The sequence below is a fragment of the Serratia sp. BNK-33-b genome (assembly GCF_048684565.1).
GTDB lineage: Bacteria > Pseudomonadota > Gammaproteobacteria > Enterobacterales > Enterobacteriaceae > Serratia > Serratia marcescens.
Window position 1 is genome coordinate 57,672 of sequence record NZ_JBLQTZ010000001.1, and the last position, 453,923, is coordinate 511,594.

The 453,923-nt window shown below is 60.3% G+C and carries 425 protein-coding genes, 4 tRNA genes, 4 rRNA genes, 1 other RNA gene, 1 pseudogene and 2 riboswitches (2 of these 437 cut by a window edge); of the genes and pseudogenes, 242 read left to right on the forward strand and 193 right to left on the reverse strand.

Annotated features, from left to right (window positions below):
* The 10 genes from ACMGGK_RS00250 to ACMGGK_RS00295 all read right to left on the reverse strand — a co-directional run.
* Positions 1–533 carry the 5' portion of a KpsF/GutQ family sugar-phosphate isomerase gene (locus ACMGGK_RS00250; RefSeq protein WP_164053900.1) on the reverse strand. Its footprint begins 67 nt before the window's first position, so 533 of the gene's 600 nt are visible here — the first part of the coding sequence; the start codon lies at positions 531–533; its stop codon lies beyond the left edge, outside the window.
* Positions 533–2,170 carry an FGGY-family carbohydrate kinase gene (locus ACMGGK_RS00255; protein WP_004931001.1) on the reverse strand — a complete coding sequence of 546 codons (1,638 nt, stop codon included), beginning with the start codon at positions 2,168–2,170 and terminating at the stop codon, positions 533–535. The genes ACMGGK_RS00250 and ACMGGK_RS00255 overlap by 1 nt, the downstream gene beginning before the upstream one ends.
* Before the next feature lie 13 nt (positions 2,171–2,183).
* Positions 2,184–3,137: an ABC transporter permease gene (locus tag ACMGGK_RS00260; protein WP_016930441.1), complete on the reverse strand. Its 954-nt coding sequence runs from the start codon at positions 3,135–3,137 to the stop codon at positions 2,184–2,186.
* Between the two features lies 1 nt (position 3,138).
* Complete coding sequence (locus ACMGGK_RS00265; protein ID WP_004930997.1) at positions 3,139–4,128, reverse strand: ABC transporter permease; 990 nt, start codon at positions 4,126–4,128, stop codon at positions 3,139–3,141.
* Positions 4,121–5,620, reverse strand: coding sequence for a sugar ABC transporter ATP-binding protein (locus ACMGGK_RS00270; protein WP_239044045.1), 1,500 nt, complete (start codon positions 5,618–5,620; stop codon positions 4,121–4,123). The genes ACMGGK_RS00265 and ACMGGK_RS00270 overlap by 8 nt, the downstream gene beginning before the upstream one ends.
* A gap of 105 nt (positions 5,621–5,725) precedes the next feature.
* Positions 5,726–6,712, reverse strand: coding sequence for an autoinducer 2 ABC transporter substrate-binding protein (locus ACMGGK_RS00275; protein WP_028128102.1), 987 nt, complete (start codon positions 6,710–6,712; stop codon positions 5,726–5,728).
* Between the two features lie 328 nt (positions 6,713–7,040).
* On the reverse strand, positions 7,041–8,384 hold the full coding sequence (gene gdhA / locus ACMGGK_RS00280; RefSeq protein WP_016930438.1) for an NADP-specific glutamate dehydrogenase: 1,344 nt from the start codon (positions 8,382–8,384) through the stop codon (positions 7,041–7,043).
* A 199-nt stretch (positions 8,385–8,583) separates the two neighbouring features.
* On the reverse strand, positions 8,584–9,021 hold the full coding sequence (gene uspA, locus ACMGGK_RS00285; protein WP_004930988.1) for a universal stress protein UspA: 438 nt from the start codon (positions 9,019–9,021) through the stop codon (positions 8,584–8,586).
* Between the two features lie 267 nt (positions 9,022–9,288).
* Entirely contained in the window at positions 9,289–10,197 is a 909-nt protein-coding gene (locus ACMGGK_RS00290) for a LysR family transcriptional regulator (protein WP_261420391.1), read from the reverse strand.
* 102 nt (positions 10,198–10,299) lie between these two features.
* Positions 10,300–11,073: an SDR family oxidoreductase gene (locus tag ACMGGK_RS00295; protein ID WP_420276602.1), complete on the reverse strand. Its 774-nt coding sequence runs from the start codon at positions 11,071–11,073 to the stop codon at positions 10,300–10,302.
* A 432-nt stretch (positions 11,074–11,505) separates the two neighbouring features.
* On the opposite strand from ACMGGK_RS00295, the gene uspB reads away from it, so the two are divergent.
* A complete protein-coding gene (gene uspB, locus ACMGGK_RS00300) occupies positions 11,506–11,841 on the forward strand; it encodes a universal stress protein UspB (protein ID WP_016930435.1) in 336 nt (111 codons plus the stop codon).
* A gap of 343 nt (positions 11,842–12,184) precedes the next feature.
* Here uspB and pitA read toward each other — a convergent pair whose 3' ends face one another.
* Entirely contained in the window at positions 12,185–13,687 is a 1,503-nt protein-coding gene (pitA, locus tag ACMGGK_RS00305; protein ID WP_016930434.1) for an inorganic phosphate transporter PitA, read from the reverse strand.
* A gap of 300 nt (positions 13,688–13,987) precedes the next feature.
* Here pitA and ACMGGK_RS00310 point away from each other — a divergent pair, with 300 nt between their 5' ends.
* Positions 13,988–15,187, forward strand: a complete 1,200-nt coding sequence (locus tag ACMGGK_RS00310; RefSeq protein WP_016930433.1) for an NAD(P)/FAD-dependent oxidoreductase — start codon at positions 13,988–13,990, stop codon at positions 15,185–15,187.
* A 28-nt stretch (positions 15,188–15,215) separates the two neighbouring features.
* Here ACMGGK_RS00310 and add read toward each other — a convergent pair whose 3' ends face one another.
* Together add and ACMGGK_RS00320 are read right to left on the reverse strand one after the other, a co-directional pair.
* Positions 15,216–16,208, reverse strand: a complete 993-nt coding sequence (gene add, locus ACMGGK_RS00315; protein WP_049300432.1) for an adenosine deaminase — start codon at positions 16,206–16,208, stop codon at positions 15,216–15,218.
* A gap of 9 nt (positions 16,209–16,217) precedes the next feature.
* A complete protein-coding gene (locus ACMGGK_RS00320) occupies positions 16,218–17,159 on the reverse strand; it encodes a nucleoside hydrolase (protein ID WP_420276603.1) in 942 nt (313 codons plus the stop codon).
* A 160-nt stretch (positions 17,160–17,319) separates the two neighbouring features.
* On the opposite strand from ACMGGK_RS00320, the gene ACMGGK_RS00325 reads away from it, so the two are divergent.
* Complete coding sequence (locus ACMGGK_RS00325; protein WP_049300434.1) at positions 17,320–18,003, forward strand: Crp/Fnr family transcriptional regulator; 684 nt, start codon at positions 17,320–17,322, stop codon at positions 18,001–18,003.
* Here ACMGGK_RS00325 and ACMGGK_RS00330 read toward each other — a convergent pair.
* The 4 genes from ACMGGK_RS00330 to ACMGGK_RS00345 all read right to left on the reverse strand — a co-directional run bounded on the left by ACMGGK_RS00330 (position 18,000) and on the right by ACMGGK_RS00345 (position 20,863).
* Positions 18,000–18,419, reverse strand: coding sequence for a VOC family protein (locus ACMGGK_RS00330; protein ID WP_049300435.1), 420 nt, complete (start codon positions 18,417–18,419; stop codon positions 18,000–18,002). The genes ACMGGK_RS00325 and ACMGGK_RS00330 overlap by 4 nt on opposite strands.
* A gap of 127 nt (positions 18,420–18,546) precedes the next feature.
* Positions 18,547–18,963, reverse strand: coding sequence for an SRPBCC family protein (locus ACMGGK_RS00335; protein WP_028127813.1), 417 nt, complete (start codon positions 18,961–18,963; stop codon positions 18,547–18,549).
* Between the two features lie 36 nt (positions 18,964–18,999).
* The gene (locus ACMGGK_RS00340) at positions 19,000–19,797 is read right to left on the reverse strand and encodes an SDR family NAD(P)-dependent oxidoreductase (RefSeq protein ID WP_028127812.1); all 798 of its coding nucleotides are present in this window, start codon (positions 19,795–19,797) and stop codon (positions 19,000–19,002) included.
* A gap of 55 nt (positions 19,798–19,852) precedes the next feature.
* Entirely contained in the window at positions 19,853–20,863 is a 1,011-nt protein-coding gene (locus ACMGGK_RS00345; protein ID WP_016930426.1) for an aldo/keto reductase, read from the reverse strand.
* A 142-nt stretch (positions 20,864–21,005) separates the two neighbouring features.
* Here ACMGGK_RS00345 and ACMGGK_RS00350 point away from each other — a divergent pair, with 142 nt between their 5' ends.
* A complete protein-coding gene (locus ACMGGK_RS00350) occupies positions 21,006–21,905 on the forward strand; it encodes a LysR substrate-binding domain-containing protein (RefSeq protein ID WP_016930425.1) in 900 nt (299 codons plus the stop codon).
* Positions 21,906–21,938: 33 nt separating this feature from the next.
* Here the strand turns inward: ACMGGK_RS00350 and ACMGGK_RS00355 are convergent, their stop codons facing one another.
* Genes ACMGGK_RS00355 through ACMGGK_RS00365 form a run of 3 tightly spaced genes read right to left on the reverse strand, consistent with a single transcriptional unit; the run spans position 21,939 to position 28,308 of the window.
* A complete protein-coding gene (locus ACMGGK_RS00355; RefSeq protein WP_049300436.1) occupies positions 21,939–24,128 on the reverse strand; it encodes a virulence factor SrfC family protein in 2,190 nt (729 codons plus the stop codon).
* Positions 24,125–27,070, reverse strand: coding sequence for a virulence factor SrfB (locus tag ACMGGK_RS00360; RefSeq protein ID WP_420277422.1), 2,946 nt, complete (start codon positions 27,068–27,070; stop codon positions 24,125–24,127). The genes ACMGGK_RS00355 and ACMGGK_RS00360 overlap by 4 nt, the downstream gene beginning before the upstream one ends.
* Positions 27,070–28,308: an SrfA family protein gene (locus tag ACMGGK_RS00365; RefSeq protein WP_420276604.1), complete on the reverse strand. Its 1,239-nt coding sequence runs from the start codon at positions 28,306–28,308 to the stop codon at positions 27,070–27,072. Before ACMGGK_RS00365 ends, ACMGGK_RS00360 begins: the two co-directional genes overlap by 1 nt.
* Before the next feature lie 294 nt (positions 28,309–28,602).
* Between ACMGGK_RS00365 and ACMGGK_RS00370 the strand changes: the two genes are divergently transcribed.
* Complete coding sequence (locus ACMGGK_RS00370; RefSeq protein WP_028128293.1) at positions 28,603–29,520, forward strand: DMT family transporter; 918 nt, start codon at positions 28,603–28,605, stop codon at positions 29,518–29,520.
* On the opposite strand, the gene ACMGGK_RS00375 is transcribed toward ACMGGK_RS00370, so the two are convergent.
* The 9 genes from ACMGGK_RS00375 to ACMGGK_RS00415 all read right to left on the reverse strand — a co-directional run bounded on the left by ACMGGK_RS00375 (position 29,517) and on the right by ACMGGK_RS00415 (position 38,539).
* The gene (locus tag ACMGGK_RS00375; protein WP_420276605.1) at positions 29,517–31,010 is read right to left on the reverse strand and encodes a PLP-dependent aminotransferase family protein; all 1,494 of its coding nucleotides are present in this window, start codon (positions 31,008–31,010) and stop codon (positions 29,517–29,519) included. The two genes, ACMGGK_RS00370 and ACMGGK_RS00375, sit on opposite strands and share 4 nt — an antisense overlap.
* A 79-nt stretch (positions 31,011–31,089) precedes the next feature.
* Positions 31,090–31,713, reverse strand: coding sequence for a LuxR C-terminal-related transcriptional regulator (locus ACMGGK_RS00380; RefSeq protein WP_016930419.1), 624 nt, complete (start codon positions 31,711–31,713; stop codon positions 31,090–31,092).
* A gap of 108 nt (positions 31,714–31,821) precedes the next feature.
* Positions 31,822–32,361, reverse strand: a complete 540-nt coding sequence (locus tag ACMGGK_RS00385; protein WP_420276606.1) for a fimbrial protein — start codon at positions 32,359–32,361, stop codon at positions 31,822–31,824.
* Between the two features lie 18 nt (positions 32,362–32,379).
* The gene (locus tag ACMGGK_RS00390; RefSeq protein WP_016930417.1) at positions 32,380–33,384 is read right to left on the reverse strand and encodes a fimbrial protein; all 1,005 of its coding nucleotides are present in this window, start codon (positions 33,382–33,384) and stop codon (positions 32,380–32,382) included.
* Between the two features lie 14 nt (positions 33,385–33,398).
* Positions 33,399–34,010 carry a fimbrial protein gene (locus ACMGGK_RS00395; protein ID WP_004930909.1) on the reverse strand — a complete coding sequence of 204 codons (612 nt, stop codon included), beginning with the start codon at positions 34,008–34,010 and terminating at the stop codon, positions 33,399–33,401.
* Between the two features lie 11 nt (positions 34,011–34,021).
* On the reverse strand, positions 34,022–34,768 hold the full coding sequence (locus ACMGGK_RS00400; protein WP_420276607.1) for a molecular chaperone: 747 nt from the start codon (positions 34,766–34,768) through the stop codon (positions 34,022–34,024).
* 24 nt (positions 34,769–34,792) lie between these two features.
* Complete coding sequence (locus ACMGGK_RS00405; RefSeq protein WP_420276608.1) at positions 34,793–37,294, reverse strand: fimbria/pilus outer membrane usher protein; 2,502 nt, start codon at positions 37,292–37,294, stop codon at positions 34,793–34,795.
* A 71-nt stretch (positions 37,295–37,365) separates the two neighbouring features.
* A complete protein-coding gene (locus tag ACMGGK_RS00410; RefSeq protein ID WP_016930414.1) occupies positions 37,366–37,917 on the reverse strand; it encodes a fimbrial protein in 552 nt (183 codons plus the stop codon).
* A 91-nt stretch (positions 37,918–38,008) separates the two neighbouring features.
* Positions 38,009–38,539 carry a fimbrial protein gene (locus ACMGGK_RS00415; protein ID WP_015379342.1) on the reverse strand — a complete coding sequence of 177 codons (531 nt, stop codon included), beginning with the start codon at positions 38,537–38,539 and terminating at the stop codon, positions 38,009–38,011.
* A gap of 826 nt (positions 38,540–39,365) precedes the next feature.
* On the opposite strand from ACMGGK_RS00415, the gene ACMGGK_RS00420 reads away from it, so the two are divergent.
* The 5 genes from ACMGGK_RS00420 (at position 39,366) to fetB (ending at position 42,803) form a co-directional block, all read left to right on the forward strand.
* Complete coding sequence (locus tag ACMGGK_RS00420) at positions 39,366–39,710, forward strand: hypothetical protein (protein ID WP_370446676.1); 345 nt, start codon at positions 39,366–39,368, stop codon at positions 39,708–39,710.
* 29 nt (positions 39,711–39,739) lie between these two features.
* Positions 39,740–40,849, forward strand: coding sequence for an FKBP-type peptidyl-prolyl cis-trans isomerase N-terminal domain-containing protein (locus ACMGGK_RS00425; protein WP_079450493.1), 1,110 nt, complete (start codon positions 39,740–39,742; stop codon positions 40,847–40,849).
* A 37-nt stretch (positions 40,850–40,886) separates the two neighbouring features.
* Positions 40,887–41,174 carry a FaeA/PapI family transcriptional regulator gene (locus tag ACMGGK_RS00430; RefSeq protein WP_004930885.1) on the forward strand — a complete coding sequence of 96 codons (288 nt, stop codon included), beginning with the start codon at positions 40,887–40,889 and terminating at the stop codon, positions 41,172–41,174.
* A 191-nt stretch (positions 41,175–41,365) separates the two neighbouring features.
* Positions 41,366–42,043: an iron efflux ABC transporter ATP-binding subunit FetA gene (gene fetA / locus ACMGGK_RS00435; RefSeq protein ID WP_016930411.1), complete on the forward strand. Its 678-nt coding sequence runs from the start codon at positions 41,366–41,368 to the stop codon at positions 42,041–42,043.
* Entirely contained in the window at positions 42,030–42,803 is a 774-nt protein-coding gene (gene fetB / locus ACMGGK_RS00440; RefSeq protein ID WP_033631883.1) for an iron efflux ABC transporter permease subunit FetB, read from the forward strand. The genes fetA and fetB overlap by 14 nt, the downstream gene beginning before the upstream one ends.
* A gap of 36 nt (positions 42,804–42,839) precedes the next feature.
* On the opposite strand, the gene ACMGGK_RS00445 is transcribed toward fetB, so the two are convergent.
* The gene (locus ACMGGK_RS00445) at positions 42,840–43,676 is read right to left on the reverse strand and encodes a TIM barrel protein (RefSeq protein ID WP_016930410.1); all 837 of its coding nucleotides are present in this window, start codon (positions 43,674–43,676) and stop codon (positions 42,840–42,842) included.
* A 32-nt stretch (positions 43,677–43,708) separates the two neighbouring features.
* Complete coding sequence (locus ACMGGK_RS00450; RefSeq protein WP_016930409.1) at positions 43,709–45,151, reverse strand: sugar porter family MFS transporter; 1,443 nt, start codon at positions 45,149–45,151, stop codon at positions 43,709–43,711.
* A 556-nt stretch (positions 45,152–45,707) separates the two neighbouring features.
* Here ACMGGK_RS00450 and ACMGGK_RS00455 point away from each other — a divergent pair.
* The 4 genes from ACMGGK_RS00455 to ACMGGK_RS00470 all read left to right on the forward strand — a co-directional run bounded on the left by ACMGGK_RS00455 (position 45,708) and on the right by ACMGGK_RS00470 (position 48,910).
* Positions 45,708–47,213, forward strand: coding sequence for a CoA-acylating methylmalonate-semialdehyde dehydrogenase (locus ACMGGK_RS00455; RefSeq protein ID WP_015379335.1), 1,506 nt, complete (start codon positions 45,708–45,710; stop codon positions 47,211–47,213).
* A gap of 77 nt (positions 47,214–47,290) precedes the next feature.
* On the forward strand, positions 47,291–48,112 hold the full coding sequence (gene iolB / locus ACMGGK_RS00460) for a 5-deoxy-glucuronate isomerase (RefSeq protein ID WP_033639188.1): 822 nt from the start codon (positions 47,291–47,293) through the stop codon (positions 48,110–48,112).
* Positions 48,113–48,287: 175 nt separating this feature from the next.
* On the forward strand, positions 48,288–48,557 hold the full coding sequence (locus ACMGGK_RS00465) for a hypothetical protein (protein ID WP_004930864.1): 270 nt from the start codon (positions 48,288–48,290) through the stop codon (positions 48,555–48,557).
* A 14-nt stretch (positions 48,558–48,571) separates the two neighbouring features.
* The gene (locus ACMGGK_RS00470; RefSeq protein ID WP_143778622.1) at positions 48,572–48,910 is read left to right on the forward strand and encodes a type II toxin-antitoxin system RelE/ParE family toxin; all 339 of its coding nucleotides are present in this window, start codon (positions 48,572–48,574) and stop codon (positions 48,908–48,910) included.
* Positions 48,911–48,951: 41 nt separating this feature from the next.
* Here ACMGGK_RS00470 and ACMGGK_RS00475 read toward each other — a convergent pair whose 3' ends face one another.
* Together ACMGGK_RS00475 and ACMGGK_RS00480 are read right to left on the reverse strand one after the other, a co-directional pair.
* Positions 48,952–49,788 carry a MurR/RpiR family transcriptional regulator gene (locus ACMGGK_RS00475; RefSeq protein WP_004930856.1) on the reverse strand — a complete coding sequence of 279 codons (837 nt, stop codon included), beginning with the start codon at positions 49,786–49,788 and terminating at the stop codon, positions 48,952–48,954.
* A 203-nt stretch (positions 49,789–49,991) separates the two neighbouring features.
* A complete protein-coding gene (locus ACMGGK_RS00480; protein ID WP_115436612.1) occupies positions 49,992–51,923 on the reverse strand; it encodes a bifunctional 5-dehydro-2-deoxygluconokinase/5-dehydro-2-deoxyphosphogluconate aldolase in 1,932 nt (643 codons plus the stop codon).
* A 548-nt stretch (positions 51,924–52,471) separates the two neighbouring features.
* Between ACMGGK_RS00480 and iolD the strand changes: the two genes are divergently transcribed.
* The 4 genes from iolD to iolE are packed head-to-tail and all read left to right on the forward strand — an operon-like array spanning position 52,472 to position 57,347.
* Positions 52,472–54,412: a 3D-(3,5/4)-trihydroxycyclohexane-1,2-dione acylhydrolase (decyclizing) gene (iolD, locus tag ACMGGK_RS00485; protein ID WP_420276609.1), complete on the forward strand. Its 1,941-nt coding sequence runs from the start codon at positions 52,472–52,474 to the stop codon at positions 54,410–54,412.
* 41 nt (positions 54,413–54,453) lie between these two features.
* Complete coding sequence (locus ACMGGK_RS00490) at positions 54,454–55,467, forward strand: Gfo/Idh/MocA family protein (RefSeq protein WP_016930405.1); 1,014 nt, start codon at positions 54,454–54,456, stop codon at positions 55,465–55,467.
* A 39-nt stretch (positions 55,468–55,506) separates the two neighbouring features.
* A complete protein-coding gene (locus tag ACMGGK_RS00495; RefSeq protein WP_004930845.1) occupies positions 55,507–56,391 on the forward strand; it encodes a sugar phosphate isomerase/epimerase family protein in 885 nt (294 codons plus the stop codon).
* A 59-nt stretch (positions 56,392–56,450) separates the two neighbouring features.
* Complete coding sequence (gene iolE / locus ACMGGK_RS00500) at positions 56,451–57,347, forward strand: myo-inosose-2 dehydratase (RefSeq protein WP_016930404.1); 897 nt, start codon at positions 56,451–56,453, stop codon at positions 57,345–57,347.
* A 61-nt stretch (positions 57,348–57,408) separates the two neighbouring features.
* Here iolE and ACMGGK_RS00505 read toward each other — a convergent pair.
* Positions 57,409–58,586 (reverse strand): annotated as a pseudogene (locus ACMGGK_RS00505) (P1 family peptidase).
* Positions 58,579–59,094 (reverse strand): GNAT family N-acetyltransferase, encoded by a 516-nt coding sequence (locus ACMGGK_RS00510; protein WP_049300445.1) that lies wholly within the window; start codon positions 59,092–59,094, stop codon positions 58,579–58,581. The pseudogene ACMGGK_RS00505 and the gene ACMGGK_RS00510 overlap by 8 nt, the downstream one beginning before the upstream one ends.
* A 389-nt stretch (positions 59,095–59,483) precedes the next feature.
* Between ACMGGK_RS00510 and ACMGGK_RS00515 the strand changes: the two genes are divergently transcribed.
* The 4 genes from ACMGGK_RS00515 to gntK (ACMGGK_RS00530) all read left to right on the forward strand — a co-directional run bounded on the left by ACMGGK_RS00515 (position 59,484) and on the right by gntK (ACMGGK_RS00530) (position 63,591).
* The gene (locus ACMGGK_RS00515) at positions 59,484–60,179 is read left to right on the forward strand and encodes a pirin family protein (RefSeq protein WP_004930835.1); all 696 of its coding nucleotides are present in this window, start codon (positions 59,484–59,486) and stop codon (positions 60,177–60,179) included.
* Positions 60,180–60,309: 130 nt separating this feature from the next.
* Complete coding sequence (gene gntR, locus ACMGGK_RS00520) at positions 60,310–61,305, forward strand: gluconate operon transcriptional repressor GntR (RefSeq protein ID WP_016930401.1); 996 nt, start codon at positions 60,310–60,312, stop codon at positions 61,303–61,305.
* Positions 61,306–61,645: 340 nt separating this feature from the next.
* Positions 61,646–62,962, forward strand: a complete 1,317-nt coding sequence (gene gntT / locus ACMGGK_RS00525; RefSeq protein WP_016930400.1) for a gluconate transporter — start codon at positions 61,646–61,648, stop codon at positions 62,960–62,962.
* Positions 62,963–63,063: 101 nt separating this feature from the next.
* Positions 63,064–63,591 carry a gluconokinase gene (gene gntK, locus ACMGGK_RS00530; RefSeq protein ID WP_033639197.1) on the forward strand — a complete coding sequence of 176 codons (528 nt, stop codon included), beginning with the start codon at positions 63,064–63,066 and terminating at the stop codon, positions 63,589–63,591.
* Positions 63,592–63,621: 30 nt separating this feature from the next.
* Here gntK (ACMGGK_RS00530) and ACMGGK_RS00535 read toward each other — a convergent pair whose 3' ends face one another.
* Positions 63,622–64,215, reverse strand: a complete 594-nt coding sequence (locus tag ACMGGK_RS00535; RefSeq protein WP_025159894.1) for a YhgN family NAAT transporter — start codon at positions 64,213–64,215, stop codon at positions 63,622–63,624.
* Positions 64,216–64,610: 395 nt separating this feature from the next.
* Here ACMGGK_RS00535 and asd point away from each other — a divergent pair, with 395 nt between their 5' ends.
* The 6 genes from asd to glgP all read left to right on the forward strand — a co-directional run bounded on the left by asd (position 64,611) and on the right by glgP (position 75,770).
* The gene (asd, locus tag ACMGGK_RS00540; protein ID WP_016930397.1) at positions 64,611–65,714 is read left to right on the forward strand and encodes an aspartate-semialdehyde dehydrogenase; all 1,104 of its coding nucleotides are present in this window, start codon (positions 64,611–64,613) and stop codon (positions 65,712–65,714) included.
* Positions 65,715–66,157: 443 nt separating this feature from the next.
* Positions 66,158–68,344, forward strand: a complete 2,187-nt coding sequence (gene glgB, locus ACMGGK_RS00545) for a 1,4-alpha-glucan branching enzyme (protein ID WP_151254282.1) — start codon at positions 66,158–66,160, stop codon at positions 68,342–68,344.
* Positions 68,341–70,323, forward strand: a complete 1,983-nt coding sequence (glgX, locus tag ACMGGK_RS00550; protein WP_164053191.1) for a glycogen debranching protein GlgX — start codon at positions 68,341–68,343, stop codon at positions 70,321–70,323. Before glgB ends, glgX begins: the two co-directional genes overlap by 4 nt.
* A 15-nt stretch (positions 70,324–70,338) precedes the next feature.
* Positions 70,339–71,616: a glucose-1-phosphate adenylyltransferase gene (glgC, locus tag ACMGGK_RS00555; protein ID WP_016930394.1), complete on the forward strand. Its 1,278-nt coding sequence runs from the start codon at positions 70,339–70,341 to the stop codon at positions 71,614–71,616.
* A gap of 134 nt (positions 71,617–71,750) precedes the next feature.
* Positions 71,751–73,181 carry a glycogen synthase GlgA gene (gene glgA / locus ACMGGK_RS00560; RefSeq protein WP_004930807.1) on the forward strand — a complete coding sequence of 477 codons (1,431 nt, stop codon included), beginning with the start codon at positions 71,751–71,753 and terminating at the stop codon, positions 73,179–73,181.
* Between the two features lie 141 nt (positions 73,182–73,322).
* Complete coding sequence (gene glgP, locus ACMGGK_RS00565; protein WP_004930804.1) at positions 73,323–75,770, forward strand: glycogen phosphorylase; 2,448 nt, start codon at positions 73,323–73,325, stop codon at positions 75,768–75,770.
* Positions 75,771–75,829: 59 nt separating this feature from the next.
* Here the strand turns inward: glgP and glpD are convergent, their stop codons facing one another.
* The 5 genes from glpD to malT all read right to left on the reverse strand — a co-directional run bounded on the left by glpD (position 75,830) and on the right by malT (position 82,526).
* Positions 75,830–77,338 carry a glycerol-3-phosphate dehydrogenase gene (gene glpD / locus ACMGGK_RS00570; RefSeq protein WP_420276610.1) on the reverse strand — a complete coding sequence of 503 codons (1,509 nt, stop codon included), beginning with the start codon at positions 77,336–77,338 and terminating at the stop codon, positions 75,830–75,832.
* Positions 77,339–77,585: 247 nt separating this feature from the next.
* The gene (locus ACMGGK_RS00575; RefSeq protein ID WP_004930797.1) at positions 77,586–78,344 is read right to left on the reverse strand and encodes a DeoR/GlpR family transcriptional regulator; all 759 of its coding nucleotides are present in this window, start codon (positions 78,342–78,344) and stop codon (positions 77,586–77,588) included.
* A 50-nt stretch (positions 78,345–78,394) separates the two neighbouring features.
* Positions 78,395–79,231: a rhomboid family intramembrane serine protease GlpG gene (glpG, locus tag ACMGGK_RS00580; RefSeq protein ID WP_016930391.1), complete on the reverse strand. Its 837-nt coding sequence runs from the start codon at positions 79,229–79,231 to the stop codon at positions 78,395–78,397.
* A 171-nt stretch (positions 79,232–79,402) separates the two neighbouring features.
* The gene (glpE, locus tag ACMGGK_RS00585; RefSeq protein ID WP_004930790.1) at positions 79,403–79,729 is read right to left on the reverse strand and encodes a thiosulfate sulfurtransferase GlpE; all 327 of its coding nucleotides are present in this window, start codon (positions 79,727–79,729) and stop codon (positions 79,403–79,405) included.
* An 82-nt stretch (positions 79,730–79,811) separates the two neighbouring features.
* Positions 79,812–82,526: an HTH-type transcriptional regulator MalT gene (gene malT, locus ACMGGK_RS00590; protein ID WP_420276611.1), complete on the reverse strand. Its 2,715-nt coding sequence runs from the start codon at positions 82,524–82,526 to the stop codon at positions 79,812–79,814.
* Between the two features lie 460 nt (positions 82,527–82,986).
* On the opposite strand from malT, the gene malP reads away from it, so the two are divergent.
* Positions 82,987–85,392, forward strand: a complete 2,406-nt coding sequence (malP, locus tag ACMGGK_RS00595) for a maltodextrin phosphorylase (RefSeq protein ID WP_420276612.1) — start codon at positions 82,987–82,989, stop codon at positions 85,390–85,392.
* 9 nt (positions 85,393–85,401) lie between these two features.
* Positions 85,402–87,492 carry a 4-alpha-glucanotransferase gene (malQ, locus tag ACMGGK_RS00600; protein ID WP_420276613.1) on the forward strand — a complete coding sequence of 697 codons (2,091 nt, stop codon included), beginning with the start codon at positions 85,402–85,404 and terminating at the stop codon, positions 87,490–87,492.
* Between the two features lie 184 nt (positions 87,493–87,676).
* Here malQ and nfuA read toward each other — a convergent pair whose 3' ends face one another.
* Both nfuA and gntX read right to left on the reverse strand, forming a co-directional pair.
* On the reverse strand, positions 87,677–88,252 hold the full coding sequence (gene nfuA / locus ACMGGK_RS00605; RefSeq protein ID WP_004930777.1) for a Fe-S biogenesis protein NfuA: 576 nt from the start codon (positions 88,250–88,252) through the stop codon (positions 87,677–87,679).
* Positions 88,253–88,310: 58 nt separating this feature from the next.
* Positions 88,311–88,994, reverse strand: a complete 684-nt coding sequence (gene gntX, locus ACMGGK_RS00610; RefSeq protein ID WP_028128296.1) for a DNA utilization protein GntX — start codon at positions 88,992–88,994, stop codon at positions 88,311–88,313.
* A gap of 40 nt (positions 88,995–89,034) precedes the next feature.
* Here gntX and bioH point away from each other — a divergent pair, with 40 nt between their 5' ends.
* Both bioH and ACMGGK_RS00620 read left to right on the forward strand, forming a co-directional pair.
* Positions 89,035–89,805 (forward strand): pimeloyl-ACP methyl ester esterase BioH, encoded by a 771-nt coding sequence (gene bioH / locus ACMGGK_RS00615; protein WP_016930386.1) that lies wholly within the window; start codon positions 89,035–89,037, stop codon positions 89,803–89,805.
* A 270-nt stretch (positions 89,806–90,075) separates the two neighbouring features.
* A complete protein-coding gene (locus ACMGGK_RS00620) occupies positions 90,076–90,360 on the forward strand; it encodes a YdgH/BhsA/McbA-like domain containing protein (protein ID WP_004930765.1) in 285 nt (94 codons plus the stop codon).
* Positions 90,361–90,401: 41 nt separating this feature from the next.
* Here the strand turns inward: ACMGGK_RS00620 and ACMGGK_RS00625 are convergent, their stop codons facing one another.
* The 5 genes from ACMGGK_RS00625 to greB all read right to left on the reverse strand — a co-directional run bounded on the left by ACMGGK_RS00625 (position 90,402) and on the right by greB (position 96,814).
* Entirely contained in the window at positions 90,402–90,641 is a 240-nt protein-coding gene (locus ACMGGK_RS00625; RefSeq protein WP_016930385.1) for a FeoC-like transcriptional regulator, read from the reverse strand.
* Positions 90,641–92,947: a Fe(2+) transporter permease subunit FeoB gene (gene feoB / locus ACMGGK_RS00630; protein WP_420276614.1), complete on the reverse strand. Its 2,307-nt coding sequence runs from the start codon at positions 92,945–92,947 to the stop codon at positions 90,641–90,643. Before feoB ends, ACMGGK_RS00625 begins: the two co-directional genes overlap by 1 nt.
* Positions 92,948–93,018: 71 nt before the next feature.
* Positions 93,019–93,243, reverse strand: coding sequence for a ferrous iron transporter A (gene feoA, locus ACMGGK_RS00635; protein ID WP_028127609.1), 225 nt, complete (start codon positions 93,241–93,243; stop codon positions 93,019–93,021).
* A 606-nt stretch (positions 93,244–93,849) separates the two neighbouring features.
* Positions 93,850–96,183 (reverse strand): Tex family protein, encoded by a 2,334-nt coding sequence (locus ACMGGK_RS00640; RefSeq protein WP_420276615.1) that lies wholly within the window; start codon positions 96,181–96,183, stop codon positions 93,850–93,852.
* 157 nt (positions 96,184–96,340) lie between these two features.
* Positions 96,341–96,814 carry a transcription elongation factor GreB gene (gene greB / locus ACMGGK_RS00645; protein WP_004930745.1) on the reverse strand — a complete coding sequence of 158 codons (474 nt, stop codon included), beginning with the start codon at positions 96,812–96,814 and terminating at the stop codon, positions 96,341–96,343.
* A gap of 229 nt (positions 96,815–97,043) precedes the next feature.
* Here greB and cbpA point away from each other — a divergent pair, with 229 nt between their 5' ends.
* The 4 genes from cbpA to envZ all read left to right on the forward strand — a co-directional run bounded on the left by cbpA (position 97,044) and on the right by envZ (position 100,661).
* On the forward strand, positions 97,044–98,006 hold the full coding sequence (cbpA, locus tag ACMGGK_RS00650; protein ID WP_015379312.1) for a curved DNA-binding protein: 963 nt from the start codon (positions 97,044–97,046) through the stop codon (positions 98,004–98,006).
* Between the two features lie 5 nt (positions 98,007–98,011).
* A complete protein-coding gene (locus ACMGGK_RS00655) occupies positions 98,012–98,317 on the forward strand; it encodes a chaperone modulator CbpM (RefSeq protein ID WP_004930739.1) in 306 nt (101 codons plus the stop codon).
* 257 nt (positions 98,318–98,574) lie between these two features.
* Positions 98,575–99,294, forward strand: coding sequence for a two-component system response regulator OmpR (ompR, locus tag ACMGGK_RS00660; protein WP_004709363.1), 720 nt, complete (start codon positions 98,575–98,577; stop codon positions 99,292–99,294).
* A complete protein-coding gene (gene envZ, locus ACMGGK_RS00665; protein WP_015379311.1) occupies positions 99,291–100,661 on the forward strand; it encodes a two-component system sensor histidine kinase EnvZ in 1,371 nt (456 codons plus the stop codon). Before ompR ends, envZ begins: the two co-directional genes overlap by 4 nt.
* Positions 100,662–100,694: 33 nt before the next feature.
* Here envZ and ACMGGK_RS00670 read toward each other — a convergent pair whose 3' ends face one another.
* From ACMGGK_RS00670 to ACMGGK_RS00700, 7 genes are all read right to left on the reverse strand, one after another.
* Positions 100,695–101,174 carry a type II toxin-antitoxin system VapC family toxin gene (locus tag ACMGGK_RS00670; RefSeq protein WP_016930378.1) on the reverse strand — a complete coding sequence of 160 codons (480 nt, stop codon included), beginning with the start codon at positions 101,172–101,174 and terminating at the stop codon, positions 100,695–100,697.
* Positions 101,171–101,434 carry a FitA-like ribbon-helix-helix domain-containing protein gene (locus ACMGGK_RS00675; protein ID WP_004930730.1) on the reverse strand — a complete coding sequence of 88 codons (264 nt, stop codon included), beginning with the start codon at positions 101,432–101,434 and terminating at the stop codon, positions 101,171–101,173. The genes ACMGGK_RS00670 and ACMGGK_RS00675 overlap by 4 nt, the downstream gene beginning before the upstream one ends.
* A gap of 126 nt (positions 101,435–101,560) precedes the next feature.
* Positions 101,561–103,180: a phosphoenolpyruvate carboxykinase (ATP) gene (gene pckA / locus ACMGGK_RS00680; RefSeq protein ID WP_015379308.1), complete on the reverse strand. Its 1,620-nt coding sequence runs from the start codon at positions 103,178–103,180 to the stop codon at positions 101,561–101,563.
* A gap of 194 nt (positions 103,181–103,374) precedes the next feature.
* Positions 103,375–104,253: an Hsp33 family molecular chaperone HslO gene (gene hslO, locus ACMGGK_RS00685; protein WP_420276616.1), complete on the reverse strand. Its 879-nt coding sequence runs from the start codon at positions 104,251–104,253 to the stop codon at positions 103,375–103,377.
* Positions 104,254–104,278: 25 nt separating this feature from the next.
* Positions 104,279–104,686 (reverse strand): ribosome-associated heat shock protein Hsp15, encoded by a 408-nt coding sequence (gene hslR, locus ACMGGK_RS00690; RefSeq protein ID WP_016930377.1) that lies wholly within the window; start codon positions 104,684–104,686, stop codon positions 104,279–104,281.
* Positions 104,683–105,363 (reverse strand): GMP/IMP nucleotidase, encoded by a 681-nt coding sequence (gene yrfG, locus ACMGGK_RS00695; protein ID WP_016930376.1) that lies wholly within the window; start codon positions 105,361–105,363, stop codon positions 104,683–104,685. Before yrfG ends, hslR begins: the two co-directional genes overlap by 4 nt.
* Before the next feature lie 97 nt (positions 105,364–105,460).
* Positions 105,461–107,596: an intracellular growth attenuator family protein gene (locus ACMGGK_RS00700; RefSeq protein WP_420276617.1), complete on the reverse strand. Its 2,136-nt coding sequence runs from the start codon at positions 107,594–107,596 to the stop codon at positions 105,461–105,463.
* Between the two features lie 444 nt (positions 107,597–108,040).
* Here ACMGGK_RS00700 and nudE point away from each other — a divergent pair, with 444 nt between their 5' ends.
* Positions 108,041–108,595: an ADP compounds hydrolase NudE gene (gene nudE, locus ACMGGK_RS00705; protein WP_015379304.1), complete on the forward strand. Its 555-nt coding sequence runs from the start codon at positions 108,041–108,043 to the stop codon at positions 108,593–108,595.
* A 51-nt stretch (positions 108,596–108,646) separates the two neighbouring features.
* Here nudE and mrcA read toward each other — a convergent pair whose 3' ends face one another.
* A complete protein-coding gene (gene mrcA, locus ACMGGK_RS00710; RefSeq protein WP_049300725.1) occupies positions 108,647–111,205 on the reverse strand; it encodes a peptidoglycan glycosyltransferase/peptidoglycan DD-transpeptidase MrcA in 2,559 nt (852 codons plus the stop codon).
* Between the two features lie 121 nt (positions 111,206–111,326).
* On the opposite strand from mrcA, the gene pilM reads away from it, so the two are divergent.
* The 12 genes from pilM (at position 111,327) to trpS (ending at position 121,354) form a co-directional block, all read left to right on the forward strand.
* Entirely contained in the window at positions 111,327–112,160 is an 834-nt protein-coding gene (gene pilM, locus ACMGGK_RS00715) for a pilus assembly protein PilM (RefSeq protein WP_016930373.1), read from the forward strand.
* Entirely contained in the window at positions 112,160–112,699 is a 540-nt protein-coding gene (locus ACMGGK_RS00720; protein ID WP_143778633.1) for a PilN domain-containing protein, read from the forward strand. Before pilM ends, ACMGGK_RS00720 begins: the two co-directional genes overlap by 1 nt.
* Positions 112,692–113,186: a hypothetical protein gene (locus ACMGGK_RS00725; protein ID WP_049300723.1), complete on the forward strand. Its 495-nt coding sequence runs from the start codon at positions 112,692–112,694 to the stop codon at positions 113,184–113,186. The genes ACMGGK_RS00720 and ACMGGK_RS00725 overlap by 8 nt, the downstream gene beginning before the upstream one ends.
* Entirely contained in the window at positions 113,179–113,538 is a 360-nt protein-coding gene (locus tag ACMGGK_RS00730; protein ID WP_097101269.1) for a HofP DNA utilization family protein, read from the forward strand. Before ACMGGK_RS00725 ends, ACMGGK_RS00730 begins: the two co-directional genes overlap by 8 nt.
* A complete protein-coding gene (hofQ, locus tag ACMGGK_RS00735; protein WP_049300722.1) occupies positions 113,535–114,779 on the forward strand; it encodes a DNA uptake porin HofQ in 1,245 nt (414 codons plus the stop codon). The genes ACMGGK_RS00730 and hofQ overlap by 4 nt, the downstream gene beginning before the upstream one ends.
* A 349-nt stretch (positions 114,780–115,128) precedes the next feature.
* Complete coding sequence (gene aroK, locus ACMGGK_RS00740; protein WP_004391482.1) at positions 115,129–115,650, forward strand: shikimate kinase AroK; 522 nt, start codon at positions 115,129–115,131, stop codon at positions 115,648–115,650.
* A gap of 106 nt (positions 115,651–115,756) precedes the next feature.
* Positions 115,757–116,857: a 3-dehydroquinate synthase gene (gene aroB, locus ACMGGK_RS00745; protein WP_016930366.1), complete on the forward strand. Its 1,101-nt coding sequence runs from the start codon at positions 115,757–115,759 to the stop codon at positions 116,855–116,857.
* A 156-nt stretch (positions 116,858–117,013) separates the two neighbouring features.
* A complete protein-coding gene (locus ACMGGK_RS00750) occupies positions 117,014–118,027 on the forward strand; it encodes an SPOR domain-containing protein (protein WP_016930365.1) in 1,014 nt (337 codons plus the stop codon).
* Between the two features lie 84 nt (positions 118,028–118,111).
* Entirely contained in the window at positions 118,112–118,924 is an 813-nt protein-coding gene (gene dam, locus ACMGGK_RS00755; protein WP_004930319.1) for an adenine-specific DNA-methyltransferase, read from the forward strand.
* A gap of 51 nt (positions 118,925–118,975) precedes the next feature.
* Positions 118,976–119,653: a ribulose-phosphate 3-epimerase gene (gene rpe / locus ACMGGK_RS00760; RefSeq protein ID WP_004930320.1), complete on the forward strand. Its 678-nt coding sequence runs from the start codon at positions 118,976–118,978 to the stop codon at positions 119,651–119,653.
* Positions 119,646–120,344 (forward strand): phosphoglycolate phosphatase, encoded by a 699-nt coding sequence (locus tag ACMGGK_RS00765; RefSeq protein WP_049300721.1) that lies wholly within the window; start codon positions 119,646–119,648, stop codon positions 120,342–120,344. Before rpe ends, ACMGGK_RS00765 begins: the two co-directional genes overlap by 8 nt.
* Before the next feature lie 2 nt (positions 120,345–120,346).
* Positions 120,347–121,354: a tryptophan--tRNA ligase gene (trpS, locus tag ACMGGK_RS00770; RefSeq protein ID WP_004930324.1), complete on the forward strand. Its 1,008-nt coding sequence runs from the start codon at positions 120,347–120,349 to the stop codon at positions 121,352–121,354.
* A 50-nt stretch (positions 121,355–121,404) separates the two neighbouring features.
* On the opposite strand, the gene cysG is transcribed toward trpS, so the two are convergent.
* From cysG to nirB, 4 genes are read right to left on the reverse strand one after another with little or no spacing between them, the layout of a single operon-like run.
* Complete coding sequence (gene cysG / locus ACMGGK_RS00775; RefSeq protein WP_049300719.1) at positions 121,405–122,808, reverse strand: siroheme synthase CysG; 1,404 nt, start codon at positions 122,806–122,808, stop codon at positions 121,405–121,407.
* Positions 122,809–122,859: 51 nt separating this feature from the next.
* On the reverse strand, positions 122,860–123,660 hold the full coding sequence (gene nirC / locus ACMGGK_RS00780; RefSeq protein ID WP_016930362.1) for a nitrite transporter NirC: 801 nt from the start codon (positions 123,658–123,660) through the stop codon (positions 122,860–122,862).
* Between the two features lie 16 nt (positions 123,661–123,676).
* A complete protein-coding gene (gene nirD, locus ACMGGK_RS00785) occupies positions 123,677–124,003 on the reverse strand; it encodes a nitrite reductase small subunit NirD (RefSeq protein ID WP_143778634.1) in 327 nt (108 codons plus the stop codon).
* The gene (gene nirB / locus ACMGGK_RS00790; RefSeq protein ID WP_420276618.1) at positions 124,000–126,549 is read right to left on the reverse strand and encodes a nitrite reductase large subunit NirB; all 2,550 of its coding nucleotides are present in this window, start codon (positions 126,547–126,549) and stop codon (positions 124,000–124,002) included. The genes nirD and nirB overlap by 4 nt, the downstream gene beginning before the upstream one ends.
* Before the next feature lie 303 nt (positions 126,550–126,852).
* Here nirB and ACMGGK_RS00795 point away from each other — a divergent pair, with 303 nt between their 5' ends.
* Positions 126,853–128,121, forward strand: a complete 1,269-nt coding sequence (locus tag ACMGGK_RS00795) for a cytosine deaminase (protein ID WP_207188402.1) — start codon at positions 126,853–126,855, stop codon at positions 128,119–128,121.
* On the opposite strand, the gene ACMGGK_RS00800 is transcribed toward ACMGGK_RS00795, so the two are convergent.
* From ACMGGK_RS00800 to ACMGGK_RS00825, 6 genes are all read right to left on the reverse strand, one after another.
* Positions 128,118–128,468: a type II toxin-antitoxin system ChpB family toxin gene (locus ACMGGK_RS00800; RefSeq protein ID WP_049300714.1), complete on the reverse strand. Its 351-nt coding sequence runs from the start codon at positions 128,466–128,468 to the stop codon at positions 128,118–128,120. The genes ACMGGK_RS00795 and ACMGGK_RS00800 overlap by 4 nt on opposite strands.
* The gene (locus ACMGGK_RS00805) at positions 128,462–128,710 is read right to left on the reverse strand and encodes an AbrB/MazE/SpoVT family DNA-binding domain-containing protein (RefSeq protein WP_049300713.1); all 249 of its coding nucleotides are present in this window, start codon (positions 128,708–128,710) and stop codon (positions 128,462–128,464) included. Before ACMGGK_RS00805 ends, ACMGGK_RS00800 begins: the two co-directional genes overlap by 7 nt.
* Before the next feature lie 110 nt (positions 128,711–128,820).
* Complete coding sequence (gene tsgA / locus ACMGGK_RS00810) at positions 128,821–130,005, reverse strand: MFS transporter TsgA (protein ID WP_420276619.1); 1,185 nt, start codon at positions 130,003–130,005, stop codon at positions 128,821–128,823.
* Between the two features lie 191 nt (positions 130,006–130,196).
* Entirely contained in the window at positions 130,197–131,177 is a 981-nt protein-coding gene (locus tag ACMGGK_RS00815; RefSeq protein WP_016930354.1) for a LacI family DNA-binding transcriptional regulator, read from the reverse strand.
* Positions 131,178–131,247: 70 nt separating this feature from the next.
* On the reverse strand, positions 131,248–132,555 hold the full coding sequence (locus ACMGGK_RS00820; protein ID WP_049300711.1) for a 6-phospho-beta-glucosidase: 1,308 nt from the start codon (positions 132,553–132,555) through the stop codon (positions 131,248–131,250).
* Positions 132,552–132,890 (reverse strand): PTS lactose/cellobiose transporter subunit IIA, encoded by a 339-nt coding sequence (locus tag ACMGGK_RS00825; protein WP_176063843.1) that lies wholly within the window; start codon positions 132,888–132,890, stop codon positions 132,552–132,554. The genes ACMGGK_RS00820 and ACMGGK_RS00825 overlap by 4 nt, the downstream gene beginning before the upstream one ends.
* A gap of 353 nt (positions 132,891–133,243) precedes the next feature.
* Between ACMGGK_RS00825 and ppiA the strand changes: the two genes are divergently transcribed.
* The 6 genes from ppiA to argD all read left to right on the forward strand — a co-directional run bounded on the left by ppiA (position 133,244) and on the right by argD (position 140,051).
* On the forward strand, positions 133,244–133,813 hold the full coding sequence (gene ppiA, locus ACMGGK_RS00830; RefSeq protein ID WP_015379288.1) for a peptidylprolyl isomerase A: 570 nt from the start codon (positions 133,244–133,246) through the stop codon (positions 133,811–133,813).
* A gap of 155 nt (positions 133,814–133,968) precedes the next feature.
* Positions 133,969–135,654 (forward strand): sensor histidine kinase, encoded by a 1,686-nt coding sequence (locus ACMGGK_RS00835; protein WP_016930350.1) that lies wholly within the window; start codon positions 133,969–133,971, stop codon positions 135,652–135,654.
* Positions 135,654–136,379, forward strand: coding sequence for a two-component system response regulator BtsR (gene btsR, locus ACMGGK_RS00840; protein WP_164053178.1), 726 nt, complete (start codon positions 135,654–135,656; stop codon positions 136,377–136,379). Before ACMGGK_RS00835 ends, btsR begins: the two co-directional genes overlap by 1 nt.
* A gap of 151 nt (positions 136,380–136,530) precedes the next feature.
* Positions 136,531–138,054, forward strand: coding sequence for a helicase HerA-like domain-containing protein (locus ACMGGK_RS00845; protein WP_164053170.1), 1,524 nt, complete (start codon positions 136,531–136,533; stop codon positions 138,052–138,054).
* A gap of 72 nt (positions 138,055–138,126) precedes the next feature.
* The gene (locus ACMGGK_RS00850; RefSeq protein WP_016930347.1) at positions 138,127–138,702 is read left to right on the forward strand and encodes an aminodeoxychorismate synthase component II; all 576 of its coding nucleotides are present in this window, start codon (positions 138,127–138,129) and stop codon (positions 138,700–138,702) included.
* A 131-nt stretch (positions 138,703–138,833) separates the two neighbouring features.
* A complete protein-coding gene (argD, locus tag ACMGGK_RS00855; RefSeq protein ID WP_049300709.1) occupies positions 138,834–140,051 on the forward strand; it encodes a bifunctional acetylornithine/succinyldiaminopimelate transaminase in 1,218 nt (405 codons plus the stop codon).
* A gap of 40 nt (positions 140,052–140,091) precedes the next feature.
* Here the strand turns inward: argD and ACMGGK_RS00860 are convergent, their stop codons facing one another.
* Positions 140,092–142,170, reverse strand: a complete 2,079-nt coding sequence (locus ACMGGK_RS00860; RefSeq protein ID WP_420276620.1) for a YccS/YhfK family putative transporter — start codon at positions 142,168–142,170, stop codon at positions 140,092–140,094.
* 50 nt (positions 142,171–142,220) lie between these two features.
* Positions 142,221–142,853: a cAMP-activated global transcriptional regulator CRP gene (gene crp, locus ACMGGK_RS00865; protein ID WP_004090925.1), complete on the reverse strand. Its 633-nt coding sequence runs from the start codon at positions 142,851–142,853 to the stop codon at positions 142,221–142,223.
* Positions 142,854–143,235: 382 nt separating this feature from the next.
* On the opposite strand from crp, the gene ACMGGK_RS00870 reads away from it, so the two are divergent.
* Positions 143,236–143,643, forward strand: a complete 408-nt coding sequence (locus ACMGGK_RS00870) for an OsmC family protein (RefSeq protein WP_004930372.1) — start codon at positions 143,236–143,238, stop codon at positions 143,641–143,643.
* A gap of 38 nt (positions 143,644–143,681) precedes the next feature.
* On the opposite strand, the gene ACMGGK_RS00875 is transcribed toward ACMGGK_RS00870, so the two are convergent.
* The 3 genes from ACMGGK_RS00875 to ACMGGK_RS00885 all read right to left on the reverse strand — a co-directional run bounded on the left by ACMGGK_RS00875 (position 143,682) and on the right by ACMGGK_RS00885 (position 145,913).
* Positions 143,682–144,551 (reverse strand): phosphoribulokinase, encoded by an 870-nt coding sequence (locus ACMGGK_RS00875; protein WP_016930343.1) that lies wholly within the window; start codon positions 144,549–144,551, stop codon positions 143,682–143,684.
* A 151-nt stretch (positions 144,552–144,702) separates the two neighbouring features.
* Entirely contained in the window at positions 144,703–144,936 is a 234-nt protein-coding gene (locus ACMGGK_RS00880; protein ID WP_004930376.1) for a YheU family protein, read from the reverse strand.
* Positions 144,933–145,913 carry a hydrolase gene (locus ACMGGK_RS00885; RefSeq protein ID WP_016930342.1) on the reverse strand — a complete coding sequence of 327 codons (981 nt, stop codon included), beginning with the start codon at positions 145,911–145,913 and terminating at the stop codon, positions 144,933–144,935. The genes ACMGGK_RS00880 and ACMGGK_RS00885 overlap by 4 nt, the downstream gene beginning before the upstream one ends.
* A 118-nt stretch (positions 145,914–146,031) precedes the next feature.
* Here ACMGGK_RS00885 and ACMGGK_RS00890 point away from each other — a divergent pair, with 118 nt between their 5' ends.
* The 6 genes from ACMGGK_RS00890 to tauD all read left to right on the forward strand — a co-directional run bounded on the left by ACMGGK_RS00890 (position 146,032) and on the right by tauD (position 150,993).
* A complete protein-coding gene (locus ACMGGK_RS00890; protein ID WP_033639232.1) occupies positions 146,032–146,634 on the forward strand; it encodes a LysE family translocator in 603 nt (200 codons plus the stop codon).
* 11 nt (positions 146,635–146,645) lie between these two features.
* A complete protein-coding gene (locus ACMGGK_RS00895) occupies positions 146,646–147,428 on the forward strand; it encodes a PhzF family phenazine biosynthesis protein (RefSeq protein ID WP_143778638.1) in 783 nt (260 codons plus the stop codon).
* A 114-nt stretch (positions 147,429–147,542) separates the two neighbouring features.
* The gene (tauA, locus tag ACMGGK_RS00900; protein WP_004930383.1) at positions 147,543–148,538 is read left to right on the forward strand and encodes a taurine ABC transporter substrate-binding protein; all 996 of its coding nucleotides are present in this window, start codon (positions 147,543–147,545) and stop codon (positions 148,536–148,538) included.
* Between the two features lie 9 nt (positions 148,539–148,547).
* Entirely contained in the window at positions 148,548–149,315 is a 768-nt protein-coding gene (gene tauB, locus ACMGGK_RS00905) for a taurine ABC transporter ATP-binding subunit (protein WP_143778639.1), read from the forward strand.
* Positions 149,312–150,148 (forward strand): taurine ABC transporter permease TauC, encoded by an 837-nt coding sequence (gene tauC, locus ACMGGK_RS00910; RefSeq protein WP_028128297.1) that lies wholly within the window; start codon positions 149,312–149,314, stop codon positions 150,146–150,148. The genes tauB and tauC overlap by 4 nt, the downstream gene beginning before the upstream one ends.
* Complete coding sequence (tauD, locus tag ACMGGK_RS00915; protein ID WP_049300703.1) at positions 150,145–150,993, forward strand: taurine dioxygenase; 849 nt, start codon at positions 150,145–150,147, stop codon at positions 150,991–150,993. The genes tauC and tauD overlap by 4 nt, the downstream gene beginning before the upstream one ends.
* A 3-nt stretch (positions 150,994–150,996) precedes the next feature.
* On the opposite strand, the gene ACMGGK_RS00920 is transcribed toward tauD, so the two are convergent.
* The gene (locus tag ACMGGK_RS00920; protein ID WP_420276621.1) at positions 150,997–152,910 is read right to left on the reverse strand and encodes an ABC transporter ATP-binding protein; all 1,914 of its coding nucleotides are present in this window, start codon (positions 152,908–152,910) and stop codon (positions 150,997–150,999) included.
* Between the two features lie 129 nt (positions 152,911–153,039).
* On the opposite strand from ACMGGK_RS00920, the gene kefG reads away from it, so the two are divergent.
* From kefG to ACMGGK_RS00955, 7 genes are all read left to right on the forward strand, one after another.
* Complete coding sequence (kefG, locus tag ACMGGK_RS00925) at positions 153,040–153,591, forward strand: glutathione-regulated potassium-efflux system ancillary protein KefG (protein ID WP_028127618.1); 552 nt, start codon at positions 153,040–153,042, stop codon at positions 153,589–153,591.
* A gap of 2 nt (positions 153,592–153,593) precedes the next feature.
* Positions 153,594–155,402, forward strand: a complete 1,809-nt coding sequence (gene kefB, locus ACMGGK_RS00930; protein ID WP_015379275.1) for a glutathione-regulated potassium-efflux system protein KefB — start codon at positions 153,594–153,596, stop codon at positions 155,400–155,402.
* A 14-nt stretch (positions 155,403–155,416) separates the two neighbouring features.
* A complete protein-coding gene (locus ACMGGK_RS00935) occupies positions 155,417–155,620 on the forward strand; it encodes a YheV family putative zinc ribbon protein (RefSeq protein WP_015379274.1) in 204 nt (67 codons plus the stop codon).
* 112 nt (positions 155,621–155,732) lie between these two features.
* On the forward strand, positions 155,733–156,320 hold the full coding sequence (slyD, locus tag ACMGGK_RS00940; protein WP_004930407.1) for a peptidylprolyl isomerase: 588 nt from the start codon (positions 155,733–155,735) through the stop codon (positions 156,318–156,320).
* A gap of 92 nt (positions 156,321–156,412) precedes the next feature.
* A complete protein-coding gene (locus ACMGGK_RS00945; protein ID WP_048796240.1) occupies positions 156,413–157,441 on the forward strand; it encodes a LacI family DNA-binding transcriptional regulator in 1,029 nt (342 codons plus the stop codon).
* Positions 157,442–157,563: 122 nt separating this feature from the next.
* Entirely contained in the window at positions 157,564–159,003 is a 1,440-nt protein-coding gene (gene nhaC / locus ACMGGK_RS00950) for a Na+/H+ antiporter NhaC (protein ID WP_016930332.1), read from the forward strand.
* A 1-nt stretch (position 159,004) separates the two neighbouring features.
* Positions 159,005–160,177: a MalY/PatB family protein gene (locus tag ACMGGK_RS00955; RefSeq protein WP_049300702.1), complete on the forward strand. Its 1,173-nt coding sequence runs from the start codon at positions 159,005–159,007 to the stop codon at positions 160,175–160,177.
* A 15-nt stretch (positions 160,178–160,192) separates the two neighbouring features.
* On the opposite strand, the gene ACMGGK_RS00960 is transcribed toward ACMGGK_RS00955, so the two are convergent.
* The gene (locus ACMGGK_RS00960; protein ID WP_004930414.1) at positions 160,193–160,420 is read right to left on the reverse strand and encodes a SlyX family protein; all 228 of its coding nucleotides are present in this window, start codon (positions 160,418–160,420) and stop codon (positions 160,193–160,195) included.
* A gap of 356 nt (positions 160,421–160,776) precedes the next feature.
* On the opposite strand from ACMGGK_RS00960, the gene fkpA reads away from it, so the two are divergent.
* From fkpA to ACMGGK_RS01170, 42 genes are all read left to right on the forward strand, one after another.
* On the forward strand, positions 160,777–161,616 hold the full coding sequence (gene fkpA, locus ACMGGK_RS00965) for an FKBP-type peptidyl-prolyl cis-trans isomerase (RefSeq protein ID WP_016930330.1): 840 nt from the start codon (positions 160,777–160,779) through the stop codon (positions 161,614–161,616).
* 372 nt (positions 161,617–161,988) lie between these two features.
* A complete protein-coding gene (locus ACMGGK_RS00970) occupies positions 161,989–162,711 on the forward strand; it encodes a helix-turn-helix transcriptional regulator (RefSeq protein WP_004930418.1) in 723 nt (240 codons plus the stop codon).
* Positions 162,711–163,100, forward strand: coding sequence for a sulfurtransferase complex subunit TusD (tusD, locus tag ACMGGK_RS00975; protein WP_016930329.1), 390 nt, complete (start codon positions 162,711–162,713; stop codon positions 163,098–163,100). Before ACMGGK_RS00970 ends, tusD begins: the two co-directional genes overlap by 1 nt.
* A 7-nt stretch (positions 163,101–163,107) precedes the next feature.
* Positions 163,108–163,467, forward strand: a complete 360-nt coding sequence (tusC, locus tag ACMGGK_RS00980; protein ID WP_016930328.1) for a sulfurtransferase complex subunit TusC — start codon at positions 163,108–163,110, stop codon at positions 163,465–163,467.
* A 9-nt stretch (positions 163,468–163,476) separates the two neighbouring features.
* Positions 163,477–163,764 carry a sulfurtransferase complex subunit TusB gene (gene tusB, locus ACMGGK_RS00985; RefSeq protein WP_019456119.1) on the forward strand — a complete coding sequence of 96 codons (288 nt, stop codon included), beginning with the start codon at positions 163,477–163,479 and terminating at the stop codon, positions 163,762–163,764.
* Positions 163,765–163,907: 143 nt separating this feature from the next.
* Positions 163,908–164,282, forward strand: coding sequence for a 30S ribosomal protein S12 (rpsL, locus tag ACMGGK_RS00990; protein ID WP_004930426.1), 375 nt, complete (start codon positions 163,908–163,910; stop codon positions 164,280–164,282).
* A 96-nt stretch (positions 164,283–164,378) separates the two neighbouring features.
* The gene (rpsG, locus tag ACMGGK_RS00995) at positions 164,379–164,849 is read left to right on the forward strand and encodes a 30S ribosomal protein S7 (protein WP_004956203.1); all 471 of its coding nucleotides are present in this window, start codon (positions 164,379–164,381) and stop codon (positions 164,847–164,849) included.
* 93 nt (positions 164,850–164,942) lie between these two features.
* Positions 164,943–167,057, forward strand: a complete 2,115-nt coding sequence (fusA, locus tag ACMGGK_RS01000) for an elongation factor G (RefSeq protein WP_028127620.1) — start codon at positions 164,943–164,945, stop codon at positions 167,055–167,057.
* 70 nt (positions 167,058–167,127) lie between these two features.
* Entirely contained in the window at positions 167,128–168,312 is a 1,185-nt protein-coding gene (tuf, locus tag ACMGGK_RS01005; RefSeq protein ID WP_015376315.1) for an elongation factor Tu, read from the forward strand.
* 131 nt (positions 168,313–168,443) lie between these two features.
* A complete protein-coding gene (gene bfd / locus ACMGGK_RS01010) occupies positions 168,444–168,638 on the forward strand; it encodes a bacterioferritin-associated ferredoxin (RefSeq protein ID WP_015379266.1) in 195 nt (64 codons plus the stop codon).
* 73 nt (positions 168,639–168,711) lie between these two features.
* On the forward strand, positions 168,712–169,191 hold the full coding sequence (bfr, locus tag ACMGGK_RS01015) for a bacterioferritin (RefSeq protein ID WP_004929784.1): 480 nt from the start codon (positions 168,712–168,714) through the stop codon (positions 169,189–169,191).
* Between the two features lie 378 nt (positions 169,192–169,569).
* Positions 169,570–169,881 (forward strand): 30S ribosomal protein S10, encoded by a 312-nt coding sequence (rpsJ, locus tag ACMGGK_RS01020; RefSeq protein WP_001181005.1) that lies wholly within the window; start codon positions 169,570–169,572, stop codon positions 169,879–169,881.
* A 32-nt stretch (positions 169,882–169,913) separates the two neighbouring features.
* The gene (gene rplC / locus ACMGGK_RS01025; RefSeq protein ID WP_015379265.1) at positions 169,914–170,543 is read left to right on the forward strand and encodes a 50S ribosomal protein L3; all 630 of its coding nucleotides are present in this window, start codon (positions 169,914–169,916) and stop codon (positions 170,541–170,543) included.
* A 10-nt stretch (positions 170,544–170,553) separates the two neighbouring features.
* On the forward strand, positions 170,554–171,159 hold the full coding sequence (rplD, locus tag ACMGGK_RS01030; protein WP_004929779.1) for a 50S ribosomal protein L4: 606 nt from the start codon (positions 170,554–170,556) through the stop codon (positions 171,157–171,159).
* Positions 171,156–171,458: a 50S ribosomal protein L23 gene (rplW, locus tag ACMGGK_RS01035; RefSeq protein WP_004929776.1), complete on the forward strand. Its 303-nt coding sequence runs from the start codon at positions 171,156–171,158 to the stop codon at positions 171,456–171,458. The genes rplD and rplW overlap by 4 nt, the downstream gene beginning before the upstream one ends.
* A gap of 18 nt (positions 171,459–171,476) precedes the next feature.
* Positions 171,477–172,301 (forward strand): 50S ribosomal protein L2, encoded by an 825-nt coding sequence (gene rplB / locus ACMGGK_RS01040; protein ID WP_004929775.1) that lies wholly within the window; start codon positions 171,477–171,479, stop codon positions 172,299–172,301.
* Positions 172,302–172,315: 14 nt separating this feature from the next.
* A complete protein-coding gene (gene rpsS / locus ACMGGK_RS01045; RefSeq protein WP_004929772.1) occupies positions 172,316–172,594 on the forward strand; it encodes a 30S ribosomal protein S19 in 279 nt (92 codons plus the stop codon).
* Positions 172,595–172,608: 14 nt separating this feature from the next.
* Positions 172,609–172,941, forward strand: a complete 333-nt coding sequence (gene rplV / locus ACMGGK_RS01050) for a 50S ribosomal protein L22 (RefSeq protein WP_002223844.1) — start codon at positions 172,609–172,611, stop codon at positions 172,939–172,941.
* A 17-nt stretch (positions 172,942–172,958) separates the two neighbouring features.
* A complete protein-coding gene (gene rpsC, locus ACMGGK_RS01055; RefSeq protein WP_004929766.1) occupies positions 172,959–173,657 on the forward strand; it encodes a 30S ribosomal protein S3 in 699 nt (232 codons plus the stop codon).
* A 12-nt stretch (positions 173,658–173,669) separates the two neighbouring features.
* Positions 173,670–174,080, forward strand: a complete 411-nt coding sequence (gene rplP / locus ACMGGK_RS01060) for a 50S ribosomal protein L16 (RefSeq protein WP_004929764.1) — start codon at positions 173,670–173,672, stop codon at positions 174,078–174,080.
* Positions 174,080–174,271: a 50S ribosomal protein L29 gene (rpmC, locus tag ACMGGK_RS01065; RefSeq protein WP_004929762.1), complete on the forward strand. Its 192-nt coding sequence runs from the start codon at positions 174,080–174,082 to the stop codon at positions 174,269–174,271. Before rplP ends, rpmC begins: the two co-directional genes overlap by 1 nt.
* Positions 174,272–174,526 carry a 30S ribosomal protein S17 gene (rpsQ, locus tag ACMGGK_RS01070; RefSeq protein WP_004929760.1) on the forward strand — a complete coding sequence of 85 codons (255 nt, stop codon included), beginning with the start codon at positions 174,272–174,274 and terminating at the stop codon, positions 174,524–174,526.
* Positions 174,527–174,698: 172 nt separating this feature from the next.
* Positions 174,699–175,070 carry a 50S ribosomal protein L14 gene (gene rplN / locus ACMGGK_RS01075; protein ID WP_000613954.1) on the forward strand — a complete coding sequence of 124 codons (372 nt, stop codon included), beginning with the start codon at positions 174,699–174,701 and terminating at the stop codon, positions 175,068–175,070.
* 9 nt (positions 175,071–175,079) lie between these two features.
* On the forward strand, positions 175,080–175,394 hold the full coding sequence (rplX, locus tag ACMGGK_RS01080; protein ID WP_004929758.1) for a 50S ribosomal protein L24: 315 nt from the start codon (positions 175,080–175,082) through the stop codon (positions 175,392–175,394).
* Positions 175,395–175,408: 14 nt separating this feature from the next.
* Positions 175,409–175,948, forward strand: a complete 540-nt coding sequence (rplE, locus tag ACMGGK_RS01085) for a 50S ribosomal protein L5 (protein WP_004929756.1) — start codon at positions 175,409–175,411, stop codon at positions 175,946–175,948.
* Positions 175,949–175,961: 13 nt separating this feature from the next.
* Complete coding sequence (gene rpsN / locus ACMGGK_RS01090; RefSeq protein WP_004929754.1) at positions 175,962–176,267, forward strand: 30S ribosomal protein S14; 306 nt, start codon at positions 175,962–175,964, stop codon at positions 176,265–176,267.
* A 30-nt stretch (positions 176,268–176,297) separates the two neighbouring features.
* Entirely contained in the window at positions 176,298–176,690 is a 393-nt protein-coding gene (gene rpsH / locus ACMGGK_RS01095) for a 30S ribosomal protein S8 (RefSeq protein WP_004929753.1), read from the forward strand.
* Positions 176,691–176,704: 14 nt separating this feature from the next.
* Positions 176,705–177,238 (forward strand): 50S ribosomal protein L6, encoded by a 534-nt coding sequence (gene rplF, locus ACMGGK_RS01100; RefSeq protein ID WP_004929751.1) that lies wholly within the window; start codon positions 176,705–176,707, stop codon positions 177,236–177,238.
* A gap of 9 nt (positions 177,239–177,247) precedes the next feature.
* On the forward strand, positions 177,248–177,601 hold the full coding sequence (rplR, locus tag ACMGGK_RS01105) for a 50S ribosomal protein L18 (RefSeq protein WP_004929748.1): 354 nt from the start codon (positions 177,248–177,250) through the stop codon (positions 177,599–177,601).
* Positions 177,602–177,615: 14 nt separating this feature from the next.
* On the forward strand, positions 177,616–178,116 hold the full coding sequence (gene rpsE, locus ACMGGK_RS01110) for a 30S ribosomal protein S5 (RefSeq protein WP_004929747.1): 501 nt from the start codon (positions 177,616–177,618) through the stop codon (positions 178,114–178,116).
* A gap of 6 nt (positions 178,117–178,122) precedes the next feature.
* Positions 178,123–178,302, forward strand: a complete 180-nt coding sequence (rpmD, locus tag ACMGGK_RS01115) for a 50S ribosomal protein L30 (RefSeq protein ID WP_048232028.1) — start codon at positions 178,123–178,125, stop codon at positions 178,300–178,302.
* Between the two features lie 3 nt (positions 178,303–178,305).
* A complete protein-coding gene (rplO, locus tag ACMGGK_RS01120) occupies positions 178,306–178,740 on the forward strand; it encodes a 50S ribosomal protein L15 (RefSeq protein ID WP_004929742.1) in 435 nt (144 codons plus the stop codon).
* A 7-nt stretch (positions 178,741–178,747) separates the two neighbouring features.
* Positions 178,748–180,079 (forward strand): preprotein translocase subunit SecY, encoded by a 1,332-nt coding sequence (gene secY, locus ACMGGK_RS01125; protein WP_004929740.1) that lies wholly within the window; start codon positions 178,748–178,750, stop codon positions 180,077–180,079.
* A 33-nt stretch (positions 180,080–180,112) separates the two neighbouring features.
* On the forward strand, positions 180,113–180,229 hold the full coding sequence (rpmJ, locus tag ACMGGK_RS01130; protein WP_002227352.1) for a 50S ribosomal protein L36: 117 nt from the start codon (positions 180,113–180,115) through the stop codon (positions 180,227–180,229).
* Positions 180,230–180,377: 148 nt separating this feature from the next.
* Entirely contained in the window at positions 180,378–180,734 is a 357-nt protein-coding gene (gene rpsM, locus ACMGGK_RS01135) for a 30S ribosomal protein S13 (RefSeq protein WP_004929734.1), read from the forward strand.
* 16 nt (positions 180,735–180,750) lie between these two features.
* Complete coding sequence (gene rpsK, locus ACMGGK_RS01140) at positions 180,751–181,140, forward strand: 30S ribosomal protein S11 (protein WP_004929731.1); 390 nt, start codon at positions 180,751–180,753, stop codon at positions 181,138–181,140.
* A 30-nt stretch (positions 181,141–181,170) separates the two neighbouring features.
* On the forward strand, positions 181,171–181,791 hold the full coding sequence (gene rpsD / locus ACMGGK_RS01145) for a 30S ribosomal protein S4 (protein WP_004929729.1): 621 nt from the start codon (positions 181,171–181,173) through the stop codon (positions 181,789–181,791).
* A 25-nt stretch (positions 181,792–181,816) separates the two neighbouring features.
* A complete protein-coding gene (locus ACMGGK_RS01150) occupies positions 181,817–182,806 on the forward strand; it encodes a DNA-directed RNA polymerase subunit alpha (RefSeq protein ID WP_002919219.1) in 990 nt (329 codons plus the stop codon).
* 40 nt (positions 182,807–182,846) lie between these two features.
* Positions 182,847–183,236 (forward strand): 50S ribosomal protein L17, encoded by a 390-nt coding sequence (gene rplQ / locus ACMGGK_RS01155; RefSeq protein ID WP_004929726.1) that lies wholly within the window; start codon positions 182,847–182,849, stop codon positions 183,234–183,236.
* A 148-nt stretch (positions 183,237–183,384) separates the two neighbouring features.
* Positions 183,385–183,759 (forward strand): DUF1992 domain-containing protein, encoded by a 375-nt coding sequence (locus ACMGGK_RS01160; RefSeq protein WP_143778642.1) that lies wholly within the window; start codon positions 183,385–183,387, stop codon positions 183,757–183,759.
* Positions 183,759–184,190: a Zn(2+)-responsive transcriptional regulator gene (zntR, locus tag ACMGGK_RS01165; protein WP_016930321.1), complete on the forward strand. Its 432-nt coding sequence runs from the start codon at positions 183,759–183,761 to the stop codon at positions 184,188–184,190. Before ACMGGK_RS01160 ends, zntR begins: the two co-directional genes overlap by 1 nt.
* A gap of 75 nt (positions 184,191–184,265) precedes the next feature.
* Complete coding sequence (locus tag ACMGGK_RS01170) at positions 184,266–184,472, forward strand: alternative ribosome-rescue factor A (protein ID WP_420276622.1); 207 nt, start codon at positions 184,266–184,268, stop codon at positions 184,470–184,472.
* A gap of 58 nt (positions 184,473–184,530) precedes the next feature.
* Here ACMGGK_RS01170 and mscL read toward each other — a convergent pair whose 3' ends face one another.
* The 5 genes from mscL to def form a co-directional block, all read right to left on the reverse strand.
* Positions 184,531–184,947, reverse strand: a complete 417-nt coding sequence (mscL, locus tag ACMGGK_RS01175) for a large-conductance mechanosensitive channel protein MscL (protein ID WP_025304493.1) — start codon at positions 184,945–184,947, stop codon at positions 184,531–184,533.
* 137 nt (positions 184,948–185,084) lie between these two features.
* Positions 185,085–186,461, reverse strand: a complete 1,377-nt coding sequence (gene trkA / locus ACMGGK_RS01180; RefSeq protein ID WP_004929716.1) for a Trk system potassium transporter TrkA — start codon at positions 186,459–186,461, stop codon at positions 185,085–185,087.
* Positions 186,462–186,516: 55 nt separating this feature from the next.
* On the reverse strand, positions 186,517–187,806 hold the full coding sequence (rsmB, locus tag ACMGGK_RS01185; protein ID WP_097101294.1) for a 16S rRNA (cytosine(967)-C(5))-methyltransferase RsmB: 1,290 nt from the start codon (positions 187,804–187,806) through the stop codon (positions 186,517–186,519).
* Positions 187,807–187,878: 72 nt separating this feature from the next.
* A complete protein-coding gene (gene fmt / locus ACMGGK_RS01190) occupies positions 187,879–188,823 on the reverse strand; it encodes a methionyl-tRNA formyltransferase (protein WP_115436583.1) in 945 nt (314 codons plus the stop codon).
* A 17-nt stretch (positions 188,824–188,840) separates the two neighbouring features.
* Positions 188,841–189,350: a peptide deformylase gene (def, locus tag ACMGGK_RS01195; RefSeq protein WP_015379260.1), complete on the reverse strand. Its 510-nt coding sequence runs from the start codon at positions 189,348–189,350 to the stop codon at positions 188,841–188,843.
* Between the two features lie 133 nt (positions 189,351–189,483).
* On the opposite strand from def, the gene dprA reads away from it, so the two are divergent.
* The 5 genes from dprA to aroE are packed head-to-tail and all read left to right on the forward strand — an operon-like array spanning position 189,484 to position 193,028.
* Entirely contained in the window at positions 189,484–190,605 is a 1,122-nt protein-coding gene (gene dprA / locus ACMGGK_RS01200) for a DNA-protecting protein DprA (RefSeq protein WP_337061797.1), read from the forward strand.
* Positions 190,577–191,050, forward strand: a complete 474-nt coding sequence (gene smg / locus ACMGGK_RS01205; RefSeq protein WP_004929707.1) for a DUF494 family protein Smg — start codon at positions 190,577–190,579, stop codon at positions 191,048–191,050. Before dprA ends, smg begins: the two co-directional genes overlap by 29 nt.
* A gap of 25 nt (positions 191,051–191,075) precedes the next feature.
* Positions 191,076–191,621: a type I DNA topoisomerase gene (locus ACMGGK_RS01210; RefSeq protein ID WP_025304489.1), complete on the forward strand. Its 546-nt coding sequence runs from the start codon at positions 191,076–191,078 to the stop codon at positions 191,619–191,621.
* A gap of 7 nt (positions 191,622–191,628) precedes the next feature.
* A complete protein-coding gene (tsaC, locus tag ACMGGK_RS01215; RefSeq protein ID WP_420276623.1) occupies positions 191,629–192,198 on the forward strand; it encodes an L-threonylcarbamoyladenylate synthase type 1 TsaC in 570 nt (189 codons plus the stop codon).
* A gap of 11 nt (positions 192,199–192,209) precedes the next feature.
* Entirely contained in the window at positions 192,210–193,028 is an 819-nt protein-coding gene (gene aroE / locus ACMGGK_RS01220) for a shikimate dehydrogenase (RefSeq protein ID WP_033639245.1), read from the forward strand.
* 40 nt (positions 193,029–193,068) lie between these two features.
* Here the strand turns inward: aroE and ACMGGK_RS01225 are convergent, their stop codons facing one another.
* Positions 193,069–193,611, reverse strand: coding sequence for a gamma carbonic anhydrase family protein (locus ACMGGK_RS01225; protein WP_004929699.1), 543 nt, complete (start codon positions 193,609–193,611; stop codon positions 193,069–193,071).
* Between the two features lie 507 nt (positions 193,612–194,118).
* Here ACMGGK_RS01225 and ACMGGK_RS01230 point away from each other — a divergent pair.
* The 10 genes from ACMGGK_RS01230 to aceK all read left to right on the forward strand — a co-directional run bounded on the left by ACMGGK_RS01230 (position 194,119) and on the right by aceK (position 205,713).
* A 16S ribosomal RNA gene (locus ACMGGK_RS01230) occupies positions 194,119–195,660 on the forward strand.
* 88 nt (positions 195,661–195,748) lie between these two features.
* A tRNA-Glu gene (locus tag ACMGGK_RS01235) sits at positions 195,749–195,824 on the forward strand.
* A gap of 239 nt (positions 195,825–196,063) precedes the next feature.
* Positions 196,064–198,971: ribosomal RNA gene (locus ACMGGK_RS01240) — 23S ribosomal RNA — on the forward strand.
* Between the two features lie 99 nt (positions 198,972–199,070).
* Positions 199,071–199,186: ribosomal RNA gene (rrf, locus tag ACMGGK_RS01245) — 5S ribosomal RNA — on the forward strand.
* 14 nt (positions 199,187–199,200) lie between these two features.
* Positions 199,201–199,276, forward strand: a tRNA-Thr gene (locus ACMGGK_RS01250).
* Positions 199,277–199,321: 45 nt separating this feature from the next.
* A 5S ribosomal RNA gene (gene rrf / locus ACMGGK_RS01255) occupies positions 199,322–199,437 on the forward strand.
* The 16S, 23S and 5S rRNA genes sit together here with 2 tRNA genes alongside, the layout of an rRNA operon.
* 200 nt (positions 199,438–199,637) lie before the next feature.
* Entirely contained in the window at positions 199,638–200,567 is a 930-nt protein-coding gene (gene metA / locus ACMGGK_RS01260) for a homoserine O-acetyltransferase MetA (RefSeq protein ID WP_004936623.1), read from the forward strand.
* Between the two features lie 374 nt (positions 200,568–200,941).
* Positions 200,942–202,540 carry a malate synthase A gene (gene aceB, locus ACMGGK_RS01265; protein ID WP_420276624.1) on the forward strand — a complete coding sequence of 533 codons (1,599 nt, stop codon included), beginning with the start codon at positions 200,942–200,944 and terminating at the stop codon, positions 202,538–202,540.
* Between the two features lie 41 nt (positions 202,541–202,581).
* Positions 202,582–203,889 (forward strand): isocitrate lyase, encoded by a 1,308-nt coding sequence (aceA, locus tag ACMGGK_RS01270; protein WP_004936630.1) that lies wholly within the window; start codon positions 202,582–202,584, stop codon positions 203,887–203,889.
* Positions 203,890–203,958: 69 nt separating this feature from the next.
* Entirely contained in the window at positions 203,959–205,713 is a 1,755-nt protein-coding gene (aceK, locus tag ACMGGK_RS01275) for a bifunctional isocitrate dehydrogenase kinase/phosphatase (RefSeq protein ID WP_420276625.1), read from the forward strand.
* Position 205,714: 1 nt separating this feature from the next.
* Here aceK and ACMGGK_RS01280 read toward each other — a convergent pair whose 3' ends face one another.
* The 5 genes from ACMGGK_RS01280 to iclR form a co-directional block, all read right to left on the reverse strand.
* Complete coding sequence (locus tag ACMGGK_RS01280) at positions 205,715–206,356, reverse strand: bifunctional 4-hydroxy-2-oxoglutarate aldolase/2-dehydro-3-deoxy-phosphogluconate aldolase (RefSeq protein ID WP_016930304.1); 642 nt, start codon at positions 206,354–206,356, stop codon at positions 205,715–205,717.
* A 54-nt stretch (positions 206,357–206,410) separates the two neighbouring features.
* Positions 206,411–208,225, reverse strand: a complete 1,815-nt coding sequence (gene edd / locus ACMGGK_RS01285; RefSeq protein WP_033639249.1) for a phosphogluconate dehydratase — start codon at positions 208,223–208,225, stop codon at positions 206,411–206,413.
* A 98-nt stretch (positions 208,226–208,323) separates the two neighbouring features.
* Positions 208,324–209,661: a gluconate transporter gene (gene gntU, locus ACMGGK_RS01290; RefSeq protein ID WP_015379253.1), complete on the reverse strand. Its 1,338-nt coding sequence runs from the start codon at positions 209,659–209,661 to the stop codon at positions 208,324–208,326.
* Positions 209,658–210,197 carry a gluconokinase gene (gene gntK / locus ACMGGK_RS01295; RefSeq protein ID WP_004936645.1) on the reverse strand — a complete coding sequence of 180 codons (540 nt, stop codon included), beginning with the start codon at positions 210,195–210,197 and terminating at the stop codon, positions 209,658–209,660. Before gntK (ACMGGK_RS01295) ends, gntU begins: the two co-directional genes overlap by 4 nt.
* Positions 210,198–210,449: 252 nt before the next feature.
* The gene (gene iclR / locus ACMGGK_RS01300; protein WP_004936648.1) at positions 210,450–211,280 is read right to left on the reverse strand and encodes a glyoxylate bypass operon transcriptional repressor IclR; all 831 of its coding nucleotides are present in this window, start codon (positions 211,278–211,280) and stop codon (positions 210,450–210,452) included.
* Between the two features lie 196 nt (positions 211,281–211,476).
* Between iclR and metH the strand changes: the two genes are divergently transcribed.
* Positions 211,477–215,172, forward strand: a complete 3,696-nt coding sequence (metH, locus tag ACMGGK_RS01305; protein WP_420276626.1) for a methionine synthase — start codon at positions 211,477–211,479, stop codon at positions 215,170–215,172.
* A 38-nt stretch (positions 215,173–215,210) separates the two neighbouring features.
* Here the strand turns inward: metH and ACMGGK_RS01310 are convergent, their stop codons facing one another.
* Positions 215,211–215,921, reverse strand: coding sequence for a UTRA domain-containing protein (locus ACMGGK_RS01310; RefSeq protein ID WP_004936656.1), 711 nt, complete (start codon positions 215,919–215,921; stop codon positions 215,211–215,213).
* 190 nt (positions 215,922–216,111) lie between these two features.
* Between ACMGGK_RS01310 and ACMGGK_RS01315 the strand changes: the two genes are divergently transcribed.
* The 6 genes from ACMGGK_RS01315 to ACMGGK_RS01340 all read left to right on the forward strand — a co-directional run bounded on the left by ACMGGK_RS01315 (position 216,112) and on the right by ACMGGK_RS01340 (position 222,493).
* Complete coding sequence (locus tag ACMGGK_RS01315; RefSeq protein WP_016930300.1) at positions 216,112–217,173, forward strand: ABC transporter substrate-binding protein; 1,062 nt, start codon at positions 216,112–216,114, stop codon at positions 217,171–217,173.
* A gap of 11 nt (positions 217,174–217,184) precedes the next feature.
* Positions 217,185–217,994, forward strand: a complete 810-nt coding sequence (locus ACMGGK_RS01320; RefSeq protein ID WP_016930299.1) for an alkaline phosphatase family protein — start codon at positions 217,185–217,187, stop codon at positions 217,992–217,994.
* Complete coding sequence (locus tag ACMGGK_RS01325; protein ID WP_016930298.1) at positions 217,991–218,836, forward strand: ABC transporter permease; 846 nt, start codon at positions 217,991–217,993, stop codon at positions 218,834–218,836. Before ACMGGK_RS01320 ends, ACMGGK_RS01325 begins: the two co-directional genes overlap by 4 nt.
* Positions 218,837–218,853: 17 nt before the next feature.
* On the forward strand, positions 218,854–219,639 hold the full coding sequence (locus ACMGGK_RS01330) for an ABC transporter permease (protein WP_033639254.1): 786 nt from the start codon (positions 218,854–218,856) through the stop codon (positions 219,637–219,639).
* Positions 219,640–219,643: 4 nt separating this feature from the next.
* The gene (locus ACMGGK_RS01335; RefSeq protein ID WP_420276627.1) at positions 219,644–220,636 is read left to right on the forward strand and encodes an ABC transporter ATP-binding protein; all 993 of its coding nucleotides are present in this window, start codon (positions 219,644–219,646) and stop codon (positions 220,634–220,636) included.
* Between the two features lie 207 nt (positions 220,637–220,843).
* On the forward strand, positions 220,844–222,493 hold the full coding sequence (locus ACMGGK_RS01340) for a Na/Pi cotransporter family protein (protein ID WP_016930295.1): 1,650 nt from the start codon (positions 220,844–220,846) through the stop codon (positions 222,491–222,493).
* Between the two features lie 46 nt (positions 222,494–222,539).
* Here the strand turns inward: ACMGGK_RS01340 and ACMGGK_RS01345 are convergent, their stop codons facing one another.
* From ACMGGK_RS01345 to ACMGGK_RS01365, 5 genes are all read right to left on the reverse strand, one after another.
* Positions 222,540–227,366, reverse strand: a complete 4,827-nt coding sequence (locus ACMGGK_RS01345; RefSeq protein WP_420276628.1) for a hemagglutinin repeat-containing protein — start codon at positions 227,364–227,366, stop codon at positions 222,540–222,542.
* Between the two features lie 45 nt (positions 227,367–227,411).
* A complete protein-coding gene (locus ACMGGK_RS01350; RefSeq protein ID WP_016930293.1) occupies positions 227,412–229,091 on the reverse strand; it encodes a ShlB/FhaC/HecB family hemolysin secretion/activation protein in 1,680 nt (559 codons plus the stop codon).
* A gap of 385 nt (positions 229,092–229,476) precedes the next feature.
* Positions 229,477–230,394 (reverse strand): ketopantoate/pantoate/pantothenate transporter PanS, encoded by a 918-nt coding sequence (gene panS, locus ACMGGK_RS01355; RefSeq protein WP_033639257.1) that lies wholly within the window; start codon positions 230,392–230,394, stop codon positions 229,477–229,479.
* 143 nt (positions 230,395–230,537) lie between these two features.
* Positions 230,538–231,905, reverse strand: a complete 1,368-nt coding sequence (gene lysC / locus ACMGGK_RS01360; protein ID WP_420276629.1) for a lysine-sensitive aspartokinase 3 — start codon at positions 231,903–231,905, stop codon at positions 230,538–230,540.
* A 107-nt stretch (positions 231,906–232,012) separates the two neighbouring features.
* Positions 232,013–232,206, reverse strand: a riboswitch (Lysine riboswitch).
* Positions 232,207–232,258: 52 nt separating this feature from the next.
* Positions 232,259–234,067, reverse strand: coding sequence for a cation:proton antiporter (locus ACMGGK_RS01365; protein WP_028128300.1), 1,809 nt, complete (start codon positions 234,065–234,067; stop codon positions 232,259–232,261).
* 229 nt (positions 234,068–234,296) lie between these two features.
* On the opposite strand from ACMGGK_RS01365, the gene pgi reads away from it, so the two are divergent.
* Positions 234,297–235,943 carry a glucose-6-phosphate isomerase gene (gene pgi, locus ACMGGK_RS01370; protein ID WP_143778446.1) on the forward strand — a complete coding sequence of 549 codons (1,647 nt, stop codon included), beginning with the start codon at positions 234,297–234,299 and terminating at the stop codon, positions 235,941–235,943.
* 61 nt (positions 235,944–236,004) lie between these two features.
* Here pgi and ACMGGK_RS01375 read toward each other — a convergent pair whose 3' ends face one another.
* Positions 236,005–237,438, reverse strand: a complete 1,434-nt coding sequence (locus ACMGGK_RS01375) for a capsule assembly Wzi family protein (RefSeq protein ID WP_016930288.1) — start codon at positions 237,436–237,438, stop codon at positions 236,005–236,007.
* Positions 237,439–237,663: 225 nt separating this feature from the next.
* Here ACMGGK_RS01375 and psiE point away from each other — a divergent pair, with 225 nt between their 5' ends.
* Positions 237,664–238,071 carry a phosphate-starvation-inducible protein PsiE gene (psiE, locus tag ACMGGK_RS01380; RefSeq protein ID WP_015379238.1) on the forward strand — a complete coding sequence of 136 codons (408 nt, stop codon included), beginning with the start codon at positions 237,664–237,666 and terminating at the stop codon, positions 238,069–238,071.
* A gap of 208 nt (positions 238,072–238,279) precedes the next feature.
* On the opposite strand, the gene malG is transcribed toward psiE, so the two are convergent.
* Genes malG through malE form a run of 3 tightly spaced genes read right to left on the reverse strand, consistent with a single transcriptional unit; the run spans position 238,280 to position 242,010 of the window.
* Positions 238,280–239,170, reverse strand: a complete 891-nt coding sequence (gene malG / locus ACMGGK_RS01385; RefSeq protein WP_004936696.1) for a maltose ABC transporter permease MalG — start codon at positions 239,168–239,170, stop codon at positions 238,280–238,282.
* A gap of 11 nt (positions 239,171–239,181) precedes the next feature.
* Entirely contained in the window at positions 239,182–240,759 is a 1,578-nt protein-coding gene (gene malF / locus ACMGGK_RS01390) for a maltose ABC transporter permease MalF (protein WP_016930287.1), read from the reverse strand.
* Positions 240,760–240,816: 57 nt separating this feature from the next.
* On the reverse strand, positions 240,817–242,010 hold the full coding sequence (gene malE / locus ACMGGK_RS01395) for a maltose/maltodextrin ABC transporter substrate-binding protein MalE (RefSeq protein WP_016930286.1): 1,194 nt from the start codon (positions 242,008–242,010) through the stop codon (positions 240,817–240,819).
* 358 nt (positions 242,011–242,368) lie between these two features.
* On the opposite strand from malE, the gene ACMGGK_RS01400 reads away from it, so the two are divergent.
* The 4 genes from ACMGGK_RS01400 (at position 242,369) to malM (ending at position 246,767) form a co-directional block, all read left to right on the forward strand.
* The gene (locus ACMGGK_RS01400) at positions 242,369–243,340 is read left to right on the forward strand and encodes an alpha-amylase family glycosyl hydrolase (protein ID WP_049299931.1); all 972 of its coding nucleotides are present in this window, start codon (positions 242,369–242,371) and stop codon (positions 243,338–243,340) included.
* On the forward strand, positions 243,333–244,442 hold the full coding sequence (gene malK, locus ACMGGK_RS01405) for a maltose/maltodextrin ABC transporter ATP-binding protein MalK (protein WP_033639259.1): 1,110 nt from the start codon (positions 243,333–243,335) through the stop codon (positions 244,440–244,442). The genes ACMGGK_RS01400 and malK overlap by 8 nt, the downstream gene beginning before the upstream one ends.
* 32 nt (positions 244,443–244,474) lie before the next feature.
* The gene (locus ACMGGK_RS01410) at positions 244,475–245,764 is read left to right on the forward strand and encodes a maltoporin (protein WP_028127550.1); all 1,290 of its coding nucleotides are present in this window, start codon (positions 244,475–244,477) and stop codon (positions 245,762–245,764) included.
* A gap of 97 nt (positions 245,765–245,861) precedes the next feature.
* On the forward strand, positions 245,862–246,767 hold the full coding sequence (malM, locus tag ACMGGK_RS01415) for a maltose operon protein MalM (protein WP_079450119.1): 906 nt from the start codon (positions 245,862–245,864) through the stop codon (positions 246,765–246,767).
* A gap of 55 nt (positions 246,768–246,822) precedes the next feature.
* On the opposite strand, the gene ACMGGK_RS01420 is transcribed toward malM, so the two are convergent.
* Genes ACMGGK_RS01420 through ACMGGK_RS01430 form a run of 3 tightly spaced genes read right to left on the reverse strand, consistent with a single transcriptional unit; the run spans position 246,823 to position 250,237 of the window.
* Positions 246,823–247,806 (reverse strand): nucleoside hydrolase, encoded by a 984-nt coding sequence (locus tag ACMGGK_RS01420; RefSeq protein ID WP_206194979.1) that lies wholly within the window; start codon positions 247,804–247,806, stop codon positions 246,823–246,825.
* A gap of 22 nt (positions 247,807–247,828) precedes the next feature.
* Positions 247,829–248,830: a LacI family DNA-binding transcriptional regulator gene (locus tag ACMGGK_RS01425; RefSeq protein WP_033639262.1), complete on the reverse strand. Its 1,002-nt coding sequence runs from the start codon at positions 248,828–248,830 to the stop codon at positions 247,829–247,831.
* 24 nt (positions 248,831–248,854) lie between these two features.
* Positions 248,855–250,237, reverse strand: coding sequence for an MFS transporter (locus ACMGGK_RS01430; RefSeq protein WP_016930279.1), 1,383 nt, complete (start codon positions 250,235–250,237; stop codon positions 248,855–248,857).
* Positions 250,238–250,629: 392 nt separating this feature from the next.
* Between ACMGGK_RS01430 and ubiC the strand changes: the two genes are divergently transcribed.
* Entirely contained in the window at positions 250,630–251,145 is a 516-nt protein-coding gene (gene ubiC / locus ACMGGK_RS01435) for a chorismate lyase (protein WP_033651214.1), read from the forward strand.
* Positions 251,146–251,162: 17 nt separating this feature from the next.
* Positions 251,163–252,035 carry a 4-hydroxybenzoate octaprenyltransferase gene (gene ubiA, locus ACMGGK_RS01440; protein ID WP_028127548.1) on the forward strand — a complete coding sequence of 291 codons (873 nt, stop codon included), beginning with the start codon at positions 251,163–251,165 and terminating at the stop codon, positions 252,033–252,035.
* 66 nt (positions 252,036–252,101) lie between these two features.
* Here the strand turns inward: ubiA and plsB are convergent, their stop codons facing one another.
* Positions 252,102–254,567, reverse strand: a complete 2,466-nt coding sequence (plsB, locus tag ACMGGK_RS01445) for a glycerol-3-phosphate 1-O-acyltransferase PlsB (protein ID WP_028127547.1) — start codon at positions 254,565–254,567, stop codon at positions 252,102–252,104.
* A 148-nt stretch (positions 254,568–254,715) separates the two neighbouring features.
* Here plsB and ACMGGK_RS01450 point away from each other — a divergent pair, with 148 nt between their 5' ends.
* The 4 genes from ACMGGK_RS01450 to ACMGGK_RS01465 all read left to right on the forward strand — a co-directional run bounded on the left by ACMGGK_RS01450 (position 254,716) and on the right by ACMGGK_RS01465 (position 257,760).
* Entirely contained in the window at positions 254,716–255,084 is a 369-nt protein-coding gene (locus ACMGGK_RS01450; protein ID WP_016930276.1) for a diacylglycerol kinase, read from the forward strand.
* A 102-nt stretch (positions 255,085–255,186) separates the two neighbouring features.
* Positions 255,187–255,795 carry a transcriptional repressor LexA gene (gene lexA / locus ACMGGK_RS01455; RefSeq protein ID WP_004936736.1) on the forward strand — a complete coding sequence of 203 codons (609 nt, stop codon included), beginning with the start codon at positions 255,187–255,189 and terminating at the stop codon, positions 255,793–255,795.
* Positions 255,796–255,898: 103 nt separating this feature from the next.
* Positions 255,899–257,236: an MATE family efflux transporter DinF gene (gene dinF / locus ACMGGK_RS01460; RefSeq protein ID WP_420276630.1), complete on the forward strand. Its 1,338-nt coding sequence runs from the start codon at positions 255,899–255,901 to the stop codon at positions 257,234–257,236.
* Between the two features lie 314 nt (positions 257,237–257,550).
* On the forward strand, positions 257,551–257,760 hold the full coding sequence (locus tag ACMGGK_RS01465) for a CsbD family protein (RefSeq protein WP_004936743.1): 210 nt from the start codon (positions 257,551–257,553) through the stop codon (positions 257,758–257,760).
* Between the two features lie 101 nt (positions 257,761–257,861).
* Here the strand turns inward: ACMGGK_RS01465 and zur are convergent, their stop codons facing one another.
* Positions 257,862–258,374 carry a zinc uptake transcriptional repressor Zur gene (gene zur / locus ACMGGK_RS01470; RefSeq protein WP_015379223.1) on the reverse strand — a complete coding sequence of 171 codons (513 nt, stop codon included), beginning with the start codon at positions 258,372–258,374 and terminating at the stop codon, positions 257,862–257,864.
* A 245-nt stretch (positions 258,375–258,619) separates the two neighbouring features.
* On the opposite strand from zur, the gene ACMGGK_RS01475 reads away from it, so the two are divergent.
* Entirely contained in the window at positions 258,620–259,192 is a 573-nt protein-coding gene (locus tag ACMGGK_RS01475) for a sugar O-acetyltransferase (protein WP_033639268.1), read from the forward strand.
* Between the two features lie 30 nt (positions 259,193–259,222).
* Here the strand turns inward: ACMGGK_RS01475 and ACMGGK_RS01480 are convergent, their stop codons facing one another.
* Positions 259,223–259,768: an RNA polymerase sigma factor gene (locus ACMGGK_RS01480; RefSeq protein WP_049299929.1), complete on the reverse strand. Its 546-nt coding sequence runs from the start codon at positions 259,766–259,768 to the stop codon at positions 259,223–259,225.
* A gap of 18 nt (positions 259,769–259,786) precedes the next feature.
* The gene (locus ACMGGK_RS01485; RefSeq protein WP_016930272.1) at positions 259,787–260,320 is read right to left on the reverse strand and encodes a tetratricopeptide repeat protein; all 534 of its coding nucleotides are present in this window, start codon (positions 260,318–260,320) and stop codon (positions 259,787–259,789) included.
* 202 nt (positions 260,321–260,522) lie between these two features.
* On the opposite strand from ACMGGK_RS01485, the gene dusA reads away from it, so the two are divergent.
* Both dusA and pspG read left to right on the forward strand, forming a co-directional pair.
* The gene (gene dusA, locus ACMGGK_RS01490; RefSeq protein WP_420276631.1) at positions 260,523–261,533 is read left to right on the forward strand and encodes a tRNA dihydrouridine(20/20a) synthase DusA; all 1,011 of its coding nucleotides are present in this window, start codon (positions 260,523–260,525) and stop codon (positions 261,531–261,533) included.
* Positions 261,534–261,690: 157 nt separating this feature from the next.
* Positions 261,691–261,909, forward strand: a complete 219-nt coding sequence (gene pspG, locus ACMGGK_RS01495) for an envelope stress response protein PspG (protein ID WP_016930270.1) — start codon at positions 261,691–261,693, stop codon at positions 261,907–261,909.
* Positions 261,910–262,209: 300 nt separating this feature from the next.
* Here the strand turns inward: pspG and ACMGGK_RS01500 are convergent, their stop codons facing one another.
* Positions 262,210–263,193, reverse strand: coding sequence for a quinone oxidoreductase (locus tag ACMGGK_RS01500; protein WP_420276632.1), 984 nt, complete (start codon positions 263,191–263,193; stop codon positions 262,210–262,212).
* Between the two features lie 173 nt (positions 263,194–263,366).
* Between ACMGGK_RS01500 and dnaB the strand changes: the two genes are divergently transcribed.
* Positions 263,367–264,791, forward strand: coding sequence for a replicative DNA helicase (gene dnaB / locus ACMGGK_RS01505; protein WP_025160134.1), 1,425 nt, complete (start codon positions 263,367–263,369; stop codon positions 264,789–264,791).
* Positions 264,792–264,808: 17 nt separating this feature from the next.
* On the forward strand, positions 264,809–265,888 hold the full coding sequence (gene alr, locus ACMGGK_RS01510) for an alanine racemase (protein ID WP_016930268.1): 1,080 nt from the start codon (positions 264,809–264,811) through the stop codon (positions 265,886–265,888).
* Between the two features lie 44 nt (positions 265,889–265,932).
* On the opposite strand, the gene ACMGGK_RS01515 is transcribed toward alr, so the two are convergent.
* Positions 265,933–266,700 carry a transporter substrate-binding domain-containing protein gene (locus ACMGGK_RS01515; RefSeq protein ID WP_016930267.1) on the reverse strand — a complete coding sequence of 256 codons (768 nt, stop codon included), beginning with the start codon at positions 266,698–266,700 and terminating at the stop codon, positions 265,933–265,935.
* A gap of 215 nt (positions 266,701–266,915) precedes the next feature.
* On the opposite strand from ACMGGK_RS01515, the gene ACMGGK_RS01520 reads away from it, so the two are divergent.
* The 5 genes from ACMGGK_RS01520 to maa all read left to right on the forward strand — a co-directional run bounded on the left by ACMGGK_RS01520 (position 266,916) and on the right by maa (position 270,266).
* On the forward strand, positions 266,916–267,383 hold the full coding sequence (locus ACMGGK_RS01520) for an Lrp/AsnC family transcriptional regulator (RefSeq protein ID WP_016930266.1): 468 nt from the start codon (positions 266,916–266,918) through the stop codon (positions 267,381–267,383).
* Positions 267,384–267,465: 82 nt separating this feature from the next.
* Complete coding sequence (locus ACMGGK_RS01525; RefSeq protein WP_016930265.1) at positions 267,466–268,659, forward strand: amino acid aminotransferase; 1,194 nt, start codon at positions 267,466–267,468, stop codon at positions 268,657–268,659.
* A gap of 125 nt (positions 268,660–268,784) precedes the next feature.
* Positions 268,785–269,201 (forward strand): secondary thiamine-phosphate synthase enzyme YjbQ, encoded by a 417-nt coding sequence (locus ACMGGK_RS01530; protein WP_420276633.1) that lies wholly within the window; start codon positions 268,785–268,787, stop codon positions 269,199–269,201.
* A 4-nt stretch (positions 269,202–269,205) separates the two neighbouring features.
* Positions 269,206–269,559, forward strand: a complete 354-nt coding sequence (locus ACMGGK_RS01535) for an MmcQ/YjbR family DNA-binding protein (protein WP_016930263.1) — start codon at positions 269,206–269,208, stop codon at positions 269,557–269,559.
* A gap of 149 nt (positions 269,560–269,708) precedes the next feature.
* Positions 269,709–270,266 (forward strand): maltose O-acetyltransferase, encoded by a 558-nt coding sequence (gene maa / locus ACMGGK_RS01540; RefSeq protein WP_049299927.1) that lies wholly within the window; start codon positions 269,709–269,711, stop codon positions 270,264–270,266.
* A 31-nt stretch (positions 270,267–270,297) separates the two neighbouring features.
* Here maa and ACMGGK_RS01545 read toward each other — a convergent pair whose 3' ends face one another.
* Entirely contained in the window at positions 270,298–271,350 is a 1,053-nt protein-coding gene (locus ACMGGK_RS01545; protein ID WP_016930261.1) for an NAD(P)-dependent alcohol dehydrogenase, read from the reverse strand.
* 229 nt (positions 271,351–271,579) lie between these two features.
* Complete coding sequence (uvrA, locus tag ACMGGK_RS01550) at positions 271,580–274,408, reverse strand: excinuclease ABC subunit UvrA (RefSeq protein ID WP_015379213.1); 2,829 nt, start codon at positions 274,406–274,408, stop codon at positions 271,580–271,582.
* A 277-nt stretch (positions 274,409–274,685) separates the two neighbouring features.
* Between uvrA and ssb1 the strand changes: the two genes are divergently transcribed.
* Positions 274,686–275,216: a single-stranded DNA-binding protein SSB1 gene (gene ssb1, locus ACMGGK_RS01555; RefSeq protein WP_004936793.1), complete on the forward strand. Its 531-nt coding sequence runs from the start codon at positions 274,686–274,688 to the stop codon at positions 275,214–275,216.
* Between the two features lie 86 nt (positions 275,217–275,302).
* Here the strand turns inward: ssb1 and ACMGGK_RS01560 are convergent, their stop codons facing one another.
* The 3 genes from ACMGGK_RS01560 to ACMGGK_RS01570 form a co-directional block, all read right to left on the reverse strand.
* Positions 275,303–276,259 (reverse strand): cyclase family protein, encoded by a 957-nt coding sequence (locus ACMGGK_RS01560; RefSeq protein ID WP_015379212.1) that lies wholly within the window; start codon positions 276,257–276,259, stop codon positions 275,303–275,305.
* 220 nt (positions 276,260–276,479) lie between these two features.
* Positions 276,480–276,692: a DUF1471 domain-containing protein gene (locus ACMGGK_RS01565; RefSeq protein ID WP_004936800.1), complete on the reverse strand. Its 213-nt coding sequence runs from the start codon at positions 276,690–276,692 to the stop codon at positions 276,480–276,482.
* 231 nt (positions 276,693–276,923) lie between these two features.
* A complete protein-coding gene (locus ACMGGK_RS01570; RefSeq protein ID WP_004936803.1) occupies positions 276,924–277,673 on the reverse strand; it encodes a 3-oxoacyl-ACP reductase family protein in 750 nt (249 codons plus the stop codon).
* Positions 277,674–277,800: 127 nt separating this feature from the next.
* On the opposite strand from ACMGGK_RS01570, the gene ACMGGK_RS01575 reads away from it, so the two are divergent.
* Positions 277,801–278,718 (forward strand): LysR family transcriptional regulator, encoded by a 918-nt coding sequence (locus tag ACMGGK_RS01575; RefSeq protein WP_015379210.1) that lies wholly within the window; start codon positions 277,801–277,803, stop codon positions 278,716–278,718.
* A 55-nt stretch (positions 278,719–278,773) separates the two neighbouring features.
* On the opposite strand, the gene bhsA is transcribed toward ACMGGK_RS01575, so the two are convergent.
* Positions 278,774–279,034 (reverse strand): multiple stress resistance protein BhsA, encoded by a 261-nt coding sequence (gene bhsA / locus ACMGGK_RS01580; protein ID WP_004936809.1) that lies wholly within the window; start codon positions 279,032–279,034, stop codon positions 278,774–278,776.
* Positions 279,035–279,229: 195 nt separating this feature from the next.
* Here bhsA and ACMGGK_RS01585 point away from each other — a divergent pair, with 195 nt between their 5' ends.
* From ACMGGK_RS01585 to ACMGGK_RS01605, 5 genes are all read left to right on the forward strand, one after another.
* Positions 279,230–279,673, forward strand: a complete 444-nt coding sequence (locus tag ACMGGK_RS01585) for a lipocalin-like domain-containing protein (protein ID WP_420276634.1) — start codon at positions 279,230–279,232, stop codon at positions 279,671–279,673.
* Positions 279,670–280,338 (forward strand): glutathione S-transferase family protein, encoded by a 669-nt coding sequence (locus tag ACMGGK_RS01590; RefSeq protein ID WP_253333965.1) that lies wholly within the window; start codon positions 279,670–279,672, stop codon positions 280,336–280,338. Before ACMGGK_RS01585 ends, ACMGGK_RS01590 begins: the two co-directional genes overlap by 4 nt.
* A 47-nt stretch (positions 280,339–280,385) precedes the next feature.
* Positions 280,386–280,793, forward strand: coding sequence for a VOC family protein (locus tag ACMGGK_RS01595; protein ID WP_016930256.1), 408 nt, complete (start codon positions 280,386–280,388; stop codon positions 280,791–280,793).
* 332 nt (positions 280,794–281,125) lie between these two features.
* A complete protein-coding gene (locus tag ACMGGK_RS01600; RefSeq protein WP_004936819.1) occupies positions 281,126–282,487 on the forward strand; it encodes an NCS2 family permease in 1,362 nt (453 codons plus the stop codon).
* 197 nt (positions 282,488–282,684) lie between these two features.
* The gene (locus ACMGGK_RS01605) at positions 282,685–284,334 is read left to right on the forward strand and encodes a Na+/H+ antiporter (RefSeq protein WP_016930255.1); all 1,650 of its coding nucleotides are present in this window, start codon (positions 282,685–282,687) and stop codon (positions 284,332–284,334) included.
* A gap of 74 nt (positions 284,335–284,408) precedes the next feature.
* On the opposite strand, the gene ACMGGK_RS01610 is transcribed toward ACMGGK_RS01605, so the two are convergent.
* Entirely contained in the window at positions 284,409–285,296 is an 888-nt protein-coding gene (locus tag ACMGGK_RS01610) for a LysR family transcriptional regulator (RefSeq protein WP_016930254.1), read from the reverse strand.
* Between the two features lie 140 nt (positions 285,297–285,436).
* Here ACMGGK_RS01610 and ACMGGK_RS01615 point away from each other — a divergent pair, with 140 nt between their 5' ends.
* Positions 285,437–285,859, forward strand: a complete 423-nt coding sequence (locus tag ACMGGK_RS01615) for a CidA/LrgA family protein (protein WP_028127545.1) — start codon at positions 285,437–285,439, stop codon at positions 285,857–285,859.
* Positions 285,852–286,541: an LrgB family protein gene (locus tag ACMGGK_RS01620; RefSeq protein ID WP_004936833.1), complete on the forward strand. Its 690-nt coding sequence runs from the start codon at positions 285,852–285,854 to the stop codon at positions 286,539–286,541. The genes ACMGGK_RS01615 and ACMGGK_RS01620 overlap by 8 nt, the downstream gene beginning before the upstream one ends.
* Before the next feature lie 41 nt (positions 286,542–286,582).
* Here the strand turns inward: ACMGGK_RS01620 and ACMGGK_RS01625 are convergent, their stop codons facing one another.
* The 4 genes from ACMGGK_RS01625 to lpxO form a co-directional block, all read right to left on the reverse strand.
* Complete coding sequence (locus tag ACMGGK_RS01625; RefSeq protein WP_420276635.1) at positions 286,583–290,518, reverse strand: non-ribosomal peptide synthetase; 3,936 nt, start codon at positions 290,516–290,518, stop codon at positions 286,583–286,585.
* Between the two features lie 702 nt (positions 290,519–291,220).
* On the reverse strand, positions 291,221–291,913 hold the full coding sequence (locus ACMGGK_RS01630; RefSeq protein ID WP_049299941.1) for a CTP synthase: 693 nt from the start codon (positions 291,911–291,913) through the stop codon (positions 291,221–291,223).
* Between the two features lie 819 nt (positions 291,914–292,732).
* Positions 292,733–293,653, reverse strand: coding sequence for a kdo(2)-lipid IV(A) palmitoleoyltransferase (gene lpxP / locus ACMGGK_RS01635; protein WP_016930250.1), 921 nt, complete (start codon positions 293,651–293,653; stop codon positions 292,733–292,735).
* A 301-nt stretch (positions 293,654–293,954) separates the two neighbouring features.
* The gene (lpxO, locus tag ACMGGK_RS01640) at positions 293,955–294,860 is read right to left on the reverse strand and encodes a lipid A hydroxylase LpxO (protein WP_004936848.1); all 906 of its coding nucleotides are present in this window, start codon (positions 294,858–294,860) and stop codon (positions 293,955–293,957) included.
* Positions 294,861–295,108: 248 nt separating this feature from the next.
* On the opposite strand from lpxO, the gene ACMGGK_RS01645 reads away from it, so the two are divergent.
* Both ACMGGK_RS01645 and ACMGGK_RS01650 read left to right on the forward strand, forming a co-directional pair.
* Complete coding sequence (locus ACMGGK_RS01645) at positions 295,109–295,450, forward strand: hypothetical protein (RefSeq protein WP_016930249.1); 342 nt, start codon at positions 295,109–295,111, stop codon at positions 295,448–295,450.
* Between the two features lie 147 nt (positions 295,451–295,597).
* A complete protein-coding gene (locus ACMGGK_RS01650; RefSeq protein ID WP_164053940.1) occupies positions 295,598–295,828 on the forward strand; it encodes a hypothetical protein in 231 nt (76 codons plus the stop codon).
* A 76-nt stretch (positions 295,829–295,904) separates the two neighbouring features.
* Here the strand turns inward: ACMGGK_RS01650 and fis are convergent, their stop codons facing one another.
* The 16 genes from fis to ACMGGK_RS01730 form a co-directional block, all read right to left on the reverse strand.
* The gene (gene fis, locus ACMGGK_RS01655; protein ID WP_000462905.1) at positions 295,905–296,201 is read right to left on the reverse strand and encodes a DNA-binding transcriptional regulator Fis; all 297 of its coding nucleotides are present in this window, start codon (positions 296,199–296,201) and stop codon (positions 295,905–295,907) included.
* Positions 296,183–297,187 (reverse strand): tRNA dihydrouridine synthase DusB, encoded by a 1,005-nt coding sequence (gene dusB, locus ACMGGK_RS01660; RefSeq protein WP_004936856.1) that lies wholly within the window; start codon positions 297,185–297,187, stop codon positions 296,183–296,185. Before dusB ends, fis begins: the two co-directional genes overlap by 19 nt.
* A 392-nt stretch (positions 297,188–297,579) precedes the next feature.
* Complete coding sequence (gene prmA / locus ACMGGK_RS01665; RefSeq protein WP_016930246.1) at positions 297,580–298,461, reverse strand: 50S ribosomal protein L11 methyltransferase; 882 nt, start codon at positions 298,459–298,461, stop codon at positions 297,580–297,582.
* A gap of 11 nt (positions 298,462–298,472) precedes the next feature.
* Positions 298,473–299,918: a sodium/pantothenate symporter gene (gene panF / locus ACMGGK_RS01670; protein ID WP_004936863.1), complete on the reverse strand. Its 1,446-nt coding sequence runs from the start codon at positions 299,916–299,918 to the stop codon at positions 298,473–298,475.
* The gene (locus tag ACMGGK_RS01675; RefSeq protein ID WP_004936865.1) at positions 299,908–300,150 is read right to left on the reverse strand and encodes a YhdT family protein; all 243 of its coding nucleotides are present in this window, start codon (positions 300,148–300,150) and stop codon (positions 299,908–299,910) included. Before ACMGGK_RS01675 ends, panF begins: the two co-directional genes overlap by 11 nt.
* A 219-nt stretch (positions 300,151–300,369) precedes the next feature.
* Positions 300,370–300,446 (reverse strand) — tRNA-OTHER (locus ACMGGK_RS01680).
* Positions 300,447–300,643: 197 nt separating this feature from the next.
* On the reverse strand, positions 300,644–301,849 hold the full coding sequence (locus ACMGGK_RS01685) for an MDR family MFS transporter (protein WP_016930245.1): 1,206 nt from the start codon (positions 301,847–301,849) through the stop codon (positions 300,644–300,646).
* A 47-nt stretch (positions 301,850–301,896) separates the two neighbouring features.
* On the reverse strand, positions 301,897–304,128 hold the full coding sequence (locus tag ACMGGK_RS01690; protein ID WP_420276636.1) for a hypothetical protein: 2,232 nt from the start codon (positions 304,126–304,128) through the stop codon (positions 301,897–301,899).
* Positions 304,128–305,081 carry a lactate/malate family dehydrogenase gene (locus ACMGGK_RS01695; RefSeq protein WP_420276637.1) on the reverse strand — a complete coding sequence of 318 codons (954 nt, stop codon included), beginning with the start codon at positions 305,079–305,081 and terminating at the stop codon, positions 304,128–304,130. Before ACMGGK_RS01695 ends, ACMGGK_RS01690 begins: the two co-directional genes overlap by 1 nt.
* 25 nt (positions 305,082–305,106) lie before the next feature.
* Positions 305,107–306,174, reverse strand: coding sequence for a cupin domain-containing protein (locus ACMGGK_RS01700; protein WP_028127541.1), 1,068 nt, complete (start codon positions 306,172–306,174; stop codon positions 305,107–305,109).
* 419 nt (positions 306,175–306,593) lie between these two features.
* Positions 306,594–307,943, reverse strand: coding sequence for an acetyl-CoA carboxylase biotin carboxylase subunit (gene accC, locus ACMGGK_RS01705; protein WP_004936886.1), 1,350 nt, complete (start codon positions 307,941–307,943; stop codon positions 306,594–306,596).
* Positions 307,944–307,955: 12 nt separating this feature from the next.
* Positions 307,956–308,423 carry an acetyl-CoA carboxylase biotin carboxyl carrier protein gene (gene accB, locus ACMGGK_RS01710; protein WP_004936889.1) on the reverse strand — a complete coding sequence of 156 codons (468 nt, stop codon included), beginning with the start codon at positions 308,421–308,423 and terminating at the stop codon, positions 307,956–307,958.
* A gap of 32 nt (positions 308,424–308,455) precedes the next feature.
* Positions 308,456–308,908 carry a type II 3-dehydroquinate dehydratase gene (gene aroQ / locus ACMGGK_RS01715; RefSeq protein ID WP_337055535.1) on the reverse strand — a complete coding sequence of 151 codons (453 nt, stop codon included), beginning with the start codon at positions 308,906–308,908 and terminating at the stop codon, positions 308,456–308,458.
* 287 nt (positions 308,909–309,195) lie between these two features.
* The gene (gene msrQ / locus ACMGGK_RS01720) at positions 309,196–309,795 is read right to left on the reverse strand and encodes a protein-methionine-sulfoxide reductase heme-binding subunit MsrQ (protein ID WP_016930241.1); all 600 of its coding nucleotides are present in this window, start codon (positions 309,793–309,795) and stop codon (positions 309,196–309,198) included.
* A complete protein-coding gene (gene msrP / locus ACMGGK_RS01725; protein WP_016930240.1) occupies positions 309,796–310,797 on the reverse strand; it encodes a protein-methionine-sulfoxide reductase catalytic subunit MsrP in 1,002 nt (333 codons plus the stop codon).
* 158 nt (positions 310,798–310,955) lie between these two features.
* Positions 310,956–311,933 (reverse strand): MDR family oxidoreductase, encoded by a 978-nt coding sequence (locus tag ACMGGK_RS01730; protein ID WP_016930239.1) that lies wholly within the window; start codon positions 311,931–311,933, stop codon positions 310,956–310,958.
* Positions 311,934–312,136: 203 nt separating this feature from the next.
* On the opposite strand from ACMGGK_RS01730, the gene csrD reads away from it, so the two are divergent.
* The 10 genes from csrD (at position 312,137) to ACMGGK_RS01780 (ending at position 326,353) form a co-directional block, all read left to right on the forward strand.
* Positions 312,137–314,071 (forward strand): RNase E specificity factor CsrD, encoded by a 1,935-nt coding sequence (gene csrD, locus ACMGGK_RS01735; RefSeq protein ID WP_420276638.1) that lies wholly within the window; start codon positions 312,137–312,139, stop codon positions 314,069–314,071.
* A gap of 412 nt (positions 314,072–314,483) precedes the next feature.
* A complete protein-coding gene (mreB, locus tag ACMGGK_RS01740) occupies positions 314,484–315,527 on the forward strand; it encodes a rod shape-determining protein MreB (RefSeq protein WP_003855260.1) in 1,044 nt (347 codons plus the stop codon).
* A gap of 94 nt (positions 315,528–315,621) precedes the next feature.
* Positions 315,622–316,647 (forward strand): rod shape-determining protein MreC, encoded by a 1,026-nt coding sequence (gene mreC / locus ACMGGK_RS01745; protein ID WP_242141349.1) that lies wholly within the window; start codon positions 315,622–315,624, stop codon positions 316,645–316,647.
* A complete protein-coding gene (gene mreD / locus ACMGGK_RS01750) occupies positions 316,644–317,132 on the forward strand; it encodes a rod shape-determining protein MreD (protein ID WP_004936918.1) in 489 nt (162 codons plus the stop codon). The genes mreC and mreD overlap by 4 nt, the downstream gene beginning before the upstream one ends.
* Positions 317,133–317,142: 10 nt before the next feature.
* Positions 317,143–317,727, forward strand: coding sequence for a Maf family protein (locus tag ACMGGK_RS01755; protein ID WP_004936921.1), 585 nt, complete (start codon positions 317,143–317,145; stop codon positions 317,725–317,727).
* A gap of 38 nt (positions 317,728–317,765) precedes the next feature.
* Positions 317,766–319,235, forward strand: coding sequence for a ribonuclease G (gene rng, locus ACMGGK_RS01760; RefSeq protein ID WP_016930237.1), 1,470 nt, complete (start codon positions 317,766–317,768; stop codon positions 319,233–319,235).
* 88 nt (positions 319,236–319,323) lie between these two features.
* Positions 319,324–323,127: an AsmA2 domain-containing protein YhdP gene (gene yhdP, locus ACMGGK_RS01765; RefSeq protein ID WP_420276639.1), complete on the forward strand. Its 3,804-nt coding sequence runs from the start codon at positions 319,324–319,326 to the stop codon at positions 323,125–323,127.
* Positions 323,124–323,984, forward strand: coding sequence for a deaminated glutathione amidase (nit1, locus tag ACMGGK_RS01770; protein ID WP_193843106.1), 861 nt, complete (start codon positions 323,124–323,126; stop codon positions 323,982–323,984). The genes yhdP and nit1 overlap by 4 nt, the downstream gene beginning before the upstream one ends.
* A gap of 7 nt (positions 323,985–323,991) precedes the next feature.
* A complete protein-coding gene (gene tldD / locus ACMGGK_RS01775; RefSeq protein WP_420276640.1) occupies positions 323,992–325,437 on the forward strand; it encodes a metalloprotease TldD in 1,446 nt (481 codons plus the stop codon).
* Between the two features lie 151 nt (positions 325,438–325,588).
* On the forward strand, positions 325,589–326,353 hold the full coding sequence (locus ACMGGK_RS01780) for a CDP-diacylglycerol diphosphatase (protein ID WP_420277424.1): 765 nt from the start codon (positions 325,589–325,591) through the stop codon (positions 326,351–326,353).
* A 60-nt stretch (positions 326,354–326,413) separates the two neighbouring features.
* Here ACMGGK_RS01780 and ACMGGK_RS01785 read toward each other — a convergent pair whose 3' ends face one another.
* Together ACMGGK_RS01785 and ACMGGK_RS01790 are read right to left on the reverse strand one after the other, a co-directional pair.
* Entirely contained in the window at positions 326,414–328,096 is a 1,683-nt protein-coding gene (locus ACMGGK_RS01785; protein WP_420276641.1) for a Wzy polymerase domain-containing protein, read from the reverse strand.
* A gap of 693 nt (positions 328,097–328,789) precedes the next feature.
* The gene (locus tag ACMGGK_RS01790; protein WP_049299908.1) at positions 328,790–329,731 is read right to left on the reverse strand and encodes a nucleoside hydrolase; all 942 of its coding nucleotides are present in this window, start codon (positions 329,729–329,731) and stop codon (positions 328,790–328,792) included.
* A gap of 207 nt (positions 329,732–329,938) precedes the next feature.
* On the opposite strand from ACMGGK_RS01790, the gene ACMGGK_RS01795 reads away from it, so the two are divergent.
* A complete protein-coding gene (locus ACMGGK_RS01795) occupies positions 329,939–330,214 on the forward strand; it encodes a zinc ribbon domain-containing protein (RefSeq protein WP_016930230.1) in 276 nt (91 codons plus the stop codon).
* On the forward strand, positions 330,211–330,555 hold the full coding sequence (locus ACMGGK_RS01800; protein ID WP_033639293.1) for a hypothetical protein: 345 nt from the start codon (positions 330,211–330,213) through the stop codon (positions 330,553–330,555). The genes ACMGGK_RS01795 and ACMGGK_RS01800 overlap by 4 nt, the downstream gene beginning before the upstream one ends.
* On the opposite strand, the gene aaeR is transcribed toward ACMGGK_RS01800, so the two are convergent.
* Positions 330,546–331,457 (reverse strand): HTH-type transcriptional activator AaeR, encoded by a 912-nt coding sequence (aaeR, locus tag ACMGGK_RS01805; protein ID WP_025304394.1) that lies wholly within the window; start codon positions 331,455–331,457, stop codon positions 330,546–330,548. The two genes, ACMGGK_RS01800 and aaeR, sit on opposite strands and share 10 nt — an antisense overlap.
* A gap of 314 nt (positions 331,458–331,771) precedes the next feature.
* On the opposite strand from aaeR, the gene aaeX reads away from it, so the two are divergent.
* From aaeX to ACMGGK_RS01830, 5 genes are all read left to right on the forward strand, one after another.
* Positions 331,772–331,975, forward strand: a complete 204-nt coding sequence (aaeX, locus tag ACMGGK_RS01810; RefSeq protein ID WP_004936952.1) for a p-hydroxybenzoic acid efflux pump operon protein AaeX — start codon at positions 331,772–331,774, stop codon at positions 331,973–331,975.
* A gap of 7 nt (positions 331,976–331,982) precedes the next feature.
* Positions 331,983–332,918, forward strand: coding sequence for a p-hydroxybenzoic acid efflux pump subunit AaeA (gene aaeA, locus ACMGGK_RS01815; RefSeq protein ID WP_028127537.1), 936 nt, complete (start codon positions 331,983–331,985; stop codon positions 332,916–332,918).
* A complete protein-coding gene (gene aaeB, locus ACMGGK_RS01820) occupies positions 332,918–334,885 on the forward strand; it encodes a p-hydroxybenzoic acid efflux pump subunit AaeB (RefSeq protein ID WP_164052786.1) in 1,968 nt (655 codons plus the stop codon). The genes aaeA and aaeB overlap by 1 nt, the downstream gene beginning before the upstream one ends.
* A gap of 280 nt (positions 334,886–335,165) precedes the next feature.
* The gene (locus ACMGGK_RS01825) at positions 335,166–335,633 is read left to right on the forward strand and encodes a ribonuclease (RefSeq protein WP_049299907.1); all 468 of its coding nucleotides are present in this window, start codon (positions 335,166–335,168) and stop codon (positions 335,631–335,633) included.
* Positions 335,634–335,638: 5 nt separating this feature from the next.
* Positions 335,639–335,938 (forward strand): barstar family protein, encoded by a 300-nt coding sequence (locus ACMGGK_RS01830; RefSeq protein WP_004936963.1) that lies wholly within the window; start codon positions 335,639–335,641, stop codon positions 335,936–335,938.
* 27 nt (positions 335,939–335,965) lie between these two features.
* Here ACMGGK_RS01830 and yjgA read toward each other — a convergent pair whose 3' ends face one another.
* Positions 335,966–336,514: a ribosome biogenesis factor YjgA gene (gene yjgA / locus ACMGGK_RS01835; RefSeq protein WP_004936968.1), complete on the reverse strand. Its 549-nt coding sequence runs from the start codon at positions 336,512–336,514 to the stop codon at positions 335,966–335,968.
* 179 nt (positions 336,515–336,693) lie between these two features.
* Here yjgA and pmbA point away from each other — a divergent pair, with 179 nt between their 5' ends.
* Positions 336,694–338,034, forward strand: a complete 1,341-nt coding sequence (gene pmbA / locus ACMGGK_RS01840; RefSeq protein WP_420276642.1) for a metalloprotease PmbA — start codon at positions 336,694–336,696, stop codon at positions 338,032–338,034.
* A 138-nt stretch (positions 338,035–338,172) separates the two neighbouring features.
* Positions 338,173–338,559 carry a cytochrome b562 gene (gene cybC / locus ACMGGK_RS01845; protein WP_016930224.1) on the forward strand — a complete coding sequence of 129 codons (387 nt, stop codon included), beginning with the start codon at positions 338,173–338,175 and terminating at the stop codon, positions 338,557–338,559.
* A 4-nt stretch (positions 338,560–338,563) separates the two neighbouring features.
* On the opposite strand, the gene ACMGGK_RS01850 is transcribed toward cybC, so the two are convergent.
* The gene (locus tag ACMGGK_RS01850) at positions 338,564–339,346 is read right to left on the reverse strand and encodes an AraC family transcriptional regulator (RefSeq protein WP_016930223.1); all 783 of its coding nucleotides are present in this window, start codon (positions 339,344–339,346) and stop codon (positions 338,564–338,566) included.
* 283 nt (positions 339,347–339,629) lie between these two features.
* Here ACMGGK_RS01850 and ACMGGK_RS01855 point away from each other — a divergent pair, with 283 nt between their 5' ends.
* From ACMGGK_RS01855 to ACMGGK_RS01865, 3 genes are read left to right on the forward strand one after another with little or no spacing between them, the layout of a single operon-like run.
* Positions 339,630–341,084 (forward strand): FAD/NAD(P)-binding protein, encoded by a 1,455-nt coding sequence (locus ACMGGK_RS01855; RefSeq protein WP_143778458.1) that lies wholly within the window; start codon positions 339,630–339,632, stop codon positions 341,082–341,084.
* Entirely contained in the window at positions 341,081–341,962 is an 882-nt protein-coding gene (locus tag ACMGGK_RS01860; RefSeq protein WP_016930221.1) for a formyltransferase family protein, read from the forward strand. The genes ACMGGK_RS01855 and ACMGGK_RS01860 overlap by 4 nt, the downstream gene beginning before the upstream one ends.
* Positions 341,955–342,743, forward strand: coding sequence for a sulfite exporter TauE/SafE family protein (locus tag ACMGGK_RS01865; RefSeq protein ID WP_016930220.1), 789 nt, complete (start codon positions 341,955–341,957; stop codon positions 342,741–342,743). Before ACMGGK_RS01860 ends, ACMGGK_RS01865 begins: the two co-directional genes overlap by 8 nt.
* 37 nt (positions 342,744–342,780) lie before the next feature.
* On the opposite strand, the gene rnk is transcribed toward ACMGGK_RS01865, so the two are convergent.
* Positions 342,781–343,191 (reverse strand): nucleoside diphosphate kinase regulator, encoded by a 411-nt coding sequence (gene rnk / locus ACMGGK_RS01870; RefSeq protein WP_004936993.1) that lies wholly within the window; start codon positions 343,189–343,191, stop codon positions 342,781–342,783.
* 444 nt (positions 343,192–343,635) lie between these two features.
* On the opposite strand from rnk, the gene ACMGGK_RS01875 reads away from it, so the two are divergent.
* From ACMGGK_RS01875 to ACMGGK_RS01920, 10 genes are all read left to right on the forward strand, one after another.
* Positions 343,636–343,962: a glycine dehydrogenase gene (locus ACMGGK_RS01875; protein WP_086013604.1), complete on the forward strand. Its 327-nt coding sequence runs from the start codon at positions 343,636–343,638 to the stop codon at positions 343,960–343,962.
* Between the two features lie 36 nt (positions 343,963–343,998).
* Entirely contained in the window at positions 343,999–344,364 is a 366-nt protein-coding gene (locus ACMGGK_RS01880; protein WP_004937000.1) for a glycine-rich SFCGS family protein, read from the forward strand.
* A complete protein-coding gene (locus ACMGGK_RS01885) occupies positions 344,364–344,660 on the forward strand; it encodes a DUF4312 family protein (RefSeq protein WP_004937003.1) in 297 nt (98 codons plus the stop codon). Before ACMGGK_RS01880 ends, ACMGGK_RS01885 begins: the two co-directional genes overlap by 1 nt.
* Positions 344,661–344,690: 30 nt before the next feature.
* Positions 344,691–345,467, forward strand: coding sequence for a DUF4311 domain-containing protein (locus ACMGGK_RS01890; RefSeq protein WP_004937006.1), 777 nt, complete (start codon positions 344,691–344,693; stop codon positions 345,465–345,467).
* Positions 345,468–345,478: 11 nt separating this feature from the next.
* Entirely contained in the window at positions 345,479–346,129 is a 651-nt protein-coding gene (locus ACMGGK_RS01895) for a DUF4310 family protein (RefSeq protein ID WP_004937013.1), read from the forward strand.
* Between the two features lie 60 nt (positions 346,130–346,189).
* Positions 346,190–347,329: an amidohydrolase/deacetylase family metallohydrolase gene (locus ACMGGK_RS01900; protein ID WP_049241460.1), complete on the forward strand. Its 1,140-nt coding sequence runs from the start codon at positions 346,190–346,192 to the stop codon at positions 347,327–347,329.
* Positions 347,313–348,470: a DgaE family pyridoxal phosphate-dependent ammonia lyase gene (locus ACMGGK_RS01905; protein WP_420276643.1), complete on the forward strand. Its 1,158-nt coding sequence runs from the start codon at positions 347,313–347,315 to the stop codon at positions 348,468–348,470. Before ACMGGK_RS01900 ends, ACMGGK_RS01905 begins: the two co-directional genes overlap by 17 nt.
* Positions 348,428–349,168 carry a 2-dehydro-3-deoxy-phosphogluconate aldolase gene (gene dagF / locus ACMGGK_RS01910; protein ID WP_420276644.1) on the forward strand — a complete coding sequence of 247 codons (741 nt, stop codon included), beginning with the start codon at positions 348,428–348,430 and terminating at the stop codon, positions 349,166–349,168. Before ACMGGK_RS01905 ends, dagF begins: the two co-directional genes overlap by 43 nt.
* A 214-nt stretch (positions 349,169–349,382) precedes the next feature.
* The gene (locus ACMGGK_RS01915) at positions 349,383–350,597 is read left to right on the forward strand and encodes a lactonase family protein (RefSeq protein WP_420276645.1); all 1,215 of its coding nucleotides are present in this window, start codon (positions 349,383–349,385) and stop codon (positions 350,595–350,597) included.
* A 51-nt stretch (positions 350,598–350,648) separates the two neighbouring features.
* On the forward strand, positions 350,649–352,565 hold the full coding sequence (locus ACMGGK_RS01920; protein WP_079450135.1) for a BglG family transcription antiterminator: 1,917 nt from the start codon (positions 350,649–350,651) through the stop codon (positions 352,563–352,565).
* A 40-nt stretch (positions 352,566–352,605) separates the two neighbouring features.
* Here ACMGGK_RS01920 and npr read toward each other — a convergent pair whose 3' ends face one another.
* From npr to ACMGGK_RS01975, 11 genes are all read right to left on the reverse strand, one after another.
* The gene (gene npr, locus ACMGGK_RS01925) at positions 352,606–352,878 is read right to left on the reverse strand and encodes a PTS phosphocarrier protein NPr (protein ID WP_004937034.1); all 273 of its coding nucleotides are present in this window, start codon (positions 352,876–352,878) and stop codon (positions 352,606–352,608) included.
* Positions 352,875–353,729, reverse strand: coding sequence for an RNase adapter RapZ (gene rapZ, locus ACMGGK_RS01930; RefSeq protein ID WP_015379177.1), 855 nt, complete (start codon positions 353,727–353,729; stop codon positions 352,875–352,877). Before rapZ ends, npr begins: the two co-directional genes overlap by 4 nt.
* Positions 353,730–353,858: 129 nt before the next feature.
* Positions 353,859–354,320 (reverse strand): PTS IIA-like nitrogen regulatory protein PtsN, encoded by a 462-nt coding sequence (ptsN, locus tag ACMGGK_RS01935; protein WP_016930212.1) that lies wholly within the window; start codon positions 354,318–354,320, stop codon positions 353,859–353,861.
* A gap of 155 nt (positions 354,321–354,475) precedes the next feature.
* Entirely contained in the window at positions 354,476–354,763 is a 288-nt protein-coding gene (gene hpf / locus ACMGGK_RS01940; protein WP_004937038.1) for a ribosome hibernation promoting factor, read from the reverse strand.
* Between the two features lie 23 nt (positions 354,764–354,786).
* A complete protein-coding gene (gene rpoN / locus ACMGGK_RS01945) occupies positions 354,787–356,220 on the reverse strand; it encodes an RNA polymerase factor sigma-54 (RefSeq protein WP_016930211.1) in 1,434 nt (477 codons plus the stop codon).
* A gap of 52 nt (positions 356,221–356,272) precedes the next feature.
* On the reverse strand, positions 356,273–356,998 hold the full coding sequence (gene lptB, locus ACMGGK_RS01950) for an LPS export ABC transporter ATP-binding protein (RefSeq protein WP_004937040.1): 726 nt from the start codon (positions 356,996–356,998) through the stop codon (positions 356,273–356,275).
* Between the two features lie 6 nt (positions 356,999–357,004).
* Positions 357,005–357,544, reverse strand: a complete 540-nt coding sequence (lptA, locus tag ACMGGK_RS01955) for a lipopolysaccharide ABC transporter substrate-binding protein LptA (RefSeq protein ID WP_028127535.1) — start codon at positions 357,542–357,544, stop codon at positions 357,005–357,007.
* Positions 357,513–358,091: an LPS export ABC transporter periplasmic protein LptC gene (lptC, locus tag ACMGGK_RS01960; protein WP_016930209.1), complete on the reverse strand. Its 579-nt coding sequence runs from the start codon at positions 358,089–358,091 to the stop codon at positions 357,513–357,515. Before lptC ends, lptA begins: the two co-directional genes overlap by 32 nt.
* A complete protein-coding gene (kdsC, locus tag ACMGGK_RS01965) occupies positions 358,088–358,642 on the reverse strand; it encodes a 3-deoxy-manno-octulosonate-8-phosphatase KdsC (protein WP_021505108.1) in 555 nt (184 codons plus the stop codon). Before kdsC ends, lptC begins: the two co-directional genes overlap by 4 nt.
* A 17-nt stretch (positions 358,643–358,659) precedes the next feature.
* Positions 358,660–359,646, reverse strand: a complete 987-nt coding sequence (kdsD, locus tag ACMGGK_RS01970; protein ID WP_016930207.1) for an arabinose-5-phosphate isomerase KdsD — start codon at positions 359,644–359,646, stop codon at positions 358,660–358,662.
* Positions 359,647–359,662: 16 nt separating this feature from the next.
* Positions 359,663–360,640, reverse strand: coding sequence for a calcium/sodium antiporter (locus ACMGGK_RS01975; protein ID WP_028127534.1), 978 nt, complete (start codon positions 360,638–360,640; stop codon positions 359,663–359,665).
* Between the two features lie 303 nt (positions 360,641–360,943).
* On the opposite strand from ACMGGK_RS01975, the gene mlaF reads away from it, so the two are divergent.
* The 7 genes from mlaF (at position 360,944) to murA (ending at position 365,755) form a co-directional block, all read left to right on the forward strand.
* Positions 360,944–361,759 (forward strand): phospholipid ABC transporter ATP-binding protein MlaF, encoded by an 816-nt coding sequence (gene mlaF / locus ACMGGK_RS01980; protein WP_130017721.1) that lies wholly within the window; start codon positions 360,944–360,946, stop codon positions 361,757–361,759.
* Positions 361,760–361,763: 4 nt separating this feature from the next.
* Complete coding sequence (gene mlaE, locus ACMGGK_RS01985; RefSeq protein ID WP_004937059.1) at positions 361,764–362,546, forward strand: lipid asymmetry maintenance ABC transporter permease subunit MlaE; 783 nt, start codon at positions 361,764–361,766, stop codon at positions 362,544–362,546.
* A gap of 4 nt (positions 362,547–362,550) precedes the next feature.
* The gene (gene mlaD / locus ACMGGK_RS01990; protein ID WP_004937061.1) at positions 362,551–363,099 is read left to right on the forward strand and encodes an outer membrane lipid asymmetry maintenance protein MlaD; all 549 of its coding nucleotides are present in this window, start codon (positions 362,551–362,553) and stop codon (positions 363,097–363,099) included.
* A 14-nt stretch (positions 363,100–363,113) separates the two neighbouring features.
* Entirely contained in the window at positions 363,114–363,743 is a 630-nt protein-coding gene (gene mlaC, locus ACMGGK_RS01995; protein WP_004937063.1) for a phospholipid-binding protein MlaC, read from the forward strand.
* Positions 363,743–364,045 carry a lipid asymmetry maintenance protein MlaB gene (mlaB, locus tag ACMGGK_RS02000; protein ID WP_016930202.1) on the forward strand — a complete coding sequence of 101 codons (303 nt, stop codon included), beginning with the start codon at positions 363,743–363,745 and terminating at the stop codon, positions 364,043–364,045. Before mlaC ends, mlaB begins: the two co-directional genes overlap by 1 nt.
* A 140-nt stretch (positions 364,046–364,185) precedes the next feature.
* The gene (gene ibaG / locus ACMGGK_RS02005; protein WP_004937066.1) at positions 364,186–364,440 is read left to right on the forward strand and encodes a BolA family iron metabolism protein IbaG; all 255 of its coding nucleotides are present in this window, start codon (positions 364,186–364,188) and stop codon (positions 364,438–364,440) included.
* Between the two features lie 55 nt (positions 364,441–364,495).
* The gene (gene murA, locus ACMGGK_RS02010; RefSeq protein ID WP_004937068.1) at positions 364,496–365,755 is read left to right on the forward strand and encodes a UDP-N-acetylglucosamine 1-carboxyvinyltransferase; all 1,260 of its coding nucleotides are present in this window, start codon (positions 364,496–364,498) and stop codon (positions 365,753–365,755) included.
* 71 nt (positions 365,756–365,826) lie between these two features.
* Here murA and degS read toward each other — a convergent pair whose 3' ends face one another.
* From degS to zapG, 3 genes are all read right to left on the reverse strand, one after another.
* Positions 365,827–366,885 (reverse strand): outer membrane-stress sensor serine endopeptidase DegS, encoded by a 1,059-nt coding sequence (gene degS / locus ACMGGK_RS02015; RefSeq protein WP_049299901.1) that lies wholly within the window; start codon positions 366,883–366,885, stop codon positions 365,827–365,829.
* A gap of 88 nt (positions 366,886–366,973) precedes the next feature.
* On the reverse strand, positions 366,974–368,344 hold the full coding sequence (degQ, locus tag ACMGGK_RS02020; protein ID WP_049299900.1) for a serine endoprotease DegQ: 1,371 nt from the start codon (positions 368,342–368,344) through the stop codon (positions 366,974–366,976).
* A 180-nt stretch (positions 368,345–368,524) separates the two neighbouring features.
* The gene (gene zapG / locus ACMGGK_RS02025) at positions 368,525–368,926 is read right to left on the reverse strand and encodes a Z-ring associated protein ZapG (protein WP_004937074.1); all 402 of its coding nucleotides are present in this window, start codon (positions 368,924–368,926) and stop codon (positions 368,525–368,527) included.
* A 231-nt stretch (positions 368,927–369,157) separates the two neighbouring features.
* On the opposite strand from zapG, the gene zapE reads away from it, so the two are divergent.
* The 5 genes from zapE (at position 369,158) to sspB (ending at position 372,859) form a co-directional block, all read left to right on the forward strand.
* Complete coding sequence (zapE, locus tag ACMGGK_RS02030) at positions 369,158–370,285, forward strand: cell division protein ZapE (RefSeq protein WP_016930199.1); 1,128 nt, start codon at positions 369,158–369,160, stop codon at positions 370,283–370,285.
* Between the two features lie 264 nt (positions 370,286–370,549).
* The gene (gene rplM, locus ACMGGK_RS02035; RefSeq protein WP_004937079.1) at positions 370,550–370,978 is read left to right on the forward strand and encodes a 50S ribosomal protein L13; all 429 of its coding nucleotides are present in this window, start codon (positions 370,550–370,552) and stop codon (positions 370,976–370,978) included.
* 15 nt (positions 370,979–370,993) lie between these two features.
* The gene (rpsI, locus tag ACMGGK_RS02040; protein ID WP_004937080.1) at positions 370,994–371,386 is read left to right on the forward strand and encodes a 30S ribosomal protein S9; all 393 of its coding nucleotides are present in this window, start codon (positions 370,994–370,996) and stop codon (positions 371,384–371,386) included.
* 325 nt (positions 371,387–371,711) lie between these two features.
* Positions 371,712–372,353 (forward strand): stringent starvation protein SspA, encoded by a 642-nt coding sequence (sspA, locus tag ACMGGK_RS02045; RefSeq protein WP_004937082.1) that lies wholly within the window; start codon positions 371,712–371,714, stop codon positions 372,351–372,353.
* A 5-nt stretch (positions 372,354–372,358) separates the two neighbouring features.
* Positions 372,359–372,859: a ClpXP protease specificity-enhancing factor gene (gene sspB, locus ACMGGK_RS02050; RefSeq protein ID WP_049299899.1), complete on the forward strand. Its 501-nt coding sequence runs from the start codon at positions 372,359–372,361 to the stop codon at positions 372,857–372,859.
* 62 nt (positions 372,860–372,921) lie between these two features.
* Here sspB and ACMGGK_RS02055 read toward each other — a convergent pair whose 3' ends face one another.
* The 3 genes from ACMGGK_RS02055 to gltB form a co-directional block, all read right to left on the reverse strand.
* Positions 372,922–373,401 carry a hypothetical protein gene (locus ACMGGK_RS02055; protein WP_049299898.1) on the reverse strand — a complete coding sequence of 160 codons (480 nt, stop codon included), beginning with the start codon at positions 373,399–373,401 and terminating at the stop codon, positions 372,922–372,924.
* Positions 373,402–373,566: 165 nt separating this feature from the next.
* The gene (locus ACMGGK_RS02060) at positions 373,567–374,985 is read right to left on the reverse strand and encodes a glutamate synthase small subunit (RefSeq protein ID WP_015379170.1); all 1,419 of its coding nucleotides are present in this window, start codon (positions 374,983–374,985) and stop codon (positions 373,567–373,569) included.
* 14 nt (positions 374,986–374,999) lie between these two features.
* Entirely contained in the window at positions 375,000–379,460 is a 4,461-nt protein-coding gene (gene gltB / locus ACMGGK_RS02065) for a glutamate synthase large subunit (RefSeq protein ID WP_016930195.1), read from the reverse strand.
* Between the two features lie 691 nt (positions 379,461–380,151).
* Here gltB and ACMGGK_RS02070 point away from each other — a divergent pair.
* The 4 genes from ACMGGK_RS02070 (at position 380,152) to mtgA (ending at position 385,141) form a co-directional block, all read left to right on the forward strand.
* Positions 380,152–381,090, forward strand: a complete 939-nt coding sequence (locus ACMGGK_RS02070) for a TIGR01212 family radical SAM protein (RefSeq protein ID WP_033639308.1) — start codon at positions 380,152–380,154, stop codon at positions 381,088–381,090.
* Positions 381,091–381,182: 92 nt separating this feature from the next.
* Positions 381,183–383,522, forward strand: a complete 2,340-nt coding sequence (gene arcB, locus ACMGGK_RS02075) for an aerobic respiration two-component sensor histidine kinase ArcB (protein ID WP_016930193.1) — start codon at positions 381,183–381,185, stop codon at positions 383,520–383,522.
* Positions 383,523–383,759: 237 nt separating this feature from the next.
* Positions 383,760–384,413 carry an isoprenoid biosynthesis glyoxalase ElbB gene (elbB, locus tag ACMGGK_RS02080; protein WP_079450138.1) on the forward strand — a complete coding sequence of 218 codons (654 nt, stop codon included), beginning with the start codon at positions 383,760–383,762 and terminating at the stop codon, positions 384,411–384,413.
* Positions 384,410–385,141 carry a monofunctional biosynthetic peptidoglycan transglycosylase gene (mtgA, locus tag ACMGGK_RS02085; RefSeq protein WP_143778463.1) on the forward strand — a complete coding sequence of 244 codons (732 nt, stop codon included), beginning with the start codon at positions 384,410–384,412 and terminating at the stop codon, positions 385,139–385,141. Before elbB ends, mtgA begins: the two co-directional genes overlap by 4 nt.
* A 39-nt stretch (positions 385,142–385,180) precedes the next feature.
* Here mtgA and dolP read toward each other — a convergent pair whose 3' ends face one another.
* The 4 genes from dolP to ACMGGK_RS02105 are packed head-to-tail and all read right to left on the reverse strand — an operon-like array spanning position 385,181 to position 388,797.
* Entirely contained in the window at positions 385,181–385,756 is a 576-nt protein-coding gene (gene dolP, locus ACMGGK_RS02090) for a division/outer membrane stress-associated lipid-binding lipoprotein (RefSeq protein ID WP_004937101.1), read from the reverse strand.
* Positions 385,757–385,765: 9 nt separating this feature from the next.
* Positions 385,766–386,356, reverse strand: a complete 591-nt coding sequence (gene diaA, locus ACMGGK_RS02095; RefSeq protein ID WP_004937103.1) for a DnaA initiator-associating protein DiaA — start codon at positions 386,354–386,356, stop codon at positions 385,766–385,768.
* Between the two features lie 51 nt (positions 386,357–386,407).
* Positions 386,408–386,761 carry a YraN family protein gene (locus ACMGGK_RS02100; RefSeq protein ID WP_015379164.1) on the reverse strand — a complete coding sequence of 118 codons (354 nt, stop codon included), beginning with the start codon at positions 386,759–386,761 and terminating at the stop codon, positions 386,408–386,410.
* On the reverse strand, positions 386,758–388,797 hold the full coding sequence (locus ACMGGK_RS02105) for a penicillin-binding protein activator (RefSeq protein WP_420276646.1): 2,040 nt from the start codon (positions 388,795–388,797) through the stop codon (positions 386,758–386,760). Before ACMGGK_RS02105 ends, ACMGGK_RS02100 begins: the two co-directional genes overlap by 4 nt.
* Positions 388,798–388,859: 62 nt before the next feature.
* Here ACMGGK_RS02105 and rsmI point away from each other — a divergent pair, with 62 nt between their 5' ends.
* A complete protein-coding gene (gene rsmI / locus ACMGGK_RS02110) occupies positions 388,860–389,723 on the forward strand; it encodes a 16S rRNA (cytidine(1402)-2'-O)-methyltransferase (RefSeq protein WP_004937108.1) in 864 nt (287 codons plus the stop codon).
* 41 nt (positions 389,724–389,764) lie between these two features.
* Positions 389,765–390,142: RNase P RNA component class A (gene rnpB, locus ACMGGK_RS02115), an RNA gene on the forward strand.
* A gap of 56 nt (positions 390,143–390,198) precedes the next feature.
* On the opposite strand, the gene ACMGGK_RS02120 is transcribed toward rnpB, so the two are convergent.
* Positions 390,199–390,900 carry a pirin family protein gene (locus ACMGGK_RS02120; protein WP_420276647.1) on the reverse strand — a complete coding sequence of 234 codons (702 nt, stop codon included), beginning with the start codon at positions 390,898–390,900 and terminating at the stop codon, positions 390,199–390,201.
* A gap of 107 nt (positions 390,901–391,007) precedes the next feature.
* Between ACMGGK_RS02120 and ACMGGK_RS02125 the strand changes: the two genes are divergently transcribed.
* On the forward strand, positions 391,008–391,904 hold the full coding sequence (locus tag ACMGGK_RS02125; RefSeq protein ID WP_004937113.1) for a LysR family transcriptional regulator: 897 nt from the start codon (positions 391,008–391,010) through the stop codon (positions 391,902–391,904).
* A gap of 51 nt (positions 391,905–391,955) precedes the next feature.
* On the opposite strand, the gene ACMGGK_RS02130 is transcribed toward ACMGGK_RS02125, so the two are convergent.
* The 11 genes from ACMGGK_RS02130 to ACMGGK_RS02180 all read right to left on the reverse strand — a co-directional run bounded on the left by ACMGGK_RS02130 (position 391,956) and on the right by ACMGGK_RS02180 (position 399,491).
* Entirely contained in the window at positions 391,956–392,942 is a 987-nt protein-coding gene (locus tag ACMGGK_RS02130) for a glutathione S-transferase family protein (RefSeq protein ID WP_004937116.1), read from the reverse strand.
* Positions 392,943–393,012: 70 nt separating this feature from the next.
* Positions 393,013–393,408: a DoxX family protein gene (locus ACMGGK_RS02135; protein WP_016930186.1), complete on the reverse strand. Its 396-nt coding sequence runs from the start codon at positions 393,406–393,408 to the stop codon at positions 393,013–393,015.
* Between the two features lie 295 nt (positions 393,409–393,703).
* Positions 393,704–393,991 carry a YqjK-like family protein gene (locus ACMGGK_RS02140; RefSeq protein WP_016930185.1) on the reverse strand — a complete coding sequence of 96 codons (288 nt, stop codon included), beginning with the start codon at positions 393,989–393,991 and terminating at the stop codon, positions 393,704–393,706.
* Complete coding sequence (locus ACMGGK_RS02145; protein WP_015379160.1) at positions 393,988–394,389, reverse strand: phage holin family protein; 402 nt, start codon at positions 394,387–394,389, stop codon at positions 393,988–393,990. Before ACMGGK_RS02145 ends, ACMGGK_RS02140 begins: the two co-directional genes overlap by 4 nt.
* A 2-nt stretch (positions 394,390–394,391) precedes the next feature.
* Positions 394,392–394,697, reverse strand: a complete 306-nt coding sequence (locus ACMGGK_RS02150; RefSeq protein ID WP_004937125.1) for a DUF883 family protein — start codon at positions 394,695–394,697, stop codon at positions 394,392–394,394.
* 162 nt (positions 394,698–394,859) lie between these two features.
* Positions 394,860–395,231: a DUF1090 domain-containing protein gene (locus ACMGGK_RS02155; protein ID WP_048794645.1), complete on the reverse strand. Its 372-nt coding sequence runs from the start codon at positions 395,229–395,231 to the stop codon at positions 394,860–394,862.
* A 242-nt stretch (positions 395,232–395,473) separates the two neighbouring features.
* Positions 395,474–395,848: an EnvZ/OmpR regulon moderator MzrA gene (mzrA, locus tag ACMGGK_RS02160; RefSeq protein WP_004937130.1), complete on the reverse strand. Its 375-nt coding sequence runs from the start codon at positions 395,846–395,848 to the stop codon at positions 395,474–395,476.
* Positions 395,845–396,525 carry a DedA family protein gene (locus tag ACMGGK_RS02165; RefSeq protein ID WP_004937132.1) on the reverse strand — a complete coding sequence of 227 codons (681 nt, stop codon included), beginning with the start codon at positions 396,523–396,525 and terminating at the stop codon, positions 395,845–395,847. The genes mzrA and ACMGGK_RS02165 overlap by 4 nt, the downstream gene beginning before the upstream one ends.
* Positions 396,526–396,661: 136 nt before the next feature.
* Positions 396,662–397,108 carry a hypothetical protein gene (locus tag ACMGGK_RS02170; RefSeq protein WP_004937135.1) on the reverse strand — a complete coding sequence of 149 codons (447 nt, stop codon included), beginning with the start codon at positions 397,106–397,108 and terminating at the stop codon, positions 396,662–396,664.
* 186 nt (positions 397,109–397,294) lie between these two features.
* Positions 397,295–398,071 carry a transcriptional regulator ExuR gene (gene exuR / locus ACMGGK_RS02175; protein ID WP_004937137.1) on the reverse strand — a complete coding sequence of 259 codons (777 nt, stop codon included), beginning with the start codon at positions 398,069–398,071 and terminating at the stop codon, positions 397,295–397,297.
* 121 nt (positions 398,072–398,192) lie between these two features.
* Positions 398,193–399,491 (reverse strand): MFS transporter, encoded by a 1,299-nt coding sequence (locus ACMGGK_RS02180; protein WP_015379157.1) that lies wholly within the window; start codon positions 399,489–399,491, stop codon positions 398,193–398,195.
* A gap of 284 nt (positions 399,492–399,775) precedes the next feature.
* Here ACMGGK_RS02180 and uxaC point away from each other — a divergent pair, with 284 nt between their 5' ends.
* A complete protein-coding gene (gene uxaC / locus ACMGGK_RS02185; RefSeq protein ID WP_079451619.1) occupies positions 399,776–401,188 on the forward strand; it encodes a glucuronate isomerase in 1,413 nt (470 codons plus the stop codon).
* A gap of 20 nt (positions 401,189–401,208) precedes the next feature.
* Positions 401,209–402,696, forward strand: a complete 1,488-nt coding sequence (locus ACMGGK_RS02190; RefSeq protein WP_049299891.1) for a UxaA family hydrolase — start codon at positions 401,209–401,211, stop codon at positions 402,694–402,696.
* Positions 402,697–402,749: 53 nt separating this feature from the next.
* On the opposite strand, the gene sstT is transcribed toward ACMGGK_RS02190, so the two are convergent.
* From sstT to ACMGGK_RS02225, 7 genes are all read right to left on the reverse strand, one after another.
* A complete protein-coding gene (gene sstT / locus ACMGGK_RS02195) occupies positions 402,750–403,985 on the reverse strand; it encodes a serine/threonine transporter SstT (RefSeq protein ID WP_049299890.1) in 1,236 nt (411 codons plus the stop codon).
* Between the two features lie 262 nt (positions 403,986–404,247).
* A complete protein-coding gene (locus tag ACMGGK_RS02200; RefSeq protein ID WP_016930179.1) occupies positions 404,248–405,216 on the reverse strand; it encodes a TerC family protein in 969 nt (322 codons plus the stop codon).
* Positions 405,217–405,468: 252 nt separating this feature from the next.
* Positions 405,469–406,200 (reverse strand): glutamine amidotransferase, encoded by a 732-nt coding sequence (locus tag ACMGGK_RS02205; protein ID WP_016930178.1) that lies wholly within the window; start codon positions 406,198–406,200, stop codon positions 405,469–405,471.
* Position 406,201: 1 nt separating this feature from the next.
* Positions 406,202–407,182, reverse strand: coding sequence for a Gfo/Idh/MocA family protein (locus tag ACMGGK_RS02210; RefSeq protein ID WP_016930177.1), 981 nt, complete (start codon positions 407,180–407,182; stop codon positions 406,202–406,204).
* 49 nt (positions 407,183–407,231) lie between these two features.
* Entirely contained in the window at positions 407,232–407,744 is a 513-nt protein-coding gene (locus ACMGGK_RS02215; protein ID WP_016930176.1) for a M48 family metallopeptidase, read from the reverse strand.
* A complete protein-coding gene (locus tag ACMGGK_RS02220) occupies positions 407,737–408,060 on the reverse strand; it encodes a HigA family addiction module antitoxin (RefSeq protein WP_016930175.1) in 324 nt (107 codons plus the stop codon). Before ACMGGK_RS02220 ends, ACMGGK_RS02215 begins: the two co-directional genes overlap by 8 nt.
* 14 nt (positions 408,061–408,074) lie before the next feature.
* A complete protein-coding gene (locus ACMGGK_RS02225) occupies positions 408,075–408,365 on the reverse strand; it encodes a type II toxin-antitoxin system RelE/ParE family toxin (RefSeq protein WP_016930174.1) in 291 nt (96 codons plus the stop codon).
* Between the two features lie 230 nt (positions 408,366–408,595).
* Between ACMGGK_RS02225 and rlmG the strand changes: the two genes are divergently transcribed.
* Entirely contained in the window at positions 408,596–409,735 is a 1,140-nt protein-coding gene (gene rlmG / locus ACMGGK_RS02230) for a 23S rRNA (guanine(1835)-N(2))-methyltransferase RlmG (RefSeq protein WP_016930173.1), read from the forward strand.
* Positions 409,736–409,929: 194 nt separating this feature from the next.
* Here the strand turns inward: rlmG and ACMGGK_RS02235 are convergent, their stop codons facing one another.
* Positions 409,930–411,951 carry an FAD-dependent oxidoreductase gene (locus tag ACMGGK_RS02235; protein WP_420276648.1) on the reverse strand — a complete coding sequence of 674 codons (2,022 nt, stop codon included), beginning with the start codon at positions 411,949–411,951 and terminating at the stop codon, positions 409,930–409,932.
* A 424-nt stretch (positions 411,952–412,375) separates the two neighbouring features.
* On the opposite strand from ACMGGK_RS02235, the gene ACMGGK_RS02240 reads away from it, so the two are divergent.
* The gene (locus ACMGGK_RS02240) at positions 412,376–413,872 is read left to right on the forward strand and encodes an ABC-F family ATP-binding cassette domain-containing protein (RefSeq protein ID WP_420276649.1); all 1,497 of its coding nucleotides are present in this window, start codon (positions 412,376–412,378) and stop codon (positions 413,870–413,872) included.
* A 22-nt stretch (positions 413,873–413,894) separates the two neighbouring features.
* On the opposite strand, the gene ACMGGK_RS02245 is transcribed toward ACMGGK_RS02240, so the two are convergent.
* Entirely contained in the window at positions 413,895–415,367 is a 1,473-nt protein-coding gene (locus ACMGGK_RS02245) for a PLP-dependent aminotransferase family protein (protein WP_420276650.1), read from the reverse strand.
* A 121-nt stretch (positions 415,368–415,488) separates the two neighbouring features.
* On the opposite strand from ACMGGK_RS02245, the gene ACMGGK_RS02250 reads away from it, so the two are divergent.
* Genes ACMGGK_RS02250 through ACMGGK_RS02260 form a run of 3 tightly spaced genes read left to right on the forward strand, consistent with a single transcriptional unit; the run spans position 415,489 to position 419,521 of the window.
* Positions 415,489–416,754 carry a 4-aminobutyrate--2-oxoglutarate transaminase gene (locus ACMGGK_RS02250; protein ID WP_016930169.1) on the forward strand — a complete coding sequence of 422 codons (1,266 nt, stop codon included), beginning with the start codon at positions 415,489–415,491 and terminating at the stop codon, positions 416,752–416,754.
* Between the two features lie 12 nt (positions 416,755–416,766).
* Positions 416,767–418,221 (forward strand): NAD-dependent succinate-semialdehyde dehydrogenase, encoded by a 1,455-nt coding sequence (locus ACMGGK_RS02255; protein WP_004937166.1) that lies wholly within the window; start codon positions 416,767–416,769, stop codon positions 418,219–418,221.
* A 58-nt stretch (positions 418,222–418,279) separates the two neighbouring features.
* Complete coding sequence (locus ACMGGK_RS02260) at positions 418,280–419,521, forward strand: aromatic amino acid transport family protein (RefSeq protein WP_049299883.1); 1,242 nt, start codon at positions 418,280–418,282, stop codon at positions 419,519–419,521.
* Between the two features lie 73 nt (positions 419,522–419,594).
* Here ACMGGK_RS02260 and yfcF read toward each other — a convergent pair whose 3' ends face one another.
* Positions 419,595–420,230, reverse strand: a complete 636-nt coding sequence (gene yfcF, locus ACMGGK_RS02265) for a glutathione transferase (RefSeq protein WP_004937171.1) — start codon at positions 420,228–420,230, stop codon at positions 419,595–419,597.
* 172 nt (positions 420,231–420,402) lie between these two features.
* Between yfcF and ACMGGK_RS02270 the strand changes: the two genes are divergently transcribed.
* A complete protein-coding gene (locus tag ACMGGK_RS02270; RefSeq protein ID WP_016930165.1) occupies positions 420,403–421,119 on the forward strand; it encodes an HPP family protein in 717 nt (238 codons plus the stop codon).
* Here the strand turns inward: ACMGGK_RS02270 and ACMGGK_RS02275 are convergent, their stop codons facing one another.
* On the reverse strand, positions 421,120–421,560 hold the full coding sequence (locus ACMGGK_RS02275; RefSeq protein WP_016930164.1) for an aminoglycoside N-acetyltransferase AAC(6')-Ial: 441 nt from the start codon (positions 421,558–421,560) through the stop codon (positions 421,120–421,122).
* A gap of 175 nt (positions 421,561–421,735) precedes the next feature.
* On the opposite strand from ACMGGK_RS02275, the gene ACMGGK_RS02280 reads away from it, so the two are divergent.
* The gene (locus ACMGGK_RS02280) at positions 421,736–422,371 is read left to right on the forward strand and encodes a hypothetical protein (protein WP_060660224.1); all 636 of its coding nucleotides are present in this window, start codon (positions 421,736–421,738) and stop codon (positions 422,369–422,371) included.
* 265 nt (positions 422,372–422,636) lie between these two features.
* Positions 422,637–422,858, forward strand: coding sequence for a hypothetical protein (locus ACMGGK_RS02285; RefSeq protein ID WP_164052765.1), 222 nt, complete (start codon positions 422,637–422,639; stop codon positions 422,856–422,858).
* Between the two features lie 106 nt (positions 422,859–422,964).
* Here ACMGGK_RS02285 and ACMGGK_RS02290 read toward each other — a convergent pair.
* Positions 422,965–423,040: transfer RNA gene (locus ACMGGK_RS02290), tRNA-Ile, on the reverse strand.
* 146 nt (positions 423,041–423,186) lie between these two features.
* Between ACMGGK_RS02290 and mug the strand changes: the two genes are divergently transcribed.
* A complete protein-coding gene (gene mug, locus ACMGGK_RS02295; RefSeq protein ID WP_016930160.1) occupies positions 423,187–423,675 on the forward strand; it encodes a G/U mismatch-specific DNA glycosylase in 489 nt (162 codons plus the stop codon).
* Between the two features lie 17 nt (positions 423,676–423,692).
* Entirely contained in the window at positions 423,693–424,145 is a 453-nt protein-coding gene (locus tag ACMGGK_RS02300; protein ID WP_079451628.1) for an ester cyclase, read from the forward strand.
* Between the two features lie 55 nt (positions 424,146–424,200).
* Here ACMGGK_RS02300 and rpoD read toward each other — a convergent pair whose 3' ends face one another.
* From rpoD to rpsU, 3 genes are all read right to left on the reverse strand, one after another.
* Positions 424,201–426,042 (reverse strand): RNA polymerase sigma factor RpoD, encoded by a 1,842-nt coding sequence (rpoD, locus tag ACMGGK_RS02305; protein ID WP_004937194.1) that lies wholly within the window; start codon positions 426,040–426,042, stop codon positions 424,201–424,203.
* Positions 426,043–426,199: 157 nt separating this feature from the next.
* Positions 426,200–427,948 carry a DNA primase gene (dnaG, locus tag ACMGGK_RS02310; protein WP_016930158.1) on the reverse strand — a complete coding sequence of 583 codons (1,749 nt, stop codon included), beginning with the start codon at positions 427,946–427,948 and terminating at the stop codon, positions 426,200–426,202.
* 136 nt (positions 427,949–428,084) lie between these two features.
* Positions 428,085–428,300: a 30S ribosomal protein S21 gene (gene rpsU, locus ACMGGK_RS02315; RefSeq protein ID WP_001144069.1), complete on the reverse strand. Its 216-nt coding sequence runs from the start codon at positions 428,298–428,300 to the stop codon at positions 428,085–428,087.
* A 325-nt stretch (positions 428,301–428,625) separates the two neighbouring features.
* On the opposite strand from rpsU, the gene tsaD reads away from it, so the two are divergent.
* Positions 428,626–429,639, forward strand: a complete 1,014-nt coding sequence (tsaD, locus tag ACMGGK_RS02320) for a tRNA (adenosine(37)-N6)-threonylcarbamoyltransferase complex transferase subunit TsaD (protein ID WP_048325519.1) — start codon at positions 428,626–428,628, stop codon at positions 429,637–429,639.
* A gap of 30 nt (positions 429,640–429,669) precedes the next feature.
* On the opposite strand, the gene plsY is transcribed toward tsaD, so the two are convergent.
* Positions 429,670–430,308, reverse strand: a complete 639-nt coding sequence (plsY, locus tag ACMGGK_RS02325) for a glycerol-3-phosphate 1-O-acyltransferase PlsY (RefSeq protein ID WP_004937201.1) — start codon at positions 430,306–430,308, stop codon at positions 429,670–429,672.
* 107 nt (positions 430,309–430,415) lie between these two features.
* Here plsY and folB point away from each other — a divergent pair, with 107 nt between their 5' ends.
* Positions 430,416–430,775, forward strand: a complete 360-nt coding sequence (gene folB / locus ACMGGK_RS02330) for a bifunctional dihydroneopterin aldolase/7,8-dihydroneopterin epimerase (RefSeq protein ID WP_015379095.1) — start codon at positions 430,416–430,418, stop codon at positions 430,773–430,775.
* 133 nt (positions 430,776–430,908) lie between these two features.
* Positions 430,909–431,733 (forward strand): undecaprenyl-diphosphate phosphatase, encoded by an 825-nt coding sequence (gene bacA / locus ACMGGK_RS02335; protein WP_016930155.1) that lies wholly within the window; start codon positions 430,909–430,911, stop codon positions 431,731–431,733.
* 39 nt (positions 431,734–431,772) lie between these two features.
* Here bacA and ACMGGK_RS02340 read toward each other — a convergent pair whose 3' ends face one another.
* Both ACMGGK_RS02340 and ACMGGK_RS02345 read right to left on the reverse strand, forming a co-directional pair.
* A complete protein-coding gene (locus ACMGGK_RS02340; protein WP_049299879.1) occupies positions 431,773–433,017 on the reverse strand; it encodes a multifunctional CCA addition/repair protein in 1,245 nt (414 codons plus the stop codon).
* Positions 433,018–433,139: 122 nt separating this feature from the next.
* A complete protein-coding gene (locus ACMGGK_RS02345; RefSeq protein ID WP_016930153.1) occupies positions 433,140–433,760 on the reverse strand; it encodes a TIGR04211 family SH3 domain-containing protein in 621 nt (206 codons plus the stop codon).
* Between the two features lie 278 nt (positions 433,761–434,038).
* Here ACMGGK_RS02345 and ACMGGK_RS02350 point away from each other — a divergent pair, with 278 nt between their 5' ends.
* From ACMGGK_RS02350 to hldE, 3 genes are all read left to right on the forward strand, one after another.
* Positions 434,039–435,346, forward strand: coding sequence for an inorganic triphosphatase (locus ACMGGK_RS02350; RefSeq protein WP_033639359.1), 1,308 nt, complete (start codon positions 434,039–434,041; stop codon positions 435,344–435,346).
* Positions 435,347–435,391: 45 nt separating this feature from the next.
* The gene (gene glnE, locus ACMGGK_RS02355; protein WP_420276651.1) at positions 435,392–438,229 is read left to right on the forward strand and encodes a bifunctional [glutamate--ammonia ligase]-adenylyl-L-tyrosine phosphorylase/[glutamate--ammonia-ligase] adenylyltransferase; all 2,838 of its coding nucleotides are present in this window, start codon (positions 435,392–435,394) and stop codon (positions 438,227–438,229) included.
* Positions 438,230–438,306: 77 nt separating this feature from the next.
* On the forward strand, positions 438,307–439,737 hold the full coding sequence (gene hldE / locus ACMGGK_RS02360) for a bifunctional D-glycero-beta-D-manno-heptose-7-phosphate kinase/D-glycero-beta-D-manno-heptose 1-phosphate adenylyltransferase HldE (protein WP_004937214.1): 1,431 nt from the start codon (positions 438,307–438,309) through the stop codon (positions 439,735–439,737).
* A 51-nt stretch (positions 439,738–439,788) separates the two neighbouring features.
* On the opposite strand, the gene ubiK is transcribed toward hldE, so the two are convergent.
* Complete coding sequence (gene ubiK, locus ACMGGK_RS02365) at positions 439,789–440,064, reverse strand: ubiquinone biosynthesis accessory factor UbiK (protein WP_004937216.1); 276 nt, start codon at positions 440,062–440,064, stop codon at positions 439,789–439,791.
* Positions 440,065–440,209: 145 nt separating this feature from the next.
* Positions 440,210–440,370, forward strand: a riboswitch (FMN riboswitch).
* A gap of 109 nt (positions 440,371–440,479) precedes the next feature.
* Between ubiK and ribB the strand changes: the two genes are divergently transcribed.
* A complete protein-coding gene (ribB, locus tag ACMGGK_RS02370; protein ID WP_004937218.1) occupies positions 440,480–441,133 on the forward strand; it encodes a 3,4-dihydroxy-2-butanone-4-phosphate synthase in 654 nt (217 codons plus the stop codon).
* Between the two features lie 54 nt (positions 441,134–441,187).
* Here ribB and ACMGGK_RS02375 read toward each other — a convergent pair whose 3' ends face one another.
* Positions 441,188–442,720: an alkaline phosphatase gene (locus ACMGGK_RS02375; RefSeq protein WP_151254420.1), complete on the reverse strand. Its 1,533-nt coding sequence runs from the start codon at positions 442,718–442,720 to the stop codon at positions 441,188–441,190.
* A gap of 322 nt (positions 442,721–443,042) precedes the next feature.
* Here ACMGGK_RS02375 and ygiD point away from each other — a divergent pair, with 322 nt between their 5' ends.
* On the forward strand, positions 443,043–443,825 hold the full coding sequence (ygiD, locus tag ACMGGK_RS02380; RefSeq protein WP_028127592.1) for a 4,5-DOPA dioxygenase extradiol: 783 nt from the start codon (positions 443,043–443,045) through the stop codon (positions 443,823–443,825).
* A gap of 48 nt (positions 443,826–443,873) precedes the next feature.
* Here the strand turns inward: ygiD and ACMGGK_RS02385 are convergent, their stop codons facing one another.
* Together ACMGGK_RS02385 and ACMGGK_RS02390 are read right to left on the reverse strand one after the other, a co-directional pair.
* On the reverse strand, positions 443,874–445,034 hold the full coding sequence (locus ACMGGK_RS02385; RefSeq protein ID WP_420276652.1) for a glutathionylspermidine synthase family protein: 1,161 nt from the start codon (positions 445,032–445,034) through the stop codon (positions 443,874–443,876).
* A 3-nt stretch (positions 445,035–445,037) separates the two neighbouring features.
* Positions 445,038–445,700 carry a DUF1190 family protein gene (locus ACMGGK_RS02390; protein ID WP_004937226.1) on the reverse strand — a complete coding sequence of 221 codons (663 nt, stop codon included), beginning with the start codon at positions 445,698–445,700 and terminating at the stop codon, positions 445,038–445,040.
* Positions 445,701–446,052: 352 nt separating this feature from the next.
* On the opposite strand from ACMGGK_RS02390, the gene ACMGGK_RS02395 reads away from it, so the two are divergent.
* From ACMGGK_RS02395 to dhaM, 4 genes are read left to right on the forward strand one after another with little or no spacing between them, the layout of a single operon-like run.
* Positions 446,053–447,153 (forward strand): glycerol dehydrogenase, encoded by a 1,101-nt coding sequence (locus tag ACMGGK_RS02395; RefSeq protein ID WP_016930147.1) that lies wholly within the window; start codon positions 446,053–446,055, stop codon positions 447,151–447,153.
* 51 nt (positions 447,154–447,204) lie between these two features.
* A complete protein-coding gene (gene dhaK / locus ACMGGK_RS02400) occupies positions 447,205–448,275 on the forward strand; it encodes a dihydroxyacetone kinase subunit DhaK (protein ID WP_015379086.1) in 1,071 nt (356 codons plus the stop codon).
* Positions 448,276–448,284: 9 nt separating this feature from the next.
* Complete coding sequence (gene dhaL / locus ACMGGK_RS02405; protein ID WP_016930145.1) at positions 448,285–448,917, forward strand: dihydroxyacetone kinase subunit DhaL; 633 nt, start codon at positions 448,285–448,287, stop codon at positions 448,915–448,917.
* An 11-nt stretch (positions 448,918–448,928) separates the two neighbouring features.
* The gene (gene dhaM / locus ACMGGK_RS02410; protein WP_016930144.1) at positions 448,929–450,359 is read left to right on the forward strand and encodes a dihydroxyacetone kinase phosphoryl donor subunit DhaM; all 1,431 of its coding nucleotides are present in this window, start codon (positions 448,929–448,931) and stop codon (positions 450,357–450,359) included.
* Here the strand turns inward: dhaM and dhaR are convergent.
* Positions 450,356–452,305, reverse strand: coding sequence for a dihydroxyacetone kinase operon transcriptional regulator DhaR (gene dhaR, locus ACMGGK_RS02415; protein ID WP_420276653.1), 1,950 nt, complete (start codon positions 452,303–452,305; stop codon positions 450,356–450,358). The two genes, dhaM and dhaR, sit on opposite strands and share 4 nt — an antisense overlap.
* Positions 452,306–452,456: 151 nt before the next feature.
* A protein-coding gene (hasF, locus tag ACMGGK_RS02420) for a multidrug efflux transporter outer membrane subunit HasF (protein WP_016930142.1) crosses the window boundary here: on the reverse strand, positions 452,457–453,923 show its 3' portion. The gene runs 33 nt beyond the window's last position; 1,467 of the gene's 1,500 nt are visible here — the last part of the coding sequence; the start codon falls outside the window, past its right edge — the gene reads right to left on this strand; it ends in the stop codon at positions 452,457–452,459.

Below are 453,923 nucleotides of genomic sequence, written 5' to 3' on the forward strand. Positions count from 1 at the left end.
TCGTAACCGCTACGCGCCATCAGGCAGGCGCAGGCGGCGTCGAAGATCGCCAACACCAGCACGATCGAGGTAGTGGCCAGCATATTCAGCGGATCTATTTCCTGTTGCACCCCGGTGGCGATCGTCAGCTGCGCCGCCAGCGCGATGGCGGAGTGCGGGTTTTCCGTCACCGCGATCAGCGGCACCCCCTTGGTCTGCAGCGTCGGCAGCAGACGGGTCAGCTCGTCGGAATTGCCGCCGCGCGAGATCAGGATCAGCAGATCGTCCGCGCGCAGAAAGCCCAGATCGCCGTGCGCCGCGCCGGTGGCGTCGAGGTAGACCGCCGGTCGCTCCACGCAGGCCAGCATGTGGGCTATCTTGCGCGCCGCAATTCCCGAGGTGCCGACGCCGGTGACGGCGATTTTACCGCGGCAGCCGGCCAGCAGCCCCAGCAGCCGCTGCCAGGTGTGCGCGTCGAGGCGTTCGCCCAGCTGCGCCAGTTCCCGGCTGTAAGTTTGCCAGCCCTGTACGGCCTGCCGCCATTCCTGCTGCATCACGCCTCCTCCTGCATCAGCCGGCGGTATTTCATGTGGTCGTTGTACAGTTCGTGGAACACCCGGTATTTGCGGTCGTAGTAGCTTTTTATCTGGTTGGTCTGCGGCGTAACCGTCTTGCCGATGCGGCTCATGGCGCTCATCGCCTCCGGCAAGGTGTCGAATACGCCGGCCGCCACGGTGCCCATCATCGCGCCGCCCAGCAGCATTGCTTCGCTCTCCTCCGGCAGCAGCATGGCGCAGCCGGTGGCGTTGGCGTGCTCCTGCACGAAGATCGGGTTCTTGGTGCCGCCGCCGCTGGCCATGATGGTATCGATGCTGTAGCCGCTGTGGTTCATGGTTTCGATGATGTGGCGGGTGCCGAGCGCGATGGCCTGAATGGTGGCCAGGTAGTGCAGCGCCATGTCTTCCGGCGTGCGCGACAGTTTCAGCCCGGTCAGGATGCCGGTCAGCGTCGGGTTGGCGCGCGGCGAGCGGTTGCCGTGGAAGTACGGCAGCATATGAATGTCCTGCGTCAGGAAGGCGATGTTCTCCGGTTCGCCGGCCATGCGGCGCAGAATGGCGTTCAGCACCTCATAGATGGTCTGCCCCTGGGTTTTCGCCTGCGCCAGCAGCTCCTGATAGCACGGATGCGACTGGATGACGTGGTCGATCAGCGCGCCGGTGGCGGACTGGCCGCCTTCGTTCAGCCAGTATTCCGGCAGGATCGCCGAGTAATACGGCCCCCAGACGCCGCCGATAAAGCGGGCGGTGCGCGACATCGCCATATGGCCGGTGGAGGTGCCGCCGATCAGCGCGACGCGGCGATTGAAGTCGGCCACCTCGCCGGAGACGCCGGTGGCGCCCAGCGTGCCGAGGGTGCCGGCGTGCGCGTCGATGATCGATACGCTCACCGCCGTGCCGGCGATCAGCCCCATCTCGCTGGCGGCACGCTGGGTCAGACCGTGGCCCAGCGGCTCACCCATCATTTTAACGTCGCTGCCGATCTTGGCCGCGTCATGTTCCAGCACGTCTTCCAGCCCGATCTGCTGGAAGTAGCTCTTGTCCCAACGCTGCTCGTGGCCGAGATAGGTCCACTTGCACACCGTCGAGCACAGCGAGCGGGTGGCGTCCTGGGTGGCGCGCCAGGTGAGGAAGTCCGGCAGATCGAACAGGTAGCCGGCGTTGGCCCAGGTGGTGGGCATGTGTTGCTTCAGCCACAGCAGTTTCGGCGTCTGCATCTCCGGCGAAATGATGCCGCCGACGAAGTCCAGCACCCGGTGTTTGGTGGCGTTGATGCGCTCGGCCTGGGCGATCGCCCGGTGATCCATCCACACGATGATGTTCTGCTCGGTACGGCCGGAGGGGCTGACGGTCAGCGGCTTGCCCTCTTTATCCAGCACCACCAGCGAACAGGTGGCGTCGAAGCCCAACCCCTTGACCTGGATCGGGTTGATGTCGGCCTGGTTGACCGCGTCGCGCACCGCATTGCACACCGCCTGCCAGATGTTATCCGACGACTGCTCGACGAAATCCGCCTTTGGCCGGTACAGATCGATGGCCCGGCTGGCCTGGCCGACCATGCGCCCATTGAGATCGAATACGCCTGCGCGCGCGCTTCCGGTGCCCACATCTACGCCAATAAAATAGCTCGCCATTATCTGTTTTCTCCTAAGCTTTTCGATTCTGTAACGCGATAAACAGGATCAGCACGCCGCCCCACAGGGCCATGGTCAGGTAGCTGCTGACCCCCAGCAAATTGAGGCCGCTTTCCAACATTTGCAGCACGATCAGCGCCAGCACCAGCCCCAGAATGCGGCCGAAACCGCCGTCCGGGTTGATGCCGCCCAGCACCGAGGCCAGAATGGTCACCAGCAGATAAGATTCGCCGTAGCCGGCCTTGGCCGAGTTGAACTTGGCCATCATCAGCAGCGCGGCGCCCCAGCCGAGCAGCGCCGACAGGATGTACACCGCGATCTGCACCCGCGCGGTGTTCACGCCGCTAAAGCGGGTGGCCTGCTCGTTGGAGCCGATCAGGTACAGGCTGCGGCCCAGCGTGGTGTGCTCCAGCAGCAGCCACAGACCGACCGCCACCAGCAGGAACAGGATCAGCGCCACCGGTACGCCGAGCACGGCGCCGTTGCCGAGAAATTGAATCGCCGCCGGGAAGCCGGAGATCACCGCGCCGTTGGACAGCAGAATATTCAGGCCGGTGATCAGGGTCATGGTGCCGAGCGAGGCGAGGATCGGCGAAACGCCGATCCAGGCTACCAGCGCGCCGTTGAGCGCGCCGATCGCCACCGCCACCAACAGGCCGGCCAACAGCGCCAGCGCCAGGAACAGCGGCTGGTCGGGATGGCTGACGATGATCGCCGCCATCACCAGCGAACAGGCGTTGGCGCCGGCGATGATCGACAGGTTGATGCCGCCGGTCAGCATGGTGATGCCCATGCCGAGCGCCAGCAGGCCGAGGATCGGCAGCTGCGAGGCGATCGACTGGAAGTTGCCGAGGCTGAAGAAGCGCGATCCGAGCAGCCCGGCGAACAGCAGCGCCACCGCGATGATGATCGCGCCCTGCAGGCGAATGATCCGATCGTTTGGGATCAACCGAGTTAACTGCGTCATGTCAGATCTCCTTGAGCAGCTTGCGTTTTTCGTTCCAGGCGGTGGTGCTGATGCTGATCAAAATGATCGCGCCGCTGAATACCTGGTGCCAATAGGCCGAGACGCTGAGCAGCGTCAGCCCGTTTTGCAGGAAGGCCAGCAGCACCACGCCGAGCAGGGTGCCGGTCAACGATCCGCGGCCGCCGCTCATGCTGGTGCCGCCCAGCACCACCGCCGCCAATACCGTCAGCTCGAAGCCGAGCAGCGAGTTGGGCGCCACCGACTGGGTGATCTGCGCCTGCACCACCGCCGCGACGCCGGCCAGAATGCCCATATAGCCGTAGACGCAAAAATGCAGCCGCAGCAGATTCAACCCCAGGCGCGACGCCGCGTCGCGATTGCCGCCCATGGCGTAGATCTGGCGCCCCAGCCGGGTGCGGTTCATCAGCACGCCGGTGACGACGATGGTCGCCAGCAGGCACAGCAGCGGCAGCGTCAGGCCGTAGTCGTAGCCGTCGGCGCCCTGGAACGAGAACCAGTTGATGCCGTTCATGAACCAGTCAGGGAAGCCGTACAGCCAGGTGCCGTTGGTGGCGTATACCAGCAGGCCGTAGAACAGGTTAAGGGTGGCGATGGTGATGATGATCGCCGGCACCTTGAGCCAATACACCAGGAAACCGTTCACCAGCCCGAGCAGCAGGCCGACGCCGATCGCCAGGGCGAACGCCAGCGGGAAGCTGCCGCCGTGCTGGATCACCCAACTGGCCATCACGTATTGGGCGATGGCGGTGATCGCCGGGAACGAAATGTCGATGCCGCCGGCGATCAGCACCACGAACAGCCCGCAGGCCAGAATGCCGAGAATGGCGTAGCTGGTGGCGACGTCGGTCAGGTTGCCGAGCGTCAGAAACTCGTCGGTGCCGGCGCTCAGGCCGATCGCCAGCAGCAGCACCAGCAGGCCGAGATAAAACTCGTGCCGCCCGGCCAGGCGGGCCAATAATGACTTATCCATTCACCACCTCGGCGATCTGTTGTTCGGTACTCTGGTGCGGCGCGAATTCGGCGATCAGCTCGCCCTTGCGCATCACCATCACCCGATGGCTGTTGTAATAGGCTTCCGGGATCTCGTCGCAGATCATCAGCACCGCCATGCCCAGCTGCGCCAGATCGCGGGCGATCTGGTAGATCCCCTCTTTGTTGGCGATGTCCACGCCGACGGTGGGTGAGTCGAGGATCAGGATCTTCGGCTGGGTCGCTACCCATTTGGCGATGGCGATGCGCTGGGCGTTGCCGCCGGACAGGGTTTTCACCGGCAATGCGCTGTCGGACACCTTGATGTTCAGATCGCGGATCAGCCGGTTGACCAGCTCGGTCGCCTTGGCGTGATCCAGCAGCCCGAGCGAGGTATGCAGCCGATCGAAGACGGTGACGATGGTGTTGTCGTAGATCGATTGCTCCATGATCAATCCCTGCGTCAGACGATCCTCCGACACATAGCCGATGCCGTGGCGCACCGCTTCGCGGTTGTTGTGCAGCTGCACCGCCCGGCCCTCGATGCGGATCTCGCCGCTGTCCGGCCGCGTCATGCCGAACAGGCTGAGGCACAGTTCGGTGCGGCCGGCGCCGAGCAGGCCGACGATCGAGACGATCTCGCCGCCGCGCAGCGCTAGATTGACGTTGCGGTATTTCTCGCCGCGGCTGAGGTTGCGCACCTCGAGCAGCGGCGCCTGTTCGGCCGGCGGCAGCGGCGGCAGCGGGCTGTAATGGAAGCGTTGGCCGGTCATCAGGAACGCCAGTTCATGGCTGTCCAGCTCCCTGGCCGGCCAGGTGCCCACCAGCTTGCCGTCGCGCATCACGCTGATGCGATCGGCGACTTCCATCACTTCATCCAATCGGTGGCTGACGAACACCACGCAGATGCCGGCTGCTTTCAGTTCGTTAACCACCCGCAGCAGGCCGTCGACCTCCTGGCGGGTCAGCGAGGCGGTCGGTTCGTCCATGATAACCAACCGCGCCTCGGCGGCGATGGCGCGGCAAATCGCCACCAGCTGCCGATCGGCGATTGACAGTTTTTCCACCTTTTTATCGGGATCGATGTGTACGCCGACCCGCGCCATGGCGTCCAGCGCCGTCTGGCGCATCACCCGCTTGCGCACCCAGAAGTGGCCGCCGGGCAGGTAACGGTGGATGGCGATGTTTTCCGCCACCGTCAGGTTAGGGAACAGCGACAGGTCCTGGTAGATCACCTGTATGCCGTAATAACCGGACAGCTGCGGCGTCAGGGCGTGGAAGAGTTTGCCTTCCAGCGAAATATTGGCGCCTTTTTCCGGCTGATAGACGCCGGAGATGATTTTAATGATGGTGCTTTTGCCGCAGCCGTTTTGCCCGGCCAGACAGTGCACTTCGCCTTTATTCAGCGTCAGGTTGATCTGGTCTAATGCCAGCACGCCTGGGAATCGCTTGCTGATATTCTCCAGGGTGATAAATGCGGGGGAGGCTGTCATAACGTTAACCTGTGCTTGCGTAGCGGCCGAAGCCCTGGGCGCAGCAACGCTGCGCCCCTACGAGGGTTTAACTACTTTCCCGGTGTAGCGAAATTACGCGAAAAATCAGAATCCGAGCGATTTGGCGTTGTCTTTGGTCACTTCCAAAATCTTATTAAACCGAATCACTTTGTGTTCCATATCGACGTCGGCCTTGCCGAGACCCTCGATCGACAGGTCTTTGTTCACGTCCTTGCCCTGCAGCAGCTGATCGGCCACCGTCACCAGCGCATAACCGGCGTCTTTCGGATCCCACAGCAGCGCTTTCTTGATGTCGCCGCGCATCAGGTAAGGGGCGGCCTGCGCCGGCATGGCGATGCCCACCACCGCGATTTTGTCCTTGGCGCGCTTCTTGGCCACCGCCTGGCCGGCGCCGATCGGGCCGAGCGAGCCGAAGCCGATGATGCCCTTCATCTGCGGATAGGTTTTCATCAGATCCAACGTGGTGGCGTAGGATTTGTCGATGCTTTCCGCCACCGGCAAGCGCGAGGTGACTTCAAACATGTCCGGGTATTTTTCTTTCTGGTACTTGATGGCGGAATCGGCCCAGGCGTTGTGCAGCGGCACGGTCAGCGAGCCGACGTAGATGGCGTAGCCGCCTTTGCCGCCCATGTCTTTCGCCAGTTCATCGACGTTGGCCTGCGCGTATTTCTCGCTGTCGATGGTCTCGATGTCCCACTGGCCGATCTGCTGGTCCGGGGATTCATGGGTCAGCACCACGATGCCTTTGTCACGCGCTTTTTTCAGCACCGGTTCCAGCACCTTGGCGTCGTTCGGCACCACGATGATGGCGTTGACGTTCTTGGCGATCAGATCCTCAATCACCTTGACCTGCGCGGCCGGATCCGGCGTAGAAGGGCCGGTCTGGTAAGCGTTGACGTCGAGTTTTTTCGCCGCTTCGTTGACGCCCACTTCCATGCGGTTGAACCACGGAATGCCGGTCACTTTGGCGACCACGGCAATCTCATATTTATCAGCGGCGAACACAGGTGTTGTCGATAACATGCACGCAGAAACCACACATGCATTTAATAATGCGAGGTTAAATTTCATTAGCTGTACCTTTTTTATCTGTAGGGGTGGCGGTTTTTCCACCGCTGCAGATTACAAAGGAATGGAAGAGGGGGCGTAGCCGAAGTTAACAAAATGTGATCTGCGCACATTTAAGTAAAATATTGACGAATTTAATGTTAAATAAATGTTTAATTATTTGGCAGTGGTAAATTTACTACCAACTAAACGGCTGTAAATAACTTTTTATTAACTTTTAATTAACGCATTCGCATCATTTTGATGGCTTGGACGCGGAAAAAAATGCCGGCGAAGGAGCCGGCATTGAAGCATTTAATCGATGTGTGAATAAGATCACCTTTTCGCCCGATTACAGCACGCCCTGGGCCAGCATCGCCTCCGCAACCTTAACGAAACCGGCGATATTCGCGCCGTGTACATAGTGGGTTTGCTTGCCCTCGCCGCCGTATTCCACGCAGGCATGGTGAATATCCGCCATGATATGTTGTAAACGTACATCCACTTTTTCCGCCCGCCAGCCGATGCGCGCGGCGTTTTGCGCCATCTCCAGCCCCGACGTGGCCACGCCGCCGGCGTTGGCCGCCTTGCCGGGCGCGAACAGCACCCCGGCGTCAAGGAAGGCGTCGGTGGCCTGGATGGTGGTCGGCATGTTGGCGCCTTCCGCCACCGCTTTCACCCCGTTGCGGATCAGCGTCTGCGCCGCCTCGAGATCCAGCTCGTTCTGGGTGGCGCACGGCAGGGCGATATCCACCGGCACGCTCCACGGCTGCTGGCCCGCCAGATAGGTCAGACCGCGCTCACGTGCATAGTCCGCCACCCGGCCGTAACGCTGGTTTTTGATCTCCGCCAGGTGCGCCAGCTTCTCGGTGGTGAAACCGTCTTCGTCCACCAGGGTGCCGCCGGAATCCGACACGGTGATCACGCGCGCGTCCAGCTCCAGCGCTTTCTCGATGGTGTACTGCGCCACGTTGCCGGAGCCGGATACCGCCACCCGCATGCCCTCAAAGCCCAGGCCGTGGCGCTGCAGCATGGCGTCGGTGAAGTACACCAGGCCGTAGCCGGTCGCCTCGGGGCGGATCAGGCTGCCGCCGAAGGAGAGGCCTTTGCCGGTAAACACGCAGGCGGTGTTGTTGGACAGTTTTTTCATCATGCCGGCCATAAAGCCGACTTCGCGGCCGCCGACGCCGATGTCCCCGGCCGGCACGTCGGTGTCCGGGCCCAGATGGCGATACAGCTCGGTCATCAGCGCCTGGCAGAAGCGCATGATCTCCCCCTGGCTTTTGCCCTTGGGATCGAAATCGGAGCCGCCTTTGCCGCCGCCCATCGGCAGGGTGGTCAGCGCATTCTTGAAGGTCTGTTCAAAGCCGAGGAACTTCAGGATCGACAGGTTCACCGACGGATGGAAGCGCATGCCGCCCTTGTAGGGGCCGATGGCCGAGTTGAACTGCACGCGGAAGGCGCGGTTGACCTGCACCTGGCCGCGATCGTCCACCCAGCTGACGCGGAACTGAATGATGCGCTCGGGCTCCACCAGGCGCTCCAGCAGCGCCTGTTCGCGATAGCGCGGATTGCGTTCGATAAACGGCCACAGCGAGGTGAACACTTCGCGCACCGCCTGCAGATATTCCGGCTGGTGGGGGTTATGGCGTTGTAACGAGGACAGGAAAGACTCTACCGATACGGCATATTCCATGGATAACTCCTTTTCGCATTAAATTTCCCCCGCTATTTCTTATAGATATGGGTATAGGCGATGCCCGGGGGAGGATGTTGTGTCTTTAGCGACTATATCATCGGAGGGCGGTTGATTATCAAGCGATTAATCGGCGTGGCGGCATGAAAAACGCCCGCAGGGCGCGGGCGTTGGTCAGTTAAGTTAGCAGGCGCTTACTTTATTCGTCTTCTTCATCGCGCAGCGGCACGATCAGCATATCGATGTGCACGGTATTGATCAGCTGGCGCGCGGAAGACATCAGCTTGCTCCAGAAGTCCTGATGGTGGCCGCACAGCACCAGGTCCATATCGTATTTCTTGATGGCGTCCACCAGCACCTGCGCCAGATCGCCGCTGCCGCTCAGGGTCTCGGTGATCGGGTAGCCGGCGTTTTGCGACAGCTCGGTCAGCGCCTGATGGGTTTCTTCAGAGATGCGTTTTTGCATGTCGCCGAGATTGACGTCGATCAGGCCGGTATAGAGGTCGGAATAGTTGACATCGACGTGGATCAGAGAAACTTTGGCGTTATACGGCCGCGCCATAGAGACGGCTTTTTCTACCAGGATCTTGCTTTCCGGGGATAGGTCCACCGCGATCAATATGTGTTTGTAAGCCATAAGAATACTCCTTCCATAAACATGCCGATTAAAAAGGGTTAGCAGGCGTTCCGTGTACCCGCCTGGCGCTGTTGGTTCCATAGTATCATTTGGATAACGCAATGATATGTTGGGGCGATCACACTGCGCCGCATCGGAAATCTCTGCGCACGATACCTTTCGTTGTACACCCGCGCGGCGTAAAAACCTATGGGTTATGCGGGTTTTAACGGTCTGACCGCTTGAATTATAAGCGTTATTAAACAAAGTATAGCGCTAAATGTGCAATCAGCGCTCCAGATGCGGCTGCAGCAGGCTTTCAAACCACTCATGAAACACCGCCAGACGCCTTGAGCGCTGGCGGCGATGGGGGTAGATCAGGGCGATCGGCATGGAGGCGGCGCGGTAACCGGGCAGAACTTCCACCAGTTCACCGGCGTCGAGCAGGTGTTGTACGTCGTAGCGCGGGATTTGCATCAGCCCCAGCCCCGCGCGACAGCAGGCGATATAGCTTTCGGCGTTGTTGACCACCACCCGGCTGGGCAGTTCGAGCCGTTGCGTATGGCCGTCGCCGGTCAGGTATTCCCAGGGGGATTCGCGGCCGGTTCTGGGCGAGGCGTAGCCGATGCTCCAGTGCCCCTCGGCGAGATCGCCGGGGTGGAGCGGATGACCGAATTCGCTCAGGTAGGCGGGGCTGGCGCAGTTGATCAGCGTGATATGGCCGAGCGGGCGCATCACCAGGCTGCTGTCGTGCAGATCGCCGACGCGCACCGCGCAGTCGACCCCTTCCTGCACCAGATCGATGGCGCGATCGGCGGAGCCGAGCGCCAACTGCAGGTGAGGATGGCGCCGCAGCAAGCCGGGCAGCGCCGGCGCGATCAGCCGGCGGGCGATGCGGCTCGGCACGTCGACGCTGAGCCGCCCGGAGGCCTGCCGCTGGCTGGCCTGAAATGACTGATCGATGTCTTCCACTTCGGCCAGCAGCGGGCGCAGCCGCTCGAGCAGCTGTTCGCCGTCGGCGGTCAGCCGCACTTGCCGCGTGGTGCGGTGCAGCAGCCGTACGCCCAGTTGCGTTTCCAATTGCTGCACGGCGGCGGACACCGAGGCGCGCGGCACTTCCAGCGCATGGGCCGCCCGGATAAAGCTGCCCATTTCCGCCACCTGTACGAATACGCGGTATTGATTGAATCTGTCCATCTCACTGACCTGCTGTTCCTTGGCGCCGTTCCCGACAGAAAGTGTAGCCGCATGGCGCGGTTGCGCGCGAGCAGGTGCGGGGGCCTCTCCGCCCCCGTCGAACTATTTGGTGGTGTAGCCGCCGTTGATCAGGATGGTTTGGCCGGTTACCCACCAGCCGTCGCTGACCAGATGGCGGATGAACGGCACCACGTCTTCGATATCGGTCAGGCCGGTTTTGCTGAACGGCGACAGCGCCGCCGCCGTTTTGTGGTAGGCCACGGCGTCCGCACCCTCTGCCGGGTAGAAGAACGGGGTGTCCATCGGGCCGGGGCCGACCGCCGTCACGGAGATGCCGCGCTCGCCGAACTCCTTGGCGGCGGCGCGGGTGAAGTGCTCCACCGGCGCCTTGGTGCCGGCATAAGCGGCGTAGAACGGCGTGAAGGCGCCGAGCAGCGAGGTGACCAGCGTGCAGATTTTACCGTTGTCGTTGAGGTGCTTGCCCGCCTCTTTCAGGAAGAAGAACGCGGTTTTGGCGTTGACCGCCGTCATCTCGTCGAACTCGGCTTCGCTGATGTCGATCATCGGCTTTTTCAACACCTTGCCGACGGTATTGATGGCGATATCCGGCTTGCCGACGGCGGCGACCGCATCGGCGAACAGCTTCTCGACCGCGCCCGCGGTGGTGAGATCGGCCTGCAGCGCGACACCTTGCGCGCCGGTGGCCTGAATGGCGGCGACGGTTTTTTCCGCTTCGGCTTTGGAAGCGGCGCTGTTGTAGTGGATCACCACCGCTTTGGCGCCTTGTTCAGCCAAATCGCGCGCGATCAGCCCGCCGAGGTTTTTGGCGCCGCCGGCGATGAGGACGGTTTTTCCCTTGATTGAATGGTTTGCCATAACAGTTTCCTTGGATGAGCGTAACGGAAACCTGAGTCTAGCCAGCGTGGGGGAAAGATCAGCGGCGTGGCGCGGGATAGACTATCCAGAAAAGCGACATAATCGAAACGGACGGTTATCGCTTATAACGCCCCGGCAGGTGACTTTTCGGCACAGGGCGGTAAATTTTATCCACTGCTCAGGCCAGTTTGCGTTCCATTAACCTACAATGATGGATATGGGCTTCACCATTTCTCCTCTGAGTAGAACCATGCCGTGCAAATCTCTCTGTGCGGCGCGGCAACGTCTTTGGAGGCGGTGGGTTATGGGTGTGGCTCGTGCAGGCAAAAAAAGGGGATGAGAGCGGTAAGCTCCAGCAGAGTATCGGGTAATGAGGTAGGGCGGTTGGACCCGGCGGATGGCCGCGGATAACAACGCCTTGAGGGGGTAATCATGATCAGTACCGTCGCGCTGTTTTGGGCCTTATGTGTGGTGTGTGTGGTAAACATGGTGCGGTATTACTCTTCTCTGCGCGCGTTGCTGGTGGTATTGCGCGGCTGTGACCCGTTGCTGTACCAATACGTCGACGGCGGCGGCTTCTTCACCGCCCACGGCCAACCCAGCAAGCAACTGAGGCTGGTGCGCTATATCTTCGCGCAGCGCTATGTCGAACACCACGATCCGGAGTTTATTCGCCGCTGTGAGCGGGTGCGCGGGCAGTTTATGCTGACCTCGGCCCTGTGCGGCCTGGTGGTCATCAGCTTGATAGCGCTGATGATCTGGTATTAATGCCTTCCTGTTTCCCTTGATGCAGGCAAAAAAAAGGCGGCTCTGCGGCCTAATGCTTATCAGTTAGCGTTTTTTTGAAGTACTCGTGACGTTTTCGGTCGATAAATGAGAGGTGGATCATGAAGCTCCTGTCCCTCGACCGAGCCAGGGGCCGAAGGCGCGGCCCCTGGCAACCCGCGCCATCGGCCCCTACAATTGCCGTTCGCTACGGCATCAGAGAAATGCGAGGGTTTTACGGCAATTCTCCTGCACAGAACGCCCAGAGGATGGATAAAAAAATGCCAGTCAGGCTTAACTGACTGGCATTAGGCCCTGCGGCCGCCTTTCTCGTGGTGCTTATCGCTTAGATCAGCTTCAACGCAACCCAATACAGCGCACCGGAAAGCAGAATCGAGATTGGCAGGGTCAGTACCCAGGCCAACAGGATGTTCTTCACGGTTTTGCTCTGCACGCCGCCGCCGTCCACAATCATCGTCCCGGCAACCGCCGAAGAGAGGACGTGGGTGGTGGAGACCGGCATGCCGGTATAACTCGCCACGCCGATCGACAGCGCCGCGGTCATCTGGGCCGATACGCCCTGGGCGTAGGTCATGCCTTTCTTGCCGATCTTCTCGCCGATGGTGGTGGCCACGCGTTTCCAGCCCACCATGGTACCGAGCGACAGCGCCAGCGCGACGGCGACGATGATCCACATCGGCGCGTACTCGACGGTCTGCAGCAGATCCTGACGCAGGTTCTTCAGGAAGCGCTGGTCGGCGGATGAGGTTTCCGGCAGCTTGGCGACTTTATCCGCCGTGTCGGTCACGCACATCAGCAGGCGGCGCAGGTGGCTGCGCTGGTCAACCGTCAGCTGATCGTAGCTTTGCAGGTTGGTCAGCATGCCCTGAGCCAGTTCGATGGCCGGCATGGCGCGCGAACTGTCGCAGTGGAACTCGGCAGGCTTGCCAGACGCAGCTTCGTCATCCGGGCTTGGCACCAGCGGCGTCAGCGACACCGCATGCGACAGCGCGTCGCCGTGCTGCTGGTAATATTGCTGCAGGTGGGTCACGGCGTCACGCGTACGGGTGATGTCATAACCGGTTGCATTCATATTGACCACGAAGCCGGCCGGTGCAACGCCGATCAGCACCAGCATGATAAGGCCGATGCCTTTCTGGCCGTCGTTGGCGCCGTGCGAGAAGCTGACGCCAATCGCCGACAGGATCAGCGCGATACGGGTCCAGAACGGCGGCTTGCGTTTGCCGTCGACCTTTTCACGTTCCGCAGGGGTCATGTGGATACGCTGGCGTTTCTTGGTGCCACTCCAATAGCGGCGCAAGGCGAACACCATCACTCCCGCCACCATCATGCCGACCAGCGGCGAGAACAGCAGAGAAAGGAAAATGCCAATCATTTTCGGGACGTTAAGCGCATCCACCACCGAAGTGTGGGTCATCAGGGCGTTGGTTAAACCGACACCGATGATTGCGCCTATCAGCGTATGGGAACTGGAGGCCGGCAGACCGAAATACCAGGTGCCGAGGTTCCAGATGATTGCCGCCAACAGCATGGAGAAGACCATGGCTAATCCGTGTGCTGAACTGACGTTTAACAACAGATCGGTAGGCAGCAAGTGGACGATGGCGTAAGCAACACTCAAACCGCCGAGCATTACGCCAAGAAAGTTGAACAAACCTGCCATCACGACCGCAAGTTGCGAGCGCATGGCGCGGGTATAAATAACTGTAGCGACCGCATTGGCCGTATCATGAAAACCGTTGATGGCTTCATAAAACAACACGAACAACAATGCGAGAATTAACATCAGGCCGGTATGGAAATCCAGGCCAGCGAACAAATGCAGCATAAGCGTTACGCCAGTTTGTGGACATGAACGCCGCGCATTATCAGTGACAACCGGGGCCGGGGAAAAGGAAAATATGACGTTTTTTTGATTTGGACATGACGAAACGATGACGCGCCTATAACAAAAATATTGAATATCAACGCGTTATTCTCCTCTGACCTCTGTAATATTTTCTTACTGTGGCGTTGGCGGCGCCGGGGCTTTACAATCTGCCGCCGTGAATTTGGCGGTGACCGGCGGCGAAACGGCGTAATATGGCGCTCTTTTGTCGCGATTGTGGTTTTGATAAGTGAGGCTCAGGTGGAACAGTTTGATGTCGTAGTGATTGGGGCGGGTGCCGCCGGCATGTTTTGCGCCGCGCAGGCGGGGCAACTCGGTTGCCGCGTGTTGCTGCTCGACAACGGCAAAAAACCGGGCCGCAAGATCCTGATGTCCGGCGGCGGGCGCTGCAACTTTACCAACATGTACGCCGAACCGGCGGCCTATCTGTCGAACAACCCGCACTTCTGCAAGTCGGCGCTGGCGCGCTACACCCAGTGGGACTTCATCGATCTGATCAACCGCTACGGCATCGCCTACCATGAAAAAACGCTGGGGCAGCTGTTCTGCGACGATTCGGCGCAGCAGGTGGTGGATCTGCTGGTTAAAGAGTGCGAGCTGGGCCAGGTGACGATGCGCCTGCGCAGCGAAGTGTTGGGCGTGGAGAAAACCGAGAGCGGCTACCAGCTGGCGCTCAATGGCGAAAAAGTAAGTGCTCGCTCACTTGTGGTGGCTAGCGGCGGATTATCCATGCCGGGGTTGGGCGCGTCGCCGTTCGGTTACAAACTGGCGGAGCAGTTCGGCCTCAGAGTGTTGCCGACGCGCGCCGGGCTGGTGCCTTTTACCCTGCATAAGCCGCTGCTGGAGCATGTGCAGACGCTGTCCGGCGTGTCGGTGCCGGCGGTGATCACCGCCGAGAACGGCGTCAGCTTCCGTGAAAGCATCCTGTTCACCCATCGCGGTCTCTCTGGCCCGGCGGTATTGCAGCTGTCCAGCTACTGGCAACCGGGTGAGTATGTGAGCGTTAACTTACTTCCGGAGCTGGATCTGGCGGGCTTCCTGGATAACCAACGCCAAGAGCACCCGAACCAAAGCTTGAAAAACACCCTGGCGCTGCATTTGCCGAAGCGGTTGGTGGAGTGTTTGCAGACCCTGGGACAATTGCCGGAGGCGACGCTGAAGCAACTGAATGCGCCGCAACAGGCGGCGTTGGTGGATCTGTTGCAGAACTGGCGCGTGCAGCCGAACGGCACCGAAGGCTACCGCACGGCGGAAGTGACGCTCGGCGGCGTTGACACCAACGAACTTTCTTCCAAGACGATGGAGGCCCACAAGGCGCCGGGGCTCTATTTTATCGGTGAAGTGGTGGACGTGACCGGGTGGCTGGGCGGCTACAACTTCCAGTGGGCCTGGAGTTCGGCCTGGGCCTGCGCCCAGGCGCTGGCGGCGCAGGGGCGTTAAAACCCGCTCAGCCTTGACACGTGCCGGGTCACATTGGCCCGGCCTTGAGCTGATTCATTAATTTCATTTTAGTGTTTCCGTCGAGAAAGCTCGCCTCCAGCGCCTGTCGGTTGCTGCGGTTAAAATCGTCATCCTGCCAGCCGAAGGCGTCATGCAACAGCTGATACTCCTTGTTCAGCGTGGTGTCGGCGACGGTGCGCGCATCGGTATTCACGTTCAGCCGCACTCCCATCCTTTTCAGCCGATCTATCGGATGATCGTCGATGCTGTCGAACAGATTGCAGACGAGATTGCAGCTGGGGCAGATCTCGAGCAGGACGCCGGTGGCTATCAGACGCTCGACGAGCGCAGGGTCCTCGATGCTTCTGACGCCGTGGCCGATGCGCGACACCTGTAGCTGCTCCAGCGTTTCCCGTACGCTGTCGGCGCCCTTCGCCTCGCCGGCGTGGGCGATGACGTTGCCGCCGGCGGCACGCACGGCGCGAAAGGCCGCCACATGGTGGGTCAGCGGGTAACGCGCTTCATCGGCGGCCAAATCCAGCGCCACCACGCCGCTTCCCTGATAATCGATAACCAGTTTCGCCGTTTGCAGGCTGGCGGCCGCGTCGAAATGCCGCAGCGTGCACAGGATCAGCCCGGCGGCGATGCCGTAAGCCCGCGAGGCGTGATGCATGGCCGCCAGCACCGTCTCGACCACCGCTTCACCGCTTAACCCCAGCCGGGTATGCAGCAGCGGCGCGAAGCGCAGCTCGGCATAGATGACATTATCCGCCGCCAACTGCGCGAATAAGTCCTCGACGGCCAGCGTTATCGCCTGGCGTGTCTGCAATAGATCTATTTGCGGCGCTATCTTGCTTAGAAAGTCCCCCAGATCGGCGCATCGTTTCGGCGCGACAAATTGCCGATTAAATGCCGTTCTGGTTATTTGCGGGTCGACCTTTTTTAAATAGTGGTAGCTTAAACAGGTATCCAAATGAACGTGTAATTCCACTTTCTTCAATTTTCTTGGATCGAATTTCATGCGAGTCACTTATTTCATTAACGGCTGAGATAACAACGAGAACAGTTTTTCTTTAAACAGGCCGGGCTTAATGCGGGTAATCACGCGCGCATTGGCCGGTTCGCCGGTAAGCTGAGTGGAATCAATGACGTAATGGCCGTAAGACCTCTCACTTTTATATTCTACCCATGAATACGCCTCCAGACTGGTCTCGACGATATCTGGATAGAGCGCCACCGCCATGGTGGTCGGATCGGGCAAATCAAACCCTTTGCGTTCGGTACGCCGTGCGTTGAACGCCATCAGCGCGCGATTGCAGCGCACGGCAAAGCGTCCCAGTTCGCCGAGGTTATTCAATCGTTCTATATCGCGTTCGTCGATAAACGCTTCCCCCATGCCGATCTCCCAGCCGACGAGAGTGAGCGGCAGCCCGGCAGTGAGCACCAGGTGCGCGGCCTCGGCATCGGCGTAAAAATTAAATTCGGCCAGCGGGGTGATATTGCCGGGCATCAGCCCGGAACCGCCCATCACATAAACCCTCTTCACTTTTTCGGCCAGCGTGGGCGCTTTCAGCACCGCCATCGCGAGATTGGTCAACGGCCCGAGGGTGACGATTTCCAGCTCGCCATTGAGCCGTGCGGCGCAGTCGATGATGGCGTCCACGGCATGAACGGGGTCGGCGCTCTGGCGCGGATCGGGCAAGGCCATGTCGCCCATGCCGTCTTCGCCGTGAATATGGTGCGAATGATAACGCGTTCGGAAAAGCGGTTTCGCCATGCCGGCATAAACCGGGGGCGCATAGGTTCCCGCTTTTTCCACGCAGATAAGTGCATTTTTGACGCACTGTTCAAGCGGGCAGTTTCCCGCGACGGTGGTGATCGCTTCCACCTTCACGTCGGGTGCGCGCAACGCCATCAGCAGCGCGACGGCATCGTCGGAAGCAGTATCGGTATCTATCAAAATATGTCGCATGGCCATCTCCTCGGGTGGGCTATGCGGAGAAAGTACCCAGACGACCTAAGGCAAAAAAGGTCAGATGTCCTTTTTCGTTCTGAAGCGCGTCGGCTATGCTGAACGCAGTCGAAAGCGAGGATGTAAGACGTTTAAGGATGAGCCCTGGGAGTGAATCGCCTTGAAAACGGTCGGTGACAGCAAGCTAAAAGAAGCTTTTATCGACGCTCACGATCTGCGAACGGCGCTTTCGCCCACGCTGCTCGCCGTACTGCGCCTGGTCAGCGTCGAAGCCGGCGAATACCTGGTGACGCAAAGCGATCGTTTGACCCACCTGTTTTTTCTCGTGCAGGGAAAATTGCAGGTTGAGAATTTTGATGTGAATGGCGCGCACATTGTCTTTTCCTTCGAAACGGATTTCTCGGTGATTGGCGATCTGGAGCTGTTCTCCCAGACGCAGCGCACGCTGTTCAGCACCGTGCAGGCGGTGACCGACGCGCTGCTCCTCGCGGCACCGATAGAGGCCATCAACAATCACGCCCTGAGCGACCCGGCGTTCCTCACCTTTATCTGCCGGCAATTGAGCACTAAGCTGCTGAATGCCTCTTTGCTGCATGCGAACGGCGTTTTTACGGCGGAGTATAAACTGCGAAAATTTTTATTATTCAAGATAAAGAACGAAGGGGAATTGATTGAGCTGGAAAACCGGGAGGCGCTGGCGGCGAGATTGGGCATCTCCGTCAGACAGCTGAGCCGCGCGCTGGCGCAGCTCGCGGCGGACGGCATCATTCAATTTAAAAACAAGTCACTGTGGGTGACGGATAGCCAACGGCTGTCCGACATCAACGGGAGCGCCAGGATCTAGCCGATCGCCGGCCCCTTCAATTCCACGCGATTGCCGTCCGGATCGCTGAAATAAATGGACGGGCCGTCGCCTTCAGCGCCATAGCGCGATTCGGCGGGATCCACGCCGATCCCCTGCGCTCGCAGATAGGCCAGCAGCTCGTCCTCGTTGAAAGGATCGATGCGCAGGCAGACGTGATCGACATTTTGCCGGTGAGGATCGGGCGCCGCGCCGCCTTTTTTCCCCAACACGCCGTTAATATCCACCAGATCGATCATGGCCGCTCCGGCGCGCAGGTGCATCAGCCCCAAATCCGGCCGCTGTTTGGCGATATCACAGCCGACGATCTGGGTATAAAAATGCAGGCTTTTCTGCATATCGCGCACGCGCAGCACCACATGGTCGATAGTCTTCAGGCTGAAAGGGCGCACGGCCATCTCCTCAAACGGAAGTCTCCTTTACAGCATAAACGGCGCTGGCGGATTTATCCTGCTCCAGAGCTAAAGCCAAAAAAAACGGCCAATGGCTTTCACCATCGGCCGCGAGCGCTTGAGCATACCGGCGTTAGCGCGGGAAGTTGCCGCTCAGCGCATCCAGGCCGCCCTGGTAGATGCCGCTGAACAGGGCGACGGCCTCGTCGTCGCTGATGTTGACCGGCGTGAAGCTGCCCGACCATTCCACGCGCGCCACGTTGGCGTCGTCGGTGGCGTGTACTGACAGGGTGGACAGGTAATTCACCACCGGGAACGGCGCCTGCATGATGGAGTAGCTGTAGCTGCGTTGACGGTTGTCGAACGCTTCCAGCCGCTCGATGACGGTGCCGCCGTCGGCGGTGGTTAAGGTACGCACGCGGCCGCCTTCCGAAATGACGCTTTTCGGGATGAACGGCAGCCAGTCAGGCAGGGCGTCGAAGCCGCCGATCAGTTGCCATACGGTGTCGGCGGATGCCGGGATGTTCATAGATACGGATGTATTAGCCATTTTCTTTCTCTCTTGATATCGGTTTAGGGTACGGAATTACATTGCCAGGGTGTCGACGACGCCGCCGTCGACGCGCAGCGCCGCGCCGGTAGTGGCCGAAGACAGCGGGGACGCAAGGTAAACGGCCAGGTTGGCCACTTCATCGACGTCCGCCGCGCGCTGAATGATGGAGCTTGGGCGTTCGGTTTTAACGAACTCGTCGGCCTGATCGCGCGCGCTGCGCCCGGATTTGGCCGCCGCTTCCGCCAGCATCTCCTGCAGGCCTTCGGTAAAGGTTGGCCCTGGCAGGATAGCGTTGACCGTCACGCCGGTGCCGGCGAGGCGTTTCGCCAGGCCGTGAGACACCGCCAGGTTGGCGCTTTTGGTCACGCCGTAGTTGATCATGTCCGCCGGGATGGCGACGCCGGATTCGGACGATACGAAAATAATGCGTCCCCAGCCCTGTTCGGTCATGTTCTGCGCGTAGTGGCGCGCCAGACGCACGCCCGAGAGGACGTTGACGTTATAGAAGTGCATCCACTCGCTGTCGGGCACGGTAAAGAAGTCTTTATCGTTGAAAATGCCCAGGTTGTTGATCAGCACGTCAGCTTTAGGCTCCGCGGCGAACAGGGTTTCTGCCCCTTGTTCCGTGCCGAGATCGGCGACCACGCCGCGCACTTGCGCGCCGGGCACGTTGGCGCTGATGTCGGCGATAGCGTTATCGACCCCGGTTTTTTGACGGCCGACGATCACCACGGTGGCGCCCGTTTTGGCGAGTCCGCGCGCGATGCCCAAGCCGATGCCGGAGGTGGAGCCGCTGACGACGGCGACTTTGCCTGAAAGATCCAGTTTCATCATGTATATCACTCTGTAATGTGGGTAATGGGGCCGGGGGGCGGCCCCATAAAACTTAACGAATCGGCAGCGGCGCGTTGTCGGCCACCAGTTTCTGACGGCGCATCTCCGCCCAGAACTCAGCCGGGATCACTGCATCCAGCGCAGCCAGATCTTCGGCCATGCGGCCAGGACGGCTCGAACCGGGGATCACGGCGGCGACGGCCGGGTTAGCCAGCGCAAACTGCAGCGCAGCGGCTTTGACGTCTACCTGGAAGCGAGCGGCGATCTCTTTGATTTTCGCGACTTGCTGGCGAATAGCCGGGGACGCTTTCTGATATTCGAAATGTTCACCGCCGGCCAGCACGCCGGAGCTGTATGGGCCGCCGACGACGATATCGACATTCTGTTCCAGCGCTTCCGGCATCAGGCGTTGCAGGGCGCGTTCGTGATCCAGCAGGCTGTAGCGACCGGCCAGCAAGAAGGCATCCGGTTTAGGTTCATCGAGCGCCAGCGTCAGCTCGCAAGGCTCGACGCGGTTAACCCCGAGTCCCCAGGCTTTGATCACGCCTTCGTCACGCAGGCGGGACAGCGCGCGGAAGGCGCCGGTACGGGCGATATTGAACTGTTCCAGCCAGCTGTCGCCGTAGAAATCCTGAGCGACGTCGTGGATCCAGACGATATCCAGACGGTCGGTTTTCAGGCGCTTCAGGCTGTTTTCAATGGAGCGAAGCGTGCCGTCTTCCGAGTAGTCGTTCAGGATCTTGTTTTTCAAACCGTGTTCGAACAGGCCGCCTTTCTCACCCAGATCGCGGGCGGCGGGATCTTCCATTTCGTCCAGCATGATGCGGCCCACTTTAGTGCTCAGTACGAACTCATCGCGTGGGTACTGAGAAAGCGCTTCGCCCATGCGAATTTCCGACAGGCCGGAACCGTAAAGCGGCGCGGTGTCGAAGTAGCGGATGCCCAAGTCCCAGGCGCTGGTTACGGTAGCCCGCGCTTCTTCTTCTGGAATGGCGCGGTACATATTGCCGAGCGGCGCGCCGCCCAAACCGATCTTGCCGGGTAAAATATTTTTGATGCTCATGGTGAATCCTCAATACGTTATCTTTTCAGGGAAACTTGTGGGGCTCATACAGCGTCTGCCCCGTCACGAGGCTAAAGATAACTTGGCAAGTTGTGACTTGATAGGACATAATTTGTCTAAGTTAAGTCCTTTGAGGTCTGAGGTGATCGATTTACGTCAGTTGAAATACTTCGTCGCGGTGGCGGAAGAGGAGCACGTCGGCCGCGCCGCCGAACGGCTGCACATTTCCCAGTCACCGCTGAGCCGGCAGATTTCCCAGCTTGAGGAACGTCTGGGTTTGATGCTGTTCGAGCGCAATCAGCAGCGCATCCGCCTGACCGCCGATGGCCAGACGTTTCTGGCCGAAACCCGCGCGCTGTTGACGCACGCCACCCGGCTCGAATCGCTCGGGCGCCGCCTGGGGCGGGGGGAAGACGGCGGGCTGTGCATCGGCTATATCGAAAATGCGATGCACTCCGGCGTCTTGTCGAACGCATTGCGGTCGCTGCGGGTTTCCCGGCCGGATGTGCACATCGTGCTTTACAGCCAGCCTTCTTCCATGCAGCTGGAAGGGCTGCGGCAGCGCAGCCTGGACGTGGCGCTGGTCAATACGGCGCCGGATCGCGCGGATCCGGATTTTGAATATACGCAGGTGCTGGACGATCGCATGCTGCTGGCCTTGCCGCAGACGCATCCGCTGGCGGACAGGGAAACGCTGCAGCCGGCGGATCTCACCGATCAGGCTTGGATCTCGGTGATCCACAAAGAGGATGCCCATTCGCGCGACGACTTCGTGGCGGCCTGCGTGAAGGCCGGGTTCGATCCGGATATTCGGCTGGAGGCGGGCGAGCCGCTGACCGCGCTGGGGCTGGTCGCCGCCGGATTGGGGATGACGTTGATCCAGCACAGCCTGCGGCATAACGCGCCGCAAGGCGTAGTGCTGCGCGAACTGCCCTGGATGCAATACACCACGCAGCTGTGGGCCGTGTGGCACAAGGCCAACCTGCGCCCGCTGGTCACCCATTTCCGCGAAGTGATGTCGGCCGGTCCGGCCTGCCACTGACTGCGCGGCGGTGTCCGGCCCGGCTTGCGCCCGCTACGGCACAGCGCGTAGGGCGGCGACGATCGCCGTCAGTGCGCCGCGCTGCTCGTCTGCCAGCGCGGGCTGCGCCTGCGCGGCATTTTCCGCCAGCAGAGTCTGCAGGCCGATCAGCCAGTCATAGATATAAAACGCGGTATTTTTGGTTGGCGTCGGCGCCAGCCGGGTGAGCCGCTGCTGGCCGCTCCAGTCCACCGCCGGCTGCGGCGGCGGGGTAAAGATCGGCTGGCCGGGATTGACGCGGCTCTCGGGGCGCGTTGCCACATCGCGCCGCTGGAAGCCGAGCCAGGCGACGAAGTCGCCCAGTAGCGCCAGCGCCTGGCTGATCTGCCGATCTTCTCCCTGTTCCGGCAGGCCGCCGGCGCACAGCGCGCGCTCCAGTTCGTCGTCGAGCCGCTGGCGGCAGGCGGCGCCGATCAACGCATCGACCAGCAGTTCGAGATGCGGTTTGTCGACACCGAGCAGATCCAGCAACCGGCGGTTGTCCGGCAGGCTGCGCAGATGGTTGATCCAATCCGCGAATACCCGCGCGGCAAAGGGTGACGCGGGGGGCTCGCCGGAGGCCGGCGTTTCCGGTGCGCCGAACAGATCGATGTCGAGCCCGAACGGCGCAGGCGTCGCCGGGGTCGGCGCGGCGTGCTGCTGTTGCTGGTAAAGCTGGCGCAGCGTATCGCGCTGGGGCAACAGTCGTTCCAGCAGTTCGCCGTGGCGGCCGGCCTGCGCCTGCAGCGCGCGCAGCAGCTGTTGGGCGCGTTGCTGGGTCGCGTACGGATCGGCGGCGGTGAGCCAGTTGCCGAGCAGGCTGTCCGTCAGCTCGCGCTGCAACTCTTCGCGCAGCTCGAGCAGGCGCGCTTGCTTGTGGGCCGGGCGCGCCTGTGCGGCCAGGTAGTTCACCATGCGGCGGCAATCCTGCTCATCCAGCGCTAGCAGCGTGGCCCAGCTGTCACCGGGTTCGCCGACCTGACGCTGAACGGCGTCGTCAGGGCGCGGTTTGCCTTCCTGGCGTGAGTCGAACGGCGTGATTGCCCAAATTAAACCGGGTTTGCGGCGTTGGCGCAGCGCCGGGGTTTCCCCCTGGGTGTGGTCGACCCAACCGGCGAGCGCCTGGCCGATGCGCGCGGCGTCCTGCGGCGCGGCGGCGGCATCGGTTACCAGCAGCAGGTTGGCGTGCAGGCCGTCCGCGCAGCGGGTCAGCAAATGGGCGCGTTTCGCCTGTTGCAGCCGCTGCGCTGGCTCCGCCTGCGGGCGGGCGCGGCTGCCGGGCAGGTCGATCAGCGCCACGTCGGCGGGCAGGCCCGCCTGCGCCGTCTGCGGCAGACCGGTGGTCACTTCGGCGGTCAGCCAGGCCAGATCGCTCAGCGCGATCTCCCGTTCACCGCCGTGTTCGGCCATCACGACGATTGCCGTGTTTTCCGGTGCGGCGCTCGCGGTCAGCAGCGTCAAGGCGCGGCGCGGGGCATGAACCCGCCGGCTGTCACCGAGGGCATGCAGCGTATGTGCCAGCTGGCGATAATGCGTCGTCAGCGTCGCTTCTTCTCCCCACAGCGGTGCAAACAGGCGCGCGCGATCGTCGATGCTCAGCTGCGGCGCCAGCGCCACGGCCTGCGGCCAGAAATGCCTGTCCAGCGTCTGTTGCCCCTTGTCGCCGTGGCGGCGTTGGCTATCCCACAGCGCCAGCACATCGCTGTCGCTGAGGCCGTCGGGGGCGACGGCTTGGCGGTGACGTGCCAACGTTTGCAGATGGCCGGCGATCGCGCGGGCGTCCCAGTCCAGCCGGAAGCCGCCCATCGCGGCGGCATCGAGCGTGATGGCCAGCCACTGCGCTTCATTGAGCAGGGCGAGGGCGATCGGATACTCGGCGGGCCCCGCCTCGGCCGCCGTGCAGTAGCGCACCGCGAGCGAAAGGTCCGCGCTGAAGCGCTTTGCGCCAGGGGCCAGCGCCGCCAGCAGGTGGGCCTTGGCGGCGGCGTTGTGGCCATACAAACCGATGGCGACCTGCGCAGGCTGGGTGTTTTCCAACTGGACGGCGCGATTATGGCAACGGCGCAGGCGCAGCGTCAGGCGATCCGCCTCCTGTTCCAAACGGGCGGACTGCCGGCGCGCGGCGTCCACCCAGTCGATCGCCTGCAGAATGCCGGCGCTGAGCGCGTTATTTGGGGCTGATTGGACGGTGGTAGTCGCTTTCATCGTGGGTAAATGCTCCCGCTGTCTATCCAGTAGTGGGTCGCGCCGGAGGCGCTGGCAGCCAGGGTATTGAGTTTCAGTTGCAGATGGTGCGCCGGGACGGCACTGCCGTCGGCCAGCACCGCCTGCGCGATCTTGACGCTTTCGGCGCCCTGTTCGGCGCTGGCTGTGATGGCCAGCCGCAGGCCGATCACCGCGTCACCGGCCAGCTTACGCGCCAACTGGGCGTCATTGATGGTCAGCGTATAGAGCGGCGAGGCCGGCCAACGTTCGTTGTCCAACTGGCGGAAGCCCAGGCGCAGCGGGCCGCGCAGCTGGAAGCTGCCGGCGGGATCGAGCGCGAAATCGGCGCGATCCAGATCGATGTCGCGGTAATAGACGTTATCGTCCGCCAGCATGTTGTTGCCGTCCAGCATGCCCAGATAGCGAATGGTGGAGTAGGGCTGGAAATCCCCGACGTTGAAGTAAAAGCTCTCCAGCCGCAGGTCGATTGCCAGCAGGCACAGCATGGCGCCCACGGCGGCGGTGGATTTTGGGTTGTCGATACGGCCGCGTTTGTTGAACGGGTACCAGCTGCGGGTGTGATACCCCTCCAGCGGCAGAATGCGGCTGGCGGGCAGCGGCTGCAGGTGGCGCAGCAGCGCCTGCACGCCGGGGAAGCGCGCCGGGCGGCCGGTCAGCAGCAGCACGTCGCAGGTGTACAGCGCCACCACCTCAGCCAGTAGGCGCAGGCAGCGGCCGATGCCGATGCGATCGGACAAGAAGGCGGCGTGCAGATCGGCCAGGCGGATCACCAGCGGGGTGTGCAGGATATCGAAGGCGTTGCTGTCAGCTTCGCGCTGCACTTCGCCGTTGATAAACGCCAGCACCTGCGGCGTCGGCGGCTGCGGCAGCAGATCGCCCAGGCTGGCGGCGATTTCCGCCCGGCTGTCCAGCGGATCGTATTCTTCATAGGCGCTGAGCAGCGCGCGTCCGGCGGGCATGAAGATCTGCAGCGCGGCCTGCTGACGCAGGGTGGAAAGCCCGTCCATGCGTCCTTCGTTGCCGAACAGTTTGTCCATCAGCGCCGCGGCGGCGCTCACGCCGGCGGCTTCGAACGCCTGTTGCACGGCGGGCAGAACAAATTGCTGGATGATGTCCAGCAGGATGTCGTCGCCGGCGACCTTAAAGCCCTCGCGGAACAGCAGGCGCGGGTTGATTTTGATGTTGTTGCCCACGCCGTCGTCGAGCGAGTAGTGCGTGATCGCCAGATCGGTGGTGCCGCCGCCGATGTCGATGGAGGCGATGCGCAGCGTTTTGCCCGCTTGTTCGCTTGGCGCCAGCGGCCGGTCGGGCCGGGCCATGGCGGCGAAAAAGGCGTCGGTGTGGCCGGCGAAGTTCACTTGGGTTTCGTTGTACAGATAGACCATCTGGCCGCAGGTGGCCTCGTCCCACTCCATCTGCACCTGCGGCGCCGGGAAGTGGGTGCGCGCGCCGTCGAACGGCGCATCCTGCGGGTGCCAGCCGAGGGCCTTCCACACCAGCCCGATCGCCTCCTGCATGCGGCGGCGGAAAATCTCGCGCTCCGGCTTCGGCATCGCCGAAGGCAGCGTCAGAATGATGGCGCGCAAACGGCGCGGCGCGGCGGCGTTCGGCATGCGGCTGCGCTGTGCGATGCTGTTGATCTGCATCAGCGCCTGCGCCAGCAGCTCGCTCAGCATCAGGCTCATCACCGCGCTGCGGCTGTAATGGGCGGCGAATACCGGCAGCCGTTGGGACGTCGGCAGGGCGGACAGCGGCACGCCCTCGTCGTTGATCAAGGTGGTCAACGGCGCGGCGGCGGCCATCGGCTCGTGCCGTTCGTTGAAGCGCCAGCCGGGCGCATAGCGCTCCTCGTCCCACAGATAGCGCCGTGGGCTGGAGATGCCGGTGGTGCCTTCATGCCCTTCGCGTCGCTGCGCCAATTGCGCGGCTTCACGGCCGACGCGGGTGATGGACGGCCATTGGAAGGCGTCGTCGCGTCCACTCTGGAAGGACAGATGCGGCTTGCCGAACGAGGCCCGAGAAAACTCCACCCGGCTCTCGAACAGTTCGTTGTAGACGCAGTGCGGTTCGGACAGCGAGCGCAGCTGCAGCTCATAGGTTTGCTTCAGGCCGTTGCTCTCTTCCGGATGGTCCTCGACCAGCACGCCGCAGGTGTGAGAATTGCCGACGTCCAGCACCAGATCGACGTCGATCGCCGGCTGTTGCAGCGTCGCCGCCGCCATTTTTATCTGCGGTACCGTCAACTGATGGCCGAGCATGTGCAACAGGTTGAGGTAGTGCGCCTGATACTCGAAGGTTTTCAGCCCGGCGTTGATCTCCGCCTCGGTGCGCTGTTCCCGCTCGGCGGCGCGCTGGCTGAACGCCTCGCGCAGCCAGCCGTCCACCCAGGTCAGATCGAGGAACTCGCCCAGCTCGTGGTTGCGGTGCGCCAGCGCGAAGCTGAGGCCGGCGCCGAGATCGCTCTCGCTTGGCGCCAATGCTTCCTGGCCGGGCGCGGCGGCGCGGGTGTCGAAGGCCAGCACCACCCGCAGCAGGTTGCCGTCCTGATCCGGTTCATCCAGCTGCACCACCTGCAGGCGCGCCCAGTTGTCCGGGCCCGACAAAAACAGGCCCGCCGGGGTGTGGCGCAAGAAGGGCAGCGGCAGCCAGAGCTTATCCAGCAGGTGCAGCGACTGCTGCAGCGGATAACTGAACTCCGGCCGCACCACTTCGGCGGCCTGGTCGCCCACGGCCGGCAACTGGTATTTGCCGCTCTCGGCCTCCCATTGCAGGCGCAGCAGCGGGCCGCTGGCGGTCTTGCGCACGAATTTGCCGGGAAACTCGGCGTCCAGTCGCGGCGTCAGGGCAAAGTCCAGAAACTGAATGCCGCTGTCCTGAATCAGCGTAATGCCGTGTTTGTAGTCAGTTAGGGGGGCCAGCATCATTTACTCTCGCGCTTGAACGTCATGGGATAGGTGGTGTCCGCATCGTAGCGGCCGGTGCACTCCGCCGCGCCGGTTTCGCCCTGGCGGCAAACGATTTCCGGGATCTGATAGCGGCTGCCGTCGCTGCAGCGCGCCTTGGTGCGGCTGTTGATCACCAGATTGCCGGACTGCATCAGCCCGGCCTCGACCGCCGCCCGGCAGGTGACGCCGTCGCCGTAGGCGATGACGGCGCTGCCTTTGCCCGCGTTCAGGCGGTATTGCAGGCTGGGGCGCTTGCCGGTGATCGGATCTTTCAGCGCCACCGTGGCGCGCCATTTGCCGTTAAGGAAACGGGTGGAGCCGGCCTTCACCGCCTCGGGCGGCAGCACCAGCGCATTTTTGTCCAGCGGTTGCGGGATGGCCGGCGCCGGGGGCGGCGGCATCAGCGTGGCGTGCGCCAGCGGCAAGCGCAGCTTGGGCAATGGCGCGGCGGTTTTTTCCGGCGGCGCCGGATGGCGCACCTCCGCAGGCATCGCCGGTTGCGGGGGCGGCGAGCGGTGCAGCCAGGCGGCCAGCGCCGCGCTGCCTAGCAGCAGTACCGGTAACAGCCAGAAGGCGTGACGTCGGCGCGGGCGAACAGCGGCAGGGGATTCGACGGGCGTCGCCGGGGCGGGCACCGGTTCAGGCTCTGCCGCCGGAGCCGATTTGGCCGGCTCGACAACGGCCGGTTTGCGCGGAGCGGCGGCGATCGGCGCCGGTTTTTCTACCTCCGTTTCGGCAGGGCGCAGGCAGGCTAAAGGATCGTCCGGGCTCTGCGCCTGCGGTTTGATAAAGCCCCAAAAGGTCAGCACCGGCCGATCGTCCACCAGGTAGACGTGGTTGGGATCGGGAATATGCATCGCTTTGGTCAGCAGCGCGCCGAACAGGCGATGGCCGGGGTGATCGGTTGCCCGGGCCTGTTCGGTCAGGCTGCGGAAGGTCGTCAGGCAGTGTTCCAGATGGCGAACCGCCTGCGCGCGCTGGGCGTCGCTCGCCGCCAGCCAGGAGGTCACCTTGCCCGGAAAGGGCGCATACCAGTCGATGCGGGTGCCGCTTTCGTTCGGCTGGGGGATCGCCAGACAGTCGGCGGCCTGCTGCTGCCGGCGAAGACGCAGGGTTTCCCGCAGCTGCTGCGCGCAGGCGTAGATCGATTGCCCGTTTTCGCCTAAAGCTAGCACATCATCCAAACTGCCACTGCGTAAGAAGGGTTTCACCACGGCGCCGCACCTTGTCCTGTTCTGCAAAAACGCATAAAAGTCCATGATACCCCGCAGGCAGAGCCGCCAAACGGCCAAGGACAGCCCGAAAAACGCCCTTCTTTGGCGTTAGCGGCGCACTTTGGCAACCGGCACAGTGAAAATCTCGCTATCTGGACCTGTCTGTGAACCGCTTTATCTGAAAAATAGAACGCAGCCCCGGCAGGCGACGCCGGGGAACGATGTTCTCTTTCACTATGACATCGCCTCGCGGGTTGCCGATTTCGGTATGCCTCAGGCGTGCGGAGCGTTCACATGACGGACAGCCAGTCTGAAAAAACTCTCGTTGTTACCCCTGCACATCCCGCCGCCGGGCATTCGGCCCAGGGCTGGATGAACGGTTTTCTTGGCATGATTATCTTCAGCGGTTCTCTGCCCGCCACGCGAGTGGCGGTGCTGGAGCTCGATCCGCTGTTTCTGACGGCGGTCAGGGCGGCGATCGCCGCCTTGCTGGCCTTGTGCGCGCTGCTGATCACCCGCCAGGCGCGGCCGACGCGGGCCGATTTGCCGCCGCTGCTGTTTGTGGCGCTCGGCGTAGTCATCGGTTTTCCGCTGCTGACGGCGCTGGCGCTGCAGCACACCACGTCGGCGCATTCGCTGGTGTATATCGGCCTGCTGCCGCTGGCGACCGCCGGTTTTGGCGTCTTGCGCGGCGGAGAGCGGCCCAAGCCCGCTTTTTGGGTTTTTTCGGGCGTCGGCGCCGCGCTGGTGGGCGCTTTCGCGCTGAGCCAGGGGAGCGGCGGCGCCTGGCAGGGGGATGCGCTGATGGTCGGCGCGGTGCTGCTGTGCGGTCTGGGTTATGCCGAAGGGGCGGTGCTGTCGCGTCGGATCGGCGGCTGGCAGGTGATCTCCTGGGCGCTGGTGGTGGCGTTGCCGTTGACGCTGGCGGCCACCTGGCTGGCGGCACCGGCCGCCTGGCCCGTGGTCAGCGGCGCCGCTTGGCTGTCGCTGGTTTACGTCTCGGTGTTCAGCATGTGGATTGGGTTTATTTTCTGGTATCGCGGCCTGGCGCAGGGCGGCATCGCCGCCGTCGGGCAGTTGCAGCTGCTGCAGCCGTTCTTCGGCCTGGCGCTGGCGGGCTGGCTGCTGCATGAAGCCGTCCAGCCGATGATGATCGCTGTGATGGCCGGCGTGGTGGTTTGCGTGTTCGGCGCCAAACGTTTTTCCCGCTAGGCGCCGCTGCCGACGCAGGCCAGGATCACCTGTCCGAGCCGTTCCACCGCCTGTTGCACCTGGCGGTCGGCGTAACCGCCCAACCCCAGCACCAGGCCCGGCTCACCCTGGCCGGGCGCATACATCGGCGACACCGCCCGCAGCGCCAACCCGGCTTCGTTGGCCTGCCGAGCGACACGCACGTCGTCGAGATCTTTCCTCAACCACAGCACCATGTGCATGCCCTGATCGCAGGGCTGCACCACCGCCAGTTCAGCCGGGATGTACGCGTTGATCGCCTCGATCAGCACCCGACGTTTTTCGGCGTAGACGCCGCGCATTTTTCGGATATGCCGGTCGAGATACCCTTCGGCAATAAAGGCGGCCAGCACGTATTGATCCGCGCTGGGCGGGTGACGATCCATCAGGATCCTGGCGCCGCAAAAGGCGTCGACCAGAGGCGGCGGCACGATGGCGTAACCCAACCGCAGCGAAGGGAACAACACCTTGCTGAAGGTGCCGAGATAAAGCGTCCGCTCGGGCGCCAGCCCCTGCAGCGAAGGGAACGGGTGGCCGGCGTAGCGCATCTCGCTGTCGTAATCGTCTTCCACGATCCAGGCCTGCCGCTCTCTGGCCCAGGCCAGCAGGGCGCTTCTTTTCGCCATGCTCATCGGCATGCCCAGCGGATACTGATGCGACGGCGTGACAAAGGCGGCGCGGGCATTGGCGGCCAGGCGCACGCCGGCGGCGACGTCGATGCCGTCGTCGGCGACGGGCACCCTAATCATGCGCCGATCGCGAAACAGGCTATCGAAAATGGCGGTAATGCCGGCGTAGGCAGGATCTTCGACCCAGGCGCTGTCGCCGGCGTCCAACAGGATCTGCGTGGCCAGATACAGTCCCTGTTGGGTGCCGGAGGTGATGAGGATTTGCTGCGGCGTGCAGTTTACCGAGCGGGAACGGCGCACATAGTCGCAGATGGCTTCGCGCAGCGGCAGCGCGCCCAGCGGATCGCCGTAGCCCGACGGCGCGCCGGGGCCGCGGGCGCGCATGCGGTTGCCGAGCCGCCGCCAGATATCGTCGGGCGCGGTATCGCCGATTGGCACTGACACAGTGAACGGCACCGGCGGCAGCGCTCGCGCCTGAGTGGCAAAGCGCGCCAGATGCTGCGCCTGTGAAGAAAGCGGAGCCGCTACCGCTGAACTCGCCTGCACCGTGGCATGCGGCGCGCGGCGTGGCGTCTGATAGTGGGCAACTCGGGTGCCGGAACCGGGCTGCGGTTCGAGAAAGCCTTCCGCCGTCAGTTGAGCAAAGGCCTCCAATACCGTGCCGCGCGCCAGAGTCAGCGCCGCCGACAGCCGGCGCGTCGAGGGCAGCAGATCGCCCGCTTTCAGATCGCCCCGGTGGATGGCCTGACGCAGGGCCTGCGCCAGCTGGTGGCTTAGCTGGCCTGCCTGGCGATCGAGCTCGCCGAGGGCGGGGACGTCAACGACTTTGGCTGTTCTGGGCATGGATTCCGGCTCGCTTTGCAGTGCGAAAATGAGTATTCAGAGTAAACCACTCTGTCGGTACTCGCGAGTCCGTTGTCAGTCAGCTTAGCCCACGCTGATTCAGCAGCACTTTATTCAACTCGCTGTTTTTACGCACGTTAAGCTTGCGCATCGCCGAGCGCTTATGGGCGCTGATGGTTTTCTGGCTGCGCTGCAGCAGGCCGGCGATGCTGCAGGCGGACATGCCGCTGCTCATCAACCCCAGCACTTTTTTTTCGCAGTGGCTGAGTGCGGCGATGCGGCAGGCCTGGCATTTCCACATGCCGGCGGCGTGCAGCGCCATCCACGGATGCTGGATAAATTTTTCCAGCGCCATCTGCAGCTTGAGGCGGATGGCGTAGGCCGAATCGCGCCGGTGGATGCTGAACAGCGGCGGCAGGTTTTTCACCTGTTGCTGGGTCGCGTCGTCGAGGATCAGCAAAGTCAGCTGCCGCTGGCGCGGGATGCCGTAGGGGCTCTGGTAACAGCAGGCGCAGCCCCAGCGCTCTTCCGGCGTGCGGAACACGATTTCGATGTTATCCAACGCCTGCAGCGCCAGCGGCGAGAACTGGGGGTACAGGCGCTGGCATTCGTTCAGGGAGTGCAGATAATCCTGCAGCAGCAGACGCAGCCCCTGCTGGTAGAAGTTATCGCTGTCGAACAGCGTGAAGCGAATATCTGGCATGGGTGGCTCCTTAAAAGGCCGTGGCGCCGCGCCGGAGCGAACGGTGACGACCCATTGCCGGCGTTCGCGCGCCGGTCGTTTTCCTGATTTCCCTGGGCGGTGCGGGGCTTATTGGTACGCCAGCACAAAATTGGCGACGGAGGTGAATTCGCCTTCGGTAATGCTTTGGTTCTGGATCGCGCTCGGCCGCCCCTGCACATAGGCGGTAAAGTTCAGGCTGTTGGGGCCGTTTTGCAGCGCGACGGCGCTGGTGGCCTTATTCAGGTCGATGTCCGCCCCTTGATGATCGAACAGCGCGATGGCGGCGCCGTTCGCGCCGTTGTTGATCGCCAGCTTGCCCGGCAGCTCACCGTCTTCGGCGCCGCTGAAGGTCACGCTGACGGATTTGAATACCGTGGTCTTGCAGTCGATCAGCTTGATGCTGAATGGCACCGGCGTGGTGTGGCCATAGCGGTACAGGGTTTTGACGATCACCGTGCCCATTTCCACCAGCTGATCGGCGGACTGCGGTTCGATATTGCACGGGCGGCTCACCACGGTGCCGTGGAACTGCACCGGCGCACCGATAAGTTCGGTGTTCGCCGCCGCCGGCATGGCGGCAAACCACCAGGGCGCGCAGCTCAGCAGCGCTAAAGCGCGTAGACGCATTTTCCGTTCCTCCCTCGGTTACTGGAATGCCGCCACGATGGTGGCCGATGCGTTGAATTCCCCTTCGCCGATCTCTGCGCCGCCGTTGGCGAACGGCGCCGCCACCAGGTTCCAGGAGCCGCCGTTGCCGATGTTCGGCACCGGGTAAAACTCATTCGGGATAACCAACTGGCCGTTGTGCGTCAGCCGGATGCCGAGATCGTTCTTGTCGGTTTTGAACACCTCGTTGCTGAAGGAGGCCGCCGTGCCCGACACCGCCAGCTTGATATTCAGCGTGCCGTCCTCGAAGCTGCCGCCCTCGCACTGGAAGCGCACCGGAATGCTTTGCGGGTAGTTGGAGCCGTTGAGATCGCTGCCGCCGATCTCGCCGAACTCCACGTTGATCAACTGGCCTTCGTTCACCACGCATTTATCGGGCACGTAGAGGATCGCGGACTGGATAAACACCTGCGCCATCGGATTGGGGCCGAAACCGCCGTCGGTCGAGCCGAGGCGGCCGTACATCTCGATGATCTGCCGATCGTTAATCTCAACGCCGTTAATGATTTTTTTGCGCACCCGGAAGGTGATCTTGCCTTTGGAGCCGCTGCCGTAGTTGTTGACCTGTAAGTACGGCGGCTGGCAGCGGTGTTGGCTCAGCAAATTCGATTCGTTGTAAAAAGGCACGGTGACGTAGGCGTTCTTGTTGCCGGCAATCCACACCTCGGCTTTTAAATCCAAAAAGTCATTCAGCTTTAAATAGCCGTTGCCGTAGTCGGAGGGGGGCAACGACGAATCCGACTTGTAAAAGTGCGGGCTGGTGGGGATAGGGGTATCGCAATACACCTTGCCGGTATAGGTGCCGCCCAGATCATAGGGAAACAGTTTGGTGAACCCCACCTGGTTGGTGATGTTGCTTTCATTCAGATCGATATAGAACTGTTTGGGGCCGCCGTCCGGCGTGACGTAGCCGTTGGCCCAGGCGGCGGGGGCCGCCAGCGCGATCGCCAGCGGCAGGCAGAGTTTGGTCAGTTGTGTTTTCATCGCGTTCTCGAGCCTCACAGGTAAATCACCTGAATGTGCGCCACGGCGGCGAAACCGGCGGCCATCACCGCCCGCTGGGTGGATTCCACGCTGGCGCTGAACCACAGGGTGTTGCTGCCGGGTTGCAGAATGTAGGGGCGGCTGCGCTGATTCAGCTCCAACGCCTGGCCCTGCTGGTCTTGCAGCCGCAGGCCGATGCCCTGTACGCCGCCGTTCAGTTTCAGCAGCGACGGGTTGTCGACGTCGCTTTCGCCGAGAAACACCAGCGTGGCGGCCTGTTCACCCTGAAGGTAGAGGCGGCCGGCGTCGCCGTTGCGTGGGCCGGCCGGATTATCCGCCAGCGCGCGCGCGCCCAGCAGGCAGTTGCGGAACGAGAGGCGAAAACGCACCGGCGCGCTGCGATCGCCGGCGTTACGGAAGTCGCGTGCGCTGACGTCGCCCAGATCGACGGACTGATCCCGGCTGTCCGGCGTCAGGCTGCAGGGAGAGCTGAGCAGGCCGCCGTGAAAGCTGACGGTGCCGGTGGTGCCTTCGATCACGCCCAGCGGCGTTGCCGCCAGCGCGCCGCCGCCGCACAACAGCGCGCCGAGCAGCAGCGGGCGCAGTCGATCGGTGAATTCAGCCATGCTGGATCTCCTTATTTTTTCTCGGGCACGGCGGTGCAAACGCTGCCGTTGCAGGCGAAGCGCAGCTCGGGGTGGCCGCCGTAGTCGTTGATGTAGGTGATGACGAAGCTGTTCATGCCGGTGTCGTGCAGCTTGAGGCTTCCGCTGGATTTCGGCTTCAGCATCAGCGGTTGAAAACCGCCGATCGCGCCGCCGCCCTGTTTTTGCGTCTGCCGCGTCATGCCGGTCAGGGTGATGTAAAACGGCGTCGGGTTGTCGACGGTGATGGCACCGCCGCTTTTACGGAACACCAGCTTTTCCTGCCACACTTCACCCTTGGGCGCGACAATCGCCTTCGGCCGGTAGAACAGCTTGATCTGCGTTTGCAGCGCCAGCTGCATCACGTTGGTTTTGGTGCTTTTCGGCGGAATTTCGCGCAGGTTGAAGTAGAACACCGACTCGCGATCCTGCGGCAGGCGATCCGCCTCCGGCGTCTTGGTGATGCGCACCACGCTGCGCTCGCTCGGTTCCACGCGCTGCAACGGCGGCAGCACCACCAGCGGCGAGGTGATTTTCTGATGCTGCTCGTTCTCCAGCCAGGACTGCGCCAGGAAAGGCAGTTCTTTGTTTTCGTTGACGATATTCAGGCTGATCGATTTGGCGTCGCTCACATAGACGGCGCGCGTGCGATCCAGCGATATCGCCGCGTCGGCGGTGGGCAGTACGGCGCTCAGGGCCAGGCCGGCGGCGGTCAGTAGCGTTATCGGGTGTTTGTTCATGTCATTATTTCTCAGCGTTACGGATTACAGGGTGGCGCACGGCAGCAGCAGCTGGTCCAGCGGCTTGGCGGCGCCCGGGATCACGATGCGGCAGCGGCGTTGGCCTTCCCAGGCGACGTCCAGTTTTTCCTCCGGCTGCACGCCGGTCAGGTAGACCGAGCCGCCGTCGTTGACCACCGCGACCTCGCGGCCTTTCTCGCTCAGCACCGCGGCGCCGAACGGCGGTTCGCTGCCGTCCGCGAGGCGAATGGTGGCCAGTAGCTTGCTGCCTTTCACCACCTCGAAGTGGCGGTAGCCGATGGCGCCTTCGGTCAGCGTGCCTTGCACCACGGCGCGAGTGGCTTCGACGTCGTCCGCCAGCTTGTTGACGTCGATGCGGGTGTCGGTGTTGTAGTAGCTGGTGATGTCGGAAATCACCGCCAGCCCGAAACGGTTGCTGTAGGCGCGGCCGTTATTGATCGGCACGCCGGCGATGCCGTCGGTGTCGAGCATCATGCGGCTGCCGCCGTTGCTCGAGTTCTGATGCGCCGCGATACCGTGCCGGGTCGCGGTGAGACCGCCGCGGAACGAGCCGCCGATCGACGAGTAGCTGTCCTGTTGGTAAGAGGCGCTGGCGTTCAGCGAGCCGAACGAGGCGTTGTGGGTGTAGTACCCGCGCGCCAGCGATTTGCCGGACTGGTTAAAGCCGCCGCTGACCTGCCAGGTATTGTCCGGATCGCTGTAGTCGTTGTACGACGCGGTCTGCGTGACGTCGCCGTTGTTGGTTTGCAGCGCATAGCCGACGCGCCGACGATCGCCGATCGGTACGGTGAAGTTGATCATCACGCTGTCGTCGGTGCGGCCCTGGTAATAGGTGCGGTAAGCCGACAGCGAGGCGGTGATGTTGCTGATATCGCCGATGCTGAACAACTTGCTGGTCGACAGCCCGTAACGATCCTGGGTTCGCGCGTCCCAATAGGTCTGGTGCGAGTAGGTCAGATAAGTGGTGATCGCCCTGGCGCTGTCTTCCGCCATAAAGGTTTTGCTGGCGGTGATGGTATACAGCTCTTTCTGACGGCCGTTGTAATTCTTGTCGTAATCGCCGTAGCGCTCCTGCAGATACTGCGACATGTTCATGAATTTACGTTGCGAGAAGCGGTAGCCGGCGAAGGTGATCTGGCTGTTCAGCTCGTCGAAGCGTTTGGCGTAGTTGAGCTTGAACGACATGCCGCTGGCGGTCGGCTCGCCGGGCAGGCGAGCGATCGACTGGGTGACGTCCAGCGACATGGCGCCAAACACGTTCAGATCGCGGCCGAGGCCGAGCGCCCAGGCGTTATAGTCGCCGCCGAGCAGCGTGCCGCCATACAGCGACCAGGCGTTGCTCAGCCCCCAGGAGAAGTCGCTGGCGGAAAACAGCGGGCCCTGGGTGCGGTGGTCGTAGGCCGAGGTTTTGCCGAGCGCCACGTTGTAGCGCACGTAGCCCGGGCGGGTCAGGTAAGGAATGGTGGCGGTATCCACCTGGAAGGTCGAGACGGTGCCGTCCTGTTCTTCCACCTTGACGTCCAGCTTGCCGCGCACCGAGCTGTTGAGATCCTGAATGGCGAACGGCCCGGCGGGCACGGTGGTTTCGTACAGCGTGCGGCCTTCCTGCGAAACGGTGATCTTGGCGTTGCTCTTGGCGATGCCGCGCACTTCCGGCGCATAACCCTGCAGGTTGGGCGGCAGCATGCGCTCGTCGCTGGCCAGGTTGAGGCCGGTGAAGCGATAGGCGTCGAACACCCCGGAGTCGAGATAAATCTCACCCAGCGTCAGCTTGGCGGCCTGCATCGGCAGCGCGCGATAGGCGTAGATCTGGTTCCAGTCGAAACCGGTGCTGCGATCGCCAGCCTGCTGATTATAATTGGCCTGGTAGTCCGCGCGCAGGCGCCAGGGGCCCAGGTTGGCGCCCAGCGTGCCGTAGCTGCTCAGGTTCTGGGCGGTGTTGTTGTTGTGGCTCTGCTTGCCTAACTGGCCGCTCAGGTTGTAGTCCAGCAGCAGGCCGGGAATGCCGTCGTCCCACTGCTCGGGCGGCGTCCAGTCGGGATCGGAGTATTTCATCCACGCCTGCGGGATGGTGATCGCCAGCACGCCGCCGCCGATGCGATCGGAGATGGTCGCGCCTTTGATGCCGCGAATGTCGGCGCACTGGTTGTCGTGCCACAGGGTGATTTTTTTGGCCGCTTCTTCTTTCAACGCCATTTTTTCCACCAGGTCAGGCGGCAGGCACACCTGGCTGCCGCTCTTGTTATCCGGTGACGGGAAATACTGAATGCTGCGCTGGGGCAGCGTTTTCTGGTTGATCTTGATGTCCAGCAAATAAGCGCCGGGCATGACGTAGTCGGCGTCGGAGAAGCGCGAAAGATCCACTTTGCTGCGCTCGCCGATATCCAGGACGTCGGTATTGAATTCCGTGGCGGAAAATGCCGGACGCACCCAGAGGAAAGATAGAATGACGAGGAGAGGTAGGTGTTTCCGTGTCAGTAATGACGTCATAGCATAATCACTCATGGCAAGTCCGCGCCCAATAGCAGGTCATCCGTACGACCTGAATACGTAATGCTGTGCAGCGCCCGCCGGCGCTAGAGATAAGACAGGGTGAATTTGGCCAGAGAGCTGAAGCCGCCCGCCCGCGCCTTGTCGGGATGCAGGCGCAACTGCGCGCCAAAGCGCAGCGTGTTGTCGCCGGCGACGATCTGGTAATCCGCCGTCGTGCTGCCGAGCGGGATCGGCGCGCCGGCATCGTTCAACAGCTCGATAGCCACGCCCTTCGCCTCGCCGTAAACGCCGAGCAGGGACGGATCCCCGCTGTCGGCGGTGCCGTCGAACGTGACGTTGGCCGCGCGATAGATGAAGTCAGGCTTCACCTGGCTGGCCAGCTCGCAGTTCACCAGTTTGATCGTGAAATGGCGGCGGCTGCCGATCAGCACCGACTGCCCGTCCTGCGAGGCGTCGGTCATGGAAATCAGACCAAAATCGACGGTTTGATCCAGGCTGTCGCTGGCGATGCCGCACGGCGTTTCAACGATGGTGCCGCCCAGGCTGACTTTGCCGTGGCCCTGATTTTTCGCTGCCGCCGCCGCGCTGCCGACGCTGAGCGCGATGAGCAACAGGCCGCAAAGGCGGATAGTCATGCTGGCGTCTCCCTGTCTTTCCCTGTTCCCTTGCCGGTATCCTCGGCATGCAATAAAGCGGGGGATGCCCTGAGACATCCCCTGTGGGGTATTACAGGTAAGCCAGGGTGAAGTTCGCCACGCTGGTGAAGTCGCCCGGCACCACGGCGCTTGAGGCGCTGCTGCCCTGCAGATAAGCGGCGAATTTCAGCGAGTTGTCGCCGTCGTTCAGGCCTTGACCGTCGGTCGCGGTGCCCAGTTCCACCTCTTTGGAGTGCAGGTTGTCGTAGATCACGATGCCGGCGCCGGTTGCCGTGCCGCTCAGGGCCAGCAGTTTGTTGTTGACCGGATCAGGCGTGCCGGTAAAGGTCACTTTGACGTTTTTCATGGTGGAGATGGAGCAATCTTTCAGTTCGATGTTGAAAGGCTGCATGCTGGATTTACCCTGGTTGGCCAGGATGCGGCTGCTGATCTGGCCCATCGGCACGGTTTGGTCAACGGATTCCGGCGCGACGCTGCATGGCGCATCGATAATTTCGCCGGTAAAGGTGACTTTACCGCTGCCCTGATTAGATGCGGCATGAGCAACAGATGCGGAAGCGAAAGCAATCACGGTTGCCAGCATTAATTTATTCAGTTTCATTTCTCAGGTTCCTGTAGAGAGTTTTTAAATAAAAAGAACAGCACATCTAAATCCCCCGCGGCGGCGGCAACGCCATGTCGCCGTCCGTGCGGTTGGAGCCAGATCCTTTTGCTCTGGGCAATACGCCGACATCCGTTATTTATGAGAAATAACGATATTTGGAAAATCGATAATGGATTTTCTGGTAAATAAAATGCGATTTTTACGTGTGGCGTGTTGCTGGGAATATTCTTGCAAATAATAGTATTGCTTGGAAATAGATTTTATTAAATTAAGTCAAATTCAGAATATAAAACCAAAAGGAAAAAGAAATATATTTGCTTTAAAATCAATAGATCGTATACAAATATTATCCAGTATAAATCACTATATAAATAACGATATGCGAGATATTAGATCGGGGGAAATAGGGTGGCACCTACAATTCACAATATTGTTTTGCTAATATCGCTCTGAGGCAGCAGATGATGCATTTCCCTTTAGAAACAAAATATAAAACATAATTCATTGTTTTTATTGTTGTTTAGTGATTTTCTGTTCACGAGTGATTGGGTTTCTTATTCGCGTTTAGTTCGCGTTTAAGCCTAATTGATTAACAATTAAATAACAATTTCACCGGTAGTGAATTATCCTATCACCTTGCGGAATAGGGATTTTTCGCTGCCTAACCCATTTTGATTAATCAAATTAAGGCATGTGCTGCTGCCGTTCGCCACATAATGATGACCTAAGTGACAATTAAAGGATTATAAACGGAATGATAACGATGATTAATGCTTGCGGCGGGCGCCGTTGGGCGGGTTTGACCCTATTTCTGCTGTCTTTTATGGCGCTTTCTGGCTGTGCGGGCGGGAGCAAGACAAAACTGAATTCCGTGAAAAAAATCTCACAGAACAATCCTAATGATAAATCCGATGAGCAACGCATCGCGCTTTGTCAGCAGCGGGTTAATTCATTAAAGAATATTAATCCGCAAAGTTACCAAAAACGCATCGCCTATTTTAATGGCCTGCTTTCCAACGCTTCGGGATATGCCGGGGTGCGCGGCAACGTGGATGAGAGTACCCGTAAAGCGATTGATGCTCTTTATCAATATAAAACCGAGAAATTCTGCGCCGACGTCGAGCATGAGCTGATGTCCGATCTGTCCAGCCGGGTTGAGAATCTGTAGCCATGAAGCGATGCGCGCAAGGATGGGCGATGGCTCTTTTGCTGTTGGCGGCGAGCGGGGCCGCTTGCGCCGCCGATGACGGCATTCCCGCGTTGTTGAAGTTTGCCGAACAGCGGCAGGCGCCACCGGCCGCGCCCAGGGAAGACACCGTGCGTCAATCGGCGTCAGCACCGGCCGCCAAACCGGCCGCTATCGTCGGGGCAGACAGCGCTCGTTTAACGTCGTTGAAGCAGTCTTTGCAACAGCAGACGGAGAAAATCCGTCAGTTGGAGCGGCAGTTGGCGGCGGCTCAGGCCGCGGTGGCGCCGAAACGGGAACCGGCCGTCGTCGATATTCGGCCGCTGGCCGATGCTCTGAAGGGATTGCGGCACGCCGTTGCGCCGGTGCCAGAAGTGGGCGTGCTGGCCGCTTCGTTAACGCGGGCCGAACAGCGCAGCGCAAGTTTGGCGGCGCAGCTGGCGCAGCAGCGCCGGCGGGTAGAGACCTTGCTGGCCGAACGGCAGCAGGCGGCCGAGCCGCCCGCGCTGGCCAGCGAGGCGGACAAGCAGGCGTATGCCGCCGGCGTGTCGCTCGGACGCGACATTCTGCATCTGCAGCAGGAGAACCGGCGCGCGGGGTTGGAAGCGGATACCCAGCTGTTGCTGGCGGGCATCGCCGATACCCTGGCCGGGCGGTTGCGGCTCGATGAAACCGCCATCGACGGCGCGCTGCACACGGCGCAGCAGCGGTTGCAGCAGGCGCAACAGACGCAGGCGCCACCTCGGGATGACAACGCCTACCTGGCCAATTTCGTCCGTCAGGAGGGGGTTAAGCAGGATGCGCTCGGTTTCTATTACCGGGTGGACTATGCCGGCAGCGGGGCGATCGGCGCCGACGATCGGGTGGATATCGTGGTGCGCGAAAGCCTGACCGACGGCCGGGTGGTCAAAGACATGGAGCTGGCGGGGACGGTGATCTCGCAGCCGTTGACGCGCTACCCGCCGCTGTTTCGCGCGGCTATCGAGAAGCTGCAGCGCCACGGCGCGATCACGCTGGTGGTGCCGCCGGCGCTGGCGTACGGCAAACAGGGCAACCCGCCGGCGATCCCCCCGAATGCCACCATGATTTACACCCTGCGCATCGCTGACGTGCAGCCGTGAGCGGGGTGCTCAGCAGTAACCACTCAGGAGGAATGCTATGGCCAAGGCGCCGAAAACGTTTGAAAGCAGAAAATCGCTGATGCTGAATGTGTTGCAAGGATTGTGCAGGGAGCGTGTGGAAGGATCTGGGGGCCATCATCCCCCGCCGGAGCAGTGGCCGAAGACGCGCGAGCTGGCGGATAAATGCGGCGAAAATATTTATACCACCCGCACCCTGCTGCTGGCGCTGGAAAAGGAGGGTAAGGTTCACTGCACCCACCGCAGTATCAACAATTCCCTCCGCTGGTACAGCTGCGACGAACAGGCAGCGATAAAAAAAGAGTGATTCGACCCTGGCGGTCGCTTTTGACTATTCCTACAGCTAATCATTAATTAAATTTATCATTTGACGGGGCGTTTCGCTCCGTCAATCCTCCCCCTTCGTTCGCTGCCATCCGCACAGCCATTGCTAAGATGTTTTTGGCGGCCATATACTTATCGCTCAGACGGGAACAGGTGTAGGGAGCCGGCATCGTAATGAAGGAAAAGAAAGACATACTGAGATTGGATGATATTCATTATCAAATAGACAGCCAGGTGATCCTGGATTCCGTCTCTTTCACGCTGGGTGAAGGCGAGTTCAAACTGATCACCGGGCCTTCCGGTTGCGGGAAAAGCACCCTGCTGAAAATCATCTCTTCCTTAATGGATCCGACCAGCGGAAAGCTCTATTTCGACGGTCAGGCGATCGACGAGATGTCGCCGGAGGCGTATCGCAAGCAGGTCTCTTACTGCTTCCAGACGCCGTCACTGTTCGGCAATACGGTTTACGACAATCTGGCGCTGCCCTACCAGATCCGCCAGGAACCGCCAGCCGAGCGAAAAATGAAGGCCGATCTGGCGCGTTTCGGGCTGCCGGAGGCGATGCTGACCAAAAGCATCAATGAACTGTCCGGCGGGGAGAAGCAGCGGGTGTCCCTGATCCGCAACCTGCAGTTTATGCCCCGGGTGCTGTTGCTCGACGAGATCACCAGCGCGCTGGACGAGGAAAACAAACGCAACGTCAATGAGATCGTGCATCAGCTGGCGGCGGAACACCGGCTGGCGGTGCTGTGGGTGACGCACGATACCGAAGAGATAGCGCATGCGGACGAAGTGATCACCCTGCGCGCGCACGGCGCCGAGCAACAGGAGCAACAACATGAATCAGCATAACATCACCAACGAATCCTTGGGCTTGTCGATGGTGCTGGTGGTGGTCGCCATCCTGATCAGCCACCGGGAAAAGCTGGCGCTGGAAAAGGACATTATCTGGAGCATCTGCCGCGCGGTGGTGCAGCTGATCATCGTCGGCTACGTGCTGAAGTATATTTTCGACCTGGATAACGCCGTTCTCACCGTGTTGATGGTGCTCTTCATCTGCTTTAACGCGGCTTACAACGCCAAGAAACGCAGCAAGTACGTCGAACACGCGTTCGTGACGTCGTTTATCGCCATCACCACCGGTGCGGTGCTGACGTTGGCGGTGCTGGTATTGACCGGCTCCATCGAATTTACGCCGATGCAGGTGATCCCCATCTCCGGGATGATCGCCGGCAACGCCATGGTGGCGGTGGGGCTGTGCTACACCAACCTCGGCCAGCGTTTCAAAGGCGAGCAGCAGAAGATTCAGGAGATGCTCAGCCTGGGGGCGACGCCCAAGTTCGCCTCGGCGGCGCTGATCCGCGACAGCATCCGCGCTTCGCTGATCCCGACCGTGGACTCGGCGAAAACCGTTGGGCTGGTCAGCCTGCCGGGCATGATGTCCGGGCTGATCTTTGCCGGCATCGACCCGGTGAAAGCGATCAAATACCAGATTATGGTGACCTTTATGCTGCTTTCCACCGCCAGCCTGTCGACCATCATCGCCTGCTATCTGGCTTACCGTAAGTTTTACAATGCGCGCCACCAGCTGGTGGTCGGCAACCTGAAGTAACGCCATGAAAAACGGCCTCCGCGGAGGCCGTTTTTTTTACCCTTGCAGCAGGGCGATGCTCTGGCGGATTTCCCGTTCGATATCGGCCTCGCTCCAGCCGTCCAGCTGTGAAGAGAAGGGCTCGAAGGCATAGACGCCGGTATAGCCCAGGCGTTCCAGGTTCTGCACCTGGCGGCGGCTTTCCAGCCGGTCGCCCTCGCTCAGCATAATGCGTTCTTCGTCGCTCAACGCGCCTTTATCCCGCCCGTCCTCCACGCCGGACAGATGCACCAGGCCGATCTGCGCCACCTGGATCTGCGCGTCGAAGTCGGCCTGCGTCACATCGCTCAGGTAGTGGTGGAACGTATCGAGCACGATGCGGTACGGCGCGCCCGAATCGCGGATGATCGCTTGGGTCAGCAGCGACGATCGCAACGAGCTGATGCCGAAGCCCAGCGGTTCGACGTATCCCTGCACGCCATAGCGGGCAAACAGCGGCGCCAGCAGACGCAACGCGGCGAGGGTGTCGTCCCGTTTTTGCTGCTCGCTGCGCGTGTCGTCGGCGCTGCAGTGCGGGCACAGCACCAGCGCCCGGCTGTGGATAGCCTGCGCCTGCGCCAGCAACGCTTCGGCGCGCTGCTGCAGCGCCGCCGGGTCATCCACCCGATTGAACATGCCGAGGGCGTTGATCGTGACGATTTCAATGCCGTATTGCGCGGCGAGCGCGTTGAGCTGCGCGTTACTCAGATCGTCGGTCACCTTGCCGCTGGGCATGTCGTTGCGCAGCTCAACTTTGCTGAGCCCGCAGCGTTTCACCAGGCGGAAAAAATTGTCCAGATCGAGATTCGGCGCGATCTTGCGGTTAATGCAGAAGCGGTTCAGCGCAATGGTCATGAGGCATTACTCCAGCGGTCAGGGGTGAGAGATCAGGATTTGCCGTTTTCCAGCGGCAGCGGCTTACCGTCGGGCAGGGGTTGGCGGTGGCGTTTGGCCAGCACCACCTGTTCCATTTTTTCCAGCGAGACGCCTTTGGTTTCCGGAATATAGCGGCCGATAAACCAGTAGCTGAACAGGCAGCAGGCGGCGAAGATCCACATCGGGAAGGCGCCGTGGAAATGCGAGAACAGGTAAGGGTGGTCGTTGATCATCGGGAACGACTGCGACACCGCGAAGTTGGCGACCCACATGCAGCCGACGGCGATGCTCATCCCCTGCGCGCGCATGCGGTTCGGGAAGATTTCCGATACCAGCACCCAGGCGCCGACGCCCCAGGACAGTGCATAAAACACCATGAAGAACAGCATGCCGAACAGCGCGAAATAGCCGGTGGCCTGCGTGTAGAGCGCGTACGAGGTGAGCAGCAGGCCGGCGATGGCGCCCAGCGTGCCGTAACGCATCAGCGGAATGCGGCCCATGCGATCCATCAGCATGGCGCCGATGACCGAACCGACCAGCTGCAGCACGCCGATCCAGATGGTCTGGAACAGCGCTTCCTGCGCGTTTTCAGTGACGGTTTTCAGCACTACCGGCGCGTAATACATCATCACGTTGACGCCGGTGACCTGCTGCAACATGGCGATCATGCAGCCGACGAACAGAATGAACCGCACCCGCACATCGCCGTAGTTCAGCTTCCGGTGCTGCTGCTGTTGATCCTGCTGCAGCGAGTCTTTGATTTCTTTCAGCAGATTCTGCGCGTGGGCGGCGTTGGATACCTTGGTCAACATCGCCAGCGCCTGATCGTCGCGGCCCATCATCACGTTCCAGCGCGGCGATTCAGGAATGACGAATACCAGGATGCAGAACAGAATGCAGGGGATCACGCCCGAGGCGAACATCCAGCGCCAGCCCATTTCCACCAGCCAGGCTTCGCTGGCGATGCTGGCGATTTTGAAGTTGACGTAGAAAATCACGATCTGGCCGAAGACGATGGCGAATTGCTGCATGCTGAGCGCCCGCCCGCGCATGTCTTTCGGCGACACCTCCGACATGTACATCGGCGACACGGTGGCGGCAATGCCGACCGCCAGCCCGCCGATGATGCGGTAGATGACGAACCAGGTGAAGGTCGGGGCCAAGGCTGCGCCGACGGCGGACACGGTGAACAGCAGCGCCGCCAGCATCAGCGCCTTTTTACGGCCCCAGCGCGCCGCCAGCGGCCCGGCGGCGAAGGCGCCGACCACGCAGCCAATCACCACGTTGGAGACTGCCCAGCCGGTTTCGGCCGGACTGAGATCGAAATAGGCTTTCAACGCTTCGATCGCGCCGGAGATCACGGCGGTATCGTAGCCGAACAGAATGCCGCCCAGGGCGGCGATGCCGCAAATTCGCAATATGTAGCCGGTATTGTGCTTACGCTGATATGACATGTGTTGCTCCGATTTTTATCCTGGCTTCCGTCCGCACGGTTGGGGTGTCGGGAAGGGGGCGAGCGGAAGGGTGTGAACCGTGCCTGTCATCAAGGCGATGTCGTCGATAAATGCTGGAACAAACAAGAACATTTATTTCATAATTAGTGAATAATGGAATATTGATTTTTAGATCCAGTTCAAAAAAAACCGTCACCTCTGTGCCGGGTCTCTTGGGCGAACGAGGGCGTGCGGTAACGGCGACAGGGCAGGCGCAGTGCGGGTTTTCTGTAGCAAAGTCAGTGTGTATTCCCCCAACTTTCGCCGCCGCCGTTGCGCTTTCCCTGGCACGGCAATGCAAGCGCCCGCCCGATCGACACCGCAAAATTGCGACCTCACGCACTAAAAACAAATTTTTCAAAACAATTTATTTGAAACTTTTTTTTCAATGAAATAGAGTTTGCTGCATCCGGTCAGGATTTAGCCGGCTTGCCGACGGAGTTTGGCGAGCGGGACGATTAACGCCGCGCCGCCTGGGTGTGGCCAGGCGACAGCGGACTTGAAAAGAGGGCGTGACATGAAAACCGTGGGTAACTTTATTGACGGGCAGGTGTGCCTGAGCAGCAGCAATCAAACCGTCGACGTGCACAACCCGGCCAGCGGGCAGGTTGAGCGGCGCGTTACGCAGAGCACCGCCGCCGAAGTCAAACAGGCCATCGACGTGGCCCACCGGGCGTTCGCCGACTGGTCGCGCACCACGCCGCTGCGCCGCGCGCGCATCATGTTCAATTTCAAGGCGCTGCTGGAACAGCACCGCGACGAGCTGGCCGAGCTTATCGTCAGCGAGCACGGCAAAGTGTATTCGGATGCGCTGGGCGAACTGACGCGCGGCATGGAAGTGGTCGAATTCGCCTGCGGTATCCCGCATCTGATCAAGGGCGAGTATTCGCCGGACGTCGGCAGCGGCGTCGACAGCTTCTCGCTGATGCAGCCGCTGGGCGTGGTGGCGGGCATTACCCCGTTTAACTTCCCGGCGATGGTGCCGATGTGGATGTTCCCCATCGCGCTGGCCTGCGGCAACACCTTTATCCTCAAGCCGCCGGCGCTGGTGCCTTCGGCCTCGGTGCGCCTGGCGGAGTTGCTGAAAGAAGCCGGCCTGCCGGACGGCGTGTTCAACGTGGTGCACTGCGCCAATGAAGATGCGGCGCAGCTGTGCACCGATCCGCGCATTCAGGCGGTGAGCTTCGTCGGTTCCTCCACCGTGGCGGAACATATCTATACCACCGCCAGCGCGCACGGCAAGCGGGTACAGGCCTTCGGCGCGGCGAAAAACCAGGCGATCGTCATGCCGGACGCCGATCTGGACGCCACGGTCAACGCGTTGATGGGCGGCGCGTTCGGCTCTGCCGGCGAGCGCTGCATGGCGCTGCCGATCGCCGTGGTGGTCGGTGACGATACCGCAGACAAACTGATCGCCAAACTGAAGCCGCTGATCGCGCAGCTCCGCGTCGGGCCGGGCTTGCAGCAGGGTGGCGAAGAGAATGAAATGGGGCCGCTGGTGTCGTCCGCCCATCAGAAAAAGGTGCTGGGCTACATCGATCTGGGCGTGGAAGAAGGCGCCACCCTGGTGGCCGACGGCCGCAATTATCAGGTGCCGGGCTACCCTGAAGGCTACTACGTCGGCGGCACGCTGTTCGACCATGTGAAGCCGAACATGCGCATCTACCGCGAAGAGATCTTCGGGCCGGTGCTGGGCATCGTGCGGGTGCCGGACTATCGCACCGCCATCGACACGGTCAACGGTCACGAGTTTGGCAACGGCAGCGCCATCTTTACCGGCAGCGGCCACTACGCGCGTCAGTTCGTGCAGGAAGTGCAGGCCGGGATGGTCGGCGTCAACGTGCCGGTGCCGGTGCCGATGGCGTTCCACAGCTTCGGCGGCTGGAAGCGCTCGGTGTTCGGCGCGTTGAACGTGCACGGCACCGACGGCGTGCGCTTCTACACGCGCATGAAGACCGCCACCGCGCGCTGGCCGGCCGGGCAGCAGACGGTGTCCGAATTCAGCATGCCGACGCTGGGCTAAGCGATCGCAGAGTATGAGCGGGCCGTTGCTCCTTTGGGGCAGCGGCCTTTGCACGGGGAGTTAACAGGAGAATCGAAATGTCTTCACTGCTTGCCAAATGTCAGGCGCCGAACGCCGAGGGGCGTATCCAGCACGTGACGCCGGAAAATGCCGGTTGGGGCTATGTCGGCTTTGACGTTTACCGCCTGGCCGCCGGGCAGTCGCTGCAGTTGGAATGCGGTGGCAGGGAACTGTGTCTGGTGCTGGTGGCCGGTATCGCCTCCGTCGCCACGCTGCGCGCCGAATACCCGCATATCGGCAAACGCATGAGCCCGTTCGAGCGCACGCCGCCTTACGCGGTGTACGTGCCGCACCACGATCGCATCGACGTGCGGGCAGAAACCGATCTGGAGTTGGCGGTGTGCAGCGCGCCCGGCAGCGGCCACCTGCCTTCACGGCTGATCACGCCGGCGGAAATCGGCGTGGAGCGGCGCGGCAAGGGGCGCAACCAGCGGTTGGTGCACAACATTCTGCCGGACAGCGAGCCGGCAGACAGTCTGCTGGTGGTGGAGGTTTACACCGACGAGGGCAACACCAGCTCCTACCCGAGCCACAAGCACGATCAAGAAGACTCGCCGGACGAAACCTATCTCGAAGAGACGTACTATCACCGCATTCAGCCGGAGCAAGGGTTCTGCATGCAGCGCGTCTATACCGACGATCGCACGCTCGACGAATGCATGCCGGTCTACAATCGCGACGTGGTGAAAGTGCCGCGCGGTTATCACCCGGTGGCGACCCTGGCGGGTTACGACAACTATTACCTTAACGTGATGGCCGGGCCGGTGCGGCAGTGGAAATTCACCTGGGAAAAAGACCACGCCTGGATTAACGGCGACGGCTATCCCGCCGCGCAATAAGCGCTTGAGGCCCGGCTTGCCGGGCTTTCTCTTTAATCAGGGTATAAATTTGACCTAAATTTGCCCTCTATCTTGCTCAAATGATAACCTGTCCGCACGCGATTGCTCCCTGGCTGAGTGAATCTAACGAACCGCTGTTATGCAGTGAGAATGCCGGTACACAGGAGGAAAAATTATGACAACCACCATGTCTCAAAAAGCGGCGCGCGAAGGATTAGGTTCGCCCGATCTGTTTGAAGGCGGGGTTTACGTCACAAAAAATGGTGTTGCCGAGCTGTTTGTACAAACGGCGGCTGAGAGAGAGGCCGAAATACGGGAACGCAATCTCGAGCGCCAGTCCAACGCGTTGTTGAAACTGACTATGATGGCGAAGCAAGAGATTAAAAATCAGCGCGGTCTGTCGCCCGAAGAAACCTTGCAGCGGCTGCGTGACGCGCGGAAATAGACCCGAGGTGCAGGATGCCCCAGGAAATACGTTTTACCGTCGCGCTGGCGGCGGAATGGAGCCTGAAAGACATCGAGTCTTATAAGAGCGGAACGATAGGGGCCGTCGCAGCCGGGATGTTCGTGGACAATCTGTTGTTATCGTCCCTCGCGGCAATTGCCGACGATCCCGCCCGCTACCGCTTCAACGCCGTGCTGGCGGGCATGGGAGTGCGGTTGCACGAACGATTGGATCCCGACAGCGAATACCGCGTCATCTATGACTACGACGGCCAAACGGTGGAGATTCTGCTTTTCATCAGCATGAAGCAGGATCTGGAAAGCGCGCTCTACCGCTATTTGTTGCTGCAATAATCCCGCCGCGCCCGAGCCTGTCGGGCGCGTTCACATCCGCCTTACTCGTCCCGGGCGTTATTCAGCGCCAGCGAGACCGCCAGCGTCTGCGCCAGACACATCGAGGCCACCTGCGAACGGAACCCGTCCACCTGCGCTTCGCGCACCACGAAACAGACGTCGCTGAAGGCGGCCAGCGGGCTGACCTGGCTGTCGGTGATGGCGATCTGTTGTGCGCCGCGCTTGGCGCCCAATTCCACCAGTTCCACCGCCTCGCGGGCGTACGGCGAATAGCTGATGGCGATCACCACGTCCTTCGGTTTCACCATGCTCAGCTGTTCGGTAAACATCCCGCCCAGCCCGTCAATCAGAAACGCACGGCGCTCCAGATGGCGCAGCGCATAGGTGAGGTAGGAAGCGACGCTGAACGAGCGGCGCAGGCCGATCACGTAGATGTTTTCAGCGTTGTTGAGCAGCTCGACGGCGCGATCCAACTGCTCGGGAGCGATCTGCATCGCCAGCTGCTGCAGCGCCTGCGCGTTGACCATGGTGAATACGTTGAGAATCTCCGCCGGCTTCTCCGGCGCGACGTTGTCGTCGGTGGAGGTTTGGCGGAACAGGCGTGCGCGCTCGGTATAGTTCACCGTTTCTTCCATCAGATGCTGACGGAACACCTGCTTCATTTCGTTGAAGCCGCTGAAGCCGAAGGCGTTGGCGAAACGGATTAGGGTGGAAGGCGGCACGCTGGCCTGTGCGGCTATGGAGGCAACGGTATCGAAAGCGATGCTGTTACTGTTATCCAAAATATAGCGCGCCACCTGCTTCAAACGCTTGCTCAGCGTTTCATAACGGTGGCGGATCTCGTCCTGTAACAGCGAAAGTTGAGTTGGGTTGTTCATCCATTCGGCTCGCAGTGGGGTGAAGGCGCATTGGCCTGACGCCTGAAATATTGACAGGGTATTTTAACAGACGGAGCGGAAATTTCATTTCCTCAAAAAGCGATTTATTCGATTGCACATTGCGCGACTTCACAGAAAATGGGCAAAAAAATCCCCTTAAAGCGGCGAAATGGCCTTAAGGGGACGTGAACCTGCTGTGGCTGTCAGTGCGCGCCGCCCGCCTGCGGACGGTACTGGCGCCAGAAACCGATCAGCGTCAGGTATTTTTGTTTCACCTGCTCGATCAGGGCCGCGTCGTCGATTTCCCCCTGCAGCCAGCGGCGCGAAGGTTGGCCGAAAATGGTGCGGCCGACGGCGAAACCTTTGACCCAGCGCGCATCCGCGGCGGCGGCAAAGCCCGCCTTCAGCACCGCCTCCGGGGAGTCGAGCCCCAGGATCAGCACGCCGCGGCAGTCGGGATCGCAGGCGTCGATCAGCGCGCCGACCCGCTGCCAGTTTTCCGCGCTCAGCGGCGGCAGTTTCCACCAGTCCGGCTGAATGCCCATGTGGTAGAAGTGTTCAATCATCTCCAGGTAATAGCGTTCGTCCTTGTCGGCGTTGCTGTCCGGCAGGATCACCTCCAGCAGCAGTTCGTGGCCGGATTTGCAGCAGCCGCGGTAGACGTCGGCGATCAGCGCATCCTGTTCGCGGCGCAGTTCCGCCGCGTCGTGCGGGTGATAGAACACCAGGCACTTCACCACGTGCTCCTGCGGCCAGTCGATCAATTGCGAGCCAATATTGCCGTGCTCCAGGCGCAGTGGGCGCGAGCTGGGCAGCTCCACCGGCCGGCCAATCCACCATCCCTGACCGGTGATTTCGTTCAGCGCCGCCTGCCCGTAGGTGGTGTCGGCCAGAATGCCGCTGTTGCCGTCGAGGCCGGCCTGCGCGGCAGCCTGTTGCGCCGCGGTGAGCAGCAGGGTCTTCAGGCGCGGAATGCGTTCCTCGCCGACGCCGGCTTCGCGCGCCATGTCCGCCAGCTGCTTGCGGTGATCGAAGGCGAACACGCACAGTTCCGGCCACTGTTGCTTGCGGGTGGTGACCCGGTGCAGGTGGTTCAGGCGTGCGTCGCGGTCCGGGCGCGTGACCTGTTGTTCACGCTGCAGGTAGTCGTCCAGCTCCCGTTTGGTCGGCATCGCCGGCGCGCAGCCGTGGCGCGAAACCACCAATGCGCCGCAGGCGTTGGCGTAGCGGCAGGCCTGCTCCCAGCCTTCATCGTTCAGGTAGCCGCGCAGCAACCCGGACATAAAGGCGTCGCCGGCCCCCAGCACGTTCAGCACCTCCACCCGCACGCCGGCGTGCAGCTTCACCTGTTCCCAGTCGTCGGCGATGTCATCTTCGAACACCGAGCAGCCCTGCGCGCCGCGCTTGCACACCAGCGTGGCCGCCGTGGCCCGGCGCACGTTTTTCAGCGCCGTCAGCGTGTCGGTGCTGCCGCCGGCGATATGAAATTCCTCTTCAGTGCCGACGATCAGATCGAAATGGTGCAGCACCTCCTGCAGTTCGCGGGTCACCTGGTCTGATTCCACAAAGCGGGTTTCGCCGTCGCCCAGCGACGTCAGCCCCCACAGTACCGGGCGGTAATCGATGTCGAGCGCGGTGCGCAGGCCGTGGCGGCGCGCATACTCCAGCGCCTTCAGCACCGCGGCGCGGGTGTTCGGGTGCGACAGGTGCGTGCCGGTGATGGCCAGCGCGCGCGCGGAGGCGATGTAGGCCTCGTCGATGTCGTCCGGCGTCAGCGCCATGTCCGCGCAGTTTTCGCGGTAGAAGATCAGCGGGAAGGTTTCCTGATCCTTGATGCCGAGGATCACCAGGCCGGTTAATCGTTGCTTGTCGGTGATCAGACAGCGGGTATCGGCCCCGACGCGCTGCAGCTCTTCACGCAGAAAGCGGCCCATGTGTTCATCGCCGACGCGGGCCAGCATGCCGGATTTCAACCCCTGAATGGCGGTGCCGTAGGCCACGTTGCCGGAAGAGCCGCCGAGGTATTTGGCGAATGTGCCGGCGTCTTCCAGACGCGCGCCGATCTGCTGAGCATAGAAATCGACGGCGATGCGCCCGAGACAAATGACATCAAGCTGTTTTTGTTGTGTAGCCATACCCGTTTCCTTCTGTTTAAGCAAAACTCCGGCGGCGGCCCGAGCGTGGCGCCCTGCAGGAAGCATGGGGACAGTATGGGGAATGAAAATTTCAATTTCAATATGAAATGAAATTTACACCCCAAAAATGTGATGCGTTTAAAACATCGACAGAGGCGTGGGAAAAGGCGGTGAACCGGCTGGATAAGGGCCGCCGGGGCCGTACATAAAAGGGGGGTGAGGGCAGGGTAAAAGGCTGTCAGCCCATGTGCCAACGACTTTTATCGGCCGGTGCGCGGCACGAAGCCCATGAAGGCTGAACCACGAGATGAAACGCGCTTTTCATGTAATATGCGATCTTTATCGCAAAATGAAATGTTTCTTCTGTAATGTGATTTTATGAAAAATATATTTGTTTATAATCGCTTCACGTTTCAGGTTGTCGACTTCGTGAGCAGCGCGGGCATCGTCTGCTCAAGATAATAGCTGCCGCCGCGTAACACAAACACGGGATTGTCGGCTCGGCATGAGCGCTTTCCGGGGCGGCCCTCAATCTAAAGGGTGAGTAAATGGGCAAGATCAGGTTAACCATGGCGCAGGCGCTCGTCAGATTTCTCGATAACCAGTATCTGCTGGCCGACGGCGTGGAAACCAAATTCGTCGCGGGCATTTTCGCGATTTTCGGCCACGGCAACGTGCTGGGGCTGGGGCAGGCGCTGGAACAGGATAGCGGCGATCTGCGGGTGCACCAGGGCCGCAACGAGCAGGGGATGGCCCATGCGGCGATCGGCTTCGCCAAACAGAAGCTGCGTCGGCAAATTTACGCCTGCACCTCATCGGTCGGCCCCGGCGCCGCCAATATGATCACCGCCGCCGCCACCGCCACCGCTAACCGCATCCCTTTATTGCTGCTGCCGGGCGACGTTTACGCTTCTCGCCAGCCGGATCCGGTGTTGCAGCAAATCGAACAGTCTTACGATCTCAGCATCAGCACCAACGACGCGTTCCGTGCGGTGAGCAAATACTGGGATCGCATCGTGCGCCCGGAACAGCTGATGAGCGCCTGCATCAATGCGATGCGCGTGTTGACCGAGCCGGCGGAAACCGGCGCGGTGACGCTGTGTCTGCCGCAGGACGTGCAGGGTGAAGCCTACGACTATCCCGACTATTTCTTCCAAAAACGCGTGCATCGGCTCGATCGCCGCCCGGCGACCGAGGGCATGTTGGCGGACGCCTTGGCGCTGCTGACGGCCAAACGCAAACCGCTGCTGGTGTGCGGCGGCGGCGTGAAATACTCGCAGGCCGGGCGGGCGCTGCGCGAATTCGCCGAGCGCTTCGGCATTCCGTTCGCCGAGACCCAGGCCGGCAAAGGCGCGGTGCCGAGCGACCATGAATTCAACCTCGGCGGCATCGGCGAAACCGGCTGCCTGGCGGCCAACACGCTGGCCCGACAGGCCGATTTGGTGATCGGCGTCGGCACCCGCTACACCGATTTCACCACCTCGTCCAAATGGCTGTTCCAACATCCGAGCGTCAGCTTCCTCAACGTCAACGTCAGCGCCTTCGACGCCGGCAAGCTTGACGGCGTGCAGGTACTGGCGGACGCCCGCGAGGCGCTGAGCGAACTGGGCGCACGGCTGGCGCAGGCCGATTATCGCGCCGGCTGGGGCGACGCCATCGCCACGGCGCGCAGCGCGCAGCATGAAGAGACCGAGCGGGTTTACGCGGTGGAATACAGCGGCGCAGGCTTTGTGCCGGAGATCGACGATCACCTCGATCGCGAGCGGGTGTTCGCCGAATTTATCGCTCAGACCGACTCGGCGATGACGCAAAGCCGGGTGCTGGGGGTGCTGAACCGCGAACTGCCCCCGGACAGCGTGATCGTCGCCGCCGCCGGCAGCCTGCCGGGCGACCTGCAGCGGGTGTGGCACAACCGCGGCGAGCACGGTTACCACGTGGAATACGGCTACTCCTGCATGGGGTACGAGGTGAACGCCGCATTGGGGGTCAAGCTGGCCGAGCCGCAGCGTGAGGTGTACGCGATGGTGGGTGACGGCGCGTTCATGATGCTGCATTCCGAGCTGGTCACCTCGATTCAGGAAGGCTGCAAGATCAACGTGGTGCTGTTCGACAACATGACCAACGGCTGCATCAACAACCTGCAGATGGAACATGGCATGGACAGTTACACCACCGAATTCCGCTTCCGCAATCCAGAGGGCGGCAAGCTCGACGGCAAACTGGTGCCGGTCGATTTCGCCATGCTGGCGGCGGCTTACGGCTGCAAAACCTATCGCGTCACCACCGAGCAGCAGCTGCTTGATGCGCTGGCCGACGCCCGCAGGCAGACCGTGTCCACGCTGCTCGACATCAAGGTACTGCCGAAGACCATGGTGCACAAATATCTCAGCTGGTGGCGCGTGGGCGGCGCTCAGGTGGCCGACAGCGAGAAAATCGTCGAAGTGGCGCGCAAGCTGCAGGAAAACATCGATAAGGCGCGCGATTACTGATTCGTTTTCGAACACAACACACTTTCCAGAGGGTAGCGAAAATGACATTGAACATTGGGGTTATCGGCACCGGCGCCATCGGCCGCGATCATATCCGCCGCTGCAGCAAAGTTTTGCAGGGCGCCCGCGTCGTGGCGGTGAACGACATCAATCGCGACAACGCCGCCAAGGTGGTGAGCGATCTGCAGCTGGATGCGCGGGTGTATGACAACGGCCACGATCTGATCAAGGCCGCCGACGTGCAGGCGGTGCTGGTCACCTCCTGGGGGCCGAGTCATGAAGAGTTCGTGCTGGCGGCCATCGCCGCTGGCAAACCGGTATTCTGCGAGAAGCCGTTGGCGGTGACCGCGCAGGGCTGCAGAAACATCGTCGACGCCGAAGCGAAGCACGGCAAGCGGCTGGTGCAGGTCGGCTTTATGCGCCCCTATGACCAGGGGTATCGCGCGTTGAAACAGGTGCTGACCAGCGGCCAGATCGGCGAGCCGCTGATGCTGCACTGCGCGCACCGCAATCCGACGGTCGGCGAGGCCTACACCACCGATATGGCGATCACTGACACCCTGATCCACGAAATCGACGTGTTGCGCTGGCTGCTCGACGACGACTATGTGTCGGTGCAGGTGGTGTTCCCGCGCAAGAGCCCGAAGGCGTTCCCGCACCTGAAAGATCCGCAAATTGTGCTGTTTGAAACCGCCAAAGGGACGCGCATCGACGTCGAAATCTTCGTCAACTGCCAGTACGGCTATGACATTCAGTGTGAAGTGGTAGGGGAAACCGGCATCGCCAAACTGCCGGAGCCGTCCTCGGTGCAGATGCGCAGCGGCGCCCGCCTGTCGACCGAAATCCTGACCGACTGGAAGGATCGCTTTATCGACGCCTATGACGTCGAGCTGCAGGGGTTCATCAACGACGTGGCCGCGGGCAAATTGACCGGCCCTTCCGCCTGGGACGGCTACGCCGCCGCCGTGACCGCCGACGCGTGCGTGGCCGCCCAGCTCAGCGGCGAGATCGTGCCGGTGACCCTGCCGGCGCGCCCGGCGTTTTACGGCAAATAACCGCTCGCAGCGCGTACCCATGATTGTAGAGGAGTGACCATGAAGATCGCTTTTGATGTCGACGTTATCCGGGATTTGGGCGTCACCAAAATGGTTCAGCAGGTGGCGGACTGGGGCTACAAATACATCGAGCAGTCGCCGCACCCGCAGATCAACCCGTTTTACAAACATCCGAAGGCCAGCCGCGAAATCATGGCGGAGTATAAAAACGCCCTGAAAGCGACCGGCGTGGAGATCTCCTCATTTATCGTGGTGTATCGCTGGTCCGGGCCGGGGGAAGATCGCCGCCAGGCGGCGGTCAAAAACTGGCGGCGGATGATCGAAATCGCGGTGGAAATGGGCGTGCAGGTGATCAACACCGAACTGGCCGGCAACCCCAACGAACCGGAGATCTGCGAGGAGCTGTGGTATCGCTCGATGGAGGAGCTGCTGCCGATCGTTGAGCGCGAGGGTATTCGTATGGAGATCCAGTCGCACCCGTGGGACTTCTGCGAGCTGAGCAACGAAACCGCCGATCTGGTGAAGTCGCTGCGCAGCGACCACGTCAAATACCTCTACAGCGTGCCGCACACCTTCTACTACGACAAGGGACAGGGTGACGTAGCCGGCATGCTGCAGTACGCCGGGGACGATCTTTCCCACGTGCTGATCGCCGACACCATGAATCACACCAAGCATTGCCGTTATATCGTCAACCCGCCAGGCGTTGACGCCGCGGTGCACCAGCACGTCGGCATCGGCGAAGGCGAAGTGAATTTCGACGCTCTGTTCCAGACGCTGCGCGACATGGAATTCGCCAACCGCAGCTTCAAGGTCGGCGGCGAATCGATCATCTGCACCTCGCTGTTCGGCTACCCGGAAAAGATGCCGAGCCAGGCGGTGGCGACCAGAGAACGCATCGAAAGAGAGCTGTTGGGCAAATAATCTGATTCGGCTCGCCGGCGGCGTTTGTACCGGCGGCCCTGTAAGGACCGAGGCAAACCATGAATAAAGACAACGTGAAATTGGCCATTGCGCCGATCGGCTGGACCAACGATGACATGCCCGATTTGGGCAAGGAAAACACCTTCCAGCAGTGCGTCAGTGAAATGGCGCTGGCCGGTTTCACCGGCAGCGAAGTGGGCAGCAAATACCCGCGCGATCCGGCGGTGCTGAAACCGATGCTGGATATTCGCGGCATCCAGATCTGCAACGCCTGGTTCAGCACCTTTTTCGCCGACGGCCAGAAAGACAAAACCATTGATGAATTTATCAACCACATGAATTTCCTGCATGCCATGGGCGCCAGGGTGATCGGCTGTTCCGAGCAGAGCAAGAGCATTCAGGGCACCACCAAAGGCGTGTTCGAAGAGAAGCCGTATTTCAGCGATGAAGAGTGGCGGCGGGTGGCCGACGGTTACAACGAGTTGGCGAAGATCGCCGCCGATAAAGGCATGCAGGTGTGCCTGCACCACCACATGGGCACCGGCATTCAGACCACGGCCGAAATCGATCGCTACATGAGCATGGTCAACGACGACGTTTATCTGCTGTTCGATACCGGCCACGCCTACTATTCGGAAGGCAGTCAACAGGCGATGATGGCGATCCTGGAGAAGTATCTGCCGCGCATCAACCATGTCCACCTGAAGGACGTGCGCGATGAGGTGGTGGCGGAAGTGAAGGCCAACAAGCTGAGTTTCCTCGATGGCGTGAAGAAGGGCACCTTCACCGTGCCGGGTGATGGCGTGATCGATTTCAGACCGGTGTTCAAGCTGCTGGACGAGCGCGGTTACAAAGGGTGGATGGTGGTGGAGGCCGAGCAGGATCCGGCGCTGGCCAACCCGTTCGAGTATGCGGTGAAGGCGCGCCGTTATATTCGGGAAACCGCCGGCATTTAGGCGGCGAGGGGCAATAGAGATCGAGGGGCGCCGCCGGCGCCCCTTTTTTGATGGCGGTGCGTTAGCCGCCGAGCGTTTGCCAGGTTGTGACCTGGCTGCCCGGCCACGGGGTGGCGGCGTATACGCCACGGGCGATCGCCCGAGCGAGGGTGTCCGCCGCCAGCGCGCCGATCTGCAGCACCGCCAGTTCACGGCTGCCCTGCACCTCGCGCTGCCCGGTGGACAGGGCGAACACCACGTCGCCGTCAAACGGGCTGTGCAGCGGGCGGATGGCGCGCGCCATGCCGTCTTGCGCCATGATGGCCACCCGTTTCAACTCCACCCGCGTCAGCGCCAGGTCGGTGGCGATGCAGGCCAGGGTGGTGTTCTTTCTGCCGCCCTGCGGCTCTGGCACCATCCCGTCTTCGCCCTGCGCGCGCAGCTGCGCCAGAGCCGCCGCGCCGCCGTTGCCGAATTCACCATCGATTTCATAGGGCGTCGCCCAGAAGGCGCGGGTGCCGGGCGCTACCACCGCACCCAGGCTGTTGACCGCCACCAGTGCGCCGACGGTAGCGCCATTGGCGGCAACGATCGATGCCGAACCGAGCCCGCCTTTCAGCTTGCCCATGCCGGTCATGGCGCCGTAGCCGGCGCCGACGGTGCCCAGTGGAAAGTCCAGGCCGGCCTTGCCGACCGCGTCGATGCCCAGTTGGCGATACGGCGGCGTGAGCTGCCAGTTTTTATCGCCGCCGTTGGCCAGGTCGTACAGGCAGGCGGTGGGCACGATAGGTGAGACCGGCACGCCGGGAGCCGGCCGCAGCGCATAGCCTCTGCCTTGTAGCCCGAGCCAGGCCGCGACGCCGTCCGCCGCCGCCAGGCCGTATACCGAACCGCCGCTGAACGTCAGCGCATCGATGGTCTGTACCAAATTGTCCTCACCCAGCGCGTCGGTTTCACGGGTGGCGGGGCCGCCGCCGCGCACGTCCACGGCGGCAATCGCCGGGCCGTCCGGCAGGATCACCGTCGCGCCGGTGCGCACCCGGCTGTCCTGCGCCACGCCGACCTTCAGGCCGGGTACATCGGTAATCAGGTTGCGGGCGCCAGGGCGCCCGGCGGCGGAAGTTGGCATAGCGGCACCTAATGGGGTGAAGGGGGGAACATGCCGGCGGCGGTCAGGCCGGCCAGCGCGTGTAAAAAGGTTCGGCGGTTGATATTCAGGGGCCGGCGCAGCGGCCCCTGCGGGGGGATGATATCACGCATCGGCGCGCGGCTGCCCGGAGCGAAAACGCGCCATATGGTAGGCATCGACCAGCACGCCGTCGCGCATGGCGAAAGCGCGGCTGGTGCCTTCAATCTCAAAACCGAACTTGCGATACAGCGCGATGGCCGCCGGGTTGTCGGTAAACACCGTCAGTTCGATGCGCTCGATGGCCGCCCAGTTGTCGCACAGGTCGATCATCGCCTGCATCAGGCGGCTGCCGACGCCTTTACCGTGGTAGCGCGGATCGACGCCGATGCCGAAGGTGGCCACGTGGCGGCGGCGCACGCGCTGATTCAGCATCACGGCTAACTGACCGACAAGCTGTCCGTCAACGAAGGCCGCCAGGTTATGCGTGCCCGGTTCGGGATTGGCGAGGCGTTTATGCCACAGGTCGACTGTCGGTAGCGGTAGGTGCAGCGTATCGCGGTAGACGGGCATCTGAGAATAAAGATGATGCAGGGCCTGCGCATCCGATGTTTCCACGTGGCGTATCGCGATCTCGCTCATCTCGCTGCTCCTTTTGCTTACCGGTTGAATAACCTCTGAATTTATCCGTTTACTGCCTTGAGTCAATATTATTTCAACGGGTCAAAAAAAACGCTTTACAGGTGCGAATGATAATGATTATTATTGCGATGCGTTCCGGGGAGGGCATCAACCCTTGATACTCTCGCTGCGAAGGCACGACATTGCTCACATTGCTTCCAGTGTTTACTTAGCCAGCTCGGGTGCTGGCTTTTTTTTTGCCCTTTTTCAGCCGGTTCCGCTTTCAACAAATCCGCTGCCCATTCGCTGTTTCATTCCATCGAAATTTTTGAACAGAGGCATGAGTTTTTTACGCTTTCTTATTCTGCTGGCAGGACTAGACTGTAAAAAAACATTGAGGAGAGTTGAAAATGATTTATGTACGTAAAGCGGAAGACCGCGGCCACGCCAATCATGGCTGGCTGGATAGCTGGCACACCTTCTCATTTGCCGATTATTACGATCCGAACTTTATGGGGTTCTCGGCGCTGCGAGTGATCAACGAAGATGTGATCGACGCAGGGCAGGGTTTCGGTACTCACCCGCATAAAGACATGGAAATCCTGACCTACGTGCTGAGCGGCACGGTGGAACACCAGGACAGCATGGGCAACAAGGAGCAGATCCAGGCCGGCGAATTCCAGATCATGAGCGCGGGCACCGGGGTGCGTCACTCCGAGTACAATGCCAATCAGGATCGCCCGTTGCACCTGTACCAGATTTGGATCATTCCGGATCAGGTCGGGCTGGAGCCGCGCTACGAGCAGCGCATGTTTGATGCGCCGCAGGGCCGTCAGCTGGTGCTGTCGCCGGATGCGCGCGACGGTTCGCTGAAGGTGTTCCAGGATATGACGCTGTCGCGTTGGGCGCTGAATAAAGGCGAGCAGGGGGAATGCCCGATCGCCGCCGGCCGCCGCGTTTGGATCCAGGTGGTGCGCGGCAAGGTCTCGGTCAACGGCCAGACCGCCGGCATCAGTGACGCGTTCGCGGTGTGGGATGAATCGGCGCTGACCATTCAAGCCGACGAAGAGAGCGAAATCCTGCTATTCGATCTGCCGCCGGTGTGATTAAGCGGTAAATTTCAAGGGCTCACGGCGTGAGCCCTTTTTGCGTTGGCCGTCGCATAACCGACAATATCGGCCCGCCGTTTTTTTTGCTAAAATGGCTGCCCATTCACGGTTAGTCAGTTCATTGATAATGAAGAAAAAACGGCCGGTACTCCAGGATGTGGCGGACAAGGTGGGCGTGACCAAGATGACGGTGAGCCGTTATCTGCGCAATCCCGACCAGGTTTCTGCCGCCCTGCAGCAAAAAATCGCCGTCGCGCTGGATGAGCTGGGCTACATCCCCAACCGCGCGCCGGACATCCTCTCCAACGCCACCAGCCGGGCGATTGGCGTGCTGTTGCCGTCGCTGACCAACCAGGTGTTCGCCGAAGTGCTGCGCGGCATCGAAAGCGTCACCGACGCGCACAACTACCAGACCATGCTGGCGCACTATGGTTACCTGCCGGAGCGTGAAGAAGAGCGTCTGACTTCGCTGCTTTCTTACAATATCGACGGCCTGATCCTGTCCGAGCGCCACCATACGCCGCGCACCCTGAAGATGATCGAGGTGGCGGGCATTCCGGTGGTGGAACTGATGGACTGCGTCTCGCCGTGCATCGATCTGGCGGTGGGCTTCAACAACTTCGAGGCGGCGCGCCAGATGACCCAGCAGATCATCGCGCACGGCCACCGTCACGTAGTCTATTTCGGCGCTCGCCAGGATGAGCGTACTATTATCAAGCAGCAGGGGTATGAGCAGGCGATGCGTGAATCCGGCCTGGAGCCGTACAGCATCATGACCGCGCGTTCTTCCTCTTATTCCGCCGGCGGGGAGCTGTTGCGCCAGGCGCAGCGTGACTATCCGCAGATCGACAGTATCTTCTGCACCAACGATGACCTGGCGATCGGCGCGGCCTTCGAATGCCAGCGGCAGGGGCTGTCGATCCCGCAGGAGATGGCGATCGCTGGCTTCCACGGCCATGACATCGGCCAGGTGATGGTGCCGAAGCTGGCCAGCGTGCTGACGCCGCGTGAACGCATGGGGCAGATCGGCGCCGAGCGCTTGCTGGCCCGGCTGCGCGGCGAAACGGTGTGCCCGCGCATGGTGGACGTCGGTTTCACCGTGATCCCCGGCGGCAGTATCTGAGCCATTTTAACGTTCTGTTTTAACACCCTTTCTTTTTGCAGCGCGCCCTGAGGCGCGCTGGTTATCCCGCCTGTAAGCCCGCAGCTCGTTGCCGACATAAGTTTGATCTCTGTCCCAGAACGCGAATTTTAGCCGGTTACCCGGTTCCGGCGCACTCGTTGTTACCGGTATCATGATACCGGTAACAACGAGTGCGCGGTCATCTTGCTGCAAGACTGAACCTCTGACTCAACAACACCTACAGCTCTTCTTAAACACCGGGAAAGAGCCTAAAAATAAAACAACCGCACGCTTTACGCCTATCGTAAAGAGAGTCGCGATAAAAGGTTGGAGAAAAACTATGCCATTAGTGATTGTTGCAGGCGGCGTAGCGCTGCTGCTGCTGCTGATGATCCGCTTCAAGCTGAACGGCTTTATCTCTCTGGTTCTGGTTGCCCTGGCGGTCGGGATTGCACAGGGTATGCCGGTCGATAAGGTCATCGGCTCCATCAAGGCCGGCGTGGGCGGCACGCTGGGCAGCCTGGCGCTGATCATGGGCTTCGGCGCCATGCTCGGCAAGCTGCTGGCGGACTGCGGCGGCGCACAGCGCATCGCCACCACGCTGATCGACAAGTTCGGCAGAAAACACATTCAATGGGCGGTGGTGCTGACCGGTTTCACCGTCGGCTTCGCGCTGTTCTACGAAGTGGGCTTCGTGCTGCTGCTGCCGCTGGTGTTCACCATCGCCGCCTCCGCGCGCATTCCGCTGCTTTACGTCGGCGTGCCGATGGCCGCCGCGCTGTCGGTGACTCACGGCTTCCTGCCGCCGCACCCAGGCCCGACCGCCATCGCTACCATCTTCCATGCTGACATGGGTAAAACCCTGCTGTACGGCACGCTGCTGGCGATCCCGACGGTGATCCTGGCCGGCCCGGTCTATGCCCGCTTCCTGAAAGGCATTGACAAGCCGGTGCCGGAAGGCCTGTACAACCCGAAAACATTTACCGACGCGGAGATGCCGAGCTTTGGCGTCAGCGTTGCCACGTCGCTGGTGCCGGTGATCCTGATGGCGCTGCGCGCGGTCGCTGAAATGGTGCTGCCGAAGGGCCACAGCCTGCTGCGCTTCGCCGAGTTCTTCGGCGACCCGGTGATGGCGACCCTGATCGCCGTGCTGATCGCCATCTTCACCTTCGGCCTGAACCGCGGGCGCACCATGGATGAAGTGATGGGCACCATCACTGACTCGATTAAAATCATCGCCATGATGCTGTTGATCATCGGCGGCGGCGGCGCCTTCAAGCAGGTGCTGGTGGACAGCGGCGTCGAACAGTACATCGCCGGCCTGATGGAAGGCAGCAACGTTTCGCCGATCCTGATGGCCTGGTCAATCGCCGCCGCGCTGCGTCTGGCGCTGGGTTCCGCCACCGTGGCGGCGATCACCGCCGGCGGCATCGTCGCGCCGCTGATCGCCACCACCGGCGTCAGCCCTGAGCTGATGGTGATTGCGGTCGGTTCCGGCAGCGTCATCTTCTCGCACGTCAACGATCCGGGCTTCTGGCTGTTCAAGGAGTACTTCAACCTGAGCATCATGGAAACCATCAAATCCTGGTCGGTGTTGGAAACCATTATCTCGGTGTGTGGCCTGGTGGGCTGTCTGCTGCTGGCGACGGTCGTATAATCTTTATCCGGCGCCCTGCGGGGCGTCGGCGTTCCAGAGTATCTTTATCAGTTGGGGCGCATTTGGCGCGCTCGCGCCAGTTCCCATAAGGGCATGACACAATGAGTAATCCGCAGAATCACGTATTTGTTTTGATGGGCGTTTCCGGCAGCGGCAAATCCGCCGTGGCCAGCGCCGTCGCCCACGAGGCCAACGCCGCCATGCTGGATGGTGACTACCTGCACCCGCGCGCCAACATCATCAAAATGTCCTCCGGGCATGCGTTGGACGACAACGATCGCGCTCCGTGGCTGGCGGCCCTGAACGACGCCATCTTCGCCATGCAGCGCACCAACGACGTGTCGCTGCTGGTGTGCTCGGCGCTGAAGAAAAGCTATCGCGATCGCCTGCGCGACGGCAATCTCAACCTGCATTTCCTCTACCTGAAAGGCGACCAGTCGGTGATCGAGGAGCGTCTGAAACAACGCAAGGGCCACTTCTTCAAGCCGCAGATGTTGATTTCCCAGTTCGCCACGCTGGAAGAGCCGGGCGAGCAGGAACCGGATGTGCAAGCGATCGACATCAACCAGCCGTTGGACGGCGTGGTCGCCGATACGCTCGCCCATATTCGCCGCGTTACCGCCCGCTAAGCGCGGACCGTTGTCGGCGCCGCCAGGCGCCTACAGCTTCATGTAAGCCCGCACGCCATCCAGGAACATCTGGGTCGACAGCATCACCAGAATCAGCCCCATCAACCGCTCCAGCGCGCTGACGCCTTTGCTGCCCAGCAGGCGCAGGAACAGGTTCGACATCAGCAAAATGGCCGCAGAGAGACCCCAGGCGATCAGCAGCGCCGCCACCAGATGGGGCAACTGATGCGGGTATTGGTGCGATAGCAGCATCAATGCAGCCAGAATCGACGGCCCGGCCACCAGCGGGATCGCCAGCGGCACCAGGAACGGCTCCTCGCCGGCGGACAGCCCGGAGCTATTTCCCTCCTGCGAGGGAAAGATCATCTTGATGGCGATCAGAAACAGGATGATGCCGCCGGAAATGGAGACGGTTTCGGTGCGCAGGTTGAGGAACGCCAGAATTTTCTCGCCGGCGAACAGAAAGATCAGCATCAGCAGCAGGGCGATCAGCAGCTCGCGAATCAACACCACGCGGCGGCGGCGCGGTTCCAGGTGCTTGAGCACCGACATGAAAATCGGCAGGTTGCCCAGCGGATCCATAATTAAAAACAGCAATACCGTAGCGGAAATCATCTCTGTCATGGTGACCTCGTGATCGGGAAAACGCCTCGGCCTTTCCGGCCGCGTCCTTGCCTATCCCCTATGGATTTCAAATTGCAGCTAGGCGCCCAGCGATCGCATCCCCAGGAGCTTACTCAAGTAAGTGACTGGGGTATGACAAATCTGCCGGGAGCAGATTTGAACGCTGCTCGCAGCGGCCCCTTGGGGCGTGGCCCACGGATGGGCCACGTAACTACGTGCAGATAACAACGCTGCAGTTTGAAAGACGACGGGTATATAAGAAGGATTGCTGAGAAATCCTCAGCCATCGAATAAATTCACTTTGCGCCCGCGCCGACATTTTGTAAGGTGAGGAGATATTGCACACAACTCGTTATCACCTACATAAGCCCTTATCCGGGCGGGATACAGATATTATGAAAAACGTTGGTTTCATCGGTTGGCGCGGAATGGTCGGCTCGGTTCTCATGCAACGCATGACGGAAGAGCGCGATTTCGACGCCATTCGCCCGGTCTTTTTCTCCACCTCGCAGCACGGTTCCGCCGCGCCGGCCTTCGGCGGCCAGCAGGGCACGCTGCAGGATGCGTATGACATCGACGCGCTGAGCGCGCTCGATATCATTATTACCTGTCAGGGCGGCGATTATACCAACGAAGTTTATCCTAAGCTGCGCGCCAGCGGTTGGCAGGGTTACTGGATCGACGCGGCCTCGTCGCTGCGCATGCAGGACGACGCCATCATCATCCTGGATCCGGTCAACCACGCGGTGATCCAGCAGGGCCTGGACAAAGGCATCAAAACCTTCGTCGGCGGCAACTGCACCGTCAGCCTGATGCTGATGTCGCTCGGCGGCCTGTTCGCCAACGATCTGGTGGAGTGGGCGTCGGTCGCCACCTACCAGGCGGCCTCCGGCGGCGGCGCGCGCCACATGCGCGAACTGCTGACCCAAATGGGCATGCTGCATGCCGACGTGGCGAAAGAGCTGCAGGATCCGGCTTCCGCCATCCTGGATATCGAGCGCAAGGTGACCGAAGCCACGCGCAGCGGCAAACTGCCGACCGATAACTTCGGCGTCCCGCTGGCCGGCAGCCTGATCCCGTGGATCGACAAGCAGCTCGACAACGGCCAGAGCCGTGAAGAGTGGAAGGGTCAGGCGGAAACCAACAAGATTCTGAATACCGGCAGCGTGATCCCGGTCGACGGTCTGTGCGTGCGCGTCGGCGCGCTGCGCTGCCACAGCCAGGCGTTCACGCTGAAGCTGAAAAAAGACGTGTCGCTGCCGGAAATCGAGCAGATGCTGGCGACGCACAACGACTGGGTGCGCGTGATCCCGAACGACCGCGAACTGACCATGCGCGAACTGACGCCGGCGGCGGTGACCGGTACGCTGAATACGCCGGTCGGCCGTCTGCGCAAGCTGAATATGGGGCCGGAGTACCTGTCGGCGTTCACCGTGGGCGACCAACTGCTGTGGGGCGCGGCCGAGCCGCTGCGCCGCATGCTGCGCATCCTGCTGTAAACCCGCACTTCCAGGGGGCTGGCTGCTTTCAGCCCCCTAATGCCTTATTTTCCGCTTTTTTGTTCGCCGCGCACCGCGTCGGGCAGCGTCATCGCCAGCCTCGTTTCAATGGGCGGGATCCCGCCTATCTCCTCGTCAGCCGCCGCATGCAAACGCCGCCAGGCTGGCAGTTTTCTTAATGAAGAATTTTCCTGAGCAATGCTGAGCAGTTTTTAACAGACATTGGCTATGCTTAACGCATGGGTGGACAATTTTTCACCATGACTGAAATATTTCAAAAAATAAGCATAAAGAGCGAAATTCAGGTCGGCAGAGTAAAGATTGGTCAATAACCGACCGCAATCACGCTTTAGAGTCCGAATGCATTGCATGATGACCAAAACGGCCAAGGAATAATCAACAAGCCGTGCTTAGATCATGCTGTTAATCTAAGGAAGAAGACTATGCCTGTACTTCCCGATCGTGACGTGATTGATCAGATCATCTCCGGCCATTACGCCGATCCCTTCGCTCTGCTTGGCATGCATGCGACCGATAACGGTCTGCAGGTGCGCGCGCTGCTGCCGGACGCCGGCGCAGTCTGGTTGGTGGAACAGCAAACCGGCCGGCGGCTGGTGCAGCTGAACTGCGACGATCCGCGCGGTTTCTTCAGCGCGGTGGTGCCGCGGCGCAAAAATCCTTTCCGCTATCAGCTGCAGGTCAGCTGGCGCGATCATCAACAGATCGTCGACGATCCTTATCGGTTCGGCCCGCTGCTGCAGGATATCGACAGTTGGCTATTGGCTGAGGGTACGCATTTGCGCCCCTATGAACGGCTGGGCGCCCACCTCGTCACACTGGATGGCATCGACGGCGTCAGCTTTGCGGTCTGGGCGCCCAACGCCCAGCGTGTTTCGGTGGTGGGGGAATTCAACTTCTGGGACGGCCGCCGCCACCCGATGCGTCTGCGGCGTGAAAACGGCATCTGGGAGCTGTTCTTGCCCGGCGTGCAGGCCGGCCAGCTGTACAAATATGAAATCGTCGATTGCTACGGCAATACTCAGTTGAAAGCCGATCCTTACGCCTTCGAGGCGCAGATGCGCCCGGATACCGCCTCGCTGGTGGCGCCGCTGCCGGAGGTGGTGCCGTCGACGCCGGCGCGCCGCCGCGCCAACGATTTTGACCAGCCGATCGCCATCTATGAGGTGCATCTCGGCTCATGGCGCCGCCACACTGACAACCACTTCTGGCTCAGCTACGGCGAGCTGGCTGTGCAGCTGATCGACTATGTGAAGGACATGGGATTCACCCATATCGAGCTGCTGCCGCTCAACGAGCACCCGTTCGACGGCAGCTGGGGCTATCAGCCGCTGGGGCTGTATGCGCCGACCCGGCGCTTCGGCACGCCGGCCGACTTCAGGGCGTTTGTGGCGGCGGCGCATGAGGCGGGCATCAACGTGATCCTCGACTGGGTGCCGGGGCACTTCCCGAGCGACGCCTACGGCCTGGCGAATTTCGACGGCACTGCGCTGTACGAGTACGCCGATCCGCGCGAGGGCTACCATCAGGACTGGAATACGCTGATCTACAACTACGGTCGTCACGAGGTACGCAACTACCTGGCGGGCAACGCGCTGTATTGGCTGGAGCGTTTCGGCATCGACGCGCTGCGGGTCGATGCGGTGGCGTCGATGATCTATCGCGATTACAGCCGCGCCGACGGCGAGTGGGTGCCGAATTACTACGGCGGCAACGAGAATCTGGAGGCCATCGCCTTCCTGCGTTATACCAACCAGACTATCGGCCAGGCGCAGCCGGGCGCGGTGACGCTGGCGGAGGAATCCACCGACTATCCCGGCGTCACCCTGCCGCCGGACGCCAACGGCCTTGGGTTCCACTACAAATGGAACCTCGGCTGGATGCACGACACGCTCAATTACATGAAGTGCGATCCGGTGCACCGCAAGTATCACCACAACCAGATGACCTTCGGCATGCTGTACGCCTATACCGAGAACTTCGTGTTGCCTATCTCGCACGATGAAGTGGTGCACGGCAAAAAATCGGTCCTCGACCGTATGCCGGGCGACGCCTGGCAGAAATTCGCCAACCTGCGCGCCTATTACGGCTTTATGTGGGCGCATCCGGGCAAAAAGCTGCTGTTTATGGGCTGCGAGTTCGCGCAAGGGCGCGAGTGGAATTTCGATACCAGTCTTGACTGGCATTTACTGGAAGGGCTGGATAACTGGCATAACGGCGTGCAGCGGCTGGTGCGCGATCTGAACCACTGCTACCGCCAGCAGGCGCCGCTGTACGAGCGCGACTACCGCCCGGACGGCTTCGAATGGCTGGTGGTCGACGATCACGACAACTCGGTGTTCGCCTTCGCGCGCTACGATTCGCAGGGCAATGAGTTGATCGCCATCAGCAACTTTACCCCGGTGCCGCGCTACCGCTACCGCATCGGCCTCTCGCGCGCCGGTGACTACCGCGAGATCCTCAATACCGATTCGCACCACTATCACGGCAGCAATGCCGGCAATCAGGGGCGGGTTTCTTCCGAAGCGGTCGGCAGCCACGGCCGCGACTTCTCCATCTGCGTAACGTTGCCGCCGCTGGCGACCATTTATCTGCTGCGGGAGGCGCCATGACGGAGCTGACAGCCGGCCTCGCCGCGCCGCTGGGCGCGCAGTACGACGGCGAAGGCATCAACTTTACCCTGTACTCGGCGCATGCCGAGCGGGTGGAGTTGTGCCTGTTCGACGGCCAGCAGCGCGAAGTGCGCCTGCCGCTGCCGGCGCGCAGCGGCGATATCTGGCATGGCTATTTGCCGGGCGGCAAGCCGGGACAACGTTACGGTTACCGGGTCTACGGCCCGTTTGATCCGGCGAATGGGCAGCGCTTCAACCCCAACAAACTGGCGCTCGATCCGGCCGCGCGCGCGGTGGAAGGGCCGGTGGCGGATCACCCGCACCTCCACGGCGGTTACGAGCAGCCGGACCCGCACGACAGCGCGGAGCTGATGCCGAAGTGCGTGGTGGTGGACGAACGGTACGACTGGCAGGACGATCGCCCGCCCGCCACGCCCTGGGGGCAGACGGTGATTTACGAAGCGCACGTGCGCGGTCTGACGCTGCTGCACCCGCAGATCCCGCCGGCGCTGCGCGGCAGCTTCGCCGCATTGGGGCACCCGGCGATGATCGCCCACTTCAAACGCCTCGGTATCACCGCGCTGGAACTGTTGCCGGTGCAGCAACATACCTCCGAACCGCGCCTGCAGCGGTTGGGGCTGATCAACTATTGGGGCTATAACGTGCTGGCGCCCTATGCGCCGGACAACCGCTACGCCAGCCTGAGCATCGATGCCACGCCGCTGAACGAATTTCGCGATGCGGTCAAGGCGCTGCACCAAGCTGGCATCGAGGTGATCCTCGACGTGGTGTTTAACCACAGCGCCGAGCTGGATATGGACGGGCCGATGCTGTCGCTGAGCGGCATCGATAACCTGAGCTACTACTGGCTGACGCCCGAAGGGGACTATGTCAACGATACCGGCTGCGGCAACACGCTGCGGTTGGATCAGCCGCAGGGCGTGGCCTGGGTGATGGATTGCCTGCATTTTTGGGTGCGGGAGTGCCACGTCGACGGCTTCCGCTTCGATCTGGGCAGCGTGCTCGGCCGCACGCCGGGGTTCGATCGCGATGCGCCGCTGTTCCAGGCGATGCTGGCGGACGATCTGCTGTCGCGCTGCAAGCTGATCGCCGAGCCCTGGGACATTGGCCCCGGCGGTTATCAGGTGGGGGCGTTCCCCGGCCGCTTCGCCGAATGGAACGACCATTACCGCGACGACATGCGCCGTTTCTGGCTGCAGAGCGGCGTGTCGCTCGGCCAGTTCGCCCGGCGTTTTGCCGCCTCCAGCGATCTGTACAACCAGCGCGGGCGGGCGCCTTACGCCACCGTCAACATGCTGACCGCCCATGACGGGTTTACCCTGCAGGACGTGGTCAGCTTCAACGAGAAACACAATCAGCCGAACGGCGAGGGCAACCGCGACGGCAGCGATCGCAATTTCAGTAACAACCACGGCGTCGAAGGCCTGGTCGCCGACGACGCCATTGTGCAACGCCGCAGGGCCAGCCAGCGGGCGATGCTCGCCACGCTGTTGCTGTCCCAGGGCACGCCGATGCTGCTGGCCGGCGATGAACAGGGACACAGCCAGCAGGGGAACAACAATGCCTATTGTCAGGACAACGCCACCACCTGGCTCGATTGGGCCACGGCGGACGATGCGCTGACCGATTACGTCGCGGCGCTGATCGCGCTGCGCCGCCAGATCCCCGCACTGCAGCAGGACCGCTGGTGGCAGCAGGACGATGGCAGCGTGCAGTGGCTGAACGCGCAAGGCCAGCCGCTCGACGCGCAGCAGTGGGAGCGGGGCGAGCCGCTCATGCAGATCCTGCTGTCGCAGCGCTGGCTGCTGCTGGTCAACGCCACGCCGCAAACGACGGAGATGAGATTGCCGGAAGGCGATTGGCAGGTTGTCGCTCCCTTCACTCAGGAAGACTCACGGGCGGTATTGCCCGCCTGGCACCAGGCCGCGCGCTCGCTTTGCGTACTGGTACGGAAATAATAAAAGGAGTCCGCTATGGTTAGGTTTGAAAATAAAGACCCCCTGATGTTGGCGCGCCAGTTGCCGATTAAATCCGTAGCGCTGATCCTGGCCGGCGGCCGCGGCTCACGTTTGAAAGATTTGACCTCCACCCGCGCCAAGCCCGCCGTCCACTTTGGCGGCAAATTCCGCATCATCGATTTCGCCTTGTCGAACTGCCTGAACTCCGGCATCCGCCGCATCGGCGTGATCACCCAATACCAGTCGCACACGCTGGTGCAGCACATTCAACGCGGCTGGTCGTTCCTCAACGAGGAAATGAACGAGTTCGTCGATCTGCTGCCGGCCCAGCAGCGCCTCAGCACCGAGCATTGGTACAAGGGCACCGCCGACGCGGTGTACCAGAACCTGGATATCATCCGCCGCTACGAGGCCGAATACGTGGTGATCCTGGCGGGCGATCACATCTACAAGATGGATTATTCACGCATGCTGATCGATCACGTCGAGAAGGGCGCTCAGTGCACCGTGGCCTGCCTGCCGGTGCCGCGCAGCGAAGCCGGCGAATTCGGCGTGATGAAGGTGGATGAAAGCGACCGTATCATCGAGTTTCTGGAAAAGCCCGCCGATCCGCCGGCGATGCCGGGCAACCCGGATATGTCGCTGGCCAGCATGGGCATCTATATTTTTAATGCCGCCTACCTGTTCCAGCTGCTGCAAGAGGATATGTCGACCCCTGGCTCCAGCCACGATTTCGGCAAGGATCTGATCCCGAAAATCACCGCGCAGCAGGCGGCGTGGGCGCATCCGTTTACCTTGTCCTGCGTGACGTCCAACCCCGATCTGCCGCCGTACTGGCGCGACGTGGGCACGCTGGACGCCTATTGGCGCGCCAATCTCGATCTGGCGTCGGTGACGCCGGAGCTAGACATGTACGACCGCGCCTGGCCGATCCGCACCCACATGGAACCGCTGCCGCCGGCCAAGTTTGTGCAGGATCGCTCCGGCAGCCACGGCATGACCATGAACTCGCTGGTGTCCGGCGGTTGCATCGTGTCCGGATCGGTGGTGGTGCATTCGGTGCTGTTCCCGCGCGTGCGAGTGAACTCGTTCTGCACCATCGACTCTACCGTATTGTTGCCGGACGTGAACGTCGGCCGTTCCTGCCGCCTGCGGCGCTGCATCATCGACCGCGCCTGCCACATTCCGGAGGGCATGGTGATCGGGGAAAACGCCGATGAGGACAGCAAGCGTTTCTATCGCTCGGAAGGCGGCATCGTGCTGGTGACGCGCGAAATGTTGTCAAAATTGTGAGTTAACGTGGGGGCAGAACGATAGCCTGCCGCCCGATGAACGGTTCGATGGCTTGCGCAACGCGGCACACATAACAGCGGCAAGCCTGCTTTATTTCTTATCCAGAGGCCTTCGGCCGACTTTCAGGAGTGATAATGCAGGTCTTACACGTATGTTCTGAAATGTTCCCCCTGCTGAAAACGGGCGGACTCGCAGACGTGGTTGGCGCGCTGCCGGCGGCGCAAATCGCCGAAGGCGCCGATGTTCGGGTACTATTGCCCGCTTTCCCTGACGTACGCAACGGCATACCCGACACCGTGCTGGTGGCGGAGATAGACTCGTTCGCCGGCCGGGTCGGCCTGCGTTACGGCACCTACCATGGCGTGGGCATTTACCTGATCGACGCGCCCTGGCTGTATGACCGGCCGGGCAGCCCGTACCACGATCAGTCCATGTACGCCTACCCCGACAACCACCGGCGCTTTGCGCTGCTGGGCTGGATGGCCTGCGAGCTGGCCAAGGGGCTGGATCGCTACTGGCGTCCGCAGCTGGTGCACGCCCACGACTGGCACGCCGGTCTTAGCTGCGCCTATCTGGCCGCCAACGGCCACCCGGCCCGTTCGGTGTTCACGGTGCATAACCTGGCCTATCAAGGGCTGTTTTCCGCCCATCACGTGACCGAACTGTGGCTGCCGGCGTCGTTTTACAACGTCTATGGCCTGGAGTTCTACGGCCAGATGTCGTTCCTCAAGGCCGGGCTGTTTTATGCCGACCACGTGACCGCCGTCAGCCCGACCTATGCGCGCGAGATCACCCGGCCGGAGTTCGGCTACGGCATGGAGGGGCTGCTGCAGGAGCGGCAGCGGCAGGGCAGGCTGAGCGGCATCCTCAACGGGGTGGACGACAAGATTTGGGATCCGGCCCACGACCCGCGGCTAAGCGCCCGCTATGACGCCGACGATCTGAAAAGCAAGGTCAAAAACAAGCTGCATCTGCAAAAGGCCATGGGGCTGAAGGTGGACGAATCGCTGCCGGTGTTCGCGGTGGTGAGCCGATTGACCAGCCAAAAAGGCCTGGATCTGGTGCTGCAGGCGTTGCCTGAACTGCTGGCGCAGGGCGGGCAGCTGGCGCTGCTGGGCGCCGGCGATGCGGTGCTGCAACAGGCGTTTCTGGCCGCCGCCGCCGACTACCCTGAACAGGTCGGCGTGCAGATCGGTTATCACGAATCCTTCTCCCACCGCATCATCGGCGGCGCCGACGTTATTCTGGTGCCGAGCCGCTTCGAGCCCTGCGGTCTGACGCAGCTCTACGGTCTGAAGTACGGCACGCTGCCGCTGGTGCGCCGCACCGGCGGGCTGGCGGACACGGTGGTGGACTGCGCGCTGGAGAACCTGGCCGACGGCACCGCCAGCGGATTCGTGTTCGACGATTGCGACGCCGTCGCGCTGGGCAACGCCATCCGCCGCGCCATGGTGCTGTGGAGCCGGCCGAAACACTGGCGCCACGTTCAGCGCCACGCCATGAGCGTGGACTTCGGCTGGCCGGTGGCGGCGAAAGAGTATTTATCGCTTTATCAACGCTTGTAGCCCGCGTTTCGCGTCTCGGGTTGACGCGCGGCGGGCAGCCGTAAGGGTAGATTGTCGGGGCGCGGCGTGCCGCGTCCATGTTCAGCGGAGCCCGCTATTCCGCGGCGAATGGCGGGGCTCCCCACAAGGGATTAAAAAGCCATGACTTCACCGTTTAGTTACACCTCACCTACGGTCAGTGTGGAAGCGCTGAAACACTCCATCGCCTATAAGCTGATGTTTATCGTCGGCAAGGATCCGGCCATCGCCAACCGGCACGATTGGCTGAACGCCGTGCTGTTCGCGGTGCGCGATCGCATGGTGGAGCGCTGGCTGCGTTCCAACCGCGCCCAGCTGTCTCAAGACGTGCGGCAGGTGTATTACCTGTCGATGGAGTTCCTGATCGGCCGCACCCTGTCAAACGCGCTGCTGTCGATGGGCATCTATCAGGACATCGACAACGCGCTGAACGAGATGGGGCTGAACCTGGCGGAGCTGCTGGAGGAAGAAAACGACCCCGGGCTTGGTAACGGCGGCCTGGGCCGGCTGGCGGCCTGTTTCCTCGACTCGCTGGCGACGCTGGCGCTGCCGGGGCGCGGCTACGGCATTCGCTATGAATACGGCATGTTCAAGCAGAACATCGTCAACGGCCAACAGATGGAGTCGCCGGACTACTGGCTGGAGTACGGCAATCCGTGGGAGTTTCCGCGCCATAACACCCGCTACAAGGTGCGCTTCGGCGGCCGCGTGCAGCAGGAGGGGGCCAAGGCGCGCTGGCTGGAGACCGAAGAGGTCGTGGCCATCGCCTACGATCAGGTGATCCCCGGTTTTGACACCGACGCCACCAATACGCTGCGGTTGTGGGGCGCGCAGGCCAGTAATGAGATCAACCTCGGCAAGTTCAACCAGGGCGATTACTTCGCGGCGGTGGAAGACAAAAACCACTCGGAGAACGTGTCGCGCGTGCTCTATCCGGACGATTCGACCTCCTCCGGGCGCGAGCTGCGGCTGCGGCAGGAGTATTTCCTGGTGTCGGCCACGGTGCAGGATATTCTCAACCGCCATTGGTTGATGCACAAAACCTTCGACAACCTGGCGGACAAGATCGCCATTCACCTCAACGACACCCACCCGGTATTGTCGATCCCCGAGCTGATGCACCGGCTGATCGACGAGCACAAATTCAAGTGGCTCGACGCCTGGGAAGTGGTGGAGCAGGTGTTCTCTTACACCAACCACACGCTGATGAGCGAGGCGCTGGAGACCTGGCCGCTGGACATGATAGGCCGCATCTTGCCGCGCCATCTGCAGCTGATTTTCGAAATCAACGATCACTTCCTCAAGATGGTGCAGGAAGTGGCGCCGGACGACAACGACCTGCTGGCGCGGGTCTCGATCATCGACGAAACCAACGGCCGCCGGGTGCGCATGGCGTGGCTGGCGGTGGTGGCCAGCCACAAGGTCAACGGCGTTTCCGCCCTGCATTCCGAACTGATGGTGCAGTCGCTGTTCGCCGACTTCGCCCGGCTGTTCCCGACTCGTTTCTGCAACAAAACCAACGGGGTGACGCCGCGCCGTTGGCTGGCGCTGGCCAACCCGCCGCTGGCGGCGGTGCTGGACGACTGCATCGGCCAAACCTGGCGCACCGATCTCAGCCAACTGAGCGAGATCAAAGCCAACGTCGATTACCCGAGCTTCCTGCAGGCGGTGCAGCGCGCCAAACGGCAGAACAAGGAGCGGCTGGCGCTGTATATCGCCAAAACGCTCAACGTGGTAGTCAACCCGGATGCGTTGTTCGATGTGCAAATCAAGCGTATCCACGAGTACAAACGGCAACTGCTCAACGTGCTGCACGTCATCACGCTGTATAACCGTTTGCTGGCTGACCCTGACATCGAGCGCGTGCCGCGGGTGGTGATCTTCGCCGGCAAGGCGGCCTCTGCCTACTATGCAGCCAAGCAGATCATCCGTCTGATCAACGACGTGGCCAAAGTGATCAACAACGATCCGCGCGTGCATACCCAACTGAAGGTGGTGTTCATTCCGAACTACGGCGTCAGCCTGGCGCAGATCATTATCCCGGCGGCGGATCTGTCGGAACAGATCTCGCTGGCGGGCACCGAGGCCTCGGGCACCAGCAACATGAAGTTCGCGCTGAACGGCGCGCTGACCATCGGCACGCTGGACGGCGCCAACGTCGAGATGCGCGAGCACGTGGGGGAGGAGAATATCTTTATTTTCGGCAATACCGCCGAGCAGGTTGAGGAACTGCGCCGCAACGGTTACAACCCGCGCCAGTACTATGAGCAAGACCCGGAGCTGCATCAGGCGCTGACGCAGATCGCCACCGGGGTGTTCAGCCCGGAAGAGCCGAAACGCTATGGCAATTTGTTCGACTCGCTGGTCAACCTCGGCGATCACTATCAGCTGTTGGCGGATTACCGCAGCTATGTGGACACGCAGGACAAGGTGGACGAGGTGTATCTCAATCAGGACGAGTGGACGCGGCGCGCGGTGCTGAATATCGCCAATATGGGCTACTTCTCATCCGATCGCACCATTCAGGAATACGCGGATGAAATTTGGCACATTAAGCCGGTGAAGCTGTAAAGCGGGAGAGGAAAAAAGCAAAGGGCCGGATAACCGGCCCTTTGTCGTTACGCTGCAGCTCAGGAAGCCAGAGACAGCGCTTTCGTTTTCGCGTGTTCCGCCAGCCAGGCTTTCACTCGCGCCTGCTGCGCCTCGTCCAGCCACATGCCCAGCTTGGTGCGGCGCCAGATGGCGTCGTCCAGCTCTACGACCCACTCTTTCTCGGTCAGGTAACGCAGCTCGGCTTCATACAGACCGTGGCCGAAATCTTCGCCCAGATCGGCGAGGCCGTTGGCGCCGGCCAGGATCAGCTCGCTCTGGCTGCCGTAGGTGCGGGCATAGCGGCGCGCCAGGGCTTCCGGCAGCCAGCCGTGCGCACGGCGCAGTTTGGCCGCGTAGCCATCGCGATCGCCGTCGATGTCACCGCCCGGCAGCGTGGCGTTTTTGGTCCACGCCGGGCCGCAGCCTGGGTAGTAGTGGGCCAGTTTTTCCATCGCATGTTCGGCCAGCTTGCGGTAGGTGGTCAGCTTGCCGCCGAAGACCGACAGCAGCGGCGCTTTGCCCTGCTCATCGTGCACGTCCAGCGTGTAATCGCGGGTGATCGCCTGCGGTGAATCGGATTCGTCGTCGCACAGCGGACGCACGCCGGAGTAAGTCCAGACGATGTCGTCGCGGCCCAGCTGCTTCTTGAAGTGATCGTTGTACACTTTCAGCAGATAAGCGATTTCGTTCTCGTCGATCTTCACGTCTTTCGGATCGCCTTTGTACTCCACGTCGGTGGTGCCGATGATGGAGAACTCGTCATTCCACGGGATCACGAACACGATGCGGTGGTCTTCGTTCTGCAGAATGTAAGACTGCGGCTGATCGTGCACGCGCGGCACCACGATGTGGCTGCCTTTGATCAGGCGGATGCCGTAAGGCGATTTGAGCTTCAGGCCGTCGTCGAAGAAGTTTTTCACCCACGGGCCGGTGGCGTTCACCAGGCCTTTGGCGCGCCAGGTGAAGGTTTTGCCGCTGTCGATATCGACCGCTTCCACCATCCACAGGCCGTTTTCACGCCATGCGCGGGTCACTTTGGTGCGGGTGCGCACTTCGCCGCCGCGTTTTTCCACTTCCTGCGCGTTCAGCACCACCAGGCGAGCATCGTCGACCCAGCAGTCGGAATATTCGAAACCGCGCTTCAATTCGGGCTTTAGCACCGACTCTGGTCCAAAGCGCAAACCCTTGCTGCCCGGCAGGCTGGTGCGTTTGCCCAGGTGATCGTACAGGAACAGGCCGATACGGATCATCCAGGCCGGACGCAGGTGCGGCTGGTGCGGCAGGCGGAAACGCATCGGGTACGCGATGTGCGGCGCCAGCTTCAGCAGCACTTCACGTTCGGCCAGCGCTTCGCTCACCAGACGGAATTCGTAGTGTTCCAGGTAGCGCAGGCCACCGTGGATCAGTTTGGAACTGGCGGAAGACGTAGCACAGGCCAAGTCTTGCGCTTCCAGTAGCAGTACCGACAGCCCGCGCCCGGCAGCATCCGCCGCGATGCCGGCACCGTTGATGCCGCCACCGATAACGATCAAGTCTTTGGTTTCCACGTCATCTTCCTCCAGATGTTCGAAATAGCTCTTTCATGTTCGTTTTCGCTCATGATTGTAATCAAAAACCAACAGGCAAGCCAAGAGTTAACCAAACAAAAACATTTAGGCGTGATAGAGGTAACAGTTTGGTGATGATAGTCACACAAGCAGTATGGATATGGCGCGGGCGCGCAAACGGCTGTCGATGAGGGGAGCCTGAAGGTATGAAACGGGACGGCGGCGCGCCCCGCAGGTTAAGGCCGAATCAGCACAACTCCAGCTGCACGTCGTACTGTTCGATGATTTTCATCACGCTCGGCGGCGGCAGTTGGTCGGTAAACAGGTAGTCGATCAGGTTCATGTTGCCCAGGTTGACCATGGCGTTGCGGCCGAATTTGGAATGGTCGGTGACCAGCATCACGCAGCGGGAATTTTCGATAATCGCGCGTTTGGTGCGCACTTCGTGATAGTCGAATTCGAGCAGCGAGCCGTCCATATCGATGCCGCTGATGCCGAGAATGCCGTAATCGAGACGGAATTGGGAGATGAAGTCCAGGGTGGCTTCGCCCATGATGCCGCCGTCGCGTGTGCGCACTTCGCCGCCGGCCAGGATCAGGCGGAAGTCTTCCTTGGCGGTCAACAGGGTGGCGACGTTAAGGTTGTTGGTGACCACGCGCAGGTTCTTGTGGTTCATCAGCGCATGGGCCACCGCTTCCGGCGTGGTGCCGATATCGATGAACAGCGTGGCGCCGTCCGGGATCTGGCTGGCGACGCGCTGCGCGATGCGGGCCTTCTCTTCCGACCACATCACCTTGCGATCGTTATAGGCAGCGTTGACCGAGCTGGAAGGCAGCGCCGCGCCGCCGTGGTGACGCTGGATCTTGTTCTGGTCGGCCAGGTCATTCAAATCGCGGCGAATCGTTTGCGGGCTGACGTCAAAATGTTCGACCAGCTCTTCCGTGCTGACGTAACCCTGCAGGCGCACCAGCTCGATAATTGCGTCATGACGCTGTGTTTGCTTCACGATAATCCCCTAAAACGCCCGCTATGCCCGCTGGACATAGCTCTCGGCTGTTATTGTTCGTTGTGTGCGCGATGACGCGTATCCCAAAATGCCATCAATAACCCTAACACTAAACCGGCTACGTGTGCCGCGTTGGCGATCGACATTCCTAAAATATCGAAATATCCGGCCACCAGCCACAACACCGAGAACACCATCAGGCCGCGCGGCAGCATCAGGCCGCGCTCCGGCGCCCGTTCGCCCGACAGCCACACATAGCCCATCAGCGCATAGACCACGCCCGACAGCCCGCCAAACAGCGCGCCGCTGAACAGCGATTGCGCCCAGCCGCTGAAGAAGGCCGACACCACCGCCAGCACGAACAGCTTGCCGGCGCCGAGGCGTTTTTCCATCTGGCCGCCGAGATACCACCACCACATCAGGTTAAACAGGATATGCAGCAGGGAGAAATGCAGGAACGCATGGCTGATCCAGCGCCACAGCTGGGTGTATTGGCTGCTGTCCTGCGGCCAGGAGAGCCAATACATCACGGTATCGTCGCCGAGCGCCTGCATCAGAATATAGACCGCGATGCACAGCACCATCACGCCGAGCGTCAGCGGACCGGCCTTGCTGCGCAGGGTGTGCAGGTAGGATTCGCTCTGATAATGCAGGCCGGCGTCGGTATGGCCGGTCTGCCAGCTGGCGGCCTGATAACGGCGGTTGAGCGGATCGGCCAGAAACTGCTGCAGCTCGTGTTGCACCTGCTCGAGGTGACCGTCGTCGGCCAGCCAGATTTCCGCCGCCTCGCCGCTGTTGCGCAGCTCAAGCCGGATGCCCTGGGTCGCCATATAGTCGACAAAGGCCAGCGCCAGGCGCGGGTTGGATATGGCGATTACTCTAACCATTGCTCTTCCGTCGTAAGTGAATGATTTTGGCCGCGGCTTGCTCGCCGGCGACCCTGACGGCCGATTATAACGTCGAAATCCTGAGCGCTGGCAAACGGATCTGCGAAAAACCCGCGAAAACGCGCATAAAAATGAAGGGGAAGCCCGCCGACGCGCGGCGGGCGGCGGGGATCAGGCAGAGGTTTCCACGTCTTGCGGATACTGGCGGGCCCAGGCCTCGAAACCGCCGTCGATGCTGTAGACCGCGTCGAACCCCTGGTGCAGCAGGTACTGCGCCGCGCTGCGGCTGCTGTTGCCGTGGTAGCACATCACCATCACCGGCCGCTCGAAGTCGTTTTGCTGCATAAAGGCCGACAGGGTGGCGTTGGTGAGGTGAAAGGCGCCCGGCGTATGCCCGGCTTCAAAACTTTGCGGATCGCGGATGTCGACCAGGGCGGCGCTGCCCTCTTTCCAGCGGGTGTACGCCTGCTCAACGTTGATCGCTTCGAACTGTTCCATACTGCTGACTGCCTCGTAATAGGGGGACGCCGCTATTGTAACCAACTCTGCGGCGTTTAAGACCAGAGGGACATCAGGGTTTTTACGCGCCGTAGCCCATCATCTTCAGCAGTTGCTGCGCCTGCTGCACCGCCTCCTGGCGATGGGCCACGCCCAGTTTCTGATACAGGTTGCGGATGTGCGTCTTGATGGTGGTGGCCGCCACGTCCAGCTCGCCGGCGATCTGGTCGTTGCTGTAACCGGAATAGATCAGCCCCAGCACCTGCCATTCGCGTTGGGTGAGCGGGCTGGTGCGGATCAGTTCCGGCACCTGCGGGTGGGTCAGCAGCTTATCGACGAAGTTCTCGTCGAAATGCGCGAACTTGTGCCGATGATGCTGGTTGATGTCGCGCAGGATACGCTGGGCGCGATGCTGCTCCAGCTCCGGCAGCGTGTTGAGCTGGATCAGCTGACGCAGCTGTTGCGCCATCGCTTCGCCTTCGATGACGAAGTGGCTGATAAAGCCGGTGCGGTTAGCCAGCGACAGCGCTTCGATCAGCGCCTGCTGCGCTTCGCCCTTGCGCTCCAGCAGCCAGTAGAGCTGGTTGCTGAGCAGCAGGTTGCGGTTGAGATCGCTCACCAGCCGCAGGCGACGAGCGTTTTCGTTCAGTTCATCCAGCACCACGCCGGCCTCTTCATACTGGCCGAGCAGGATTTGCACCCGCGCGATGTTGCGCCATTGGCCCTGCGTGAAGTGGTTGTCCGCCATGCCGGGTTTTTCGGTGTGGCGCAGCCACTGGGCGGCGGCGGCGGTGTCGCCGGTCATCTGCCAGTGGATCACCCGCGACTTGTCGGTGTTGGTCAGCCAGTCGCGATGATAGTGGGCGCCGTGCAGCAGGGTTTCGCAGCGCTGCAGATGGGTATTGGCGTTGTCCAGATCGCCGCGCGCCAGCGAGCATTTGGCCAGCATGGCGATGCACTGCAGCTGCTGCTGCGGTTGGTAGTTGGCCAGAATTTTCAGCCCGGCGCGCGCCGCGTCTTCCGCTTCGTCCAACCGTGACCATGACCACAGGATCTGGGCGCGGATGCGCAGCAGAAATTCGTGCATCGGCAGCTGTTCCAGGTGCTGCTCGCGGATCAGTTCGAACGCCTTATCCTGGGTTTCGTAAGCGGCCTGCAGGAAGCCTTGGGCGATAAGGATTTCGCTCTGCTGCAGCAGCGCCCAGAGCGCGTAATGGTTGGCCTGATGGCGACGCGCCATCTGCTCGGTTTGCTGCATCATCGGCAGCGCGCGCGCCAGTTCGCCCTTGCAGTGGTGCACTTCGCCGGTCACCGAGGTGGCGACGATGCGGCTGTAATAGCTCGACAGCGGCAGGAATTTCAACGCTTCGGTCGCCAGCCGCTCGGCTTCTTCCGGTTTGCCGGCGTTGATCGCCACCTGGGCGCGCAAGGCGTCAAACTCGGCGTGCAGCGTTTGGTCTATCTCGATTTTCTGTTCGCGCATGGTGCGCTCGGCGCGCTCCAGCAGGGTGTTGACCTCGCTGTAGCGGTGCTGGCTCTGCGCCAGCCAGGCCTGCAGCAGCGCCAGCTTGGGGTTTTGGATCAGGCGCTCATACGGCAGCGCGTTGAGGCACTCCTCCAGCAAGGCCAGTTCGCTGTGGTGGAACAGCGACCAGGCGTGTTGCAGCAGGATATCGCGCAGCATGCTGACGTCGCTGGCCGCCAGCGCGTGGTGAATGGCCTCCGCCGGATACCCCAGCGCCAGCCAGCCTTCGGCGGCGGCGCGGTGCAACCCCGGCAGCTCCAGCGCCAGTTCCCACTGGCAACGCTGGCGCAGGAAAGAGGCGAACAGCGGGTGGAAGTTGAACCATTCGCCGGTGTCGTCCATGCGGTGGATAAACAGCCCCTGGCGTTCCAGTTCCTCCAGCCGTTGCTGGCCGTTGTCTTCGCCGGTCAGCCGCACGATCAGCGCGTCGTTCATCGAGCGCAACACCGAACAGCGCAGCAGGAAGGCGCGCGCATCGCCATCGACGTGGTCCAGCACTTCGTCCACCAGATAGTCGGACAGGTGACTGGCGTTCAGCCCCGCCAGCCGCTTGGCCGACAGCTGAGCCGATGAGGCGGATTGGCGGGCCGACAGCGCGATCAGCTGCAGCGCGGTGGCCCAGCCTTCGACTTCGTCGCACAGGCGGCTGCTGTCCTGCTGTTCCATCGGCGCCGCCAGGCGGCAATCGAAGAACTGTTTGGCTTCCTGATGGGTGAACGCCAGCTGCTGCGTGCCCATTTCCAGCAGCTGATCGCGCACCCGCAGGTTGGCGATGCCGAGCGGCGGCAGAGTGCGCGAGAGCAGGATCAGCGTCAGGTTTTCCGGCTGATGGCGCAGGAAAAAGCGCATGGCTTCATGGATGGCGTCGTTGGTGATCAGGTGGTAGTCGTCGATCACCAGGTACAGCGGCTGATGCCAGTCGGCCAGCTCGATAAACAGTTGGGCGAACAGCGCCGCCAGGCTGGCGTACTGGTGTTTCTGGCTCAGCGCCTCGCTCTTGACGCAGCGGCCGCCGCTGGCCTGCTGCAGCGCGGCGATCAGGTAGCTGGCGAAGCGCTCCGGCTGGTTGTCGCTCTCATCCAGGGAATACCAGCCCAGATCGGCCTTGCCGGCCGCCCATTGGGCGATCAGCGTGGTTTTCCCGTATCCCGCCGGGCAATTGACCAGTGTCAGGCGATAGTTGCCCGCGCTGGCCAGTTTGGCCAGCAGGCGATCGCGGATCACGGTATTTTGCAGCCGTACCGGGCGGCTCAGTTTTGATGGGATCAGCATAGTATTCCAGGGTATAAATCGCGGTTCCCGCCGGGATTGGTGTGGCGCTAATTATTTTATGGTTCGTAATTAATAGCTCCCCCTAACTTCTGCCAACCCTAAACGTATTGCAACAAGCTTCCGCATCGGCTTGGAGTTAAGTTGCTATCGATCACACTTTTTTACGTTTGGCGTCGGAGTACGGCGATACGGTGGCGGATCGCATTTCCGGCCATGGACAAAACTTCAGCAGCGCGAATACTTGTGCTAACGTCAGGGTTAACGTTCTCAGTGCTCGCCGCACGCGTTGGCGGGCTTTTTTGCATCGTTGCAAGGGAGTCAAAAAGTGCCTGAGATCACAATTCCAGCTACGCCCCAATCCTCCTCCCCAGCTAATCCCCAGGCGGGATGATGCCGTCAGGCTTTCTCACCGGCACGATAGCGGCAATTTGACCCACTTACTGGATAGAGAGTTTTCCTTATGTCACAGCCTACGCTCAAGAAGGATGCTTTTCTGGCGGCGCTCGCCCGTCAGTGGCAACGGTTCGGCCTCAGTTCCGCGCAGCAAATGACGCAACATCAATGGTGGGAGGCCGTCAGTGCGGCGCTGGCCGAGCAACTGGCCGCACAGCCGGCGCCGCGCAAAAGCGCCAAACCGCTGCGCCACGTGAACTACATCTCGATGGAGTTTCTGATCGGCCGGCTGACGGCGAACAACCTGATCAACCTGGGCTGGTACGACACCGTCGAGCAGGCGCTGGCCGAGCAGAACGTCAAGTTGGCGGATCTGCTGGAGCAGGAAACCGATCCGGCGCTGGGCAACGGCGGGTTGGGGCGGCTGGCGGCCTGTTTCCTCGACTCGATGGCGACGGTGGAACAACCGGCCACCGGCTATGGGCTGAATTACCAGTACGGGCTGTTCCGCCAGTCGTTCCGCGAAGGGCAACAGCAAGAGGCGCCGGATAACTGGCAGCGCGAGAGCTACCCGTGGTTCCGCCACAACGCCGCGCTGGCGGTGGACGTGGGCATCGGCGGCAAGCTGGAAAAGCAGGCCGACGGCCGCGAACTGTGGCGCCCCGCCTTCACCCTGCGCGGCGAAGCCTGGGATCTGCCGGTGCTGGGGTATCGCAACGGCGTGGCGCAGCCGCTGCGCCTGTGGCAGGCGACCCATCAGCATCCGTTCAACCTGAGCGATTTCAACGACGGCAAATTCCTGCAGGCGGAGAAGCAGGGCGTAGAAGCCGACAAGCTGACCAAGGTGCTCTACCCGAACGACAACCATCAGGCCGGCAAGCGCCTGCGCCTGATGCAGCAGTATTTCCAGTGCGCCTGCTCGGTGGCGGACATTTTGCGCAAGCACCATCAGGCCGGCCGCAAGATTGAAGAGCTGCCGAAGTACGAAGTGATCCAACTGAACGACACCCACCCGACCATCGCCATTCCGGAAATGCTGCGCATTCTGCTGGACGAACACCAGCTGGAGTGGGAGGCGGCCTGGGCGATCACCAGCAACACCTTCGCCTATACCAACCACACCCTGATGCCGGAAGCGCTGGAATGCTGGGATGAAAAATTGGTGCGCAGCCTGCTGCCGCGCCATTTCTCCATCATCAAACAAATCAACGCCAGGTTTAAAAAATTGGTGGATAAGCATTGGCCGGGCGACGAGGCGGTGTGGGCCAAACTGGCGGTGCACCACAACAAGCAGGTGCGCATGGCCAACCTGTGCGTGGTCAGCGGCTTTGCGGTCAACGGCGTAGCGCAGCTGCACTCGGATCTGGTGGTGAAAGATCTGTTCCCGGAATATCACCAGCTGTGGCCGAACAAATTCCATAACGTCACTAACGGCATCACGCCGCGCCGCTGGCTGAAACAGTGCAACCCGGCGCTGTCGGGCCTGATCGACGAGACGCTGAAGGTGGAGTGGGCGAGCGATCTCGACGCGCTGCGCGGGCTGGAAAAATTCGCCGACGACGCGGCGTTCCGCCAGCGTTATCAGCAGATCAAACGCGACAACAAGGTGGCGCTGGCCCATTACGTGCACGGCGTGATGGGGTTGACGCTCGACCCGGACGCGATCTTCGACGTGCAGATCAAACGCCTGCATGAATACAAACGTCAGCACCTGAACCTGCTGCACATCCTGTCGCTGTATCGCCAGCTGCGCGACAACCCCAACCTGGACATCGTGCCGCGCGTCTTCCTGTTCGGCGCCAAGGCGGCGCCGGGCTACTACCTGGCGAAGAACATCATCTACGCCATCAATCAGGCGGCCGAGAAGATCAACAACGATCCGTTGGTGAAAGATCGCCTGAAAGTGGCGTTCATCCCTGACTACCGCGTCTCGGTGGCCGAACTGATGATCCCGGCGGCGGATATCTCCGAACAGATCTCCACCGCCGGCAAAGAGGCCTCCGGCACCGGCAACATGAAGCTGGCGTTGAACGGCGCGCTGACGGTCGGCACGCTGGACGGCGCCAACGTCGAAATCGCCGAGCAGGTGGGCGAAGACAATATCTTTATCTTCGGCAATACCGTGGAGCAGGTGAAGGCGATAGTGGCGAAGGGTTACGATCCGCTCAGCTACCGCAAGAAAGACAAGCACCTGAAGGCGATTCTGGACGAGCTGGCGAGCGGCGCCTTCAGCCACGGCGATAAGCACGCGTTCGACATGATGCTGCACAGCCTGCTGGAAGGCGGCGATCCCTACCTGGTGCTGGCGGACTTTGCCTCGTACTGCCAGGCGCAGCGCCGGGTCGATGAACTGTATCGCGATCGGGACGAGTGGACGCGGCGGTCTATCCTTAACACCGCGCGCGTCGGCATGTTCAGCTCGGATCGCTCGATCCGCGATTATCAGCAGCGCATCTGGCAAGCCAAACGTTAAGGAGAGCGAATGGATCGCAAGCGTATCGATCAGGCGGCAGCGCAGGCGGGGATCGCTGCCGATTTCATCAATGCCCACGGCAAGCGGCAGGCGATTGAACCGGAGACCAAGCGCAAGCTGTTGGCGGCCATGAATCGGGCCGATGCCGCGCAGGAAGACGCGGCGTCGCCGTTACCGGCGGTCAAGGTGTTCTATCAGGGCGCGCCGCTGGCGTTGACCCCGGCGGGTGAAGGCGAGTACCTGTGGGCGCTGCAGCGTGAAGACGGCGAATGCCTGCAGGGGCGCGTCGGCGCGCGCAAGACCCTGACGTTGCCCGGCGATCTGCCGGCGGGCTACCATCAATTGACGCTGAGCCAGGGCGTGCGGCAGTGGTCATGCCGCGTGATCGTCGCGCCGAGGCGCTGCTTCGAGCCGGACGCCTTGCTGACCGGCAAGAAACTGTGGGGCGCCTGCGTTCAGCTGTATACGCTGCGTTCCGATCGCAACTGGGGCATCGGCGATTTCGGCGATCTGCGCCTGATGGTGGAGCAGGTGGGGGAACGCGGCGGTGCCTTCGTCGGCCTCAATCCGATCCATGCGCTGTATCCGGCCAACCCGGAGAGCGCCAGCCCCTACAGCCCCTCGTCGCGCCGCTGGCTGAATCTGGCGTATATCGACGTCAACGCGGTGGAGGATTTCCAGCGCAGCGACGCGGCGCAGCGCTGGTGGCAGAAGCCGGCGACGCAGAAGCAGCTGGCCAGGGCGCGCGCCGCGGAGTGGGTGGATTACACCGCCGTGATGCAGCTGAAGCTGGCGGCGCTGAAGCTGGCGTTCCCGCTGTTTCAGGCGCGCCAGCCGAACGACGCGCAGCGTCAGGCGTTCGAGCTGTTTGTGGCTGAGGGCGGCGACAGCCTGTATCAGCAGGCGGCGTTTGATGCGCTGCACGCCCATCTGGCGGCCAAAGACGCCAGCCAGTGGGGCTGGCCGGCCTGGCCCGAACGTTATCGGCAGGGGCAGAGCGAAGCGGTGCGGCAGTTCTGCTCTGAACATCAGGACGCGGTTCGCTTTTATCTGTGGCTGCAATGGCTGGCGGGCACGCAGTTCGCGCAGTGTTTTGACCAGAGTCAACAGCAGCAGATGCCGATTGGCCTGTATCGCGATCTGGCGGTCGGGGTGGCGGAAGGCGGGGCGGAAACCTGGTGTGACCGTGAGCTGTACTGCCTAAAAGCGTCGGTCGGGGCGCCGCCGGATATTCTGGGGCCGCTGGGGCAAAACTGGGGCCTGCCGCCGATGGATCCGCACGTGATGGCGGCGCGCGGGTATCAGCCGTTCATCGATCTTTTGCGCGCCAACATGACCAGCTGCGGCGCGCTGCGCATCGATCACGTCATGGCGCTGTTGCGGCTGTGGTGGATCCCGTATGGCGAAACCGCCGATCGCGGCGCCTACGTCAAATACCCGGTGGACGATCTGCTGGCGGTGCTGGCGCTGGAAAGCCAGCGCCACCGCTGCATGGTGATCGGTGAGGATCTCGGCACGGTGCCGGTGGAAATCGTCGGCAAGCTGCGCGACAGCGGCGTCTATTCCTACAAAGTGCTCTATTTCGAAAGCGACGGCGAACACCATTTCCGCGCGCCGCAGGCCTATCCGGTGCAGGCGATGGCGACCATCACCACCCACGATCTGCCGACGCTGCGCGGCTACTGGCAAAGCGACGACCTGACGCTCGGCAACCGGCTGGGTCTTTACCCGGACGCGGAAATCCTGCGGGCGCTGTTCGCCGATCGGGAACGCGCCAAGCAGGGATTGCTGGACGGATTGCATCGCTATGGCTGCGTGCCGCAGAAGGTGGGCAAGAAGGCGGCGCTGCTCGGCATGAGCCAGCTGCTCAACCGCGGCCTGCAGCGTTATGTCGCCGACAGCGCCAGCGCCTTGCTCGGCCTGCAGCCGGAAGACTGGCTGGATATGGCGGATCCGGTCAACATTCCCGGCACCAGCGATCAGTACCCTAACTGGCGGCGCAAGCTGACCCGGACGCTGGAGGAGATGTTCGCCGACCCGCGGATAAACCGGCTGCTGAAGGATTTGGACAAGCGCCGACGCAAGGTGTCGGTGGGGTGACGATGAGGTGTCGTTGTATTAGGTCAAAGGACGAGAACTTTAGTCCCATCCAAATGACGGATACCCGAATTAATTGGAGTTGCAGCTAGGCGGCAAGTGCGTAAATCCCCAGGAGCTTACTTAAGTAAGTGACTGGGGTGTGCGCATGCGGCCAACAACGCTGCAACTTCAAGTAAGAAGGGTATCAGTAGTAGGAGTGCTCGCCGCGCTGGTGCTCGGTCAGGTCACGCACGCCCTTCAGCTCCGGGAATTTCTGCAGCAGCTCTTTCTCGATGCCTTCTTTCAGCGTGACGTCGACCATCGAACAGCCGTTGCAACCGCCGCCGAACTGCAGAATAGCCATGTTGTCGTCGGTGATCTCCATCAGCGTTACGCGGCCGCCGTGGCCCGCCAGCTGTGGGTTGATCTGCGACTGCAGCACGTACTCCACGCGCTCCATCAGCGGCGCGTCGTCATCGACCTTGCGCATCTTGGCGTTCGGCGCCTTCAGCGTCAGCTGAGAACCCAGCTGGTCGGTCACGAAGTCGATTTCGGCGTCTTCCAGATACGGCGCGCTCAGCTCATCGACATAGGCGGACAGTTTGTCGAACTTCAGTTCGGTATCCGTCGCTTCTACCGCGTCCGGCGGGCAATAAGAGACACCGCATTCGGCCGTCGGCGTGCCCGGGTTGATCACGAATACGCGGATTTGGGTGCCTTCTTCTTGATTTGCCAGCAGTTTGGCAAAGTGTTCCTGTGCAGCATCTGTTATACGGATCATAGCATTAGCTCAATAGTTGACTTCTATAGTCGGTTATAATACGCCCATTGCCGTGGCACTACAACGTGCGGCAAACGCACCATATCTGCACCGAGGCGGCGCCTTGCCGCCGCAGCAGCGCCGCGATCGCCGCGACGGTGCTGCCGGTGGTCACCACGTCATCCACCAAGGCGATATGCCGGCCGGCGACCGGCACGGTACAGGCGAACGCGCGCTGCAGATTGCGTCTGCGGGCAGAGGCGCTCAGCCGCTGTTGCAGGGCGGTTTTGCGCACCCGGCGCAAGGCGGCGGGCTGATAGGCGCAGCCCAGCCAGCGCGCCAGCGGCCGCGCCAGCAGATCGCTCTGGTTATAGCCACGGCGCCAGCAGCGTGATGCATGCAAGGGTACCGCTAAAATCAGGTCGGGTCTGTTCAGATACTGCTCTCTGCGCGCCTGCTGCCACCGCAACAGCATCAGGCGCGCCAGCGTCGGCGCGAGCTCGGGCGCGCGGTGGAACTTGAACCTTTTTACCAGTTGGCTGAGGGGCGCAGCGTAGTCGCCGACGAACACCAGCCGTTGCCAGGGCGGCGGCCGTTGCAGGCAGCGGCCGCAGGGCGTTCGCGCCTTCCCGGCGGGCAATCCGCAGCGCGGGCAACACGGCGGGTGGGCCGGCAGATGGCGCAGGCAGCAACTGCAGATGCCATGACGCATCAGGCTCAACGGTTGTCGGCATAGCCAACAGCGGCTGCGGATTGATAGCATAGCGTCTCCGAGACGGGTAAGCATGAAAGGACAATAACCAATGACAGCGCTGTACTGGCAAACAATAGGCGAAGGCGAACGCGATCTTGTGCTGCTGCACGGCTGGGGATTGAACGCCGAAGTGTGGCGTTGCATTCAGGCGCGGCTGACGCCGCATTTTCGCCTGCACCTGGTCGATCTGCCGGGGTACGGCCGCAGCCAGGGGTTCGGCGCCCTGTCGCTGGAGCAGATGACGGAAATCGTGCTGGCGGCTGCCCCGCCGCAGGCCTGGTGGCTCGGCTGGTCGCTCGGCGGACTGGTGGCCAGCCAGGCGGCGCTGATGCAGCCGCAGCGGGTCAGCGGGCTCATCACCGTGGCCTCTTCGCCGTGCTTTGCCGCCCGCGATGCGTGGCCGGGGATCCGTCCGGATGTGCTGAGCGGTTTCCAGCACCAGCTAAGCCTGGATTTCCAGCGCACCGTCGAGCGTTTTCTGGCGCTGCAGACGCTGGGCACCGAGAGCGCGCGTCAGGATGCGCGCCAGCTGAAAGCGGTAGTGCTCAACCAACCGACGCCGAGCGTCGAGGTACTGAACGGCGGGCTGGAGATCCTGCGCACCGCCGATCTGCGCGCGCCGCTGGCGGAGTTGAATCTGCCGCTGCTGCGGATCTACGGCTATCTGGACGGGCTGGTGCCGCGCAAGGTCGCCGAGCTGCTCGACGCCGCCTGGCCGAACTCCACGTCGCAGATCGTGGCCAAAGCCGCCCATGCGCCGTTTATCTCTCATCCCGATGAATTTGTGACGATGATCGAAGCGTTTATTGCAGCACATTGAATGCAGCGGGAAAACGCACGATAGAGCGCGAAAAAAAACGCCGCCGGGTGGATAAAAGACAAAGCTGTTCAATACTTAGTGAGTCAATGCGTTGGCTGCAAAATGAAAAGACCGCGTGCGGCGATTTTCATTTTGGCGTTTCGTCTCTGGGAAACAGGCCCCGTCAGGGAAAGCAACGAGGCCTGTGGATGTCGCGGCAGCCTGCGGTACTACGCATGGATCCTGGACGGCTTTCATAACAGATAAATTATCCATTGAGAGGTTAGTGTCATGAAATCATTGAAGATGATTATTGCAGCGGCAGTGCTGGGTTCGGTGTCTTTCGGCTCCATGGCGGCAACCCTGCTGACCAAGGAAGATCTGGATAAGAATCCGGGTAAATACGAGAAGATCGGCACCGTCACCACGACGGCGGAAACCACGTCACCGATGGACGCCAAGGAAGAGCTGTCCAAACTGGCGGACGAAAAGGGCGGTCAATACTACGTGATCCTGGCGGGCCGCGAACACGGTAAATTCAGCGCCATCGCCGAAGTTTACAAAGACAAGCAATAAGCCTTGAACGGCAAGGGGCGCCGCTGCGGCGCCCCTGATCGTTAGGCCTTCAGCCGGTAGAACACCGTGCTGCATCCCTGGCCCTGCGGGCAGCTTTTGCAGCCGCCGCTCAGACAGGCGCCGCCATCCTGTTCGATACGTTCCACTTTCCCCATTGCTGTCAAACGATCCAGCATCGCCTGCACCAGCGGCAACGGCGTCGCTAGCGATTGGCTGAGCTGCTGCGCCTGGGCGCTGCCGCGCAGCGCCAGCGCATCGCGCACCTGCAGCAGCCCGGCCATCAGTGACAGCTCCCTTTGGCGCTCTGGCAACAGGCCGCCGGCGTGGCGTTGCCCAGGCGCACCGTGACGCGGCTGCGCGCCCGGCGCAGGCCGAACAGCACCAGCAGATTCACCAGCACCACTGCCAGGATCGCCGTCAGGCTGTACTGCGGGTGTTGGTTGAAGGTCGCCGCCTGATAGAACAGCGTCGCCAGCGAGTAGGCCACGTTCAGCCCCCACAGGATAGAGAAGGTCATCCAGCCGCGGCTCGATTCGCGGGCGATGGCGCCCATCACCGAAACGCAAGGCACATACAGCAGCACGAAGATCAGGTAGCTGTAGGCGGAGATGCCGGAGCCGAATTTGCTGCTCATCACGCCCATCGAACCGACGCCCATCTCACCGTCGCCCTTGCTGGCTTCGATCGGGTTGGACAGCACGCTCAGGCTGAAGGTGTTTTTCAGGCCGTCCCAGGTTTCCTGCAGCGCGCCGCCCAGTTCATCGAGCAAGTTGAAGTTGGCGGCGTCGAACGCCTCTTTGTTGATGTGCTCGGCGGTATACAGCGTATTCAGCGTGCCGACCACCACTTCTTTCGCCATCGCGCCGGTCACCAGCCCAACGGTGGCCTGCCAGTTATCGCTGTGGACGCCCATCGGCTGCAGCAGCGGCGTCAGTACCTTGGAGACGGAGGCCAGCGCGGAGTCGTTGATGTTGTCGACCGTTTTGCCGCTGAACGAGAAGCTGTTCAGGCCGCCGATGAATATGCTGGCCACCACGATCACCTTACCGGCGCGCAACACGAAGCCTTTCAACCGCTGCCAGGTTTGCAGCAGCAGGCTTTTCAGGTGCGGCACGTGGTAAACCGGCAGCTCCATGACGAACGGCGAGGCTTCGCCGCGCATGAGGGTATATTTGAGTACCAGGCCGGTCAGGATCGCCACCGCGATGCCGAGCATGTACAGCGAGAACACCACCCCAGCGCCGTCCTGGCCGAAGAAGGCGGCGGCGAACACCGCCAGACGGGCGCCGCAGGACATGAACGGCGCCATCATGATGGTGATCAGGCGCTCGCGCTGGGCGTCCAGCGTACGGGCGCCCATGATGGACGGCACGTTGCAACCGAAGCCGACGATCAGCGGCACGAAGGATTTGCCCGGCAGCCCGAGCGCCTGCATCAGGCGATCCATCACGAACGCCGCGCGCGCCATGTAGCCGGAGTCTTCCAGGAACGATAGGAACAGGTACATCATGCCGATCTGCGGCACCAGCGGCAGCACGGTGTTGATGCCGCCGCCGACGCCCTGCGCCAGGAATACGGTCAGCCAGTCGGGGAAGTGCAGGGTGTAGCCGAGCCACTGAATGCCCTGAATGAAGATCGCCGCCGAGCCGATATCGAAGATCGGCTGCAGCGCGCCGCCGATATTGATCGCCAGCAGGAACATCAGGTACATCACCAACAGGAAGATCGGCACGCCCAGCCAGCGGTTGAGGATCACTTTATCCAGCATATCGGTCAGGCGGTTGGGCATCGCCTGCTGCGAGTTGCTGACCGCGTCGCACAGGGTGGCGATGGACTGGTAGCGCGCGTCGGCGATCACCAGCGCCGGGTCTTCTTGCTGCTGCTGTTGCAACGCCTGAATGGCCGCAGGCAGCAGCGCGACGGCGGGGCCGGCCAGCCGGTGGCTGTAGATGTCGCCCTCCAGCATCTGCAATGCCAGCCAGCGGCGTTGCACCGCCGGCAGCGTTTGCGGCATGGCGTCGCTCAGCGTGGCGACCGCTTTCAGCAGTAACGGCGGGTAGTTCACCAGCGCCTGCTGTTCGTTGATGCGATGATTGTCGATCATCTGTTTCAGCACGCCGATGCCGTCGGCGCGGGTGGAGATCATCGGTACTACCGGGCAGCCGAGGCGCGCCGACAGCGCGGCGACGTCGATATCGATATGCTGGCTTTTGGCGATGTCGAGCATGTTCAGCGCCACGATGCAGGGGATGCCCAGCTCCAGCAATTGCAGCGTCAAGTAGAGGTTGCGCTCCAGGTTGGAGGCGTCGACCACGTTGATCAGCAGATCGGCGTCGCCGCTCAAAATGTAGTGGCAGGCGATCTGCTCATCGAGCGAGGTTTGCTCCGAGATGGTGGTGAGGGAGTAGGTGCCGGGCAAATCGACCAGCCGCACGTCGGACTGCGGGGTGGTGAAATGGCCTTCTTTGCGTTCGACCGTCACGCCCGCCCAGTTGCCGACCCGTTGGCGTGCGCCGGTCAGCTGGTTGAACAGCGTGGTTTTGCCGGAGTTCGGGTTACCGATTAAGCCGATGGTGAGTTTTTTCATAGTTCAGCGTGTCGTCTTCAAGGAGAACAGCGCCGGCGCAAGGGCGCGTCGGCAAATGGAGGCGTGCCGGTTCAGGGCTGGCCGTCGAGCTGCAGCAGCGCCAGATCTTTCCTGCGCAGCACCAGGCTGACGCGGCGGGTTTTAATTTCTATCGGATCGCCCAGCGGCGCGACGCGCACCACGTCGAACGAAGAGCCGGGCAGCATGCCGAGCGATAACAGTTTCTGGCGGTAGGCCGGCGCAATTTCACCGGAAAAGCCGATAATCTTATATGTGTGTTTAGGTTGAAGCTGCATGTGATTAACCTTCCGGGTGCCGATGAACATCGGGCTGATGATAATTGGACGTTGCCGGCGAAAATGCCACGCCGTCGGCGGTATTCATCCATAAGGTCATGCAATAAAGTGAGCACAAATAATAGTAATTATCATTATCGCGTTCAATACAAAAAGTAGGGGTATTGTAACCAATTATTATGGCGTCGACAGTTTTTGATGGCGTTGTCTTGATTAACGACGTTTTACCACCGCTTGCGATGGGGAACAAATGAGAATGGCGAGTTAAATCAGTTGCGTATTTGTAGCCAAGTTTTCTCGTTTGCAAATATCGAGGGTTTTTTCCCTTTATTTATTTCCGCTGAAAAGCAATTCGATAACATTATTCCGCCGTAATGCGAGCGGTAACCATTTGTGTTTCTCTCACAATTGGCGAGATGAAAAATGCGTGTTAACAAAGTTGTTAATAAATGGCTGCAGAAGGCATTTTTGCTGGCTGAATAATGAGAGGGTGATCACGCAGGAACAGGAAATAAAAAGATGACGGTTTATTGAGACGGGTCAAGAAATGCCGCAAGTTTTATTCATCAGAAAGGGCGGAGCAGGCTCCGCCCTGTTGGCTCTGACTTAGCGTTTCTTGCCGAATGCCGCCGCCAGCGCGTCGCCCATGGCGCTGTTGCCGGCCGGCGCCGCGTTGCGCGGTTTGGCCTTGTTGCCGCCCGCCGAACGGTTGGCGGTGTCGCGCGACTGTGCCGGCGCGTTGCCGCCGCGGCGCGGCGAGCCTTCACCCGGTTGCTCATCCAGGCGCATGCTCAGCGCGATGCGTTTACGCTGCAGATCGATTTCCATCACCTTCACTTTGACGATGTCGCCGGCCTTCACCACGGTGTGCGGATCTTCGACGAATTTGTCCGCCAGCGAGGAGATGTGCACCAGGCCGTCCTGATGCACGCCGATATCCACGAAGGCGCCGAAGTTGGTGACGTTGGTCACCGAGCCTTCCAGGATCATGCCCGGCTGCAGATCGTTGAGGGTTTCCACACCTTCGGCGAAGGTGGCGGTTTTGAACTCCGGACGCGGATCGCGGCCCGGCTTCTCCAGCTCTTTCAGAATGTCGGTGACCGTCGGCACGCCGAACTTGTCGTCGGTGAAATCAACTGCTTTCAGGCTGCGCACCGCGGAGGCGTTGCCCATCAGATCCTGCAGCGCCTGCTCGGTGGCGGCCAGGATGCGTTGCACCACCGGATAGGCTTCCGGGTGAACGGTAGAGGCATCCAGCGGGTTGTCGCCGTGGTTGATGCGCAGGAAGCCGGCGCACTGTTCGAACGCTTTCGGCCCCAGGCGGCTGACCTTCAGCAGCTGTTCACGGTTGCTGAAGCGGCCGTTCTCGTCGCGCCAGTTGACGATGTTCTGCGCCATCATGCGCGTCAGGCCGGCCACGCGGGTCAGCAACGGCACCGACGCGGTGTTCAGATCGACGCCGACGGCGTTCACGCAGTCTTCCACCACCGAATCCAACTTCTTCGCCAGCTGGCTCTGACTGACGTCGTGCTGATACTGGCCGACGCCGATGGATTTCGGGTCGATCTTCACCAGCTCCGCCAGCGGATCCTGCAGGCGGCGAGCGATGGACACCGCGCCGCGCAGCGATACGTCGAGATCCGGGAACTCCTGCGCCGCCAGTTCGGACGCGGAGTACACCGATGCGCCCGCTTCGCTGACGATCACTTTCTGCGCCCGGACGTCGCTGAACTGCTTTTGCAGGTCGAGATAGAAACGCTCGGTTTCACGCGACGCGGTGCCGTTGCCGATGGCCACCAGCTCTACATTGTGTTTGATGCACAGCGCCGCGACGATGGCGGCGGCTTTGGCCGCTTGCCCGGTGTGCGGGTAGACGGTGTCGGTGGCGACCAGCTTGCCGGTTGCGTCGACCACGGCGACTTTCACTCCGGTGCGCAGGCCCGGATCGAGGCCCATGGTGGCGCGCATGCCGGCCGGCGCAGCCATCAGCAGATCATGCATGTTGCGGGCGAACACGTTGATCGCTTCATCTTCCGCGCGCTCGCGCACCGTGCCCATCAGCTCGGTTTCCAGGTGCAGCAACACCTTGATGCGCCAGGTCCAGTTGACCACCGCCTTGCGCCAGGCGTCGGCCGGAGCGTTGTTCAGGCGCAGATTGAGGTGATTGATGATGATCAGCTCCGCCTGGCTTTCGCGCGGCGCTTCTTCAAACTGCGGATCGGCGTTCAGCGCCAGCTGCAGCACGCCTTCGTTGCGGCCGCGGAATATCGCCAGCGCGCGGTGCGAAGGCACCTGGGAAATCGGTTCGTGGTGATCGAAATAGTCGCGGAACTTGGCGCCTTCGTCTTCCTTGCCCTCGACCACTTTGGACACCAGATGGGCGTTTTTCCACAGGTAGTCGCGCACCTTGGCCAGCAGCGCGGCGTCTTCGGCGAAGCGCTCCATCAGGATATAGCGCGCGCCGTCGAGGGCGGCTTTCACATCCGCCACGCCCTTGTCGGCGTCGACGTAGCGTTCGGCCAGTTGTTCCGGCTGCTGTTGCGGATCCTGCCACAGCGTGTCCGCCAGCGGTTCCAGGCCGGCTTCGATGGCGATCTGGCCGCGGGTGCGGCGCTTCGGTTTGTACGGCAGGTAGAGGTCTTCGAGTTCGGTCTTGCTCAGCGTGGCGTTGATCGCCCCCGCCAGTTGTTCAGTCAGTTTGCCCTGTTCATCGATCGACTTCAGGATGGTCTGGCGACGATCTTCCAGTTCACGCAGATAACCCAGGCGGGTTTCCAGCTGGCGCAGTTGGGTGTCGTCCAGGCCCCCGGTGACTTCCTTACGATAGCGTGCAATAAAGGGCACGGTATTACCTTCATCCAGCAGACGGATGGCGGAGTCGACTTGCTCCGGCCGGGCCTGCAGTTCTGTTGCAATAATGCGGCTCAGTGGGTCATTCATAGGTCTGGTATCTGTATTGAGAACGGTGAATAAACAGGGGACAGTTATACGGATTGATCGGGGAAAATGCCAGCGAAGCGGGCCGCCGCCGCGCGGCCGCGGCATGGAGAACAGCGCAGACGGCGGCGTTGGCGGCGGTTAGGAAAAAGCTGAAAGCTTACTTCGGGTAGTTTATCTCGTTAACGTACCACTGCGCCTCGCCCAGCGGGGTATTGACGGTGGCGACGTCCCCGACCTCTTTTTTCAGCAGGGCGCGCGCCATCGGCGCATCGATGGAGATGTAATCCTTGCGGCCGAAAATCTCGTCGTAACCGACGATGCGAAAGCGTTTGGTTTCGCCGTCTTCGTTCTCCACCTCTACCCAGGCGCCGAAGAACACTTTGCCTTCCTGCTGCGGTGAATAATCGACGATCTTCAACTGCTCCAGGCATTTGGTCAGATAGCGGACGCGGCGATCGATCTCGCGCAGCCGCTTCTTGTTGTACTGGTAATCGGCGTTTTCGCTTCTGTCGCCCAGGCTGGCGGCCCAGGTCACTTTCTTGGTCACCTCGGGGCGTTCTTCGCGCCAGAGGTAATCCAGCTCTTGTTTGAGCTTGTCATACCCTTCACGGGTTATCAGTTGAGTTCTCATCGTGATTTATCTTTATGGGGCCACCGCCACAGTGTACGTGAATGCGGGGGGCTTTAGAAATGGCGCGCGGGCCTGTGCCTTGTCGCACGGTTTTTATTCAGTTTGCGCAGCTTTTAACGATCGGGAGTATGCTTAGCGTAGCGGAAAAGGAATGTGACGAAAGGAGGATATCTGGCGAGAGAGACAAGGAATTTTGGCGCACAACCCAACACATTGAAGGTATTACCGCATGGAATTTAAAGATTACTACGCCACGATGGGCGTTGAGCCCAACGCCGATCTGAAAACCATCAAAACGGCCTACCGTCGGCTGGCGCGTAAATATCACCCTGACGTGAGCACTGAAGACGATGCCGAAAGCAAGTTCAAGGAAGTGGCCGAAGCCTATGAGGTGCTGAAGGACGAGGAGCGCCGCGCCGAGTACGATCAGATCCGGCTGCACCGCAACGATCCGAACTTTGGCCGCCAGGCGCGCGGCGATCGCGGCGGCTATCAGCAGAGCGCTTCATGGCACGGCGGCGGCGCCGACGCGCAAGACTTCTCCGATTTCTTCGAAAGCATGTTCGGCGGGCGGGCGGCGGGCGGGCATCGCTCTGCTTCGCACTCGCACGGCGGGCATGGCTTCCGCGGCCAGGATCTGGAGATGGAGGTGCCGCTGTTCCTCGAGGAAACGCTGCATGGTCAAAGCCGCGAGATTTCCTACACGCTGCCGGTGTACGACGAACTGGGGCGGCAGGTAAGCGAAGCCAGCAAGACGCTGAACGTGAAAATTCCGGCCGGCGTGGGCGACGGCGAGCGCATTCGCCTCAAGGGGCAGGGCGTTGCCGGCGTGGGCGGCGGCCAGAACGGCGACCTGTATCTGGTCATCCGCCTCGCGCCGCATCCGCTGTTCGAAATTGATGGCCACAATCTGAGCATCGTGGCGCCGCTCGCCCCGTGGGAAGCGGCGCTCGGCGCCAGCATCGAGGTGCCGACGCTGACCGGCAAAATCGCGTTGACCGTGCCGGCCGGCAGCCAGAGCGGCAAACGGCTGCGGGTCAAGGGCAAAGGGCTGGCGGGCAAGAAAGAGCCCGGCGATCTGTATGTCATTCTCAAGGTGGTGATGCCGCCGAAGCCGAACGAGAAGGCCAGCGCCCTGTGGCGAGAGCTGGCTGAGCAGGCGGCGTTCAATCCGCGTGCGGAATGGGAGTAAAGCACATGATGAAGAAAGAGATCACATTCACCGTGGTGGAACTGTGTCAGCGAGTGGAGATTTCAGAGGACGAATTGGTCGAGATCGTCGGCCTGGGCGTGATCGTGCCGCTGGAGCCGGCGCAGCCGCGCTGGGAGTTCGATTACCCGGCGCTGAGCCATCTGCAGCGCGCGCGCAGGCTGCGTGCCGAGCTGGATCTGGATTGGCCGGGGATCGCTATGGCGTTGACGTTGCTCGATCGGGTTGATGCGCTGCAGCAAGAGAACCGGCAGTTGCGCCGGCAGCTGGCGCGTTTCCTGCAGACTTCCTGACCCGACGGCTAAACGCCACCGGTCGGTTCGCCGGTGGCGAAATTGTGCAAAATTGGGCCGTCGCCCCACATTGCGCCGATAAAGGGCGAAATTTTAACGAACCCCCGTCGACATTCACTGAAAATTGTTGATAAATGGGGAAAAGAATAAGCTTTGTAACAATTTCGTCTAGAATACATACCATTAAACGCTGTCTCAAATGGCAAGGTTTTCTAACAATATTCGAGTCAGGCAATAAAGCCTTTGGGAGTAATACCATGCAAGAGAATCATAAGATCCTGGTTGTCGATGATGACATGCGCCTGCGCGCGCTTTTAGAACGTTATTTAACCGAGCAGGGCTTCCAGGTTCGCAGCGTTGCCAACGCTGAGCAAATGGATCGCTTGCTGACTCGTGAATCCTTCCATTTGATGGTGCTCGATCTGATGTTGCCGGGCGAAGACGGCCTGTCCATCTGCCGCCGCCTGCGCAGCCAGAGCAACCCGATGCCGATCATTATGGTCACCGCCAAAGGCGAAGAGGTCGATCGCATCGTGGGGCTGGAAATCGGCGCCGACGACTACATTCCTAAACCGTTCAACCCGCGTGAGCTGTTGGCTCGTATCCGCGCGGTGTTGCGCCGCCAGGCGAACGAACTGCCGGGCGCGCCTTCGCAGGAAGAGGCGGTGATCGCGTTCGGCAAATTCAAACTGAACCTCGGCACCCGCGAAATGTTCCGCGAAGACGAACCGATGCCGTTGACCAGCGGCGAGTTCGCGGTACTGAAGGCGCTGGTCAGCCACCCGCGTGAACCGCTGTCGCGCGATAAGCTGATGAACCTGGCGCGTGGCCGCGAATACAGCGCCATGGAGCGTTCCATTGACGTGCAGATCTCTCGCCTGCGCCGCATGGTTGAAGAAGATCCGGCGCATCCGCGTTATATCCAGACCGTGTGGGGTCTCGGCTACGTCTTCGTACCGGACGGCAGCAAGGCATGAGGCGATTGCGCTTTTCACCGCGTAGCTCGTTTGCCCGAACCCTGTTGTTGATCGTCACCTTGCTGTTCGTCAGCCTGGTGACGACCTATCTGGTGGTGCTGAACTTCGCCATCCTGCCCAGCCTGCAGCAGTTCAACAAGGTGTTGGCCTACGAAGTGCGTATGCTGATGACCGATCGGCTGCAGCTGGAAGACGGCACGCTGCTGGAAGTGCCGCCGGCATTCCGCCGTGAGATCTACCGCGAACTGGGCATCTCTCTCTACACGAATTCGGCGGCGGAGGAGAGCGGCCTGCGCTGGGCGCAGCACTACCAGTTCCTCAGCCAGCAGATGGCGCAGCAGCTCGGCGGGCCGACCGATGTGCGGGTGGAAGTGAACAAGAACTCCCCGGTGGTGTGGCTGAAAACCTGGCTGCAGCCCGATATCTGGGTGCGCGTGCCGCTGACGGAAATCCACCAGGGCGATTTCTCGCCGCTGTTCCGCTATACGCTGGCGATCATGCTGCTCGCGATCGGCGGCGCCTGGCTGTTTATCCGCATTCAAAACCGCCCGTTGGTGGAGCTGGAACATGCGGCGCTGCAGGTGGGCAAGGGCATCATTCCGCCGCCGCTGCGCGAGTATGGCGCTTCCGAAGTGCGGTCAGTGACTCGCGCATTCAATCAGATGGCGTCGGGCGTCAAGCAGCTGGCGGACGATCGCACCTTGCTGATGGCCGGGGTCAGCCATGACCTGCGCACGCCGTTGACGCGCATTCGGCTGGCGACGGAGATGATGAGCGCCGAAGACGGTTATCTGGCCGAGTCGATCAATAAAGACATCGAAGAGTGCAATGCCATCATCGAGCAGTTCATCGATTATCTGCGCACCGGGCAGGAGATGCCGACCGAAAGCAGCGATCTGAACGCCATTTTAGGCGAAGTGGTCGCGGCGGAAAGCGGCTATGAGCGGGTAATTGAAACCGCGCTGTCGCCGGGCGAGCTGATGATGAATGTGCATCCGCTGTCGATTAAGCGGGCGGCGGTGAACATGGTGGTGAACGCGGCGCGTTACGGCAACGGTTGGATCAAGGTCAGCAGCGGTCGCGAGCTGCAGCGCGGCTGGTTCCAGGTGGAAGATGACGGCCCGGGCATCAAGCCGGAAGAATTGAAGCACCTGCTGCAGCCGTTCGTACGCGGTGACAGCGCGCGCAGCACCAGCGGCACCGGTCTGGGGCTGGCGATCGTGCAGCGTATTATCGACGCGCATGACGGCGAACTGGATATCGGCACCAGCGAGCGCGGTGGGCTGTTGATCCGCGCGTATATTCCGTTGCCGATGGAGAAAAAAGAGTCGACCAACGGCCATCAAACGGCCAGGGAAAACGCCTGACACTCTGGTGTGGGCCGCGCCGCTGCGGCCCCGTCAGGACTTTCTGCTCATCACGTAGTATTCCGCCGCATCTTCATGCAACCGACGGCCGGTCGGCGCCTGCCACGGATCGATTAACTCGATGCCGCAGTGGAGGAAGTCTTTGGTATTGCGGGTGGCCAGGGCGGCGCCGTAATGCAGGCAGGTGGCGGCGATTTGGGTATCCGGCACGCTCATCGCTTTACCCAGCAGCCGATTCCTTGCCGTCAATTCCGCGTATTGCATCGCGCACAGCCCATCAAACGGCAATATCTGCCCCTCGAACTTCAATTCAATGGCGTCCGCCAATTTCAGCTTGAGATCCCGCTGGCGCTTGCCGTCAGGCATGCAGGCGACGCCGCTAAACAGTTCGGCGAGGACAATGGCGCTGAGATAGAGCTCGTCATTGTCCTTTTCATTTAACCAGTTAATGACGTTGTAGTACGGGCTGGGACGCAGCGTTTCTGAAATGACGTTGGTGTCGATAATGATCATGCGTTGTCATCTTCATCATCAAAGGTGACGATGCGTGGCGGCACGGCGTCACGCGGTGGGATCTCCAGCTCAACGCCGCCGAATTCGGCGAAGTGCTGATGCATCCAGGTACCCAATCCATAGCGCGGCGGCTTTTTCACCAGCGCCTGTTTCAGGATCATGCGCGCTTCCTCTTCCATGGAATGGCCGTTTTTCGCCGCTGAGATACGCAGCAGCTCTTTGATTTCGTCGTCCAGATTTCTGACGGTGATAGTAGCCATTGAAACCTCCTTTGCTATCAATGATTGCATTGACTTATTTTCTCGTCTTTCCGGTTAAAAAGCAATCAATTGAAATAAAAAAAGGCGCGGGATCCGCGCCTTAGCTGAAGAGGTAACGTTACCGAATTACAGCTTCGGGCCGGCGCTAACCAGCGCGGCGCCCGCAGGCGTGTCGGTGTATTTGTCGAAGTTGGTGATGAAGCGCTCGGCCAGATCCTGCGCTTTTTCCTGCCACTGCTCGAGGCTGGCGTAGGTGTTGCGCGGATCGAGGATTTCCGGGTTCACGCCCGGCAGCGCGGTCGGCATCGCCAGATCGAAGATAGGCAGAGTGACGGTTTCCGCCTTGTCGATTTCACCGCTCAGGATGGCGTCGATGATGCCGCGCGTATCTTTGATCGAGATGCGTTTGCCGGTGCCGTTCCAGCCGGTGTTGACCAGGTAAGCCTGGGCGCCGGCGGCCTGCATGCGTTTCACCAGCACTTCGGCGTACTGCGTCGGGTGCAGCGACAGGAACGCGGCGCCGAAGCAGGCGGAGAAGGTTGGCGTCGGTTCGGTTACGCCGCGCTCGGTGCCGGCCAGTTTGGCGGTGAAGCCGGACAGGAAGTGGTACTGAGTCTGGTTGGCGGTCAGGCGCGATACCGGCGGCAGCACGCCGAAAGCGTCGGCGGTCAGGAAGATCACCTTGGTGGCGTGACCCGCCTTGGACACCGGCTTGACGATGTTCTGGATATGATAGATCGGGTAAGAAACGCGGGTATTCTCGGTTTTCGAACCGTCGTTGAAGTCGATGCTGCCGTCGGCCAGCACGGTGACGTTTTCCAGCAGCGCATCGCGTTTGATGGCGTGGTAGATGTCCGGTTCGGCTTCTTCAGACAGCTTGATGGTCTTGGCGTAGCAGCCGCCTTCGAAGTTGAACACGCCGTCGTCGTCCCAGCCGTGCTCGTCATCGCCGATCAGCTGACGCTTAGGATCGGTGGAGAGGGTGGTCTTGCCGGTGCCGGACAGGCCGAAGAACACCGCCACGTCGCCTTTCTCGCCCACGTTGGCCGAGCAGTGCATCGAGGCGATGCCTTTCAGCGGCAGCAGGTAGTTCATCATCGAGAACATGCCTTTCTTCATTTCGCCGCCGTACCAGGTGCCGCCGATCAGCTGCATGCGCTCGGTCAGGTTGAAGGCGACGAAGTTCTCCGAGTTCAGGCCTTGCTGCTGCCAGTTCGGGTTGGTGCACTTGGCGCCGTTCATCACCACGAAGTCCGGCTCGAAGTCAGCCAGCTCTTCGTCGCTCGGGCGGATAAACATGTTTTTCACGAAGTGCGCCTGCCAGGCCACCTCGGTGATGAAGCGCACTTTCAGGCGCGAGTCGGCGTTGGCGCCGCAGAAGGTATCCACCACGAACAGGCGTTTGCCGGACAGTTGTTCGGTGACCAGGTGTTTCAGATCGGCCCACACTTCCGGGCTGAGGGGTTTGTTGTCGTTCTTGCCTTTGCCCTGATCGGCCCACCACACGGTATCGCGGGTGATGTCGTCGCGGACGATGTATTTGTCTTTCGGCGAGCGGCCGGTGAAGATGCCGGTATCGACGGAGACGGCACCCAGCTTGGTGACTACCCCACGCTCAAAACCTTCCAGAGATGGGTCTGTTTCTTCCTTAAACAGCAGTTCATAGCTCGGGTTGTGAACGATTTCGCTAACGTCGTGAATGCCGTAAGCGGCCAGATCCTGAGGGGTTATACCTTTAACGCGCATGTTACTACTCCTTGGTCACAGAATTTCTGGCGGCAATTGTAGGGATCTAACGGTGCGTAACCGCGATGGGTATCAAATATTTAACGTTTTAGGCGGTATTTCGTTACGATCTGAGAGATAGCACACGGAAAAAAGCAAACGTGCAAACGGCGGGCGTTGGCGGGCGCCGGGCGCGCCCGCCGAAAGGGTGTCACTTAGTGCAACTGGTCGCTTTCGCCGGTGTTACCCGCATACAACGCGGCAACATCAACCGGGTCAAAGACATAGTGGCTGCCACAGTAGTCGCAGTGCATGTCGATGTTGCCGTCCTGCTCCAGCATGTCCGCCACTTCGTCGGTCAGCAGGGTCAGCAGCGCGTCGGCGCAACGCTGGCGAGAACAGGTGCAGCGGAACTGCACGTCCTGCGGTTCGTACAAGGTGACCTCTTCCTGATGGTACAGGCGGTACAACACTTCGTTGGCCGGCAGGCCGAACAGCTCTTCGCTTTTGACCGTGTTGGTCAGTTGCACCAGATGATCGAAATCATCGAGGTTGCCGTCCTGCGCCGGCAGCACCTGCAGCAGCATACCGGCCGCCGCGGCGTTGCCTTCCGCTTCGCCGGTGCGAATGAACAGGCGGGTTGGCAGCTGCTCGGACTGGCGGAAGTAGGCTTCCAGGCATTCGGCCAGGGTTTCACCTTCCAGGCCGACGACGCCCTGATAGCGCTCGCCTTCCGTTGGGGAAATGGTGATGACCATGACGCCGTTGCCGATCATCTGATGCAAGGTGCTGTCGTCGGCGATAGGCGCCTGGGTGCGAGCAACGCCGCGCATCTCCTGGCGGTTGTTGCCGTTGATCACCGCCAGCTTCAGCGGGCCGTCGCCTTGCAGCTGAACGGTGATGTCGCCGTCGAACTTCAGGGTCGCGGTCAGCAGACTGGTGGCGACCAGCAGTTCACCCAGCAGCTTTTGCACCGGCGCCGGGTAGTCGTGGTTATTCAGGATCTGCTGATAGGTTTCGCTGACGGTAACCAGCTCGCCGCGCACCGCGTAGTTTTCAAACAGGTAACGGTGCAATTGGTCATGGTTGGACATAATCTTCTCTCATTGCGGTGAGGGCTTATTCCGGCTCACCAAATTTAAATTTCATCAGGTCGCGCCGCTCCTTTTTGTCCGGACGACGGTCCGGATGCGGCATGGTCAACGCGTTCATCTTGCGCGCCAGCGCCATTTTTTCGCGGTTGGCGATGCTGGCTTCGGTTTCCTGATACATTTGCTGCGCCTCGCCGGCGCCGCGGCGTTGGCTGGTCAGCGCCAGCACGATCACCGTACGTTCTTCGTTGCCCTGCCGCAGCTTGAGCTCGGCGTTAAGTTCGACAATCTTGCTCGGCTTGCCACGCTGGCCGTTGTAATGCACCTTGCCGCCATCGATCATTTCGCGCGCCAGCGCGCGGGTCTTGTAGAAGCGTGCGGCCCACAGCCATTTATCCAGCCGAACCGCGTCGTCGCGCGTCGCTTTGTCTTTCATGCTTCCCCCTTGGCCAGCGCCGGTATCAGCAGGCGATAGTCGCGCATCGACGGATGGCGCTGGAAGCTTTTCTCCGCCGTGCTGGAGTCCGGGTTTTGCACGCCCAGGCAGTAACGAATGCCGAAAGTGCGCGCCGCGTCGAGGATCGGCTCGCCGTCGTCGACGAACAGCGTGCGCTGCGGGTTGAACCCGGTGTGCTGTTGCACCGCCTGCCACAGACGCTGATCTTCTTTCGGATAACCAAATGTGTGGGTGGAAAACAATAAATCAAGGTGCCGATCCAGACCGGTATGCTCGATTTTCACCGCCAGGCTGTGCGGATGGGCGTTGGTCAGCAAAATGGTTTGCAGGCCGGCGCCGCGCAGCGCCCGTAAAAACGGCTCGGTATCCTCGCGCAGCCGGGCGCGGCTGCCCACTTCGCTGGTCATGCGGTAGATATCCAGATCCAACCGCTCGCTCCAGTAATCGAAGCAATACCAATTCATGGTGTGCTGCACCGCCTGATATTCCCGCTCAATGATATGACGGGCTTCGTCAAACGGAATGGCGCGCCTTTCGCTCAGCGCTTGCGGCACCAGGCTGAGCCAGAAGTGACTGTCGAATTCCAGGTCCAGCAAGGTGCCGTCCATATCCAGCAGCACGGTATCGATCTGCGGCCAATCAAATTCGGGAACCATAAAAACTCCACGGGCGGACCGACGGGCGGTCCGCAGATGAGAATAATAGCGTTAGCGTAGCATAAGCAGATGACAGGGCGGAGGCCCGGCGTCAGGTTCAGGCCATCGGCCGCATCGACATCGGATTGATCTGCGGATTGAAGCAGCTGTCGTAGTAACGCTGGATATCGGCGACGCGGTGCTGATTGATGCGCCGACGCTGCACCAGCCGCCAGGCGTTATAGCCCAGGCTGACGACCACCGCCAGCAACAGCAGGCTGGTGCCGAGGTAGCGCCACAGGGTGATCATGTCCGGTTCGCTGTGCAGCGCCACGTGGCGGGTGCCGTTGGCATCGACGCTGAGGCTGGTGATTACCCCTTGCGCCTGGAACGGGGTATGCAGCAGCAGAGTGGAAAGGCGCTGCAGCTCATTCCACTGGTCGAGGGCGTTGTATTCGCTCTGCGGCGCTGAAGACTGCGGATGGCTGACCAGCTGGCGGCCTTCATCGCTGCGGATCAGGAAACCGCCCGGCGGCGGGCTGTTGAGCGCCGCGGCGGCCAGGCGCGTTTCATTGAAGATGAACGACGACGTGGCCACTTTGGTCAGGCTTTCCAGCGACTCTGCGCTTACCGGGCGCAGCAGGACGTTGACGCCTTGCAGCGCGCCGGATCTGGCGCGTTTCACCAGGCCGCTCCAGTTTTTGGCGTTGCCCAGGTTGACCAAGGCGTTTTTTAACCGCACGCAGTCGTTTTCTGCCTGGCACAAATCCTGTGTTTTCAGAACGATATCAGAGAAGTCATCCAACAGGATCATGCCGGATTTCTCGATGGCGCTGGCCAGCTGCGGGTTGACCTTCTGATCGGCGCCGCTCGGATGCAGCTGGCTGTTGACCGTGGCCAGCAGGGCCGTCGCTTTGTCTATGACTTCCGATTCCGGCTGCGGCAACGGGGCGGCGTTGTTCCAATAGATGCCGGAGCAGTCGAACGGCGCAAAATTGACGGTGCCGCCGCCGTTGGCCGGCGGCGGCACATAGCACATGCCGCTGCCGCGCACTTTCAGCGTGTCGCCGATGCGCAGCGGCGTGGCTTCCAGGGCTTGCACGCTGGTCACTTCCACTTTTTGCGCACCCTGCAGCCAGGCCATGCTGAGGGTCAGCGGCAGGTTGAGCGGAATATAGATCAGCAGCAACAGCAGTACCAGCGCCGAGCTGGCGACCAGCACCGCGTTGCGGCCCCACTGCTGCAGCGGGAAATTCTTCACTTCGTCATGCAGCGAGAGGAAGCGCCCCTGGCGCACTACCTGCCGATTGAGGTAGACGTCCACATCGGTGGTCTTGCCCAGATCCTGCGTCAGGTACGGCTGCCAATGCGGCGGGTAGATAAGATCGATGATGCCGAGCGAAATGTTGCTGATCTGCCCCTGATCGGACTCGCCGAACAGGCCCCAGCGCTTCGGCGTGCCGCGCAGGCAGTGGATCTCTTTCAGCTCACGCGACGCCGGACGGCGGAACAGGTTCCAGCATCCCCAGGCGATCATCAGCACCGCCACAAAAATCATCCAGGGGATAACCAGCACCGGGCTTATCAGGCTGAAGAACAGCAGCAGCAGCGCGGCGGAGATGATGACGGCTTCACGGATGCCGTTCGGCCGGTTCAGCGCATGCTCTTCCGGCGTTTCCTTGCGAATATTGACCAGCTCGACATGCTCGCTCTCTTCCTTGCGGATGGACGCGTTTTTGGTCGGCGTGGCGGCCACCACCGGCGGCTGCGGCCGATCGTGAATATGATCTTTCAGCGAGTGCCCGTTGAGCGAAATCACCAGCGGCAGCGTCTGGGTTCTGATCACTTCCACATGGTTGTCGGCGGTGATATAGGGTTCCCAAAACGGCGGCAGATGCACCTCTTCCGCGTCGAGGTAATAGCGCCATTTATTGGGATCGTCGCTGGCCAGCCCGTAGCGGGTAATGGCGTGCGTGACCGGATATACGTTATCGCTTTGCGGTGTGAGCGCCAGCTTGGCCGCGGGCAGCGTAGCGCCGCCGCCGGGCAACAGTTTGTTGCTCAGCTTGTTTTGCTGATTGAGATAGAACTCGACCGCGGCGCGCTCTTCGTCGGTCAGCTTGCGGTGGGCAGGCTTGATAAACGGCAATGCGCGCGCCAGCGCCGACGGGTTGCGGGCCTTGAACCACAGGTACAGGCCGGCGGCAATCAGGCAGACAAGCACTAAGGCCAATATCAACACTATTGTGCTCATGCAATCCCCATCTCACACCCGTGAATTTCGCCAACCTGATGAAAAGCTGAATATTATACGGAGTAAACCGCCAGGAGGCACCCAGAACTAATGAGGGAACAAACAGATTCTCGCTCTGGATCTCATTCCTTCATGACGCAAGGCCATTTTATCACTGATTCTTGCCTGCGTGATACTAGCAACCGGTCTCTGCCGTCGATATCGGTATTATCCTATTTTCTTGCGCGCTGTTTGCTGAATCAGTACGGAAAATCGCCGGCCGCTGGCTACGCTTGTTAAAAGAAAGTAAATTACTGTTCATGCGCGTTGCGGCGGAGCTTGCCCTTAACGCACAATGTGATCAGGATCGAATTTGGTCAGCGTTTGAGCGCCAACGAGCCGTGCGTTACGCCAATCATTTTTTCGGTTGCCCGTCCGCGCCTGGGTAACCTCTTTGAGGCAATCATGGATAAACACCTGCAAAAACCTAAAATTCTGAAAGTGGAAACGGTCGCGCGTTCGCGTTTGTTTAACGTCGAGTCGGTCGATTTGGAATTCAGCAACGGTGTTCGGCGGGTGTATGAACGCATGCGGCCTTCGGATCGCGAAGCGGTGATGATCGTGCCGGTGATTGGCGATGACCTGCTGCTGATCCGCGAATATGCGGTCGGCACCGAATCCTATGAGTTGGGGTTCCCGAAAGGGCTGATCGATCCCGGCGAAGGGGTGCTGGAGGCGGCCAACCGCGAGCTGATGGAAGAGGTGGGGTACGGCGCGAAACGCTTTGATTTTCTCAGTAAGCTGACGATGGCGCCGTCCTACTTTTCCAGCAAAATGAATATCGTGCTGGCGCACGATCTCTATCCGCAGAGCCTGGAGGGGGATGAGCCGGAGCCCTTGCCGCAGGTGCGCTGGCCGATCGCCAACATGATGGCGCTGCTGGCGGAACCGGATTTCCGTGAGGCGCGCAACGTCAGCGCGCTGTTCCTTTCCGAGGCATTTTTGCGCGCGTCGCGCTGATACGCTTCACGCCGAATAAAAAAAGGGCCAGATTTCTCTGGCCCTTTTCGATCAGAACAGCTCGTGGCTTTCACCGCCCGGATCGGTCAACGTGGTGCCGGTATCGCGCGATGGGTAGTCCGTCGGCTGCGTTCCTTCGATGAAGTACTCGGAACGGCTGCCGCCGCCACCGCCAGAGAGCTTGCCGCTGCTCTTGTCGATGGTGACGCTGATGATGCCCGGCGGCGGCGTGACTTTCTGCTCTGGGATGCCTTCCAGCGCGGTTTTCATAAAGTCGTCCCACGCCGGCTGGGCGCTCTTGGCACCGCCTTCACCGCCGGAAATCTGATCCGGGATGGCGCCGGATACCGTCGAACGGCCCAGGTCGCGGCGGTGATCGTCAAAACCGATCCACACCGAGGTCACGGTATCCGGGCCATAGCCTGAGAACCAGGCGTCCTTGGAACTGTTGGTGGTACCGGTTTTGCCGCCGATATCATGACGTTTCAGATCGCGGCCGGCGCGCCAGGCGGTACCCATCCAACCCGGTTCGCCGAAGATGTTGCTGTTCAGCGCGTCGTGGATCAGGAAGGCCAGCTGTGTGCTGATGACGTGCGGCGCATACTGTTGATCGCCGTCCTGCTGTACCTGAGCCGGGGTGACTTGCTCCAGCTGAGGCATCGGCACCGTGCTGTTGTTGCCTTCCTGCGAGGTGGCGACGTTTTCGATGTTGTCGTCGGACAGCACCGCCGAACGGTGGGTGTCGCCGTAGATCACCGGCAGGTTACAGCTGCCGCACACCACTTTCGGTTTGGCTTCGAACACCGTATTGCCGTTATCGTCTTCAATTTTGGTGATGAAGTACGGGTCGACCAGATAACCGCCGTTCGCCAGCACCGCGTAGCCGCGCACCAGCTGCATCGGGGTGAAGGAGGCGGACCCCAGCGCCAGCGATTCGGTATGCACGATATTCTGCGCCGGGAAGCCGAAGCGCTGCAGATATTCCGCCGCGTAGTCGACGCCCATCGCGCGCATCGCACGCACCATCACCACGTTCTTCGACTGCCCCAGCCCCTGTCGCAGGCGAATCGGGCCGTCGTAGGTCGGCGGCGAGTTCTTCGGCCGCCAGTCGGTGCCGGCGCCGGCATCCCAACGGGTAATCGGCAAGTCATTCAGAATGGTGGCCAGCGTCAGGCCTTTATCCATCGCGGCGGTGTACAGGAACGGTTTGATGTTCGAGCCCACCTGACGCAGAGCCTGCGTGACGCGGTTGAACTTGCTCTGATTGAAGTCGAAGCCGCCAACCAGCGCTTTCACCGCGCCGTCGTTCGGGTTGATAGAGACCAGCGCCGAGTTGACGTCCGGCACCTGCGACAGCCACCAGGCTTCGTTCACTTTACGCACCCACACTTGCTGGCCGGTCTGCACTACGTCGGTGACGCGTTTCGGCGTTGGGCCTTGCTGAGTGTCCGAACGGTATGGGCGTGCCCAGCGCATGGTCGCCATCGGCAGGGCAATACTGCTGCCGTCGGCCAGCATCGCCGTCGCTTCCTGCGGGTTGGCGGCGGTGATCACCGCCGGCGCCAGCGGGCCGTAGTTCGGCAGGTTTTTCAGCGAATCGACAATCTGTTTGCGATCCCAGGCCGCTTCGCCGACTTTCCACAACACGTTGGATGGGCCGCGGTAACCGTGGCGCATGTCATAGGCCAGCACGTTGTTGCGTACCGACTCCTGCGCCGCCAACTGCAGCCGTTTGGTGACGGTGGTGTAAACCTTGTAACCGTCGGTATAGGCGTTTTCACCGTAACGCTTGATCATCTCCTGACGCACCATCTCGGAGAGATACGGCGCGGAGAAGCTGATTTCCGGCGCATGGTAATTGGCGACCAGATCTTCGGAGCGCGCCTGATCGTACTGCGCCTGCGTGATGTAGTGTTCGTCCAGCATGCGCGACAGCACCACGTTGCGGCGGGCAACGGCGCGATCGTGCGAATAGAGCGGGTTGAAGGTGGACGGCGCTTTCGGCAGGCCGGCGATGGTCGCCATTTCGCTCAGGGTCAGCTGGCTGACGTCTTTGCCGAAATAGACCTGCGCGGCGGCGCCTACGCCGTAGGCGCGGTAACCCAGATAGATCTTGTTCAGATACAGCTCAAGGATTTCATCCTTGGTGAGCATCTGCTCGATGCGCACCGCCAGGAAGGCTTCCTTGATTTTACGCATCAGGGTGCGTTCCGGGCTTAAGAAGAAGTTACGCGCCAGCTGTTGGGTAATGGTACTGGCCCCCTGCGAAGCGTGGCCGGAGACCAACGCGATGGAGGCGGCGCGGAAGATGCCGACCGGATCGACGCCATGGTGATCATAGAAGCGGCTGTCTTCGGTGGCGATGAATGCGTGCACCATCACCGGTGGAATTTGATCCAGTTTCAGCGGAATGCGGCGCTTCTCGCCGTATTGGGCGATCAGTTCGCCATCGGCGCTGTAGACCTGCATCGGTATCTGCAGCCGCACATCTTTCAGCGTTGCGACGTCGGGCAGCTGCGGCTCGACATATTTGTACAAGCCGAAAATCGAGGCTGCTCCCAGCACGATGCAACATACTGCAAGGATTAGTAAATACTTTACGAACTTCACCTGAGATTTCCCATTTCTAAGTCATTTGGGCAGTTTATAAACAACCGCGCGGTAGTATAAAGGCAAGCCTGCGACATGGATATGTTCTTTTATCATCTGATGTTATGGAGGCTTGCGAAACATGTTCCCTCAAGCATGGCAGGTGGGGCTGGATATACAAATCGACTGCGTGCGGGCGGTGGCGGCCCAACGCCGCCGCAACGGCTGGCAGTTGCGCCACTGGTGGCAGCAGGCGCTGCCGCAGGCGGTTTTACGCGATGGCTGTCTGGAACCTTCCGAATTCCTGATCCGGGCGCTGCGGCAATGGCGCGTCCAACTGCCGCGACATATTTCCTTACGCATTGCCCTGCCGGCGCAGCGCGTGTTGCAGCAACGCATGGCGCAGCCGGACGTGCGGCTGCGCGAGCCGGAACGCAGCGACTATATCGGCGGCCACGGTGTGAAGCAGTTTCCGCTCGATGGCCAGACGCTGGCGCTCGACTATCGCACCGCGCCGGCGGATGAGGCGGCGCTGTTGCTGACCGCCGCGCGGCGGCAGGAGCTGCAGCAGTGGCTGCATTGTCTGCGTCAGGCTGGCCTGCATCCGCAAGCGGTCGATATCACCCCCTGCGCGCTGCGGATGATGGCGACGGCGGCAGGCGTGCCGCCCGCTGCGGGGCTGATGCACCGTCTCGAACGAGAATGGCTGTGGGTGGCGCCGGCCGACGGCGCGTTCGCTTTTGGTCTGGCGCCGGGCGACGATGACGCGCAGGCGCTGCGGGCGCTGCAAGCTCAGATGCCGGTGGGCGACGATCGGCCGGTCTATGCCGGCAGCGTGCTGGCGGGAGCCTTGCCCGCCGGTTGCCTTGCCTGGTCGCCGCTCAGCGCCTTCACGCAGCTGCGTCCGCCGTTGCCTGCGCATCCTTCGGCGTTCGCGTTGGCCGGTGGCCTGGCGCTGCGCGAGGAGGATCGCTGATGTATCAGGTCAACTTTCTGCCCTGGCGACAACGCCGCGATCGGCGACGCGGCTATTTCTGGTTGGGCGTGCTGATGTTGCAGGTAATGGCACTGCTGCTGGCGCTGTTCCTGGTCGCCGGCCAATTGCGTCACCAACAGGCGCAGCGGCAGGCGCGGCTGGCGATGCTGGGTGAAGAGCTGGCGGCACTGACGTTGCTCGCCCGTCAGCAACAGCAAGAGCGGGCGCAGCGGGCGCTGCACCGCGCCCGCGCCGAACGGCAGGCGAGCAACGCCCAGCATAACCGGCGTTATTTTCAGCTGCTGCAGCAATTGTCCTCCAGCATTCCTCCACCGCTGTGGCTCACGGCGCTGGAGAGCGATGCGGTGAACGGCCTGCGGCTGCGTGGATTGAGCCGTTCTCCTGCGGCCATCACGCAGTTCGAACGGCGGCTGGCGGGGATGCCTGCGTTGCCGCGGTTGCGTTTGGCTGAGGTGGCGCAACGCGACGACGGCCTGTACACCTTTCATCTGGCGGCGCAGTGGGGGCGTGATGGATAACCGTTTGTCATCCGGGCTGCGCCTCTGGCTGAGCTTGCCGGGCTGGCTATTGCTGCTGTCGCAAGGGTTGGGTATCGGCACGTTGGCGCTGTTGGGCGGTGGCTGGATGCTGCAAGACGAATGGCGTCAGCGGGAAAGCGCGGGGGAGCGGCAACAGCGCCTGTTGCAACAGATCGCCATGGTGCAACGCCAACTGGACGAGGTGCCGGAAACCGCTATCCCGGCGGCGCCGCTTCCTCCGTCCACCAACGGCGATCTGGCGAGCGTGCTGCAACGGGCGGGAGGCGCCTTGTTGCGCTGGCAGCGGCAGGAAAAACCGCCGCGGCAAACGCTGAGCTTGCGCATTGACTACGCCGGTTTGCTGGCGCTGCTGGAGGCGCTGCCCGCCGATTTACGCCTCGAGCAACTGAGCGTGGAGACGCCGTCCCTTGGCATGACGGCGCGGTTGGTTTTGCAGGATGCCGCCGAGGATCAGCCCAATGAGTAAAAGACCCGGCCGTTGGTGGTGGCTGCTGTGGCCATGGGCATTATGCGCTGAGCCGCGCGACCCGTTTGCGCCGCTTCCGATGTCTGCTTGTGCCCAAACGGAGGCGTCGCCGGCGAGCTGGCGACTGAAAGGCGTCATCGGGCAACCGACGCTGCGCTATGGCTGGGTAGTGACGCCGGCGGGACAATGGTTGCGCCTGCGGCCGCAGCAACGGGTGCTGGCCGAGCGCTGGCAGGTGACGCAGGTGCAGGCGCGTAGCTTGACGTTAACGGCGCTGACGGCCGAACCGGATTGCCCGGCGAGCCAGGGCGACGTCTCGCTCATGATGGACAACAAGGATGGCAAACCATGAAAGGATGTGCTGGATTGGGCGTGGCGCTGTGGTGCCTGACGCTCGGCACCGCGCAGGCGCAGGATAAGCAGCGGGTTTCCCTGGAATTTCAGGATGCACCGGTCACGGTCATCCTGCAGGCGTTGGCGGATTATCGGCAGATGAACCTGATCGCCGCGCCCGGCGTGAGCGGCAACCTGACGCTGCGGCTAGAGAATGTGCCCTGGCCTCAGGCGCTGGCGTTGACCCTGCGCATGGGCAAACTGGCGATGACGCGGGAAGGCAACGTGATACTGATCTCGCCGGAGCCGGACGCGCAGGAAAAAAGGCAGCAGCGAGAGGCGTTGGCGCAGCGGCAACCGCTGCACAGCCTGACCCTGACGTTACAGAACGGCGATGCGGCGGAAATTGCCGAAAGCCTCAACGCCCAACGCGGCGCGTTGCTGAGCGAGCGTGGCAGCGTGTTGGCGGATAAACGCACCAATACGTTGCTGCTGCGCGACACCGCGCCAATCCTGACGCAGTTGAAAAAGCGGATAACGGAAATGGACGCGCCGCTGGCGCAGGTGCAACTGGCGGCGCATATCGTGACCATCAACCGCGAAAGCCTGCGTGAGCTTGGCGTGCGTTGGGGGTTGGCGGCCGACGACAGGCCGGCGCGGCCGTTGCGGCCGGGCAATGTCGGTGTCAATCTGCCGCTGGAACGCGGCGCCGTGAACGCCGGTTTTCATCTGGCGCGCATCAGCGGGCGTTTGTTGAGCCTCGAGCTGACGGCGCTGGAGCAGGAGAATCAGGTGGAGATCATCGCCAGTCCGCGCCTGCTGACGGCGCACCTGCAAACCGCCAGCATCAAACAGGGGACGGAGATCCCTTATGAAGTGTCGAGCGGCGCCAGCGGTGCGACCGCCATCGAGTTCAAAGAGGCGGTGCTGGGCATGGAGGTGACGCCGAAAGTGTTGCCGGACGGGCGCATCACGCTGACGCTGCACATCAGCCAAAATATGCCGGGGCGCGCCATCAGCCGCGGGGCGGGTGAGGCATTGACCATCGATAAACAAGAGATTAAGACGCAGATCACGGTGAAAAGCGGCGAAACCCTGGTGCTCGGCGGTATTTTTCAACGGCATAGCGGCAAGACGGCGGACAAGGTGCCGGGATTGGGGGATGCGCCACTGCTGGGGGGCTTGTTCCGGCAAAGCGGCGCACAACAGAAAAAACGCGAACTGGTGATCTTCATTACGCCGACTCTGATTAAGGGATAAGCGGCTGCCTGTCGGCTGGGCGGCAAATCTCCTAAAGTTGATGAGCAGATACACTTTTTTATCCCCTTGGGGGGATCTGCGTTTGACGCTGCGGCCGATTTAGCTTACAAGGGTTACCGAATTGAGCACCGAGGTTTTTTGTTAGCGTCAAGACGCCGTTAAAAACATATGGTTTCCCTCCCGCGGCGTGGATTGCGATTTATTCGGTTGCCAAACTACCAAGAGTGTTGAGATAATTTTTCGTCTGATCTCGCACTATCGCTCATGAGGTTTCAGTTTAGGTCCCGCCGCTGATTTGATTGGCGGGGCGGGTTAACATTAACGAATTGTCTTAGTAATACCGAAAAACATGGCAGAGAAACGCAATATCTTTCTGGTTGGGCCTATGGGTGCCGGCAAAAGCACTATTGGCCGTCAGTTAGCTCAGCAACTCAATATGGAGTTCTTCGACTCCGATCAAGAAATTGAGCGACGTACCGGAGCTGACGTGGGCTGGGTATTCGACGTGGAAGGGGAAGAAGGTTTCCGCGATCGTGAAGAAAAAGTCATTAATGAACTGACGGAAAAACAAGGGATTGTGTTGGCGACCGGCGGCGGTTCGGTGAAGTCGCGCGAAACGCGCAACCGTCTGTCCGCGCGCGGCGTGGTGGTCTATCTGGAAACCACGATCGAGAAGCAGCTTGCTCGTACCCAGCGTGATAAAAAACGCCCGCTGCTGCAGGTCGATTCTCCGCCGCGTGAAGTGCTGGAAGCCTTGGCGAAAGAACGCAATCCGTTGTATGAAGAGATTGCCGATGTCACCATCCGCACCGACGATCAGAGCGCTAAAGTGGTTGCCAACCAGATCATCAACATGCTGGAAAGCAACTGATTGCCGCTTTCCGCGTTCGCCGTCGGCCAATGCGGAGAACTGATTTGTGTTCCCCGCAGTTGCGGGGATCAACCACCGCCGCACCATACAGAGAACTGAGCGCGACATGGAGAGAATTACTGTAACGCTTGGGGAGCGCAGCTACCCGATTACCATCGCCGCCGGATTGTTCAACGATCCGGCTTCTTTTATGCCGTTGAAGGCGGGTGAGCAAGCGATGTTGGTCACCAACCAGACCCTGGCGCCGCTTTATCTGGAGCGTGTCCGGCAGGTGCTGGAGCAGGGCGGCGTCGTGGTGGATCAGGTGATCCTTCCTGATGGTGAGCAGTACAAATCTCTGGCGGTGTTGGAGCAGGTGTTTTCGGCGCTGCTGGAAAAACCGCACGGGCGCGATACTACGCTGATCGCCCTCGGCGGCGGCGTTGTCGGCGATCTGACCGGCTTTGCCGCCGCGTGCTACCAACGCGGCGTGCGCTTCATTCAGGTTCCCACCACGCTGTTGTCGCAGGTGGACTCTTCCGTGGGCGGCAAGACCGCCGTCAACCACCCGCTCGGCAAAAACATGATCGGCGCTTTCTATCAACCCGCTTCGGTGGTGGTTGATCTGGATTGCCTGAAAACGTTGCCGACGCGTGAACTCTCTTCCGGCCTGGCAGAAGTCATCAAATACGGGATCATTCTCGATCGCGAGTTCTTCGTCTGGTTGGAAAACAACATCGATGCGCTGATGGCGCTGGATATGCAGGCGTTGGCCTACTGTATCCGCCGCTGCTGCGAGCTCAAGGCCGAGGTTGTGGCCGCCGACGAACGCGAAAGCGGCCTGCGAGCCTTGCTGAATCTTGGCCATACTTACGGCCACGCCATCGAAGCCGAAATGGGCTACGGCGTATGGCTGCACGGCGAAGCGGTGGCTGCGGGCATGGTGATGGCGGCGGAAACCGCGCACCGTCTCGGCCAGTTCTCCGTTGAAGACATTGAGCGCATCAAAACGCTGCTGCTGCGCGCCGGCTTGCCGGTCTGCGGGCCGCAGGAAATGACGCCGGAATCCTATCTGCCGCACATGCTGCGTGACAAGAAAGTGCTGGCGGGTGAACTGCGTCTGGTGCTGCCGACCGCGATCGGTGCGGCGGAAGTGCGCGGCGGCGTAGGGCATGAGCTGGTGTTGGCGTCGATCGCCGCCTGCCTGCCTGAGCGGGCGAGTAATTAAATCGGACTAAGTAACAGTGGCTTAGCCGCCATTTGCATCTATATTAATACAGTGAGCAGAGCACGACGGGTGTCGCTTTGCCATCATCGGGTTAATCTGCCCGTGCCACGGTAGATCTACGGTGGCGGGCTTTTGCCTCTAGTTGGAGGGTTTCAGATGGACGAGTTTAAACCGGAAGACGATCTCAGACCTGATAGCAGCGATCGTCGCCCTACGCGCTCGCGCAAGCCGGCCGCCGCGCCGCGCTTCGCCGTTTCGCGCCAACATTTGATGATTGGCATCGGCATTTTGGTGCTGCTGCTGCTGATTATCGGCATCGGTTCAGCCCTGAAGGCGCCGACCAAACATGAAGCGGCTCAGGAGAACGGCGCGCAAAACGGCGGAGCCCGCGATATCAACCTGTCCGGTTCTTCGTCGCTGACCACCGCCAACAACGGCGTGCCGGGCGGCACGACGGATACCCACGATAACAACGGCGTGAGCGCGACTCAGCCGCAGCAACCGCAGAACGTCAGCGTTCCGCCGATCTCCGGCACGCCGACCGAAGCGCAAACGCAGCCTCAGCAGGGCGGTGCGCAGCAGCGCGTCGATTTGCCGGGCAACATGGCGGATGCGCTGTCGCAGCAGCAGGGGCAGGTGGATGCGGCGACCCAAGGCATGACTGGCGCAGCGTCGACGTTGCCGACCGCACCGGCGACGGTGATGAGCGGTGCCGCAGCGCGCGAAGCGACGCGTCCTGTGCAGGGAACCGCGCCGCAACAGCATAAAACGCCGGCGAAAACCGCCGCCGCCAAACCGACCGCAACGCAGCATAAATCACCGACCACGGTGTATACGCCGCCGGCCAAGCCGTCTTCCACCGCGAAAGCGGGAGCGGTCGCCAGCAGCGGCAGCTCTCTGCAGTCTGCGCCGGGCAGCCACTATACCTTGCAACTGAGCAGCGCTTCGCGTTCCGATACGCTGAACGCCTACGCCAAACAGCAGAAACTGCAGAATTACCTGGTGTACGCCACCAAGCGTGACGGCAAGCCGTGGTACGTGCTGGTGAGCGGCAACTATGCTTCTTCCGCAGAAGCGAAGCGCGCCATTGCTTCGTTGCCGGCGGATGTGCAGGCGAAAAAACCGTGGGTCCGACCTGTACACCAAGTGCAGCAAGATCTTAAAAAATAAATCATTTAAATTTGTGCGCTGATGTGCTGTCTGAAACAGAGTACAATCCGCCGCTCTGAATTGTATAAGTAGCTAATTGACGGCATGAAGAAAAACCGCGCTTTTTTAAAATGGGCTGGTGGAAAATACCCGCTGGTAGATGAGATTCGTCGCCATCTGCCGGCGGGAGACTGCTTAATCGAGCCCTTCGTGGGTGCGGGATCCGTCTTTCTGAATACGGATTACGACGCCTACATTCTCGCCGACATCAATAGCGATCTTATCAACCTGTATAACATCGTTAAGCTGCGCACGGATGACTTCGTGCGCGATGCCCGCACGCTTTTCGCCGATGAATTCAATAACTCGGATCAGTTTTACCTGCTGAGAGAAGAGTTCAATACTAGCACCGAGCCTTACCGCCGGGCGCTGCTGTTCCTGTACCTGAACCGTCACTGCTATAACGGCCTGTGCCGCTATAACCTGCGCGGCGAGTTCAACGTGCCGTTCGGCCGGTACAAGAAACCGTACTTCCCGGAAGAAGAGCTCTACTGGTTTGCCGAAAAATCGCGCAATGCCACTTTTGTCTGCGAGCATTACCGCGATACCATGGCGAAGGCCGTGGCCGGTGCCGTGGTGTATTGCGATCCGCCTTACGCGCCGCTGTCGGCGACGGCGAATTTCACCGCTTACCACACCAACAGCTTCAGCATCGCCGATCAGCAGAGCCTGGCGCATCTGGCGCACCAGCTCTCGGTAGAGAGCCAGGTACCGGTATTGATCTCCAATCACGATACCGAGCTGACGCGCGACTGGTACCAGCATGCTGCGCTGTATGTGGTGAAAGCGCGCCGCACAATCAGCCGCAACATTCTCGGCCGCAGTAAAGTGAACGAGCTTTTGGCGCTGTATCGCTAAGCCGGGGGCACCCCGGCGCATAACAACTCGACCCTACGTTTGGAGAAGCGGATGAAAAAGTTTTTGATTGCCCCGTCCATTCTGTCGGCAGATTTTGCCCGGTTAGGTGAAGATACCGCTAACGTGCTGGCCGCAGGCGGCGACGTGGTGCACTTCGACGTCATGGACAACCACTATGTGCCCAATCTGACCATCGGTCCAATGGTGTGCGAAGCGCTGCGCAACTACGGCATTACCGCGCCGATTGACGTGCATCTGATGGTCAAGCCGGTAGATCGCATCGTGCCAGATTTCGCCAAGGCCGGCGCGTCTTATATCTCTTTCCACCCCGAAGCTTCCGAACATGTCGATCGCACCATTCAGCTGATCAAAGAGCACGGTTGTAAGGCCGGTCTGGTGTTTAACCCGGCGACGCCGCTGAGCTACCTCGATTACGTGATGGATAAAATTGACGTGATCCTGCTGATGTCGGTCAACCCGGGCTTCGGCGGCCAGTCGTTCATCCACGGCACCCTGGACAAGCTGCGCCAGGTGCGCAAACTGATCGACGACAGCGGTCGCGATATCCGCCTGGAGGTCGACGGCGGGGTGAAGGTGGATAACATCGCCGAAATCGCCGCCGCAGGCGCCGATATGTTCGTCGCCGGTTCCGCCATCTTTGGCCAGCCGGACTACCGCAAGGTGATTGACGAAATGCGCAGCGAGCTGGCGAAGGTTACCCATGGCTGATTTCGGCGCGATCCGCGCATTGGCCTTCGATCTGGACGGCACGCTGGTCGACAGCGCGCCGGGTCTGGCGGCCGCCATCGATATGGCGCTGGAAGAGACGGGCCTGCCGCAAGCGGGTGAGGCACGGGTCAGCACCTGGATCGGCAACGGCGCCGACGTGCTGGTGCAGCGCGCGCTGCGTTGGGCGGAGGCGGAAGGCACGCCGGCGCAGTGCAGCCGGCTGCGTGAACGCTTCGACCATTTCTACGCGCAGACCGTCGACAGCGGCAGCCGTCTGTTCCCACAGGTGCAAGAGACGCTGGCCCGCCTGGCCGCGCACGGTTACCCGATGGCGCTGGTGACCAACAAGCCGACGCCGTTCGTGGCGCCGCTGCTGGCATCGTTGGGCATTGGCGACTATTTCTCGCTGGTGATCGGCGGCGACGACGTGACGGAAAAGAAACCGCACCCGGCGCCGTTGTACCTGGTGCTCGGCAAGCTTGGGCTGCGCGCGCATGAGCTGCTGTTCGTCGGCGATTCACGCAACGATATTCAAGCCGCGCAGGGCGCCGGTTGTCCGAGCGTCGGCTTTACCTACGGTTATAACTACGGTGAATCGATCGCCCTGAGCCACCCCGATCGGGTGTTGGAGCGCTTCGCCGATTTGTTGCCCGCTCTTGGGCTGTCATCTTTAGAGAATCAGGAAATTTAAACATGAGTAAGCCCATCGTATTTAGCGGCGCGCAGCCGTCCGGCGAACTGACCATCGGCAACTACATGGGTGCGCTGCGTCAGTGGGTGCAGATGCAGGACGACTACGACTGCATCTACTGCATCGTCGATCTGCATGCCATCACCGTGCGCCAGGACGCCGAGAAGCTGCGCAAGGCCACGCTGGATACGCTGGCGCTGTATCTGGCCTGCGGCATCGATCCGGAAAAAAGCACCATCTTCGTGCAGTCGCACGTGCCTGAGCATACGCAGCTGAGTTGGGTGCTGAACTGTTACACCTATTTCGGCGAACTGAGCCGCATGACGCAGTTCAAGGACAAATCCGCACGCTACGCCGAGAACATCAACGCCGGGCTGTTCAGCTATCCGGTGCTGATGGCGGCGGATATCCTGTTGTATCAAACCAACCAGGTGCCGGTGGGCGAAGACCAGAAACAGCACCTGGAGCTGAGCCGCGACGTGGGCCAGCGTTTCAACGCGCTGTACGGCGACGTGTTCAAAGTGCCGGAGCCGTTTATTCCTAAATCCGGCGCGCGCGTGATGTCGCTGCAGGAGCCGACCAAGAAGATGTCCAAGTCGGACGACAACCGCAACAACGTGATCGGCCTGCTGGAAGATCCGAAAGCGGTGACCAAGAAGATCAAACGCGCAATGACCGACTCGGAAGAGCCGCCTGTCGTGCGTTACGACGTGGTCAACAAGGCGGGCGTCTCCAACCTGCTGGATATCCTCGCCGGCGTGACCGGCAAGAGCATCGCGCAGTTGGAAGCCGAGTTCGAAGGCCAGATGTACGGCCACCTGAAAGGCGCGGTGGCGGAAGCCGTCTCCGGCATGCTGGCTGAGCTGCAGGAGCGCTACCACCGCTTCCGCAACGACGAAGCCTATCTGCAGCAGGTGATGCGCGACGGCGCCGCCAAGGCGCGCGCGCGCGCGCAGGAAACCCTGGCGAAGGTCTATCAGGCCGTCGGTTTCGTACCGCCGCAGGCGTAACGCCGGCGCAAATAAAAAAGCGGCCTTAGGCCGCTTTTTTTACGTCGGTATCACGCCATTTGCGCCAGGCTGGCGGGCGATTCCTCGCTGGCGAACCAATTGAGCTTGCTGCGCAGACTGACCACGCTGCCGACGATGATCAGGCTGGGGCTGGCGGCCTGCAGGGACAAGGCGCCCAGTTGGTGGAGTTCGCCTTCGATCACCCGCTGGCGGCAAGAAGTGCCGTTTTCCACCAGCGCCACCGGCGTGGCGGCCGGCAGTCCGTTCGCGATCAGCCGGCGCTGGATTTCCGTCGCTTGCGACAGCCCCATATAGAACACCAGCGTCTGTTGCCCGGCGGCCAGCGTCGCCCAGTCCAATCCACCGTCGGCCTTGGCGTGGCCGGTCACCAGGCGGACGCTCTGCGCATGGTCGCGGTGGGTGAGCGGGATGCCGCTGTAGGCGGAACAGCCGGAGGCGGCGGTAATGCCAGGCACCACCGAGAACGGCACGTTGGCGTCCGCCAGCGTCTCCAGCTCTTCGCCGCCGCGGCCGAAGATAAAGGGATCGCCGCCCTTCAGGCGTACCACGCGTTTGCCTTGCAGCGCCTGCTGCAGCAGGATTTGGTTGATCTGTTCCTGCGGCACGCAGTGGTGCCCGGCGCGTTTGCCGACGAAGATGCGCTCGGCGTCGCGGCGCACCAGCGTCATGATCTCTTCGGAGACCAGCCGGTCGTAAACCACCACGTCGGCCTGCTGGATCTGTTGCAGCCCTTTCAGCGTCAGCAAACCGGCATCGCCTGGCCCGGCGCCCACCAGCACCACTTCACCGCGATCTTCCCGTTGTTCGCTGAACAACTGCTCGAGCTGGCGTTCGGCCAGTGCGGCGTCGCCGTTGGCCAGCGATTGCGCCAGCCGATCGTGGGCGAACAACCTTTCCCAGAAGCGACGGCGTGCGCCGAGGCCGCTGAAGCGTTGTTTTACCCGCTGCCGCAGCGAGCCGCCCAGTTGAGCCAGCTTGCCGAGGTGCTGCGGCAGCATCGCTTCCAGCTTCTCGCGCAGCAGCCGCGCCAGCACCGGCGCTTTGCCGCCGGAGGACACCGCCACCATGATCGGCGAACGATCGATAATCGACGGCATGATAAAGCTGGCGCGTTTCGGATCGTCGACCACGTTGCAGAACACCCGTTGCTGGTTGGCGCACTGGTATACCCGCGCGTTGACCTCCAGCCGGTCAGTGGCGGCGATCACCAACCATTTTTCCGCCAGCAGGGCCGGGCTGAATTCGCCTGCTGCCAGGGTCAACCGGCCTTCTTCCGCCCACAGGCGGAACTGCGGGGTGAAGTCCAGGGCGTTGACGGTCAGCGCCGCGCCGGCGTCCAGCAGCAGGCGCGCCTTGCGTTCGGCGATCTCGCCGCCGCCGACCAGCAGACAGGCTTTATGTTGCAGTTGGCAGAAAATCGGCAGGTAGTCCATCGGCACTCCTCGGGGTCATCAGGGTGGGGGGCGAAATGGGCCCCCGAAAACTCAGGCGGTCTGACGTGCGGCGGCTTTCGCCGCCAGCGGGCGTTCGGCGCGCGGCGTGGCGTACCAATACCCCAGGCCCATCAGCACCGAGCCGGACAGGATGTTGCCCAGCGTCACCCACAGCAGGTTGTGGCCAATGCCGGCGAGGGTGTAGGCCTCGCTGTGGTTGCCGAACCAGGAGAGGGCGAACAGCGTCATGTTGGCGACGGAGTGTTCGTAACCCGAGGCGATAAAGGCCAGCAGGCACCACCAAATGGCGATGAACTTGGCGGCGCCTTCAACGCGGATCGCCATCCAAATCGCCAGACAAACCAGCCAGTTGCACAATACGCCCTTGAAGAACAGCACCTCGGCCGGCGCGGTGGTTTTCGCCAGCGCGGCGCTGTGCACCAGACTGGTATCCACCGGCAGCAGGCTGCCGCCGCCGTAGTAATACATCAGCGCCACCAGCACCGAGCCGAGCAGGTTGCCGAGCCAGGTTTGCGGCAGCACCGCCCACATCTGGCTTTGGCGGATGGTGCCGGCCTTGACGCCGAGCGTCAGGAACATCGTATGGCCGGTGAACAGCTCGGAACCGGCGATGATCACCAGCGTCAGCGCGATGCCGAAGGTGGCGCCCATCACCAGCGGCCGCACGCTTGGGTCGACCAGGTTGCCGAGGGTGAAGATCAGGATGATGCCGAGGCCGACGTAGGCGCCCGCCATCGCCGAGCTAATCCAGAAGCCGAGCGGGCTCTCCTTCGCCAGGCGGACGATGCGCGCCGCGTTGACGGCGCATTTGTTGATCGTATCGGTAAACATGTTGCCTCCCGAAAGGTTATGCCGCGACTTGCACGATGCCGTCGACCACCCGGCTGGCGAAGCTGGCAACGGAACGGTTGTCATCTTCCAGACAGTGGCCGTCGTACAGGCGGAAACGCTGTTTCTTCAGCGGGCTGGCGACCCACAGTTCGCCCTGATGTTCGGCGATGAGGCCACGCGACAGCACGCTGGCCTGGGCGAACGGGTCGATATTGCTGATGGCGAACACCTGTTCGTCGGCATAGGGGCGGAACACCGCCACCTGCCGATCGCCGATCAGGGCGCACACGCCGGTGCCGGGCAGAATGTCGGCGACGGGACAAACGGTAATCCACTGGCTCATGCGTGGCTCTCCTCGGTATCGATCAGGGTGACGGGAATGCGCTCGTCAGGGCGGGCCGGGCGGTGCTGGTCGCGTTCGGCCACCACCTGCACGTTCGGATCGCGCAGCGGGCTGTTGATGAAGTGGGCGAAGCGCAGCTGCGTTTCCGGGTGCTCGACGGTCTCTTTCCACTCGCAGACCACCGCGTCGCGCAGGCGGGCGATCTCGGCTTCCAACTGCGCGTTGATGCCGAGCTTGTCGTCGACGATCACCTTGCGCAGGTAATCGATGCCGCCTTCCAGGCTTTCCAGCCACACCGAGGTGCGCTGCAGCTTATCGGCGGTGCGGATATAGAACATCATGAAGCGGTCGAGGTAACGCACCAGGGTTTCGCGATCGAGGTCGGCGGCCAGCAGGTCGGCGTGGCGCGGTTTCATGCCGCCGTTGCCGCAGACATACAGGTTCCAGCCGTTCTCGGTGGCGATGATGCCGACGTCCTTGCCCTGTGCTTCGGCGCATTCACGGGTGCAGCCCGAGACGCCGAACTTCATTTTGTGCGGGGTGCGGATGCCTTTGTAGCGATGTTCCAGCGTGACGCCGAAACCGACGCTGTCGCCGACGCCATACCGGCACCAGGTGCTGCCGACGCAGGTTTTCGCCATGCGCAGCGCCTTGGCGTAAGCATGGCCGGTTTCAAAGCCGGCGGCGAGCAGCTTGCGCCAGATGGCCGGCAGGTCGTCTTTTTGCGCGCCGAACATGCCGATGCGTTGCGAACCGGTCATTTTGGTGTAGAGGTTGTACTCCTTGGCGATTTGGCCGATGGCCAGCAGGCCGTCCGGGGTGATTTCGCCGCCGGCGGAGCGCGGGATCACCGAGTAGGTGCCATCTTTCTGGATATTGCCGAGGAAGTTGTCGTTGGTATCCTGCAGCGGCGTATGCTGCGGCTTGAGGATGTACTCGTTCCAGCACGAGGCCAGCAGCGAGCCGACGGTCGGCTTACAGACTTCGCAGCCGTAGCCTTTGCCGTATTTGGCCAGCAGCGCCTCGAACGACTTGATGCCTTCGACGCGGATCAGGTGGAACAGCTCCTGGCGCGAATAGGCGAAGTGTTCGCACAGGTGATGGTTGACCTCGATGCCTTGCTTGCTCAGCTCGGCGTTCAACACCTGGGTAAGCAGCGGGATGCAGCCGCCGCAACCGGTGCCGGCCTTGGTTTCGGCCTTCAGCGCCGCCACGGTGTGGCAGCCTTTGTTGACCGCCTGGATGATGTCGCCTTTGCTGACGTCGAAGCAGGAGCAGATCTGCGCGCTTTCCGGCAGCGAATCCACGCCGATGGCCGGTTTGCTGCCCGCATGAGCCGGCAGGATCAGGCCGTCCGGGTTCTCCGGCAACGCGATGCTGTTCAGCGCCAGCTGCAGCAGGTTGCCGTAGTCGCTGGTGTCGCCCACCAGCACCGCGCCGAGCAGGGTTTTGTTGTCGGCGCTGACCACGATGCGTTTGTAGACTTCTTTGCTTTCATCCAGATAAACGTAGCTGCGGGCGCCCTCGGTGCGGCCGTGGGCATCGCCGATGCCGCCGACGTCCACGCCCAGCAGTTTCAGTTTGGCGCTCATGTCGGCGCCCTGGAAGCCGTTTTCGCGGCCCAGCAGGCGATCGGCGGCCACCTGCGCCATTTTGTATCCCGGCGCCACCAGGCCGAAGGTGCGATCGCGCCAGGCGGCGCACTCACCGATGGCGTACACGTCCGGATCCGACGTCTGGCAGCTGTCGTTGATGGCGATGCCGCCGCGGCGGCCGATCTCCAGCCCGCACTGGCGCGCCAGCTTGTCCTGGGCGCGGATGCCGGTGGAGAACACGATGAAATCCACTTCCAGCAGGCTGCCGTCGGCGAAATGCAGGGTTTTGCGCGCCGTGCCGCCGCCGTTGACGATCTCCTGGGTATTTTTGCCGGTGTGCACCTTGACGCCCATGCGCTCGATCTTGCGGCGCAGCTGGTCACCGCCCATCGGGTCGAGCTGTTCTGCCATCAGCACCGGAGCGAACTCGATCACATGCGTTTCCACCCCCAGGCTTTTCAGCGCGCCGGCGGCTTCCAGCCCCAACAGCCCGCCACCGACTACCGCGCCGCGTTTGCTGCGGCGCGCACAGGCTTCGATGGCGTTCAGGTCTTCGATGGTGCGGTAAACGAAGCAGTCCTGGCTATCCGAGCCTTTAATCGGCGGGATCCACGGATAGGAGCCGGTGGCCATGATCAGCTTGTCGTAATAGACGGTGCGGCCGGTGTTGGAGTGGATGACCTTCTCGTCGCGATTGATGGTGATAGCGCGTTCGCCGATCAGCACCTTCACGCCGTGTTTTTCGTAAAAGCCTTCGCGCACCAGCGACAGCTCTTCGGCGGTGTGGTGAGAGAAGTAGGAAGAGAGGTGCACGCGATCGTAAGCGATGCGCGGCTCTTCGCAAAATACGGTGATCTCGAATTGGTCTTTGTCTGCTTTATCCAACAGATCTTCGATGAACCGGTGGCCGACCATGCCATTGCCGACGACGGCAAGTTTGACTCTGCTCATTATTGCCTCAAAATTCTGGTTTCCTAGGGTTACCTTATCCCTCCCGATGAGCAATTTATTGATGCAAATCAATCACACTTCCATATACCTCCAATGTGGTATATGAATGATTTTTCACGTTTTTTGATAAGTTGCGGATTTTATTCATCTTTAGCTGAAGCGAGTCAGTTTGCATGTAAATTACCCCGCAGGGAGTAAACGCAGGGGGTAGGAACGACACGGCGACTTTGTCAGTGCGATCCGCTGCCAGTATGATGAAGAAAACCAGCGCAACGGCAGAGGTGAAGGGTGGCGAAACGTCCATTGAAGTTTATCGACAACCTGCGTTTAAGCGGGCATGAAGGATTGTGGCAACTGGCGATCGAGCAGGGGCGCATCGCGCATCTGGTGCCGCAGCCGGAAGGACAGGAGTGGCGCAGCGACGTGTTGGATGCGCAGGGCGGGCTGGCGCTGCCGGCGTTCGTCGAACCGCATATCCACCTGGATACCACGCAAACCGCCGGTCAGCCGGCCTGGAACCAGTCCGGCACACTGTTCGAGGGCATTGAGCGCTGGGCCGAACGCAAAGCGCTGTTGACCCATGAAGACGTCAAACAGCGCGCCTGGCAAACGCTCAAGTGGCAGATCGCCAACGGCGTGCAGTATGTGCGCACTCACGTCGACGTTTCCGATCCTACGCTGACCGCGCTGCGCGCCATGCTGGAGGTGAAGCAGGAGGTGGCGCCCTGGGTGACGCTGCAGATCGTCGCCTTTCCGCAGGAGGGGATCCTTTCCTATCCCAACGGCGAAGCGCTGCTTGAAGAGGCGCTGCGGCTGGGGGCCGACGTGGTGGGCGCCATTCCGCACTTCGAATTCACCCGCGAATACGGCGTGGAGTCGCTGCATAAGGCGTTCGCGCTGGCGCAAAAATACGATCGGCTGGTGGACGTGCACTGCGACGAGATAGACGACGAACAATCGCGTTTCGTCGAAACCGTGGCGGCGCTGGCGCTGAAGCTGGAGATGGGAGCGAAAGTCACCGCCAGCCACACCACGGCGATGCACTCTTACAACGGTGCTTACGCCTCGCGGCTGTTCCGCCTGCTGAAAATGTCCGGCATCAACTTCGTCGCCAATCCGCTGGTGAACATTCACCTGCAGGGCCGTTTCGACAGTTACCCGAAACGGCGCGGCGTGACCCGAGTGAAGGAGATGTTGGAGGCGGAGATCAACGTCTGCTTCGGCCACGACGACGTGTTCGATCCCTGGTATCCGCTCGGCACCGCCAACATGCTGCAGGTGCTGCACATGGGGCTGCACGTGTGCCAGCTGATGGGCTATGGCCAAATCGACGACGGACTGAAGCTGATCACCCACCACAGCGCGCGCACCCTTAACCTGAGCGACTACGGCCTGGCGGCCGGCAACAGCGCCAACCTGGTGATCCTGCCGGCGGAAAGCGGTTTCGACGCGGTGCGCCGCCAGACGCCGGTGCGTTATTCGATTCGCCAGGGCGCGGTGATCGCCGAAACGCGGCCGGCGGAAACCACGCTGCATTTGCAGCAGGATGAGACGGTGGATTTTCGGCGTTAGTCGATGATTGCCTGAAGCCGCGCCAGCGCGTCGGCGATGACTTCGCCAGGGGCACGTTCAATGAATTGCGCGCTGCGCCCGGCCAGATCCATCATGCGAACCTGGTTGATCAAGATGACGCCCTGCGTTGCGGTGCCGCTCCCGCTCAGGCTGACGGTGAAACCCGCTGTACGGGCAAAATTAGCCCCTTGCGAAATAGGGGCGACCAGCACCATGCCCAACGCATTAAACTCGCGGGGAGAGAGCACCAGTGCCGGACGAAAGTCGCCTTGCTGCTCACGGCCAACCACGGGATTCAGGCTGACCCGGATAAGATCTCCGCGCTGAAAAACGGGGCGCTTCACCATACTTCTTTCCCCGCCGGCGGCATGTGTTCCCAGTTGTCGTCTGCGGCGGCCGGCGCTTCACCGTCGCAGCCATCGAGCAATTGCTGCAGTGAATAGCGTTTCTTAACCGGTTTAATGACCAACGCTCCATCGATGACCTGCATGTCCATTTCCTGACCTACCTGTAGTTCCAGCTCGTTCATTAGCGCTGAGGGCACCAGCATTCCCGCGCTGTTGCCCCATTTTTTGATAAAGACTTTCATGAGCAATCCCTCTCCATTGTTCATGTATAAACAATGTATAATTAAGTGTGAAAAATGTACATAAAAAAGGGCGCCTTGCGGGCGCCCTTGATGTATTTGATGCGAAGACGTTAGTGCGTCACGTGACCGTGGCTGCGGTGCTTGGTCACGAAGCCCAGCAGCAGACACATCACGAACACCGCCAGGTACAGGCCGTTGGCGGTGGTCAGCGCCGCGTGCGCGCCGCCTTTCGCCACGATCGGGCCGGTGACCACGAAGGTCAGCATGGTGCCGATGGTGCCGCAGGTCAGGATAAAGTTGACCAGCTTCGGCGAGGAGGCCTTGGTCTGCAGCGAGCCGAGGGTGATCAGCGTGGTGTAGATGGCGCTGGAAACGAAGCCCAGGGCCATGATGTAGTAGCCCAGGTGTTCCGGATTGTCGGTGCTGACGAACAGGTACATCGCGCCGGTAGCCAGCGCGGCCAGTACGGTGACGATGCGCTGCAGATCGAAGAAGCGCAGGATGAAGCTGAACACCCACATGCCGACCATGTAAGAGGTCCAGAAGTCGCTCACCAGCTTACCGGCCTGGCCGATGTCCATGTTGAACGACTTGGTCGCGTACTCAGGCACCCACTGAATGAAGCCCAGCTGGCCGAGGATGTAGCACAGCGCAGCGATCGACAGGAACAGCACGCCGATGCCCCATTTTTCTTTCTCGACCGGTTGACCGGCATCGGCGCCTTTCTTGCCCAGCACCGGGAATTCGGAGCACAGGGTCAGCACGAAGATCGCCACGTACAGCAGGCCGATGCAGGCGTAAACCCAGTACCAGCCGATATGGCGGGCCAGCAGCATCGCGGCGACGATCGGGAAGATCATCCCGGCCATGCTGAAGAAGGAATCGGTGAACAACAGGCGCGAACCGCGCTGGCGGCCGGCATACATGTGGGTGATCAGGAAGGTGCCGATCGACATGGTGATGCCGCTCACCACGCCGAGGATAAACATGCACAGCGAGAACATGGTCAGGCTCTTGCCGAGCATTAGCCCTGCGACCGCCAGCACCATCAGGACAAAGCCGAAGATCAACTGACGCTTCAGCGGGATGATTTCCATCAGCCAGGCATTAAGGAAGATCGAAATCAAAATACCGGCGTTGAGGAAAGTAAAGGTGTTACTCATGCTGGAAACCGGCAGATTAAAGTACTCTGCAATGTTTCCCATCACCATCCCTGTGACGATCACTAAAGCACCGGTCAGCGCGTACGAAAAGAAGCTGATCCAGGTAAGCCGTATGCGGTTACTGTCATTCATTGTATAGGCCTGAATATGTCTGTTAGAGGTTTTAACGCTGGCATAAGGCCGCTGGCTTTTCCTGGCAAACGCAGAAAAAAGTCCCGATCAGGCCACCAGGGGGCGGATCCTAGCACAGACAACGGGATTTTTTGTGATGGCTGTCGATTTTTTGATGCAACCCATGAAGGGATGATACGCATTATTGTGATCTATTTGCGTGCCGTCACAATGGAATCACGGCTGATGATCGTCGGCTCAAACCGGTGCGCCGGGGTGGCGGGGTCGATCAGCCTGCGCGCCGCGTATTGGGCCATTTCGCTGATGGGAAAATGTACGCTGCTCAACGCCGGGCGCACGAAAGGTGCGCGTTCGCCGCTGTCGTAACAGATCAAGGAGATATCCTGCGGTACCCGCAGGCGGTGCTCGTTGATCGCCAGCAGCGCGCCGATCGCCATCTCTTCGTTGCAGCAGTAGATGGCGCTGGGCCGTGCGGTTTGCTGCAGCAGGTGATCGGCGCAGCGGTAACCGCTTTCCAGATCGTAGACGCCCTCCAGACAGGCCACCGGCTCGATATTCGCCGCCTGCATCGCCTCTTCAAACCCCTGCAGCCGCAGGCGGCTCGACGGGCGCTCGCGCGGGCCGCTGATGCAGGCGATGCGCCGGTGCCCGGCGTCGAGCAACTGCTGCGTCGCCATGCGGCTGGCGAGCGGGTGATCGAAGGTGACGCAGCGGTCTTCCAGCCCCGGCACCAGACGATCGAGCAACACGAAATCACGTTGTTCCGCCGCCAGCTGGCGCAGCCGATCGTCGCTGAGAAAACGCACGTGCAGGATCACGCCGTCGCAGCGCAGGCTGAACAGCCGTTGCACCGCCTGCCATTCGTTTTCGGCGCTGTTGCGGCCCTGGGTCACCAGCAGCTGCTTGCCGTGGGATTCGGCCTCGGTCTGTACGAAGTCCATCAGCGCGCCGAAGAAGCCGCCGCGATACGACGTGGTCACCAGCCCGAGGGTATTGCTGTGGCTGGAGGCGAGCGCGCGGGCTGCCGGGTTGGGGGTGTAACCGAGCTGGGCGACGGCGCGTTCAACCTTCTCGCGGGTCGGCGCCTTGACGTTGCTGTCGCCGTTCACTACCCGCGATACGGTGGCGCGCGAAACGCCCGCCAGCGCCGCGACATCTTCCAGTGTCACCATCGTCCAACTCCTGATTACGGCTAAAAAAATGGGTTCGGCGCGCCGAACCCCTGTCACACCGCGCAGGCGCTTACCTGAACTGCGGCAAATACGGCGCGTTTATCGTCAACACCTCGTCCAGCAACGGCTGCGCCAGGTTGGCGTTGCCCACCAGCGGGTTGGCGATCAGCGCCAGCAAGCCGCTGCGGCGATCGCCGTGCACCGCGGCCTCGATGGTCAGGCGTTCGTAGGCTTTCACCTGCTGCGTCAGCGCCTGCATCGGCTCCGACAGCGGGCCGAACGTCAGCGGATGCGCGCCTTGGGCATCGACGATACAGTTGATTTCTATCACAGCATCGTCCGGCAGGCCATGGATCGCGCCGCGGTTTGCGGTGTTGACCACTAATTGCGTGCCGAGATTATTATGGATAGCACGAATCAGCTCCAGCGCAACCTCGGAATAGAAAGAACCGCCGCGGAAGCTGAGCTGTTCCGGTTTCGTGTTCAATTGCGGATCGGCATACAGCTCGAACAGCTCTTTCTCCACCTGCATCACCTGCTCGGCGCGGGTGCCGCGCTCGCCGGCGGCGGCCATCTCTTCCGCCAGCATCTCACGGGTCTGGTAAAAATAGCGGTGGTACGGGCAGGGGATCGCGCCGAGCGCGCGCAGGAAGTCCGGCTGCCAGGGCTCTTCCTTGATGTTGTTCATGGTCAGCGCCGCGCCGTCGCACAGCATGTCGATCACTTTGGCGGTGACGTCGCGCCCCTGCTGCGTGACCTGATGCACCCAGACCATGTGATTCAAGCCGGCGAACCGCAGCTGCACGTCGGCGTAAGGCGCCTGCAGCATGTTGGCGATCATGTGATGCATGCTGATCGGCACGTTGCACAGGCCGATGATCTTCGCTTTGGTAAAGCGAGACACCGCCTCGGTGACGATGCCGGCCGGGTTGGTGAAGTTGATGATCCAGGCGTCCGGCGCCAGCTTTTCCACCCGACGGGCGATATCCAGCATCACCGGAATGGTGCGCAGCGCCTTGGCGAAGCCGCCGACGCCGGTCGTCTCCTGGCCGAGCAGCTGGTATTTGAGGCCCAGCCGTTCATCGGCGGCGCGCGCCGGCAGTTGCCCGACGCGGAACTGGGTCAGCACGAAAGCGGCGCCGCGAATGGCGTCGTCCAGCGCGAAGTGCACGCTGACCTTCACCAGCTCCAGCCCGTGGCGCGCCAGCATGCGGCGGGTCAGAGCGGCGATGGTTTCCACTTTTTGCCGGCCCGGCTCGACGTCCACCAGCGCCAGTTCGGTGACCGGCAGCTCCTCGATGCGCTGGATCAGCCCATCGACCAGTTCGGGAGTGTAGCTGCTGCCGCCGCCGATCACCGCGATTTTGAGCGTGCTCATTGGCGGCCCTCCGTTTGCGACTGACGGCGATAGAGCTCGATCATGTCGTCGGCCAGATCCTGGATCACCATGGCGTTCATCAGATGATCCTGCGCATGTACCGTGATCAGGTTGATCGCCAGCTTGCCGCAGCCTTCGTCCAGGCCGATCAGCTCGGTCTGGATCAGGTGTGCTTTCTTCACCCATTCTTTGGATTCGGCCATGTGTTTGGCCGCGGCGGCGAAGTCGCCGGCGCGCGCTTGCCGCAACGCCACCAACGCATTGCTGCGCGCGCTGCCGGAGAACACCAGCAGTTCCATGATGGTGCTTTCAAACTCGGGGCTGACTTCAGTCATCAATTCACTCACGTCATTTCTCCAGGGGTTGCGCGGCGACGCCGCCGTGGGATGCTTCAGTATCCGTTCTTTTTATAATGAGAGCGCTCTCATTTATATAGAGTAACGACAATGCGTGTGCAAACTGGGAGGCAGATCGCAAAAACCGCCCCGGGGCGGCACGGGGCAAAAAATGCGTGATGCGGTTGGCAAAAAAGCCTTCTGCGCCCATACTTTCCGCAGCAAAATTCAGGGCCGCCTAGGATATGTCCCGTAATTGGGTAAATATAGGTAAATGGCTGGCACTTGCCGATACAGCTCTTTAGAATCAAAGCGCTTTTCCGTTGTTTGTCTCTCAGAGAAAGGACCCGTTAATGTTCAAACGTACTTTAGTGACCTTCGTCGCGCTGTGTTCCCTGTCCGCAGTGGCACCAGCCGCACTCGCCGCCGGTGAGACCCACGTCATGCTGACGACCTCGGCGGGGAATATCGAATTGGCGCTCGACAGCCAGAAGGCACCGGTTTCCACCCAGAACTTCGTCGATTACGTGAACAGCGGGTATTACAACAACACCATTTTCCACCGCGTGATCCCGGGCTTCATGATCCAGGGCGGCGGTTTCACCGCTGACATGCAGCAAAAATCCACCAAGGCGCCAATCAAGAACGAAGCCGACAACGGCCTGCGCAACCTGCGCGGCACCATCTCGATGGCGCGCACCGCCGACAAGGACAGCGCCACCAGCCAGTTCTTCCTGAACGTGGCGGATAACGCCTTCCTGGATCACGGCCAGCGCGACTTCGGCTACGCGGTGTTCGGCAAAGTGGTGAAAGGCATGGACGTGGTGGACAAGATCGCTCAGGTGCCGACTGGCAACGTCGGCCCTTACCAGAATGTGCCGACCAAACCGGTGGTGATTCTGTCGGCCAAGGTGCTGCCGTAAATTTTTTGGCCGATCCCGTCGGGGTCGGCCGTCCTTCCTCCCGAAGCCTTGCCTTCATCACTGTTTTCTCCCGCGCCCCATGCTCTAATTGGCAGACAATAACCAGACCGGAAATCCGGCGTTCGCCCTTTGTTGTCTCTGGATGAGTTACTGCCATGTATGAATTTAACCAGGTACTGTTGCTGTTGCAGCAGATGTGCGTCTATCTCGTTATCGCCTATCTGCTGAGCAAAACCCCGCTGTTCATTCCGCTGATGCAGGTGACCATTCGCTTGCCGCACAAGCTGCTGTGCTACGTGATCTTCTCGGTGTTTTGCATCATGGGCACCTACTTCGGGCTGCATATTCAGGATTCGATCGCCAACACCCGCGCGATAGGCGCGGTCCTGGGCGGGCTGCTGGGCGGGCCGTCCGTGGGCTTTCTAGTCGGGCTGACCGGCGGCTTGCACCGGTATACGCTCGGCGGCATGACCGACGTTGCCTGTGCGATCTCCACGGTGTCCGAGGGGCTGGTCGGCGGCATCGTGCACAGCATCGCCATGCGCCGGGGGCGCATCGAGCTGCTGTTCAATCCGCTGTTCGTCGGCGGCGTGGCGCTGGTGGCGGAAGTGCTGCAGATGGCGATCATTCTGGCGGTGGCGCGCCCTTATAACGAGGCGTTGCAGCTGGTGGAACACATCGCGCTGCCGATGATGATCGCCAATACCGTCGGCGCGGCGATGTTTATGCAAATCCTGCTGGATCGGCGCGCGATGTTCGAGAAATACACCAGCGCTTTCTCTTCCAAGGCGCTGAAGATCGCCGAGCGCACCGAGGGCATCCTGCGGCAGGGCTTCGATCAGGAAAACAGCATGAAGGTTGCTCGGGTGATTTATCAGGAGCTGGGCATCGGCGCGGTGGCGATCACCGATCGCGACAAGCTGCTGGCGTTTATCGGCATCGGCGACGATCACCACCTGCCGGGCACGCCGATCGCCTCGGTGCATTCGCATCGCGCCATCGACAACAACGAGGTGGTGTACGCCGACGGCAATCAGCTCTCTTACTGCTGCTCGATCAATCCGGCCTGCAAGCTGGGATCGACGCTGGTGATCCCGCTGCGCGGCGAAAACCAGCGGGTCATCGGCACCATCAAGCTGTATGAACCGAAAAGCCAGCTGTTCAGCACCATCAACCGTACGCTGGGCGAAGGCATCGCCAGCCTGCTGTCGGCGCAGATCATGGCCGGACAGTACGAGCGCCACAAGCAACTGCTGGCGCAGTCGGAGATCAAGCTGCTGCATGCGCAGGTCAATCCGCATTTCCTGTTCAATGCCTTGAATACCCTGGTAGCGGTGATCCGCCGCGATGGCGAGCGCGCCTGCGATCTGGTGCAGTCCCTCTCGACCTTCTTTCGTAAAAATCTCAAACGCTCGGATGACGAAGTCAGCCTGGCGGACGAAATTGAACATGTGAACGCCTACCTGCAGATAGAGAAAGCGCGCTTCGCCGATCGGCTGGAGATCGCGGTATCGTTGCCGGAGGCGCTGTTGGCGGCGCGGCTGCCGGCGTTTTCGCTGCAGCCGATCGTCGAGAATGCCATCAAGCATGGCACCTCGCATCTGTTGGGCGTGGGCCGCATCGAAATCGGCGCCTGCTGCGAAGGCGAGCATCTGCTGTTGCAGGTGACGGACAACGCCGGGCTGTTCCAGCCGAAACCGGACGGCAGCGGCCTGGGCATGAACCTGGTGGATAAACGCATTCGCGTGCGCTACGGCGAAGGCTATGGCGTGCAGGTGGATTGCCGGCCGGATGCCTACACCCGCATTACGCTTAATGTCCCTATGGAGAGGGCCGCCTGATGTTAAATGCACTGATTGTTGACGATGAACCTTCCGCGCGCGACAACCTGCGCCACCTGCTGGAAGCTGAAGCGGGGATCTCGATTATCGGCGAGTGCGCCAACGCCATCGAAGCCATCAGCCAGATCCACCGGCTGCAGCCGGACGTGGTGTTTCTCGATATCCAGATGCCACGCATCAGCGGGCTGGAAATGGTCGGCATGCTGGATCCCAACCGGATGCCGCACATCGTGTTTCTGACCGCCTACGACGAATACGCTGTACAGGCATTCGAGGAGCACGCCTTCGACTATCTGCTGAAGCCGGCGGAGCCGATGCGGTTGAGCAAGACGCTGCAACGCCTGCGGCAGCGCAGTGCGCCGCAGGATGTGACGGCGCTGGATGAGAGCGCCGGTTACCTGAAATACATTCCCTGCACCGGCCACAGCCGCATCTATCTGCTGCGGTTCGATGAAGTGCTGGCGATCCGTTCCAAGCTGAGCGGGGTATTCGTGGTGCGCAGCGACGGCATGGAGTGTTTCACCGAATTGACGCTGCGCACGCTGGAAAGCCGTACGCCGCTGGTGCGCTGCCATCGGCAGTATCTGGTCAACCTGGAGCTGGTGCGCGAGATCCGCTTCGAAGAGGGCGGCGCGGCGGAGATGATCATGTCGGCCGGCGATCCAGTGCCGGTCAGCCGGCGCTATTTGAAGGCGCTGAAGGAGCAACTGGGGCTGCGGGGGTGACGCAGATCTTAGGGGGATTCTGAAAAGACAGGCATCATGGGCGTCCCGACGGCGCCCTTTTTGTTTGTCCTTGACGGGGTTACGCGGCGCTTATAGCTTTATTGCATCAACAGGCGCGTTTTGCGCCGCGTCAGCGTCAAAGGAACCGAAAATGAGTGAACCACGGATTATCGCCAAAGCGATGAAAGACGGAAAACCGGAGCAGGAGCTGGTGATTTTGCCTGCGTTGGCCAACCGCCACGGGCTGATCACCGGGGCAACCGGCACCGGCAAGACGGTGACGCTGCAGAAAATGGCCGAGCAGTTCTCGCGCATCGGCGTGCCGGTGTTCCTGTCGGACGTGAAGGGCGATCTGTCCGGCATTGGCGCTGAGGGCGCGCCTTCCGAGAAACTGCAGGCGCGTCTGGCGGCGATTGGCGTCACCGACTGGCAGCCGCAGGCCTGCACCATTATCCCGTGGGATATTTACGGCGAAAAGGGCCACCCGATCCGCGCCACGATTTCCGATCTCGGGCCGCTGCTGTTGGGGCGACTATTGGATCTGAACGAGGTGCAAAGCGGCGTGCTGCAGCTGGTGTTCAAAATCGCCGATGACAACGCGCTGCTGTTGCTGGACATGAAGGATCTGCGCGCCATGGTGCAGTTCGTCGGCGACAACGCCAAACAATTCCAAACCCAGTACGGCAATATCTCTGCCGCCTCTATCGGCGCCATTCAGCGCGGATTGTTGACGCTGGAAGAACAGGGGGCCAACCAGTTCTTCGGCGAGCCGATGCTGGACATCAACGATCTGATGAAAACCGACGCCAACGGCCACGGCGTGATTAATCTGCTGGCGGCGGACAAGCTGATCAATCAGCCGAAGCTGTATTCGGTGTTCCTGCTGTGGCTGCTGGCCGAGCTGTTTGAGCACCTGCCGGAAGTGGGCGACCCTGAACAGCCGAAGCTGGTGTTCTTCTTCGATGAGGCGCACCTGCTGTTCAACGATGCGCCGGCGGCGCTGCTGACCAAGATTGAACAGGTGGTGCGCCTGATCCGCTCGAAAGGCGTCGGCATTTACTTCGTCACCCAGAACCCGCTGGACATCCCGGACAGCGTGCTGGGCCAGTTGGGCAACCGCGTGCAACATGCGCTGCGCGCCTTTACCCCGCGCGATCAGAAGGCGGTGAAGACGGCGGCGCAAACCCTGCGCGCCAACCCGGCCTTCGATGCCGAAACGGCGATCACCGAGCTGGGCGTGGGCGAAGCGCTGGTGTCGTTCCTCGACGAGAAGGGCCGGCCGAACGTGGTGGAGCGGGCGATGGTGATCGCGCCGGAATCCAAGATGGGCATGCTCGGCGCGGAAGGGCTGAACAGCGCGATCAACAAGTCGCCGCTGTATGGCCGCTATGAAGACATGATCGACCGCGAGTCCGCCTACGAGAAGCTGTCGTCGGGCGGTTTCGCCACCGTCGGCACTGCGCAGCAGGGGCAGCAACCGCAGGCGCAAGCGCAGCAACAGACGGGCGGCGGCCTGATGGACGGTTTGAACGAACTGCTGTTCGGTTCCACCGGCCCGCGCGGCGGCAAACGCGACGGCATCGTCCAGACCGCCGCCAAGAGCATGGCGCGCGATCTCGGCCGCCAGATCCTGCGCGGCGTGCTAGGGTCGATCACCGGCGGCCGTAAAAAGTAAGCGGAAATTATCGTCGGCAGCGGCGGGTTAAATCAGTACACTGTGGCGGCATTTTTCTCTGCCGGACCTAACATGCTGCTGCTGATCGATAACTACGACTCCTTTACCTATAACCTTTACCAGTACTTCTGCGAATTGGGCGCCGAGGTGATGGTGAAGCGCAACGATGAGCTGCAGCTGGCCGATATCGAGCGGCTGGCGCCGCAGCATCTGGTGATTTCCCCTGGCCCCTGCACCCCGAACGAAGCGGGCATCTCGCTGGCCGCTATTCGTCATTTCGCCGGCAAACTGCCGATCCTCGGCGTGTGCCTGGGGCACCAGGCGCTGGGGCAGGCGTTCGGCGCCGAGGTGGTGCGCGCCCGCGCGGTGATGCACGGCAAAACTTCGGCCATTCGCCATCTGGGCGTCGGCGTGTTTCGCGGCCTGAACGATCCGCTGACCGTGACCCGCTATCACTCGCTGGTGCTGAAAGCCGATACGCTGCCGGACTGTTTTGAAGTGACCGCCTGGAGCGAACGCGACGGCGTGCGCGACGAGATCATGGGCATCCGCCACCGCACGCTGGCGTTGGAAGGCGTGCAGTTCCATCCGGAAAGCGTGCTCAGCGAGCAGGGCCATCAGCTGCTGGATAACTTCCTCAACCGTTAATCCCGATGCGTTTTTTTCGCTCGTCAGGCGTTTTGCGTTTGCGCTTGATTGGTTTTTTATGCATATTTCGTGATTATGTTTTCAATCTAATATTACGATAGCGCTGAAAAACCTTCAGGGTGGAGCCGAAAATGACTGAAAAATCCGCAGTGAGCCGCAGCACCTTTGACCAGGTGATCCTGCCTGTTTATGCACCGGCCCAGTTTGTGCCGGTGCGCGGCCAAGGCAGCCGAGTCTGGGATCAGCAGGGAAAAGAGTACATCGATTTTTCCGGCGGCATCGCGGTGACGGCGCTGGGGCACTGCCATCCGGCGCTGGTCGAGGCGCTCAAGCGTCAGGGCGAGACTCTGTGGCATACCAGCAATGTCTTCACTAATGAACCGGCGCTGCGCCTGGCGAGCAAACTGATCGACGCCACCTTTGCCGACCGGGTGTTCTTCGCCAACTCCGGCGCAGAGGCCAACGAAGCGGCGTTTAAACTGGCGCGTCATTACGCCATCACCCGCCACAGCCCGTACAAAACCAAAATCATCGCCTTCTATAACGCGTTCCACGGCCGCACGCTGTTCACCGTGTCGGTGGGCGGGCAGGCCAAATACTCCGACGGGTTCGGGCCGAAGCCGGCCGACATCGTACACGTGCCGTTCAACGATCTGGCGGCGGTGAAAGCGGTGATGGACGACCATACCTGCGCGGTGGTAATGGAGCCGATTCAGGGCGAGGGCGGCATTACGCCGGTCGACGCCGGCTTCCTCAAAGGCGTGCGCGAGCTGTGCGACCAACATCAGGCGCTGCTGGTGTTCGACGAAGTGCAAAGCGGCATGGGGCGCAGCGGCAAGCTGTTCGCCTATATGCATTATGGCGTGACGCCGGACATTCTCACCACCGCCAAGGCGTTGGGCGGCGGTTTCCCAGTCAGCGCCATGCTGACCACCGAAGAGATTGCGTCGGTGATGCAGGTGGGCACTCATGGCACCACCTACGGCGGCAACCCGCTGGCCTGCGCGGTGGCGGAGGCGGCGTTGGATGTGATCAATACGCCGGAAGTGCTGAGCGGCATCGAACAGCGCCACGCGCTGTATGTGCAGGTTTTGCAGGATATCGGCGATAAATACGGTATTTTCACCGCCATTCGCGGCATGGGGTTACTGATCGGCGCCGAGCTGACGCCGCATTATCACGGCAGAGCGCGCGATTTCCTCACCGCCGCCGCCGCGCGTGGGCTGATGATCCTCAACGCCGGGCCGAACGTGATCCGTTTTGCGCCGTCGCTGGTGGTGGAGCTGCAGGATATCGAGGCCGGCATGGCGCTGTTCGAGCTGGCGGTGCAGGATGTGATCAACGCCTGAAGCCCGTGCGGCGCATGACGGGGCGCGGCATGCCGCGCCCTTATTGATCGCGCAGTTTGCGCTTGAGCCAGATGCCGTGGTGTGGGCGCTGGCGCCAGGCCAGCGACGAAATGGTATGCATCACGTTCAGGTGCGACAGGATGCGGCGCAAATGACGTTCCATCTCGGTGACGGGCATCTCCGGATGCAGATCCGGTGGCTGCATGATGCCGCTGTTGCCGCTGCTCGGGCCGTCGTATTCCAACCGCTGCTGGCAGCTTTGCAGCGCGATTTCACAGGTTTGCAGATAGGCTTCCGCCAGTTTCGGCGTCAGCATGTAGTGCTCGCGCGCCAGAATGGTCATGGCGTTCAGGTGTTCGACGATGAACTGGCTGTGAGTGACCCACAGCCGCATGTCCGCCAGATAATTCGACGCGAACCCCGGTTCCTGCATCGCCTGATTGAGTGAGGTGAACAGCGCGTTGTGCGCCTGGTTGACCTGCATGCGGGTATAGGCCAATGCGGTGGCGTCCGGTTCCGGTTGCTTCAGCATCAGCCGCAGCGCGGCTTGATCGTTTTCCAGCGCCTGATGGGCATTCTTGCGCAGCAGCCCGCTTTGCCACTGCGGCCACAGCCAAATGGTGCCGCCGAACGCCAGCACGCAGCCTATCAGCGTATCGATCAGGCGCGGTACCAGAAAATGCGAGCCGTTCAGCGCCAGCAGTTGCAGGGTGTAAACCGCCGTGACCGTAAAGCCAATCACCGACAGCCCGTAGTTCTTGCGCGAAACCAGGTAGGCCAACAGCGTGATCACCAGCATGATGCTCAGCGTTTCTCCTTCCGGCAGCTGCAGCTGCAACAGCCCGGTCGCCAGCAACAGTCCGGCAATCGTGCCCAGCGCACGGTGCTGAATACGCACCCGGGTGGCGTTATACCCGTTTTGGCTCACCAGCATGATGGTGAGCAGGATCCAGTATGGCTTCGGCAGGTTGAAGACCGCACCCAGGCTGCTGCCGACCGCCAGCGTCACCCCCAGCCGCGCGGCGTTGCGCAGGGCGGTGGATTTGAACGACAGATAGCTGGCCAGCGCCGGCCAAAACGGCAGGCGGTGCTGGCCGGGCATCAGGTCGCGGCGGTACAGCGGATGCTGGGTGCGCAGCAGGCGGGCGATGCGGCTGAAGTGGTAATAACAAAACTGGCCGACCGGGTTATCGGGATGCTGCGCCGCCATTTTTTCCAGCGCCGCCAGTTCGTGGCTCATGGAGAAGCGCTTCGAATGCTGATGGTAGAGGATATCGTGCGCCACCACGCGCAGCCGGCCGGCGATCACCAGTGCATTGCGGCGAATGATCGCTTCGGCCTGGCTCTGCTCCACCAGTTTTTGTACTTCCTCCGGCAAATGCAGGCTGACGGTGATGTGCTCCTGCAGATCCATCGCCACCTGAAAGGCGCGCTGCAGGCGCTTTTGTTCGAGGTTGTTGGCGTGCGGCAGGAAATTGAGCTGTTGGTACAAAAGGCTGATCAGATCCATCACCTTTTGTTGGCGTACCAGCAGCGGCGGCAGCGCGGTTTGCGGATCGGTGTGCTGGGTCAGCAACGAGTATTTGGCTTCGAAATAGTCCGCCAGCTCCAGGTAGAGCTGGCTCAGCGTCTCGCGCATCGGCTGCTCTTTCCACAGCTTGAACCAGAACCAGGTGAATAAGCCGTACCAGACGGTGCCGATCGCGTACAGCAGCGGCGCCTGCCAGAGAGGTACCGTGCCGGCCGTGCTGAGGGCGAAAATGGCGGCCACCAGCGCCGCCGGCAACAGCCGGGCGTGCAGCGGGCTGATTTCACCGGTGACGCCGAGCAGCAGCGCCAGGCCCAGCATCAGCGCCGGCAGCGGCACGTGCCACAGCAGCGCCTGTTGCAACAGCACGCTGCTGAAGGCGAACAGCGAGCCGCCGACGATCAGCCGTTTAAAGAAGCGCTTATGCGGCGTGTCCAGACCGGCGATATTGCAGCAGGCGGGCACCAGAGAGAACATCAGGCCGAGCTGCAGCTGGCCTATCAACAAGCCGAACAGCACCGGCAGGCACAACACCAGCGTTTGTCGCAGTGCGTAGTTGATTTCCGGGTGGTAGATCAGGCGGCGCCACATGGCAGAGAGCAGATAAAAAAACGGCGCAGATTGCGCCGTTTCTTCGAAGATTAACGGGTGCCGTAGACGACAATGGTTTTGCCGTGGGCGGAAATCAGGTTTTGATCTTCCAGCATTTTCAGAATACGGCCAACGGTTTCACGCGAGCAGCCGACGATCTGGCCGATCTCCTGACGGGTGATCTTGATCTGCATGCCGTCCGGGTGAGTCATGGCGTCGGGTTGCTTCGCCAGATTCAGCAGGGTTTGCGCGATGCGGCCGGTCACGTCCAGGAAGGCGAGGTTGCCCACTTTTTCGGAGGTGACCTGCAGGCGGCTCGCCATTTGGGCGGACAGACGCATCAGGATGTCCGGGTTCACCTGGATCAGTTGGCGGAATTTCTTGTAGGAAATTTCGGCCACTTCACAGGCGGTTTTCGCGCGAACCCAGGCGCTGCGCTCCTGGCCTTCTTCGAACAATCCGAGCTCGCCGATGAAATCCCCCTGGTTGAGGTAGGACAGGATCATCTCTTTACCTTCTTCATCCTTGATCAGCACCGCGACGGAGCCTTTCACGATGTAGTAAAGCGTTTCGGCCTTTTCACCTTGGTGAATCAGCGTACTCTTCGATGGATATTTGTGGATATGGCAATGAGACAGGAACCATTCGAGAGTAGGGTCTGTTTGCGGTTTGCCGAGAACCATTCGCTGTTATCCTCTGTTGTTATCGCTGCCTTGTGTCACAGGGGTCAGAGTTCCCTGTAAAACCCGCCTGTAGCCGCAGTCATGAGCGAGGGCTACCGGCAAGTTTTGAGGCGTGTCATAAAAATACGCTGTCGCTCTAGCATATTAACTTGCCGTAAGCGCTGCAAGCTACATTCTGTTAACATACCGGTAAAGGAGCCTTTCTCTGGGCGTTTCCCTGAAATACAGTGTCCCGGAAAGATTTATTGCGGCTCTGTTTGTAGCACAGAGTAAGGCGGGTGTCTCGTGTTGTCTCGCTTCAGCATGATTAGCATCAGGTTACGTTGCCTGTTTCTATGCGAAAGCGTACTCTGATTTTAAGAAATCAACCGGAGTGACCAGAATGCAGGCAAGAGTTAAATGGGTGGAAGGGTTAACGTTTTTGGGTGAATCGGCCTCCGGCCATCAGGTGCTGATGGACGGCAACGCCGGTGATAAAGCGCCCAGCCCGATGGAGATGGTGCTGATGTCGGTGGGCGGCTGCAGCGCGATCGACGTGGTCTCCATCCTGCAAAAAGGGCGCAACGACGTGCGCGACTGCGAGGTGAAGCTGACCTCCGAGCGCCGCGAAGAAGCCCCGCGGTTGTTCACCCATATCAACCTGCACTTCATCGTTACCGGCCAGGATCTGACCGACAAAATCGTTGAGCGAGCGGTGAACCTGTCGGCGGAGAAGTACTGCTCGGTGGCGCTGATGCTCAACAAGGCCGCCACGGTGACCCACAGCTTCGAGATCCGTCAGCCGGCGTAATCTAGACGGAGCGCGGCTCGGCGCCGCGCTCAACGCGCTTATTCGATCTTCTTGCCTTCCAGCAGCCGCTGCACCAGCGGCGCCATGATCAGCTCCATCGCCAGCCCCATTTTGCCGCCCGGCACCACTAACGTATTGATGTGCGAGATAAACGAGCCCTGCAGCATCGCCAGCAAGTAGGGGAAGTCGATCTGGTCCAGGCCACGGAAGTGGATCACCACGAAGCTTTCATCCAGTGAGGGAATGGCCTTGGCGGCGAACGGGTTGGAGGTGTCCACCGTCGGCACGCGCTGGAAGTTGATGTGGGTGCGCGAGAATTGCGGCGTAATGTAGTTGATGTAGTCTTCCATCGAGCGCACCACCGAATCCATCACTGCTTCGCGGGAGTGGCCGCGTTCGCCGGTATCGCGGATCAGCTTCTGGATCCACTCCAGGTTGACGATCGGCACTACGCCGACCAGCAGATCGACGTGTTTGGCCACGTCATGGTGCTCGGTGACCACGCCGCCGTGCAGACCCTCGTAGAACAGCACGTCGGTCGGCGCCGGCAGCGGCTCCCACGGGGTGAAGGTGCCCGGCACCTGATTGTAGGGCACCGCTTCGTCGTAGGTGTGCAGGTACTTGCGCGAACGGCCGGTGCCGTTTTTGCCGTACTCGATAAAGCTCTGCTGCAGCAGGCCGAAGTCGTTGGCCTCGGGGCCGAAATAGCTGATGTGTCTGCCCAGATCGCGCGCCTTGCGGATCGCCGCGTCCATTTCCGGCCGGGTATAGCGGTGGAAGCTGTCGCCCTCCAGCTCGGCGGCGCGAATGTTGAGCTGCTGGAAGATTTTGCGGAACGCCACGCTGGTGGTGGTGGTGCCGGCGCCGCTGGAACCGGTCACCGCGATAACGGGATGTTTGGCAGACATGGTGGTTGTCACTCCGTGTTGAATGCGCCGGCGTCAGGGGATTATTGTGGCTCTTGTTGACGCTCTCTATGTCAGGAAAAAATGGCGCGCGCTGGTTTGCAATGTCCCATTGTTACCTGATTTTTTCCGTCAGTCATAGAAGCGGGCACCACTAAATTTCTTCCTGCCCGGCGCGGAACTGGCCGCGCGGCATGATGTTGACGCTCTCGTGCAGTTCCGACCACACCAGCACCACTTCGCCGTTTTTCAGCTGGCGGCGCACGTCCTCCACCTTCTGCTCCAGCGATCGTTCGTGCTCGCCGTAATCGGTGCCTTCGCGCAGCACAAAGGATTCGATCAGGCTGTTCAGGGTGTCGGTTGCCAGTTCTTGCCAGGGAATAATCACGTCGGAATGTCCAGATAAGGGGAAAGCCAGGCCGGAATGCGATGCTCCAGCCACATGTGCGGTTTTTTCAGCGTGCCGCCGACGAAGCCGACGTGGCCGCCGAACTCAGTCAGCTGATATTCGATATTGCGCGGCAGGCCGGCGACGTCGGGGATCACCTCAGGGGTCATGAAAGGGTCGTCCTTCGCATGGATGATCAGCAGCGGCGTCTGGATGGACGGCAACAGCGGCAGGGCGCTGCAGCGGCGATAATAGTCGGTGGCGTCGCTGAAGCCGTGAATGCGCGAAGTGATGGCATCGTCGAACTCGCGGATGCGCCGCAAACCGTTCAGCTGTGACAGCTTGAGCGGCAGGGTATCCGGATAGTGCAACAGCTTGCGGGTGGCGTTTTGTTTCAGCTGCCCCAGCAGGTAGCGCTGATAAACGCGGGAGAAGCCTTGCTCCATGCGGTAGGCGCAGGGTTCCAGCATCAGCGGCGCCGAGACCACCACCGCCGCCTGCAGCAGGCTGTCGGCGCCTTGCTGCGCCAGATAGCAGGCCAGCATGTTGCCGCCGAGCGAAACGCCTACCGCCGCGGTTGGCACTTCGCCGTAGCGGTCGCGCAGCCAGCGCAGAAAGAAGCGCGCGTCTTCGGTTTCGCCGGAGTGATAGATGCGCTGTTTGCGGTTGGGCACGCCGCTGCAGCCGCGAAAGTGCATCACCACGCCCAGCCAGCCGCGATCGCGCCAGGCGTTGAGCAGGCCATGCGCGTAGGGGCTGTAGAAGCTGCCCTCCAGGCCGTGGAACAGCACCGCGCGCGGTTTGTCGCGCGCCTGCGCCGGATCCTCGCTCCAGGCGAGATCGACGAAATCGCCGTCGGGCAATTCCAGCCGTTGCCAATGCGGTTTCAATAACACGCGGCGGCGCACCAGCCGCGGCAACAGCGTTTGCAGGTGCGGGTTACTGGCCCCGGTCAGAGGGCGAAAGGTGTTAGGCATAGGCTGAGTAAAATGTTGTGGGCGGCTATTGTGAGATCCCTAGCGCACTGTTAGCTTCAATACCAAGAATTAACAATGATACTGCAAAAAAGCGCCTTGGGTGAGGAGCACCCGTGCCATGGAACCGAGTTTATTCCTTTCGATGCTGGGCTTCCTGTGGGTCGCGGCCATCACGCCTGGCCCCAATAATCTGCTGCTGACCACTTCCGGCGCTAACTTTGGCTTTATGCGATCGCTGTGGCTGATGGTCGGCATCATGCTCGGCATGCAAAGCATTTTGCTGCTGGTGGCGTTCGGCGTCGGCAGCCTGATCCTGATCTACCCGTCGCTGCACCTGATCCTGAAAATCCTCGGCAGTTTGTACCTGCTGTGGCTGGCGTGGAAAGTCGCCACCGCCGCCTATGAAAAGCTGGAAACCGACGTGGCGCCGCCGCAGCCGGTGCGGCTGTATCAGGGCTGGCTGCTGCAGTTCCTCAACCCGAAAGCCTGGCTGATGGCGCTGGGCGCGGTGGCGAGCTTCAGCCTGGCGGGCGATAAGTACAACGGTTCCATAGCGGCGATCGCGCTGGGCATTGTGGCGGTGAACATCGTCGCCGGCATTATCTGGCTGGCGTTCGGCACCCTGATCGGCCGCCTGCTGCGCAGTAAAAAGGCCTGGGTTATCTTCAACGTTTCCATGGGGCTGCTGACGGCAGCCTGCGTATTACTGATTTGGCATTAAGGAGCGGAACGATGGCGGAAAACTATTATCACGTGGTCGCCTTTACCGGCGAAGGGTTGCGCGGCAACCCGGCCGGGGTTTGCCTGCTGACGCAGCCGCTGCCGGCGGAGCGGCTGCAGGCGATCGCCAACGAGATCGGCCTGCCGGAAACCAGCTTTGTCTGGGATGACGGCGATATGACCGCCATCCGCTGGTTTACCCCGGAACGCGAGGTCGATCTTTGCGGCCACGGCACCCTGGCGGCGGCGCATGTGATGTTCAGCGCGGTTAACCCGGCGCTGCGAGATATTCGCTTCCGTTCGGCCGGCGGCGAGCTGCTCGTCAAGCGCGATGCGCAGGACGGGGAGCGGCTGATACTTGATTTCCCCGCCCGGCCGCCGCAGAAAGTCGCCGAACCGGCAGGCCTCGCGGCGCTGTTGGGCGTGCAGCCGCAGGAAGTGTGGCAGGCGAAAGCGCTGCTGGTGGTGCTTGAAAACGAGGCGCAGGTGCGCGCGCTGCGGCCGGACATTCCCGCGTTGATCGCGCTGGCCGGGCGTGCGGTCATCGTCACCGCGCCCGGTGACACTGTGGACTTCGTTTCGCGCTATTTCACGCTCGACGGCGGTGAGGATCCGGTCACCGGCTCCGCGCACTGCACGTTGATGCCTTACTGGACGGCGCGTCTCGGCCGCCATCGGTTGCACGCCCGGCAGATTTCGGCGCGCGGCGGCGAGCTGTTCTGCGAACTGCAAGGGGACCGCACGCTGCTGGGCGGCTACGCTCACGTGTTCTTGCGCGGGTCGATCGCGCTGTGATCCGCTTTAATATTACCTAAGGTAATAAAGAAGACTTTTTTATTCTTTTATCGCCCGTCATCGCTCAGATAAAACTGTCAGCAACTGAACAGATTTTTATCAACGGAGCGCAACATGGCGGGCAAACTCTTTTCTTTACGTAACGCGGCGCTGCTGGCGTTGTCGCTCAGCGCGGCCAGCGCCTACGCGGTGGACGTGACCGTGGCGTACCAGACGTCGGCGGAGCCGGCCAAGGTGGCGCAGGCGGAAAACAGCTTCGCCAAACAGTCCGGCGCGACCGTCGACTGGCGTAAGTTCGACAGCGGTTCCAGCGTGCTGCGCGCGCTGGCCTCCGGCGACGTGCAGATCGGCAATATCGGCTCCAGCCCGCTGGCGGTGGCCGCCAGCCAAAAACTCCCCATCGAAGTGTTCCTCATCGCCTCGCAGCTCGGCAGCTCCGAAGCGCTGGTGGTGAAAAATGACATCAAAAGCCCGCAGGATCTGATCGGCAAGCGCATTGCGGTGCCGTTTATTTCCACCACCCATTACAGCCTGCTGGCCTCGCTCAAACATTGGGGCATCAAGCCTGAACAGGTGAAGATCCTCAATCTGCAGCCGCCGGCCATCGCCGCCGCCTGGCAGCGCGGCGACATCGACGGCGCTTATGTCTGGGCGCCGGTGGTCAACGAACTGGCCAAACAGGGCAAGGTGCTGACCGACTCCGCGCAGGTGGGCGAATGGGGTTCACCGACGCTGGACGTGTGGGTGGTGCGCAAAGACTTCGCCGAGAAACATCCCGACGTAGTGACCGCCTTTGCCGCCAGCGCCCTGCAGGCGCAAAAGGCCTACCTGGCGGCGCCGGAACAGTGGCTGAAAGATCCGAGCCATCTCAGCACGCTGGCGCGCCTGAGCGGCGTACCGGAAGCGCAGGTGCCTGAACTGGTTAAGGGGAACCGTTATCTGCCGGTGGCCGATCAGGTTGCCCAACTCGGCCAGCCGGTGGACAAGGCAATCCGCGATACCGCCGAATTCCTCAAGCAGCAGGGCAAGATCCCGCAGGTCGACAGCGACTACAGCGCTTACGTCACCGACCGTTTTGTGAAACAGGTGCAGGCTGCGCCGCAGTCGTAAGGAAGCAGGATGCTAAACGTCAATCATCTTTCAGCAGAGTATCAGGGGCGGCCCGCGCTGCGTGACGTGTCGTTCCAGATCGCCGCCGGGCAACTGGTGGTGGTGCTCGGCCCATCGGGCTGCGGCAAGACCACGCTGCTGAATTTGATCGCCGGGTTTATCGAGCCTTCAGCTGGCAGCATCACGCTGGATGGAACGCCCGTTCACGGCCCGGGGGCCGAACGGGGCGTGGTGTTCCAGCATGAGGGCTTACTGCCGTGGCGCAACGTGGTGGACAACGTCGAGTTCGGCCTGCAACTGGCCGGCATCGGCAAGGCGCAGCGCCGCCAGGTGGCGGGGCAGATGCTGCAGCGCGTGGGGCTGGCGGGCTATGAACAGCACTTCATCTGGCAGCTTTCCGGCGGCATGCGCCAACGCGTCGGCATTGCCCGCGCCCTGGCCGCCGATCCGCGTCTGCTGTTGCTGGATGAGCCATTCGGCGCGCTGGACGCGTTCACGCGCGAGCAAATGCAGGAGCTGCTGCTGACCATATGGCGTGATACCGGCAAGCAGGTACTGCTGATCACCCACGATATCGAAGAGGCGGTGTTCCTCGCCAGCGAGCTGCTGCTGCTGTCGCCGGGGCCGGGGCAGGTGGTGGAGCGGCTGTCGCTGAACTTCGGCCAGCGCTATGCCGACGGCGAAGCCTGCCGCGCCATCAAGTCCGATCCTGAATTTATCGCGCAGCGCGAATACGTGCTGGGCAAAGTTTTCCAACAGCGCGAGGCCTTGCTATGAGCCTGCATTCCACTATGAAGGCCGCGGCCCAGCCGCAGGGCAAAGCGGCGCGCCGTTTCAGCGTGCCGCGCAACGTTTGGTTGAGCGGCGCCACGCTGTTGACGGTGCTGGCGGTGTGGTGGGGCGTGACGGCGCTGCAGCTGATCAGCCCGCTATTTTTGCCGGCGCCGCAGCAGGTGCTGCACCAACTGATCACCATTGCCAGCCCGCAAGGCTTTATGGACGCCACGCTATGGCAGCATCTGGCGGCCAGCCTGGGGCGCATTTTGGTGGCGCTGCTGGCGGCGGTGATTGTCGGCATTCCGGTGGGCATCGCCATGGGACTGAACGACACGGTGCGCGGCATCCTCGATCCGCTGATTGAGATCTATCGCCCGGTGCCGCCGCTGGCCTATCTGCCGCTGATGGTGATTTGGTTCGGCATCGGCGAGACCTCGAAAATCTTGCTGATTTATCTGGCGATCTTCGCGCCGGTGACGCTGTCCGCCGTGGCCGGCGTGCGCAGCGTGGCGCAGGTGCGGGTGCGCGCCGCCCGCGCGTTGGGCGCCACGCGCTGGCAGGTGCTGCGCTTCGTGGTGCTGCCGAGTGCGCTGCCGGAGATCCTGACCGGCATCCGCATCGGGCTGGGCGTCGGCTGGTCGACGCTGGTGGCCGCCGAACTGATCGCCGCCACGCGCGGCCTGGGATTTATGGTGCAATCCGCCGGTGAGTTTTTGGCGACCGACGTAGTGTTGGCCGGCATCGGCGTGATTGCGGTGATTGCATTTGGGTTGGAGCTGGGGCTGCGCGCCCTGCAGCGCCGACTGACCCCGTGGCATGGAGTACAGCAATGAACGAACGTCTGAATATCACCCCGCTGGGGCCTTACATCGGGGCGCTGGTGGAAAACGTCGAGTTGGCCCGGCCGTTGGGCGACGGTCAGTTTGAACAGCTTTATCATGCGCTGCTCAAGCATCAGGTGCTGTTCTTCCGCAATCAGCCGATCACGCCGCTGCAGCAGCGCGATCTGGCCGGCCGTTTCGGCGATCTGCATATCCATCCGGTCTATCCGCACGCCACCGACGTGGAAGAGATCATCGTGCTCGATACCCACGACGACAACCCGCCGGACAACGACAACTGGCACACCGACGTGACCTTTATCGAGAACCCGCCGCTGGGAGCCATCCTGGCGGCCAAGACGCTGCCTGCCACCGGCGGCGATACGCTGTGGGCCAGCGGCATCGCCGCCTATGAGGCGCTGTCGGCGCCGTTCAGAACGCTGCTCGCGGGGCTGCGCGCGGAGCATGACTTCACCAAGTCGTTCCCGGAGTACAAGCATCGCGGCAGTGAAGAGGAGCATCAGCGCTGGCAACTGGCGGTGCAGAAAAACCCGCCGCTGCTGCATCCGGTGGTGCGTACCCATCCGGTCAGCGGCCGGCAGGCGCTGTTCGTCAATGAAGGGTTCACCACGCGGATCGTCGATCTGGCGCCGAAGGAGAGCGACGCTTTGCTGAACTTCCTGTTTGCTCACATCACCAAACCGGAGTTTCAGGTGCGCTGGCGATGGCAGGAAAATGACGTGGCGATCTGGGATAACCGCGTGACGCAGCACTACGCCAACGCGGATTATCTGCCGCAGCGGCGCATCATGCACCGCGCGACCATTCTGGGGGATAGGCCTTTTTACAAAGCCTGAGGCTTAGGCGTCGAACGCCTGCGTTAACTGCTCCAGCTGTTCCTGCGCATCCAGCCAGGTCATTTCCGTCTCTTCCAGCGCGGATTTGGCCTGGCTTTGCTTTTGCAGGCAGTCGGTCAGTTCGGCCTTGCGGCTGATGCCGTACAGCGCGGGATCCGCCAACTGCTCTTCCACCGCCGCCAGCTCGGCGCCCAGTTTTTCCATCTGCTGTTCCAGCTTGGCGATCTGCTTGCGCAGCGGTTGGGTTTGCGTACGGAACTCCGCCTCGCGGCGTTTTTGATCCTTGCGCGCCTGCGCGCTGTTGCCGCCGCTCTCTTTTTCCGGTGCGTCCTGCTGGCTTTCCTGGCGCTGCAGGTCGACAAGCCACTGCTGGTAGTCGTCGAGATCGCCCTCGAAAGGCTCGACCTGACCGTCGTGTACCAGGTACAGATCGTCGGTAGTGGAACGCAGCAGGTGACGGTCGTGCGATACCACCACCAACGCGCCTTCGAAATCGATCAGCGCCTCGGTCAGCGCCTGACGCATGTCGAGATCCAGGTGGTTGGTCGGTTCATCGAGCAGCAGCAGGTTAGGGCGCTGCCAGACGATCAGCGCCAGCACCAGCCGCGCCTTCTCGCCGCCGGAGAAACGTTCGGTCACTTCGCTGACCTTGTCGCCCTGGAAGCCGAAACCGCCCAGGTAATCCCGCAGCTGCTGCTCAAGCACCCGTGGGGCGATGCGGCTTAGGTGCTGCAACGGCGATTCGTCGGCGCGCAGGAATTCCAGCTGGTGCTGGGCGAAGTAACCCAGCTTGATGCCTTTCGCCAGACCTATCTCGCCGCTCAGCGGCTCAAGGGTGCCGGCCAGCAGTTTGATCAGCGTCGATTTCCCGGCGCCGTTGCGGCCGAGCAGGCCAATGCGCGAGCCGGGCACCAGGTTCAGCTTGATTGATTTCAGGATCACTTTATCGCCATATCCGGCGCTGACTTTTTCCATGCGCAGCAGCGGGTTCGGCAGGCTTTCCGGCGGACGGAAGCTGAAGGTGAACGGGTTGTCGACGTGCGCCGGGGCGATCAGCTCCATGCGCTCCAGCATCTTGATGCGGCTCTGCGCCTGCTTGGCCTTGGTGGCCTGCGCGCGGAAACGGTCGATATAGCTTTGCAGGTGCGCCACTTTTTCTTGCTGATGCTGATAAAGCGACTGTTGCTGCGCCAATTTGGTGGCGCGCTGGCGCTCGAACGACGAGTAGTTGCCGGTGTATTCGTTCAGGGTCTGCTGTTCGATATGCAGGATTTTGTCGACAATCGGATCGAGGAAGTCGCGATCGTGCGAGATCAGCACCAGCGTGCCGGGATAGTTTTTCAGCCAGCGCTCCAGCCAGATCACCGCATCGAGATCCAGGTGGTTGGTTGGTTCGTCGAGCAGCAGGAGGTCGGAACGGCACACCAGCGCCTGCGCCAGGTTAAGACGCATACGCCAGCCGCCGGAAAAGTCGCGCACCGGGCTTTGCAACTGTTCGTTGGAGAAGCCGAGACCGTGCAGCAGGCTGGCGGCGCGGGAGCGGATGGTCCAGGCGTCGATGGCGTCCAGCTTGCCGTGCAGGGTGGCGATGGCGTGGCCGTCGTTGCGATCGTTGGCCGCCTGCAACTCGGCTTCAAGCTGGCGAAACTCGCGGTCGCCGTCGATAACATACTCGATCGCCGGCACGTCCAGCGCCGGCGTCTCCTGGTTGACCCAGGCCAGCGCCCAGTTGCCGGGGAAGGTGAAGCTGCCGCCGTCCGCCGCGATCTCGCCCTTCAGCAGTGACAACAGCGTGGATTTGCCACAGCCGTTTTTGCCCACCAGGCCGACCTTCTGACCTGGATTAACCGTCGCCGTGGCGTTGTCCAGCAGGACGCGGATGCCGCGTCGGATTTGTAGCGAGGAGAATACAATCATAAAGCGCCGTATGTTCAGAGTATGTTAAATTATCATTAAGGTAACAGAACGCGCACCGCGCGCTGTTTTTGTCTTTGCGATGCATGGTAACGGAAAACCGCTACCCTGACGACGCTTTGGAGGGGAATGATGTCGCAGCCGCCCAAGGTCTTGCTGCTGTATGCCCATCCGGAATCTCATGACTCGGTGGCGAACCGGGTTTTGCTTCGACCGGCGCAGCAGTTGGAACATGTCACCGTGCACGATCTCTACGCGCACTATCCTGATTTTTTTATCGATATCCATCACGAACAACAGCTGCTGCGTGAGCATCAGGTCATCGTGTTTCAGCACCCTCTGTACACCTACAGCTGCCCGGCGCTGCTGAAGGAGTGGCTGGATCGCGTGCTGGCGCGCGGCTTCGCCAGCGGCGTGGGCGGCAATGCGCTGGCGGGCAAATACTGGCGCTCGGTGATCACCACCGGCGAGCCGGAAGGCGCCTACCGCACCGGCGGTTATAACCACTATCCGATGGAAGATATCCTGCGGCCGTTCGAGTTGACCGCCGGGATGTGCCATATGCACTGGTTGACGCCGTTCGTGGTCTATTGGGCGCGGCGGCAAAAGCCGGAGGTGCTGCGCAGCCACGCGGACGCCTACGGGGAATGGCTGAGCCACCCGCTGCCGCATGGAGGGCGGTGATCATGGAAGGATCGACCTTACTGACCGCCATTTTGCTGTTCCTGTTCGCCGCGGTGGTGACGGTGCCGATCGCTCGTCGTCTGGGGATTGGCGCGGTGCTGGGCTATCTGATCGCCGGCATCGCCATCGGCCCGTGGGGGTTGGGCTTCATTCGCGACGTCGATGAGATCCTGCACTTCTCCGAGTTGGGCGTGGTGTTCCTGATGTTCATCATCGGCCTGGAGCTGAATCCCAGCAAGCTGTGGGAGCTGCGGCGCTCGATTTTCGGCGCCGGCGCCGGCCAGGTGTTGATCACCGCGGCGGTGCTGGGCGCACTGCTGTACCTGACGCACTTCGCCTGGCAGGCGGCGGTGATCGGCGGTATCGGCCTGGCGATGTCTTCCACCGCCATGGCGCTGCAGCTGATGCGCGAAAAGGGCATGAACCGCAACGAAGGCGGACAGCTGGGTTTCTCGGTGCTGCTGTTCCAGGATATGGCGGTGATCCCGGCGCTGGCGTTGATCCCCATTCTGGCCGGCGCCGGCGGCACCAGCGACGACTGGGCGAAGATCGCGCTCAAGGTGGCGGCGTTTGGCGGCATGCTGATCGGCGGCCGTTTCCTGCTGCGGCCGCTGTTCCGCTATATCGCCGCTTCCGGCGTGCGCGAGATCTTCACTGCCGCGGCGCTGTTGCTGGTGCTCGGCTCGGCGCTGTTTATGGAGACGCTTGGCCTGTCGATGGCGCTCGGCACCTTCATCGCCGGGGTGCTGTTGGCGGAGAGCGAATACCGCCACGAGCTGGAGATTTCTATCGAGCCGTTTAAAGGGCTGCTGCTGGGGCTGTTCTTTATCTCGGTGGGCATGGTGTTGAATATCGGCGTGCTCTACACCCATCTGGCCGAGGTGTTGATCGGCGTGTTGGCGCTGGTGGCGGTCAAATCCGGCGTGCTCTACGGGGTGTCGCGGCTGTTCGGCCTGCGTAGTTCGGTGCGCCTGCAGTTTGCCGGCGTGCTCAGCCAGGGCGGCGAGTTTGCCTTCGTGCTGTTTTCTGCGGCGGGCGCGCAAAAGGTGCTGCAGCCGGATCAACTCTCTTTGCTGCTGGTGGTGGTGACGCTGTCGATGATGACCACGCCGCTACTCATGCAGGCCATCGACCGCATTTTGGCGCGCCGCTACAACGCCAAAGGCGAAGACGAGGAGACGCCGTACGTAGAGGACGACGATCCGCAGGTGATCATCGTTGGCTTCGGGCGTTTCGGCCAGGTGATCGGCCGCCTGTTGATGGCCAACAAAATGCGCATTACCGTACTGGAACGCGATGTCAGCGCCGTCGGCGTGCTGCGGCGTTACGGATATCAGGTTTATTACGGCGACGCCACCGAGCTGGAGCTGTTGCGCGCGGCGGGCGCCGAAAAGGCCAAGTCGATCGTGATCACCTGCAATGAGCCGGAAGACACCATGGAGATCGTGCGGTTGTGCCAACAGCACTTCCCGAATCTGAGCATTCTGGCGCGGGCACGCGGCCGCGTGGAGGCGCATGAGCTGCTGCAGGCGGGCGTGAAACAGTTCAGCCGCGAAACCTTCTCCAGCGCGCTGGAACTGGGGCGCAAGGCGTTGATGGAGTTGGGCATGCACCCGCATCAGGCCTTCCGCGCCCAGCAGCATTTCCGCCGCCTGGATATGCGCATGCTGCGTGAACTGATGCCGCCGCATCAGGGCGACGTGGCGCAAATTTCCCGCGTGAAAGAGGCGCGGCGCGAGCTGGAAGAGCTGTTCCATCGCGAAATGCAAAAAGAAAGTCGCCAGTTCGACGGCTGGGACGAATACGAATAAGCGGGAGCATAACGATGTCTGCAACACGTAAGAGATTTATCGCCGGGGCGGTGTGCCCGAGCTGTAGCGCCATGGATACGTTGGCGGTATGGCGGGAGGATCAGGTGGAAGTGGTGGAGTGCGTCAAGTGCGGCCACCATCAGCGCCAGACCGAACAACAGGTGGAAAAACACGTTCGCCCGCAAGAGCAGGTGATCGGCATTTTCCAGCCGAAGTAGCGTTTTTTTATCCCGGAGGGTACAGCGAGGCAGATTTCCGTTACAATCTGTCCGGAAAAGGCGCGCATCCCGATAACGGTGCGCGTCCTAGTAGCCAACGGTAGGAGATATCATGAAAGTAGCAAAAGACTTGGTGGTCAGCCTGGCTTACCAAGTACGTACAGAAGACGGTGTTTTGGTTGATGAGTCTCCGGTGAGCGCACCGCTGGACTATCTGCACGGGCATGGTTCTCTGATCGCAGGTCTGGAAAAAGCGCTCGAAGGCCACGACGTTGGCGATCGTTTTGACGTTCACGTCGGCGCGAACGACGCGTACGGCAACTACGACGAAAACCTGGTGCAGCGCGTACCGAAAGACGTCTTCATGGGCGTTGACGAACTGCAGGTCGGCATGCGTTTCCTGGCTGACACCGATCAGGGCCCGGTACCGGTTGAAATCACCGAAGTTGACGGTGACCACGTGGTGGTTGACGGCAACCACATGCTGGCCGGCCAAAACCTGAACTTCAACGTGGAAGTTGTCGCGATCCGCGAAGCGACCGCAGAAGAGCTGGCGCACGGTCACGTACACGGCGAGCACGACCATCACCACGAGCACGGTGAAGGCTGCTGCGGCGGTCATGGCCACAGCCACGATCACGACCATGGTCACGACCACGGTAAAGGCGGTTGCGGTAACGGCGGTTGCGGCTGCCACTAAGCAGAACGCAATCCCGAGACAAGAGGGCGGCCATTGGCTGCCCTTTTTTATGCGCGGCGCACCAGGCGCCGAACGGCACAACAGGACATGCCATGGCCACCATGAAAGACGTTGCGCGCCGCGCCGGCGTTTCCACGGCCACCGTCAGCCGGGTGATCAATAATACCGCCTACGTTGAACCGGTGACCCGCGAACGCGTCGAGAAAGCGATGCGCGAGTTTAACTACCACCGCAACGCCGCCGCGCTGGCGCTGGCGAAAAGAAGCGGCAATATGCTGGGGTTGCTGACCGGCAACCTCGACGATCCGTTTTTCTCACGCCTGGCGCGGGGCGTGGAAGACATCACGCGGCAGGCCGGCGTGCGTTTGATGTTGTGCAGCGGCGGGCATCAGGCCGAACTGGAAAAAAGCGGCCTCGACTTTCTCATCAATCAGGGATGTGAAGCCATTGTGGCGCACGTCACGCGCATGGGAGAAGAGGACCTGCTGCGCTACGCCGCCCACACGCCCGCGCTGGTGCTGATCAATCGCTACCTGCCGGCCATCGCCAATCGTTGTATTTGGCTCGACAATGCCAAGGCGGCGCAGGCGGCGACCAAGCTGCTCATTCGTCAGGGGCATCGGAGAATCGCCTGCGTGACGACGGATCTGCCGATCGACGACCGCGCGCAGCGGTTAGCGGGTTACCGCCAGGCCATGGCCGCCGGCGGCATTGAGGTGCCCGGCAGTTGGATCATCAGCGTACCCTTCAATGAAAGAGGGGGCGAACTGGCGGCCGAGCGCGTGCTGGCCAGCGACCAACGCTTCACCGCCGCAGTGACGTTCAACGACGTGATGGCCGCCGGCATGATGCGCACCTGCCACCAACGGCAAGTTCCGTTGCCTGAAGCGCTGTCGATCGTCGGTTTTGACGACATTGCCCTGGCGAAATACCTCCACCCCGCGTTGACCACCGTGCATTACCCCATAGAGAAAATGGCCCGACGTGCCGCGCGTCTGGCGCTACAAATCCACAGCGGCAGCGACGTCGCGCCGCAGAACAACCGCTTTTCGGCCGAACTTATCCTGCGAGACTCCGTCGCCGATGGTGAGAGGCCTGAGCAAAGCAAGCGCGGCGAATGAGAGGCGGTTCACATAACGCCATCTCATGAAACCGATTACATGGCCAGTGGCCTGCGCTCACATCCTCCGATTACCGAAGCCATTACGCTGTTGCAGTACCCCCTCTTCAACAGGAGCCGTATATGGATAATAAGAAAACGCTCAACCTTGGGCTGGCGACGCTGCCGATTGTGGCCATGCTGTTGCTGCTCATCATCGGCTATGGCCAGTTTGGCCTGCGCATTGAACCGCTGCTGCTGGTTTCCGCCGCCATCGCCGCCGCGTTGGCCTGGTGGCAAGGCTACCGCTGGGATGACATCATCGAGGCCATCGTGGCCAAGCTGGCTAAGGCGATGCCGGTGATCATGATCCTGATCTGCGTGGGCGGCCTGATCGGCACCTGGATGATCAGCGGCACAATCCCTTACATGGTGTATTGGGGGCTGAAGCTGATTAGCCCGCAATACATTCTGATCGCCGCGTTCTTCATCACCAGCGTGATCTCGGTGTGCACCGGCACCTCGTGGGGGGCGGCCGGCACCGTGGGCGTGGCGCTGATGGGCGTGGCCGCCGGTCTGGACGTGCCGCTGGCTGCCGCGGCCGGGGCTGTGGTGTCCGGCGCCTACTTCGGCGACAAAATTTCGCCGTTGTCCGATTCGACGAACTTCGCGGCTATCGTCGCGGATACCGATCTCTACAGCCATATCCAGCATCTGATGTACACGACGCTGCCGAGCTTCATCCTGGCCGCCGTGGTGTACCTGATCGCCGGCCACACCGGCGCGGTGGGCAGCGTGGCAACGCCGGAAAAAGTGACCGAAATCGTCAGCGCGCTTGAGGGGTTGTACCATTTCAATCTGCTGTTGATCCTGCCGCCGGTGCTGGTGCTGTGGGGCGCGGTGACCAAACGGCCGGTGATCCCCGTCATGCTGGCCGCCTGCGCGCTGGCGATCGCCATCGGCGTCGCGCTGCAGGGTTTTAGCCTGCAACAGGGGCTGAATGCGTTGATGGACGGTTTCAATCTGTCGATGTTCGCCAGCCAGGGCCATAACGTCGAAGGGATTGTCGCCGATGTGCCGCGCCTGCTGAACCGCGGCGGCATGTTCTCGATGATGAGTACGATCCTGCTGGTGTTCTGCGCCTTTTCCTTCGCCGGCGCCTTGACGCTGACCGGCGCGCTGACGGTGATCATCAGCCGGCTGCTGAAAGTGGTGCACACCACCGGTCAACTGATCGCCGCTACCGTTGCCACCACCATCCTGGTGACCGGCGCGACCAGTGACGGCAAGCTGGCGCTGCTGATCCCGGCGGAGCTGTTCAAAGGCGCCTATCGACGCATGGGGCTGGACAACAAAAACCTGTCGCGCACCGTCGAAGATGCGGGCACCGTTATCGAGCCGCTGATCCCGTGGACGGCCGCCGGTATTTACATGGCGACCACGCTGGGAGTCAGCACGCTCGATCTGCTGCCGTGGGCGATCCAATGTTATGCCGCGGTGGTGTTCGCCCTGATTTATGGGTTCACCGGCTTCGGTATCGCCAAACTTCAACCTCAGAACGACTTGCAGCGTAAGGAAGCCTGACATGACGAGTCATTTCAACGCCATCATCGATCGCCACAACACCAGCTCCGTGAAGTGGGACTTCATCGACCGCTATCTGCAACTGGATGGCAGCGAACTGTTGCCGATGTGGGTGTCCGATTTCGATTTTCCATGTCCGCCAGAGGTGCAACAGGCGCTGCATCAGCGGGTGGAGCACGGCGTCTTTGGCTACAGCGAACGCGACGACGCCTACTATCAGGCGGCGATCGACTGGTTCGCCAAGCGGCACGACTTGCCGCTGCGGCGCGAGTGGTTTACGTCGATTGAAGGGGTGGTGCCCGGATTGGCGATGCTGATCCAACTGCTCAGCAAGCCGGGGGACGGCGTGGTGGTGCAGGGGCCGTATTATGGCTCGTTCGCCAAGATAGTCACCATGAACGGCCGAGAGGTGCTTGAGAATCCTCTGTTGGAAACTCCGCAGGGATATCGGATCGATTTCGACCAGTTGGCTGCCTGTCTGGCGCAGCGTAAACCGCCGCTGTTGTTGCTGTGCAATCCGCACAATCCGACAGGCCGTTGCTGGCGCCGCGATGAACTGGAGCGGCTCATGGCGCTTTGCCATGCCCACGACGTCACGGTGATCTCCGATGAAATTTGGGCCGATCTGCTGCTGCCCGGCGAGACGTTTACGTCGGTGTTGCACCTGGACGAGAAATATCGCGAGCGAGCGATTGCGGCGACGTCCGCCAGCAAAACCTTCGGCCTTTCCTCGCTGCGCATTTCGAATTTCCTGATCCCCAACGCCCGGCTGCGGCAGGGGTTTGTCGATCGGCTGAACGCCCACGGGCTGGATGTATTCAACGCGCTGTCGATGACGGCGGCGACCGCGGCCTATCAACGGGGCGCTGCCTGGCTTGATGAGCTGCTCGGCTACCTGGCGGAGAATCGGCGTTGGTTTGAGCGGGCGCTGGCGGCCGCCGCGCCCTGGTGCTCGATGACCCAGGCTGAAGGGACCTATCTCGCCTGGCTGGATTGCCGTGCACTGGGTTTGAACGATGCTGACTTACAGCAGGCGCTGGTGGCGGTGGCGAAGCTGGCGCCGTCGATGGGCAGCGGTTTCGGCCCGCAGGGGAGCGGTTTTATCCGCATCAACCTGGGGTGCCCGCGCCGGTATCTCGAGCGTGCCGTCGAAGGGCTGGCACGCCTGAAATAACCGTACAGCGGGCCCTCAATAGTGCGGCGGAGGGGTTTCTTCCGATTGCGAGGCGATCATTGAGGTTTGGGTCGAGCGCAGCTTGTCGGTCAACATGCGCAGGTGTTCGCGCATCTTCAGCATTTCCATTTGATGCTGGATGACGGTCTGGTTGAGCTCTTCGATGGTGAGCTCTTGGAAGGCCTGACGGCTCTCCAGTTCTTCAAGCCGTTGTAGCAGGCGTTGAATGTCGGCGTTGTGCATGAGGCTACCTCTGACGCGATAAAATCCTGATTCGGCGCTATGGTAACAGCTGACGCCGGGTTTGCTCGCGCTATTTCTCCAGGCGGCGCGCAACGTTGCGATCGGCAGTGTAAAGTGCTGAAAAGTTGCACGCCCGATACGCCGTTTTTTGCTAACCTCGCCGAATATTCTGCAAGAAAAATCTGATTTATCATGCGAGTAGCACGCAGGGGGAAACTTCTTGGCAAAGCGGGAGTCACACTTTGACTCGATTGGTTACCTGTGCGACTGTTTTGTTTTGTTTCAGGCAGCTATAGTAGCCCGGTTATCTTACCTAATGATTGTTTGGGGCATTGCTTCAGACACTGGAGAAATGGATGAAATCTTTGTTTAAAGTCACGCTTCTGGCAACCACCATGGCTTTTGCTCTGAATGCGACCCAGGTCATGGCAGCCGATGCCGCCAAACCGGCAGAAGCCGCTAAACCAGCAGACGCGGCGGCAGCACCGAGCACCGGCAAGTTCAAAAACGACGACGAGCAAGCCGCTTACGCACTGGGTGCGTCTCTCGGCCGTTACATGGACAACTCTCTGAAAGAGCAAGAGAAGCTGGGCATCAAGCTGGACAAAGATCAGCTGATCGCCGGCGTTCAGGACGCGTTCGCCAACAAGAGCAAGCTGAATGACGCCGACATCGAGAAGACCCTGCAGGGCTTCGAAGCGCGCGTGAAGGCTTCCGCTCAGGCGAAGATGGAACAGGACGCCAAGGACAACGAAACCAAAGGCGCCAAGTACCGCGACAGCTTCGCTAAAGAAAAGGGCGTGAAGAAAACTGAATCCGGCCTGCTGTACCAGGTAGAGAAACCGGGCGCGGGTGAAGCGCCGAAAGACAGCGACACCGTGGTAGTAAACTACAAGGGCACCCTGACCGACGGTACCGAGTTCGATAACTCCTACACCCGCGGCGAGCCGCTGTCGTTCCGTCTGGACGGCGTGATCCCTGGCTGGACCGAAGGCCTGAAGCACATCAAGAAAGGCGGCAAAATCAAGCTGGTGATCCCGCCGGCATTGGCCTACGGCAAAACCGGCGTTCCGGGCATCCCGGCTAACTCCACGCTGGTGTTCGACGTTGAGCTGCTGGACGTGAAAGCGGCGCCGAAAGCCGACGCTAAAGCCGAAAAACCGGCTGACGCGAAAGCAGACGCCAAAGCGAAATAATCTCGTCGCTCTGTTTGCCACCGCCGCGGATGCCCTCCGCGGCGGTTTTCATTTCGGCCGCCGCCGCCTCTCTCTCCATTGAACGCTTGACGCCTGCCGGGCATCGGGCTTAACGTCAATACCACGCGCAAACGCAAGGACTTTGCTCCGGTCGCTTTGCTAGACTAATAATTCTGACTTATCAGTCATGCGTCTGCCCCTTAGGGCGTGTACCTAAAATTGTTCCCGGCCGCCTCGCCCGCGGATGTCATCGTGCCGTTTATGCTGCTCTCAGCCAGCCGCGCTGCGGCGTGCCGACGACGGCAGCGATCCGGTCCGAGCGGTTTTAGCTGCGCCCCCTGGCACAGGCGATCTATGAGGGTGGTATCTTCGATGTCGAATTCGCTTTTATCCAGCGAAGCCAGCGAACTTGATTTGCTGAATGAACGTCCGTTTACTCAAACGGATCATGAAATCCTGAAATCCTATGAAGCGGTGGTCGATGGGCTGGCGATGTTGATCGGCGGCCACTGCGAGATCGTATTGCACGCGCTGGAAGATCTGAACAGCTCAGCGGTGCGCATCGCCAACGGGGAACATACCGGGCGTAAAATCGGTTCGCCGATCACCGACCTGGCGCTGCGCATGCTGCACGACATGGCCGGCGACGACAGCAGCGTGTCGAAAGCCTACTTCACCCGTGCCAAGAGCGGCGTGCTGATGAAGTCGGTGACCATCGCCATTCGCAATCGCGAACAGCGGGTAATCGGTTTGTTGTGCATCAACATGAACCTCGATGTGCCGTTCTCGCAGATCATGCAGACCTTTATGCCGCCGGCCACGCAGGACGTGCCGTCGTCGGTGAATTTCGCGTCTTCAGTCGACGATCTGGTGGCGCAGACGCTGGAGTTCACCATCGAAGAGGTGAATGCCGATCGCTCGGTATCCAATAATGCCAAGAACCGCCAGGTAGTGCTCAACCTCTATGAGAAAGGCATCTTCGACATCAAGGATGCGATCAATCAGGTGGCGGATCGCCTGAATATCTCCAAACACACCGTGTATTTGTACATCCGCCAGTTCAAGAGCGGCGATCTGTTGGGAAGCGACCGTTGATGCTCGATTATTGTCTGTTGGTCACCGGCCCGGCTTACGGCACGCAGCAGGCCAGCAGCGCCTATCAGTTCGCGCTGGCCCTGCTGGCGAAAGGGCACCGGCTTTCCAGCGTCTTTTTCTACCGTGAAGGGGTGTTGAACGCCAACCAGCTGACCGCGCCCGCCAGCGATGAGTTCGACCTGGTGCGCGGTTGGGCGCAGCTGGCTCAGCAACACGGCGTGGCGCTCAACGTCTGCGTGGCCGCCGCGTTGCGCCGCGGCGTCACCGACGAGCGGGAGGCGGCGCAGCAGGGGCTGGCAAGCGCCAACCTGCAGCCCGGTTTTACCCTGAGCGGGCTGGGTTCCCTGGCCGAAGCGTCGCTAAGTTGCGACCGTCTGGTACAGTTCTGAGGATAGGATGAAACGAGTCGCTTTTGTTTTCACCCATGGGCCGCACGGCGGCGCCAGCGGCAGGGAAGGGCTGGATGCGCTGCTCGCCACGTCGGCGCTCAGTGAAGATGTGGGGGTGTTTTTTGTCGGCGATGGCGTATTGCAGCTGTTGCCGGGCCAGCAACCGGAAAAGATTTTGGCGCGCAATTACATTGCCACCTTCGGCGTGCTGCCGCTGTATGACGTGGAGCGGTGCTATCTGTGCCAGGCTTCACTGCAGGAACGCGGATTGAGCCAGGTGAACGATTGGGTGCTGGATGCGGAAGTACTGGCGCCGGACGAACTGCGCCGCGAGCTTGCCGGCTACGACGCCGTGATGACGTTTTAGGATCCTCTGATGCTGTATACCCTGAGCCATTCGCCAAACCAATGTGACTTACCTGCGCTGCTGCGCCTGACGGCGGAGGGCGACGCGCTGCTGCTGTTGCAGGACGGCGTGCTTGCAGGCCTTGCCGGCAGCGCCCATCTTGAATTGCTGCTCGCCGCCCCCATATCCCTTTATGCGTTGCAGGACGACCTGGAAGCCCGGGGATTGGTTGGTCATTTTTCGCACAAAATCACTGTCGTCGGCTATAATCACTTCGTTGAATTAACCGAACAACACCGCAGCCAAATGGCCTGGTAATGAGAGTGATGTTGTATATTTCTTGACACCCATACTGGTCAGCCCTAAAATTCTGCGTCCTCGTACTTTGCCAATAGTGCATACGAGGGGATTTATCACATGTTTACGAAGCTAGTACGAAGCAAAAACCAGGAGCTTTTTTAATGGCAACAATTAACCAGCTGGTTCGCAAACCACGCTCTGTGAAGGCTGCTAAAAGCAACGTTCCAGCGCTGGAAGCCTGCCCGCAGAAACGTGGCGTATGCACCCGCGTATACACCACTACCCCGAAAAAACCAAACTCCGCACTGCGTAAAGTTTGCCGTGTGCGTTTGACCAACGGTTTCGAAGTGACTTCCTACATCGGTGGCGAAGGCCACAACCTGCAGGAACACTCCGTAATCCTGATCCGTGGCGGTCGTGTAAAAGACTTGCCAGGTGTGCGTTACCACACCGTCCGTGGTGCACTTGACTGCTCCGGTGTTAAAGACCGTAAGCAAGCTCGTTCCAAGTACGGCGTGAAGAAGCCAAAGGCTTAATGGTTCTCCGTTAAGTAAGGCCAAACGTTTTAACTTTAATGTCAAAATAAACTCGTAGAGTTTTGGACAATCCTGAATTAACAACGGAGTATTTCCATGCCACGTCGTCGCGTAATCGGCCAACGTAAAATCCTGCCAGATCCTAAGTTCGGATCTGAGCTGCTGGCCAAATTTGTAAATATCCTGATGGTAGACGGTAAAAAATCTACTGCAGAAGCAATCGTCTATACCGCGCTGGAGACCCTGGCTCAGCGTTCTGGTAAAGATCACCTGGAAGCTTTCGAAGTCGCTCTCGACAACGTTCGCCCGACTGTAGAAGTTAAGTCGCGTCGCGTTGGCGGTTCTACTTATCAGGTACCAGTTGAAGTCCGCCCGGTTCGTCGTAATGCTCTGGCAATGCGTTGGATCGTTGATGCTGCACGTAAACGCGGTGATAAATCCATGGCTCTGCGCCTGGCGAACGAGCTGTCTGACGCAGCAGAGAACAAAGGTTCTGCTGTTAAGAAGCGTGAAGACGTTCACCGTATGGCCGAAGCCAACAAGGCGTTCGCCCACTACCGCTGGTAATCACCCGGCTGTAGTCATGCTAACCAAGCGGGCGCGTCAAATCGGCCCGCTTGGGTTAACTGAACTTGAACGCCCTAGGAATAGAGGAATCAAATGGCTCGTACAACACCCATTGCACGCTACCGTAACATCGGTATCAGTGCTCACATCGACGCCGGTAAAACCACCACTACCGAACGTATTCTGTTCTACACCGGTGTAAACCACAAAATCGGTGAAGTTCATGACGGCGCTGCCACCATGGACTGGATGGAACAGGAGCAGGAGCGTGGTATTACCATCACTTCTGCAGCGACTACTGCCTTCTGGTCTGGTATGGCCAAGCAGTTCGAACCGCATCGCGTAAACATCATCGACACCCCAGGGCACGTTGACTTCACCATCGAAGTAGAACGTTCCATGCGTGTGCTGGATGGCGCGGTAATGGTTTACTGTGCTGTTGGTGGTGTTCAGCCACAGTCTGAAACCGTATGGCGTCAGGCTAACAAATACAAAGTGCCACGTATCGCGTTCGTTAACAAAATGGACCGCATGGGGGCTAACTTCCTGAAAGTTGTTGGCCAGATCAAATCTCGTCTGGGCGCCAACCCTGTTCCTCTGCAGCTGGCTATCGGCGCAGAAGACAAATTCACCGGCGTTATCGACCTGGTGAAGATGAAGGCGATCAACTGGAACGAAGAAGACGCAGGCGTAACCTTCGAATACGAAGACGTGCCGGCTGACATGATGGATCTGGCTGAAGAATGGCGCCAGAACCTGATCGAGTCCGCTGCGGAAGCTTCCGAAGAGCTGATGGAAAAATACCTGGGCGGCGAAGAGCTGACCGAGGAAGAAATCAAATCCGCTCTGCGTCAGCGCGTGCTGAACAACGAAATCATCCTGGTTACTTGTGGTTCTGCGTTCAAGAACAAAGGCGTACAGGCGATGCTGGATGCGGTAATCGAATACCTGCCGGCACCAACTGACGTTCCTGCGATCAACGGTATCCTGGACGATGGCAAAGACACTCCGGCTGAGCGTCACGCAAGTGATGACGAGCCGTTCTCTGCGCTGGCGTTCAAAATCGCTACCGACCCGTTCGTGGGTAACCTGACCTTCTTCCGCGTGTACTCCGGCGTTGTTAACTCCGGCGACACCGTGCTGAACTCCGTTAAGGCTGCGCGCGAGCGTTTCGGCCGTATCGTTCAGATGCACGCCAACAAGCGTGAAGAGATCAAAGAAGTTCGCGCAGGTGACATCGCCGCTGCGATCGGTCTGAAAGACGTGACCACCGGGGACACCCTGTGTGATCCAGACTCTCCAATCATCCTGGAGCGTATGGAATTCCCTGAGCCGGTAATCTCTATCGCCGTTGAACCAAAAACCAAAGCTGACCAAGAAAAAATGGGTCTGGCTCTGGGCCGTCTGGCTAAAGAAGACCCGTCATTCCGCGTATGGACTGACGAAGAGTCTAACCAGACCATCATCGCCGGTATGGGTGAACTGCACCTCGACATCATCGTTGACCGCATGAAGCGTGAATTCAACGTTGAAGCTAACGTGGGCAAACCTCAGGTAGCTTACCGCGAAGCGATTCGCGCGAAGATTACCGATGTTGAAGGTAAGCACGCCAAGCAGTCTGGTGGTCGCGGTCAGTACGGTCACGTTGTGATCGACATGTACCCACTGGAGCCGGGCTCTAACCCGAAAGGTTACGAGTTCATCAACGACATCAAAGGTGGTGTAATTCCTGGCGAATACATCCCTGCCGTTGATAAAGGTATCCAGGAGCAGCTGAAGTCTGGTCCGTTGGCTGGTTACCCGGTAGTAGACATGGGTATTCGTCTGCACTTCGGTTCTTACCACGACGTTGACTCCTCTGAACTGGCGTTTAAACTGGCCGCGTCTATCGCCTTTAAAGAAGGCTTTAAGAAAGCGAAACCAGTTCTGCTTGAGCCTATCATGAAGGTTGAAGTTGAGACTCCAGAAGAGAACACCGGTGACGTTATCGGTGACTTGAGCCGTCGTCGCGGCATGCTGCGCGGTCAGGAATCTGAAGTGACTGGCGTTAAGATCCACGCTGAAGTACCGTTGTCCGAAATGTTCGGCTACGCAACTCAGCTGCGTTCTCTGACTAAAGGTCGCGCATCATACACCATGGAATTCCTGAAGTATGATGATGCACCGAACAACGTCGCTCAGGCCGTAATCGAAGCCCGTGGCAAATAAGCCGCAGGGTTAAAACCAAAGTCCCGTGCTCTCTCCAGAAGGGGAGAGCGCTATAGTAAGGAATATAGCCGTGTCTAAAGAAAAATTTGAACGTACAAAACCGCACGTTAACGTTGGTACTATCGGCCACGTTGACCACGGTAAAACTACCCTGACTGCAGCGATCACTACCGTACTGGCTAAAACCTACGGCGGTTCTGCACGTGCTTTCGACCAGATCGATAACGCGCCAGAAGAAAAAGCTCGTGGTATCACCATCAACACCTCTCACGTTGAGTATGACACCCCGACTCGTCACTACGCGCACGTTGACTGCCCAGGGCACGCCGACTACGTGAAAAACATGATCACCGGTGCTGCTCAGATGGACGGCGCGATCCTGGTAGTAGCTGCGACTGACGGCCCAATGCCTCAGACTCGTGAGCACATCCTGCTGGGTCGTCAGGTTGGCGTTCCTTTCATCATCGTATTCATGAACAAATGCGACATGGTAGATGATGAAGAGCTGCTGGAACTGGTAGAAATGGAAGTTCGCGAACTGCTGTCCGCTTACGACTTCCCAGGCGACGACCTGCCGGTGATCCGCGGTTCCGCGCTGAAAGCGCTGGAAGGCGAAGCTGAGTGGGAAGCGAAAATCATCGAACTGGCCGAAGCCCTGGACAGCTACATCCCAGAGCCAGAGCGTGCTATCGACAAGCCGTTCCTGCTGCCAATCGAAGACGTATTCTCCATCTCCGGTCGTGGTACCGTTGTTACCGGTCGTGTTGAGCGCGGTATCATCAAAGTTGGCGAAGAAGTTGAAATCGTTGGTATCAAAGACACCGTTAAGTCTACCTGTACTGGCGTTGAAATGTTCCGCAAACTGCTGGACGAAGGCCGTGCTGGTGAGAACGTAGGTGTTCTGCTGCGTGGTATCAAACGTGAAGAAATCGAACGTGGTCAGGTACTGGCTAAGCCAGGCTCCATCAAGCCGCACACCCAGTTCGAATCTGAAGTGTACATCCTGAGCAAAGATGAAGGTGGTCGTCACACGCCATTCTTCAAAGGCTACCGTCCACAGTTCTACTTCCGTACCACTGACGTGACCGGTACCATCGAACTGCCAGAAGGCGTAGAGATGGTAATGCCAGGCGACAACGTGAACATGGTTGTAACCCTGATTCACCCAATCGCGATGGACGACGGTCTGCGTTTCGCAATCCGTGAAGGCGGCCGTACTGTAGGCGCTGGTGTTGTTGCTAAAGTTATCGCTTAATCGCGAATAATTTTTCGACACAAAAAAGGGCACTTAGGTGCCCTTTTTTTATGCAATTTGTACAAATCTTAATTGAAATAAAAACCATTCCTATTTAGACTCAATGCATTGGTTAAGAAGTGAGTCTCTTTATGTATGTATGTCTGTGTAATGCGGTGACTGACAAAGCGATCCGTAATGCGGTGCGTCAGCACAACCCCCATACCATGAAGCAACTGCGTGAACTTGTGCCGATTGGTACCGATTGTGGAAAGTGCATTCGTCAGGCAAGACAGATTATGGTGGAGGAACGCGGAACTATCATCCCAATGCATGAAGTTGCCTAACAAAGGGTAAGGTTATTTTTGACTCTTGGCTTACAGGTTCTACACTTTTAGAACTGGCCAGGAGGAGTTACCTATGAAAGGCGATAAAAAGATCATTGCTCACCTCAACAAACTGCTCGGCAACGAGCTGGTTGCCATCAATCAATATTTCCTGCACGCCCGCATGTTCAAGAATTGGGGTTTAATGCGCCTCAACGATAAGGAATACCACGAGTCGATCGACGAAATGAAACATGCCGATCGCTACATTGAACGCATCCTGTTCCTGGAAGGAATACCTAATCTGCAAGACCTCGGCAAGCTGAACATCGGCGAAGACATTGAAGAGATGCTGCGTTCCGATCTGGCGCTGGAATTGGCGGGTGCCAAGAACCTGCGCGAAGGTATCGCCTACGCCGACTCGATTCACGATTATGTCAGCCGTGATTTGATGATCGACATTCTGGCCGATGAAGAAGAGCATATCGACTGGCTGGAAACCGAGCTGGATCTGATCGCTCGCCTCGGCATTCAAAACTATGCCCAGGCCCAGATTTTAGAGCGCAAAGAGTAAGCCTGCCTTCCGTTCGTCATCGCCTCTCCTGCCGGTGACCGTTTTTACGGTGGGGCAGGGGAGCTGCCCGCCAAGCATAATTCATACCTTGATCGCCGCCTTCATCCCGTGACCGTCGCTGAAAGCGCAAAAATGACGATTTCCTGAGCATATTTCCAACTGCGGCTTGCTTCCTGGGCCATTTTGCGTATAATGCGCGGGCTTACCTAATCTTGGTAAGCCTGATTTTAGCGAATCAGTCGATTGGCAGGCCTTTTTTGCCTTTCGAACAATACTCCCGATATGGGGGTTATATGTTGACGATTACACTCCCCCATCAATCGAAATGGGTGTGAGGAGTAATTATTTACGTTTATAAATAATTGGAGCTCTGGTCTCATGCAGAACCAAAGAATCCGTATCCGCCTGAAAGCGTTTGATCATCGTCTGATCGATCAATCAACCGCGGAAATCGTCGAGACTGCAAAGCGCACTGGTGCGCAAGTCCGTGGTCCGATCCCGCTGCCAACTCGCAAAGAGCGCTTTACCGTTCTGATCTCTCCGCACGTCAACAAAGACGCGCGCGATCAGTACGAGATTCGCACTCACAAGCGTCTGGTTGACATCGTTGAGCCAACCGAGAAAACCGTTGATGCTCTGATGCGTCTGGATCTGGCTGCCGGTGTAGACGTGCAGATCAGCCTGGGTTAATCAGGTCATTGAGCGATTGAGAGGTTGAAACAATGATTGGTTTAGTCGGTAAAAAAGTGGGTATGACCCGTATCTTCACTGAAGATGGCGTTTCTATCCCAGTAACCGTAATTGAAATTGAAGCGAACCGCGTGACTCAGGTTAAAAGCCTGGACACCGACGGTTACCGTGCCGTTCAGGTTACCACTGGTAGCAAAAAAGCTAACCGTGTAACCAAGCCGGAAGCGGGCCATTTCGCTAAAGCTGGCGTTGAAGCTGGCCGTGGTCTGTGGGAATTCCGCCTGGAAGAAGGTCAAGAATTCGCTGCAGGTCAGGAAATTAGCGTAGAAATCTTCGCTGACGTTAAAAAAGTCGATGTTACCGGTACTTCTAAAGGTAAAGGTTTTGCTGGCACTGTTAAGCGCTGGAACTTCCGTACCCAAGACGCTACCCACGGTAACTCCTTGTCTCACCGCGTTCCGGGTTCTATCGGTCAGAACCAGACTCCGGGCAAAGTGTTCAAAGGCAAGAAAATGGCTGGCCACCTGGGTGATGAGCGCGTAACCGTTCAAAGCCTGGACGTAGTACGTGTTGACGCTGAGCGCAACCTGCTGCTGGTTAAGGGTGCTGTACCGGGCGCAACCGGTGGCAACCTGATCGTTAAACCAGCTGTGAAGGCGTAAGGGGATAGCAATGGAATTAGTATTGAAAGACGCGCAAAGCGCGCTGACTGTTTCCGAAACTACCTTCGGTCGTGATTTCAACGAAGCGCTGGTACACCAGGTTGTTGTTGCTTATGCAGCAGGTGCCCGTCAAGGTACTCGTGCTCAGAAGACCCGTGCTGAAGTAACTGGTTCCGGCAAAAAGCCATGGCGTCAGAAAGGCACCGGCCGTGCGCGTTCAGGTTCTGTAAAGAGCCCGATCTGGCGTTCAGGCGGCGTGACCTTTGCTGCTAAGCCACAGGACCACAGTCAGAAAGTAAACAAAAAGATGTACCGCGGCGCGCTGAAAAGCATCCTGTCCGAACTGGTACGTCAAGATCGTCTGATCGTTGTCGAGAAGTTCTCTGTAGAAGCGCCTAAAACTAAGCTGCTGGCACAGAAACTGAAAGATATGGCTCTGGAAGACGTGCTGATCGTGACCGGTGAACTGGATGAGAATCTGTTCCTGGCAGCTCGCAACCTGTACAAGGTTGACGTGCGCGATGTAGCAGGTATCGATCCGGTTAGCCTGATCGCCTTCGACAAAGTGGTTATGACTGCTGATGCTGTGAAGCAAGTTGAGGAGATGCTGGCATGATCCGTGAAGAACGTTTGCTGAAAGTGCTGCGTGCACCGCACGTATCTGAAAAAGCATCCGCTGCGATGGAAAAAAGCAACACCATCGTTCTCAAAGTTGCCAAAGACGCGACCAAAGCAGAAATCAAAGCTGCAGTGCAGAAACTGTTTGAAGTCGAAGTCAAAGACGTGAACACCCTGGTAGTTAAAGGGAAAGTGAAGCGTCACGGTCAGCGTGTTGGTCGTCGTAGCGACTGGAAAAAAGCTTACGTCACCCTGAAAGAAGGCCAGAATCTGGACTTCATCGGCGGCGCAGAGTAAGTCGGAGGAGTAAGAACAATGGCAATTGTTAAATGTAAACCTACATCTCCGGGTCGTCGCCACGTTGTTAAAGTGGTTAACCCTGAGCTGCACAAGGGTAAACCTTATGCCCCGCTGCTGGAAAAACTGAGCAAAAGCGGTGGTCGTAACAACAATGGCCGTATCACCACCCGTCATATCGGTGGTGGCCACAAGCAACATTATCGTCTGGTTGACTTCAAGCGCAACAAAGACGGTATCCCTGCTGTGGTTGAGCGTCTGGAGTACGATCCGAACCGTTCCGCGAACATCGCGCTGGTTCTGTACAAAGACGGCGAACGCCGTTACATCCTGGCGCCGAAAGGCCTGAAAGCTGGTGACCAGATTCAATCTGGCGTTGATGCTGCAATCAAAGCGGGTAACACCCTGCCGATGCGCAACATTCCAGTTGGTTCAACGGTTCACAACGTAGAAATGAAACCAGGTAAAGGCGGCCAGATGGCTCGCTCCGCTGGTGCCTACGTTCAGATCGTTGCTCGTGATGGTTCCTACGTAACTCTGCGTCTGCGCTCCGGCGAAATGCGTAAAGTTCCAGCTGATTGCCGCGCCACCCTGGGTGAAGTCGGTAACGCTGAACACATGCTTCGCGTTCTGGGTAAAGCAGGTGCTGCACGTTGGCGTGGTGTTCGTCCTACCGTTCGCGGTACGGCGATGAACCCGGTAGATCACCCGCACGGTGGTGGTGAAGGTCGTAACTTTGGTAAGCACCCGGTAACTCCGTGGGGCGTTCAGACCAAAGGTAAGAAGACCCGTAGCAACAAGCGTACTGATAAGTTCATCGTACGTCGCCGTAGCAAAAAATAATTAGAGGATAAGCCATGCCACGTTCTCTCAAGAAAGGTCCTTTTATTGACCTGCACTTGCTGAAGAAGGTAGAGAAAGCGGTGGAAAGCGGTGACAAGAAGCCTTTGCGCACTTGGTCCCGTCGTTCAACGATCTTTCCTAACATGATCGGTTTGACCATCGCTGTCCATAATGGTCGTCAGCACGTACCAGTGTTCGTTTCCGATGAAATGGTCGGTCACAAACTGGGTGAATTCGCGCCGACTCGTACTTATCGCGGCCATGCGGCTGATAAAAAAGCTAAAAAGCGCTAAGGTAGGAGGAAGAGATGGAAACTATCGCTAAACATCGCCACGCTCGTTCTTCTGCTCAGAAGGTTCGCCTTGTTGCTGACCTGATTCGCGGTAAGAAAGTGTCGCAAGCTCTGGAAACTCTGACCTACACCAACAAGAAAGCTGCTGGTCTGGTTAAGAAAGTGCTGGAGTCTGCCATTGCTAACGCAGAACACAACGATGGCGCTGACATCGATGATCTGAAAGTTACGAAAATCTTCGTAGACGAAGGCCCAAGCATGAAGCGCATTATGCCGCGTGCAAAAGGTCGTGCAGATCGCATCCTGAAGCGCACCAGCCACATTACTGTGGTTGTGTCCGATCGCTGAGACTCTGGAGACTAGCAATGGGTCAGAAAGTACATCCTAATGGTATTCGCCTGGGTATTGTCAAACCTTGGAACTCTACTTGGTATGCGAATACCAAAGAATTCGCTGACAACCTGGACAGCGACTTTAAAGTTCGTCAATTCCTGACTAAGGAACTGTCGAAAGCTTCCGTTTCTCGCATCGTTATCGAGCGTCCTGCGAAGAGCATCCGTGTGACCATTCACACTGCTCGCCCAGGCATCGTTATCGGCAAGAAAGGTGAAGACGTCGAAAAACTGCGCAAGGTCGTAGCGGACATCGCTGGCGTTCCTGCACAGATCAACATCGCCGAAGTCCGTAAACCGGAACTCGACGCTAAATTGGTTGCTGACAGCATCACTTCTCAGCTGGAACGTCGCGTTATGTTCCGTCGTGCTATGAAGCGTGCAGTACAGAACGCAATGCGTCTTGGCGCTAAAGGTATCAAAGTTGAAGTAAGCGGCCGTCTTGGCGGCGCTGAAATCGCACGTACCGAATGGTACCGCGAAGGTCGTGTTCCATTGCACACTCTGCGTGCGGACATCGACTACAACACATCTGAAGCGCACACCACTTATGGTGTAATCGGCGTTAAGGTATGGATCTTCAAAGGTGAGATCCTGGGTGGTATGGCTGCAGTTGAACAACCGGAACCGGCTGCTCAACCTAAAAAGCAGCAGCGTAAAGGCCGCAAGTAAGGAGAGTCGCTGATGTTACAACCAAAGCGTACAAAATTCCGTAAGGTGCACAAGGGCCGCAACCGTGGTCTGGCGCAAGGTACGGATGTTAGCTTCGGCACTTTCGGTCTGAAAGCTGTTGGCCGTGGCCGTCTGACTGCTCGTCAAATCGAAGCAGCTCGTCGTGCAATGACTCGTGCAGTTAAGCGTCAAGGCAAGATCTGGATCCGTGTATTCCCGGACAAACCGATCACCGAGAAGCCGCTGGAAGTGCGTATGGGTAAAGGTAAGGGTAACGTGGAGTATTGGGTTGCCCTGATCCAGCCTGGTAAGGTCCTGTACGAAATGGACGGCGTGCCAGAAGAGGTTGCCCGCGAGGCATTCAAACTGGCAGCAGCGAAACTGCCGATCAAAACCACCTTTGTAACTAAGACGGTGATGTAATGAAAGCACAAGAGCTGCGTGAAAAAAGCGTTGAAGAGCTGAATGCCGAGCTGCTCAACCTGCTGCGTGAGCAATTCAACTTGCGCATGCAGGCGGCCAGTGGCCAGCTGCAACAAACTCACCTGTTGAAACAAGTGCGTCGTGACGTCGCACGCGTTAAGACTTTACTGACTCAAAAGGCGGGTGTGTAAATGACTGAAGTTATCCGTACCCTGCAGGGTCGTGTTGTTAGCGATAAAATGGAGAAATCCATCGTTGTTGCTATCGAGCGTACTGTGAAGCACCCAATCTACGGGAAATTCATCAAACGTACGACCAAGCTGCACGTACATGACGAGAACAACGAATGTGGTACCGGCGACGTGGTGGAAATCCGCGAATGCCGCCCACTGTCCAAGACCAAGTCCTGGACGTTGGTTCGCGTTGTAGAGAAAGCGATTCTGTAATAGAGTAGCTGGCTCTCACTTAATAAACGGCTCAGAAAATGAGCCGTTTATTTTTTCTACCCATACCAAGTAAGCGGTGTTATAATGCTGCGCCCTCGGTTATGGGGCTTTTCAACGGCCTAATTTTTACTTGGGTCTTTAAAGTAGTAGTTGACATTAGCGGAGCACTAAAATGATCCAAGAACAGACTATGCTGAACGTCGCCGACAACTCCGGTGCACGTCGCGTAATGTGTATCAAGGTTCTAGGTGGCTCGCACCGTCGCTACGCAGGCGTCGGCGACATCATCAAAATTACCATCAAGGAAGCAATTCCTCGCGGTAAGGTGAAGAAAGGCGATGTTCTGAAGGCGGTAGTGGTGCGCACCAAGAAGGGTGTACGTCGCCCGGACGGTTCTGTCATTCGCTTCGATGGCAATGCATGCGTTATTTTGAACAATAACAGCGAGCAGCCAATCGGTACGCGTATTTTTGGGCCGGTAACTCGTGAACTGCGTAATGAGAAGTTCATGAAAATTATCTCTCTGGCACCAGAAGTACTCTAAGGAGCGAACATGGCAGCGAAGATCCGTCGTGATGACGAAGTTATCGTGATTACCGGGAAAGACAAAGGTAAGCGCGGTAAAGTAAAAAATGTCCTGTCTGCTGGCAAGGTCATTGTTGAAGGCATCAACCTGGTTAAGAAACACCAGAAGCCGGTTCCGGCTCTGAACCAACCAGGCGGCATTGTTGAGAAAGAAGCTGCAATTCAGGTTTCTAACATTGCTATCTTCAACGCGGCTACCGGCAAGGCTGACCGTGTAGGCTTTAGATTCGAAGACGGCAAAAAAGTCCGTTTCTTCAAATCTAACAGCGAAACTATCAAGTAATTTGGAGTAATACGATGGCGAAACTGCATGATTACTACAAAGACGAGGTAGTCAAACAACTGATGTCTCAGTTTGATTACAACTCTGTCATGCAAGTCCCTCGGGTCGAGAAGATCACCCTGAACATGGGTGTTGGTGAAGCGATTGCTGACAAGAAACTGCTGGATAACGCAGCAGCGGACCTGGCAGCCATCTCCGGTCAAAAACCGTTGATCACCAAAGCCCGCAAATCCGTTGCAGGCTTCAAAATCCGTCAGGGCTATCCGATCGGCTGTAAAGTAACTCTGCGTGGCGAACGCATGTGGGAGTTCTTTGAGCGTCTGATCTCCATTGCTGTTCCACGTATCCGTGACTTCCGTGGCCTGTCCGCCAAGTCATTCGATGGCCGTGGCAACTACAGCATGGGCGTGCGTGAGCAAATCATCTTCCCAGAAATCGACTACGACAAAGTCGATCGCGTTCGTGGTTTGGATATTACCATTACCACTACTGCGAAATCTGATGATGAAGGCCGCGCGCTGCTGGCTGCTTTTAACTTCCCGTTCCGCAAGTAAGGCAGGGTTACTGATGGCTAAGCAATCAATGAAAGCACGCGAAGTCAAGCGCGTGAAATTAGCTGACAAGTTCTTTGCAAAACGCGCTGAACTGAAAGCTATTATCTCTGATGTGAACGCATCCGATGAAGATCGTTGGAATGCCGTTCTCAAGCTGCAAACTCTGCCGCGTGATTCCAGCCCGTCTCGTCAGCGTAAACGCTGCCGCCAAACTGGCCGTCCACATGGTTATGTGGGCAAATTCGGGTTGAGCCGTATTAAGCTTCGTGAAGCCGCTATGCGCGGTGAAGTACCAGGCTTGAAAAAGGCTAGCTGGTAATTACCAATTGAATCACGGGAGTAAAGACAGATGAGCATGCAAGATCCGATCGCGGATATGCTGACCCGTATCCGTAACGGTCAAGCCGCGAACAAAGTTGCGGTCACCATGCCTTCCTCCAAGCTGAAAGTGGCAATTGCCAACGTGCTGAAGGAAGAAGGTTTTATTGAAGATTTCAAAATCGAAGGCGACGCCAAGCCTGTTCTGGAACTGGTACTGAAGTACTTCCAGGGCAAAGCTGTGGTAGAAAGCATTCAACGTATCAGCCGTCCAGGTCTGCGCATCTACAAGAAAAAAGATGAGCTGCCAAAAGTTATGGCCGGTTTGGGTATCGCTGTTGTTTCTACCTCTAAAGGTGTTATGACCGATCGTGCAGCTCGCCAGGCTGGTCTGGGTGGCGAGATTATCTGCTACGTAGCTTAATTCGGGAGGAAAGAATGTCTCGTGTTGCAAAAGCACCCGTCGTCATTCCTGCCGGCGTAGAGGTAAAACTCAACGGTCAGGTTATTTCGATTAAGGGTAAAAACGGCGAGTTGACTCGTACTATCCACGACGCCGTTGAAGTGAAGCAAGAAGCTAACGCACTGACTTTCGCTCCGCGCGAAGGTTTTGCTAACGCATGGGCCCAAGCGGGTACCACGCGCGCTCTGCTGAACGCAATGGTTGTTGGTGTTACCGAAGGCTTCACCAAGAAGCTTCAACTGGTAGGTGTTGGTTATCGTGCTGCCGTTAAAGGCAACGTGGTGAATTTGGCCCTGGGCTTCTCTCACCCTATCGATCACCAGCTGCCGGCAGGTATCACTGCTGAATGCCCAAGCCAAACTGAAATCGTGCTGAAAGGCGCTGATAAGCAGGTAATTGGCCAGGTAGCAGCAGATCTGCGCGCTTACCGTCGTCCTGAGCCTTACAAAGGCAAGGGTGTTCGTTACGCCGACGAAGTCGTGCGTACCAAAGAGGCTAAGAAGAAGTAAGGTAACACTATGGATAAGAAATCTGCTCGTATCCGTCGTGCGACCCGCGCACGCCGCAAGCTCCAAGAGCTGGGTGCAACCCGCCTGGTGGTACATCGTACCCCGCGTCACATTTACGCACAGGTGATTGCTCCAAACGGTTCTGAAGTACTGGTAGCCGCTTCTACTTTAGAAAAAGCTATCGCGGAGCAACTGAAGTATTCCGGTAACAAAGACGCAGCAGCAGCCGTAGGTAAAGCTCTGGCTGAGCGCGCGTTGGAAAAAGGGATTGCGAAAGTATCCTTTGACCGTTCCGGTTTCCAATATCATGGTCGAGTCCAGGCACTGGCAGATGCTGCCCGTGAAGCTGGCCTTCAGTTCTAAGGAAGAGGTTTAAGATGGCTCACATCGAAAAACAAGCTGGCGAACTGCAGGAAAAGCTGATCGCGGTAAACCGCGTATCTAAAACCGTAAAAGGTGGCCGTATTTTCAGCTTTACCGCACTGACTGTAGTTGGTGATGGTAACGGTCGCGTTGGTTTTGGCTACGGCAAAGCACGCGAAGTTCCAGCAGCGATCCAGAAAGCGATGGAAAAAGCCCGTCGCAACATGATGAACGTCGCGCTGAACAGCGGCACCCTGCAGCACCCTGTTAAGGGCGCTCACACGGGTTCTCGCGTGTTCATGCAGCCTGCTCATGAAGGTACCGGTATCATCGCGGGCGGTGCAATGCGCGCCGTTCTCGAAGTTGCTGGGGTGCACAACGTATTGGCTAAAGCTTATGGTTCCACCAACCCGATCAACGTGGTTCGTGCAACTATCGACGCTCTGGCGAATATGAAGTCTCCTGAAATGGTCGCTGCTAAGCGTGGTAAATCCGTTGCCGACATTCTGGGGTAATTGACCATGGCTAAGACTATTAAAGTTACACAAACTCGCAGCTCAATTGGCCGTCTGCCGAAGCATAAAGCTACTCTGCTCGGTCTGGGTCTGCGTCGTATTGGTCACACCGTAGAGCGCGAGGATACTCCTGCTGTTCGCGGTATGGTCAACCTGGTTTCCTACATGGTTAAAGTTGAGGAGTAACAGATGCGTTTAAATACTCTGTCTCCGGCTGAAGGTGCCAAGCATGCGCCTAAGCGTGTAGGTCGTGGTATTGGTTCTGGCCTGGGTAAAACCGGCGGCCGTGGTCACAAAGGTCAGAAGTCTCGTTCTGGCGGTGGCGTACGTCGTGGTTTCGAAGGTGGTCAGATGCCTCTGTACCGTCGTCTGCCGAAATTCGGCTTCACTTCACGCAAAGCGATGATCACGGCAGAAGTTCGTCTGTCTGAACTGGCTCTGGTTGAAGGCGATGTTATCGACCTGAACGCGCTGAAAGCCGCTAACGTAGTTGGTGTCCAGATCGAATTCGCGAAAGTTGTACTTTCTGGCGAAGTCGCTCGTCCGGTAACCCTGCGTGGTCTGCGTGTCACCAAAGGCGCTCGTGCTGCTATCGAGGCTGCTGGCGGTAAAATTGAGGAATAAGTAGCAGATGGCTAAGCAACCAGGATTAGATTTTCAAAGTGCTAAAGGCGGGCTCGGCGAGCTGAAGCGCAGACTTTTGTTTGTCATCGGCGCGCTGATTGTCTTCCGCATCGGCTCTTTCATTCCGATTCCTGGTATCGATGCCACTGTGCTTGCCAAATTGCTTGAGCAGCAGAGAGGCACTATCATTGAAATGTTTAACATGTTCTCTGGTGGTGCCCTCAGCCGTGCTTCTATCTTTGCTCTGGGGATCATGCCGTATATCTCGGCGTCGATCATTATCCAGCTGCTGACGGTGGTTCATCCAGCGTTGGCGGAAATCAAGAAAGAAGGGGAGGCTGGCCGTCGCAAGATTAGCCAGTACACCCGCTACGGTACGCTGGTATTGGCCATATTCCAGTCGATCGGTATTGCTACCGGTCTGCCGAATATGCCTGGTATGCAGGGCCTGGTGTTAAACCCAGGCTTTGCATTCTACTTTACTGCGGTTGTGAGCCTGGTAACCGGGACAATGTTCCTGATGTGGCTGGGTGAGCAGATTACTGAGCGCGGTATCGGCAACGGTATCTCGATCATTATCTTCGCGGGTATTGTAGCGGGGCTCCCGCCGGCAGTGGCCCATACTATCGAGCAAGCGCGGCAAGGCGACCTGCACTTCCTCCTGCTGCTGTTGGTTGCAGTATTGGTGTTTGCAGTAACCTTCTTCGTTGTTTTCATCGAGCGTGGTCAACGTCGTATCGTCGTTAACTATGCGAAGCGTCAACAAGGTCGTCGTGTTTATGCAGCACAGAGTACACACTTACCGTTGAAAGTGAACATGGCGGGTGTTATCCCGGCGATTTTCGCTTCCAGCATTATTCTGTTCCCGGCCACGATTGCATCATGGTTTGGGGGCGGTACCGGTTGGAACTGGCTGACTACGATTTCGCTGTATTTGCAGCCAGGGCAACCGCTTTATGTGTTACTCTATGCGTCTGCAATCATCTTCTTCTGTTTCTTCTACACGGCGTTGGTCTTCAACCCGCGTGAGACAGCAGATAACCTGAAGAAGTCCGGTGCCTTCGTACCAGGAATTCGTCCGGGAGAGCAAACGGCGAAGTATATCGATAAAGTAATGACGCGTTTAACCCTGGTGGGCGCGATGTACATTACTTTCATCTGCCTGATCCCGGAGTTCATGCGTGATGCAATGAAAGTACCATTCTACTTTGGTGGTACCTCGCTACTGATCGTGGTTGTCGTCATCATGGACTTTATGGCTCAAGTGCAAACTCTGATGATGTCAAGTCAGTACGAGTCTGCATTGAAGAAAGCAAATCTGAAAGGCTATAACCGCTAGTCAGATTCGTTTGAGAAGTTACGGAGAGTAAAAATGAAAGTTCGTGCTTCCGTCAAGAAATTATGTCGTAACTGCAAAATCGTTAAGCGTAACGGTGTCGTTCGTGTGATTTGCAGCGCCGAGCCGAAGCATAAACAGCGTCAAGGCTGATTATCTCGCATATTTTTCTTGCAAAGTTGGGTTGAGCTGGCTAGATTAGCCAGCCAATCTTTTGTATGTCGCACTGCAACATTATTTGAGTATCCTGAAAACGGGCTTTTCAGAATGGTGTTGCTGTATAAAATAGTAGGAGTGCATAGTGGCCCGTATAGCAGGCATTAACATTCCTGATCATAAACATACCGTTATCGCCTTAACGTCGATCTTCGGTATCGGTAAAACCCGTTCACAGGCTATCTGTGCATCCACGGGTATTGCTGAAAATGTTAAGATCAGTGAGCTGTCTGAAGAGCAAATCGAAAAGCTTCGTGATGCAGTTGCCAAATACACCGTTGAGGGTGATTTGCGTCGTGAAATTACCCTGAGCATCAAGCGTCTTATGGACCTTGGTTGCTATCGTGGTTTGCGTCATCGTCGTGGTCTGCCGGTACGCGGTCAGCGCACCAAGACCAACGCTCGTACCCGTAAGGGTCCGCGCAAGCCGATCAAGAAATAATCGGGGTTATTGAATAATGGCAAAGGCACCTGTTCGTACACGTAAGCGTGTAAGAAAGCAAGTCTCTGACGGCGTGGCTCATATCCATGCTTCTTTCAACAACACCATCGTTACCATCACTGATCGTCAGGGTAATGCTTTGGGTTGGGCAACAGCCGGTGGTTCCGGTTTCCGTGGTTCTCGTAAGTCCACTCCGTTCGCAGCACAGGTTGCAGCAGAACGTTGTGCTGACGCAGTGAAAGAATACGGTATCAAGAACCTGGAAGTTATGGTTAAAGGACCTGGTCCTGGTCGTGAGTCTACTATCCGCGCTCTGAACGCGGCTGGTTTCCGCATCACTAACATTACTGATGTGACTCCGATCCCTCATAACGGTTGTCGTCCGCCGAAAAAGCGCCGCGTGTAACGCAGCTTTTAGGATTGTTGGAGAAAGAAAATGGCAAGATATTTGGGTCCTAAGCTCAAGCTGAGCCGTCGTGAGGGCACAGACCTGTTCCTTAAGTCTGGCGTTCGCGCGATCGATTCCAAGTGTAAAATTGAACAAGCACCTGGTCAGCACGGTGCGCGTAAACCGCGTCTGTCTGATTACGGTGTTCAGTTGCGTGAGAAGCAGAAAGTTCGTCGTATGTACGGCATTCTGGAGCGTCAATTCCGCAACTATTACAAAGAAGCAACCCGCCTGAAGGGCAACACCGGTGAAAACCTGTTGCAGCTGCTGGAAGGTCGTCTGGACAACGTTGTTTACCGTATGGGCTTCGGCGCTACTCGTGCAGAGTCACGTCAGCTGGTTAGCCACAAAGCAGTTATGGTAAACGGTCGCGTTGTTAACATCGCTTCTTATCAGGTATCTCCGAATGACGTAGTCAGCATCCGCGAGAAAGCTAAAAAGCAGTCTCGTGTTAAAGCTTCTCTGGAGCTGGCTGAGCAGCGTGAAAAGCCGACTTGGCTGGAAGTTGATGCTGCTAAGATGGAAGGCGTGTTCAAGCGTATGCCTGAACGTACCGATCTGTCTGCGGACATTAACGAACACCTGATCGTCGAGCTTTACTCCAAGTAAAGCTTAGTACCAAAGAGAGGACACAATGCAGGGTTCTGTGACAGAGTTTCTAAAACCGCGCCTGGTAGATATCGAGCAAGTCAGTTCGACGCACGCCAAGGTGACCCTTGAGCCTTTAGAGCGTGGCTTTGGCCATACTCTTGGCAACGCACTGCGCCGTATTCTGCTTTCATCTATGCCGGGTTGCGCGGTGACCGAGGTTGAGATTGATGGTGTACTGCATGAGTACAGCACCAAAGAAGGCGTACAGGAAGATATCCTGGAGATCCTGCTCAACCTGAAAGGGCTGGCGGTGAGAGTTCAAGGCAAAGACGAAGTTATTCTTACCCTGAATAAATCTGGCATTGGCCCTGTGACCGCTGCCGACATCACCCATGATGGTGATGTCGAAATCGTCAAGCCTCAGCACGTGATTTGCCACCTGACTGATGAGAACGCGGCTATCAGCATGCGTATCAAAGTTCAGCGCGGTCGCGGTTATGTGCCGGCTTCTGCCCGAATTCATTCGGAAGAAGATGAGCGCCCAATCGGTCGTCTGTTGGTTGACGCCTGCTACAGCCCTGTAGAGCGTATCGCCTACAATGTTGAAGCTGCGCGTGTAGAACAGCGTACTGACTTGGATAAGCTGGTCATCGAAATGGAGACCAATGGCACGATCGATCCTGAAGAGGCGATCCGCCGTGCGGCCACCATTCTGGCTGAACAACTTGAAGCTTTCGTTGACCTGCGTGATGTGCGTCAGCCGGAAGTTAAAGAAGAGAAACCGGAATTCGATCCGATCTTGCTGCGCCCTGTTGACGATCTGGAATTGACTGTCCGCTCTGCTAACTGCCTCAAGGCAGAAGCTATCCACTACATCGGTGATCTGGTACAGCGTACCGAGGTTGAGTTGCTGAAAACGCCAAACCTGGGTAAAAAATCTCTTACCGAGATTAAAGACGTGCTGGCCTCACGTGGTCTGTCTCTGGGCATGCGCCTGGAAAACTGGCCGCCGGCAAGCATTGCTGACGAGTAACCGGATCACAGGTTAAGGTTTTACTGAGAAGGATAAGGTCATGCGCCATCGTAAGAGTGGTCGTCAACTGAACCGTAACAGCAGCCATCGCCAGGCTATGTTCCGTAACATGGCCGGCTCTTTGGTTCGTCATGAGATCATCAAGACGACCCTGCCAAAAGCAAAAGAGCTGCGTCGCGTTGTTGAGCCGCTGATTACTCTTGCCAAGACCGACAGCGTAGCTAATCGTCGTCTGGCATTCGCCCGTACTCGTGATAACGAGATCGTGGCAAAACTGTTTAACGAGCTGGGCCCGCGTTTCGCGAGCCGTGCCGGTGGTTACACTCGCATTCTGAAGTGTGGCTTCCGCGCAGGCGACAACGCGCCGATGGCATACATCGAGCTGGTTGATCGTGCTGAGTCTCAAGCAGAAGTAGCAACTGCAGAGTAATCTGTAGACGCGTAAAAAAACCGGGCTTGCCCGGTTTTTTTACGCCCAAATCCCGCCAAATGTGCTCAATTCCCCCGCCGTGCTTAAGATCCTCGCCCCTATCCGTTATGCTAAGACTCATTCAATAGGCTCACTGAGACTGTCTGTTATGGGGTTGCTTGACCAATGGGCGGAACGTCATATCCTTGATGCCCAGGATAAAGGCGAGTTCGACAATCTGCCCGGCCAGGGCCAACCGCTGGTGCTGGACGATGACAGCGCGGTGCCTGCTGAGCTGCGCGCCGGTTACCGTCTGCTGAAAAATTCCGGTTACCTGCCGCCGGCGCTGGAAGATCGCAAAGAGGCGTTGACCGTTGCTCACTTACTGCAAGGGATCAACAGTGAGCATCCGGACTATGTCGATCTCAGCAAGCGCATGGCACTGCTGGAACATCGGTTGCGTCAGGCTGGGATGAGCACCGATTTCTTGCATGGCGAATATCAGCGCGCGCTGGACGGTAAATTCACTCGGGAGGAGAAGTAATGTTCAAGATAGGTCAGTTGGCCAAGCTTGCCGAAGTGACGCCGGATACCGTGCGTTACTATGAAAAGCAGGGCATGATGGATCACAATGTCCGCACAGAGGGCGGTTATCGACTCTACACCGAGCAGGATCTGCAGCGGCTGCGTTTTATTCGCTATGCCAAACAGTTGGGCTTTACTCTGGAAACGATCGCCGAACTGCTGTCGATCCGGGTTGATCCTGAACATCATACCTGCCAGGAGTCGAAGTCGATCGTCGATGCTCGCCTGAGCGAAGTGGAAAGTAAGTTGGCGGAGCTGACTCGCATGCGCGAATCGTTGAAACGCTTGAGCGACGCCTGCTGCGGCACTGCCCATACCAGCAACTATTGTTCTATTCTGGAAGCCTTGGAACAGGGCGCCAGCGATGATAAAGGCAAAAAAGGTTGCTGACGGCACTTTAATTTTTATATTGCCGGCAGTATTATCGGCTCGTTTTATTACCCTACCTTTTACAGGAGCATTATCATGACGAAATATCGTCACACCAAAGGTCAGATTCAAACTAACGCCATTGAGGCGCTGCTGCATGATCCGCTATTCCGTCAGCGGGTAGAAAAGAATGTGAAAGGCAAAGGCAGCTATCGGCGTAAAGAAAAACACAACAAAGGCGGTAACTGGGAGGCCAGTGGTAAACTATCAAGCGATAATTTACCATTGGCCTTCTGGTTTTAAGGCATTAAAAAAGCCACCTTCATCAGGTGGCTTTTTATTGGCATAACCAAACGCTGTCTTACAGTTTTGGCTGCTGTTGCTGGCTCAGCAAATCACGGATTTCCGTCAGCAGTTTCTCTTCTGCGGTAGGTGCCGGCGGCGCTGCGGGCGCTTCTTCCTGTTTGCGGCGCATTTTGTTCATCAATTTAATCGCCAGGAAGATGGCGAAGGCGACAATCACGAAGTCGAATACGGTTTGGATGAATGAACCATAGTTCATTACCACCGCCGGTACGGCGCCCTGAGCTTCGCGTAACACCAGATGGAACTGTTTAAAGTCGACGCCGCCGATCAGTAAGCCCAGTGGTGGCATGATGATATCAGCCACGAAGGACGAAACAATCTTGCCGAATGCGGCACCGATAATCACACCGACGGCCAGATCGACCACGTTGCCACGCATGGCAAATTCGCGAAACTCTTTCAACATACTCATAGAACGCACCCCTTGCAGAATTAATAACTCAAGTTTAACAAAGCAATTTCCCTTTGCCACAAAAGGAGAGAAGTTTTATCTCCTCCCAAGGCAGAGAACAACCACGCGATTATAGACCATAGCCAAATAAATTCGTTCTACAAGAAGAACGGGCTCGGTTGGAACAAGCGTTCAACGTCAGGCACGAATTTCTTGTCAGTAATAAACATGATGACGTGATCGCCCTGTTCGATTTTGCTGTTGCCGTTGGCAATGATCACGTCATCGCCACGCACGATCGCACCGATGGTCGTCCCCGGTGGCAACTTGATATCTTCGACGATGCGGCCGACCACTTTGGACGTGCTTTCATCGCCGTGTGCAATCGCCTCGATCGCTTCCGCCACGCCGCGGCGCAGCGACGAAACGCTGACGATATCCGCTTTGCGCACGTGCCCCAACAGGGCGGAGATGGTCGCCTGCTGCGGTGAAATGGCGATATCAATCACGCTGCCCTGCACCAGGTCGACATAGGCGCGGCGCTGGATCAGCACCATCACCTTCTTGGCGCCCATGCGCTTAGCCAGCATGGCGGACATGATGTTGGCCTCATCGTCGTTGGTGATGGCGATGAAAACATCCACCTGCTCGACGTGCTCTTCGGCCAGCAGCTCCTGATCGGAGGCATCGCCGTAGAACACGATGGTATCGTGCAGCTGTTCGGCCAGTTCGGCGGCGCGTTGCTGATTCCGCTCGATCAGTTTGACGTTGTAGTCTTTTTCCAGTTTGGCGGCCAGGCCGGCGCCGACGTTGCCGCCGCCGACGATCATGATGCGCTTATAGGGTTTTTCCAGCCGCTGCAGTTCGCTCATCACCGCGCGGATATGCTGTGAGGCGGCGACGAAGAAAACTTCATCGCCGGCTTCGATAATGGTCGAGCCCTGCGGACGGATCGGTCTGTCCTGGCGGAAAATAGCGGCGACGCGGGTGTCGATATGCGGCATGTGCTCGCGCATTGAAGAGAGCGCATTGCCGACCAGCGGGCCGCCGTAATAGGCTTTAACCGCGGCGATGCTGACCTTGCCTTCGGCGAAGTTAACCACCTGCAGGGCGCCAGGGTATTCAATCAGCTTGTAGATATAGTCGATGACCAGCTGCTCCGGCGAAATCAGATGGTCGATTGGCACCGCTTCCGGCAGGAACAGTTTTTCCGACTCGCGGATATATTCCGGCGCGCGGATACGGGCGATACGGTTGGGGGTGTTAAACAGAGAATAGGCGATCTGGCAGGCGATCATGTTGGTTTCGTCGGAGTTGGTGACGGCGACCAGCATGTCGGCGTCTTCTGCGCCGGCTTCGCGCAGCACCCGAGGGTGGGAACCATGTCCCTGAACCACCCGCAAATCGAATTTATCCTGTAGTTGGCGCAAGCGGCCGGAATCGGTATCGACGACGGTGATATCGTTGTTTTCACCCACCAGGTTTTCCGCCAGCGTCCCGCCAACCTGACCGGCACCAAGAATAATTATTTTCATCGTGTTCTCTGCTTCACACTGAAAGACTTAGGGCGCGCACGCACGCCCTGAAGCATTACATTTTAATCAGCTTAGCGTAAAAGAAGCCATCGCCGTCCTCGGGATGCGGGATATTCTGTCGCCCTGGCCGTTGCGCATCGCCGGTTTCAACCAGCTTGGCATCGGCGTGGCGTTGCAAGAACGCGGCGATCTGGCTGCTGTTTTCATCCGGCAGGATAGAGCAGGTCGCGTAAACCATCACGCCGCCTGGTTTTAGATGCGGCCAGACGGCTTCCAGAATTTCTGCCTGCAGTGCGGCGAGTTCGGCGATGTCGCGATCGCGGCGCAGCCATTTGATGTCGGGGTGACGGCGGATCACGCCGGTGGCGGAACAAGGCGCGTCCAGCAGGATACGATCGAACTGTTTGTCCCCGCACCACTGCTGCGGAGTGCGGCCATCGCCCAATTTAACCTCTGCGTGCAAACGCAGACGCTGCAGGTTCTCTTTGACTCGCGCCAGGCGCTGTTCGTCGATATCGACCGCCATGACGTGCGCTTTCGGCGCCGCTTCCAGAATATGCGTGGTTTTGCCGCCGGGTGCGGCGCACAGGTCGAGGATCTGTTCGCCGTCTTGCGGATCCAACAGATCGACACACCCCTGGGCTGAGGCATCTTGCACGGTGACCCAGCCTTCGGCGAACCCTGGCAGATCGGTCACGGCGCAAGGCGCCAGCAAACGCACCGCATCGGCATAGTCTGAATGAGTTTCCGCGGCGATGCCGGCGTCGCTCAGCAGCTGCAGATAAGCGTCACGGGTGTGATGCAGGCGGTTGACGCGCAGCCACATCGGCGGTTTCTGGTTATTGGCGTCGACGATCTGTTCCCAGTTGGCGGGATAAGCTTGTTGAATGCGTTTCAGCAACCAGCTCGGGTGCAGATAGCGGCTGTCATTGTTAGAGGCGCGCTGCAGCAGCTCTTCCTGCTGGCGCTGGAATTGCCGCAAGACGCCGTTAATCAGGCCTTTCAACTGCGGCCGTTTCAGCGCCACCGCGCCTTCCACGGTTTCCGCCAACACGGCGTGCGCCGGGATGCGGGTATACAGCAACTGATACAGGCCGACCATCAGCAAGTAGTGCAGCGTACGCTGCTTACCGGTCAGCGGCTTGGCCATCAATTGCTGAATGCACCATTCGAGCTGCGGCAGCACGCGCAACGTGCCGAAACACAGCTCCTGCAGCAATCCGCGATCTTTATCGCTGATGGAGGTTTGCAGCGCCGGCAGGACAGTGCTGAGCGACTGCCCCTGATCCAGCACCTGGCCGATGGCTTTGGCAGCGATGCTGCGGAGATTGTAATTATTTTTCATAGGCTGAAGCTGATAACGATCGGCATTAAGAAAATAACGGCCCGGCGATGAACGGCCGGGCAGTGGAGCGACTTACAGCCGGTTACCCGGGGTAAACCATTCACGACGTGAATTTAAAAGGTCTTGCGCCGACATCGGTTTCTTGCCGGCGGGCTGCAGTTGGATCAGGTTGAGGATACCGTCGGCAGTCGCCACCTGGATACCGTGCTTGTCGGCATGGACAACGGTGCCTGGCTCCGCGTTGGCGCTTTGTGCCAGTACGCTGGCCTGCCACACTTTCACCGGTTGATCGTCGATGGTGAAGTAGCTGACCGGCCAAGGGTTGAAGGCGCGGATGCAGCGCTCCAACTGGGCAGCGGACAGTGTCCAGTCCAGGCGGGCTTCTTCTTTGCTCAGTTTCTCGGCGTAGGTGACCAGCGCTTCGTCCTGCACTTCGCGGGTGGCGCTGCCGTCTGCCATTTGGCGCAGCGTAGTCAACATGCCCTGTGGGCCGAGCTGGGCCAGCTTGTCGTAGAGACTGGCGCTGGTATCGCTGCTCTCAATCTGGCAGGCAATCTTGTGCATCATGTCACCGGTATCGAGACCGACGTCCATCTGCATGATGGTCACGCCGGTTTCGCTGTCACCGGCCCAGAGCGAACGCTGGATCGGCGCCGCGCCGCGCCAGCGAGGCAGCAGCGAGCCATGTACGTTGATGCAACCGAGACGCGGCATATCCAGCACCGCCTGCGGCAGGATCAGCCCGTAGGCCACCACCACCATCACGTCGGCGTTGAGATCGGCCACCAGGCGCTGGTTCTCTTCGGGGCGCAGCGATTTGGGCTGAAATACCGGCAGTTGGTGTTGCTCGGCCAGCACTTTGACCGGGCTTGGCGTCAGCTTGTTGCCGCGGCCCGCCGGGCGGTCGGGCTGGGTAAAAACGCCGACAATCTGGTGCTCAGATGACAACAGCGCGTCAAGATGACGCGCTGCGAAGTCTGGTGTTCCGGCGAAAATAATCCGTAAAGAGTCAGACACGTTGATTTCCTGATCGGTTAGGCGCGGGCTTGAAGCTTGGCCATTTTTTCCAGTTTCTGACGAATGCGCTGACGCTTGAGCGGCGACAGGTAATCGACGAACAGTTTGCCCATCAGGTGATCCATCTCGTGCTGGATGCAGATCGCCAACAGGTCGTCCGCTTCCAGCTCGAAAGGTTTGCCTTCACGATCCAGTGCGCGGATCTTCACCTGCGCGGCGCGCGGCACTAACGCACGCTGCTCGGGAATGGAAAGACAGCCTTCCTCGATGCCGGTTTCGCCGCTTTTTTCCAGCAGCTCCGGGTTGATCAACACCAGGCGCTGATCGCGATTCTCGGAGACGTCGATCACGATAATGCGCTGATGGATATCCACCTGAGTCGCAGCCAGGCCAATGCCTTCCTCTGCGTACATGGTTTCAAACATATCATCCACGATGCGCTGGATATCTGCATTGACTTCTTTTACCGGCGCTGCGACTTTGCGCAGACGCTCGTCTGGGAAATGTAATACCTGCAAGACTGACATATATCTTTAGATCTGTATCCGAGTAATGAACGAGGTTTAACCTCTATTCTAGACATTTCCCGACCTGATTGACAGCATTGTGCACCAATTGCTCAGATTGGTAATACCACCGTTTTTGCTGAGGGAACAGACGATGCGGCCGGAAGAGATCGCTTTACGGATGCGAGGGGTAACGGGGCTGCAGACTGTCGTGGCCAGCCGGATCGTGCAGCAGCTATCGCAAATGGGTTGCGAGCCTCGCCGCGTGCTGCATGAGTTGGGATTGAACGAACGGCAGCAGACGCAGTTCAACCAGTTGGATCCCGGTTATCTGTCGGCCAGCCTGCGTTGGTTGGAGCTGCCAGCGCACCGTATGCTGAACTATGGGGCGGCCGGTTATCCCGAACGCCTGGCCCAGATCGACGATGCGCCGCTATTTTTGCTGATCGAAGGCGATCCTCAGGCGTTGTCGCACCCGCAACTCGCCATGGTGGGCAGCCGGCAGTTCAGCCACTACGGCGAGCGTTGGGCTCACCATTTCGCCGAGGAATTGGCGCGTTGCGGTTTCACCATCACCAGCGGTTTGGCGATCGGCATCGACGGCATTTGCCATCGCGCGGCGCTGGCGGCCGGGGGGTGCACGATTGCGGTGTTGGGCAGCGGGCTGGGCAATATCTATCCGCGCCGGCACCGCCGGCTCGCGGAGCAGATAGTCGAGCAGGGCGGTGCGGTGATTTCAGATCATTTGGTCACCGATTTGCCCCTGGCCGACCATTTTCCTCGCCGTAACCGCATTATCAGCGGGCTGAGCCAGGGCGTTCTGGTCATAGAAGCCTCGTTGCGCAGCGGTACCCTGGTGACAGCTCGCTATGCGCTGGAGCAGGGGCGTGAGGTATTCGCCTTGCCGGGGCCGTTAGGGAACCCGATGAGCGAAGGCACGCACTGGCTGATCCAACAGGGCGCGCATCTGGTGACTGGGCCGAAAGATATCGCCGAATTGCTGGGAAGCGGCCTCCAATGGTTGCCACTGAACGAAAATACAACTATTTGTGCGTCGCAGGCTGAAGTTGAATTGCCATTTGCCGATGTGTTGGCTAACGTAGGAGATGAGGTGACACCTGTTGACGTCGTCGCTGACCGTGCCGGCCAACCTGTGCCAGTGGTGGTAATCAAGTTACTCGAACTGGAGTTAGCAGGGTGGATCGCAGCTGTACCCGGCGGCTATGTCCGATTAAGGAGGGCAAGCCATGTTCGACGTACTCATGTACTTGTTTGAAACTTATATCCACAATGAACCAGAGATGCGCGTCGATCAGGATCAACTGACCGATGATCTCGCCCAAGCGGGGTTTCATCAGGATGATATCTACAACGCGTTGAATTGGCTTGAGAAGTTGGCCGACCTGCAAGAAGGTCAAAATGCGCCTTACTTTATGGATGCCGACCCGCTGGCGATGCGGATCTATACCGAAGAGGAAAGCGCGCGTTTGGACGCCGGCTGCCGTGGTTTTCTCCTGTTCCTGGAACAGATTCAGGTATTGAACCTCGAAACCCGTGAAATGGTTATCGACCGCGTTATGGCTTTGGATAATGCGGAATTCGATCTCGAAGATCTGAAATGGGTCGTGTTGATGGTGCTGTTTAATATCCCCGGATATGAAAGCGCCTATCAGCAAATGGAAGAACTGTTGTTTGAAGTGAACGAAGGTTATCTGCATTGAGCCGATAACGCGCATAGAAGACGTTATGACAAAAAACGCGATTTTTGCCGCCAGGCAAAATGAACCCTGTCCGGAATGCGGGGCCGAGCTGGTGATCCGTAGCGGTCGCCACGGCCCTTTTCTCGGCTGTTCCCAGTACCCTGAATGCCAATATATTCGGCCGCTGAAAGCACAGGCCGATGGCCATATCGTCAAGGTGTTGGACGGGCAACCGTGCCCGAAATGTCAGGCGACGTTGGTGCTGCGCCAGGGGCGCTATGGCATGTTTATCGGCTGCAGCGATTATCCGCAGTGCGATCACACTGAAGTGATCGATAAGCCTGATGAAACCGCCATTACCTGTCCGCAGTGCGGCCAAGGCAAACTGTTGCAGCGCAAGTCGCGTTACGGCAAGGTTTTCCACTCCTGCGATCGTTACCCGGAATGCCAGTTTGCTCTCAACGTTAAACCCGTCGCCGGTGAATGCGCCTATTGCCATTATCCGCTGCTGATGGAAAAGCGCACGGCAAAAGGCCCCGTCCTGTGCTGTGCCAGCAAGCTGTGCGGGAAACCCGTTGCGACTACAGAATAATCACATCATGAATTCAGAATTAAGCCCGAACCTTTTATCTATCATCGATGCTTTGCATCAACAGCAGGTGATTGCCTATCCCACCGAAGCGGTATTCGGCCTGGGTTGCGATCCCGACAGCGAACAGGCGATCAATGCGCTGCTGGCGTTGAAACAGCGGCCGTGGGAAAAGGGGCTGATTCTGATCGCCGCCGACTATGCGCAGCTTAAGTCTTATATTGACGACAGTACGCTCAGCGAACAGCAGCGCGCGATGATGTTCGCCAGCTGGCCTGGGCCGGTAACCTGGGTATTGCCTGCTCGCCCGGAGACGCCGCGTTTGTTGACCGGGCGTTTCAGTTCACTGGCGGTGCGCGTCAGCGATCATCCGTTGGTGCAGTTGCTGTGCCGGCAGTACGGCAAGCCGCTGGTGTCGACCAGCGCCAATCTCAGTGGGCTGGAACCGTGCCGCAGCGCGGATGAGGTCACACGGCAATTTGGCGAGGCTTTCCCGGTATTGGCCGGCAAGGTAGGCGGCCGTCTTAATCCTTCCGAAATCAGAGATGCTCTGACCGGCGAACAGATCCGTCAGGGCTAGAGGAAATGGGCATGGAGAAGTTTGCAGTATTTGGCAACCCTATCGGCCACAGCAAGTCGCCGCGAATTCATGCGCTGTTCGCAGCCCAGACTGACATAGAGCATCCTTATGGAACAGTGCTGGCGCCGCTGGACGGTTTTGAAATCAGCCTGCAGGAATTTATCCGCGCCGGAGGGCAGGGGGCGAACGTCACGGTGCCTTTCAAGGAGCGAGCTTATTCGGCTGCTTCTGAGCTGAGCGAGCGTGCAGCGATGGCCGGGGCGGTCAATACCCTGAAGGTGTTGCCGAATGGTGGCCTATTGGGGGATAACACCGACGGCATCGGTTTGCTGACCGATCTGCAGCGTCAGCAATTGATCCGGCCGCAGGATCGCATTCTGCTGGTGGGCGCCGGCGGCGCGGCGCGCGGCGTGATCCTGCCGCTGCTGTCTTTCGGCTGCCGGCTCACGATCACCAACCGCACCTTCAGCCGGGCCCAAGAGTTGGCCGACGCTTTCCGGCATCTGGGGGAGATCTCGGCGGTGCCGATGGATCAATTGGGTCAACAAGCTTTTGATCTGGTGATCAATGCGACGGCATCCGGCATCAGTGGAGAGATCCCGGCGTTGCCTACGGGCGTAGTCAACGCGCAAACCCGTTGCTATGACATGTTCTATCAGCAGGGCGTCACGCCGTTCCTAGCCTGGGCGCAGCAGCAAGGGGCAACGGAATATGCCGATGGGCTGGGCATGTTGGTGGGGCAGGCGGCGCATGCTTTCCTGCTTTGGCACGGAGTGATGCCAGAGATCGAACCGGTATTACGCCAGCTGCGCAGCGAACTGGCGGCATAAATCCCCTACCCCGTTCTCTTTATAGGGAACGGGGAGCCCGTCAGATGTCTTCCGACAGGTATTCATCTTTCCAGCGTACATAGTTGTTAGAAGAATAAAGCAATCCCTCCAACTCGGCGGCGGTCAAAGGCCGAACCTGGCGTGCCGGGCTACCCATATAAAGATAGCCGCTGGCCAGGCGTTTGCCCGGCGCTACCAAACTGCCGGCGCCAATCATCACATCGTCTTCTACGACTACGCCGTCCAACAGGATCGAGCCCATACCGACCAGCACCCGGTTGCCGATGGCGCAGCCGTGCAGCATCGCTTTATGGCCAACGGTCACGTCTTCTCCAATAAGCAGGGGATAACCGTCGGGGTTATGTTCGGAGCGATGAGTTACATGCAGCACGCTGCCGTCCTGAATATTGCTGCGCGCGCCGATCTTTACCGCATTGACGTCACCGCGAATGGCGACCAACGGCCAGATGCTGACGTCATCCGCCAGATCGACGTCGCCGATCACCACGCTGGAAGGATCGATCAAGACGCGTTGACCGAGTTTGGGTGTGTATTGAAGATAAGAACGTACTGCATCGGACATGGTGCTTGCCTCACGTCGGGATCATATTTACCGGCAATACTAGACCCTGGCGATGGAATTACAACCAGTCGCCGCGCCGGATCCTGCGGAAAATGGCCCTGATCGCACAAGATCCACCCGGAAGGGCTGAAAAGTGTGCAAACGGAAAGAAAAGATCAAAAAAGGGGTTGTGCAAAAAACTCGGATCCCTATAATGCGCCTCCATCGACACGGCGCAAGTGATTCACTTCACACAGCGGCCGGGAAGAAAGAGAAAAAATCCTGAAAATTAGGGTTGACTCTGAAAGAGGAAAGCGTAATATACGCCACCTCGAGTTAGCAAGCGAAAGCGCCTAACTCACTGCTCTTTAACAATTTATCAGACAATCTGTGTGGGCACTCCACAAGACGATATCCAGCATCTTCGGATGCAAAAAAATATCAAGTCTTGAAGAGTGACTAACTGAAGTAAAATTCATGCAGTAAATCTTTGAGCATCGCTTCTCGAGTGGAAGCAAATCAAGCTTTTAATTGAAGAGTTTGATCATGGCTCAGATTGAACGCTGGCGGCAGGCTTAACACATGCAAGTCGAGCGGTAGCACAGGGGAGCTTGCTCCCTGGGTGACGAGCGGCGGACGGGTGAGTAATGTCTGGGAAACTGCCTGATGGAGGGGGATAACTACTGGAAACGGTAGCTAATACCGCATAACGTCGCAAGACCAAAGAGGGGGACCTTCGGGCCTCTTGCCATCAGATGTGCCCAGATGGGATTAGCTAGTAGGTGGGGTAATGGCTCACCTAGGCGACGATCCCTAGCTGGTCTGAGAGGATGACCAGCCACACTGGAACTGAGACACGGTCCAGACTCCTACGGGAGGCAGCAGTGGGGAATATTGCACAATGGGCGCAAGCCTGATGCAGCCATGCCGCGTGTGTGAAGAAGGCCTTCGGGTTGTAAAGCACTTTCAGCGAGGAGGAAGGTGGTGAACTTAATACGTTCATCAATTGACGTTACTCGCAGAAGAAGCACCGGCTAACTCCGTGCCAGCAGCCGCGGTAATACGGAGGGTGCAAGCGTTAATCGGAATTACTGGGCGTAAAGCGCACGCAGGCGGTTTGTTAAGTCAGATGTGAAATCCCCGGGCTCAACCTGGGAACTGCATTTGAAACTGGCAAGCTAGAGTCTCGTAGAGGGGGGTAGAATTCCAGGTGTAGCGGTGAAATGCGTAGAGATCTGGAGGAATACCGGTGGCGAAGGCGGCCCCCTGGACGAAGACTGACGCTCAGGTGCGAAAGCGTGGGGAGCAAACAGGATTAGATACCCTGGTAGTCCACGCTGTAAACGATGTCGATTTGGAGGTTGTGCCCTTGAGGCGTGGCTTCCGGAGCTAACGCGTTAAATCGACCGCCTGGGGAGTACGGCCGCAAGGTTAAAACTCAAATGAATTGACGGGGGCCCGCACAAGCGGTGGAGCATGTGGTTTAATTCGATGCAACGCGAAGAACCTTACCTACTCTTGACATCCAGAGAACTTTCCAGAGATGGATTGGTGCCTTCGGGAACTCTGAGACAGGTGCTGCATGGCTGTCGTCAGCTCGTGTTGTGAAATGTTGGGTTAAGTCCCGCAACGAGCGCAACCCTTATCCTTTGTTGCCAGCGGTTCGGCCGGGAACTCAAAGGAGACTGCCAGTGATAAACTGGAGGAAGGTGGGGATGACGTCAAGTCATCATGGCCCTTACGAGTAGGGCTACACACGTGCTACAATGGCATATACAAAGAGAAGCGACCTCGCGAGAGCAAGCGGACCTCATAAAGTATGTCGTAGTCCGGATTGGAGTCTGCAACTCGACTCCATGAAGTCGGAATCGCTAGTAATCGTAGATCAGAATGCTACGGTGAATACGTTCCCGGGCCTTGTACACACCGCCCGTCACACCATGGGAGTGGGTTGCAAAAGAAGTAGGTAGCTTAACCTTCGGGAGGGCGCTTACCACTTTGTGATTCATGACTGGGGTGAAGTCGTAACAAGGTAACCGTAGGGGAACCTGCGGTTGGATCACCTCCTTACCTAAAGATATTAGTTCGAGTGGCGTGCTCACACAGATTGTCTGATGAAAAAGTAACGAGCAAAAGCGTCATAAAAGTACGGTGTCGTGTCCCCTTCGTCTAGAGGCCTAGGACACCGCCCTTTCACGGCGGTAACAGGGGTTCGAATCCCCTAGGGGACGCCAAGCTTCCGACCCACCCGGTGAAAGCGGCGGTCTCAAGTATCTGACGATACACCATATCTTAAAGATGACTTCCGAGTCATGTTTAAGATATTGCTCTTTAACAATCTGGAACAAGCTGAAAATTGAAACATGACGGCTGAAATTTGTCCCTCCGTAGAAGCACTGGGATAAAGAGTAACCTGTCATAGAGTCTCTCAAATGTTTGCAGCGCGAACGATGGAAACATCTTCGGGTTGTGAGGTTAAGTGACTAAGCGTACACGGTGGATGCCTAGGCAGTCAGAGGCGATGAAGGGCGTGCTAATCTGCGAAAAGCGTCGGTAAGGTGATATGAACCGTTATAACCGGCGATACCCGAATGGGGAAACCCAGTGTGTTTCGACACACTATCATGTCATGAATACATAGTGGCATGAGGCGAACCGGGGGAACTGAAACATCTAAGTACCCCGAGGAAAAGAAATCAACCGAGATTCCCCCAGTAGCGGCGAGCGAACGGGGAGGAGCCCAGAACCTGAATCGGCTTGTGTGTTAGTGGAAGCGTCTGGAAAGTCGCGCAGCAAAGGGTGATAGCCCCGTACACTAAAATGCACAGGTCGTGAGTTCGATGAGTAGGGCGGGACACGTGACATCCTGTCTGAATATGGGGGGACCATCCTCCAAGGCTAAATACTCCTGACTGACCGATAGTGAACCAGTACCGTGAGGGAAAGGCGAAAAGAACCCCGGCGAGGGGAGTGAAATAGAACCTGAAACCGTGTACGTACAAGCAGTGGGAGCACCTTCGTGGTGTGACTGCGTACCTTTTGTATAATGGGTCAGCGACTTATATTTTGTAGCAAGGTTAACCGTATAGGGGAGCCGTAGGGAAACCGAGTCTTAACTGGGCGATTAGTTGCAAGGTATAGACCCGAAACCCGGTGATCTAGCCATGGGCAGGTTGAAGGTTGGGTAACACTAACTGGAGGACCGAACCGACTAATGTTGAAAAATTAGCGGATGACTTGTGGCTGGGGGTGAAAGGCCAATCAAACCGGGAGATAGCTGGTTCTCCCCGAAAGCTATTTAGGTAGCGCCTCGTGAACTCATCTTCGGGGGTAGAGCACTGTTTCGGCTAGGGGGCCATCCCGGCTTACCAAACCGATGCAAACTCCGAATACCGAAGAATGTTATCACGGGAGACACACGGCGGGTGCTAACGTCCGTCGTGAAGAGGGAAACAACCCAGACCGCCAGCTAAGGTCCCAAAGTCATGGTTAAGTGGGAAACGATGTGGGAAGGCATAGACAGCCAGGATGTTGGCTTAGAAGCAGCCATCATTTAAAGAAAGCGTAATAGCTCACTGGTCGAGTCGGCCTGCGCGGAAGATGTAACGGGGCTAAACCATGCACCGAAGCTGCGGCAGCGACGCTTAGGCGTTGTTGGGTAGGGGAGCGTTCTGTAAGCCGTTGAAGGTGGCCTGTGAGGGTTGCTGGAGGTATCAGAAGTGCGAATGCTGACATAAGTAACGATAAAGCGGGTGAAAAGCCCGCTCGCCGGAAGACCAAGGGTTCCTGTCCAACGTTAATCGGGGCAGGGTGAGTCGACCCCTAAGGCGAGGCTGAAAAGCGTAGTCGATGGGAAACAGGTTAATATTCCTGTACTTGGTGTTACTGCGAAGGGGGGACGGAGAAGGCTAGGCTAGCCGGGCGACGGTTGTCCCGGTTTAAGCGTGTAGGGGGTGTGACCTGGTAAATCCGGTTGCATATCAACCCTGAGGCGTGATGACGATGCACTACGGTGCAGAAGTAGTTGATGCCCTGCTTCCAGGAAAATCCTCTAAGCATCAGGTAACATTAAATCGTACCCCAAACCGACACAGGTGGTCAGGTAGAGAATACCAAGGCGCTTGAGAGAACTCGGGTGAAGGAACTAGGCAAAATGGTGCCGTAACTTCGGGAGAAGGCACGCTGGCATGTAGGTGAAGTCCCTCGCGGATGGAGCTGAAGCCAGTCGAAGATACCAGCTGGCTGCAACTGTTTAATAAAAACACAGCACTGTGCAAACACGAAAGTGGACGTATACGGTGTGACGCCTGCCCGGTGCTGGAAGGTTAATTGATGGGGTCAGCCGCAAGGCGAAGCTCTTGATCGAAGCCCCAGTAAACGGCGGCCGTAACTATAACGGTCCTAAGGTAGCGAAATTCCTTGTCGGGTAAGTTCCGACCTGCACGAATGGCGTAATGATGGCCAGGCTGTCTCCACCCGAGACTCAGTGAAATTGAACTCGCTGTGAAGATGCAGTGTACCCGCGGCAAGACGGAAAGACCCCGTGAACCTTTACTATAGCTTGACACTGAACATTGAGCCTTGATGTGTAGGATAGGTGGGAGGCTTTGAAGCGTGGACGCCAGTCTGCGTGGAGCCATCCTTGAAATACCACCCTTTAATGTTTGATGTTCTAACTCGGCCCCGTGATCCGGGGTGAGGACAGTGTCTGGTGGGTAGTTTGACTGGGGCGGTCTCCTCCCAAAGAGTAACGGAGGAGCACGAAGGTTAGCTAATCACGGTCGGACATCGTGAGGTTAGTGCAAAGGCATAAGCTAGCTTGACTGCGAGAGTGACGGCTCGAGCAGGTACGAAAGTAGGTCTTAGTGATCCGGTGGTTCTGAATGGAAGGGCCATCGCTCAACGGATAAAAGGTACTCCGGGGATAACAGGCTGATACCGCCCAAGAGTTCATATCGACGGCGGTGTTTGGCACCTCGATGTCGGCTCATCACATCCTGGGGCTGAAGTAGGTCCCAAGGGTATGGCTGTTCGCCATTTAAAGTGGTACGCGAGCTGGGTTTAGAACGTCGTGAGACAGTTCGGTCCCTATCTGCCGTGGGCGTTGGAAGATTGAGAGGGGTTGCTCCTAGTACGAGAGGACCGGAGTGAACGCACCACTGGTGTTCGGGTTGTCATGCCAATGGCATTGCCCGGTAGCTAAGTGCGGAAAAGATAAGCGCTGAAAGCATCTAAGCGCGAAACTTGCCTCAAGATGAGTCTTCCCTGGGCCTTTAAGGCCCCTGAAGGAACGTTTAAGACTAAGACGTTGATAGGCTGGGTGTGTAAGTGCAGCGATGCATTGAGCTAACCAGTACTAATGATCCGTGAGGCTTAACCTTACAACACCGAAGGTGTTTTTAGAGAGATTTTCAGCGAAGTTCCGAGATTGGTTCTGATGGCGACACGAAAGTGAAGCGGTTGGAATGAAACAGAATTTGCCTGGCGGCAATAGCGCGGTGGTCCCACCTGACCCCATGCCGAACTCAGAAGTGAAACGCCGTAGCGCCGATGGTAGTGTGGGGTCTCCCCATGCGAGAGTAGGACACTGCCAGGCATCAAATTAAGCGTGCTGATATGGCTCAGTTGGTAGAGCGCACCCTTGGTAAGGGTGAGGTCCCCAGTTCGACTCTGGGTATCAGCACCACTTTATTTAAAGTGGGTTTAGAAGTTCGGCAGAAAAAAGAATTTGCTTGGCGGCAATAGCGCGGTGGTCCCACCTGACCCCATGCCGAACTCAGAAGTGAAACGCCGTAGCGCCGATGGTAGTGTGGGGTCTCCCCATGCGAGAGTAGGACACTGCCAAGCATCAAATAAGCCAAGAGGCCATCCGAAAGGATGGCCTTTTTGCTTTCAGTACCTCTCATCCTCCCTGCCAAGATCCTGACGCAGCTCGCGCAATGAAACATTTTCACCTTTCCGCTGAATGCTCGACAGCGACGGAAAAAAACGCTATCTTCGGGCATCTAGAAGTCTAAACGTATAAATGGATATGTGAGGGTTAAGCAATGCCGATTCGTGTTCCTGATGAGTTACCTGCGGTCAATTTCTTGCGCGGTGAGAATGTCTTCGTGATGACATCCTCGCGGGCAAAAACACAGGAAATCAGGCCACTGAAAGTGCTGATCCTCAACCTGATGCCAAAGAAGATCGAAACGGAAAACCAGTTTCTGCGTCTGTTGTCCAACTCGCCGCTGCAGATTGATATCCAGCTGCTGCGCATCGACAGCCGCGAATCGAAGAACACGCCGGCCGAGCATCTGAACAACTTCTACTGCGACTTCGAGGATATCCAGAATGAGAACTTCGATGGCCTGATTGTCACCGGCGCGCCGCTGGGGCTGGTTGATTTCTGCGATGTTGCCTATTGGCCGCAGATCGAACGGGTCATTGACTGGGCCAAAAACCATGTCACCTCTACGCTGTTCGTGTGCTGGGCGGTACAAGCGGCGTTGAATATCCTGTACGGCATTCCCAAGATGACGCGCGAAGTGAAGCTCTCCGGCGTTTATCCGCACCAAACGCTGCAGCAGCATGCGTTGCTGACGCGCGGCTTCGACGAAAGCTTCCTGGCGCCGCATTCACGCTATGCCGATTTCCCGACCGAGGTGATTCGCCAATATACCGACCTGGATATTCTGGCCGAATCCGAGCAGGCCGGCGCCTACCTGTTCGCCAGCAGGGATAAGCGCCTGGCATTTGTCACCGGCCATCCTGAGTATGATGCCCTGACCCTGGCCGGGGAGTATTGTCGCGACAACGAAGCTGGCCTCGATCCTGCCGTACCGCTCAACTACTTCCCCGATGACAACCCCGCACTGACACCGAAAGCCACCTGGCGCAGCCATGGCCACCTGTTGTTCTCCAATTGGCTCAACTATTACGTGTACCAGATCACGCCTTACGATCTGCGCCATATGAATCCGACTCTCGACTGATCTTTCCTGCCTGCCGGCGGCTGAATCGAGGCCGCCGCGCTGTTGATCCTCTGTACGATCCTCTTTTTACCCGCCACTTTTTCCAAAAAACCATTGGCCAACAGCGCGTTAGCCTGTCTTTGCGATTCTATTGGAACCGATTTCCTTACCCATTAGTTATGTTATTTGTTCTAACCAATTGATAATAAAGTGTTAATAAAATATTTAATAATAAAATGGAAATGGTTTTTGATTTTTATTTTTTGTTGAGTATTCTTAGAACTATCGGGATGAGATCTGACCAGTTTAGGATCGTTTCATCCGCCCTGATCCACAGTGATTTCTGATGAAAATGCGCCGATCGCTCGGGCGCAATGATGGGAAGGAGCAAGGTCATGACGCAACAGATAGCAGGCACGGAGTTAAGGTTTACCCAGGGTTTCGCCGCTGCGGAGCGCCAGGTATTAACGGATGAAGCGGTTGAATTCCTGGCGGAACTGGTGGGGAAATTCACGCCGCGGCGCAATGAGCTGCTGGCGGCGCGTGCCCGCTGGCAGCAAAATATCGATCGCGGCGAGCTGCCTGGGTTTATTTCGGAAACAAATTCCATTCGTGAAGGCGACTGGCAGATCCGCGGCATTCCGCAAGACCTGCGCGATCGCCGGGTCGAGATCACCGGGCCGGTAGAACGCAAGATGGTGATCAATGCGCTTAACGCCAACGTAAAAGTGTTTATGGCGGACTTCGAAGACTCCCTGGCGCCAAGCTGGGATAAAGTCATCGACGGTCAAATCAACCTGCACGATGCGGTTAACGGCACCATCTCCTACACCAATGAAGCCGGCAAGATCTACCAGCTGAAACCGAATCCGGCGGTGTTGATCGCTCGCGTGCGCGGCCTGCATTTGCCGGAAAAACACGTGCTGTGGCGTGATGAAGCCATTCCCGGCGGCCTGTTCGATTTCGCGCTGTATTTTTATCACAACTATCACCAGCTGTTGGCCAAGGGCAGCGGCCCGTATTTCTACCTGCCGAAAACCCAGTCCTGGGAAGAAGCGGCCTGGTGGAGCGATGTCTTCAGCTTTACCGAGGATCGATTCGATCTGCCGCGCGGCACCATCAAGGCGACCGTGTTGATCGAAACCCTGCCGGCGGTGTTCCAGATGGACGAGATCCTCTATCACCTGCGTGATCACATCGTCGGCCTGAACTGCGGCCGTTGGGATTACATCTTCAGCTACATCAAAACGCTGAAGAATCACGGCGATCGCGTGCTGCCGGATCGTCAGTCGGTGACCATGGAGAAACCTTTCCTCAGCGCCTATTCACGCCTGTTGATCAAAACCTGTCATAAGCGCGGCGCCTTCGCTATGGGCGGCATGGCGGCGTTTATCCCGAGCAAAGACGCTGAGAAAAACGCCTGGGTGCTGAACAAGGTGCGGGCGGACAAAGAGTTGGAAGCCAACAATGGCCACGACGGCACCTGGGTGGCGCATCCGGGGCTGGCGGACACGGTGATGGAGGTGTTCGGCAACGCATTGGGCGATCGCCAGAACCAGCTGGACGTGATGCGTGAGCAGGATGCGCCAATCAGCGCCGCGCAGCTGCTGGAGCCATGCGACGGCGAACGCACCGAAGCGGGGATGCGCGCCAATATCCGCGTGGCGGTGCAGTACATCGAAGCCTGGATCTCCGGCAACGGCTGCGTGCCTATCTATGGGTTGATGGAAGATGCCGCGACGGCGGAGATCTCCCGTACCTCTATCTGGCAGTGGATCCACCATGAGAAGAGCCTGAACGACGGGCGCCCGGTCACCAAGGCGCTGTTCCGCCAGATGTTGCAAGAAGAGATGTTGGTGGTGCGTGAAGAAGTAGGGGAAGCGCGCTTTAACGCCGGCCGGTTCGAAGAGGCGGCGCGCCTGATGGAGCGCATCACCACGCAAGATGAATTAATCGATTTCCTGACGTTGCCCGGCTATGCGCTGCTGGCCTGAACTTTCCCAATCAACCCTACATGACTGAAAGGATAAAAATTATGTCTACCTCTCGCTCTCAACAGATCCAGCAGCTGGAACAGGAATGGAAATCGGCCCGTTGGGAAGGCATCACCCGCCCTTACAGCGCCGAAGACGTGATCAATCTGCGCGGTTCGGTCAACCCGGAATGCACCCTGGCGCAAAACGGCGCCGCCAAACTGTGGGCCTTGCTGAACGGCAAGGCGCGCAAAGGCTACGTGAACTGCCTTGGCGCGCTCACCGGCGGCCAGGCGCTGCAGCAGGCCAAAGCCGGCGTCGAGGCTATCTACCTGTCCGGCTGGCAGGTGGCGGCTGACGCCAACAGCGCGGCGGCCATGTACCCTGACCAGTCGCTGTATCCGGTGGACTCGGTGCCGAAGGTGGTCGAGCGCATCAACAACACCTTCCGCCGCGCCGATCAGATCCAATGGGCGAACCAGATTGAGCCGGGCAGCAAAGGCTACACCGATTACTTCCTGCCGATCGTCGCCGATGCGGAAGCCGGCTTCGGCGGCGTGCTGAACGCCTTTGAGCTGATGAAAGCGATGATCACCGCCGGCGCCGCCGGGGTGCACTTCGAAGACCAGTTGGCGGCGGTGAAGAAATGCGGTCATATGGGCGGCAAAGTGCTGGTGCCGACGCAGGAAGCGATCCAGAAGCTGGTCGCCGCTCGGCTGGCGGCCGACGTGCTCGGCGTGCCGACGCTGGTGATCGCCCGTACCGACGCCGATGCGGCCGACCTGCTGACGTCCGATTGCGATCCGTATGACAGCGCCTTCGTTACCGGCGAGCGCACGGCGGAAGGCTTCTTCCGCACCCATGCCGGCGTCGAACAGGCGATCAGCCGCGGCCTGGCTTATGCCCCTTACGCCGATATGGTGTGGTGCGAAACCTCAACGCCGGATCTGGATGCCGCTCAGCGCTTCGCCGACGCCATTCACGCCAAATACCCGGGCAAGCTGCTGGCCTACAACTGCTCGCCGTCGTTCAACTGGAAGAAAAACCTCGACGACCAGACCATCGCCCGCTTCCAGCAGGCGCTGTCGGACATGGGCTACAAGTATCAGTTCATCACGCTGGCGGGGATCCACAGCATGTGGTTCAACATGTTCGACCTGGCGCACGCCTATGCGCAGGGCGAAGGGATGAAACACTACGTCGAGAAGGTGCAGCAGGCGGAGTTCGCCGCGGTGGATCGCGGTTACACCTTCGCGTCGCACCAGCAAGAGGTGGGCACCGGCTACTTCGACAAAGTCACCACCATCATTCAGGGCGGCGCTTCTTCGGTCACCGCGCTGACCGGTTCGACGGAAGAACAGCAGTTCTGATGCGGCAAGCTTGAAGACGTTTCACCGGAGCCTGCATGCGCAGGCTTCTTTTTCTGGCGGGGGGTAAGGATGGCGGCAAAACTGGAGTTGTTGATCGCACAGACGATCCTGCAAGGCTTCGATGCGCAGTACGGCCGCTTTCTGGAAGTGACCGCCGGCGCGCAGCAGCGCTTCGAGCAGGCGGACTGGCCGGCGGTGCAGCAGGCGATGAAAAAGCGCATCCATCTGTACGACCATCACGTCGGCCTGGTGGTGGAGCAGCTCAAATGCATCACCGGGCAGAAATATTTCGACGCCGACTTCCCCAGCCGGGTCAAAGCGGTCTATATCGACCTGTTGCCGGACTACCCGCGTTTCGAGATCGCCGAAAGCTTCTTTAACTCGGTCTATTGCCGGCTGTTCAAGCACCGCGATCTGACGCCGGACAAGCTGTTCGTGTTCAGTTCGCAGCCGGAACGGCGCTTTCGCGACATTCCGCGTCCGCTGGCGCGCGATTTTACCCCCAATGGCGATCTGCCGGCGATGCTGCGCAGCATCTTGAGCGATCTGCCGCTGCGGTTGCCGTGGGAGGATTTGACGCGCGATATTCGCTATATCACCCAGGCGCTGCAACGCGCCTTCAGCCCACAGCACCTGACGGGGGCGACCTTCCAGATCGCCAACGAGCTGTTCTATCGCAACAAGGCCGCCTGGCTGGTCGGCAAGCTGCGCCTGGCCGACGGCGTTTATCCGTTCTTGCTGCCGATCCACCACAGCGAGTCGGGCGCGCTGTTTATCGACGCCTGCCTGACCGGTAAGGCCGAGGCCAGCATCGTCTTCGGCTTCGCCCGCTCTTATTTTATGGTCTACGCGCCGCTGCCAGCGGCGATGGTGGAGTGGCTGCGCGAGATCCTGCCGGGCAAGACCACCGCCGAGCTGTACATGGCGATCGGTTGCCAGAAGCACGGCAAAACCGAATGCTATCGCGAATACCTGACTTTTATGGCGCACTCGCAGGAGCAGTTCATCATTGCGCCAGGGGTGAAGGGCATGGTGATGCTGGTGTTTACCCTGCCGTCCTTCGCTCGGGTGTTTAAAGTGATCAAAGACGAATTCGCCCCGCAAAAAGAGGTGACGCAGGCGCAGGTGATGGCTTGCTATCAGCTGGTGAAAGAGCACGATCGCGTCGGGCGCATGGCGGATACCCAGGAGTACGAGAATTTCGTCGTCGACAAGGCGCGCCTCAGCCCGGAACTGCTGGCGGAGCTGCGGCGCGAAGTGCCGGGCAAGCTGGAAGAACTTGGCGATCGCATCGTGATTAAGCACCTGTATATGGAACGGCGCATGACCCCGCTGAATCTGTATCTGGAGCAGGCCAACGACCAGCAGATGCGCGATGCGATTGAAGAGTACGGCAATGCCATCAAACAGCTGGCCGCCGCCAATATCTTCCCCGGCGACATGCTGTTCAAGAACTTTGGCGTGACGCGCCACGGGCGGGTAGTGTTCTACGACTACGACGAGATTTGCTACATGACCGAGGTCAACTTCCGCGATATCCCGCCGCCGCGTTATCCGGAAGATGAACTGGCCAGCGAGCCGTGGTACAGCATCGCGCCCAACGATGTGTTCCCGGAAGAGTTCCGCCACTTTCTGTGCGGCGATCGGCGCATTCGGCAGATGTTTGAAGAGCTGCACAGCGATCTGTTTACCGCGGAGTATTGGCGCGGGTTGCAGCAGCGCATCCGCGAGGGGCATGTGGAAGACGTATTCGCTTATCGCAAGAAGCAGCGGTTCAGCCAGCGCAGCGGGGCGGCGCTGCCGGCCGCCACCGCTGCGATGTAAATCAGGCCTGAGCGCCCGCGACGGCGGCGCGCGCCAGTTCGGTAATGCGCGCGTAGTCGCCGCTTTCGAGCGCGTCCGCCGGCACCAGCCAGGAGCCGCCGATGCACAGCACGCTTTTCAGCGCCAGATAGCTGCGGTAGTTGTCCGGTGAGATGCCGCCGGTCGGGCAGAAACGCACCTGCGGGAACGGGCCGCCGATCGCCTGCAGCGCTTTTACGCCGCCGTTGGCTTCCGCCGGGAAGAATTTAAACTCGCGCAGGCCGTAATCCATGCCCTGCATCAGTTCGGAAACGGTGCTGATGCCCGGGATCAAGGGAATGGAACCGGCGGTGGCGGCCTTAAGCAGCTCGTCGGTCAGGCCTGGGCTGATGGCGAACTGCGCGCCGGCTTCGGTCACTTCCCGCAACTGCTGCGGATTGATCACCGTACCGGCGCCGATGATCGCTTCCGGCACCTCTTGGGCGATGGCGCGAATGGCGTCCATGGCGCAGGCGGTGCGCAGCGTCACCTCCAGCACCCGCACGCCGCCGGCGACCAGCGCTTTCGCCAGCGGCACCGCATATTCCAGCTTGTTGATCACGATGACCGGCACCACCGGCCCCGCCGTCAGGATCTGCTCGGCGCTTGTTGTCCACTTGTTCATGCTGACGTTCTCCTCTGTGGCCGCCGCCAGGCGGCGATGCGGCCAGGCTATCGATTAAAATTTGATGCAGCAGGCGCCCTGTTCGGCGCCGGACAGCTGGCTGCGCAGCGCGCCGAACAGCTCGCGGCCGCAGCCGATGTGTTCCGCGCTCAGATCGGGTTGGCATGGTGTGCGCCGGGCCAGTTCGTCGGCGTCGACCAGCACCTGCAGCTCGCCGCTGCGGCCGTTGACGCGGATCGGATCGCCGTCGCGCACTTTCGCCAGCAGGCCGCCGGTATAGGCTTCCGGGGTGACGTGGATGGCGGAAGGCACCTTGCCGGAGGCGCCGGACAGGCGGCCGTCGGTCACCAGCGCCACTTTGAAGCCGCGATCCATCAGCACGCCCAGCGGCGGCATCAGCTTGTGCAGCTCGGGCATGCCGTTGGCCTGCGGCCCCTGGAAACGCACCACCACCACACAATCGCGATCCAGCTTGCCGGCTTCGAACGCCGGCACGATGTCGTGCTGGCTGTCGAACACTACCGCCGGCGCTTCGATGATCTGGTTGTCGGCGGGCACCGCCGAGGTTTTCATCACCGCGCGGCCCAGGTTGCCGGCCATCACTTTGGTGCCGCCGTGATGTTCAAACGGCTGAGTGACGCTGGCGATCACGCTGGCGTCGAGCGAGCCGGCCACGCCTTCGCGCCACACCAGTTGGCCGTTATCCAGCCACGGTTCCTGGGTGTAGCGGCGCAGGCCGAAACCGGCCACGGTATGCACGTCTTCGTGCAGCAGCCCGTGTTGCAGCAGCTCTCGCACCACCAGCGGCACGCCGCCGGCGGCCTGGAACTGGTTGATGTCGGCCGGGCCGTTCGGGTAGATGCGGCACAGCAGCGGCACCGCCTCAGACAGCTCCGAGAAATCGTCCCAGGTGATGATGATGCCCGCCGCGCGCGCCATCGCCACCAGATGCATGGTCAGGTTGGTGGAGCCGCCGGTGGCCAGCAGCGAGACGATGCCGTTCACCACCACTTTCTCGTCCACCAGGCGGCCGATCGGCAGGTAGTTGCCGGCGGTATCGGTCAGTCGGGTCACCTGGCGCGCGGCGGCGTCGTTCAGCGCGTCGCGCAGCGGCGTGTCAGGATGGACGAAGGAGGCGCCCGGCAGATGCAGGCCCATCACTTCCATCACCATCTGGTTGGTGTTGGCGGTGCCGTAGAAGGTGCAGGTGCCGATGCCGTGATAAGAGGCTGCCTCGGCCTCCAGCAGCGCCAGGCGGTCAGCCTTGCCTTCGGCGTACAGCTGGCGTACGCGCACCTTTTCCTTGTTCGGCAGGCCGCTGCTCATCGGGCCGGCCGGCACGAACAGCGCGGGCAGGTGGCCGAAGGAGAGGGCGGCCATCACCAGCCCCGGTACGATCTTGTCGCAGATGCCGAGGAACAGCGCGCCGTCGAACATATTGTGCGACAGGCCGACGGCGGCCGACATGGCGATCACGTCGCGGCTCATCAACGACAGCTCCATGCCGTCCTGCCCCTGCGTCACGCCGTCGCACATCGCCGGCACGCCGCCGGCCACCTGGCCCACGGCGCCGACCGCCTTCAGCGCCTGCTTCAGCCGCTGCGGGTAGTGTTCGTACGGCTGGTGGGCCGACAGCATGTCGTTGTAGGCGGTGATGATGGCGATATCGCTGCGCACCATGTTTTTCAGCGACGCCTTGTCATCGGGCTGACAGGCGGCGAAGCCGTGGGCCAGGTTGCCGCAGGCCAGCTGCGCGCGGTGGACGGTTTGGGCGCGGGCCGCCTCGATACGCGCCAGATAGGCGGCGCGGCTGGCCTGGGAACGGTCGATGATGCGCTGTGTGACACGGGACAAGGTTGGATTAATCATGCCTTCCTCACATTGCTGTTGTTATAGTCGCCGCCTGTGGCGGTGCCCCCGGGGGTGATTTGCAGCCCTGGTGTGCAAGGCCGGGGGCGATTTGGGATTTAAAACATCGTGAATGCAATCATGCCGATGGCGCCGCCGACGCTGCCCAGAATGGTTTCCATCACCGTCCAGGTTTTCAGCGTTTGCAGTTCGTTGGCGCCGGTAAATTTGCCGAACAGCCAGAAGCCGGCGTCGTTGACGTGGCTCAGCACGATGGAGCCGCCGGCGATGCAGATGGCCAGCGCGGCCAGTTGCCCGCCGCTGAGCCCGAGCTGGCTGGTGACCGGCAGCACCAGGCCGACGGTGGTCAGGCAGGCGACGGTGGCCGAGCCCTGAATCACCCGCACCATGGCGGACAGCGCGAACGCGGCTACGGCGATCGGCAGGCCGGCGCCGATCATGGCGTCACCCAGCGCCGGCCCGACGCCGGAATCCACCAGGATCTGCTTGAACACCCCGCCGGCGCCGGTCATCAGCAGGATGATCCCGGCCGGCTGCACCGCGGCGGAGCAGATGGCCAGGGTCTGTTCGTTGCTCATGCCGCGCGGTTTCGCCAGACCGTAAATCACGATCAGGCAGGCCAGCAGGATGGCGGTGAACGGGTGGCCGATAAACTCCAGCCACTGCTGCAGCTGCGAGCCGGGGGTGACCAGCCGCGCGCCGATAGTCTTCATGCCGACCAGCACCAGCGGGCACAGCACCAGCGCCAGGCTAAAGCCGAACGACGGCAGATTGCCCTTGGTCAGCGTCGGTTCGTTCTCTTCCGGCGGCATTGGCCAGTTGACGAAGCGGCTGATAAAGCTGCCGTACAGCGGGCCGGCGATCAGCATGCCGATCACCGCCGCCACCAGGCCGATGGCGATCATCCAGCCGAAGTCGGCCTTCATCTGCGACGCCAGCAGCATCGGCACCGGCCCCGGCAGCAGGAAGGACGCGGCGGCGGCCACGCCGGCGAACAGCGGGATGGCCAGCTTGACGATATTGCCGTCGGTGCGGCGCGCCACGGCGAACACGATGCCGATCAGCAGCACCACCGCCACGTCGAAGAACAGCGGCAGCGCGCAGATCAGGCCGGCGATGCCGAGCGCGTAGTGCGCCTTGCTTTGTCCGAATCGTTTCAGCAATTGCGCCGCAATTTGATCGAGCGCGCCGACCTCATGCAGGATCTTGCCGAACATCGCCCCGAGCGCCACCACGATCGCCAGGAAGCCCAGCGTGTCGCCCATGCCTTTCTGCATGGTGTCGGCGATGTGTTCCAGCGGCATGCCGGAGAAAATGCCGGCGGCGATGGACACCAGCATCAGCGCGACGAAGGCGTGCATGCGCGCCTTCATCACCAGGAATAACAGCAGTAAAACCGAGCCGACTGCGGTACCGACCAGCGTTACGGTACTCACGCGCACACGTCCTGCGGCAGGAAGCTCTGGATATGGCGCACGGTATCGGCGATCACCGCGTCCAGCGGCTGATTGATGTCGATCGCCATCACGTCGTTCTCGTCGGCGCCCGGCTGCTCCAGCGCGGCGAACTGGGTGACCAGCATCTGCGGCTTGAAGAAGTGGCCGTTGCGCGCCGCCAGGCGGGATTCGATCACCGGGAACTCGCCGTGCAGATAGATGAATGACAGGTTGCCGTTGCCGGCGCGCAGGCGGTCGCGATACTGCTTTTTCAACGCCGAGCAGACGATGATCGACACGTTGTTAGTGCGTTGCATGGCGAAGGCGGCGTCGTTGAGCGCGGCCAGCCACGGCGCGCGATCGTCGTCGTTCAACGCCTCGCCGGCGGCCATCTTCAGGATATTGCTGCGCGGGTGCAGGAAGTCGCCGTCGAGGAAGCCGGCGGAGAGTTGGCGGGCCGCAGCGGCGGCGACGGCGGACTTGCCGCTGCCGGAAACGCCCATAACGACGTAAATGCGATTTTGATTGTTGGTCATGGCTTGGCTCCAAAACACCGGGTGACGTTACCTTCGTTCAGTTTGATTGTTACCGGTAACATGTTATCGGTAACATTGTCGAAGGAAGTTTGAGCGGTTGCAATGGGCTTTCGCCGTGAGGATCGTTAACTGTGATCGGCTTCAAGCTTTTTGCCTGTGTGCTAAACAGGATGCCGACAGCCTGTTACATGCTGACAACAGAGCATGGCAGGGAAGCAGGGGCGCGCTGGGGCGCCCCTCAGATGGGCGGGATCAGCGCACGCCGCCGTAGGCCAGGCTGATCTCTTTGGCCGCATGGATCACCAGCGCGCCCAGCTCGATCACGCGATCGTCGGTGATGCGCGACACCGGGCCGGAGATGGAAATGGCGGCGAAGGCTTCGCGGTGCTCGTCGAAGATGCAGGCCGCCACACAGCGCAGGCCGAGCGCGTGCTCTTCGTCGTCAAAGGAGAAGCCCTGTTTGCGGATCTGCGCCAGCCCCTCTTTCAGGTTGTGCGGCGTCAGGGTGTGCGGCGTGTAGGTGTGCATGCCTTTCTTGTGCAACAGTTTGGTCACCTGATCGTCCGGCAGGGTGGCGAGGAACGCTTTGCCGGCGCCGGAGGCGTGCATCGGCAGTTTGCCGCCGATCGGCGCCGACATGCGCATCAGCGCCGTACACTGCACCTGATCGATGATGATCGCTTGGTACTCGCTGGTATCCAGCACCGCCAGGTTGACGGTTTCGCCGGACTCTTCCATCAGGCGGCGCAGCGTCGGATGCACCATCGCCAGCAGGTTGCGGCTTTGCAGGAAGCTACTGCCGACCACAAAAGCGTGCGAGCCGATGGTCCACAGGCCGAGATCGCCGACCTGGCGCACGAATCCCTGCTGCTGCATGGTGGTGAGCAGGCGGTGAGTGGTGGAGTTCGGCAGGCCGGCCTGCTGGGCCAGATCGGTCAGCGCCACGTTGCCCTGGGCTTCCGAAATGTATTCCAACAGTTTCAGGCCACGGGTCAACGATTGTACCTGACCGGTCGCCGCACTGGCGGCGGGGGCTGCTGCGCGGGGCTTCTTGCCGCGTTTGGCGGGAGCAGGGGTGGCCATGGGTGAGATTCCTTTTTCCGTATGATGGAATTCATTTTCGTTTTTTGTCGATGAATTGCAAGCCGCCGTCAGCTCATCGGAGGTGTTGGCGCACAACCTGAAAAACTCTCAATTGTCGCCTGGCCCTTTGTCCTTACAAGCTGTGCTAGGATGACTCGTTGGTGTTTGCGGCAGTTGAGCAATGGGCTGGATGGCAATGGAAGGGGTTACAGTGACGAATCGAGTAGAACAACTGCGCCGCCAGTTAGCGCAGCGCATTTTGGTGTTGGACGGCGGCATGGGCACCATGATCCAGAGCTACCGTCTGGACGAGCGCGATTTTCGCGGTGAGCGTTTCGCCGACTGGCGCAGCGATCTGAAAGGCAATAACGATCTGCTGGTGCTGACCAAGCCGGAAGTGATCACCGCCATTCATTACGCCTATCTTGAGGCGGGCGCCGATATCCTTGAGACCAATACCTTCAACTCCACCTCCATCGCCATGGCCGACTACCACATGGAGTCGCTGTCCGCCGAGATTAACTATCAGGCCGCCTGCCTGGCGCGCGCCTGCGCCGACGAATGGACGGCGCGCACGCCGGAAAAACCGCGCTACGTCGCCGGGGTGTTGGGGCCGACCAACCGCACCGCGTCCATCTCGCCGAACGTCAACGATCCGGCGTTCCGCAACATCTCGTTCGATGAACTGGTGGCGGCGTACCGTGAATCGACCCGCGCGCTGGTGGAGGGCGGCGTCGATCTGATCATGATCGAAACCATCTTCGACACCCTCAACGCCAAGGCCGCCGCTTTTGCGGTGGAAACCGAATTCGAAGCGCTGGGGGTGGAACTGCCGATCATGATTTCCGGCACCATCACCGACGCCTCCGGCCGCACCCTGTCCGGCCAGACCACCGAAGCGTTTTACAATTCGCTGCGCCACGTCAAACCGCTGACCTTCGGCCTGAACTGCGCCCTGGGCCCGGACGAGCTGCGCCAGTACGTCGCCGAGCTGGCGCGCATCTCGGAGACCTATGTCACCGCGCACCCGAACGCCGGTTTGCCGAACGCCTTCGGCGAGTACGATCTGGATGCGGCCGAGATGGCGCGCCAGGTTGGGGAGTGGGCGCAGGCCGGCTTCCTCAATATCATCGGCGGCTGCTGCGGCACCACGCCGGAACATATCGCCGCGATGGCCAAGGCGGTCGAGGGCGTGCCGCCGCGCCGGCTGCCGGAGCTCCCGGTCGCCTGCCGCCTGGCCGGTCTGGAGCCGCTGACCATCGACGCCAACACCCTGTTCGTCAACGTCGGCGAGCGCACCAACGTCACCGGTTCGGCACGTTTCAAACGCCTGATCAAAGAAGAGAAATACAACGAGGCGCTCGACGTGGCGCGCCAGCAGGTCGAGAGTGGCGCGCAGATCATCGATATCAACATGGACGAGGGGATGCTCGACGCCGAAGCGGCGATGGTGCGTTTCCTCAACCTGATCGCCGGCGAGCCGGATATCGCCCGGGTGCCGATCATGATCGACTCCTCCAAGTGGTCCGTTATCGAGAAAGGCCTGAAGTGCATTCAGGGCAAGGGCATCGTCAACTCGATCTCGATGAAGGAGGGCGAAGAGGCCTTTATCCATCACGCCAAACTGGTGCGCCGCTACGGCGCCGCGGTGGTGGTGATGGCGTTCGACGAAGTGGGCCAGGCGGACACGCGCGAGCGCAAGTTCGAGATCTGTCGCCGCGCCTATAAAATTTTGACCGAACGCGTCGGCTTCCCGCCGGAAGACATCATTTTCGACCCGAACATCTTCGCCGTCGCCACCGGCATCGAAGAGCACAACAACTACGCCGTCGACTTTATCGAAGCCTGCGCCGACATCAAAACCCACCTGCCGCACGCGATGATCTCCGGCGGCGTGTCTAACGTGTCGTTCTCGTTCCGCGGCAACGATCCGGTGCGCGAGGCGATCCACGCGGTGTTCCTGTATCACGCCATTCGCAACGGCATGGACATGGGCATCGTTAACGCCGGGCAGCTGGCGATTTACGACGATCTGCCTGGCGAGCTGCGCGAGGCGGTAGAGGACGTGATCCTCAACCGTCGCGAGGACGGCACCGAACGCCTGCTGGAGCTGGCGGAAAAGTACCGCGGCAGCAAAGACGGCGAAGCGGCGGTGCAGCAGGCGGAGTGGCGCGGTTGGCCGGTGGAAAAGCGGCTGGAATATTCGCTGGTGAAGGGCATCACCGAGTTTATCGAGCTGGACACCGAAGAAGCGCGGCAGCAGGCCGAACGCCCGATCGAAGTGATCGAAGGGCCGCTGATGGCAGGGATGAACGTGGTCGGCGATCTGTTCGGCGAGGGCAAGATGTTCCTGCCGCAGGTGGTGAAATCCGCCCGCGTGATGAAGCAGGCGGTGGCCTACCTGGAACCGTACATCGAGGCCAGCAAGCAGCAGGGCACCTCCGCGGGGAAAATCCTGTTGGCGACGGTGAAGGGCGACGTGCACGACATCGGCAAGAACATCGTCGGCGTGGTGCTGCAGTGCAACAACTATGAAATCGTCGATCTAGGCGTGATGGTGCCGACGGAGAAAATCCTGCGCACCGCGCGCGAGGAGAACGTCGACATCATCGGCCTGTCGGGGCTGATCACGCCGTCGCTCGACGAGATGGTCAACGTGGCCAAAGAGATGGAGCGCCAGGGCTTTACGCTGCCGCTGCTGATCGGCGGCGCCACCACCTCCAAGGCGCACACCGCGGTGAAAATCGAGCAGAACTACAGCGGCCCGACCACCTACGTGCAGAACGCCTCGCGCACCGTGGGCGTGGTGTCGGCGCTGCTGTCCGCCACCCAGCGCGATGAGTTTGTGGCGCGCACCCGCAAAGAGTATGAAACGGTGCGCATTCAGCACGCGCGCAAAAAACCGCGCACGCCGCCGGTCGATTTGCACAAGGCGCGCGCCAACGCCATGGCGCTGGACTGGGCCGACTATCAGCCGCCGGCGCCACGGCAGCTTGGCGTATTCCCGGTGTCGGCCGGCATCGAGACGCTGCGCCATTATATCGACTGGACGCCGTTCTTCATGACCTGGTCGCTGGCGGGCAAATACCCGCGCATCCTCGAGGATGAGGTGGTGGGGGAAGAGGCCAAGCGCCTGTTCCACGACGCCAATCAGATGTTGGATCGGCTGGCGGCCGAGCGTAGCCTCAACCCGCGCGGCGTTTACGGTTTGTTCCCGGCCAACCGCGTCGGCGACGACGTGGAAGTGTACTGCGACGAACAGCGCGGCGAGGTGCTGGCGGTGAGTCGCCATCTGCGCCAGCAGACGGAAAAAACCGACTTCCCGAACTATTGTCTGGCGGACTTCGTGGCGCCGAAAAGCAGCGGCAAGGCTGACTACTTCGGTGCCTTCGCGGTGACCGGCGGGCTGGAGGAGGACGCGCTGGCCGCGGCGTACGATGCACAGCACGACGATTACAACAAAATCATGGTCAAGGCGCTGGCGGATCGTTTGGCGGAGGCTTTCGCCGAATACCTGCACGAACAGGTGCGCAAGTTGCACTGGGGTTATGCCGCCGACGAGAACCTGAGCAACGAGGAACTGATCCGCGAAAACTATCAGGGCATCCGGCCGGCGCCGGGCTACCCGGCCTGCCCGGAGCACACCGAAAAAGCGACCATCTGGCAGCTGCTGGACGTCAACCGCCACACCGGCATGGAACTGACGGAGTCCTTCGCCATGTGGCCGGGGGCGGCGGTGTCCGGCTGGTACTTCAGCCATCCTGAGAGCAAGTACTTCGCGGTGGCGCAGATCCAGCGCGATCAGGTGGAAGACTATGCGGCGCGTAAAGGGATGAGCGTGAGCGAGGTCGAACGCTGGCTGGCGCCAAACCTCGGCTACGACGCCGACTGACTTTCCTCTTTAAGGGCGCAGCGATGCGCCCTTGTCATTTACAGCGCTTCCACATCGATGTGCAGCGCGTCGTACCGCCAATACTCCAGGTCGCAATCGATCACCCGGTCATGTTGATCGCGATTCACCCGCGTAATGAACAGCGCCGGGCTGCCGTAGGTCACCTTCAGCATGGCGGCGGCCTGCTGCGGCAGCAGGGTAGGTAGCATGTCGAAACGCACCCGGCCGTAGTGAATGCCGTAGCGCGCGGCGTACAGCGCGGTCAGCGACTGGGTCAGATCTTCGTCCAGAATACCGGGGAAATAGGCCGGATTGAGGTAGTGCTCGCAGTACAGCACCGCACGTCCGTCGATGTAGCGCAGCCGACGAATGCGATAGGCCTCGGCGCCGGAGGGCAGCGCCAGGCGGCCGGCCAGCGGCGCGTCGAGCGTGACGACCGCGCTGTCGATCGCTTCGGTATGCGCGGCGCGCCCCTGCTGCTGCGCCATGGCGTGAAAATGGCTGCGCTGCAGCGGATTGTAGATCAAACGTGGCGGCGAGATGAACCAGCCGCGCCGCACCTGGCGGTAGATGACGCCCTGCGCCTCCAACTGGCCGAGCGCCTCCTGCAGGGTAATGCGGGTGGTGGCGAATTGCTCGCTCAGGGCGCGTTCGGAGGGCAGCTTGCCGCCCACGGCGAACTCGCCGGCGGTGATGCGGGCGTGCAGCGTTTGGCAGATGGTGGCGACGGTCGTCGGTGCTTCACTCATACAGCGGGTGTCCCGTTTCAGTGCGTTTGGCCTTTAAGGTAGACCAGCGTCGCGTTTTCGCCGTTGCAATGGGTGATAAAACTGTCGCTTTTTTAAGCTGACATATAATTATCACATTCGTCCGTTAGATTGGTTTGGTCCTTGCTGGACTAGTCCAGCCCTCCCCACACTACCACCTGGAGCATCAGTTATGAAACGTTTGTGCGCTTCTGTGTTAACCAGTGCCATCGTGTTATCCAGCCAGATGAGCTGGGCCGCGGATACCGATCTGGCGGCGCTGGAGCAGGCCGCGAAGAAAGAAGGCGAAGTCAACAGCGTCGGCATGCCGGACAGCTGGGCCAACTGGAAAGGCACCTGGCAAGATCTGTTGAGCAAGTACGGCCTGAAGCATGTCGATACCGACATGAGCTCCGCGCAGGAGATCGCCAAATTCGATGCGGAAAAGAACAACGCCACGGCGGACATTGGTGACGTCGGCGCGGCCTTCGGCCCGGTGGCGGTACAGAAGGGCGTGACGCAGCCGTACAAACCTTCTACCTGGGATCAGGTGCCGGATTGGGCGAAAGACAAAGACGGCCACTGGGCGCTGGCTTATACCGGCACCATCGCCTTTATCATCAACAAACAGCAGGTGAAAGACATCCCGCACAGCTGGGCCGATCTGCTGAAGGGCAACTATCAGGTCACCATCGGCGACGTCGGCACCGCGTCGCAGGCGGCCAGCGGCGTGCTGGCGGCCACCTACGCCATGGGCGGCAACGAGAAAAACCTCAAGCCGGGCCTGGAATTCTTCGGCAAGCTGGCCAAGGCCGGCCGACTGAGCCTGAGTAACCCGGTGATCGCATCGCTGGAGAAAGGGGAAGTGCAGGTTGGCGTGGTGTGGGACTTCAACGGCCTGAATTACCGCGACCAGATCGACAAAACCCGTTTTGAAGTGCTGATCCCGTCGGACGGCTCGATCACCTCCGGCTACACCACCATCATCAACAAATACGCCAAGCACCCGAACGCCGCCAAACTGGCGCGCGAATACATCTTCTCCGACGCCGGCCAGATCAACCTGGCGCGCGGCTATGCGCGTCCGATCCGCGCCGAGCATCTGACGCTGCCGGACGACGTCAAGGCCAAGCTGCTGCCGGCCGAGCAGTACAAGAATGCGCACCCGATCGCCGATCCGGCGGCCTGGGAACAGAGCGCCAAAGCGCTGCCGCGCCTGTGGCAGGAAAACGTCATTATGTTTATGCAGCAGTGAGTTAACGCACCATGAAAACGATCCTCGTGCTGCTGGACGGCCTCAACTACCGGGTGGCGCACGACGCCATGGGGTATCTGCAGGCCGAATGCGCGGCGGGACGCGGGCGGTTGTACCTGCTGGAGAGCGAGTTGCCCTCGCTCTCCCGGCCGCTGTATGAATGCATCCTCACCGGCGTCACGCCGGTGGAGAGCGGCGTGGTGCATAACCACGTCTCGCGCCTTTCTCATCAACAAAGCGTGTTTCATTACGCGCGCGCCGCCGGGCTGACCACCGCCGCCGCCGCGTATCATTGGTTCAGCGAATTGTATAACCGCACGCCGTTCGACGCCGCGCGCGACCGCCATACCGACGCCCCCGAGCTGCCTATCCAGCACGGGCATTTTTATTACGACGACGGCTATCCCGACAGCCATCTGTTCGACGACGCCGAAAGCCTGCGCCAGCGTCATCAGCCGGACTTCCTGCTGATCCACCCGATGAACATCGACGATGCCGGCCACCGCTTTGGCCTCTCTTCGCCGCAGTACCGCAACGCGGCGCGCCGCGCCGACGGTTCGCTGTCGCGTTACCTGCCCGAGTGGCTGGCGGCCGGTTATCAGGTGCTGGTTACCGCCGACCACGGCATGAACGACGATCGCAGCCACGGCGGGGTGTTGCCGGAAGAGCGCCAGGTGCCGCTGTTCGTATTCGGCGCGGGCTTCAGCCTGGATGACGCCGATCCGCAGCAAACCGAGCTGTGCGGCACGATCTGCGATCTGCTGCAGGCGCCGCACGACAAGCCGCGCTGCCGGGCGCTGCTGGCGCAGGATGCGCGATGAACAGCAAAACCAAATGGATCGCCGCGCTATGCCTGCTGCCGTTTATCGTGCTGTTCGGCGCGTTTCAGATCGCCCCGCTGGTGTGGATCGCGGTTCACAGCTTTTTCAGCGAGAGCAGCGGCTGGGGATGGGGCAACTATGTCGATATCCTCACGTCGCCGTTCTACCTGCAGGCCTTTCAGTTCTCGCTGGAGATCTCGCTGTGGTCGAGCGTCTACGGCTTGCTGATTGCGTTAGTGGGCAGTTACTCACTGCGTCAGCTCGGCCAGACCCGGTTTCATGACTTTGTGATGTCGTTCACCAACATGACCAGCAACTTCGCCGGGGTGCCGCTGGCGTTCGCCTTCGTCATTCTGCTGGGGCTGAACGGCTGCCTGACGCTGCTGCTGCGAAAATACGGTTTGATGGAGAGCTTCAACCTCTATTCGAAGAGCGGCCTGATCGTGTTGTATACCTACTTCCAGATCCCGCTCGGGGTGCTGCTGCTGTATCCGGCATTCGACGCGCTGCGCGCCGACTGGCGCGAATCGGCGGCGCTGCTTGGCGCCGGCCCCTGGCGCTACTGGCGGCATATCGGCCTGCCGGTGCTGGCGCCGGCGCTGATGGGCACCTTCGTCATCCTGCTGGCCAACGCGCTGGGCGCCTACGCCACGGTGTACGCGCTGACCACCGGCAACTTCAACGTGATCCCGATCCGCATCTCGGCGCTGGTGGCGGGGGATATTTCCCTCGATCCGAACCTGGCCAGCGCGTTGGCGATGCTGCTGGTGGTAATGATGGCGTTTATCACGGTGATCCACCAATGGATGCTGCGCAGGAGTTACCTCAATGCGCGCTCATAATCGGATGGAGAATGCTCATGTCGCGTGCTGAACGCCTCTATCACCGCACGGTGACCGGCCTGCTGCTGCTGATCCTGCTGCTGCCGCTGGCGGCGACGCTGATTTATGCGCTGGCCACCCAGTGGGGCGCCACCATTTTACCGGACGGCTTTACCCTGAAGTGGCTGACGGCGCTGTGGAGCGACCCGCGCTTTTTGCAGGCGCTGTGGCACTCGCTGCTGATCTGCTTCGGCACGCTGCTGCTGTCGGTGGTGGTGATCCTGCCGGCGATGTTTGTAATCGCTTACTACTTCCCTAGGCTTGACGCGGTGATGAATGTGCTGATTCTGCTGCCGTTCGCCGTGCCGCCGGTGGTGTCGGCGGTGGGGCTGATGCAGCTGTTCGCCGCCGATCCGCTGCCGCTGCTGGGCACTCCCTGGATTTTGGTGGGCTGTTATTTCACCATCGCGCTGCCGTTTATCTACCGGGCCATCAGCAACAACATGCAGGCGATCAACCTGCGCGATCTGATGGACGCCGCGCACCTGCTGGGCGCCAGCACCTGGCAGGCGGCGCTGTGGGTGGTGTTGCCGAATCTGCGCAAGGGCGGAACGATCGCCGTGCTGCTGTCGTTTTCGTTCCTGATCGGCGAGTTCGTGTTCGCCAACCTGCTGGTGGGCAGCCAGTATGAAACGCTGCAGGTCTACCTGTTCAACATGCGCAACGGCAGCGGGCATTTCACCAGCGCGCTGGTCATCTCTTATTTCGCCGTGGTGCTGCTCGTCACCTGGCTGGCGAACCTGCTGAATAAAAACAAGGGCTAACCCGATGGCTTATCTCAACGTCACCCGCCTGAACAAACACTATGGCCAGACCCAAGTGTTTCAGGATATCGATTTCACCGCCGAAGAGGGGGAGTTCGTCACCCTGCTGGGGCCTAGCGGCTGCGGCAAATCGACGCTGCTGCGCTGTCTGGCCGGCCTGACCCCGGTCGACAGCGGGCAAATTTTGCTGCAGGGCCAGGATCTGGTGCCGCTGGCGCCGCAAAAGCGCGGCATCGGCATGGTGTTTCAAAGTTATGCGCTGTTTCCCAATATGGCGGTGGAAGGCAACGTGGCCTTCGGCCTGAAAATGCAGAAGCTGGCGGCCGGACAGATCGGCCAGCGGGTGCAGGAGGCGCTGGCGCTGGTGGAGCTGAGCGATTTGGCGAAGCGCTATCCGCATCAGCTGTCGGGCGGCCAGTGTCAGCGCGTAGCGTTGGCGCGATCGCTGGTCACTCGCCCGCGTCTGCTGCTGCTCGACGAACCGCTGTCGGCGCTGGATGCGCGTATTCGCAAACACCTGCGCGAGCAGATCCGGTGCATTCAGCGCGAGCTGAACCTGACGGCGATCTTCGTCACTCACGATCAGGAAGAGGCGCTGACCCTGTCGGATCGCATCGTGCTGATGAACAAGGGGCAGATCGTGCAGAGCGGCGATGCGGAAACCCTGTATACCCAGCCGGCGGATGCCTTCGCCGCCGGGTTTATCGGCAACTACAACCTGCTGAGCGCCGAACAGGCCGGCCGCTTGACCGGGCGCAGCTATGTCGGCAAGGTGGCGATCCGCCCCGAATCGATCGTCCTGTTGCCGGCGGGACAGGGGATCGGCGGGGTGATCCTGGGTCACAGTTTGCTCGGGAATGTGGTACGGTATCGGATTCAGGTTTGCGAGGTAGAATTGCTGGTTGACGTGCTCAACCGTTCGGTGGCCGACCTGCGGCCCGACGGCGCGGAAATTGGGCTACACTTGGAACCTGTTGTATTGCGGGAAGTTGCATGACTTCGCAGCGCGGCGCCGGGGCCTTCTCGCCGCCGCATTAACCCTTCTCTTCTGCGGTCTGCCGCCCGCCCGCTGTCCTGCCAGACCCACGCCCGGCAGGCGGGACCGCGCGCTGTATCCGTCATCCTTTGGCTCGCCTCTCTGCGTCGCGTGACAAGCATCGGGTATCAGCCTCCTTTGGCCGGGCGTTAATGGAGCGTATCTTCCGTGCTGACCCTTCTTCACCTGCTTTCGTCCGTGGCGCTGTTGGTGTGGGGCACCCACATCGTGCGCACCGGGATCATGCGGGTTTACGGCGCCAATCTGCGGCGCGTGTTGAGCGACAGCGTTGAGAAAAAACCGCTGGCGTTCGTTTCCGGCATCGGCGTGACCGCGCTGGTGCAAAGCAGCAACGCCACCGCGCTGCTGGTGACCTCTTTCGTCGCACAGGGGCTGGTGGGGCTGGCGCCTGCGCTGGTGATCATGCTCGGCGCCGACGTCGGCACCGCGCTGATGGCGCGCGTGCTGACCTTCGATCTTTCCTGGCTGTCGCCGCTGCTGATCCTGGTCGGCGTCTTCCTGTTCCTCAGCCGCAAGCAGATGCGGATCGGCCAGATCGGACGCGTTCTGATCGGCCTCGGGCTGATCGTACTGGCGCTGGAGCTGATCGTGGCCGCCGCCACGCCGATCACCCAGGCGGCCGGGGTGAAAGTGCTGTTCTCATCGCTGACCGGCGATGTGATGCTGGACGCGCTGACCGGCGCGCTGTTCGCCATTGTCAGCTATTCCAGCCTGGCGGCGGTGCTGCTGACCGCCACCCTGACCGCCACCGGCGTGATTTCGCTGAAGGTGGCGCTCTGTCTGGTGATCGGCGCCAACCTCGGCAGCGGCCTGTTGGCGATGATCAACGCCAGCGGTCAGAACGCTGCCGGGCGGCGCGTGGCGCTCGGCAGCCTGCTGTTCAAGCTGGTGGGCTGCATACTGGTGCTGCCGTTCGTCTCCTATCTGGCGGATTTGATGGCTCAGCTGCCGGGCGGCAGCGAAGAGCTGGTGATCTATTTCCACGTGTTCTACAACCTGATCCGCTGCCTGGTGATGATCCCGCTGGCCGGGCCGATGGCGACGCTGTGCGAACGGCTGATCGTCGACGAAGCGGCCGACGATCCGCGTATGCGGCCGCGCCATCTTGACGCCAGCGCGCTGGACACGCCGACGCTGGCGTTGGCCAACGCGGCGCGTGAAACGCTGCGCATGGGCGACGTGGTGGAACACATGATGATCCTGCAACGTGAAGTGCTGCACGGTAAGCAGGGAGTCGATAAAGAGGTGCGGCGCCTCGACGATGACGTCGATGTGCTGTACACCGCCATCAAGCTGTATCTGGCGCAGATCCAGAAGGAAGATCTGGGCGAGGAAGACTCGCGCCGCTGGGCGGAAATCATCGAAATGGCGCTTAACCTGGAACAGGCGGGCGACATCATCGAGCGCATGGCCGGCGACGTGGGCGCCAAGTCGCACGCCGCGCGCCGCGCCTTCTCGGCGGAAGGGTTGGCGGAGCTGGACGGGCTGCACGAACGGCTGATCGGCAACCTGCGCCTGGGGCTGTCGGTGTTCCTGTCCGGCGACGTCACCAGCGCCAAACGCCTGCGCCGTTCCAAGCATCGCTTCCGCATTTTGGATCGCCGCTACGCGCATGCGCACGTCGATCGTTTGCACCAGCAAAACGTGCAGAGCATCGAGACCAGTTCACTGCATTTGGGATTGTTGGGGGACATGAAGCGCCTGAACTCGCTGTTTTGCGCCGTGGCTTACAACGTGTTGGATCAGGATGCCAAGGATGACGATCGCGACTGGGAAGATACCCCGAGCACGCTGTAAAAAAAACGCCCCCGGAAAACCGGGGGCGTTGTGCAGGAAAGGCGCGTTATTTGCCGCTGAACACGCCGGCTTTGGCGTCCGCCTGCTGAGTTGAAGCATGGCCGCTGGCGAACGGCACGTTGCCGTCGACGCTTTGCTTCGCCGCGCCGCCTAACAGCCCGCCGACCGTGGCCGCCGCATCGACGCGGCCGCCGCCCTGATAGCGTTGGCCGTTGACGTCCTGCTGGCTGACCTGGCTGCCGCCCAGTTCCACCTTGCCTTGCTGGCTGCGGATCTCGCCGCCGGTCAGTTGGGTTTGGCCGCCGACCTGCAGCGCCACGCCGTTCTTGCCGGCAATCGCCGATTGCTCGCCGACCGCGTTGTTGTTCACCACGTCGGCATTGACCTTGAGGTGCCCCTGGCGACCGGCCGGACCGGTGATGCTGTCTTTCACCGCGCCGCCGACGGTGCGTGCGCCGCGATCCCACAGCGGGCCTTGCGGTTTTTCGCCGGCCGGCGTTGCCGGCAGCGTGACTTTGCCGTCGGCCTTGCTGAAGCTGACCGCGCCGGTGGTGTCCTGCTGCGGATCAAGGCGACGCGCCACGCTGTTGTACTTGTCGGTGGTGGCGTCGGCCACTTTGTTCACTCCGGCCTCCAGTTTCTCTTTCACCTTACCGGCGTAACGCGGCGTGCCGACCTTCGACAGCTTGGAGGTGATGCTGCTGCCCGGATCGTTGCTGTGGCTCAGACCGGCATCCACATCCACCTTCACACCGTTCTCAACGTCTTTGCGGCTTTCAACGCGCAGATCGCCGCCCACCTTGCCCTGGACGCTGTCGGCGTCGACGCGCGCGCCGGCGAGACGGGTATCCTTGCCGCTGTTGAGCGCCACGTCGCCCGCGGTGATGCCGGTGTTGGCGTGGGTGGTTTTATCCTGCTGCTCCACGCCGACTTTCAGACCGGCGCCCAGCGTGTGGGTATCTTTGCCGGTGTTCGGATCGACCTTGCCGCCGGCGTCCTTGTTGAAGGTTTGGCCGCCTTTGGCGTTGGCTTTGATGCCCAGGCTCCAGTTGTCCTTATGCTGCTCGTTTTTGGCGGACTCCAGCAGGATGCCGCCGTTTTTCGCCTCGAGCGCGGCGCTGCCGCCGCTGACTTTGGCGCCCTGCAGATGCAGCGCGTCATCGCCTTTGCCGTTGGCGGACAGGGTGACCTTGCCGTCTGAGGCGATAGTGGCGCCCTGGCGCTCGGTCGCGGACTCATTGACTTTGGCGATGTCGAAGGCGCCGCCGGCGGAGAGGTTGCCGCCGGTTTTTTCCTTGCTGTCGCTGCTGCCGGCGCCCAGATCGATATTGCCGGACAGCTTGCTTTCCTTACGCGTTTGGGTCGATTCCGCCGCCTGCAGTGCGACTTTGTTGCCCGCGCGCAGGCTGACGTCGCCCTGGCTCTTGACGTCGGTGCCCTGCAGCGTCAGATCGCGGCCCGCCTTCAGCTCAACGCCCTGTTGGCTGCTGACGTTGCCGACCTGCGCAGTGCTGCTGCTGCTTTCGCCGTTGTGGGTGCCGCCGCCGAACCCGGCGCCGAAGTTTTTACTGTCGGCGGTGAAACCGCCCTTGGCGGAGGCTTTGACGTTAAAGCCGCTGTGGCTTTCGCTCTGTTTGTCGCTGGCCTGATCAAGACGGATATCGCCGCCGGCGTTGACGGCGGTTTTTCCGCGGCCGCCGTTCAGCGCGGTGCCCTGATAGACCGCGTCTTTTTTCACGTTGACGTTGATGCCGTTGGCCGCGTCGATCGAGCCGGTCACCGCCTGGCTCGCGCTGCTGTTGCTGCGCTGAGTGCCGCCTTCACCCTTGGCGTCCACGGTCAGATCGCTGCCGGTGGTGGTGTAGACGCGCACGCCGGCGCTGCCGCGGGTGTCGCGGCTCTGCTCGTCCTGACGGTTTGCCGCGGCTTCGCTGCGGTGGCTGTCCGCCGTCAGGTTGACCGCGCCTTTGCTCGCCTGGTACTGCGTGCCCTGATCGCGCACTTCGCCTTTGGCGTTGATGTCGATACTGCCGGCTTGCACCGAGCTGACCACCGCCTGCGAGCTGCTGCTGCGTTTTTCGCTGCTGCCGCCCTGTGCGCCGATATCCAGGCCGACGTTAGGCGCGCCGATGCCGCCGATGTCGTTGATGACGCCGGTGGCGTCCAGCTTGGCCGCCTTGCCGACCGCGCGCTCGACCGGACGGGTCACGGCGCTGTAATCGACGTTGGCGCCGATGTTCACGCCGACGTCGGTTTTGGTGGTGGTGGTGCTGGCGGTGTCGGCGGCGGCAAGGTGATCGACGCCGGCGGCGTTTTCTTGATAGGCGCCGCCGACGCTGTGCTGCGCGCCTTGCTGGGTCAGCTTGTCGCGGGCGTTGATCGTCAGATTGCCTTTGACGTCGCTGCCGGACGTGATCGCCTTGCTGCTTTGCGCCTGAGTTTTGCTGTTCTCGTAGCCGGCTTCCACGCCGCTGCCGAGTTTGTCGATGCCGCCGGTGTAATAGAAACCGCCGCCGATCTTGGTTTGCTCGGTGTTTGAGGCCGTTTTGTCGTCGGCCGCCAGGAACGAAACCTTATTGCCGCTGACGCTGGCGTCGCCTTTGTCGGCGACCAATTTGGAGCCGCTGAAGGTCACGTCCTTCTCCGCCTTGAGCTTCACGCTGCCGCCGCTGAGGCTTGAGGCGCTATTCTCGGTGCGGGTGGTTTTCTCGCTGTCGCGGGTGTGCTCGATGCGCAAACCGGCGCGGTACTGCTTGTCGCCGGCTTCTTTGGCGTAGCCGTTAACGGTGAGCGCGGTCTTCTGCTCGTCGATGTTCTGCTGCCGCTCGGCGGCCTTGACGTTGATGTTGCCGGTCTTCGACTCGACGCTCAGCTCACCGCCGCTGGCGACCTGGCTGCCGATCACGTCGGCATCCTTGTGGCTGACCAGCGTCAGGTTGGTGTCGGACTTCAGCTCGCTGGCGGTGCTGCTCTGGTAGCTGTTGTCGGCCTTGTGCGAACTGCTGGTGATGTTGAAGGCGGTGCCGGTGCGCGCGTCGATTTTGTCCACGGTGGTGCTCAGCGCGTTGTCGATGCGCAGGCCGCCGTGGGTGGCGGTGACTTCGCCGCCTTTCTGACCGCGCGCCTTGCTGCCGGTAATGGTGACGCCTTGCTGACCGTTCAGGCGCAGGGTGCCGCCGCTGGTCAATTCGGAAGCGTGGCTGATCTCGCGGCGATTGCTGTTGTTCTTGTTGTCGCCGCCGCCGATGCCGCCCCAGGAAGTTTTGTCATCGCGCACCGCTTTGGCGTTGGCGGTTTTCTGCACCCCGACCTGGATCTGGTTGTCTGCATCGATCGTCAGATCGCGCTGGGCGTGAATCTTGGCGCCCTGAGTCGAGACATTGCGACCGGCTTTCAACGTCAGTTCGCCCTCGCTGCGCAGTTCGCTGGCCTTCAGGCTTTCGCTTTCGTCGCTGCTGCTCCATCTGCCGGTGCGCAGGCTGGAGGTGTGGTTGCGTTGGTAGCCGCGCTCGCTGGATTTGTCCTTCTCCACCAGCCCGGCAAGGTGTACGTCGCGCGCCGCTTTGACGCTCAGCGCGCGGTCGGCGCTGACGTTGGCGCCCAGCAGTTTCACGTCTTCCTGGGTGCTGATGAGTTTGGCGCTGCCGCTGGCGGCGACGGTGCTGCCCGCCTGCTGCAGTTGCTCGCGTTCGCGGGTAACGTCGTATTGCCAGGAGTAGAACCAGCGATCGTCGGTATGGCCTTGCGTCTGCTTCAACTGCTGGCCGTCGAGCGTCAGTTTGCCGCCCTGCAGCGTAATGTCTTCGCCGCGGATATCGGTGGCGGTGAGGTGCGCGTGATTATCCGCCACCAGGCTGATGTTCTTGCCTTTCAGTTCGGTGCGGGTCAGCTTCTGGCTGCTGCTGCGATCGTTGACGTAGATGCCGCCACGGTAATTTTGATAGTTATCGCCGCCGTTTTTGTTGCTGCTGGCGTCGTCGACGCGGCTTTCGCTGCGAATGTCGTAGGCCTTCACCTTGAGTTCATCGCCGGCGGTCAACGAGCCGGCCAGCTTCACGCCGCTGCCCTGCGCGGTGTTGATGATGTTGATGCGACCGGCCTGCATGCTGCCGAGGTAGTAGCTGTCCAGCGCGGTCGGCATCTGTTGGCTAGCCTGCACCGTGCCGTCGCGCGCCACACGGTTAAGGCCGCTGATGGCGTTGATCGTCGCCGAGGTCACTTTACCATTCGACTGTTTGAAATCTTGCACGATCACTTCGCCGCGGCTGTCGATCTTCGGCGCGATCAGGTCCAGTACGCCGCCGGCGTTCAGGGTGCCATTGAGGCTCAGAGTGTTGCGGTTGCCGAAGGTGCTGTAACCCTGCAGCACGCCGTTTTCCACCAGCGGGTTGCCGACCACCAGTGAGGAATGGCTGGTATTGATGAACCCGCAGCCCTGACAGCTGATGCCGTTCGGGTTGGCCAGCACGTAGTCGGCCGCCATGCCGAAGATCTCTTGCTGGCCATGCAGCAGAGACGGGTTGCGGCCGATCACTTCGTTGAGGATCACGCTGGCTTCGCGTCCGCCCAGATTGGGGTTGGCGCCCAGTTGGCCGGCCAGCTGCGACAGTCCCGCCTCGCGGGAGTTGTTCAGCACCGCGCCGGGCTGGTTGACGTTGAAGTCCTGATATTGGTTGTGCGACAGCCCGTTGCCGTTCGGCGCGACGATATCGACCACCTGCGCGCCGGTGGCGGCGGTGGAGACGCCGGGGCCGTTGGCGCCGTTGGCCGCAACGATCTCTGCGGCGTAGGCGCCGGCGGAAGCGGCGAGAATAATCGCCAGCGCAGCGGCCAGTTTACCTGCCGCCGAAAGTCTGAAGTTATTATTTTTCATCCATGTCTCTCCGTATATTGCCGTGGGGTCCTGCAAAACTGTTGATTAAAAGGTGTAAGAAAAGCGGGCCAACACCTGAACGGGATCTTCCGGCGTAGCGTGGTTGGACAAAATCCAGCCGCGGCTGACCTCCAGATCGACCAGCGCTCGCTGATAACGCAATGTGGCGCCGGTGCTTATACCGGCGCTGCTGCGCCAGCCAGAGTTGTCCTGACGCGGCAGAATGCGGCCGACGTCGGCGCCGAGGCGCGGCGTCAGCGTGGTGGCGCCCAGATTGAAACTGCGCGACAGCGTATTCTGCAGATACCAGCCGTTGTCCCCGGACTGGGTGCTGCGGCTGAAGCCGCGTACGGCGCTGCGATCGGTGAGGCTCAGCCACTCCACGCCGGGCAGCGGATCGCGGCTGTACTGGCCGTAGAACAGGTTGTTGAGCTGATAGGTGGCGTCGCCCAGCCTGAGGCGCTGGCTGAGGTTGGCGAACAGCTTGCCCTTGGTGAACTGGCTGTCGAGGTGCACCGAACTCGGGTGGCGGCCGGCCCCCAGCCACGGCATCCCCTGCTCGACGCTGAGGTTGGCGCTGAACACGCCATTGGGCAGAATTTGCAGGTGGCTGGCGCTCAGTTCGGCCAGGGTCAGCGTTGGGCTGCTGACCTCAAGGCGCACGCTTTCGAAGTAGTTATCGATGCGCTTGTAGGTCAGCTGGCCGCTCAGGCTGTCTATCTGATCGTGATCGCGATAAAACACGTAGTCGCTGCGCAGCCCGTACTGTTGGGTCTGGCCGTGCAGTTTGACCACGTTGTGCGGCAACTGCTGGTGGTTTTCATAGGACGAGAAGCTGGCGAACCCGCTGAAGGTGAACGCGCCGTACGGCAGCGAATAGAGCAGGGTATAGGCGCGATTATAGCGGTGAGCCGGATTTTCCAGCGTGCTGTTGGCGTTCAGGCTGACAAAGTCCGACAGGCCGAACGGGCTGTCCAACGTGGCGGTGGCGCGCGCCAGCCACCGGCCGGTGCTTTTTTGGCCGTAATTATCCGTGCCGGCGGTAATCAGCCAGGGCTTGGCATGCTGATTGCGCAAGCGAATAACCGAACCGCCAACCTGGCGGCCGGGCAATATATCCAGCTTGGTGGTATTCGATTGCAAACGGTTGGCCTGATCCAATCCCTGATCAAGCTCGGTTAATTTCAACGGCTTGCCTTCCAGCCCCGGAAATAATAAACGGCTGTTGACCCAGCGATCGCCGCCTTCTATTTTCTCGATAAATCCTTCGGTCACGCTTAACCCCAATTCTCCTTGTGAATTAGGGCGAACAATTTGCACGCGTGCGGTGATATAGCCTTTTTGCACATAAAGGCGCGTTAATTCACGGGTCAGGCGATTGATATCGTTGCTGCTGATGCACTGTTCCGGCAGCGCGCTCAGGGCCGATAAATCGGCCGGCGAGAGCAGGGTGACACCTTGCAGATAAACGCCGGCGATCGGCAGGCACTGCGCGGACTGCGGCAGGGCGGGCGCGGCCGGTTCCGGTTCCGCCAGCAGGCGCTGTTGCTTCAGCTGCTGGTAGCGGCGTTGCTCAATCAACTGGTTGACTTCACGCGTGCTGTCTTGCAGCGCGCGGCGCGACTCCCCCATCGACATATCCTGCATCATGTGGGAGTCCGGCAGGGTTTCAGCGGAAAGGGCCGTGCTGACCAACAGCGTCAAGGCGGTGATTTTTTTTATCATTGTAATCCATTATGAGAGGCCGCCGGGGCAGCCAGCCCAATCCATGAGGTTAACCACGGGCGGCCGACGGCCGGCCCGAAATAATGAGCGACATGCACATTGCGAGATATCTTGATTTGCCGCAGCAAATAAGACGGTGGGTATATATCTAAATAATAATTAGGCTGCTTCTTTTATGGCGGGCAACCCTGGTGACTTAATTAATTAAAAAAAGTGGAGCATCTCTTCCTCTTTCCAACATTATCGGCATGGATAGGAAGAATCTGAATTTTTATTTTTCACGGATGATAGGGTATGGGGGAAATTATGACAATCCGACCAGTGGGAAATACGAAATTTCGCAGGGAAGAAAAGGGACGCAATTGTTTGCGTCCCTGCAGGCGGTTTATTTTTTCTTGATAGGGCGGCCGGACCAATAACCCGCCAGCAGCGAACCGGAGAGGTTGTGCCAGACCGAGAACAGCGCGCCCGGCAGCGCGGCCAGCGGCGAGAAGTAGATTTTGCCCAGCGTGGCCGCCAACCCGGAGTTCTGCATGCCCACTTCGATCGCCAGCGTGCGGCAGGTGGACTCGTCGAAGCCGAACAACTTGCCGCCCCAATAGCCGCTCAGCAGACCGATGCCGTTGTGCAGGATCACCGCGACGATCACCACCAGACCGACCGAGGCGATATGGCTTTGGCTGCCCGCCACCACCGCGCTGATGATCGCCAGAATGCACGCCATCGACAGCGCCGGCAGCAGTGGCTCGATGCGTTTCACTGCCTTGGTCAGGGTATGGTGGACGATCAGACCCAGGCCGATCGGGATCACCACGATCTGCAGAATGCTCAACAACATGCCCATGATATCGACGCTGATCTTGGCGTCGACGTACAGACGGGTCAGCAGCGGCGTGGCGAACACCCCCACCAGCGTTGAGACCGCCGAGATGGTCACCGACAGCGCTACGTCACCCTTGGCCAGATAGATCATCACGTTGGACGCGGTGCCGCTGGCCACGCTGCCCACCAGCACCATGCCGGCGGACAGATCCGGCGGCATGCGGAACAGCATCGCCAGGAGCCAGGCCGCCAGCGGCATGATCAGATAATGCAGGAAGATGCCTGCCGCCACCGGGCCGGGGCGCGCCAGCACGCGTTTGAAGTCGTCGAGCCGCAGCGTGACGCCCATGGCGAACATGATCAGCATCAGCAGCGGGCTGACGTAGGGGCCGATACCGGTAAAGGTGGTCGGCGTGTAATAAGCGGCGACGGACAGCAGTATCGCCCAGAGGGGGAATAAGCGCGTGAGCAGTGCCAGCATGCAGGTTTTCCTTAGCCAGATTGAGAACGGCGGGTGTGGTTGTGTTTTTATTGCGGGCTCAACATGCTGAACCCCTGCAGGTTTTGAACGGATTTTTTAGACGCAGGGGCGCAGCATGCTGCGCCCGCAATCAGGATAATGACTTATTCGAACAGGTTGTGATGCAGGGTACGCACCACCTGCTCGGCTTCTTCGCCCGGCACCAGGAAGCACAGGTTATAGCTGCTGGCGCCGTAGCAGATCAGGCGGATATTGAACGGATCGAGCACGCCAAACACCTCTTTGCCCACGCCGCAGGCGCGCGACAGCTGGTTGCCGATGATCGCCACCAGCGCCAGGTTTTCTTCCACTTCCACCCGGCACAGCGACGACAGTTCGGTCAGCAGTGAGGTGGTCAGCAAGCTGCCGCCGACGGAGGTGGTGCCGGTGGTGTCCATGGTCAGCGCGATGCTGACTTCCGAAGTGGTGATCAGATCGACGGAGACATTATGGCGCGCCAGGATGTTGAACACCTCGGCCAGAAAACCGCGCGCGTGCAGCATGTTCAGGCTGTGCAGCGTCAGCAGCGTTTGCTTGCGGCGCAGCGCCAGCGCGCGGAACAGCGGCGGGTTCTCGGTGGTGTTGCACACCAGCGTGCCGCCGGCCGCCGGATCCTTGCTGGAGCCGACGAACACCGGAATATCGCTGCGCACCGCCGGCAACAGGGTGGCCGGATGCAGCACTTTAGCGCCGAAGGTGGCCATTTCCGCCGCCTCTTCGAAACCGATTTTGTCGATGCGCTTGGCCGCCGGCACCACGCGCGGATCGGTGGTGTAGATGCCCGGCACGTCGGTCCAGATATCCACCCGGCCGACGCCGAGCGCCTCGCCGAGCAGCGCGGCGGTATAGTCGCTGCCGCCGCGGCCGAGCGTGGTAGTGCGGCCTTTCGGCTCGCTGCCGATAAAGCCCTGGGTGACCACCAGCGCTTCCTGCAGGCGCGGCTGCAACTGCGACCGGGCCAGTTCGCTGAGCGCGGCGCTGTCCGGCACGGCGCGGCCGAAGTGATCGTCGGTGCGCATTACTTTGCGCACGTCGAACCATTCGGCCTGCACGTTGCGGGCGCGCAGGATTTCAACGAACAGCAGGGTGGACATCAGCTCCCCATGGCTGACCAGTTCGTCGGTCAACGCCGTCGAGGTGGCCAGCGACGCGGCCTCCGACAGCATGGCGATGTTTTCCAGCAGGCGGTCTATCTCGTCGCGGATCACCGCAGGCGCCGCGAGGCGATCGAGGATGGCGTACTGGATGCGACGAATTTCATCAAGCTGGTAGTTGCGTTTGTCGGCCTCGCAACCTTCGGCCAGGGCGACCAACAGGTTGGTGACGCCCGCCGAGGCGGACAACACCACCAGGCGGACCTGCGGATTGGCCAGCACGACGTCGGCGCTGCGGTTCATGGCTTCAAAGTCGGCGACGCTGGTGCCGCCGAACTTGGCTACCACGGTGGAATTCTGGGGTGCTGCTTGGTTCATCTAGAAACCTCGTGTCAGGGATGCCCGTTTGGGGCACTGTAATTCCATAGCCTTGGCACAAGGGGAGAGCGGTAAACAGGGGGCAGGCGTAGAGGTCAGGCTACGATACACCCAGAAGCGCCCCACCTTGTCGATCGCCCTGTGGCGATCCCCTGGTGACAACCCAGGGGATTCAGCCCCTGTAGTCGATACGATAATGGCCGGCCATTATCGTACCTCGGCGTCGCTCCCCCTCGGGTGCCGTCAACGGAGAAACGGCTCCTCTGACACTCTACCTGGGCGACGCGCCTCTTCTGGCTTGCGCACCGGGTGCGCAAGTAGGCTGTTAGGAATAGCCGGTTATCGCCATTCTGTCAACGTACAGACGGTGAGGGATTTTCATCTTGCACCAGCGCGATAAGCGTACAGGGCATCGCGGGCGTGGAACCGGCGCCAATCGGTTGCAGAGAACCGTCTTCCTTTTGGCTGAATAGCGGAATAACGCCCTGATGTTTCTCCAAATACTCCAGCCAACCGAAATTTTCGTTCAATTTGGTCGCTTTGATGGTGGCCCCTCTGGCGAGCAGGCTGCTCAGGCGGCCGTAGGTGGCTTCCTGATTAAATAAAATTTCATGCCGGCGGAAACGCGAACTTTCCGCGCTGGCGCCGCGCCCTTTCAACGGTGCCCCCGAACGAATGGCGAACACGTGATCCTCGCCGAAGAGGTGGCCGAAGTGATAGACGGCCAGCGCGTTTTGGTGACGATTGGGCGACAGCGCCAGCACCTGGGCGATATTGCTCAGATCGAGATAGTTCTCGGCGTGTTCGGAGTAGGCGTGGCCATAGTAGGCCGGAATGCCGTCCATGCGCGCCTGACGGTAGTATTCCCAGCTGCTGTCGGTGACGATCACCGGCACGTTCAGCTTGATCAGCGCCTGCGCCAGCATGCGCGCCACGCTGTTGGCGCCGACGATCAGCACGCCGCGCGGTTTCTGCTGCTGCACCCGCAGCCAGCGCGCCATCATGCCGCTGGTCAGGCTTTGCAACACCACGGTGCCGATGATGATGGCGAACACCACGGTCACCAGCCGGTCGGCGCCCTGATAGCCGCTGCGCTGCAGCGTCAACGCGAACAGCGAGCTGACCGCCGCGGCGACGATGCCGCGCGGGGCGATCCAGCACAGCAGCAGCCGATCGCGCCAGTGCAGGGAAGAGCGCCAGGTCGACACCGCGATGCACAGCGGCCGGGCGATGAACTGCACCGCCAGCAGCAGCAGGAGCAGCGGCCAGCCCATGTGCCACAGCGCCTGGATGTCGAGCCGCGCCGCCAGAATGATGAACAGCGCCGAGATCAGGATCGCCGACAGCTCCTCTTTGAACGCCAGAATATCGCTGGTGTCCACGTCGCGCATGTTGGCCAGCCAGATGCCCATCACCGTGACGGTCAGCAGGCCGGATTCGTCGGCGATGGCGTTGGAAACGCCGAAGGCGGTCAGCATGATTGCCAGCACCGCCAGGTTCTGCAGATAGCGCGGCAGCCAGACGCGGCGCAGCGCCAGGCCGAGCAGATAGCCGAACAGCGCGCCGGCGATCAGGCCGACGGCGGCGGTCACGCCCAGCGTCCAAAACAGGTGGGTATAGGACTCCGCATTCTGCTTCAGCACGATAAACTCGAACACCAGCAGGGTGAAGATGGCGCCGACCGGATCGATGACGATCCCTTCCCAACGCAACACCTGGTTAATGTTGGCGTTCGGCCGCACCACGCGCATCAGCGGGGCGATCACCGTCGGCCCGGTCACTACCGTCACCGCGCCGATCAGCGCCGCCAGCTCCGGCGGGAAATCCAGCAGCCACCAGCTGGCGAGGCTGATGACCAGAAAGGTGACCAGCATGCCGACGGTGACCAGGTTGCGCACCACGCCGCCGAGGCCGCGTATCTCCTCGAAGCGCAGCGTCAGCGCCCCCTCGAACAGGATGATCGCCACCGACAGCGACACCAGCGGAAACAGCAGATCGCCGAACAGCAGATCCGGCTGCACCAGATGCACCGTCGGGCCGAGCACGATGCCGAACAGCAGCAGCGGCAAAATGGCCGGCAGGCGCAGCAACCAGGCCAGCCACTGCGCCAGCAGCGACGCCAGACCGATAAGCACCAACATGAGCGGGGCGGATAATTCCATAAGCGAGATCCCTTTCAAATGACGAAATAAGCGACGATGACACAGCCTGATGACAATTCGGCAACCCCGATAACAGGCCGTTAGCCAAAAGTATAGAGTGAAAGCTGAAACGAGGCGGCAATGCGTTGACAGTTAGCGCCTATCGCAAGAAAAGAGATCATAATCACAGTCGAACAGGCTACAATCGGACAAACGCGTCATTTTTATTCTCAAGCCTAAGAGTGTTGCTATGAAAAATATCAATCCTAGTCAAACCGCTGCTTGGCAAGCCCTGCAGCAACATTATGCACAGATGAAAGACGTACGGATCGCCGACCTGTTCGCCCAGGACAGCGATCGTTTCTCCAGGTTCTCCGCGACCTTCAACGACCAAATGTTGGTGGACTATTCCAAGAACCGCATCACGCAGGAAACCCTGGAGAAGCTGCAGGCGCTGGCGAAAGAAACCGATCTGCAAGGCGCCATCAAATCGATGTTCGCCGGTGAGAAAATCAACCGCACTGAAGATCGCGCGGTGCTGCATATTGCCCTGCGCAACCGCAGCAACAGCCCGATCCTGGTCGACGGCAAAGACGTGATGCCGGAAGTGAACGCGGTATTGGCCAAGATCAAACAGTTCTGCGCGCGCGTCATCGGCGGCGAGTGGAAAGGCTACACCGGCAAGCCGATCACCGATGTGGTGAACATCGGCATCGGCGGTTCGGATCTCGGCCCATACATGGTGACCGAAGCGCTGCGCCCTTATAAAAACCACCTGAACATGCACTTCGTCTCCAACGTCGACGGCACCCACATCGCCGAAACGCTGCAGCCGCTGAATCCGGAAACCACGCTGTTCCTGGTGGCCTCCAAAACCTTCACCACTCAGGAAACCATGACCAACGCCCACAGCGCGCGCGACTGGTTCCTGAGCAGCGCCGCCGATCAACAGCACGTGGCCAAGCACTTCGCCGCGCTGTCCACCAACGGCAAAGCGGTGGCTGAGTTCGGCATCGATACCGACAACATGTTCGAATTCTGGGACTGGGTCGGCGGCCGCTACTCCCTGTGGTCGGCGATCGGTTTGTCGATTGCGCTGTCCATCGGTTATGACAACTTCGAGCAGCTGCTGAGCGGCGCGCACGCCATGGACAAGCACTTCGCCGAAACGTCGGCGGAGAAAAACCTGCCGGTGTTGCTGGCGCTGATCGGTATTTGGTACAACAACTTCTTTGGCGCCGAAACCGAAGCCATTCTGCCGTACGATCAGTACATGCACCGTTTTGCCGCTTACTTCCAGCAGGGCAACATGGAATCCAACGGCAAGTACGTCGATCGCAACGGCAACCCGGTGGATTACCAGACCGGTCCCATCATTTGGGGCGAGCCGGGCACCAACGGCCAGCATGCGTTCTATCAGTTGATCCACCAGGGCACCAAGCTGGTGCCGTGCGATTTCATCGCGCCGGCCATCAGCCATAACCCGCTGGGCGATCATCACGCCAAACTGCTGTCCAACTTCTTCGCTCAGACCGAAGCGCTGGCGTTCGGCAAGTCGCTGGAAGTGGTGGAAGCCGAGTTCGCGGCGCAGGGCAAAACTCCTGAGCAGGTCAAGCACGTGGCGCCGTTCAAGGTGTTTGAAGGCAACCGGCCGACCAACTCGATCCTGCTGCGCGAAATCACCCCGTTCAGCCTGGGCAGCCTGATCGCGCTGTATGAGCACAAGATCTTCACCCAGGGCGCGATCCTGAACATCTTCACCTTCGATCAGTGGGGCGTGGAGCTGGGCAAACAGCTGGCTAACCGCATCCTGCCGGAGCTGGCGGGCAGTGAGAAAATCAGCAGCCACGACAGCTCGACCAATGCGCTGATCAACCGCTTCAAGGAATGGCGCTAAGCGCCTGAGCTGAAGCCAATAAAAAACCCGCCGCGGCGGGTTTTTTTACGTCTGCAAAAAATTACAGGTTGATCGGCACTTCGAAGCTGATGCCTGCACCCACGTCATCGGCGGTGCTGTGATCGCTGTCGGTGTACCACAGGCTGGTATCGAACTTAACCTGAGAATCGAAGCTGTAACCCCAGCCGAGCTGAATGCCTTTCAGCGTATCGGAACGCGGGAACGCCCGGTTGATGGTTTGGTTGTTCGGGTTCACCTTGGCGTACACCAGACGGGTGCTCCAACGTTGGCCATCGTCCAGCACCATTTCCACGCGCCCGGACAGCATCTGGCCGTCGCCGCCCATCGCGTGGCCCAGCGGATAACCTTGCTGGTAGTAACCGCCCCGATAGATGTAGTGGTTGTACATCACGTTGTTGGCGTTGCCGTTAGAGCGGGTATCAGAACCTTCGATATGCCAGTTGATCGTGGTCGGGCCCCATTCCGGATGGCCTTCAAGCCCCAGCATGTAAGCGTTATGCGAAGGCAACATGCCTGCTTCATCTTCACCGGTGATCTGGCCATAAAAGCTGACCGGCATGCCGATGAGCGGCTGCAGCTTGAGTTTGAAGTCAAAACCGCCCAACTGGTTGCCCGGATCGTTTTTCGGATCGCCGGTGTTATCGTTGCCGGTTACGCCATCCCAGAAGGAACTCCAGGAGTGCGGACGGCCATCACCACCCCACATCATGACGCGTGAAGCGCCCAGCTCCAGAAAGTCGGTCGGCATCATGGTCAGGCGGCCACCGATCAGCTTGGTGTCCGGTACGGCTGCGTATTGCGACAGCTGGCCGGCGGACAGCTGGTATTGCCAGCGGCCGATCCACGACAGCCACGGGGTTTCAAACGGCGATTGGTCGGCGCGCTGCAGCATAAAGCCGGCCACCGGGCGCGCGGCGTCGGAGCGGATCAGACTGCCGTCGTAACCCGGGCCCCACCACTGGGAAACCTCGCCGAAGGAGAGCCATTGGTTCCAGATTTTCACTGCGCCGTAGGAGCCGTTCATGTTGAATTTGGAACCGTCGCTGACGCGCTGATCGCCTTCCACCGAGCCCTGCAGACGCACGTCCCAGAACTCGCCGTTGGCGCCGGCGCCGATGGTCAGGCGATCGTCGGCGTACTCGTTTTGGCCGAAGCCCTGCGGGGTGCCGGGTTTATCGGTCGACGCGTAACCGCTGACGCGGATGTTGGCTTTCAGAGCATCGACACGGCGCTGCACGCGGTCGATGACGTTTTTCTCGGTGTTGGTCACCGGCTTGGCCTGCGCGATAACGGAACTGATCTCTTCCTGACTCAGCGGCCAGGTGGACAGGCTGACGTTGATGACGCCGCGGTCAGACAACCAGGCGAGATCGTTACGCAGATCGTTGTCAGGGGCTACCAGGCCGGCGGCGTGGCCGGACAATGCACAGGTAAACAGGCCCGCAGCGACCAGTCCGTTAAGTTTAGCGCGCATAAAGAATTCCCTTGTTAATTCGAGGTTATTGGTTTTATGTAAAGATCTCTGTGACCCATGATAGTTGACATTTCGATTTGCTACAAATCTATAAGGCAGAAACATCTTATTATAACGTGATGAATTAAATGGGGTTTAAAGTGCTTTCACCTGGGACGGAATTTTTAGGACAATGCCTATATTGGCAGGGTTGAATCATATAAGCGGTATTCAGAGAGAGGTTTTATGGCAAAAACGTCGCGTTCGATCATGATAGCGAAGGGGCTGCAGCGAGTGCTGAACGTGGGCTTGTTGCTGCTGGCGGCAATTCTGGTGGTGTTTCTGGTCAAGGAAACCATCCATCTGGCGAAGGTGTTATTTATCAACAGCGAAGAGTCGTCTTCTTACCTGTTGATTGAAGGCATCGTGATTTATTTCCTGTACTTTGAATTTATCGCCTTGATCGTCAAGTATTTTGAGTCGGGTTATCATTTCCCGCTGCGCTATTTTATTTACATTGGCATTACCGCGATTATTCGTTTGATTATCGTGGACCACAAAAACCCCATCGATACCCTGATCTACGCCGCGGCGATATTGGTGCTGGTGGTGACGCTCTATCTGGCCAATACCGATCGGCTGAAACGGGAGTAGCGATAAAAATGGCGGCCAAAGGCCGCCAAAGACACAGGATATAATTACCCGTCGTCTTTCAAGCGACAGCGTTGTTGACTGCACTCGCTAACCCCAGTTACTTACTGAAGTAAGCGCCTGGGCTTAGCGAGCTGGTCGCCTCGCTGTAACTTGAAATCCATAGGGTAAAAGATAAGGAAAAACATCAAACGCACTGCAGTGGCACAAATTACCCCTTCACGCCGCCGGCCGTCAGGCCGCCCACCAGCCAGCGCTGCGCCAGCAGGAACACGGCGGTAATCGGTATCGCCGACAGCACCGCGGCGGCGGCGAAGTCGCCCCACAGGTAGTTCTGCGGGTTGAGATATTGCTGCATCCCCACCGCCAGCGTGTAGCTGTTCACATCGCGCAGCAGCAGCGACGCCACCGGCACTTCGGTGATGGCGGCGATAAATGACAGAATGAATACCACCGCCAGAATCGGCACCGACAGCGGCAACAGCACCAGACGGAATGCCTGCCACGGCGTGGCGCCATCCAGCGCCGCCGCTTCTTCCAGCGAATTGTCGATAGTTTCGAAATAGCCCTTGATGGTCCAGACGTGCAGCGCGATGCCGCCCATGTAGGCGAAAATCACGCCGCCGTGGGTGTTCAGGCCGATAAACGGAATGTACTGGCCCAGGCGATCGAACAGGGCGTACAGCGCCACCAGCGACAGCACCGCCGGGAACATCTGGAAGATCAGCATGCTTTTCAGCAACGTGCTCTTGCCGCGAAAACGCATGCGTGCGAAGGCGTAGGCGCAGGTGGTGGACAGCGTCACGATGCCGATGGCGGTGATCGCCGCGATCTTGATGGAGTTCCACAGCCACAGCAGCACCGGGAACGGCGGCGGCGTCACGCTGCCGTCGGCGTGGGTGACGCTGAAGCCAAGCGCCAGCCGCCAGTGATCCCAAGAGAGGGTTTCCGGTATCAGGCTGCCGGTGGCGAAGTTGCCGGAGCGCAGCGAGATGGCGACCACCATCAGCAGCGGAAACATGATCAGGGCGATAAAGCACAGCATCAAGATATGGGTGATCCACAGGCGCAGGCGCTGGGATTTGGGTTGAACCATGGCCATCGTTATTCTCCCTAATCAAAGTTCATCTTGCTGGCTTTCAAATTCAGGATCGCCAGCGCGCCCACCAGCAGGAAGATCAGCGTGGCGATGGCGGCCGCCAGGCCGAAGTCTTGTCCGCCGCCGCCTTCGAAGGCGATGCGGTAGGTGTAGCTGACCAGCAGATCGGTATAGCCGGCCGGCGTAGTGGTGCCGATCATGTCCGGGCCGCCGTTGGTCAGCAGCTGGATCAGCACGAAGTTGTTAAAGTTGAAGGCGAAGCTGGCGATCATCAGCGGCGTCAGCGGCTTGATCAGCAGCGGTAAGGTGATGCGGAAGAAGTTTTGCCACGGGTTGGCGCCGTCCATCGCCGAGGCCTCGTACAGATCGTCCGGGATCGCTTTCAGCAGCCCCATGCACAGGATCATCATGTACGGGTAGCCGAGCCAGGTGTTGACGATCAGGATCATGCTCTTGGCGGTGAGCGGATCGCTGAACCAGGCGGGTTTGATGCCGAACAGATGGCTGAGCATCATGTTGATTTCGCCGAAGCTCTGGTTGAACAACCCTTTGAAGATCAGGATCGAGATGAACGACGGCACCGCATAGGGCAGGATCAGCAGCACGCGGTAGATCGCCTTGCCTTTCAGCGCCTCCCACTGCACCACGCAGGCCAGCACCATGCCGACCGCCACGGTGAGGATCACCGTCATCACCGAGAACACGATGGTCCAGATGAAGATCGATACGAACGGTTTCTTGATGCCCTCGTCCTGCAGCACCCGCAGGAAGTTTTTCCAGCCGGTGGTGACGGTATAGCCCGGGCTCAGGGTTTCCTGCGCCCAGCCGCCGTCGGCGTTGATCGCCTGATAGAAGCCGATGTCGCCGTTCGGCCGGTAGCGCACCTGGGTCTGGTTATTGGTCAGCGTACTGCCGTCTTTGTCCAGCGCATACAGCGGACGGGTGCCGGAGAACTGGCGCAGTGAACTCATGCGCAATTCACCGCCGTCGGGCAGTTGCGCCACCAGCTGGCTCAGCGCCTGCCGGTTCTGGGTGATCACCCGCAGCGTGGCGCGCTCGCCCTGCGGCGCGGCGCTCTGTGTGGTCAATGTCAGGGTTTGCGGCGCCGCGGCGTCGAGGCGGAAAGGCTCGGAGAGCAGCGGCTGTTCACTGTCCGGTGGCGTCAGCTGCAGGCGCCACTGCTGATTTTCCGCCGGGTAGAGGCCGAAGGTGAAGGTTTTGCCACTCTGGAACTGGCGTTGCATCAGCACCGATTGCGCGCGCTCAAAGGTCAGCTGGTTGGTGCTGCTGTAGTTGGTAAAGGCGATGGCGATGGTGCAGATCAGCGGGAACAGGACGAACAGCCCCATGCCGGCGATGCCGGGATACACATAGCGCCAGGCGTAGGCGCGGCGGTTGGCGAAGACGTAAAGCCCGGCGCTGACCAGGATCAGCGTCAGGATGGCGAACAGGTATTCACCCTGTGCATACATCAACACAATCAGGTAGCAGGTCACCAGGCTGAACAGGCCGACCACCAGCCATTTCAGCGCGTCGCTTTGCCACCACTTCGATTTTTTACGCGCGGGCGTCCCGGCGTGAGCGAATTGCATAGGGCGTTCCTTTCTGTGAAGCAACGGCGGGGCGCCACGGCGCCCCGCACGACGTCGTTACTTGGTGATACGGGTCTGTACGTCGTCCAGCGCGGCTTTCACCGTCTGACGGCCGCTGACGGCGTTGATCACCGCGCTGCGTTCGGCGTACCAGAAGGCGCTCATCTGTGGGATGTTCGGCATGATTTCCCCGTTTTGCGAGTTCTGCATGGTGGCGGCGATCTTCGGATCTTTGGCCAGCGCTTCCTGATAGGACTTCAGCGCCACCGCGCCCAGCGGTTTGTCTTTGTTGACGTCCGCCAGCCCTTCGTTGGTCAGCAGGTAGTTCTCGAGGAACTCGGTCGCCAGCTCTTTATTCGGGCTGGCGGCGTTGATGCCGGCGGTCAGCACGCCGACGAACGGTTTGGACGGCTTGCCTTTGAAGGTCGGCAGCAGCGTCACGCCGTAGTTGATTTTGCTCTGCTCGATGTTGTTCCAGGCCCACGGCCCGTTGATGGTCATCGCGGTCTGGCCTTTGTTGAACGCGGCTTCGGCGATCGAGTAGTCGGTATCGGCGTTGATGTGTTTGTTTTTCACCAGATCGACGATGAACTGCAGGCCGGCCTGCGAACCGGCGTTGGCCACGCCGACATCCTTGATGTTGTATTTGCCGTTTTCATACTTGAAGGCATAACCGCCGTCGGCGGCGATGATAGGCCAGGTGAAGTAGGGTTCCTGCAGGTTCCACATGATGGCGCTCTTGCCGCCGGCGCGCAGCTGTTTGTCCAGCGCCGGGATCTCTTCCCAGGTCTTCGGCGGCTGTTTGACCAGGTCCTTGTTGTAAATCAGCGACAGCGCTTCGACGGCGATCGGATAGCCGATCAGCTTGCCGTCATAACGCACGGCGTCCCAGGTGAACGGGAACAGCTTGTCCTGGAAGGCTTTGGACGGGTGGATTTCGGCCAGCAGGCCGGACTGCGCATAGCCGCCGAAGCGGTCGTGGGCCCAGAAAATGATGTCAGGACCGTCGCCGGTGGCGGCCACCTGAGGGTATTTTTCTTCCAGCTTGTCCGGGTGCTCGACGGTGACCTTGATGCCGGTGTCTTTTTCGAATTTCTTGCCGACTTCCGCCAGGCCGTTATAGCCCTTGTCGCCGTTGATCCAGATAACCAGTTTGCCTTCCTCAATCTTGGCGAAGGCGGAAGAAGAGAGCACCAGGGTGGCCAGTGCCGAGAGCGCCAGCGTGCGGGCGAGGGTAATGCTGCGAGTCATAATCCAGTCCTTCTTTTTGTGGGCACATAAATCAAGGAGAGACGTTTCGCGGTAATAGTGGGTCACAACGCGACATATTCTCATCCTCCCCCCCTCTACGCCCCTGAGATGAGGAGTGTGATCCAGTTAACGTTGTGCTCTATTCTGTGGCGTCAGGCACAAAATAGGGGGGCGATTTTTGCCAGCCGGATCACAGATTTGCCTCAAGCGCGGAACTTCTCATCGCCGCGGTCGTTCTCTCATCCTCCCGCCTCCTCCCCCATGAAAAATCCTGTTACGGATGATTACCCTTTCCGGCGACTCCCGCACTATCGGCCCATCGATTTTTAACGCCACGCGCTGCAGGGATACCGGATTTATGTCGTCAATGCCTATCGCCACTCAGCCCACCCTGTACCGGATCCATCCGGCCAGTTTCCGTGACGGAAACGGGGACGGCGTGGGCGACGCGCTCGGCATGCTGGCGGCGCTGCCATACCTGAAAGCGCTGTCGATCGACGGTCTGTTGCTGCCGCAGACGTTGGCGCCGGAGGCCGAGGCGACGGTGACGGGCGAAGGGCTGACGCTGTGGTACGGCGATGACGCCAACCGCGTTCGCAATGCCGTCGCACCGCAGCGGTTCGCCCACGGCGCGCTGGCGCTCGACGTGATGCCGTTCAGCGCGGAAAAGCTGGTGGCGGTGCTGCACGCTCGCCGCGCCACGTTGGCGGACAGCCTGTGGAGCACCGGCGACGCCGATCAGCCTCGGGTGGTCAGCCGCTGGGGGCAGGGCGACCTGCGTTCCGCCGCCGCCTTTTTGACGCTGTTGGCGATGTTGCCGGCGCCGATCTGCCTGTATCAGGGCGAAGAGCTGGGACTGCCGCATGCCGCCGGCCTGCAGGATCCGCGCGGCGCGCAAACGCCAATGCCGTGGCATGAAGCCCCCGAACAGGTCACCGCCGGGGAGATCAGCTGGTATCAGCAGGTGGCGATCGAACACCGCGCATTGGCCATCAGCCGCCAACAGCACGACAGCCACTCCACCTTACGTTACTGCCAGGCGCTGTTGGCCCTGCGCCGTTCGCCGCTCATCCAGCGCGGCGAGCTGAACGCGGTCAGCCAGCGGGACGGCGTGGTGCGCTTACTTATTACCCATCAGGATCAATGCCTTGAAGCGCTGATAAACCTGCAGCCTTATACTCAGGCGGCCGCGCCGTCTGAGGCGACCTTGCCGTTGGCATGGCAGCACGGCGCGCAGCAAGAGGGTCATCAATGGGTTTTGGCGGGCTTTGCCTCCGCCATTTTCACACGACATGTTAACTGCGAAAGCAGGGGAGTAACGCATGGCTAGCGTGACACTGCGCAGCGTTTATAAGGCCTTCGGTGAGGCCGTGATTTCCAAAGACGTCAATCTGACTATCGAAGACGGCGAGTTTGTGGTGTTTGTCGGGCCGTCGGGCTGCGGCAAATCGACGCTGCTGCGCATGATCGCCGGGCTGGAGGACATCACCTCCGGCGACCTGCTGATCGGCGAGAAACGTATGAATGAGGTGCCGCCTTCCGAGCGCGGCATCGGCATGGTGTTCCAGTCCTACGCGCTGTATCCGCACCTGTCGGTGGCGGACAACATGTCGTTCGGCCTGAAGCTGGCCGGCGCCAGGAAAGCGGAAATCAATCAACGGGTGAACCAGGTCTCCGAGGTGCTGCAGCTGGCGCACCTGCTCGATCGGCGGCCGAAGGCGCTGTCCGGCGGGCAGCGTCAGCGTGTGGCGATCGGCCGCACGCTGGTGGCCGAGCCGGACGTATTCCTGCTCGACGAACCGCTGTCCAACCTCGATGCCGCGCTGCGGGTGCAGATGCGCATCGAGATCTCCCGTCTGCACAAGCGCCTGCAGCGCACCATGATTTACGTCACTCACGATCAGGTCGAAGCGATGACGCTGGCCGACAAGATCGTGGTGCTCGACGCCGGTCGCGTGGCGCAGGTCGGCAAGCCGCTGGAACTGTACCACTACCCGGCCAACCGCTTCGTCGCCGGGTTCATCGGTTCGCCGAAGATGAACTTCCTGCCGGTCAAGGTCACCGCGGCGGAGCCGCGACAGGTGCAGGTCGAACTGCCCAACCGCCAACTGGTCTGGCTGCCGGTGGAAGGCGCGGGCGTTCAGCCCGGCGCCAACCTGTCACTGGGCATTCGTCCCGAACATCTGCTGCCCGGCGAAGCCTCTGAAGTGCGGCTTACCGGCGACGTACAGGTGGTGGAGCAGCTCGGTAACGAGACGCAAATCCACATCCAAATCCCGGCCATCCGTCAAAACCTGGTGTACCGCCAGAACGACGTGGTGCTGGTAGAAGAAGGTGCCACATTCGCCATCGGCCTGCCGCCTCACCGCTGCCATCTGTTCCGTGAAGACGGTACGGCATGTAAACGGCTGCACCAGGAGCCGGGCGTTTAAAGCATCAAAGTCGGTATAACAGGAGAATAATGATGACTACTCTGCGCAAACTTCCTCTGGCACTGGCTGTCGCCGCCGGTGTTCTCTCTACTCAGGCGCTGGCCGTGGATTTCCACGGTTACGCCCGTTCCGGCATCGGCTGGACCGGCAGCGGCGGTGAGCAACAGTGCTTCAAGGCCACCGGCGCCGCGAGCAAATACCGTCTCGGCAACGAATGCGAAACCTACGCCGAACTGAAACTGGGGCAGGAAGTGTGGAAAGAAGGCGACAAGAGCTTCTATTTCGACACTAACCTGGCCTATTCGGTCTCGCAGCGTTCCGACTGGGAAGACGTGACGCCGGGCTTCCGCGAAGTGAACGTGCAGGGTAAAAACCTGATCGAGTGGCTGCCGGGCTCCACGCTGTGGGCCGGTAAGCGTTTCTATCAGCGTCATGACGTTCACATGATCGACTTCTACTACTGGGATATCTCCGGCCCGGGCGCCGGTCTGGAAAACATCGATCTGGGCTTCGGCAAGCTGTCCGCCGCCGTGACCCGCAACTCCGAATCCGGCGGCTCTTACGGCTATCTGGATAACGAATGGAAACAGCGTCCGACCGTCAACGACACTTTCGACCTGCGTCTGGCCGGCCTGGAGTTGAACCCGGGCGGCACCCTGGAGCTGGGCGTGGACTACGGCCGCGCCAATGCGCAGGATAACTACCGCCTGGCCGACGGTGCCAGCAAAGATGGCTGGATGTTCACCGCGGAACACACGCAGAGCATCCTGAACGGTTACAACAAGTTCGTGCTGCAGTACGCCACCGACTCGATGACCTCGCAGAACAACGGCCGCAACGAAGGCGCCACCATCGATAACAACGGCAAGATGATCCGCGTGCTGGATCACGGCGCCATCGATTTCAACGATCAATGGGCGCTGATGTATGTCGCCATGTTCCAGGACATCGACCGCGACAACAACAACGGCACCACCTGGTACACCGTGGGCGTGCGCCCGATGTACAAATGGACGCCGATCATGAGCACCTTGCTGGAAGCCGGCTATGACAACGTCAAGTCCCAACGCACCGGCGATCGCAACGGCCAGTATAAAGTGACCCTGGCGCAGCAATGGCAGGCGGGCAACAGCATCTGGTCGCGTCCGGCCATCCGCCTGTTCGCCACCTACGCCAAGTGGGATGAGAAGTGGGGCTACGCCACCGGCGATGACACCGGGTATAACGCCGGCACCGCTTACAACGACACCAGCATGCATACCTTCAGCCGCGGCAAGGATGACGAAGTCACCTTCGGCGCCCAGATGGAAATTTGGTGGTAACGACAGGACGGGGAGGGCCGCCGGCTCTCCCCCAACCGCATTCGCCGCGGCCCGATCTCTTGCCTGATCCGCCGCGGTGCTGAAAGAGGATATAACGATGAAAAAGAATCTGCTGTCACTCTGCCTGTCGCTGGCGCTGACCGTCGGCGTGCCTTTGGCGGCCAACGCCGATACGCCGGCCAACGTTTCCGTCGCGCCGGCCATCAGCGCCGCCACGCTGCAAAGCCTGCCGTGGCAGCCGCTGCAGCCGCCGGTGTCGCAAGAAGTGAAGCTCGACGCCGTCAGCCCGCAGCTCAATCAGGGCGAGATCCAGGGGGCGATCGCCGCCTATACCCTGCCGGCCGATCGCGGTTCGCTGGAAGTGACGCTGAGCAGCCTCGCCAAAAACAATTCGCTGTACGCGCCGAGCGTGCTGGTGCTGGATGAGCATTTGCGCCCGGCGGCATATTACCCGAGCAGCTATTTCCCGTATCAGCCGCCGGGGGCGATGTCCTCCGATCGTCTCGAAGGCACGCTGAAGCTGACGCCGGCGCTCGGGCAAAAACAGATTTACCTGCTGGTGTACACCACCCGCCAGGATTTGGCGAAAACCACGCAGCTGACTAACCCGGCCAAGGCCTACGCGCAGGGCGTGGGCAACGCGGTGCCGGATATCCCGGATCCGATCGCCGGCCACGCGACGACCGGCACGCTGAAGCTTAAGGTCACCGCGGAACAGGGCACCGGCAACGTGATGATCGGCATGCTGCAGCCTGCGCCGACCGTGGCGCCGGTGGTGGTGGGATCAACCGCACCGGCCGCCGTGGCGGCGCCGGCACCGACCCCGGAGAAACCGGCGGAGCCGATGCTCAACGATACCGAAAGCTACTTCAATAACGGCATCAAGCAGGCGGTGAAGGCGGGCGATATCGACAAGGCGCTGAAGCTGATGAATGAGGCCGAGAAGTTGGGCTCGACCACTGCGCGTAAAACGTTTATCAGCAGCGTTAAAGGCAAGGGGTAACACCCGGCGCTGCCGATGCTGGCTCGATGATTGGTGCGCCTTGGCGCACCTTTTTTCATCCGCGCGCCAGCGTTGCGCCGATCAGCGTCAGCAGACGGGGGTTGTCCACCTGCTGCATGATGCGCACCGGCTTGCCCTGCGGCGGCGGCAGGCCGACCGTCAGGCGCAGGCCGCCCGGCCGCCAACGGCGTGAGCTGCCGCGCGTCAACGCCCCTTCCAGCGCCACATCCACATGGAACATTTCGGTCGTGACCAACTGCGGTTCCAACAGCCAGGCGATCACCAGCGCATCATGGATCCAGCAGCCCGGCAGGCACCGCGTATAGCGCGAATAGTCGATCCACGGCTGCGTGGTGGCGCGCAAATAGCGGCACAGCGGCGTATCCGGCTGGGTCAGTGCGGCCAGATCCGCCTGGGTCAGCATGGTCTGGGTGGTGACGTCCAGCGGGGCCAGCGTGATATTGGCGCCGCTGTTCAACACCAGCCGCGCCGCTTCCGGATCCAAACCAAAATTGGTGTCCTTGATGTATCCTTCGACGTTGAACACGCCGCCCATGATCACGATCTCTTTCACCGCCTGCGCCATCTGCGGGTAAAGCTGCATGGCGTGCGCAACGTTGGTCAGCGGGCCGATCGCCGCCAACGTGATCTCGCCGGGATGCCGACAGATCAGTTCGCCGATGGCGATGGCGGCGTCCGGTGCGGGCGCGTTGGCCAGCGAGGGTGCGGGCAAGTCGCGCCACAGCGCCGCCAGCTTGGGATCGGCGATTGGGCGGTCCAGATGAGCGCGCCATGGCTCCGGCGGCTCGCTCAGGGCGCGCGCCGCGCCGAGGGCGACCGGCACCTGGTAGCCGCTTTGCGCCAGCAGATCGGTGGCGACGGCGAAGCCCACTTCGCGCGGGGTATTGCCGGCCACGATGCTGATCAGCTCCAGCTGCAGCTGCGGTTTGGCCGCCAGCGCCAGGGCCAGCGCCAGACCGTCGTCGACGTTGGCGCCGGGAACGCCGTTACCGGGATCGCAATCAATGATTAAACGCATAGTAAGGTGTCCTGAAAATCCGCTAACAGCCGCATGAATGGCGGATGCGCAGTTGAAAAGCGAATTCATGCAGCTCGGCGGGCGCGGCGCCGGCGGCCAGCATGGCGATGGCCCGCTTGGCCATGGCGTCGATCGGCTGCTCGACCGCGCTGAGCGGCGGCACGCTGAATTCGGATTGCTGCGTGCCGTTAAAACAGATCAGCGCCAGATCGTCCGGCGCGCGCAGCCCATGTTCCGCCAGCGCCGACAGGCAGCCGAGCGCCTGCTGCTCGTTGGAGGTGAAAACGGCGCGTGGGCGCGGGCCTTGCACCATGCGCTGGGTGGCCTGGTAGCCGCCCTGGCGGGTGTAGGGGACCTCGAAAATCCACTCGTCGCGCGGCGCGATGCCCGCCTCCAGCAGCGCATCGCGCCAGCCGTTCAGGCGATCCTGCGCGTTGAGCATGGTTAGCGGGCCGATAAAAATGCCGATGTCGCGATAGCCATGCTGCAGCAGATGGCGGGTCGCCTGGCAGGCGGCGTCGCGCTCGTCGACGCGGATGGCGCAGACCCCGGCCTGGCTGTCGATGGTATCTATCATCACGCAGGGCGTGCCGGAGGCGCGGATCAGCTCGAACCACGGATGGCGATCGACGCTGGTGTACAGCAGGCCGTCGACCTGGCGGCGCAGCAGGTTGTTGATCAGCTCATACTCGCGCTGCCGGTCGTCGCCGGCGTCGCCCAGCAGCAGCACGCGGCCGCGGCTGAAGGCCTCTTGCTGCAGCGCCCGCGCCAGCGTGGCGAAGAACGGATTGGAAATATCCGGCACCACCAGCCCATAGGTTTGCGTGCTGCCGGAGGCCAATGCCCGCGCGATGTCGTTCGGCCGGTAGCCGGTCTGCTCGATCGCCGCCAGCACGCGCAGCCGGGTGGCTTCCGCCACCGGGCGAGGGCCGTTGTTGATCACGTAGCTGACCACGGCGACGGAGGTGCCCGCTATGCGAGCCACGTCGGCGCGGGTAACGCGGCGCGCGGAGTGATTATCCAAATTGAGGTCCTGTTCGCCTTCCCGCTACGCGGCATCCTGCGGCAGATTGAGATCGCGGCCGCGGGTTTCGGGAGCAAAGAAGGTGGTGATTAAGCCGATGGCCGCCATTACAACAAAATAGCAGGCGACAGGCCACCAGTGACCGAAACCGGACAGCAGCGCGGTGGCGATCAGCGGCGCGGTGCCGCCGGAGAGGATCGACCCAAGCTCCTTGGCGAACGCCATTTTGGAGTAGCGGTTCTTCACGCCGAACAGTTCGACGCCATAGGCCGCCTGTACGCCGAAGATCCCCAGCGATGCGATGCACATGCCGACCACGATCACCGAGATGACGATCGCCGGCTCACGGCTGTCGAGCAGCCAGAACGCCGGGAAAGCGTACAGCACCAGCAGCAGGCAGAACCACCGGTAGGTGATGCGGCGGCCGAAGCGATCGGAGAGCCAGCCGGCCAGCGGGATCACCAGAAAACCGCACAGTGAGGCGATCAGCACCGCCAGCGCCGGCACTGATTTATCGACCATCAGCACCTTGGCGACATAGCCGACGATAAAGCCCTGGCACAGGTAGGAGGGGCCGTTTTCGCCGATGCGCAGGCCGAGCATCACCCAGAACGCCTTGGTGCGTTGCAGGTAGCTGCGTGAGTCCGGCGCGGCCTGGGCGGCGTCCAGCATGCGCTGGTGGTTTTGCTGCAGCTCGCGTTCGAACACCGGCGTTTCCCGCACGTGGCGGCGCAGGTACAGCGCCGCGCCGGCGATCAGAATGCTGGCGAGGAACGGAATGCGCCAGCCCCAGCTCATCAGATCTTCCTTGTCGAGCTGCAGCACCAGCAGCCACACCAGCGACGCCAGCAGGGTGCCGCTGTTGGAGCCGATGGCGATGATCGACGCGACCAGCCCGCGCCGCTTGGCCGGCGCGTATTCCGCCAGCATCACCGCCCCGCCGGACAGCTCCGCTCCGGCGCCGAACCCCTGCGCGAAGCGCAGGATCACCAGGCAGGCGGGCGCCCAGACGCCGATTTGCGCATAGGACGGGATCAGACCGATCAATGTGGTGGAGAGGCCCATTAGCGCCACGGTGGTGATCAGCACCACGCGGCGGCCTTTGCGGTCGCCGATCCAGCCGAACACCAGCGCGCCGATCGGCCGCGCGACGAAGCCGACGGAGTAGGTGGCGAAACTGGCCAGCAGCGCCACCAGCGGCGTGGCTTCGGGGAAGAACACGTCGCCGAACACCATGCCGGCCGCCAGGCCGTACAGCGCGAAGTCGACGTATTCCATGGCGGTGCCGAGCCAACAGGAGAAGGTGGCGCGCCAAAATTGGCTGCGCCCCTCTTTGGTTGCCAGGCGTTCATCGGCCGCCAGCGCGGCGTCGGCGGTCTGTGAAGGGGCAAGCGTTGTTTCGCTCATGGCAGTGCTATCCTCTTTTGTTCTGCGCCTGGAGGGGCGCGGTTAAAGATGGTTTCCCTGGTGCCGGCAACAAAGGTGTGCCGACAAATCATGTCGGACGCATGGCGATTCAACGCTGCCGTATCAGGGTATCTACGCGCGTAGATAACACAACGCGAGGAAGCTGAAACTTTGCGGGCGATCACAGAATCGTCAGCGCGCCGGGAAATGAAGATAGAGAATGCGGATGGCAAAAAGATGACAGAACCCCGGTTTTTCCGGCCGACAGACCTGCCGTTTTCGCCACGAATCAGCCTGCCGCTTTCGCATTTCTGCGCTACAATGGGGGCCTGTTAACAGTTTGTATCGTCTGGCGCGCCGTACCGGCTGCGGTTCAGGCGAGGAGTAAAGCAATGTCTGGCATCAGGGATTCCATCCTGCCGCCGCTGGAGTGGTTATCCGAACAGGATCCTCCGGCGCCCGCCGCCGTCAGCGACTGGCTGATGGAGTTAGGCTCCATGACCCGCCGATTTGAACGCCATTGCGCCCAGGTGCGCGTTGAACCGCAGCGCGAATGCTTCGTCACGCGTGAGGCGCTGGGCGACGAGGCGAACCACCTGCCCGACAGCCCGCGCTACTGGCTGCGCGAAGTGGTGCTGCTGGGCGACGACCAGCCCTGGCTGCTGGGGCGCACGGTGATCCCGGAACATACGCTGACCGGCCCCGATCAGGCGCTGGTGGATCTGGGGACGCTGCCGCTCGGGCGCTATCTGTTCAGCAGCGGCGATCTGACCCGCGACTATATCCATATCGGCCGGCAGGACGCGCTGTGGGCGCGTCGTTCACGGCTGCGGCTGGCGGGCAAGCCGCTGCTGCTGACCGAACTGTTTTTACCGGCTTCGCCGCTGTATTCAGCGGTTCCTGCATAAGAGAGGAGAACAAGACGTTGGAGGGAAGCGTGACTCAAAGTAAATGGCGGGCTTACAGCCATTTGATGCGCATTGATAAACCGATCGGCACGCTGTTGCTGTTGTGGCCGACGCTGTGGGCGCTGTGGCTGGCCGGGAAAGGCGTGCCGCCGCTGTCGATTCTGGTGGTGTTCGTGCTCGGCGTGTTCCTGATGCGCGCCGCCGGCTGCGTGGTGAATGACTACGCCGATCGCGCGGTGGACGGCTACGTAAAGCGCACCGCCGGGCGGCCGATGCCGAGCGGCCGGGTGAGCGCGAAAGAGGCCAAAGTGCTGTTCGTGGTGCTGGTGCTGATTTCGTTCTGCCTGGTGTTGACGCTGAATGCGATGACCATCTGGCTGTCACTGGCGGCGCTGGCGCTGGCCTGGGTGTATCCGTTTATGAAGCGGGTGACCAACCTGCCGCAGTTCGTACTGGGCGCCGCGTTCGGCTGGGGCATTCCGATGGGCTATGCGGCGGTCAGCGAATCGTTGCCGCTCAGCTGCTGGCTGCTGCTGCTGGCGAACATCTGCTGGACGGTAGCCTATGACACGCTGTATGCGATGGTCGATCGCGACGATGATCTGAAAATCGGCATCAAGTCCACCGCCATCCTGTTCGGGCGTTATGACAAGCTGATCGTCGGGCTGTTGCAGTTCGCGACGTTGTTGCTGCTGGCGTGGGTTGGTTATCTGGCGCAGCTCGGCGGCGCGTTTTACTGGTCGCTGTTGCTGGCGGGCGCGCTGTTCATTCACCAGCAGAAGCAGATCGCCGGGCGCGAGCGCGAAGCCTGCTTCAAGGCCTTCCTGCAGAACAACTATGTCGGGCTGGTGGTGTTTATCGGCATCGCGCTGAGCTATCTGCCGGCGTAACGGTTTCCTGCAGCAAGAAAAAAGGCACCCCAAGGGGTGCCTTTTGTGTTTTCGCGCCGGGCGAAATCACTCGTCTTTCTCTTCTTCCGCATCGGTTTGCGGCAGAGCGTTAGTCTCTTCCGGCATGTTGACGCTTTCGATGGTCAGCTTGATTTCCGGCGTGATCAGATCGCTCAGCATGCTGTACACCTCGAGGGTGTGTTCGCGGATCGCATCGCCGCTGTCGTTGATGTAGCCTTCTTCACGCAGCGTCGCCACCAGGGTGGAGAACACCGCCTTGTCGAAGAACTCCGGCGCGTTGATGCCGTGCAGCACCGACAGACGCTGCGCCATGATGCGGCTCTCTTTTTCCAGCGCGCCGCGGTTGATGCTCGGGTTGGCGCTGAGGATCGACATGGTGATGGCGTAGCGTTGCAGGGTTTCGCGCACCCCGGCGGCCAGCAGCTGCAGCGGGCGAATGCGCGCCGGGTTGAGCACCAGATCGTCGCCTTTGTCGCAGATCAACTGTTGACGGATCAGCTCGTCGATCATCGGCCGCAGCACGTCCGGCAGCTGTTCCTTGTCGTTATGCAGGAACAGCTCGGCTTTCAGCATCGGGTAGATCATGCCGATCTGGCGCAGCAGTTCGGCGCGCGATACCCGGCGGTGATGCATCACGATGCTGGCGATCAGCGACGGCAACACCAGCAGGTGGTGGATGTTGTTGCGGTAATAGGTCATCAGCACCGCCTGTTCGCGCGGCAGAATGATGATGTCGCCGATGTTGTCCTTTTCCACCTCGAACTTGTTCATGTTCAGCGCGTGATCCAGCAGCTCGTCCGGCGTTTGCGTCGGTACGGTGACGTCATGCGCGTAAGGCGCGTTGCGCATCAGCTGCAGGTAGCACTCGAGCTGTTCGACCAGCTGTTCGCGGGTCAGCGAACGCTGACGCGAGGCCAGCAGCGCGGTGGAACACAGGTTCATGGCGTTGGCCGCGGCGGCATTGTTGATGCGCACCATGATCTGGCCGGCCAGATCGTTGACCGTCGGCGTCAGCCAGCTTGGACGCTGAGCTTCGATCGGATCGATCGACTCGCGCCACTGCGGCACGTTCTGGTTGAGGTAAGCTGTCAACGGCAGCGGTTCGCCGAAGTTGACGTAACCCTGACCCAGGTTGCGCAGCTTGCGCAGGCCGCGCAGCATCTGCGGCAGGCTCTCTTTTTCCTTGGTGGCGCCGCGCAGCTCTTTGGCGTAGGTACCCACTTCCATCACGTGCTCGTAACCGATGTAAATCGGCACCAGCGTGATCGGACGGGTGCCGCCGCGCAGCATCGCCTGAATGGTCATCGACAGGGTGCCGGTCTTCGGCTCCAGCAGGCGCCCGGTGCGGGAACGGCCGCCTTCCACGAAGTATTCCACCGAGTAACCGCGGGTGAACAGCTCGCCGAGGTATTCGCGGAACACCGTCGAGTACAGCTTGTTGCCCTTGAAGGTGCGGCGGATGAAGAACGCGCCCAGGCGGCGGAAGATCGGGCCGGCCGGCCAGAAGTTGAGGTTGATGCCCGCGGCGATGTGCGGCGGCACCAGGCCCTGGTGATACAGCACGTAGGACAGCAGCAGATAGTCCATGTGGCTGCGGTGGCAGGGCACGTAGACGATCTCGTGGCCGTCCTGCGCCAGCTGGCGCACGCGCTCGGCGTTGGTGACGTTGATGCCCTGATACAACCGGTTCCAGGTCCAGCTCAGCACGCGGTCGGACAGACGCACGGTTTCGTAGGAGAAGTCGGCGGCGATCTCTTCCATCAGCGCGATGGCGTTCTGCTGGGCCTTCTCGTGCGAGATCTTCTTGCTGCGCGCTTCGTCCTCGACCGCTTTTTCGATCGCTTTGGACGCCAACAGCTTGTTGAACAGATCCTGACGGGCCGGCAGGCTTGGGCCCACCGCGGCCAGGCGCTGACGCGAGAAGTGCATGCGCGCCACGCGCGCCAGTTTCTGCGCGATGGTTTTATCCGTGCCGTGTTCGGTCGCCATACGGCGCAGCGACACGGTGTTGGAGAAACGCACGAAGCTGTCGCGGCCGAGCCACAGCACGGCGAAGAACTTCTGCACGCCGTTCAACAGACGCAGGTGCGGCGTGCCGTGGCCTTCGCGGCCCGGCGAGCGGCCGAACATGACCGAAACCGGCAGCATCTGAATGTCGAGATCCGGGTTGCTGCGATGCAGATCCAGATAGTCGTGGAACAGCTTTACCGACTCTTCTTTCGGGGTGTAGTAGCGGAACACGCGCGGGCCGTCGTGAATGAACACGTAGCTCGGCAGCACGGTGCCGTCGATCTCCAGCGAGTTGAGCGGATCGGGCAGATCCTGCGCCAGGCACTGGGTGCGCAGCGTCAGCAAATCCGCCTTGGAATTGTAAGGTAAAACATACAAAATCGGCCGTGAGGGATCCAACCCTAGCTCGGTAACCGGATCTGAAGGGATGACCTTACTTCTTACCAACAATTTAAGTGGTAAATTCAATATTTTATAATAAATTTTACGCCAACCTGACATAACAACGTGAAGCCTCTTGTTAGCAATGCGCCGCAAGCATACCAGAAACCGGGTAGCAGATCTGTGGTGTTCGAAAACCGAGAGCCGTCAGCGCCGACTGTTCTAGACTCTTTTTATTATGACCGACCTCTGAGAAAGGCACGAAAACATGGCAAACCAAGCAACCGGACTGACCCGCATCATCAAGGCCGCCGGCTATTCCTATAAAGGGCTATCCGCCGCCTGGCAGCACGAAGCGGCTTTCCGCCAGGAACTGGTGGTCACCCTTCTGGCTATCATACTGGCTGTCTGGCTGGATGTGGGTGCGATAGCGCGCATTTTATTGATCGGATCGGTAGCGCTGGTGATGATCGTCGAGATCCTGAACAGCGCGATCGAGGCGGTGGTGGATCGCATCGGCAGCGAACATCACGAGCTGTCCGGGCGGGCCAAGGACATGGGATCGGCGGCGGTGTCGCTGGCGATCGCGCTGGCGCTGTTCGTTTGGGGCACGGTCTTATGGCAGCATTTCGGCTGACGAAAAGCGCCTACTGACTGATTTTTATTTATTCTTCGGTTCCCAATCCGCGCTTACCTGTATATACTCACAGCAAGACTGTATAAACAAACAGGGGGCGGAATGAAAGCACTAACTACCAGACAGCAAGAGGTCTACGATCTGATTCGCGAGCACATTTCGCAAACGGGCATGCCGCCAACGCGTGCCGAGATCGCGATGCGTCTGGGGTTCCGTTCGCCTAACGCCGCCGAAGAACACCTGAAGGCGCTGGCACGCAAAGGCGTGATCGAAATCGTCTCCGGTGCCTCGCGCGGTATCCGTCTGCTGATGGAAGAAGAAGAAGGGCTGCCGCTGATCGGCCGCGTCGCCGCCGGCGAGCCGCTGCTGGCGCAGCAGCACATCGAAGGGCACTACCAGGTGGATCCTTCCCTGTTTAAACCGAGCGCCGATTTCCTGCTGCGGGTGAACGGCATGTCGATGCGCGACATCGGCATTCTGGACGGCGATCTGCTGGCGGTGCACAAAACGCAAGACGTGCGCAACGGCCAGGTCGTGGTCGCGCGCATCGAAGACGAAGTGACGGTCAAGCGCTTGAAAAAGCACGGCAACGTGGTTGAACTGCTGCCGGAGAACAACGAATTCCAACCGATAGTGGTCGATCTGCGTCAGCAGAATTTCACTATCGAAGGGCTGGCGGTCGGCGTGATCCGCAACGGCGACTGGATTTAATCGCCGCGCCATCACCGCCGCTCCCTGTATCAATCGCCCCTGTTTTGGGGCGTTTTTGTTTCTGACTTCGCCCTTTGTCACTCAGTCACAGGAACATCCCATCATGCGCCTGATTTCCGCCTTCACCAGCGACACCGATAAAGCCCTGTGGCGCCTCGCCCTGCCGATGATCTTCTCCAATATCACCGTGCCGCTGCTCGGGCTGGTGGACACCGCGGTGATAGGCCACCTCGACAGCCCGATCTACCTGGGGGGCGTGGCGATCGGCGCGGTGGCGACCAGCTTCCTCTTCATGCTGCTGTTATTCCTGCGCATGAGCACCACCGGCCTCGCGGCGCAGGCGCTGGGGGCACAGAACCCGCAAGCGCTGGCGCGCGCCTTTATGCAACCGCTGCTGCTGGCGCTGTTGGCCGGGGGGGCGATCGTCCTGTTGCGCTACCCGCTGATCGAACTGGCGCTGCGGATCGTCGGCGGCGATGGCGAGGTGCTGGAACAGGCGCGGCGTTTTCTTGAGATCCGCTGGTTAAGCGCCCCGGCGGCGCTGGCCAACCTGGTGCTGCTGGGCTGGCTGCTCGGCGTGCAGTACGTGCGGGCGCCGGTGATCCTGCTGATCGTCGGCAACCTGCTGAACATCGTGCTGGATATCTGGCTGGTGATGGGCCTGGGCTGGAACGTGCGGGGGGCGGCGGCGGCAACCGCCATCGCCGAATACGCTACGCTGCTGCTCGGCCTGTGGTTGGCGTGGCGGGTGATGCGCCTGCGCGGTATTACCCTGCAGATGCTGCGCCAGGCCTGGCGTGGCGATCTGCGTCGCCTGCTGGCGCTCAATCGCGACATCATGCTGCGTTCACTGTTGCTGCAACTGTGCTTTGCGTCGTTGACCATTTTCGGCGCTCGCCTGGGAAGCGAGGTGGTGGCGGTCAATGCGGTATTGATGAATCTGCTGACGTTCACCGCCTATGCGCTCGACGGTTTTGCTTATGCGGTGGAGGCTCATTCGGGCCACGCCTACGGCGCCCGGGACGACAGCCAACTGCGCAAGGTGTGGCACGCGGCCTGCAGGCAGGCAGGGCTGGTCGCGTTGGCCTTCGGCCTGGCGTATGCCGTTACCGGCCAGCAGATCGTGGCGGCATTGACCTCTTTGCCGGAACTGCGTGCGTTGGCCGCCCATTATTTACCCTGGCAGGTCATTCTGCCGTTGGTCGGGGTGTGGTGCTATTTGCTGGACGGCATGTTTATCGGCGCCACGCGCGGCGCCGAGATGCGTAACAGCATGGCGGTGGCCGCTGCGGGATACGGTCTGGCGCTGTTCAGCGTGCCGCTGCTAGGCAACCACGGGCTCTGGCTGGCGCTGGCGGTGTTTCTGGCGCTGCGCGGCCTGGCGTTGGGCTGGATTTGGCACCGTCATCAGGTGCGCAGCAGTTGGTTTGCTGCACGCTAGGTCGAACGCTTTGTTGGGTTATTTATTAATTTATCTTATGTTTTGCTCATATTTGCTTACATGTTTTTAGTCCAGATTCGTTCGCGTTAGCTCGTTGTTTGTTGGCGTTTTTTGTTTTTATTGTGTTTTTTAATGGTTTTTTATTCTGCAAACTGGCTTTTTTATTTCCACTTTTAACTAGAATGAATCATGTGGCTGGTAAATGAAGGGGAGCGTTGCTTCTTAAGGTGAAGGGAGCATCAGCCAGAAAAGTTTCTGGTTAACCCCGGCCGGCGACAGGGATCACTGATTCACCACAGGTTAACGGAGAGACTATGAATAAAGATCAAGCCGACGGTAACTGGAAGCAGCTGAAAGGCAAAGTGAAAGAGAAATGGGGCAAGCTGACCGATGACGATCTGACGGTCATCGAAGGGAAACGCGAACAGCTGGTCGGCAAAATCCAGGAGCGCTACGGTTACCAGAAAGAGGCGGCCGAAAAAGAGGTGAAAGCCTGGGAAGATCACACCAAACACCGCTGGTAATCTGCAGGGCCGCCATTGAAGGCGGCTTGCACAGCGCAGGCCGGCGTCGCTCCATCCTCTGGCGCTCCGGCCGCAGGTACAGGGAGGTACCTGATTTTGTCTTACTTCTTCTTGATGGCGATGCTGTGATCGTGTTCGGCGCAGTCATGCTTGCTGTCGCAAGCTTCAACTTCCACGCAGCCGGCGCACAGACCGTGCGCTTCCACTACGCTGTGCCGCAGCGCAAATCCGGCCTCCTGAGCCAGCTTTTGCAGCGTTTCCTCTACGCCTTCGGTGGTGCGTTCGGTCACCTGGCCGCAGCGGTCGCAGATAAACAGCGCGGACGTATGCATCGGCTGTTCGAAGTGGTGGCACAGCACGTAGCTGTTGGCGGACTCCACCCTATGGATAAACCCTTGCTCCAGCAGAAAATCCAGCGCGCGGTAGACCGTCGGCGGCTTGGCCTGCGGTTCGGCGACGCGCAGCAGATCGAGCAGGTCGTAAGCGCTGATTGCACCGGGTTGCTGAGTCATCAGACGCAGCACTTCCAGCCGTTGCGGCGTCAATCGCACATTGCGTTGCTGGCAGAGGCGTTCCGCCTGCGCCAGCAGCTTTTCCTGGGTGGTTGAGTTCATCGCAAATATCCCGGTACGTAAAAAAGCCGATTTTACCATGATTACGGCGAATCGCCGAGAGTTGCCCCCTTTTCCCCTGAGGATAGCGCAGAGAAAGGCGCGCTGAGCGCGCTAAAAGAGAGATGCATCACAACTTTTCCCCTCCGCCGGACGGCAAATCAACGTTGCCGGTTTTAGCGCTGGAGAGCGGGGGACGAGAGCGGTATAACGCGCTTCATCCGCGTGATAAGCAGGAGCCTTGTGTGATGACGGAAAGAGAGAAGCTGTTAAGCGGCCTGGAGTACAACAGCCGCGATGAAGAACTGATCGCCCTGTACCATCGAGCCAGGGCGTTGACCAAAAGCCTGGAGGCGCTGGATTCGCATCAGGCGGACGAGAAAAATCGCCTGCTCGGCGAGCTGTTCGGCAGCTGGGGTGAGGCGAGCTGGATCGAAACGCCATTCTGGTGCGACTACGGGCAGCATGTCCGCATCGGCAAAAACTGTTTTATCAACGTCAATGCGGTGTTCCTCGACTGCAACACCATCACCATCGGCGACAACACGCTGATCGGCCCCAACGTGCAAATCTACACGCCGAGTCATCCGCTGAAGGCCGGTGAACGCTTTACCGGCGATCCGGCTTTTCCTTTCCGCACCTCGGCGCAGCCGGTGTCCATCGGCAGCAACGTGTGGATCGGCGGCAACGTGGTGATCCTGCCGGGAGTGACCATCGGCGATGGCACGACTATCGGCGCGGGCAGCATCGTCACCGGCGACATTCCGGCCAATGTGTTGGCGCTGGGGCAGCCGTGCCGGGTTATCCGCGCGTTGGAATAGGGCGCTGAATACGAATCGGCGGCCAGCGGTTTATCGGCGAGTGCGGGGCAAAGGGGGAGGAGGGGGCTTCTTATGGTGCGAATCGTCGTTTGGCAACTGGCGGTCATCGGCCAAGGCCTGACGTGCGGCCGCAAGGCGGCTCATGACGGTGCCGATTGGCACCGCCAGCACTTTCGCCGCTTCCCGGTAGGACAGCCCTTCGACATACACCAAAAACAGCGCGTTGCGCTGGGCCGCCGGCAGCCGGTTTACGCGCCGCATCACTTCATTGAGCCAGACTGGCTGTTCACCGTTGTCCGCATCGCCAAGCTCTTCCGCCGCCATGCAGCCTTGCCCCTGGCGAAGATGCTGGGCGCGAACTTCATTGAGCCAGATGGAGTGCAGGATGGAAAACAACCAGCGATCCAGGTGAGAACCGGGGGTGAATTGCGCGGCGCGTTCCAGCGCACGCACGCAGGTCGCCTGCACCAGATCGTCGGCGATATCCCGCCGGTGCGAAAGCACCAGCGCATAGCGCCACAGGCGGGAGAGATAGTGGCCGAGTTCATCGCGTATCGCATCGCCGCTGATAGTCACCTCCGCAGGCGCGTCGGATCAAGATTCCGGGTGGCGGTCGATGGCTGCCGCCAAATCACGGTACTCCTCGCACCCGGTGCCGCACAGCGACTGGATCACCTGCAGCTGTTGGCGAGCCAGGTCGGGCCGCCCTTTCAGCATATAGGCTTCCCCCAGGTACTCGCGCACTTTGGGGTATTTCGGATCGAGGGCGACTGATTTTAAATAATAGCCGATACCCTCATCGGTGCGGCCAAGTTTGCGCGTGGCGTAGCCGCGATAATTCAGTGCGACGGCGGTGTTGGGATTTTTCAGCGTGTTGAGCATATCGATCGCTTCCTGATAGCGGCCGCTTTTCGCCAGTGCATAGGCATAGTTAGTGCGGTCGGCGTCGTCGACTTTGCTGCTTTTATCCACCGTGCAGGTCTGGGTTTTACTGTCATAGACCTGGCCTTTCGGACAGGTCGGCGGGGTTTGGCTGCTGCCGTCGCCGCCCATCGCCAGCGCCCCGCCGGAAAACAGCAGGCAGCCGGCAATGGTCGATGCCAGCAGGCGTTTAATGAAGCTGTTCATGGTTGTGTCCTCAAGGCAGAGGCGCCGTGCGCGCCCGTAATGAGATAACACCTGAACGCGTGAATTTATTCGCCTTACTCCCGCTTATTTACGCCGCCGGCAAGGCGGTTTTCCCAACGGCGCCGATTGTCGTTATAATAGCCGTTTGCGGCCGCGCGCCGTTCGTTGAACCCAGACAGACTCAGGTAGCCAGTAACTCAGCATGACGAAAGACAACCACGCCCCAACCTACGCCGCCAATCGCTTCTCCATCGCGCCAATGCTCGACTGGACCGATCGTCATTGCCGTTACTTCCACCGCCTGCTGACCAAGGCAACGCTGCTGTACACCGAAATGGTGACCACCGGCGCGATCATACACGGCAAGGGTGACTACCTGGCCTACAGCGAAGAAGAGCATCCTGTGGCGCTGCAGCTGGGCGGCAGCGATCCGGTCGCGCTGGCGCACTGCGCCAAACTGGCGGAGCAGCGCGGTTATGACGAGATTAACCTCAACGTCGGCTGTCCGTCCGATCGCGTGCAAAACGGCATGTTCGGCGCCTGCCTGATGGGCCAGGCGACGCTGGTCGCCGACTGCATCAAGGCGATGCGCGACGTCGTATCGATACCGGTGACGGTGAAGACCCGCATCGGCATCGACGATCAGGACAGCTACGCCTTCCTGTGCGACTTTATCCAGACCGTCGCCGGGCGCGGCGAGTGCGACATGTTCACTATCCACGCTCGCAAAGCCTGGCTCTCCGGCCTCAGCCCGAAAGAGAACCGCGAAGTGCCGCCGCTGGACTACCCGCGCGTTTATCAGTTGAAGCGGGATTTCCCGGCGCTGACCATCGCCATCAACGGTGGAGTGAAAACGCTGGAAGAGGCGCAACAGCACCTGCAGCATTTGGACGGCGTGATGATGGGGCGCGAGGCGTACCAGAATCCGGGCATCCTGGCGCGGGTCGACAGCGAACTGTTCGGCGCGCAGACCGCGGTGCCGGACAGCGTGGCGATCGTCGAAGCGCTGTATCCGTATATTGAGCGCGAGCTGTCCAACGGCACCTATCTCGGCCACATCACCCGCCACATCCTCGGTTTGTTCCAGGGTGTGCCGGGCGCGCGCCAGTGGCGTCGCCACCTGAGCGAGAACGCCCACAAGCCGGGCGCCGATGCGCGGGTGGTGGAGCAGGCGCTGGCGTTGGTGCGTCAGCCGCGCGTCGAAATGGCGTAACCCACAAAAAGTTTGACCAACAGTTAGTCTTTTTCGCCAGGCATTCGGCGTGTTGCCGGATGTCTGCCCCGTTTTTTCAATAGGTTAGCCCTTCCGCCATTCTGGCACGCTTCTTGTAATCCACTCTGCAGATACGTTGAGTTGCAAAGGAGCAATCATGTTGGAAATCTTCTTTCTCATTGGCTTTGTGGTGATGCTGATGGTGACCGGCATCTCGCTGCTGGGGATCTTCGCTGCGCTGTTGGCGGCGGCGGCGTTCATGCTGTTGGGTGGGTTGTTCGCGGTGGTGATTAAGCTGTTGCCGTGGTTGATTTTGGCGGTGGTTGGGGTATGGATTTACCGTTCGATGCAGAAACCCCAGATCCGGCGTTACTGATTTTTTGCCGAATAATCAGTCAGTCGCGATGAAACTTGCATAACTGCCCGCCACGCTAATGCGGCAGCGATCACAGCTTGGCAGTTTTACCCGGCGATGTGGCACATAAAGCGTGTTTTTTGCCGGACGGGGCTGCTAGGATGTTGGTCGATGCAGTGATGCGACCGATTTCATCACCGTGAGAGACAACCAAAATTCGTGTTGCTGAAGCAACCCCCGGTCTCTGGCGGACTCTGCTCTACCCCTACAAAACGCAGTAACAGAAAGGGCTCCGCAAGGAGCCCTTTTCTTTTGCCGCGATCAGGGGATCAGCAGACTGGAGCCACTGGTGCTGCGGCTTTCCAATACTTGGTGTGCCCGCTGGGCGTCGGCCAGCGCGAATTTCTGCTCGTCTTTCACTTCCACCCGAATGGCGCCGCTGCCGATCAGGGAGAACAGCTCGTTGCTGGCGTACTGCAGCTCGGCGCGGTTGGTGATGTAGCCGTTGAGGGAGGGGCGGGTGACGTACAGCGAGCCCTTCTGATTCAGCAGCGCCAGATCGACGCCGGTCACCGGGCCTGAGGCGTTGCCGAAGCTGACCATCAGGCCGCGCCGCTTCAGGCTGTTGAGCGAGGCCTGCCAGGTGCTTTGCCCCACCGAATCGTACACCACGCCGACCTTCTCGCCGTGCGTCAGCTCGGCCACTCGTTGGGCGATATCTTCTTTATGGTAGTTGATGGTGGCCCAGGCGCCGGCCTGCTTCGCCAGCGCGGCCTTCTCGTCGGAGCCGACGCTGCCGATCAGGCGCGCGCCCAGCGCTTTCGCCCATTGGCAGGCGATAAGGCCGACGCCGCCGGCGGCGGCATGGAACAGAAACACTTCACCCGGTTGCACGTCGTGGGTCTGGCGCAGCAGGTAGTGTACCGTCAGCCCTTTCAGGAAAGAGGCGGCGCCCTGTTCAAAGCTCAGGTTGTGCGGCAGCAGCGCCACTTTTTCTTCCGACACGTTGTGGATCTCGCTGTAGGCGCCGAGCGCCGATTGCGCATACACCACCCGGTCACCCGGTTTGATCGCGCTGACGCCGGCGCCGACCTTGACCACCACGCCGGCCGCTTCGGTGCCGAGGCCGCTCGGCAGGCTCGCCGGCGCATACAGGCCGCTGCGTACATAGGTATCGATGTAGTTGATGCCGATCGCCTTGTTCTCGATCTGCACTTCGCCGGCCGCCGGATCGAGCGGTGTAAAATCAACGTATTGCAAGACTTCCGGCCCGCCGGTGGCGGAGAATTGAATGCGCTTGGCCATGTTCTACCCTCATTTGGTTATCTGAATTCACCCTATGCCTTTTGGCTGCGGAGATCTAGCCTGCCCGTGCGCCGGCCTGTGGCAATTATGCGGCGGAATCGTGCGGAAAAATCACGTATACTCTTGCGTCAGCAGCCTCACCCTCATTCGCAACCGGATAAAGACTACGTTTCATGGCAGGAAAAAAACCAACCAACAAAACAAACGCGGACGAAACCAGAGAGCGTTCCAGAGATCGTCAGATGGAAGGGCTGAAGATGCCGCCGCACTCGCTGGAGGCAGAACAGTCGGTGTTGGGCGGTTTGATGCTGGATAACGAGCGCTGGGACAACGTGGCGGAGCGCGTGGTCGCCAACGACTTCTTCAGCCGCCCGCACCGCCTGATCTTTACCGAGATGCAGCGTCTGCTGGAGATGAGCAAGCCGATCGACCTCATCACCCTGTCCGAATCGCTCGAGCAGAAGGGCGAGCTGGACTCGGTCGGCGGCTTCGCCTACCTGGCTGAGCTGTCGAAAAACACCCCGAGCGCCGCCAACATCGGCGCCTACGCGGACATCGTGCGCGAGCGCGCGGTGGTGCGCGAAATGATCTCGGTGGCTAACGAAATCGCCGACGCCGGCTACGATCCGCAGGGGCGCAGCAGCGAAGACCTGCTCGATCTGGCGGAATCCCGCGTGTTCCAAATCGCCGAGAACCGCGCCAGCAAAGACGAAGGCCCGAAGGGCATCGAGCGCATCCTGGAAGACACCGTGTCGCGCATCGAGCAGCTGTATCAGCAGCCGCACGACGGCGTGACCGGGGTTGATACCGGCTATCAGGACCTCAACAAGAAAACCGCGGGCATGCAAAAGTCCGATCTGATCATCGTCGCCGCCCGTCCTTCGATGGGGAAAACCACCTTCGCCATGAACCTGTGCGAAAACGCCGCGATGACCCAGGAAAAACCGGTGCTGATCTTCAGCCTGGAGATGCCTGGCGAGCAGATCATGATGCGTATGCTGGCGTCGCTGTCGCGCGTGGATCAGACGCGCATCCGTACCGGCCAGCTCGACGACGAGGACTGGGCGCGCATTTCCAGCACCATGGGCATCCTGCTGGAGAAGCGCAACATGTACATCGACGACTCCTCCGGCCTGACGCCGACCGAAGTGCGCTCGCGCGCGCGGCGCATTTTCCGCGAGCACGACGGGCTTAGCCTTATCATGATCGACTACCTGCAGTTGATGCGCGTGCCGGCCCTGTCCGACAACCGTACGCTGGAGATCGCCGAGATTTCGCGCTCGCTGAAGGCGCTGGCGAAAGAGCTGCAGGTGCCGGTGGTGGCGCTGTCGCAGCTGAACCGAAGCCTGGAGCAGCGCGCCGACAAACGCCCGGTCAACTCCGACTTGCGTGAATCCGGCTCTATCGAGCAGGATGCCGACCTGATTATGTTCATCTATCGTGATGAGGTGTATCACGAGAACAGCGATCTGAAAGGGATCGCGGAAATTATTATCGGTAAGCAGCGTAACGGCCCCATCGGCACCGTGCGCCTTACCTTTAACGGCCAGTGGTCGCGTTTCGACAACTACGCGGGGCCACAATACGATGACGAATAATCAGCTAAGGAACTGAAATGAAAGCGGCAACCGCTGTAATCGACCGCCGCGCTCTGCGACATAATCTGCAACAGGTGCGCCGCCAGGCGCCGCAAAGCCGCCTGATTGCCGTTGTGAAAGCAAACGCTTATGGACATGGCCTGCTGGAAACAGCACACACCCTGCAAGACGCCGACTGCTACGGCGTGGCGCGCATCGGCGAGGCGCTGATGCTGCGTTCCGGCGGCATCGTCAAACCGATCCTGCTGCTGGAAGGTTTCTTCTGTGCCGAAGACCTGCCGGTGCTGGTGGCGAACAACATCGAAACCGCGGTGCACTGCATCGAACAGCTCGAAGCGCTGGAGCAGGCCGAACTGGCGCGCCCGGTGCCGGTGTGGATGAAGCTCGATACCGGCATGCATCGGTTGGGGGTGCGTCCCGAACAGGCGGAAGCGTTTTATCAGCGCCTGTGCGCCTGCCGCAACGTGGCGCAGCCGGTCAATATCATGAGCCACTTCAGCCGCGCCGATGAGCCGGAGTCCGACGCCACCCTGAAACAGATCGCCTGCTTCGAGCAGTTCGCGCGCGGCAAACCGGGCCAGCGCTCGGTCGCCGCCTCCGGCGGCACGCTGCTGTGGCCGGACGCCCACAACGAGTGGGTGCGTCCCGGCATCATTCTGTACGGCGTGTCGCCGCTGGATAACGGCAGCGGCGCCGAGCATGGTCTGCAGCCGGCGATGACCCTGAAATCCAGCCTGATCGCGGTGCGCGAGCACAAGGCCGGCGAAGCGGTCGGCTACGGCGGCACCTGGGTAAGTCCGCGCGATACCCGGCTGGGCGTGGTGGCGATGGGATACGGCGACGGTTACCCGCGCAGCGCGCCGACCGGCACGCCGATCCTGATCAACGGCCGTGAAGTGCCGATCGTCGGCCGGGTGTCGATGGACATGATTTCGGTCGATCTCGGGCCGGATGCCGCCGATAAGGTGGGGGATGAAGCGGTGCTGTGGGGGCCGGCATTGCCGGTCGAGCGTATCGCCGCCTGCACCGGCATCAGCGCTTATGAACTGATCACCAAGCTCACGCAGCGCGTGGCGATGGAATACATCGGCGACTGATGCGCCGCAGGGGCCGACGCGCGTCGGCCCCGTTTCTCAGCGCGTTACTTCTTTACCGCCAACCACTTATCGATAACCTTCTGATACTCGCCGGTCGCCTTGGCCAGGTGCAGCCACTGATCCACATACAGTTTCCAACTCAGATCGTCGCGCGGCAGCATGTAAGCCTTCTCGCCGTACTGCATCGGTTTGGTCGGATTCACCGCGCACAGCTTCGGATAGCGCTTTTGTTGGTACAACGCCTCGGAGGCGTCGGTGATCATCACGTCCGCCTTGCGATCCACCAACTGCTGGAAAATGCTCATGTTGTCGTGCGTCAGCGTCAGTTTGGCCTTCGGCAGATAGGCGTGCACGAAGGCTTCATTGGTGCCGCCCGCCGGTTCCAACAGACGCACCGACGGTTTGTTGATCTGTTCTATCGTGCGGTATTTCTTCACGTCGGTGCAGCGCACCAGCGGGATTTTGCCGTCGGTATCCAGCTTGTCGGCGAAGAACACCTGCTTTTGCCGCTCCAGCGTGACGGAGATGCCGCCCATGGCGATGTCGCACTTGCCGCCGACGAAGTCCGGGGTCAGGGTTTTCCAGCTGGTTTTCACCCACTTCACCTTGGCGCCCAGGCTCTTCGCCAGCGATTCCGCCATGTCGATATCGATGCCTTCATAGCCGCCGTCTTCCTTGAGGAAGGTATAGGGCTTGTAGTCGCCGGTGGTGCAGACCTCCAGGGTCTTCTGCTGCAGCACCTTGTCCAGGTGGGATTGCGCACCGGCACCGCCGGCGGCGAGCAGCAGCGCGAGGGGGAGAAGCTTTTTCATCTGGCGTCCTTTTTATACATTCGTGGTTTTATGCGTTACTTCGCCGTTAATTGTCGTTTGCCTGCATGAGTTAGCCGTTTTTTATGCCGCTTACCGGCGAAAACGCCGGGCGTTGCTGCTGTACGCGATTCAAACGCCAGGGTGTGACGTCGGCAACGGTAAAAAAACTGGTAGGCTGTAACGTCAACATTTATTAACACAGTTTACAGGTGGCTATGTACAACATTGACGATTTTGATATGAAAATCCTGACGCTGTTACAGGCCAACGGCCGTCTGACCAATCAGGAACTGAGCGAGTTGGTGGGGCTTTCCGCTTCCCAGTGCTCACGGCGGCGCATCAGCCTGGAGCAGGCGCAGCTGATCCGCGGTTACCACGCGCGGCTGGCGCCGGAGGCGGTCGGCCTGGGGCTGGTGGGGCTGATCGAAGTCAGCCTGATCACGCACGCGCAGGAGCAGATCGACAGCTTTCATCAGATGCTGGAGGACGTGGACGCGATCCTCGACGCTTACAAGACCACCGGCGACGCCGATTACCTGCTGAAAGTGGCGGTGGCTGACCTGCCGGCGCTGAGCGAATTCATCAGCCAGACGCTGTCGCCGCACAAAAGCGTGGCGCATATCAAAACGGCGGTGGTGCTCAATCGCATCAAGGAAAACGGTTTGTTGCCGGTGACGAGATAAAGCTAAAACCGAATGCGCTTTTCCGTCTATATTAGGAACGTAACGCTGTGCCCAAACCACAATAAACCAGGAGAAAAACCCCGTGTTCCAGAACGTTGACGCCTATGCCGGCGATCCCATTCTGTCGCTGATGGAAAAATTCAAACAAGACCCGCGTGCGCACAAGGTGAACCTGAGTATCGGCCTGTACTACGATGCGCAGGGCATCATTCCGCAGATGCGGGCGGTCGCTGCGGCGGAAGCGCAGTTGAACAGCGTCGAGCACGGCGCCTCGGTATACCTGCCGATGGAAGGGCTGCAACCCTACCGTTCCGCCATCCAGCAGTTGCTGTTCGGCGCGCAGCACCCGATGCTGCAGCAGGGGCGCATCGCCACCATTCAGACCGTCGGCGGTTCCGGCGCGTTGAAAGTGGGCGCCGACTTCCTGAAAACCTATTTCCCGGATTCGCAGGTGTGGGTCAGCGATCCGACCTGGGAAAACCACGTCGCCATCTTCAGCGGCGCCGGTTTCAAAGTGAATACCTACCCGTATTTCGACAGCGAAAGCCTGGGCGTGAAGTTCGACGCCATGCTCGCTGCGCTGAAACAGCTGCCGAAGCACAGCATCGCGCTGCTGCACCCGTGCTGCCACAACCCGACCGGTTCCGACCTGACCCCCGCCCAGTGGGATGAGGTGGTCAAGGTGATCGCCGAGCGTGAAATCATTCCGTTCCTCGATATCGCCTATCAGGGCTTCGGCGGCGGCATGGAGCAAGACGCCTACGCCATTCGCGCCATCGCGGCGGCCGGCCTGCCGTGCCTGGTGAGCAACTCGTTCTCGAAGATTTTCTCGCTGTACGGCGAGCGCGTCGGCGGCCTGTCGGTGGTGTGCGAAAGCGAAGAGGCGGCCGGGCGCGTGCTGGGCCAGCTGAAGGCCACCGTGCGCCGCAACTACTCAAGCCCGCCAAACTTCGGCGCGCAGCTGGTGGCCAAGGTGCTGAACGACGCCCAGCTCAAAACCCAGTGGCTGGACGAAGTGGAGAGCATGCGCACCCGCATTCTCGAAATGCGTCACGCGCTGGTGGACACCCTGAAGAGCGCGCTGCCGCAGCGCAACTTTGACTACCTGTTGGCGCAGCGCGGTATGTTCAGCTACACCGGCTTCAGCGCGGCGCAGGTCGATCGCTTGCGTGAAGAGTTCGGCGTCTACCTGATCCACAGCGGCCGCATGTGCGTGGCCGGCCTGAACCACAACAACGTGCGTCAGGTGGCCGAGGCGTTTGCCGCGGTGCAGTAACGCCTGTTAGTCTGAACGGACGTTCATCGGGAGCGATAGCGATATCGCTCCTTTTTTATTGCCGGCGCGCCGCCGAAGTTGCCGCAAACCGGAGAGAGAATATACTGATTGAGGGGCGCTCACTCATGTGGCATCAGCAAACGCTAATCCTCAGCGCAAAAGCGCGTGGCTTTCATCTGGTTACCGACGAGATCACCAACCAGTTAACCCACTTACACCGCCTGCAAACCGGCCTGCTGCATCTGTTGCTGCAGCACACCTCGGCCTCGCTGACGCTCAACGAGAACTGCGATCCCACGGTGCGAGCCGATATAGAGCAGCATTTCCTGCGTCAGGTGCCGGAAAACGCACCCTATCAGCATGACTACGAAGGGCCGGACGACATGCCGGCGCACATCAAATCCTCGCTGCTGGGCGCTTCCTTGACGCTGCCCGTCAGGCATGGGCGGCTGATGTTGGGCACATGGCAGGGCATCTGGCTGGGGGAGCACCGCATCCACGGCGGAGCACGCCGTATTGTGGCCACATTACAGGGGGAATAACCCAATGAATAACAGCGCATTGCTGGAGTACTGCATGGCGAAGCCGGGCGCGGAGCAGAGCGACCAGAACCAGTGGCAGGCCAGCCAGATCAAGGTGGGCGACGTGATGTTCGCCATGGTGTGCGAGATCGAAGGGCGGCCGGCGCTGGCGGTCAAGTCCAGCCCGGAGCTGGCGGAAAGCCTGCGTGAACACCATCCGGAGATCGTCGCCTGCGACGGCCTGAACAAGGCGCACTGGAATACGGTGTTTCTCGACGGCAACCTGCCGAACTCGCAGTTTTACACGCTGATCGACAGCTCCTATCAGCTGGTGGTGGAAGGCCTGCCCGAACACGTGCGCCAGGAACTGCGCGCCTGATAGCCGGGCGGCGGCCCTCGTTTTTCTCCTGTTTTCCCGTGTTAAATCGTGATCGCGGTTTTAAATTGGGAACGTTCCCTTTTTGTCGCCGGGCAAAAGCGGCTACGCTTGGGCATTCAAGAAACGCGGATAAGATTAAGGAGGCCGACATGGCCATGAGCGAAGAAAAGCGCAAGATGATCGCCGGGGAACTGTACGACGCCGGCGACGACCTGCTGCGCAGCGAACGTCGGCACGCGCGCCAGTTGACGCATCGCTATAACCACTCCTCGCCGGAAGAGGGTGAGCTGCGCAAACAGTGGCTGGGTGAGCTGCTGGGCGGCTATCAGGGCGGCACCATCGAGCCGACCTTCCGCTGCGACTACGGCTATAACATTTATCTCGGCAAGAACTTCTACGCCAATTTCGACTGCGTGATCCTCGACGTGTGCGAAGTGCATATCGGCGACAACTGCCTGCTGGCGCCGGGCGTGCATATTTACACCGCGACCCATCCGCTGGACGCCGAGACCCGCGTCGGCGGCGCGGAGTTCGGTAAGACTGTCAGGATTGGCGACAATGTGTGGATCGGCGGGCGCGCGGTGATCAATCCGGGGGTGACCATCGGCGATAATGCGGTCGTGGCCTCCGGCGCGGTAGTGACCAAAGACGTGCCGGCCAACTGCGTGGTGGGCGGCAACCCGGCCAGGGTCATCAAGCAGCTATAAAAAAACGGGCGCCGCCGGGCGCCCGCCGTCATCAGGCTCGCAGCGAGTCGATATCCACCACGAAGCGGTACTTCACGTCGCTTTTCAGCATGCGCTCATAGGCCTCATTAATTTGCTGCATCGGGATCAGCTCGATATCGGACGTGATGCCGTGTTGGCCGCAGAAGTCCAGCATCTCTTGCGTTTCCGCGATGCCACCGATCAGCGAACCGGCGATGCGGCGGCGCTTCATGATCAGGTTGAACACCTGCGGTGACGGATGATCGTGCTCCGGCGCGCCGACCAGCGTCAGGGTGCCGTCGCGGCGCAGCAAGTTGAGGAACGGGTTCAGATCGTGCTGAGCTGCTACCGTGTTGAGGATGAAGTCGAAGCTATTAACGTGCTGCGCCATCTCATCCGGGTTGCGCGAAATCACCACTTCATGGGCGCCGAGGCGCTTGGCGTCTTCGATTTTCGACGGCGAGGTGGTGAACAGCACCACGTGCGCGCCCATCGCCCGCGCCAGTTTGACGCCCATGTGCCCCAGGCCGCCGAGGCCGACGATGCCGACCTTTTTGCCTGGCCCCGCGCCCCACTGGCGCAGCGGCGAATAGGTGGTGATGCCGGCGCACAGCAGCGGCGCGACCCCGGCCGGATCGAGGTTTTCCGGCACGCGCAGCACGAAGTCCTGATCCACCACCAGATTGGTGGAGTAGCCGCCGTAGGTTACGGCGCCGGTGTGGCGATCCTGGCCGTTATAGGTGCCGGTAAAGCCATTCTCGCAATACTGTTCCAGCCCCTCATCGCAGCTCGGGCAGCTGCGGCAGGAATCCACCATGCAACCGACGCCGACCAGATCGCCGACCCGGTAACGCGAGACATGGTCGCCGACGGCGCTAACGCGGCCGACGATTTCGTGGCCCGGCACCACCGGGTAAATCGTATTGCTCCATTCATTGCGCGCCTGGTGCAGATCCGAGTGGCAGACGCCGCAGAACAACACCTGAATTTGCACATCGTGGTCGCGCAGGGCGCGCGGCTGGTAATCGAAAGGCACCAGCGCAGACTTCGCGTCATGCGCGGCATAGGCATGGGTAATGTTCATGGTCGCTCCAGTTATCAATGTATGGGGGACAACGTTTGACCGGCAGCGAAGTGCCGGCGAGACGCGGCCTGAATCAGACAGGGCGGCCGCCGAGGGAACATTGATGATAAAAGCGGTGAGTACGGAGGGAAATACCTGAAAATGTCGAAATCTTGCCCGTTTCTGTTTGATTGCGGGGAAACGGGTCAGCGTGCGGACCGCCTGAGCGACGGCCCGCACGCCGGCGGCATTACTGGTTCAACAGCGGCTTCAGGAAGCGTGCGGTGTGCGATTTCTCACAATCGGCCACCGTTTCCGGCGTGCCGGCGACCAGGATCTCGCCGCCGCCGCTGCCGCCTTCCGGCCCCAGATCGACGATCCAGTCGGCGGTCTTGATCACATCCAGGTTATGCTCGATGACCACGATGGTATTGCCCTGATCGCGCAACTGATGCAGCACCGCCAACAGCTGTTGGATATCGGCGAAGTGCAGACCGGTGGTCGGTTCGTCGAGGATATACAGCGTTTGGCCAGTGCCGCGCTTCGACAGTTCGCGCGCCAGCTTGACGCGCTGCGCTTCACCGCCGGAGAGCGTGGTGGCCGACTGGCCGAGGCGGATGTAGGACAGGCCGACATCCATCAGGGTCTGCAGCTTGCGCGCCAGCGCCGGCACCGCGTCGAAGAAATCGCGCGCTTCTTCGATGGTCATCTCCAGCACTTCGTGGATGCTCTTGCCCTTGTACTTCACTTCCAGCGTTTCGCGGTTATAACGCTTGCCCTTGCACTGGTCGCACGGCACGTAGATGTCCGGCAGGAAGTGCATCTCGACCTTGATCACCCCGTCGCCCTGGCAGGCTTCACAGCGTCCGCCCTTGACGTTGAAGCTGAAGCGGCCCGGCGTGTAACCGCGGCTGCGCGATTCCGGCACACCGGCGAACAGCTCGCGCACCGGGGTGAAGATGCCGGTGTAGGTGGCCGGGTTGGAGCGCGGCGTGCGGCCGATCGGACTCTGATCGATGTCGATCACCTTGTCGAAATGCTCCAGGCCGGTCACTTCGCGGAACGGCGCCGGTTCGGCGATGGTGGCGCCGTTGAGCTGGCGCTGGGCGATCGGGAACAGCGTATCGTTGATCAGCGTCGATTTGCCGGAACCGGAAACGCCGGTGATGCAGGTAAACAGACCGACCGGCAGCGTCAGCGTCACGTCCTTCAGGTTGTTGCCGCGCGCGCCGCTCAGCTTCAGCACCTTGGTCGGATCGGCCTGCACGCGCTGCGCGGGGATGGCGATCTCGCGCTTGCCGCTGAGGAACTGGCCGGTCAGCGATTCCGGCTGCGCCATGATGTCGTCGACGGTGCCTTCCGCCACCACCTGGCCGCCGTGTACGCCGGCGCCGGGGCCGATGTCGATCACGTGATCGGCGGCGCGGATGGCGTCTTCGTCATGCTCCACCACGATCACCGTGTTGCCGAGGTTGCGCAGGTGGATCAGCGTTTCCAGCAGGCGCTCGTTGTCGCGCTGGTGCAGGCCGATCGACGGCTCATCCAGCACGTACATCACGCCCACCAGGCCGGCGCCGATCTGGCTGGCCAAACGGATTCGCTGCGCTTCGCCGCCGGAGAGCGTCTCCGCCGAGCGAGACAGTGACAGGTAGTTCAGGCCGACGTTCACCAGGAATTTCAGGCGGTCACCGATCTCTTTCAGCACTTTCTCGGCGATCTTGGCGCGTTGGCCGCTGAGCTTCATGTTCTGGAAGAAGGTCATCGCATGGCCGATGCTCAGATCGGAGATCTCCGGCAGCGTGGTGTCTTCGACGAACACGTTGCGTGCTTCTTCACGCAGGCGAGTGCCGTGGCACGAGGCGCAAGGGCGGTTGCTGATGAACTTCGCCAGCTCTTCGCGCACCGCGCTGGACTCGGTCTCTTTATAGCGGCGCTCCATGTTGTGCAGCACGCCTTCGAACGGATGGCGGCGCACGGTGGTGTCACCGCGATCGTTGATGTATTTGAATTCTATAGACTCTTTGCCGGAGCCGCTCAGCACCGCCTTCTGCACGTTGGCGCTCAGGGTGTTGAATGGCGCTTCGACGTCGAACTCATAGTGCTCCGCCAGCGAGCGCAGCATCTGGAAATAGTAGAAGTTGCGGCGATCCCAGCCGCGGATCGCGCCGCCGGCCAGCGACAGCTCGGGGTTTTGCACCACGCGATCCGGATCGAAGAACTGCTGCACGCCCAGGCCGTCGCAGGTCGGGCAGGCGCCGGCCGGGTTGTTGAAGGAAAACAGGCGCGGTTCCAGCTCGCGCATGCTGTAGCCGCAGATCGGGCAGGCGAAGTTGGCGGAGAACAGCAGCTCGTCCGCTTTTTCGTCGTCCATGTCCGCCACCACCGCGGTGCCGCCGGACAGCTCCAGCGCGGTTTCGAACGACTCGGCCAGGCGCTGCGCCATGTCGTCGCGCACCTTGAAACGGTCGACCACCACTTCGATGGTGTGTTTCTTCTGCAGCTCCAGCTTCGGCGGATCGGACAGATCGCACACTTCGCCGTCGATGCGCGCGCGGATATAGCCCTGGGCGGCCAGGTTTTCCAACGTTTTGGTGTGCTCGCCCTTGCGGTCTTTCACCACCGGCGCCAGCAGCATCAGGCGCTTGCCTTCCGGCTGGCTCAGCACGTTATCGACCATTTGGCTGACGGTTTGCGCCGCCAGCGGCACATGGTGGTCCGGGCAGCGCGGCTCGCCGACGCGGGCGAACAGCAGGCGCAGGTAGTCGTGGATCTCGGTAATGGTGCCGACCGTGGATCGCGGGTTGTGCGAGGTGGATTTCTGCTCGATGGAGATCGCCGGCGACAGGCCTTCGATATGATCGACGTCCGGTTTTTCCATCAGCGACAGGAACTGGCGCGCATAGGCGGAGAGTGATTCGACATAGCGCCGCTGCCCTTCGGCGTACAGCGTATCGAAAGCCAGCGAAGACTTGCCGGAACCGGACAGGCCGGTGACGACGATCAGTTTGTCACGCGGGATGATCAGGTTGATGTTTTTCAGATTATGGGTTCGAGCACCACGAACTTCGATATTGTCCATTTACACTTCCCGTCTTGATGATACACCGCGCCTGTCGCGATTTTTGCGGGGGATTTTGTGATGGATCTCGCAAAAAACCGGCACAGCCTGGTCGAAACGCATAATTATGACACAAAAAAACCTGAATGAATATCCAGTATGCGAATGCAACAAGGCCGATCGAAAAGACAATTCTGGAATGCAATTCGCACTTATCAACACGGGTGTGGTTTCGCACTCAGCGTGGTAAACTGACGCGTTTATACTGTGTAGAAATCAATCATCGGGAGAAGTGCTCATGGCCAGCAGAGGCGTAAACAAAGTAATTCTGGTCGGGAATCTGGGTCAGGATCCAGAAGTCCGTTACATGCCGAACGGCGGCGCAGTGGCCAACATTACCCTGGCGACCTCCGAAAGCTGGCGTGACAAGGCGACCGGCGAACAGAAAGAGAAGACCGAATGGCACCGCGTCGTGCTGTTCGGCAAACTGGCCGAAGTGGCGGGCGAATACCTGCGTAAAGGCTCTCAGGTCTACATCGAAGGCTCCCTGCAGACCCGTAAATGGCAGGATCAGAGCGGCCAGGATCGCTACACCACCGAGATCGTGGTTAACGTCGGCGGCACCATGCAGATGCTGGGCGGCCGTCAGGGCGGCGGCGCACCGGCAGGTCAATCTGCCGGCGGCCAGGGCGGTTGGGGCCAGCCTCAGCAGCCACAGGGCGGCAACCAGTTCAGCGGCGGCCAGCAGCAGTCTCGCCCGGCGCAGAACAGCGCACCGGCGACCAGCAACGAACCACCAATGGATTTCGACGACGATATTCCGTTCTAAGCCTGGCGACAGCGCTAAAAAAAAACCCGCTCAGGCGGGGTTTTTTGTGCTCGTTAGCCGCTGATTTTCTGCGGCGGTGTCGCCAATCAGTAAATTGCTACCGGGTTGATGTTGACCTGGGTTGAACCGACATACAGCGGTTGCCCCAGTACGAACAGGAATTCCCAGGTTTTCGTGCGCACCAGTGGGCGGCTGTCGATCAGCTCCAGGTTATAGACGCCGCGTTTGGCCAGCAGGTACTGGTTGACCGGGAACTCTTCGTCATTTTTCGGGTTAGGGTAAACTTCGGAGGCCCAGGTATCACCGCCGAAGGCCACGATGCCTTGGTCGGCCAACCATTTCGCCGCTTCCATGCCGATGCCCGGTTCAACTTCCAGGAACTTTTTATTGTCTTTGCCAATCAGCTCCAGCCAGCCGGTATTGAACAAGACAACGTCGCCTTTGCGTAAACTGATGCCCTGCTTTTTAAGCACCGCTTGAATATCCGCAACGGAAAATTCGGTGCCGCCCGGAACGATCGCTTTATTATAATAAGCCGTCATATCGAGCACGACGCCGCGTGTGACCATGGGCGGCACTTTTTCCACGCCCAATTTTTTCACGCCATCTACGGTGACGAAGTCCGCCGCCTTATTGCCGTTATAATAAACGTTGTCGATGCCGATATGGCCAATGCCATTCAACTGGGTGCCGACGCCGGTCCAGGCATTCACCAATTCATCATTAAAGGTGAATTTATTTGGGCCAAGCGTTTTACCGTCCTGCTGACCAGGCTGAATATTATATAAGCGGAAGCTGCGGTGGCGGAACGCCGGGAAATCTTTATCGACGGGCACCGCCAATGGCAATGTCTTGCCTTGTTTTACCAACTGCACAGACTGTAATACGACCTCTGGCGTGAGCAGGTTGGCTGCGCCGATTTCGTCTTTTGCGCCGTAAACGGAAGGATACCAGTCTGACGACTGCGCGGCGGATTCTGCGGCGTGCGCGGGCACTGCGGCCAGCAAGGGCAGCAAGAGGGAGAGGCGATACAATGATTTCATCAGTGACTCATCCTTATAACGGAGTATTGCAGGGTGAATGAAAATGAGCCTCCGGAAATTGGCGGCGTGAGGCCGCCGAATAATAACCGGTGGAGAAAGAGGCTCATTTTTAGTACGCGGGTGCTTTAGCGTAATGCTTTATAACGCGTGGTGAATAACCACCCGACGATGACTTCCTTATGCGGAAATAAATAACGCCGTGCGAGCGGCGTCATTGGTATTATTTTTTCAGCTCTGCACTCATGGTGACGAAATTGCCCATGTAGGCGCTGGTGATTTTGTAGCCGCTTGCGCCGGCCTCTTGCGCTTTTTTAGCGATGAGGGCTTCGGTGGAGTCCAGCGTTCTGCCGGTTGCGGTCACGCTTTCTGCCGCGGCGTTAAACGACAGCATGGAAAACAGAGCGAGTGAAATAACGGTGGTCATGGTTTTCATATCTTTATCCTGTGTTCGAAGGTTCGAAAAATAAGGGTGTCCGGTACGACACGATGGAGCGAAGGATAAAGACGTCGGCCTGGTGAATAAATAACAGAATCGTCAATAAACTATTCCATTTTTGCGCATAAACTAATTCTATTATTGTCTTTGAAGGCGAATATGCCGTGCGAGGTGGGGAGCGGTCGTCGGCGAGCGAATGAAAAAAAGCCCCTTGCGGGGCTTTTAGCGCTACGCCGAGAAACCGCCGTCGATGCTCAGACTGGCGCCGGTGATATAACCCGCCTGCGGGCCCGCCAGGTAGGCGACGAAACCGGCGATCTCCTCATCTTTGCCGTAACGGCCGATCGCCATCAGCTGCTTGAGCTGATCGGCGAACTCGCCGGCGTCCGGGTTCATCTCGGTATCCACCGGGCCGGGCTGCACGTTATTGACGGTGATGCCGCGTGGGCCGAGATCGCGCGCCATGCCCTTGGTCAACCCGACCAGCGCCGATTTGCTCATCGCGTACACCGCCGCGCCGCCGAACGGCACGCGCTCGGCGTTGGTGCTGCCGATGTGGATGATTCGGCCGCCGTCGTTCATGTGGCGCGCCGCCTCCTGGCTGGCGACGAATACGCTGCGCACATTGACCGCCAGCATGCGATCCAGGTCGTCCAGCGCCAGTTCCTCGGTGCCGCCCAGCGTAAATACCCCGGCGTTGTTCACCAGAATATCCAGGTTGCCGAAGTGACTCACCGCCTGGCGAACCGCCTGCTGCAGCGCCGCAGCATCGGCGCTGTCGGCCTTGATGGCGAGGGCTTTGCCGCCGGCGGCGGTAACGGCGCTCGCCACCGCTTCGGCGCGATCGGCCGAGGCGGCGTAGGTAAAGGCGACGGCGGCGCCCTCGCTCGCCAAGCGTTTCACGATGGCGGCGCCGATGCCGCGGGAACCGCCCTGAACGAATGCGACTTTGCCTTGCAGTGGGAGTGCTGTGGTCATGTTATTTCTCCAGAGTGGATGAGGGTAAAGTGTCGGCATTCAGTATCGGAGATCGCTTGCACGGCCACTAGCCACAAAGAGCTATAATCAGTTAAAACCATTAGTTTAAAATCCATAAGGAAAAAGCATGCTGGGACATCTGGAGTGCTTCGTCAGCAGCGCGGAAAACGGCAGTTTCTCCGCCGCCGGCCGCAAGCTGGGCCTCAGCCCGGCGGCGGTAAGCAAGAATGTCACCCGGCTGGAGGCGGTGGTCGGCGTGCGGCTGTTTCAACGCAATACCCGCAAGTTGATCCTCACCGAAGCAGGCGAGCGTTTTCTCGGTGAGGTGAGCGGCGGGTTGCAATCGATCCAGTGTGCATTGAAGGGGTTGAGCAGCGGCGGCGGCGCGGCGGCCGGCGGCTTGAAGGTCAGCATGGGCACCGCCTTCGGCCTGCACTTCGTGTTGCCGATGCTGCCGATGTTTTTGACGCAGTACCCGGCGATTGTACCGGACTGGCATTTCGACAATCGCCAGGTGGATCTGATCGGTGAGAACTTTGACGCTGCGCTGGGCGGCGGCATCGAGTTGGCGCAGGGGATGATTGCTCGCGAGCTGGCGCCCGCGCATGGCGTATTGGTCGCTTCGGCAGAATACTTGCGGCAGCGGCCGCCGTTGACGGAGCCGGAGCAACTGGCGCAACACGCCGGGATTTTCATCCGTTCGCCGCAGACCGGGCGCATTCGCCACCAGCCGCTGCGAAATGCCCAGAATGAGCAGCGTGCGCCGGGGATGACGGTCAGCATGACGGTCAATGAACCGGAAGCGGCGGCGCGGGCGGCGGAAATGGGATTGGGCATCGCGCTGATCGGCATGCCGAATGCGGCGCCTTATCTGGAAAGCGGCCGTCTGATGCGGGTTTTGCCGGGCTGGTATGTCGATCGCGGCAGCGTGTATCTCTATTTTCCCACCACCAAATTCTTACCGACCAAAACCCGGGTGTTCGTCGATTTCATCACCGAACAGTTCCGCCTGCAGAAGTTGGCGGCGCGCTTTGACGCCCGCTAAAACGAGAAAAGCCCCTTGCGGGGCTTCTTTCTTCCGTCGGTTGGCTGTCCGACGATCAGTTGAAGATTTCTGCGGTGCCGTACAGTTTGTTCTGACCACCGGCGGCGACGATGCGGTAGGCGCTGGCGCCCGACGCGGCGGCTTTGCTGGCCAGTTCGCTTTCCAGCGCGCTCAGGTTAGCGGCGCCGCTCACGGTGACGACGCCGATCTTCTGGGCGTCTGCAGCAGGTTGGCTGGAAGGCAGGTCAGCGGCGAAGGTAGCGAAAGAAGCGGTAGCCAGCAGCGCAGCGGTAGCAAAAATTTTGACGTTTTTCATGATGCGTTCCTCAGAGTGTTTGTTAGGTGAGAGCCCGTTGTTTCTCGATGTGTTAAATACTAGTGCACCGGATGTGAATAAAAAATCGGAGAGTTTTGAGTATCTCTGTCAAATAAATTGATTATTTTTCATCCGCTGGCGCGGGGCAACAATCGCCACTACCCTTTACAGACGATCCTTAACCGGAGAAGCGTCATGACGATGAATGCGTTTATCGGCAGTTGGGCGTTGGTGTCGTCGGCGTTCAAAAACCAGAACGGCGAGCTGAATTACCCGCTGGGCGAGCAGGTGTTGGGGCGCATCCACTATGAGGCCAACGGCACGATGGCGGCGCAGCTTTACAGCGCCGTGCGGCCGCGTTTCGCCGCCGCCGATTTGGCGCAGGGGTCTGAGCGGGAGATCCGCGCCGCCTTCATCAATATGATTTGCTACTTTGGCCACTATCAGGTGGAAGAAAGCGAGCAACGGGTGGTGCATCAGGTCGAAGGCTGTTCGTTCCCCAACTGGGTAGGCAGCCGTCAGGTGCGTTTTTACGCTTTCAGCGGCGATCGGCTGACGTTGCGCACGGTGCCGCTGCAGCTCGGCAACGGCGTGCAGGTTGGCGAACTGGTGTGGCAGCGGACAGGGGCTTCGTCATGATCATCGTTCATCATCTCAATCACTCGCGGTCGCAGCGCATTCTGTGGTTTCTGGAAGAGCTGGGCGTGCCTTATCAGGTGCAGCGCTACGAGCGCGATCCGCACACCATGCTGGCGCCGCCGGCGCTGAAAAAGATCCACCCGCTGGGCAAATCGCCGGTGATCGTCGATGGCGATCTGACGCTGGCGGAATCCGGCGCCATTATCGAATACTTGCAGGAAGCCTACGACGCACAGGGTATGTTTATGCCAACCGACTTCCACGCGCGTCAGCAATACCGCTACTGGCTTCACTACGCCGAAGGATCGCTGATGCCGCTGTTGGTGATGAAGCTGGTGTTCAGCCGTCTCGGCCAGCCGCCGATCCCCTGGCTGCTGCGGCCGGTGGCCGGCGCGATCGGCAAAGGCGTGCAGCGGGAATACCTCGACAAGCAGATCGCGCCGCACTGCGAATACCTCGAACAGCACCTGAATAAGGGCAGCTGGTTCGTTGGCAACGACTTCAGCGCAGCGGATATTCAGATGAGCTTCCCGCTGGAGGCGATGGCGGCGCGCGGCGCGTTGGATGATTGCCCGAAACTGCGCGGTTTCCTGCAGCGCATTCACGCCCGGCCCGCCTACCAGAGGGCATTGGAGCAGGGCGGCCCTTACGACCTGCTGAGTTAAGCGGATGGGCTATACTCGATGGGGTCATTCTTCATCGGAGGTAGCCCATGGCTACGCAAATCTTCGTTAACCTGCCCGTACGCGATCTGCCCGCCTCAATGGCGTTTTTTACCCAGCTCGGCTTCAGCTTCAACCCGCAATTTACCGACGATACCGCCGCATGCATGGTGGTCAGCGACACGATTTACGTGATGCTGCTGACCCACGACAAATTCAGGATGTTTACCCCGAACCCGATCGGCGACGCCAATCAGGCCACCGAAGTGTTGGTGTGCCTGTCGCAACCCAGCCGGGTGGCGGTGGACGAACTGGTGCGCAAGGCGGTCGCCGGCGGCGGCAACACCTACCACCCGCCGCGGGACTACGGCGTGATGTACGGCCATGGATTTCAGGATCTGGACGGTCATATCTGGGAATTGATGTATATGGATCCCGCTGCGGTGCAGACGCAATAACCCCGCCATGACGGCGTTCGCCGGGGCGACCGTCGTCCCGGTTTTATCGCGCGAGCGCCATTCCCGCCGCTTTCTGCATAAATTGCCGCGATCTTTAGTTGATTAGACGCTAGGGAAGGCAGGATAATCGTTTGCCTTGAATAAACCACCATAAATCACCCGTACCGCGCGCTGCGAGTTAAACGTTTGCCTGGGTGCGCATCGCCGTTGGCGGTGTGGCATAAGGGCAAGGATGCGGAACGTGACGTAAACGATTACGTGGCGATCGGGCGCGGGCGAGATTACAGGCCTGCTGTGACGGGCCGATTCATGAAACACAGGGGAAGTAACCTATGTCGAACTCTCAAGCGAACCACGCCGCAAAACCAACCGGCGGGCTTGATGGCTATTTTAAAATTTCCGCGCGCGGCAGCAGCGTGCGTCAGGAGGTGGTGGCGGGGCTGACCACCTTCCTGGCGATGGTGTACTCGGTGATCGTGGTGCCGAGCATGCTGGGCAAAGCGGGTTTCCCGCCGGCGGCGGTGTTCGTCTCCACCTGCCTGGTGGCCGGTCTGGGGTCGCTGTTGATGGGGCTGTGGGCTAACCTGCCGATGGCCATCGGCTGTGCGATCTCGTTGACCGCCTTTACCGCCTTCAGCCTGGTGCTGGGCCAACACATCAGCATTCCGGTGGCGCTGGGCGCGGTGTTCCTGATGGGCGTGCTGTTTACCATTATCTCGGTCACCGGCATCCGCGCCTGGATCCTGCGCAACCTGCCGATGGGCGTGGCGCACGGCACCGGCATCGGCATCGGGCTGTTCCTGCTGCTGATCGCCGCCAACGGCGTCGGCCTGGTGGTGAAGAACCCGCTGGATGGCTTGCCGGTGGCGCTCGGCGCGTTCACCTCTTTCCCGGTCGTCATGACGCTGGTCGGCCTGGCGGTGATCTTCGGCCTGGAGAAACTGCGCGTGCCCGGCGGCATTTTGCTGGTGATCATCGCCATTTCCATCATCGGCCTGATCTTCGACCCGGCGGTGAAATACCAGGGGCTGTTCGCCATGCCGAGCCTGGCGGACGCTGACGGCAAATCGTTGATCTTCAGCCTGGACATCATGGGCGCATTGCAGCCGGTGGTGTTGCCGAGCGTGCTGGCGCTGGTGATGACCGCGGTGTTCGACGCCACCGGCACCATCCGCGCGGTGGCCGGGCAGGCCAATCTGCTGGATAAAGACGGGCAGATCATCAACGGCGGCAAGGCGCTGACCTCGGATTCCCTGAGCAGCATCTTCTCCGGCCTGGTGGGCGCCGCGCCCGCTGCGGTTTACATCGAGTCCGCCGCCGGCACCGCCGCGGGCGGCAAGACCGGCCTGACCGCCACCGTGGTCGGCATTCTGTTCCTGCTGATCCTGTTTCTGTCACCGCTGGCCTATCTGGTGCCGGTTTACGCCACCGCGCCGGCGCTGATGTACGTCGGCCTGCTGATGCTGAGCAATGTCACCAAGCTGGACTTCAACGACTTCGTCGACGCGATGGCCGGCCTGCTGTGCGCCGTGTTCATCGTGCTGACCTGCAACATCGTCACCGGCATCATGCTGGGCTTCAGTTCGCTGGTCATCGGCCGCATCTTCTCCGGCGAATGGCGCAAGCTGAACATCGGCACCGTGCTGATCGCCGTGGCGCTGGTGGCGTTCTACGCCGGCGGCTGGGCGATTTAAGCCGCTTGGGTTTCCCTCGCCCGCCGGGCGGGGGAGCCTGTTACGGCAATTCCCTTCTTAAGATAAGTCTTCTTCTGCTCTGCACCGCGTTTTGAAAGGCACAACAAGCTTTAACGGCTGTAAAAAAAGTGATCTACTATCGTGACCAACGCAGGCCCTGAGCCGATGTCGTCTGAATCGTAGAGTCTAAGGAAAGCATGGAAATCTTTTTTACAATCCTCATTTTGATCCTGGTGGTCTCCCTGTCCGGGGTGGTGACGCGCATGTTGCCGTTCCAGGTGCCGCTGCCGCTGATGCAAATCGCCATCGGGGCCCTGCTGGCCTGGCCGCATTTCGGGCTGCACGTCGATTTTGATCCCGAACTGTTCCTGGTGCTGTTCATCCCGCCGCTGCTGTTCGCCGACGGCTGGAAAACGCCGACGCGGGAGTTCCTGCATCACGGGCGTGAAATTCTCGGCCTGGCGCTGGTGCTGGTGCTGATCACCGTGGTCGGCGTCGGTTATCTGATCTACGCCATGGTGCCGGGCATTCCGCTGGTGGCGGCCTTCGCGCTGGCGGCGGTGCTGTCGCCGACGGATGCCGTGGCGCTGTCCGGCATCGTCGGCAAAGGGCGCATTCCCAAGCCGATCATGGGCGTGCTCGAGGGCGAGGCGCTGATGAACGACGCGTCCGGCCTGGTGTCGCTCAAGTTCGCCATCGCGGTGGCGATGGGCACCATGGTATTCACCGTGGGCGGCGCGACCCTTGAATTCCTCAAAGTGGCGATCGGCGGCCTGCTGGCCGGCGTGGCGGTCACCTGGACCTACAGTAAATCGCTGCGGGTGATGAGCCGCTGGAGCGGCGACGATCCGGCGACCCAGATCGTGTTCCTGCTGCTGCTGCCGTTCGCTTCTTATCTGATCGCCGAACATATCGGCGTCTCCGGCATCCTGGCGGCGGTGGCGGCGGGGATGACCATCAGCCAGTCCGGCGTGATCCGCAACGCGCCGCTGGCGATGCGCCTGCGCGCCAACAGCGTGTGGGCGATGCTGGAGTTCGTGTTCAACGGCATGGTGTTCATCATGTTGGGCCTGCAGCTGCCGGGCATTCTTGAAACCTCCATCCTGCAGGCGGAGCTGGATCCGACCATCCAGACCTGGTATCTGTTCGCCGACGTGGCCACCATCTACGCCGCGCTGCTGGTGCTGCGTTTTACCTGGCTGTGGATAATGAAGAAGGCCAGCAACCGCTTTATGAAAAAGCGTCCGCTGCAGTTCGGCGATTACAGCACGCGTGAGCTGTGGGTGGCGTCGTTCGCCGGGGTGCGCGGGGCGATTACCCTGGCCGGCGTGCTGTCGATACCGCTGTTGCTGAGCGACGGCACTGCCTTCCCGGCGCGCTATCAGCTGGTGTTTATCGCCGCCGGGGTGATCCTGCTGTCGCTGATCGTCGGCGTGCTGGCGTTGCCGCTGCTGCTGCGCGGCGTGCAGGTGGCCGACAAGAGCGCCAGCAAGCAGGAAGAGCGCATGGCGATCGCCATGGCGGCCGAGGTGGCGATCGAGAGCGTGAATAAAATGGAAGAGCGCCTGGTTGCCGATACCGAAGAAAACCTCGATCCGCAGGTGTTGAAAGAGGTCAGCTCGCGGGTGACGGGCATGCTGCGGCGGCGTATCGCGTCGAAAGACGATATCGAGAATGCGCTGGCGATGGAAAACCTCGAGCGGCGTTTCCGCCTGACGGCGCTGCGCGCCGAGCGCGGCGAGCTGTACCACCTGCGCGCCACGCAGAAAATCAGCAACGAGACGCTGCAAAAACTGCTGCACGATCTCGACCTGCTCGAAGCGCTGTTGATCGAACGCGAAGGGTAAATCTCAGCAGAGGAATAAACGTTTTCCTCTTTTTTCTGTCCTGAAGGGCCGCCTGTGCGGCCCTTGTTTTTTGGCTACTTGAGCGGCGGCCAGTAGTCGCGGCAGCAGGCGATCCAGGCCTGCGCGCTGTGCGACAGGTAGCTGCCCTGGCGCCAGATCAGGCCGATTTTCCACTCCATGCGCGGCTCCAGCGGCAGCCAGACCAGGTTTTCCTTATCCAGCCAGCGGCAAACCGGCTCAGGCAGCATGGCGATGCCCACGCCGGCCTGCACCATCGAGGCGAGGAAGTCCCATTGGCCGCTGCGCACCGCGATTTGCGGTTCAAAACCGGCCTGGCGAAACGCCTTCATCAGCATCTTGTACAGCGCAAAGTCTTCGTTATAAATCAGGATCGGGCTGTCGGCCAATTCGGCGATATTGATGCGGGTGCGGTTGAGCCACTGCGGCGTGCGCGGCGCCACCACGCACATCGGGTGGCCCAGCAGCGGCAGAAAGGTCAGCGGCTGCGCCGAATCGAAGGGCAACACGGTCATCGCCAGATCCAGTTCGCCGGACATCACCGCCTGTTCGACCGACAGCCCGCCCAGTTCGGAAATCTTCAATTCGATGCCGGGGTAGGTCTGGCGAAAGCGGCGGATCAGATCGGCGATCTGCCTGCCGACCATTGGCGGAATGCCCAGCCGCAGCACGCCCTTTTTCACCGAGCTGATGTCTTCCAGTTCCGCCTCCAGCTGGCGGAATTCGTCGAGGATCGTCAGGCCGCGCTGGTACACCGCCTGGCCGCTGTCGGTCAGGCGCAGCTTGCGGCCTTCGCGGATCAGCAGCGTGCATTCCAGCTCTTCCTCCAGATGCCGCAGCATTTTGCTGATGGTGGGCTGGGTGACGAACAGTTTTTCCGCCGCGCGGGTGAAGCTTTGCTGGCGCACCACTTCAACGAAGTAGCGCAGGGTGCGGACATCCACGTTAGGGTTCTCCTTGGGGACGCTACCGGCGGGAAACTATTCCCGGACGGCATGATGACGATAATTTTAATTCATTTCAGGCGTGGTTTCCCGGCTGCGTATACTGTAGGCCGTCAATTTATTGTTCGAGGTCATCTTTCATGTCTCTGGCGTTACGCCGCGTTGCCCCCTCCCTGCTGACCCGTTTGCAGGTGCCGATCCAGGTGGCGTTGTATGCGGCGCTGTTCCTGATCGCCGATCGTCTGGTGCAACAATTCCACCTGCCGCTCCCCGCCAATATCGTCGGCATGCTGATGCTGCTGGCGCTGATCCTGCTGCGCATTCTGCCGCTCAGCTGGGTCAAGGCCGGCTCCCGCTGGCTGCTGGCGGAAATGCTGCTGTTTTTCGTGCCGGCGGTGGTGGCGGTGGTCAACTATGCCCAGCTGCTGATGGTCGAGGGCTGGAAGATCTTTCTGGTGATCGCGATCAGCACCATGCTGACGCTGGGCGCCACCGGGCTGGTGGTGGACAGGGTGTATCGGCTGGAGATTTGGCTGCAGCGGCGGAAGCAGCGCCATGAATGATTTTATCCTTAGCCTGGCCTGTTTTCTGGCGACGCTGGCGCTCTATTTCGCCAACAAGAAACTCTATCGCCGCCGCCGCACGTTGCTGCTGATGCCGCTGGTGCTGACGCCGATGATTCTGGTGTTGCTGCTGGTGGTCACCCACATCTCCTATCAGGACTACATCGGTGAAACCCACTGGCTGCTGTGGCTGCTGGGGCCGGCGACCATCGCCTTCGCGGTGCCGGTGTACGAGAACCTGCATATCATTCGTCGCCACTGGCTGTCGCTGACCGCCGGGGTGACGACGGCGGTGCTGGTGGCGGTGTACAGCTCGGTGTGGCTGGCGCGCCTGCTGACGCTGCCGGAAGAGGTGCAGCGCAGCCTGGCGGTGCGGTCGATCACCACGCCGTTTGCGCTGGAGGCCGCCAAGCAGATGGGCGGCCAGCCGGACCTGGTGGCGCTGTTCGTGGTGATCACCGGGGTGTTCGGCATGGCGGTGGGCGACATTCTGTTTCTGCGGCTGGCGGTACGCAGCCGCCTGGCGAAAGGGGCCGGATTTGGCGCATCGTCGCACGGCGCCGGCACCGCCCGCGCCTATGAACTGGGGCCACAGGAGGGCGTAGTGTCGAGCCTGGTGATGATGTTGGCCGGCATTATCACGGTGGTGGCCGCGCCACTGATCGGCCGGCTGATGTGGTAAGGAGGCGGTCTGCGGCGAACGGCGCCGCAGACCGTAGAGCGTCAAGGAAGGTTGCCGAGCATCGCCGGCGTGCGCGATGACTGGCGCAAGGCGCGTCCTATCTCCTCGTGGCTGAAGATAATAGAGTGATGATTGCAGGGCAACGCATGCACCTGCAGATGTTGGCAGATTGCCGACAGGCCATTGTCGGCAATCGCCAGCAGCTCCCGCTCATCGCCCAGGCCGGTGATATTCAGATTTGCATCTTCGGTCGCCTTGAACAGCGTGATGCGTGCATGTTGCAACGGTGCGCTGAGCGTTTGTTTCGCCAATGCCAGCTCCGTCGGCTCGGCCTTTAATGCCCGGTCGGCGGCCTCGCCGTCAATACCCAGCATGGCCAGCATCGCCGCCAGCATGCCCGGCTCGCTGCGGATCTGGAATGGGGTTCGGTAGAAGGTATCAAGCAGGAACAGTTGGATATCGCGATAGCCTTGGCTTTCCAGTTGAGCTGCCATCTCCAGCGCGATCAGGCCCCCTAGCGACCACCCCAACAGACGGACGGGGCGCGCCGGCGACAGCCGCATATGGCCGAGATAATACGCCGCCAGCTCGCGTAGCGAAGTGATGTGCGGCTGTTGGAACAGGTTATAATTGTTGATGCCTAACACATTGAAATCTTTTTCTAAATAGTTCGCCAGATCGCGATAAACATCGCAACCGGTGACGGCGGGATGGATCATCCAAACGCTGTCGGGGGTGATGGCGTGGTTCAGGCGCTCTACCTGTTTAAAGGTAAAACTGGCCTGATTCAGACGCGTCAACAGCTGCTGCAGGGGTTCGGAGGTGGCTGGAGCCGTTGCGGGCACGCCGTCGGTGAGGATACGGGCCTGGCCGCGCAGCGTCGAGTGAGCAAACAGCGTCTTAATGCCTAACGAATGCCCGTGTCGCTTCAGTTTAACCAGCAGTTGAATGGCGTGCAGCGAATGGCCGCCCAGCGCGAAGAAATCATCGTCGCGGCCAATGCGCGTTGTGCCCAGCAGTTCGCTCCACAGTTCGGCCAACTGCTGTTCCAGCTCGCCTTGTGGGGCTTCATAAGCAGCGGTTTCCTGCATGTTGGCCGGTGCCGGTAACGCTTTGCGATCCAGCTTGCCGTTGGGCGACAGCGGAAAAGCATCCAGCCGGATAAAACAGGACGGCACCATAAAGTCCGGCAGGTGTTGCTGCAATTGCCGACGCCATTCGGCGGCGGCCGTTTGCTCTGGGGCGATGACATAGGCGACCAGGCGCTTGCCGCCGCTTTCGTCTTCCCGCGCCAGAATGGCCGCGTCTTCAACCCCTGAACACTGTCTGAGCTGTTGCTCGATCTCACCTAATTCAATGCGCAGGCCGTGGATTTTGACCTGGAAATCGTTTCTGCCCAGATACTCAATGTTGCCATCCGGCAGCCAGCGGGCCAGATCGCCGGTTTTATACAGGCGAGCCTGCGGCTCGGCGCTGAAAGGGTCGGCGATAAATCGCTCGGCGCTCAGCGCCGCGCGGTTCAGATAACCACGGGCAACCTGAATACCACCGATATGCAATTCGCCGGCGATGCCAGGCGGTAACGGTTGCAGTTGGTCATCCAGAATATGGAGCTGGGTATTGGCGATCGGTTTACCGATCGGTACCAGTGGGCGAGGATCATCGGGCAGGCATTGCCAACTGGAAACGTCTACGGCGGCTTCCGTCGGGCCGTAGAGATTGTGCAGTTCCGCCTGCGGCAACTGCTGCAGGCAACGTTGTACCGTAGCGAGCGGCAACGCCTCGCCGCTGCACACGATGCGTTTCAGGGAGGCGCACTGCGCCATATCGCCGTGGCGCAGAAACAGTTGCAGCATAGAGGGGACGAAATGCAGTGTGGTGACGCCGTGCTGTGCGATGCAGGCGCTGAGATAATCCGGTTCCTGGTGACCGCCCGGTTTGGCGATGGCCAGCCGGGCGCCAACCATCATCGGCCAGAAAAACTCCCACACAGAGACGTCGAAGCTGAACGGCGTTTTCTGCAGCACGACATCATCCGGCGTCAGTGTATAAGCCTTTTGCATCCACAGTAGTCGGTTGATCACCCCGCGGTGTTCGTTCATCACCCCTTTGGGTTTCCCCGTCGAGCCGGAGGTGTAAATCACATAAGCCAGGCTGCGCTGTGGATCGGCGGCCAGCGGCGGCGGGTTGCCATCCGGCGCTTGCCGCCACAGATGACTCTCACGCTGAAGATGCAATCGCGGCACGGCGATATCGCGCAGCGGGTGCAGCGCGTGTTCGCCGCCATTGTCGATCAGAACGAATCTGGCGCCGCAATCTTGCAGCATGTGGCGCAGACGGTCTTGCGGATAGTCGGGATCGAGCGGTACATAGGCGGCGCCCGCCTTCAGGATGGCGTACAGGGCAATCACCATATCCGGGCTGCGGTTGACGCATATCGCGATGCGATCGTCAGGCTGTAATCCCTGCAGCCTGAGAAAGGCAGCCAATCGATTCGCCCGCTGATTCAGCTGTTGATAACTGATCTCGTGGTCTTCGTAGCACATCGCCGGCGCTTCTGGCGTCAGCGCGGCCTGCCGTTCCAGGAATTGATGTACGCCTTGCGGCATGTCTGCCCATGTTTGTCGGGTTTCATTCCATTGATGGAAGATTTGCTGTCTTTCCTGCGGCAACAGCAGCGGCAACTGCCCCAGCGGCAGCGCCGGATCGCCGTCCAGTAGGGTATTCAGCAGGTGCAGTATGCGGGCGGCGATGCGTTCACCGTCTTCCTGACTGAACCAGGCCTGATTGAAGTTGAACTCCAGCAGCGGGTCGTCGCCCGGATGGTAATGGCGCAGGTAGACGCCGAGGGGCAGCTGTTCCTGACCGTGGTGCAGGTTTTCAACCTTGAACTGGCTGCCCTCCAGTTCGATGTCGGTCGGAAAAACCTCCAGCGAAAAGCTGATGTCGAACAGCTGGCGCCGCTCCTGCTGATGCAGGTTCAACTGGCGGTTGAGTTCGGCAATGGGAAAACGCTGGTGACGATAACACTGGCGCAGCTCGCTGCCGATTTGCCGCAGTAAGTGGCCGAAGGATTGCTGTGAATCGACCGTGATGCGCAGTGGGATCATCGAGGAAAACATGCCCAAAGTTTGCTTATGTTCGGCGGTACTGCGGTTATGTACCGGCACGCCCAGCGTGAATTGATCGGTTTGCCAAATCCGGCCGAACCAGGTGGCCAGCAAAGCGCTAAAAAAATGCATGGCAGAACCGCCCTGTGCGGCGGCGTATTGTTCCAACTGAAGGAAACGCTCGCGTGGCAACCGCTTGATTATCTGATGACTGGGGTAGGTTTGTTGCTCACAGTGATTTTGGCGGCGTTCCAGCATGGAGGGGGGCGCGTCGATGAAACGCTTCAACCAGAAATCACGATCGCGCTCGTAGCGTGGAGACTGCTGATAGGCGCGATCGCTGATGACGAAGTCTTGGTAACGCGAGCGGGGGGCTTCGTTTTTTATCCCTGCTTTTAATTGTTTATAGCGCTCCATGATCATTTTGCTCAGCAGGGAAATTGAGGTGCCGTCCGCAATCAGATGATGGGAAGCAAGCAGCCATAGCGTGCTGGATCCGCTGACTTTGGCCAGGTGGCAGCGCCAAAGCAGGCCATCATACAGTGAATAAGGCTGCAGGAATTGAGAACGAAGGTGTGTTTCTGCCAGGCTGATGGCATCTTGCCCCTGCGAAAAATCATGGTAATGCAGGTCGATATAGGCCCGGTCGCAGGTTTCCTGGGTAATGCCTTGCGGCGTTTCTTTCAGCGTGGTTTGCAACGCATCATGTTGTTGCTGTATTTGCCGTATGGCTTCTTGAAAAAGCGGTAGCGAAATCTCGCGCTCTACGCGCCATAAACACCCAACGTTATATAAGGGGATATCGGGGTTTAAAGATTGGTCTAGCCACACGGCTTGTTGCACGGTCGTCAGGGAATAAGCGGACACGGAACCACCTCCACAAATAAGGAATGAATCGAATTAAATAAAGTGAGTCGCAGCCAAGCACTCGAACATTATAAAAGGTGATTATTAAGTTGGCCTGTTTTCACATTAAATATTTTTAATAGTTTTGTTTAATTATAATTAATTCAATGTTTTCATGATTAATGATTTATATTTTATTTTTTTTTAAACTAATTTTTTGTCATTGCTTTTGTGGCGTGTTAATCACGATTGACTGGTTTCCCTGCGTGTCATCAGCAGGTGTGATGGTGTAATGCTATGTTTTGTTTGCGTTTTTTTATTTTTGATAAAAAGAGGCGGAGCTGAGGCGGATCGTGAGCGATAACGGAGTGGTATCTAAGCGGGCAAGTTCGATGGCTTCTCTGCCAGAGATAACAGGCTGAATCATAAAAAATTATAAAGAATTTCTTATGCTGTATTATTATAAAAGAAATAATAATGAATAATAAGAAATAAATCTTATTGTGATTTCATGCATTTCTTTATTCGTAATGCTGCTGTTAACTTTCATAGGATTATGGCGTTTCAATTAAACTGCGATGAATGATCCGTTATTGGGCGATTAATGGATTAACTTTAATGAGATAATAAATGTGAAACGTTGATGTCGAGTTGATACCCGAAATGAAAGACGCAACGAGAACCGTGTCTCGCTGCGGCTGGATCCTACGGGGGAGGTGCAGGTTAGCAGACGGCGGCTTTGATCAGTTCCACCACCAGCGGCGAAAGCTCGCCGCGCAACGCAGCGCGTTCTGATTGGAACAGCGTGGCGACGTAAAAACGCCGGCCCGGCAGTTCGATGGCGCGCACGTCGCCTTCGGCATCGTGGCCGCTGATAATCAGCGGGAAGCGCTCAAGGTCGGCGACGAAGTCCGGATTCACGCCAAAGTTGCAGTGGTAGCCTTCATGGGTGTTCAGGCAGCCGTAGGCCTGCGCGACGCGCGTGTCAGGCTGAAAAACGATGTCGCCGGTTTTTTCCACCAGCGAGCAGCTCAGCGGGGCGATCACCAACCGGCCACCGCTGTCGGTTTCCGCATGGCCGGCGTCGTGCCAGCCCATCACGTTGCGGGCGTACTCGATGATGGCGTACTGAAAACCGCCGCAGGAACCGAGAAACGGCACGTCGTTTTCCCGCGCATGGCGGATCGCCATAAAGGCGCCGTCGTCGTGTCGATACGGGCTGCCCGGCACCACCCAGATGGCATCGAAATCTTGCAGGACATCGGGGGAGGTCAAGGATTCGGTCGGTAGCCACTGGGGCTGCACGTCGATGTCGAGATGGGCGGCGGTGAGCTGGAGCGCCACGGGGATGGCCTGATGGGCCACGGCTTGCGGGTTGTAATCACCGACCAGAGCAATGCGGACTTGAGCTTTCATCATTTCCTTTCCTGTGCGGGTAAAGAAGGAGATTACAGGAAAGCGGGATTTTGAGCCGCAGATTTTTTAAACGCGGCGCACAAAAAAGCCCGGCGTCGGCCGCAATGCTGATCAGTTAGCGTTTTTCTGCAGGCGTTCGTGACATTTTCGGTCGATAAAAGTGAGATGCCCCATGTGGCTCACGCACCTCGACCGAGCCAGGGGCCGAAGGCGCGGCCCCTGGCAACCCGCGCCTTTGCCCTATCAGACGGTTGGCTTTGCCAACTCCCCTCGCTCCGCCATACCGCATTGAGGCCGGTTGCGACAGGCGTCCCTGCCTGTCTCACCTGAAACCGCCGTCCATGGCGGTTTCGCCTAATGCGCTATGCCTGCGTTCGGCGTCTTCAAGGGCACCCAACACCGCGCTCATCTCCAACTTCTCTACCACAACCTCATAAGCGACAGATTTCCCGGTAGCTGCCAGCTCAGGTGTTGACCTTGGGCGCGCATCACCGGCTGCCGAGCAAGACGGTGTTGTCAGGGGCAACCGGCCAGGGAAGGCCGGTTGAGGCGAGACTAACAGGGACGTTTGTCGCAGCCGACCCGCCCGACAACGCAGACGCGGCGAGGGTATCCGCGTAGCGGACAGATGGTGTTAAGCGAAGGCGCGGGTGGAGGGGCCGCGCCATCGGCCCCTCCAATTGCCGTTCATATTGGCCACAGAGAAATGCGGGACATTTACGGCAATTCCCCTGCACAGAACGCCCAGAGGCTGGATAAAAAAATGCCACTCAGGCTTAAGTGAGCGGCATTGCGGCGTCGGCCGGGCTGGAAAAAAGGTCAGTACAGCGAGGGCGCACCAGCCGGTCGGGTTTTGAAGCGGCGGTGCAGCCACATGTATTGCTCCGGCGCCCGCATGATCTCTTTCTCGATCACTTTGTTCATGTAAGCCGCCGCCGCCTGTTCGTCGCTGAGCGGGTAGTCTTCCAGGGCCGGCTGGATCAGCAGGTCGTAGCCGCGGCCGCCTTCGCGGCGGATCAGCACCACCGGCACCAGCGCCGGGTTGGCCATGCGTGCCAGCATGAAGGTGCCGCTGGTGGTGGCGGCCTGATCGACGGCGAACAGCGGCGCGAATACGCTGCCGCGCGGGCCATAGTCCTGATCCGGCGCGAACCATACCGCCTCGCCGCGCTTGAGCGCGTGCACCATGCCGCGCAGATCCTTGCGGTCGATCATCGCCTTGTTGGAACGCATGCGGCCTTTGGTCTGCGCCCACTCCATCGCTTTATTGTTGTGCGGACGGTACATCGCCATCATCGGCTGGCACAGGCCCATTGCCCGGCCGCCCAGCTCCAGCGACATGAAGTGCACGCCGATCACCAGCACGCCGCGATCGTCGCGCTGCGCCATTTTGAGGTGGTTGATGCCGGAGACGTTGAACCAGCGTTTGACGCGTTTATCCGACCAGAACCAGGCCATGCCGGTTTCCAACAGGCCCATGCCGAGCGATTCGAAGTTGCCCACCACCTTGCGCTCGCGCTGCGCTTCGTCCATCTCGGGGAAGCACAGCTCGAGGTTGCGACGGGTGATGGTGACGCGGCGTTTGAGAAATCGCATCGAGGTGCGCCCCATCCACACTCCCAGCCGATTGAGCAACGGGTAGGGGAGTTGGACCAGCAGGAACAGCAGGGCGAGGCCGAACCAGGTTAACCAGTAGCGCGGGTGCAGCAAGGCCAGTTGAAATGCTTTGGCTGATTTCATAGAAACTCTTTTTATACGTTAAAAGGGGCAGCAAGCTGTAACGCATAAAGGTTCCACTCGATAGCGATACGACTACTCAGACACCCAGGTACGGCCAGGGTTTAGTCGGAATTCCATAATTGACTAAACATTTACATTCGAAGGGCGGTTTGCGCTGCTATCAGGCTTCGGAGGGATAGCTGTTGGCCAGCGGAGGCGGCTCTAGGAATGCGTATGTTAACACAGGGTACGGGGTACAGAGGAAGAGAGGCATGCGAATATTCTCATTCGCGTTGCCTCTGGATTGACGATTGGCGGCGGTTTACAGACTGGGGAGGATGATGGCGGCGAAAATGGCGGCGATCACCAGCCACTTCAGCAGGTAGTAACCGCGGCGATTACGCGCCTTCAGGCGCTGGCCGGCGTCGCGCACCGCGTTGACGTATTTGAAGATGCGGTTGATGCCGCCGGTGCGGTCCTGATCGTCATTCGGCGAACTGGCCGCCGACATCAGCGTAGCGCCGACCCAGTGGTTGACCGCTTGCGCCCAGCGCCATTTCATGGGCCGCTCGACGTCGCAAAACAGAATGATGCGCGTCTGATCGGTGGCGTTCTGCGCCCAGTGCACGTAGGTTTCATCGAAGATCACCGCTTGGCCGTCGCGCCAGCTGTGCTGCTCGCCGTCCACCTCGATGAAGCAGCGATCGTCGTTGGGCGTCATCAGCCCCAGGTGATAGCGCACCGAGCCGGCGTAAGGATCGCGGTGTTTACCCAAATGGCTGCCGGGCGGTAGCTCGGCGAACATCGCCGCCTTTACGGATGGGATGCGGTTGAGCAGTTCGACGGTTTTCGGGCACAGCGTTTGCGCCGAAGGGTGGCTGTCGCTGTACCACTTCAGATAAAAACGTTTCCAGCCGCGTTTGAAGAAGGTGTTGAATCCGGCGTCGTTGTGCGACTGCGCCTTTTTGATGTGATCCTGCAAGCGCACGGCTTCCTCGCGGATCACCTGCCAGTTGTCGGTCAGCGTCTGCAGCTCCGGGAAGCCTTTTTCGTCGAAATAGGGCTGTTTGGCGGGCAAACGGGAGAAACCGGTCATAAACATGTTGATCGGCCCCATAAAGGTGGAGTGATCGAACAGTTGGCGGGTAAGCTTTTGTTTCTCTTTGCCGCGGGAGTGTGCGTAGAGGAAGCTGATGATAAAAATGCCGATAATGATCGCGGCAACCATAGAATCCATCCCTGTTGGTGCTTGTTAAAAATTCGTACAAATTATAGTTTTGTGACAGGAAAAATTTAACTTTTTCGTGCGCTTTCCCCGCTCATACTGTTTGGTGGCATAAAAAATCAATAAAACCGTTGGTAATGAAATTTTATATCGATTTTTTTGGTTTTAGTCCTATTCTTAAATCGTTCAAGGGGTGTTTCATGCCATCTTGTGTCATGACGAATGGCACGTATCTGAGAAAAGAGGGACTTATGAAGAAATCAATCATTGCCTTGTCTGCACTGCTGCTCGCTTCCCCGGTGTTCGCTGCTGAAACCGCGACCGACACCGCCGCTCACGCCAGCAACGAGGTCGTCGCTGAGGCGCATAAAGGGGCGGATACCGCCAAAGAAAAGCTGCACCAGTCTCAGGACAAGGGTGAAGAGCTGAAGCTGAAAGCCAAGCACGCCGCTGAAGGCAAGAGCGACAGCGTCGGCAGCAAAGTGAGCGAAGGCTCGCAAAAAGCCTGGCACTCCACCAAACAGGGTACGGAGAAGGCTTGGGACAAGACCAAGCAAGGGGCGGAAAGCCTCAAGAACAAAGCGACCGAGTAAGGTCTCCGCTTTTTACCCCAAGGGCCGCGCCGCGGCCTTTTTTATTGCCTGCAATCCAGAGCCGATGCCCCGCTTTGTCGCCCCGATTAAAACGTGAGAGTATTCTTCATCGATTGGCGACTCAATCGTAAGCAAGAAGGAAGCGCTATGAAATCCCACTGGATAAGGCGGTTATTGACACCCCCACCAGCCTGGACAGACAGAGCATCGGTTATCTTGGGCCTGCTGGTGTTTGTGGTGTTGAGCGGGCTGGATAGCCTGGGCGTGGATTTGGACGGGTGGAAGCGCTACGTGATGATCGCGGGCGTGGCGGGTATTTGCTATTTCTTTGCCGGATATATCGATAAGCGCATTCCGCGCAAATCCTTGCCAATGTAGGCACAAGTCAGAAAAAGAAAAAGGCGCTTATCAAATGAGATAAAGCGCCTTTTATCAACACGTTAACTGACTAGTATCAGTTCATGCCGTATTTTTTCAGCTTCTTGCGCAGCGTGCCGCGGTTGATGCCCATCATCAGGGCTGCGCGGGTCTGGTTGCCACGGGTGTATTGCATCACCATGTCCAACAGTGGCTGTTCAACTTCAGCCAGTACCAGCTCATACAGGTCATTTACGTCTTGACCGTTCAGTTGAGCAAAATAGTTCTTCAGTGCTTGTTTAACCGAGTCACGCAGAGGCTTTTGAGTCACCTGATCTTGTGAGTTAACGGTAGAAACGGTCAGTACGTCAGAATTTACGCGTTGTTCGAACATAGTTCTGTCAGCTCTTTTTTTACGCTAAGATTTTCGAAATATGCCTCCAACGCCTCCAGCTGTTCGCTGGCATCCTCTATGGCGTTGAATGTGCGCCGAAACTGGTCATTCGGAGCGTGTTCCTGGAGATACCAGGACACGTGCTTACGAGCAATCCGGAATCCCTTGCCTTGGCCATAGAAGCCGTGCAATTCCCGAATGTGCCCAATCAACAAGCGCTTCACCTCGCCAAGCGGCAGCGGCGGCAGCAACTCCCCAGTGTCCAGATAATGCTGGATTTCCCGGAAGATCCAGGGTCTCCCCTGAGCAGCGCGGCCTATCATCAGGGCATCGGCCCCGGTGTAGTCAAGCACTGCTCTGGCTTTATGCGGGTCAGTAATATCCCCATTCGCGATAATCGGAATGGAAACACTCTGCTTAACTGCCCGAATGCTGTCGTATTCCGCGTCGCCGTTAAACAGACAGGCGCGGGTTCGGCCGTGAATCGTCAGGGCCTGAATACCACAGTCTTCGGCCAGTTGGGCAATCTCTACACAGTTACGATGCTCTGGCGCCCAGCCGGTGCGAATCTTCAGCGTTACCGGCACATCCACCGCGTCAACCACCGCGTGGAGGATCCGTTTAACCAGATCCGGGTACTGCAACAAAGCGGACCCGGCAAGCTTCCGGTTCACTTTTTTGGCCGGGCATCCCATATTGATGTCGATGATCTGCGCGCCGCTGGCCACGTTGATACGCGCGGCGGCGGCCATATCATCAGGATCGCATCCGGCAATCTGCACGGAGCGGATCCCTGGTTCATCGCTATGCACCATACGCAGACGCGACTTATCCGTCCGCCACACCTCCGGGTTGGAGGAGAGCATTTCGGATACGGCCATCCCAGCACCCATTGCATGACAGAGGGTTCTGAACGGGCGATCTGTAATACCGGCCATCGGGGCCGCAATCAGGCAATTAGTAAGCTGGTGGTGTCCAATGCGCATAGACAAAGAGTGACCATACTGTGTCCGCAAGGGCGCGTATATTACGCATTTTTGCGCCGAGATGAAAGGCCAAACTTTAACCAATTGGCTCGCTATTAGGGCAAAAAATGCGCTGCGCAGTGATTCATAAAAATATTGTATATATTTTACAATGAGTTGACGAAAAGCGCTTGTTTTGTGTGCGGTAAAATATTCGCCTTTGCACAGGATATTATCTGCATTCGCCCGCTATTTTTGCCGGGATAGCCTGCCTGGAAGGCGCATTGTCAGGGCGATCCATCGTTGAAAGGCGAAAAATTGCATAAAATTTTGTCTTGCCCGTGGCCGATCGCCGGACAAAAAAAATCCACCGGCGAGGGGCCGGTGGATGAGGGAGCAATATACCGTGGCGCTTATTTACGGCGGCCGGTGATACGGCACCACTCTTCGCGCTCGGCGACCGGATCGAGCGTGAACTTCTCTTCGTAGGCTTCCGCTACGCTGCTCGCCTGGCTGGCCAGCACGCCGGACAGCCCCAAATGACCGCCGGCCTTCGGCAGGCAACCGATCAGCGGCGCCAGTTCGCGCAGCGGGCCGGCGAGGATGTTGGCGACCACCACGTCCGCCAGCAGGTCCGCCGGCTGGTCTTTCGGCAGATACAGCTCCAGACGCTCTGAGACGCCGTTACGCTGCGCGTTGTCGCGGCTGGCCTGAATGGCCTGGGGATCGATGTCGATGCCGATAGCGCGCGCCGCACCCAGCTTCAGCGCGGCGATCGCCAGAATGCCGGAACCGCAGCCGAAGTCGATGACGGTTTTGCCGGCCAGATCGAGGCCGTCCAGCCACTGCAGACACAGCGCGGTGGTCGGGTGGGTGCCGGTGCCGAACGCCAGGCCCGGATCGAGCATCACGTTAACCGCGTCAGGATCCGGCACGTCGCGCCAGCTCGGGCAGATCCACAAGCGCTCGCCGAAGCGCATCGGGTGGAAGTTGTCCATCCATTCGCGCTCCCAGTCCTTGTCTTCCAGCTGTTCTATCTTGTGGCGGAAACCGGCGCCCAGCAGCGGGTGCTGCTCCAGCATCGCCACCACCTCGGCCATATCGGTTTCCGCGTCGTACAGGCCGATCACATCGGTATCGCCCCACAGCAGGGTTTCACCCGGCAGCGGCTCGAACACCGGGTTGTCGTGGGTGTCCTGGAAGGTCACCGACACGGCGCCGCTTTCCACCAGCGCGTCGCTCAGGTCTTCCGCCTGGCTGCCGGTGGTGTTCAGTTTGAGTTGGATCCAAGGCATAGCAATTCTCTTCAAGAGGGTAATGATGACGCCGCCCGGCGCTTTTCGCCGACGACGTTACCGAGATAAAACGCCAACAGGCTGAGCAACAGCGAAGGCACGATAGGATGCAGCCCCGCCGGTTGCAGGTTGAAGCTGGCCAATAGCGTATAGCATACCGCACCCGACACCATTGAGCTAAGCGCTCCCTGAGCATTGGCGCGTTCCCAATACAGACCCAGCACCAGCGGCCACAGGAACACCGCCTCCAGCCCGCCGAAAGCCAGCAGGTTGAGCCAGATGATCATCTCCGGCGGGCGCCAGGCCGCCAGCAGCACCAGCAGGCCGAGGATCAGCGTGGTCAGGCTGGAGAAGCGCTTGATCAACCGCTCGTTGTGGATCTGCTGCGGCCGCACGCCCAGGTAGAGATCCTTGATGATGGTGGCGGAGGACTGCAGCAGTTGGGCGTTGATGGTCGACATGATCGCCGCCATCGGCGCCGCCAAAAAGATCCCGGCGGCGTACGGCGGCAACACGGTGATCATCAGCGTCGGGATCACCTGGTCGGGGATCTTGAGATCCGGCAACACCGCGCGGCCGAGCGCGCCGGCCAGGTGCATGCCGAACATCAGCACCGCCACCACCACGGTGCCGAGCAGAATGCCGCGATGCACCGCCTTGCTGTCCTTGTAGGAGATGCAGCGCACGGCGGTGTGCGGCAGGCCGATCACCCCGAAGCACACCAGGATCCAGAATGACGCCATAAACGGCAGACTGAGGATCTGATCGCCGCCCTGCGGCGACACCAGCGCCGGATCGATCTGCTGCAGTTTGCTCACAGCGCTGTCCAGTCCGCCGGCGGCATGGATCACCGCCACCAGCAGCAGCACGGTGCCGAGCAGCATCACCAGCCCCTGCATGGCGTCGTTCAGCACGCTGGCGCGGAAGCCGCCGAAGGCGGTGTACAGCGCAATGCTGATGCCGAAGATCAACAGGCCGGTGTCGTAAGGAATGCCGGCGGCGGTCTCCAGCAGGCGTGCGCCGCCGATGAACTGCACCGTCATGGCGCCGAGGAACGCCACCAGCAGGCTGAGGCTGGCCAGCCACACCAGCAGGCGGCTTTGGTAGCGGCCATACAGCATGTCATTGAGAGTAATGGCGTTGTAGCGCCGCGCCAGGATGGCGAATTTCTTGCCCAGCACGCCGAGCGACAGCCACACCGCCGGCAGTTGGATCATCGCCAGCAGCACCCAGCCCAGGCCATATTTGTAGGCGGCGCCAGGCCCGCCGATAAACGAACTGGCGCTGATGTAGGTGGCGGTCAGGGTCATCGCCAGCACAAAGCCGCCCATCGAGCGGTTGCCGAGGAAATATTCGCTGAGGAAGTTTCCGTTCTGGCGGCGCCGATAGGCGTACACCGACAGGCCGAACACCAGCAACAAGTAGGCGACCAGCGGCAGGATCACTTCAGTTTGCATCGCGGTCCTCCAGCGAAATGTCGCGGAACACCGTGCGCACCATCAGCCAGCACAGGCCGATGAACAGCAGCGGCACCAGCAGGCAGGCCATTTCGAACCAGTGCGGCAGGCCGGTGACGCCGATGGCGCTGTCCGGCAGGTAGGCCGCCAGCCCCCAGGCCAGCAGGTAGAGCAGCGTCAGCCCCAGCGCCCAGCGCGCTTCGCGGTGCGCCTGAATAAAGCGTTTGTCCATCAGTGTCCCCCATAGGTTTACGATGATGGCTTGTGACAAGAACAGATGAAGGAACAGGATTGTACGGAATGTGCGGCGTTTGGCTAATAAATTATTCACCTTTCCGGTGAACGCAACGGGGCGATGGAAAGAAAAGAGAGGGGTAAATATATAAATTTTTGCCGGTTTATTTCGATGAGAAAATAATTAAAGAGAATGGGAAAGGAATGGGTTTTATATTGGTTGGCGCAACCGGAATCGAACCAGGTGACCTCTGTGAAGTATGACACAGCGCTCTACCACTGAGCTACACGCCTGCAATAAACAAATTTATAACATCTCCTAATCATTCATGTAAATAGATTTCTTTTATTTTTTTGGCATTAAATAAATCGTTCGATTAAATAATAACCTGCATATCCTTCGCTATTTATTTACTGTGATTAATATCACGATAATGCCGCCCCGTTAATGTGCTTAAACAAGGGCGGCGTTAATTAGCGGATTAACAATGTCACACGGTTATCGTTCTTTTCTCAGATATTCTTTCTGAAATAGTATAAAGAACGATGACGCCGATGCATAAAAAGAACATCACGGCATACAGGGCGCCACCGCCACCTTGTTTTAACAGCAAACCGCCGACAAAAGGGGCGAGCGCCAGGCCAAATTCGTAAAACGTGGCGGCACCGAAGTAAGCCCCTTTTAGGTTAGCCGGCGCCATACGATCAATTTGTATATTGAGCGTAGGGAACAGGATGACTTCACCGAGGCTGAGCAGGAACATGGCGACCAACCACAGCCCCCAGCTTTCACTGGAAACCAGCAGGAAGACAATTTGTGAAAGCGCGAGAAAGAACACGCCCAGGCTGGTTTTCAGTGCCAATGACATGCGACGGGTAAAGCGCTCGGTGAAATACTGCAGCGTTATCACCGTGGCTGCATTGATGAATATCAGCACGCTGAGCAGGTATTCGGGGTTGTGCACCTGGCTGATCATGAGGTATTGCGGCAGCGTCACGTCGATCTGCCCGTAGACCAGCATCACCAAAATGTTGGCGACAACCAAAACCTTGAACGCCTGATCGTTCCAGATAATCCGCAAAGAGCCAATGAACGAGAAGGTGGCGTTGCGCGTTTCTTTACCGTGCCCCGCTTTGAATACCGCGAGCACCAGCAGCAAATAGCAAAGGAACGACAATGCGGTGACGAAGAAGGTGGCCTTCTGCGCCGTCAGCCCGAGAGCGACACCCACTAATGGGCCTACGGCTGCGCCCACGTTCATCAGGAAGTAGCGGATGTTCAACGCGCGTTCTCGCTCTTGCCTGTCATGGAGAATATCGCCGATCACCGCTTTGCTGGCGGGTTCGATCAATGAGCGCGAAATGCCATTGAGTAAAATACCGACAAAATACCACGCCGGTGAGTTGGCCAACGCAAGTACGCTAAATGAAATGATAGCGGCAATTGCACCGAGAATAATCAACGTGCGACGGCCATATTTGTCTGAAGCGCCACCGAAGAGATAGCCGAAAGAAATAGACACGATAAGTGATACGCTCATCATGACGCCGATTTCCACCGGAGTCATCGCGTAGTTATTTCTCATGAGAATGGTAATGAATGGCCAAATCATGAAAAAGCAGGCGCGCGTCAAAAACGTCCCGATAAAGATAACCCATATTTCTTTTGGGAAATAAGGGATGAATGTTGACCTCAAGGCGGTTTCTCCTTAAATGTTGCTCGTCGTCTGTTGAACCGAGTGTATTACACCTTTTCCAAACTTTCCTTTTCCCATCGGTTAGCCAGAGTGAGTAACGGCGTCACTCCGGCCTCTCTAATCCTCGCGATGAGATTTTTCCGCTGATCGAAGATAACCGGATGCGGGCTGATGCCTTGAATAATCGCGGCGACAGTCGCCGAGACTGGCGCGCTATGCGCCAGCGTTGGAATCGCCAGAACGTTCATGCAGTATTCAAACATGGAATCGACGGAGTTCAATTTACCCAACATCAAGAACGTCATTTCATCTCCGACGAGGGTAGCGCCAAGGCTGTCGAATATCATTTTGACTTGCGCTACGGGCTTCTCTTTCAGATGGAAACTGAGCAGTGCGCGGAACTGGTCGCGATTCAGACGGCCCTGTTTCATCTCGTCATTCAGCATGGCGAGTGCCTGGCGTACATAATTTTCCTCTTCGTTGAACAGATCTGCCGAAGCGCAGCGGAAATGCTGTTTGAGGAAATACCAGTGAAAGACATATTTGCCGTCGAATTCGAGGCGAACAACGTTGGTGAAGTCTTCCAGATCGTGCCGTTCCGGGTGGAATTCGCTGAGATCGCAACGAATATCGATGCCGGAAGAGGAGGCGATTCTGCGGCAAATGGTGGCGATATCAGCTTCGCCCAATAGCGCTTGCAGCATATGCTGCATGTTGTTACCGCCGGCGGCCAACTCGCAATAGGCGTCTTTGCCTGGCGTCAGGTATTTGATTCGGCTGTCGCGTGCATTGAGTGATGAGGCAATCTCAGCCCACTGGTTATGTACTTCCTGGCTTCTGATCGTTTCCAAACGAGGGTTTTTTTCATAGAACGCGATGACGCGCGGATCGACAGCCAGGCCGCTGCGTTTGAGTATTCCGGCGTCAAGCTGCGCGCTTGCTTGGTTTTTCACCAGGACATTGATGAAGTTGCGCAGCGAACTCTCCCCGCAATCTGAGAACGAGACGTCAGAATCCGGCGCGGGGCGGCAGGTTTTGGTGATGCACAGCGGCGGAAAATAGCGGCCGTACACTTCGCGATCGTAGTAGTCATGGCAGCGATCGGGGAAGTGCGTCTCGCCCGTCGCCGTTTCGCCGAACAGCTCCCCGCTCAGCTCCCGCAGTTGCTGCATGTAGGCGGTCAACTTGCCGAAGTTACCCTTGCATTTCAGCCACAGCGACGCGTTGAGCAAATGAAACACCTCTCTGTCGTGCCCGGCGGTGCGGCTGGCCGCGATCAGTAAACGACATAAATTGTGCAACTCGGCCAGCAAGCTGTCGCGATCTGCACAGTGGATACCGACGTAATCCTGCACACGTCGCGGCAGATAGCGGTGATACTTGTTGAAAGGCAGATGCAATGCAATGAAGTCGGCGCTGAATCCCTCAGTTTGCAGCCGTGCGACGGTGCTTTCGGTAAAACTTTCCGCCAGCATGCTGGCGCGCAAGGTGGCTTCATCTTTTTGCCGGCGGGCATGTTCGACGGCGGCCTGCGCGTTTTGCCAGGCGGGGAACAGGCCGGCTTGATGCACGGCTTCTTGCTGCGCCGCATTCACGCGTGCTTCCAGCTCGGCGATTTCGGCATTGAGCGCCAACAGTTGCGCCTCTTTATTTTCCGCAGCGCTCTTGCCCAGCGCTTTTTTACCGGCTTTTAGCGCGGCGATCGCGGTTCGAAGTGGCGGGATCCGTGACGGCTGCGCTTTGGCGGCATTTTCCGCCTGTTGCAGGATCTGGTTCAGCGCTTTTTCTTGCGCTTTCAAATGGGCGCCGAGGGAGAGCGCTTCGCGTTCTGCGGCCGCGATCTGCGCTTTTGTGTCCTCGAACTGTTGCAGCACGCTGTCGCAAAGCCGGCGTATTTGCACAGAAAGCCGATGTTGCTGCTCAATGGCAGCGTGAAAGTCCGTTTCATCTCGTACATGCTGATATAACGAGGCGATATCATTGTCGGTGAAACGCTGGCTGCTCATGAAAGCCACCAGCCGTGCAAGGGTAGAGGGGGAAAACCAGGTGAACGGGTTCTTCACCTCTTTGCTTACGTCAAACTCGACCAGGTCAGTACGGTAGAACAACGCGCGCGCCACCTGGCCGATCGGGTGATCGGCGCCAAGAAAACGGTAATACTTTTCCGCGAGTTCGTTGTTGCACCAGAGCACCCCGAACAGTGGCGAAAGAAAACGATACTCAGGGCGTAACGGCATGTAGAGATCGCGGAAAGTCTGTCTGGTTTGATCGGTCGTCATCAGCTAAAACCTTGGATGATGTTTTTTAACTTGAGCGCCGCCTGGTGGATTTGTTGTTGTTCATCCTGATTGGGCATCAGCGACAGCGGCGTAAAGACGTCGTCGCGCAGAGCCAGCGGCCAGGACATGAACACGCCCAGTTCCGGCAGCCAGACCGAACCGCAGCAGGGGGTTTCGTCCCGTTGGATGATGCGCTCAAGCAAGATAAGAATGGAGGCGGACGGGCCATATTTAGGAGGGCGCCGCATTTTGTGAAATATGTCCAACCCTTGATTGCGGGTATCGGTGACGATTTGCGTCAGCGCCTGTGCCGAAAGTACCTGGTTCAGCGGTCCCTCGTCGGTTGTTACCTGGCTGAGCAAGGGCACCAACCCGGCGCCGTGCTCGCCGCAGACTGTCAGGCTACGCGTGTCGATGCGCTGCATGTCGATCCCGGAAATGCGGCAGATGCTTTTCAGCAGCCTGGCGGTATTGTGCGCGGCGCCGATACCTATCACCCGGCAGCGAGAGTCGAGCAGGATTTTATCGATGTAATAGCTGATGCTATCCACCGGATTGACCGCATTGATGATGTGACAGCCGGGAGCAATGAAGGGTTTGGCTCGGCTAAAAATGGCCTCGCTGAGCCGTACGTGATCGTCCAGCAACGCCTGGCGGTCATGCATCGGAAAGGTTGAAGGCACGCCATAGCAACAGAGGATCACGCCAGCCCCCTCGATGTGGCGGTAGTCATCCGTCACAACAATCTTGGGTAAAGACGTTCGGTTATGGCGTGAGAAGAGCGCTTCCGCCAGCAGGCCATCAAGAATATCTTCGCAAACGGCTGAATACTTTTCGGTATTTCGGCAGATGATCACGACTTCATTGACGCTGCCACGTCGCTCGGTCGTACTTAACAGCGCGTTTAGCGTCTCTTGCCCAATGCCGCCGAATCCCAATAAAACAATTTTCATGACTGCTCCTGATGACCTGCCCGGCTTATGCTTCGATCAGTTCGGCCAGTCTTGCATACTGCTTCTCAACCATGCTCCACCCTTTATCGAGTACGGCTTTGACACGCTGGAATTGTTCTTCGGTCATCCCCTTGAAGAACGCTTTATCCACTTCCTGGTGATCGCCATCGAATTCGGAGTGATCCTCGAAATGGTTCTGTTTGCTCGGATCGAACACGTGTTTGATGTTGTTATAGAAAACGAAAGCCGAACCTTCGATGACAAAGTGCACCAGGATAGCCTGTTCCAGATTATCCAGCGTGATCATCTGGTGGTTGAACCAGATGCACAGTGCTTCAAAGATCGCGTCTTCGCGAACTTGGAGGTTATCGCGGCTGTTGCGCAGCACTTCGTCATGGCCGAATTCTTCTTTCAGATGCTCACTGAAGAAACGTGAGAAGCGAACGTCTTCACACAGTGCGCTACGCAGCAGCACCATTTTTTGGAACTGATCGGACAGGATCTGCAGGTAGTCCAGGAACAAGGATTTTTTCGCCTCGGAGAACGTTTTATCCTTGGCGAATGCGGTAAAGATCTTGTTGTCCTGGTAGCGTTCGATGTAGCGGGCGTTATGCGCTTTAAGCTGATGGTAGTAAGCGTAGGGATCTTGATCGAAAGTCACCAGCGGCTTGCTTGGGTCTTCATAGAGCCCGCGCTCCTCAAACTGGATTGACAGCCCCCAGTAGCCGTTGTCGCCCGCGCCGATGAAGCCGTGATCCGCGCCTGGCGGAATGCAGATGACATCGCCTGGAACGGCCCGGCGGTCAACGCCGTCTCCCAGCAGGATCGCTTCCCCTTCACAAATGATATACAGCGAAGATATTGGATGAACATGCACATCCAGCTTTTCGTTTTTCGCCAGACGCACCCAGCTTACTGCCAGGCGTGCCTGTTCGGGAATAAAGCGGTTCATTTCCTCATTGGCGCGGAAATTCTTCACTTCGCCCAAAAGCTTCTCAATCCCGTTTTCCTTAATGCTTTTTATGGTTTCCATGTCAGCACGGTGGTACTGGGAAAACACGGGCTTACGGTCGTATTCAGTTACATGGCTCATTAAGACATACTCATCTAAGTCAATAAAAAGGATAAATAAAAAGAGAAAAAGAGCGCGCTGCATTCGATCGACGGCGACAATAGCACGGGCTATCACCGAGCGGATGTGATCGGGGTCAAGCTTTGTAATTAATACGTTAATTTTGTTAAAGCTTATGGCGTGTGAAAATGCGATGGGTTGAGTTTTTTTCTTGCTAATATTTATTTTCAAGCTATGGGTTAAATATTTTTTATTTAAAAACAGTGTGTTATGTTTTTTGTGGTGATATGGGGGAGGTGCTCGATAAATGTGAAGAGAAAGTTATCTGTGAAGGTTTGGTTCTATTTTGCGCGATTGAATGAAAAAAATCAGGCGGGCGTGAGAAAAGAAAAAGGCCGGTGATTAACCGGCCTTTCGTCAGACGATGCTGCGTGGCTGCCTTAGGTTTCCTGCAGACCCAGCTTCTTCTCCAGATAGTGGATGTTGGTGCCACCGTGCTGGAAGTTTTCGTCGTTCATGATCTTCTGCTGCAGCTCAACGTTGGTTTTGATGCCGTCGATGATCAGTTCAGCCAGGGCGTTTTTCATGCGGGCGATCGCCACGTCACGGTTTTCGCCGAAGGTGATCAGTTTGCCGATCATGGAGTCATAGTACGGCGGTACGGTATAACCGGCGTAGATATGAGATTCCCAACGCACGCCGAAACCGCCTGGCGCGTGGAAGCGGGTGATCTTGCCCGGGCTCGGCAGGAAGGTGTTCGGATCTTCGGCGTTGATGCGGCATTCTACCGCGTGGCCGTGGATCTTCACTTCTTCCTGTTTGATCGACAGCGGCTGACCGGCAGCGATGCGCAGCTGCTCTTTGATCAGATCCACGCCGGTGATCATTTCGGTAACCGGGTGCTCTACCTGAATACGGGTGTTCATTTCGATGAAATAGAACTCGCCGTTTTCATACAGGAACTCGAAGGTGCCCGCACCGCGGTAGCCGATTTCCACGCAGGCTTTCGAGCAGCGCTCGCCGATGTAGCGGCGCATTTCGCTGGTGATGCCCGGTGCCGGCGCTTCTTCGACCACTTTCTGGTGGCGGCGCTGCATGGAGCAGTCGCGCTCGGCCAGATAGATGGCGTTGCCCTGGCCGTCGGCCAATACCTGAATCTCGATGTGACGCGGATTCTCCAGGTATTTTTCCATGTACACCATGTCGTTGTTGAAAGCCGCTTTGGCTTCCGCTTTCGTCATGTTGATGGACTGCTCAAGGTCTTTGTCGCTGCGCACCACGCGCATGCCGCGACCGCCGCCGCCGCCGGAGGCCTTGATGATCACCGGATAACCGATGCGCTTGGCGAAGGCACGGTTTTTATCCATGTCGTCGGTCAGCGGGCCGTCGGAGCCCGGCACGCATGGCACGCCGGCTTTTTTCATGGCGTTGATCGCGGAAACCTTGTCGCCCATCAGGCGGATGGTTTCGGCTTTCGGGCCGATGAAGATGAAACCGGAGCGTTCAACCTGCTCGGCGAAGTCGGCGTTCTCGGACAGGAAGCCGTAGCCAGGGTGGATCGCCACCGCGCCGGTGATTTCCGCCGCCGAGATGATGGCCGGGATGTTCAGGTAGCTTTTTACCGATGGCGCAGGACCGATGCAGACGGTCTCGTCGGCCAGCAGCACGTGTTTCAGATCGCGGTCGGCCGCGGAGTGAACCGCAACGGTCTTGATGCCCAGTTCTTTACAGGCACGCAGGATGCGAAGCGCGATCTCGCCTCGGTTGGCGATAACAATTTTATCAAGCATGGGGGCGCCTCGTTATTCGATGACGACCAGCGGCTCGTCATATTCGACCGGCTGGCCGTTTTCCACCAGGATGGCTTTCACGACGCCGGACTTGTCCGCTTCGATCTGGTTCATCATTTTCATGGCTTCAACGATGCACAGGGTATCGCCGGCGTTCACTTTCTGGCCCACTTCCACGAAGGCTTTCGCGTCCGGGCTTGGGGTGCGGTAGAAGGTGCCTACCATTGGGGAACGAACGACGTGGCCACTCACGGCCGCCGGTGCTGCAGGGGTTTCTGCCGCAGGCGCGGTGGCAACGGCGGTAGCCAGGGCTGGCTGCTGCTGTGCCGGCATCGCGTAAGCCTGCTGCATGACGGGATAAGCCTGCGCCGGTGCGGCACGGCTGATGCGAACCGATTCTTCGCCTTCAGAGATTTCCAGTTCAGAAATGCCTGATTCTTCAACCAGTTCGATCAGTTTCTTGATTTTACGAATATCCATGAGTGTGATTCCGTACTCTTTTTGTGGAGCAATTAGTGGGTTTTCGACAGACGGTTAACCGCTGCCTGTAAAGCGAAAGCGTAGCCATCCGCGCCGAGGCCGCAAATCACGCCTACCGCTACGTCTGAGAGATAAGAGTGATGGCGGAAAGGTTCGCGGGCGTGCACGTTGGACAGGTGGATCTCGATGAACGGGATCTGCACCGCCAGCAACGCATCGCGCAACGCCACGCTGGTGTGCGTGAACGCCGCCGGGTTTATCAGAATGAAATCGGTGTTGCCGCGCGCCTGATGGATGCGATCGATCAGCTGATGCTCGGCGTTGGACTGCAGATGGCTCAGGGTAATATCCAATGCGGATGCCTGGTTTTCCAATCCGTTAACAATCTCTTTCAGCGTCGTGCTGCCGTACTTCTCCGGCTCACGCGTCCCCAGCAGATTGAGATTGGGGCCGTTCAGAAGCAAAATGTGAAACTTATCCGCCATTGTGCTGGTATCTCCGGCAATAAAACCATCATCGTAGAAAATAACCCGATGTTACCGATTTGTCACCTGTTAAGGGGCAAATTCACCCTGAGAACAGAAACAAGGTCGGGCATTATAACGATATCGTAGCAATTCGCAGCTAAATACTGGTCTTATCAGCGAAGATATTCAACCCCAAATCGACCAACTCGGGGGGCCGCGACGGGAATATGAGCGCTGGAACACAGAAAAAGTTCCCGACGGCGGCGTGCGTTTTTCTACGGCGATAACGCGTATCGCCGTGGGATTCAGCGCCACCAGGCGCGGAATTTCTTGTAACGCAGGCCCAACAGCGCCACCGCCAACAGCGCGTAAATGAACGGCTGGGGAGAAAAGGTTTTGACCGACCACAGGTAGTGGATGGGGGCGAGGATCGCCGCCAGATAGACGAAGTTGTGCAACGTTTGCCATTTGGCGCCCAGTTTGCGCATCGCCCACAGCGTCGACGTGGCCGCCAGCGCCAGCAGGATCAGCCAGGTGAGGATGCCGAGCGTCAGATAGGGCCGGTTCACCAGTTCGCTGCCCAGCAGGCCGAGATTGCTCAGCCCCAGCTCCAGCGTGGAGTAGCTTATCAGGTGCAGCGTGCCCCAGGCAAAGCACCACAGCCCCACCAGACGGCGACAGCGGATCAGTAGCGGCTGCCGGGCGTAGCGCGCCAGCGGGGCGATAGCCAGCGTGGCCAGCAGCAGTTTCAGCGTCATCCTGCCGGTGAAATGCTGGATGTCCTTGGACGGATCGGCGCTGAACCAGCCTTGATCCACTGCCAGCACCAACCACAAAAAGGGCAAAAACGCCGCCAGATGCAGGGCGGCTTTCAGCCATTTGATATGAACAGGCGTCAGGCGCACTTAGAAATTCTCCCGCAGATCCATGCCGCGATACAGCGACGCTACCTGGTCGGCATAACCGTTGAACAGCAGCGTCGGTTGGCGTTTGACGTCGAGAATGCCGCCGGAGCCGATAAAGCGCTCGGTGGCCTGCGACCAGCGCGGATGATCAACGTGCGGATTCACGTTGGCGTAAAAACCGTACTCGTTCGGTGCGGATTGGTTCCAGGTAGTCGGCGGCTGATCGCGCACCAAACGCATATGCACGATCGATTTGATGCCTTTGAAGCCGTATTTCCACGGCGTGATCAGCCGCAGCGGTGCGCCGTTTTGCGGCGGCAGGGTTTTGCCGTATACGCCGACGGTCAGCAGCGCCAGCGGATGCATCGCCTCGTCCAGCCGCAGCCCTTCGACGTAGGGATATTTCAGGCCGCCGCCGATAAAGCGATCTTTCTGGCCAGGCATCTGCTCCGGATCGTACAGCGTCTGGAAGGCCACGTAGCGCGCGTTGCTGTTCGGTTCGGCCAGCTTGATCAGCTTGCCCAGTTCGAAACCGATCCACGGCACCACCATCGACCAGGCCTCGACGCAGCGCATGCGGTAAATGCGCTGTTCCAGCGGGAAACGCTTCATCAGATCGTCGATATCCAGCGTGATCGGTTTCGCCACTTCACCATCGATGCGCACTTTCCAGCCTTCGGTCTTTAGCCCGCCGGCGTTGGCGGCCGGATCGGCTTTGTCGAGGCCGAACTCATAGAAGTTGTTGTAGCCGGTCACCTTGTCTTCCGGCGTCATCGCCAGCTGCGCCTGCCAGGCGGCCGGTTTGCTGAATGCCAGCGCTTTGCCCGGCGGCGCCTTGGGGCGATCGTTGCCCTTGAACCACGACAGCAGGTCCGCCTGCGCGCCGGTAGGCAGCGCCAGCGTAGCGGCGGTGATGCCGAGCGCCTGCAGCACCTTGCGCCGCTGGTGGAACACGCTCTCCGGCGTGACGTCGGCCTCGGTTAATTTCGGGTGTTTGTTCATGCTTATGTTCTCCGCGACTGATGCCCGCCGTCCGCGAGCGGCTGACGGGTCTTCATGAAATAAGCATGGCGCTAAAGCCGGCCGGAAGCGAGGGGGCGCGGGAAAATATGAAATTTCGCAGAAGCGGGAGAACTCCCCCCGTTGTCGGGGGGAGAAGGTCAGCGGATTTTCACCAGGGTGCGGCCGGTGATTTGGTTGTTCAGCAGCGCGGCGGCGGTGGCCGGCGCCTGCTCGAGGGCGATTTCATGCGTGGCCTGCTGATAGAAGCTGTCCGGCAAAATGCCGGCCAGCCGTTCCCAGGCGGTTTGGCGGCGGTGCAGCGGCGTATGCACCGAATCCACGCCCTGCAGGCGCACGTTGCGCAGAATGAACGGCATCACGGTGGTCGGCAGCTGATAACCGCCCGCCAGGCCGCAGGCGGCGACGGTGCCGTTATAGTTCATCTGCGCCAGCACCCGCGCCAGCAGTTTATCGCCGACGGTGTCCACTGCGCCGGCCCACAGTTGTTTCTCCAGCGGACGCGGCGTTTCGATATAGCCATCGCGCGACATCACCTCTTTGGCGCCGAGCGCTTTCAGGTACTCGGTATTGCTGTCGCGACCGCTGATGGCGGTCACCCGGTAACCCAGCGCCGCCAGCAGGGCGATGGCGGTGCTGCCCACGCCGCCGCTGGCGCCGGTGACCAGGATATCGCCGTCGTCCGGGTGCACGCCGCCTTCCTCCAGCGCCATCACGCACAGCATGGCGGTAAAGCCGGCGGTGCCGATGATCATCGCCTTGCGCTCATCCAGCCCGTTCGGCAGCGGCACCAGCCACTCACCGGAGACGCGCGCCTGCTCGGCCAGGCCGCCCCAGTGGTGTTCGCCCACGCCCCAGCCGGTGAGCACCACGCTTTGCCCCTCTTTGAAGCGATCGTCGCGGCTGTGGCGCACGGTGCCGGCGAAATCGATGCCCGGCACCATCGGGAAGTTGCGCACGATCTTGCCTTTGCCGGTGATCGCCAGCGCATCCTTATAATTTAGGCTGGACCAGTTGATGTCGACGGTGACATCGCCTTCCGGCAACCGATCGCTGCCGATATCTTTGATATGAGCCAGAGTTTGGTCGTCTTGTTGTTCCAATAACAGTGCACGCATGTCACTCTTCCTCTCGTTTACACTTTTCTATCAATGGCTGAATCACATTTATTTGACTATATGCATAATAAGCGGCCCAAGTCCTGATAAAGGACAAAAACGGCGCTTGCAGGTTTTATTCCTCGGCAAGGCTTGTTAGGGTTGGACGGCTCCTTTTAGCTAAAGGGGCACACTCACTTAACCATAGCGGACAAGGCACAGGGATGCGATTTACCACCAAACTCTCTGCATTGATCACTCTGTTGGTCGCGCTGGCGATGTTTTTGATGCTGATGGGGTGCTCATACAGCTTCTTTTACGTTACCCAGGATCGCCAGGAGCGCCGCTTTGATTCGCTGGCCACCTCTCTCGATCAAGCCATGTTGCATGAATCGCCGCGCGATCAGGAGAAGTGGTTGCCGATTGTCATGCGCCCGCTCGGCATTGTGTCGATCCGCGTAGAGGCCGGGACCAGCCAACTGCTCGTCTATAAATTGCCGACGCTGAAAAAAGAGCCCTGGGATGCGCTGAACGGCTATCGTCAGGTCTCGCGAACTCTGTTGCAGCACCCGGGCAGTACGCTGCACATCACCTACCTCGATCCCTTCGCCAGCGACGTGCGCACGCTGCAATCCACCGCCGCCGTCACGCTGTCGATCGTCGTCATGGTGGTGATTTTGCTGTTCAGCCTGCGCTGGCTGCGTGAGCAGGCCGATGGCGAAGATCGTCTGGAACGCCGCGCGCGGCGCATTCTGAACGGCGAGCGTGAAAACGTCATGCAGGGCGACGTGCGTGAGTGGCCGGCCAACGTCAGCGGCGCGCTCGACCGCCTGCTGGCCGATCTGGCGGAAGCGCGGGAAGAGCGCAGCCGGGTCGATACGCTGATCCGCGCCTTCGCCGCGCAGGACGCCAAAACCGGGCTGAATAATCGCCTGTTCTTCGATAACCAATTGACCACTCAGCTGGAAGATGAAGGCTCGCACGGCATCGTGATGATGGTGCGGCTGCCCGATTTCGAGACCCTGCGCGAGACGCACGGCAGCGTGGCGGTGCAAGAGCTGATGTATTCGCTGGTCAACCTGCTGTCTACCTTCGTGATGCGTTACCCGTCGGCGCTGCTGGCGCGCTACTTCCACAGCGATTTTACCGTGCTGTTGCCGCATCGAACCCTGAAGGAAGCCGACGGCATCGCTTCACAGCTGGTCAACGCCATCGATGCCTTGCCTTCCACGGCGCTGATCGATCGCGAGGCCTTCCTGCACATCGGCATCGTGGCGTACCGCAGCGGTCAAACCACCGAGCAGGTGATCGACTATGCGGAGCAGGCGACGCGCCACGCTACGCTGCAGGGCGAAAACGGGTGGTATGTGTACGACAGCCAGGTGCCGGAAAAGGGGCGCGGCAGCGTCAAGTGGCGCACGCTGCTGGAACAGGTGCTGGCGCGCGGTGGCCCGCGGCTGTATCAGAAACCGGCGGTGACCGTGGAAGGCGAGGTGCACCATCGTGAGATCATGAGCCGGATCCATGACGGCACCCAGGAATTGCTGCCGGCGGAATATATGCCGCTGGTGCAGCAGCTCGGCTTGGCGGAGAGTTACGATCGCCAACAGGTGAGCCGCATCATTCCCTTGTTGGCGCAGTGGCCCGAGGAAACGCTGGCGTTTCCGCTGTGCGTGGACTCGATTTTGCAGCGCTCTTTCCAGCGCTGGCTGCGCGATACGCTGTTGCAATGCGAAAAAAGCCAACGTCGGCGAATTCTGATTGAACTTGCGGAGGCAGATGTGTGTCAACATATCGACCGTTTGCGTCCGGTGCTGAGGCTGCTGTCAGGGCTGGGCTGCCGTCTCGCGGTGTCCAAAGCGGGTTTAACCGTGGTCAGTACGTCCTATATCAAGTCGCTGCAGGTGGAGATCGTCAAGCTCCACCCGGGGCTGGTGCGGAGCATCGATAAGCGGGACGAAAACCAGCTGTTCGTGCAGAGCCTGACCGGCGCCTGCGCGGGCACGCGCGCTCAGGTGTTCGCCGCCGGTGTACGCACGCGCAACGAATGGCAGACGCTGAAAGAGCGTGGGATCCATGGCGGGCAGGGCGACTTTTTCGCATCGCCGGAACCTATCGACGTGGGGCGTAAAAAATATTCACGTCGTTATCGCGTTTAAGCTGATTGACGGACAAAAATTGACGTAGAATGAGGGCCGGATCCATCTGGGCCTCGTTACCGTCTTTTTGGAGTTTTTTCCAAACTGCCTGCGACAACAACGCCTATTTGAGATAGGCTCTTGTCAGCTTTTATCTGGTTGGCGTTGGTAGGTGCTTACCATCGGCGGCAATCAGGGAATATGTTAGATTTTATGAGCTGTGTTACGCCGTTTCGTGCGTTGACAGGGTGGTAAACTGAGCCTTTGTTCAGGGAATTCAGGCCTCATCCAATTTCCGTGCATTCGAGCAGAAACAATACAGACTATTTTTCACCGAAGTAGAACGTTTTTGCGCCTTGTCGCTGCTTCGTGTGGTTGGTAAAGTAGGCGGATTTTATTTTCCGCCCCCAGCTTGCAGGATTATCCTTTCGTTATGTTTAAGAAATTTCGTGGCATGTTTTCCAACGACTTGTCCATCGACTTGGGTACCGCCAATACCCTGATTTATGTTAAAGGGCAAGGCATCGTACTGAATGAACCTTCGGTGGTTGCCATTCGTCAGGATCGTGCCGGCTCCCCAAAGAGCGTTGCGGCCGTCGGTCATGACGCCAAACAGATGCTGGGCCGCACCCCCGGCAACATCGCGGCTATTCGCCCGATGAAAGACGGCGTGATCGCCGACTTCTTCGTGACCGAAAAAATGCTGCAGCACTTTATCAAACAGGTTCACAGCAACAGCTTCATGCGCCCAAGCCCGCGCGTGCTGGTCTGTGTGCCGGTCGGCGCGACCCAGGTTGAACGCCGCGCGATCCGCGAATCCGCCCAAGGGGCCGGCGCGCGCGAAGTGTTTCTGATTGAAGAGCCGATGGCGGCGGCGATCGGCGCAGGTCTGCCGGTCTCCGAAGCGACAGGCTCCATGGTGGTGGATATCGGTGGCGGTACCACTGAAGTGGCGGTGATCTCGCTGAACGGCGTGGTGTACTCCTCTTCCGTGCGCATCGGCGGCGACCGCTTCGATGAAGCCATCATCAATTATGTGCGCCGCAACTACGGCTCGCTGATCGGCGAAGCCACCGCCGAGCGCATCAAGCACGAAATCGGTTCTGCCTATCCAGGCGACGAAGTGCGCGAAATCGAAGTCCGCGGCCGTAACCTGGCCGAAGGCGTACCGCGCGGCTTTACCCTGAACTCCAATGAAATCCTCGAAGCCCTGCAAGAGCCGCTGACCGGCATCGTCAGCGCGGTGATGGTGGCGCTGGAGCAGTGCCCGCCAGAATTGGCCTCCGACATTTCCGAACGCGGCATGGTATTGACCGGCGGCGGCGCGCTGCTGCGCAACCTCGATCGCCTGCTGATGGAAGAAACCGGCATCCCGGTCGTAGTGGCGGAAGATCCGCTGACCTGCGTGGCGCGCGGCGGCGGCAAGGCGTTGGAAATGATCGACATGCACGGCGGCGATTTGTTCAGCGAAGAATAGTCAGCCCCTGGAAGGAGGAATCGTATCGGATGAATGCGCACAGCGAGAATCGGGTACGGTTCCTCTTTCTGTTGTCGAGGAACTCGCATAATTTATGAAGCCGATTTTTAGCAGGGGGCCTTCCCTGCAACTGCGACTTTTTTTGGCGGTGATTGCGGCCATTGGCCTGATCGTTGCCGACAGCCGGCTCGGCACGTTCGTGAAGATACGCAACTACATGGACACCGCAGTCAGCCCTTTCTATTTTCTGGCCAACGGGCCACGTAAAGTTTTGGACAGCGTGTCAGAGACGCTGGCCACCCGCCAACAGCTGGAGCTGGAAAACCGCGCTCTGCGGCAGGAACTGCTGCTGAAAAACAGCGATATTCTTCTTCTTGGCCAATTCAAGCAGGAAAACGCCCGCTTGCGCGAGCTGCTGGGTTCTCCGCTGCGTCAGGACGAACACAAGATGGTCACCCAGGTGATCTCCACCGGTTCCGATCCGTATAGCGATCAGGTGGTGATCGACAAAGGGTCGGACAACGGCGTCTATGAAGGCCAGCCGGTCATCAGCGACAAGGGCGTGGTCGGTCAGGTGGTGGCGGTGGCGAAAGTCACCAGCCGCGTGCTGCTGATCTGCGACGCCTCGCATGCGCTGCCGATCCAGGTGCTGCGCAACGATATTCGGGTGATCGCCGCAGGCAGCGGCTGCGCCGACGATCTGCAACTGGAGCATCTGCCGAACAACACCGATATCCGCGTTGGCGACGTGCTGGTCACCTCCGGTCTCGGCGGCCGCTTCCCGGAAGGCTATCCGGTGGCGGTGGTCTCCTCGGTCAAGGTCGACAACCAGCGCGCTTACACTGTGATTCAGGCGCGGCCGACCGCCGGTCTGCAGCGCTTGCGTTACCTGTTGCTGCTGTGGGGCGCCGATCGCAACGGCGACATGCCGCTGCCGCCGGACGAAGTGCACCGCGTGGCCAATGAACGCCTGATGCAGATGATGCCGCAGGTGCTGCCGCCTGCCGGTTCTGTCGGGCCGCAACTGCCGGCTCCGGCCACCGGGGTGGCGCCGCAAACCACGGCTCCGGCCTCTGCTCAGCCTCAGATTCAGCCCGCGGCGGCGGGGGGGGTGCAATGAACAGCTACCGCAGCCACGGGCGCTGGATAATCTGGCTGTCGTTCCTGGTGGCGTTGGTGCTGCAAATCATGCCGTGGCCGGAACAGATCTACATGTTCCGGCCTTCCTGGCTGGTGTTGATCCTGATCTACTGGGTGATGGCCTTGCCGCACCGGGTCAACGTCGGCACCGGCTTCGTGCTGGGGCTGATCATGGATCTGATCCTCGGTTCCACGCTGGGCGTGCGCGCGCTGGCGCTGGGCATCATCGCCTATCTGGTGGCGTTCAAATTCCAACTGTTCCGCAATATGGCGCTGTGGCAACAGGCGCTTATCGTCGTGCTGCTGTCGCTGTCGATGGATGTGGTGGTGTTCTGGGCTGAGTTTTTAGTGATCAACGTCTCTTTCCGCCCAGAGGTGTTCTGGAGTAGTGTGGTAAACGGCATTTTGTGGCCGTGGTTATTCCTGTTGATGCGCAAAATCCGCCGTCAGTTCGCCGTACAGTAAGGGTATATCAATGACTTCGCTTTATCTGGCCTCCGGCTCCCCACGTCGACGTGAACTGCTGACCCTGCTGGGCGTGTCGTTCGACATTCTGCTGACGCATACCGAAGAGCAGCGCCGGGAAGGCGAAGCCGCGGAGGCCTATGTGCGCCGCCTGGCGCAGGACAAGGCCAAAGCGGGCGTGGCGCTGGCGCAGGAAGATCGGCCGGTGCTGGGCGCCGACACCATCGTGGTGCTCAACGGCCGGGTGCTGGAGAAGCCGCGCGACGAAGCCCATGCGGCGGACATGCTGGCGGCCCTGTCCGGCAAGCAGCATCAGGTGATGACGGCAGTGGCGATCGCCGATCGCCACGACGTGCGTTGCCAACTGGTGGTGACCGACGTGACGTTCCGCAGCCTGTCACAACAGGATATCCGCGACTATATTGCTACGGGCGAACCGATGGATAAGGCGGGCGCCTATGGAATTCAAGGAAAGGGTGGTTGTTTCGTCAGAACGATAACCGGGAGTTATCACGCAGTGGTTGGTCTGCCGCTGGTCGAAACACATGAGCTGCTCAGTAATTTTGTCGCATTACGTGATGTAAGAACCGGTTGATGGGCGCTGCCATTATCGACCGGCTCTGAGGAGAAGGCATGACAGCTGAGCTACTGGTTAATATCACACCGTCTGAAACGCGGGTCGCCTATATCGATGGCGGCATTCTGCAAGAGATCCATATCGAACGCGAATCCAAACGCGGCATCGTCGGCAATATTTATAAAGGGCGCGTCAGCCGCGTCCTGCCGGGCATGCAGGCGGCGTTCGTCGACATCGGCCTGGACAAGGCCGCCTTCCTGCACGCCTCCGACATCATGCCGCATACCGAATGCGTCGCCGGCGACGAGCGGAAAAACTTCCACGTGCGCGACATCGCCGAGCTGGTGCGCCAGGGGCAAGACCTGATGGTGCAGGTGGTGAAAGATCCGCTTGGCACCAAGGGCGCGCGTCTGACCACCGATATCACGCTGCCTTCGCGTTATCTGGTCTTCATGCCGGGCGCGGCGCACGTCGGCGTGTCGCAGCGCATCGAAAGCGAAGCCGAGCGCGAGCGCCTGAAGGCGATCGTGGCGCCGCACTGCGACGAGCTGGGCGGTTTTATCATCCGCACCGCGGCGGAAGGCATCGGCGAGGAAGAGCTGGCGCAGGACGCCGCATTCCTCAAACGCCTGTGGACCAAGGTGATGGAGCGCAAGAAGCGCAACCAGACCAAATACAAGCTGTACGGCGAGCTGGCGTTGGCGCAGCGCATTTTGCGCGATTTCGCCGGCGCGGCGCTGGATCGCATTCGCGTCGATTCGCGGCTGACGCACGATCTGCTGGTGGAGTTCACCGGCGAGTACATTCCGGACATCACCAACAAGCTCGAGCTCTATACCGGCAGCCAGCCGATTTTCGATCTGTACGATGTGGAAAACGAGATCCAGCGCGCGCTGGAGCGCAAGGTGGAGCTGAAGTCCGGCGGCTATCTGATCATCGATCAGACCGAGGCGATGACCACGGTTGACATCAACACCGGCGCCTTCGTCGGCCACCGCAACCTCGACGAAACCATTTTCAATACCAACATCGAGGCGACGCAGGCCATCGCGCGCCAGCTGCGGCTGCGCAACCTGGGCGGCATCATCATCATCGACTTTATCGATATGAACAACGAAGAGCATCGCCGCCGGGTGCTGCACTCGCTGGAGCAGGCGTTGAGTAAAGATCGGGTAAAAACCACGATCAACGGCTTCTCTCAGCTAGGCTTAGTTGAAATGACGCGTAAACGCACGCGTGAAAGCATTGAACATGTGCTCTGTCACGATTGTCCTACTTGCAATGGGCGCGGCACCGTGAAAACGGTGGAAACCGTGTGCTACGAGATCCTGCGCGAGATTGTGCGTGTGCACCATGCTTACGATTCCGATCGCTTCCTGGTGTACGCCTCCGCGGCGGTCGGCGAAGCGCTGAAGAGCGAAGAGTCGCATGCGCTGGCCGAAGTGGAGATCTTCGTCGGCAAACAGGTGAAGGTGCAGATCGAACCGTTGTACAGCCAGGAGCAGTTCGACGTCGTCATGATGTAGCCCGCCCGACATCGGTAGGGGCCCGGCACGCCGGGCCCGTCAGTGCATAGATATTCCCGTTGCCAGGCAGCGGAGCAAGGAGAACTGCGTGAGGCGACTGCCTGGGATTCTGTTAGCAACAGGCGCCACCCTAATCGTGATTGTGGCGCTGCTGATCAGCGGGCTGCGCCTGATGCTGCCGAAGCTGAACGACTACCGTCCCCAACTGCTGGCGCAGGTGGAGAAGCTGTCCGGCGTGCCCGTGCAGATGGATTTCCTGCAGGGCAGTTGGGAAACCTTCGGCCCACAGCTTGAAGTGCGCAACCTGAGCGTTACGCTGCCCAAAAGCGATGTGCATATCGAACGCGTGACGCTGGCGCTGGACGTGTGGCAATCGCTGCTGCACTGGCGCTGGCAGTTCCGCGATCTGACCTTCTATCAATTCCGCCTCGATTTGAACGCCACGCTGGGCGCCGATCGGCAGGGCGACGGCCTTGAACCCGGTAAAATCAGCGATCTGATGCTGCGCCAGCTCGACCATTTCGATCTGCGCGACAGCCGTATCTCGTTCCTGACGCCCGCCGGCGCGCGCGCCGAATTCGATATTCCCCAACTGACCTGGCTCAACGGCCGCGATCGTCACCGCGCCGAGGGGCAGATCAGCCTGTCGACGCTGAACGGCCAACACGGCGTGGTGCAGCTGCGCATGGATCTGCGCGATAATCAGGGCCTGCTGGACACCGGCACGGTCTATCTGCAGGCCGATAACATCGACATGAAACCCTGGTTTACCCGCTGGCTGCGCGCCAATACCGGGCTGGAAAGCGCCGACTTCAGTCTGGCGGCCTGGCTGCAGGTGCAGAACGGCGAAATCGCCGGCGGCCATGCGTTGCTCAAGCAGGGGGCGGCCAACTGGAATACCGGCGCCGCGCAGCACCGGCTGGACGTGGACAATCTGGCGCTGTCGTTGCGCCGCCAGGGCACCGGTTGGCAGCTCGACGTGCCGCAGCTGCGGTTGAGCACCGACGGCCAGGCCTGGCCGCAGGGCGCGCTTTCCGCGCTGTGGCTGCCGGAAAACACCGAATTCATGGGGCCGGCGCAGAATGAAGAGCTGCGGGTGCGCGCGACTCACCTTCAACTGGAGCGCCTGTCGGCGCTGCTGCCGACCTTCTCGTTCCTCAGTCCGGACGCGCTCGAGCGCTGGAACGATCTGCAGCCGCAGGGGCAGGTGGCTGCGCTGGCGCTGGACATCCCGCTCAAGCAGCCGGAAAAGAGCCGTTTTCAGGCGCTGTGGCGCGATGTCAGCTGGCAGCGTTGGGAACTGCTGCCGGGCGTCAACCACTTCTCCGGCGCGTTGAGCGGCGGGGTGGAGAACGGCCGCCTGACGCTGGGGCTCACTGACAGCACCCTGCCTTACGGCGACATGTTTCGCGCTCCGCTTGAAATCAGCAGCGCGCGCGGCGCGCTGACCTGGCGTTACAACGACCAAGGTTGGGAGCTGGCGAGCCAGGGCCTGGACGTCAAGGCGAAGTCGCTGTGGGTCAACGGTGATTTCCGTTATCAGCAGCCGGCCAAGGGCGAGCCGTGGCTGAACATTCTGGCGGGCATCCGCCTGTATGACGGCGCCGACGCCTGGCGCTATTTCCCGGAGCCGTTGATGGGCAAGCATCTGGTGGACTACCTGAGCGGCGCCATTCAGGGCGGCCAGGTGGATAACGCCACGCTGATTTATTCCGGCGATCCGCAGCATTTCCCGTACCGCAAAAACGAAGGGCAGTTCGAAGTCTTCGTGCCGCTGCGTCACGCCACCTTCCAGTTCCAACCGGGCTGGCCGGCGCTGACCGATTTGGCTATCGATCTCGATTTCGCCAACGAGGGATTGTGGATGCATGCGCCGCAAACCCGGTTGGGCAAGGTGGCGGGCAAAAATATCAGCGCGGTGATCCCGGATTACCTGAAAGAGCGGTTGCTGATCGACGCCGACGTCGCGGGGGCGGGCAGCGACGTACATGACTACTTCATGCAGACACCGTTGCACGATTCGCTGGGGGCGGCGCTGGAGCAGCTGCAGATTGGCGGTGATGTCAGTGGGCGCTTACATCTTGATATCCCCCTGGACGGCGAGCAGGTCAGAGCCACCGGCGAAGTGGCGCTGAACAACAATTCGTTGCTGATAAAGCCGCTGGACAGCGAGCTGCAAAAGCTCAGCGGCAAGTTCCGCTTCGACAACGGCAACCTGCAGAGCGATCCCCTGTCGGCCAACTGGTTCGGGCAGCCGGTGGCGGTCAACTTTTCCACGCAGGAAGGCGAGCGTGACTACAAGGTCAACGTCGGCCTGAAAGGAGACTGGCAGCCGGGCAAGTTCCCCGGCCTGCCGAAAGAGGCCGCCGATGCGCTCAGCGGCAGCGCACCCTGGCAGAGCCAGGTGGCCATCACGCTGCCGCACCAAGGGTCGGCCAGCTACGATATCGGCCTTGACGCAGACCTGAAGAAAGTGAGCAGTCACTTACCTTCGCCGCTGGACAAGGCGCCGGGCGAAGCGCTGCCGGTGAACGTCAAGGTCAAAGGCGGTTTGAACGGCTTCATGTTGACCGGCAGCGCGGGCAAGCAGAACCGCTTCAACAGTGAATGGAACTTCGACAAAAAACAGGTGAATCTGGCGCGCGCCGCGTGGCAAACCAACGGTGGCGGCACCCCGCCGCTGCCGGCCGGCAAATCGATGACGCTGAACCTGCCGGCGCTGGACGGCGAGCAATGGCTGGCGCTGCTGGCGCCGGCGCTGAAACAGGGCGGAGGCAGCGGTCAGGTGGGCGGTTTCAGCTTCCCCACCACCGTGGCGCTGACCACGCCGCAGCTGCTGTTGGGCGGCCAGGCCTGGCATAAGCTGACGCTGTCGGCCGAAAAACAGCTTGGCGCTACCCTGGTGAGCGCCAAGAGCGACGAAGTGGACGGCAGCCTGCGGGTGGCCGATCGCGGGCCGTGGCGCGCCGATATCAACTACCTGTATTACAACCCACAGTTCGCCGAGACGAAAAACACGGCGGGCGCGGCGGCGCCGTCGACCGAGAAACTTTCCTTCCGCGACTGGCCTTCGCTGATGCTGCGCTGCAAGTCGTGCTGGGTGCTGGGGCAGAACCTCGGCAAGGTCGAGGCGGATCTGACTAATCGGGGGGATACCCTGACGCTGGATCACGGCCTGGTCGATACCGGCAAAGGGCGCATGACCGCCACCGGCCTGTGGAAACAAAACGCGCAGGAAGAGCGCAGCTCGCTGAAAGGCAAACTGCTCGGCGGCAAGATCGATGAAACCGCCGCCTTCTTCGGCATCACTATCCCGCTGAAAGGGGCGCCTTACGACGTGGACTTCGATCTGTACTGGCACGGCGCGCCGTGGCAGCCGCAGGTGAATACGTTGAGCGGCGCGCTGCAGGTCAAGATGGGCAAGGGCGAGATCGACAGCATGGGCGGCGGCCGCGCCGGCCAGCTGTTGCGGCTGGTCAGCTTCGACGCCCTGCTACGCAAGCTGCAGTTCGATTTCAGCGATACCTTCGGCAAAGGTTTCTACTTTGATTCCATCCGCAGCACCGCCTGGCTGAAAGATGGCATAATGCATACTGATAATCTATTGATCGACGGCCTGGCGGCGGACATCGCCATGAGCGGCCAGATCGATCTGGCGCGCCGCCGCATCGATATGGAGGCGGTGGTGGCGCCGGCGATTTCGGCGACCGTCGGCGTGGCCACGGCGTTTGTCGTCAACCCGATCGTCGGCGCGGCGGTATTTGCCGCCTCGCAGGTGCTGGGGCCGCTGTGGAGCAAGATTTCGCTGATTCGCTACCATATCGGCGGCGATCTCGACCAGCCGAAGATCAATGAGGTACTTCGTAAGGCAAAGGAGGATAAGGCGTCATGAGGAATGCTAACGTTGCGTTGTTGCAGTTGTGCAGTGGCGATCAGGTGCGCGATAACCTGGCCCAGATTGAACAGCAGATCAAGCAGCTCAATGCCGGGGTAAAACTGGTCATGACGCCGGAGAACGCGCTGCTGTTCGCCAACTCCGCGGCCTACCGCCAACAGGCGGAAAAACAGGGCGATGGCCCGCTGCAGAACGCGGTGCGCGAGCTGGCGCGCCGCTATGGCGTGTGGTTGCTGGTGGGCTCGATGCCCTTGATCAGCCGTGAAAACCCGGAACTTATCACCACCAGCAGCGTGTTGTTCGACGAGCAGGGCGAGATCCGCGCCCGCTACGACAAGCTGCACATGTTCGATGTGGACATCAACGATGCGCACGGCCGCTACCGCGAGTCGGATACCTACCAGCACGGGCAGCACCTGACGGTGGTGGATACGCCGGTCGGGCGTTTGGGCATGACCATATGCTACGATCTGCGCTTCCCCGCGCTGTTCCAGGCGCTGCGGGCGCAGGGCGCCGAATTGATTTCGGTGCCGGCGGCCTTTACCCGGGTCACCGGCGAGGCGCATTGGGAAATCCTGCTGCGCGCCCGGGCGATCGAGAACCAGTGCGTGATCCTGGCGCCGGCGCAGGTGGGGCGACACGGGCCGACTCGTCGCACCTGGGGCCACACGCTGGCGGTTGACGGCTGGGGCAAGGTGCTGGCCGAGAACGCGGACGCCGTGGCGGCGCTGAAAGTGCGCGTGGACGCCGCAAGCCTGAAAAATATTCGTGCGCAGATGCCGGTGCTGCAGCACAACCGATTCCAGACGTCGCTGACGGCGCCGTCTGACAAGCTATCCTCCAATCAAGAGTGAAACCATTATGAGCCTGACGTTTGTCAGTGAGCAGTTACTCGCTACCAACAAGCTGAGTCATCAAGACCTGTACAGGGTACTGGGTCAACTGGCAGAACGCCGTATCGACTACGCCGATCTCTATTTCCAGTCCAGCTATCACGAAGCCTGGGTGATCGAGGACGGCATCATCAAGGATGGCTCTTACAATATCGACCAGGGCGTCGGCGTGCGCGCCGTCAGCGGTGAGAAGACCGGCTTCGCCTATGCCGATCAGATCACCCTGAATGCGCTGCAGCAGAGCGCCCAGGCGGCGCGCAGCATCGTGCGTGAGCAGGGCGACGGGCGGGCGCATACCCTGGGTGAGATCGGTTACCGGGCGCTGTATCCGCTGCTCGATCCGCTGCAAAGTCTGCTGCGCGAAGAGAAAATCGCCCTGCTGCACCGCGTCGACAAGGTGGCGCGCGCCGCCGATGCGCGAGTGCAGGAAGTGAACGCCAGCATTACCGGCGTTTACGAGCAGGTGTTGGTGGCCGCCACCGACGGCACGCTGGCGGCGGACGTTCGCCCGCTGGTGCGCCTTTCCGTCAGCGTGCTGGTGGAGCAGGACGGCAAGCGTGAGCGCGGCTCCAGCGGCGGCGGCGGCCGTTTCGGCTATGACTACTTCCTGGAAAGCGTCGACGGCGACGTGCGCGCCGACGCTTACGCTAAAGAAGCGGTGCGCATGGCGCTGGTTAATCTTGGCGCGGTGGCGGCGCCGGCCGGCAATATGCCGGTGGTGTTGGGCGCCGGCTGGCCGGGCGTGCTGCTGCATGAGGCGGTGGGCCACGGCCTGGAAGGCGACTTCAACCGACGCGGCACCTCGGTGTTCAGCGGCCATATGGGCGAGCTGGTGGCGTCCGAACTGTGCACCGTGGTGGACGACGGCACCCTGCAAGGGCGCCGCGGCTCGCTGGCGATCGACGACGAAGGCGTGCCGGGCCAGTACAACGTGCTGATCGAAAACGGCGTGTTGAAAGGCTACATGCAGGACAAGCTCAACGCGCGCCTGATGGGCGTCGCCCCGACCGGCAACGGCCGCCGCGAGTCCTACGCGCATCTGCCGATGCCGCGCATGACCAACACCTACATGCTGGCGGGCCAATCGACGCCGGAAGAGATCATCGCCAGCGTCGAGTACGGTCTGTACGCGCCGAACTTTGGCGGCGGCCAGGTGGACATCACCTCCGGCAAGTTCGTGTTCTCCACCACCGAAGCCTATCTGATCGAAAAGGGCCGTATCACCAAGCCGGTGAAAGGGGCGACGCTGATCGGCTCCGGCATTGAGGCGATGCAGCAGATCTCGATGGTCGGCAACGATCTGGCGCTCGATAAAGGCGTGGGCGTGTGCGGCAAGGAAGGCCAGAGCGTGCCGGTAGGCGTCGGCCAACCGACGCTGAAACTGGATACGTTGACCGTCGGCGGCACGGCGTAATCTTTCCTCAAGGGGCCGCGCGTTGGCCCCTCAACCATTCTCCATTTTGCGGCCTTTCTCGCATTCGTAACGCTAAGCGCGGCAGGACGCCGTAGCCTGTACGACATAATGGAATAAAATTGACGTGGCGAAAAAACAGATCACTACGAGAATGACGCGCCTGGCTTTATCCGCCCGGCATTGGCTGCTGGTGCTGGGGGTTCTCTCTCTGACGGGGTGCGCCCGTTCCGATGCGCTGTGGGGCGTGGTCGATAAGCTCTGCATGGCCAACTATCAGCAAAAGCGCGATCCGGCCCCGTGTGAGCAGATTTATATGCCGCAGGGGAAAGCGCAGGGCTTCAGCGTGCTGCAAAACCCGCGTTATCCCTATCACTTCATCCTGGTGCCGACGGCGCCGCTCTCCGGCATCGAAAGCCCGCAGCTGCTGGCCGGGGAACGGACGGACTATTTTGGCTATGCCTGGCTGATGCGTCACCGGCTGGCCGCTGAGTATGGCGGGCCGGTGCCGGATGATATGTTGGGCATGGCGATCAACTCCGCTTATGGCCGCAGCCAGAACCAATTGCATATTCACCTGACCTGTCTGCGCGAAGATGTGCGGCGCCAATTGCAGGCGGAACGCCCCTACATACAGGAGCAATGGCGGCCTTTGCCGGATAAGTTGTTGCGCCACACCTATTATGCTCGCCGCGTGATGCAGCCAGCCGTGATGGGCATCTACCCGATTAAGGATTTGGCGGGTTATTTCCATCTGTCGCCGCCGCAGCTGGCGGAATATGGCGTGGTCGTCGTTCCGACGAGGTTTGCCGGCCGGCAAGGGTTTATTTTGCTGGCCTCGAAGCGCGGCTGGGACGTCGGCAATCGCGCGTCGGTAGAATCGCTGCTGGATAAAGAGTGCGCGATATTGCCGCGTTAATTTTGCTACATAAATGACGCAGGTGAGAGCGACGAGGCATCGCTCTCACCTTTGTTGTCCCTACCTAAACCGCGCATCCCGCGTAAACAGGAAAGCGGCTTCCCGCAGGCGAGCGTCGGCTTCCGCCTGGGCCCCCTGATAGCGCAAGATCATGATCAGCGTGGCGTAGACGTTGGCGTCGATACGGCGCTGCAGATAGGCATTGGCCCACTGCCGATAGCCGGTCAACAGGGCATCATCACGTGTCTGGTTATAGACCAGCAGCGCGTGAGATTGCTCGTCGAACGTTTTGCGCTCCCGGTAGATCCAGGCGGCTGGCGGCGGCATCTGCTCGATGCTGTCGATGTTGGCCAGCATAGTGCGTTCCGACTGAGTGAGCGCCATGCGCCCTTGCCAGGCGAAGACCGCCATCGCCAGCACGCCGACCGCCGCCATCGCCACCGGCAGGCTCAGGGCTTTGGCGAACGGCAGCGGGCGGGGCTCGCCGGTTTGGCCGTCCAGCAGCGCCAGCAGCAGCAGAAACGCCAGCCAGTGCGGCGCAGACAGATAGAAAGGGTATTCCAGCTGAGTGTGTATCAGCATCGGCAGCAGCACCAGGAACAGGCCGACGCGCGCACCGTTCGGCTGTTCTCGATCCCGTTGCCAGGCGCTTTTCAGCAGCCGTACGCCGGCGGCAAGGACGATCATGATACCTGCCAGCGCCGGCAGACCACCCTCAACCCACCACAGCAGGATTTCATTGTGCGGATGCCCGGTGACTTCCAGCACTTCTCGCCAGGGCATTTCCTGCAGGCGGAAGTGCGCGAAGCCGTATTCAAAACCGCCGTAACCCCAGCCCAGCAGCGGCTTGGCCAGGATCATGGCGCCGACGTCGTGCAGCATGGTCAGGCGCGCGCTGTTGGATAGCCCCCGACCGATCAGGCCGGTGTGACCCTCCAGACCGAAACCGGTGAACAGCACCGTGAGGCCGATCGCCATACCCAACAGCAGCGCGCCGCCGGCCCAGCGGCTTGCGGCCGGGCGCTGGCGGGCAAAACGCCACAGCAGCAATGCCGCCGCCAAGGCGCCGCCGAGCCAGGCGGCGCGCGACTGGATCAGCACCAGCAGGGCGGAGAAAACGGCCAGCAGCGTGAGCAGCGGGATTTGCCGCCGCCGCATCGGCGCAGAGAGGGGAGCAAGCAGCAGCCAGAGCGCCAAAGCCAGCCCGGTGGCGATAAAGCTGCCCAGCACGTTCGGTTGCTGAAAGACGCCGTAGACCCGGCTTTCGTGAGGGGATACCCACGCCAGCGCGGGGGCGAACAGTTGCAGAGCCGCCAGCAGCGCCTGAACGCCAGCGGCGAACAGCAGACCGTACAGCAATAGGTTGCGCTGCCTGGGGGTTAGGCGCAGCTGCAGGCAGGCGACATAGAACAGCCAACCGCCGAGCAGGCCGGCGCAGCGCCACAGGGCGTCTTCGCGCCACTCGGGGCGGGTATACAGCAGTGGCAGCGCCAGCACGGCGATGCCGAGCAGCAATAGCCGGGCGGTGGGGGTAAGCGAAAGGCGGATGCGACCCAGGCAAACGGTAAACGTCACGATCAGCGTAGTGAGCGCCATGACGCCCCAGGCCTGAATGTTTTGCGGCAGCGCCAGACCGTCGCCGCCCATATTGGGATGATAGATCGGCAGGAGCGCCGCCATCCAGATCAGCAGCAGGGGCAGCACGGCGATGGTCGCTGCGTTAGCGGGAGATTTATCGGCCATGGTTAACCTGCCAAGGCCTGATAGCGTTTATTGAATGCATGTTTTGATTATTCCCTATCCTTTATCCTGATGTTGAAATGTGTGTAATGTTCAATTCGAAAATGTCTCACGGGAAATTTAAACCGTCTTCATGGTGAAGCGATAAATAATGTTTGCCCTGAGAATGCGTGAGGCTGTGCGCCTAAAGAAAGGTTAAGCCGTATTTTTCACCCGCAAAAGGCATTTTTGTTTTCTCAAAAACAGACGCGCTATTTTCTCAAATCTATTGCGATTCAGTCAATTTTTAATCTAACTATTATTTTTATTTATTAAAATCAGTTGGTTGGTCTTTGTGTTGGCGTGTGTAAATATCGTGAGGCATCCCGGCAATGGCCTAGATCGGCAGGTAATGTGAAGAATAAAATAGGTATCTGCTTGTTTAATTTTTTTCGTCAGCGGCGGCATGACGGAGGAGGTTTATTTCATCGTTTCCCATTGCTGATTTTTAAATTAAAAGTGATTTTCATGGTTTTATTTTTATTAAGATTCTTCTTGTCTCCATCTGTTTATTTAGGTTTTTATAAAATGATTTATTGTTAGGATTGTTCTGCTGAATTGGAAATAAAAGACGTTATGTCTTGAGCCTCCCCGTTGCCGCGGCAGAATACAGACTAACGCGCCTGCCCAAGCGCGTTAGTCTTGTCTCCCGTCCGCTTACTCCACCTCACCGATCCGCTCCAGCGCATCCACCACCAGATCCCAGAATTTATCCTGATCCAGTTTGACCGCCACCTGGGTGTGGCAGTCCGGCGGCGGCGGCGCGCGGAAGTCCGTGACCGTCATGCCCAACGTCAGGGTGCCGGTCAGTTCGATATCCACCGGCGCTTTACGCACCGTCATGACGCTCGGGTCGATCACGTAGGCCACCGCGCAAGGATCGTGTACCGGCGGGGCGCTGAAGCCCTGTGCCTGTTGGTACATACGGCCAAAGAATGCCAGCAGTTCGCCTACGAAGGCGGCCGGCCGGGTGCCGAGGGCGGCGATGCGTTCGCAGACGGCCGGCGTGGCCAGCGCCTGATGGGTGAGGTCCAGCCCGACCATGGTGAGCGGCCATTTTTCGTTGAACACGATGTGCGCCGCCTCGGGATCGATTTTGATATTGAACTCCGCCACCGCGCTCCAGTTGCCCACATGATAGCCGCCGCCCATCAGCACCACTTCCTTGACCCGTTCGGCAATGCGCGGCTCTTTACGCACCGCCATGGCGATATTGGTCAGGCCGCCGGTCGGCACCAGCGTCACGCTGCCCGGCGGGTGGGCCATCACGGTCTCGATGATCAGGTCTACCGCATGGCGTGAGTCCAACTGCAGGTGGGGGGCCGGCAGTACCGGGCCATCGAGGCCCGAGTCGCCGTGAATGTCGGGCGCCACTTCGATATTGCGCACCAGCGGGCGCGGGCAGCCGGCGGCGAAGGGGACGCCGGTGATATTGGCGATGCGGGCCACCGCCAGGGCGTTGCGCGTCACTTTGTCCAGCGTCTGGTTACCCACCACGGTGGTGACCGCCAGCAGGTCGATCTGCGGATTGCCCCAGGCCAGCAACAGAGCGATGGCGTCGTCATGCCCCGGGTCACAGTCCAGTATGATTTTTTTCATGGTTATTCCTGATGCAGGGAGAGGTTTCCGCAGCATAACGCAGCGCGGCGGCGTGGGATAATGCCGATGGCGCTTTTGTTAACGGCATCAAAGCCTTGTCACTTTTACGATGTAATGAAACGTAAATCCTGCTCGCCGGGCTTTACCCTGGAGTTTACTCCAGGGTTTACAGTGAGGTTCAGCGTCAATGCACAGAGGAGAGGCGGGATGAGCTTACTGAAACGGTTGTTGGGGCAAGGCGGTATTAACGGCGGTCATCAGCGCGCGGGCCACGGCGGCGGGCATCATGGCAACCGCTATAACCAGCATGGCGAGCCGGGGCCGCTGTGCCCGGAATGTCGGGCTGTGAATAAATCGGGCGCGCGTTATTGCCACCGCTGCGGTCAGCCGTTTGCCGCGGTGAGCGCCACCTGCGGCCAGTGCGCCGCGCCGTTGCCGTCGGGCAGCCGATTTTGTCCGCAGTGCGGCGGCGGTGTGCCGTGAACCGGGGCGGTTGGACACTCGCGCTGCTGCTGGGCGCCATGGCGCTATGGACGCTGCTGGCCTGGGGCGTAGCCGGGGTGCTGGCCTGGCTCCCGGCGTTGGCGGAGGCAGCCGGGAATGCATCGTTGCCGGTAAACGGTGCGCTGAGCCTGGTGCCGCAGGCGGTGCTGGACGCCTGGCTGCCGTGGCTGAAACAGCTGGGCAGCGGGCTGGCGAGCTATTTTCCTGCGCTGCTGACCTGGGCGGGCTACGCCATCTGGCTGCTGTGGGGCTTCGGCATGGTGGCGCTGACGCTGCTGGCCGCGCTGGCGCGACGCTATTTGAGCGCTGCTCAGCGATAGCCCTGATAGACCGCCGCTACGCGTTCGAAATAGTCGGTTAAATAATTGATGCACACCTGCACCTTCAGCGGCAGTTTGTCCTTCTCGGTATAGAGCGCGTAGATCGGCCGCGGATCCGAATGGTAGCTTTTGAACAGGATCTCGATCTCGCCGCGTTTGATCTCTTCGATCACCCACATCAGCGGGGCGTAGGCGATGCCGGCGCCGTTTTTCAGCCAACGGATCATGGTGGAGGAGTCGTTGGTGACGAAGCGCCCCTGCGGGGAAATGCGCGTGGTGATGCCTTCCGGCGACATCAGTTCGAATTCGCTGTCGGGCCGCACGCTGTACTCCAGCCAGGAGAAGTTGACCATGTCGCTCGGCTTCTGCGGCGTGCCGTGCTGGCTCAGGTAGCTTTTGGCGGCGCACACCACCATCGGCATCTGCCCCAGGCGGCGAGAGAACAGGCTGGAGTCCTGCAGCGCCCCGGTGCGGATCACCAGATCCAGCCCGTCGGTGATCAGATCCGGCGCCGGAATGCCGGTTACCAGGTTGACTGTCAGGCCCGGGTACTCTTTCATCATCTCGGCGGTCATGTTCGCCAGCACGTTTTGCGCCATGGTGGATGAGCTGCCGATGCGTAGCGTGCCGGCGGGCGTGTTGTTAAACGCATACAGCTGTTCATGCACTTCGCTGACTTCCTGCAGCATGCGTCGGCAGCCCTGATAGTAGATTTTGCCGGCCTCAGTCAGGCCGATGCTGCGCGTGCTGCGGTTCAACAGCTTGACCTGCAGCTCATTTTCCAGTTTCGAGACGGTTTGGCTGATCGATGAAACGCTCATGCCGAGTTGGCGCGCGGCCGCGGTAAACGACCCGAACTCAACCACTTTGGCGAATACCGACATCCGTTTTAATCTTTCCATTATTCACTCTGGCTTAAAAGTGATTTAGATCACAGATTGTTGATGCCTTGATAGTAAGCAGGCTAATATAACGTGGTCGGGTGAATAGACCTTACCAACGTGCGAGAGCGAGCGGCGACGTAATCCTGCCGCTCCTCCGGCACCCTCGCAATCCCTGTCGTGGACGTCTGCCCCAAAGTTTAACCTTTTTTCGGGTTCGTGACCTGGACAAGCTGTCTGGTCAAGATTTGTGGCGCGCGCACGCTAAAATGTAAAGAGAATGTGAATGGCGAGATGTGTCTTTCCCCGGCGCAGTGAACAATAAGGAAAAAGTGATGAGTTTGCTTCCGGTTATGGTCATCTTCGGACTGTCGTTTCCGCCGGTGTTTTTCGAGCTGCTGGTGTCGCTGGCGCTGTTTTTTCTCTTGCGCCGCCTGCTGCAGCCGACGGGGATTTACGATTTTGTCTGGCATCCGGCGCTGTTTAACACTGCGCTGTATTGCTGCTTGTTTTATCTGATTTCATGTCTTTTTGTTTGAGGTCGCTGTGAAAAATTTTTCGATAAAAATAACCCGAATCGCGATCACTTTGATTCTTGTGCTGTTGGGCATCGCCGCGATATTCAAGGCCTGGGTGTTCTACACCGAGTCGCCGTGGACGCGTGATGCCAAGTTTACCGCCGATGTGGTGGCGATCGCGCCGGACGTCAGCGGCCTGCTGACCGACGTGCCGGTGGTGGATAACCAACTGGTCAAGAAAGGCCAGGTGCTGTTCGTGGTCGATCGGCCGCGTTATGAGCAGGCGTTGGCGGAAGCCGGCGCCGATGTCGCCTACTATCAAGCGTTGGCGGCGGAAAAACGGCGCGAGGCCGGCCGCCGCGTGAAGCTGGGCGTGCAGGCGATGTCGCAGGAAGAGATTGACCAGTCGAACAACTCGCTGCAGACCGTGCAGCACCAGCTGGCGAAGGCCGTGGCGGCGCGCGAGCTGGCGCAGCTGGATCTGGAACGCACCACGGTGCGGGCTCCGGCCGATGGCTGGATCACCAACCTCAACGTCCATGCCGGCGAATACATCACCCGCGGCTCGGTGGCGGTGGCGCTGGTGAAGAAAGATTCCTTCTACATCCTGGCGTACCTGGAAGAAACCAAGCTGAATGGCCTGAATAAGGGCGACCGCGCGGAGATCACCCCGCTCGGCAGCAACCGCATCATGCACGGCACCGTCGACAGCGTGGCGGCGGCGGTGAACAACAGCAGCAGCACGGTGAACAACAAAGGGTTGGCCTCGATCGACAGTAACCTGGAGTGGGTGCGCCTGGCGCAGCGCGTGCCGGTGAAGATCCTGCTGGACGCCAAGGACCAACAGCATCCGTACCCGGCCGGCACCACCGCCACCGTGGTGATCGTCGGCAAGAACGATCGCAATGCCGACAGCGGCTCGCCTTTTGTGCGCCTGATGCACCGGCTGCGTGAGTTCGGCTAATGAGCAGCCCAACCTTTATCCGGCTGAGATTCGCCTTCAAACTCAGCTTCGCGATTGTGTTTGCGCTGTTCGTCGGCTTCCATCTCAATCTGGAAACCCCGCGTTGGTCGGCGATGACCGCCGCCATCGTCGCCGCCGGCCCGGCCTTTGCCGCCGGCGGCGAACCCTTCTCCGGCGCCATACGCCACCGCGGCTGGCTGCGTATCATCGGCACCTTTATCGGCTGCTTCGTCGGCCTGATCATTATCATCACCACCGCCCGCGCGCCGGTGGTGATGCTGCTGCTGTGCTGCATCTGGGCCGGTTTCTGCACCTGGCTTTCTTCGCTCATCAAGGTGGAGAACTCCTATGCCTGGGGGCTGGCCGGGTATACCGCGCTGATCATCATCGTGACGGTCGCCACCAGCGAGTCTCATCTGCTGGAAGCGCCGCAGTTCGCCATCGAGCGTTGCAGCGAGATCGTGCTGGGGATCGTCAGCGCCGTGTTGGCGGATCTGCTGTTCTCGCCGCGTTCGATCAAACAGGACATCGATCGGGCGGTGGATCAGCTGCTGGTAGCTCAATACCGCCTGATGCAGATGTGCATCAGCAACGCCGACAAAGAGGATATCGACCGCGCCTGGAGCAATCTGGTGAAGAGCACCACGGCGCTGGACGGCATGCGCAACAATCTGATGATGGAGTCCTCGCGCTGGCAGAAGGTCAACCGCCGGGTAAAAGCGCTGCATACGCTGTCGCTGACGCTGATCACCCAGGCCTGCGAAACCTATCTGATCTTGGTGAATCGCCCGGAGGCACTGAAAGACAGCCTGCGGGAGCAGCTGATGGTCCCGGCGGAAACCCCACAGGAGATCCACAAGCGCATGAAGCTGTTACGCCAGGTGCTGACCACGCATCGTTCCGAGGAAACGCTGCCGACCATCACCGGTTGGGTCGGCGCGGCGACGCGCTACCTGCTGCTGTCGAAAGGCGTGCACGCCAACTGCAGCATCAGCGCGGTGGAAGAGGGGGTGTTGAGCAACGAAACCGTGGTCAAGCCGACTTCGGCGGAAGGGCATCACGCGATGATCAACGGCCTGCGCACCTTTGTGGCGACGGCCTTCGGCAGCCTGCTGTGGCTGTGGACCGGCTGGACGTCCGGCAGCGGTTTTATGGTGATCATCGCGGTGATCACCTCGCTGGCGATGCGCACCCCGGCGCCGCGCATGGTGGCGATGGATTTCGTGCTGGGCATGCTGGCGGCGATCCCGGTCGGTTCCCTGTTCTTCATGGTGATCCTGCCGGCGACGCAGCAGAGCATTTTGCTGCTGTGTCTCAGCCTCGGCCTGCTGGCGTTTTTCATCGGCATCGAGGTGCAGAAGCGGCGGCTCGGTTCGCTGGGGCTGCTGGCCGGGACCATCAACATTCTGGTGCTGAGCAACCCGATGGAGTTCAACGTCACCCAGTTTCTCGACGGGGCGCTGGGCCAGTTCCTCGGCAGCTGCGTTGGGCTGATGGTGCTGCTGCTGATCCGCGACAATTCGCGTGAACGCACCGGGCGCACGTTGCTCAACCAGTTCGTCAGCAGCGCGGTGTCGGCGCTGACCACCAAGGCGGCGCGTCGTCGGCAAAACCATCTGCCTGCGCTGTATCAGCAGCTTAACCAGCTGCTGATGATGTTCCCGAACGACATCGCCAAGTATCGTCTGGCGTTGAACCTGATCATTGCCCACCAGCGCATGCAGCGGGCGGAGATTCCGGTCAGCGAAGAGTTGTCGGCCTTCCACCGCCAGATCCGCAGCACCGCCGATCGGGTGGTCTCCGCCAAGAACGACGTCAAGCGCGCCTATTACTACGATCGCTTGCTGGGTGAAATGAACGAGTACCAGCAGAAGCTGGTGGACAATCAGGCGCCGCTCAGCGTCACCGGGCCGGTGAAACGCCTGGCCGACATGCTGCATCGCTATCGTCACGCCTTGATCGATTGATGCGTTCCCTCCTGTTGCGCCGCGTTGTGCGGCGCCTTCCCTGACTATACTGAAAGCAGTGCCTGACATGGCGGGCCGTCTCATGTGAGGCGGCCTGTTTTCAGAGAGACTCCGAGTGCCAGAACGACTGGAAAGTGGCATCATTGTCAAGAATGGATGAAACGCTCACCGCCGCGAAAACGTGACGTGCCGGTCATCTTAGTTTCATCCAGGTCGACTATATACCTAACTAGCCTGGGGGAGCTGCGGCGCCTTCGGCGGCATAATTTCAGGGAATGTCATGAACAAGCGGATTCTGTTGGCGATTGTCATCGCCGTGGTCATCGCCGTCTTCAGCGCGCTGCGCGGCAGCGAGCACCGTGCGATCGGCGGCAATGCGACGGTGGTGCAAGCGCCGGCGGGGCAACAGCAGAGCATCGATCGGCTCACGCAGCAGCAAACGGTGGTGAGCTACCTGCAGCAGCATCAGCGGCTGCCGGGCTATTACGTCACCAAGAAGCAGGCGCGCGAGCAGGGCTGGGACCCGCGTTCAGGCAACCTCTGTGCGGTATTGCCGGGCAAGGCGATTGGCGGCGATCGATTCTCTAACCGTGAAGGACAACTGCCGAGCGCCGGCGGCCGGGTCTGGCGCGAAGCGGACATCAATTACCAGTGTGGCCGGCGCGGCGCCGATCGCCTGCTGTATTCGAGCGACGGTCTGATCTTCGTCACGCGCGACCATTACAAAAACTTCATTCGTGTGGAGTGAGTTTGATGGCAAAAGTAGAGTTTGATTTTGAACAGATCCAGGATGTGCCGACCTTCTACCGCGATTTTGCGCACAAGTTTGCGCTGGACGAGGGATTCGGCGCCAACCTCGACGCGCTGTGGGACGTGGTGACCGGCGATATCGGTCTGCCGGTGGAAATCGAGTTCACTCACCTGAATGCCCGCAGCAAGCGTCGTTTCGGCGCGATCATTCTGCTGTTTGAAGAGGCGGAAGAAGAGCTGGAAGGCAGCCTGCGCTTCAATATCCGCGAAAGCAGCGGCGAACCGGCGCATCACCGGGGATGAAACGGGTTCATCCCGGGATGGCGGCGCTTAGTCGGCCGCTTCGGCCAGCTCGCGCAGGTATTGGAAGATCTGGCGGTAAGCCTTAGGCGGCTTGTTGGCGGCCTTCTCTTTCTGCGCGTTGCGCACCAGTGAACGCAGCTGTTGGCGATCGGCGGCCGGATACAGATCCAGGATCGACGGAATGACGTCATCGCCTTCTTCCACCAGGCGGTCGCGCAGCGCTTCCAGTTTATGGAACAGGGAAACCTGCTGGTTGTGGCGGTTTTTCAGCTTGTCGAGCGCGGTCTGGATCGGCTCGATATCGCGGGCGCGCAGCATTTTGCCGATCAGCTGCAGCTGACGGCGACGGCCCTCTTTCTTGATCTTCTGCGCCAGCTCGATGGCGGCGCGCAAATCTTCGTCCAACGGAATGCGGTCCAGCGCGTTTTTGCCCAGATCGACCATTTCGGCCCCCAGGTCTTTCAGCGCTTCGGCATCACGTTTAATTTCACTTTTACTGACCCAGATAATCTCGTCATCGTCCTCGTTTTCATTCTCCGGGACATCGTCGAGCCAGTCTTCAGGCTGTTTGTTCATGGTAGGCTCCGTTAAAAAGAGGCTAATCCTAACAGGTTGCCGGCTTTATGCGAAATTCAACGCGGTTCCTGTTAGACTCAACGGCAGAGATCTCAGGATTTTTGCGCGCCGCCCCGCGTGCACAACTACGCCGCTCCGGCACTTTTCTCAACGATTTTCTGATTAATTATGGCAGATTGATGAAAGTAGTCACTCAAGTTGCAGAACAGCGCAAGGCGCTGGAACAGGCCGTTTCTCAGGCGCTGGAGCTGGCCCGCGCCGGTTCCGACGCGGCGGAAGTCGCGGTCACCAAATCGACCGGCATCAGCGTCAGTACCCGCTTCGGCGAAGTGGAAAACGTCGAGTTCAACAGCGATGGCGCGCTGGGCATCACCGTGTATCACCGCCAGCGCAAAGGCAGCGCCTCTTCCACCGATCTCAGCCCGGACGCCATCGCCCGCACCGTACAGGCGGCGCTGGACATCGCGCGCTACACCTCTGAGGATCCTTGCGCCGGCCCGGCGGAGAAAGATCTGCTGGCGTTCGAGGCGCCGGATCTCGATCTGTTCCACCCGACCGAGCTGGACGCCGAGCGCGGCATCGAGCTGGCGGCGCGCGCCGAGCAGGCTTCGCTGGCGGCGGACAAACGCATTACCAACACCGAAGGCGGCAGTTTCAACAGCCACTACGGCATCAAGGTGTTCGGCAACAGCCACGGCATGCTGCAAAGCTATTGTTCCAGCCGTCACTCGCTGTCCAGCTGCGTCATCGCAGAACAGGACGGCGACATGGAGCGGGATTACGCTTACACCATAGGTCGGGCGATGGGCGATCTGCACAGCCCGGAGTGGGTGGGGCAGGAGTGCGCCCGCCGCACGTTGGCGCGTCTCGCGCCGCGCAAATTGTCGACCATGAAGGCGCCGGTGCTGTTCGCCTCCGAGGTGGCCACCGGATTGTTCGGCCATCTGGTGGGCGCCATCAGCGGCAGCAGCGTTTATCGCAAATCTACCTTCCTGTTGGGCTCGCTCGGCAAGCAGATCCTGCCGGCGTGGCTGACCGTCGAGGAGCATCCGCACCTGCTGAAAGGGCTGGCGTCGACGCCGTTCGACAGCGAGGGCGTGCGCACCCAGAGGCGCGATATCGTCAAGGACGGCGTGCTGCAAACCTGGCTGATGACCAGCTACTCGGCGCGCAAGCTGGGCCTGCACAGCACCGGCCATGCCGGCGGCATCCATAACTGGCGCATTGCCGGGCAGGGCGCGGACTTCGCCGGCATGCTGAAGCAGCTCGGCACAGGCCTGGTGGTCACCGAGTTGATGGGCCAGGGCGTCAGCGGCGTCACCGGCGATTACTCGCGCGGCGCCGCCGGTTTTTGGGTGGAAAACGGTGAGATCCAATATCCGGTCAGCGAGATCACCATCGCCGGCAACCTGAAAGACATGCTGCGCAACATCGTCAGCGTCGGCAGCGATATCGAAACCCGCAGCAATATCCAGTGCGGTTCGGTGCTGCTGCCGGAAATGAAGATCGCCGGCCAGTGATCCGCTGCGCGGCCGGCGCCCGCCGGCTGCGCGTTATCCCGTCTCAACCTTGCTTACAAATCTCCGGTTTCGATTTTTCCCGGCCTTGCCTATGGTAACGGTGGGTTAATTAAAACAATAACTGGAAGGTGAGCAAACATGCAGAATACCCTGAAAGCGCTGGCGGCGTTGACGCTGCTGGCAGCCAGTTCGCTGGCGGTCGCCGCCGATCTTGGCGACGATATGGACACCCTGGCGGAAAACTACAAAACGGTGCTGAATACCGACTCCGCCGCTACCCTCACACAGAGCCTGCAGAACATGCGCGCCGCCGCGCAGGATGCCAAACAGGGCACCCCGCCGAAGCTGGAAGACAAAGCCGCCGACAGCCCGGAGATGAAAGATTTCCGCAGCGGGTTGGATACCCTGATCGGCCAAATCGATCAGGCGCTGGCGCTGGCCAATCAGGGCAAAGTCGCCGAAGCGAAGCAGCTGGCGCAGGGCTTCAAGCAAACCCGCGACGCCAACCACAAGAAATTCCGCTAATCCGTCAACCGTCGCGCCCGTCTTCCGTCAGATAGGAGGAGGGCGCCTGCCCCAGCACGCGGCGGAACATGGTTGAAAACGCCGCGCTGCTGTCATACCCCATTTCCATCGCCACCTGTGTCACGCTGCGTCCTTCGGCCAGCAGCGCCAACGCCAGCACCACGCAGGCGCGCTGACGCCATTGCGAAAACGGCAGGCCGGTCTGCGCGCGAAAGAAGCGGCTGAAGGTGCGAATGCTCATGTACAGACGAGGCGCCCACCGCTGCGCGGAGTCGTGGGCGTCGGGGTGCTGCAAAAAGGCGCGGCACAGCTCACCCAGCCGAGGATCGGCGGGCAGTGGGATGTGCAACGGCAAGGGCTGCAGCCTGGCCAGCTCGTGCAGCAGCAGCGCCGCCAGCGCTCCGTCGCGGCCCTGTTGTTCATACTCCAGCGGCATATCCACCGCCGCCATCAACAGCTGGCGCATCAGCGGAGTGACGCTGACCACCTGACATACCTGCGGCCGTTCGGCGGGCAACGCGCCGGGTTCAAGGTACAGGCTGCGGGTGGTGACGCCGACCATCCGCACCGCGTGCGGCATCTGTGGCGGCAGCCACACCGCGTGCTGCGGCGGAACGACCCAATTGCCTTGCTGCGTGAAAACGTGCATGACGCCGGTAGCGCCGTACAGCAACTGCGCGCGCCGGTGGCTGTGCATTGGCAGCAGATGCCCCGGCGGATAATCGGTGCCGATGGCGATCACCGCACGGGTTACGTGGTCGATGTCATCAATGCGGACGTTGCGCATGTGTTCCCTTTGGCGGGCAGATTGGCCGAAACGCAATGATAGTTGGCCCTTCATATAAAGCAAGCCAGCGACGGTCGCCCTACTATCGGGGCAGAAAAATAACGCTTGTTCGGGGCGCAGTTATTTTATCGGCCATGAAGCCCGTGCAAGTCTTCACACCAGGGTGGGACGAAGGTTCTCGTTCTCGCAATACAAGAAGTTAATGAGGAATAAAGCGTCATTTTATTCCAACACCTGAAGCAATAGTTCTTAGCGCAGTTCAATGACTATAAGGTGATATTTCATGTATAAGTTCGGTGTGATTGGCGGCGGGGCCGCCGGCATCTCTTTTGCGTATAACTTTATAAAAAATAAGTCGGTTAATCATTGCAAAAGGCCGCTTTCCCTGACGGTTTTCGACAAGCAGGGATTTAAAGGCGGCATGGCATACAGCAGCGATTTTGACAGCCATATATTAAATATGACGCCGGAAAATATGTCGGCGGATATTTTCGACGATGCGCACTTCGTTGATTGGATCGCCATGCATTTCCCGCAGTTTTGCCAGGATCGTTATCCGCCGCGCTGGCTGTATCGGGAATATCTCGATTTTATTCGCGACATGACAATATATATGGCGGCGGACAGTAACGTGGTGCTGAATTTCGTCACTGCCGAAGTGAATGCCATCGCGCTGCACGAAGCCGGCTATCGGCTGACCACCGCCTGCGGCGGCGCCGAGCAGATGAACGCGCTGGTGCTGTGTTCGGGGCACAACCCGCCGGAGTGCCTTTACCCGGTGGATGGGGTGATCGCTTATCAGGCCCATCAGGATTTGCCGCCGATCAACCCTTATTCGAGCATTGGCGTGATCGGCTGCAGCCTGACGGCGATTGACGCCATCGTTGAACTGATGGAGCGCCTGGGAGCGACCGACATCTGCGCCCTGTCGCGCTCGGGCCTGTTCCCCAGCGTGCAGCCGGCGGTGATGCGTCCGCCGCCGGAGGCGTTTGTTGAGGCGCTGCGGCGCTTTGTCGCCGGCCGCGATTTTATTGACGCGCATCAGCTGGTGCATGCGATCAACGCCGCGCTGGCGCGCCACTATCCGGGGCCGGAGCGGCTGACGGTGCTCTCGGCGCTGGGGGAAAGGCGCGATTGCTACCGCGATCTGGCGGACAGCCTCGATCGCGCGCGTTTTGCCCGGGAGCATATCTGCAGCTATCTGGCGGCGATCCACCCGGCAGTGTGCGCCGCCTGGGTCAAGATGGATGCCAACAACCGGCAGGTCTTCATGCGCTTTTACAACTCCTCCTGGATGCGCAATCGGCACGCCATGCCGATCAAGAATGCCAACAAGATCGTGGCGGCGCTGGAGAGCCAACGCCTGCGCGCCTGCGGCGGCCTGGTGGATATCAGCAAGGCAACGGACGGGTTTATCCTTCGTTGCCATGAGACGCGGGTGCGCGCGCAGTATCTGTTCAACTGCACCACGCCTTCCTATCAACTGCCGCCCAACCGCCTGAGCCAGCAGCTGCTGCAAGACGGGCTGGTGCAAGAGAACCTGTTCGGCGGCGTGAAGTGCAACCCGCATACGCTGAAAATCGCCGACCGACGCGGCCGTGAGCAGCATCTTTACTCGCTCGGCGCGCCCGCCAAGGGCGATCTTTTTTACACCTCGGCGATGGAATCCATCACGCGGGATATCAGCAAAATCGTGTTCAACAACCCTATTTTCAACGCAAAGAAGGCTGAAGTATGAAGAACGTAGCGCTCTTTGTCGGCAACGACATTTTCTCCTGGCTGGTGTGTCAGGATCTGATCGCCGCCCTGAAAGGCGAGTGTGCTTTTACGGTGTATTTCCCCCTGGCGAAAAGCGGCGGCCGCACCCAGGAGCCGGCGGTTCGCCGCCTGGGGCTGTATGAGCGCGAGGTGCTGAACGATTTTGTGTTCCCGTTCGTTGGCCGCAACGCCGCCGCCTGTGAGGGGGCCTATCAATCGCCGGCCCTGTTCCTGGCCGCCGCCGGGGTCAAGGCGCATCGCGTTCTCGACATCAATGACGCCACGTTTATCAGCAGCCTGGAGCATATGGACGCGGTGATCTCCCTGCGCTGCTATCAGAAATTCTCCGCCGATTATGTGCGCGCCTTCAGCCGACGCGGCAAGCTGCTGTGGAACCTGCACCCCGGCGACTTGCCGCGTTATCGCGGGGTGATGACGCTATTCCGCGCGATGATGAACGGTGACAAGGGCTGTGCGGTGACGCTGCATGAAATGGATGAACACTGGGACGCCGGCCCGGTGCTCGCCCGTCTGCCCGCCGAGCTGCGTCACGATCTGTCGTTCCTGGAAAACATGATGTTGCTGGGCGTGCAAAGCGGCACCTTCCTGGCGCGCCAGCTCATGCGGGCGGAACGGAGCGAAGCGATAGCGGCGGAAAAGCAGGGTGATTCGCGCTATTGGGGCTTCCCGGACGCACAGACGCTGGCGCGGGCGGAACAGGCGGGCATTGAGCTGGTGGATCACGACGCCGTGCGCGAGCAGTATTTGGGGCTGTTCGTCGGCGAGCGCTTCCACCCGCTGGCGGGGCAGTTCTGCGCCGGGTTCGACGACTTCGTGCGGGCGCACGGCCATGATTGAAACGTTGATTGTACTGGGCGCCGGTTTTCTGACCGGCATCACCACCATTCTGTTCGGCTTCGGCGGCGGCTTTGTGGTGGTGCCTTTCGTCTATCACCTGATCTCCGCCTCGGGCGAGCAGCCCGGCCAGGCGATGCATATTGCTGTAGCGACCTCGACAGCGGTGATGATCCTCAACGCGAGTTACGCCACCCTGACCAACTGGCGCAGCGGCAACCTGCTGCGAGAAACCATCGTGCCGCTGATCTTTTTCATCGGCATCGGCGCGGCGCTGGGCGCGTTCGCTTCCTCGCTGCTGGCGGACGGCGTGATCCGCGGGCTGTTTGTGGTCTATATGGCGGTGACCATCGCCGACTGTCTGTTCCGCCGGGGCTTCCTGATCAAACCGGCGCGCGCCGAACTGTCTCCCGCCACGTTGTGGGGCGGCGGGCCGCTGATCGGCGGCATCGCCACCCTGCTGGGGGTGGGCGGCAGCGTGATGACCGTGCCGCTGCTGCGCCGCCATGGTTACGACATGAAATATTGCGTCAGCGCCGCCAACCCGCTGTCGATTCCGGTGGCGGTGATCGGAGCGCTGATGTATATCGTGTTGGGATGGCGCGAGATGAGCGGGCCGCAGTATCTGGGGTACGTCAATCTGAACATTCTGGGGCTGCTGGTGGTGGCGGGGATTGCGGGGATCGTGTTTGCCAGGCGCTGTTTGCCGAAGGTGAGCGATGCGCTGCATGCCAAAATCTACGTGCTGCTGCTGATCGCCGTGCTGATCGCTATCTGCATCTGAGACAGAAAGGGCGGCCGGATGCCGCCCTGAAAACCGCTTAACGGTGGTATTCGCCCGCCGCTTCCGGCTGGTACAGCAATTCCAGCACTTCAATCCGCGCTTCTTCACCGTTCGGCAATTGCCAGGAGATCTGCTTGCCGACGTGCATGCCGAGCAGCGCTGCGCCCAGCGGCGCCATCACCGACAGCTGATCGTGGCTGTCTTTCAGCGAGGCTGGGTAGACCAGCGTGCGCACATGCTCTTCATCGGTGTGCAGATCGCGAAAACGCACGCGGCTGTTCATGGTCACCACGTTGGCCGGCATTTTCTCCGGCGGCAGGATTTCCGCGCGATCCAACTCGTCGTTCAGCGCGGCGGCGACGTCGGTGTTGGCAAAGGCCGGTTGTTCCAATAGCGCATCCAGGCGTTCCGCATCCAGCTCATTAATAGTAATGATGGGTTTGGTCATTCCACTCTCCAGTCAAATCAAAGGGCGCCAGTCTGTGCGCCCATAAATTCGGAAAAACAACACAAAGCAACACCCCCGCGCCAGAGGAGCGGGGGTGTGGGTAATGTCGATTTGTCCCATTGATAGTAGGCGGTTGGGGCGAGAAAAGAAAGAGATCCCGATCACGAAGGCTTTTATCGTCAATCGAGGCAAAAAAAACCGTTAGCCGGGTTATGTAATTGTTATCTCATTTACTTTTTCGCCATAACGCCGTTTTGCGAAATGGATCCCCGCGCGTCATTCAATTTCCACTTCGAACTGGAAAAAACCGGTCTACACAGAAAATCTTGCCGGGGGTAGGGTAAAGACATCACAGAAAGCGGGTTATTCAGGTGATGCGCTTTACGGCTTACTGATTAATGTGGGATCTAGGGGTACTGAAAAGTGAATGATGGATCTGCTTCGATAAAAGAAATTGAACAATCCGATGTCAGCGAAGCCGGTGAGATCACCGCTCGGGTGCTGGCGGATATTACCGCGATGCTGAATGCTGAGAATATTTATACCAATGCGGTGCAGCAACAGATGCTGGAATCGCATATTCGCGCCATGGTGCTGCGTTCAATAACCGGTGAGCCGTTGCCGGAGGTGGATAAATCGCTTTTCGACGAAATTTCCGCCGAGTCCATGCAAATGGCGGAACGCGTGGTGAATCAGTTTGGCACATTGCCTATCGAAGAAGCCTATTTGCTGTCCGTGCACTTCGAAGTGGCGAAAGATAATAACGCATAGCGGTTAACGCATCGATTTCAATCAGGAGAATATACCATGGGTCAAATTACCGTAGTGATCGGCGATCGTTTGGGCAAAGGGCAAAAAGTCGGCCAGGGCGTTGAAAACGCAGGCGGAAAAGCGGTGGTCATCCCCGGCGTGGCGGCGGATATGAAGCTGGGCGACGTCATGAAAGCGGAAAACGCGCAGCTGGGCATCTCTTTTTGCGGCAGCGGCGGCGCAGGCGCGATTACCGCGCAAACCAAATACGGCTACAAGGCCAAATACGGCATGCGTTCGGTGGAAGAGGGCGTGACGGCAATTAACGAAGGCTGCAACGTGCTGGGTTTCGGCTTTATGGATAAAGAAGAGCTGGGCCAGAAACTGGTGGAAGCCTACGTCAAAAAACATGGCAACCCATAATGAAAGAGCAATATACCACATCGGTAAAGGTGGAGGGTAAAGGCGACAGCAAAGCGAAAGCTTTTGCTTCCGCCTTGGCTAATGTGCAGGGCGCGGTATTAAAGTCCACCAACAATATTCTGCTGCGCATCGAGCCGCAGGACGTCAGCGTAGTGAAGGCGGAAGAGAAAATAACTAAAGAGAAATTTCTTTTCTTCTTTTTGCCGCGTGAAAGAAAGAGCTATGCCGTTTCTCTGGAAATAACCGTGAACGTAACCATTATCAATACCGAGAAGGTTGTCTTCGTCACGAAATAAAAACGTTAGCATAAATGAAAGGGTATACTGATGTTTTTAATCATCTTATTTAAATCGATTATTATCGGTGGGCTGGTGGGGGTCGGCGTAGGGGCCGGCGCCGCACGCATGTTCCACGCGCCGACAACACAGGGCATGGGAGCGTTTCGCACCCTGGGCGAGCTGAACTCCTGCGAGGGCGATCCGGCTTCCCACTTCTCATTCGGTCTGGGCTTCTTCTTCAACGCCTGGGCGTCTTCCGTGGCGGCGGGCTCCTTCACGCAGGACGTCGATCACCGCATCATCCCGCATTGGGGCGCGGCGGCCCTGATGGTCAAGAACCGCAATCTGGCGCAAACGCTGCACGATCCGAAAAAAATGGCCATCGCCTGCGGCATCATCGGCATGCTGGTGGTGGCCTTCCTCAATACCACCGCTTCCGCCGTGCCTGCCGCGCTGCAGGTTACCGCCATCAAGGTGCTGGTGCCGGCGGCCAACCTGCTGGTGAACACCGTGATGCCGGTGATCTTCTGGCTGGCGGCGATCGACGCCGGGCGCCGTTCCGGCTTCTGGGGCACCATCTTCGGCGGCCTGGCGCAGCTGATCATGGGCAACGCCGTACCGGGCCTGGTGCTGGGCATTCTGATCGGCAAGGGCGTGGAAGAGAGCGGCTGGAACAAAATCACCAAGATCATGATGGCGGTGATCGTGCTGCTGTTCGTGCTGAGCGGCTTCTTCCGCGGCTTCGACATGAAAGTTCTCGAGTCCTTCAGCCTCGGCGTGCCGGGCTGGCTGGACGCCATTCACAACACCCTGAGCGGTAAATAAGGAGCGGGATGATGGAAGAGCAAACCCAAAAAGGCTTCTGGTACGCCGACTGGTCATTCCCGATTTTTGTTGGCCTGCTGTCCTCCGGCGTGTTCGCCGGGACGCACATGTACTACCTGTACGGCATCGGCGCCTTTAACGAAGTGGCCTTCGTCTCCATGCTGCGGGCGGGGATGGATACCGGCGTGTACGGCGCGGTGGCGGCGTTCGGCGCCAGCTTCCTGTTCGCGCGCATCATCGAAGGTTCGCTGGTGGGCATCCTCGACATCGGCGGCGCGATCCAGACCGGCGTCGGGCTGGGCGTGCCGGCGCTGCTTTTGGGGGCCGGCATCGTGTTCCCGGTCGCCAACTTCGCCGCTTCGCTGGCCACCGGTCTGATCATCGGCCTGGCGATCGGTTACGTGATCATTCTGGCGCGCAAATTCACCATCAATCAGAGCAACTCCACCTACGGGGCTGACGTGATGATGGGCGCGGGCAACTCGTCGGGCCGTTTCCTCGGGCCGTTGATCATCCTGTCGGCGATGACCGCTTCGATCCCGATCGGCATCGGTTCGCTGCTCGGCGCGCTGCTGTTCTATATCTGGGGTAAACCGATCACCGGCGGAGCGATCCTCGGCGCGATGATCCTGGGGGCGATCTTCCCGGTAGCCATTTCTTAAGAGGCCTGCGCCAGGCGCCGCCCGATACGGCGGCACCCGGGCTAACAGGAGCAATGCGGTATGTATGACTTAGTAATCAGAGGCGCCAGACTGGCGGACGACACGCTGATCGATCTGGCGGTGAAAGACGGCAAATTAGCCTCGGTGGGGCGGTTGGCGGCGGACGTCAGCGCCGTTCGCCAGCTGGATTTGGCGGGCAACTGCCGCCTGAGCGCCGGTTGGATCGACGCGCACGTGCATTGCTATCCCGAATCGCCGATTTACCATGACGAGCCGGATCGGGTCGGCGTCGCCAGCGGCGTCACCAGCGTGGTCGATGCTGGTAGCACCGGCGCCGACGATATCGACGCCTTTTATCAGCTGACGCGCAGCGCCAAAACCAACGTTTTCGCCTTCCTCAATATCTCGCGCATCGGCCTGCTGCGGCAGAACGAGCTGGCGGAGATGACGGACATCGACAAGCGCGAGGCCGGCCAGGCCATCGCCAACCACCCCGGCTTTGTCATCGGCATCAAGGCGCGCATGAGCAGCAGCGTGGTGGGCAAGAACGGCACTCGCCCGCTGGTGTTGGCCAAAGAGATCCAGCAGGAAAACCGCCAGCTGCCGTTGATGGTGCATATCGGCAATAACCCGCCGGATCTGGATGAGATCGCCGATCTGCTGACCCGCGGCGACATCATCACCCACTGCTACAACGGCAAACCGAACCGCATTCTGACGCCGGCGGGCACGCTGCGCGAGTCTATCCAGCGCGCGCTGCGGCGCGGCGTATTGCTCGACGTAGGGCACGGCACCGCCAGCTTCAGCTTCGAGGTGGCGCGCCAGGCGATCAAACTGGGTATTTTGCCGCACACCATCAGCTCCGATATTTACTGCCGCAACCGCATGAACGGACCGGTGCACAGCCTGGCGACGGTGATGTCCAAGTTCTTCAGCGTCGGCCTGACGCTGCCGCAGGTGATCGCCTGCGTGACGGAGAACGCCGCGTCGGCGCTGCAGCTGAGCGGCAAAGGGCGGCTGGAGCCGGGCTATGACGCCGATTTCACGCTGTTTGAGCTGCGCCGCGAACCGCAGGTGTTCGCCGACGCCGAAGGGCAAACCGCCGAGGGTGAACGGCTGCTGGTGCCGCTGGCCGCGGTGGTGGCCGGGGAAATCCTATTAACCGAACAAGGGGAGGCAAGCCATGTCTTCGATTTATGAAAAATACGGTTTGAAGCAGGTGATCAACACCTCCGGCCGCATGACCATTCTCGGCGTTTCCACGCCGCGCCAGGACGTGATCGACGCCGTTGATTACGGCCTGAACCACTATTTCGAAATCAAGGATCTGGTCAACAAGACCGGCGCCTACATCGCCGATCTGCTCAACGTGGAGGATGCGGTGATCGTCTCCTGCGCCTCGGCGGGCATCGCCCAGTCGGTGGCGGCGGTGATCGTTAAAGATAACGCCAATCTGCTGGTGAACCTGCATTCGGCGTCGGTGACCGTGCCGCGCGAGATCGTGCTGCCGCGCGGTCACAACGTCAACTTCGGCGCCCCGGTGGACACCATGGTGGCGCTGGGCGGCGGCAAGGTGGTGGAGGCGGGGTACGCCAACGAATGTTCGCCGGAGCAGATTGAAGCCTGCATCACGCCGCAGACCGCGGCGATCCTGTACGTCAAATCGCACCACTGCGTGCAGAAAAGCATCCTGTCCGTCGAACAGGCGGCGGTGGTGGCGCGCAAGCATAACCTACCGCTGATCGTCGACGCCGCGGCGGAAGAAGATCTGATGTGTTACTACCAGATGGGGGCCGATCTGGTGATTTACAGCGGCGCCAAAGCCATCGAGGGGCCGACCAGCGGTCTCGTGATCGGCAAGAAACAGTACGTCGAGTGGGTGAAGTTGCAATCCGGCGGCATCGGCCGGGCGATGAAGGTCGGCAAAGAGGGCATCCTCGGCCTGACGCAGGCGATTGAAAGCTATCTGACGCTTGAGAAAACCACCGGGCAACAGATGGTGGAGCGGATGACGCCGTTCCTCGACAGCCTCAACACCCTGACCGGCGTCAGCGCCAGGACCGTCTGGGACAGCGCCGGCCGCGATATCGCTCGCGCCGAGATCACCTTTGATGAGGCTGTGCTGGGGCGGTCGACCTATGACATCGTCCAGGCGCTGAAAACCGGCGACATCGCCATCTACTTCCGCGGCTATAAAGCCAACGAGGGCAAGATTGAGGTCGATGTGCGCAGCGTCGACGAGCAACAGCTGATGACCGTCTTTAGCTGTATCAAAAACCTGTTTACGGAGAAACAAGCATGCAGCTGCAGCCTAACTACTATCGCGACCGCGTTTGCCTGAACGTGCTGGCCGGCTCCAAAGCCAACGCGCAAGACATCTACGCCGCGGCGGAAGGCCATGTGCTGGTGGGCGTGCTCTCCAAAAACTACCCGGACGTCGACAGCGCGGTGACCGACATGCTGCGCTATGCGCGCCTGATTGAAAACGCGCTCTCGGTCGGCCTGGGCGCCGGCGATCCGAAGCAGTCGGCGATGGTTAGCCTGATCGCTCAGCAGGTGCAGCCGCAGCACGTTAACCAGGTGTTTACCGGCGTCGGCGCCAGCCGCGCGCTGCTGGGCCAGAACGACAGCGTGGTCAACGGCCTGGTGTCGCCGACCGGCCGCGTCGGTTGGGTGAAGATCTCTACCGGCCCATTGAGCGCCGCGGCGCCGGACGGCATCGTGCCGGTGGAAACCGCCATCGCCCTGCTGAAAGACATGGGCGGCAGCTCCATCAAGTATTTCCCGATGGGCGGCCTGAAGTGCAAGGACGAATACCAGTACGTAGCCAAGGCCTGCGCCGAGCATGACTTCATGCTGGAGCCGACCGGCGGCATCGATCTGGAGAACTTTGAGCCGATCGTCGAGATCGCGCTGGCGGCCGGCGTGAAACGCGTGATCCCGCATATCTACAGTTCGATCATCGACGCCGCCAGCGGCGACACGCGCCCGCAGGACGTGAAAACCTTACTGGCGATGACCAAAACGCTGGTGGGCTGAACGCACAATGGGATGAGGTAAACGCTGGGAGGCGAAGGTTTTCCCGTGGCGCGGCATGCCGCGCCGCCGTTACCTATAGCCTATAGCTTTCAAGTTGCAGCTAGGCGGCAAGCGCACTCACCCCAGGAGCTTACTTAAGTAAGTGACTGGGGTGAGTGCGGGCAGCCAACAACGCTGCGGCTTGAAAGATGACGGATATATACTGAGGATTACTATGCGAAACTGGCAGGTTCCAACCCGACGCTCCGCGTTGTTCCTGGCGCTGCTGGCCGTGACCGGCCCGGCGCTGCATGCTGAGGATGCAATGAACTCCACGTCATCTCATTTTGCCTATATCGGCACCTACAATCCCAACGGCGAAGGCGTTTATCGGGTGCAGGTCGATCCGGCCAGCGGTGCGCTGAGCCACGCCACGCTGGTCAGCAATGTGCCGAATCCGGCGCAGCTGACGTTGAGCGCTGACGGCAAGACGCTGTATGTCGCCAGCGAAGTGGCCGATTTCAACGGCGGCAAGCACGGCGGCATCACCGCCTACCGGGTCAATCCGGCCGATGGCGCACTGACGCAGCTCAACCAGGTGGATTCGCAGGGGGCAGGGCCGGTGTATCTCTCCTCGATGCCGGACGGCCGCCATCTGCTGGTGGCGAACTACGTCAGCGGCAGCGTGGCGGCTTTCCCGATTGAAGCGGACGGCAGCCTGGGCGCCGCCAGCTCGGTGCAGCAACAGCAGGGGCCGGCGGGCGCGGCCAAACCGGCGGCGGCGGTGAACGGCAGCTTCGCCATCAGCGATCACAACGGCCCGCATGCCCATATGATCGCCAGCGATCCGAGCGGCAAGTTCGTGTTCTCCACGGATCTGGGGTTGGATCGCATCTACCAATGGCGCTTTGACGCCGCGAGCGGCCGCCTGACGCCGAACGATCCGCCGTGGATCGCCGCCTCTTCCGCCGGCGCCGGCCCGCGTCATTTTGTGTTCCACCCGGACGGCGACACCGTGCTGCTGGTGAACGAAGAGGCCTCGACGTTGACCAGCTACCGTTTTGATCGCCAAAAAGGTACTCTGAAACAACTGCATGCGGTTTCCGCGCTGCCCGCCGACTATCAGGGCACCAGCTTCGCCTCGGGGCTGGCGCTCAGCAAAAACGGCGGCACGCTGTACGTCGCCAACCGACTGCATAACAGCATTGCCCAGTTCAGCGTGGGCGCCGGCGGCGAGTTGAAACCGGTGGCGGAAACCTGGACCCGCGGCGATTATCCGCGTTCGCTGGCGCTGAGCCCGGATGGCCGCTATCTGTATGCGCTGAACCAGCGCAGCGATAACGTCACCCGCTTCAGCGTCAACCCGACGGACGGCAAACTCAGCTTTGTGGGCGGCTATCTGCCGATCGGCAGCCCCTCGCAAATGGCGTTTCTGCCGCCGGCGAAGTAACCCGTGGCCCGTCCGGTTCGCCGGGTGGGCCGCCTGATTGACGGACACAGAATGGTGCGATTTCCTTACCCGCGTTTGGCTTACTTGTTCGATGCTTTGCAAACCGAGACTTTGCCGCAGGATGAGCTGGCGAAGCGTTTCGCCGTGTCCACCCGCACGGTGCGGGCGGATATCACCGCGCTGAACGAGATCCTGGACAAATACGGCGCGCGCTTCGTGCATAGCCGCGGAGCCGGCTATCGCCTGCAGGTCGATAACGCTGCGCTGTTCAGCGCCCTGCAGCATCAGGAGCGCCGCAAACAGGCCACCCCGCGCAGCGCGCAGGAGCGGGTGCATTATCTGCTGGTGCGTTTTTTGACCTCAGCCTTCTCTCTCAAACTGGAAGATCTGGCCGACGAATGGTTCGTCAGCCGCGGCACGCTGCAAAACGACATGGCTGAGGTGAGGGAGCGTCTGGCGCATTATCAATTGACGATCGAAACCAAACCGCGTTACGGCATGAAGCTGTTCGGCGCGGAGATGGCGATCCGCGCCTGCCTGACCGATCTGTTGTTCCAGCTGCAGCTGGCCGACGCCGAGAACCCGTTGCTCAACAACGAGATCCTGTTGCAGCCGCAGGTGGCGGCGTTCGCCGGATTGCTGCACCCGCTGTTGTCGCAATACGCCATTCGCCTGACCGACGAGGGCGAGCAGTATCTGATCTTCTACTGCGCGGTGGCCCTGCGGCGCATCAACGACGGTTATCCGCTGCCGGACTTCGAGGTGGAGGACGGCGACGAGGCGGTACGCCAGGTGTCGACCCGTCTGGCGGCGGAGCTGCGCGCGGCCTCCGGCAAAGAGATCTCGATGGCCGAAGAGGCCTATCTGCGGGTCAACATCGCCGCGCGCCGCGTGCAGGACGTGCAACCGACCGAGATCAACGCCGACGATGAAGAAGCGTTGGTGGACTACATCCTGTCCTACATCAACGCACACTATAACTACAATCTGCAGGGCGACGAGCAGCTGCGGGCCGATCTGCTCACCCATATCAAGACCATGATTACGCGGGTGAAATACCAGATCAACATCCCCAATCCGCTGCTGGCCAACATCAAGCAGCACTATCCGATGGCTTACGACGTGACGCTGGCGGCGGTCTCCAGCTGGGGCAAATACACCCCCTATACCCTGAGTGAAAACGAGATCGGCTATCTGGTGTTGCACATCGGCGTGGGGCTGGAGCGGCATTACAACATCGGTTATGAACGCCACCCGCAGGTGATGCTGGTGTGCGATACCGGCAACTCGACGGTGCGCATGATCCAGGCGCAGATTGCGCGCAAGTATCCGCAACTGGTGATGACGCGCATCGTCTCGCTGCGCGATTATGAGATGCTTGCGCACATCGACGAAGACTTCGTGATTTCCAACGCCCGCATCGGCGAAAAGAACAAGCCGGTGGTGGTGATGTCGCCGTTCCCGACCGATTATCAGCTGGAGCAACTGGGCAAATTGGTGCTGGTGGATCGCACCAAACCGTACATGCTGGAGAAGTTCTTCGACGCCGAGCATTTCATGGTGCTCGACGAGCCGCTGACGCAGGCGGAGCTGTTCAGCCGGGTATGCGGCCAGCTGGAGCGGGAAGGATACGTCGGCGCGGACTTCTATCCGTCGGTGGTCGAACGCGAGGCGATCGTCTCCACGCTGCTGGGCGAAGGCATCGCCTTGCCGCACTCGCTGGGGCTGCTGGCGAAAAAGACCGTGGTGGTGACGCTGCTGGCGCCGCAGGGCGTCGTCTGGGGGGAAGGTGAGATCGCGCACGTGATTTTCCTGCTGGCGATCAGCAAGAGCGACTATGAAGAGGCGATGGCGATCTACGAGCTGTTCGTCACCTTTGTGCGTGAACGCTCAATGAGCCGCCTGCTGGGCAGCGACAGCTTCGACAGTTTTAAGGCGGTGGCGTTGGACTGCCTGAGCCGGAGTTGAGGGGCATGTGAGTGATTGGGCGCAGAAGCGCCCTCAGCGACTAATCTTCATCAAACCCGGAGTTGAACAGCTCGACCACCGCCGCCAGCGCGTTGACTTCGTCGGGGCCGGTCGCTTCGACTTCGATATGCCGGCCCTGGGCGGAGTCCAGCATCAGCAGCGCGATGACGCTGCTGGCTTCGGCCTCGGTGCCGCTTTCGTTGCGCAGCATCACTTCCGCATCGAAGCTTTGCACCAGTTCGAACAGCTTCATCGCCGGGCGCGCGTGCATGCCCAGTTTGTTTTTGATTTCAACCGTCTGTTTGACCGTCATTGTTTACGCTTTTCCAGCGTGCGGTGGCGCGACTGCACGTTCTTGCCGCGCGAGCGGAAGTAATCGGCCAGCTGTTCCGCCACGTACACCGAGCGGTGCTTGCCGCCGGTACAGCCGATGGCGACCGTCAGGTAGCTGCGGTTGTTGGTTTCCAGCATCGGCAGCCATTGCTCCAGGTAGCTGCGGGTCTGGTAGATGAAGTTGTGCACTTCGGTATGGCGATCGAGGAACGACGCCACCGGTTTGTCCAGACCGGTCATCGGCCGCAGCTTCGGATCCCAGTGCGGGTTCGGCAGGAAGCGCACGTCGAACACGTAGTCGGCGTCGATCGGGATGCCGTGTTTGAAACCGAAGGATTCGAACACCATGGTCAGTTCGCGCTCGCGCTTGCCCAGCAGGCGGGTGCGCAGCATTTCGGCCAGTTCGTGCACCGACATTTCCGAGGTGTCGATAATCAGGTCAGCCCGCGAGCGCAGCGGTTCGAGCAGATCGCTTTCTTCGTCGATCGCGCTTTCCAGCGACAGGTTTTTGCTGGAGAGCGGATGCAGGCGGCGGGTGTCGCTGTAACGGCGGATCAGCGTGTTGCGATCGGCGTCGAGGAACAGCAGTTGCGGTGAGAAGCTGTCCGGCAGCTGAGTCATCGCGTATTCGAACACTTCCGGCGATTCCGGCATGTTGCGCACGTCGATGCTGACCGCCGCGGAGATATTGCGTTCCGCCAGCGTATTGGCGAGCTGCGGCAGCAGAACCACCGGCAGGTTGTCAACGCAGTAAAAACCCATGTCTTCCAGCGCCCGCAAGGCGACGGATTTTCCGGAACCGGAACGGCCGCTGACAATCATCAGCACCATGTGGCAACTCCCCTGGCATCGCGGCGGCGTTCATCGCCACCGGTGGAAACTTTGTTATTCCGGCCGCAGCCGGATCCATCATCGTGAAACAGTAACGTTATCCGGGCTGGAAGTCACGCCGGCCGGGCATCACTCGGTGATGATTTGGTAAAGTTCTTCGTCGCTTTGCGCGGCGCGCAGGCGGCGACATACGGTTTTGTCGGCCAGGCGTTTGGCGACCAGCGACAGGGTATGCAAATGGGTTTTGCACTGATCGGCAGGCACCAATAGCGCGAACAGCAGGTCGACCGGCTGGTTATCGATAGCGTCGAAAGCGATGGGTTGGTCGAGACGGATAAACACGCCAACGGCCCGCAGTGTGTCCTCTTCCAGTTTGCCGTGGGGAATGGCGATACCGTTGCCGATACCGGTGCTGCCCATGCGTTCCCGGGTGAGAACCGCGTCAAACACCACCTGCGAAGGCAGATTGAGCTGTTTGGCGGCCAGTTCGCTGATAATTTCCAAAGCCCGCTTCTTGCTGGTGCAGTGTACCGAGCTTTTGGTGCACTCGATGTTTAACACCGAGCTTAATTGCATATATTCGTTGTTCATCTCATCTTCACTTAAAACCGCGCCGCCGGGCGCGCCCGGCAAGGCGGTTTTTCGTCGGTTTTAACCCTGATTACCGTTCGGCGCGTCACCCATGCGGGTCACGCGCCGAAGGGGGAGGCGGCGACGGATGCCGCCTCATGGAATGGGTTAGGGTGTCAGTGTTGCTTCAATTTGTCTTTATGTTTGTTCAATTGACGTGCCAATTTGTCGATCAGCGTATCAATTGCGGCATACATATTCTCGTCTTCCGAGGTGGCGTGCAACTCGCCTCCATTCACGTGCACCGTTGCTTCCGCAATTTGCTGCACTTTTTCCACACTTAATACAACATACACCTGATTGATGCGATCAAAATACTGTTCGAGTTTGGCGAACTTGTTGTTCACGAACTCGCGCAACGGATCGGTGATTTCGATGTGGTGTCCGGTAATGTTGAGCTGCATAGTGTCTTCCTTCTCAATAGAGGTCAAACCAACTGTTTACGCTGGTTCGACGGCGGGATGGACAAAGACTCTCGGTACTTGGCGACGGTGCGCCGCGCCACGATGATCCCCTGATCGGCGAGCAGGGTGGCCAGCTTGCTGTCGCTGAGTGGTTTGGCGGGGTTTTCCGCCGCAATCAATTTCTTCACCAATGCGCGGATCGCCGTCGAGGAGGCTTCGCCGCCGCTGTCGGTATTCACGTGGCTGGAGAAGAAATATTTCAATTCGAAAATGCCGCGCGGGCTGTGCAGAAACTTCTGCGTGGTGACGCGCGAGATCGTCGATTCATGCATTTCCACGGCCTGGGCGATATCCGCCAGCACCATGGGTTTCATAAACTCTTCGCCTTGCTCGAAGAACGCCTGCTGCTGATCGACGATGCAGCGGGTGACCTTCAGCAGCGTCTCGTTACGGCTCTCCAGGCTTTTAATCAGCCACTTGGCTTCCTGCAGGTTGCTGCGGATGAACTGGCCGTCGGCTTCGCTGCGGGCGCTGTTGCCCAGCGCTGCGTATTGCTGATTGATCTTCAAACGCGGAACGCTGTCGCCGTTGAGCTCGACCGTCCATTTGTTCTGCGTCTTGCGCACCAGCACGTCCGGGATCACGTATTCCGATTCGCCGGTATTGATCGACTGCCCCGGGCGCGGATCGAGCGACTGAATCAGCAGCATCGCTTCTTTCAGTGTATCTTCTTTTAGCCGGGTTGATCGCATCAGGCTGCGAAAGTCATGGTTGGCCAGCAGATCCAGATGGTCGCTGATGATCAGCCGCGCTTCGGCCAGGTAAGGGGTGTCTTTGGCGTATTGGGAGAGCTGCACCAGCAGGCAATCGCGCAGATCGCGCGCGGCGACGCCGATCGGATCGAAACGCTGCACGCGCTTCAACACCGCCTCGACTTCATCGAGGGTCACGTTTTCGTCGCCCAGGCTTTCCAGAATGTCTTCCAGCGGCACGGTGAGATAGCCGGTGTCGTCCACCGCGTCGACGATGGAGGTGGCGATGGCGGCGTCGGTATCGGAAAACGGCGTCAGATCCACCTGCCACATCAGGTAATCCTGCAGCGTTTGGGTGGTCTCGCCCTGATAGACCGGCAGCTCGTCGTCGCTGTAGTCGGTGCCGGTGCCTGACGGTGTGCCGGCGGTGTAGATCTCATCCCAGGTGGCGTCCAGCGGCAGCTCTTCCGGCATGTCTTTCTGTTCCAGCGCCTCGCGGGTATCGAGCCCCTCGGTCTCCTGGGTTTCTTTGGCGTCGATTTCGTCGTGCAGATCGGTCTGTTCAAGCAGCGGATTGCTCTCCAGCGCCAGCTGGATCTCTTGTTGAAGCTCAAGCGTGGACAACTGCAGCAGGCGGATCGCCTGCTGGAGCTGAGGAGTCATGGCCAGCTGTTGACTGAGCCTGAGTTGCAAACCTTGCTTCATAGTTTTCTGTCTACTTCCGTTAACGGTGTCGCCCCGCAGGGCGCGCCGGCGCTTAGAGGCGGAACTCTTCGCCCAGATAAACGCGTTTAACCTGCTCGTCGGCCAGAATAGCATCCGGCGTGCCGTGGGCAATCAGTTTGCCCTGGCTGACGATGTAGGCGCGTTCACACACGTCCAGCGTCTCGCGCACGTTGTGGTCGGTGATCAGCACGCCCAGGCCGCTGTCACGCAGGTGCTCGATGATTTTTTTGATGTCGATAACGGAAATCGGATCCACCCCGGCGAAGGGTTCGTCCAGCAGAATGAATTTCGGGTTGGCCGCCAGCGCGCGGGCGATTTCGACGCGGCGGCGTTCACCGCCGGACAGCGCCTGGCCGAGGCTGTCGCGCAGATGGGAGATATGGAACTCTTCCATCAGCTCTTTGGCGCGGTCTTCGCGCTGTTCGCTGGTGAGGTCGGGGCGAATCTCCAGCACCGCCATCAGGTTGTCGTACACGCTCAGGCGGCGGAAGATCGACGCTTCCTGCGGCAGGTAACCAATGCCGCGGCGCGCGCGGGCGTGCAGCGGCAGCAGGCTGATGTCTTCTTCGTCGATCACGATGCGCCCGGCGTCGCGCGGCACGATGCCGACCACCATGTAGAAGGTGGTGGTTTTACCGGCGCCGTTCGGGCCGAGCAGGCCGACGATCTCGCCGGATTTCACTTTCAGGCTGACGTCTTCGACAACTTTACGGCCCTTGTAGGCTTTCGCCAGGTTTTCTGCGATGAGTGTTGCCATAAGTGATTAGTTACTCTTTTTTTGCTCGTTTTTGTCTTGCAACTGCGACGGTACCAGAACCGTTGTCACGCGTTTGCCTTTATCGCTAAACGCCTGCATTTGCTGCTGTTGCACCAGATAGGTGATGCGATCGCCTTTCACGTTGCTGTCGAGCTGCTCCAGATAGGCGTTGCCCGTCAGGGTCACCAGCTGGGTCGCCACGTCGTAACGCACTTTCTGCGCGTGGCCTTTGACCGGCTTGCCGCTGTCCTGCATCTGGTAGAAGGTTACCGGGTTGCCGAACGCTTCAATATAGGTCTTATTCTGATCTCCGCCCGGGCGGGTGACGACCACCTTGTCGGCGCGAATATCGATGGTGCCCTGTTTGATCACCACGTTGTCGGTGAAGGTGCTGACGTTGCTTTGCATGTCCAACGACTGCTTGAGCGAGTCGATGCTGACCGGCTGGCTGGAGTCGGATTTCAGCGCCAGAGCGGGGGCGCTGGCGGCCAAAACTAAGCTGCCGAGCAACAGGTTACGGAGTTGTTTTTTGGTTCTGAATTTCATAGTTGGTCTTAACCTTATCAATCAGCTCAGCGGTTTTGGTCCGCAGGTTCCCACGCATTTTCATGCCGTTAGAGGTAAAATTGGTCCCGTAAAGCGTGACTTCGTCATCGGAGGTGACGTCTTGGGTGACCAGGTTTACCTGAGCGTTGTCCGTCTTAATTTTTTCCAGCTGCGAGGTGGTGGTCAGGCTGTTCACCTCGACGTGACCATACAGATACAGCATTCGGTCTTTAGTCAGTTTGGCGCGATCGGCGCGAACTGACCAGGTGGCCACCGCATTCTCATCGAACAGCGTCATCACCGGCTGGGTGAACCAGCTCAGCTCGCCGGCGGTGTAATACTTCGCGTCTTCCGCCACCAGTTTGTAATTCAGCTTGCCGGCCGGGTTGTACACCACGGTGACCGTGTGCTGGCTCTGGTAGGTCGGATCCTGATCGTTGACCGGGCCAGGGGCCGTGTCGTCGCTGAAGTCCGTCATGTTCCAGCCGATCAGCGCCAGAACGATCACCGTCAACAGGATGGTGATCCACAGTTTGGTTTTACTCATATCGACAGCCCTTTGGCGTCCTCCAGCTTATTTTGAGCCAAAAGAATGATGTCGCACAGTTCGCGCACCGCGCCGCGGCCGCCGGCGATGCGGGTGACGTAGTGGGCGCGCGGCGTCAGCAGCGGGTGGGCGTCCGCCACCGCGACCGCCAGGCCGACCTGCGCCATCACCGGCCAGTCGATCAGGTCATCGCCGATATAGGCGACCTGATCCGCCGTTAACGACAGTTTATCCAACAGTTCGCGGAAGGCCAAAAGCTTATCGGATTGCCCCTGATACAGATGGGTGATGCCGAGCGTCTGCGCGCGATCTTCCAGCAGCTTGGCGGAGCGACCGGTGATGATCGCCACCTCGATGTCCGAGGTTTTCAAGCAGCGGATGCCGTAACCGTCGCGCACGTTGAACGCCTTCAGTTCTTCACCGTTGTTGCCCATGAAGATCAGGCCGTCCGACAGCACGCCGTCAACGTCGCAAATCAACAGGCGGATGTTCCCGGCACGCGCCATAACCTCTTGTTCTACCGGCCCGTAGCAGGTTTCTACCATACCCATTCCGTTCTATTCCTTAATTAAACGACGCCGGCGCGCAGCATGTCATGCATATGTACCACACCCAGCAACTGGTCGCCATCGGCAACCAGCAGCGCGGTGATGTGGCGTTGTTGCATCAGGTTCAATGCATCGACCGCCAGGAGGTTGGGGCGCACCCGCACGCCGCCCGGCGTCATGACATCGGCGATCTTCGCCTCGTGCAGGTTGATGCCCATGTCGAACACCCGGCGCAGGTCGCCATCGGTAAAGATGCCGGCGATTTTCATCAAATCGTCGCAGATCACCGTCAGGCCCAGATTTTTGCGGGTAATTTCCAGCAACGCGTCGCGCAACGAGGCGTCGGCGCTGACGTGGGGTATTTCATCGCCGCTGTGCATGATATCGCTAACCCGCAGCAGCAGTTTGCGGCCGAGTGCGCCGCCCGGATGCGACAGCGCGAAATCTTCCGGCGTGAAACCGCGCGCTTTCAGCAGCGCAACGGCCAGCGCATCGCCCATCACCAGCGTGGCGGTGGTGCTGGTGGTCGGCGCCAGCCCCAGCGGGCACGCTTCCTGCGGCACCTTGATGCACAGGTGGATATCCGCCGCTTTACCCATCGCGCTTTCCGGATTGTTGGTCATACAGATGAGGGTGATCTGTTGGCGTTTCAACACCGGGATCAGCGCCAGGATCTCGCTGGACTCGCCGGAGTTGGAGATGGCGAGCACGATGTCCTGCGGGGTGACCATGCCCAAATCGCCATGGCTGGCCTCCGCCGGATGAACGAAGAATGAGGGCGTGCCGGTGCTGGCGAAGGTCGCGGCGATCTTGCAGCCGATATGGCCGGATTTGCCCATGCCCATCACCACCACTTTGCCGCCGCAGGCGGCGATCGTTTCGCAGGCGCGGGTGAAGTCTGCGTTGATGTAGCGATCGAGCTGGGCCAGCCCTTCACGCTCTATCTGAAGCACTTCTTTACCGGCCTGTTGAAAATCGAAGCCCGGTTGCAACTCAATGTTCGACATACTCATTCCCGTCGGTTTAGCCGAAAGTACTGAAAGGGTTAAAGAACAGCACCGCAAGATACGCAATAAAGCCGCATAATAACAGCGCGCCCGCCAGGTGGCCGATGCGATGTTTGCGGCCGATGCACAGCACGCTCAGCAGCACGCTGGCCGCCAGCATCACCCAGTAATCGCGCTGGAAGGCGGCGGTGTCTACGCTGCCCGGCGACAGCAGGGCGGGTACGCCCAGCACGATCACCGTGTTGAAAATATTGGAGCCGATGATATTGCCAATCGCCATATCATCCTCGCCCTTCAGCGCCCCGGCGATGGAGGTGGCCAGTTCGGGCAGGCTGGTGCCGATGGCGATAATGGTCAAACCGACCACCAGTTCGCTCAGGCCGAAATAGTGCGCGATCACCGTCGCGTTATCGACCACCATTCTGGAAGAGAGCGGCAGAATGATAAACGCCAGCACCAGCCACAGCACCGCCACGGTATTGCTGCTGTCCTGCGGCAGCTCGGCGATCTGCTCCATAGTCAGGCTGTCGCTGCCCTCGCGCTGCGCCAGCCGGGCGATTTTCAGCATCAGCAGGATGAAGCCGGCGGCGGCGGCCAGCAGCAGCACGCCGTCCAGCCTGCTCAGGGTGCCGTCCATCAACACGAAACCGCATAATACTGTGACCGCTAACATCAGCGGCAGTTCGCGCCGCAGTATCTCAGAGCGCGCGGCCAGCGGGTGAATCAACGCCGCCACGCCCAGGATCAATAAAATGTTGGTGATGTTGGAACCGACTACGTTGCCAACGGCCATATCTATCTGCCCGTTCAGCGCGGCGGTGGTGGACACGATCAGCTCCGGCAGCGAAGTGCCGATGCCGACGATGGTCATGCCGATGATCAACGGCGGTACGCCGAGCGAGCGGGAAATCACGGCAGCACCATAAACTAAGCGGTCTGCACCGTACACCAGTAGAAATAAACCAACGATTAATAATGCTATCGCGAGAAACATGCAGGGTCCTTTGTCGGGTATTATCCCGGTTCGTTGGTTAAAGCCGTCAATGCGGCGGTATTGCTTGCCCTCCGTTGCGCGCGTTTGAGCCGCAGCAACGGTTTTCCCCGGCTAATAGTTGAACAGTTTCGTTTTTTTTCGTTATGGCGCCAATTTTGACCGGGTGGCGCGGAAAAGTAAAACCAATGGCACCATTGGTTGCGAAATGGCAGTAAGTTTTTGTAAAGATGAGACGGATTGCGCCCATTGCTTTAACATCACGGGTAGATTCAGCAAAAGATGAGTCGTAAAGGGTCCATTAACATGCTCCAAAAGGCAGATAATTTGGTCGAAGTGCGCGACATGAGCTTCTCGCGCGGCGACCGACGGATATTTGAAGACATCAACCTGACGGTGCCTCGCGGTAAGGTCACGGCGATCATGGGGCCATCGGGCATCGGCAAAACCACGCTGCTGCGCCTGATAGGCGGCCAGCTGGCGCCGGACAGCGGGGAGATTTGGTTCGACGGCGACAACATTCCCGCGTTGTCCCGCCGTCAGTTATACGACGCGCGCAAAAAAATGAGCATGCTGTTCCAGTCTGGCGCGCTGTTTACCGATTTGACCGTATTCGAAAACGTGGCCTACCCGCTGCGCGAGCACAGCAACCTGCCGGAGCCTTTGTTGCGCAGCACGGTGCTGATGAAGCTGGAAGCGGTGGGGCTGCGCGGCGCGGCTCAGCTGATGCCCAACGAGCTTTCCGGCGGCATGGCGCGCCGGGCGGCGTTGGCGCGCGCGATCGCGCTGGACCCGGAAATGATCATGTTCGACGAACCTTTCGTTGGCCAGGATCCGATCACCATGGGAGTGCTGGTCAAGCTGATCGATGAGCTGAACCATGCGCTGGGCATTACCTGCATCGTGGTGTCGCACGACGTACCGGAGGTGCTGAGCATCGCCGACTACGCCTACATCGTGGCCGACCACCGGGTGATCGCCGAAGGCACCACGCAGCAATTGCAGAACAATCCTGATGCGCGCGTGCGCCAGTTCCTGGATGGTATAGCGGATGGGCCGGTGCCGTTCCGCTATCCGGCCAGGGATTATCAGACCGAACTGCTAGGCTTAGGGAGTAAATAAGCTCATGTTATTAAGAGCGTTAGCGTCGTTGGGGCGCAGTGGCATCAACACCAGCGCCAGCTTCGGCCGCGCCGGGTTGATGCTGTTCAACGCGTTGATTGGCCGGCCGGAACCCGGCAAGCAGTGGCCGCTGCTGTTGAAACAGCTCTACAGCGTCGGCGTGCAGTCGCTGCTGATCATCATGGTCTCCGGGCTGTTTATCGGCATGGTGCTGGGCCTGCAGGGCTATATCGTGCTCACCACCTACAGCGCCGAGGCCAGCCTCGGCATGATGGTGGCGCTGTCGCTGCTGCGCGAACTGGGGCCGGTGGTCACGGCGCTGCTGTTCGCCGGCCGCGCCGGTTCCGCGCTCACGGCGGAAATCGGCCTGATGAAGGCGACGGAGCAGATCTCCAGCCTGGAAATGATGGCGGTCGATCCGCTGCGGCGCATCGTGGCGCCGCGCTTCTGGGCCGGGCTGATCAGCATGCCGCTATTGACCATCATTTTCGTGGCGATCGGCATTTGGGGCGGCTCGGTGGTCGGCGTGGACTGGAAAGGCATCGACAGCGGCTTCTTCTGGTCGGCGATGCAGGGCGCCGTGGAGTGGAAAAAAGATCTGCTCAACTGCCTGATCAAAAGCGTGGTATTCGCCATTACCGTAACCTGGATTGCCATTTTCAATGGGTACGACGCCGTGCCTACCTCTGAAGGGATTAGCCGGGCGACGACGCGTACCGTGGTGCATTCGTCACTGGCGGTGTTGGGATTGGATTTCGTGCTGACCGCACTGATGTTTGGGAATTGATTCGATGCAAACGAAGAAGAGTGAAATCTGGGTTGGGGCATTTATGCTGATCGCGCTGTGCGCCATCGTGTTTATCTGCCTGCAGGTGGCGAACCTTAAATCGATCGGCAGCGAGCCGACCTACCGCATTTACGCGACGTTCGACAACATTGGCGGCCTGAAACCGCGTTCGCCGGTGAAGATTGGTGGCGTGGTGATCGGCCGCGTGGCGGACATCGAACTCGATTCGAAAACCTACACGCCGCGCGTGGCGCTGGATATCCAGAAAAAGTACGACCAAATCCCGGATACCAGCTCGCTGGCGATCCGTACCTCCGGCCTGCTGGGCGAGCAATATCTGGCGCTTAACGTGGGCTTCGAAGATCCTGATATGGGCACCACCATCCTGAAAGATGGCGGCACCATTCAGGACACCAAATCAGCCATGGTTCTGGAAGACCTGATCGGCCAGTTCCTGTATAAAAGCGGCGGTCAGGACAGCGCCAAATCGGGAGACGCGGCCGCTGAGCCGGCTGCCGGCGCCGCACCGCAACCCGCTGTTCCAAATCATTAAGAGAGGATACCTGCATGTTTAAACGTTTACTGATGGTGGCTCTGCTGGTGGTTGCACCGCTGGCGAGCGCAGCCGACCAAACCAATCCTTACAGCATGATGCAAGAAGCGGCGCAGAAGACCTTCAGCCGTTTGAAGAACGAACAGCCGAAGATCAAGCAGGACCCGAACTACCTGCGTGCCATCGTGCATCAGGAACTGATGCCGTTCGTGCAGGTGAAATACGCTGGCGCGCTGGTGCTGGGGCGTTACTACAAAGAGGCAACGCCTGCGCAGCGCGAAGCTTACTTCACCGCCTTCCAGGCTTACCTGGAGCAGGCTTACGGCCAGGCGCTGGCGATGTATCACGGCCAGACTTACCAGATCGCGCCTGAACAGCCGCTGGGCAATGCCGACATCGTGGCTATTCGCGTCACCATCATCGACAACGGTGGCCGTCCGCCGGTGCGTCTGGATTTCCAATGGCGCAAGAACAGCAAAACCGGCTACTGGCAGGCGTATGACATGATCGCCGAAGGCGTCAGCATGATCACCACCAAGCAAAATGAGTGGGCGTCTACGCTGCGTACTCAGGGCATCGACGGCCTGACCAAACAGCTGCAGGCCGCCGCCGCGCAGCCTATCACGCTGGACAAGAAAAACTGATGTCGGCAGCGCTCAGCTTCGAATCAGAGCAGCAGACGCTGATCCTGCGCGGTGAACTGGATCGGGAAACGCTGCAGCCGCTGTGGCGGCAGCGCGACGCGCTGATGGCGGATAAAACCGCGATCGACGTGGCGCAACTGCAGCGCGTGGACTCCGCCGGGCTGGCGCTGTTGCTGCATCTGCAGGAAGAGCAGCGCGAGCGCGGCGTAGCGCTGAAAATTTTCGGCGCCACCGAGCGCCTGAAAACGCTGATCGCGCTCTACAACCTGCAGGCGATAATGCCTGTCGATACCGCCGGTTAGCGGCGTTTTACGCCGCTCTTGCGTGGCAAAACGATACAAAGCCCCTGTTATGCAGGGGCTTTTTCTTTAGTTTAAGAAAACATCGTATTCCACTAAGATACTAGGCTGTTTATGATCCTTTAGCGGCAGAACTGGATACTATGGAAACCAACGAGATTAAAGACGTGCTGATGCAGGCATTGGCACTGGATGAAGTACATGTGACGGGCGACGGTAGCCATTTTCAGGCGATTGTGGTCGGTGAACTGTTCGCCGGCATGAGCCGCGTCAAAAAACAGCAGACGGTTTACGCACCGCTGATGGAATACATTGCGGACAACCGCATTCATGCCTTGTCTATTAAGGCGTACACCCCTGAAGAGTGGCAGCGAGACCGCAAACTCAACGGATTTTAAGGCTGTTTGCCCTGCCGGGCGGGCAGCTTCAGATTAGATAACAGAGAGTAGTCAGATGGATAAATTTCGTGTGCAGGGTCGGACCCGCCTGAGCGGTGAAGTGTCTATTTCCGGGGCCAAAAACGCCGCCCTGCCGATCCTGTTCGCCGCCCTGTTGGCGGAAGAGCCGGTCGAGCTGCAGAATGTCCCCAAGCTGAAGGACATCGACACCACCATTAAACTACTCAACCAGTTGGGTACCAAGATTGAGCGCAACGGTTCGGTCTTCGTGGACGCCAGCGGCGTGAACGAGTTTTGCGCCCCTTACGATCTGGTGAAAACCATGCGCGCTTCCATTTGGGCGCTGGGGCCGCTGGTGGCGCGTTTCGGCCGTGGCCAGGTTTCCCTGCCGGGCGGCTGCGCGATTGGCGCGCGTCCGGTCGATCTGCACATCACCGGCCTGGAGCAGTTGGGCGCCGAGATCAAGCTGGAAGAAGGCTACGTCAAGGCGTCCGTCGAGGGCCGTCTGAAGGGCGCGCACATCGTCATGGACAAGGTGAGCGTGGGCGCGACCGTGACCATCATGAGCGCCGCGACCCTGGCGACCGGCACCACCGTTATCGAAAACGCCGCGCGTGAGCCGGAAATTGTCGATACCGCCAACTTCCTCAACACGCTGGGCGCGAAGATCAGCGGCGCCGGCAGTGACAAGATCACCATCGAGGGCGTCGAGCGTCTGGGCGGCGGCGTGTACCGCGTGCTGCCTGACCGCATCGAGACCGGCACCTTCCTGATCGCCGCCGCGGTTTCCGGCGGCAAAGTGATGTGCCGCAACACCCGTCCGGACACGCTGGATGCGGTGCTGGCCAAGCTGCGCGAAGCCGGTGCCGATATCGAAGTGGGCGAAGACTGGATCAGCCTGGACATGCACGGCAAACGCCCGAAAGCGGTCACCGTGCGCACCGCGCCGCACCCGGGCTTCCCGACCGACATGCAGGCCCAGTTCAGCCTGCTGAACCTGGTGGCGGAAGGCACTGGCGTTATCACCGAAACCATCTTCGAAAATCGCTTCATGCACGTGCCGGAATTGATCCGCATGGGCGCGCACGCGGAGATCGAGAGCAACACCGTAATCTGCCATGGCGTTGAACAGCTGTCCGGTGCTCAAGTGATGGCGACCGATCTGCGCGCTTCCGCCAGCCTGGTGATCGCCGGCTGCATCGCCGACGGCGTGACCGTCGTCGATCGCATCTATCACATCGATCGCGGCTATGAGCGTATTGAAGACAAGCTGCGCGCGCTGGGTGCGAACATCGAACGTGTGAAAGGCGAGTAAGTCATTAGCGCCGGCGCGGCTGCGTCGGCAGGATGAATAGCAAAGGGCCGGCTATCAATGCCGGCCCTTTTTTAATTGCTGTCTTCCGGGAATTCACCCACCGTCATTTTCAACGTAATGCGTTTGCCGTCGCGCAGCACGATAACCGGTATCTCGGTGCCCGGTCTGATCTCCGCCACCTGATCCATGGTCTCCAGCACGGACACCGCCGGTTTGTTATCCACGTTGATGATGATGTCGTTGATCTGGAAGCCGGCGTTGTTCGCCGGGCCGTTCGGCGTAATCTCGGTCACGATGATGCCCTGCAGGCGATCGATGCCGGAATTGGACGAGCGCAGCGGAATGATCTCCTTGCCCTGAATACCGAAATAGCCGCGGATAACGCGGCCGTCGCGGATCAGCTTGTCCATGATCTTGGTGGCCAGTTCGATCGGGATCGCAAAGCCCAGCCCTTCCGGCGTTTCGCCGTCGGTGATTTTGTCATAGGTCAGGGTGTTGATACCGATCAGCTCACCCAGCGAGTTGACCAGCGCGCCGCCGGAGTTGCCGCGGTTGATTGAGGCGTCGGTCTGCAGGAACGTCTGCCGGCCGGTGGTGCTCATACTGATGCGCCCGGTGGCGCTGAGGATGCCCTGAGTGACGGTCTGCCCCAGGTTATACGGGTTGCCGATCGCCAGCACCACATCGCCGACGTGGGCAACGCGGTTTTTGTTGGTCGGGATCACCGGCAGGTTGCCGGGATCGATCTTCAGCACCGCCAAATCGGTCAGGCCGTCGGAGCCCACCAGCAGCGCTTCGTAACGGCGGCCATCCTGCAACACCACGGTGATCTGCTGTGCGTCTTTGATCACGTGGCGGTTGGTGATGATATAGCCGCGTTCGTTCATGATCACGCCGGAACCGAGCGACAGCACGTTGGCGGCGCCGTTCAGGTTGCGGTTGTAGATGTTCACCACGGCAGGGGCGGCGCGGCGCACCGCCTTGTTGTAGCTCACCGGCGTTTCGTCGCTGGTATTCTCGGTTTTCTCTGCAAACAGACCGTTGGAAGAACGCAGCATGGGCAGAGCGGCCAACAACAGGCCGGCAACGATGAGACCGATAACGACAGAACGCAAGAGCTTAGCAAACATGGAGTTTTCGTGGTGTGGTGAACGATGTTCGGAGGATAGCATGAGTTAACCGGGCGCAGTATGTCACCGAGCCCGGTTTTTGCACAAATTAACGCAGCAGCAGATAAATGGTTTCGTTACCGCGCACGATATTGAGCGCCATCACCGGTGGTTTGGCTTCCAGCACCTTGCGCAGTGCGGTGATACTGTCTACGCGCTGGCGGTTGACGCCGATGATCACGTCGCCTTTTTGCAGGCCGATTTGCGCCGCCGTCGAGCCTTTATCCACGTTCTCCACCTTCACGCCCTTGTCGCCGCTCGGCAGCGCGCCGTTGCTGAGGGATACCCCCTGCAGCGCCGGCGACAGCGTTTCGGCGTTGGTCGAGGCGCTCTCGCTGTTGTCCAGCGTGACCGAGACTTCCTGCGATTTACCGTCGCGCAGCAGGCCTACCTTGAGGGTTTTGCCCGGTGCGGTGGTGCCGACCTTGGCGCGCAGTTCGGCAAAACTGTTCACCGGTTTGCCGTCGACGGAAACCAGAATATCCCCGGCTTTGATGCCGGCCTTGGCGGCGGCAGATTTCGGCAACACTTCGCTGACGAAGGCGCCGCGCTGCGCGTCGGTGTTGAAGGCTTTAGCCATGTCCGGGGTCATTTCACTGCCCTTGATGCCAAGCAGGCCGCGTTTCACTTCGCCGAATTCGATCAGCTGCTGGCTCAGGTTCTGCGCCATATTGCTCGGAATGGCGAAGCCGATGCCGACGTTGCCGCCGCTCGGCGCCAGAATGGCGGTATTGATGCCGATCAGTTCGCCGTTCAGGTTAACCAGCGCGCCGCCGGAGTTGCCGCGGTTGATGGAGGCGTCGGTCTGAATGAAGTTTTCCAGCCCTTCCAGATTCAGGCCGGTGCGGCCCAGCGCCGAGATGATGCCGGAGGTGGCGGTTTGGCCCAGGCCGAACGGGTTGCCGACCGCCACGGCGAAGTCGCCGACGCGCAACTGGTCGGAATCGGCCATCTTGATGGCGGTCAGGTTTTTGGTATCGCTGAGCTGCAGCAGGGCGATGTCGGATTGTTCATCGCGCCCGACCAGCTTGGCGTCCAGCTCGCGGCCGTCGTTCAACTGCACGCGGATTTTGTCGGCGTTGTTGATGACGTGGTTGTTGGTCAGCACGTAGCCCTTGGCGGCGTCGATGATCACGCCGGATCCCAACCCTTCAAAAGGGCGGGAGCTCTGCTGTTGGCCGGGGAAATTGGGGCCGAAGAAGCGTCTGAACTCTTCCGGCAGCTGTTGACGCTGCACCTGGGTGCCTGCGACATGCACGCTCACTACGGCGGGCAAGACTTTTTCCAGCATCGGCGCCAGGCTCGGCAGCGGCTGCCCCTGCACGGCGACGGGCAGGGCCGCGTTGGCCGCCGGTGCGGCGCTGAGCGCCAGGCCGAGGCTCATTGCCAATGCACTAAGAATTAACGACTTTTTCTTCATTGATGATAACTCTCTCAATACCTGCCGATGAAAATTTGATGATAAGGCAATCGCCTTGTCATAGTGAAGGGTAAGACCGTGAATTTGCGTGCAAAGTTCAGTAAAGGTAATGCGAAGGAAGGTCAATATGGCGCAAACGGGATTAACCCCGCGGGTGGCCCCGCGGGCGAAGAAAGAATATCAGTCGCGGCGTGCGCTTTGACCGCGCAGCAGGCCGGAGGCCCCTTCAGAATAGTCGCGCGGCATTTCCACCGGCGCCTGATCGTTGTCCGCTTCCGCTTCGGTCAGGCGATAGCGGAACGGGTTCTCCTGCATCGGCAGATCCGGCAGCAGGTTGTTGGAGCTTTTCGCCATGTGCTGATACAGCTGGCGATAATCGCGCGCCATGTTGTCCAGCAGCTCGGCGCTGCGGGCAAAGTGGCCGACCAGCTCCTGACGGTACTCTTCCAGCTCGGTTTTGCTCTTGTCCAGCTCGTTCTGCAGGACTTGTTGTTGACGTAATTTACGGTTGCCAAAACGCATCGCCACCGCACCAATCACGATACCGACGACCAAACCAATCAGCGCATACTCCCAGGTCATGATGACTCCTATTTTGACTTCGTTGTTCCGCAGGGATTTTTCACTTAATAATATCCACTATAACCGTTAACCTTGTCCGAGTGGAATCCTGATGCGCTTCCACCTGGTTTTCACAGGGTTTTCAGCGGCGCCCGCAGCGGGCATTTGTGGCGATAACGGTGCGAATCGGCATCAACTTGCCGCCAACGTTGGCTAAATAATTTCTAAGCGTTCTTAGGGAACATCGAACAGATGCAGGCACTATCACCGTTATCTCGCTACCAGCAGGCGCTGGAGGCGGGGGAATATCAGGCCGATGAGGTTCAACGCCGGGCCGTCACTCAACTGGATCGCATTTATCAGGCTCTGCTGCAAAAGCCGGCGGCGAGCGCGCCGGCCGGCGGGCTGCGCGGCAAGCTCAGCCGCTTGCTGGGCAAGGGCGGCGAAACGGCGCCTCAGCGCCCGGTGCAGGGGCTGTACATGTGGGGCGGCGTCGGGCGCGGCAAAACCTGGTTGATGGATATGTTCTTCCACAGTCTGCCGGGCGATCGCAAAATGCGCCTGCACTTCCACCGCTTCATGCTGCGGGTGCATGAAGAGCTGACCGAGTTGCAGGGGCGGGAAAACCCGCTGGAAATCGTCGCCGACGGCTTCAAGGCCGAGACCGACGTGCTGTGCTTCGACGAATTCTTCGTCTCCGACATCACCGACGCCATGCTGTTGGCCACGCTGCTGCAGGCGCTGTTCGCGCGCGGCATCACGCTGGTGGCCACGTCGAACATCCCGCCGGACGATCTGTACCGCAACGGCCTGCAGCGGGCGCGTTTCCTGCCGGCTATCGATCTGATCAACGAGTACTGCGACGTGATGAACGTCGACGCCGGCATCGACTATCGTCTGCGCACCCTGACCCAGGCGCACCTCTACCTGACGCCGCTGAGCGACCAGACGCGCGAGGCGCTGGATCGGATGTTCGTCAAGCTGGCGGGCAAGGCGGGGGAGGACGCGCCGGTGCTGCAGATCAACCATCGGCCGCTGCAGGCGATCCGTTCGGTGGACGGCGTGCTGGCGGTGGATTTCCACACGCTGTGCGAAGAGGCGCGCAGCCAGCTGGACTACATCGCGCTGTCGCGGCTGTACCACAGCGTGATCCTGTATAATGTGCAGGTGATGGGGCCGCTGAAAGAGAATACCGCGCGCCGTTTCCTGGCGCTGGTGGATGAATTCTACGAGCGGCACATCAAGCTGGTGATCGGCGCCGAAGCGTCGATGTTCGAGATCTATCAGGGGGTGCAGCTGAAATTTGAATTCCAGCGCTGCCTGTCGCGCCTGCAGGAAATGCAGAGCGAAGAGTACCTCAAGCTGCCGCATCTGCCCTGAGCCCGCCGGGCCTATCGCCGGTTGTCCGCCGCCGGCGATAAATTTATTTTCCATTCAAAAACCGTTCGATCTTTGTGAGCGACTTCTCTATAATCTTGCGACCCCACGTTACAACAAAGTTTTTTTTCCCAAAAACTTTATAGTGCCGGCAATGGCTATTCGAAGGGGTAGGTTTGCTGGACTTGTATGGTCGTGTGAGCCTCAACTGTTTTCGAGCGTTTGGGTGTTCACCAACGTGTAACTAATTATTGGGTAAGCTTTCTAATGAAAACTTTTACAGCTAAACCAGAAACCGTAAAACGCGACTGGTACGTTGTTGATGCAGATGGTAAAACTTTAGGCCGTCTCGCTACTGAACTGGCTCGTCGCCTGCGCGGCAAGCATAAAGCGGAATACACCCCGCACGTGGATACCGGTGATTACATCATCGTTCTGAACGCTGACAAAGTTGCTGTAACCGGCAACAAGCGTACAGACAAAGTGTACTACCACCACACCGGCCACATCGGTGGTATCAAGCAAGCGACCTTTGAAGAGATGATTGCCCGCCGTCCTGAGCGCGTGATTGAAATCGCGGTTAAAGGCATGCTGCCAAAGGGCCCGCTGGGTCGTGCTATGTTCCGTAAACTGAAAGTTTACGCGGGCACCGAGCACAATCACGCGGCACAGCAACCGCAAGTTCTGGACATTTAATCGGGATTAATGGCAATGGCTGAAAATCAATACTACGGCACTGGTCGCCGCAAAAGCTCCGCCGCTCGCGTCTTCATCAAGCCGGGCAACGGTAACATCGTTATCAACCAGCGCAGCCTGGAACAGTACTTCGGTCGCGAAACTGCCCGCATGGTAGTTCGTCAGCCGCTGGAACTGGTCGACATGGTTGGCAAACTGGACCTGTACATCACCGTTAAAGGTGGTGGTATCTCCGGTCAAGCTGGCGCTATCCGTCACGGTATCACCCGTGCACTGATGGAATACGATGAGACTCTGCGTTCTGAACTGCGTAAAGCTGGCTTCGTCACCCGTGACGCTCGTCAGGTTGAACGTAAGAAAGTCGGTCTGCGTAAAGCACGTCGTCGTCCGCAGTTCTCCAAGCGTTAATTTTCGCTGCTTCGGCAGTGCGATTTACGCAAAAAACCCGGTGCTTCACCGGGTTTTTTTACGCCTGAAATCCGCCGTCCCCGACTAAAATCTGTGGCATATCAGACAATTCAACATGAATTCGCCGCACCGTCCCCACAAAACAAGCAGAATCTGGTAAACTATCACCCACTTTTGCGCCTGTTCGCCGTGCAGTTGACCTCCTGGGCCGGTTTTTTATGGGCTCGGGTCGCGCTGCGTGCTGCCGGCCTGCGGCAAGATTATTCAGGATAGCAGCCTGTCAGTTGGCTATTCGCAGTATTTTCTAGATAACTTGGAGGTTTTCATGGCTGTCGCTGCCAACAAACGTTCGGTAATGACGCTGTTCTCTGGCCCGACCGACATTTTTAGCCATCAAGTACGTATCGTACTGGCGGAGAAAGGTGTCAGCGTCGAGATCGAGCAGGTCGAAATGGATAACCTGCCGCAAGATCTGATTGACCTCAACCCTTACCAGACGGTGCCTACGCTGGTCGATCGCGAACTGACCCTGTATGAATCCCGCATCATCATGGAGTATCTGGATGAGCGCTTCCCGCACCCGCCGCTGATGCCGGTTTACCCGGTTGCCCGTGGTGAGAGCCGTCTGATGATGCTGCGCATCGAGAAGAACTGGTACTCGCTGATGGACAAGATCGAGAAGAGCAGCGGCCAGGAAGCGGAATCCGCCCGTCGCCAACTGCGCGAAGAGCTGCTGGCGATCGCGCCTATCTTCGGTCAGGCGCCGTATTTCATGAGCGAAGAGTTCAGCCTGGTGGATTGCTACCTGGCGCCGCTGTTGTGGCGTCTGCCGCAGCTGGGCATCGAATTGAGCGGCGCCGGTTCCAAAGAGCTGAAAGGCTACATGACCCGCGTCTTCGAACGCGACGCCTTCCTGGCTTCCCTGACCGAAGCCGAGCGTGAAATGCGCCTGCAGACCCGGGGCTAAGCGCGATGGACATGTCTCAGATGACGCCGCGTCGCCCGTATCTGCTGCGGGCGTTCTACGACTGGCTGCTGGATAACCAACTGACGCCGCACCTGGTGGTCGACGTGACTCGCCCGGACGTGCAGGTGCCGATGGAGTTCGCGCGCGATGGTCAGATCGTGCTGAATATCGCGCCGCGCGCGGTAGGCAACCTGGCGTTGGGTAACGAAGACGTGCAGTTCAACGCGCGCTTCGGTGGCGTGCCGCGTCAGGTTTCGGTGCCGATGGCCGCCGTGCTGGCGATTTATGCGCGTGAAAACGGCGCCGGCACGATGTTCGAACCGGAAGCCACCTACGACGAAAGCGAAGGCGTGTTCGAAGGTCTGGACAATGAGACGATCCCTTCGGAAACCCTGATGTCGGTGATCGACGGCGATCGCCCGGATACCGCGGAAGACAACGGCCCGGATGACGAACCGCCGCAGCCGCCGCGCGGTGGCCGCCCGGCGCTGCGCGTGGTGAAATAACCCCGTGAGAACAAACGAAAAAGCACCCCATGGGGGTGCTTTTTTTTGCCCGGCAGACGCGCTCAGCCTTTCAAGGCGGCAATGCAGGCGTCGCGCGGCGCGCTGAGATCGCCTACGCGCACGGTAGATAGGGCGTGGGTTGCGCGCTCACGGAAACTGGTGATGGCGGTGTCGCCTTGCACCTCCGGCGGCGCGGTGCAAATGTCATTGAGCGGCAGATCGTTGCCTTTGTTGAGCGCCTGCAACACCGCCGCCGGATTGTAGATCAGGGCCGCGGAGAGGGCCGATTTGATGCCGGCGGTAAAGCCGGCATTGCCGCCGCCGGCCAACTTGGGCGCCAGGGCAATCCAGCTGTCGTCCCCCAGCCGGATGCTGTTTTCCACGGCGCCGAACTGCCCGGCCTTGCCCAACTGCACCACGACCGGCCGTGCGCCGCGCGCTTCGATATTGTAACCAACCTCCTGCGAATCCAGCGCCATGGCTGAAGCGCTGAAACTGACGGCCAGCAGCGCGCCGGCCAACAGGGAAATGGAGCATTTCATGTTCGCTATCCTTATCTCGGTGTCAGGCGCAGCCGCGCCCCGCAATGGTGCTAACTCAATACTATAGCGCGTTGAGGCGGTGGGGAGAGGTAAGGTTGTTACAAAGCGTGGCAGGCTAAAAACAGAGGCCCGGCAATATGCCGAGCCTCTGATGGTACGGAAGGTTTACACTTCCAGGTAGTTCATGATGCCGTCTGCTGCTTTACGGCCTTCGGCGATCGCCGTCACTACCAGGTCAGATCCGCGCACTGCGTCACCACCGGCGAAGATTTTCGGGTTGCTGGTCTGGAACGCGTTGTCGCTGCCTTCCGGCGCCAGGATGCGGCCCTGTTTATCGAGCTGCACGTCGTGTGCCGCCAACCAGTCCATGCGGTGCGGGCGGAAGCCGAACGCCATCACCACCGCGTCCGCGTCGATCACGTGTTCGGAACCTGGCACCTGCTCCGCCGTCTGACGGCCATTGGCATCCGGCGCGCCCAGCTGAGTGCGCACCATTTTCACCCCGGCCACGCGGCCGGCGCTGTTCAGTTCGATGCTCAGCGGCTGCAGGTTGAACTGGAAGTCCACCCCTTCTTCCCGGGCGTTCTTCACTTCGCGCTTGGAGCCCGGCATGTTGGCTTCGTCGCGGCGGTAGGCGCAGATGACCTGCGTTGCACCCTGACGCACCGAGGTACGCACGCAGTCCATGGCGGTATCGCCGCCGCCCAGCACCACCACCCGTTTGCCTTCCATGCTGACGTAAGGCTCGTGCTGCTCGGTTTCATACCCCATCAGCTGCTTGGTGTTGGCGATCAGGAACGGCAGCGCGTCGTACACGCCCTGCGCCTCCTCATTCTCCAGGCCGCCGCGCATCGACTGATAGGTGCCGACGCCGAGGAACACCGCATCGTACTCGCTCAGCAAGGTCTCCATGCTGACGTCTTTACCCACTTCAGTGTTCAACTGGAACTCGATGCCCATCTCGCTGAAGATGCCGCGGCGTTTGACCATCACTTCCTTTTCCAGCTTGAAAGCCGGGATGCCGAAGGTCAGCAGGCCGCCGATCTCTGGATGACGGTCATACACCACCGCTTTGACGCCGTTGCGGGTCAGCACGTCGGCGCAGGCCAGCCCGGCAGGGCCGGCACCGACGATCGCCACGCGCTTGCCGGTCGGCTGTACGTGAGACATGTCCGGCTTCCAGCCCATTTCGATGGCCTTATCGCTGATGTAGCGCTCGATATTGCCGATGGTGACCGCGCCGAACTCGTCGTTCAGAGTGCAGGAGCCTTCGCACAGGCGATCCTGCGGGCATACGCGGCCGCACACTTCCGGCAGACTGTTGGTCTGATGCGCCAGGTCCGCCGCTTCCATGATGCGGCCTTCGTTGGCCAGTTTCAGCCAGTTCGGGATGTAGTTGTGCACCGGGCACTTCCACTCGCAATACGGGTTGCCGCAGGACAGACAGCGGTCCGCCTGGGCCTTGGCCTGGGTTTCCGAAAACGGTTCGTAGATCTCGACGAACTCGATTTTGCGGATCTTCAGCGGTTTCTTTGGCGGATCAACACGCTGCAGGTCGATAAATTGGTAAACGTTCTGGCTCATTAATGACCTACCTCTTACTGCGCCTGCACCCGCAGCTCGGCTGCGGAACGGCTACGGTGACCCAACAGCGCTTTGACATCGCTGGACTTCGGTTTGACCAGGGCGAACTTCGGCGCCCACTCCGGCCAGTTGGCCAGGATCTCTTCCGCGCGGGAAGAGCCGGTCGCCTGCACGTGTTCGGTGATCAGGCCGCGCAGGTGCTCCTCATGGATCGCCAGCTGATCGACATCCAGCACTTCCACCAGCTCCGGGTTTACGCGCTTGCGGAACTCGCCGTCTTCGTCCAGCACGTAGGCGAAGCCGCCGGTCATGCCGGCACCGAAGTTGATGCCGGTTTTACCCAGCACGCAGACGATGCCGCCGGTCATGTATTCGCAGCCGTTGTCGCCGATGCCTTCCACCACGGTGATGGCGCCGGAGTTGCGCACCGCGAAGCGTTCGCCCGCGCGGCCGGCGGCGAACAGCTTGCCGCCGGTGGCGCCGTACAGGCAGGTGTTGCCGACGATGCTGGCTTCATGGCTGCGGAAGGCGGAGCCGATCGGCGGACGCACCGCGATGCTGCCGCCGGCCATGCCTTTGCCGACATAGTCGTTGGCGTCGCCGGTCAGGGTCAACTCGACGCCGCCGGCGTTCCAGACGCCGAAGCTCTGCCCGGCGGTGCCGGAGAAGTGCGCCTTGATCGGATCGGCTGCCATTCCCTGATCGCCGTGTACGTTGGCGATCGCGCCGGACAGCATGGCGCCCACGGAGCGGTCGGTGTTGCGAATGTCGAAGTAGAAGGTTTTACCCTGCTTCGCTTCGATGTACGGTTCCGCCTGCGCCAGCAACTCTTTGTTCAGCAGACCCTTGTCGAACGCCGGGTTGCTGCTTTCGGTACAGTACACCGCTTTGCCCGGATGCGGCGTGGCGGTTGTCAGCAACGGCGACAGATCCAGCTTGTTCTGCTTGGCGGAAATGCCGTCCAGCTCGGTCAGGAACTCGGTGCGGCCGATCAGATCCACCAGTTGGCTCACGCCCAGTTGCGCCATGATCTCGCGGGTTTCACGCGCGATAAACTGGAAGTAATTCGTCACGCGTTCCGGCAGGCCGTGGTAGTGATCGCGGCGCAGCTTGTCGTCCTGAGTCGCAACGCCGGTCGCGCAGTTGTTGAGGTGGCAGATGCGCAGGTATTTACAGCCCAGCGCCACCATCGGCCCGGTGCCGAAGCCGAAGCTTTCCGCACCCAGGATCGCCGCTTTGACGATGTCCACGCCGGTTTTCAGACCGCCGTCCACCTGCAGACGGATCTTGTGGCGCAGGCCGTTGGCCACCAGCGCCTGCTGGGTTTCCACCAGGCCCAGTTCCCATGGGCAGCCGGCATATTTCACCGAGGACAGCGGGCTGGCGCCGGTGCCGCCGTCGTAACCGGCGATGGTGATCAGATCGGCATAGGCTTTCGCCACGCCGGTGGCGATGGTGCCCACGCCCGGCTCGGACACCAGTTTCACCGAGATCACCGCCTTCGGGTTGACCTGCTTCAGATCGAAGATCAGCTGCGCCAGATCTTCGATCGAATAGATGTCGTGGTGCGGCGGCGGGGAGATCAACGTCACGCCCGGCACCGAGTAACGCAGTCTGGCGATGTACGGGGTGACTTTATCGCCCGGCAACTGGCCGCCTTCGCCCGGCTTGGCGCCTTGCGCCACCTTAATCTGGATCACGTCGGCGTTCACCAGGTAGGCCGGCGTCACGCCGAAGCGGCCGGAGGCCACCTGTTTGATGCGCGACACCTTGTTGGTGCGGTAGCGCGCCGGATCTTCGCCGCCTTCGCCGGAGTTGGAGAAGCCGCCGAGGCCGTTCATGGCGATCGCCAGTGATTCGTGCGCTTCCGGGCTCAGCGCGCCGATCGACATCGCCGCCGTGTCGAAGCGTTTGAACAGCGACTCCGCCGGCTCGACCTGATCGACCGGGATCGGTTCGCCTTTCGGCGTGATGGCCAGCAGATCGCGCAGCATGGCGACCGGCCGCTCATTCACCAGCTTGGCGTAGGCCTGGTAGTCGCTGTACTCGCCGCTGTGCACCGCTTTTTGCAGCGAGTTCACCACGTCCGGGTTGTAGGCGTGGTATTCGCCGCCGTGCACGAACTTCAGCAGGCCGCCTTGCTCCAGCGGCTTGCGTTTCAGCCAGGCGCGCTTGGAAAGGTTCTGCAGATCCTGCTGGAAGTCGCTGAAGCTGGCGCCGCCGATGCGGCTGACCACGCCCTGGAAGCACAGATCCGCCAGATCGCGGTGCAGGCCGACCGCTTCGAACAGCTTGGAACAGCGGTAAGAGGCGATGGTCGAGATGCCCATCTTGGACATGATCTTGTACAGGCCTTTGTTGATGCCGTTGCGGTAGTTCAGCATCACGTCGCGGTATTTCTTGTCGATCGCCTGGCTGTCCACCAGTTTGGCCAGGGTTTCATAGGCCAGATACGGGTAGATGGCGGTCGCGCCGAAGCCGAGCAGCACAGCGAAGTGGTGCGGATCGCGGGCGCTGGCGGTTTCAACGATCAGGTTGGCGTCGCAGCGCAGGCTTTTCTCCACCAGCCGGGTCTGCACGGCGCCAACGGCCATCGGGGCCGGTACCGGCAGGCGGCCGGGCGCGATGGCGCGGTCGGACAGCACCAACAGCACCGCGCCTTCGCGCACCTTGCGTTCCGCTTCGTCGCACAGGGCGCGAATGGTTTGCTCCAGATCCTGCTGCTGCGGATCGAAGGTCAGATCGAGCGTCTCGGCGCGATAGTATTCGCCTTCCAGCGTGGTGAGCTGTTTGAAATCGGAGTACAGCAGGATCGGCGATTTGAAGCTCAGGCGGTGCGCCTGGCCTTCGGCTTCGCAGAACACGTTCATTTCACGGCCGATACTGGTGGCCAGCGACATGACGTGCGCTTCGCGCAGCGGATCGATCGGCGGGTTGGTGACCTGCGCGAACTGCTGGCGGAAGTAGTCGTAAACGATGCGCGGCCGGCTGGAGAGCACGGCGAACGGGGTATCGTCGCCCATCGAGCCGGTGGCTTCCTGGCCAATCTCGCCCAGCACGCGGATCACCTGATCCAGCTCTTCGCTGCTGTAGCCGAACTGTTTCTGGTAGGTTTCGAGCTGCGCGTCGTCGAGCTCGCGGCTGCCGACCTGATCGTCCGGCAGATCTTCGAACGGCACCAGGCGTTTGACGTTTTTCTCCATCCACTCTTTATACGGGTGGCGGCTTTTCAGATCGTTGTCGGTTTCCGCCGAGTGCAGAATGCGGCCGCTGCGGGTGTCGATCACCATCAGCTCGCCGGGGCCGACGCGGCCTTTTTCCACCACTTCATCCGGCTGGTAATCCCAGATGCCGACTTCGGAGGCGCAGGTGATCAGCTTGTCTTTGGTGATCACGTAGCGCGCCGGGCGCAGGCCGTTGCGATCGAGGTTACAGGCGGCGTAGCGGCCGTCGGACATCACGATGCCGGCCGGGCCGTCCCACGGCTCCATGTGCATCGAGTTGAAGTCGAAGAAGGCGCGCAGATCGCCGTCCATGTCGGGGTTGTTCTGCCAGGCCGGCGGCACCAGCAGGCGCATGGCGCGGATGAGATCCATCCCGCCCGCCAGCAGCAGCTCCAGCATGTTGTCCAGCGAGCTGGAGTCGGAGCCGGTTTCGTTGACGAACGGCGCGGCGGCCTGCAGATCCGGGATCAGCGGCGTTTGGAATTTATAGGTACGGGCGCGCGCCCACTGGCGGTTGCCGGTGATGGTGTTGATTTCGCCGTTGTGCGCCAGGTAGCGGAACGGCTGAGCCAGCGGCCAGCGCGGCACGGTGTTGGTGGAGAAGCGCTGGTGGAACAGGCAAATGGCCGACTCCAGGCGCAGGTCCGCCAGATCGAGATAGAAGCGCGGCAGATCCGCAGGCATGCACAGGCCTTTATAGATCGTCACCAGGTTGGAGAAGCTGCAGACGTAGAAGCTGTCATCCTGCACCCGTTTCTCGATGCGGCGGCGCGCCACGAACAGGCGGCGCTCCATATCGCGCGGGCGCCAGCCGGCCGGGGCGTTAACGAAGATTTGCTCGATGCGCGGCAGGGAAGAGAGGGCGATTTCACCCAGCACGTCCGGGTTGGTCGGCACTTCACGCCAGCCGACGATCGACAGCGTTTCGTTTTGCAGCTCTTCTTCCACGATGCGGCGGCTGAGGCGCGCTTCCTCTTCATTCTGGCTGAGGAACATCATGCCGACGGCGTAGTTCTTGGCCAAACGCCAGCCGCGCTCTTCCGCCACCATGCGGAAGAAGCGATCGGGTTTTTGCAGCAACAGGCCGCAGCCGTCGCCGGTCTTGCCGTCGGCGAGGATCGCGCCGCGGTGCTGCATGCGGGCCAGCGCGTGAATGGCGGTGCGCACCACCTTGTGGCTAGGTTCGCCTTCTATGTGGGCGATCAGGCCGAAACCACAGTTGTCCCTCTCTTGGGATTTATCGTACAACATATCGTGAACCTCCCCAGGCTCTGCGTGACTCTCACAACCTACTGCGAGGGGGCTTCCCAATTTCAGGCAGAAGTCCAATCAGCAAGTTAACCCCGCCAATCTGCTTTTCCGCCCTCCATCAATGGCCTCTCGTGACGGTCTCACAAGTGGTATAGGACTTGTTTTAAGAGGGAGTCTTCAATTACTGCATAAATATGACGAGACGTTTGCCCGTCCAGAAAGCTTCCAGCGGACTTCCAACTTAGCGAGAAAGAATTCGCAGGTCAAATGTGGGCTTAAGATAGATTCTTATCGAATTAGTGATGTTTATTTATTTGAAAAATAAGTGTTTTAATGCATTTTTGCACTATCGTGGGGCAACGCCGATCCCCGCAGAAGTGTGAGCTGTCTCACTATAGTGCAACCCCTTAATCTCTGCACCATGCTAGTGCGGGGGTTAATGCCAGAATTTTATTCTGTAAGATATTGCTTGGATGATGTTTATGACTATTTTTCACCGTGTTGTCATATTGCCGTTAACGGTTGCGTGACGATTAGAATAATTCATCAGAATTATAGTGAATTGATTTGCATTTATGATGAATAGTTATGCCTGGTGGCGCCTTGCGGGGAAAGCGTTGATCTCTGTCATCGCGGGAAAAACCGTTTCTTATTAGCATCGCGGCTTTGAACACAGAGAACCACCAAGATTATGCAGTTGCCGCAATTAGTCAATATGTTTGGCGCGGATCTCCAGCGCCGCTATGGCGAAAAGATCCATAAACTCACGCTGCACGGCGGATTCGGCTGCCCTAACCGCGACGGCACGTTGGGGCGCGGCGGCTGTACGTTCTGCAACGTCGCCTCGTTTGCCGATGAGGCGATGCAGCGCCAGAGCATCGCCGAACAGCTGGCGCAGCAGGCTGCGCGGGTCGATCGGGCGCGGCGCTATCTGGCCTATTTCCAGGCCTATACCAGCACCTATGCGGAGGTTGAACGGCTGGAGGCGATGTATCGGCAGGCGTTGGCGCAGAGCGCCATGGTCGGACTGTGCGTCGGCACCCGGCCGGACTGCGTGCCGGCCGCCGCGCTGGATCTGTTGACGGGATACCGCGAGCAAGGCTATGAGGTGTGGCTGGAGCTGGGGCTACAGACGGCGCATGATAAAACACTGAAGCGCATCAACCGCGGCCATGATTTTCGCTGTTATCAGCAGACTGCGCGGCTGGCCCGGCAGCGCGGGCTGAAGGTGTGCTGCCATCTGATCGTCGGGCTGCCGGGAGAAACCCAGCGCGATCATCTGCTCACGCTGCAGCGGGTGACGGAGACCGGCGTCGACGGCATCAAGCTGCATCCGCTGCACGTCGTCACCGGCAGTATCCTGGCGCGGGCGTGGCAGGCCGGGCGGTTGCCCGAACTGGCGCTGGAGGATTACGCCGCCAGCGCCGGGGAGATGATCCGCCATACGCCGGGCGAGGTGGTGTACCACCGTCTTTCCGCCAGCGCCCGGCGGCCGACGCTGCTGGCGCCGCTGTGGTGCGAAAACCGCTGGAGCGGCATGCAGGCGGTCGGCGCTTATCTGCAACGGCACGGCGGGCAGGGCAGCGCGCTGGATGAAAAACGGCGCTACCGGCCCGGCATGCCGCTCTGAAGTGCAATCTTTGCCACACTTCGGCGTTTGCCGCCTTATCTCACCGCTGTTTTACGGTATGATTCAAAAGATTGTGTCTGAAGGGAGCCGCTATGAAGCAAATCCGGGTGTTGGCCCAGTACTACGTTGATTTAATGGTGAAACTGGGGTTGGTGCGCTTCTCGCTGCTGCTGGCCTCGGCGCTGGTGGTGCTGGCGATGGTGGTGCAGATGGCGGTGACCATGCTGCTGCGCGGCGAAGTTGAAAGCATCGACGTGGTGCGTTCGATCTTCTTCGGCCTGTTGATCACCCCGTGGGCGGTCTATTTTCTCTCGGTGGTGGTGGAACAGTTGGAAGAGTCGCGCCAACGGCTGGCGCGGCTGGTGGACAAGCTCGAAGAGATGCGCCACCGCGATCTGGAGCTCAATCAGCAGCTCAAAGACAATATCAGCCAGCTGAATCAGGAGATCGCCGACCGTATCAAGGCGGAAGAAGAGCGCCTGCAGGTGATGGAAAAGCTGACCGAAGAGATGGAACAGCGCGAGCTGGCGCAGATTGAGCTGGGCCAGCAATCGGCGCTGTTGCGTTCCTTCCTCGATGCCTCGCCGGATCTGGTCTACTACCGCAACGAAGACAAAGAGTTTTCCGGCTGCAACCGCGCGATGGAGCTGCTGACCGGCAAAAGCGAGAAGCAGCTGATTGGCCTGACGCCGTTCGACGTCTACGGCCAGGAGATCGCCGAAAAGGTCATTGAGACCGACGAGAAGGTGTTCCGCCACAACGTCTCGCTGACCTACGAACAGTGGCTGGTGTATCCCGACGGCCGCAAGGCCTGTTTCGAGCTGCGCAAGGTGCCGTTTTACGACCGGGTAGGCAAACGCCACGGGCTGATGGGCTTCGGCCGCGATATTACCGAGCGTAAGCGCTACCAGGACGCGCTGGAGAACGCCAGCAGGGAGAAGACCACCTTTATCTCCACCATCAGCCACGAGCTGCGTACGCCGCTTAACGGCATCGTCGGCCTGAGCCGCATTCTGCTCGATACCGAGCTGAACGACGAGCAGCTGAAATACCTGAAGACCATCCACGTCAGCGCCATCACCCTCGGCAATATCTTCAACGACATTATCGAAATGGACAAGCTCGAGCGGCGCAAGGTGCAGCTCGACAACCAGCCGGTGGACTTCACCGGTTTTCTGGCGGATTTGGAGAACCTCTCGGGCCTGCTGGCGCAGCCGAAAGGGCTGCAGTTCGTCATGGAGCCGCAGACGCCGCTGCCGCAGCAGATCGTGACCGACGGCACCCGCCTGCGGCAGATCTTGTGGAATCTGATCGGCAACGCGGTGAAATTTACCCAGCAGGGGCAAATTGTGGTGCGCGTGCGGCGCGAGGCGCAGGAGAAGCTGGTGTTCGAAGTGGAAGACTCGGGCATGGGCATCCCGCAGGACGAGCAGGACAAGATCTTCGCCATGTATTATCAGGTGAAAGATCAGCGCGGCGGCCGCCCGGCCACCGGCACCGGCATCGGGCTGGCGGTCTCCAAGCGGCTGGCGCAGAGCATGGGCGGCGACATTACCGTGCGCAGCGAACAAGGGCACGGTTCTTGCTTTACCTTAACCATCAAGGCGCCGGCGGTGCAGGAAGCCGTCAGCGCGGCGCCGGAGGAAGAGGCGCTGCCGTTGCCGGCGCTGCACATCCTGCTGGTGGAGGATATCGAACTGAACGTGATCGTGGCGCGCTCGGTGCTGGAGAAGCTGGGCAACAGCGTCGACGTGGCGATGAACGGCCACGACGCGCTGGCGATGTTCGATCCGGACGAGTTCGATCTGGTGCTGCTGGACATCCAACTGCCGGACATGACCGGGCTGGACATCGCCCGGGCGCTGCGCGAGCGCTATGCCGGGCAGGCGCTGCCGCCATTGGTGGCCCTGACCGCCAACGTGCTGAAAGACAAAAAAGAGTATCTCGAAGCGGGCATGGACGATGTGCTGAGCAAGCCGCTGTCGGTGCCGGCGCTGACCAAGGTCATCAAACACTATTGGGATCATCAACCTTCTCACACTTCAAAGAAAACGGAGCACAAGGCGATGCAGATTAATGAGTCGTTACTCGATACCGCGATGCTGGAACAGTACATGGATCTGGTTGGCCCGCAGTTGATCCACCAAAGTCTGGAGATGTTCGAACAGATGATGCCGGGCTATCTGGCGGTGCTGGACTCCAACATGACGGCGCGCGATCAGAAAGGCATCACTGAGGAAGGGCATAAGATCAAGGGCGCCGCCGGTTCGGTCGGTCTGCGCCATCTGCAGCAGCTGGCGCAGCAGATTCAAACGCCGACGCTGCCGGCCTGGTGGGATAACGTGCAGGATTGGGTGGATGAGCTGAAACAAGAGTGGCGCAACGACGTGCAGGTACTGCGGGCTTGGGTTGAGAACGCTGAAAAAAAATGACCCCGACCTAAGCCGGGGTGCGCGAATATTGCGCCAACACCAGGGAAATTGTGAACCTGCGTATTGGTTTCAGTGTTCTGGTCGAGCAGGTTGTTGCGAATTCCTAAACATCATACAGCCAACAACATAGCAAATGTAAGCGCTCTTGTTAGAAGATTCATTAAAATGTGTGATGTAGATTAGTGTTTGTCAACTCCGAGCACGAACCAGTTGACAGCAGCGACAGGAGTAAGAGTGATGAAAAAGGTGGGTGTAGTCCTCAGCGGCAGCGGCGTTTATGACGGTACGGAGATCCATGAAGCGGTGCTGACGCTGCTGGCGTTGGATCGTGCCGGCGCCCAGGCGGTGTGCTTTGCGCCTGACAAACCACAACGCCATGTTATTAATCACTTATCTGGTGAGGAGGCGGCGGAGTCGCGCAATGTTCTGATTGAATCGGCGCGCATTGCCCGCGGTGCGGTGCAGCCGCTGGCGCTGGCGGAGGCCGCGCAGCTGGATGCGCTGATCGTGCCCGGCGGCTTTGGCGCCGCCAAGAACCTCAGCAATTTCGCCGAAGCCGGCGCAGAATGTTGGGTCGATGAAGATTTGGCGCGCCTGACGCGCGAGATGCATAAGGCCAACAAACCAATTGGCCTGATGTGCATCGCGCCGGCGCTGTTGCCGAAACTGCTGGATCAACAAGCGCGGCTCACCATTGGCAACGATCCGGATCTGGGGGAAGTGATTGACGCCATGGGCGGCGAACCGGTGATTTGCCCGGTGGACGACATTGTGGTGGATCGCGAACATAAGATCGTGACCACGCCGGCCTATATGCTGGCGCCGTCTATCGCGCAGGCGGCCCTGGGCATCGATAAGCTGGTGGCGCGGGTGCTGGAACTGGCTGAATGAGAAAATCGCTCGTCGGATGGCGGCGGCTGCGCCCGTGGTACTGGCTGAAGCGCGGCGTCATCGCGATTATCGGCCTGTGGGTGTTGGGCATTGTGCTCTTTGCCTTCCTGCCGGTGCCGTTTTCCGCCGTGATGGTGGAGCGGCAGGTCGGCGCCTGGCTGAGCGGCGACTTCGGCTATGTCGCCCATTCGGACTGGGTGTCGATGGACGACATCTCGCCGCAAATGGCGCTGGCGGTGATGGCGGCGGAAGATCAGAAGTTTCCAGACCATTGGGGCTTCGACGTGGCGGCCATTGAAAAGGCGCTCAGCCACAACGAGAAGCGCCCGACGCGCATCCGCGGCGCGTCCACGCTGTCGCAGCAAACCGCCAAGAACCTGTTTTTGTGGGATGGCCGCAGCTGGCTGCGCAAAGGATTGGAGGCCGGGCTGACGTCGGGCATCGAATTGGTGTGGACCAAGCGGCGTATTCTGACGGTGTACCTGAACATCGTCGAGTTCGGCGATGGGGTGTTCGGCGTGGAAGAGGCTTCACAGCGCTTTTTCCATAAGCCGGCCAAACGTCTGAGCGCGGCCGAAGCGGCGCTGTTGGCGGCGGTATTGCCGAATCCGCATCGCTTCAGGGCCGATGCGCCGTCCGGCTATGTGGTGCAGCGTCAACAGTGGATCATGCGGCAGATGCGGCAACTGGGCGGGGAAGCGTTTTTACGCGAGAACAAGCTGGATTAAACGGGCGGGAACGGCACGGCGCCGCTCCCGCCAGGCGGATTATTTCACGTAGGTAAAGGCGGTGGTGACGTGCTTCACGCCGCTGACCTGGCTGGCGATCTGCGCCGCCGACTGCCCTTCCTGCTGTGTGACCAGGCCCAGCAAGAACACTTCGCCGTTTTCGGTGGTGACCTTCACATTGGACGATTTCACCGTATCGCTGGTCAACAGCTGCGAACGCACCTTGGTGGTGATCCAGGTGTCGGAGGACGCGGTGCTCAGGCTGACCGGCGTGCCCTGACGGATTTCGTTATACACTTCGGTGGTGCCTTCCACGCCCATGGCGATCTGCTTGGCGCGCGCGGTGAGATCGGCGTTAGGCGACTGGCCGGTCAACAGCACCTTGCCCTGATAGGCGGTGGCGACCACCCGGGCATCTTTCTTCAACTGCTGGTCTTTGCTCAGGGCGCTTTCGACCCTGGCTTCCAGCGTGCCGTCATCCACCTGGGTCCCTACGCTGCGCGGGTCGGTGGCGGTTTTGGTCGCGACGGCCGCACTGCCGACGACGACGCCGGCGATACAGCCTTGCAACAGCAGGGCGCTGGACAGCACTGCAAATGTGGCTTTTAGCTTCATCTCAGTTCCTTAATCGTCCTGGTGGGGGAATAACGTATTGTCTATCAGGTCGCACAGGCAGTTTACGGTCAGCATATGCATTTCCTGAATGCGCGAGCTGCGGTGCGACGGGATGCGGATTTCGACATCCTGCTGTCCGAGCAGCCCGGCCAGCTCGCCGCCGTCGTAGCCGGTGAGCGCGACGATGGTCATATCGCGCGTAACGGCCGCCTCGACCGCTTTCACAATATCACGGCTGTTGCCGCGGGTGGAAATCGCCAGCAGCACGTCGCCTGTGTGCCCGAGCGCACGCACCTGCTTGGCGTACACTTCGTCGTGCAGCCGATCGTTGCTGATTGCCGTCAGCACCACGTTGTCGGCGTTGAGAGCGATGGCCGGCAGGCTGGGGCGCTCGGTTTCAAAACGGTTGATCATGCTGGCGGCGAAGTGCTGCGCGTTGGCTGCCGAGGTGCCGTTGCCGCAGCACAGGATTTTGTTGCCGTTGAGTAAGGATTGAACCAGCGTCATCGCAGCGCGGGAAATGGCGTCCGGCAGTGCTTCCGCCGCCGCGATCTGGGTTTGGATGCTTTCGGTGAAACAGACTTTAATTCTATCCAGCACGTTGTATTAATCCACTAAGTCAAAGGGCCGGTCTGCGCCGTAAAACCCCGATTAATCCGCATTGAAGGCGTTGGGTATCCATTCTAACTGGCTACCGGTAATGGCCAAAACATCAAAACGGCAAGATGATGTGTCAAAACTGGCTCCGCGCCCCGCCAGCCAGACGGCGGCGGCGTGCAGCAACCGCTGTTGTTTGCGAAAGGTGACGCTGGCGGCCGCGCCGCCGAAGGCGTCGTTGCGGCGGTAGCGCACTTCGACGAACACCCAGGTGGTGCCGTCGCGCATGATGAGGTCGAGCTCACCGCCGCGCACCGCGACATTGGCGGCGCAGAAGGTGAGCCCGGCGTGTTCCAGGTGACGGCGGGCCAGTAACTCATAGCCCGCCCCTGAGGCGCGTGGGTTCAAGAGACTGGAACGACCGTGCCCTGACGGTATTGCAGCCAAGGCAGCTTACGGTTGATCACGCAGTTCGGCGACGCGCTCAGCGTGCCGGTGGTGCCGGAAACCTGGAAGCCCGGCAGCTGGCGCATTTCAGCAAAGTGGTTGGCCAATGTCCAGGCATCCATCCCCATTGCATACAGGCGCACCAGCGAGTAGTCGTTGCGGAAACGCGCGCTGGCCTGCTGCAACAGCTGAGGGTTTGAGCCGGCAAGCAGCGGGATGTCGCTGAACTGCAGGCCTTCCATTTCCAGACGGAAGTCCGGGCCGGCGCCGGCCTGGTAGCTGCGCGAGCTGGCGTACATCGCCGGCTTGCCGCGCGAGCTGGTGGCCATGTCGATCATCGGTTTGATCAGCGTCAGCTGAGACTGCGTGGCGACGATGTACACCGCGTCGACGCTGCCGCCGGTGGCGGCGGGCACGTCGCTCGGCGGCGCAGGAATGGTCAGCCCGGCGATGGTGACGCTCTGCGGCGCCGGGGCGCTCGACATCGGCGTGCCGGTCATGCGGATGCCGCCGCTGTTCACCATCTGGCGCAGCTCGCCGGCCGAGCCGATGTGCTGGCGCAACACGGTTTGCCCGCCTTGCTTCTGCCATTCCTGGTTAAAGGCCCTGGCGACGCGATCGCCGAAGGCGCCGCGCGGCACCAGCAGCAGCGGTTGACGCTTCTGCTGTTCCCAGATGTGGCGGGCGGCGTCGCGCGCTTCATCTTCCGGCGACAGGGCGAAGTAACAGATGTTCAGGTTGTCTTTCGGCGTTTCCGGTTGGTTGAGCGCCAGCACGTTCAGCGTGGTGGTGCTGGCGGACAACTGATCGACGTTCTCTTTCAGCAGCGGCCCGACCACCAGAGTGGCGCCATCCTGCTGCGCCTGGCTCAGCAAGGCGGCCAGCGGCTGGCTGGTGGTATCGTACACTTTGACCTGCGCGTTGGCGGCCTGCGGCGGCGTTATCGGCGCGCTGGACGGCGCAGCGGGTTGCGCGGCGGTCACGGCGGGCTGGCTCTCTTGCGCCGAAGGGCTGACAGCGCCGTTGGCGTTGATGTCACCCGTAGTGGCCTGATCGGCCGGCGCCGTTTGAGCCGGCGTGCTGGCCGGTTGCGCGGCTTGAGGCTGCGGCGCCGGCATGGAGCCGCCGTTTTTCGCCGCTTCGAAGCCTTGCTGGATGGCGTCGGCGAACACTTTCGCCTGGCCGTTCAACGGCAGCAGCAGGGCGATTTTCGAGGTGGAGGCCTGGGTGAAGTTCAGCACCTGGTTCAGGCGAGCCGGCAGCGTTTTGGCCGCCGGGTTCTTCGGATAACGGTTCTGCCAGTCTTTGATGCCGGCCTTCAGCAGATCGGGATCCTGCTTGTTGTCCTGATAGACGCGCAGCAGATCCAGCCAGCCTTGCAGCACGTTCTCGTCGGCGTTGATCACCAGGCTGTTCATCTCCTGCGGCGGCAGTTGCAGCAGGGCCTGCCAGGTTTGATCCAGGTTGTCTTGGTGCGCCTTGCCGGTCAGCAACGGCTCCTGAGCGATATAGGCGCGGATCAGCGGCAGTGACGCTTTGCCCTGGTTGGCGGCGATCTGCGCCTGGTAGTAGCGCACCTTCTGATTCGGCGACAGCGCACCGCTGTCCAGGTGGCCCAGCGTGCTGCGGGCGCTGACGTAGCTCTTGTTGGCGATCTGCAGTTCGGCAGTCAGCAACTGGCGTTCAGTCTGCTGTGCGCCGCTGAGGTTTTTCGGCAACTGATTCAACTGGTCGCCGGCCTGCGGCAGTTTTCCTTCACGCAGCAAGGCGCGAATAGCAAGTAATTGCCAGTCAGCCTTGTTATCATCGCTGCTTTGCTGCAACTGCTGCAGGTAGTAATCGGAGCTGGCGCTCGCTTCGTCCTGTATATTGGCGGGCGGCGTTTGCGGGGCCCGACTTGGACAGCCTGCCAGGAAAAGGGCGGCCGCGATGACTGCGGTAAGTCGGACAGGCTTGGAACGCCCTGCTTTGGTACGAACGAATGTTGAGGAAAGCATACTGTATCCAGTGATGTTTTTTTCAAGATGCTCAATATTAAATCGGCAACCCGGATGAAACAATGAATCAACACCAACAATCAGTCATTTCTGCATCAACGCTGTATGTGGTGCCCACCCCCATCGGCAATCTGGGCGATATCACCCACCGTGCGTTAGAGGTACTGAAAAGCGTTGATCTGATCGCGGCGGAAGACACGCGCCATACCGGATTGCTGCTGCAACACTTCGCGATTAACGCGCGTCTGTTCGCGCTGCACGATCACAACGAACAGCAAAAGGCCGATCAGCTGCTGGCGAAACTGCAGGAAGGCCAGAGCATCGCGCTGGTGTCCGACGCCGGCACGCCGCTGATCAACGATCCCGGTTATCACCTGGTGCGCCGCTGCCGTGAGGCCGGCATTCGCGTGGTGCCGCTGCCGGGCGCCTGCGCCGCCACCACCGCGCTGTGCGCCGCGGGCGTCGCTTCCGACCGTTTCTGCTACGAAGGCTTCCTGCCGGCGAAAACCAAGGGACGCAAGGATACGTTGATGGCGCTGGCGGAGGAACCGCGCACGCTGATTTTCTACGAATCCACCCATCGCCTGCTGGAAAGTCTGCAGGACATGGTCACCGTCTGGGGCCCGCAGCGCTATGTGGTGCTGGCGCGCGAGCTGACCAAAACCTGGGAATCCATCCACGGCGCGCCGGTGGGCGAGCTGCTGGCGTGGGTGCAGGAAGATGAAGTGCGCCGCCGCGGTGAGATGGTGCTGATCGTCGAAGGCCACAAGGCGCAGGAGGATGCGCTGCCGCTCGAGGCGCTGCGCACGCTGGCGCTGCTGCAAAAAGAGCTGCCGCTGAAAAAGGCGGCGGCGCTGGCGGCGGAAATCCACGGCGTGAAGAAAAATGCGCTGTATAAGCACGCGCTGGAGCAACAACAGCCGTAAAGCGGTTGACCTGCCGCCGTCGCGACGCTACTATCCGCGCCGGAGTTGACCAGACAGTCGCCGCTTCATTGCCGTCCTCTTCGGGGAGACAGATGGAGGGGAGGAAAGTCCGGGCTCCATAGGGCAGGGTGCCAGGTAACGCCTGGGAGGCGCAAGCCTACGACTAGTGCAACAGAGAGCAAACCGCCGATGGCCCGCGCAAGCGGGATCAGGTAAGGGTGAAAGGGTGCGGTAAGAGCGCACCGCGCGGCTGGCAACAGTTCGTGGCACGGTAAACTCCACCCGGAGCAAGGCCAAATAGGGGTTCACATGGTACGGCCCGTACTGAACCCGGGTAGGCTGCTTGAGCCAGTGAGCGATTGCTGGCCTAGAGGAATGACTGTCCACGACAGAACCCGGCTTACCGGTCAACTCCCTCGACAAAAGAAAACCCCGCGCAACGCCAGTTGCGCGGGGTTTTTCGTTTTCGGCCGGCTTACACCGGCAGGTCAATCAGCAGCGCGCGCAGCGGCGTCTCGGCGCGGATCGTCAGGCGATTCTCCTCACGCACGAAGGCGCCGTCGCCGCAGGTCAGACGCTGTTCCTCGTGGCGCTCGCCGGTGGCGGCGATGGTGCCGTGAATCGACTGCAAATAGGCGCGCGGCCCGTTAATCGTCAGCGTTTGTTCTTCGCCCGGCTGCAGATCGAGATGGTGGATCCAAACCTGCTGGCGCAGCTGCAGGCTGCCCTGCGCGCCGTCCGGCGAGGCCAGCAGCAGGTTGCCTGCCGCCGGCAGCGCCAGGCGCTGTACCCGCTCGTTGTTGCGTTCCGGGCAGGCGTCCAGCCACAGCTGCAGGCGGGTCAGCGGCGTATCGCTGCTGACGTTCTGTTCGCTGTAACTCAGGCCCGGCTGGGTGGCCAACAGCAGCGCCTCGCCGGCTTTGGCGCGCGCGGTGTTGCCGTCGCTGTCGCGGTATTCCGCCTCGCCCTGCAGGATCAGGTTCAGGATATCCACGCTGGGATAGGTGCGCGGCTGGAACGACGCGCCCGGTGCCAGCACCTCCTGATTCAACACCCGCAGCGAGGCGTAGCCCATCAGTTTGGGATCGAAGTAGTGACCAAAGGAAAAGGTGTAGCGAGCCCGCAGCCAACCAAAGTCAGCTTGCCCGCATTGTTGTGCTGTTCTGCATGTAATCATGGCAATCGGCTCTCTAAATTCATTATTCAAATGGTAAGCATCTGGACGTCGGATTGTTAGCCAGTTAATCTGGTCGGCATATTCAAATTTCCTGACAGAGGGATGTGATGGCCAGAGATCGGGCGCTCACGCTTGAGGCGCTGAGAGTGATGGATGCGATCGACCGGCGTGGCAGTTTCGCCGCGGCCGCCGACGAATTGGGCCGGGTGCCGTCGGCGCTCAGCTACACCATGCAAAAATTGGAAGAAGAATTGGACGTGGTGCTGTTCGACCGTTCGGGCCACCGCACCAAGTTCACCAACGTCGGGCGCATGTTGCTGGAGCGCGGGCGGGTGCTGCTGGAGGCGGCCGATAAGCTGACCACCGACGCCGAGGCGCTGGCGCGCGGTTGGGAAACCCACCTGACCATCGTCAGTGAAGCGCTGTCGCCGCCAAGCCTGCTGTTCCCGCTGGTGGACAAGCTGGCGCTGAAGGCCAACACCCAGGTGTCGATTTTCACCGAAGTGCTGGCGGGCGCCTGGGAGCGGCTGGAACAGGGGCGCGCCGACATTGTGATCGCGCCGGACATGCATTTTCGCGCGTCGTCGGAGATCAACACCCGCAAACTGTACAAGGTCATGAGCGTTTATGTCGCCGCGCCGGATCATCCTATCCACCAGGAGCCGGAGCCGTTGTCCGAGGTGACCCGCGTGAAATACCGCGGTATCGCGGTGGCGGATACCGCTCGCGAGCGCCCGGTGTTGACCGTACAGCTGCTGGACAAGCAACAGCGCCTGACGGTGAGCACCATTGAAGACAAACGTCTGGCGCTGCTGGCCGGGTTGGGGGTGGCGACCATGCCGTATCCGATGGTGGAGAAAGATATCGAAGCCGGCCGGCTGCGCGTGGTGGGGCCGGAATACAGCCGCGAAGCCGACATCATTATGGCCTGGCGGCGCGACAGCATGGGGGAGGCGAAGGCCTGGTTCCTGCGCGAAATCCCGCGCCTGTTCGCGCAACGTTAACGTCGGTGGGATGACATCCCCTTGCCGGGCGGCAAGGGGATTTTTTTCGCCTTAACCGAAGCGCTGGTCGCGGCCGTGCGGCTCGTCCAGATCCTGCGCCGGCCCGATGGAAATGATGCCGTGCGGGTTGATGGTGGCGTGGCTGCGGTAGTAGTGGTTGCGAATGTGCGGCAGGCTGACCGTTTCGGCGATGCCCGGCATCTGGTAGATGTCGCGCAGGAAACCGTACAGGTTCAGATAGTCGCTGATGCGGTGTTTGTCGCACTTGAAGTGGGTGACGTACACCGGATCGAAACGCACCAGCGTGGTCCACAGACGCAGGTCGGCTTCGGTCAGCCGATCGCCGGTCAGGTAGCGATGTTGCCCCAGGATCTGCTCAAGGCGCTCCAGCGCGTTGAATACCCCGTTGACCGCTTCGTCATAGGCTTCCTGGCTGGTGGCGAAACCGGCCTTGTACACGCCGTTGTTCACTTGATCGTAAATCCAGCCGTTCAGCTCATCGATCTTGCCGCGCAGATCGGTCGGGTAGTAGTCCCCAGCCCGAGCGCCGACGCCGTCAAACGCGCTGTTGAACATGCGGATGATGTCGGCGGATTCGTTGCTGACGATGGTTTGCCTCTGTTTATCCCACAGCACCGGCACGGTCACGCGCCCGCTGTAGTGCGGGTCTGCCCGCAGGTAGATCTGGTACAGGAAGTCGGCGTGATACAGCGGATCGCCGGTGGTTTCAGGAAAATCCTGGCCGAAGGTCCAGCCGTTTTCCAGCATCAGCGGGTGCACCACCGAGACCGGAATGATCTGCTCCAGCCCTTTCAATTTGCGCATCAGCAGCGTGCGGTGCGCCCAGGGGCAGGCGAGAGAAACGTACAGGTGATAACGGCCCGCTTCGGCCTGGAAGCCGCCCGCGCCGTGTTCGCCGGGCTGACCGTCGGCGGTCACCCAATTGCGAAACTGAGCGGTTGAACGTTTGAAACGGCCGCCGGTAGATTTCGTGTCATACCAGATGTCTTGCCAAACGCCATCGACGAGTTGTCCCATGGGAATCTCCTTGGTGTCCGAGTGAAAAACGACAGGGCCCGGCATGCCGGGCCCTGAATGACAGTTTAGATTACCATTTCTTGTTCAGAAGACGGTCGATGCTGAAGCCGCCCGGGCCTGCGACCGCCAACACGATGAAGCCGCCGGCGATGGTCAGGTTTTTCATGAACATCAGCTGGTTTACGCCTTCCGCAAAATCAGTGTGGAACAGCAGCGCGGTCAGGATGGTGAAACCGGCAGTGAACAGCGCCACGGTGCGGGTCAGGAAGCCGAACAGGATCGCCAGACCGCCGCCAAACTCCAGCAGAATGGTCAGCGGCAGCAAGAAGCCAGGCACGCCCATCGATTGCATGTACTGTTGAGTTCCGGCGTAAGCGTCACCCATTTTGCCGTAGCCTGCCACGATAAACAGGATTGGCATCAGGATACGAGCAACCAGCAAACCTGCATCTTCTAATTTTTTCATCATCTACTCCAAAGTGTTTTTGTGTGCCTGTTCGGCGGTAGTCATATCAACGGGCGGCGTAGCGGGTCTCTGACCCTGTCCGCTCCGTATCGTATTGATGGAGTGAATGTTAAGCGGGAAGTGCTCAGGTTGTTAGCAAGTAAAACTGTCGTAATTTTTCAAAAAATCTGAATCTTTAGCGTGCTAATAAAATACCGCCGATCAGCAGGTTGCCCGGCCCCGGGGTTAGACGCGTTGTATCAAGGGAGAAAATGCGGGCAGAGCAACAGGAGGTTTGAAGGAAAGGTTAAGTGACTTACTTGGAGGAAAACGTCTTTTTAAACAGTCGAATAGCGCTCCAGGCGCCGAAAGCACGACGCGACCAGCGGATCATCTTGCTGGGGTGGCGGATGCCGTACAGCGCCATGACGCTGGAACCGAGTACCAGATAGCGGCGCAGGCCAAACACTGTCTGCCAGCCGCGGTCAATGCGTTCGGTCTTTTCCAGCCACAAAGACTTGTGTTCGGCCAGATCCAGACGCTGTTGCTGGATCTGGCGAATCAGCCTCTCTTTTTTCCATTCCAGGTAGCGGCGGCGGCTCATGGTTCGCGCTCCAGTTCGGCGCGGTCGAGTTCCAACTGCTTGCGCGTGGCGCCCAGCAGCGTGGTGCGACGAGCCTTGACCAGCGTCCAGATGGTGCCGACCACGGCCAGGAACAGCAGCACGCCGGTTGTTGCGCCCAGCGCCACCAGCCGGTAGACCGGATCGATGGCCCAGAAGATCAGGATCAGCAGGCTCATCAAACCGAAGGCGGTGAACAGCAGCGTCATGCCGGCCATGATCAGCAGCTGAATGAGGTTGGCTTTCTCCTCTTCCAGCTCGACTACCGCCAGCCGGACACGGGTTTCCACCATGCCGACCAGGATCGTGATGATGCGCTGACCGATATCCAGGACCCCTTTGGCGGGGCCCTGCGCGCGAACTTGCGGTTGTTCAGCCATGATTAACGACGCGCGAGCAGCACGCCCAACACCACGCCGACCGCCGCGCCGATACCGATGCCGGTCCACGGGTTGTCGCGCACATAGTCGTCGGCCTGGCCGGCGATCTGTTTGGTTTGCGAAGCCAGCTTGTCACCGGCGTCGCTCAGGCGAGCGCGGGTCTCTTTCAGCGCGCCTTCCGCTTTCGAACGCAGCTTCTCCAACTCGGCTTTCGGCTTGTCGGTGGAGGAGTTCAGCACTTCCTCCAGCGTATCGGCTAAGGACTTCAGTTCAGCGCGTAAGTTTTCTGCATTTGAATCATGTGCCATGTGATTATTCCTTAACGTTTATTTCGACAGACTTTTAACATAGCGGATTTTTTCGCCGGAGCAAAGGGGTGATGGTCAGAAGATAACACCAGACATCAATTCCATATGCTTAAGAAATCCCGTACGATGGGGCTCTCATCGACAAATCCGCTGGTATAAAAATTATTCCGCTTGGGCGCGTTTCAGCTCAGCCTGCGCTTCCGTCAGCTTTTGCTGTTTCTTGGCGACCTTGTCCAGCTTGCCGGTTTGCTGCGCTTCTTTCAGCTCCTGCCGGCGCTCGTCGACCTTGCGCTGTTTCTCTGCGATGTTTTTCTGGCGTTCGGCCTGCAGGCCGGCTTCGGTGCAGTGGGTCTGCACTTCGCTCAGCGCTTTTTTCAGCCCTTCCACGCGGCGGGTGTTGCCGTGTTGGGTGGCGTAGTCAATTTGCTGCTGGATGTCTTGCGCTTTGGCGGCGCAGCCGCCCTCAGCGGCCGAAGCGAGCGCCGGCAGCGTGCAGAGTGGCAACAGCAGTAACAGTGAGTGGCGTAATTTCATCTTTCAGTTCCTTGTCATGAGATGCCTGAACAGGCATCCGCTTTCCTGGCTGCCGAAGGCGGCAGCACGAGAGGAGGGCGTTCATCGCCGGCTGAAGTTACCCTTCAGCATAGTCATGAAACCGGCGAGCCCCCAAAGAATCAGCCGTGACCCAGTGCTGACTGATTAATTCTTGAGCTAATCGATGCGAATGAAAATGAAGATAATGGCAATGAAAGGAAACCCCTTCATATGAAGGGGGATTATCCCAGATTGAGTGGGGAACGCGCAAATTCGCGCACCCAATGCGACGGCACGGGGGACTCGCTCAATGCGATGTGGTAACCGGGCGGCAGAATGGTTTGCAACGCTTCGCGCGCCAGCAATTGCTGCTCTGGCGAATCCAGACGGATGACCAGGCCATCGCCTTCCGGCGTAATGCTTTTGATGCGGATGCCGCGTTCATCCAGGCGCTGGTAGACATAAAAGCCGTCGGGCAGCGACAGCCCTTGCTGGCTGGCGCGGATGCGCAGCTCGCTCTCGGTGCGCACCATACAGGGCACCAACAGCGTCGCCAACGCCAGCAGGGCGAGCGCGATCATCAGGACGTATTGCCAGCGCGGGCGCTTTGCTGTCACGCCCCTTTCCCCGGGTTCTGGCTGTTGGCGCGCTTCTTGCGCCACAACACGATCAACGAGCCGACCAGCCCGACCACCAGCAATACCAGCGGTAACATCATCAGGCAGAACATCAGCTGATCTTCATACTTGCGGAACACCGGAGTTTTCCCCAGGGCGAAGCCCAGCGTCGTCAAGATCAAGACCCACAGCAGGCCGCTCATCCAGTTGAAGAACTGGAAGCGCGCGTTGCTCAGGCCGGACAGGCCGGCGATGGTTGGCAGCAGGGTGCGCACGAAGGCCAGGAAGCGGCCGACCAGCAGGGCGGAAAGGCCGTGGCGGTGGAACAGGTTGTGAGCGCGTTGATGGTAGTGAGCCGGCAGATGCGAAAGCCAGCCTTGCACCGTTCGCGTATTGCCGAGCCACCGGCCTTGTATATAACTGACCCAGCACCCCAGGCTGGCGGCGACGGTCAGGATAACGATGGTCAATGGGAAGCCCATGGTGCCTTTGGCGATCAGCACGCCGACCAGGATCAGCAGGCTGTCACCCGGCAGGAAAGCGGCCGGCAGCAGGCCGTTCTCCAAAAACAGGATCATGAACAGCAGGATGTAGAGGGTCCACACCAACGAAGGGTTCGCCAGCGTCTCAAAATCCTGCTGCCATAAGGCATGTATCAGTTCTTTAATGATGTCCATCCGGTGTTCCTAAAACGTCATTGTTTATTTTTATCTCAGCGGCGGAGCGGGCGTGAGCTGAAAGCGCGCGGCGATCCTGAGTGCTGATAACGATGAAACGGCGTTGCTTTAAGGTTTCTAAGCGGTGCGACACCGGTCATAGGTGGTAAGTCAGCGTGCCACGGTACTGCATGTTGCTTTCTTTCCAACCGGCCTGGCGACTCTGTTGCCTGGAAGCGTCCAGCATCCAGTCGACCTGGGCAAGCCGGTTGGGGGCCGGGGTGTCCTGGCGGGGGAAGCGAATTCGGTAACCCGGCTCTGCGGCCAGGGTATAGACCGGCGCCGGCAGGGAGGATGCGAGCAGCGAACCGGAGAAAGAGTGCGCTCTGGGCAGCAGCAGCGGCAACTTGCCGGGGGCTTTGCGGCGCGCTTCGGCCGGCGCCCGATACACATGATCATAGGGGGAAAGCGCCGGCTCCGCCAGCAGCGGCAGGCTGCTCAGCGCGCTGGGGGTTGGCTTGGGTGACGCCACGCATAGCTGTTGGCCGGAGACCGAACCGGTCCAGCAGAAAACAGCAATCAGCATGGCAAACAACCAGCGCATTTATTCGCGTCCCGCCCCCGCAGCAATGGGTAAAAAAGTGGGCTAACTCTACCAAAATAGCACGATTGGCAACAGGGAAATCTACGTTGCCGACGGTGAAATAGTACACGGCAAACGGCGGTTCCGGCATCGATTCAGCGGATTTTACATTACCTGACATAAGCCGACGGTTTTTGACCGCCGTGGCTATTTCGGCTCGTGGTTCACGCCATCCAGATGCACCACCGGATTCTCGGCGAACAGGTAGCGATCGGCGTTGTATTCGAAGTCATCGCTGGTGGCGTTGAACAGCATCTGTTTGGTGTTTTCCAGGTGCTGCCACATCGCCAGTTTGGCGGCGTAAGGGTCTTTGCGCATCAGCGCTTTGAGGATCTGATCGTGATCGTCGCACCAGCTGGCGATCGAGCGTTCGTCGATATGTTCATGCAGTTTTTTCCAGTAAGGGTTGTTGACCCGCTGCACCCACATTTTTTCCACGATGGTGGCCATGGCGGTGTTCTGGGTGGCCAGCGCCACCTGCACGTGGAACTTCAGATCCCACTGCGAGTCGCGGAAGCGATCCTCTTTACGGGCGTGCTCCTGGATCTCCATCAACTGCACGATATCTTGTTTGGTCACCTGGGTGGCGGCGAATTCGGCGATGTTGCTTTCTATCAGCTGGCGCGCCTGCAGCAGCTCAAACGGGCCGGCGGTGGCGAACTCGATGCTGTCGCCCGGCACCACCAGGTGCTTTTGCTGGTTGGACACCACGTGGATCCCGGATCCTTTGCGCACGTCCACATAGCCTTCCACCTCCAGCATGATGATCGCTTCGCGCACCACGGTGCGGCTGACATTCATCTCTTCGGCGATGTATCGCTCGGCCGGCAGCTTGTCGCCTACCGGGTAGCGGCCGCTTTCGATGCGTTGCTTGAGCTCGGCGGCCAGTTGCTGATACAGGCGTCTGGTTTCGGTGAATTCCATAGTGAATGCTCTATACGGTGCGGTGGGAAGGGGCGCGTGGCCATCGGATTTGTTATACCACTTATTCGGCACCGCTGCCAGAGGAGCAAGAGGCCCGGCGCGCAGCGGCCGGGCGGCGGGATCAGCTGCGCGCCGGGGCAGGCTGCAGCGTGGCCGGCTGCGTTTCGGCGGCCGGGCGGTTTTGCAACACCGTCCAGATGACGATGGCGCCGAGAATGTCGAAGACCGACAGCGCGGCGAACAGCGGGCTGAAGCCGAGGGTGTCCGCCAGGGCGCCGACCACCAGGGCGAACAGTGTGCTGGCTGTCCAGGCCGCCATGCCGGTCAACCCGTTGGCGGTCGCCACCTCATTGCGGCCGAATACGTCGGAAGAGAGGGTAATCAACGCGCCGGACAGCGCCTGATGGGCGAAGCCGCCGACGCACAGCAGCGCGATAGCCGCGTAAGGGCTGGTGAACAGGCCGATCATGCCGGGGCCGATCATCAACACCGCTCCCATCGTCACCACCAGCTTGCGTGAAACGATCAGATTAACCTTGAAATACTTCTGGAACAGCGGCGGCAGGTAGCCGCCGACGATGCAGCCGAGATCGGCGAACAGCATCGGCATCCAGGCGAACATGGCAATCTCTTTCAGATTAAAACCGTAGGCCTTGAACATGAACAGCGGGATCCAGGCGTTGAAGGTGCCCCAGGCCGGTTCCGCCAGAAAGCGCGGCAGCGCGATGCCCCAGAACTGGCGGTTGCGCACGATCTGCCAGGCGGACATCTTTTTGGCGTTAGAGGTCTGGTGCTGCGCTTCCTGGCCTTCGAGGATGTAACGGCGCTCTTCCTGGCTCAGTTTCTTCTGATCTTTCGGGTGTTTGTAGAACAGCAGCCAACAAATGGCCCAGATCAGGCTCAGCACGCCGGTGATGATGAACGCCATTTCCCAGCTGTGCGCCACGATGGCCCATACCACCAGCGGTGGGGCGATCATGCCGCCGATCGATGAACCCACGTTGAAATAACCGACGGCGATCGAACGCTCTTTGGCCGGAAACCACTCGCTGCTGGCCTTCAGCCCGGCGGGGATCATCGCCGCCTCGGCCATGCCGACCGCGCCGCGCGCCAGCGCCAGGCCGCCCCAGCTGTTGGCCAGCGCGGTGCCCATGCAGAACAGCGCCCACAGAATGGCGAACATGGCGTAACCGACCTTGGTGCCCAGCACGTCCAGCACGTAGCCCGCCACCGGTTGCATCACGGTGTAGCAGGCGGAATAGGCGGCGACGATATAGGAATACTGTTGGGTGGTGATGTGCAGCGTATCTTCCAGCGTCGGCGCCGCGACGGCGATGGCGTTGCGGGTCAGGTAGCCCAGCACGGTGCCGATGGTCACCAGTCCGATCATGTACCAGCGTAACCCTTTAATTTTACGCATCCGAAATGTCTCCCCGTTTGAAGGTGTGGCCGTCGATGCGGCTGGCGAGACAATAACCTGTCATACAGGTTTAAAAGTTGAGTGATATCACAAAAGGAATTATTCGCCTGAGCGATACTGTGGCCGGTGAAATAGGGCATTTTTGCCGGTAAATTGAGCGAAAAAGGGCGTGGAGAGAGGATGAACGGCAGACATCGGGAAAAATCTGCTGGACGCTAGTTAAAATTGGTGTGATAACTTTTGTGATTCGAACCCCGTGCCGCACGGCAAGTAAGGAGCCCGAGATGGCGACGTTTTTGAGCGAAGATTTCCTGCTGGACAGCGAATTTGCCCGGCGCTTGTATCACGATTATGCGGCGCCGCAGCCGATTTTCGATTATCACTGCCATTTGCCGCCGCAGCAGATCGCGGAGAATACCCGCTTCAGCAACCTGTACGATATCTGGCTGCGGGGCGATCACTACAAATGGCGGGCGATGCGCACTAACGGCGTGGCGGAGCGGTTATGCACCGGCGATGCGGGCGATCGCGAGAAATTCGACGCCTGGGCCGCCACGGTGCCGCACACCATCGGCAACCCGCTCTATCACTGGACGCATCTGGAGCTGCGTCGGCCGTTCGGCATCACCGGCACGCTGCTGTCGCCGGCCACGGCGGATGAGATCTGGCAGCGCGGTAATGCGCTATTGGCGCAGGATGCGTTTCGCGCGCGCGGCATCATGCGGCAGATGAACGTGAAAATGGTCGGCACCACCGACGATCCGATCGACGATCTGCGCCACCATCGGGCGATCGCCGACGATCGTGGCTTCGATATCAAGGTATTGCCGAGCTGGCGGCCGGACAAGGCTTTCACCATCGATGCGCCCGGCTTCAACGACTATCTGCGGCAGTTGGAGGCGGCGGCGGACACCGCCATCGGCCGCTTCAGCACGCTGTGCGACGCGCTGTACAAGCGCATGGATCACTTCGCCGCCCACGGTTGCAAGGTGGCCGATCATGCGCTGGACGTGGTGGTGTTCGGCGAGGCCGATGAAGCGACGTTGGATGCGATCCTGCTGCGCCGCCTGAACGGCGAGCTGCCGACGCCGGAACAGAGCGCCCAGTTCAAAAGCGCGGTGCTGCTGTTCCTGGCCGGCGAATACCGGCGCCGCGGCTGGGTGCAGCAGTATCACATCGGCGCGCTGCGCAATAACAACAGCCGCATGCTGGCCGCCGTCGGGCCGGATATCGGCTTCGACTCGATCAACGATCGGCCGCTGGCGGAACCGCTGTCGCGGCTGCTGGATGCCCAGGCGCGGCAGGGGGGCCTGCCGAAAACCATTCTCTACTGCCTCAACCCGCGCGATAACGAAGTGATCGGCACCATGATCGGCAATTTCCAGGGGGAAGGCACGCCGGGCAAGATGCAGTTCGGCTCCGGCTGGTGGTTCAACGATCAGAAGGACGGCATGCAGCGCCAAATGACGCAGCTGGCGCAGCTCGGGCTGCTGAGCCGCTTCGTCGGCATGCTGACCGACAGTCGCAGCTTCCTGTCGTATACGCGCCATGAATACTTCCGCCGCATCCTTTGCCAGATGATCGGTCGTTGGGTGGCGGACGGCGAAGCGCCGGCGGATATCGCGCTGCTGGGCGAGATGGTGAAAAACATCTGCTTCGACAACGCCAAAGACTATTTCGCCATTGAACTGGCGTAGCCGTTATCCGGGACCGGTTTATGCAAAGTACGATAAAGATTCATGAGCAGGATAACGTGGCGGTGGCGCTGCGCGATCTGGCTGCCGGAGAGTGCGTTGAGCTGGAAGGCGCGGTCATCCAACTGGCGCAGCCGGTGGCGCGCGGGCACAAATTTGCGCTCGGCCCAATCGCCGAGGGCGAAGACATCATCAAATACGGCCAGCCGATCGGCCATGCGCTCGCGGCCATTGCGCCTGGGGAGCACATTCATTCGCAAAACGTCAAAACCAACCTGAGCGATCTGGACAGCTACCGTTACCAGCCGCAGTTCCCGACGTTGCCGCCGCAGGCGGCGGATCGCGAGGTGCTGCTGTACCGCCGGGCCGGCGGCGAAGTGGGGATCCGCAACGAGCTGTGGATCGTGCCGACCGTCGGCTGCGTCAACGGCATCGCCCGTCAGATCCAACAGCGCTTTTTGCAGCAAACGCAGGCGGACGGGATCGACGGCGTTCACCTGTTCAGCCATCCGTTCGGCTGCTCGCAGCTTGGGCAGGATCATGCCAATACTCGCATCATGCTGCAAAACATGGCGCGCCACCCCAACGCCGGCGCGGTGCTGGTGATCGGGCTGGGTTGCGAGAACAATCAGGTGGATGCCTTTCGCGCCACGTTGGGGATAGAGGACGAGCGGCGGCTGCGCTTTATGGTGTGCCAACAACAGGACGACGAAGTGGAAGCCGGGCTGGCGCTGTTGCACGAGCTGTACCGGGAGATGCGCCACGATCGCCGCGAGCCGGGCCGCCTGAGCGAGCTGAAGTTCGGCCTGGAGTGCGGCGGTTCGGACGGATTGTCGGGTATCACCGCCAACCCGCTGCTGGGGCGGTTCTCCGATTATGCGATCGCCAACGGCGGCACCACGGTGCTGACCGAAGTGCCGGAGATGTTCGGCGCCGAGCGCATTCTGATGAGCCGCTGTCGCGATGGGGAGACCTTCGGCAAAACCGTCGACATGATCAACGATTTCAAACGCTATTTCATTGCCCATCAGCAGCCGATTTATGAGAATCCGTCGCCGGGCAACAAGGCCGGTGGCATCACCACGCTGGAGGAGAAGTCGCTTGGCTGCACCCAAAAGGCGGGGCTAAGCCAGGTGGTGGACGTGTTGAAATACGGCGAGCGGCTGCGCGTGCCGGGGCTGAATCTGCTCAGCGCGCCGGGCAACGATGCGGTGGCGACCAGCGCGCTGGCCGGCGCCGGCTGTCATATGGTGCTGTTCAGCACCGGGCGCGGCACGCCGTACGGCGGCTTTGTGCCGACGGTGAAGCTGGCGACCAACAGCGAGCTGGCGGCGAAGAAACCGCACTGGATCGATTTCGACGCCGGCGGCCTGGTTCACGGCGTGGCGATGGAGACGTTGCTCAGCCGCTTCATCGACCTGATTGTCGAGATCGCCAACGGGCGTCCGGCGCGTAATGAAACCAACGACTTCCGCGAGCTGGCGATATTTAAAAGCGGGGTGACGCTGTAAGGCTGATAAAAAAGGCGCTCGAGGGAGCGCCTTTTTGATGAGGCAAGGCGGGGTTAACGCACCTTCAGCGGGTCTTCGTTCGCCAGCCGCTGGTCTTCCGCCTGGCAGGCCGCGGCGGTGAACAGCACGTCGGTGGAGGAGTTGAGGGCGGTTTCCGCCGAATCCTGCAGCACGCCGATGATAAAGCCGACCGCCACCACCTGCATCGCCACGTCGTTCGGAATGCCGAACATGTTGCACGCCAGCGGGATCAGCAGCAGCGAGCCGCCGGCCACGCCGGAGGCGCCGCAGGCGCAGAGGGCGGCCACCACGCTCAGCAACAGGGCGGTCGGGACGTCTACCGCGATGCCCAGCGTGTTTACCGCCGCCAGCGTCAGCACGGTGATGGTGATCGCCGCGCCGGCCATGTTGATGGTGGCGCCCAGCGGAATGGAAACCGAGTAGGTGTCCTCATTCAGGTTCAGCTTCTTGCACAGCTCCATGTTTACCGGGATGTTGGCGGCCGAGCTGCGGGTGAAGAAGGCGGTCACGCCGCTCTCGCGCAGGCAGGCGAACACCAGCGGATACGGATTGCGGCGGATCTTCCAGTAAACGATCAGCGGGTTGAGCACCAGCGCCACCAGCAGCATACAGCCGAGCAGCACCATCAGCAGCTGGGCGTAGCCCCACAGCACGCCGAAGCCGGTTTCCGCCAGCGTGGAGGCCACCAGGCCGAAGATGCCGAGCGGCGCACAGCGGATCACCGCGCGCACCACCAGCGTGACCGCATGGGACATGTCGTTGATCAGCCCCTTGGTGGTCTCGGAAGCGTGGCGCAGCGCCAGCCCCAGCCCGACGGCCCACGCCAGAATACCGATGTAGTTGGCGTTAATCAGCGCATGGAACGGGTTGGCCACCACGCTCATCAACAGGCCCTTCATCACCTCCACAATGCCGCCCGGCGGGGTAATGTCGGTCGCGCCGGTGGTCAGCGCCAGCGTGGAAGGGAAGATAAAGCTGACGACGACCGCCACCAGCGCTGCGGCGAAGGTGCCCAGCAGGTAGAGGAACAGGATCGGGCGAATGTTGGTTTTCTGCCCCTGTTTATGGTTGGCGATCGAGGCCATCACCAGAATCAGCACCAGCACCGGCGCCACCGCTTTCAGCGCGCCGACGAACAGGGAACCGAGCAGGCCGACCGCCGCCGCGGCCGCCGGCGAAACCAGCGCCACCAGAATGCCGGCCACCAGGCCGGCCATGATTTGTTTGACCAGGCTGCCCTGCGTGATCTTTTGTAGTAGTTTTTGCATAGTGCTTTCTTCCTGATGTTATCTGGCCGCCGCGGCGGGAACGACGCCGGGCAGCTTTATATGATTCTGTAACTAAGTGTGTTTGCCGAATCAGTATTCAGCAATCGAATGAGGTTGGAAAGAGGCGAGGGTGAAATTCTGAGCGCGGATCAACACTTGATAACATACTGGTTACATTTGTGTGATCGCAATAACGTTTGGCGTTTTGGGGGAATTGCCAAACAATCGCGGGGCGGCTAGCGCCCCGGATAACAGATTATGGTTATTTCTTCGCCAGGCGATCGTTGCGGCGATTGACCCAGGCGTTGATCAGCAAGGTGAGCGTCAGGATGCCCGCCACCACGCCGAGCGATATGCCGATCGGGATGTGGAAGAAGTCGATAATCAGCATCTTGATACCGATAAACACCAGGATCACCGACAGGCCGTATTTCAGCATCGAGAAACGTTCCGCCACGTTGGCCAGCAGGAAGTACATGGCGCGCAGACCCATGATGGCGAACAGGTTAGAGGTCAGGACGATGAACGGATCGGTGGTCACGGCGAAGATCGCCGGAATGCTGTCCACCGCGAAAATCACGTCGCTCAGTTCCACCAGGATCAGCACCAGCACCAGCGGGGTGGCGAACAGGATGCCGTTGCGGCGCACGAAGAAACGCTCGCCTTCCAGGCTGTCGGTCATGCGCAAGCGGCTGCGCAGCCATTTCACCAGCGGTTTGTCGCCGATCGCCGAGTCATCTTCCTTCGCCAGCGCCATTTTAATACCGGTGAACAGCAGGAAAGCGCCGAACAGATACAGCAGCCACTGGAACTGGCTGACCAGCCAGCTGCCGGCGAAGATCATGATGGTGCGCAGCACGATTGCGCCCAGCACGCCGTAGATCAGCACCCGCCGTTGCAGGTTGGCCGGCACGGCGAAGTAGCTGAACAGCATCAGCCAGACGAACACATTATCCACCGCCAGCGCTTTTTCGATCAGGTAACCGGTCAGGAAGGCCAGCGCCTGGGTATCGGCGACGGCGCGCCCGGCGGTTTCATTCAGGTAGTACCAGAAACCGAAGTTGAACAGCAGGGAGAGGCTGACCCACACCAGCGACCAACTGGCGGCCTGCTTCATAGTCATGGTGTGCGCGCCTTTACGGCCCTGCAACAGGAGATCGATTGCGAGCATCACGACTATGACGGCGGCGAAGCTGCCCCATAACCACGGTGTGCCAACGGAATTCATCATCAGAGGTATCCTTCAAAAACAAAAACGGCCAACGTCGGAAGACGCCAGCCGCTCTGTGAACGCTGCAAGCAAACCTCGCCTTCCGGCAAGGTCTCACTTACAACGTTGATGAAGGTGGTTACACCTTTGACATCAGGTTGCCCGGTAACCGGATGCTTGCGCATCGTAATGACGATTGACCGGCAATGAAGTTACTCCCCTTTGCAGAGCAGAAAGTAATGCAAAATGTGTCGGCGGTCAACGTGAATCGCGTTAGCCGGCCATCGCTTTTTGCGCACCGAGGCTGACGACGAATCCCTGCAGCAGCAGGCGGCTGAACGGCGTGTCGCTAACCTGTTGTTGTTGCTGGTGGTAGCGGGCTTGCTGCTCGGGATGCAGCTGGCCGAGCCACTGCAGATACTGGCTCATCACCGCGCCGTTGAATTCCGGGTGGAACTGGGTGGTCAGGGCATGATCGCCATAGCGCAGGATCTGGTGCGCGTCCTGCTGCGAACGCGCCAGCGTCTGCGCGCCGGCGGGCGGCGTCAGCACGCTCTGCGAGTGGATCAGGTTGGCTTTGAAGCGCGGCGGCAGCAGGGTGAGCCGCCGATCGTCGGCCGCGGCGGGCAGCAGTTCGATCTCCAGCGTGCCGACTTCCATGCCCTGCGGGTGGTAACCCACTTCGCCGCCGAGCGCGTAGGCCAACAGCTGATGGCCGTAGCAGACGCCGAACAGCGGCAGTTTGATCGCCATCGCCTGACGCAGCCATTCGGCGGCCTCCTCGCTCCACGGCAGCCGTTCGGTCACCATCGCCGGCGAGCCGGTGATGACCACGCCGCAATAGGCGGCCGGCGGCAACGGCCGTTCGCCGGCGGGCAAGTGTACGATGTGCGCGCGTTCGGCGTCGATATTGCCCTGTTGCAGGAACATGCCTTCAAAGTTTGCCAATTCCTGACGAATGGCCTGCGGCGCGTCGCCGGTTTGCATCACGAGCAGCGGTTTCATCTCATTCTCCGTCGGCGGGGAAGACGACGCCGGTCTGGCGGCGGATATCGGTCAGCAGGCGGGCGACGATCAGCGAATTCTCCAGCCCCGGATGTTCCACCTGACGCTTCTCAACCAACTCGGCGAAGGCCAGCGCCTCATACAGCATGGTGTTGATGTGCTGCGGCTGGCTCAGATCCTGGCGGTTGCCGCCGCGCGGCGTCAGCGCCACGCCCTGGCACTCGGAGATTTTGTCGATAATCAGCGTGCCTTCTTCTCCCTGGATCTCGCTGGGGATCGCCGAGTCGCTGACCTTGGAATGGGAAAGCGTGACGTCGAAATCGCCGTAGTTCAGGCAGACGGTGCCGTGGGCGTCCACACCGGTATCGAGCAGCGTGGCGCTGGCGAGCACCGACTGCGGCGCGCCGAACAGCGCCACCGCGCTGGCCAGGCAGTAGTAGCCGATGTCCATGATCGAGCCGTTGGAGAACTGCGGATTAAACGTGTTGGGGTTCTCGCCGGCCAGGTAGCGCGGGTAGCGCGAAGAGTATTGGCAATAGTTGATGAAGGCTTTGCGCAGCCGGCCGATTTTCGGCAATGCCTGTTGCAGCGCCAGAAAATTCGGCAGATAGGCGCTTTTGAACGCCTCGAACAGCACCACCTGGTTTTCCCGCGCGCAGGCTACCACCTGTTCCGCTTCGCGCTGGTTGGAGGCCAGCGGTTTTTCGCAGATCACATGCTTTTTATGGCGCAGGAACAGCAGCGATTGCGGGCAGTGCAGGGAGTTGGGGCTGGCGATATACACCGCGTCTATGGCATCGGACTGGGCCATGGCCTCGAGCGAGTCGAAAAACTGCGTGACCTGATAGTTGGCGCCAAACGCCTGCGCCTGTTCCAGGGAGCGTGAATACACGGCGCTCAACTTGAGTTTGCCGCTTTCATGGGCGGCATCGATAAAACGTTCCGTAATCCAGTTGGTGCCGACAACGGCAAAGCGAATCATAGCGAGCTCCGGTCCAGCCTAAAACCGCAGATTATCACGCCCTCACTCGCTATGCATACAGCTCGCCGAACAGCGAAAGGTGCGTCAGATACAGCCGGGTATCGAACTCCAGCTGGTGGTAATCCGGCTCCATATGGCAGCACAGGCTGTAGAACGCCTTGTTATGATCTTTCTCTTTCAGATGCGCCAGCTCATGCACCACGATCATGCGCAGGAACGGCTCGGGCGCGACCTTGAACACCGTCGCCACGCGGATTTCCGCCTTGGCCTTCAGCTTGCCGCCCTGCACGCGCGAGATGGCGGTGTGCAGGCCCAGCGCATGTTTCATGACGTGGATCTTGCTGTCGTAGGCCACCTTGCTCAGCGGCTGGGCGTTGCGCAGATACTGGTTTTTCAGATCGACGGTAAACTGATACAGCGATTTGTCGGTGGTGCAGTCGTGCACCTGCGGATAGCGCTGCAGCAGCACGTCCCCCAGCCGATTCTGATGGATCAGTTGCTGCACCTGGCTTTGCAGATGCGTTGGGTAGCCTTGCAGGTAGGCGAGTTCGATGTCATGCATGAGTGATATTGCGCCTCAGTATTTCTTTGATCGGCCGCAGCCGCACACGCTGCGCATCGGCCTGTCTGGCTTCCCAGCGATCGTGCGCCGCCTGCAGGTTTAGCCAAAAGTCAGCGGTCGTTTCGAACAGATCGGCAAACAGATTGGCCTCGGCAACGCTCATGCGTCGATGCCCGTTGCACAGGCGATTGACGGTGGCGCGGGTGACGCCCAATACCTTTGCCAGTTCCTCCTGGCCGATGCCTAGCGGCGTTAAATATTCTTCCTGCAGCACTTCTCCCACCGTGGTGGGTTCGCGAGTCGTGGTTTCCAACATAGGTACCCCCTCGTTCAGGTATCTTGATGAGGATCGAGGTAAATTTTTTCAGCGGCATCATGCCGCCACTGGAACATCAGCCGCCAGTGCATATTGACGCGCAGACTTGACCATCCCTGAAATGGTCCGGATAGCCGCTTGTAATAGTTACCCGTGGGGTGATGCAAATCACGCTCTTGCTGCGCGGCGGCCAACATATCGAGTTTTCTGGCCAACTGTCGCTCAAGCGCGCCGGGGATCAGACGGCTGCGCCTGCCTTCCAGATAGAACTGCTCCAGATAGCGATCGCGGAAAGATTTAATCATGCTTTCCCCCTTCCATAGGGACTGCCAGTGTAACATTTAAAGTTACACCCCGTCAGGTTAAAAAAACGTCGACATGGGTGCTCGGGAGGGAAAGGTTAATGTTGTTAAAGGAGAAAAGGGGCACGGGTTTTCAGATACGCGGCGCAATACGCAATTTATCCGAAAAAACATTTTACTGACGGGCGTTTTTAGGGGATAAACAGCCCAAATTTTATCAGTCAGGAGGGGCAATGAGCCAACTCGATCTGGGAACACAGCAACTTGAGCTGGAGCGTTATCCCCAACAGGAAGAATCCACCCAACTGCAGGCGTGGGAAGCGGCGGACGAATATCTGCTGCAACAGCTTGAAAACGTAGATATCGGCGGCCGTCCGGTGCTGATTTTCAACGATAACTTCGGCACCCTGGCCTGTGCGTTGCACGCGCATCGCCCTTACAGCGTCAGCGACTCGTACATGAGCCAGCTGGCGACGCGCCACAACCTCAAGCTCAACGGTCTGGATCCCGAGCAGGTCACGCTGCTGGACAGCCTGGCCGAGCTGCCGGCGGCGCCGGCGGTGGTGCTGATTCGCGTGCCGAAAGCGCTGGCGCTGCTGGAACAGCAGCTGCGCGCGCTGCGCCACGTCGTGACCGAAGACACGCTGATCGTTGCCGGCGCCAAAGCGCGCGACGTGCACACCTCGACGATGCAGCTGTTTGAAAAAGTGCTGGGCCCAACGCGTACCAGTCTGGCGTGGAAGAAGGCGCGCCTGATCTTCTGCCAGGCGGCGGACATCGTTCCGCCGGCGGCAGCGGAAACCACCAACTGGACGCTGGACGGCACCGATTGGCTGATCCACAACCACGCCAACGTCTTCTCGCGCGGCAGCCTGGATATCGGCGCGCGCCTGTTTATGGAGCATCTGCCGCGCGGCTTGAACGGCCATATCGTCGATCTGGGCTGCGGCAACGGCGTGATTGGTTTGACGGCGCTGGCGCAAAACCCGGAAGCGCAGGTGACCTTTGTCGATGAATCTTACATGGCGGTGGCCTCCAGCGAGCTGAACGTGGAGCACAACCTGCCGCAAGAGCTGGATCGCTGTCAGTTTGAGGTGAACAACGCGCTGGCGGGCATCGAGCGCGAAAGCGTGCAGGCGGTGCTCTGCAACCCGCCGTTCCACCAGCAACACGCCATTACCGATCACACCGCCTGGCAGATGTTCTGCGACGCCAAGCGCTGCCTGCAGGTGGGCGGCGAATTGCGCATCGTCGGCAACCGTCACCTCGACTACCATCAGAAACTCAAGCGCCTGTTCGGCAACTGCACGCTGGTGGCCTCGAACAAGAAGTTCGTGATCCTTCGAGCGGTGAAATCCGGCGCGCGTCGCTGAGCGTGAATAACAAGGGGCGCCGGGCGCCCCTCAGTCTGCAGACAAAGGAGGAAAAAGCGTGGTTTTTCCCCCTTTGTGGTTATCAGCCGAAAATCAATAAATTGATTTTCCTTGTTTTCTTTTCGCTGCTCTCTGCCAACCCGGCATGGGGATGAGGTTTGTCATCAATATCAGGGGCGCCGGGCGCCCCTTTTTTATAGCGTCATCGCCAACCGCGTGCCCTGATCGATCGCGCGGCGGGCGTCCAGCTCGGCGGCCACGTCGGCGCCGCCGATCAGGTGCACGGTTTTTCCCATTGCCAGCAGCGGCTGCTGCAGTTCGCGGCGCGGTTCCTGCCCGGCGCAAATGACCACCGTGTCCACCGGCAGGCAGCTGTCTTGCTCGGCGCGGGTGATGTGCAGCCCTTCGTCGTCGATCAGCCGATAGCTGACGCTGTTGAGCATCTTCACGCCGCGCATCGCCAGGCTGGCGCGGTGGATCCAACCGGTGGTTTTCCCCAGGCCTTCGCCCACTTTGCTGGTTTTGCGTTGCAACAGGTAGATCTGCCGGGCGGCGCGCGGCGCCTGCGGCCCTTGCTCCGCCAGCCCGCCGCGCTGCTCAAGGCGCCCGTCGATGCCCCATTCGCGATTGAATTCCGCCTGATCCAGGCTGCTGGACACGCCGTGCTGGCTGAGGTACTCGGCGGTATCGAAGCCGATGCCGCCGGCGCCGACGATCGCCACCCGCTGGCCGACCGGTTTTTTATCGCGCAGCACGTCCAGATAGCTCAGCACCTTGGCGTGCCCGATGCCGGGAATATCCGGGGTGCGCGGCACGATGCCGCAGGCGAGGATCACCTCATCGAATTCGCTTAAATCCGCCGCTTCGACCTTGACGCCCAGCCTGACCGTCACTTCACGCAGCGCCAGCTGGTGGCGGAAGTAACGCAGGGTTTCATGGAATTCTTCCTTGCCGGGGATCTGCTTGGCGATGTTGAACTGGCCGCCGATCTGCTCGGCGGCGTCGAACAGCGTCACCCGATGGCCGCGGCTGGCGGCGGTGGTGGCAAACGCCAGCCCGGCGGGGCCGGCGCCGACCACCGCCAGTTTTTTCGGTTTTTCCGCCATCGTCAGCGGCATTTCGGTTTCACGGCAGGCGCGCGGGTTGACCAGACAGGAAGTCAGCTTGCCTTCAAAGATCTGGTCGAGACAGGCCTGGTTGCAACCGATGCAGGTATTGATCTCGTCGGCGCGCCCCTCGGCGGCTTTCTGCACAAAGGCGGCGTCGGCGAGAAACGGGCGCGCCATCGACACCATGTCGGCGCAGCCGTCCGCCAGCACCTGCTCGGCCACCGCCGGATCGTTGATGCGGTTGGTGGTGATCAGCGGGATGCTGACCTTGCCCATCAGCTTGCGGGTCACCCAGCTGAATCCGGCGCGCGGCACCATGGTGGCGATGGTCGGAATACGTGCTTCGTGCCAGCCGATGCCGGTATTGATGATCGTGGCGCCCGCCTGTTCGATCGCCAGCGCCAGCTGCTCGATCTCCTCCCAACTGGAGCCGTCTTCCACCAGATCAAGCATCGACAGCCGGTAGATCAGAATGAATTCCGGGCCCACGGCCTGGCGTACCGCCCTGACGGTCTCGACGGCGAAGCGCATGCGGTTGGTGAAGCTGCCGCCCCATTGGTCATCGCGCTGGTTGGTGCGCGTCGTCAAGAATTGGTTGATCAGGTAGCCTTCGGAACCCATCACTTCAACGCCGTCGTAGCCGGCCTGCTGCGCCAGCGCCGCGCAGCGGGCGAAGTCGGCGATGGTCTGCGCGATCTCCGCTTCACTCAGGGCGCTCGGCGTAAACGGGTTGATTGGCGCCTGCAGCGCGGAAGGGGCCACCAGCTTGGGTTGATAGCTGTAGCGGCCGGTGTGCAGGATCTGCAGCGCAATTTTGCCGCCCGCCCGGTGGACGGCCTCGGTTACCGGGCGGTGGTGAGGCAATTGCGCTTCGCTGTTGAGGATCGAACCGCCGCGAAACACCACGCCCTGTTCGTTCGGGGCAATGCCGCCGGTGACGATCAGCGCCACGCCGGCGGCGGCGCGCTCGGCATAGAACGCGGCCAGGCGCTGCGGGCCGTCGGGCAGCTCTTCCAGGCCGGTATGCATCGATCCCATCAGCACCCGGTTTTTCAGGGTGGTGAAGCCGAGATCCAGCGGCGCCAGCAGGTGAGGGTAATTGCTCATTGCACTCTCCATCGTTCATCCCCCGCCTCTTTCAACCTGCAGCGTTGTTGCCTGCGTTCGCTCGCCCCAGTCACTTACTTGAGTAAGCTCCTGGGAACGCCCGAACTTGCCGCCTAGCTGCAGGTTGAAAGCGATTGGGGATGAGCATCTGTTATTATTATGTGAACACAAGTGGTCGGATGAGATAAATCTAGCCGTTGTCGCGCCGCTTGGGAATCTGCGTTGCGCCGAATGTGATAGATGTCATGAATCTCAGACTCTGTTTGCATAACGAACAAAAGATCGGTTAGCCTTTACGCGTTGCAAATTCCTTCTCTCTGCGGAGCCATTACCGAAAATGAACACCCACACCTGTTGATATCGTGTCCCACGCTGTGCGCTCTCGCGCCCTGTGGGGATGTTTTGATCTCATTCAGGAGTGCTTATGGCTCATTCAGCGCAGTCCCCTTATTTCGTTTTACATCAACTGACCTGCCAATTTGCTGACGGCGAAACGCTGTTCGGCCCGCTGGATCTTGCTTTCGACCGGCAGCGCTGCGGCCTGGTGGGGCGCAACGGCGTCGGCAAAACCCAGCTGCTGCGCCTGATCGCCGGGCTGGATCAACCGGGCAACGGGCACATCGAATCTCATGCCACAGTAGCTTACGTTGCACAGCAACCGGAGATCGCGCCGCACACCACGCTGGCCCAGCTGTTGGGCTATGGTGAGGCGTTCGCCGCGCTGGCGCGTCTCGAGCAGGGGCGGCCGCTGGTGGACGATATCGATCGTCTGGAAGGGCGCTGGGATCTCCACGATCGCCTGCAAAACGCCTTTGCCGCTGCCGGGCTGCCGGCCTTCGATCCGTTGCGATCCGCCAGTTCGCTGAGCGGCGGCGAGCGGATGCGCGCGGCCCTGTGCGGCGCCTTGCTGGGCGAGGCGGATTTTCTGCTGCTGGATGAACCGACCAACCACCTCGACAGCGCCGGGCGCGCCTGGCTGTATCAACAGCTGGATCAGTGGCGGGGCGGGTTGCTGATCGCCAGCCATGACCGGCAGCTGCTGGCGCGCGAGGAGCGCCGCCGCACCCGCGCCCGCCAACAGAAAGAGCACGACATGAGCCAGCGGCGCTCGGCGCAAACGCTGCGCGTCGTCGATACGCTGAATATCGCCTCTTTCGAACAGGTGGCCTACAAGTCGGCGGCGAAGGAGAGCCTCGGCACGCTGCGCAAACAGCATCAGGATCGGCGCGACAGCCTCGATGCGGCGGTGCGCGAAGCCTACCAGCGGGTGGAAGAAGAACAGCCGGTGTTGCTGGCGCTGCCCGGCAGTGAAGTGAACGCAAACAAGCAGGTGCTGGTGCTCGAGCGGCTGCAGTTGCCGTTCGTCAGCGCGCCGCCGCTGGATTTGCGGATCGACGGTCCGATGCGCGTGGCGTTGACCGGCCCCAACGGCTGCGGCAAATCCACCTTGCTGAAGACCGTTCTCGGTCAGTTGGCGGCGCTTTCCGGCCATTGTCATTGCCCGCTGTCGACGGCCTACCTCGATCAAACCCTGTCGCAGCTCGATCCGGGCCTGTCAGTAATGGAACATCTGGGGCTGCAGGATTCGCCGTTGGCGGAAGGGGCGTTGCGCACCCGGCTGGCGCAGCTGCAGCTTGGCGCGGATCGCATCGCGTTGCCGCTGGGCTCGCTGAGCGGCGGAGAACGGCTGAAGGCGGCGCTGGCCTGTGCGCTCTGGCGGCGACAACCGGCGCAGCTGCTGTTGCTCGACGAGCCGACCAACCACCTGGATCTGGCGTCGTCGCTGGCGATCGAAACCGCGCTGGCGGATTTCCCCGGCGCGATGCTGGTGGTGTCGCACGACGAAGACTTCCTGCAGGCGCTGCGGCCGACGCACCGCCTGCACCGACAGGCGGACGGCTGGCGGTTTCAGGCCTGGTGAGGCAGGCGGGCGGCGCGCTGACTTAGTGCGGGGCGTTGATGCACGCCAGCAGTTGGGTGAAGGCGGCGGCCATTTGCTCTTCCGGCACGCAGGCAAAGCCCATCAGCAGGCCGCGCCGGCGGTTGGGCAGCATGTAGTAGCGCGACAGCGGCCTCACCAGCACCCCTTGCGCGCCGGCGGCGGCGGCGATCGCCACGTCGTCGGCCTCGTCCGGCAGGTTGAGGATCAGGTGCAATCCGGCGTTGCTGTTGAACTCGCTGAGCGCCTGTTTGCCGAGGTGCCGTTCGATCAATCCGGTCAGGAAGGCGCGCCGCCGGGCGTACAGCAGCCGCATGCGACGGATATGCGCCGTGTAGTGCCCCGCCTGAATAAACTCCGCCAGCGCGCTCTGGATCAGCAGGTGCCCGCCGCGGTACAGCTCGGCGTGGGCGGTTTTCAGCGCCTGAACCAGCGGCGGCGGCAACACCACATAGCCGAGACGCAGCGCCGGGTAGAGCGTTTTGCTGAAGGTGCCGATGTAGATCACCGGCGCATCGGCTTCCAGCCCCTGCAGCGCCGGGATCGGTTGGCCGGAAAAGCGGAATTCGCTGTCGTAATCGTCCTCGACGATCCAGCCGCCGGCGTTCCGCGCCAGCGCCAGCAGCCGTTGGCGGCGCGCCAGGCTCATCACCGAGCCGAGCGGATATTGGTGCGACGGGGTGACGAAAATCAGGCGGGGCGGCGTCGTTGGCTGCTCCGGCGGCACCAGCCCGGCCTCGTCCACCGCCAGCGGGCAGATGTTCAGCGCATTGATGCGCAGGATATTGCGGATCCCCCAATAGCCCGGCTCTTCGATCCAGGCGTCATCCCCCGGATTGCACAACATGCGCGTCACCAGATCGATCGCCTGATGGATGCCTTCAGTGATCAGGATCTGTTCCGGCGAGCAGCGCACCGAGCGCGCCACCCGTAAATACTCCACCAACGCATGCTGCAGCTCCGGGCTGCCGCCCTGATTGCTGTAGGTCAGCCGCTGCGGCGTCGGGCGGCGGCTGAGGCGCGCCTGGATCTTGCTGAACAGCTGATGAGGAAAGGCGTTGACGTCGGGGACGCCGGGAATGAACGCCCCCCACTGTTTGGGGCTGGCGCTGGCGTGGTGCAGCAGCGTGGCGCCGCGCTCCGACAGTTCGACGCGCCGCGGTTGCCCGCTGCCGTCCGCCGGAACGCCGCCGGTGGACAGGCAGCTGTCCGGCACCGTGTCGGCGACGAAGGTGCCGCTGCCGGCGCGCGCCGACACGTAGCCCTCCGCCAGCAGTTGTTCATAAACGGTTAACACGGTGTTGCGTGACAGGCTGAGCTCCTGCGCCAGATCGCGCGAGGCGGGCAGGCGGCTGGAGGGCGGCAGGCTGCCATCGAGAATGCTGGTGCGGATCGCGTTGTAAAGCCGCTTGTGCAGCTTGTCATCGGGCTGTTCGCCGAGGCGCTGCAGCAACAGATCACCACTCAATGAGCGCAATTGGATCCCTCAATTATTCGTAACTGGCACTCGATTATAGGGCCACATCCTGTGTAAATAAACGTCATTGTTTCACGAATGTGAACGAAACGTGTAACTGGCACCGATCGGAGAGAACAGCATGAAAAACGCAGAATTGAACCAACGCCGTCAGGACGCCACCCCGCGCGGAGTGGGCGTGATGTGTGGTTTTTACGCCGAGCGCGCAGAGAACGCTACGCTGTGGGATGTGGAAGGCAAGGAAGTGATCGACTTCGCCTCGGGGATCGCCGTGCTGAACACCGGCCATCGCCACCCGAAAGTGATCGCCGCAATTGAAAAGCAGCTGCAGGCCTTCACCCACACCGCCTATCAGATCGTTCCTTACGAAAGCTATGTCTCGTTGGCGGAGCGCATCAACCAACGCGCGCCGATCGCCGGTCCGTGTAAAACCGCTTTCTTCACCACCGGCGCGGAAGCGGTGGAAAACGCGGTGAAGATTGCCCGCGCTTACACCGGCCGTCCGGGCTTGATCACCTTCGGCGGCGGCTTCCACGGCCGCACCTATATGACCATGGCGCTGACCGGCAAAGTGGCGCCTTACAAACTGGGCTTTGGCCCATTCCCCGGCTCGGTGTTCCACGGCCAGTACCCGAACGCGCTGTACGGCGTGACCACCGAAGACGCGATGAACAGCCTGGATCGCCTGTTTAAAGCGGATATCGATCCCAAGCAGGTGGCGGCCATTGTGCTGGAGCCGGTGCAGGGCGAGGGCGGTTTCAACGTGGCGCCGGCCGATTTCATGCAGGCGCTGCGCGCGCTGTGCGACCAGCACGGCATCCTGCTGATCGCCGACGAAGTGCAGACCGGCTTCGCCCGTACCGGCAAGCTGTTCGCCATGGAGCACTACAGCGTTAAGCCCGATTTGATCACTATGGCGAAAAGCCTGGCGGGCGGCATGCCGCTGTCGGCGGTGGCGGGCCGCGCCGAGGTGATGGACGCGCCGGCGCCGGGCGGGTTGGGCGGCACCTATGCCGGTAACCCGCTGGCGGTGGCCGCCGCGCACGCGGTGCTGGACGTGATTGAAGAAGAGCAGCTGTGCCAGCGCGCTCAGCGCTTGGGGCAGCACCTGGTGGAAGTGTTGCAGCAGGCGCGCAAAACCAGCCCGGCGATCGCCGATGTGCGCGCGCAGGGATCGATGGTGGCGGTGGAGTTCAACGATCCGGCTACCGGCAAGCCTTCGGCGGAGATCACCCGTCAGGTGCAGCAGAAGGCGATGGAGGAAGGGCTGCTGCTGCTGAGCTGCGGTGTGAACGGCAACGTGATCCGCTTCCTCTACCCGCTGACCATTCCGGACGATCAGTTCACCAAGGCGATGGGCATCCTGTCCCGCGCGCTGGCCCACTAAGGAGCGAACGGCATGAAATTGAACAATCCCGAGCTGTTGCGCAGCCAGTGTCTGATCAACGGCGAATGGTGCGATGCCCTGAGCGGCAAGCGCGAAGCGGTGATCAACCCGGCCACCGGCGCCGAGCTGGCCAGCATTCCGCTGGTCAGCGAAGAGGAAACCCAGCAGGCGATCGCGGCGGCGCAGCGGGCGCAAAACGACTGGAAACAGCTGACCGCCAAGCAGCGTTCCGCGCTGCTGTTGGCCTGGGCCGACAAGGTGCTGGCCGCGCAGGAAGATCTGGCGCAGCTGATGACCGCCGAGCAGGGCAAATCGCTGGCGGAAGCGCGCGGCGAAGTGGCCTACGCCGCGTCGTTCATCACCTGGTTCGCCGAAGAGGCCAAGCGGGTGGACGGCGCGGTATTGCAGGCGCCGCAGGCTTCGCAGCGCCTGGTGGTGGTGAAGCAGCCGATCGGCGTGTGCGCGGCCATCACCCCGTGGAATTTCCCGGCGGCGATGATCACCCGCAAGGTGGCGCCGGCGCTGGCGGCCGGTTGCGCCATCATCGTCAAACCGGCCGAGCAAACGCCGCTGACCGCGCTGGCGCTGGCCAAGCTGGCGCAGGACGCCGGCATTCCCGCCGGCGTGTTGCAGGTGGTGACCGGCGAAGCGGCGCAGGTGGGCAAGGTGTTGTGCGACAGTCCGGTAGTGCGCAAGCTGAGCTTTACCGGCTCGACCGAGGTCGGCCGCATCCTGATGGCGCAGTGCGCGCCGAGCATCAAGAAACTGTCGCTGGAGCTGGGCGGTAACGCGCCGGTCATCGTGTTCGACGACGCCAATCTGGACGCGGCGGTGGCGGGCATCATGGCCTCCAAGTTCCGCAACAGCGGCCAGACCTGCGTGTGCGCTAACCGCATCTACGTGCAGGACGGCATCTACGAGCGGCTGGCGGAGAAACTGGTGGCGGCGGTCGAGCAGTTGAAAGTCGGCGACGGCAGCCAGGAAGGCACCACCCAGGGGCCGCTGATCGACAGCGATGCGGTAGCGAAGGTGCAGAGCCATATCGACGACGCGCTGATCAAAGGGGCGCAGATCGCCACCGGCGGCCAGCCGCACGCGCTGGGCGGCACCTTCTTCCAGCCGACGGTGGTGACCGGCGTAACGCAGAAGATGCGCTTCGCCAAAGAAGAGACCTTCGGGCCGGTGGCGCCGCTGTTCCGCTTCCATGACGAGGCGGAAGCCATCGCCATGGCCAACGACACCGAATTCGGCCTGGCCGCCTACCTGTTCACGCAGAACGCCGCGCGCCAGTGGCGCGTGCCGGAAGCGCTGGAGTACGGTATGGTCGGCATCAACACCGGGCTGATTTCCAACGAAGTGGCGCCGTTCGGCGGCGTGAAACAGTCAGGGCTCGGGCGTGAAGGATCGCGCTACGGGATAGAAGAATATTTGGAGCTGAAATACCTGTGTATCGATGTGAGCCGTTGAGCGTCAGGACGTTAACCCATCCCGGCGGCCAGCGTCGCCGGGCGATAAAGGATGATGCATGTCTGATAATATCTCTGTTTCTCCGGCGCTTGCCGCCGGGGTGCGAGCACCTGCACCCGCCAAATCGTTAAGTTTCCTCGAAGGGGTGGCGATGATCGTCGGCACCAACATCGGCGCCGGGGTGCTCTCCATCGCCTACGCCTCCAGCAAGGCCGGTTTCCTGCCGCTGCTGTTTTGGCTGGTGCTGGTGGGGAGCCTGACCACCATCACCATGCTGTACGTTGCCGAATCTACGTTGCGCACCCGCGCGCATCTGCAGCTGAGCGGGCTGGCGAAGCGCTACGTCGGCGGCCTGGGCGCCTGGCTGATGTTCGCTTCGGTGTGCGTCAACAGCGTCGGGGCGCTTACCGCCTACATGACCGGCAGCGGCAAGCTGCTGCAATCGCTGTTCGGCATCTCGCCGGCGCTGGGCAGCCTGCTGTTCTTCGTGCCCGCCGCCGGCGTGCTGTACCTCGGTTTGAAAGCGATCGGCCGCGGCGAAAAGTTCATCAGCATCGGCATGGTGGTGATGTTGACCGTGCTGGTAGCGGCGACGCTGCTGAAAGACACCACCCAGATGCGCAACCTGCTGGACGGCGACTGGCGCTATATGGTGCCGGTGTTCAACGTGGTGGTGTTCTGCTTCTCGGCGCAGTACATCGTGCCGGAGATGGCGCGCGGCTTCGCCGACAAGCCGGAACAACTGCCGAAGGCGATCATCGTCGGCATGGTCGTGACCTTCATTTTGCTGGCGGCGGTGCCGATGTCGGTGATTGCGCTCAGCGGGCTGGATGACATCTCCGATGTGGCCACCATTTCCTGGGGCCAGGCGCTGGGGCAGTGGGCGTTCTTCTCCGCCAACATCTTCGCGCTGTGCGCGATGCTGACCTCGTACTGGGGGTTGGGCGGCAGTTTTCTGACCAATATTTTCGACAAGTTCCGGCTGGGCAACGACGAGCTGCCGCTGCGCCGCTTCGGCGTGCTGCTGCTGGTGGTGGTGCCGCCGTTCGCGCTGGCCTACAGCGGGCTGGTGTCATTCGTCAACGCGCTCTACTTCGCCGGGGTGTTCAGCGGGGTGATCCTGTCGATCATGCCGATGCTGATCCTGCGCGGCGCGCGCAAACACGGCGACCAAACACCACGCTGGCAGTGCAACTGGATCACGCACCCGCTGCTGCAGGTCAGCATTGTGTTGCTGTACCTGGCCAGCGCGGTGTACGCCATCGCTTCATTGTTAGGCTATCTGCCCTCTGGATGGTGATTTGCCTTCCCTCAAGCAGTGATGTTGTTTCTCGGCATTGAGAACGGCGGCGTCGTGGCCGCCGATTTTTTTCTCAGGCGCGCCGTTTTTCCGACAACGCCAACCAGGCCTGCACCGACGGGCGCTGCCACTGCTTGTGCGCATAGTGGCGCACGCGCTCCGGCACCGGATCGCCGTGCATCACCAGCCGGTTGAGCATCAGCGCCAGATCGGTGTCGGCGATGCACCACTCCCTGAACAGATTATCCTGCCCGTGGCTCAGCAGCTTTTCCACGGCGGCGATCAGCTTGCGCGCGGCCTCCTGCGCGGCTTCGGACAGCGGCGGGAACTTGCCGTTGTTGAACACTACCTCGGTCGAACGCTCGGCGCGGATCGGCAGCAGATCGCTGCGCAGCCAGGCCTGGATCTCGCGCGCCTTGGCGCGCAGCTTCACGTCGCGCGGGTACACGGCGTGGGCCGGGTGGATGTCTTCCAGGTATTCGGCGATCGCCGAAGACTCTGAGAGCTGGAATTCGCCGATCGCCAGCGTCGGCACCCGACGGGTGAGCGACAGCGCCGCGTAGGCCGCCTCTTTGTTCTCTTCTTTCGCCAGATCCACCGGCTTCACGGTGAACGGAATGCCTTTTTCCGTCAGCACGACAAAGGCGGACATGGCGTACGGGCTGAAAAATTCACTGTCGGTATAAAGCTCGGTGATCGGTTGAGACATCGGCGGTTCCTCGGGGTTAAGGGGGGGAACATTCATCATTGTTGAGGGGAGGCTAAAAATCAATCTGTTAGCCTAAAAGTTCTTGGGCGGCGCGGTTTACGGCGCCGTGAGTTCCTTCAGGATGATGTGATATATTTGTTGCCAACACGTGAATTGAGCCGTATTGGGTAACATGAAGACGCAGTGGATAGAACGGGTGAAAGTGGGATGCGCGCGCCTGTGGCCGCACCCGCTGGCGGTGGGCAAACGAGAGATGCTGATTTCCAGCGTCGGCGCCGGTTTGGGGCTGATGCTCGCCGGCTGGATCAGCCACTTTATTTTGGGCGAGGTGAACCTGTGGTTTATCGCGCCGATGGGCGCTTCGGCGGTGCTGCTGTTCGGCGTGCCCAACAGCCCGTTGGCGCAGCCCTGGTCGATCGTCGGCGGCAATGCGCTGGCGGCGACGGTGGGCGTCAGCGCCGGTCTGCTGATCCCCGATCCCGGCCTGGCCTGCGGCGCGGCGGCTGCAGTGGCCATCGGCCTGATGTTCAAGCTGCGCTGCCTGCATCCACCCGGCGGCGCGGTGGCGCTGACCGCCATCCTCGGCGGCCCCGGCATTCACCAGATGGGCTACCACTTCGTGTTGTACCCGGTGCTGCTGAACTCGGTGCTGCTGGCGGCGCTGGCCATTCTGTTCAATAACCTGGCCGGGCGGCGCTACCCGCACGCGCTGGCGCCGGCGGAGGCCAAACCGGCCAATCTGCCGATCGATGCCGTTTCCATTACCCGCGCCGATCTGCACGAGGCGCTGATGGAGGGGGATCTGTTCGATATCGACGAGGACGATCTGCAGGAGATCCTGCTGCGCGCCGAGCAACTGGCGCATCAGCGGCAAAGCAAGATTGCCTGATCAGCCCAGCGTTTTGCGGTAAAACACCACCCGTTCCGTTTCGGCAAAGCCCAGCGCTGCATGCAGGCGTTGGGAGTCCAGGTTGGCGATGTCGGTATCCGACGCCAGCTCGCTGCACCCCTGTTGCTTCGCCCACTCCTGCACCTGCGCGATCAGGTGCGCGGCCCAGCCCTGGCGACGGGCGCATTCGACGGTGTAAATCCCTTCCAAAAACGCCACCGGCGACGATTCGCAGCCGTTGACGTAATCGTGGCGCAGCGCGACCTCGGCAAAGCCAACGAAAGCGCCGTCCAGCCCCCGCGCCATAAACGCGGTGTGATGCGGCGAAGCCAATATTTCGCGCATCTCCGCGCGGTGCTCTTCCAACGGACAAGTGGGCCACAGCGCTGAGCGCAGCGCCAGCCAGGCGTCGAGGTTATCGTGGTCGCAGTTGACGATCATGCGGGGTCCTTTTGAGTCGGAATAAATCAGGCATGCCGAGAGGGAAGTGTGGCACGGCGGCGGGAAACAAAAAAGCCATTATGCCGAGGGGCGCCCTTCATTAGGATGAAAGGGGTGTTGATATTTTAAGCGAAGTTAGTATAGGGTACGGCTAGGGCGCTGATAAGGGATTGTTATGGATGCGAAAGCCGTAGCTCAAGGAATTCTTGAGGGAATAGAGTCTTTACCAAGGGGCATTGCCTATAGTGCTCGTAGGACATGGCAGGGAGCAGGGCTCGGCGGTCGAGAGCTTAAGCGCCGCAATGAAATCGAAACGGAACGGTTCATCAAGGTCGTTCGTGCCGGCTATGGTATCGAAGCCCCGCTACGTGAGCTGATAGCGGTGATTATCCGTGACTGCTATCAGCGGATGGATCTGCAAACACAAACCGTGCTAAGCCAAAAATTAAACCATGTAGAGGGTTATCTTACAGGACGTATGGGGACGCAGTTCATTCTGGTTCAGCAAATCACACACCATATTTTGAAAAAGGTTATCGGCAGCACACTTTTCAAATGGGTATTCAAAGGTGTCACCATTGCTGGGCTAAACATCATTCTTTTACAAGGAATTATTGAACAGGCCGCCGTTTCTTCGCGTCGTTTGCGGGAACAATATCCCTCAACGTACCATAAGCTCACGCCACGAAATTTGGACATGATCTACTTTCTGGCGGAGGAGTATCTTGAACCCTTTGTTGCCTATACCAGCAAATCGAAAATGTTCTGTGAAGGTGTGAATCATGAGCTATCTAAAGTCTTGGGGCAGTAAGCTCGGTAAAGGATTGTCGCACCTTGTGGAAGCGATTTTGGGCGGGATATTTTCTGTCGCTGCGTTTGGCTCACTGTTCTGGTTCGACGAATGGTGGCAACGAATTCTGAGCGCGGCAATATTCCTGTTACTGGTGTTTGTCACTATTGCTTTGTGTAGCCTTGTGAGAGGCGACCGATAGCGGATAGATCAATCAAAAGCCAGCGGTTGGATTTTAACTAATGGTTAAGTGATGATGACTTCCTATCGTTAAGTAATAAAATCAATGAACTGGCTAAAATCCTTTCTTGTGAAGTTCGTTAAATTTGTTGGCCGACAAACTGCTGACTTGGCTGAGTCCATAGTCATTGGCCTGTTCTCTATAGCGGCATTTGTTGCCTTGTTCTGGTTTGATGAGTGGTGGAAATCTATCGCTGCGGCTGTCGCGATCTTCTTTGCCGGCTTCCTGGTAAGTCTGGCTATAGGCTGGTTAAGAAGGGAAAGATAGCTGAGAGTGTTGGCATACCGCCGCCATTTTGCCGCCACTGTGAGCAAGAAATAAAAAAGCCACTTCGAGAAAAGTGGCTTTTTTATATGATTTTAGAGCTAAAATTTGGTGGCCCCTGTTGGGTTTGAACCAACGACCAAGCGATTATGAGTCGCCTGCTCTAACCACTGAGCTAAGGGGCCAAGCCGCGAGATTATAGGGAATCCTTAAGCATCGGTCTACTGTTACCCGCCCGTATGTTGCTTTTCTGCGCAGTTCTAGCCTGTTGTAATTGCTGGCGGATTTTGCGATAACCGCAGTAAATCCCTGCAATGGACTCACGACACTCATGGAACTTCTGGCGCCCAATCTGCGGGTGGTGTTTTGCGGCATCAACCCCGGCCTTTCTTCCGCCCATCAGGGCTATCCTTTTGCCAACGGCAGCAACCGCTTCTGGAAGGTGATCCATCAGGCCGGCTTTACCGAGAGCCAGCTGGCGCCGGAGCAGTGGCAGCAGCTGAAGGACAACGGCTGCGGCATTACCGCGCTGGTGGCGCGCCCGACGGTGGCGGCCAGCGAGTTATCGCGCGACGAGTTGCGCAGCGGCGGTGAGGCGCTGCAAGAGAAGATCCTGCGCTATCAGCCGCGCGCGCTGGCGATCTTGGGCAAGCAGGCGTTCACCACCGCCTTCGGGGTGAAAAACGCGCCCTGGGGCAAGCAGACGATGATGCTGGGAGAAACCGAGGTCTGGGTATTGCCCAACCCCAGCGGATTGAATCGCGCCACGCTGGAGCAACTGACCGCCAGCTATCGCGAGCTGTTCCTGGCGCTGCAATGAGATAAGGGGAGTGTGCGATGACATCGATGATGAAAGGCTGTTTGATGGCGCTGCTGTTGGTGACCGGCGCCGCACAGGCGGGGCATTCGCCGCAGGAAGCGCGCAACAAGCAAAACGTGCTGGAGTTTTATCGGCAGGGGCTGAACAACAAGGATTTTGCGGCGGCGCGGCCGTTTTTGGGCGAACAATACAAACAGCATAACCCCAATGCCAAAGACGGCGTGGCGGGTTTTCGTCAATTTGTCGAGCTGCTGAAAACGCGCTACCCCAACTCGCACAGTGAAGTTAAACAGGCGTTCGTCGACGGCGACTTCGTGATTTTGCATGTGGAAGTCAGCGGGCGCGAGGCCGGTAAAACCGCGGCGATCGTCGATATCTTCCGTCTGGACAGCGCCGGAAAGATCGTTGAACACTGGGACGTGACGCAGCCGGTGCCGGAGAAAACTGCCAGCGGCAACGGCATGTTCTGAGGCATAAAAAAACCCCGGCAGGCCGGGGTTTTTGTTTTGGGTGCGGCAGCCGGACTTAGTCGTCCAGGAAGCTGCGCAGCACTTCGGAGCGGCTAGGGTGACGCAGCTTGCGCAGCGCCTTGGCTTCGATCTGACGAATACGCTCACGGGTAACGTCAAACTGCTTGCCTACCTCTTCCAGCGTGTGATCGGTGTTCATGTCGATGCCGAAACGCATGCGCAGCACTTTCGCTTCGCGCGCGGTCAGGCCGGCCAGCACGTCGTGGGTGGCGGAACGCAGGCTTTCCGAGGTCGCGGAATCCAGCGGCAGCTCGAGGGTGGTATCCTCGATGAAGTCGCCCAGATGCGAATCTTCGTCGTCGCCGATCGGCGTTTCCATCGAGATTGGCTCTTTGGCGATCTTCAGCACTTTGCGGATCTTGTCTTCCGGCATCAGCATGCGCTCGGCCAGCTCTTCCGGCGTCGGCTCGCGGCCCATCTCTTGCAGCATCTGGCGCGAAATACGGTTGAGCTTGTTGATGGTCTCAATCATATGCACCGGAATACGGATGGTGCGCGCCTGGTCGGCGATGGAGCGGGTGATAGCCTGACGGATCCACCAGGTGGCGTACGTCGAGAACTTGTAGCCGCGGCGGTATTCGAACTTGTCTACCGCTTTCATCAGGCCGATGTTGCCTTCCTGGATCAGATCCAGGAACTGCAGGCCGCGGTTGGTGTATTTCTTGGCGATAGAAATAACCAGACGCAGGTTGGCCTCAACCATCTCTTTCTTCGCACGGCGGGCTTTCGCTTCACCGATCGACATGCGACGGTTGATGTCTTTGACCTGCTCGATGGTCAGGCCGGTCTCTTCTTCGATCTGACGCAGTTTCTGCAGGCTGCGCTGCACGTCTTCAGCAACGTCTTTCAGCTTTTCCGACCATGGCTTGGCCATCGCCAGCGCGGCTTCAAACCAGGAATCGCTGGTTTCGTTGCCGGCGAACAGGGTGACGAAGTTTTTCTTCGGCATTTTGCACTGTTCAACGCACAGCTTCATGATGATGCGTTCCTGGGTGCGAACGCGGTCCATCATGGTGCGCATGCTGTTGACCAGGAAGTCGAACTGTTTCGGCACCAGGCGGAACTGCTTGAACACTTCAGACAGCTTCAAGATCTCGTCCGCGGCGCTGGCGTGGCTGCGGCCGTTTTTCTTGATCACCAAACGCGTCGCTTCATACTGATCGCGCAACTCGGCGAACTTCTGACGCGCCAGCTCAGGATCGATGCTGTTATCGTCTTCGGTGTCGTCGTCTTCGTCGTCTTCATCTTCTTCGTCGTCGTCTTGCTCTTCGCTCGACAGTTCAGAACCGATGTGGGTCGCGGTGGGGGCGATGTCCTCTTCCGCGTTAGGATCGACGAAGCCGGTGATCAGATCGGACAGGCGCGCTTCACCCGCTTCGACGCGATCGTACTGCTCAAGCAGGTAGGTGATGGCTTCCGGGTATTCGGCAACCGAGCACTGTACCTGGTTGATGCCGTCTTCGATGCGCTTGGCGATGTCGATTTCGCCTTCGCGCGTCAGCAGTTCGACGGTGCCCATTTCGCGCATGTACATGCGCACCGGGTCGGTGGTGCGGCCGATTTCGGATTCCACGCTGGACAGAACCTGTGCGGCGGCTTCTTCCGCATCTTCGTCCGTGCTGTTCGAGTTTTCGGCGAGCAGCAGGTCATCGGCGTCCGGTGCTTCTTCCATCACCTGGATGCCCATGTCGTTAATCATCTGGATGATGTCTTCGATCTGATCGGAGTCGACGATATCTTCCGGCAGATGGTCATTGACCTCAGCATAGGTCAGATAGCCTTGCTCCTTACCACGGGTGACAAGTAGCTTCAGCTGTGACTGCGGGTTTTGCTCCATAAGACGGTATCCACACTTCAGAGTATTTAGGTTGGTGTCGGTCGGCGAAACCGCCAACAATAGCATTTGGGGCGTTTTCGTTATCGCCGCGGCCCACTATGGCGGCACTGTGCAGGGCTCTGCCCTCGCAATTATCGGCACTTAAGCCGTTTGGTATTCAGTTTTTCTTCGCTAAAACCTGGTTGAGAGAACGGACTTCTTCACGTTCCTCCGCACTCAGACCGCGCGTTCTGGCCTGGGCGATCAGCGTTTCCAGCCGTTGCTCGAGCACCGAGTCGTACAGGCTGGCCAATGTATCCAAAAAGGTCTGCTCGACCATGTCCTCAACGATCATATGGTTCCAGGTCGCCAAGGTTTCAAGCTGCTGGCTGAATTTGTTGTCGCGATACAGCTCCAGCAATTGCCCGGTCGTCAGGCCCGGCTGCGCCAAACAGGTCTGCACCAGTTCGACGAACAGCGGCAATCCCGCCTGTTTGGTCTGCTCCAACCCTTCCAGCGAAGGGATAAGTGTAGCCAACTGCGGATTTTGCACCAGTAACCCTATCAGTATACGCATGGTTGTGCGTTTTAGCTGGGGCGCCTGATAAGGATTCGCATTTTCAGCCTGCTTGGGCATCAGCTTGTCGAGCTGGCTGTCGTCCAGCAGCCCCAGCTTGTTGCCGAGCTCCTGGCGCAGGTACAAGCGCAACGTTTCGCCCGGCACCTGAGTAATCAGCGGCAGCGCCAGCGTGCTCAGCTTGGCGCGCCCGTCCGGGCTGCTTAAATCCACCTGCGGCAGCAGGCTTTCGAACAGGAACGTGGACAGCGGCTGCGCCTGCTCCATTCGCTGCTCGAAGGCTTCTTTGCCTTCCTTGCGCACCAGCGTGTCCGGATCTTCGCCGTCAGGCAAAAACATGAACCGCAGCTGGCGCCCGTCATTCAGGTATGGCAGCGCGGTTTCCAGCGCCCGCCAGGCCGCTTCGCGGCCGGCGCGGTCGCCGTCGTAACAGCAGACGACGTTGTCGGTGGCGCGGAACAACAGCTGAATGTGTTCCGCCGTCGTCGAGGTGCCGAGCGAGGCGACGGCATAGTCGATGCCGAATTGCGCCAACGCCACCACGTCCATATACCCTTCCACCACCAGCAGCCGCTGCAGGTTAGGGTGGTTCTGCTGTGCTTCATACAGGCCGTACAGCTGGCGGCCCTTATGGAAAACTTCGGTTTCCGGCGAGTTCAGGTACTTCGGCATACCGTCGCCCAGGACGCGGCCGCCGAAGGCGATCACGCGCCCGCGCTTGTCGCGGATGGGGAACATCACCCGTTCGCGGAAACGGTCGTACGAACGCCCCTGATCGTTAGTCACCAGCATGCCGGCATCGTTCAATGCGCGGCGCGAGTCGGCGTCGCGGCCGAAACGCTTCAGGGCGTTGTCCCATCCCGCCGGCGCGAAGCCGATGGCGAAATGGCGAATAACGTCGTCACTCAATCCGCGCTGCTGCAAATAGCTGCGCGCTGGCGCCCCGGAGGACTGCTGCAGTGACTGTTGATAGAACGCGCTGAGCTGTTCCATCAGTTGGTACAGGCTCTGGCGCTGATGGCGCTCGATCTGGGTTGGCCCGGTGCCCGCTTCGTAAGGCACTTCCAGCCCGTGCATGGTCGCCAGTTCTTCGATGGTTTCGACAAACTCGAGTCGGTCGTAATTCATCAAAAAGTCGACGGCGTTGCCGTGCGCACCACACCCAAAACAGTGATAAAACTGCTTTTCGCCATTAACGGTAAAGGAAGGCGTCTTTTCGTGGTGGAACGGACAGCACGCGTGATAGTTCTTGCCTTGCTTCTTGAGCTTCACGCGGGCGTCGATCAAATCGACGATGTCGGTGCGAGCCAGCAAGTCATTGATAAATACGCGCGGAATTCGTCCAGCCATAAGCCCTTACTTCATTAGCCTATAAACGAGAACAAGCCGCGCATTCCTTTCGGAAAGCACGGCCTTCGTATGCAACTACTCGGTCTGCGCGATTTTGAAAATCAGAAATTCACGCGGTGGGGTTGCCCCCGAAGAATTAATACAGACGAGTGCGGCGTGCGTTTTCGCGAGCCAGTTTCTTCGCGTGACGTTTCACAGCAGAAGCTTTAGCGCGTTTACGTTCGGTAGTTGGTTTTTCATAAAACTCACGACGACGAACTTCAGCTAAAACACCCGCTTTTTCGCAAGAGCGTTTGAAACGACGCAGAGCAACGTCAAATGGCTCGTTTTCACGTACTTTAATTACCGGCATGTGCCTCTCACCTCAATAAAATTCGGTTTGCTGCTGGCCAAGCGCCAGCCTTTTCAAAATGGTGCGGAATTTTACTCCAATGGATGCTGCTTTGTAAAGCATCACAGCAAATTGAAACCCGCGTCGCTCTGCCGCAACGTGCGCAATTTTGCACCGGGCGCTGATTATAGACTAATCAGAAAAAAATGCTCGTGTTTAATCGCTCGGGCATTTTCTGGATGAATCATCGACATAGGCGCAAGCCGGTGACAAGATGCGCCGCATCGGCGGTAAATGCGGCGGAATGTGGTAGACTGGCGGCCGCACGTGAATGATGGGAAATGTAATGCGAGTACTGGGTATAGAAACGTCCTGCGATGAAACCGGAATTGCAGTGTATGACGATCAAACCGGTTTGTTGGCCAACCAATTATACAGCCAGGTGAAGCTGCACGCCGACTACGGCGGCGTAGTGCCGGAACTGGCCTCCCGCGATCACGTGCGCAAAACCGTGCCGCTGATTCAGGCGGCGCTGAAAGAGGCCAACCTGACCCCGGCCGATATCGACGGCGTGGCTTACACCGCCGGGCCGGGCCTGGTGGGGGCGCTGCTGGTCGGCGCTACCGTGGGGCGTGCGCTGGCGTTCGCCTGGAACGTGCCGGCGGTGCCGGTGCACCACATGGAAGGCCACCTGCTGGCGCCGATGCTGGAAGATAACCCGCCGGCGTTCCCGTTCGTCGCGCTGCTGGTCTCCGGCGGCCACACTCAGCTGATCAGCGTCACCGGCATCGGTGAATATGAACTGCTGGGCGAGTCGATCGACGATGCCGCCGGCGAAGCGTTCGACAAAACCGCCAAGCTGCTCGGCCTGGATTATCCCGGCGGGCCGATGCTGTCGAAGATGGCGCAGCAGGGCACGGCGGGGCGTTTTACCTTTCCGCGGCCGATGACCGATCGTCCGGGGTTGGACTTCAGCTTCTCCGGGCTGAAAACCTTTGCCGCCAACACCATTCGCTCCAACGGCAACGACGATCAGACGCGTGCCGACATCGCCCGCGCCTTCGAGGATGCGGTGGTGGATACGCTGGCGATAAAATGCAAACGCGCGTTGGATCAGACCGGCTTCAAACGCCTGGTGATGGCCGGTGGCGTGAGCGCCAACCGCACGCTGCGCGCCAAACTGGCGGAGATGATGCACAAGCGCGGCGGGGAAGTGTTCTATGCCCGCCCGGAATTTTGCACCGACAACGGCGCGATGATCGCCTATGCCGGCATGGTGCGCCTGAAGAGCGGCGCCAACCCGGCGCTGAGCGTTTCCGTGCGGCCGCGCTGGCCGCTGGCGGAACTGCCTGCGGTATAAAACAAAGGGCCGGATTATCCGGCCCTTCTGTTATTCTTCTCTCGGCTGGTCGCCGTTATCCGCGTCGTTTTTCTTCTTGCGGAACTTGCCCCAGATCTTGCCTTCCTGGCCGCGCCACAGGCGCTGAATATTGTCGTGATGCCGCATCAGGATCAGGCAGGAGAGCATCGCTACCGGGAAGGTGAACTGCGGTTTGAACCACCAGACGTAGAACGGGGCGATCAACGCGCTGACGATGGCGCCGAGCGAAGAGTAGCCGCTGAGCAGCACCGTCAACAGCCAGGTGCCGGTCATCAGGCCGGTCAGATCCCAGCCGATAGGCGCGATGGCGCCAAACGCCGTCGCCACGCCTTTACCGCCGCGGAAGTGGAAGAACACCGGATAGATGTGCCCCAGGCAGGCGGCGATCGCCGTCAGGCCGAGATACAGCGGCGGCACATCGAGTTTGTAGGCCAGCCAGACCGGCAGCATCCCTTTCAGAATATCGAACACCAGCACCGCCGCCGCCGCCAGCCGGCCGCCGATGCGCAGGACGTTGGTCGCCCCGGGGTTTCCTGAGCCATGTTCACGCGGATCCGGCAGCCTGGCGATCCGGCAAACCAGGATCGCGCTGGAAATCGAGCCGCACAGATACGCGAAGATAATCATGCCAAGCGCGGTAGCACTCATAACGCGGTTCCGTTTAATAATGGTCGTTTTACTCGCAACATCTATGGATAATACGCACATTCCGCTGGAAGTGGTATCCGGCAAGGCCAAAAACAGAGAATGACGTGATGGATATCGTATTTATTGAAGAGCTTACCGTAATTACCACCATTGGCGTTTATGAGTGGGAACAGGGCATTCGTCAGAAGCTGGTGTTCGATATCGAAATGGGCTGGGATAACCGGCCGGCCGCCGCCAGCGACGATGTAAATGACTGTCTGAGCTATGCCGATGTCAGCGACGCCGTGATCCAGCATGTTGAGTCGAACCGCTTCGCGCTGGTGGAGCGCGTAGCGGAGGAAATATCCGAAATTTTGCTTCAGCGCTTCAATTCCCCGTGGGTCCGTATTAAGGTCAGCAAACCGGGCGCTGTAGCACATGCCAATCGGGTCGGCGTGATCATTGAGCGCGGCACTCGTCCCGCATGATTTTATGTCATCTGCTTGCAACGAAAGACCGTTAAACTGGTCTTAATCCTGAGAATTGTTTTAGCGGCATTGTCTTTTAAGCACTGCCGCTTTTTTATGTGATGGCCGTTATTTTATGGGGTGAGCGAAGCACATGGCTGACATGCATTCACTGTTTATTGCGTTTGTTCTTGGGGTTGTCGAAGGGTTAACCGAATTTCTGCCGGTGTCTTCCACCGGGCATATGATTATCGTTGGCGAGTGGCTGGGTTTTACCGGCGACAAAGCCAAAACCTTTGAAGTCATCATCCAACTGGGGTCGATCCTGGCCGTGGTGGTGATGTTCTGGCGCCGGTTGTTCGGCCTGATCGGCATCCATTTCGGCGGCAAGCCAGTGGAGCACGAGGGCAAAACCAGCGGCCAACTGAAGCTGGGGCATATCCTGCTGGCGATGATCCCGGCGGTGGTGCTGGGTCTGGTATTCCACGATGTGATTAAATCGCTGTTCGCGCCGAAAAACGTGATGTACGCGTTGGTCGTCGGCGGCCTGCTGTTGCTGGCGGCGGAATGGCTGAAGCCGAAGAAACCGAGAGCGGAAGGGCTGGATGACATCACCTACCGCCAGGCGTTCATGATTGGCTGCTTCCAGTGCCTGGCGCTGTGGCCGGGCTTCTCCCGTTCGGGTTCCACTATCGCCGGCGGTATGCTGGTGGGCGTAAACCGTTATGCGGCGTCCGAGTTCTCCTTCATCCTGGCGGTGCCGATGATGATTGGCGCCAGCGGTCTGGATCTGTACAAGAGCCTGCACTTCTTGACCTGGAGCGATCTGCCGATGTTCGCCGTCGGTTTCGTTACTGCCTTCGTGGTGGCGCTGATTGCGATCAAGACCTTCCTGTCGCTGATCAAACGCATCTCGTTCGTGCCGTTCGCCATCTACCGCTTTATCGTGGCGGCCGTGGTTTACATGGTATTCCTGTAAGCACGATGGCAAGAAAAAACCCCGCTCTGCGGGGTTTTTTTATGCCTGATCGTTGAGGATGGTTTGGTTGAGCTTCCAGTCGGCCAGCGCCTGCTGGCGACGGCGTTTGAGCTCATCGCGGATCGCGGTGCCCTGCAGCCCGCTGGCTACCACCTCTTTAATCGATACCGCGTTCGCCACCTGATACGCCTGGCGCAGATAGTCGCCCTGCGGATAAGGATTCTCCTCAAAGCCGGTGCGGCCGCGCGCGTCCGCTTCGCTGGTCAGGATCATCTGCTCCAGCCTTTGGGGCTTGCGCCAGACGTCGATGGCGTCGAACAGCTTCAGCAGGGTCTCCGGCCGCAGCTTGTTCACGGTGTGGATCAAATCATGGTACTCGGCCACCAGCTTGCTCAGATCGCGCACCGGGTTGGGCACCCGCAGCCGCTGGCACAGCGCCTCGACCAGCCGTACGCCCGCCGGGCCGTGGCCGTGGTGATGCGGCCAGAACGCTTTCGGCGTCAACCCTTTGCCAAGATCGTGGCACAGCGTGGCGAAGCGCACGTCCACCTCCGGCGTGAGGCGGGCGGCCATCGCCAGCGCCATCAGCGTGTGTACGCCGGTGTCGATCTCCGGGTGCCACTTGGCGGGGGCCGGCACGCCGAACAGCGCGTCGATTTCCGGGAACAGCACCGCCAGCGCATCGCAGTCGCGCAGCACCTGAAAATAGACCTGCGGGCTCTGGCTTTGCAGCGCTTTTTCAGTTTCTTTCCAGACGCGTTCGGCGGTCAGCGCGGCCAGTTCACCGCTGTGCGCCATCCGGCGCATCAGGGCCAGCGTTTCGTCGGCGATGCGAAAACCCAGATGAGCGAAGCGAGCATTGAATCGCGCCACGCGCAGCACGCGCAGCGGATCTTCGCCGAACGCGTCGGAAACGTGGCGCAGCACGCGCGCCTGCAGATCGGCCACGCCGCCGTAAGGGTCAATCAGTTCCCCTTCGGCGGAACGGGCGATGGCGTTGATGGTCAGATCGCGCCGCAGCAGATCGTCTTCCAGCGTCACGTCCGGCGCGGCATAGCAGGTAAAACCGGTGTACCCTTGGCCGGATTTGCGCTCGGTGCGCGCCAGCGCATACTCCTCGTGGGTATCGGGATTGAGGAACACCGGAAAATCTTTGCCGACCTGCTGGTAGCCCAACGCCAGCAACTCCGCCGGCGTGGCGCCCACCACCACCCAATCATGATCGACCACCGGAATGTTGAGCAGGCTGTCGCGAACGGCACCGCCGACCAGATAAATCTGCACTGTTGACTCCTGAATATCGTGTAAGGCCCTGTCTATCAGATTACATGAATTGGCCGCGGGATGTCGGCGCCAATGAAAAAGGCGCCCGCAGGCGCCCATACTCAAACTGAACGATACTGAAATCAGTTCATCCAGCGATTGTTGTTCTTGCGACGCGGGATCAGGTGCGGCAACAGCAGGCCCAACAGCAAACCGACGCCGGCAACGCCGCCGCCGTACATGAACCACTGCAGGATAATGGTGCGCTGCTTGTCGTCGAGCTGCAGGTTAACGGCGTTGACCTTCTTCTGCGCGACCACCAGCTGGTTTTTCAGATCCTGGTTTTCCTTCTGCAGGCTGCTGATGGTGCTGTCGCTGCCCGCGACTTTTTCCTGCATTTCCGAGGTACGCTGGTTCCAGGTGTTATCGATGTTGGCCAGTTTGTCGGTCAGGGTTTTCACCTGCTGTTCCAGCTCCGGCACGCGGGTGCGCAGGCTTGGCGTCTGGCTGAGCTGATCGAGCGGGATCCAGGTGGTGCGGCCTTTCGGATCGCGGATCTGGCCGTAATTGGTGCTGTCGTTGACGCTCAGCAGGGTCACTTCTTCACCGGCGTTCAGAGTGCCGACAATACGGTACTGATTACCTGGGCCGCTATGGACGTAAGTGCTTAACTCATCGGAGATATAGCGTTTATCTTCGGCATGTGCGGCCCAAGTGATGCTGAAGCTCAGCGCGGCAAGGAAAATCAGGCGTAATTTCTGCATTAGTTCATCGTTTCTGGGTGAATTTATGGAACGATAGTAGAGGGTTCAGTCTGACGACGCAACGCCAAAACCGGAATGAGAACTATCTTACTGTGGCTGATTCTGTGAGTTGCGCAGCGTTTTATAACGTAACAGGTTTTTTCTACAGTTAGCAGGGTTAAGGCGCTGGGAATCGCGGTAAGATAATGACAACTGTGCGTCAGTGGGCAGCATACGGCGGGCCGAGCGCGCCGCGCTGAAACCGACGCGAATGCGTAACTTATTGGTGTTAAAGAATTATGACCGTTGAAATTGAACTGAAATTCATCGCCGCGCCGCAAGCGGTGGCCGCTCTGCCACACTGGCTCGCCGCCTGGCCGCATCAGCATTCCGCGCCGCAAAAGCTGACCAACATTTACTTCGAAACGGCCGACAACTTCCTGCGCCGTCACGACATGGGGCTGCGCATTCGCGGTTTCGACGATCGCTTTGAGATGACCATCAAAACCGCCGGTAAAGTGGTGGGCGGCCTGCACCAGCGCCCGGAATACAATGTCGCTATCGCCGAGCCGCAGCTGGCGTTGGCGCAGTTCCCTGCCGACATCTGGCCGCAGGATTGCGATATCGCGGCGCTGCAGCAGGCGTTGCAACCGCTGTTCCGTACTGATTTCGTGCGTGAGAAGTGGGTGGTTACTTACGGCCAAAGCGAGATAGAGATTGGCTTGGATCAGGGTGAGGTGCGCGCCGGTGATCTCAGCGAAGCCCTGAGTGAGATAGAACTGGAGTTGCTGAAAGGCAATACCGCCGATCTGCTGGCGTTGGCCGGTGAGCTGGCGGCGCACGACGGGCTGCGTCAGGGCAGCCTGAGCAAGGCGGCGCGCGGTTACCACCTGGCGCAGGGCAATCCGCCGCGTGAGGTGCGTCCGCTGCGGGTGCTGAAGCCGGCGGCGAAGGCGACCGTAGAGCAGGGGATGATCGCCGCCTTCGAGCTGGCGCTCAGCCACTGGCAGTACCATGAAGAGCTGTGGCTGCGCGGCGACGCGCAGGCGCGCGCTTCGGTGATTGAGGCGGTCGGAACGATCCGCCAGGCGCTGGTGATCTTCGGCGGCCTGGTGCCGCGCAAGGCCAGCGCCGATCTGCGCGCCCGCCTGACCGAGCTCGAACCGCTGTTGGCGGACAAAACCGCGCAACCAGAGACCCTGTGCTACAGCGCGGTCTACCTGCAATGTAAGTTGGCGCTCACATCATGGCTGGTGAGCGGCGCCTGGCGGCCGTTTATCGACGCCAAAGCGCAGGCCAAGCTGGATGGTTCTTTCAAACGCTTCAGCGACATCATGCTGGGGCGCAGCGGCGCAGAGCTGAAAGAGGCCTTCAGCCGTACGCTGAACGAAGATGAATATCAGGAACAATTGCCGCGCCTGACGCGTCAGATTTCGGCGCTGGTCCTGCTGTCGGGCGCTTATCCCGACGAGCAGACCGGGCCTTATATCGAGGCCTGGCGCGAGCTGCAGGCGGCGCTGAGCGAGCGCCGTCAGGGCTGGTATGAAGCCAGCCGCAAACAGGCCTTATCGCATGCGCCATTCTGGTTAAACGGCGCGCTTCGTTAATCCAGCCGGCCCGCCAGCCGTGGGCCGCAGAACGGGTCATACACTATGTCGCCACTTTCAGCCGCGTTACAGGCTCAGGCACAGCAGATTGTGCAGCGTTTTCAGGAAGTTCACGGCGCGGACTGCGCCTTTAGCGAGCAGGAACAGTGGGTGCTGGCGTCGAGCGATTTCGTCAGCGACGCGCTGCTCGCTCAGCCTGCCTGGCTGGCGACGCTGCGCGAACAGCCGCCGGCGCCCGGCGAGTGGCAGCACTATGCCGCCTGGCTGCAGGACGAGCTGGAAGAGGTGCGCGACGAGGCGCAGCTGATGCGCACGCTGCGTCTGTTTCGCCGTGAAACGCTGGTACGCATTGCCTGGGCGCAGGCTCAGGGGCTGTGTTCGACCGAAGAAACGCTGCTGCAGCTGAGCGGACTGGCGGAAACGTTGATCGTCAGCGCGCGCGACTGGCTGTACCAAACCTGCTGCCGCGAATGGGGCACGCCGTGCAACGCCGCCGGCGAGCCGCAGCCGCTGTTGATCCTCGGCATGGGCAAGTTGGGCGGCGGCGAGTTGAATTTCTCGTCGGATATCGATCTGATCTTCGCCTACCCGGAGAACGGCCAGACCCAGGGCGGACGGCGCGAGCTGGACAATGCCCAGTTTTTCACCCGCCTCGGCCAGCGGTTGATCAAGGCGCTGGATCAGCAAACCATCGACGGCTTCGTCTATCGCGTGGACATGCGGCTGCGGCCGTTCGGCGACAGCGGCCCGTTGGTGATGAGCTTCGCGGCGCTGGAAGATTATTATCAGGAGCAGGGGCGCGATTGGGAGCGCTATGCGATGGTGAAGGCGCGCCTGATGGGCGGGGCGGAAGACGCCTATAGCCAGGAGCTGCGCAAAACCCTGCGGCCGTTCGTGTTCCGCCGCTACATCGATTTCAGCGTCATCCAATCTTTGCGCAACATGAAGGGCATGATCGCCCGTGAAGTGCGGCGGCGCGGTCTGAAGGACAACATCAAGCTGGGCGCCGGCGGCATTCGAGAAATCGAATTCATCACTCAGGTATTCCAGCTGATCCGCGGCGGCCGCGAGCCGGCGCTGCAGGGGCGTTCGCTGCTGCCGACGCTGCAGGCGGTGGGCGAGCTGGGGCTGTTGGAGGCCGAGCAGGTGCGGGCGCTGAGCGCCGCCTACCTGTTCCTGCGGCGGCTGGAGAACCTGCTGCAGGCGATCGGCGATCAGCAAACCCAGACGCTGCCGCAGGAGGCGCTCGATCAGGCCCGGTTGGCCTACGGCATGGGATTGGCGGATTGGCCGGCGCTGATGGTGGCGCTGGACGCGCACATGCAGGCGGTGCGCGCGGTGTTCGACGACCTGATCGGCGACGATAGCCCGGATGTCGGTGAAGATCCCGACTACCAGCACTACCACAGCCTGTGGCAGGACGCGCTGGAGGAGAACGAGCTGGCGCCGCTGACGCCGCACCTCGACGAAGAGGCGCGTCGACAGATGCTGCGCACCATCGCCGATTTCCGCCACGACGTCGACAAACGCACCATCGGCCCGCGCGGCCGCGACGTGCTCGATCAGCTGATGCCGCGCCTGCTGGCGGAGGTGTGCCCGCGGCAGGACGCGCCGACCGCGCTGGTGCGGCTGGCGCAGCTGCTGCTCAGCATCGTCACCCGCACCACCTACCTCGAGCTGCTGGTGGAGTATCACGCGGCGCTCAGTCATCTGATCCGCCTGTGCGCCGCGTCGCCGATGGTCGCCAACCAGCTGTCGCGTTACCCGCTGTTGCTGGACGAACTGCTGGATCCGGCCACGCTGTATCAGCCGGTGGCGCTGGACGCCTACCGCAGCGAGCTGCGGCAATATCTGCTGCGGGTGCCGGAAGACGACGAAGAGCAAAAGCTGGAGGCGCTGCGTCAGTTCAAACAGGCGCAGCAGCTGCGCATCGCCGCTGCGGATATCGCCGGCGCGCTGCCGGTGATGAAAGTGAGCGATCACCTGACTTATCTGGCTGAGGCGATCATCGACGCGGTGGTGCAGCAGGCCTGGATCGACATGGTGGCGCGCTACGGCCAGCCCACCCATTTGCAGGAGCGTGAGGGGCGCGGCTTTGCGGTGATCGGCTACGGCAAACTGGGCGGTTGGGAGCTGGGTTACAGTTCCGACCTCGATCTGGTGTTCCTGCTGGATTGCCCGCCGGAGGTGATGACCGACGGCGATCGCTGCATCGACGGCCGCCAGTTCTACCTGCGGCTGGCGCAGCGGGTGATGCATCTGTTCAGCACCCGCACCTCTTCCGGCATTCTGTATGAGGTGGACGCGCGGCTGCGGCCTTCCGGCGCCGCGGGGATGCTGGTCAGCACCGTCGAGGCGTTCGCCGACTACCAGCAAAATGAAGCCTGGACCTGGGAACATCAGGCCCTGGTGCGCGCGCGTATCGTGCATGGCGACCCGGCGCTGCATCAGCAGTTCGACGCGATCCGGCGCGAGATCCTGTGCAAAACGCGCGATCCGGAGACCCTGAAGCGCGAAGTGCGCGAGATGCGCGAAAAGATGCGCAACCATCTCGGTAACAAGCAGCGCGATCTGTTTGATATCAAAGCTGATGAGGGCGGCATTACCGACATCGAATTTATCGCCCAATATCTGGTCTTACGCTATGCGCCGGGTGAACCGCGCCTGACGCGTTGGTCGGACAATGTGCGCATCTTCGAGCTGATGGCCAATTACGACATCATGCCGGAAGAGGAGGCGCGCGCGCTGACCCAGGCTTATGTCACCATGCGCGACGAGATCCACCACCTGGCGCTGCAGGAGCATTCCGGCAAGGTCGACAGCGAGCTGTTTGCCGCCGAGCGCGAGCAGGTGCGCGCCAGCTGGGCCAAATGGCTGGATTGATACCTTTTTGCGGGTATTCCGGCGGTCTGTGGTAATATCTGCGCCACTAAAATTTTGTTCTTTTTTGGAGTTATCGGATGAAAGTTACGCTGCCTGATTTTCGCCGCGCCGGTGTGCTGGTGGTCGGTGACGTCATGTTGGATCGCTATTGGTATGGGCCGACCAGCCGCATTTCACCGGAAGCCCCGGTGCCGGTGGTCAAGGTCGATACCATCGAAGAGCGTCCCGGCGGCGCGGCTAACGTGGCGATGAACATCGCTTCGCTGGGCGCTACTTCCCGCCTGGTGGGCCTGACCGGCATCGACGATGCGGCGCGGGCGCTGAGCGCCAAACTGAATGAAGTCAACGTGCGCTGCGACTTCGTCTCGGTGCCGACCCATCCGACCATCACCAAGCTGCGCGTGCTGTCGCGCAACCAGCAGCTGATCCGTCTCGACTTCGAAGAAGGCTTCTCCAACGTCGATCCGCAGCCGATGCTGGAGCGCATTCAGCAGGCGTTGCCGCAGATCGGCGCGCTGGTGCTGTCCGATTACGCCAAGGGGGCGCTCAGCCAGGTGCAGGGCATGATCCAGCTGGCGCGCGCCGCCAAGGTGCCGGTGCTGATCGATCCGAAAGGCTCCGATTTCGAGCGCTATCGCGGCGCGACGCTGCTGACGCCGAACCTGTCCGAGTTCGAAGCGGTGGTGGGCCACTGTAAGGATGAGGCGGAACTGGTGGAACGCGGCATGAAGCTGGTGGCGGATTTCGAGCTGTCGGCGCTGCTGGTTACCCGCTCCGAACACGGCATGACGCTGCTGCAGCCTGGCGTTGAGCCGCTGCACTTGCCGACTCAGGCGCAGGAAGTGTTTGATGTGACCGGCGCCGGCGACACCGTGATCGGCGTATTGGCCGCCTCGCTGGCCGCCGGCAACTCGCTGGAAGAGTCCTGCTTCCTTGCTAACGCCGCCGCCGGCGTGGTGGTGGGTAAGCTCGGTACGTCTACCGTGTCGCCCATCGAGCTGGAAAACGCGGTGCGCGGCCGCGCCGAAACCGGCTTTGGCGTGATGACCGAAGCGCAGTTGAAAAACGCCGTGGCGCAGGCGCGTCAGCGCGGCGAGAAAGTGGTGATGACCAACGGCATCTTCGACATTCTGCATGCCGGCCACGTCTCTTATCTGGCCAACGCCCGCAAGCTGGGCGATCGCCTGATCGTTGCGGTGAACAGCGATGCGTCGACCAAACGCCTGAAAGGGGAAAAACGCCCGGTCAACGCGCTGGAGAACCGCATGATCGTGCTGGGCGCGCTGGAAGCGGTGGATTGGGTGGTGCCGTTCGAGGAGGACACGCCGCAGCGCTTGATCGCCGACATCTTGCCGGATCTGCTGGTCAAAGGCGGCGATTACAAGCCGGAAGAGATTGCCGGCAGTGCGGAGGTGTGGGCCAACGGCGGCGATGTCAAAGTGCTGAACTTTGAAGACGGCCTGTCGACCACCAACATCATCAAAGCGATCAAAGACGGGCGCGGCTAACGCCGGGCGACGTAAAGTACAAGGGCGCGCGGTGCGCGCCCTTGGCGGGAATTATTCGTCTTCCTGCTTGGCGGCCGGCGCCGCGCTCAGCTTGCTTTCCAGCTCGGCCATGCGCTGCTCCAACAGCGCCAGCTTCTCGCGGGTGCGCAACAGCACCTGAGTCTGCACGTCGAACTCTTCGCGGTTAACCAAATCCAGACGGGTCAGCTGCGACTGCAGCACCTGACGGATTTTTTTCTCAACGTCTTCCCCGAATTCACGAACGCCTTTAGGCATGGACTCATGAACCTGGCGTGCGATTTGTTCGATTTTTTTCGGGTCAATCATGGCGTATCCCTTTCAGAGTTTAATAGCTGCCGCTTAGTGTAATGCGAGTTGCCCGTCGGATAAACCATTAAGCGCATTCGCCGTACGTGGCCGAATTGTGCTTTTGCCAATTGCCCTGCCTACCCATTAGCGTTATAGTCATCTTGCTTATTCTCAGGGCGGGGTGAAAGTCCCCACCGGCGGTAAATCACCTTCTACGGTGAAAGCCCGCGAGCGCTCAGCCAGCCTGTAAAGGCCGGTTAGAGGTCAGCAGATCCGGTGTAATTCCGGGGCCGACGGTTATAGTCCGGATGGGAGAGAGTAACGGTATCTGCCGGGCATGCGCCCGCTTGCGTTATTTTTTTAGCTATTGCTAGCTACTCCTCAAGATCGCCCTGGTTCTGGTAATCCATAATTTTTAATGAGGTTTTTTACCATGAATCAGACGCTACTTTCAGACTTCGGCACGCCAACAGAACGCGTTGAACGCGCGATCGACGCACTGCGCAACGGGCGCGGCGTAATGGTGCTCGATGATGAAAACCGTGAAAACGAAGGTGACATGATCTTCGCCGCGGAAACCATGACCGTTGAGCAGATGGCGCTGACCATTCGCCACGGCAGCGGTATCGTGTGCTTGTGCATCACCGAAGAACGCCGTCAGCAGCTTGAGCTGCCGATGATGGTGACCAATAACTCCAGCCAGTTCCAGACCGCCTTCACCGTGACCATCGAAGCGGCGCAGGGCGTGACCACCGGGGTTTCCGCTTCCGATCGCCTGACCACCATCCGTGCGGCGGTGGCAGACAGCGCCAAGCCGAGCGACCTGAACCGCCCGGGCCACGTGTTCCCGCTGCGCGCGCAGCCGGGCGGTGTGTTGAGCCGTCGCGGCCACACCGAAGCGACCATCGATCTGGTTTCCATGGCCGGTTTCAAACCAGCCGGCGTGCTGTGTGAACTGACCAACGACGATGGCAGCATGGCGCACGCGCCTGAAGTGATCACCTTCGCCAAACAGCACGACATGGTGGTGCTGACCATCGAAGATCTGGTGGCCTACCGCCAGGCGCACGAGAAAAAAGCCAGCTGATAGCCGGCCGCTTTCAACGATAAAAAAAGCCGCGTAAAGCGGCTTTTTTTGTGGCTACCGTTTTGACAGGTGTTCGCCGATGCGGCTGGCGTAATTCATCACGTGGAAGGTGTAGTTCTCCTCCACCGTGCCCTGGAACAGATGCGCCCAGGGGCCGATGGCGTAGATGCCGAGATCTTCCCCGCCGTGCGTCTCGCTGTTCAGCGGCACCAGCGCCGGCTGAATAAAGTCGGGCGCGGTGGTTTGCTCCATGGTCAATGCCGGGCGCTCGGTCAGCGGGATCGCGCCGCCGGGGCCATTGGCGAAACCGAGGGTGGTGTAGGGCTTGCCGTCGCTGCCCAGCCGAGGTTTGCCGTCGACGCCGACGGAAATGCCGAGGATAGGATTGCCGCGCTTGGCATAGCCGGCGATGGTCAGCGTGTGGCTGTGATCGCCGGTCACTATCACCAGCGTGTCGTCCAGATCGACCTTATCGACGATGGTTTTCACCGCTTCGTTCAGGGCGACCGCGTCGCTCAGCGTGCGGTAGGCGTTGCCGTTATGGCTGCCGTGATCGACGCGCCCACCCTCCACCAACAGCAGATAACCCTCAGGATTCCTGGACAGAATATCGATGGCCTTGCCGGCCATTTCCGCCAGTGAGGGTTCTCCCGCCGCGTCTTGTCGCCGGTCGTGCTCGAAGTTCATGTGCGACGGCTCGAACAGAGCCAGCAGATGGTCGACGTTGCCCGGTTCGATTTTGTTGAACTGCGCCTGATTCCAGACGTATTGTCCGCGCTCGCCGTAGCGTTGCAGCCAGGCCTGCGTCAGGTCGCGGCCGTCCTTTCTGGCACCTTTCTTGCCGGGGTATTCCGGATCGCTCACGCTGTCGGGCAGGAAGTTGGCGCGCCCGCCGCCCATCGCTACGTTCAGGCCGTTGCCGTACTTCATTTCCACCAACTGGCGCGCGATGTCGCGGCAGCCTGCGGCCAGGGCATTTGCCGGCATTTTGGCGTCAGACTCCCAGTCGCGATTGGCGATATGGGCATAGGTGGCGCCCGGAGTGGCGTGGGTAATGGTGGCGGTCGTCACGGCGCCGGTGGACATGCCGAGCGTTGCGGCCATCTCCCACAGTGTGGTGACGGCCTTGGTTTGCTGATCCTCGCAGTTGTTGAGGGTAGCCGTATGATCGAGACCCATCAGATCGTTGATGGTTTTGACGCCGGTGGTCATCGCCACCGCGCTGGGCGCAGAGTCGGTGATTTGGGCGTCGGCGGAGTAGGTTTTGGCCGCCGCCAGATAGGGGAAGGCCTCCCAGGCCAACACGTTGGATTCGCCGTCCACGCCGCGCTGCTGCCCTTCAAAAATGCGGGCGGCGGTCACGGTGGAAAACCCCATGCCGTCACCGACGACCAGAATGACGTTTTTGGCGCGGTTGGTGTTTGGGGTTTGTTTCAGTCGCTGTTGCAGCTGAGTTTGCGCCTGAAGGAAGTAAGGATCTTCGCGCTGCGTCAGTTGCGCGTTGTCCGCCGCGCCGGTGGTTGCCGTCCAGCCGGCGAGTAAGAACATGGAAAGCGCCAGGCGGGTTGCCAGTGTGAGTCTGAACATGAATTCCTCCTTGGTGAGACGTAATTCCCATCGCGCGACGGCGTTGCCTGCTCCCGTCGGCAGAGGAGGAGTGTATAGATTTTGTTAACAAAAAATACATAAATTGTTCACAAATTGGATCTGTGTGGCAGTAATGTCATGGTATTCACTGATCTTATTATTTTATTGAAATATATGATTTTTTTATCTTTCTGTTGACCGGCGTATTTCTCTACTTTTAATTCAAATTTATTGAATATCTTCATCACGGTTATCCGGCTGTGTTGCTGCGGCAAAGCGCGTAATGTAACGCCATAGCACAATTTGAACTAAGGATCCCTCTATGAACACCTCTCGTATGCCGGCACTGTTTCTTGGCCACGGTAGCCCGATGAACGTGCTGGAAGACAACCGTTACACCCGGGCATGGCGTGCGTTGGGTGAGTCATTGCCGCGCCCGAAGGCGATCGTGGCGGTTTCCGCGCATTGGTATACCCGCGGCACTGCGGTCACCGCGATGGAAAAACCCAAAACCATTCACGACTTTGGCGGGTTCCCGCAGGCGCTGTTTGATACCCGTTATCCGGCGCCAGGCTCTCCCGCGCTGGCCGCGCAGCTGCAGCACATTCTGGCGCCAGTGCCGGTAACGGCGGATCTCGGCGAGTGGGGGTTGGATCACGGCACCTGGGGCGTATTGATCAAGATGTATCCCAATGCCGATATCCCGGTGGTGCAGCTCAGCGTCGACGGCACGCAGCCGGCGGCTTACCACTATGAGCTGGGCCGCAAACTCGCGGCGCTGCGGGATGAGGGCGTGATGATCGTCGCCAGCGGCAACGTGGTGCACAACCTGCGCATGGTGAAATGGCAGGGCGACACCAGCGCCTACCCATGGGCGGAATCGTTCAATAACTTTGTCCGGGATAACCTGCGTTATCGGGGCGATAATCACCCGCTGGTGGATTTCATGCGCCATGAGGGCGCGGCGTTGTCGAATCCGACGCCGGAACACTATCTGCCGTTGCTGTATGTGCTTGGCGGTTGGGATGGAAAAGAGACCATCAGCGTGCCGATCGACGGTATCGAAATGGGGGCGCTGAGCATGCTGTCGGTACAGGTGGGGTAAAGAAAGAACGCCAGTCAGAGACTGGCGTTTTTGCTTTCAGCGGGGCGATCAGCCGAGAATAGTGTGCGGATAGAAGCGCGACAGATCCTGCGTGATCAGTTCGCGATCTTCGCGCAGGCCGATGCCGCAGGGTTGATCGTTCACCAGCCAGCTGCCGATCAGCGTGTAGCTGTCTTCGAACTTCGGCAGCGGATGGAACTGCTGCACGATCATGCCTTCTTCACCGTACGGCCCATCGACGCGCGCCACTTCCTGACCGTTTTCGACGATCTGGATATTGGCGCCTTCCCGCGAGAACAGCGGTTTGGTGACGTAATGATCCATCGGCGGATGATCGTCTTGCGCGAAATAAGCCGGCAGCAGGTTAGGGTGGTTCGGGAACATTTCCCACAGCAGCGGCAGCAGCGCCTTGTTGGAGATGATGCTCTTCCAGGCCGGCTCCAGCCAACGCACACCGGCGTCTTCCAGCTTGGTGGAGAACATCTCGCGCAGCATGAATTCCCACGGGTAGAGCTTGAACAGGTTACCGATCACCTGATCCTGCAGATCGGTGAACTGGCCTTTCTCGCCAAGGCCAATCTCTTCCATGAACAGGAATTCGGTCGGCAGACCGGCTTCCTGCGCGCAGTCCTGCAGATATTGCACCGTGCCGCGATCTTCTTCGCTGTCCTGGCAGCACGCCAGGTGCAGCAGGCCGAAGCCGTGGTGCGCTTTCAGCTCGCCGAAACGCTCGATCAGCTTCTCCTGCAGGCTGTTGTACTGATCCGATTGCGGATCCAGCTTGCCGGCATTGATCTGGTCTTCCAGCCACAGCCACTGGAAGAAGGCCGCTTCATACAGCGAGGTCGGCGTATCGGCGTTGTTCTCCAGCAGCTTCGGCGGGTTGACGCCGTCGTAGGCCAGATCGAGACGCGAATACAGCGACGGCTGGTTGGTGCGCCAGGAGCTGCGCACGAACTCCCTGGTGTGTTTCGGGATGCAGAACTTGGCCATCAGCTCGTCGCTGCCGACCACTTTTTCCACCACTTGCAGGCACATCTGATGCAGCTCGGCGGTGGCGCTTTCGATCTCTTCAATCTGCGCCAGCGTGAACTGGTAATAGGCGTCTTCACACCAGTACGGCTCGCCGTACATGGTGTGGAAACGAAAACCGAACTCGGTCGCTTTTTCACGCCAGTCCGGGCGCTCGGTAATAGCAATACGTTTCATGCATCAACCGCCCATGCTGCGAGAGCCGGAGTTGGAAGTGGCGCTGCTGCGCTGCATGCTGGTCTGCTTGGCCACGGTCTCGCCGAAACCACCGCGGGTCACGGTATTGGTGACCGCAGGCTTCGGCGCCATGGCGGTTTTCGGCACCGTCATGGTGCGGCCGCCGGCGGTGGCCGGGCCGTAGCTCTTGCCGCTGGCGTCGACAAACTTGCCGTTCGCCGGGCTGGCGGCGTTCTTGGAGGTGAACAGCGGCTGCTGCGCGAAGCCGGAACCGCCCATCAGGCGGCCCATCATATAGCCCGCCATCAGCGGCATCCAGAAGCTGCCGCTGCTTTGTGATTCCGCCGCCATACCGGCCTGTGCCGGAGCCTGGGTACACTGCGCTTCGCCGAACTCGGCGACGCAGTCTTCGCGAGTGGCGTATTTCGGCGCGGTTTTCGCGGCTTCTTTCAGGGCATTGTTGTAGGCGGTGGTGCACTGCTCGCTCATCGAAGGATTGGCGCGCGAACAGTCATCGGCATTCTGATACAGGGAGACCGTTTCATCGCTCTTCTCGCAGCCGGCCAGCATAAAGACGGCGCTGATCGCCAAAGCCACGGGCGCGACACGGTAGCTGCGCCAGGATTTGCGGAACGTCTCTTGGTTGATGTTTTTTGTCCGTTTCATCGTTATCAATCCCATCATGCGGGCTGTTTTCGCCCTTTCCCAGTAGTGGCGCTAAGGATAGGGGAAACATGGTCAAAATTAAAGCTGAAACGCCCGCAGAATCGACTCTTTACGCAGTTATACGTTGGGGTGTGCGCCAGTTCGCTTTCGCGGCGAAAAAACGCGCGTTGGCGTTTCATCATGAAACGTTGTCGCTATGATGATGTTCCATAATGGAACAAAAATCGCGTGGCTCGCCAGGTGGGCGGCAGGCGCTCATAGTCGAAGCACAACAACAAGCCGGCGGCGAAGTCGGCGCGTCATCACCTGATATCTGAACGTACCATCGCCAACTCCCTACAAGGATCCGGTTATGTTGAGAATCATCCAGTCACCAGGCAAATACATTCAGGGCGCCAATGCGCTGGCCGCCGTCGGCGAATACGCCAAATCCCTCGCCGACCATTATTTCGTGATCGCCGACGACTTCGTGATGCAGCTGGCGGGCGACACCCTGATGGGTAGCCTGCGGCAGCACGGCGTGAAACATCATGCGGCCCGCTTCAACGGCGAGTGCTGCCGTAAAGAGATAGACCGGCTTGGCTGCGAGCTGCAGACCCATGGCTGCCGCGGGGTGATCGGCGTCGGCGGCGGCAAAACGCTCGACACCGCCAAGGCCGTCGCCCACTACCAACGGCTGCCGGTGGTGCTCATTCCCACCATCGCCTCCACCGATGCGCCGACCAGCGCGCTGTCGGTTATCTACACCGAACAGGGCGAATTCGCCGAATACCTGATCTACCCGCGCAACCCGGACATGGTGGTGATGGACAGCGCCATCATCGCCAACGCGCCGGTGCGCCTGCTGGTGGCCGGCATGGGCGACGCGCTCTCCACCTATTTCGAAGCGCAGGCCTGTTTCGACGCCCAGGCCACCAGCATGGCCGGCGGCAAATCGACGCTGGCGGCGCTCAGTCTGGCGCGGCTGTGCTACGACACGCTGCTGGCCGAAGGGGTGAAGGCCAAGCTGGCGGTCGAGGCCGGCGTGGTGACGGAAGCGGTGGAACGCATCATTGAGGCCAATACGTATCTGAGCGGCATCGGCTTCGAGAGCAGCGGGCTGGCGGCGGCGCACGCCATTCACAACGGTTTCACCGTGCTGGAGGAGTGTCACCACCTGTATCACGGCGAGAAAGTGGCGTTCGGCACCCTGGCGCAACTGATGCTGCAGAACAGCCCGATGGCGCAGATTGAAACCGTGCTGGCGTTTTGTCATGACATCGGCCTGCCGATCACGTTGGCGCAGATGGGCGTCACCGGCGATGCGGCGGCGAAGATGATGGCGGTGGCCGAGGCCAGCTGTGCCGCGGGTGAAACCATTCACAACATGCCGTTCAAGGTCACCCCTGCGGGCGTGCAGGCGGCGATCCTGACGGCGGATAGGCTGGGCGCCGCCTGGTTGCAGCGTCATTGATACCGTTGGGGCGCGGTGCGCCGCGCCCCTGTTCTTACAGAGGAAACCATCGTGAAAAAACTGATTAATCAGGTCGAGTCGGTGTTGGAGGAGCAATTGCAGGGGCTGGCGGAGGCCCATCCCGAGCTGCTGGTGCACGCGGATCCGGTGTTCGTGACCCGCGCCGACGCGCCGGTGGCGGGCAAGGTGGCGATCTTGTCCGGCGGCGGCAGCGGCCATGAGCCGATGCACTGCGGCTTCGTCGGTGAAGGGATGCTCGACGGCGCCTGTCCGGGCGAGATTTTCACCTCGCCGACGCCGGATAAAATGTACGAGTGCGGTCAGGCGATCGACGGCGGCGCCGGGGTGCTGCTGCTGATCAAGAACTACACCGGCGACGTGCTCAACTTCGAAACCGCCACCGAGCTGCTGCACGACAGCGGCGTCGCGGTGGCGACGGTGCTGGTGGATGACGACGTGGCGGTCAAAGACAGCCTGTTTACCGCCGGGCGGCGCGGGGTGGCCAACACCGTGCTGATGGAGAAACTGCTGGGCGCCGCCGCGGCGCGCGGCGACGATCTGGACAGCGTGGTGACGCTGGGGCATCGCATCAACAACCACGGGCATTCAATCGGCATCGCACTGGGCGCCTGTACCGTGCCGGCCGCCGGCAAGCCGTCGTTCACCCTGGCGGAGAACGAAATGGAGTTCGGCGTCGGCATTCACGGCGAGCCGGGCATTGCGCGCCGCCCGTTCACCACGCTCAACGCGGCGGTGGACGACATGTTCCATACGTTGATCGACCACGGCCACTATCAGCGCGCGATCCGCGTCTGGGATCGTCAGCAGGGCGAGTGGCGCGACGAGATGCAGACCAAGCAGCCGCTGACGCGCGGCGATCGGGTGATCGCGCTGGTCAACAATCTGGGCGCCACGCCATTGTCTGAGTTGTATGGCGTGTACCATCGGCTGGCGGAGCGCTGCGCCGAGGCGGGCATCATCATTGAACGCAACCTGGTGGGTTCTTATTGCACCTCGCTGGATATGCAGGGGGTGTCCATCACGTTGTTGAACGTGGACGACGAGCTGTTGTCCTTGTGGGATGCGCCGGTGAAAACGCCTGCGCTGCGTTGGGGTTGCTGAGGAGGAATCATGGCGTTGACCAAACAACAGGTTGTCGATTGGCTGATGCGTTGCGGCGAGGTGTTCAGCCGGGAGCGCGATTTTCTGACCCAGCTGGACACCGAGATCGGCGATGCCGACCACGGTTTGAACATGAATCGCGGTTTCAACAAGGTGGTGGAAAAGCTGCCGTCGGTGGCGGACAAGGATATCGGCTTTATCCTGAAAAACACCGGCATGACGCTGCTGTCGAGCGTGGGTGGCGCCAGCGGTCCGCTGTTCGGCACCTTCTTCATCCGCGCGGCGCAGGCGGCGAACGCCAAGCAGAGCCTGGATCTGGCGGAGCTGCATCAGGTGATGCAGGAAGGGGTGGAAGGCGTGGTGATGCGCGGCAAGGCGGAGCCGGGCGACAAGACCATGTGCGACGTCTGGTGGCCGGTGGTGGACAGTCTCGGCCAGTCCGCGCAGCAGAACCTGAGCGTGGCGGAGGCGCTGCAGCGCGCCGCCGACAGCGCCGAGCGGGCGGTGGAGAGCACCATCACCATGCAGGCGCGCAAAGGGCGGGCCAGTTACCTGGGCGAGCGCAGCATCGGCCACCAGGATCCCGGCGCCACTTCGGTGATGTTGATGATGAAAACGCTGGCCGAGGTCGCCGGCAGTTAGCAGGAGGCGAGATGATTAATATCGTGGTGGTTTCGCACAGCGCGTTGCTGGCGCGCGGCGTTGAGCAGTTGGCGCGGCAGATGATGCGCGGCGACGGCTGCAAACTGGCGCTGGCGGCGGGCGTGGATGACGAGCAGCACCCGATCGGCACCGACGCGGTCAAAGTGATGGAGGCGATCGAAGCGGTCGCCGACGGCGACGGCGTTCTGGTGCTGATGGATCTGGGCAGCGCGCTGCTCAGTGCCGAAACCGCGCTCGATCTGCTGGATCCGGATCTGGCCGCCAAAGTGCGGCTGTGTGCAGCGCCGCTGGTTGAAGGCACGCTGGCGGCGGTGGTTGCCGCCAACTCCGGCGCCTCGCTGGAGCAGGTGGTGGCGGAGGCGCAGGGGGCGCTGCAGGCCAAACAGGCACAGCTGGGCGAGGCTTCACCGACGGCGAAAAGCGTGGCCTTGCCGCTGGCGCAGGGCAAAAGCGCAACCTGGACGGTGCAGAACCCGCATGGGCTGCATGCGCGCCCGGCGGCGCGGCTGGTCGAGACGCTGGCGCCGTTCAAGGCCGAGCTGGTGCTGGAGAAGCAGGGGCAGTGCGTCGATCCGCGCAGTCTCAATCAGCTGGCGCTGCTGCAGGTGCGTCACGGCGACACCGTTCGCCTGATCGCCGACGGCGCGCAGGCGGACGAGGCGCTGGCGGCGTTCAAAGCGCTGGCGGAACAACATTTTGGCGAGACGGTCTCCGAGCGGCAGCAGCCTTCGCTGCACGGTATCCCGGTGGCGGAAAGCGTCACCAGCGGGCCGGTGTTTCAGGCCCACAGCTTCTGGCCGCCAACCGCCGATCGGCGTATCGGCGCGGACGAGGTGCTGGGCGAACAGCAACGCCTGCGGGAGGCGTTACAGCACACGCTGAGCGATCTGAACCGGCTGGCGGAACGCACCGGCACGCTGATCGGCAAGCCGCAGGCGGCGATCTTCGGCGCCCACAGCATGCTGCTGGACGATCCGGATCTGCAGCAGGCGGCTTACACCCGCATCGCGCAACAGCTGTGCAGCGCCGAGCAGGCCTGGCGGCAGGTGCTGGAGGCGATCGCCGAAGAGTACCGCGAGCTGGATGACGACTACATGCGGGCGCGCGAATTGGACGTGCGCGACATGCTGCGCCGCACGCTGTGCCATCTACAGAGACTGCCGCTGCCGGTTATTGCGCTCGCAGAACCGTCAATATTGGTGATGGACGAACTGATGCCTTCGGAGGTGGTGATGCTCGATCGCCGGCTGGTGCTCGGCATCTGTCTGAGCGGCGGCAATGCCCTGTCGCACAGCGCCATTCTGGCGAAGGCGATGGGCATTCCGATGGTGGTCGGTATGCAGGATTGCCTGAGCAAAACCCGCAGCGGACAGAAGGCGATGCTGGACGCCGCGCGCGGGGTATTGCAGCTCAGCCACTAAGCGCGCAGCTTGAACTGGCGGATGTCGATCCCGTGCTGTTTGATCTTCCGCCACAGCGTGGTGCGGCCGATGCCCAGCAGCTGCGCCATCTCCGTCACCTGGCCGCGGCTGACGGTCGCCGCGCGCAGGATCGCCTGGCGTTCCATGTCCGTCAGCGTCAACAGCGGCGCGCCGGGCGGCGGATCGCTTTCCAGCAGCGACGGCTGGCCGAGCAGGTGCACCGGCAGATCCGCCAACTGGATGTGGTGGCCGTGGCAAATCATCGCCGCGCGCTCCACCACCCCTTTCAGTTCCAAATCGTTGCCCGGCCACAGATAAAGCGCCAACTGGGCCATCACCTCGTCATCCACCCGGAAGCGACACTGAAAATGCTGCTCCAGCGTGCGCAGATGGTGTTTGACCAGCAGCGGAATATCGCTCAGCCGCTGGCGCAGCGGCGGGATCTGGATCTCGAACGCCTGCAGGCTGTAAAACAGCTGGCGGCGGAAGCGGTTTTGCTGCACCAGCAGCGGCAGGTCGGCGGCGCTGCCGGCGATGACTCGGACATCGACCGGGATCACCCGGCTGGAATTGAGGCGGATCACCACGCCGGTTTTCAGCACCTGCAGCAGCGCCGACTGCATTTCCGCCGGCAGGTATTCGATCTGTTCGAGATACAGCGTGCCGCCGTTGGCCAATTCGAATTTGCTGAGCTGGCCCGCCTCTTCTTCGCTGGCGTCGCTGCCCAACAGTTCACGCAGCCCCTGCGCCTGCGGCAGCAGCTGGCAGTTGAGGGCGATATACGGCCCGGCGGCGCGTTCGCCGGCGTTGTGGATAGCCTGGCTGAGCAGCTCTTTGCCAACCCCTTCCTCTCCGCGCAGCAGGATCGGATGCAGGCCCTTGGCCGCCTGCTGGCCGTAACGGATCAGCCGCCGCATTTCCAGCGAGGCGGAGGGCATTTGCTCGAAACTGTGGCTGACGCGCCCCAACTGGCTGCTGACGTACTGGCGCAGCCGCTCGAGCGGGTGCAGCAGGGCGATGAAACTGCAGCGATCGCCGTCGAAAATCGGCTTTAGCGTCAGCAAAGCGGCAATAAACTGCCGCTGGCTTTCGAAGGTGACTTCGACGTGTTGCAGCGGCTGCCGGTCGGCGATGGCGCGCTTGAGCAGGGCGGGCAGCGTCAACAGCTGCGCCAGCGGTTTGCCCTGGCTCTGCTGTTCGTCCAGCTTCAGCAGGCCGGCGGCGCGCTGGTTGATGTATTGCAGGTAGCCGCGGTGATCCCAGGCCATGACGCCGTCGTCCACGCCGTCCAGCAGGCCGTAAAGTTGATTCAGATGGCGGTTGGATTCCGCCAGTAGGCCGTCGGCGTTCAGCGAGTTGCCGATTTCGCGGGCGATGGCCAGCGTCAGCGACAGATCGCCGGCGGCACAGTCGGCCAGCAGGCAGCCCAGCGCGATCGAGCCGCGCTGGCGGCCGCTGTTGTCGTAGACCGGCGTCGCGCAGAATGACCAACCGTGCAGCGCCCGGCGCACGTGCTCTTCACCGCTCACTCGTACCGGGTGGCCTTCCGCCGCCGCCAGCGCCGGAGCATTGGTGCCGATCTGCCCCTCGGCCCAGTAGGCGCCGGGGGCGAACCCCAATTGCTGCAAAAGCTCCCAGGTTTGGGCGTCGCCGCAGCGCCACAGCATGCAGCCGCTCTCGTCGAAGATCATCAACAGACAGCGACGCGGCTCCATGTATTCGCAGGCGTCTTCCAGCGCCGCCTGGCCGAGCGTCAGCAGATCGTTCTTGCGGCGGCAAATCGATTCGAAGGTGGCGCCCTGAGCGCGGTGCGGTGCTTGCCAGACATCGGGTTGCATCAGGCTGCGGCAGCGCAGCCAGGAGGCGTACACCGCCGGCGTCGGGCGCAGCGGCGGCGGCAATTCGCCATCGTTAATCAGACGCTGCCAGCGTGAATCGTTGTCCATCGAACCTCATCCAGACTGCGAAAACGAGAGTGACGATGATACCACCTGACGCGGCGGCGGCTGTGAGGCGGCGGGCAGAAGCGGGGAAAATCGGGACAAAAAAAACGGGGCGCGGCGCAGGCCGGACCCCGTGTTTGTCAGCGTGCGCGCATCAGTTGCGGAATGGGTTGCCGCTGTTGCGAGCCGGTTGGCTGGTGGTAACGGCCGGCGCAGATGCGCGAGTGGCCGCCGGTGCCGGCGCCGCAGTTTGTTGCATCGGCGCATTGTCCTGATAGCCGTCCGCATAGGCGTCCTGCGCGCGATTCTGCGGTGCGACGGCGTCAGGCGCGGTCGATACCGGTTTGCCCAACGCGCCGTTCAACAGCAGCAGATCGTTCTGGTTCAGCGTGCCGAGCGCCGACTTGATGTTCAGTTGGTTGATCAAATAGGTATAACGCGCGTCGGACAGCTGACGTTTGGCGTTATACAGCGTGGTGGTGGCGTCCAGCACGTCGACGATGGTGCGGGTACCGACCTGATAACCGGCTTCCATCGCGTCCAGGGAGCTTTGCGCGGAGATCACCGCCTGTTTGTAGGCGTTGATGCTGCTGATCGAAGCGTTAACGTTGTTGAACGACGAACGCACGGTCTGCACCACGCTGCGGTGTGAGCTTTCCAACTGCTCGCTGGCGCCGACGAAGCCGTACTGCGCTTGTTTCACCTGCGAATTGGTCGCGCCGCCGCTGTACAGCGGCAGGTTGAAGCTCAGACCCACTTTGTTTTCACCGAGGTCTGCGTCGCGCGTGGTGTTGCGTGAGCCGCCGTAATTGTTGTTGGAGATCGCCGTGGAGGCGCTGAAGTCCACTGTCGGCATATAGCCGGTCTGCGCGGCGCGGATCTGTTCGCGCGCCAGATCCTGGCTCAGGCGGGCGGACAGCAGGCTCAGGTTGCGCGCTTCCGCTTCTTTCAGCAGGTTGTTCACCGCTTCCGGGCGTTGGGTGCTGAAGCGATCGGTGTTCAGCGAGGCCAGCTCGGGGTAGAAGGTGCCGGTGACCTGACGCAGCGTTTCCAGCGCGTTGTCCAGATCGTTGCGGGCGGAGACTTCCGCCGCCAGCACGGTGTCGTAGTTCGAGCGGGCGTTCTGCACGTCGGTGATCGCCACCAGACCCACGTTGAAGCGCTGGGTGGTTTGATCCAGCGTGCGGTACACCGCGTCTTTCTGCGCCTGGGTATAGGACAGCGTATCGATCGCTTTCAGCACGTTGAAGTAAGCGGTCGCCGTGTTGAGAATAAGCTGTTGCTCAGCGGTCTGGAAGGTGACGTCGGAGATGCCGGCGGTCTTTTCCTGCAGCGTCAGTTGGCGCCATTTCGACATGTCGAAGATGGTTTGCGTCAGCGCCAGCGAGCCGCTTGTGCTATCGCTATGGGTGTCGCGGCTGTCTCGATACCCGCTGGTGTAGTTGTAACCGGCGGTCAGGCCGAGCTGCGGCAGCAACGGGCTGCGCGCTTCGTTGATCTTTTCGAATGCGGCGTCGCGGTCAGCTGCACTTTTGCGCAGATCCGGGTTACTTTCCCTGGCCTGTTTGTAGACCTGCAGCAGGTTCTCTGCCTGGCTCATTGCACTGAAGCCGCCCAGGCT

Bases quoted from the DNA above. Each gene is read 5' to 3' on its own strand.
- ACMGGK_RS00255 (WP_004931001.1), bottom strand. From the start codon at position 2,170: ATGGCGAGCTATTTTATTGGCGTAGATGTGGGCACCGGAAGCGCGCGC.
- ACMGGK_RS00260 (WP_016930441.1), bottom strand. From the start codon at position 3,137: ATGACGCAGTTAACTCGGTTGATCCCAAACGATCGGATCATTCGCCTG.
- ACMGGK_RS00265 (WP_004930997.1), bottom strand. From the start codon at position 4,128: ATGGATAAGTCATTATTGGCCCGCCTGGCCGGGCGGCACGAGTTTTAT.
- ACMGGK_RS00270 (WP_239044045.1), bottom strand. From the start codon at position 5,620: ATGACAGCCTCCCCCGCATTTATCACCCTGGAGAATATCAGCAAGCGA.
- ACMGGK_RS00275 (WP_028128102.1), bottom strand. From the start codon at position 6,712: ATGAAATTTAACCTCGCATTATTAAATGCATGTGTGGTTTCTGCGTGC.
- gdhA (WP_016930438.1), bottom strand. From the start codon at position 8,384: ATGGAATATGCCGTATCGGTAGAGTCTTTCCTGTCCTCGTTACAACGC.
- uspA (WP_004930988.1), bottom strand. From the start codon at position 9,021: ATGGCTTACAAACACATATTGATCGCGGTGGACCTATCCCCGGAAAGC.
- ACMGGK_RS00290 (WP_261420391.1), bottom strand. From the start codon at position 10,197: ATGGACAGATTCAATCAATACCGCGTATTCGTACAGGTGGCGGAAATG.
- ACMGGK_RS00295 (WP_420276602.1), bottom strand. From the start codon at position 11,073: ATGGCAAACCATTCAATCAAGGGAAAAACCGTCCTCATCGCCGGCGGC.
- uspB (WP_016930435.1), top strand. From the start codon at position 11,506: ATGATCAGTACCGTCGCGCTGTTTTGGGCCTTATGTGTGGTGTGTGTG.
- pitA (WP_016930434.1), bottom strand. From the start codon at position 13,687: ATGCTGCATTTGTTCGCTGGCCTGGATTTCCATACCGGCCTGATGTTA.
- add (WP_049300432.1), bottom strand. From the start codon at position 16,208: ATGAAATTCGATCCAAGAAAATTGAAGAAAGTGGAATTACACGTTCAT.
- ACMGGK_RS00320 (WP_420276603.1), bottom strand. From the start codon at position 17,159: ATGCGACATATTTTGATAGATACCGATACTGCTTCCGACGATGCCGTC.
- ACMGGK_RS00330 (WP_049300435.1), bottom strand. From the start codon at position 18,419: ATGGCCGTGCGCCCTTTCAGCCTGAAGACTATCGACCATGTGGTGCTG.
- ACMGGK_RS00335 (WP_028127813.1), bottom strand. From the start codon at position 18,963: ATGGCTAATACATCCGTATCTATGAACATCCCGGCATCCGCCGACACC.
- ACMGGK_RS00340 (WP_028127812.1), bottom strand. From the start codon at position 19,797: ATGAAACTGGATCTTTCAGGCAAAGTCGCCGTCGTCAGCGGCTCCACC.
- ACMGGK_RS00345 (WP_016930426.1), bottom strand. From the start codon at position 20,863: ATGAGCATCAAAAATATTTTACCCGGCAAGATCGGTTTGGGCGGCGCG.
- ACMGGK_RS00355 (WP_049300436.1), bottom strand. From the start codon at position 24,128: ATGAAAGCGACTACCACCGTCCAATCAGCCCCAAATAACGCGCTCAGC.
- ACMGGK_RS00360 (WP_420277422.1), bottom strand. From the start codon at position 27,070: ATGCTGGCCCCCCTAACTGACTACAAACACGGCATTACGCTGATTCAG.
- ACMGGK_RS00370 (WP_028128293.1), top strand. From the start codon at position 28,603: ATGACGGACAGCCAGTCTGAAAAAACTCTCGTTGTTACCCCTGCACAT.
- ACMGGK_RS00375 (WP_420276605.1), bottom strand. From the start codon at position 31,010: ATGCCCAGAACAGCCAAAGTCGTTGACGTCCCCGCCCTCGGCGAGCTC.
- ACMGGK_RS00380 (WP_016930419.1), bottom strand. From the start codon at position 31,713: ATGCCAGATATTCGCTTCACGCTGTTCGACAGCGATAACTTCTACCAG.
- ACMGGK_RS00385 (WP_420276606.1), bottom strand. From the start codon at position 32,361: ATGCGTCTACGCGCTTTAGCGCTGCTGAGCTGCGCGCCCTGGTGGTTT.
- ACMGGK_RS00390 (WP_016930417.1), bottom strand. From the start codon at position 33,384: ATGAAAACACAACTGACCAAACTCTGCCTGCCGCTGGCGATCGCGCTG.
- ACMGGK_RS00395 (WP_004930909.1), bottom strand. From the start codon at position 34,010: ATGGCTGAATTCACCGATCGACTGCGCCCGCTGCTGCTCGGCGCGCTG.
- ACMGGK_RS00400 (WP_420276607.1), bottom strand. From the start codon at position 34,768: ATGAACAAACACCCGATAACGCTACTGACCGCCGCCGGCCTGGCCCTG.
- ACMGGK_RS00405 (WP_420276608.1), bottom strand. From the start codon at position 37,294: ATGAGTGATTATGCTATGACGTCATTACTGACACGGAAACACCTACCT.
- ACMGGK_RS00410 (WP_016930414.1), bottom strand. From the start codon at position 37,917: ATGACTATCCGCCTTTGCGGCCTGTTGCTCATCGCGCTCAGCGTCGGC.
- ACMGGK_RS00415 (WP_015379342.1), bottom strand. From the start codon at position 38,539: ATGAAACTGAATAAATTAATGCTGGCAACCGTGATTGCTTTCGCTTCC.
- ACMGGK_RS00420 (WP_370446676.1), top strand. From the start codon at position 39,366: ATGGCGCTTTCTGGCTGTGCGGGCGGGAGCAAGACAAAACTGAATTCC.
- ACMGGK_RS00425 (WP_079450493.1), top strand. From the start codon at position 39,740: ATGGCTCTTTTGCTGTTGGCGGCGAGCGGGGCCGCTTGCGCCGCCGAT.
- ACMGGK_RS00430 (WP_004930885.1), top strand. From the start codon at position 40,887: ATGGCCAAGGCGCCGAAAACGTTTGAAAGCAGAAAATCGCTGATGCTG.
- fetA (WP_016930411.1), top strand. From the start codon at position 41,366: ATGAAGGAAAAGAAAGACATACTGAGATTGGATGATATTCATTATCAA.
- fetB (WP_033631883.1), top strand. From the start codon at position 42,030: ATGAATCAGCATAACATCACCAACGAATCCTTGGGCTTGTCGATGGTG.
- ACMGGK_RS00445 (WP_016930410.1), bottom strand. From the start codon at position 43,676: ATGACCATTGCGCTGAACCGCTTCTGCATTAACCGCAAGATCGCGCCG.
- ACMGGK_RS00450 (WP_016930409.1), bottom strand. From the start codon at position 45,151: ATGTCATATCAGCGTAAGCACAATACCGGCTACATATTGCGAATTTGC.
- ACMGGK_RS00455 (WP_015379335.1), top strand. From the start codon at position 45,708: ATGAAAACCGTGGGTAACTTTATTGACGGGCAGGTGTGCCTGAGCAGC.
- iolB (WP_033639188.1), top strand. From the start codon at position 47,291: ATGTCTTCACTGCTTGCCAAATGTCAGGCGCCGAACGCCGAGGGGCGT.
- ACMGGK_RS00465 (WP_004930864.1), top strand. From the start codon at position 48,288: ATGACAACCACCATGTCTCAAAAAGCGGCGCGCGAAGGATTAGGTTCG.
- ACMGGK_RS00470 (WP_143778622.1), top strand. From the start codon at position 48,572: ATGCCCCAGGAAATACGTTTTACCGTCGCGCTGGCGGCGGAATGGAGC.
- ACMGGK_RS00475 (WP_004930856.1), bottom strand. From the start codon at position 49,788: ATGAACAACCCAACTCAACTTTCGCTGTTACAGGACGAGATCCGCCAC.
- ACMGGK_RS00480 (WP_115436612.1), bottom strand. From the start codon at position 51,923: ATGGCTACACAACAAAAACAGCTTGATGTCATTTGTCTCGGGCGCATC.
- iolD (WP_420276609.1), top strand. From the start codon at position 52,472: ATGGGCAAGATCAGGTTAACCATGGCGCAGGCGCTCGTCAGATTTCTC.
- ACMGGK_RS00490 (WP_016930405.1), top strand. From the start codon at position 54,454: ATGACATTGAACATTGGGGTTATCGGCACCGGCGCCATCGGCCGCGAT.
- ACMGGK_RS00495 (WP_004930845.1), top strand. From the start codon at position 55,507: ATGAAGATCGCTTTTGATGTCGACGTTATCCGGGATTTGGGCGTCACC.
- iolE (WP_016930404.1), top strand. From the start codon at position 56,451: ATGAATAAAGACAACGTGAAATTGGCCATTGCGCCGATCGGCTGGACC.
- ACMGGK_RS00510 (WP_049300445.1), bottom strand. From the start codon at position 59,094: ATGAGCGAGATCGCGATACGCCACGTGGAAACATCGGATGCGCAGGCC.
- ACMGGK_RS00515 (WP_004930835.1), top strand. From the start codon at position 59,484: ATGATTTATGTACGTAAAGCGGAAGACCGCGGCCACGCCAATCATGGC.
- gntR (WP_016930401.1), top strand. From the start codon at position 60,310: ATGAAGAAAAAACGGCCGGTACTCCAGGATGTGGCGGACAAGGTGGGC.
- gntT (WP_016930400.1), top strand. From the start codon at position 61,646: ATGCCATTAGTGATTGTTGCAGGCGGCGTAGCGCTGCTGCTGCTGCTG.
- gntK (WP_033639197.1), top strand. From the start codon at position 63,064: ATGAGTAATCCGCAGAATCACGTATTTGTTTTGATGGGCGTTTCCGGC.
- ACMGGK_RS00535 (WP_025159894.1), bottom strand. From the start codon at position 64,215: ATGACAGAGATGATTTCCGCTACGGTATTGCTGTTTTTAATTATGGAT.
- asd (WP_016930397.1), top strand. From the start codon at position 64,611: ATGAAAAACGTTGGTTTCATCGGTTGGCGCGGAATGGTCGGCTCGGTT.
- glgB (WP_151254282.1), top strand. From the start codon at position 66,158: ATGCCTGTACTTCCCGATCGTGACGTGATTGATCAGATCATCTCCGGC.
- glgX (WP_164053191.1), top strand. From the start codon at position 68,341: ATGACGGAGCTGACAGCCGGCCTCGCCGCGCCGCTGGGCGCGCAGTAC.
- glgC (WP_016930394.1), top strand. From the start codon at position 70,339: ATGGTTAGGTTTGAAAATAAAGACCCCCTGATGTTGGCGCGCCAGTTG.
- glgA (WP_004930807.1), top strand. From the start codon at position 71,751: ATGCAGGTCTTACACGTATGTTCTGAAATGTTCCCCCTGCTGAAAACG.
- glgP (WP_004930804.1), top strand. From the start codon at position 73,323: ATGACTTCACCGTTTAGTTACACCTCACCTACGGTCAGTGTGGAAGCG.
- glpG (WP_016930391.1), bottom strand. From the start codon at position 79,231: ATGGTTAGAGTAATCGCCATATCCAACCCGCGCCTGGCGCTGGCCTTT.
- glpE (WP_004930790.1), bottom strand. From the start codon at position 79,729: ATGGAACAGTTCGAAGCGATCAACGTTGAGCAGGCGTACACCCGCTGG.
- malT (WP_420276611.1), bottom strand. From the start codon at position 82,526: ATGCTGATCCCATCAAAACTGAGCCGCCCGGTACGGCTGCAAAATACC.
- malP (WP_420276612.1), top strand. From the start codon at position 82,987: ATGTCACAGCCTACGCTCAAGAAGGATGCTTTTCTGGCGGCGCTCGCC.
- malQ (WP_420276613.1), top strand. From the start codon at position 85,402: ATGGATCGCAAGCGTATCGATCAGGCGGCAGCGCAGGCGGGGATCGCT.
- nfuA (WP_004930777.1), bottom strand. From the start codon at position 88,252: ATGATCCGTATAACAGATGCTGCACAGGAACACTTTGCCAAACTGCTG.
- gntX (WP_028128296.1), bottom strand. From the start codon at position 88,994: ATGCTATCAATCCGCAGCCGCTGTTGGCTATGCCGACAACCGTTGAGC.
- bioH (WP_016930386.1), top strand. From the start codon at position 89,035: ATGACAGCGCTGTACTGGCAAACAATAGGCGAAGGCGAACGCGATCTT.
- ACMGGK_RS00620 (WP_004930765.1), top strand. From the start codon at position 90,076: ATGAAATCATTGAAGATGATTATTGCAGCGGCAGTGCTGGGTTCGGTG.
- ACMGGK_RS00625 (WP_016930385.1), bottom strand. From the start codon at position 90,641: ATGGCCGGGCTGCTGCAGGTGCGCGATGCGCTGGCGCTGCGCGGCAGC.
- feoB (WP_420276614.1), bottom strand. From the start codon at position 92,947: ATGAAAAAACTCACCATCGGCTTAATCGGTAACCCGAACTCCGGCAAA.
- feoA (WP_028127609.1), bottom strand. From the start codon at position 93,243: ATGCAGCTTCAACCTAAACACACATATAAGATTATCGGCTTTTCCGGT.
- ACMGGK_RS00640 (WP_420276615.1), bottom strand. From the start codon at position 96,183: ATGAATGACCCACTGAGCCGCATTATTGCAACAGAACTGCAGGCCCGG.
- greB (WP_004930745.1), bottom strand. From the start codon at position 96,814: ATGAGAACTCAACTGATAACCCGTGAAGGGTATGACAAGCTCAAACAA.
- cbpA (WP_015379312.1), top strand. From the start codon at position 97,044: ATGGAATTTAAAGATTACTACGCCACGATGGGCGTTGAGCCCAACGCC.
- ACMGGK_RS00655 (WP_004930739.1), top strand. From the start codon at position 98,012: ATGATGAAGAAAGAGATCACATTCACCGTGGTGGAACTGTGTCAGCGA.
- ompR (WP_004709363.1), top strand. From the start codon at position 98,575: ATGCAAGAGAATCATAAGATCCTGGTTGTCGATGATGACATGCGCCTG.
- envZ (WP_015379311.1), top strand. From the start codon at position 99,291: ATGAGGCGATTGCGCTTTTCACCGCGTAGCTCGTTTGCCCGAACCCTG.
- ACMGGK_RS00670 (WP_016930378.1), bottom strand. From the start codon at position 101,174: ATGATCATTATCGACACCAACGTCATTTCAGAAACGCTGCGTCCCAGC.
- ACMGGK_RS00675 (WP_004930730.1), bottom strand. From the start codon at position 101,434: ATGGCTACTATCACCGTCAGAAATCTGGACGACGAAATCAAAGAGCTG.
- pckA (WP_015379308.1), bottom strand. From the start codon at position 103,180: ATGCGCGTTAAAGGTATAACCCCTCAGGATCTGGCCGCTTACGGCATT.
- hslO (WP_420276616.1), bottom strand. From the start codon at position 104,253: ATGTCCAACCATGACCAATTGCACCGTTACCTGTTTGAAAACTACGCG.
- hslR (WP_016930377.1), bottom strand. From the start codon at position 104,686: ATGAAAGACAAAGCGACGCGCGACGACGCGGTTCGGCTGGATAAATGG.
- yrfG (WP_016930376.1), bottom strand. From the start codon at position 105,363: ATGGTTCCCGAATTTGATTGGCCGCAGATCGATACCGTGCTGCTGGAT.
- ACMGGK_RS00700 (WP_420276617.1), bottom strand. From the start codon at position 107,596: ATGAGCACAATAGTGTTGATATTGGCCTTAGTGCTTGTCTGCCTGATT.
- nudE (WP_015379304.1), top strand. From the start codon at position 108,041: ATGGATAAACACCTGCAAAAACCTAAAATTCTGAAAGTGGAAACGGTC.
- pilM (WP_016930373.1), top strand. From the start codon at position 111,327: ATGTTCCCTCAAGCATGGCAGGTGGGGCTGGATATACAAATCGACTGC.
- ACMGGK_RS00720 (WP_143778633.1), top strand. From the start codon at position 112,160: ATGTATCAGGTCAACTTTCTGCCCTGGCGACAACGCCGCGATCGGCGA.
- ACMGGK_RS00725 (WP_049300723.1), top strand. From the start codon at position 112,692: ATGGATAACCGTTTGTCATCCGGGCTGCGCCTCTGGCTGAGCTTGCCG.
- ACMGGK_RS00730 (WP_097101269.1), top strand. From the start codon at position 113,179: ATGAGTAAAAGACCCGGCCGTTGGTGGTGGCTGCTGTGGCCATGGGCA.
- hofQ (WP_049300722.1), top strand. From the start codon at position 113,535: ATGAAAGGATGTGCTGGATTGGGCGTGGCGCTGTGGTGCCTGACGCTC.
- aroK (WP_004391482.1), top strand. From the start codon at position 115,129: ATGGCAGAGAAACGCAATATCTTTCTGGTTGGGCCTATGGGTGCCGGC.
- aroB (WP_016930366.1), top strand. From the start codon at position 115,757: ATGGAGAGAATTACTGTAACGCTTGGGGAGCGCAGCTACCCGATTACC.
- ACMGGK_RS00750 (WP_016930365.1), top strand. From the start codon at position 117,014: ATGGACGAGTTTAAACCGGAAGACGATCTCAGACCTGATAGCAGCGAT.
- dam (WP_004930319.1), top strand. From the start codon at position 118,112: ATGAAGAAAAACCGCGCTTTTTTAAAATGGGCTGGTGGAAAATACCCG.
- rpe (WP_004930320.1), top strand. From the start codon at position 118,976: ATGAAAAAGTTTTTGATTGCCCCGTCCATTCTGTCGGCAGATTTTGCC.
- ACMGGK_RS00765 (WP_049300721.1), top strand. From the start codon at position 119,646: ATGGCTGATTTCGGCGCGATCCGCGCATTGGCCTTCGATCTGGACGGC.
- trpS (WP_004930324.1), top strand. From the start codon at position 120,347: ATGAGTAAGCCCATCGTATTTAGCGGCGCGCAGCCGTCCGGCGAACTG.
- cysG (WP_049300719.1), bottom strand. From the start codon at position 122,808: ATGGACTACCTGCCGATTTTCTGCCAACTGCAACATAAAGCCTGTCTG.
- nirC (WP_016930362.1), bottom strand. From the start codon at position 123,660: ATGTTTACCGATACGATCAACAAATGCGCCGTCAACGCGGCGCGCATC.
- nirD (WP_143778634.1), bottom strand. From the start codon at position 124,003: ATGAGCCAGTGGATTACCGTTTGTCCCGTCGCCGACATTCTGCCCGGC.
- nirB (WP_420276618.1), bottom strand. From the start codon at position 126,549: ATGAGCAGAGTCAAACTTGCCGTCGTCGGCAATGGCATGGTCGGCCAC.
- ACMGGK_RS00800 (WP_049300714.1), bottom strand. From the start codon at position 128,468: ATGGTGAAGCGCCCCGTTTTTCAGCGCGGAGATCTTATCCGGGTCAGC.
- ACMGGK_RS00805 (WP_049300713.1), bottom strand. From the start codon at position 128,710: ATGAAAGTCTTTATCAAAAAATGGGGCAACAGCGCGGGAATGCTGGTG.
- tsgA (WP_420276619.1), bottom strand. From the start codon at position 130,005: ATGAATGACAGTAACCGCATACGGCTTACCTGGATCAGCTTCTTTTCG.
- ACMGGK_RS00815 (WP_016930354.1), bottom strand. From the start codon at position 131,177: ATGGTGACACTGGAAGATGTCGCGGCGCTGGCGGGCGTTTCGCGCGCC.
- ACMGGK_RS00820 (WP_049300711.1), bottom strand. From the start codon at position 132,555: ATGAGCACGCTCAAAATCGCGGTGATCGGCGGCGGCAGCAGCTACACT.
- ACMGGK_RS00825 (WP_176063843.1), bottom strand. From the start codon at position 132,890: ATGACTGAAGTCAGCCCCGAGTTTGAAAGCACCATCATGGAACTGCTG.
- ppiA (WP_015379288.1), top strand. From the start codon at position 133,244: ATGTTCAAACGTACTTTAGTGACCTTCGTCGCGCTGTGTTCCCTGTCC.
- ACMGGK_RS00835 (WP_016930350.1), top strand. From the start codon at position 133,969: ATGTATGAATTTAACCAGGTACTGTTGCTGTTGCAGCAGATGTGCGTC.
- btsR (WP_164053178.1), top strand. From the start codon at position 135,654: ATGTTAAATGCACTGATTGTTGACGATGAACCTTCCGCGCGCGACAAC.
- ACMGGK_RS00845 (WP_164053170.1), top strand. From the start codon at position 136,531: ATGAGTGAACCACGGATTATCGCCAAAGCGATGAAAGACGGAAAACCG.
- ACMGGK_RS00850 (WP_016930347.1), top strand. From the start codon at position 138,127: ATGCTGCTGCTGATCGATAACTACGACTCCTTTACCTATAACCTTTAC.
- argD (WP_049300709.1), top strand. From the start codon at position 138,834: ATGACTGAAAAATCCGCAGTGAGCCGCAGCACCTTTGACCAGGTGATC.
- ACMGGK_RS00860 (WP_420276620.1), bottom strand. From the start codon at position 142,170: ATGTGGCGCCGCCTGATCTACCACCCGGAAATCAACTACGCACTGCGA.
- crp (WP_004090925.1), bottom strand. From the start codon at position 142,853: ATGGTTCTCGGCAAACCGCAAACAGACCCTACTCTCGAATGGTTCCTG.
- ACMGGK_RS00870 (WP_004930372.1), top strand. From the start codon at position 143,236: ATGCAGGCAAGAGTTAAATGGGTGGAAGGGTTAACGTTTTTGGGTGAA.
- ACMGGK_RS00875 (WP_016930343.1), bottom strand. From the start codon at position 144,551: ATGTCTGCCAAACATCCCGTTATCGCGGTGACCGGTTCCAGCGGCGCC.
- ACMGGK_RS00885 (WP_016930342.1), bottom strand. From the start codon at position 145,913: ATGCCTAACACCTTTCGCCCTCTGACCGGGGCCAGTAACCCGCACCTG.
- ACMGGK_RS00890 (WP_033639232.1), top strand. From the start codon at position 146,032: ATGGAACCGAGTTTATTCCTTTCGATGCTGGGCTTCCTGTGGGTCGCG.
- ACMGGK_RS00895 (WP_143778638.1), top strand. From the start codon at position 146,646: ATGGCGGAAAACTATTATCACGTGGTCGCCTTTACCGGCGAAGGGTTG.
- tauA (WP_004930383.1), top strand. From the start codon at position 147,543: ATGGCGGGCAAACTCTTTTCTTTACGTAACGCGGCGCTGCTGGCGTTG.
- tauB (WP_143778639.1), top strand. From the start codon at position 148,548: ATGCTAAACGTCAATCATCTTTCAGCAGAGTATCAGGGGCGGCCCGCG.
- tauC (WP_028128297.1), top strand. From the start codon at position 149,312: ATGAGCCTGCATTCCACTATGAAGGCCGCGGCCCAGCCGCAGGGCAAA.
- tauD (WP_049300703.1), top strand. From the start codon at position 150,145: ATGAACGAACGTCTGAATATCACCCCGCTGGGGCCTTACATCGGGGCG.
- ACMGGK_RS00920 (WP_420276621.1), bottom strand. From the start codon at position 152,910: ATGATTGTATTCTCCTCGCTACAAATCCGACGCGGCATCCGCGTCCTG.
- kefG (WP_028127618.1), top strand. From the start codon at position 153,040: ATGTCGCAGCCGCCCAAGGTCTTGCTGCTGTATGCCCATCCGGAATCT.
- kefB (WP_015379275.1), top strand. From the start codon at position 153,594: ATGGAAGGATCGACCTTACTGACCGCCATTTTGCTGTTCCTGTTCGCC.
- ACMGGK_RS00935 (WP_015379274.1), top strand. From the start codon at position 155,417: ATGTCTGCAACACGTAAGAGATTTATCGCCGGGGCGGTGTGCCCGAGC.
- slyD (WP_004930407.1), top strand. From the start codon at position 155,733: ATGAAAGTAGCAAAAGACTTGGTGGTCAGCCTGGCTTACCAAGTACGT.
- ACMGGK_RS00945 (WP_048796240.1), top strand. From the start codon at position 156,413: ATGGCCACCATGAAAGACGTTGCGCGCCGCGCCGGCGTTTCCACGGCC.
- nhaC (WP_016930332.1), top strand. From the start codon at position 157,564: ATGGATAATAAGAAAACGCTCAACCTTGGGCTGGCGACGCTGCCGATT.
- ACMGGK_RS00955 (WP_049300702.1), top strand. From the start codon at position 159,005: ATGACGAGTCATTTCAACGCCATCATCGATCGCCACAACACCAGCTCC.
- ACMGGK_RS00960 (WP_004930414.1), bottom strand. From the start codon at position 160,420: ATGCACAACGCCGACATTCAACGCCTGCTACAACGGCTTGAAGAACTG.
- fkpA (WP_016930330.1), top strand. From the start codon at position 160,777: ATGAAATCTTTGTTTAAAGTCACGCTTCTGGCAACCACCATGGCTTTT.
- ACMGGK_RS00970 (WP_004930418.1), top strand. From the start codon at position 161,989: ATGTCGAATTCGCTTTTATCCAGCGAAGCCAGCGAACTTGATTTGCTG.
- tusD (WP_016930329.1), top strand. From the start codon at position 162,711: ATGCTCGATTATTGTCTGTTGGTCACCGGCCCGGCTTACGGCACGCAG.
- tusC (WP_016930328.1), top strand. From the start codon at position 163,108: ATGAAACGAGTCGCTTTTGTTTTCACCCATGGGCCGCACGGCGGCGCC.
- tusB (WP_019456119.1), top strand. From the start codon at position 163,477: ATGCTGTATACCCTGAGCCATTCGCCAAACCAATGTGACTTACCTGCG.
- rpsL (WP_004930426.1), top strand. From the start codon at position 163,908: ATGGCAACAATTAACCAGCTGGTTCGCAAACCACGCTCTGTGAAGGCT.
- rpsG (WP_004956203.1), top strand. From the start codon at position 164,379: ATGCCACGTCGTCGCGTAATCGGCCAACGTAAAATCCTGCCAGATCCT.
- fusA (WP_028127620.1), top strand. From the start codon at position 164,943: ATGGCTCGTACAACACCCATTGCACGCTACCGTAACATCGGTATCAGT.
- bfd (WP_015379266.1), top strand. From the start codon at position 168,444: ATGTATGTATGTCTGTGTAATGCGGTGACTGACAAAGCGATCCGTAAT.
- bfr (WP_004929784.1), top strand. From the start codon at position 168,712: ATGAAAGGCGATAAAAAGATCATTGCTCACCTCAACAAACTGCTCGGC.
- rpsJ (WP_001181005.1), top strand. From the start codon at position 169,570: ATGCAGAACCAAAGAATCCGTATCCGCCTGAAAGCGTTTGATCATCGT.
- rplC (WP_015379265.1), top strand. From the start codon at position 169,914: ATGATTGGTTTAGTCGGTAAAAAAGTGGGTATGACCCGTATCTTCACT.
- rplD (WP_004929779.1), top strand. From the start codon at position 170,554: ATGGAATTAGTATTGAAAGACGCGCAAAGCGCGCTGACTGTTTCCGAA.
- rplW (WP_004929776.1), top strand. From the start codon at position 171,156: ATGATCCGTGAAGAACGTTTGCTGAAAGTGCTGCGTGCACCGCACGTA.
- rplB (WP_004929775.1), top strand. From the start codon at position 171,477: ATGGCAATTGTTAAATGTAAACCTACATCTCCGGGTCGTCGCCACGTT.
- rpsS (WP_004929772.1), top strand. From the start codon at position 172,316: ATGCCACGTTCTCTCAAGAAAGGTCCTTTTATTGACCTGCACTTGCTG.
- rplV (WP_002223844.1), top strand. From the start codon at position 172,609: ATGGAAACTATCGCTAAACATCGCCACGCTCGTTCTTCTGCTCAGAAG.
- rpsC (WP_004929766.1), top strand. From the start codon at position 172,959: ATGGGTCAGAAAGTACATCCTAATGGTATTCGCCTGGGTATTGTCAAA.
- rplP (WP_004929764.1), top strand. From the start codon at position 173,670: ATGTTACAACCAAAGCGTACAAAATTCCGTAAGGTGCACAAGGGCCGC.
- rpmC (WP_004929762.1), top strand. From the start codon at position 174,080: ATGAAAGCACAAGAGCTGCGTGAAAAAAGCGTTGAAGAGCTGAATGCC.
- rpsQ (WP_004929760.1), top strand. From the start codon at position 174,272: ATGACTGAAGTTATCCGTACCCTGCAGGGTCGTGTTGTTAGCGATAAA.
- rplN (WP_000613954.1), top strand. From the start codon at position 174,699: ATGATCCAAGAACAGACTATGCTGAACGTCGCCGACAACTCCGGTGCA.
- rplX (WP_004929758.1), top strand. From the start codon at position 175,080: ATGGCAGCGAAGATCCGTCGTGATGACGAAGTTATCGTGATTACCGGG.
- rplE (WP_004929756.1), top strand. From the start codon at position 175,409: ATGGCGAAACTGCATGATTACTACAAAGACGAGGTAGTCAAACAACTG.
- rpsN (WP_004929754.1), top strand. From the start codon at position 175,962: ATGGCTAAGCAATCAATGAAAGCACGCGAAGTCAAGCGCGTGAAATTA.
- rpsH (WP_004929753.1), top strand. From the start codon at position 176,298: ATGAGCATGCAAGATCCGATCGCGGATATGCTGACCCGTATCCGTAAC.
- rplF (WP_004929751.1), top strand. From the start codon at position 176,705: ATGTCTCGTGTTGCAAAAGCACCCGTCGTCATTCCTGCCGGCGTAGAG.
- rplR (WP_004929748.1), top strand. From the start codon at position 177,248: ATGGATAAGAAATCTGCTCGTATCCGTCGTGCGACCCGCGCACGCCGC.
- rpsE (WP_004929747.1), top strand. From the start codon at position 177,616: ATGGCTCACATCGAAAAACAAGCTGGCGAACTGCAGGAAAAGCTGATC.
- rpmD (WP_048232028.1), top strand. From the start codon at position 178,123: ATGGCTAAGACTATTAAAGTTACACAAACTCGCAGCTCAATTGGCCGT.
- rplO (WP_004929742.1), top strand. From the start codon at position 178,306: ATGCGTTTAAATACTCTGTCTCCGGCTGAAGGTGCCAAGCATGCGCCT.
- secY (WP_004929740.1), top strand. From the start codon at position 178,748: ATGGCTAAGCAACCAGGATTAGATTTTCAAAGTGCTAAAGGCGGGCTC.
- rpmJ (WP_002227352.1), top strand. From the start codon at position 180,113: ATGAAAGTTCGTGCTTCCGTCAAGAAATTATGTCGTAACTGCAAAATC.
- rpsK (WP_004929731.1), top strand. From the start codon at position 180,751: ATGGCAAAGGCACCTGTTCGTACACGTAAGCGTGTAAGAAAGCAAGTC.
- rpsD (WP_004929729.1), top strand. From the start codon at position 181,171: ATGGCAAGATATTTGGGTCCTAAGCTCAAGCTGAGCCGTCGTGAGGGC.
- ACMGGK_RS01150 (WP_002919219.1), top strand. From the start codon at position 181,817: ATGCAGGGTTCTGTGACAGAGTTTCTAAAACCGCGCCTGGTAGATATC.
- rplQ (WP_004929726.1), top strand. From the start codon at position 182,847: ATGCGCCATCGTAAGAGTGGTCGTCAACTGAACCGTAACAGCAGCCAT.
- ACMGGK_RS01160 (WP_143778642.1), top strand. From the start codon at position 183,385: ATGGGGTTGCTTGACCAATGGGCGGAACGTCATATCCTTGATGCCCAG.
- zntR (WP_016930321.1), top strand. From the start codon at position 183,759: ATGTTCAAGATAGGTCAGTTGGCCAAGCTTGCCGAAGTGACGCCGGAT.
- ACMGGK_RS01170 (WP_420276622.1), top strand. From the start codon at position 184,266: ATGACGAAATATCGTCACACCAAAGGTCAGATTCAAACTAACGCCATT.
- mscL (WP_025304493.1), bottom strand. From the start codon at position 184,947: ATGAGTATGTTGAAAGAGTTTCGCGAATTTGCCATGCGTGGCAACGTG.
- trkA (WP_004929716.1), bottom strand. From the start codon at position 186,461: ATGAAAATAATTATTCTTGGTGCCGGTCAGGTTGGCGGGACGCTGGCG.
- rsmB (WP_097101294.1), bottom strand. From the start codon at position 187,806: ATGAAAAATAATTACAATCTCCGCAGCATCGCTGCCAAAGCCATCGGC.
- def (WP_015379260.1), bottom strand. From the start codon at position 189,350: ATGTCAGTCTTGCAGGTATTACATTTCCCAGACGAGCGTCTGCGCAAA.
- dprA (WP_337061797.1), top strand. From the start codon at position 189,484: ATGCGGCCGGAAGAGATCGCTTTACGGATGCGAGGGGTAACGGGGCTG.
- smg (WP_004929707.1), top strand. From the start codon at position 190,577: ATGTTCGACGTACTCATGTACTTGTTTGAAACTTATATCCACAATGAA.
- ACMGGK_RS01210 (WP_025304489.1), top strand. From the start codon at position 191,076: ATGACAAAAAACGCGATTTTTGCCGCCAGGCAAAATGAACCCTGTCCG.
- tsaC (WP_420276623.1), top strand. From the start codon at position 191,629: ATGAATTCAGAATTAAGCCCGAACCTTTTATCTATCATCGATGCTTTG.
- aroE (WP_033639245.1), top strand. From the start codon at position 192,210: ATGGAGAAGTTTGCAGTATTTGGCAACCCTATCGGCCACAGCAAGTCG.
- ACMGGK_RS01225 (WP_004929699.1), bottom strand. From the start codon at position 193,611: ATGTCCGATGCAGTACGTTCTTATCTTCAATACACACCCAAACTCGGT.
- metA (WP_004936623.1), top strand. From the start codon at position 199,638: ATGCCGATTCGTGTTCCTGATGAGTTACCTGCGGTCAATTTCTTGCGC.
- aceB (WP_420276624.1), top strand. From the start codon at position 200,942: ATGACGCAACAGATAGCAGGCACGGAGTTAAGGTTTACCCAGGGTTTC.
- aceA (WP_004936630.1), top strand. From the start codon at position 202,582: ATGTCTACCTCTCGCTCTCAACAGATCCAGCAGCTGGAACAGGAATGG.
- aceK (WP_420276625.1), top strand. From the start codon at position 203,959: ATGGCGGCAAAACTGGAGTTGTTGATCGCACAGACGATCCTGCAAGGC.
- ACMGGK_RS01280 (WP_016930304.1), bottom strand. From the start codon at position 206,356: ATGAACAAGTGGACAACAAGCGCCGAGCAGATCCTGACGGCGGGGCCG.
- edd (WP_033639249.1), bottom strand. From the start codon at position 208,225: ATGATTAATCCAACCTTGTCCCGTGTCACACAGCGCATCATCGACCGT.
- gntK (WP_004936645.1), bottom strand. From the start codon at position 210,197: ATGACCAACAATCAAAATCGCATTTACGTCGTTATGGGCGTTTCCGGC.
- iclR (WP_004936648.1), bottom strand. From the start codon at position 211,280: ATGGCCACCCCTGCTCCCGCCAAACGCGGCAAGAAGCCCCGCGCAGCA.
- metH (WP_420276626.1), top strand. From the start codon at position 211,477: ATGGAAGGGGTTACAGTGACGAATCGAGTAGAACAACTGCGCCGCCAG.
- ACMGGK_RS01310 (WP_004936656.1), bottom strand. From the start codon at position 215,921: ATGAGTGAAGCACCGACGACCGTCGCCACCATCTGCCAAACGCTGCAC.
- ACMGGK_RS01315 (WP_016930300.1), top strand. From the start codon at position 216,112: ATGAAACGTTTGTGCGCTTCTGTGTTAACCAGTGCCATCGTGTTATCC.
- ACMGGK_RS01320 (WP_016930299.1), top strand. From the start codon at position 217,185: ATGAAAACGATCCTCGTGCTGCTGGACGGCCTCAACTACCGGGTGGCG.
- ACMGGK_RS01325 (WP_016930298.1), top strand. From the start codon at position 217,991: ATGAACAGCAAAACCAAATGGATCGCCGCGCTATGCCTGCTGCCGTTT.
- ACMGGK_RS01330 (WP_033639254.1), top strand. From the start codon at position 218,854: ATGTCGCGTGCTGAACGCCTCTATCACCGCACGGTGACCGGCCTGCTG.
- ACMGGK_RS01335 (WP_420276627.1), top strand. From the start codon at position 219,644: ATGGCTTATCTCAACGTCACCCGCCTGAACAAACACTATGGCCAGACC.
- ACMGGK_RS01345 (WP_420276628.1), bottom strand. From the start codon at position 227,366: ATGAAAAATAATAACTTCAGACTTTCGGCGGCAGGTAAACTGGCCGCT.
- ACMGGK_RS01350 (WP_016930293.1), bottom strand. From the start codon at position 229,091: ATGATAAAAAAAATCACCGCCTTGACGCTGTTGGTCAGCACGGCCCTT.
- panS (WP_033639257.1), bottom strand. From the start codon at position 230,394: ATGCTGGCACTGCTCACGCGCTTATTCCCCCTCTGGGCGATACTGCTG.
- lysC (WP_420276629.1), bottom strand. From the start codon at position 231,905: ATGAACCAAGCAGCACCCCAGAATTCCACCGTGGTAGCCAAGTTCGGC.
- ACMGGK_RS01365 (WP_028128300.1), bottom strand. From the start codon at position 234,067: ATGGAATTATCCGCCCCGCTCATGTTGGTGCTTATCGGTCTGGCGTCG.
- pgi (WP_143778446.1), top strand. From the start codon at position 234,297: ATGAAAAATATCAATCCTAGTCAAACCGCTGCTTGGCAAGCCCTGCAG.
- ACMGGK_RS01375 (WP_016930288.1), bottom strand. From the start codon at position 237,438: ATGCGCGCTAAACTTAACGGACTGGTCGCTGCGGGCCTGTTTACCTGT.
- psiE (WP_015379238.1), top strand. From the start codon at position 237,664: ATGGCAAAAACGTCGCGTTCGATCATGATAGCGAAGGGGCTGCAGCGA.
- malG (WP_004936696.1), bottom strand. From the start codon at position 239,170: ATGGCCATGGTTCAACCCAAATCCCAGCGCCTGCGCCTGTGGATCACC.
- malF (WP_016930287.1), bottom strand. From the start codon at position 240,759: ATGCAATTCGCTCACGCCGGGACGCCCGCGCGTAAAAAATCGAAGTGG.
- malE (WP_016930286.1), bottom strand. From the start codon at position 242,010: ATGACTCGCAGCATTACCCTCGCCCGCACGCTGGCGCTCTCGGCACTG.
- ACMGGK_RS01400 (WP_049299931.1), top strand. From the start codon at position 242,369: ATGTCGTCAATGCCTATCGCCACTCAGCCCACCCTGTACCGGATCCAT.
- malK (WP_033639259.1), top strand. From the start codon at position 243,333: ATGGCTAGCGTGACACTGCGCAGCGTTTATAAGGCCTTCGGTGAGGCC.
- ACMGGK_RS01410 (WP_028127550.1), top strand. From the start codon at position 244,475: ATGACTACTCTGCGCAAACTTCCTCTGGCACTGGCTGTCGCCGCCGGT.
- malM (WP_079450119.1), top strand. From the start codon at position 245,862: ATGAAAAAGAATCTGCTGTCACTCTGCCTGTCGCTGGCGCTGACCGTC.
- ACMGGK_RS01420 (WP_206194979.1), bottom strand. From the start codon at position 247,806: ATGCGTTTAATCATTGATTGCGATCCCGGTAACGGCGTTCCCGGCGCC.
- ACMGGK_RS01430 (WP_016930279.1), bottom strand. From the start codon at position 250,237: ATGAGCGAAACAACGCTTGCCCCTTCACAGACCGCCGACGCCGCGCTG.
- ubiC (WP_033651214.1), top strand. From the start codon at position 250,630: ATGTCTGGCATCAGGGATTCCATCCTGCCGCCGCTGGAGTGGTTATCC.
- plsB (WP_028127547.1), bottom strand. From the start codon at position 254,567: ATGTCAGGTTGGCGTAAAATTTATTATAAAATATTGAATTTACCACTT.
- ACMGGK_RS01450 (WP_016930276.1), top strand. From the start codon at position 254,716: ATGGCAAACCAAGCAACCGGACTGACCCGCATCATCAAGGCCGCCGGC.
- lexA (WP_004936736.1), top strand. From the start codon at position 255,187: ATGAAAGCACTAACTACCAGACAGCAAGAGGTCTACGATCTGATTCGC.
- dinF (WP_420276630.1), top strand. From the start codon at position 255,899: ATGCGCCTGATTTCCGCCTTCACCAGCGACACCGATAAAGCCCTGTGG.
- ACMGGK_RS01465 (WP_004936743.1), top strand. From the start codon at position 257,551: ATGAATAAAGATCAAGCCGACGGTAACTGGAAGCAGCTGAAAGGCAAA.
- zur (WP_015379223.1), bottom strand. From the start codon at position 258,374: ATGAACTCAACCACCCAGGAAAAGCTGCTGGCGCAGGCGGAACGCCTC.
- ACMGGK_RS01475 (WP_033639268.1), top strand. From the start codon at position 258,620: ATGACGGAAAGAGAGAAGCTGTTAAGCGGCCTGGAGTACAACAGCCGC.
- ACMGGK_RS01485 (WP_016930272.1), bottom strand. From the start codon at position 260,320: ATGAACAGCTTCATTAAACGCCTGCTGGCATCGACCATTGCCGGCTGC.
- dusA (WP_420276631.1), top strand. From the start codon at position 260,523: ATGACGAAAGACAACCACGCCCCAACCTACGCCGCCAATCGCTTCTCC.
- pspG (WP_016930270.1), top strand. From the start codon at position 261,691: ATGTTGGAAATCTTCTTTCTCATTGGCTTTGTGGTGATGCTGATGGTG.
- ACMGGK_RS01500 (WP_420276632.1), bottom strand. From the start codon at position 263,193: ATGGCCAAGCGCATTCAATTCTCCGCCACCGGCGGGCCGGAAGTCTTG.
- dnaB (WP_025160134.1), top strand. From the start codon at position 263,367: ATGGCAGGAAAAAAACCAACCAACAAAACAAACGCGGACGAAACCAGA.
- alr (WP_016930268.1), top strand. From the start codon at position 264,809: ATGAAAGCGGCAACCGCTGTAATCGACCGCCGCGCTCTGCGACATAAT.
- ACMGGK_RS01515 (WP_016930267.1), bottom strand. From the start codon at position 266,700: ATGAAAAAGCTTCTCCCCCTCGCGCTGCTGCTCGCCGCCGGCGGTGCC.
- ACMGGK_RS01520 (WP_016930266.1), top strand. From the start codon at position 266,916: ATGTACAACATTGACGATTTTGATATGAAAATCCTGACGCTGTTACAG.
- ACMGGK_RS01530 (WP_420276633.1), top strand. From the start codon at position 268,785: ATGTGGCATCAGCAAACGCTAATCCTCAGCGCAAAAGCGCGTGGCTTT.
- ACMGGK_RS01535 (WP_016930263.1), top strand. From the start codon at position 269,206: ATGAATAACAGCGCATTGCTGGAGTACTGCATGGCGAAGCCGGGCGCG.
- maa (WP_049299927.1), top strand. From the start codon at position 269,709: ATGGCCATGAGCGAAGAAAAGCGCAAGATGATCGCCGGGGAACTGTAC.
- ACMGGK_RS01545 (WP_016930261.1), bottom strand. From the start codon at position 271,350: ATGAACATTACCCATGCCTATGCCGCGCATGACGCGAAGTCTGCGCTG.
- uvrA (WP_015379213.1), bottom strand. From the start codon at position 274,408: ATGGACAATATCGAAGTTCGTGGTGCTCGAACCCATAATCTGAAAAAC.
- ssb1 (WP_004936793.1), top strand. From the start codon at position 274,686: ATGGCCAGCAGAGGCGTAAACAAAGTAATTCTGGTCGGGAATCTGGGT.
- ACMGGK_RS01560 (WP_015379212.1), bottom strand. From the start codon at position 276,259: ATGAAATCATTGTATCGCCTCTCCCTCTTGCTGCCCTTGCTGGCCGCA.
- ACMGGK_RS01565 (WP_004936800.1), bottom strand. From the start codon at position 276,692: ATGAAAACCATGACCACCGTTATTTCACTCGCTCTGTTTTCCATGCTG.
- ACMGGK_RS01570 (WP_004936803.1), bottom strand. From the start codon at position 277,673: ATGACCACAGCACTCCCACTGCAAGGCAAAGTCGCATTCGTTCAGGGC.
- ACMGGK_RS01575 (WP_015379210.1), top strand. From the start codon at position 277,801: ATGCTGGGACATCTGGAGTGCTTCGTCAGCAGCGCGGAAAACGGCAGT.
- bhsA (WP_004936809.1), bottom strand. From the start codon at position 279,034: ATGAAAAACGTCAAAATTTTTGCTACCGCTGCGCTGCTGGCTACCGCT.
- ACMGGK_RS01585 (WP_420276634.1), top strand. From the start codon at position 279,230: ATGACGATGAATGCGTTTATCGGCAGTTGGGCGTTGGTGTCGTCGGCG.
- ACMGGK_RS01590 (WP_253333965.1), top strand. From the start codon at position 279,670: ATGATCATCGTTCATCATCTCAATCACTCGCGGTCGCAGCGCATTCTG.
- ACMGGK_RS01595 (WP_016930256.1), top strand. From the start codon at position 280,386: ATGGCTACGCAAATCTTCGTTAACCTGCCCGTACGCGATCTGCCCGCC.
- ACMGGK_RS01600 (WP_004936819.1), top strand. From the start codon at position 281,126: ATGTCGAACTCTCAAGCGAACCACGCCGCAAAACCAACCGGCGGGCTT.
- ACMGGK_RS01605 (WP_016930255.1), top strand. From the start codon at position 282,685: ATGGAAATCTTTTTTACAATCCTCATTTTGATCCTGGTGGTCTCCCTG.
- ACMGGK_RS01615 (WP_028127545.1), top strand. From the start codon at position 285,437: ATGTCTCTGGCGTTACGCCGCGTTGCCCCCTCCCTGCTGACCCGTTTG.
- ACMGGK_RS01620 (WP_004936833.1), top strand. From the start codon at position 285,852: ATGAATGATTTTATCCTTAGCCTGGCCTGTTTTCTGGCGACGCTGGCG.
- ACMGGK_RS01630 (WP_049299941.1), bottom strand. From the start codon at position 291,913: ATGAAAGCTCAAGTCCGCATTGCTCTGGTCGGTGATTACAACCCGCAA.
- lpxP (WP_016930250.1), bottom strand. From the start codon at position 293,653: ATGAAATCAGCCAAAGCATTTCAACTGGCCTTGCTGCACCCGCGCTAC.
- lpxO (WP_004936848.1), bottom strand. From the start codon at position 294,860: ATGGTTGCCGCGATCATTATCGGCATTTTTATCATCAGCTTCCTCTAC.
- ACMGGK_RS01645 (WP_016930249.1), top strand. From the start codon at position 295,109: ATGAAGAAATCAATCATTGCCTTGTCTGCACTGCTGCTCGCTTCCCCG.
- ACMGGK_RS01650 (WP_164053940.1), top strand. From the start codon at position 295,598: ATGAAATCCCACTGGATAAGGCGGTTATTGACACCCCCACCAGCCTGG.
- fis (WP_000462905.1), bottom strand. From the start codon at position 296,201: ATGTTCGAACAACGCGTAAATTCTGACGTACTGACCGTTTCTACCGTT.
- dusB (WP_004936856.1), bottom strand. From the start codon at position 297,187: ATGCGCATTGGACACCACCAGCTTACTAATTGCCTGATTGCGGCCCCG.
- prmA (WP_016930246.1), bottom strand. From the start codon at position 298,461: ATGCCTTGGATCCAACTCAAACTGAACACCACCGGCAGCCAGGCGGAA.
- panF (WP_004936863.1), bottom strand. From the start codon at position 299,918: ATGCAAACTGAAGTGATCCTGCCGCTGGTCGCCTACTTGTTGCTGGTG.
- ACMGGK_RS01675 (WP_004936865.1), bottom strand. From the start codon at position 300,150: ATGGACAAACGCTTTATTCAGGCGCACCGCGAAGCGCGCTGGGCGCTG.
- ACMGGK_RS01690 (WP_420276636.1), bottom strand. From the start codon at position 304,128: ATGACGACCGATCAAACCAGACAGACTTTCCGCGATCTCTACATGCCG.
- ACMGGK_RS01695 (WP_420276637.1), bottom strand. From the start codon at position 305,081: ATGAAAATTGTTTTATTGGGATTCGGCGGCATTGGGCAAGAGACGCTA.
- ACMGGK_RS01700 (WP_028127541.1), bottom strand. From the start codon at position 306,174: ATGAGCCATGTAACTGAATACGACCGTAAGCCCGTGTTTTCCCAGTAC.
- accC (WP_004936886.1), bottom strand. From the start codon at position 307,943: ATGCTTGATAAAATTGTTATCGCCAACCGAGGCGAGATCGCGCTTCGC.
- accB (WP_004936889.1), bottom strand. From the start codon at position 308,423: ATGGATATTCGTAAAATCAAGAAACTGATCGAACTGGTTGAAGAATCA.
- aroQ (WP_337055535.1), bottom strand. From the start codon at position 308,908: ATGGCGGATAAGTTTCACATTTTGCTTCTGAACGGCCCCAATCTCAAT.
- msrP (WP_016930240.1), bottom strand. From the start codon at position 310,797: ATGAACAAACACCCGAAATTAACCGAGGCCGACGTCACGCCGGAGAGC.
- ACMGGK_RS01730 (WP_016930239.1), bottom strand. From the start codon at position 311,933: ATGCGTGCACTGTTATTGGAACAACAAGACGACCAAACTCTGGCTCAT.
- csrD (WP_420276638.1), top strand. From the start codon at position 312,137: ATGCGATTTACCACCAAACTCTCTGCATTGATCACTCTGTTGGTCGCG.
- mreB (WP_003855260.1), top strand. From the start codon at position 314,484: ATGTTTAAGAAATTTCGTGGCATGTTTTCCAACGACTTGTCCATCGAC.
- mreC (WP_242141349.1), top strand. From the start codon at position 315,622: ATGAAGCCGATTTTTAGCAGGGGGCCTTCCCTGCAACTGCGACTTTTT.
- mreD (WP_004936918.1), top strand. From the start codon at position 316,644: ATGAACAGCTACCGCAGCCACGGGCGCTGGATAATCTGGCTGTCGTTC.
- ACMGGK_RS01755 (WP_004936921.1), top strand. From the start codon at position 317,143: ATGACTTCGCTTTATCTGGCCTCCGGCTCCCCACGTCGACGTGAACTG.
- rng (WP_016930237.1), top strand. From the start codon at position 317,766: ATGACAGCTGAGCTACTGGTTAATATCACACCGTCTGAAACGCGGGTC.
- nit1 (WP_193843106.1), top strand. From the start codon at position 323,124: ATGAGGAATGCTAACGTTGCGTTGTTGCAGTTGTGCAGTGGCGATCAG.
- tldD (WP_420276640.1), top strand. From the start codon at position 323,992: ATGAGCCTGACGTTTGTCAGTGAGCAGTTACTCGCTACCAACAAGCTG.
- ACMGGK_RS01780 (WP_420277424.1), top strand. From the start codon at position 325,589: ATGACGCGCCTGGCTTTATCCGCCCGGCATTGGCTGCTGGTGCTGGGG.
- ACMGGK_RS01785 (WP_420276641.1), bottom strand. From the start codon at position 328,096: ATGGCCGATAAATCTCCCGCTAACGCAGCGACCATCGCCGTGCTGCCC.
- ACMGGK_RS01790 (WP_049299908.1), bottom strand. From the start codon at position 329,731: ATGAAAAAAATCATACTGGACTGTGACCCGGGGCATGACGACGCCATC.
- ACMGGK_RS01795 (WP_016930230.1), top strand. From the start codon at position 329,939: ATGAGCTTACTGAAACGGTTGTTGGGGCAAGGCGGTATTAACGGCGGT.
- aaeR (WP_025304394.1), bottom strand. From the start codon at position 331,457: ATGGAAAGATTAAAACGGATGTCGGTATTCGCCAAAGTGGTTGAGTTC.
- aaeX (WP_004936952.1), top strand. From the start codon at position 331,772: ATGAGTTTGCTTCCGGTTATGGTCATCTTCGGACTGTCGTTTCCGCCG.
- aaeB (WP_164052786.1), top strand. From the start codon at position 332,918: ATGAGCAGCCCAACCTTTATCCGGCTGAGATTCGCCTTCAAACTCAGC.
- ACMGGK_RS01825 (WP_049299907.1), top strand. From the start codon at position 335,166: ATGAACAAGCGGATTCTGTTGGCGATTGTCATCGCCGTGGTCATCGCC.
- ACMGGK_RS01830 (WP_004936963.1), top strand. From the start codon at position 335,639: ATGGCAAAAGTAGAGTTTGATTTTGAACAGATCCAGGATGTGCCGACC.
- yjgA (WP_004936968.1), bottom strand. From the start codon at position 336,514: ATGAACAAACAGCCTGAAGACTGGCTCGACGATGTCCCGGAGAATGAA.
- pmbA (WP_420276642.1), top strand. From the start codon at position 336,694: ATGAAAGTAGTCACTCAAGTTGCAGAACAGCGCAAGGCGCTGGAACAG.
- cybC (WP_016930224.1), top strand. From the start codon at position 338,173: ATGCAGAATACCCTGAAAGCGCTGGCGGCGTTGACGCTGCTGGCAGCC.
- ACMGGK_RS01850 (WP_016930223.1), bottom strand. From the start codon at position 339,346: ATGCGCAACGTCCGCATTGATGACATCGACCACGTAACCCGTGCGGTG.
- ACMGGK_RS01855 (WP_143778458.1), top strand. From the start codon at position 339,630: ATGTATAAGTTCGGTGTGATTGGCGGCGGGGCCGCCGGCATCTCTTTT.
- ACMGGK_RS01860 (WP_016930221.1), top strand. From the start codon at position 341,081: ATGAAGAACGTAGCGCTCTTTGTCGGCAACGACATTTTCTCCTGGCTG.
- ACMGGK_RS01865 (WP_016930220.1), top strand. From the start codon at position 341,955: ATGATTGAAACGTTGATTGTACTGGGCGCCGGTTTTCTGACCGGCATC.
- rnk (WP_004936993.1), bottom strand. From the start codon at position 343,191: ATGACCAAACCCATCATTACTATTAATGAGCTGGATGCGGAACGCCTG.
- ACMGGK_RS01880 (WP_004937000.1), top strand. From the start codon at position 343,999: ATGGGTCAAATTACCGTAGTGATCGGCGATCGTTTGGGCAAAGGGCAA.
- ACMGGK_RS01885 (WP_004937003.1), top strand. From the start codon at position 344,364: ATGAAAGAGCAATATACCACATCGGTAAAGGTGGAGGGTAAAGGCGAC.
- ACMGGK_RS01890 (WP_004937006.1), top strand. From the start codon at position 344,691: ATGTTTTTAATCATCTTATTTAAATCGATTATTATCGGTGGGCTGGTG.
- ACMGGK_RS01895 (WP_004937013.1), top strand. From the start codon at position 345,479: ATGGAAGAGCAAACCCAAAAAGGCTTCTGGTACGCCGACTGGTCATTC.
- ACMGGK_RS01900 (WP_049241460.1), top strand. From the start codon at position 346,190: ATGTATGACTTAGTAATCAGAGGCGCCAGACTGGCGGACGACACGCTG.
- ACMGGK_RS01905 (WP_420276643.1), top strand. From the start codon at position 347,313: ATGTCTTCGATTTATGAAAAATACGGTTTGAAGCAGGTGATCAACACC.
- dagF (WP_420276644.1), top strand. From the start codon at position 348,428: ATGCAGCTGCAGCCTAACTACTATCGCGACCGCGTTTGCCTGAACGTG.
- ACMGGK_RS01915 (WP_420276645.1), top strand. From the start codon at position 349,383: ATGCGAAACTGGCAGGTTCCAACCCGACGCTCCGCGTTGTTCCTGGCG.
- ACMGGK_RS01920 (WP_079450135.1), top strand. From the start codon at position 350,649: ATGGTGCGATTTCCTTACCCGCGTTTGGCTTACTTGTTCGATGCTTTG.
- npr (WP_004937034.1), bottom strand. From the start codon at position 352,878: ATGACGGTCAAACAGACGGTTGAAATCAAAAACAAACTGGGCATGCAC.
- rapZ (WP_015379177.1), bottom strand. From the start codon at position 353,729: ATGGTGCTGATGATTGTCAGCGGCCGTTCCGGTTCCGGAAAATCCGTC.
- ptsN (WP_016930212.1), bottom strand. From the start codon at position 354,320: ATGAACAACGAATATATGCAATTAAGCTCGGTGTTAAACATCGAGTGC.
- hpf (WP_004937038.1), bottom strand. From the start codon at position 354,763: ATGCAGCTCAACATTACCGGACACCACATCGAAATCACCGATCCGTTG.
- rpoN (WP_016930211.1), bottom strand. From the start codon at position 356,220: ATGAAGCAAGGTTTGCAACTCAGGCTCAGTCAACAGCTGGCCATGACT.
- lptB (WP_004937040.1), bottom strand. From the start codon at position 356,998: ATGGCAACACTCATCGCAGAAAACCTGGCGAAAGCCTACAAGGGCCGT.
- lptA (WP_028127535.1), bottom strand. From the start codon at position 357,544: ATGAAATTCAGAACCAAAAAACAACTCCGTAACCTGTTGCTCGGCAGC.
- lptC (WP_016930209.1), bottom strand. From the start codon at position 358,091: ATGAGTAAAACCAAACTGTGGATCACCATCCTGTTGACGGTGATCGTT.
- kdsC (WP_021505108.1), bottom strand. From the start codon at position 358,642: ATGGGTATGGTAGAAACCTGCTACGGGCCGGTAGAACAAGAGGTTATG.
- kdsD (WP_016930207.1), bottom strand. From the start codon at position 359,646: ATGTCGAACATTGAGTTGCAACCGGGCTTCGATTTTCAACAGGCCGGT.
- ACMGGK_RS01975 (WP_028127534.1), bottom strand. From the start codon at position 360,640: ATGTTTCTCGCGATAGCATTATTAATCGTTGGTTTATTTCTACTGGTG.
- mlaF (WP_130017721.1), top strand. From the start codon at position 360,944: ATGCTCCAAAAGGCAGATAATTTGGTCGAAGTGCGCGACATGAGCTTC.
- mlaE (WP_004937059.1), top strand. From the start codon at position 361,764: ATGTTATTAAGAGCGTTAGCGTCGTTGGGGCGCAGTGGCATCAACACC.
- mlaD (WP_004937061.1), top strand. From the start codon at position 362,551: ATGCAAACGAAGAAGAGTGAAATCTGGGTTGGGGCATTTATGCTGATC.
- mlaC (WP_004937063.1), top strand. From the start codon at position 363,114: ATGTTTAAACGTTTACTGATGGTGGCTCTGCTGGTGGTTGCACCGCTG.
- mlaB (WP_016930202.1), top strand. From the start codon at position 363,743: ATGTCGGCAGCGCTCAGCTTCGAATCAGAGCAGCAGACGCTGATCCTG.
- ibaG (WP_004937066.1), top strand. From the start codon at position 364,186: ATGGAAACCAACGAGATTAAAGACGTGCTGATGCAGGCATTGGCACTG.
- murA (WP_004937068.1), top strand. From the start codon at position 364,496: ATGGATAAATTTCGTGTGCAGGGTCGGACCCGCCTGAGCGGTGAAGTG.
- degS (WP_049299901.1), bottom strand. From the start codon at position 366,885: ATGTTTGCTAAGCTCTTGCGTTCTGTCGTTATCGGTCTCATCGTTGCC.
- degQ (WP_049299900.1), bottom strand. From the start codon at position 368,344: ATGAAGAAAAAGTCGTTAATTCTTAGTGCATTGGCAATGAGCCTCGGC.
- zapG (WP_004937074.1), bottom strand. From the start codon at position 368,926: ATGACCTGGGAGTATGCGCTGATTGGTTTGGTCGTCGGTATCGTGATT.
- zapE (WP_016930199.1), top strand. From the start codon at position 369,158: ATGCAGGCACTATCACCGTTATCTCGCTACCAGCAGGCGCTGGAGGCG.
- rplM (WP_004937079.1), top strand. From the start codon at position 370,550: ATGAAAACTTTTACAGCTAAACCAGAAACCGTAAAACGCGACTGGTAC.
- rpsI (WP_004937080.1), top strand. From the start codon at position 370,994: ATGGCTGAAAATCAATACTACGGCACTGGTCGCCGCAAAAGCTCCGCC.
- sspA (WP_004937082.1), top strand. From the start codon at position 371,712: ATGGCTGTCGCTGCCAACAAACGTTCGGTAATGACGCTGTTCTCTGGC.
- sspB (WP_049299899.1), top strand. From the start codon at position 372,359: ATGGACATGTCTCAGATGACGCCGCGTCGCCCGTATCTGCTGCGGGCG.
- ACMGGK_RS02055 (WP_049299898.1), bottom strand. From the start codon at position 373,401: ATGAAATGCTCCATTTCCCTGTTGGCCGGCGCGCTGCTGGCCGTCAGT.
- ACMGGK_RS02060 (WP_015379170.1), bottom strand. From the start codon at position 374,985: ATGAGCCAGAACGTTTACCAATTTATCGACCTGCAGCGTGTTGATCCG.
- gltB (WP_016930195.1), bottom strand. From the start codon at position 379,460: ATGTTGTACGATAAATCCCAAGAGAGGGACAACTGTGGTTTCGGCCTG.
- ACMGGK_RS02070 (WP_033639308.1), top strand. From the start codon at position 380,152: ATGCAGTTGCCGCAATTAGTCAATATGTTTGGCGCGGATCTCCAGCGC.
- arcB (WP_016930193.1), top strand. From the start codon at position 381,183: ATGAAGCAAATCCGGGTGTTGGCCCAGTACTACGTTGATTTAATGGTG.
- elbB (WP_079450138.1), top strand. From the start codon at position 383,760: ATGAAAAAGGTGGGTGTAGTCCTCAGCGGCAGCGGCGTTTATGACGGT.
- mtgA (WP_143778463.1), top strand. From the start codon at position 384,410: ATGAGAAAATCGCTCGTCGGATGGCGGCGGCTGCGCCCGTGGTACTGG.
- dolP (WP_004937101.1), bottom strand. From the start codon at position 385,756: ATGAAGCTAAAAGCCACATTTGCAGTGCTGTCCAGCGCCCTGCTGTTG.
- ACMGGK_RS02105 (WP_420276646.1), bottom strand. From the start codon at position 388,797: ATGCTTTCCTCAACATTCGTTCGTACCAAAGCAGGGCGTTCCAAGCCT.
- rsmI (WP_004937108.1), top strand. From the start codon at position 388,860: ATGAATCAACACCAACAATCAGTCATTTCTGCATCAACGCTGTATGTG.
- ACMGGK_RS02120 (WP_420276647.1), bottom strand. From the start codon at position 390,900: ATGATTACATGCAGAACAGCACAACAATGCGGGCAAGCTGACTTTGGT.
- ACMGGK_RS02125 (WP_004937113.1), top strand. From the start codon at position 391,008: ATGGCCAGAGATCGGGCGCTCACGCTTGAGGCGCTGAGAGTGATGGAT.
- ACMGGK_RS02130 (WP_004937116.1), bottom strand. From the start codon at position 392,942: ATGGGACAACTCGTCGATGGCGTTTGGCAAGACATCTGGTATGACACG.
- ACMGGK_RS02135 (WP_016930186.1), bottom strand. From the start codon at position 393,408: ATGAAAAAATTAGAAGATGCAGGTTTGCTGGTTGCTCGTATCCTGATG.
- ACMGGK_RS02140 (WP_016930185.1), bottom strand. From the start codon at position 393,991: ATGAGCCGCCGCCGCTACCTGGAATGGAAAAAAGAGAGGCTGATTCGC.
- ACMGGK_RS02145 (WP_015379160.1), bottom strand. From the start codon at position 394,389: ATGGCTGAACAACCGCAAGTTCGCGCGCAGGGCCCCGCCAAAGGGGTC.
- ACMGGK_RS02150 (WP_004937125.1), bottom strand. From the start codon at position 394,697: ATGGCACATGATTCAAATGCAGAAAACTTACGCGCTGAACTGAAGTCC.
- ACMGGK_RS02155 (WP_048794645.1), bottom strand. From the start codon at position 395,231: ATGAAATTACGCCACTCACTGTTACTGCTGTTGCCACTCTGCACGCTG.
- ACMGGK_RS02165 (WP_004937132.1), bottom strand. From the start codon at position 396,525: ATGGACATCATTAAAGAACTGATACATGCCTTATGGCAGCAGGATTTT.
- ACMGGK_RS02170 (WP_004937135.1), bottom strand. From the start codon at position 397,108: ATGCGCTGGTTGTTTGCCATGCTGATTGCTGTTTTCTGCTGGACCGGT.
- exuR (WP_004937137.1), bottom strand. From the start codon at position 398,071: ATGGAATTCACCGAAACCAGACGCCTGTATCAGCAACTGGCCGCCGAG.
- ACMGGK_RS02180 (WP_015379157.1), bottom strand. From the start codon at position 399,491: ATGCGTAAAATTAAAGGGTTACGCTGGTACATGATCGGACTGGTGACC.
- uxaC (WP_079451619.1), top strand. From the start codon at position 399,776: ATGGCGACGTTTTTGAGCGAAGATTTCCTGCTGGACAGCGAATTTGCC.
- ACMGGK_RS02190 (WP_049299891.1), top strand. From the start codon at position 401,209: ATGCAAAGTACGATAAAGATTCATGAGCAGGATAACGTGGCGGTGGCG.
- sstT (WP_049299890.1), bottom strand. From the start codon at position 403,985: ATGCAAAAACTACTACAAAAGATCACGCAGGGCAGCCTGGTCAAACAA.
- ACMGGK_RS02200 (WP_016930179.1), bottom strand. From the start codon at position 405,216: ATGATGAATTCCGTTGGCACACCGTGGTTATGGGGCAGCTTCGCCGCC.
- ACMGGK_RS02205 (WP_016930178.1), bottom strand. From the start codon at position 406,200: ATGAAACCGCTGCTCGTGATGCAAACCGGCGACGCGCCGCAGGCCATT.
- ACMGGK_RS02210 (WP_016930177.1), bottom strand. From the start codon at position 407,182: ATGATTCGCTTTGCCGTTGTCGGCACCAACTGGATTACGGAACGTTTT.
- ACMGGK_RS02215 (WP_016930176.1), bottom strand. From the start codon at position 407,744: ATGCATGACATCGAACTCGCCTACCTGCAAGGCTACCCAACGCATCTG.
- ACMGGK_RS02220 (WP_016930175.1), bottom strand. From the start codon at position 408,060: ATGTTGGAAACCACGACTCGCGAACCCACCACGGTGGGAGAAGTGCTG.
- ACMGGK_RS02225 (WP_016930174.1), bottom strand. From the start codon at position 408,365: ATGATTAAATCTTTCCGCGATCGCTATCTGGAGCAGTTCTATCTGGAA.
- rlmG (WP_016930173.1), top strand. From the start codon at position 408,596: ATGAGCCAACTCGATCTGGGAACACAGCAACTTGAGCTGGAGCGTTAT.
- ACMGGK_RS02235 (WP_420276648.1), bottom strand. From the start codon at position 411,951: ATGAGCAATTACCCTCACCTGCTGGCGCCGCTGGATCTCGGCTTCACC.
- ACMGGK_RS02240 (WP_420276649.1), top strand. From the start codon at position 412,376: ATGGCTCATTCAGCGCAGTCCCCTTATTTCGTTTTACATCAACTGACC.
- ACMGGK_RS02250 (WP_016930169.1), top strand. From the start codon at position 415,489: ATGAAAAACGCAGAATTGAACCAACGCCGTCAGGACGCCACCCCGCGC.
- ACMGGK_RS02255 (WP_004937166.1), top strand. From the start codon at position 416,767: ATGAAATTGAACAATCCCGAGCTGTTGCGCAGCCAGTGTCTGATCAAC.
- ACMGGK_RS02260 (WP_049299883.1), top strand. From the start codon at position 418,280: ATGTCTGATAATATCTCTGTTTCTCCGGCGCTTGCCGCCGGGGTGCGA.
- yfcF (WP_004937171.1), bottom strand. From the start codon at position 420,230: ATGTCTCAACCGATCACCGAGCTTTATACCGACAGTGAATTTTTCAGC.
- ACMGGK_RS02270 (WP_016930165.1), top strand. From the start codon at position 420,403: ATGAAGACGCAGTGGATAGAACGGGTGAAAGTGGGATGCGCGCGCCTG.
- ACMGGK_RS02275 (WP_016930164.1), bottom strand. From the start codon at position 421,560: ATGATCGTCAACTGCGACCACGATAACCTCGACGCCTGGCTGGCGCTG.
- ACMGGK_RS02280 (WP_060660224.1), top strand. From the start codon at position 421,736: ATGGATGCGAAAGCCGTAGCTCAAGGAATTCTTGAGGGAATAGAGTCT.
- ACMGGK_RS02285 (WP_164052765.1), top strand. From the start codon at position 422,637: ATGAACTGGCTAAAATCCTTTCTTGTGAAGTTCGTTAAATTTGTTGGC.
- mug (WP_016930160.1), top strand. From the start codon at position 423,187: ATGGAACTTCTGGCGCCCAATCTGCGGGTGGTGTTTTGCGGCATCAAC.
- ACMGGK_RS02300 (WP_079451628.1), top strand. From the start codon at position 423,693: ATGACATCGATGATGAAAGGCTGTTTGATGGCGCTGCTGTTGGTGACC.
- rpoD (WP_004937194.1), bottom strand. From the start codon at position 426,042: ATGGAGCAAAACCCGCAGTCACAGCTGAAGCTACTTGTCACCCGTGGT.
- dnaG (WP_016930158.1), bottom strand. From the start codon at position 427,948: ATGGCTGGACGAATTCCGCGCGTATTTATCAATGACTTGCTGGCTCGC.
- rpsU (WP_001144069.1), bottom strand. From the start codon at position 428,300: ATGCCGGTAATTAAAGTACGTGAAAACGAGCCATTTGACGTTGCTCTG.
- tsaD (WP_048325519.1), top strand. From the start codon at position 428,626: ATGCGAGTACTGGGTATAGAAACGTCCTGCGATGAAACCGGAATTGCA.
- plsY (WP_004937201.1), bottom strand. From the start codon at position 430,308: ATGAGTGCTACCGCGCTTGGCATGATTATCTTCGCGTATCTGTGCGGC.
- folB (WP_015379095.1), top strand. From the start codon at position 430,416: ATGGATATCGTATTTATTGAAGAGCTTACCGTAATTACCACCATTGGC.
- bacA (WP_016930155.1), top strand. From the start codon at position 430,909: ATGGCTGACATGCATTCACTGTTTATTGCGTTTGTTCTTGGGGTTGTC.
- ACMGGK_RS02345 (WP_016930153.1), bottom strand. From the start codon at position 433,760: ATGCAGAAATTACGCCTGATTTTCCTTGCCGCGCTGAGCTTCAGCATC.
- ACMGGK_RS02350 (WP_033639359.1), top strand. From the start codon at position 434,039: ATGACCGTTGAAATTGAACTGAAATTCATCGCCGCGCCGCAAGCGGTG.
- glnE (WP_420276651.1), top strand. From the start codon at position 435,392: ATGTCGCCACTTTCAGCCGCGTTACAGGCTCAGGCACAGCAGATTGTG.
- hldE (WP_004937214.1), top strand. From the start codon at position 438,307: ATGAAAGTTACGCTGCCTGATTTTCGCCGCGCCGGTGTGCTGGTGGTC.
- ubiK (WP_004937216.1), bottom strand. From the start codon at position 440,064: ATGATTGACCCGAAAAAAATCGAACAAATCGCACGCCAGGTTCATGAG.
- ribB (WP_004937218.1), top strand. From the start codon at position 440,480: ATGAATCAGACGCTACTTTCAGACTTCGGCACGCCAACAGAACGCGTT.
- ACMGGK_RS02375 (WP_151254420.1), bottom strand. From the start codon at position 442,720: ATGTTCAGACTCACACTGGCAACCCGCCTGGCGCTTTCCATGTTCTTA.
- ygiD (WP_028127592.1), top strand. From the start codon at position 443,043: ATGAACACCTCTCGTATGCCGGCACTGTTTCTTGGCCACGGTAGCCCG.
- ACMGGK_RS02385 (WP_420276652.1), bottom strand. From the start codon at position 445,034: ATGAAACGTATTGCTATTACCGAGCGCCCGGACTGGCGTGAAAAAGCG.
- ACMGGK_RS02390 (WP_004937226.1), bottom strand. From the start codon at position 445,700: ATGAAACGGACAAAAAACATCAACCAAGAGACGTTCCGCAAATCCTGG.
- ACMGGK_RS02395 (WP_016930147.1), top strand. From the start codon at position 446,053: ATGTTGAGAATCATCCAGTCACCAGGCAAATACATTCAGGGCGCCAAT.
- dhaL (WP_016930145.1), top strand. From the start codon at position 448,285: ATGGCGTTGACCAAACAACAGGTTGTCGATTGGCTGATGCGTTGCGGC.
- dhaM (WP_016930144.1), top strand. From the start codon at position 448,929: ATGATTAATATCGTGGTGGTTTCGCACAGCGCGTTGCTGGCGCGCGGC.
- dhaR (WP_420276653.1), bottom strand. From the start codon at position 452,305: ATGGACAACGATTCACGCTGGCAGCGTCTGATTAACGATGGCGAATTG.